This window comes from Paenibacillus sp. PL91 (assembly GCF_012935325.2).
Taxonomy (GTDB): domain Bacteria; phylum Bacillota; class Bacilli; order Paenibacillales; family Paenibacillaceae; genus Pristimantibacillus.
The window spans coordinates 692058-1141833 of record NZ_JABBYG020000001.1 but is presented as its reverse complement, the minus strand read 5'-3'; the positions used below and the strand labels follow the sequence as shown (position 1 = coordinate 1141833).

Here is a 449776-nt window from a genome sequence, read left to right as displayed (position 1 = left end):
GGAGCGCAGGGCGCCTGGATGCCGATTCAGCGCACCCCTTATCCTGGACTGATCCGAGCTCGTTCCTGGCAGACAATTGCCCGCGGCGCCGATATGGTTGTCCATTTCCGCTGGCGGAGTGCTGCAATCGGAGCCGAACAGTTCTGGCATGGGCTTATCGACCATAGCAATATTCCTGGACGCAGGTTCAGGGAGTTCGAGGAGCTTACTCGCGAGGTGATCCGGCTAGGAGAACTGCTGGCCGGCTCGACAATCGTAAACCAGGTTGCGATTCTGCATTCGCATGATCAGCATATAGCTCTTTCCCTTCAGGCGCAAGCGGAGGGGGGAATGCACTATATGGACAACTTGTCCTCTATGCACAATGCATTTCTGAAAATGGGCGTCGGTACGGACGTTATCAACTGGACCGAGGAGCTCAATGGCTACAAGCTGGTCATTGCCCCTTCCCTCTTTCTGTTAAGTGAAGAAGCAGCGCAGCGGCTGGAGCGATTCGCAGCCGGGGGCGGCACGGTCGTCCTCACAAATCGGACAGGCGTGAAGAACATGAGGAATGTATGTGAGATGATGCCTCTGCCGGGGCTGCTGTCGGAAGCGGCGGGTGTTGTCGTTAGTGAATATGATGCAATCGGCAACAGCGAGCATCGGATTCGGAACGCGGAGGGCCAGACATTCGCGGCGAAGCAATGGTGCGATCTGATGGAACTGCGAGGAGCAGAACCGATTGCCTGGTATGACAACGACTTTTACGAGGGTGTGCCGGCGGTTACTGTCAATAAGCTTGGTGAAGGTGAAGTGTATTATATCGGCACTTGGCCGGAGCCATCGTATTTCTATCACCTGTTCGAAGGCATATTGAAGGAAAAGGACTTGGCGCCCAAGCTCCAGCTGCCTGAAGGAGTAGAGCTGTCGATTCGAACGAAGGGTGAGGAATGCTTCCTGTTCTTGATCAATTTGACGAATGAGCAACGAGAGGTGACGCTAGACGTTCCTTATCGCAGCTTATTGACGAATGAGAGATCGGAACAGAAGATGACGCTACCAGCTCTGGGAGTAGATATTCTAACTTTATAAGATCAGCGGCTTGCATCTTTGCAAAGGGCTGTCTCACAAGGCTGAATACCTTGAGGGACAGCTCTTTATCGCTGTTCAACAGAAGTGTCGATGGACGCGTGTTGAAATGAAAGCATTTTCATTCTTGATTATTCAAGTACAACGCTATAGTACCAACAGGGTTACCACTTGCTAAAATCGCATCATGCCTGAAAATCTATCTTTCATTGAATACTGCCAACCAACTGTCGAGGGACAAGAACATATTCCTATTGAAATCGCTATTTAATCTTTTATCACATACCTGCTCGGAACCCTGTAAAGGGTTCCGTTGGACATGTAGCTATTTATGCAGGCAAACAGAAGATTGTCCATTGTTTACCGACGTCGAATTTCTTTCTGACTGATATGAATAAGCCATACTGGAAAGAAAAATATCTATTTGCGAGAAGAGTATTAAAATAACGTTTTTGCGACAAAGAAAGTACTGCCTAGAATCGGGCAGTACTTTCTTTGTTAATCAAGCCACTGCGTGTAAGTGCTATCCGGAGTAGCAGTTTTATTTTTATTACCACGCATGATACACATACTACATTTGCCAGCCATATAGGGTGTGTATCGCCTGCTGGGTGCCTATAGCCAGACATGATGAAGTGAACCTGCCAAATGCACCGTATCACCTACGACAGTATATTGATATTCATACGTTTATGTATTTCTACCCATTTAGCAATTTCCACACAACATTTTCCGCTTGATAGATTCATGCGCAGGGTTAGGTAAGTGGCAGCAGCAGAAAATCAACAGCCTATGGAAATATGAAGGTTTACTAAAAAGTAAAGCTGTTTTTATACTAAAGAGCCTACGAAGTCTGATGCTCGCTTGGAGTTGGTGGATTGCACAATAAACTAACCAACCACAGAGCGAATGACCGTAAGGGCAATAAAATGAGGATCATTGTGATAGCAATCAATGATGGCCGTGATCAAAAGGGGGATTGAGCAGTAACCTGACATCGATCGAGTTTTGCGTATGATCTTTACTGCACCAGGCAAAGGAACTAGAGCATGAGCATGGTTAAAGAGGTATAGTGTCAACCTGTTGATGAATCAATTTAAAGCGCTTTCAATTATTAATTATTATAAGAAACGGGGGATTACATTAATGTCAAAAAGGATCGTTTACGCAAAAAGAAGCGCTATATCCATTCTTTCACTCATGTTGGTTATGGTATCGCAATGGTGGCTCGCGGCTCCGGCAGATGCACGAGTGGACAAAGCGTTCGGCGAGCCGGTCTCCATCGGTTCCCCGATTGAGAATGTAGCTGTTTTTGACGCGGCTTTCGGAAACGAAGATGGCCGAGATGTCATGTATACGACGGTAACTGGCAAGCCGGCCATATTCCAGGTGGTAGATCTGGTGAGCAGGGAGGTGCTGCGCAAATACAGGCTTGAAGGAACCGAAAGCTCCTGGACGCATATCACTCTGCCGGACGGTACGGTCTATATTGGCGGTAACGGCAAGCTGTATACGTATTCGCCTGTAACGAAGGAGCTGCGCGACCTGGGCGGGATTGGAGAAAGTGTCGTATACGGACTGACGTATGACGAACAGGGCCGGGTATATTACGGTTCTTATCCAAATGCCAAGGTTGGACGCTACGATCCCTCCACCGGCGAGATGAAGGATTACGGCAACGTAATGCCTGGTCAAAGTTATACCCGGGCCACAGCCTATCATAATGGATATCTATATGCAGGTATCGGTATTCAGGGAAGCCTTGTAAAGGTGAATGTGGATACCGGGGAGAAGGAACTGATTCCGCTGCCGACATATGGTGGTGCGGTGCAGACTGCGCAAGTGTATCAGCTTGATGCAGCAGGTAAGTATATCGTAGCTGGCTTGAGCGGAGGGAATAACGCTCTGCTGTTCTATGACACGGAAGCCGGGGATTGGAGCGATACCTATTTTCTGGACAATAAGGGAATTCGATTATCGTTTGGCGAGCCGGGCAGCAACAAAGTATATTTCGTACAGAACAACCGGTTGATGGAGCTCGATCTCATCACAATGGACGCGGTCGACACCGGAATCGAATATACCACCTACCTTCGCAATACCGCGTGGGTCGAGATGACGAACGATCCGGAGCTCCCGGGAAAATCGCTGGCTACCGTCATGTGGTCGGGAGCGGTGGCTTACATGAATATGGAGACGAAGAAGGTCAAGTCGGTTACCTACCCGTTCTCCGGTAATCCGATTCCGATTCAGACGCTGGAGAAAGGGCCGGACGGCAAGCTGTACATGAGCGGTTATCCGGGTGGGAAAGGGGCTGCATATTCCCCGATTTCCGGTGAAATTGAAACCTTCTCTTTAGGACAGGCGGAAGGCATGGCTGCACTCGGTGACAAAATGTACTTCGGTCTTTATCCGGGAGGTTACATCCGGGAGCTGGATGTGAACCAGCCGATTCAGGATGGAGTCAATCCGAAGGAGATATATAAAATTCCTCACCAGGACAGACCGTTCGCCATGACGTCTGGCGAAGGCAAGCTGTTTATTGGCACGATTCCGGACTACGGAGAACTCGGCGGCTCTCTGACCGTGTATGATCCGTCGCTCGGTTCTGAACAAGGATTTACTGTCTATGAGGACGTTGTACACAACCAGTCGATCGTCGGCCTTGCCGTCCACAACGGAAAGCTTTACGGTTCGACTACCATAGCTGGCGGCCTTGGAATCGATCCGACGGAGACAGCGGCCAAAATATTTGTATGGGATATCGCCAGTGGAAGGAAGCTTCAAGAATTCGTTCCCGCCATCCCGGGTGCTTCCGTTCAACCTAACATGATTGGCGGACTAAGTATCGGTCCTGACGGATTGCTCTGGGCAGCGGCGGATGGGACGATCTTCGCCATGGATCCGGAGACAATGGATATCGTGAAAAGCGCCAATATTTATCCGTCCGTATCCAATTATGGAAGATGGCGTCCGGTTCACATCCGGTGGAGCGAAGACGGCTACATGTTCACGACGCTTGCGGGCAGGATAACCGTAGTAGATCCAAAAGATCCGGAAGCTGCGGTCACACTCTCGTCAACGCAATTGATGACGCTTGGCGAAGACGGGCATATCTATTATTCAGATGATACATTACTTAAAAAAATCGAAGTGACGAAGGGAAGCGGAGCTGTTCACATCCCGATCGAGCTCCCTCTATTGAACGGAAGCTTTGACCAGCCTCTTGATTCCGGCGTGATCCCGGGCTGGAGCTCCTTGTTTAATATAACGCCAAACGTGTCTTTTGGGCTGAGTGATGAGCAGACCGTAAGCGGGCCGAGCAGTCTGAAGATAACGGATACTTCCACGACGGAAACGGTTGCGGTCGCATCTGATTCCGTTCCCGTGAAACCGGGTACGGCGTATTCGGCGAGATTCCAGGTTTACTTGCAGGAAGGACGTACCCTCGCTTCATTGAATTACTATGATGCCAACCATAAGCAAGTCGGCGGGACTTCGCTTCAAATTACCACAGGAACCGGAAAATGGCAGCAGCTTGAGATGAGCACCGTTGCTCCGGAGAATGCAGCTTACGTCAGGCTGGTCTTTTTCTGTTCCCAGTTATGGATGACGAAGGCGTATTATGATGATGCATCCATAACCTATCTGGAGACGGTCACGCCGGATCAGTTGCCGGAATTAATCGAATCTCGAATCGATCAAGGTGAGATACAACACCCGCTGTCGAAGCAGCTTTCTAATGCAATCCGTCAAGCACTGTTTCACTATGGGGAGGGCCGCCTCGAACAAGCGGTTCATCAGTTGGAGAATGCACTGAAGCATCTGGATCGTTCGGGGGATGGAGACATCGAGGAAGGAACCCGGATATACATTCAAAGCGTAATTCGCGCGTTCATCCAATCCTGGCGTTAAATAGATAACGGATCAATTATCGTTGATCCAATGAAGAGAGCTGGAATTCACCCTTTCATGCTCTCTTCTTTGTACGAGCTTAGTTGGCACTTAGCCGCTAAGCTCTTTTTCTCGTTAGTGAATGTATAATGATCCGCGCGAACACGCAAAAAGTAAAACTTGTTCCAAATAGCACATTTGTGGTCAATCGCAACGGCACAACTGTCGGGGGACAAGAACATGATCCTATTAATAGTCGCTAATTTAGCGGCTTTTTTGTTCTATCGGTACAAGTTCTTGTCCCGAGCCAAGGACAAGAACTTGTACCGATTGCCGAAAAGGACAAGAACATAGTCCGATTACCGATTAGAAAAGTATCTAACTATGTTTCCATGCAATATCCATTAAGCTAACGGGCAGATTAGTTATAATCAATTACATAGTTACCATGCTTGGATAACTATGGTACATTTATTGAGTTAATGAGAGGAGTGATGTCTTATGAAAAGACATATTAGTGATAATAGGGCAAATGAATATAATAAGGGGATAGCGTATAAATAGCCTGTAAACTACGTGAATTTCCCCAGATTGAGGGGAAGACTAAATGAACCAACAACCAGTAATGTACAAGATTGACAATGTTACTTTTGAACTTCAAGAGCAACACGATTTTACATGGCTACAATCGCTGGGCAAAGTTTTTTGGGTGTTTGATCAACAGGATTCTGGAAACATTTGTTTCGGAATTGAGAAGGATGGCAAAAATCGATTTGTTAAGTATGCGGGTTGTAAACCAATGGAATTTTCCGGAAACCCTCGGGATGCAGTCCTACGACTATCAACTGCAATACCGCTATACACAACCTTAGAACATCCGCATCTAATAAAGCTTGTTGATCATTTTGAAACCGAAAACGGGTATGCCGCCATTTTTGAATGGTTTAATGGTGAGTGCTTGCATTCACATTGGTTATTTGTAGGAGAAGCATTTAAACATACTCATCCTGATTCACCGTTCTATAAATACAAACAGTTACCGGTTGAGAAAAGGCTGCATTCATTAGATGCCATTTATGAATTCCACAGAAATGTCGAATCAAAAGGGTATGTAGCCGTCGATTTCTATGACGGCAGTATTTTGTATGATTTTTCTCAGGATATTACTAAAATCTGCGATATTGATTTTTACAGAGAAACTCCATCTGTCAATGATATGGGAGAGAATTTTTGGGGAGCAAGACGATCCAAATCTCCAGAAGAATTTACATTAGGAGCTCCTATTGATTCAAAAACGAATGTTTTCACAATGGGAGCTATCGCATTTGGATTACTCGGTGGTGAGATGGATCAATCTTTTTCAAAATGGGAAGCAAACAGATCCCTTTACGAAGTAGCCTTAAGAGCAATTAGTAAGGAACGAGAGCAAAGATATGAGAGTATTATCGATTTTAAAAAAGCTTGGGATCAAGCTAAAAATGAATAAATAATTAATACGTGTATGGATGCCAATTAGACAGTCATTACTCAATTATACAGAGTACGTTAGATCTGTGGAGCAGTTCGCATTCAGCAGCTGCTCCATTTTTCGTGAGCTAGAGGGCCCGCGGCCTCACCCATTAAGCTAACGGGGAACGATAGTTGAATGACACCCATGGACGAGCAGGCCCTGCAGTGGCCTGTAAGACTAGGGAGGTGGTAACGTGTCGAACTTGGACAAGGAGAAAAAAGATCTGGAAAGAGCGATAACAGTGTTTGTAACAACCGAGGTCATAACGACGAATGTTTACAAGGTCAACCCGGAACAGAAAGAGAAGCACGATCGTCTGACAGAGGAGAGGATCAAAAAGGCACGTGAGGAAGCAATACCGAAGATCCGTGAGCAGTACGAGCTGCGGGTTAAGGAGATCCGGCAGCAACAGCAGTCGAAGGCCGACGGCGAAAGAAGGACACCTCCGTCAAAGAAATGAATAAAAAAAGTAATTAATAAACACGGGCTATTATTTTCTATATCTTGTCATTGAACTAACGGGGAACGATAGCTTAACAATCACCAGAACGAGGCTGCCCGCATAAAACGGCAGCCTCGTTGAACTAACGGGCAGTTTAGTGCAAAAGGGGAATTACTGGGTAGACAAGTCGAGAATGGGATTCACCACGTTAGGCGGTATGTAGGGATGGAAGAAGTTCGTGATGTAATAGAGCAATTCATAAGAAATATCAATATTCATATATGGTATGATTGAACCGATGACAACAATTGACAAGTGGAAAGGTGATGCGGAATGAGCTATGTCGACGTTTTCGAATTCTACAAAAATGAACTTAAACGTTATTCCATGGATCAATTAAGGTTTATATCAGAGCCGGGAGTTTGGTCTCTTGGCCAAATGTACGATCACTTGATCAATGATACGCATTATTATCTTGACCAATTGGAAAAATGTGCGTCTGCAAACGAAATGAGGCAGGGAAAAACGGAAGCGGGTGAAAAATTGTTTGACGCCCGTTCATTCCCTCCAATCAAAATCAAAGGACCCGGGATGCCCAGCAATCCGGAAAACGCAGATGATCTTATGCGTAGTCTTGATCAGGTGCTGGAGAGAATGTCTAAATGGGAAGAAAAAGTAGATTCGATTAACCCCAATTATAAAGAGAAACACGACGGTTTTGGTTGGCTAAATGCGCGGGAGTGATTCGAGATGGTCGGAATGCATTATCGCCATCACCTGCGCCAGAAAGCCGAACTCGAACAAATGCTGAAAATTTAATGTCAATTTCAAAAGGAGAGGGTGTACAGATGAAGACTTTAGGATCGATGAATGTGGATGTTATTACGCTGTTTGTTGAGGATTTTCAGAAGGTTAAGACGTTCTATCAGGAAGTATTCGGAATTCAAGCCGTATATGAAGACGAGGTTTCTGCGGTTTTTAATTTCGCGAATATGAGCGTAAACCTCCTGAATATTTCTGAGTCATACGAATTGATGAAGCCGGGAACGATCGCAACACATGAATCCGGATCCCGTTTCCTGCTTACCATTCGGGTGGATGATGTGGATGCGGTCAGTGCTGAATTGAAAAAACGCGGGGTTGCTCTTCTTAACGGTCCGATCGACCGGCCGTGGGGAGTGCGCACGGCTTCATTCATCGATCCTGCTGGACATGCATGGGAGATTGCGCAACAATTGGCATAGGGACAGAGTTTTTCACCCGTACATTGTACGCATGTATTTCTTTAAATTCTGGATTGTTTACCACTAAGCTCATGGTCAACATGAAGATAAAACGGCGAATGCAAGATCGTCCATGTTTGCTGATCTTCATCTGTATTGTCCAATTGCCCGAGCTTGCTTCTGCAAGGTTGAGACCAGCATGACGCAGCAGGGCGTTACCATGAGCAAAACCGCTTAAATCCCCAGCCTCACCGAGAACCGCGGCCAGTGAAATGGCGCTAATTCCTTTGACAGCCAACATCGATTTTGCAAATCCAACAAGGCAAAGATCTCCGTCTCAACCGTTTTTAACTGCTCAGTAGCAAGGTCGTAGGCCTCAGGCGCATAGCGAATGAAAGAGATGTGACCGTTTTTGACCATATCTGCAATAACGAGTGCATCCTTTTTGTCGCTTTTGGAAGGTGTATTGTCACGGTTTTCTTTATTCTTTTTCACGAGATGAGGATTCACAAGAACCACTTCAAATTGCTGTTCAGAGAGCCATCTGGAGACGTTAAGCCAGTAGTGACTGGTAGGTTCCATACCGACAATGGCTTCGGTTAGACTGCGTGCTGCTTGGAGTGATTGCATCCACTGAAGGAAATGTGAAATTCTTCTTCATCGTTTGAAAAGGAATGGGGATTCCCAATGGCGATTCCTCGAAAGTTGACCGCACGTGTTTGCTGGGCGATGTCGATCCCGATGACGAGGAGAAGTACTGCCTCCCATATCCATTGTAGAGGATTTTTTGAACTGAAAAAAAAGCAATAACTAATCATTTCGAAAGCTCCGAAAGCGTCTGTGCAATGTTACTGTTGTGAAAAAGAAAGAAATCTTGTAAAGTAAGCTTTAACATTTCACCCAAGAATCCACTGAATTGGAAGCGGACTCACTTTACTTTTGGAAAGAGGCGACATTCCATGCATAATACGATGATAGCGGCCCATACTGGCTGTGGCATTTATCCTGATAACACGATGGCTTCTTTTGATGAAGGCATTCAATTTGGCGCAGATATCGTAGAAGTCGATGTACGCGTATCCAAAGATGGCAAAGCCATCCTTCTGCATGACGATTCACCTTATCTTCATACATGCACATATGAACAGCTGAATAATCCGGCCATACGGCCGCTGCTCGGTCCCGTGTACAATGATCATGAAATCGCAACGTTGGAACAAGTTTTACAAGAGTCAGTTACACTTGGATTGAAATTGAATGTGGATATAAAAACGGCAGATGCCATTGATGCTACGGTTAGACTAATTCGCCAATTTGAAGCGCAAAAAAGGGTTTTCATTACGGGATGTTCGGATAACATTATGGTGCGATATCCAGATATTCAAGTAATGCTAAATACGCCGGACGATTTATCTATGGAACAAATGGAGCGATATGGCGATTTCGCTGAGGTCCTATGCAGTGAAGCTATGCAGGGCGGATATGCAGGGCTTAACATGAATGGTTTTACCTGTCTTCCGCCAATAGTGTCTCGGGCTCGCGCTGCAGGTTTGATGGTGTGGGTTTATACGGTAAACTTTCGGTCAGCGATGGAATGGTTTCTGAAGATGGAAGTAGACGCTATTACTACGCGAGAACCAAAGATTTTGATGCAGCTTAAAAATGATTTAAAAAAATATATAAAACGGTAGCTATAACAAAAAATGTTTGGTATAATCTGCTTGTAGTAAGCGCTTACATAAACGGGGCGCATTTTATTTTCATCATCATGGTATCGCTTCCATAAAACTTAACATTCGACAATGTACACACATAGTTAATAGGGAAGAAGGTGAATTCTTTCGTAATCCTTGATCCGATTGTGAGAATGAATCTTAACAAAAAATTTACTTGTTGATAACAAATATTGATTTATTTAACAAAATTTTTTTAATATAATCCTTTTAGATACGAATTCATTATTCTGCTAAGTGGGTGATCAGTAAGAAATTATTTACTTAGAGATCTCTCTGTGGTATCGATACCAGAAAGTAATCAGAAAGAAGGTGATTTCCGTCTTATGAAGCAAATGAATGTACCTTTGAAGCGGAAAAAAAGTGGGATCGTTTTGTGGAAAAATATTTTGCATCATCGTTATTTGTACTTCATGTTACTGCCATGTGTTGCATTCTTTATTATTTTTTCTTATATTCCGATGGCCGGATTGCTTTCGGCCTTTAAGGAATACAAGTTCAACGAAGGCATTTTAGGAAGTCCTTGGGTTGGCTTCGATTATTTCAAACAGTTCTTTAATTCCTATCAAAGCGCAGAATTGATTAAAAACACACTTATCATTAGTTGCATGAAATTGTTTCTGTACTTGCCGTTTCCGATCGTTCTAGCACTTATGTTTAACGAAGTACGCTCGAAATGGTTCAAAGGCGTTTCCCAGAGTGTGCTGTACTTGCCGCATTTCCTCTCTTGGGTCGTAGTTATTGGATTAGTTCAACGGATACTCGCCCCCGATACTGGCTTGTTGAATCAAGTAATAGCAAATGCGGGCGGCGATGGGAGCACTTTCTTCATGATGGACCCGGATTACTTCTACCAGATCATGTTCGGAAGCCATTTGTGGAAGTCTATCGGTTGGGACTCCATCATATATATCGCAGCCATTTCAGGAGTTAATCCCGATATGTACGAAGCGGCCAAAATCGATGGAGCCGGTAAATTTCGGGAAGTTTGGAATATTACGCTGCCATCCATCACACCGACAATTGTAATCCTCTTCATATTATCTTTGGGCAGCATATTGTCCGCCGGATTCGACCAGATTTATCTGCTCAAAACACCGGGCAACGCCCCACTCTCCGATATTTTGGATACCTATATTATCCGCGTTGGCTTGCAAGGCGGACAGTACGGATACGCTACTGCTGTTGGCATGCTGCAAGGCATAATTGGATTAATCCTAGTTGTTTTCGCGAATAAGCTTTCCCGTAAAATTTCTGATACATCCTTATGGTAACTTGAATCTGATATCGTTACCATAATAGAAATACGTAAGGTTAGGATGACCATCCTTTCGATGGGAGACGTCTTCTGGCGTGTTTCATAAAACCATTTTTAGAAAAGGGGAAAAATCGCATGAGTAAGAAATGGGCAAAGTATTTTGTAATTCCGATGGTGGCAGCGATGCTGATCACAGGCTGCACTAATGGTAACAAGAACAATACCGAAACGAATGCTCCTGGCGGCACAGAAGAGGTTACACCTGGAACTGAAGGGAAACCAGCTACATGGATTGCTGACCGAAAGATTAAAGGTCTTGTATTCATGGGTACCGACGATTACACAGAAGATATGAACCCGGAAATCAAAGCGAAGATAAAGGAGCAGACGGGTATCGATTTTGAAATCGAAATCATGAAAGCCGAAAAATCCATTGATGGCTTAATTGCAGGTATCGCTGCAAACGACTTGCCGGATTTCGTTGCTTTCTACCTCAATAACAGCGGTAGACCGGAAATGCCGGTGGTCTTGAAAGCGGCACGCGAAGGTATGTTCACTGATCTGACTCCGCTTATGAAAGATACGAAAGTGTATAGCAAATATTTGCAAGATGACTACTTGCCGCTGGATACGAAATTCGGCGTTATGTTCCGTCCCGAGTTTAACGGCTCTTCTTACTTCGTTCATATGAATATCAATCGTCAAGGCGGTTATCTATCTAACAAATACGTAGGCGGTGCTTATATCCGTAAAGACATCGCTGAATCACTGGGGATTGACCCGCGCACAATCAAGACGTCTGATGAAGTGTATGAGCTGGCTAAAAAAATTAAAGCCGGTGACTTCAAGGACAACAATGGTAGTCCGGTTATCCCGATTGGCCCATCCTTTTGGGGCGGTAAAGATGTTTCAGCCGCTTTCAAGGATTTGCAGTGGGGTGAAGACGACCAACGCATCAAAAAATCGAAAGACGGTCAAATCCTTCATGAAGCAGAAACCGAATATCCTATGAAAAAAGTAGAGTACTTCCAAAAGCTGCTTAAAGAAAAGCTTATTCATCCCGAGTACTTTACAATCGATGAAAGCCGGGCAACGGAGGGCGCATTGAACGGCTCATGGGCGATTATCGGTGATGCCCACAACTATCAAGAATTTAACCAAGAGATGCATTACCTCCCGCTCGGGCCAATTAATAACGTAGACGGTCCATACCAAATGCAAGTCAGCTTTAAATCCGGTTACAGCGCATGGGCAATCCCAGCTACAACGAAAAACCCGCAAGATATCGTTAATTTCGCTGATTACTTAGCTAGCAAAGAAGGAAAACTTATCTGGAAATACGGCTTGGAGGGCCGCGATTACACGCTCGGTGCAGACGGCTTTCCAATCGTGAAACAAGAAGTGATGGATCTGAAAGAAAAAGACCCGAACGAAGCGAAAAAGCTCGGCTTTCAAGGCGTCGGCAACTCATGGGGCGATTTACTAGGCGGTACCGACACCGATAACTTGGCTGATTTCGGGGAAATGCAATACGGCGACAAATTGAAAAAAGAAGAAAATAACGGTGCTCTAAAACTAATCGAATATTGGAACTTTGAGGAAAAGTACAAAAATGCGAAGATCGTTGACAGCTATGTACCTACCGCGTTCCTCGGCGAATTTGACAGAGCTGCAGAACTGAAAGCGGCTTTGGACGCTTACAACGAAACATTGATCCGCGCTTATTACGGCAAAAGTCTTGAAGATGCTAAGAAAATGCTGGACAGCAATTTGAAACAATTGAAATCAGCTGGATTGGACGACTATTTGAAGCTTCTCGCAGAAAAAGATGCCGATCCGAAAACAGACGTAAACCTAAACGATTAGGCAGCTAGGTTTAATATTTGGGAGCTAGAAATAAATGGCAGATGGCTGGGCGATTTTATCCGCAGCTGGGTAAAAACGCCCTTCCTTCAAAGGAGGAGGGAGAAAGTGGGAAACGAATTTTATAAGCTCAGCGTCGGCGAAAGAATATTTAGAATCGTCAACTATTTACTTCTTATCGCGCTGTGTTTATCGATCATTCTACCTTTTTTTAATATTTTTGCGCTTGCTTTTAATCCCGGCAAAGACGCGGAAAGAGGCGGTATTTACTTCTGGCCGAGGATTTGGTCCTTGGAAAACTTCCGTAAGGCGTTTGAAACGTCCAACATTACAACTGCTTTTGGTATTTCAGTCTTTCGAACGGTCGTAGGTACGATCACAAGCGTTTTTCTGACTGCGGCAGCAGCTTATGCGTTAAAGAGCAAAACGTTGCCTGGCGGGAAGTATATCATGATGATCATTTTCTTCACAATGTTGTTTGGAGGGGGAATTATTCCCTATTACATGCTGCTTAAGTCGATTCATTTGACGAATAATATTTGGGTTTATGTCATTCCAAGCTTATATAGCGTATGGAACATAATCATTATGCGAACTTTTTTTCAACAAATTCATCCGAGTTTGGAAGAATCGGCACGAATCGATGGGTATAACGACTTTTCTATCTTCTTGCGTGTTATTATGCCGCTCAGTCGGCCAGTTGTAGCAGTCATTGCCTTGTTTAACGCTGTTAGTCATTGGAACGATTGGTTTACCGGTGCATTTTACGTTCGTAAATCTTCATTACGTCCACTCTCTACGCTGCTGCAAGAAATGCTGATGAGTGCGGAAGCGATGCGGGATACGCTCAATCAAGCTGCCGGACTTAGATACGATATGCTCGAAAAAATGCAGGTTACAGGAAACTCCCTTAAAATGGCAACGATTATTATAGTTGTCACTCCGATTATTCTTATTTATCCTTTCGTGCAAAGGTATTTTGCCAAGGGGATTATGATCGGTTCAATAAAAGAGTAAATCAGCCTAGGAAAGGATGGGAACAAAGGTGAAAATATTGAATCCTTACGTTGGGACTGGGTCTTGGTTAAAAGGAAGCTTTCATAACCATACGACGAACAGTGATGGTTGGTTTCCGCTCGAAACAGTTTACAAAATGTATGGTGGATATGATTTTCTAGGTATTTCGGATCATGATAAAATTACGAAACATGAAGGTGAAAGGCAGATTCCGACTGTTTTCGAAGCCATAGAAGTCAGCAGTCGGCAAACGCATATGTTACTAGTGAAACCGCCGCATGTGATGATGGAAAACTACAGCAATGAGTTTACGATTGAAAATTATCAGCGTTTTGTGGATCTAACTGAGGCGAACGGCGGATTTGCAGTTCTCGTGCATCCAAATCGGTATTTTTCTAATTTTTGGGAATTGGAAGATATGCTTAAAATGAAACGTTATCTTGGGGTTGAAGTCTATAACGGGGACGGTAATCCAGAGTACGATATTGCGTTCGACAAATGGGATGCTCTTTTATCCGCCGGGCGTAAAGTGTGGGGGTTCGGGAATGACGACTCACACTTATATGGGCAAGAAAAGCGTGCTTGGAACGTGGTCAGAGCTAAACAGAATACGAATGAGGCCATAGTTGATGCGATTAAAGAAGGCAACTTTTATGTATCAACGGGGTATGGGTTTGACGCGATAAGAGTGGAAGGCAACACGGTTGTTGCTGATCTTCGATCTAATGATTTGCTTGATAAAATGTACAAATACGTCACGTTCTTCGGCAAAGACGGACAGGTGCTGAAAGAAATGACCGGGCGAATCAAGCAAGCGGTGTATGAGTGCAAAGGCGACGAAAAGTATGTCCGTATAGCCGTTTATTTGGAAGGCGGATATTCCGCGTTTTCTCAGCCATTATATGTTGAAAATGAATAGAGTTTTAGGGAGAGGAGGAGTTAAGGTGGAGTATAACAAGTTAAGATTCCGATCAGATGGGACCTTTACGATCATTCAATTTACCGATATGCACATCAAAGATGGAATTGAACCTGAAAAGGATGCTCAGACGTTAGCGCTTATGCAGCAAATAATTGCTTCGCAAAAGCCGGATTTGATCGTCCTTACTGGTGATGTAATATCTAGCTATGATGTGGAGGATCAAGAAGGAACATTCCGCCGCGCGATTGCTGGCGTTGCCGAGTCAGCGATTCCGTTTGCTGTTATTTATGGTAATCACGATTCAGAGAAAGGCATTACGCGTCAACGATTGAATGAAATTTTAAACGATTATGCTAATAACTTATCTGAGGACGGTCCTGAGGATATACATGGAGTAGGTAATTATGTGCTTACCGTTTCAGGTACTATGAGTGAAGAGGATGCGGCTGTTCTGTATTTTTTTGATTCGGGAGAATCAGCACCGGAGTCCGTTGGCGGATACGAATGGATACATTCGGATCAGGTTCATTGGTACTGCAAGGAATCGAGTCAACTTGCTCAGAAAAATGGCAGCCTATTGCCTGGGCTTGCATTTTTCCATATCCCAATACCAGAATATGAGCAAGTCTGGCGGGAAGGCACGAGTATAGGCAACAAAGGCGAGGAAGTTTGCTGTCCCAAGTTGAATAGCGGTTTATTCACGGCGATGCTGGAGCAGGGAGATGTCATGGGGACCTTTGCTGGACATGATCATGATAATGATTACGAAGGCGTACTTCATGGGATTCGATTATGTTATGGACGTGTTACAGGGTACAACACTTATGGGGAATTGGAACGGGGAGCAAGAATCATCACTTTATTTGAAGGAAAGCGAGAGTTCGATACTTGGATAAAAGCAGCGAAATCGTTTTAAGCTTACTAAGCGTAGTTACTTGGTCGAATAATTGTGAAGAAGGAATCATGGGAAAGTTTGTCGAAGTCGAAGTATATCTTATATAATCCTTATAAATAAAAGAATATACTTCTACGAAGGGTGAATAATGTGCAACCAAAAATCAAAGATGTGGCTCGAGTAGCGGGAGTTTCAGTTACGACCGTATCCAGAGTGCTAAATGGCGAGAGGTATGTGAAAGACGATCTCAAAGAAAAGGTGAATCAAGCCATCGATCAATTGGGATACGCTCCGAGTCAAATCGCCCGAAGCTTGGTGCGAAATAAAACGAATCTCATTGGGGTAATTGTGCCAGATCTTACCTCAAGCTTCTATTCGACTATTTTAAGCAGCATTGAAGAAGCCGCTAGCTCTAATGATTATAACCTTTTAGTATGCAATATCATCGAGGATACAGATAAAGAACTCAAGTATATCAATGTATTTCAGGAAATGCGGGTAGAAGGCATCATTATCATGCATGAAAAAATCAATGAGGAAATCAGTGCTCTCATTCATAAGATGAATATTCCTATTATTTTTTCTAGCGTCAAACCGATGGACCAAGATTTCACTTCTGTAATTATTGATGACTACAAAGCGGCTTACGATGCTACGAAATATTTGATTGAACTTGGTCATGAGGAAATAGGGTTTATCGGCGGAGACATGCGCGATATTACATCGGGGCAAAACCGTTATAGCGGATACAAAGATGCATTGTCGGATCATTCCATTAAATTGATCAATGAAAATATCCGGTTCGGTGATTATAAAGTGAAAAGTGGCTATGAGCAAATGAAAGATATGCTTCGCAATAAGCGGACGCCTACGGCTGTTTTTGCCGTAAGTGATGATATGGCTGTCGGAGCGATGAACTGTATCTGGGATCATAACCTTAGAGTGCCGGAGGACATTTCAATTATAGGTTTTGACGGAAGTCAACTGACAGAGCTTGCACGTCCGAGGTTGACCTCGATGGAGCAGCCTATACATGACATGGGTAAAGTGACAATGGCAGCGCTGCTTAAACAAATTATTAATAAGGAAACACGAACTGAGGATATCATCATGGATCATAAACTAGTTGTCCGTGAAAGCTGTTCGAGACGAGATTCATAAAGGTTAGACAGAACATTATCGCATAATGGAATTAAATGGAGATGATGCGCCATTGGGAAATTACGATGTTATTGTGATTGGAGACGCGAATATCGATTTAGTTGTTGAGGGTTGCAATGAACTGCCGGCACCTGGACAAGAGGTATTCGTTCAAAATATGACCATACACATCGGAGGAGGGGCAGCTTTGTTTAGTCTGGCGACAGCCAAACTAGGTTTAAAGGTTGCCTTTAACGGGGTACTGGGAGATGACGTATTTGGTCAGCTTATAAAGGATCAATTTTCTCAATATGGAATCGATACCAGCTTTATTAAAAAGAGCAGCAGCAATACCGGCATTTCTATAGCGGTTAACCCGGAAAATGATCGTTCCTTTATTACTTATGCAGGTTCAAACGCCGAGCTTAGCTTGCAGCAGTTAGACATGAATAGCGTTTTATTAGGTCGTCACGTTCATTTAACTTGTTATAAGGGAAGCCGAAATCATGCTGAATTTTTGGAAACAGTAAGAAAGCTGAAAGCACTCAACGTTACGACCTCTATTGATATGGGGTGGGATGACACCGGGGAATGGTATCCGGGTATTTTTGAATTAATGAAGGATATCGACGTCTTCTTTATGAACGAAACCGAAGCGATTCACTATACTGGTTGTGCGACGGTAGAGGAAAGCCTTAAAGTTCTTGCCAAACACAGCAATCATGTCGTGATCAAATTGGGTTCGAAAGGTGCGGTGATTTCGGTAGATGGGCAGCAGTCGTATCGTTCGAGCTTCTCCATCCGAGTCGTCGACACGACTGGAGCAGGTGATTCTTTTAACGCAGGGTACATTTACGGATATTTGGCTGGCAAAAATCCAGAGCAATGCTTGATTTATGGAAACGCTTGCGGCGCTCTGTCAGTTAGTGAATACGGCGGTAATACCGGTACGACAAACATACAGATGCTAGAAAAATTTATCGCTGATCGAACTGGTGAAACAAACGAAACCTTGGAAACCAAACTATGAATCTAAAAAACGGATAATCGTTGGATCGTTCGGTTAAATGAAACGAAGGAAAGACGACCTCGGTACATAATAAACAAAGTCAGAAAAGCAGGAGGTCCCTCTCCGATCTTCGACGGAATCAAACGTGCAAGGCAAAATGGCTATCGGAGCGACAGGCTTCGGCGCGAGGATGCTGGCCTCGTATATGATGTCGAGTAGGATAGGATGGGGCCCTCCTTTTTGATGACTTTGTAAACGCTATCATGATTATTTATTGCAAAATTAATAAATGGATTGGGGTTGTATCTGAATTTATTATAAAAATTTATTTAGGAGGTACATTTATGTTGAGCAAGAGAAATAAGAGATTGGTCAGCTTGTTTCTGGTCGTGAGTTTGTGGATTAGCTGTATTTATATAGGTATTCCTAATACGATTGCTTATGCTGACGAAGGCAGTCAGACTATTACGGCAGATGGATTAGTAGGTGAATGGAAATTTGACGAAGTGTCAACGGGTGGCATAACACCGGACACTTTTTTGAGGAATAATGCTATACTTTCCGGCGCTGCATTAGGAAGCGGCAAGGTAGGTAAAGCATTATTGTTAAATGGTTATGATAATTACGCCACGGTACCGAATCAGAATTTGATAAATACAGGGAGCGATTTTACGATAAGCCTGCTTCTTAATTTCAATTCGCTCTATACGAATCGAAACGTTGTCATTGTTCAGCAGCAGGGTGAAGGCGGAGAAACGCTGTTGTCGCGCAGACCCGATGGCAGATTGCAATCCTCTCTTGGCGGAACAACGACAATCGGAGAAACATTAATTGAACCTAAGAAGTGGTACCATGTTTCCCTCAGCAGAGAGGGTGATCAGGTTAAGCTTTATGTCAATGGTGCGCTCGAAAAGGTTACGGACGATACGTTATTAGTATCGAATATTGGTGAATTTCGGATTGGGGCAGATCGGGAAGCAGGAGTGACGAATGCATGGCCGGGGTATATAGACGAATTGAAAATCTATGATAAGGCTCTGACGGATGAAGAAATGAAGCTGGTTCCGGGTTTTAGCTGGCCTACTATTTCATTAAAGGGCAATTCAGAAATGAATTTATCTTTGAACGATGCCTATGTGGAAAGCGGAGCAACGGCGTCCGATTCATCGAACATAGACATTACGGGCAGTATTCAAATGACTGGTCAAGTCGATACGAGCAAAGGCGGTATATATAAAATAAAATATACAGTCCCAAACGATGAAGGAGATACGGTTTCCAAAGTGCGGACTGTAACGGTTTTACCGCCCAAAACGTTATCTCGCGCTAGCCGGGTATTGATTGACAAAGGACTGCAAATGCAAACGTGGATGACGACGGAGGATACGGGTAGAAAATATGCTACTGCAGATGAATGGAAAGGAAGTAATTTCACTACAGCTACTTATTACGAATTTCCAGGCTACAACGAAACGTTCCATGCAAACGTACCTGAAGCTGGGTGGTCATACGTGAAAGGGTCAGCCGGATTTTGGGGAGCCTTGAAAGGCCCTGAAGAAAAAGATAAAGACGGTTTTCTGACTGAACCGCAAATGAAAAATTTAAATAATCTCATTACGATATCATTTGGTGATGAAGAACTTTATAGCCAGGACATGCTGAAAATATTTACCGATTGGTTCAAATTGAGCCACGACCTTTATCCGAATGTACTTGCACACAGCAACCAACAATCGCGTCAGTGGCAAAGGGACGATTATGAAACCTATATTCGTACGGCTGAGCCGGATCTGCTCACTTTCGATGATTATTTATTCACGACGACAGGCTCTGACAATAATCATTTTACAACCATTGTAAATAACATCAATGATCAAAGAACGATTGCACTGAAGGGCTATGACGGAACCGGGCAAAGCCCGATCGCTTTTGGGCAATATTTGCTTGGCTTTAAGACTGGAGTAAATTCAGGAGACACGGGTTCATATATCATATCCGAATCTCAAATTTATGGCGTTCCGTTCGCTACGCTGACGCTGGGCGGCAAATGGCTCAGCATGTTCCGTTGGGAGTATGACAGCAACTCGTTCTTGTTGTTCGACAAGGATGGCAAGCCAACTGAACAATATCATCAATACGCCGAAATGGCCCGACAAATTAAAAATCTTGGACCGCATCTTGTGCGGTTAAATAGCACGGACGCCTCTATTGTACCTGGGCAACATATGGATGAAAACGGAAAAATATCAAAAAACTTGACACCGAGAGAAACTCCAGTGTTCGATAAAAATACCCAGTTGAAGCACCCCTATTTAAGGAGTATAGCTGCGAAAAATACTAGCGTAGTTGCAGGTGACACTAGTGGGAAAGAAAAGCTTAATGGCGACGTTTTGCTCGGCTTCTTTGAGCCGTTACCGGATACGAAAGACTTTTTCAAATCGGATGATATGGAATATTTTATGGTAATGAACGGATTGACCTTAGGCAACGGAAAGCCGGCAGCGGAACAGCATGGTAAGGGGACGGAGACAGAACAAACGATTACCGTACAATTAAATCTAGCGAAATACAGTACGGAGGCTATTAAGAAAGTAAGTAGACTTACAGGGCAATTAGAACCCGTAACATTGAAGCCAATTGGAGGAAACGTTTATGAGCTGGAAGTCGTGCTTAACGGCGGAACTGCTGATTTATTCCAATTGGACAAAACAAAAGTCAATGCAAATTACATTGCTGTGGATTCGTTAAGTCTTCCTGCGACGTTCGGTATGAATGCGGGAGAGTCAACAGACATAGACGCTGTTGTATCGCCTGTAAATGCAACAGAGAAAAATGTTGAGTGGTATTCTTCGAATTCACAGGTTGCAACAGTAGACAGTGACGGTAAAGTGAATGCTTTAGCCAGAGGGAAAGCAGTGATTACGGCCATTACTGTCGATGGAAACAAGAAGGCAACGGTTGAGATCACGGTCTCTAGTACCACTGTTCCTGTAACTGGAATTACGGTTTCCCCATCAATTGCAAAGCTCTACACGGGAGATACGATGAAATTGACGGCAGTGATCTCACCGGACAATGCAACAAACAAAGCATATGATTGGTTCAGCAGTGACGTGAATGTAGCAACTGTAGATCAAAATGGGATCGTCATTGCCAAGGCTCCGGGCTCGGTCGATATTACAGTAAAAACGTCAGACGGGCTTTTTCAAGCCAAAAGTACGATAACGGTGTTGAAGGCGATTAGCGATGCGTCATTGTCAGCGTTAATCGTAAATGAAGGAAGAACAAACATTTCTTTTGATAGTGAGGTTTTAAATTATACGACTACGATCGATTCAAAGGTAGATACAATTACGCTTCGGCCACGGCTGAAAAACAATGGTACGATTAAAGTAAACGATACATCTGTAAAAAGCGGACAGCTGATTACTGCGGAAATACCGATGGGGAACAGCAAGATCGTTATCGCTACCACAGCGGCGGATGGATCTACCACTAAGAACTATACGCTAACGGTAAAAAGGAATAAAAATGTAGCGCTTGAAGCAACAGTTGCAAGAGCGACGTATTTGGATCATGGACATGATTACAGCAGCAACGATTACGATAACACAAGTGATCATTCGCCGCTAAAGTATATTGACGGGAATGTTGAAACTTATTTCCAAAGCGCAGCGATTACTGCACTTAACCCAAAGGGGGAGTTTAGTCCTTCACATCGCATTATGCTCCAATGGGACGATAATAATGTTCAAGATTTCAACAAGCTTGTCCTAGTCGTCAATAATGCACAGCAGCAAGGATTGACTGTCATGGATACTCAGACGACGGTAGACGGTATCAACTGGGAAGAGCTTAATAAAAGTGCATATAAACCAACTTGGCAAACAGACAGTCCGGACATTTACGAGAGGATAACGATTGATCTGCCGAACTACAAAGAATATTACGGTAAAGACGGAAAAGAATACAAAGGGTTAAAAGGCATCTATTTACTGCTCTGGGCAGCCAATTTAAATGCAGATCGCAAATATGCCATCAACGAATTCGAACTGTATAATGAGCAGGATGCGACAGAGCCAGTTAAACTGACTGTAAGCGGTGAGCCTGAGCACCCTGATGATTCTTTAGTCGCTGACTGGGTATTCTCAGAAGAAAATGTCCAGTCTGGCACATCCATCGCAGCGGGCAATTTGGTTATTAAAGATAGAAGTGGTCATAACAATGATCTTATAATGGCCGAGGCTAAAAATCCGATAGACAAAAGGCTGTCTTTTACTGCCGACGGTGCTCTTGATTTTACTAATGCGAAAGATGAAGGACACTATTTAACTACAGTAAACGATGCCCCAATCAATACTGAAACTTTCAAAAATGGCTTTACTATTGAAGCGGAATTTAAGCTTGGCTCTAGCATTAATAACTGGATGGGTATATTGACCCGCCGAGGGAATAACACATTTGCTCCTGGCGAACAGGAGCCGCTATCCACTCTTTCTATTTCAAGTATTCGGGAGGTTCAGTGGGCGAGTACGCAAGGGAACTCGAGCTCGAACGAGATCCAATCGAACTGGTCGAACTCACTTTCCTATATTAAAGCATGGGCGAAGTCTGATGACTACACGCATGTTGCGGTTGTGAATGATGGCTCGAAGACGCGTTTATTCCTGAATGGTGTAGAATCCATCCGCAATCCTCTAACTGACGAAATCATTAATGGGATCATGGCCGAAGAGGGCATGGGATGGAATGTCGGAGCTTATGAATGGGATAGAGCACCAGACAGCCTCTTTTTAGGGAAAATCAGACATATTCGGGTAACGAGTAAAGCTCTGGAAAAGGACCAATTTTTTAAAACGGAATTCAATTACAAAGTAGACTATGGGACGAACGATGACCTGCCGATGTTTGCGCCCGATACGTATACGTTTGCTATCATCCCAGATCCACAATATGTGGTGCAATCAAAACCGGAAATTCTTGAGAAGCAACTACAGTTCCTTGCAGACAATTATCAAAGCAAGAACATTGCCATGACGGTGAATGTTGGTGACACGACCCAAAGCAGCGCGGCAAAAGAATGGGCTTCCGCCGATAAAGCATTTAAGATTTTGGATAATGCCAAAGTTCCATACATCGTTACGCGTGGTAACCATGATACGAACGGTACCGGTTATATAGACACCATGGGTCCCAAAAGGTTTGCAGAGACGGAGCACTTCAAGGGAGCTTCTCCTTCCGGTTTAAGTACTTATTCGATCATTAATGCCGGCAGCTACAAGTATATGTTCCTTGCGGTAGACTCAGTAGGGAACAATTCAAGCAACACGACTGAAAGAAACTGGGCAAAAACGGTGCTTAATGAGAACCCGAAAATTCCAACAGTCATTTTCTCGCATAATATTATGACTATCGACGGAAACGGTCAAGTGAGTGAAGGCGGTCAGGGCAGCTTATTTTGGAGCAATCTTGTCGAAAAGTATGATCAAGTATTCATGATGGTAGGCGGTCATATTAGCGGTGCTGGTCTGAATGTGAAGAAGAATTACAATGGAAAAGAAGTTTTGCAGGTATTAACCGATTATCAATCAGATATCGCTGGTGGAAACGGTTGGACATCTTTCTTTGAATTTGATGAAAAGTCGAAGGAAATTCATGTTAAGACGTTCTCGCCGTATGTTGACAGTATTCCGGTAGGGGAGCGCTCATACCTTGACACGAAGTTCCTAATTGGTCCTGGAGACATGTACGACATTCCATTCGATTTCAGCAGCAGATTTGGTTTTGCGAAAAAAGATATCATTGATGTAAGCAATCCAACAACCATATCCGTATCGAATGGTACGCCATTTAACTCGATTGGTTTACCTTCAACGGTCAAAGTGAAGTTAGTGGACGAGAAAGAGCAGGATGTTTCCGTTACTTGGCAGCAGGGTGATTACAATGCAGCGATTCCCGGTGCATATACCGTTATAGGTATGTTAAACCTTACGGACGATATTTCCAATACCACTAATAAGACTGCAAAAATTATCGTAACAGTAGCAGCATCGGGAGCAGTCATTCCGGATATGACAAACGGCAGCGGTTCAATTAAATTGAATGTGCCGAGCGTTGATGCTGGAACAGGTGAAGGAAAGGCAGTGTTAGCAGAGCGAGACTGGAACAAAGCGCTCAGTACATCTGTAGCCGATCATAACGGTGTGAAAACCGTTAAAGTCGAGGTACCGAAGGCGGATAAAGCAAAAGCGTATGTCGTTGAGCTTCCGAAAGCTTCGCTTAATTCTGATCAAGCTATTCATATGATTGAGGTTACGACTGAATTTGGAACAATAACTGTACCTGCCAATATGCTAAACGGACAGGATTTGTCCGGAGCGAAGACAGTCGCGCTAGTTATTGCCAATGTAGATCAAACATCTCTTGATCCGGCCTTACAGCAACAGATTGGAGAAAGGCCAGTAATTGAAGTTGATGTTTATATCGATGGAGCTAAGGTTGCTTGGAATAATCCACAGGCTAGAGTGAAGATTTCTGTGCCTTATCAGGCGTCTGATGCCGAATTAGCTGATCCGGAGCATATTGTTGTAGGTTATATTGACATCTCCGGCAAAGCGACTATTGTATCTAACGGCAAATATATTTCGGCTGCAGGAATGGTAACCTTTACGACGACTCATTTCAGCAAATACGCTGTTATGTTTGTCCATAAGACATTCAATGACCTCGAGAATGTGAAATGGGCTAAAAAGCAAATTGAGGTGCTGGCGTCCAAAGGAGTTGTCAATGGCACATCTGTTACTAAGTACAATCCATCAGCTTCAATAACGAGGGCAGACTTTATCGTACTTCTCATGAAGACGCTTGAATTGACTGCTCCTATAGAAACTGGATTTTCCGATGTGAATTTATCGGCCTATTACTATAATGAAGTAACGATGGCCAAGAAGCTTGGAATTACTAAAGGCAGCGGGGACAATAAGTTTAATCCACTGCAACAGATTACAAGACAAGATGCGTTCGAGCTTCTGCATAATGCAATGAAGGTTGCGGGTAAAAATTTGAATGATGGAACCTCAGCTGACCTGGATCGTTTTATCGACAAAACAGAGGTTGCCAATTATGCTGCCAAAAGCTTAGCGGTTATGGTCAAAAATGGAATCGTCCAAGGAAATGGGAATTCTATTCTCCCGCTAGCGCCATTAACTAGAGCGGAATCGGCGGTAATCTTGTATAACGTGATCAACAAGTAATTAAGATAGAAGCGCCGCTCGGGTTGAACTGAGCGGTCTTTTCTATTAACTATTTTGAAAATGCTGCGAGTATTTCAAAAGGAAGCTTAGAATAACTGCATAATTGAGGAGTGATTATATGAAAACGATGATGATTCAAGGTGTGAACAAGGCGATGTCCCGACTGATTATGGGTACGGGAGATCTTAGAGTATTAGATGAAGCGAAACGGTTGATGCTCGATGCCTACATTGAAGCTGGCGGCAATGTGTTTGATACTGCCCATCAGTACAGAGGAAAAGAGCAAATTCTAGGACAATGGCTAGCTGAGAAGAAGATAAGGGAAAAGGTAGTTATTATGACTAAAGGCGCTCATCATGATGACGGCAGTCCAGGACCAAGGGTGAACCCTCAAGCCATTCGGAAGGATCTGGCAGAGAGCCTGGAGAGGCTGGGCACAGATTATATTGATCTCTACGCTCTTCATAGAGATGATCCGAGCGTAGAGGTCGGACCGATTATCGAGGAGCTGAATGAGCAGCTTGAGAGCAAGCGTATTCGCGCAATCGGCTCTTCAAACTGGTCCTATCAGCGAATTCAGGAAGCAAATGAATACGCGGCGGCACATCAATTAGTAGGTTTTACTTTTAGCAGTACGAACCTGAGTCTTGCCAAGGCAAGAGAACCAAGATGGGAGGGCTGCGTTTCGGCTGACGAGGATACCTGCGATTGGCACGAGCGCAATCAACTGACACTACTGTCATGGTCTTCTCAGGCCGGCGGATTTTTCTCGGGCAATTTTTCACCAGACAATCTCTCAGATGCGGAAATGGTAAGAGTGTATTACAGCGATGAAAACTGGGAGAGGTACCGGCGCACAGTGAAGTTGGCGGAGCAGAAACAGGTATCACCGATACAAATTTCATTATCTTATGTTTTTCATCAACCCTTCCCGACATGCGCGATCATCGGACCGCGCAATCCGGATGAGCTTCATGACTCGGTACTGGCTATGAATCTTCCACTAACCACAGCTGAAGTCGAGTGGCTTGATTTGAAAAAGGAGGAGATAGCAGAATGATTAGACATTATTCATCAATTAGCGGCTCAGCCGCTGGGGTACTATGCAGTGACGAATTCGGTTCGAACCATGGTTTTTGATGTAGATGGCGGGAAATCAAAAAAGAACCTGTGTAGTTCTATCAGGTTCTTTAATATTGCATATAAACAGACACGATGATATAATCAGATTACGCTTCGGAAATCTACATGGACATAACTATTTCAATTTACACTCTAAGTGTACCATGCCGGTAAACTCTTGTCAAATGTTTTCTCAATTTAATGGTTAGGAGAGATTTTGAATGAGTTCTTTGGTTCTCGGTTTTCAGGAAATGGAAAAAATGCAGCTTTTGCTCGTTGGCGGAAAAGGGTTAAATTTAGGGGAATTATCAAAAATTGAAGGAATACAAGTACCAGAAGGATTTTGTGTCACAACAGTGGGATATCAAAAAGCCATTGAACAAAACGAAACGTATCATGCTTTGTTGGATCGACTAACAATGCTAAAAGTAGAAGATCGAGATCAAATTGGTGAAATCAGCGGGAAGATTCGACAAATCATTATGGAAGTAGAAATTCCTTCCGATGTTGTGAAAGCAGTTACTCACTATCTATCCCAGTTTGGTGATGAACATGCTTATGCAGTGCGTTCTAGTGCGACTGCTGAAGATTTACCACATGCCTCTTTTGCTGGTCAACAAGACACCTATTTAAATATCATCGGCAAAGAAGCAATCATGCAGCATATCAGCAAATGTTGGGCTTCCCTATTTACGGATCGCGCGGTAATCTACCGTATGCATAATGGATTTGACCACAGTCAAGTTTATTTATCCGTTATCGTTCAAAGGATGGTTTTCCCACAGGCTTCAGGGATTCTATTTACCGCTGATCCGATTACTTCTAACCGAAAGATGCTATCAATCGATGCCAGTTTTGGACTTGGAGAAGCACTGGTCTCTGGCTTGGTATCTGCCGATTGTTATAAAGTACAGGAAGAGGAAATCGTCGATAAGATGATAGCAACCAAAAAATTGGCTATCTATGGACTAAAGGATGGCGGAACAGTGACCAAGCAGATCGATCCCGATCAGCAAAAGACTCAAACACTTACTGAACAACAAATTTTACAACTAGCACGCACAGGAAGACAGATCGAAGCTTATTTTGGTTACCCACAAGATATCGAATGGTGTTTGGTTGAAGATACATTTTATATTGTCCAGAGTCGGCCAATCACTACTTTATACCCGATCCCTGAAGCGAATGATGAAGAAAATCACGTTTACGTATCTGTCGGTCATCAACAAATGATGACTGATCCCATGAAACCACTGGGATTGTCTTTTTACCTGTTAATTACTCCTGCACCTATGCGTAAAGCCGGTGGGAGGTTGTTTGTTGATGTTGCACCTAGGCTGGCTACACCTTTCGGCCGGGAAACTTTATTAAATACTCTGGGATCCGATCCGCTCATAAAAGGCGCACTCGTGACCATAATAGAGCGAGATTTTATAAAATTGTTACCCAATGATCAAACAGCACCGATTCCCAACAGAAGTAATACAGATATGCTGACACAATTCGAGAACGATCCGACAATCGTTTCTGAATTAATTAAGCGTAGTCAAACATCGATAGAAGAGTTAAAACAAAACATCCAAGCGAAATCGGGATCGGATTTGTTTGATTTTATTCTGGAAGATATCCAGCAATTAAAGAAGATCTTATTTGACCCACAAAGTTCGGCTGTGTTTATGGCTGCTATAAATGCTACATATTGGATCAATGAAAACATGAACGAGTGGTTAGGCGAAAAAAACGCAGCAGATACGCTTTCTCAATCTGTATCCAACAATATTACATCGGAAATGGGTCTGGCGCTATTGGATGTCGCGGATGCGATTCGCCCTTATCCAGAAGTGATTGATTATTTGCAGCATGCAAAAGAAGATAACTTTCTGGATGAACTGGTTAAGTTTGATGGAGGACAGGAAACCCAAGACGCTATCTATGATTATCTCAGCAAATACGGAATGCGATGTACCGGAGAAATCGATATTACTAAAACTCGTTGGAGCGAAAAACCGACTACACTTGTCCCCATGATTCTTAGTAATATCAAAAACTTTGAGCCTAATGCCAGCAATCGGAAATTTGAGCAAGGGCGACAGGAAGCTTTGAAAAAAGAACAAGAGTTATTAGATCGATTGAAGCAATTACCGGATGGTGAACAAAAAGCCAAAGAAACAAAACGAATGATCGACCTAATCCGGAATTTCATCGGTTATCGGGAATATCCAAAATACGGCATGGTTAATCGCTACTTCGTTTATAAGCAGGCTTTACTGAAAGAAGCCGAACAACTCGTTCAAGCTGGCGTTATCCATGAAAAAGAAGATATATACTATCTCACTTTTGAAGAACTTCACGAAGTCGTACGCACAAATAAACTAGATTACCAGATCATCAGCAAACGAAAAGACGAGTACAAATTATATGAAAAACTAACTCCACCACGTGTTATCACGTCTGATGGTGAAATCATTGTAGGTGAGTACAAACGAGAAAATCTCCCAGCCGAAGCTATTGTAGGTCTACCTGTTTCTTCCGGAGTTATAGAGGGACGGGCACGTGTCATCTTAAACATGGAAGATGCTGATCTAGACGATGGAGATATATTAGTGACCTCCTTTACTGACCCTAGCTGGACACCATTGTTTGTATCCATAAAAGGCCTAGTCACCGAAGTTGGTGGACTGATGACCCATGGAGCAGTTATCGCTCGTGAATATGGCTTACCAGCAGTTGTCGGAGTGGAGAATGCTACCAAACTGATAAAAGATGGGCAACGAATTCGCGTGCATGGAACAGAAGGGTATATCGAAATATTGTAATGGCTGAATACGTCAAGTAATAGCCTTTCTCATAATGGACGGCATTAAATGCAACCTGTCATGGATAAAAGTTTTGATTGCTTCAGGGGATGTAGGATTCTCTAAACCCAAATCCATATGAACATTTATCATAAATTTCAACTCAATAAAGATACGGTAAAATTTTGATACGCTAACGGGGAACTATAGCTTAACATTCACCAGAACGAGGCTGCCGGCATGAAACGGCAGCCTCGTTGAGCAAACGGGCAGATTAGTTCCAATCATGGTAATATAAGGGTGGTTACTTGTACTGTGGAGTGGAGGGGCGAGAAAATGGAGTGGTTTGGTCTGAATCGAACTAAAGCTAATCTCAAACGAAAGATTGATTGGAGTAGCCGTCTTCCAAAACATATCGCAATTATGATGGATGGGAACGGTCGGTGGGCGAAACGCAGAGGATTTCCGAGGTCTGCTGGCCACTATGCCGGAATGCAAACAATGAGGCAAACTATAAGCATGTGTAACGATAACGGAATAGAATCTCTAACGTTATACGCTTTTTCTACGGAAAATTGGAAGAGACCTAAAGATGAAGTGGATTATATCATTAGTTTAGTGAACGAGTTTGTTCAAGACACAAACGTTCGTGAGTTAAATAAAAACAATATCAAAGTTTTTTTCATTGGAGATATCTCTAAATTTCCGGAAGAAACTCAGGAAGCCATGTGTAAAGTCGTAGATCAGACTGAAGAAAACACTGGATTAAAGGTATATTTCGCAATGAATTATGGAGGGAAGAGCGATATAATTCAATCTGTAATATCGATACTGAAAACCAAAAAAGGGGAAGAAATTACAGAGGAAGAGTTTGAACAGTTCCTCTATACAGTACAGAACCCTAACCCTGACTTGCTGATTCGAACAAGTGGCGAGAAACGGTTGAGCAATTTCTTGCTTTGGCAGTCGGCACATACTGAACTTTGGTTCACTGATGAAATGTGGCCTGATTTCAATGAGCTGCTTCTTTATCAGTCCATTTTAGATTTTCAAATCCGAAAGAAGAGGGCCTAGCCACTATAGAAACGGGTAACGATACTTGAATAACACATTGATGAGCAGGCGCTGCGGTGGCCTGCTCATTTTATTGAGCTAACGGACAGGATAGTAGGGATAGTTCCATTATGACAATGGGATGAAAGAATCCAAAGACAAGTCTAGAAATAAGGCTCGGGTCTTATTCAAGACTAATTTTGACCCTTTACTAAAATCCATCGGTATTTACATCGACACAGATAGAAATAAAATTGTTGGCTACGACATTAGGATGTAAGTACAATCGATAGGACAGACGGAATTCAACTAACGTGAACCCGATCAACTTCTGCTGCTATTGGATTTATCATTGCGAAAGAAAATAAAATAATAAAAGCCTTACTGATAACACATCAGAAGGCTTTAAAATTCAGATAATCTTCTTGTTAATTAAAATGCTCTTTGAACAAACCATACGAAACCAAAGAGTAACACTACAACCGATACACTGGGCATGAACCACTTATTTGCGCTAACCCAGCGTTTACTTATGAAGAGAAGCAGTGGAAAAACCAAAGACACGATAAGGATCTGCCCAATTTCAATACCCAAGTTAAAAAACAAGAGAGATGCAGCAAGATGGCTTCCACCTAAATTTAGTTCTGACAAGATTCCTGCAAACCCAAAACCATGAATTAATCCAAAAGCAAAGGCAATCCAGGGAGCATGTTTGGATTCGGGATGAAAAATGTTTTTGAGTGCGACATAGATTATGCTTAACGCGATTGCTGATTCAATAAGCTTTCCTGGCAATTGAACGATATTTAATGTTGCTAGGGCAAGCGTGATGCTGTGGGCAACCGTAAATGACGTGACTAAGTAAAAGATATGACGGATTGTTTTGGCTCCAATGAGTAAACTGATAACGAATAAGATATGATCATAACCAGTGAAGATATGTTCTAAACCTAACGAAAGAAACTGTTTCGCTTGGGTAATAAAGCTCATCTCTCCAAGATTCAATTCTCTGACTTCATAGGTAAAAATAAATTCCTGTTGTTTCTCGTTTAATTGAACCTTTGCCATGTTCGCATGACTCGGATCACTGTCTTCAAAAAACGCGTTGTAATCAACAATCAAATTTTCAGGTTTTTCACTAACGGAGTAGGAAAGCATGATATCAGTAAACGGTCGATCATTTACCTGTGTCACAATGGCTTGATTAATTATTCCTTCAACGGGATGACTATCTGCATAAACCAGAATATGAGTGTCCAAATATTGTTGGATTTGAACCGTGTTTTGAGTGATGATTTTATTTAATTCTTCAAGATTTTCAATTTTCTGTTCATCCACCTCGAATCCAATGGCATGGCTTAACTCAATGATATCGAGCTGGAGGCGATAGTTGATCTTCTGGTCTTGAACTTCTATCGTAGAATAGCCCTCACTGTTACTGCTGTGTGCGCTCACAACAGGTGCCACGATTACGAGAACAAGGCTTAGTATTAGGAATAACCATTTAAACTTCACTTCTATGACACATCCTTTTTGTTCGTTCAAAATGGTAAGACGAGGAGCCTATTGATCTAATGACTCCTCGTCCACAACCATTACAGTGATTTATTCTTATTTCACACTCATGAAGATAGGGTTGGAATAGAACCAAAGGTCAGTCCATGGGTTTTCACCTTTAGGGTCAAGACTTGGTTCAAGTTCACTGGTATTCGTTCCGCGAACTCGAATGTAGCTATCCTTGTCCACATTTTTTAATTTATACGTGATTGTAATATACTCGCCATTTTGCTTCCAATCGCCATTCTCGAACCTGGCTACGACTTTCGTAGTCGGGTTTACGGCCGTGGAACGGTCTTCCACTTTACCTGTTACGTCACCAACGATAAGATCCACGCGATTGACTTTCGGATTATCTCCATGACTATTCTTGGCGTTCGGGTCTTTGAATGTGATAGTAACCGAAACATCGCTTTTTCCGCTCTTCTTGATATCTAATGTTTCGCCGATGCTCGCGCTTTTGCCGTTAGATTTCACATCAAAATCCAATTCATTGATTAGATCTCCAGTTGATACAAACACGTGTCCATTTCTCAATCCGTCCAAGATATCCGCATGAGTATTCTCTGCCTTCACATAGGTTTTAGAATATTCTCCTGGCCAGAAGTCGCTGCCACCATCACGCCAGTTGACATGAGAATCCGAAGTGGATGTGACCCACCAATGCCTTCCTTCACCCAACATGGAATCCCAAAGACCGCCCACTTTAGCGCTCATTTGATCAAAACCGCCCATGGTTGCGAAGTTACCATATCCGCCACGACTGCCATTTGGATCGATGGAGCCGTCTGAATTGATCGCACCAGCCTGGTGACCAGGTGCTCCCTCCATACCAACGGATACATTTGGTGCTGCATCGTTCCAGTTTCGGAACTCTTGCGGTGTATCCTGGCCCCAAACGCTTGCTCCACTGGCTGAGCGTGCAGGGTGGTTCGCAAAAAGAACTGGAGGCTCAGCTAAATTTTTCATGTAGTTTAAGGCATCGATCATATTGGATTCCGTATCCCGATTCGGATCAGAAGGAAAAGGATCACGTTTATTAAATTTACTTTCGATATCATAAAGCGTTTGTGATTCTTGATCATTCTTCGGAATGATTAATGAACTGTGATCAGCTTGTGGAGTATCAAATTCCATACCATAGAATAAAGTCAGGCCTGGAACAGCTTCACGGGCTTTGAGGACTTCGGGATAAGCTTGCTCTAAATTTACTTTCGAATGGTTCGGGCCGCCGTGATCAGTGGAGACCATCCAATCCAATCCGTATGACTCTGCCATTTGAGCATTTTTAGTTATCGGATAAATGGCATCTCCGCCTTTGATAGGGGTTGGCGGATTCGTAGCATTGTTCCATCCGACACTCCATTCACTATGAACATGATGATCGCCTGCGAGCCAAGAAATGTTCTTGTTAATCGATTTTGCTTCCACAGTTGGTGTCTTGAAGCCATTGTTAAAACCTTGCGTAGTTAATGCTGCTGTGGCTAGAACAGTCACTGCCAACATTGGCAATGCCTTACGTTTCAATTTCAAAATCTCTCAACTCCTCTTGTTTTCTATGTTCGGTTTCTATTATAACTACGGTTTGTTATCTTAAGTCATTCGATATGTTGTATTATTGTAATCTTCGTAAAGGAAGTAAGGTATGAAATCTTCTTTGGCTTTTGCATATCTTTATAACGGTTTTTGTAGAGATGAACTGCTGGGCGTTAAGCTAACGGGCAGTTTGCGTTAATGATGACTGACTTCAAACAGTGATGGATATAACATGAAATCAAGGTTATTAAGGATATTTGAAAACGTGGGAGAGAATCAGGACAGGAAATGGAAATTGGAACAGTTACTTAACAAACAGAAGTTAAAATAAAAAGTAGAATATGGCGTATTTTTTGACCAATGTGTTATTGCTTTAGGAGAAGGAATTACCATATAGTAGGAAGAGGATGCAATGCCTAACAGGTCGCAAAGGAGATTAATTAGATGAATGTTTTGGTTACAGAATACAATGTAAATTGGAAACAAAAGTTTAACGAGGAGTCTCGAAAAATAAAGGATATTTTTGGTAATGAGTTAATTGATATTTATCACATAGGGAGCACGTCTGTTCCAGGGTTAAAAGCCAAACCAGTCATTGATATTATGCCAGTAGCAAAAGATATCAAAAAAATCGATTCTTTTAATGAACAAATGACAGATCAGGGATACGAATGTATGGGTGAGTTTGGCATGAAAGGAAGAAGATATTTTCGGAAGGGCGGGAATAATCGCACGCATCAAGTGCATGTATTTCAAGAGGATAATAAGGAAGATATTACTCGCCATTTAGCGGTAAGGAATTACCTTCGAACGCATTCTGATGTAGCAAATGTATATGGAGATTTAAAAGAAAGTCTCTCTAAACGGTTTCCCAGGGACATTGAAGCTTATATGAATGGTAAAGATGCGTTTGTTAAAGAACTAGAAAGAAATGCTCTAAACTGGTACTACACAATATCGAAGCCATGAAATATGTTCAAGCTTCACTAAAATTAATTTACCGGAGAACGTTATATAATTCGTTTTTTCTCACTTGGAAAACGATAGTTAAATGCGAAAAGGGCTGCCGCTTGGTAGTCCTTCACTACGCTAACTGAAGTTTAGTTTAGCGCTGTGCATATATCCTCATGATATTATTAATGTAGTGAAAAATTATGCGATGTGAAGGTAGTAACAATTACAATCCCTGAACTTTATGAATTGGAATACCTTTTTAAGTGTGACGCAAAATTTGTTGACGAAGGGATACCATGGCAATATACGTCTGTTTCCTTTCAAATAACGCGTAATATTACCCCCGTTACGCTCCGCCAAATCTCTCGGCATTCAATCAATCATTCGTAAAAACTCCAACAGCATTATTTAACTTACCACTCCAGCCATATATTCTCTGCCCATGTAGGCGGGGGCAATAATACGCTATCATCAATATATTCAAAACGAGACCTTGATGTTACATTAGTATTCGATATGAATAATTTTATAAAATTGGATATATGAAGTAAAAGGAGGCAATGGCAATTATGAAAAGGTTGCGATTGAAAGTTCAATATTTGCTCATTACAGGTATGCTTGTGTTACTGTTTGTCCCTCTGTCATCCTATGCAGAACAGAGCGTCGGAAGCGAGTGGCTCCGCCTGGTTGACACGGTGAACGGTGATATTATGGATGTCAGCACGGGAAAAATATTATATGAGCTAGGTATCAAAGACCGAAAATCAGGTAAAGTAATATCGGTTCCCTATAATCATCATTTCGTAGTAAATGGAGTTGAATACGGTAATAGAGTTGAATATGGCTTATTGACTTCACATGGAGCTATACTGGCTATTCGATTGTTGGATGGACCGGGTGCCTTCACCGGCTTATTTGAGTGGAGAGACGGCAATCTCGAATATTTAGGGAAATTTTATTCCCCTTCCTATGTTTATTCCTCTTCCTCTTGTTGGTTTAATGAACATAGATGCAATAAATTCGACGTACCCGTAGTAAACCAAAACTATGCACTCTTTATCCACGAGAGAAATGTCAATCCAGAGGATGGTAATTATCAGGATCTCATTTTACGAAATTTGGAGTCCGGGACAAACGAAATCATTCCAATGCCGACACCGGGAGAACACTTCGGGAATTTTGTTCTAACTGAAAATGGCGAGGTCTATTTTAATACCAACAAAGGTATGTATAAATACGTCAAGGGCACTGTTACTCCATTGGATGATAAGCCGACCAAGCTCTTCTAACATCCATAACAGATGGTCAGTACACCTTATTTTGCAAAGACACTACTTCCTTTGATACATGTTCTTTGGTGCTGCGTGGACCCGATGGTGATAAGGTCATAAGCGAGGCAAGGTCGCCCGTAAGAGGTACGGATTACCAATTAAATCAAGGCTGGGTGGTTTACAACCGTCCAGAGATGAATGGAGAGCAGCTATGGCTTCGCGCTCCTGACGGTCAAGAGCAACAGGTTACAAACACCGGAAGTCCTAGTAAGATCGCATATTTGGCCGAAAACGGAGACGTCGCTTTTCTTAACGAAAACAGACTTTATTTTCGTAAATATAAGGCTGACGGAAAAAGTGATCCAGTCGAAATCGGAACATCCGAATTGAGGCTGATACAGCTGGACGGGCAAGCATTTGGAATGATTGGCAGTACGTTATTTGCGTTAAAAAAAGAAACGACGACGCCAACGATCAGCAACGTATTTCCTTCGGAAGGCGAGACGGTAACCGTGAACAATCCGAACCTATCTGCTGTCATTACGGATTCTGATTCAGGGGTGGATCCCTTTTCGCTAGTCGTCAAAGTTAACGATCAAATTCTGGAATCCAGCTATGATGCGGCGTCGATGATCATTACCGCGTCAGCCTCTGGATTGCAGAACGGTTCTCATACCCTTCTGATCCTTGCTGCGGATAAAGAAGGAAATATAGTGGAACATTCCGACAGCTTTACTGTCCAGCTATCTGTATGGCCCGAAGGAAGCGGCTTTAAGGCAGAGAATATCGGGCGGAATTCACTTACCTTAACCTGGTCGGCCGCACGAGAGAGCAAGGGTTACCGGATATATAAGAACGGGGAACTCCTAGATACGGTGAACGAAAACGTCCATTCTTTTGATGTAACGGGACTGCAGCCGGATACTAGATACATCTTTAAGGTGGAGTCAGGGCTGCCGGATGGCAACTGGACAACGGATGGACCGTCTGTGACGGTGAGGACGTCAAGTTTAGCCTTAAATTGGCTTAATAAGCTTCATTCCGCCCTCATTGCTGGCGATCCAGCGGACATACAGGACGTACGAAATCTGCGCAATGAAATCACGGGGCTGGACGATACGGACAACCAATCGCTGATTGATCCTTTATGGAACAAAATCAGTCCAAAGCTGCCGGCATCAGTTGACCAGACCGAGCTAAAGAGCAGCATGTTCCGAATCGTCAAGGCTGTTGGTTCGATGCGTTATGATCCACAGTTGACCGATTTGGAAGCCATTCGGACAAATCCGGAATTCATAGCAACGCTGAAGACGATTGCAGCGGCCGGAGGCCAACCAAAAGATCGATGGACGAGTTCCTCATCCTATTTTTTGGCGACGGAGGCCATGTAAGAGGGATAGAAGGTACCGTCCGCAATATCCTGAAGGATATGAAACCGACAGAACTTGCGGCACTGGTCGCTAATACGGATCGAATTAATGCAGTCTTAAGCAAAGCGCTGGCAGTAGTGTTGGATGATAGAGATACGTATGCGCTCAGCGAAATGCTGTACAAACTTGATGTTAAACCTGAAGACGTAAGGTCGACGGTATATAACTTCCAAGTGAAATTGAAATATGACGTGCCTGCCATTAATTCGCTAATCGTTGCTTTTATCCGTTCCGAAGCGGAGGAGACAGTGAAAATAACTGCAAACGGCAAGAAGCACGAATATAGGCTCAAGGTGCTCGGCATTGAGATTCCGTCCGTCGTCCTGAAATGGACAAAAGTATCCGGGAGCAACGATGTGAACGTGAAAATGAATGGAAACATATCTATTCCAAATTATGTCGCAAACGGCTCAGCAGTCATACAAGCGTCGCTGCTTAATCCTTTCGGCGGGAAGGCGAAAGTCATCTTCAAAAAAGAAGTGACGTTAATACATTCCAGTTGAGCCTAAGAAACGGGCTTTGTAAAAAAGGGAGCGCCTCGGTATGATGGGTTTGTCGACAACACATCAAGGAGTCGCTCTTACTATGAAGTTTAAGCAATCAGATGCAAAAAATCAACGGATTGAACGAATTGCCACCTGGCATCTCGTCGTAGGGATCGACATGGCCAAAGAAACGCATGTAGCACAAGCTACGAACTTCCGAGGGATCGTGGTCTCCAAACGACATCTCTCATTCTTAAAATAGCATTGAAGGCTTTGAAGAATTGAACCGCTGGATGAAGGAGTTACAGCAGAAACACCGATTAAAGAAGCTCATCATCGGCATGGAGCCAACCGGCCATTACTGGTTTAACCTGGCCAACTGGTTAGCAGATAAGGAATTACACGTGATTATGGTTAACCCTGCAAGCAGCGCAGATGATACCGGTTGTACTGGCGGGCAGGGCATGCGAAATAGAGGAACTATTAGGAAATATTCCCCAGGCAGTTTCTACTGCACGCATACTCCACAAACGAGGAGACTCAGCCTTGCGAAAATATCTCTATCTCGCGAAAGCAGCTTAAGTTAAGTAGCAATCACGTATATTGACTCATTCGCAGGATTTCACAAAGAAAGCACGGAGGACCGAGTTCGTTACCCAAAAGGGCACAGACCCATCCGCTAAACGCTATCGGTCTCCACACCTTGGACAGGTATAACGAAGGAATGCAAGGGCAGTGACCCGTTGAGATTTGGGAGGGTGAACCTCCAAGGGATTATAATTGACCTCATTCAAGGTGATGAAATCCTGCGAATGAGTGAGTATATGTGAGATAAACCCTTAAAACCTAGGGACGGGTAACGATAGTTCAATTCAAGACATGTAGACAGTCGGTCAGTACGATCGGCTGTCTTTGTTGAATTAACCGGTGGGTTAGTGGAATGTTACTGAAAATAAGCCTACAGAAAGCCCTTTTCTCTCAGTAATTTTTCTGTGGTCTCCCACAACTTGTGCTGCATTGCGTCATCACCCCCGGGAGACACTGGTTCGATTGATTGTCCGGTTCCGACATTAAAGTATCCACCCGTCTTTCTTTGATATTCCGGATCTACAATTAATCGGGTTATAATATCGGTTCCTCTTCGCGGATCTCCAAGGCGCAGGGCTTTCAACAATCGTTCAAGGACGGGGGCGAACCATAGTTCTCGTCCGAGTCCGGTAACATTAAATCCAGGGTTCAGTGCATTTACACGGATACCCGCACCTGACCACCGCCGTGCAAGTTCAGCCGAAAACATAATATTTAATAATTTGGTTTTTCCATAGATGGGGGATGAGCCACGAGCGGTAAAGGGAGTTGTATCCGTTAAATCCTCTGGTAACTTCAAAATACCGTGACGGCGTGAAGCTTCAGAGGCAACATTGACAACTCTGGCCTGGTTCGAGTTTTGCAGGGAAGGTTTTAGAATCTGCGTCAAAACCCAGGGAGCAAAATAATTGACGGTAATCATCTCAGGAAGACGCTCGGGGGTGATGCGAGGCTTAAAAGCATGAATCCCCACATTGTTCAACAGCACATCAATTTTAGGATATTCGGCAGCTATTTCACTCCCAACCCGTGAAACGTCCTTTATTGACGAAAAATCTCCATAAAAAAAATCAATCTTCGCTGACGGTGCATGCTCCTCAATTTGTTTTCTCGTGATTTCAGCGCGTTCTTTACTTCGGGCAGTCAAAATAAAGTCAAATCCGCGTCTTCCTAATTCGAGCGCGACAAGCTGTCCAAGTCCGCTGGTGGCACCCGTAATGACAACATTTTCTTTTTTAACCATCGTCATTTCTCCTTCCTATGATACAATTTAAAAGTGACAAATCATTACAACCTACCATAGAATTTGGTTGATATATATCCACTATATTGATTTAATTGATATATGTCAACCAGTTTAAAGTTTTGATTTAGACCTAGAGAAAGGTGAATGAGAATGAACGAGCATAAATCAATAAACGAATCTAGGGAGAGACTTGAGATTGAATTGGGCGAACAGCTTAATGCTCTCATTAGTTCTGCACATGCATTGAATGTAAAAGCCGCTGCTAAATTCGATTCCTCCATACAGCCTGCCGCCTTCCATATTGTTCGCTGGCTGTATTCCTATGGCGCCACTAATGCCGCCGCATTAGCTGAATCAACGGCAATGGATCGAAGTTCGGTCAGTCGCCTCGTCAAACAACTCCAGGCTCTGGGATATGTAAAACGAGAAGCGTCGCCTAATGATGGACGGGGTGTTGTATTATCACTTACCGAGTATGGGCAACAAAAAATTATAGATGCGCTAAAGGAAAAAGAGTCTGTGTACTATGAACGGCTTTCAGACTGGAAAGATGCAGAACTTCATGATTTTATCCAAATGCTGAGGCACTTTAATGGATTTCGTTGTTAAAGTGTAACCCTTAAAGAAACGCAACTAGCAGTCGAAAGTGTTGAGCTAACGGGTAACGATAGTTACATGTGAAGGGCTGCCGCTTGGTAGCCCTTTACTTCGCTAAATAGTTGCAAAAGAACTTGAATGAAATTGGTAGTGGGAAATATTAGGATTAAAGGATATAACGTAACCTTAAGGGGTTGTATAAGATAAAAAAATTAGTACTCGTTGTTTTAGGCGGATTGATCGTGGTGGCGACTGTACTGGTAACCCGATACATGAACGAGACGAATGAAGAAAAGCAAATTGCTAAGAAACTGGCGATCGACTACATCCAAACACAATATAAAGAAACTGATCCGCTAGAATTAACTAAGATGTGACGTCCCATCTTGGGGTTTGGCGATTACCAAATGGTCATAAAAGACACAAAGGGCGAAGATTATTATTTATTCATGCAGTTAACAAGAGAGCGAACATTGCAGTGGGTTGACGATTTGACGGTTGACGTACGGCATGGAGCATCCTCTTTTCCTTGTGGCTATAGTCAAACATTACAGCACAAGCCATTCAACTAACGAGTAACTTTAGTTGAATCTACGGCAGCTGCTCACTTTATTTATTAAGCTAACGGGGAGTAAAGCGGAGTAAAGAATCTGTTGGAACGGTATAAGCCGACGGGTAAATACGGTTGTCTAGTTCTGAGAAATTCATGTACACGTATGATATGATTGCGATTATTCAGTGAGGAAGGGAAGATCGCAGACAAAGAGCTTTCCATTGCTCAACTCGTGCGCCAAACCGTGCCTGTCACCGACTTCAAATATGCTGAAGGTGATATAAGCTGCAACACATTCGGTAATCCATGGGCCGTGTTGGAGTGGAAGGAGGGATACCTTTAACGCGATGTATTTAAAACCAGAACCCTTCAAGATATCACTTTAGCCGCAGCCTCAGCAGAAAGTATTCGTGCCAATATCCATAATTATACGTTTTCCGATAAAAAGATTAGGTATTAGTCGCCTGAATGAAATATAGTAGAACTGGACTGGGGAATCCTAATTTTTTGGAGTTTAGGCATATAAACATTACTTGAATTTGACATTAGCGTCAAGCAAGATAGCATCCCAAATCAAATAATACATAAAGGAGATAGAGATATGACCGAATTCTGGGAATCAAGTTTTATAGAAAAACAAACGATGTGGGGATTTGAACCTACGGACTCCGCAATCGTGACAAAGGACTTTTTCCTTGAAAGGAATGTTAAGGACATACTGTTACCAGGTATTGGATATGGCAGAAATGCAAAGGTTTTTATTGATAATGGAATAAAAGTTACAGGTATTGAGATTTCAAAAACAGCGATTGATTTGGCGAGGCAAAACGGGCTTGATATTGCTATTTTTCATGGTTCCGTAACTGACATGCCTTTTGATAACAAACGCTATGACGGTATATTTTGCTATGCACTTATTCACTTATTGAATAATCGTGAGAGAGATAAGTTTATTAAAGATTGCTATAATCAGTTAAAGCCAAATGGATATATGATTTTTACAACTGTTTCAAAAAAAGCCCCAATGTTTGGAAAGGGCAAACAATTGGATAAAGACTATTTCGAGATAATGGAAGGCGTGAAAATGTTTTTTTATGATTCTGACTCCATAAAACAAGAATTTGAAAAATATGGACTGGTAGAGTTTTCAGAAATTGACGAGCCAAGTAAGAACATGAAAAATAAACCTCCAGTAAAATTTATAACTGTAAAATGTAAGAAAGAACTATAAAGATAATCATACAAAAAACCAAAAATAGTAAATTGGTAGCGGATAGGATGTGTATATACGCAATCTATTCGCCAAGTCATGCAATTGGTAAAAAGATATGAAAATACAATATGATATGAAGGAATAGAGGGAAATTGTAAGAAAAAGTATTAGTTCGGAATCTTCTTAAAAGGCGAATTAAAGGAAGTTAAACTGGCTTACCTTAAATAAATTCATATATTTTTCAACACTATTCTAAAACATAGCCTTATAGAAAAAAGTATCCCACTGAGTACGGAAAAAATAGTCATTACGCTAACGGGTAACGATAGTGCAATAACACGAGAAAATGGGCAGGGTACTTTAACTGTCCCCAATCCTTTTTTGGTGAAATTATCATAAAAATCATTAGTGGAGTCACAGTGCAGCTGGTAAATCATGGACAGTTGTTCATGCTCAAAATAAAAAGTACATCTCAGTCACACACCTAAGGCTCCGCTATGGCGGAGCCTTTTCTGTCAGACATCGTTAAACTAAGCTGATGGAATTTTCAGTACCGTGCCGGCTTTTACATCATCAATATTTACAATATGATTGTAACCCGCAATGAACTGCACATATTTGTCGGAGACGTAATAGATTTTGGAGATGCTGTAGAGCTTCCCGCCACTCTCTCTTTGAAAGACCAGAATTGTCTGTTTGCTTAATAATTTTGACCATCCTTTTTAGTAAATTTCATTAAAATGAAGTAGAAATAAGAGGAGGATGGTAGGGAATGAACATCGGATTAATTGGGTGCGGCGCAATGGGAAGAGTATATGTCGATCGTTTGATGAGGATGAAGGGAGTTCGGGTAACGGCAGTCTGCCATCCTGAGCGGGCGAAAGCAGCCGCATTAGCAGAATTGCCGCAGGCAAGAATCTATGAATCTTACAGCGAAATGATCGCAAGTCCGGATATCGATATCATCTGCGTGACTTTGCCGACTTACTTGCATAAGGACTATGTGCAGATGGCTTTGAAGGCTGGAAAACATGTTATTTGCGAAAAACCGCTTACACTGACAGAGGAGGATTGCTGGGAATTAATAGAGACAAGCCGAGCAAAAGGTGTTAAATTGTGTGTCGCCCATGTCGTTAGATTTTTTCCGGAATATAAAGATGCCCGCCTGCGGTTTCGCTCAGGGGAAGTTGGGGCGGTCAAGTCCGTGCGTACAACAAGAGCGAGTCTAATGCCGGCGGAGAACAGCTGGTTTCTGGATAAGCGAAAAAGCGGCGGCGTTGTGTTTGACCTTATGATTCACGATATCGATTACGTGCTTTGGCTTCTTGGAGATCAAATTACGCATATAAGAGCGGAAATTATAGTTCGTGAGGGAGTGGAGCAAGCGTTGGCAAGGCTTTATTACGCTGACGGAACTAAGGTTAGCTTAGAGGCTGTTTGGGGGGCTTCTGACTTTCATGCCGGGTTAGATATTACGGGAGAACAGGAGGCTCTTAGTTTAGGCGGCGTCAAAGCGGATACCGAGAGCAATAATAAGGTGGTTCATGAGAATTCATCGGATCGGGGTGTTATTATACCTGAGGCGTCAGAGCTTGAAGATCCCTATTATTGCCAGTTATTAAGCTTTATTCAGGCAATCGAGATGGACGGTCCGCTTCCTATAACGGCGGAAGAAGCTTGTTCCGCCGTCAGAATTGCGAATCGGATAGTAGGGTGCATTGAATCCTAATCCTTTGAAGCGTCGGACTGAGGGGAGGAGGTTGCTGGCTCCCTTGAGTACTTTAGACGGTATTCGCGGGGTGATATTCCTTCGATTTTCATGAAAACCCTGGAGAAGGTGCGAAAGGATTGAAAGCCTGCTTCCAAGGAAACATCAAGAATAGACATGCTTGTGTTCAACAGCAGACCGGTAGCTCTCCTGATCCGAAGGCTGTGCAAATATTGAAGGAAAGTAGTTCCCATTACTTCCTTGAACGCTAGACTAATGGCGGATACGCTGGTATCGAATTGGCTAGAGAGTATTTCAAGGGATAAGTCGTTAATGTAGTGGGTATTCACGTATTGAATGACATTCCATATCAACTTTTTATTGCGGTAATTGGAACTTGGCGGTGTGAGATTATTTCTTTTCTGATGAGCACGGAAATAGATAATCAGGGCTTCGATTAGCTTGCTGCGAATATACGAATTTTTAGCCATCTTGTCTTCTTGGTATTCTAACCGCATTTTTTCAAGGCAGGCTCTCATTTCGGCGTAAGGGTAAGGATCGAGATCTACGAAGGATGTGGATCCGTCATTCGTGCCTAGAATGATCGTGCCGAAATCCGCCTCCATTGTTGATCCGAATAGCAGGCTTATATCGAACATGCAACAAATCACTTCTACACCTGTATGATCGCAAAATATTTCGTGCATATCATGGGGGCGTAAAAAAGTGACTGTTCCTGGTTGAAGTTTATGCGGACTCCCATTAATGAATTCGGTCCCGGTTCCGCTAACGACGAGGGATAGTTCGAGCACATCATGGTGGTGCAAAGCATAATGCTTATGGAGCGTATGTGTTGTAACTACACACGAAAACTTGCGGCTCACGGCTCCAGATAAAGACAGAACATCTTCATATTCCGGAAATATTACCATGTCGATTTACCCCCCCGATTTCTTCACTGTTTTCTTTTTATTGACCAGGTAAATAAAAAAAATGACCGAATTCTTAATGAAATGTATTATAACATAGATTTCGAAAGGAGTGATTCTATGGAGCTTCAATTGAGTGTCGGTACAGCCAAAGTCGATATCACTCCGCCATTCGCTTTGCCGCTCGCTGGTTTTGCCAGCCGGAACAATCGAAACTTCGAGACCATCGATAGCCGCTTGTACTTGCGAACGTTTTATTTCCAACAGCATTCTACGGACGGTTCCAAGTTACAGTCTCTGCTCCTGTCTGCCGATATTCTGTTCTGGTCGGAAGAGCTGGCTGATCATCTGCGCATGCGAATTGAGCGGCAGTGGGGAATCGCGGTGGACGCCATTATTCTACATGCCACCCATACGCACTCCGGTCCGGCCATTTCAATGCGAACAATTGGGATAGGAGAGCCTGATCCGAATTACCTCGCTTTTTTGGAACAAGCGGTAATCCAGAGTGTGGAACAGGCAGTAGATGATGCCGAGCCTGTGAGCATACGGATGGGAAAAGGCACATCAAGAATCGGCGTGAATCGCAGGAAGAAGGATGGGGACCAAATTGTGTTGTCTCCGAACCCCGAAGGAGTGACCGATCCTGAGCTAAGGGTATACGTCTTTACTACTTTCGCAGGGAAGAAGAAGGGTGTACTGATCCACTATACCTGTCATCCAACGCTAACGGACCGCAATTCGGTATCCTCTGAATTTTGCGGTTACGCGATGGAACGGCTGGAGAACCGTAACGACTCCTCGACGGTATGCGCTTATCTTCAAGGCTGCAGCGGCGACATTAATCCCGTTAGGCCGAAAGTTTCCGAAAGCAATCAGGATGTCATCTCCATCGTAGGACAAAGGTTTGCAGACGATGTAGATGCGATCTTATCTGGAGAGCTTAAATGGCTTGAACCCAATGTGTTGACTAGTAGGCGATCGATTACAGTACTTCCTTTCGCAGAAATACCTACGAAGGAAAAGCTGCAGCGAGTCGTGGATGAGTCGGCTTCAACCGACGTCCGCAATTGGGCTAAAAGCTTCTTGCAGCAACCCTACAAGCTCAGGAAGCAAGCCCGATTTGAAATTACAAAGCTAACTATAGCCGAAGGATTAACATTTATAGCTATGAATGGCGAAATGGTTGTGGAATACGGTTTGTTCTTGAAAAGCTGCTCCCCGGACATAGTCCCTCTGGCTTATAGCAATGGAATGATCGGATATATTACAACCGCTAAACAGCTGCAGGAAGGCGGATATGAGCCGATAGAATCCGTCACTTATTTCGGCCTTCCTAGTCCCTTCGACCAGGCTGTTGAGGCGGAAGTAAAAAGACAACTTATGGCTATTATCGACGAACCAAAAACCTAGGAGGAGTAACAGCATGCAGAAGTTAAGATTAGCAGTAGACGGTGGAAGTCCGATAAGAACGCACCCATTTCCCAAGTGGCCGATATTCGGAGAACTGGAAGAGAAGCTTATGTTGGAGGCCGTCAGATCAGGGAACTGGGGAGGTGTGGATTCGGATAAAATCAAATTATTCGAGGAAAAGTTTGCCCGTCTACAGGATGCGAAATACGCCATAACGGTCAACAATGGCACAATTGCCATAAGCATTGCTTTACTGGCTGCAGGCGTAGATGCCGGCGATGAGGTCATCATGCCCCCCTATACGTTCATTGCTACCGCTACGGCTGCATTATTGATTGGCGCTATTCCGGTATTTGCGGATGTAGATGAGTCAATGCTGATCGATCCGGACAAAGTTGAAGCAGCGATCACACCAGCTACCAAGGCGATTATCGCAGTGCATATTGCCGGTGCTTCGGCCAACATGACACGGTTACGGCAAATTGCGAAGACAAATAAACTAACTTTAATTGAAGATGCCGCGCAGGCGGTAGGCGCCAAATGGGAAGACCAGGGGGTAGGAGCTCTAGGTGATCTGGGTACCTTCAGTCTCCAATCCAGTAAAAATCTCAATAGCGGTGAGGGCGGAGTCATTGTGAGCAACGATGAGGAGTTGGCCGATCATGTCTGGTCGATTCATAACTGCGGTCGTGTTCGCAACGGTAAATGGTATCAGCACGAGCGTATTGGCTGGAACTTCAGGTTCAGTGAGGTGCAGGCTGCGCTAGCGCTTGCACAGTTGAGCCGACTGGAAGAACAGATGGAAATTCGCCAGCGCAGCGCAAATAATCTGGATGGACTCTTGCACCAAATTGAAGGAATCCATCCCGTGAAGTATGATAGCAGAATTACGAAACATGCGAACCACCTCTATATGTTCAAGCTGGATAGAGACGTTACAGAAAGAATTGTTAAAGAAGATTTTATCCGCAAGTTGAATGCGGAGGGGATACCGGTTACGGCAGGTTACGTCCCTCTTAATAAGAATTCCGCCATTATCGATCGAATCCACAAGCTGGTTGGAGAAGTTAGGACTAACAGCTGTCCGGTGGCAGAAAGAGCTTCCGAACATGAATTGCTCTGGTTACACCAGAACGTCCTTCTTGGATCCGAGAGCGACATGGAAGATATTGTGAGTGGTATCAACAAAGTAATCCAATCCTATTTATAGAGCAGTAGATTTATTAATGAGTGCTGGCTTCGTAGTATACGGTATAGTTTCAGGGGATTGGCCAAATGCCTTGCAGGATCGCGACCTCAGGCAGTTGCCCGCCTTGCAAACATAGTCATGAACAACACTAGACGAGAGGGGTATCACTAAATGAAGAAGATTTGGGTTATCGTCATCGCACTAGCACTCATTTTTACCGCGTGTTCAAGTAAGGAGAACAAAGGAAACGAAAGCAGTCCGAATAGCGAAGGGAAAGCAAGCACTGACAGCAATAATGAAAGCGTAACCAAAATCCCGGATTCGGGCAATAAATCCATTAAGGTGCTGCTTTCCCATGCAGAAGCGGAGTATGCCAAAACGGTAAAAGCAGACGATCCCTATATCAAAGAGTTAAACAAGTTATCGGGCTATAATCTCAGTTTTGATTTTCTGGGACATTCCGACTACGATCAACAACTCTCTCTGCGGTTTGTATCCGAGGATTTGGCGGATTTGGTTCGGACGCCTAGTATCGATTCCACCATTCACAAGGATGCGGTTGAACAGGGTATCTTCAAAGAATTAGGTTCCTTGATTGATCAGTACGGTCCAAACCTCAAAAAACGCATTCCCGAAACCGCATGGAACAGTCCACGAGTTCAGAAGGACGGGAAAATTTACGGCATTCCAGTTCTTGTCGGAACGGCTAACGACAGAATCGGTTTTATCCGCCAGGATTGGCTCGACAAGCTGAGCCTGAAGCAACCAGAAACGATTGACGAGTGGCTTAACTATTTTGAGCAGGTTAAGGTTCAGGATGTGAACGGAAATGGTGATCCAAACGACGAATACGGCTATTCGATGTTTGAAGGGGTGGGTTGGAGCTCGATGTTCTTCGGATCGTTCGGCGTTGATCCCGGAACTTGGCACATGCAGGAGGGCAAGCTGATTCCTGATATGATCAGCCCGAAGATGAAGGAAGCCATCGCATTTTATAGGATGCTATATGAGAAAGGGTATGTCAATCGTGATTTGTTCACGAAGAAGGAGGCAGATTTCCGCGCCGATATCTATAACGGCAAGTCGGGAAGCTTTGCTGCCGCTGTCTATCAATACACACCAGACTTCAGTGCAACCAATGCGCCAAAAAAATTCGTCAACGAGCCTGACAAGGTCAAGATCTCGATGGTTGCTCCACCGGCGGGTCCTAGAGGCGAAAGAGGTTTGGGACCCGTGTCCGACGGCATTTATTTTGTGTGGGTGATTCCAGAAACGGTAAAGAATCCCGAAGAAATCATCAAGTTTCTCGATTGGGCATGGAGTGCCCCGGAAGCAGACAAATTCTTCGCCTATGGGATTGAGGGCTCCAACTATACCGTCGAAGGCGGAGAACTCAAATATGATGTTTCGGCTCCCGTTAACGCGGACAAAAATGCGTTCCAAATGTTCCAATTGTCCATCAATCCCCGTGAAATCGGGTTCAACAACGACCTGGTATTAAAAACGTTGCCGGAATCGGAAAAGATAATTGCAGGCTATAAGCTCTCGGCGGATATTGCAATGCCGCACGATAGTCTGTATATGCCGCCGCTTGTCACCTTCCAGAACAACCCGGAAATATCGACATGGGGTACGATGTTCGTCGAGATGTTCTCCAAGATCATGACGGGAAGTCAACCGATTGATGCCTTCGACAAATTTGTTTCGGACTGGAATAAACGCGGCGGTGATAAAGCAATCGAAGAAGCAACGCAGTGGTATAATACGTTCCACAAGTAACGTAAATTGTGGATTGCGCTGCATGCCTAATACATGCAGCGCGGTTCGCGAATGACCATTAAAGCTGGAAACACAGGTTGGCCATCCACAAGAATCGGCAGGTGATGTTATGAATAGGCGGTTGGTTTTACGAGACAAGTGGGTTCTCATCTTGTTCGCTTTACCCGGATTGCTCTATTTTTTACTATTCAAATACGTTCCACTACTTGGCAATGTCATTGCGTTTCAAGACTATAACATCTTCAAAGGAATTTTACACAGCCCGTGGGTGGGTTTTGCTCAATTCGAGCGGATGTTCGGGTTCGAAGATTTTTATGAAGTGTTTCGCAACTCGGCGAAGCTCGGCTTCTATTCGCTGTTGTTCGGATTCCCTGCACCGATCATTTTAGCGTTGTTGCTGAATGAACTGAAATCGATGGCGTTCAAGAGAGTCGTACAAACCGTTGTCTACATGCCTCACTTCTTGTCGTGGGTTATCGTCGGCTCCATCTTCATCAATCTACTCTCTTACGAAGGCATTATTAATACGATAGCTAGTCAAATGGGTATAGCAAAGGTTGATTATGTAACACAAGGAAACACATTCATTGCCGTACTGATATCTACTGGGATCTGGAAAGAAGTTGGATGGGGCACCATTCTCTACCTGGCGGCACTATCCGGAATTAATCCAAATTTCTATGAGGCTGCCATGGTTGACGGCGCCGGCAGATGGAGGCAAATGTGGAGCATTACACTGCCCTTATTGATGCCGACTATGGTTATCGTGCTGCTTCTCTCGATTGGGCATATTCTGGACGCGAATGTAGAGCAGGTGTTGATTTTCCTGAATCCGCTAGTTAGGGATGTGGGAGAGGTGTTCGATACGTATGTTTATACTTTCGGTTTGGTAGGCGGCCAGTACAGCTATACGACGGCAATTGCCTTGTTTAAAGCCGTGGTGGGCATTGTACTTGTATTCGGGCTGAATGCGATCAGCCGTAAAACAACCGGAGAGAGCCTTTACTAACATAGGAGGTGGAGTCGTGCGTAAACCTATAGCTTTCCAAGCATTTTTGGTCACCATTTTGACAGCTCTAAGCTTAATAATGTTGGCTCCGTTAATTCACATCCTGTCAGTTTCCCTAAGTTCTCCGCTTTATGCGCAGGCTAAGCTAGTCTATTTCTGGCCAAAAGGATTGCAGTTTGCCGTTTACAAAAAAATAATTTCGATGGATGAAATGTGGAGGGCGATGGGCGTCAGTGTCTATATTACCTTTGTTGGCACGTTGATTACATTGGCGCTCACGTCCATGATTGCTTTCGCGCTCTCTAGAACGACCATGCCAGGTCGAAAGTGGATCATGCGACTCATCGTGCTTACTTTTATTTTACCCGCACCACTTATACCAGGTTTTCTGCTTGTCAAATCCCTCCATATGCTCGATACGCTCTGGTCATTGATGATACCAGGAGCAACAAGCGCATTTTATGTAATTATTATGCGAACCTTTTTTCGGAATGTTTCCGGAGAGCTGTTCGATGCGGCAAAGATGGACGGCTGCGGCGAGGCGGGCATCTTTTTCCGTGTCGTGCTGCCCTTATCGACGGCTGTTATTGCCACCATCGGTCTCTTCCATGCCGTTTATCAATGGAACACTTACTTTTCCGCACTTGTTTTCATTAGGGACAAGACACTCTATCCTTTGCAGGTGCTGCTGCAGAACCTAGTCGCTAAGAAAGGGCTGAACAACTTCATGGGGGAAGTGCAATTCGAACTAAATATGCCTGTTACACCGGAAATGATGAGCGCAGGCATTATTATCTTTGCCACGGTGCCGATTCTGGTCGTCTACCCGTTCCTGCAAAGATATTTTGTCAAAGGCGCAATGCTGGGGTCGCTTAAAGAATAATAGAGGAGGTTATTAAATGAAACGTTAATGGACATTGGAAACCATATGAAAACCAATAATTAGATTGTCTTCAATTCCTCTACAACAGGGAACGAAGGCTTAATAACATTACAAAAGGGTGCCTTCGTTTTCGGCAGCCTGTGCCTGTTCAGCTAACGGGGAACGTTAATGAAATTGACTGCACAAATGCAGTCCGCCAGAACGTTCTGGTAGACTGCATATTTTAATAGTAAGTGTTGATGTGATAACTGAGGGCAGAACTTACTCATAATAAGAGTGACAAAATAAACAACTAAAATGAAATGTATGATTGTGACACAAGCCATTGAAACTGTCTGGTGACAAGAACATAGTATCATTGGATGCCGCATTTAATGCGGCATTTTTTTATCTTATCAAGTTCTTGTCAAATTGCATTGACAAGAACTTGATAACATTCCCGATGAGTGACAAGAACGTTGCTTCATTCCCGACATGCGTATTGGAGTAACCTAAATGCGTTAACCCGTCGCCGGAAAAGGGATGGTTTCGGTCATATTTTTGAAACGGCAAATTGATTTCAAAACATGTCGTGTTAAGCGTTAATGAAGAAAGAAAACAACAATTATTTACCATGGAATCGAAAACCTCTGGAGCGTACTTTTCCATTTCAACGTACCCGTCAATACGAGTGTAATGAAATAGATGAGCAAGGACCAGACAATTGAAACTATTAAGCTCCATAACAGCGGCAGGCCTTGGACGGTAAGATAGTCATAGGTCCAGTGCCCGCATATCGCCATCAGCATCATACAGATCCCAACCTTGATATAAGGACGAATGCTCCAGTAAAATCCGATCGAGCCTGAGATCGAAAAAAAGTTTAACAGTGTTTGCATGACAATTCCGATGCCGATGCCGTACGCGATGCCGGTAATGCCGAATTGGCTGCCGAACACGAAGATCGAGACAGCTTTGAAAATCGTTGCTGCCACGTAGTTCCACAGTGTAGCTTTCGCTCGGCCGAGACCGAGCAGGATCGCGTGCAGCGGTGCGTCGAAATAATGCAAAAAAAACAACGGCGCCAATATTTTGAGTAGCAATCCTGCTTCCGGTGCGTTGTATACAAGCGTCGTAAGTGGAGTTGCCCACTCGAATAGGATGACGGTCGCCGGCGCGCCGATCAGAAGTCCCAAGCTTAGCGCCTGATTCATCCTCTCATGCATAAGCAGACTGTTCTTGTTCGCCGCTGCCTCGCCAATCGCAGGAATGAGAGCGGTGGACAAGGACTGCGTAATAAAGCTTGGCATGAACAGCAGTGGAAACACATAGCCGGCCAGCAGGCCGAATTGCTTCGTGGCTAACACCGTGCCGATGCCGGCCAGCGCCAGGCTGGATGTAATGAGAAGCGGTTGTAAGGTGCTGTATAACGAATGAATAACGCCGTGCCCGGTCGTCGGCAGACCGATCTGTAGCAGCTCTCCAAGTGTGCTTCTTCCTTGCTTCATGTGGCTCGCCCATGTCTCGCCCGGCATCTTCGATTCGCCGTACAGTTTGTAGCTTGCCACCAGAAATAAGAGGCTGATCGCTTCGCTGACGACTGAGGCAGCCATTGCGCCCGCAGTCGCATACGCGATGCCGAAAGGCAGCAATAGGTGTACCAATGCAAGGACACAGGCGATTTGCACCGTATGCTCGAGCACATCGGAGGTGGCGATGGTTCTCATCTGCTGCATGCCGCGGAAGTATCCTTTTAACACCGCGGATATAGCGACAATCGGCGCGATCGGCGTAATCGCGAGCATTGCATAATAGGCGCGTTGATCGCTCAGCAGGATGGATGCGATCCATTCGGATCCTAGTAGTGAAATGAACGTAAGCGCTATGCTCAAGATGCCGGTGACGGCTAGCGACACGTGCAGGATACGCCTCACTTTCAATCGTTCGCCTCGGGCGTGGGCCTCCGCGACCAGCTTTGAAATTGCCACTGGCAATCCAAGCTCCGTAATCGTAATGACGAGAGGGACGAGCGGATGCGCCATCATCAGTAGGCCGATTCCCTCCGCGCCCAGTACACGCGCAATATACATGCCGCTGATAAAGCCGAGAATGCGGTTGATGAAAGCAGCGACAGACAAGACTAGCGTTCCTCTCATGAACGATTGCCCGTGTTGAGCCATGGCTTGTTTCCTCCTGTTTATATAATACTTAAATATGTATTCGACATTTGGAAAAGCATGCGAACGAGCTGGTGTTGGACTCATTTATGAACAAGCAATGTTATGCAACGGCGCGGCTTTTTTTGCGATTATGTTCTTAGATAACTTTCAATGAGAGAAAAATAAAGTTCATAATAAAGGTAGCTTTTCCCATCTAGTTTTAAACAAACGGCTTTTAGCGGTAGATTCAAACGCCATGCTCCTCCATTAGAAGTATTCCTTCGAAGCCTTTTCACTTCATTAGAGGGATATGAATCGCACAAGCTCGTCATTCCATTTTGGCATGTCCGAATCTTTGATTGAATGGCTGACGATGATTATTCGACGTTCGAATGATGGTTATTAACCATTGTCGGGTGAAAAGAACATTATCTCATGAAAAGTCCTGACCAAAGAAATGGTATCACCCAAGTGGGCCTTGTCAGGACGCTCATGAAGGCGGTGAAAGCGAAGTACGGATTGTCCGGCGTTATTTAGTGAATTGAACATTCCGATTGCCGATGCCGAACTTGCATCAGGTTGGATACTACTCTTCAATCAGAACCGGGAAATTGCCATCGTTTCCCGATGGTGTAGAATTCTATTTTATCCAAACAACCGTCAATAGTTGTTGAAAATCCGCTCTGTCTTGTTCAGAGCGTTGTGGCGTTGCTCGAGTGTGCGATTTTCCATGCCGGAGTAGTTATGCCACTTCAGCTTATGAATGCCCATCTTCCTGAAGGTGCCGCGGAAGACCATCTTGACGATCGGGTTCCCGAGGATCCAGCGGTAGACGAAGGTCGGCGTGGCCATGACCGTCAGCAAGGTTACACCATTCAAGCGGGGCAACAAGCACTTGAAGGGCCGTCCCGGCTTCGTTTCGGCATATACGACGCCCTTCACGAACACTTTGTCGAGAAAACCCTTCATGAGTGCCGGCATTCCTTCCCACCAGACGGGGAAAATAAATACGATATGATCCGCAGCCATGAGCCGCTGCTGATAGTCGGCCACGAGCGGGTCGCTAGAGCGCTTCTGGCGCCAATCGGCCAGATCCGAGGCGGACATGACGGGATTGAAGCCGTCCGCGTGCAGATCGATTAGATCGACGCTGTGATGGTTCGAGAGTAGACCTTTGGTCACGGCGACTAATAACGCGGCGGAGTAGCTTCTTCGATGCGGGACGTTCTCAGAAGCCGCGGCACCGTATGGATGGTCGAACACAATTACGAAATTCATGGTGGAGCACCCCTTTTTCATTGTCATCATTTTGTTAACCGGAATCAATAATGCATCTCATGAAACAATAGTATGTTTTTGTTTATCAGTTGTCAATAATGTTTCTTGAGAATATTTAATTCGAGCCGATTGCTTGATATACTGTAACAAACAAAGCGTCAGGAAGAACAGAAAGGGGAACGAACGATGTCCAGCAAAAGGACGAACTCGAATGTCGAACAAGCACTCTTGATCACGGAGATGATGAATCAAATCGGCGCTTTGCAGAATCGATTCCAGACAGAAGGAGAGGACGAGGAGAGGCGTTGGATGACGGCGCGTACCTCGGACGACCGCGTCGTCGATTTTCTGAAAGAAGCGACCGTCCTTATGCTGCACATCGTGCACGCGATCGGGGAGTCGGAGCTGGTGAACGGCATTACGATCTCCAAGCGTTTCGGCATCCCGAGGGGCAGCGTGTCCAAGATTACGCGGCGGTTGTTGGAGCAAGGAATCGTTCAAGGCGAATCGCTCCCCGACAATAAGAAGGAAGTCTTGTTCCGGTTAACCTCGGTCGGCCGAAAGGTCTTCAATCTGCACAAAGAGCTGCACGTCCATATCGAAGGCAACGTTCGCGAATTTCTAAGCCGTTACGATATCGAACAGATGCGATTCCTCGTACAATGCATGAAGGATACAGTAGTTACGTCATGGGTTCGGTTTGATGAGGCCGAAGGCTTGCAGGAAGAGAATTCGGCGACGGAGGCATCGCGGAACCTCCGCGATGCCGGAGAAGTAAGTGAGATTCTGGCCATGCTGCGGCGATTGGACCCGAATAAGCTTCGAAAGGCCAAGGAGCTGATCCGCATCGCTTTCCTAGAGGATTGACGGAACCGAATCGCAAAAAAACAATCGTTCGCGTTAGCCGATGCTTGTTTGTTGTCGCGATTTCGAACCCCGATATGGAAATTGCTAAAAAAAACGACAAAAATCAAAAATCCCTTGCGACCGTTGAAACGGTCGTAAGGGATTTTTTTTGCGTGTCGAGGGCCTCTAGTCCAGATGCAGAAAGAAAGTCGTCGATTCCCCAAGCTCGCTCTTCGCGTAAAGCTTGCCGCCGTGCTGATCGACGATGGTTTTGGCGATGGCAAGACCCAGTCCATGGCCGCCTTGGGCGCGGGAGCGGGAAGCGTCCGTCCGATAGAATCGGTCGAAGATCCGGTGCAAGTGCTCCGAGGCAATGCCTTCGCCCGTGTTGGTGACCGACAGGACGACATCCTGATGCTGTTTCTTCAGCGCAATCTCTATCGATCCGCGTGGACCCGCGTATTTGATGGCATTGTCGAGCAAGATCATGATGACCTGCTTGATCTGCTCGCTGCTGCCGTTCACCGTTAGTTCGGGCTCAATATCGTAGTCGAGTTGGAGCTCCTTCTCGAAAATAACGGCTTCCATCGTCAGCATAATCGTCTCCACCGCTTCGCTCAGGTCGAACACGGCGCGCATCATGGCGGAACGCGAGTCCTCCATCTCGGTCAGATAGAGGAGATCGCCCGTCAGCTTGGCCATGCGTTGCGTCTCCTGCTTAATGACATGCAGCCACTTGGCCTGGTTCACGATCGTATCCTCGCGGTTGGCGAGCAGCACGTCTGCGTTGGTCTGAATGACCGCAAGCGGCGTCTTCAATTCGTGGGAAGCGTTGGCGATAAACTGCTTCTGCTTCTCGAACGCCTCCTTAACCGGAGCGATGGATCGGCTGGCGAAATAACGGCTGATGAAATAAATGACAACGAGCATAACGAGAGCGACGGCCCCGAACGTATAAATCAAATTCGTCAAGATGCCCTGCTGCGCGGTGACATCCATGAAGACGAACATGCTGCCGGCAGCAGTCGGCTGAACGATGAACGCCCATTCATTGCCGTCCAGCTTGAGCTGGCCAGTCGTTTTGCCCGTAGCTAGTGCCTTTTCGAGCGCCTCTTGGTAGAAGGACTCCTCCATATCAAACCGCGAGTCGGTGTTCGTTAACGTGCCGGAGCTGTCCGCTTCCAGCTTGAACGATACGGACCGTTCGGGTCTCCAGCCGTCGTCTTCCATGCCTGCAGGTGGCTCGCCCTGGAACTCTTCCGGAGGCGATGCGTCGACATCGTCCGGTTCGAACCGTCTTGGTCCGTCCTGCTGTTTATGATAAAATTCCGAAACTTGATGAAGCTCCATATCGATGTCGCGTTTCACGTCTTGATAGGTGATGGTATAGATGGCCGTGAAAGCAGCCAGCATCATGACGGTGATCGTGATCAGGTTCAGCAGGAGAAATCGGTTTTTGAGCTTTTTGAACATGCTATTCACGTCACCTCCAGGATGTACCCAACGCCCCTGATCGTTACAATCTTCACGGACGAATGGAGGAAGGTCAGCTTCTTCCGCAGGAACGAGATGTACACCTCCACATTGTTGTATTCCGCGTTCGAATCGAAGCCCCACAGTTTTTCGATAATTTGCTCCTTCGACGTGACGGCCAGCTTCCGCGTCACAAGCAGCTCGAGCAGCTCGCTTTCCTTCAAGTTCAGCTTCAATTCCTTGCCCTTGACGGTCAGCTTCAATAACGTCGTATTCAGCTCAATATCCCCGAACGTCAGCGCGTCCTCCGGGACGACTTCTCCCTTACGCCTCAGCGCAGCGCGTATGCGGGCCAGCAACTCCTCGGTCGAGAACGGTTTGGCGATATAGTCATCCGCGCCGTAATCGAGTCCGGTTACTTTGTCCGTAATTTCGCCTTTGGCCGTGAGCAGGATGACCGGCGTCGCCTCGCCATCGCCCCTCAGCTTGCGGAGCACGGCGAAGCCGTCCATCTCCGGCATCATGACATCGAGCAGCAGGAGATCGTAGATGCCACTCAGCGCGTAATCGTAAGCGGATCTGCCGTCGTGGACGACATCCACGGAGTAGTTCTGCTTCTTCAATAATTGGGATAAGGCTTCCGCCAAATGTATTTCGTCTTCCGCGATCAAAATTCGCATCGGCTGTTCATCCTTTGCTGTTTTTCTAGACTTGATATTCCCATTATAGCAAGCGAACCTTTAGCCAACCTTAACTGTTTTCGTTCGATCGCGTTCGGTCGGTTATATAGGCTATATATAGGAAGCGCAATTTTTTTAAGGAAATGTAAATCGATTTAAGATTCATTAAAGGTTGGGGGACTAAGATACAGACATGAGAGATGAGACCACAGCGAACCGCGGAAAGGAATGAAACAAGGATGGCCATTGAGGTGTTCAACCGGTACGAGAACAAATACTTGCTTGACCACGATGCGTACCTTCGATTTTATAGCGACCTGCTTGATTATATGGAGCTTGACGATTATAACAAGCTGCATGAATTTTATTCGATCAGCAACCTCTACTTCGATACTCCGCACGATTCGCTCATCCGGACGAGCCTGTCGAAGCCGAAATACAAGGAGAAGCTTCGGTTAAGAGCGTACGGCGTACCAAACGGCGACGCGAAGGTGTACCTGGAGATGAAGAAGAAGGTGTTCGGTCTCGTCAACAAACGAAGGACGGGGCTGAAGCTGAACGAAGCGTACGAGTTCGTTCGAACCGGGATCGAGCCGGCATTCCAGCCTTACATGAACAAGCAGGTGATCGAGGAAATCAAATATTTCCTCTGCCGCTACGAGCTCGAACCGAAGGTGTATCTGGCTTACGAGCGGAAGGCGATGTTTAGCAAGGAGAGCCGAGACCTCCGCATCACGTTCGACACGAACATCCGCCATCGCCGGTACGACCTGGGACTGGAGCTTGGCGATCATGGCGAGCTTCTCGACCCGGCCAACAAGTGGCTGATGGAAGTAAAGGCGGAGAATACGATTCCGCTGTGGCTGTCGCGGCTGCTATCGGAGCACGGATTGTACCGCACGAGCTTCTCCAAATACGGCAACGAATACAGAAAGACGGTAAGACACGGCAACGCGCGACCGACGTTGCCAACGCAAACAGCACTGACTACGCAAACGACAAAAACAACACCATTTATGGAAAGAGAGCGTGTACTCTATGTTTGATTTCGAATCCTTGTTCAATCCGACGACCGCGACAACCACAATGACGCTTGGCAGCTCGATCGTTACGATCCTGATCGCCATCGCCCTCGGCGTCATTATCAGCTTCACTTACATGAAGACGAGCCCGACCAGCTATTCGCAAAATTTCACGCTAACGATGATCATTCTGCCCACAATCGTCGCCATTATTATTCTCCTGATCGGCAGCAATATTGCCCGAGCGTTCAGCCTTGCGGGAGCCTTCTCCATCATCCGGTTTCGAAGCGCGCCCGGCGATCCAAAGGATATCGCATACGTCCTGTTCACGATGGCGGCCGGTCTTGCTTGCGGCGTAGGCGCCTTCGGCTACGCCGTATTGTTCACTTTAATCCTTTGCGCTTTGATGTTCATCTTGAGCAAAACCAACTTCGGAGCGAGAAAGTCGGCTCAAAAGCTGCTTAAAGTCACGATTCCGGAAAGCCTGGGCTACGAAGAAGCATTCTACGAAGTATTCGCTACGTTTGGTGTTGCGTATGAACTGAAAAAGATCCGCACGACCGAGCTTGGCAGCTTGTATGAGCTCGTCTACACCGTTACGTTGGATCAGAACACGAACCAGAAGGAATTCCTCGACGCGATCCGATGCCGCAATGGCAACTTGGATTTGTCCCTGACGATGGTCCCTACGGCTGTGGCCGAGTAATGCAATAACAATTACAATTCGGAAGGAAGATCGATATGAAAAAGACGAAATTAAAACATTATGTAGGCGTAATCGCTTTGTGCACAGTGCTGATGGCTTCGGCTTGCAGCAATGGCAGTAATACGGCGGCATCCGGAAATGCGGCGGTCGTGGAGACCGCTTCGACGGATCAGCAGACGGAGAAGGCAGCGTTTGCGACAACCGAGCTGTCGATGGACGAACTCGTGGAGTTCGACGATGAAGATTACAAAACGGAGTGGAGTGAAGACAGCTCGACGAAGATTGTTTTTAACGGCACATCGGCTAGCGTGACGGGAGCCGGAGCCGCAGCAGGCGATGGCGGTTCGGTGAGCATAACGGAAGCCGGCACGTACGTATTAAGCGGCACATTGAACGACGGCCAGTTGACGGTGAACGTGCCGGATGGCACGATACACCTGGTCCTGAACGGCTTAGAGATGCATGATAACGACAGTGCTCCGCTGTATATCGTGGAAGCGGGCAAGGTTGTTATGACGCTGCAAGAAGGCACGGAAAACAAGCTGTCGGACGGCACGAACTACGTCAATGCCGATGCGACCGCCGAAGAACCGAACGCAGCCTTGTACAGCAAGGCGGACCTGACGATTAACGGAAAGGGCAAGCTGACGGTGGAAGGCAACTTCAACAACGGCATCAACAGCAGAGACGACTTGAAGCTGGTATCGGGTACGATAGCGGTTAAGGCAGTAGACGACGGCGTACAGGGCAAAGACCGCGTGGCTGCTCTGGAAGGCGCGAAGTTGACGGTGGAAGCGGGCGGAGACGGCGTGAAAGCGACGAACGCCGAAGAAGAAGGCAAAGGCATTATCGCCATCGGAGGCGGCACGTTCGACATTACGTCCGGCAACGACGCGCTTCAAGCGGAAACATCCATGCTGGTTAATGGCGGTACGTTCTCGCTCAAAACTGGCGGCGGCAGCGAGAACGGAGAGACGCATGTCGAAGAGCGCGGCGGCTGGGGCGGCGGTCAACAAGCTGCGCCAGATACGGCAAGCACGGCGACCGGTACGGATGCGGCGGCAACGGAAGAAGAATCGACAAGTGCCAAAGCGCTGAAAGCAGGTACGGATATTCAAGTGGGAGGCGGCACGTTCGAGATCGACTCAGCGGACGACTCCATCCACAGCAATGGCAATCTGATGATAGCTGGCGGCGAGCTCATGCTCACAACCGGCGATGACGGCATCCATGCGGATACGGCGGTTACGATCGCAGGCGGGAAGATCAACATTACGAAGAGCTACGAAGGCATCGAAGGCTCCGTCATTACGCTGGCGGGCGGCGAGACGACGGTAACGGCGTCCGACGACGGCATGAACGTGGGAGGCGGTAACGACGGTTCGTCAGTGAACGGACGTGCGGGACAGAACACGATTACCGACGGAACGCACATGCTGACGATTACCGGAGGCACGTATTACGTAAACGCGACCGGCGACGGACTCGACTCCAACGGTTCGATCGCGATGAGCGGCGGCACGGTAACCGTTAACGGTCCTACCAATGCGGGCAACGGCTCGCTTGATTACGACGGCACTTTCGAGATGACGGGTGGTTACCTGATCGCCGCGGGCAGCTCGGGCATGGTGCAATCGACTTCCGATACGTCGACGCAGCAATCGGTACTCATGACCTTTCCTTCGACACTGGAAGCTGGAACGATGGTGCGCCTCGAGGACAGCGAAGGAAACGCGATCGCGACGGTCGCTCCGGCAAAGACGTTCCAATCGATCATGATCAGCTCGCCTGACTTGAAGCAAGGCAGCACGTACACAATCTACTCGGGTGGCTCGTCTACCGGCACCGAAACGAACGGCTTGTATGAGGGAGGCGAGTACACGGGCGGTACGAAGGTCGTCAGCTTCGAGATTACGAGCGCTGTGACTTGGGTGAACGAGTCGGGCGTAACGACTGCTCAGAGCGGCATGGGCATGGGCGGCGGTGGGCGTCCGATGAGGGGCCAGGGCGGTCAGCCCCCGGCTGAAGGCACGGTCCCTGAGGCCGCACCGCAAGGAACGACGGACACCGGCACGCAGGCGCAATAAGGAATCAGGATTATGCGAGAACGGAAAGAAGCTGCTCCCAAGCGGATTGACATTATTGTTCAAAAAAATGAAGTTTTACTGCCGCTGTTTTCATTGAGCTAACGTTATCCGACCCTCACTACACGATTCAAGCGAAGAGCGCGGTGATGGTGTCGTCTTGAACGCACGAATTTACATTAAGCTATTCTAGCTAATAGCTTGTCAATATTTAAAACTTAATGCATAAAGCCCATGATGTTATAGGTGGATGGGGAAGCTTTCCTAAGCAGGATAGTGTTTTCCTGCTTAGGTCAGACGGAATGCTTCTTTAAGGGAAAGAATCGCGAAAATCCAGTGAATGAGCTTATTTACACAGGCAATAACAGCCACTTTAAACGGCTTGCCCTCGGCACGCTTTTTATCGTAAAAGGCACGGATTTTTTGGTTGCGCGAGCTGCGCAGACCGCATCGTACGGTCAGATATAAGGTTGATCGAAGCCTTCTGGAACCGCGTTTGGTAATCCTATTTCGGGTTGCTGTAAACTTGCCGGAAGAGAAGACGCTTGGGTCGACACCGGCAAATGCAACGAGCTTCTTTACATGATCAAATCGATCGATTTCTCCGACTTCTGCCCGTATTGTTGCAGCAATTCTGGTGCCAATGCCGGGTATCGATTGGATCAACTCATACTCATGTAATTCTGCAGCCAGAGCATCTATGGACTGGTCGAGGTTTGCTAGGTGCTCTTGGTACTGTAGAAGGCGCGATCAAGCGCCCATGCGGAATTCGACCGCCCAGTAAGAGACTGGATCGTCGCTGTGATGTCATTCAGAAACTTAGTCAGCACCTGCGGAAGAGGTAGGGTGAAGGACCAGAAAATAGTATGGGAATCTTGTGATACAAGTTTTAATATTAGGTGTTATTCTGACGTTACTAATATGGGGATTAGTTAGAATAATAAAGTTATTAAAGCAGTAAATAATTACGTCGTAAATGCAAACCGGAAAAATAAATATCCTTGTGCGTTGCGGGTTCATCCCGCCGTGGCGCGACATTATTAAGCATTTTGAAACGCTCTAATGTAAGCTTCTTTTTGTTTTTGCCGATATATTGGGATGAGGTGCTTGAGGGTGAGGTTGTGTTCGACTATCCGCAGGACAGCAAGAGGACAGCATTCAATATATCCTGTATAAAGCAAACGGGACACGATAGTTCGGAACAACAAAACAGCAGCCGATCATAATCGGCTGCTGTTTTTCATTGAAGTAACGAGGTAGAGAGTTAGTTGCAATTCCTCTCCAACAAAGCCCCTAATTGTTCAGCTAAAGCTTGATAAGAGATTGGTTTTTCATTCATAAACCACCATTCCACGACCCCCACATAAGCAGAGGCTACAAGCCTGATAAGCATAGCCTCGCTTAGCCCCTTATTTTTCCCTTGGGTTACATCGACTTCATCTTTAAACTCCTCAAGCAGAAACTCGAGGAACCGGCTGCGAAAAAAAGAAGCTCCTTTGCTCGCCAACATCATCGAAAAAAAGCGGTAATTTTCTTCAAAATACTCTGTCCAGATATGGGAACCGCTTGCAAAATCCAAATCTGCTGCCGCCTTGCATCGATCGCCGAGTTCTATAATATGCGTCTCGATAAGCTTATCCAGCAAGTCATACTTATCCATGTAGTGAAGATAAATCGTCCCCCTGATGACGTTGGCACGGTCAGAAAGATCCTGGATCGTAATGCTATCAAAGCTCTTTTCCGCCATAAGTTCCAAAACCGCATTTTTTAAGGCGTCTTGGGTTTTCTTTATTCTTCGATCAGCTTTAGCCAAAGCGGACACCCCGATTATGAGAAATAGTAGACAATTTAGTATCGTTTGTTCATTAATTAACAAACCGAATAGATCTAACCATTGAAGGTTTATTGTTATCGTTTATAATTTTAGACACAAGTTCATTAATGGATCGAGGTTTACTTTCCGATGCTTGACTTGGAGTTAACTCCAGAATATATACTTATTTTCAAATAAAGGAGCGATGGTGATGAGTAAGGTTCTGATCCTTGGGGCAAACGGAGGAATTGCCCGTGTGGCCATTGATATACTCCTTCGGGAAAAAAACACGCAATTAACGCTCTGCCTGCGCAATGCACAATGGCTTAAGCACTTGGAATCCAATCGTGTTAGGGTCATTGAAGGCGATGTTTTGAATCTGGTTGAATTAATAGAAGCTATGGCCGGACAGGATGTCGTGTATGCCAATCTAGCCGGGCAATTAAAAAGAATGGCTGAAACAATCGTGGAAGCCATGTCTATAACTGGCTTAAGACGCCTTGTTTTTATCAGCTCCATGGGGATTTATGGGGAAGTCCCGGGAGAGAAGTACAAAAACATATTGGATCCCTATCGGGATTCTGCTGCTGTCATTGAAGCCTCAAATCTCGATTATACGATTATAAGACCAGCCTGGTTTACCAATGCTAATGAAGTTGATTATGAGACCACATCGAAAGGGGAACCATTTAAAGGTTCCATTGTATCGCGCAAAAGTGTAGCAGACCTAGTTGTTAAGTTGATACTAGACCCTAATTTAGAAGTTCGCCAAAGCTTAGGGGTAAATAAACCCGAATAAAAATGGAATCTGATATGAAACAAGAGAAAAACATATTAAGAAAGGGTTGTTGTATGACATGTTGTAACCGTAATAAAAACCAAACTACTCGAGTGCTAAGTGTACCTAGTGCAAAAGCGCCATTTGAACAAACGCAAGTCACTATTATATAACCACTGATCCAACAACGTTCACTGAGCTGGCTGGTCAATTTGATTTCATTCTAAACACTGTATCTGCGAATATCGATGTTGATGCCTTCCTTTCCATTCTTAATGTGGATGGGGGACTAGTTAATCTTGGTCTGCCGAACAAGCCGGATCAATATAATGTTTTTTCGCTATTTGCCGGACGTCGGAGCATTTCGGCATCCAATGTTGGAGGGATTAGAGAAACTCAAGAGATGCTCGACTTTTCGGCAGAGCACGGGATCGCTCCTATGATCGAAGTCATTCGTGCTGACCAGGTTGACGAAGCATACGAACGTGTCCTGAGCAGTGATGCGCGGTATCGATTTGTCATCGATATAGCTACGTTATAACCCTTATCTTAAAGGAGAATAAGCGATGAGAATTACGGAAGCAGCTAAAAAATATCATGAGCGAATGTTTCCAGGTTACGACTCCAAGTTCTTGGAAACAGATCCCGAGTTTATTGAGCGGCTTGATAACTTTGCGTTTGATGAAGTCGTGAACCAGGACGATTTGGATGACAGAACTCGTATGATGGCCATTTTGTCCGTTTTAATCGGCTGTCAAGGAATTGATGAGTTCAGAGTTATGCTCCCAGCGGCACTAAACTTTGGCGTTACTCCAGTGGAAGTAAAAGAGATTGTTTATCAGTCCGTACCTTACATGGGAATAGGAAGAGTTTTTCCTTTTCTGCATGCTGTGAATGAAATTTTGACTTCAAGAGGGGTTGAACTTCCTTTACCAGGACAAGAAACTACAACTACAGAAACCCGTTTAGAAGCAGGGATTACGGCACAGGTAGACATCTTCGGGGAACACATGCAGGATTTCTGGCAGTCAGGACCTGAAGAGAGCAAGCACATCAATTACTGGCTCGCATCTAACTGCTTTGGGGATTACTATACGCGAAAAGGGCTTGACTACAAACAAAGAGAGATGATTACAATTTGCTTTCTTTTGGCCCAGGGTGGATGTGAACCTCAGTTGACCAGCCATGCTGCCGCTAATATAAGGCTTGGAAATGATAAGAGTTTCCTTATCAAAGTTATTTCTCAATGCATGCCTTTCATCGGCTATCCGCGCAGCCTGAATGCTCTCCGGTGCGTGAATGAAGCTGCGGCGAAATCGGAATAAGCCTCTTATTAAATAACATTGAAAGTAGGAAGCAATGATGAATAATGAACAACTTCGCAATAGTACCATTTTTCCATTAGGGGAAAAGGTTAAAGCAAACTTTACAGGGGACGCCTACCTGCAAATGGTTTTTACAGACCCAACACCTCTGAATACCGCGATAGGTAACGTTACCTTTGCTCCAGGGGCCCGGAATAACTGGCACTCTCATCAAGTCGGACAAGTTCTGTTAGTCACCGGCGGCAAAGGCTGGTATCAAGAAGAAGGCAGACCTGCCCGGTTGCTCCAAACAGGTGATGTGGTCAATATTCCACCTAACGTGAAACATTGGCATGGCGCGACAAAAGACAGCTGGTTTGTACACCTGGCCATGACTCCAGGAGAAACAGAATGGTTAGAAGCGGTCGATGATGAATGGTTCGATAAACTCTAGGAGGTTTGCTTTATGGAATATATTAAATTCGGAAATACTGGAATGGACGTCTCTCGGATTTGTCTGGGTTGTATGAGCTTTGGTAATGTGCTCCCAGGAGGACATCAATGGGTGCTCGATGAGGAGCGCAGTCGCCCTATCATTAAAAGAGCTCTAGAACTGGGTATCAACTTTTTTGATACAGCGAATATCTATGCAGGCGGAACCAGTGAAGAGATTATTGGAAAAACTCTAAAGGATTATGCGAGCCGGGATGAAATTGTTCTCGCTACAAAGGTCTGGGGACGCATGCATCAAGGGCCCAATGGTGCAGGGCTTTCTCGAAAGGCCATTATGAGCGAAATCGATAAAAGCTTGAAAAGACTAGGGACCGATTATGTAGATCTCTACATCATCCACCGCTGGGATTACGACACGCCTATTGAAGAAACCATGGAAGCCTTGCATGATGTGGTAAAGTCTGGAAAATCCAGATATATCGGCGCTTCTGCGATGTATGCATGGCAATTTCAAAAAGCATTACATGTGGCTGAGAAAAATGGCTGGACGCGTTTTGTTTCCATGCAAAATCACCTTAATCTCATTTACCGCGAAGAGGAAAGAGAGATGATCCCGCTTTGTAATGACCAAAAAATTGCGTTGACTCCTTATAGTCCACTTGCATCGGGAAGACTGATTCGCGATTGGTCGGAAACCACACATAGATCAGAAACTGATCAAATTCAAAAATCAAAGTACGATTCGACTGCTGATGCAGATCGATTGATCATTAAGCGAGTTGCGTCAATTGCAGAGAAGCGCGGCGTACCCCGCAGTCATATTGCGCTTGCATGGCTGCTTCAGAAAGAAGCTGTAGCTGCTCCTATTGTTGGAGCAACGAGGATCGCTCAACTTGAAGATTCTGTAGGTGCTCTATTGGTGAAATTAACTCCTGAAGAAATCTCATTCCTGGAAGAACTGTATGTCCCACATCCCATAGTGGGAGCTCAGTAATGTTTAGGCAGTTAATGAGGAAAATTAAAAATAGGAATATATAAAGCAATATGTATAGAAAAGGTGGAGAATTGGTATGAAAGCAAATATTATGTACGCTGCTGGTGATGTTCGCGTTGAAGAAGTGCCTGTTCCGAAATTGCAAGAACCGACGGATGTGATTTTGAAAGTGGTTGCTGCCTGCATTTGCGGAAGTGACCTGCATCCTTATCACAACATGCATGCCCATGAGCATGGAGAGGGCGAAGCAATGGGGCATGAAGTGATCGGAAGGATTGAAGAAATGGGTTCAAAAGTTTCTGGATTCCAGAAAGGCGATTTGGTCGTCGTTCCGTTTGCTTACGGTGACAACACATGTCCATTTTGCCAAGAAGGATTGATGACTTCTTGTGTGCATGGGGGCTTTATGACCGGCTGCCAGGCGGAATTTGTTCGAGTGCCTCAAGCACAGGGAAGTATGTTCAAACTGCCTGACGAAATTGACGAAAACTCTCCTTTGTTGCCGTCCCTGTTGACATTGTCTGACGTATACGGCACTGGTTATCATGCGGCGGTGATGGGAGGCGTGAATGAGAATACGACTGTAACGGTTATTGGTGATGGAGCTGTTGGTCTTCTTGCCGTTCTGTCAGCGAAGAAGCTCGGTGCCAAGAAAATAATCCTTATGGGCCGTCATAAGAAGCGGACAGATCTTGGTATTGAATTCGGCGCAACAGACGTTATCACTGAGCGCGGAGAAGAAGGCATCGCGAAAGTTCGAGAGCTGACGAATGGTGAGGGAACACATGTCGTTCTTGAATGTGTCGGGCTGATGCCTGCTTACGAGATGAGTCTTGGAGCCGTTCGGGCTGGCGGAGTTATCAGCCGAGTTGGTGTTCCTCAGTATGATGAAGCTCCTATCGGCTTTGCAAGTCTTTTCGGGCGTAATATTACGCTTACGGGAGGTCCGGCGCCAACGCGTGCATACATGGAAGAATTGTTGCCGGATATTCTGGATGGCAAAGTTGAACCTGGTCGTGTTTTTGACGTAACGGTTGATTTTGAAGGTGTTCCAGAGGGTTATCGTGCTATGGATAACCGTGAAGCACTCAAAGTATTAATTCGACCTTAATGAATAATTCCATCTGCAGCTTAAATTTAAAAGCATAATTTAAGGTAACCATCCCTAAGCAAAAAGGCAGCGGCAACAGCTGCCTTTTAATGTCTTGATCTGCCGATTGGGGATTAGAGATTACGTGCAAGATAAAATAATTGTTGTTTCAACTGTTATCAAGGGAGAACTTAATGGCTGAAAATAATATAGAATCTTACCATTTCAATAAGCAAGGATCTAAAACACGCTCAAAACAGACTGCTGTCCTATTCATTATCTTGATCAGTTATTTGATTATTGTTCTGGACATCTCGATCGTTATCACAGCGCTTCCGGAAATGCAGATCGACCTCGGTTTCTCAGCGACGGGGCTGTCTTGGATACAAAACGCCTACACGTTAACCTTCGGAGGATTGTTATTGCTCGGCGCTAGAATTGGGGACATCCTTGGTCGACGTCGTATGTTCATCATCGGCATCGGACTATTTGGAATAGCTTCACTAACCGTTGGTTTATCGCAGTCCGTGACCTGGATAATCGCCGGCCGAGTATTACAGGGAATCGGAGCTGCAATCTTAGCGCCATCAACACTTGCTCTTTTAACAGCAAACTTCGCTGAAGGTCAAGAGCGCACACGTGCAGTGGCCTACTACGGCGCTATTGCTGGCATAGGTGCCAGTCTCGGATTTGTGCTTGGCGGAATCCTTACCGATTGGATTTCCTGGCGTGTTGGTTTCTTTATCAATATTCCTATCGGAGCTGCGATGATGATTGCTGCACCTAGATATCTCACCGAGACTGATCATATTCCAGGTAAATTTGATTTAGTCGGAGCAATAAGTTCAACGCTCGGCATGACAGCACTCGTTTATGGCATTGTAAGATCAGCTACTGCTGGTTGGGACGATGCTCTCACCGTAGAGGCATTGGTGGCTGGTATTTTACTACTTGCGCTTTTCATCATTAATGAATGGCGTGCAACTCAGCCCATCATGCCGCTTCGCTTATTCAAAAGCAGACAACGAACAGGAGCTTACCTGGCACGTATTTTGTTTCTCGGGGCAATGATGGGGTTTTGGTTCTTCATTACTCAGTTCCTCCAGAGCGTCAGGGAGTACAGTCCGCTTGAGGCTGGTCTTGCCTTCTTACCGATGACAGCCACGAATTTCATTATTGCAGTCAATGTTCCGAAATTTACCCGGCGGTATGGTAATGCTCGTTTGCTTGCCGGTGGTTTGATTATAACGTTAATCGGAATGGCTTGGCTTAGCCGTCTGTCAGCAGATATCTCTTACTTCGCGGGTGTCGCATTGCCAATGATCCTGATTGGTATTGGTCAGGGAGCATCTCTTGGACCGCTTACCGCTTCTGGCATTGCAGGTGTAGATCCAGAGGATGCAGGTGCTGCATCAGGTTTGGTGAATGTGGCCCATCAACTCGGAGGTTCCTTGGGATTAGGTATACTTGTCACGATATACGCAGCAGCCAGCTCAATAAATTTAAGCGAACGAGATCTTCTGACTCATCGCATTTCCACTGCTCTTACCGCAAGTACGGTTATGCTGGCGTTAGCCTTCATAATTGTCGTGCTTATGATTGTCTGGACTGGAAAGCGCTCTAAAGTTTAACAAAGAAAAGTGACCATGCAGGTTAAGAATGATATGCTCCCCTTACGGTAGACAGGTTAAAAAATAAAACCTGTTACTGTAAGGGGAGCTTTTTCATGGTCGGGGGAAAATATAATGCGCTAGAGAAACTCAATATCATTGAAGAAGTTTCTAGTGGAGAGATTGGTTTTCTAGCTGCTGCTAAGAAATATAAGATTAACAATACTACATTGATGAAATGGCAACGTCGCTATAAGCTGTACGGTTATGAAGGGCTGGAGCACCGTACACATAACCGAAGTTATAGTGCTGAACTCAAGCTTCAAGCAGTGAAAGAATACCTTGAGGGGAAATTGTCTAAGTACCAGATCATCGATAAATACAAGATCTCCAGCACAACACAGCTTTCCGAATGGATAAAGAAGTATAATGGTCATAGCAGCTTAAAAGCCTACAAAGGGGAAGCAAAAGCTATGACAAAGGGTCGCTCTACAACATGGCAGGAACGGATAGAGATCGTCCAGTATTGCCTAACGAATCAGCATGACTACCAAATGACAGCGGGACAATTTCAGGTCTCCTACCAGCAAGTATATCAATGGGTGAAGAAGTTTGAAGATGGTGGTCAGGAAGCATTAAAAGATGGCCGTGGGAGAAAGAAAGCTCTAGAAGAGTTAACGGAGGCCGATCAACAGAAACTCAAGATGAAGCAAATGGAGCACGAAATTGAACGCCTTCGGGCCGAAAATGCATTCTTAAAAAAGTTAGAGGAACTCGAAAGAAGGCGACGCTAGGACATATTCGACAGGAAACGGTCTATCTCGCCATTCAAGCGCTTCAAAAGGATGAGTCATTAAGTATACAGCTTCTCTGTGAAATTGCAGGAATTGCACGCTCGAGCTATTACAAATGGCTAAATCGAAAACCCAGCGCTTGCGAGCTGGAGAATGAGCAGTTGACACAGGTAATGCTATCCATCTACGAGAAAGTGGAGCGTACCTTCGGATACCGCCAATTGACTCTGCATATGCGCAAGCAAACCGGAAAAAAGATCAACCATAAACGTGTATACCGGTTGATGAAGCTAAGGGGTATTCAGTCTGTCATTCGCAGGAAGAGAGCGAAATATGTGCGTTCCACTCCGCAGCAAGTGGCAGAGAATGTGTTAAACCGTAAGTTTGAGGCTACAGCACCAAATGAGAAGTGGGTCACGAATGTGACCGAATTCAAATATGGACATGGTCAAAAAGCGTATTTAAGCGCTATTCTAGATCTCCATGATAAATCCATCGTATCCTATGTTCTGGGACATTCCAATAACAATCCGTTAGTATTTCAGACGTTGAAGCAAGCCTTGCAAGCAGCTCCAGGAAGCAAACCAATGCTTCACAGTGATCGTGGATTTCAATACACATCGTTGGACTTCAAAAAGCTCTTGGACAAAAATGAGCTGTTTCAAAGCATGTCTCGAGTTGGTCGATGCATCGATAACGGCCCAATGGAATCCTTCTGGGGGACTCTAAAATGTGAGAAGTACTATTTACACAAGTACGAAACCTTTCAGGATCTCAAGAAGGACGTCGAGAACTACATCCATTTTTACAATAACGAACGATTACAAGCAAAATTAAACGGCCTTAGTCCAATGGAATTTAGGAACAAGGCCGCTTAACTGATTTTTATTATTTGTACTGTCTACTTGACGGGGTGCAGTTCAGAACCTGTATGGTCTTTTTAGTAGTTTAAACACCTAAAAAAAAGTAATACAATCCTGAATAAATAGCTGTATGAGAAAAGCTGTATGAGAAAAGCTGTATTAAGTTGAATTAAAAATATGGCGTTTTATACAAAGATATGTCGAGGTTATAGCATACTATGCTGTACCAACAGCTCAACAATTGTCAAGCTCAGTCAGTGATCTGTATGAAAAATGGGTTTCCTATATACCCGGCTTGCCAAGGTTTACCACACCGTGACTCCCGCTTGCTATAGGCACGTGTACTGCAAACCGGCATATAGTATAGAGGCATCAAGTCAGGCGCTTACAAGGCGAAGCGCAATTTTTCGCGAAAATGAGGTGGGATGATGTCTAACGGCGGTGTAGCATATTTCTCGGCAGAATTTGGACTTGACGAAACTTTACCGATTTACTCGGGCGGCCTTGGCATATTGGCAGGTGACCATATCAAGGCGGCCTCAGACATGAATGTTCAGCTTACGGGCGTTGGCATATTTTACGGCAACGGTTACTTCCAGCAGCACATCGATGAGGGCGGCTCGCAGCAGCATTTGTATCACAAAATCGACCCAGAGGCGAGCTCCTATCCAGTTCGTCTCGTGCGGGATGCCGAAGGGCGGCCTCTCGTCGTCGACGTGATGGTGGGCGGCAGGCAGGTGTATGTGAAAGCGTGGTCCGTTCAGATGGGCTCGGTCACTCTGTACCTCCTCAATACTGACGTTGAATCGAATAGCGACGCGGACCGCCGCTTGACCGACACACTCTATCCGAGCGAACAAGACGTTCGCATAAGCCAGGAGATGATCCTCGGGATCGGCGGAGCGAGACTGCTTGCAACGCTGGGCATCCGGCCGGACGTCTGGCATATGAACGAAGGGCACCCAGCGTTCCTGACGCTCGAGCGCATCCGCATGCTGTCCGCCGAAGGAGTGCTGTTCGAGACGGCACTCGAAGCGGTCAAGGCGAGCACTGTATTCACGACGCACACACCGGTTCCGGCCGGGCATGATGTCTTCTCCATCGACATGATGGACCGTTATTTCGGCAACTATTACTGGCAGTTCGGGACGGACAGGGAGCGGGTGCTGTCGCTCGGCCGAGTGGGCGACGCGTTCAATATGACACGGCTTGCCGTCAGCACGTCGTCGAAGGTGAACGGGGTGAGCAAGCTGCACGGCGAGGTGACCCAGGACATGTTCCACCGGTGGATGCCGCATATTCCGAGACAGGACATTCCAGTCGATTCGGTCACAAACGGCATCCATATCGGGACGTGGCTGGCCACCGGCATGAAGGAACTGTTCGACCGGCACCTCCCGTCCGACTGGGCCGTCCGCACTGCGGAACCGGACGTATGGGCTGCTGTTAGAGATATCCCACTCATAGAGCTGTGGGAGGAGCATCAGCGGGCGAAATCTGAAATGGTCCGAGAGTTGGGCCTGCCGCTTGCCTCGTCAGATGGAGGACCGTTGATCGTCGGTTTCGCCAGGCGGTTTGCGACGTATAAGCGGGCACTTCTCATCTTCCGCGATCTAGAGAGGCTCGCTCACATTCTGGGCGATCCGGAGCGCCCCGTGTGCCTAGTTTTCGCTGGAAAGGCGCATCCCGCGGACGGACCGGGACAGGAACTAATCCGCAGAATAGTGGAGCTATCCAGAGAGGAAAGGTTCAAGGGCCGGGTTTACATCGTAGAGAACTATGCGATGGATAAGGCGAAGAAGCTGGTCCAAGGCGTCGACGTTTGGCTTAACACGCCCGTGAAGCCGTTGGAAGCCAGCGGTACAAGTGGGCAAAAGGCGGCCATGAACGGCGTACTCAACTGCAGCGTACTGGACGGCTGGTGGGTAGAAGGCTACAACGGGCGGAACGGCTGGGCCATCGAAGGCGCGACAGACGGCGACCTCGAGCACCAGGCGCAGCAGGACAGCGAAGCGCTTTACCGGCTGCTGGAGGATGAGATTATTCCGCTGTTCTACAAGCGATGTGATCGCGCGGTCCCGACGGAATGGGTCAACCTGATGAAAGAGTCGATCTGCTCAATCGCGCCCGTCTTCAACACCCACAGAATGGTAAGCGATTACTTGCACAAGATGTATGTCCCCACAACCGTAAGGGGGAAGCGGTTCGCAGCTGACAACTTCGAGGTCGCATCAAGGGTTGCCACCTACAAGCAATTCATCCGTGACAACTGGTCCGGCGTCCGCGTCAGGAAAGCGGACATTCTGGCCGACCACAGCAGCAGAATCGGGCTGAACAAGACGGCCTTCCGTGCCGAAATTCAACTCGGTGCCATCTGGCACAAGGACGTCCGAGTGGAGGCGGTCGGCTCCGACGGCCGTCATGGCATCTGGAAGGTGAAGCTGGAGCTGGTACATCAGCAGGCCAAGGGATTGTACGTCTACGAGGGCGCTTCACCCGACGTCTCAATCAACATCTGGAAGGCTAACGTGAACGTGCGGGTCACGCCGATCAGCCCAGATTTCACGACCGATTTCGAGATGGAGCTGGCTGCTTGGGGATAACGGTAGAACGGCATATAAGACGGCGGAGCCTTGAAGGACACCGTCGTTTTACGTTAAAGCTCCTGAACGTAATTTTGGTTCAGGAACTTGCGAACTTAAGGGTTAGAGAAAATAGCACCTTTTTATCAATTTCATTATACTGCGAACATGTATTCTATTTAGTAAAATTATTTGGAATTTGCAACACGACATTATGAAGTCATCTATTAAATAACTGTATAAACTCATGGTCTGTTATTTGCCGTATTGGCACATAGCGGTACTTTTCTTTCTCAATCTGTGGTCGTGACAGCCTTGATGTTTTGCAACATTTATTAATTGGTCAACCGTATCATCTGTTTGATCGTGAGCCGCATTACTCGGGTTCATCATAATGGCAGTAAGGATCTTTCCACCTAGACCCCAACGTTTTTCTAAAAAATAACGACGTTTGTCATTTGTATTGAATATAGCCTTTCCTGAAATATCAGTATATGTCCCTACTTTAAAGGACAATTGATTGTTTTTAGACGCCTGCTGTTCAAACCACATATTCAAAACCCCTTTTATTACTCTTAAACATATTATTTATGATATAAGTGAATATACACACTACACACTACACACTAGTATACAAAAAAAGACTAGGACATGTTAAAAACTTCAATTTTAAGCAAGGATTTGTTTATTAATACTTCCAGTTAAGCTCAACGAGGCTGCCGTTCCATGCCGGCAGCCTCGTGATAGTTAAGCTATAGTTCTCGTTTAGTTTAATTTTTAAATGAACTGTGCTCTTTCGATAGGGGAGAAAATAAATACATAAATGACTTACTAATCTCTTCTTTGAAGTTTTCCTGGGTTTCTATAGAACATGATCTAATGAGAATTATAGCTAAGTTTGGTCCTGTATGAATCAGGAGAAGGAAACAACGTGACAGAACCAGCTAACCCTTGAGTTTGCTGGTTTCTTGTATTTCAAAACAAATTTGTCAACCAACGGCGACTTGGAACGAGTTTCTGCTTGCACAAATATTTATTACGAAAGATACGATGAAAACGGTCACAACAGGCTTGATGTCATTCCGGGGCGAGCATTCAACGGAACGCTTAACGCCGGTGTATTGATATCCATTATTCCTATTTTGCTGGTTTACCTGCTGTTTCAGAAATATTTTGTTTCCGGTCTGGCTGGATCGGTGAAGGGATAATCGCAACGGTAAGTGTTAATTTGTGCCAATTAATCTTCCTCTAATGATTGTCCGCTATAATCAGTTTATCTTTTGCCAACTGAGAATAGAGGTGACATCATGGAAAATATGCAAGTGGAAATGGAACGGCAAGCGCCTCGGCCGGAGGTTCGTCAGAAAAAAGAGCGGATCGAAGAAGTGACGCTGCTTCGCGCGTTTGCCTTTTTGGCGGTAGCGCTTCAGCACTGCATTGCGGAGTATATTTATCGGCCCGACATCCTGCCGGCTGACTCGATCATGCTGGCGATGCTGTTTCATTTCACCCGGTTCGGGACACCGACGTTCGTATTTCTGTCTGGTCTGATTTTATTTTACAATTACAGCGGGAAGCTGCATTACCGTTCGTTTATCCGAAAAAGGTTCGGCGATATTTTTATTCCTTTTCTAAGCTGGACGATCATTTACTGGATAGCGGTGGAAGGGGTATTCGGCGGAAAGCTCATGCAGCCATCGGCTTGGACGAGTATCTTTCAGCAGCTGATCAAGCCGACATACGGCTACCATCTGTGGTTTATCCTTATGATTTTTCAGTTTTATTTGTTATTCCCGTTATTTTCCCGGATGGTCGGAACATTCCGGTCACGGCTGCGGCCCAATTCGGAAGATGATTTATTTCCCAAGGTTGCGGGGATATCCCTGGCGCTTGGTCTGCTGCATGGAGCGCTGATGTGGCTGTCCTACTACAAAATGCCTGACTGGGCCGCTTCCGCAGGCGGTTTTTGGGCGGAGCTGATCGCGAACCGTTCTTATTATTTTGTCATGTACTTATTTTACTTCCTGATGGGGAGCGTATGCGCCTTCGGCTTGAATCGGTTTCGGAAGTTCGTAGGAGATGCTATGGGCTGGACGATGATTGCGTTCATCGGGGCATATATTTGGCTCGGCTATGATGTTTTGCGCTTCTCATCGGAGCGGATCAATTTGAATCTTTCCACCTATTTGAAGCCTTCTACTTTTGCGATTATCGTCTCCCAGCTGCTGTTGCTGTACGGAGCCGCGCTGCTGCTGCAGAAAAGGAAAGGCGCGCTTTACCGCATCCTGCTGTTTATCGGACGGCATTCGTTCGGCGGTTTTCTGGCTCACGCGTTTGTGCTCATGCTGGTGAGCGGGGTAACACGGCCCCTGCATCTCACCGGGTATCATCTGCCGGCGGCGTTGATTACATTTATATTGGTTGCAGCAGGAGCGCTCGGATTAGCCAGTTTACTGGAAAAGCTGCCGTTCGGACGATGGCTGGTCGGCCAAACGGGCCGCCGAAAGCCGATGGCGCCTGAGGCAAGCCGTTCCGTTATGCAAAACAAAAGCCAACTGAATTTGGAGAAGTAGTCAAATGTGTTGTTATAGGTTGTGTAAGGTGGGGGATAGCAATGAAAAAGAAGGCTGCCGGGGAAATTACGTTGGCAGCTTTCTTATGGTATTAATTGAACTATCGTTTCCAGTTAGTTCAAACACCCACATGCTAAATATTAATACAGTTTAATGTTCCAAACTTCTTAACAATCAAAATCATTCTCATCTATAGCATATTTTGATGTTATTGGTCTGAAAAGAAGCATGACCGACGAATATCTTTCAGTGAGGCATACGGTAGTAAAGCAAACCAGTCATTCTTTCTTTCCAGCATGAAGGAAAGTCATTATATTTTTTACGGATGGAGGACAAGGTTTTGATTAGTCAAATCAAGGACTTATATCAAGAAGAGATCCGTTATCTTGATTTATACTATTCCTCAAACAGGGTGACGAATTACCTTGAAGATTTAGATTGGATCGAGAAGGAAATCGGAAAACTGTCTCGTTCGCAAAGCATAAAGGATAAACAAGTCATGGCTACCTTTGAAAAATTAAAAGAGAGAACGGTAAAAAGAATCCATAAATGTAGGTTTAAAGATGTTTCGAGTGAAAAAGAGTTTCTTAAATACTGTATAAACGAACTACATCCGCTTCAGTTCGATGCAGTAGTCTGAAAAATCGCCGGTCAAACTGAGCTGGACAGGACCGGGGAAGCCGATGATATCGGCGGCATCATCGCGGCGCTCTGCACGCCTGAGATGGGATGGGTCAATGCTCAGCGAATCGAGGCATCGGGCGGCATGTTTCTGTAAGTATTGTTAATCCGAGAAAGCGATGGCATTAAAACTTTCCATCCCAATTCGTGTTGCTTGTATCGAACACAGGCGGATCTACTTCTATCCATGAAGAGAGTGACTCAACTTAATAGAGGCAAACGAACTGCAGGCGTTGACAATATGGTGGTGCTTTCTGGGGTTTGCTACACCGACATCAATTATGGCGGGCTCCAGCGTGCCGCTGAACTTGGCGTGTTATTTAAAGGCGGCGAGTATCTGGAATCCACGCACAAGATTAATGTGATCATTTTCGGCAAAACCGGTACTATAACAAAGGGGAAACCTGAACTTACGGATGTTACTACCGAAAATTTGGATGAACATGAGTTCCTTCGCTTAGTTGGTGCAGCTGAGAAGGGCTCCTGAGTTGCCACAGAAATTGTCAACCCATGATGGTGAAACATCTGCTTCAGCGAGGAATATCAGAAGATTATTTAAAGGATTACCGCTAAATGATATCGGTCTTTGCGATGTTTGTAAGAAATTCATGCATTGATTGATTATGCTATCGAAGAACGTTAGTTACATCCAGCAATTAAGACGAGGCTACCAGCAAGATCAGTGGCCTCATTGAGCTATTGGGCAGTTTAGTTCCAATATGTGTTAATATAGTTTCTATAAGACCAATAAATTATTACGGGATATCCCAGGTGGTTTGAATGAGTTTAACCCACGAATTTTTTTTTATTATTAGCAACGATTTTGATTTTAATGACAGATATGAATGGTACAGAACAAATTATATTAATAGGCAGAATAGTTCAATAATAGCAATGGGAAAATAATAATAGGAGTATGGTTGTCAAAATTTGATGATTTGACATATTGCAAATATACAATATATAATAATTTTCATGAACAACCCAATCGATATTTTTAAAGCACTGTCTAATGATGCTCGTCTCCAAATCTTGGAATGGTTGAAGAATCCAGAAGGTCATTTTTCACCCCAGGAAGGGATTGATCTTGTTGAAGTAGGGGTATGTGTGAGTCAAATAACCAGTAAGTTAAATATGAATCAATCTACTGCATCTCAATATCTCTCCATATTACAACGAGCAGGGTTAGTTAATGCTACTCGTATTGGTAAATGGACGTATTACAAGAGAAACGAAGATGCAATTAACCGGATTGGTACTTTTCTCCAAAAAGATGAATAATACTGAAAGGTCAAATTGAATTCAGTATTATTCATTGTTTTTTTGCAAAAACATATTGATATATTGCAATTTATTAATTTTTTTGTTTTTATATATTGACATATTGCAATATATTAAATTATTGTGTTTTCTCATATTACAAATTTTAATTCATCGAGAGGAGGTGACAGTTCATGTTTGAATCACACGACCAGTATCACCAAACATGGGATCGTTTAATGGTACGTCACGAGTAAACAAAGATGCGAAATTTAATTCTTCGGCTCGTTAAGCAAGTTTCATTTGATGTTCTAAATTCATCTCAGGTCTGTTGCTTTTTTATAAGCCTCTAACGGGAAAATAAGGCCCAATGTCAACTTATTTTTCTTGAACATTCGTGAGTAGCCTTTCAAATATATGATCCATTTGTTTTTCTTGGGTCATTCAATCAACTCGCGTGAGTATGCCAGAAGGGGATTTATTTCCTAAACCAAAACACTCATCAATTCCATTGCTTATTACTGGACATTCCTCACAATCAATTGATTGGATTGCACAACACGGTGATGGGTGGATTTACTACCCAAGAAATGTTGGTCAGCAGTTTGAACGAATACGTGAGTGGCGATCCCTGACAGAGGATTTTAAGCCCTTTGTACAGTCGCTATACATTGATTTAACAAATGATCCCAATCAACAGCCAATTCCAATTCATCTTGTGTTTTCGGATAGGGCGAAACCCTCTTAGAGAACTAGTGAATCAATTTAAAATAGCTGGGGTAAATCATATAATTTTTGTTCTGAAAAACAGTCAAAGGGCAGCAACGGAAATAATTGAAGAACATGGCGAAGAAATTGTACCCCATTTCCCAACAATATAAGAAATAGAGAGGATTTGATTTAGATGAAAGCCTGGCAAAAACAAGGTGTGGGGTTAAAAAATTTAAAATTAGTTGATGTTGAAATACCACAGCCAGGTCCTAAACAATTGTTGGTTCGTGTAAAAGCAGTTTCCCTTAACTTCCGTGATAAATCAATCATGGATGGCGATTATTTGCCGGAGTTAATGAGTAAACTTTTCATTCCTGTTTCGGATGCAGCCGGAGTTGTAGTAAGTGTAGGTTCAGAAGTTACTCAATTTAAGGTTGGAGATCGTGTAGTTTCTCACCTCTATACCAAATGGGTTGAAGGTGCTCCAAGTCAAGAGTATGCTCCTACTGCAGTGGGAGGACCTAATAATGGTGGCCTTGCAGAATACATGCTCTTAGATGAAGCAGCAAGTGTAATGACACCTTCTAATATGACTGACGAAGAAGCATCTACATTGCCTATTGCTGCCCTAACCGTTTGGTTCTCACTAGTGGAGTATGGCAAAATTAAAGCTGGTGATACTGTAGTCGTTCAAGGTACCGGAGGCGTTTCTGTCTATGCCATTCAAATTGCATCTGCACTTGGCGCGCGTGTTATCGCGACGACTAGCAGCGATGAAAAAGGAGAACGCGTAAGAGCTTTAGGGGCAAAGGAAATTATCAACTATGTAAGAACGCCAGATTGGGACAAAGAAGTATTGAGACTTACCAATGGTAAGGGAGCAGAGCATATCTTAGAAGTTGTCGGCGGAGACAGCATTAATCATTCGATTGAAGCTCTCGCTTTACAAGGACATATTTATATAATTGGTTTCCTGAAAAGTATGATGGCAGAAGTTAACTTATTTTCACTATTAGCAAAGCAAGCAAATATACAAGGTATCTATGTAGGTCATCGAAAAGCGTTTGATGATATGAATAGAGCATTTGAAGAGTTGAAAATCAAACCAGTTATCGATAAAGTTTACTCTTTTTCTGAAGCTATTGAAGCATACCAACATCTAGCCAGTGGGGCTTTTGGAAAAATCGTTATCCGCATTTCAGAATAAAAAACTTAAATCGTTAATCGCCAGTATGGTATATCCATACTGGCGATTGTTGTGAGTGCTATTACTTTGAGTGTAAAAAGGAGATGACAAAAGGGAAAGATTCAGCGAGGTGCAGAGAGCGGGCTCGAATATCTGACACTGCGTTAATACCGATTGCCGATAAGCTATTTATCAAGTGTTCGGCTTATTTCGCAATAAAACCAAAACTCGACCTTTGTCTGCTGGGCATTAAGCTCTAACGGGAAACGTTAGCTTAATCAACAGCAGAAGACTTAGACTTTATTTTTCATAATACCAGTACGCTGCTATGGATTGCTGTGAGCCCAAATGTAACAGGTATTGAGATTTCAAAAACAGCGATTGATTTGGCCAGCTAAGTAAAAACGTATTTTCATCACTATTCTAAAACATAGCCGTCAGCGTATCTTCAACCACGAGTTCTGAATCAATTGTTATTTCTTCAAGGGTTAAATAAATGACCCCTAAATCTGCAATGGAAGTTGATTGTGTATTATCTCCTTTCCCGCAACCCGTCAGAACCACCATCAGTAAAGTGAAAATAAGAATACAATGCTGTGATTTTCTCATTTCATGCCCCCTAATATAGTAGCTTTGTATGTCATCTATAGATGTTGTTATGAAATCAATTGTTACGGTAGCCAGTATAACCCGACCAGATAAAAATCACTTTGGAGACCAGCGTCCATTAAGATTGACAATTGTTTTACCAAGTGTTACCATAAGCATATTAGTTGTACTGACTAGTCAGTTTAATGAAGTGAGGAGAGACATTTCGCATTGAGCAAAACGAAAATCATGTCAGCAGCGATAGACGTTTTCTCGGAGAATGGATACCACCGGGCAAGTATGGACGATATCGCGCTTAGAGCAAAAGTCGCCAAAGGGACGCTGTATTATCATTTTCCAGGAAAAGCGCAGTTGTTTAAGACGATCGTGATGGATGGGCTTCAGGTTATTACCGATCGAATACGGAACGAGCTGCTAACTGGTCTTTCGTTGGAAGAGCAAATCAGGCGAATCATCCGGCACAATCTCGACTTGTTTCTGGAGTCCAGCGGATTCGCACATATCGTGTTCAACGAATTGTCCAACGGAATCGATCAGGAAGTACTGGAGGAATTGAATGAACTGAAGCGCGGCTATATTCGTTTTATAGCAGGCGTGCTGGAAGGAAGCCGGGAAGAGGGGGTAATGCGCAATGTCAATTGCAGCTTGGCCGCTGCGGGGATGGTCGGTTTGCTCAACGGTTCCTGCGATTACTTTCTAACCTATGGCAGTAGTATGAACCGCGACGATCTTGAACATTTTCTCTACAAGATTATTACGACCGGGTTGTTCTTGACACCCGGCGGCAAGTCGGATGGTATGTTGAACTGATTTCATTCTAAGCGGAAAGCGGCGATGCGGCGTATGAATTGGAAAACTGACAGCGAACTGATACCTTTGTCTTGGTTTAAAGAAATGCGAAACTCTTCCCCTGTCGCGTTCAATTCGGAGCATAATACTTGGAACGTATACAAGTACGAAGATGTAAAGAAGATATTTGCCGATCATGAGCATTATTCTTCGAAAGGGATGGAAAGCGCCATGGAGCCGATCAACTCGAGCATTCTAAGGCAGGATCCACCCAAACACCGACAGCTGCGTATGCTCGTTTCGCAAGCTTTCACGCCTCGGGCTATCGAAGCGCTGGCACCGAAGATTGAAACGATCGCGCAGCAATTGTGCGATCAAGCGGAAGAGAAGGGGGGGATGGATGCCCTTCTCGATTATGCGAGCCCTCTGCCGATCATCGTCATTGTCGAAATGCTGGGCGTTCCGACCGTGGATCGCGACCGGTTCAAGGAATGGTCGGATTCGCTAGTTGGGAATGATGGCGAACGCTATCTACAGTGCCAGAAGGAAATGAGCGACTATTTCTCCGACATCATGAATCGTAGACGGCTCGATCCGCAGGATGATCTCATCAGCAATCTCGTTCATGCGAAGGTGGAAGGCAAGCAATTAAGTGACTTGGAGATCATCGGATTCTGCATTCTCCTGCTGGTGGCGGGGAATGAAACGACGACCAATCTCATAACGTCAGCCTTACTGTGCCTGGATAGCGACAGAGACGCAAGGGAGAGGCTCATCGAAGAACCTTCCATGATCCCGCAAGCCATCGAAGAGGTGCTTCGCTATTGCTCTCCCGTTCAAACAATGATTCGAACGGTTAAGAAGACGACTGTTCTGCGCGGCCAAACGCTTTCGCCCGGACAAATGGTCAACGTCTGGATCGGGTCGGCCAACCATGACGGAGACCATTTTGATACACCGGAAAGATTCGATATCCGTCGCAACCCGAATCCGCATCTGGCATTGGGACACGGCATCCACTTCTGCTTGGGTGCTCAGCTTGCCCGCTTGGAGAGCAAGATCGCCATACAAACACTTCTTAGCAGGTTTCCTGACTATGCAAGAGATCGTTCGCAAACACTCGAGCGGATGGACAGCTGGATGATGTTTGGGGTCAAACATTTGCCGCTGGTTCTGGCGAAATAACCTTACTTTAACAGACGCTTTTTTGCATGTTCAATGCCGATCGGAATTCGTATAAGCTTACGTAACGATAGGTCCTAAAATCGGACATAACCGAGTGATTTGAGCGAGATGTCCCGGATGGTCAGGTGAAAGCCGCTTTGGTGCTTTCGGTACTTTAACAGCAGGTTGTGTTACTTTGAATAGGTAGCAACTTATCCTTCTGAAGAGGAAACAGCCTTAACGGGGGAGAGTCTCTGGTGCAGGTGATGATTTTAAAAACATGCCGTAGTTCTGGAAAGAAAATATCTACCCATCAATGAATTTGATTAACTGCGCTGTTAAGTCGTTTGGTTACCGTGTCACGGTTGACTATGAGCTCCGGAATTCCTATAGACTTCTGGGTTGAACCGGGAAACTATAGCTTAATGACGACACAACGGCAGCCGGCCAAAAAGATCGGCTGCCATCGTTGCGCTATTGGGCAGGCTTACGCAACCCAGCGACGCGTAGTTAATGCACAACATTGTTTTTTGTTGTTTTCGTCTATAATTACAAAAGGGGGCGATTACATGGCGGGAAATATTCTCTATTTTTTCTATAGTGGTTTATTGTTAGTTGCTTTGATTGTAATCATTGTGGTTTTCGGCATTAAAAAAGATTTAGGTCCGATGAAAAAAATTCTGCTTGTCACAACACCGCTGGTTGTTTTATGTGGATTTTACTTTTGGAATGTGGAATTCAACAATTATGTAAAAAGTTATTTTTTCTCCAACAAGGTTTATGAAAGCGACTATACGGCGGAACTGACGCATATATCAATCCCACTCCCCAACAGAACGGTTCTTAAGGGAAAAGAAGATGCCAGTTCCCCTTTTTACTTAACCTATGCTAATGAAAAAACATTCACGGATTTCTATGAAGAAGAATTAAAAAAAATGAAAAACAGAGAGGTTATTAAAACATTTCATACCGTGGAACAAGGATTCATGATTGAACTTAAGTCTGGCTCTACAATAGATATTTTTCTGAACGAAGGCAATCGGTCAATGTTGATTGACTACAATCCGAAAAAATAAACAGTACATGTTGCCTTTTCTGCGCTAACGGAAACGTTAGTTGAATAATGTAACCGCGGCAGCTGGGCATGGATCGGCTGCTTTTTCGTTACGCTACGGGCAGAATAACGCAATGGGACCGCAGTCGAAATAAGGACAGAATTGCTCGATTAACTACAACTATGGCCATCATGCGGGAGACCTTGCATTGCGTCATCTGTCCCAGTTATTATCCGAGTCAGCCGGCGTTTCCGATTTTGTCGCGCGGTTTGCCGGAGATGAATTCGTCGTACTGGCATGCGATCGCGCCCAGGCGAGCAGCCTCATTGTCAGCAGAAAATAAAGTATTAGATTTGATGTCTTTATTCCACGCGGCTTTTCGAATTGTCATACCATCAGACTCCATAGAATAAGTTTTAGACTGACCCTAGAAATTGAAACAGCGACAGCCAAGGACGAGAAAATAAAGTCCTAGACTGTCGCTGTTTTATTGAACTAAAGTTCTCCGTTAGTATAACAATAAATCATCTCTGCAGTTCCCGAAGGAGTTAATGCACAATGAGGACTGGGCAACTTGATAGCTGTGAAACCTTGTGGCTGACACTTCCAAGCATCATTTCTTTTATGCCACTTAGCCCACGGCTTCCAATAATAATGAGTTGCTGCTCGGAATCCCTTGCATAATTTAATATTTCATGGTCAGGATCTCCTTTAAGATGAAGTGTTCCGGTTTAATCCCGCAGATTCTAATTTGGATTTGGCTTGTTGCAACTGTTCCAAACTCGCTTTCTCCATTTCGTTCAATATTTCTTCCAAGAAATTCTCTGGTAAATATGTCATGCCATTCGATACATATTCCTGGCTGACATTAACCAAGGTAACTTGAGTTTGTTTGTTTCGGGCTATTTCAACGGTTGCATCGAGGAGCTTGTTCAGTTTTCAGCTTTATCAATTGCCACAATAATTTTTTCAAACATATTTATCGTCCTTTCCGTGGCAGCTCGTAACTATTTCGGCTACCTACAAAACGGTTTCTTGCTGCTCCTATACCGACTAAAAAGAGTAAGACCGAAGCGCCAAGCAGAATGAAAAGTGGCAGATTCCAACTATTTGTCGCATCATGCAGAAATCCTATAAGGGCAGGACCGATTGCGGCAAGAAGATATCCGATCGATTGCGCCATGCCAGACAGTTCCGCTGCTTGATGCGCATTTTCAGTACGTAAACCGAAAAACATCATGGACAAACTAAAGGCGCAGCCTCCACCAATTCCGAGTATAATAATCCACAACAGAATGATATTGGAGCTTCCGTATAGAAGTCCGAGCGTTCCCGTCAAAAGCAAAATGATTGTGATGACCACTAACAAACGTTGGCTAGACATGCGCCCAGCAATAACGGGGACAATAAAGGTAAATGGAAGCAGAGCTAACTGCATTATCGAGAGGTACCATCCTGATTGGTTTGAGTCAATTCCTTGCTGCTTTAAAATTTCAGGCAACCATGCGATCAACACATAGAAAACCATGGACTGTATACCCATAAACAAGGTTACTTGCCAGGCAAGAGGGGATCGCCAAACATTCACATCGTTGCTGGCCATCTGTTGACTCGTCGTGGTTGTTTGCTTCGTTTGATTTCTTAATTGGGGTAACCAACAGAGAATCGATACAAAGCTTAGAATACCCCATATTCCCAATGCTCCCTGCCATTTTAGACCTGCGTTCACGGCTAGCGGTACACTGATTCCCGATGCGATTGCTCCAAATAAACTCATTGAAATTGAGTAAACACCCGTCATGGAGCCAATTTTATTTGGGAAATCCCTTTTGATTAAACTTGGCAATAATACATTACATACGGCAATTGCGAATCCAAGAATTGCTGTCCCAATATACAGATTAGCTGCGCCAGATAAAGAACGTATTACAATGCCAACAGTCAGAAAGATTAGGGCAATCAAAATGATGCGTTCAACCCCATACCTTCGTCCTAATTTTGGTACTAGAGGCGATAATAAAGCAAAGGCAAGCAAAGGTACCGTTGTTATCAGGCCTGCTAATGTATTTGAAATACGAACGTCATCCCTTATGAAACTCACTAAAGGGCCGACTGAGGTTAAGGGAGCACGTAAATTAGCTGCAATAACCATAATGCCGAGAATTATCAGTCCTATAGAGGATGGTACGGCTTTTTTATTTTGTTTGTTCGACATTCTACGTTTCTCCTTCCTGAATTCATACGTATAATTTGTTTCCTGCTGATTGAAAAACTATGAAATAACATCCGCGCGAACAATAAAAGTATATTATAGTATATTATTTTTAACAAGAAGTATTTTATAACACACCTGAACTCATCTAAAAACAAAAATACAACTCTGAATTCCCGTCATGGAATTCGGAGTTGTATTTAATAAGTGGAATTTTCGACTTCTAGAAACCATACTTTAAAGATATATGGAGCACTGTTTCGCTATTCGTATGATTGGTATAAGAGTGAGGACAATCTGCACGAAAACTGATCGTATCATATTGATTCAATGTGTAAATCTCTCCATTGACTTGAATTTCAATGGAACCAGTCATTACTGTCGCAATCTCAGTTGTATTCACATGATGACCTTCAGGGTGATACGAGCTATTCGGCTGTAAGTAAGCCCGACACATTTCAATATCGTTGCTTGCGTTTTTAAAGACTGGTTCAATGATCCAATTTTTTTGATCATTAGAAAACCGCAGTCCTTCGCCTGCTCGATACAAGCTAACAGGGTCTTCTGATTTCAACAAAGCCAATAACGGTAAAGATATGCCTTTTGAAATTTTCCATATAATCGCCAAAGTTGGATTTGTATCGCCACGTTCGATATTCCCCAGAGTAAGTTTGCTTACACCCGTTAATTCCGCTAAGTCGTCTAAGCTCATGTTTTTTTCTTTTCTGTACTTTTTCAAGGCACTGCCGATTTGTAATACAAGTTGTTTTGATTCATCGATTTCATCCATTTGATATTCACCTCAGCAAAAAACAGTTATAGCTAGTATACGGTTTATCTAGACTCTTTTCCATACTATTAGTATTGGATGGTGGACTACACTCCTATGCAAAATTCAGACGTCTATGTAACTAATCTGCCAGTTAGCTTAATGAAGCATCGTCAGTCTAACACTTTATTTTTCAGTCTAATACTTTATTTTCTTTTGACACTCATCACGATCCTTGAGGATACGCTGTCCGCGAACCCGCTTCGGCTTGAAGACGGGAACGAGCTGTCGATTAGCGTAAGTATCGGAGCCAGCCATTATCCGGAAGACGGAGCAAATGCCGATGAGCTCTATAAGAGACCGGATGAACGCATGTATCGGATGAAGAAAGATGCTATACCGAATACGTAAAAAAGAGGTCGACCATCTCGTTGGTCGGCCTCTAATTATTCTATTGCGCGGTCAGGATCAGTGGACCTTCAGCCGTGATGGCGATCGTATGCTCGTATTGGGCGGCGAGCTTGCGGTCCAGCGTCCGCGCGGTCCAGCCGTCCGCATCGATTGTCATGTAGTAGGTGCCTTCGGTGATCATGGGCTCGATCGTGAACACCATGCCTTCCTTGATGCGGAGGCCTTTGCCGGGCTTGCCGACATGCATATAGTTCGGCGCCTCGTGCAGGTCCTGGCCGATGCCATGCGCGAGAAGGTCGCGCACGACGCCGAAGCCGTTCGATTCGGCATGCCGCTGGATCGCGCTCGTCACGTCGCCGAGCCGATTGCCGGGCTGCGCCTGCGCGATGCCGAGGTCAAGGCATTCCTTCGTGACGCGCATCAGCTTCTCGGCCGTCGGCGAGATCTTCCCGACCGCATAGCTCCAGGCCGAATCGCCAAGCCATCCGTCGAGCTCCGCGACCGTGTCGATCGTCACGATATCGCCTTCCTCAAGTGGCTTATCGCTAGGGAAGCCATGCGCGATCACGTCGTTGACGGAGGCGCAGGTTGCATATTGATAGCCCTTGTAGCCCTTCGTGTAGGGCTTGGCGCCGTGCTTCAAGATAATATCCTCGAAGATGCGCTCAATCTCGTTCGTCGTGATGCCCGGTTGGATGAGCGGGGCGATCGTGCGATGGCATTCGGCCACCACTTGGCATGCCTTGCGGATGGCCTCGATTTCAAGCTTGCTTTTTAAGATGACCATGTTCGTATCAGGACTCCTTCGTAATGGCTTGCATCGCGAGCTGGGCGATTCGATCGACGTCCAGCTCGGAAGTGCCCGCATAGTAGTGCAGCCCGCAGCAGCCGACCAGTACGGCAAGCATATGGTCGACGCTGTCGTCTTCGCGATGAGCGATCGACTGGAGCGGAACGTACAGCCGTTCCATGAATCGTCTCTTGGCGGCGTACCGATCCTTCTCAGGCAAGCCTGTATAATGCTCCGCCGCCATCTTGTAGACGAGATATGCGCGGGCGTCCGACTGGCACAGCCGGAGCAGCGCCTTGCAATACGTAAACAGCTGCCTGTCATCCGGTCTGCCTCCGCGGATGTTCGCCCATTCTGCCAGGGCTTGCTCGCATCGCTCGAAGCCGCTGCCCAGCACATCTTCTATCAATAAATGCCGGTTGGGGTAATAATGGTACACCGTGCCGTAACCGAGCTCGGCCTCGCGGGCGACGTCGCGAATATCAAAGCCGCCGCCAGTGCGGAAGTAGGCGCGCGCGGCGGCGTCCAGGATCTGTTCTCTGCGCTGCATGCGGATGAGTTCATTTTGTTCTTTGGTACGGGGACACATGGGCGCGTGAACCTCCTTGTATAGACCTGCAAATTTGTCGATGTAAAGATTGTAACGCATGGGGCGGAGATATGCAAATTATCTGTTGGTGAAAGAAAATAAAGTTTTTAATTGAAAACAAAGTTCTTTAGTGAACTGAACAGAGACTCCAGGCAGGTAGTTGCGGAGGCAGTGGTGTTCTGGGAGTTGCGATCCGTGGTGATTTAGAATCACCGCGGGTTTTTTTATCGAAAGAAAAAGGAGATACGTGGTAGAGGAGGGGCGCGCGGCGGTAGCAGCATTAAGCTAATGGGCAGTTATGTTCAATAACAATAGAGGGAATAAATCGGTTCAGGACGAATATGTTGCTAGTTTTACCAACAATTTTTAAAAGAGCAAACTTTATAAGAAATATAAACTAGATGTGTAAGGCGTGTTAAGCTAACGGGCAGGATAGTTGAAAACAAAAGAAGGAAACTGAATGTCGGTCAAGAAAGTATACTTAATCATCTTCATTCATTAATATTGGAGGATAAACATGTATTCTTATCGATCTCTTCAACCAAGTGATCTTGAAACTTTGTGCTCTTTTCCGCAAAACGAAGAGGAGTTATATTTTATGTTCCCAAATGCGGTGTACCCTCTAACACCAAAACAAATCACAAAGGCCGTTAAAAATAGATTAGAACCAACAATTATTTTACATAACGATGAAGCAGTATCTTACGCAAATTTCTATGACCATGATGACGGGTCTTGCTGGCTAGGCAATGTTATTGTATCCCCTGGTTATCGAGGAAAAGGGGCTTCTCAATTTCTGATTGAAACGATGGAATCAATTGCAATACAAAAGTTGAACGTAAAGAGGCTCAAACTTGTATGTCATAATACGAATACAAGAGGAATTTTGTTCTATAAAAAGCATGGATTTAAACCATTCGATATCTCTTTAAGATTGAAACCGTCAGGTGGATACATTGCTGGAATTCACATGGAGAAGATTCTATTACATTATCCTATTTGAGAATGCTCGCATCAGACGATTCTGCTAGCATCCTGACTGAAATTGGTTGGTTAAACTAACGGATAACTTTAGATCAATCCTTCATCGGCTCGTCACGCCATAGATTGTCGTTTCCGCCATAACAGATAGTTAGCGTGAAAAACAAACATTTAAGTTAGAGAAACTGGAGGAAACAGCTTGAATGATCCTAATGAGTTTTTTATTACTAGGGGGGCTATAGATAGTCTTAACGACAAATTAGGGCTTCCGGAATTAGATCAGTTTTCGCAAGATTGGGAACATGAAGTTGCCAATTCATCTAGAGTTATTGAGTTTATTTCATTTTATGAAACGGCTTATCTGAACCAAGATGAAAAGTTCGCTCTGCTGAGCTTGATCATTTCTTCTTATGATGACTATTTAAGCGAAGGTCATTACCAAGAGAGTATCTGGGAGAACATAAAGAAACATTTAGTTCGCGATATGGATTTACATAGAAAAACGATTATATATTGGTCAAAAGTTGAAGAAGAACTTGATGATTGTTTTTACATTACACCGTATATAAGACAAATTGATTTGATTTGAAGTTTTTGTACCACGATTTATTGTTGCGTAAACGAGAGACGTTAGTTGAGCAGGACACATCGATGATCAGGCGCTGCAGAAGCCTGCTTAATTTTATTAAACTTGTGGGCAGGATAAACAATGAATTCTAGGGAAAAATACCTCCATACTATTGGGGGTTCTTGTCGTGAAAAAATATTGATTTTAATATTGCTTGTCTGGTGTTCAATGAGTGGTATAAATAATAATCTCGTTGGAGCAAATGAAAAACTGACATCAAAAGTACTAATGACAAACCTAAAGAGTCGAAAGAATTAAGGTTTCAAGACATGCTAATGCTATTTCTTTTGCCATACACAGAAAAGAAAATAGATGAGACATATTCAAATAAATTGAATTACTCACCAGAGGTTTATCCTTACTTTGTGGATGTTACAAATGTGCAACGGGTAAATGGATTTAGAGGATTTCATTTTTTAATAACCCTTGAAGTGGTTCCAACAGTTGGACCACATATTCCCGTTGGTAAGGACAGTCTTACAATCGATATATCTCCTATGAACCCTAATAATGTAAAGTTAATAACCTGGAAGCACTTAAAAGATCCGCAGAAGGCTGATTTTCCACCAAATTGGATGGACGTTCTGAAAGAATAATCGTTTATCATTCAACTAACGGGGAACGATAGTTGAAAAGCACACATCAATGAGCAGGCGCTACAGATGCCTGCACTTTTTATTAAACTAACGGGCAGGTATGCTTAAATTACTCGAATAAATAATAAGGATTGCTAAGAGTGCGGGAGGGGTTACGAATAGAAAACAAATCTCCTCAAATCATCCATGCAGAGCAGTCGATTACGGGAAGATACTTGAAGTAATGCATCAAATCCACTTTCGTAATATATGGGATTCGTAAAACGGAGCACGATTGTGAGATAGCCCAACATTATAAAACAGATCACTTAATGGGGGTATCTATTGCCCATCAAGTGATCTGCTTTTGCACGTATGTCGGCTGCATCTGATTTCAGGATTGGAAAACTTTATTGCATCTGCTTTGCAAGCGGTAACAGCATCGCTGGTATTACCCCGTAATGATAGATAGGAATGCCTACGATGCAGAGAGTATCATCAAAATCCTCCGTAATAAGCCGCTATGCTTTACCTTACATCGAGTCAAGGGCAGTATCCATACAACATCTTTCATTTCCTTGGTTATGATTGTTTAGCGTGCATTAGCTTATCTTTGAAGAAGCAATCCGCCGTCTACGACCAGGCTTGCCCCCGTCATGTATGACGACAACGGTGAGGCCAGAAACAATACGGTTCCCACCATATCCTCGGGTTCTGCCATATAACCGACAGGGATGGGGGTTCCTGTGGAGCCTTTAATTCCGTCGGCCGCGGCAGGTTTGGCGTCTCTCACTAATGGCGTATTCACGGCGCCTGGCGCCAAACAGTTGACTCTGATCTGCAAGGGCGCGACTTCGACGGCCAACGATTGGACAAGCGATTCGATCGCCACTTTCGTACTGGAATATACCGCCTGAGAAGGCAAGGGACGATGCGCGTTAATGGAGCTGATGACAATAATCGAACCTTGTGCCCCGTGCTCCTTCATACGGCTAACGGCGTGCTGCAAGCTATAGAAAGTGCCAGACAGATTCGTCTCAATTAATGCGCGGTATTCGGCGATGGAGGTGTCCGTCACGTGCTTCGTATAGGTAATACCTGCACAATGGACAAATACATCGAGCCCCTTTGCGAGCGCGAAGTTCGAGAACAAGGATAGGACTTCTTGCTGGTCGCTCACATTGCAGATTTGAATGGTAATGCTCACATCCTCGAGCTTCAATTCTTCCTGCAATTGCAGCAGATTGCCTTCATGTATGTCGGAAGCGACGACTTCTGCTCCGGCCCTTGCGAATCCGATCGCGATCGCCCGCCCGATTCCGCTTGCGGCGCCGGTGACAACGATGATTTTCCCCGTAAAGTTGAACGCCATATGAACTCTCTCCTTCCGGTAGCGAATAGCTGATAAATGCCCCTAGCAGGGCAATGTTGGTTTGTATGAGTTTTTGTGAATCCTGTTATACTGTTTTGGGTTACAACAGAGGTTTTAGCCAAACGTCCATCTTATGCTCTTAGGGGAGGGGGAAATGGACGTTTGGTGGTTGTCCGCTGTTTAGAACGTGACTATCGGACCTTCCTTCTTAAACGGATAGTCAATGACGATTCGTCCGACCTCGGTATCACCAATGCTGCTGTACAGATCGACTTTGCCGTCCTTTGACACCGCGTAAGTTGACTTTAACGCTCTCGTAATTGCGTTTGATTGCTTCGAACTGCAAGCGTTGCTCTGCTAAATTCATGATTAATCATCTCCTTTCAAGGATATGTCTTTGTTGAATTGCGAATGACCAGATTGGTTGACAGCAAGATCTTCTTGTAGCTGTGTGGAATATCGTCCCTGCTGCTATCGAATAGAAGCTTGGCGCCTTCGTAGCCTAACGTTTCGAAATACTGTTTGACGGTTGATAGAGGCACCTTGGCGAACTTGGAGACTTCGAAATCATCGAAGCCCATGACGGACATTTGATCCGGGATATTGACGCCATATACGGCAAGTTGATCGATGACTTCCAAGGCGCGCCTGTCATTCGCGCAGAAGAGGGCAGAGAGCTCTCCGTGATGGATGAGGCTCGCCATCTTGTTGTAGTCCAGCTTCTTTTGGAGAAACAAAATGTTAGGGCTAGGAGCAAGACCAGCGTCTGCCATGGCATGGCGGTATCCGTTGTACCGGTCAACCTCCGTGCTGAGATGAAAATCGTAAGCTGCGAATCCGACATCCGTATGGCCTTGAGCGATCAAATATTGGACGGCTTCATAAGCGCCATCGGGATTGTTGCAGGTCACGCTATCGACTGGATAACCAGACGGGCTGCGGTCTAGCATAACAAAAGGTATTCGTTTTTTTCGAAGCTCATTCAAATACCCCTTGGCTGCATCGGGATCGGCAGAATAAATGAGAAGCCCCCGAGTTTCGGTTTGCATCAGCTTCAGAAGGAGCTCGCGCTCCTGTTCAAAGTCGTTTTCTACAAATTCAATTATGAGCTTGCAATCCTGTTGGCTTAGAAACGACTGAATGCCTTTTATGATCTGCATGTATGAACTATCGTACATGTCCTTGCCGGAAATAATAAGGGTAACGTAATGCGACGGTTTATCCGCGGGCGTGCTTGCCCGATTGGAAACAAAGCTTCCTTTTCCCCTAACCCGATAGATGACCCCCTCATTAACTAACTCCGTCAAAGCTTTTCTAACCGTAATCGAGCTGACATCCAATAACTTGGAAAACTCTGATTCGCTTGGAATTCGTCCGTCTTCTCCCAGCTCTTTATTCTCAATTTGTAACAGCACGTAGTCCTTCACCTGCTGATACTTGGGCAATGTCGCTTCGCTCTTGCTCATGTATGTTCACCTCGGATAGACATTTGCTCCATTATAGCTCATGGCGTTGCATAATGTATACTAACTAAAACGAACTTATGATATAAATTTAACGTATTGACGGTAAATATAGTATGTGTTACTTTTTTATTAGCATAATAACTTTGGAGGTGGATCGGGTACGGCATTTGCGGATTGGACTCCAGCCGGAAGCTGCATTACTTTTTAGCGAAAAAATGAATACGCTTTCTCGGCAATCAGCGTGATTACCGGGATTCCAATGCAAAAGAATTTAAGTTCATATTGAAAGGGTGTTAGAGAATGCTGCCCAAATTGTGGAGACATCGATATCTCTATTTCATGGTGCTGCCGGGATTTCTCACGATTTTGATTTTTGCGTATTTCCCCATGTACGGGATATTAATCGCTTTTAAGGACTACAGCGCTGCTAAGGGCGTTATGGGGAGCGAATGGGTTGGCTTAAAGTACTTCGAAACCTTTTTCAATGATCCCATGGCATTCCGGATATTAAAAAACACGCTGCTTCTGGGCATCTATACGTTGTTCTGGTCATTCCCAGCTCCGATCATTCTTGCATTGTTATTTAACGAGCTAAGAAGTAAGCGCTTCAAAAAACTCGTGCAAACGGTTTCTTATTTCCCGCACTTTATATCGGTCGTTATCGTTGCTGGTTTGCTGAAAGAGTTTGCATCCAGAGATGGACTCTTTAATGACATCATTGCTTATTTAGGTGGAACCCCGATCATGTTTCTCCTCGAGCCGGATTTTTTTAGGACGATCTTCATTTCATCCGGCATTTGGCAGGGCATCGGTTTCGGAACGATTATCTACCTTGCGGCCATGAGTGGAATCGATCCTACGCTGTACGATGTGGCGGAAGTGGATGGAGCGGGTAGATGGAAGAAAGTGGTTCATATTACGTGGCCGTCAATTAGGCCTACTACGGTCATATTGCTCATCTTCGCGATTGGTGGGATATTAGGTAATGATTTCCAAAAAATTATATTGCTCTATTCGCCTGAAACGTACAGCGTGGCGGATGTCATCGGCTCTTATGTTTATCGGCAAGGGATCTTGGGCGCGCAGTACGAGTACACGACGGCAATCGGATTGTTTATGTCTATCATATCCTTCACCATATTGTTCCTTGCGAACTGGGTTAGCCGTAAAGTTTCTGAAACAAGCTTGTTCTAGGAGGTGGGCATATTGAAAACAAGAAATGAAACCGTTGGCTCCAAAGTGTTTGATTTGATCAATATCTTGATCATGATTCTAATTCTAATCGTTGTGTTATATCCGATTTTCAATATTATCGCCACTTCTATGAGCAGTGCCCGCTATATCTCGTCAGGCGGGGTGACGATCTTGCCAAGAGGCTTCACGATTGAGGCTTACACGACCGTCTTCAAAGATCCCTACATCTATAAGGGGTATGTGAATTCAATTATTTACGCGGCTGGCTCTACCTGCATCATGCTGCTGTTTACTTCATTAATGGCTTATCCGCTTACCATCCCGGGCTTTGTAGGGAAGAAGTTTCTAACCATCTTTCTTATGATCACGATGTTTTTCAGCGGCGGATTGATTCCTACATATTTGCTCATGCGCAGCTTGGATCTCCTCAATACGGTTTGGGTTATGATCCTGCCTGGAGCGGTTGGTGCATACAACGTCTTTCTATTTAGAACGTTTTTTATGAATATTCCGTCAGAGTTGAAGGATTCCGCGCTCATCGACGGAGCAAATGATATTGTGGTCCTGTTCCGGATTATTTTGCCACTGTCGAAAGCGCTTCTTGCCACATTCGCGTTGTTTGGGCTTGTAGGAAGCTGGAACAGTTGGTTTGAGGCGTTAGTATACCTGCAAGATCAGGATAAGTATCCCTTGCAAATGATCTTAAGGAACTATCTATTCACGTTGGATACGAACGCGATCCAAGGCAGAACGGGAGCAGGCAGCAGCGTTGCCATTAACGCGCCGGGGGATGCGCTTGATCCGAAGGCCGTCCGAATGAGCGTTATCATTATCACCATGTTCCCGATTATGTGCATTTACCCTTTCTTCCAAAAACACTTCACGAAAGGCATCCTGATCGGATCCATTAAGGGTTAAAGGGGAGACAAGAAGGGAGGTGACAGAGGCTTTTTACAATACATTCTAAAACCATCTAAATTTCAATCAAAAGGGAGGTTCTAAAAATGAACAAAATGACAAAATTGCTCAGTTTGATCATGGCTTTTATGCTGGCCTTTGCCGCAACAGGCTGTACAAACAACAATGAACCTGCAGAAAATGAATCGAAAGAATCCGAAGGCGAAACACTGTCCTTCTCCGTGACGCTGCCGTCGGGAGGGGTAGATAACGAAAATAGTATGGTTGGAAAAGAGTGGAAAAGAGTAATGGAAGAAAAGTTAGGTAAGAAGTTAGATATCGAATATAACTATATTCCATCCTCCGAATATGACGAAAAAGTTAAACTGATGATCGCAAGCGATGATTTGACGGACTTTTTCGTGACCCCACTATTTTACGATACGACTGAAATGGCGGAGCAGGGCCAGATTCTGGAGCTGAGTCAATACAAGGATCTGATGCCTAACTATACGAACTATCTCAGCGAAGTTAAAAACGGAATGGCGCGAGTAACGAATGCCGATGGCGAGATGTATTATTTCAAAGAAACGTCAACCCCAAGATACCCTGAGGATAAAGGCATGCTGATTCAGAATACGTCGTCGTACCGCTACGATGTGTTTCAGGCGAACAACATTAAGATTCCGGAAACGCTAGAACAATTTTATGCAGCCGCCAAAAAGCTGAAGGAGCTTTATCCGGATAAGTATCCCGTCGCTACAAGATGGAACAGCTTGCGATCCCTGTTCTCCGCCAACCATGTAAAGGACGACATTTTCTGGGATGGCAGCAAATACGTATACGGCGTCCTGGAAGAGGGCTACAAAGACGCTTTGGAATTTGCCAACCGGCTTTATTCGGAAAAGCTGCTCGATACGGAGTATACGATCGATACGGACGATACCCTCCAAAGAAAAGCGCTAAACGGCGATAATTTCATGTGGTTGACGCAGTGGTTTACAACGCCGGGAGAATACACCCGTACAGCTAATGACGGTAAAATATATGCCGTTTCTTTATACCCCGAGAATCCAAAATACGGAAAAGCGTGGCAAGAGGTCGTGAACGGGAATACCCCGGACTTAGGCTGGGCTGCGTACTGCATTAGTGCCAAAGCAAAAAATCCAGAAGAAATCATCAAATTTATTGATCTGCAATATTCCGAAGAAATAATTAGGTTAACAACTTGGGGAATTGAGGGGACCACCTATACGATCGGCGAAGATGGAAATCCGACCTTCATTGATTCCTTAAAAACAGCTGCGGATCCGTGGCTGGAAGGCGATAAATACGGCATGAGAGCAAGCCGCAAGCATAACCCAGGTCTGCAGGTAGCTAATGACTCAAGAGCATTCGTTGACTTCGCTGCTACTGATTATACGGTATTCGGCGGCAAATACGAAGAGGTTCCGATTGAGAAATCGCCGTTCCTGACAAGCTTGCCTATGCCTGAAAACGAATATGTGCCATCTTGGTTAAGCGAGCCTAGCCTTCAATTTACGCAGGATGAAAGCCAGCAAATTTCGGAAATTATGAACCCGGTTAAAACATTTGTTACGGAAGAGCAGGCAAAATTTGTGTCAGGCAAGGCAAGCTTTCATAATTGGCAGAAATTTATCGATCAAGTTCATAAAATGGGCGATATCGAAAAAGTATTGCAAATATATAATGATGCAGCAAAAAGGGCTATGCAGTAAGTCTTTTTGATACAAATGGCTTGCGGAAAAAAAAGACCGAGAGGGCGCAGCATGCGGAAGCGGAACGGCCGTTACGTTTATAGGTGGGCGGAGAGCGCATGGACCGGTCCGGATTACCGGGTCGCATACGCGCTATCCGACTCGCCGCTCGGACCGTTCAACAAGCAGGGATCAGCAACGAGGGCGTCATCGCTCGAGGGCTGAACGAATGATAGAGAGGTCTTTTCTTCAAGACGAAACTATGGGATGTGAGCAGAATCTTGAATACGAAATCAGAGATTCAGTATCTTGTCGAGAAGCTGCTGAAGGAAAAAAACAGATGGATTTATACTAAAATCGCACCGGTCGAATTCGCTGGTTTTGAAACGAAGGAACGCCTGTCTTATATGAAAATAGGGGATTACCGCTTCGAGCCTATGCAAGTGGGAGACCGATGGGGCGGCAATTGGATCTATGCTTGGCTCAGAGCCTCGATAACTGTACCTCCTGAAGCAGAAGGCAAACGGTTGGTCGCTTTGGCCGATTTCGGCTCGGAAGCGACAATCTATATGAATGGGGTCGTACGAGGCGCTCTTGATCTTCAGCATGATAGCGTGACGTTGACCCGAAGCGCGAAAGCCGGCGAAACGTTCGAAATCGTCGCTGAAGCGTATGCCGGTCATTCGAATCGGCAGCCTGTGTTCGGTTCATCGTATCTATGCGTGTTCGAAGAAGAAATCTATCAATTTTTTATAGATTTAGAATGCTTATGGCAAGTCCGTGAACATATCGATTCGAATTCTCTACGCGCGTCGGAAATCAACCGTTGCATGCATCAAGTGATCGCAATGATCGATTTTAGTCTGCGGGGGGAGGTGCTGACGGACAACGTTAAGCAGTGCCGTAAGCTGATGGAGCCGTACCTGGCGTGCGTGAATGGATCGACCTCTCCTTTGCTGTACCTGATGGGCCAGTCTCATCTCGATATTGCTTGGCTCTGGCCGATCGAAGAAACTAAACGGAAAATTGCCCGCACCATGTCCAACCAGCTCTCATTAATGGAGGAATATCCCGACTATCGGTACACGCAAAGCCAGCCGTATTTGTTTCAATTGGCCAAAGATTTGTATCCAGAGCTGTACGCACGGATCAAAAAACGCGTAGCGGAGGGGCGGATTATTCCGGAAGGCGGGATGTGGGTAGAGTCCGACACGAACCTGCCGGCAGGGGAAAGCTTGATCCGTCAATTCGTTCACGGCAAGCGGTTTTTCTTGGAGGAATTCGGCAAGGAAAACGAAATGCTTTGGCTGCCCGATGTATTCGGCTATTCCGGCAACATGCCGCAAATTATGAAAGGCTGCGGTCTTCGTTTTTTTGCTTCCGTGAAGATGTTCCAGACCTACGAGAATGTCGTGGATCCGTTCCCGTACAACACCTTCCTCTGGGAGGGCATTGACGGCACGCAAATCTTGACGCATCTTCTCGATTACGGCGATTATCCGATTCGGGTTAATCCTTCATTCCTCATTAATCAATGGAATGATCGCGTGCAGAAGGACGATATTGCGACTCGGCTTGTGCAATTCGGTCATGGTGACGGCGGAGGCGGGGCGAACCGGGATGACCTGGAGTTTCTGAGACGTCTCCACAATTTGGAAGGCGTTCCGCGTACCAAGCATGGTTCGCCGATTGAATATTTTCACGATCAGATTGAGCGTGGGCTGCCTAATGCCAAATACGTCGGGGAGCTGTATTATCCGGCCCATAGGGCGACGTATACGACGCAAGCGAAGTTGAAGCAGTTGAACCGCAAGGCGGAGATCGGTTTCCGCGAAACTGAAATATGGGGCGCGGCCGCGCAGAAGCTTCAGGGCAAGGAGTACCCTTACGAGGAAATGGATCGTCTTTGGAAACGGCTGCTGCTTCAGCATTTCCATGACATTTTGCCTGGGACCTCTATTCATCGCGTTCATGAAGAAGCGCAAGCAGAGCTTGCGGCGTTGAACGAGACCGTCTTTGACATGGCTGCAGGCACGAGACAAAAATTGGCGGATGGGGAACGTGATGGCATCACGGTGTTCAACTCCTTGTCCTGGCACAGGAGAGAGCTTGTGGCGCTGCCGGACGGCGTTGACGGCATTGCAGACCAAAGCGGGCAAGCGATTCCTGTTCAAAGATATGACGGCTGCTTGTACGCCGAGGTCGAAGCACCTTCCGTGGGATGGGCGACTTACTCGGTCAGCGATGCAAGCAAGCCAGCTGCAGCGCGCGCAGCCTTGACGGCAACCGCGTCCCGCATGGAGAACGAATATATGACGATTGTCATTAACGAACGGGGCGAGCTGATCAGCATCGTTGACAAAGAAACCGGGTCTGAATGGGCGGCACATGCATGCAACGTCATGAAGATGTACCGCGATCAGCCTTCAGCCTTCGATGCGTGGGAGATCGACCGTCGTTACCGCATGTCTCCTGTTGAATTGACCGATAAGGCGGACATTACCGTTACGGCGAATGGTCCGCTCTTTGCGGCGATCCGCGTCGAGCGGAAGCTTCATCAGTCGACGATGGTTCAGGACATTAAACTCCGTTCCGGCAGCCGGCGAATCGAATTCCATACGACTGTTCACTGGAACGAGACGAACAAGATGCTCCGCGTTGACTTCCCTGTCCGCGTCCATGCGAACGAGTCGATGCAGGAGATTCAGTTCGGCTACGTCAAACGGCCGAATCATGCCTCTCGACCCCATGACGCAGACCGTTACGAGGTATGCCAGCATAAGTGGTCGGCATTAGCGGAGACGAACCGCGGATTCGCGCTGCTGAACGATTGCAAATACGGCATATCGATTCAGGATCATTTGATGAGCATGACTCTGCTAAGGTCGCCAACATACCCGGATGAAACGTCCGATCAAGGCACGCACCAGTTTACATTCGGGTTCCTGGTGTGGAACGGATCGTTCCTTGACAGTCCCGTTGTTCGGGAAGCTTACGAGCTGAATTATCCTGTCAGCCTTACGCCGCAAGGGAGCCGGGTAGCGGAACAATCGCTGCTTCAAGTCGATCGGGATACGGTCATTGCAGAGACAATGAAGTTAGCCGAGGATGGCTCGGGCGATTGGATCGTCCGATTATACGAGAGCAAAGGAGCTTCGGTGTCTTGCGGTTTGCATGCCGGATTGCCGGTGAATGTAGCCTACGAGACTGACATGCTGGAGGGAAACATAGTGGAATTGCCATGCAGGAACGGCAGCCTGTCGCTTCGTTTCCGTCCATTCGAAGTGAAGACGATACGACTGTCTTTAAATGGATAGAGGTAGGGAGGCGCTAAGATGATCAAGCTTGAAAAAGGTCAACGGCTGGTTATGATCGGGGATTCGATTACGGATTGCGAACGCAAATTCCCGTACGGGGAAGGTCTGTTCCAAGGTGTTGGAAAAGGGTACGTGGCGCTGGTGGATGCCATGCTGCAAGCCGCATATCCGGAACTGTCCATTCGAGTCACCAATATGGGAATCGGGGGCAACACGATCAGGGATTTGAAGGCGAGATGGCAATCGGACGTGCTCGAGCTGAAGCCGGATTGGCTGACGGTCATGATCGGCATCAACGATGTCTGGCGGCACTTCGATCAGCCTGCCATACCGGAGTCTCACTTATCGCTTAAGGAATATGAACAAACGTTGGAGGAAGTCGTGAAATCAGTGCTTCCCGGTCTGCAGGGACTTGTCATCATGACGCCATTCTATCTGGAGCCGAACACTCAGGATCGGATGCGGAAGCGGATGGATGAATTCGGACGGGCAGCCGGAAGGGTGGCAGAGCGCTGCGGGGCGTTGTTCGTGGATACGCAAGCCGTATTCGCTCCGATGTTAGAGCATGTGCACCCTACGGCGATAGCTTCTGATAGGGTTCACCCAAGCATGACCGGCCATATGCTGCTCGCGCGCGCTTTCTTGCAGACTATCGGCTTTGACTGGAGACGCATGAGCGGCGTTGAAAGTTATTAAAGAATCCAACACGAGCTGCCGGGTTGAAAGGCAGCTTTTGTTATCCGATGCAAGGAATTCAAAAGGATAAATAATCGGATGCTTTTGTAAAATTGATGTATTTCGTTCGCGTAGACTGCACTTGCAGAGAATCGACATTCCGTTCTCTTAAGGAAATTCGAGTCTCTGGGTAAATGAGACGCCTTATTCTAGGAAAGGAGGAAGGTTTGATTTTTTAGGCATTGAACAAAAAAGGGAGGTTTACGATTATGCAATTTAAGCATAGGAAGTCATCCGGATTGTTGGCTTGCTGCTTGCTCGTTATGGCCATCTTGCCAGGAAACTTAACGCCCGTTAGAGCAGAAAGCGGAAGTGCTAACAAACCCGTGCAAATTCAGGCCTATACGGAAGAGCCCTTCAGTATCCGTGTCGTCGACGCCGAAACCGGGCGGGGCATCCCGGCCGTGGAGCTGAAGACGACTAACCACATTTCCTATTATACGGACAGCGCAGGTTATGTCGCCTTCCGAGAGCCGGGCCTTATGAATGAAACGGTCTTCTTCCATATGTTCAGTCATGGGTACAAGGTACCCGCGGATATGTTCGGCTATCATGGTAAAGCGGTCGATGTTACGCCGGGTGGGAGTGTTACGCTGACGATGGACCGGGTGAATATCGCCGAGCGGTTGTACCGATTGACCGGTCAGGGCATTTATCGCGACAGCGTCATAATTGGCAAGACGTCCCCCATCCAGGAACCGCTGCTGAACGGGAAAGTGATGGGCCAGGATTCCGTTCAGACGATTGAATACAACGATAAGCTGTTCTGGATTTGGGGCGATACGGACAGAGTAGCCTACCCTCTAGGCAACTTCCGCGTGACGGGTGCTACATCCGAACTTCCGGGAAAAGGCGGCCTTGACCCTGACATAGGGGTAGACTTCGATTATTTCACGAAGGAGGACGGATTTGTCAAAAGCCTGGTGCCGCCGCTGCCTGACGGAGCCGGCATCGCCTGGATATTCGGCTTGATGACGGTAAGGGATGAGAATGGACAGGAGAAGCTGCTTGCTGGCTACAGCACGCATAACCCGTTCAGCGCCTTCGGCATTCTCGAATTCAACGATGAGACTGAGCAATTTGATCTTGTCGTTCAATTCCCGGACAAAACCGATTGGCGCCACCCCGGCGGCCAAGCGAGCTATTACGAAGAGAACGGCCAAGGGTACTGGGTATTCACCGAGCATCAGATGCCGAATCTCCGCGTCAAAGCGAACTATGATGCGATTAAGGATTATACGCAATATGAATCGTTCACCCCGCTTACTCCGGGAACAACCTACAACGGGGCGAACTCATCGCTCGAGCGAGATTCCGGAGGCAATCTCGTATGGGGCTGGAAGAAAAATACGGCTCCTCTCAGACAGGTACAGGAGAGGGAGCTGATCAACCTCGGAATCATCGATGCCGACGATCCGCGTTATTACCAGCTGAAGGATGTGGATACCGATGCGGTTGTAACGCTCTCCGGAAGCACAGTGGAATGGAACGACTACCGGAATCGTTACGTTATGTTCGGACAGCAGACGGGTGGCAGTACATCGGTGCTCGGAGAAATGTGGTATGCGGAGGCACCTTTACCTCAAGGGCCATGGACAACCGCAAAAAAAATCATTACACATGACAACTACTCGTTCTATAACCCGGCCCATCACGAGTTTTTCGACAAGGACCGCGGACGGTACATTTACTTAGAGGCCACCTACACGAATACGTACACGGACAACGAGCCCACGCCTCGCTACAACTATAATCAGATGATGTATAAGCTCGACCTTGCTAATCCGGATCTCGGCTTAACGCCTCCCGTGACCGAGCTTGCCCAAGGCAAGACGATAATCGCATCCTCGTCGGAAAGCAAAAGCAATCATCCAGCGGCTGATGAGAGTAACGGCGATCCCGCAACACGCTGAACTTCCGATTAAGGCGAACCACAATGGCTGCAGATTGATCTCGGCGATTCTAGCCTGATTGATCGAGTCGTACAGAATTGGGAAGCAGCTTACGCTAGCGGGTATCAGATTCAGGTATCCGCCGATGGGGGAACTGGACCAATGTGTACGGCACGACGAACGGTGACGGAGGCATTGACGAAATCGAGCTGAAGAATGCGGAAGCCAAATAGGTGCGGATGAACGGTACGACAAGAGTCACGCACCATGGTTATTCGTTATGGGATTACGAAGCAGATGGACCCCATAGAACAAATAATGGATTATGATCGGAGGAAGAAGTGGTATGCGATTTAATCTGCGAAAAGCATCTGGAATTATGGCAAGCGTCATGCTTGCAGTGGCGATATTCCCTGGTAATATGGCGTCGGCAAGCGAGTCAGAAGGCAATCTTGACCTAACACCAGCGCAAAGCCAGGTTTACAATCAGGAACTGTTCAAAATTCAAGTCATCGACGCCGAGACGGGGCGGGGCATCCCGGCTGTGGAGTTGAAGACGACGAACAACATCCGCTATTACACGGACAGTGCCGGTTACGTCGCCTTTGACGAACCAGGACTGATGAATCAAACGGTTTTCTTCCACATGTACAGCCATGGATATGAAGTTCCTACCGATATGTTCGGCAATCGCGGCCAAGCAATCGACGTGACGCCGGGCGGAAGCGCTATGCTTACGATGAACCGGATCAACATCGCCGAGCGCCTGTACCGGGTAACCGGCCAAGGCATCTACCGGGACAGCGTCCTGCTCGGCGAAACTACGCTAATTGATGAGCCGCTTCTGAACGGCAAGGTCATGGGCCAGGATTCCGTCCAGACGATCGAATACAAGGATAAGCTGTACTGGTTCTGGGGCGATACGGATCGCGCGGCTTACCCGCTCGGGAACTTCCGCGTGACGGGAGCGACGTCAAAGCTGCCGAGTCAAGGCCTCGATCTCGATGTCGGCGTCGATCTGGATTATATTACCCGCGAGGACGGCTTTGTGAAAAGTCTGGTTCCCCCGCTTCCCGACGGAGCGAACATTGCTTGGATATTCGGTCTGATGACCGTAGAAGACGAGAACGGCGAGGAACGGCTGCTGGCCGCTTACAGCACGCATAAACCCGAACCTAATTCTTACGGCATTCTCATCTTCAACGACGAGAAACAAGAGTTCGAGCAGCTTGTCCAATTCCCAGGAACGAGCGACTGGCGTTATGCAGGCAAGGACGGACAAGGGACTTATTACGAGGATGGCGGCAAAGGGTTTTATATTTTCACCCAACATCAGTATCCGAACCTTCGGGTAGAGGCAAAGATGGATGCGATTGTGGATTACACCAAATACGAATCGTTCACGCCGCTTGCACGGGGAACGACGTATGAAGGGGCTAACACGCAGCTGGAGCGCGATGCCGAAGGAAACCTGGTATGGGGCTGGAAGAAGAATACGCAAATGCTTACCCAGGATCAGGAGAAAGAGCTGATCCAGCTCGGGTTAATCAAGTCAGACGATGAACGTTACTTCCAGCTGAAGGATGCCTATTCAGGTGACGAGATTCGACTCGCCCAAAGCTCAGTCGAATGGAATGAATATCGCCAAAGCTACGTGATGATCGGTCAGGAGAAATTCGGCCGAACATCGCTGTTGGGCGAAATCTGGTTTGCGGAAGCGCCTGCACCAAACGGACCATGGAAAGTTGCGAAACGAATCATCACCCACAACGAGTATTCCTTCTATAATCCTTCCCAGCATGAATATTTCATCAAGGACGAGGGACGTTTCCTTTATTTCGAGGCAACCTTCACGAATATGTTCACGGAATCTCCCGCTATGCCACGCTACAACTACAACCAGATGATGTATAAGCTTGATCTGGCCAATCCGGAGCTGGACCTAACGCCGCCAAACGGTCCGGAGCTGGTTGAACTGGCTCAAGGAAAACCGATTACCGCTTCTTCCTCGGAGAGCACGCACCCGGCGGCAGATGCAAATGACGGCGACGGCGAAACGCGCTGGGCATCCGAATCTACCGATCCGCAATGGATTCAGGCAGATCTAGGAGCTCCGAGCCGCATCAGTCGCGTCAATCTGGATTGGGAGGCCGCTTATGGTAGAGCCTACCAGATTCAATTATCGAACGACGGAGAGAAATGGGCCGATGTCTACAGCACGACGACTGGAGACGGCGGCCTCGATATCGTTCTATTCAAAGAAACCGAAGCCAGATATGTTCGGATTTACGGCACGTCCAGAGGCACAATGTACGGCTATTCGTTATGGGATTTCAAAGTGTTCGGGCGGGTAGCTGGTTCCGAAGCCCCTGAAGCATCCGTTACCGGGCCTTCCGAGATCCAAGCGGGACAGAGCTTCAATGTGAAGTACGGTCTGAACCATGTTGAGCAGTCTGTCTATGCCCAAGACCTAACCTTCAACTATAACTCGGATCAGCTGGAATTCGTGTCTGCAGAAGAGGCAACAGAAGAGGTCAAAATTGTCGGTCAGAAACCATCGCAAGGACAGGTTCGACTTCTGCTCGTGAAACTCGACGGCAAAGCGGACGGTGATATGCTTACGCTGCATTTCAAGGCGAAAGCAACCGGGGAGACCGTCACCACAATCGTCTCCTTGACCGATTCCATTCTGGCGGACGGCGAGGGCGAGGAGTTCCAGCTGGAGGGAGCTTCTCACAGCATTCAAATTGTCGGCGTGGATCATTCAGGAGATTTGAACGAAGACGGCAAATACTCCATTGGCGACCTTGCTATTATTTCCGCGGCGTACGGCAAAACATCTGTGGATGCGAATTGGGATCAGTACAGCAAAGCGGATTTGAACCATGATGGCAAAATCGATATCGAAGATCTCGCGGCTATGGCTAAAAAACTGTTCCAGTAACAGCGATGAGCGTGCCGATATTGGGCGGAACACCCGATATCGGCTTGTTTTCTGTGATCGCCATTTTAATGAAATCGAAGAAGAGTTGAAGCGGAATGATAAAAGCAAACTGAAAGCTTTGCGAAGCGCAACTTGTGGAGCTTGACGGCGGTTTGATTCGGGCGCTATCGTCTGAAGCTCCCGCGGTGCGAAGCGGAGAGGCGCGTTATAAGCTGTCTTTTGCCCCATTCGGATTTAGCACGGTTGCCTTTCTGCTGCGAGATCGAAAGAATTGATTATATGAACTAATCTCTGTTATTATAATAATTAGTGACTTTTCGAAACTAAGATGAGATAACGGAGAATGCTATGGCTAGAAAGAACTTGCCCAAATACGAATTGGTGAAGGATTATATCATCGACCATATCGGCGCCAGCCAGTTCAAGCCCCATGATCGGATACCCAGCGAATCGGAGCTGGCGGAGACGCTGGACGTCAGCTCGATTACGGTGCGCAAGGCGCTGTCCGATCTGGTGAACGAAGGGATGATTTATCGGGTCAGGGGCAAAGGAAGCTTCGTCGCGGACAAAAAGAGTGACGTCCAGAGCTCGATGTCGCGTCTTGTCGTGTTCATCATCTCCGGCACCGAAATCTATGACAGCTCTTATATGCAGATTATTAAAGGGATACAGTCTCTCCTAACCTTACATGATTATCGTCTCGTCATCGAATTTATCGAAAACAATGTGCAGCAGGAAGATGAGCTGATCAGCAAGATCAACCTATCGGACTATTCCGGTTTATTAATTTATTCTTCTGACCCGAATGCCGCCAAATCGTATTTGAAGCAGCTCAAGAGCGGAAGGATGCCCTTCGTGATGCTAGACCGCTTCCCTAACGGAATGCCGGTGAACTGCGTGGTGTGCAACAATCAGGACGGCGCTTACGAGGCGACGGAATATTTGATAGGGCTCGGGCATCGTCACATCGGCTTTGCCGCATATGACTATCATCTCAGCTCCGAGGTCGACCGCTTTAACGGCTACAGGAATGCGTTGGCCGACTCGGATATCGAGGAAGACAGTTCGATTCAGTTCCTGGAGAAGGAGCTGGACTACGCCGCGTTGCTTCCCCGCATTAGACGGAAAGAGCTGACGGCATTATTTTGCGTTAACGATCGCAAAGCGCTGGAGGCGGTCGAACAATTAACGACACTAGGCGTCCACATTCCGGAGGAGATCTCCATTATGGGATTCGACGACTTCGCGGGTTCTAGGTTTTCGAAGGTTCCGCTGTCCACCGTAAAGCAGGATTTCGATTCCCTCGGCAGCGAGAGCGCCAAGTTGCTTCTCGATTTGATAGACGGCTGCGCCGTCGGTGGCAAGAAGATTATGCTCCCGACGAGTCTGGTCATTCGGGAATCGACGGCGCCGTTAGCTTCTCCATAAACGTTATATCCTTAATGAAGAAACCCCCGACTCTGGTCAAGTAACAAGAGTCGGGGGTTTGTCGTTTTGGCAGCATTCCTAATATGAAGAAATTCGAGGTTTAAGAAACAAAAAGACCCCTTGGTATGATGTTATGTCGGATGACAAGAATACGAGCCGATTAATTACCGCGTAAATCGCGTTTTTTATTTTATCGGTACATTTTCTTGGCAATGTGCAATGTCAAGAATATGTACCGAATGTCGAAAAAGGCCAAGAATGTGTACCCATTGCCGATAAGCGGCTCGCTGCTTGAAAAAGACGAGAAAATTGCCGGTAAAAACGAAAAATCGATGGTTTGGACAAGAAAATAGAATCGATGCAAGCGCAAGCTGACGAAGCGGTCGCATTAAGTGCGCGGGTGAAGGGATTGGAGCAAGAAATTTCAGAAAAAACCAAAGGCTTCAATACTGAAATTGCGGATTTGAAAAAGCAGAATGAAAATGCGATCAATGAGATGAAGCTCGAAAAAGAGCGCGAATTTTTCGAGCTACGAAGCCAAGAGCAAGAGAAACATGCGAAATCACTTTCCGGAGCGATTTCAAAAAGAGAAGCGCTTCAAGAACGCATCGAGCAAATGCATGCTGAATTTGAAGCCAAGTTCGAAAAGCAAAGACAAGAGTTTGGAAATCGCAACCATAAAAGGGTGAAAAAAGCGAGATGGATACAGTGGAAGTCGCCATAGCCGAAGTCGTATCCCTTTTCTGTTATTAAAAATAATGTATAATTAATACTGAGATAGATTATGGAGGTAGGAAAAGAAAAAATGATTGCAAAAACAGAAGAAGATTTTAATGGTTTGAAGGAAATCGGCAAAATTGTTGCCTTCATTAGAGATGAATTGGTACAAAGAACAATTCCTGGCATAACGACCAAAGAACTCGATGATATAGCCGGAGAACTTTTAGAAAAAGCAGGTGCAGTTTCAGCTCCAAAAGGTGAATATGATTTTCCTGGCTATACTTGCATTAGTCTTAATGAAGAAGTGGCACATGGTATTCCGGGCCATCGGGTTATTCATGAAGGGGATCTAGTAAATATAGATGTATCTGCTTCAAAGAACGGTTATTTCGCAGATACAGGAATCTCATTTGTAGTAAGAGAAGGAGAAGAAGAATTAACGAAAATATGCGACGTTGCTAAAAAGGCATTTGAAGCAGGTCTTAAGAGAGCAAAACCCGGTTCCAAAAAAAGTGGAATAGGAAGAGCAGTATTCGAAACAGCGAGACAGCATGGATTCACTGTTATCAAAAACCTTACAGGACATGGTGTTGGACGTAGCATACACGAAGCACCTAACCATATTTATAATTATAATGATACATGGGATGATGAATTATTAAAGGAAGGGATGGTTATCGCATTCGAACCATTTATCTCAACCTTAGAAGAAGAAGTATTCCAAAAAGAAGACGGTTGGACCTATGCTACAGAAAAAAGCTATGTAGCTCAATTGGAACATACGATTATCCTTACTAAAAATGGTCCGATTATTGTCACACTTTAATTCAAGCATACAGAAAAAAAACTTGTATCAAAAACGGATGCGTTAGTTCAACAAGGATTGTTTTTTACACCGTTCTACTCTGAACGGTGTTTTTGAGCGTCTTGCGATCGCAGACATCGTTACAACCCTGGGGCTTGGTTTGTTTTATTTATCGGATGAAGTATAGACAAGAAAAAGAGATGCCATCGACGGCAAAGGCCGGTCGATCGCACGCGAAAAAGACGAATACATAAGACCTTTCACCATTTGGTTCAAGGTTTTTCATGTATTCGTCTCAAGCGCACAATCTAGGAATAGAAGTATTCAGCTTCAAAGCTTTCTCTTGCAAAGCTTTAAGCTCCTATCCCTTTAGCGAGCCGGACGTGATGCCGTTAATGATATATTTTTGCATGAAAATGTAGAACAGAATGAGTGGTGCAACCGCCAGGAGCATCATCGGGAAGAAATTCGTCCAGTCGGTCGAGAATTGCCCAATGTTGCGGAATACTTCTAAGAGCAGTACACCCTTCGAACGGGATTGCAAGAACAACAATGGCGTCATGAAATCATTCCACACAGCAAGTGTATTCAAAATAGCTACAGTGGCAATTACCGGCGTAAGCAACGGGAACACAATCTGCCAGAATGTTCTCCAAACCCCACAGCCGTCTACTCTTGCCGCTTCTTCCAGTTCAAATGGAACGGTAGAACTGATAAAGCTTTTAATTAAAAAGATAGAGAACGGAAGGCTGTAACAAATTTCTATTAGAATAATGCCCGTGAAGGTATTCATAAGCCCAAGCTGGGCTACCTGTTTATAAAGTGCTAAGATCCCCATTTGGTATGGTACCATCATCCCAACCATGAATAAAAGGAACACGATCCGATTGAAATGATTGGTGCGTCGTATCAAGCTGTAAGCAGCCATCGCAGAAAACATTACAATACCCGCAACGGAGGAAATCGTAATGATAAGGTTGTTTCCCAACACATGAAAATAGTTCATTGCCTTAAAGGCACGAATGTAATTGTCGAACGTGATGTTAACTGGAAGGCCCAACGGATGAGAGACCGCATCAGCTGGCGTCTTAAATGTCGTGATGATCAAGTAGTAAACTGGGATCATAAAAATCGCCGCTAAGACGAGCATAAGAATTTCCGTGACAGCAGTTTCCTTAGTATATCGATTCATGATTACCGCCGCTCCCACATCTTGATTAGTGAAATGTGAATAAAGGTGATGATGCCTACGAGGATAACGAAGACGATACCGAACGCGGCTCCGTAGCTATAGAACCCTTCACTGAGCCCTTTCTTGAGCATGAGTGATACGATCGTTTCCGTAGAATACCCCGGACCACCACCAGTCAAGGCATAAACAATATCAAATACCTTCATGCCGTTTATCATCCCCATAACCGTATTGAAAGTGATCGCCGGAAGCAATAGAGGAAGTGTGATATAGCGGAACATTTGCAGCCCACTCGCTCTGTCAATCTTCGCCGCTTCGTAATAATCTATTGAGATGCTCTGCAAGTTGGCCAAATAAATAACCATTGTGTAACCAACCCACTGCCATACGGAGACAATGATGACCGAATAAAGTGCAAGATGAGGATCTCCGAGAAAATTGATGCGTTCAAAGCCAAGAGCGACTACAAGCTGATTAATCAAGCCAAAGTCGGAGGGTGAGTACATAAAATTCCAGAGAAAACCGATAACCAATACGCTGAACACCGCAGGAAGGAAGAACGCGGCTCGCAGCAGATTTTTTGTTTTTAATTTTTTATTGAGAAACACCGCTAATGGAATGGCTAGTATATTCTGTCCAAGCATCGCGAGTACCGCATAGATTAAAGTGTTTCTAATACCTGTCAAATAGATTGAATCTTTAAATAAAGCGATATAATTGTCTAGACCAACAAATTTGACAGCAGCCGGATGCACGTCCGACCAGTTTGTAAAGCTGTATAAAGCGGTCTTTAACGTCGGAAATATGAAAAAGGTACAATAAATAAGTAAGGCAGGAAGCAGAAGCAGAACATAATTGATCTCTCGTTTGAAAATGTTTGTTTTGTTCATGTGTAACAACCTTTAGCATATAGGATGTACAAGAGGCAAATCGCTTTGCCCCTTGTATTTTATACGGCCTATTTAGATTTCTCCAGCAGTTCAGTTGCTTTCTTGTCTACCGCTTCTAGCACTTGATGAGGCGTTTTGATACCGGCTATGAGTTCTTGAATACCTTTTCCCAGATCTGTGAAAGCAGCAAAAGCAACGCCCCAATTATTAACAGGGAACATGACATTACCCTCCTTGAAAGCTTCTTGAGCACCGTTATACTCAGCTGGCATTTCAAAAGTAACGCCTTTCAAGAAAGATGAACCGCCTTTATTATCGGCCCAGTAAGCATACTGACCTTCTGGTGTGGATAACAGATCAAGCACCTTGTACGCCGCATCTTTGACTTCGGACTTCGCATTCAAACCAAATGATACTCCTGGACCGCCGACCATCCAACCCGGGCCGCCTTTAGTGCCCAAGTTCGGGAACATATCAATCTTCATGTTTGGCGCTTTTTGTTTAAAGGTTTCCATGTACCAAGGCCCTGCTTGGAACATAGCTGCCTTGCCGCTTGTAAACTCGTCTATGGCTTGTTCTTCTTCAAGCCCAAGCATATCTTTGGTGAAGACACCGCGTTTCAAGTATTCAGTCCATGTCGTCAAAGCAGGCTCCAGCGCATCGGCTATTTTCGCGTTACCTTTACCAAAATCGTTATTCCATTTTTTCCCTTCCTCTGTGCCGATAAAATCATTTAATGCCAAACCGAGGAAGGACTGGCCCGCTACGTTAGGATTCTTTAGACCGATCGCTTGGGGTTTGATGCCATTCTTCTTCAGCACATCCGCTACTTGGAAGTACTCATCAAGCGTTGTTGGTATTTTCAAGTTATATTTGGTGAATAGTTCAACGTTATAGAAAACCCCGTTAAACCAACTCGCTTGCGGCAACCCGTACAGTTTATTATCAAATGTTACGGTGGACGTGCCGGTTTCATAATACTTGCTAGCGTAGCGTTCTGTTAAATCTTCGAAGTAACCTGTTTTGACGGTATTAGCGTCAATTATTCCACCGATAATGTCAGGACCTTCGCCTGCTGCAAGTTGTGTTTTGATGACATCTGCGTACGTCTTGTTATCGATGAACTGATATTCTACATCTACATCAGGAAGTTTATCTTTGAATAATTGCAGAAGTGTCTTTACACTGTCTTCTTTGTTCCAATACGATAATCTGACTTTCACTTTCTTTACCGGTTCTGGATCCTTTGTTTCTTTCGATTCCGTTGTATTCTTCGGTGTTACATTTTCCTTTGGGCTGCTATTGTCTGTACTGTTCTTACCGCAGCCTGTAAATAGGATCGACAAGGTGAGTATAGCGATAGCGGAGACTAACCATGTTCTCTTCATACAAAGACCTCCCAAAATTAGATAGTTTGTTTCACGATACAGTTATCATTGTAGTATAAATGTCATTTTCATCGAAATAACAGATTTTTGCGAAACCTAACAGAATTCATTTGGAAATAAGAGCCAAAGAATGTGATTTAATACAATGGTATGAATTGGAATGTCCAGTGTGCTATGCTTTGGATTGTAGTGAGTATCCTCAAGAGATGAGTGAATTGCCATCGTTTGAACAGACAGGGAGGAAAATATGTATCATATATTAGTCGTCGATGATCAACAAGCAGAAATCGAAGCCATTGAATGGCTTATTCATAAGCATGCTCTACCATTTTCTGTTGCTCAGGCCAATGACGGGGAAGTAGCTCTGGAATATATAAGGGGCCATCATGTAGATCTGTTATTCACGGATATTCGTATGCCATTCATGGACGGTCTAGAGTTAATTAAGCAGGCAAAAGTAGTCGTTCCGGACCTTAAGGTGCTTATTTACAGTGCTTATGGGGAATTTGAATATGCACAAAAAGCGATTCAGCTTGGAACGGTTAATTATATGTTGAAGCCGATCGATGTAAAGGAATTCCTCAAAATGTTCCAATCCATAATCGCTATACTAGAGGACGAACGACTTCAGAGGGAGAAAGATGAGCTGCTGATCAAAGGTTTTCATAAAGGAGTGGCGTATGAGAAAGAGAAGCTACTGTTTGATCTCCTTCAAGGTCGTGAGAGTGACGTCCATTACGAGGAACGGGCAGCTTTTGCAGGACTAAATCATCTGGTAAATAAGCGGATGTATATGATTATGATTGGATTGCAAAATCGTTTTTTTGATCAACATCATACAGAAGCGTTCGAATTTTTTCAATCGACTTGTAAATATGAGATGCTTTTTTTAAATATGAATGAGTATCAAAGCATCATGCTAGTCGCTATTGATCCAGCTTCAAAGAACAGCGATAACCAGCAAGAGCTTATGGCTTATGGGAATTGGGTTAAAGAATGGCTTGAGACTCGCTTCGATCGGCGAAGTTTCATTATTGTTGGTAGTCCGGTAGATAAGCTGGAGGGACTTCATGACGAGTTCACCCAAATGGAAGAGTTAATGAATTTTCGGTTTTTTATGGAAAGCAGTGTCGTTTGTTCCAAAGAAGATGAAAGCATTCATGACCATATAGACGACGAATCGTTAGAGCTTATGCTGAAGGATATTTACACTTCAATTGCACGAAATGAATATCGTACACTTGAGCATCGAATAGAGTTTCTCATTGCGAGTATGCGTAGTGGTAAGCGCTTTAGTTCTATGTATGCCAAGCTATTATTTACAGAAATATTAAAAAAAATAGTAGAGTCTCAAGGCAAAAGAAACAGCAATTTACTAAAGAATGGTTTTGAGCGAATCGCACTATGCAATTCGATTGCTGAGTTGAAGCAAGTCATTTTATCCGTCTTTCAGGAGCATTTGCAACGAATCGAAACGGCGACAGACGATCACTGCCGCAAAGTGATTGAAGATGTACAGACTCTTATCCAGATGGAATACGGGAGTGATATTGGGGTCGACTATTTAGCCAAGCGCGTCTTTTTATCGCCAAGCTATTTAAGTTTTTTATTTAAAAAAAGTACAGGCCAAAGCCTAGTTAAATATATTACAGCCGTTCGAATGGAGCGAGCGAAAGAACTGCTGCGTGATTCAACGATTAAAGTTGTTGATATTGCCAGTAGAGTTGGGTTCGCGAACACTTCCTATTTTAATTTAATGTTTAAGCAATATAATGGCTTGACTCCTGTTCAATATCGTGAGGTAGGTGGGCGGAGGTGACTCTACTCAAATTTATCCGTAATCTCCGCCTGCGCCAGAAATTATTGCTTTCTTATGTGACTGTCATCTTCCTGCCAACCATTGTACTGGGCTTGTATGCCTACCATAACTCTAAATCTTCATTGGAAAGCCAGTTTTTGCAAAGCGCGGATAACGAGGCGAAGAAGGTCACACTAGAGATCAGTTACCGACTTCAGAGGCAGGATGTGTCAATAAAATCGATTGTTTTCCATCCTACGGTTATTGAATTGATGAGTAACCCGAATCTGGATTTGTACACACAATTTATGATGCTGAATGATAAAATTGAACCTATTTTTTTTAACTTGATGTATATGGTTAGGGATATGAATGAGATTATGTTGTACTCCGAGAGTCATCAATCTGAATTAGGAAACTTCATGACTCCTTCTTCTGCAATTAAGGATAAGGATTGGTATCTAGAGACAAAGGGCAGTGATACAACCAAGTGGTGGTTTGAAGATGGAGAATTGTTTGCCACACGAGTGATTTACAATATCGAGTTTCGGACCGTGAGCGCTGTACTTTATGTCAGGTTTGATTACAATAAAATCTTCGGTGATTTCATTGGCAGGGTGAACGGAGGGAATGGCATCATCATTACCGATAGACAGAATCGGCCCGTATTATCAGAGCATGTTGGGCAGATGGATGATGCTCAACTTCAATCACTTTCAAGGAAGGGTACTTCAAAAGCAAGATTAGGTGGCGAATCCTATTTAGTTGTAAACAAAGATATTCCTCAAACCGATTGGATACTGCATTATTTGGTCCCCGACAATCAGTACAAAACAGGCATTGGCAATATTTTAAGCGCAACGGGCATCATTGTACTCATCTGCATGGTTTTCCTCAGCATTATTATCTTCTTGTTCTCAGAAACGCTGTTAAAAGGAATCGAGAAATTAAACACCAAAATGAAGATGGTGGAAGACGGTGATCTTACTATTGTTGTATCAGCGAATTCCAAAGATGAAATCGGGCAGCTTACCAATCGATTCGGTTCTATGCTTAAACAAATTAATCAGCTCATTTCGGAGGTATATCAAACAAAAATCACGCAAAAGTCTGCCGAACTGAAAGCGCTACAAGCTCAGATTAATCCCCATTTTCTATACAATTCTTTATCTTTAATTAATTCAAAAGCGCTGCGTATCGATGCCCAAGAAATTAGTGACTTGGTGAATCATCTATCTAGTTATTACAGAACGACTTTAAATAAAGGGAAGGAGATTATTTCGATTCAAGATGAATGGACAAACGTCCAAGCGTACATACATATTCAATTAGCAATGCACAATAAAAGATTTGACGTAGAATTTGATGTGGACGACAAGGTGTTTCAATTTGAAATGATCCATTTGATTTTGCAGCCGATTGTTGAAAACTCGATTATGCATGGCATCGATCTTAAGCGGGAGGGGCGAGGTAGACTCATCCTGCGGGCAAGTCTCGACGGTGAGGATATTGTTTTTGTCGTGGAGGATAATGGCGTCGGTATGGAACCGTACAAGATTGAGCGTATTCTTAAACATGAAAGTGCTGGTTATGGCATTAAAAATGTTCAAGAAAGATTACAGCTCTTATTTGGATCCGAATACGGGATTTCAATTCATAGTCAATCCGGGATTGGCACTTCAGTTATCGTACGCATACCGCAGTATCGTCACATAAGTGAACAATAGTCATGATCAAAAAAGGGTCAATGCTCATAAGAGCACGGCCCTTTTTTTGTTTCTAATCGAAATCTGTTAGATTTCAAATAATACTGTTATTTTGCAGGGTTTCAAATGATAATACAATGTAAATGTGAACAGACGGCGTTGTCAGCTACCTCTGTAAGCGCTTCAAAAGATGGTTTCTGTAATAAAAAAAAGAATGAGAGGATTGTTGATCTATGTTCAAACGAACAACGTATAAAATGATCTGTTTTATGATTCTAGCAAGCTTCTTTTATCAGGACAATGCTGCTCGTGTCTATGCTGATAGCGGCCAGCTGGACGTATGGGTGGTTAATGCAATGAAGGCCGTATATAGGACCAGCACGATCCCCGCAAGTCCTGGAAACAGCATCGATCTTGTTTCAGCCAGAAACGAATACGAAAGTGAGCAAATCGCTGTAAGAAGCAATAGTGATTTTGAGATTACTGGAGTTGAATTTTCCAATCTTGTATCTTCTGGCAATACGATCTCAAACAGCAACTTAAGCTATCATTTTGCGGAATACGAACTTGAAGATACAGTGCAACCCAATCAATATTGGCCGGATTTGGTAGGCGCGCAAATCTATCCCTTATCAGCAATCCCCGACCCGCTGTCCAACGAGCCATCTATACATGTGGCGGCAAATTCAACTCAACCCATTTTAATAACGAATTATGTTCCAGCAGGTGCTGCTCCCGGCCTTTATCAAGGTATGGTTACAGTGAAAACGACTTTGGGCGATTACCAAGTGCCTATTAACGTTGAGGTAGCTAACGTTGAAATCCCTCAAACCTCTGAAGCTAATTTCGTTAATTATCAGTGGGCGATGACGAATGGTTTTATGATTGGAGGTAATCCACCTGAGAATGTTGATGATCCTTTAACTCAGAATAGTTATGACGTTGGTCAGTACTATTACGGAGTGGAGACGTATAGCGATGAATGGTTTGAGCTTATGGATAATTTCGCCCAAACCATGAGCGACTATCGCCAGAACATGATTTGGGTTCGTACAGACTTATTATTAAACGCAAATGGTACCAAAATGGCGTCTTTTAAAGACGGGATACCTAAAGATATCGACTGGTCGTTGTTCGATCGATATGTTCAAACCTTTATGGATAGAGGGATTACTCATTTTGCGAACATTCACTTGATCCATGCATTAGAACAAATGCCGCAAAGCGAAAGGCCAAACAAAGATAATCCCCAAGATCCGTGGTTAACGTCAATTCCCGAACCCAATTCACTACCTGTAACAGACGCTTATCTTACTAACTACTTGACGGCATTGCACGATCATTTAGAGGATAAAGGTTGGCTTAACGATAATGGCTTCACTTGGTATCAGCATACTAAGGACGAACCCAACGGTTCTAGCATTACAAACTATATGACGTATATCGCTAGAAAAGTAAAAGAGATCGTTCCGGATTTCAAAACATTGGACGCTGATGCGGGCGGTACTTTAATGAACGAAGCCATCAAACCCTATGTGGATGTTTGGGTCCCGTTAACGCCGGTTTTTCATTACAATAAGGATTTTTATAAAACGGAGCAAGCGGCCGGCAAAGACTTGTGGGTGTATACTTGCGATGCCAATCCGGCTCCGTGGTTGAACAGACACTGGACACAGCCCACTATGACTGGCAGGCTGTTATTCTGGAATCTTAGTCAAGACGATGTTAAAGGGCACTTGCATTGGGGATGGAACGTATGGTATGTCCCTCATTATGGCGATTCCACGATCGTATATCCGGATAAGGATAATATGACGGTTAAAAGCTCGCTGCGATACGAGGCCCAAAGAGACGGACTTGAGGATTACGAACTGATGCACCAACTCAAACAAACCAATCCTGATCTTGCCCAACGTATAGCTGACAGCGCTGTTAGCCCGTCTGATCCGAGAAAATATACCATTGACCCTGAATATATCAGAATGCTTCATAATTATCTGGTTAAAGCTGCTGCCAGAGAACCTGTGGGTGCAATTCCCGTGCCAAGGAGTCCCTACGATGGGCAAGATGTACCTATGACATACATGACCGATAACGCGACCGGCGAGATCACCTTCAACGGTGAATGGTTTGCAAAAAGCCGGAAATACGCTTATATGGGCGGTGTGCAAGCCACATTGAAAGCGGAAGATTATTTGACCTATACATTTACAGGGGCCGGAGTCGATCTTATTGCAGAGAAAAATGAATACTCCGGTAAAATTGCCGTATACATCGACGATTCCGCTCCGGTAATTATAGATCTATATGAGAAGGTTCAACTCGATTCGATATCGGTATACAGCAATCATAATCTATCAGCAGGCAAGCACACGATCAAGGTAGTGAATCTGGAGAACAAAAGCCTATTCGTTGACGGATTTCGAGTAAGCATGTATGAAGGACAGCAGATCTATGACGGAACGCTGCAAAGTTTGGACCTGACTAGCTCACCTTCGTTTCATTTTAATAAGAACAATATTAATTACCAAGTTATCGTTCCCAATGATGTTAACGTATTCTCCATTACGCCAACGCTCTCGGATGCAAATGGAACCCTGGAGGTCAACGGACAACGTATTGGCAGCGGTAAGAGGCTTACATTCAACATCCCAACAGGTAAAAGTAAGATCCATATTCGGTCTACCGCAAGTGATGGGGAAACCACGAGACTATATACTTTGAACTTTATCAAAGGCAATGTGAATCAACCGACCACCAATATTGCGAGAAGTTATTCAGCTATTACGGCAACAGCTGCTAGGGAAGACAGTAGCGGCTATGGCGTTTCGAATATGGTTGACGGCAGTTACGGTTCCATGTTTGCTAGTATTAGCGGGTATACTAACACCCATCCGTTTCCACATGAGATCAATCTTACTTGGGATCAACAGATGACCTTTAATACGATTGTCATGGCCACGCCATCAGGGTTATTACAGGGTATAACGGATATTGACGTTGAGGCTACTTCGGATGGAACGAATTGGACAACGATTGCGAAGAGGGTACCGATTCAATGGAACAGCAGTACAGACGACAACAAAATGGAATACACGTATGCCAATATCCCTACGGTTAATGACGCGCTGAAGCTGAGGATACGGGTCAATGACGCTAACAATACGTATTGGGGCATATACGCTTTATATGAGCTTGAGCTTTATAACCTTCCAAACAACGGAGAGATTAGTCCTGTAGCAGATGGAACGCTAAGAAATTTAACAATCTCTAATGTTCCTTCCTTTACGTTTGACAACAGCACGACGACCTACCCGGTAATGATTCCAAATGATGTAAACACCATCGCGATTACGCCAACGCTTTCGGATGAAGCGGGTACGCTGCAGATCAACGGAAAGACCGTCGCCAATAACACGGCGCAGGCGATTGATATTCCAATCGGTAAAAGCATGGTTCATATCAAGTCCATCGCAAGCGACGGGACGACGTCAATGCTCTACACGTTGAACGTTCTGAAAGGGAATGTGAATGAACCCGGCACCAATATTGCCAGAAGCTATTCTGCTATTACAGCATCAGCTGCCAGGGAAGATAATAGCGGCTATGGTGTTTCGAATATGGTTGACGGCAGTTATGGTACCATGTTCGCGAGTTTACGAGCCAATCATCAATTTCCGCATCAGATTAATCTTACTTGGGAACAGCCGCAAACCTTTAACACCATCGTCATGGCCACAACTTCTGGATTACTCCAAGGTATTTCCAATATTGATGTTCAGGCTTCTACAGACGGAGTAAACTTTGAAACCATAGCGACTGGGGTACCGATCAAATGGAAAAGCAGCGTAGATGACAACGTCATGGAGTACACCTTTGCCAATATTCCTACAATAAAGGACGCAATGAAGCTGAGAATACAGATCAATGATGCGAACTATACGACGTGGGGCATGTACGCTTTGTATGAGCTTGAGCTCTATAACCTTCGGGAAAACGGTGAGATTGGTGCTAAGACACATACGATCACAGCGAGTGCGGGGGAAAACGGAACGATCAGCCCTAACGGCGCCGTTGTAGTCGATGAGGGTGCTGATCAAACCTTTACATTCAATCCGAACAATGGATACGAAATCGACAAGGTGTGGGTAAACGGTACCGACGTGTCAGTGACCGCCAACGTCTATACGGTTACCAACGTAACTGCCGGCCATATGATCAATGTTACGTTTAAGCCAAAGGACACTGGTGGTGGTAACCAGACACATACGATCACGGCGAGTGCGGGGAAAAACGGAACGATCAGCCCTAACGGCGCGGTTGTAGTCAATGATGGTGCTGATCAAACCTTTACATTCAATCCGAACAATGGATACGTTATCGACAAGGTGAGGGTAGATGGTACCGCCGTGACGGTGACCGCCAGCGTATATACGGTTGCTAAGGTATCTGCGGACCATATGATCAATGTTACATTTAAGCCAAAGGACACTGGTGGAGGGGACAATAACCCTTCTACTGGTGGTGGCAGTGGTACAGTCAATGGAAATACCGATTCTCATACACTTATAGTGAAAACGGAAGACCTTACCTCTCCAGCTTCCAACGGAGTTGTGACGATCATAGCCAAAGATAAAGAGAAAATTGTACTTCCTGCTAATGCAGCCGAGCTGCTCGGACATAATCAATTAGTCATTCAAATGGGTCCATTCACGTTGGAAGTACCTGCTGAATTGCTTAAACAGTTGGTAGATAAATTGTCCGCAGAAGATAAACAAAACAGTAAGATAGAGTTGATCATGACTCCCTTATCCGAATCCGATGCTAACAACCTTCTAGCGATGAGGCAATCTTCCACACTTGCACAAATTAAACTTTCCGGCAAAGTGATCAATTTTAGCTTATCGATTGTCGGGAAAGATGGTAAAGTGACAAGCTTGAGCAGCTTCGATAAGCCGATGACGATTCGATTCAAAGTGGATCCTTCCTTAAATCCAAAACTGACTGGCATTTACTACTTGGCAGACAATGGTACGCTGGAATATGTGCGAGGCACGTTTATTAACGGAGAATGGGTCGCTAATATTTACCATTTTAGCAAATATGCGATGCTCGAATTCAAGAAATCATTTACCGATGTTAAGTCCACTCATTGGGCGGCCGATGCGATCGAACAGTTAGCGGCGAAGCACATTATTGACGGTACTAGTGCGGCAATGTTCGAGCCAGAGCGTTCGATCACACGGGCCGAATTTACAGCAATGCTTGTCAAAGCATTGAATCTGACATCAGTAGGCGAATCGAAATTTACGGATGTGTCGAAGGGTGCCTGGTACGAAGATGCTGTTTCCATAGCTGTCAAAGCAGGCATTATTAAAGGAACAAGCACAACGACTTTCGATCCCGATGCGAGAATCAAACGTGAAGAAATGGTCACCATGATGATGCGGGCGTATGTGATCTTGAAAGACGTCAAGTTGAACGGAAATACGGCTTCTTTTTTCACAGACGAATCCACTGTGGCAGCCTGGGCGCTTGATTCAGTAAGAGCGGCGGCAGCACTTCATTTTATTAATGGACGCGATGCAAACAAATTCGTTCCGAGCGGTATCTCTTCCCGTGCCGAAGCAGCAGCTTTGCTCAATAGAGTTTTACAGTAAGCATGTTAACCCCCAAGTCCTATATAGGAAGTCTTCGTTGAGACGATAGAACAATCCAATATAGGACTTGCTTGGGCACATCCTAAGTAGAGACTTCACAAATTAATTTACCTAATACAATAACGAATGACAAAATGGACGATATTTTTGGTCACAATGCTTGTCGCTTGTACAAATTGAGAACATATTTTATGAGTACAGGAGGATAAGGCATGCAATTAGAAGGAAAAGTAGCGACCATTACGGGCGGGGGTTCTGGGATTGGCGAAGCTACTGCTAGATTATTTGCGAACCACGGCGCCAAAGTTATCATTGCCGACTGGAACGAAACGGAAGCAAGCCGCGTGGCTAACGAAATTAATAGGCTGCTAACGGCGAATGGCGGCGCTTACGCGGTGAAAACAGAAGTCTCATCCGAGCAGCTGTGGGTGCAACGCAAAATGCGATTATGCTAGAATACATTCCTTGGATTCGTGAGATATTCGTTGAACCCGCAACGGTGAAAAATGGATTTTATGTCCTCCCAGAAATGCCGGGTGCTTCAACAGAGGTCATTCCCCAGTATTTTGACAAGTATCGTATCCGATAATTGATAGTGTAGAAAAGAAGATGGATAAACCAACTGGCAGCAATTCCAACTCTATACGTTGTCCACCTTTTAAATTTGAGTCAAAGAGGGATGACAATGAAAAGATACGGATGGACCATTAAGGTGAAAATGGATAGGTTAGCCGAATACAAAGCATTACATGCGGCAGTATGGCCTGAAGTCTTAAATCGGTTAAAAGAATGTAACATCCAAAATTACTCTATATACTACCGAGATGGGAATCTCTTTAGTTATTTGGAATACACGGGACAAGACTTCGAGAAAGATATGGCTAATATGGCTGCTGACCCGAACACGCAAGCGTGGTGGAAACTAACAGATCCGTGTCAGGAACCAGTTGATTCCGCTTCGGAAGGAGAATGGTGGGCGACAATGGAGGAAGTATTTCATATGGATTAGGGCGTTTCTTCAAACTTAACTACATAGAGTGATTGAGTTAAAAAAATTTGAGGAAAGTCTTCGACAAACGTAAAATTTTCACTTCGAAGTGACACGGAGAACCGAAGGAGGCAACCCGATGAACGATATGGAAATCAAAGAACTTCAGCAAGCCGAAGTGCCGGAATTGAAAGAAGGCGTCCACGGTTACAGCAGCGAGACGAATTGGATAAAACCAGAAAATCCGATTACGCTGGAAAGATTGGAATGGTTCAAGGATCAGAAATTGGCCCTAATGATGCATTGGGGACCTTATTCGCAGATCGAGGCCGAGTCCTGGATTCTCAGCGACGAAGACGGTGATTGGGCGCGTAAAGATGTCGACTGGACGAGCGACTACGAAGAGTTGAAGCGCGAATATTTCGGCCTGAACCGCACGTTCAATCCGTTCCGCCTCCAGCCGGAGGTATGGGCGGAAATCGCCGCCGAAGGCGGGTTCAAATATTTGATTTTTACGACCAAGCATCACGACGGATTTTGCATGTGGGACACACATACGACGAATTACCGGATTACCGGCACCGAAACGCCGTTTCATGCACACCGCTATGCCGACGTTTGCAAGCATGTGTTTGACGCTTTCCGCAGCAAGGGGCTTGCGATCGCCGCTTATTTCTCGAAGGCGGATTGGCATATGCCGTATTACTGGGCGCCAGGAATGGAGAGGGGCCACGATACGTGGAGAGGGCCATCGTACTCCCCCGAGGAATATCCGTGGCTGTGGGAGAAATTCGTCGATTTTACCCATGAGCAAATCATGGAGCTGATGACCCGTTACGGCCGGATCGATATATTGTGGCTGGATGCGGGCTGGGTCAAAGAGAGTGACGAGGTTAAGCAGGACATTCGATTGGGCGAGGTCGTCGAGCGAGCCCGTCAAACGCAGCCCTGGCTGCTGTCCGCGGACCGTACAGTCGGAGGGCCTTACGAAAATTATGTGACGCCGGAGCAAGCGATTCCGGAGCGTCCGCTGAACGTACCGTGGGAAAGCTGCATTACGCTCGGCAAACAGTGGGCCTTCAAATACGATGACCAGTATAAATCGGGGAGGGAGATCGTTCGAATTCTGATGGAAATCGTATCCAAAGGAGGCAATTTAGCGCTGAATGTAGGTCCTCAGCCCGACGGACGATTGCCGGCCGGGGCGGTCAAAAGCATCAAGGAATTGGGCGCATGGATGGAGGTTTACGGCGAGGCGGTATACGGCACACGTGTGTGCGCGCCGTATTATACCGGTGCCTGCGCATTCACCTCGAAAGGAAATACCGTGTACTGTACGTACTTGTATGAAAGCGCAGATGCAGACGTCTCCAAGGTCGTTCATATTCCTTATCAGGAGCCCGTTTTCGGCATCGAGCTTGTCGGAAGCGACGCCTTGCTGCAGGTTGAGCGTACGCCGGAAGGTATCTCGATCACGCTTCCGGATTGCGAATTGAACGGACAGGCTCCGATCGCCCATGTTTTCCGTATGCAGAAGGGTGAGGAGTCAAAGTGAGTGATAAGATTAAGTCGCGTAAATCGCGGCTTTTTCTATTTATGGGAGCAAGTTCTTGTCATTGCATGGTGTTAAGAACATCGTCCCATTCCCGTTTTGTGACAAGAACATTGTCTCATTCCTGACGGATGATCAATAGAGGGGGAGGGGGATTACCTAAGCAGCAAGAGCGACCATCGTTGAGTAATTACATGAATTGTGACAAGATGTTAATCGTTTGGAAGGAATTAGTAAGTCTTGATAGAATAAATATGAAGATGATCAGGTAATAAATTTGTACACATAAGGAGATAAAACTATGGCAAAAAACAAATTACTAAGAATGGACAATGTTGGCATCGTTGTAGAATCCCTTGATGACGCAATCTCTTTCTTCGAGGAGATTGGCTTGAAGCTCGAAGGGCGAGCTACTGTCGAAGGTGAATGGGCTGGTCGCGTAACCGGGCTGGGTTCACAGTGTGTAGAGATTGCTATGATGGTTACCCCAGATGGCCACAGCCGACTTGAACTTTCGCGATTTCTCACCCCACCTACTATATCAGATCACCGAACTGCTCCTGTAAATGCCCTCGGTTATCTACGCGTCATGTTCACCGTTGAAGACATTGACGAAATGGTATCCAGACTCACTAAGTATGGTGCTCAGCTCGTTGGCGAAGTGGTTCAGTACGAGGACTCGTATCGGCTCTGCTACATTCGTGGAAATGAAGGACTTCTAATCGGTTTGGCGGAACAACTCGGTAATAAATAAGTGACGTTTAAAAGAAGACTTAACTGAAATATACATTACTAGAGTGAAAATAGAAACAGAAAAGCAGTGTGAAAGTATCTCGAAGACGTCGTGTGCATCATATAAACACCGCATTCACGCTCCGGGTCTGGGCGACCCTCGGTCCCGGAAACAAGGAACGAGGAAGTAACTGTCGGGACACATCCGCACCGACTAACCACATCGCGGCCGGCAGCAAGCTGCCTTAACTCGGTGGGACTTCGTGATGCATGAACTTTAACGGAAATCAATGCAAAACCAAATTAAAGGGACTCAAATAACGAGGAACGATAGTTGAATGTACACCGCGGCAGCCATCCATGTGATCATCCAGGATGAAGTTGAATGGCACGAATCCCGAGACACATCCAAAACACCAAAACACAACAAACAAGGAGCAAGATCGCCGTGGATCTTGCTCCTTGTTCTACATGAGGGAAAGAAAAAAGAATCCTTGGCTGCGACGGATAAACTCATAAGAAAAACAACTTAGTATTTCAAGCGAGGAAAAACAACTCATAAACAACCTATATAATGTGGCACATCATATAATGTCGGAAGTCAAGAACGTTGTCCCATTCCCGACGGGGAAATGATGCACCATGTCGTCCATTCTAAAAAACAAACGTGCTGCCGTAATATTCATGAGTAAGTCGTGTTATAGAAAATAAAGTATTAGACTGACGATGCGTCATTAAGCTAACGGGCAGTTTAGTGCAATTAGAGTTTAGGTGTTTTATGATAGAGAAAATCGTAATGGAGGTGTGATGTGAAAAAATATACATGCCCATGTTGCGGTTACAAAACGATAGACAGTGACGGAGATTATGAAATCTGTCCAGTATGTTTTTGGGAAGATGACCCTTTTCAAAAAATGAATGAATATGATTTTGGAGCCAATAAGATACCATTGATAGAGGCACAAAAGAATTATCTGAGGTATGGTGCTTGTGAGAAAACAGCGACTCAATATGTTAGGAAGCCAACAGAGCAAGACAAAAGAAACCCTGATTGGGCGCCAATTAATGATAGTTTGTACGAGTTTAAGCTTGCTTGTCGTAAGTTTATTGAAGGTACGTACAGTATCGCTGAATTGCAACATAATTTTTCCTGGATAACAGTGCCTGACGATATCGCAGGAGAGCTAAAACAAATAGATAACAACTTAGATATGATTAGATATTGTACTTTGGATTACAAGCAGCGAGATGAAGCGTTGGATGTGGTCAATGAATTGCTAAAAAAAATGAATATTACCGTTGAAATAAATAGGTGACTTTTTGAACTAACGGGAAACGATAGTTGAACAATCAAGGAGCAGTTTGCTGCGGCAGCTGCTCCATTTCTTTGTTAAGCTACTTAAATAAATTGCTCTTTGTTTACTTCCATAGCCAAGCCTATTTTCCCTTCAGGATTTTTTATGTTTTCCAAACTAACCTGCCCGTATGAGAAGTTATTTCTCAACAGAAATGAAGTCTTGAAGCAATTTGATAAAATTATCTTGTTTGCAAATAGATTGTCTAAAGGCTCATTTTATTTGTTTCATCGTGGAATATAGATCTATCCGTGTATGATCAACCGATGTGTTGAGCAATCGAGGAACGATAGTTGAACAAACAAGGGGGAGTTTGCTGCCGCAGCTACTCCCTTTCGTTGTTAAGCAAACGGGCAGTATAGTTCCAATATGTGGTATATTTTGGTGTGTGATAAAATGGGTAGCTATGTTTTAGTGAGAAGGGAGAATGATTAATGAAGGGTCGAGTTTATGTAGAGTATAGGCGTTTAGGATTTTTTGCTGTAGAGACCGAAGACAATGATTTCTCCATAATTGAGGTTCGGAGTGGAATCCCTTCCTTAGGAGACGAACTGATTGGGGGGCTTAAATCACTTGGTGAAAAGCAACTATACAATGAGACATCTAAAGAAGAATTAAATGTATCTATTAAATCTATACAATTAGCCCTAAGCGAAGCGAAGAGCTATATTAAAGATGCTGCAAGAGGGAAATAGTTAGACGATTGAACTAACGGAGAACGTTAGTTCAATGAAGGGACCTATATTAACGAAGAAGGAGCTTGGGAGGTAAAAATGAAAAAACCATTTATAAGAGCTCTCGTTTTAGGACTAATATTTGTATTCATTTTTTATGCTTTTCAGATTCTTCAAGGAATTTATCTCACGATGAATTATGTTCCGGATATTGTTGAGACATACGAATCAGTTGATCATCTTCAACATAAAGTCGCATTTGGATATGTTTTAAGCCCAGTATGGAGAACATTAGAAATCCTGGTATTAATGCTACTTGGAATAATTGTTTATTATGCTGTGAGGATATTAAGAAAGAAGAAATAATCTTTATTAAGCTAACGGGGAACGATAGTTGAATGAACGCAGCGTAAACCAGTACGTTTCGGGGGCTGGTTTTTTTCTATACGAGATCAGCCTCCGTCTATAAAACGATCGTTTAATAGAATTTATAAACAACCATTTAAAATGGAGAACGTTAGTTGAACAACAAAAGGAGCAGTTTGCGGCAGCTGCTCCTTTCTTCTAGCCGGTGAAAGTCTCGTTGTTGCTTTGAAAACTCCCCAATTGTCTATTTGTTGTCAGAAAATAATCCCATTAAGTTTACCATTTCAAATACTTTACCCGTTAAACTCTGATCCTTCAGCTTGTGCGGGATACAGACGCTTATATTGCATTTAATCATCCTCAAGTTCACGCGCATCCTTAAACATTAATATTACCGCTGTTATGAATAAGACTGCGGTTATTACGCAGCATTCCGCGTAAGTCATGCCAAGACCGAACCACAGTTCGAGGACTGCGTAGAGTCCCGCCGCTGAGCCCGCAAATATGCCGATGCACGCGAATAGTAACGCGATGAATACGAACATGTGGCCGCCAGTGTTTGTTTTGTACATTGTTTTTTTTTCCGGATTTAGAATTAACGAAATCCGCTCCATAGTCGCCAGAAGCACGCGTGACTTGTTTAGTTTTTTTCTTTTATTTGGTGACAAATTTATCTCCCCTAATATCTTGTTATATTCTTTTTCGGAACTTGGACTGGTTAAGTTAAGGCCTGAAGAGATTCCATGGGCGAAACTGGACGAGAAACTGGCGGAGGCAGGCATAAGATATAAAGCTTTTTGCTCAATTATGATTAAACTAACCCCCACATCCAACCACTAACACCTCCGCCATGCAAGAGAAGCATGAGCGAAGCACTTTGATCTCCATATTGCTTATACGAATTCAAACGATATATCCCCCTATATGCATTTCTTATAATGTAACATAAAAAGTTAACGCAGCTAACCTGCCTGTTAGCGTAATGAAACAGCCGATCATTGTGGCCGGCTGCTTCCGTGTTTTTATTGAACTAACGTTCCCCGAAATGCTGCCAAGCGGCAACACTTGAAATCGTTGGTGAGTTTGTTATAATGGCAATAGATTTTAGGAGGTGCTTTATTTGATCACCCATTACATGCGTTTACGGTAAAAAGAGGTGCGGTACAGGTTGACTCATCCGTTTTTTTAAAAGCGGATTCGGGTCTATTTGTGGTGCGCCTTTTTCATTTACCTAAACAAATGAATGAGGTGTTTTTGTGTTGCATAAAAAGAATAAAAAGCCCGTCGTTGCCGGGAATAGGTCCCGTACGAATCCAAATAAAAGCGGAGGCAGCCCTAACTTCTCCGGTCAGCATTTCCTGCATAACAAACGCGCGGTGCGTGATTTGATCGAAACGGCAAAAATTACGAAAAAAGACGTCATTATTGAAATAGGGGCCGGCCTCGGTGCGATCACGCTGCCTTTGGCGGAGAAGGCGAGGATCGTGATCGCTTTTGAGAACGATGCCGCGTATGTTCAAAAATTGATCGGCAAGGTGGAAGGCGAATCTAATATTAAAATCGTTCATGGCGATTTTATGCGAGGATATCTTCCAAGAGAGCCCTTTTGCGTCGTGTCGAATATCCCTTTTTCAATTACGACTCCGATTCTGAGAAAGCTTTTGGATGATCCTTCTACCCCGCTGCAGCGGGCTGCCATCATTTTAGAGAAGGGAGCGGCCAAACGGTTTACCTCTTCAGTCGTGACAAATCCGGAGCTATTAAGCTGGAGGATGAGGTATGACATGGAACTGGTGCAGACACTCCCCCCGGGTTATTTTTCGCCGCCGCCGAAGGTGGAATGTTGCATAATATCGATAAGGAGAAAGGCATGCCCTGAAGTTCCATACCGCTATGGCGCTTTGTTTACGGGTCTTGCTGAAAGGGGGCTAAGAAATCCGAAGTTACCTTTCGACGGAGCGTTCAGTTCCGTCTTTACCCCTCCGCAATTGAAACACTTGGCGTCGAGCCTTGGGATTGACCGGGATAAGCCGGTTTGCGCATTAAAAGAACGCGAATGGAGCGTTATTTTCCAAACAATGCTGGACCATGTCCCTTCCTATCGGTGGCCCAAAACTTTGCAAAGCCAAAAACGGAAGCGAAACTAAGTCTCGTTGCTCAAAATAACCGCTCAACGCTGGAGTATTTTACGACTTGCACAAATCGGAATATTAAAGTTGGTTAAACTAACGGGAAACGATAGTTCAATAACACACATGGATGAGCAGGCGCTGCAGTGGCCTGCTCATTTTATTAAGCTAACGGTAACGATAGTTGAGGAGCAGTTTGCTGTGGCAGCTGCTCCATTTCTTAGTTAAGCTAACGGGCAGGATAGTTCAATGAAATCAGGATAAAATGGAAAACATGGAAAACATGAATGATAAATTGTTGTAGGAAGTGAAATATAATATGAACAAAAAAACATTGCTTGAATGGGAAACTAGCAATAATGCAATAAATAGGACTGTGGAAGGCTTTTGGAGTTGTTTTAGAAAATGGCGTCAAGAAGAGAAAGACGATTACCACGACACATTTCATGGAAAGTTGTATGAGGATTTTATTAGTGTACATGAACGGTCAATTTACCTTAAATATACTTTTAATGTTGAAGAAGTAGTAATATTTTGTTCAGTAAATATTTTTTATCTAGAAGAATACATCGGCACTTACGATTTTGAATTTAATTTAGACGGAGAAATTGCTGATGAATATTTAGATTTTGACGATATTTTATTCAAAGATAGGTTGTTGAAAATGAAACATAACTTGAGTATTGCCCGAAATGCCTTAAAACAAGGAATTGAAATTGGAACAGTATCCAATATTACTGGAATTGATTCTAAATATATAGAGATATTGAAGGAGAAATATTGTTAAGCTAAAGGGAAACGATAGTTCAATGAAGAGACTCAAACGATGAAGGAGCTGCAGGTAACTCCTTTTACATCTTCATAAAATAAGAAATTTTGTACATATGTCTGAGATTGTCAGTACGGAGACTGCCAGAAGAAGAATTCGTAGGATAACCAATTTCTCTAATCAGGCAAGGGGGAGGAAATCGAAGGCGACCGAATATTGGTCTCGCGTCCGGCGCACGGTCGATCATATTGAGGAATTGCTTGGATGAATCTCACTGTAATGTTAAATTCCGTGCTTGTTTTAGATAGGCGGGGGCATACGCTTTCATTTATATATTCAAAACGAGAACTTATATGATATATTATTATTCGAAATGAATAATTGTATAGAATTGGATAGATGAGGAAAAAGGAGGCATTTATGAAAAGGTTGCGATTAAAGGTTCAATATTTGCTCATTACAGGTATGCTTGCGCTGCTGTTCGTCCCCCTGTCATCCTACGCGGCGGAACAGAGTGCCGCTAGCGAAAGCGGTTTAACGGAAGCGATTAATGGGATGGGAATAACGGTGACGTCTCCTGCTAACGGTACTATAGTGGGAAATCAGCTATACATAGGACTTAAAGTTTCTTATACAACGTTCCAAATTGCAAAAGTGACGGCACAGGTTGATGACGTTACTATGAATTTCGTTTCCTGCGGGGTGAATTATACCTGTTGGAAGGGAACAATGGATATTTCTTCTTTACCTAAAGGGGAAAAGTCGGTATTGATTACCGCTTGGGATTCCAAAGGAAACTCAGTCAGCAAGACTCTCGATATCATCTACGATGAGAAGCCGGTCCTTCAGGTTCAGCAGCTTGCAACAGATTTTACCGGACAGACCCCGAAACTCCGCGTTCAGGCAACCTGTACGGATGATGATCCTAACGGTTGTACACTAGAGATATCTTATGGCAGCGAAAAAATAACTCGAGTAAACAGCATCGATCAACATATAGATTTGGGCGAATATATCGAGCAGGGACTTGATATTTCATTGACGGCTGTAGATTCAAGAGGGCAAACCGCTAGTCAGAGCTTCCCGGTTTGGCCGGAACACAGCGAGTGGCTTCGCCTGGTCGATACGGTGGACGGCGATATTCTGGATGTCAGCACGGAAAAAATATTATTTGATAACCGTCAAAAAAAGCAGCTGGGTATCAAAGACCGAAAATCCGGTGAAATCATTACCGTTCCCTACGATCTCCCTGTAAACGATGTATTTAAATACGGCTTTTTGACTCCCCACGGCGCTGTTATGGCTCTTCAATTAGATAAAGGGATAATGGATGTCCCGTCCGTCCTTTATGAGTGGAGAGACGGTAAGCTCTATTCTTTAGGGTATTTCCCTTCCAGTTCCGCTTGTGAACATGAATATCTTCTTTGCAGTATACACGATGTACCCGTAAACCAAAACTATGCACTCTATGAAAAAAATAGTGATCTTATTTTGCGAAATTTGGTGACGGGAACAAACGAAATTATTCCAATCCCACCGGAAGAATTCATCGTCGACAGATTTTTTCTTATTGGAAATGAGGTCTATTTTGAAACTTACAGTAGGAATTGGGAAAATCCTGGAGGTAGCTATAAATACGACAAGGGCACTATTACTCCCTTGGACGATTTCACCTCCGAAACCCTCTTATCAACTATAACAGATGGCCATTATACCTTGTTTTGCAAAACCACTAGCTATGATTCACCGTGTTCTTTGGTGCTTCGCGGACCCGATGGCGATCAGGTCATAGGTGACGAGGTATGGTCGAGCGTAAGAGGAATGGATTACCAATTAAATCAAGGCTGGGTAGCTTATAACCGTCCAACAATTAGCGGAGAGCAGCTATGGCTTCGCTCTCCCGACGGCCAAGAGCAGCAGGTTGCAAATTTCCGTACAAGTTACCCATATATAATCGCTTACTTAGCCGAAAACGGTGACGTCGCTTTTTATAACGATAACAAACTGTTTTTTCGTAAATATAAGGCTGACGGAATAAGCGATCCTGTAGAAATCGGAACATCCGAACTGCGGCTGATGCGGCTGGACGGGCAAGAATATGGAACGATTGACAATACGTTATTTGCGTTAAAAAAAGAAACGACGGCACCGACGATCGGCAGTGTGCAGCCTTCGGATGGCGAAACGGTAACCGTGAATAATCCGGTCTTATCCGCTGTCATTTTGGATCCCGATTCGGGGGTGGATCCCTTTACGCTGATAGTCAAAGTCGACGATCAAATTCTGGAATCCAGCTATGACGTGGAGTCGATGACCGTGACCGCGCCGGCCTCTGGATTGCAGGATGGTACCCATTCCCTTCTGATTCGTGCTACGGATAAAGAAGGAAATATAGCAGAGCATTCCGGCAGTTTCACTGTCAAGAAATCATGGTCTGTATGGCCAGAAGGAAGCAGCTTGAAGGCAGAGAATGTCGGACGGAATTCACTTGCCTTATCCTGGCCGGCCGCCCGGGAGAGCAATGGTTACCGGATATACAGGAACGGGGAACTCATAGATACGGTGAACGAAAACGTCCATTCGTATGATGTAACGATGCTGCAGCCGGATACCAGATACATCTTTAAGGTGGAGTCAGAGCTGCCGGACGGCAATTGGTCGACGGATGGACCGTCTATGTCGGTGAGGACGTCAAGTCCAATCTTAGAATGGCTTAACAAGCTTCATGCCGCCTTCGTTGCCGGCGATCCAGCGGACATACAGGACGTAAGAAATCTGCTCGATGAAATCGCGGGGCTGGACGATTCGGCCGATCAGTCGCTGATCGATCCCTTATGGAACAAAATCAGCGCTAAGCTGCCGCCATCAGTTGATCAGGCCGAGCTAAAGAGCAGCCTGTTCCGAATCGTCAAGGCTATCGGTTCGTTACGTTACGATCCACAGTTGTCCGATTTGGAAGCCATTCGGACGAATCCGGAATTCATAGCGGCACTAGAGACGATTGCAGCGGCCGGAGGCCATCCGAATGTATCGATGGACGATTTCCTTATCCTGCTTTTTGGCGATGGAAGAAATGCAGGAGGGATAGAAGGAACAGTCCGCGATATACTGAAGGATATGAAACCGAAGGAACTTGCGGCACTGCTCGCCAATAAGGATCGAATGAATGCGGTCTTAAGCAAAGCGCTGGCTGAAGTATTGGATGATAAAAATACGTATGCGCTCAGCGCGGTGCTCTACAAACTTGATGTTAAGCCTGAAGACGTAAGGTCGGCGGTGTATAACTTCCAGGTAAAACTGAAGCATGATGTGCCGGCCATTAACGCGTTAATCGTTGCTTTTATCCGTTCTGAAGCGGATGAGACAGTCAAAATAACTGCGAACGGCAAGAAGCACGAATACGGGCTCAAGGTTTTCGATATTGAGCTTCCGTCCATTATTGTTAAATGGACAAAAGTATCCGGGAGTGACGATGTGACCGTGAATTTGAACGGAAACGTATCCATTCCGAATCATGCCGCAAGCGGTACAGCAGTCATACAAGCGTCGCTGTTTAATCCTTACGGCGGGAAAGCGAAAGTCATCTTTCAAAAAGAAGTGACGCTGATAAATGCCGACTGAATGGCAACAGAATTAAGGTATATTCGAATCATAAAGGAGCTGTCTCAAACTTGAAAATTTTTGAGCAGCTTCTTTTTTATCTCGATTATGGATTTTGAGCGGATGTATCTCCTTTCGATTGTTGTTGAAATCTTCGAAATCTGGAAAGACACGTCTTCCCTTCAGGAACTAGAGGGATTCAATATTTTGATAAAAGTGGTAAGAAAATCGATTTTTAAGTTCAATTTGATGTTACGCTAACGGGTACGATAGTTGAACAATCAAGGAGCAGTTTGCTACGGCAACTGCTCCATTTCTTTGTTAAGCTAACGGGCAGGTTAGCGCAGTGCCGTTCTAAATAAAATGTCCAAACCGTATCAATGAATAGCAGTTACCTGGACTTTACAGGCGAACATGCGTTTGTTATTATAGTGGTAAAATATGGTGAGGGTGAAGGCTGTTGGACAGTTTAAGTGTAGTGATTGACTTTCTACTAATTAAATACAAAGCGGACCAGAAATGGACTCGTAAAGTGATTGAACAGTTATCGGAAGAAGATATTATATGGTCACCGACACCGGAGAGTAACAGTATCGCTAATTTGATTGCGCACATCTCGGGCGCTGCTCATCAATGGTTTGAAAGCGCATACTTCGGTGCTCCATATGTCGAAGACAGGAGTAAAGAATTCGAACGCGGTTTGCAAATGTCAAAAGAGCAAGCATTGGAAATTTCAAAGAAATCATATTACTGTATCATTCAGGTTCTTGAAATGATGAAAGCAAACCCAACACGGTTGTTGGAACAACCTTATCTAAATTACCCAACGTTCAACTCCGCTGCCTTAAATAATCACTCCACCATTCTAGAAATGCTTCTACATCAATTCAGGCATTTACCTAGTCACACAGGGCAAATCATTTACATAGCAAAAATGAGAAAGGGGACGTTAGTGTGGGATTAAAACTTAATTCAACATACATTACAATTCCCGTTAGTAGCTTAATAACTCAGTGGATTGGTATAAAGAACATTTCGGTTTTAAAGTAATAACAGAAGACCCGAATTACATAGAATTACAAAATGAATCAGGCATAAAAATCCTATTCCAACAAAATGAGCATAACCTATATTTATCCAAATGGCGCGGCTCAATCGTCGTATGGGTTTATGGTGGATGATGCAGAAGTGCATATCGGTACTGCATGGAAGTAACCAGCAGACCTATAAGCCCCAAAGGTGAAATGGCGAGCTGCGGGAAGGGAGTCGGAGGGGGCCATACTACCAATGATCCGGCGTACAACATAACCCCGGGGAGGGAAGGGCGCCGAAAGGCAATACCCCACTTCGTTCACGGGATATCAAGGAGGTAAGAGTAAGTGAATGCCGAAAACACGGCTAACGCCACCAATGAAAACGCTCGACAACTCCAAAATACCCTCTATCTTGCGGCTAAGGAAAACCCTAAGCGTAAGTTTCATGCACTATACGACAAAGTATTCCGGAAAGATATCCTGCAAGAGGCATGGGCAAGAGTGAAAACTAATCGCGACAGTGCCGGCATTGATGGACAAACAATAGAGTTCATCGTTCGAGAGATTGGCGAAGAATCCTTCATCGAAGAGATCAGGCAACAACTAAGGAATGGGGATTACCGACCGTCTCCGGTCAAGCGGAAAGAGATTCCGAAGCCGGACGGAAAAACTGGAATTGACCATTAACACTTCCAAATCAAAGCTAGTGGGTCTGTGGAAGAACCAAGACGGATTTGACTTCCTTGGCTTTCACCATCGGAAGATGCCTTATCTCCATAAAAACGGGACAAAGTATCGACTGCGAAGCTTTCCATCGAAGAAAGCAATGAAGAAGATGCGCACTCGTGTGAAGGAAGAAACGGCAACCAAAGGCCGATTAAACTGGCCATTAAAGCTAATGGTCGAGCTGCTGAATCCTATGATCCAAGGATGGCGTAATTTCTACGACCATCTGGATGTAGATCGAAGTATGGCAAACCGATTCCTTTCAAAAGTGGACTGGTATATCCTGAGGAGATTAAGACTGTTCAGGAATAAGAAACATAGGAAGCGCAAGCAGAATTGGTCTGAGATGCATTTTCTACTTCAACGTACAGGACTGAAAACATTATGCACATGGAAAAACCGTACTGCCCTGGATGAAGAACGTCGGAAAGCCGTATACAGAAAAACTGCATGTACGGTTTGATGAGGAGGGGCTGGAATCTCCAGCCCTTTACTCTACTTAGTATAATCATAATTATCGGTAACATTAACCAAATAGCGGAACGCAGTTTAATGTATAATAAAACTTTATCTAATACCTGCACACGTGAAATACGCATGGATAAATTGTTAAAAACCGGACTAAAGTCTAGAGTCTTCTCCATCCAATATCAGATGTCTCTTCTGAGCGCATAAGATATTATGAAACTAGAGAACAAAATGATGCACTTCAGGATGCAGAAAAAGATGAGTAGAAGTAATTAAGGCTTCGTTATTGATTAGCAACTCGATCCGCATACATGTATTTTCATGCTGGTTTTACAATTGACGAAGTTACAAGAAAGCAGGTGATGACGACATGAAAGTAATGACAGAGCCGCCGGCCTCACGATTAGGGAAGATGCGTAGAATCTGCGGATATGGCGCCGCCATAGCGGTGACGCCATATCTGCTTATAAAAATTGTCTGGACTTTTGGTCTCTTTCTTCCGACCGAGCAAATGGGCGACTCCAGTTGGCGAGCGATCAACGCAGCAACCGCGGTGATCGCTGCGGTGGGTATCCTGCTGGCGATGGCGTTCTGCAGGCCGTGGGGTGAACGGCTGCCAGCGTGGCTGGTTGCTCTTCCCGTATGGATGGGCACCGGTCTGCTCGTACCCATGCTGTTGTTGGCACCAGTGCTCGGACCGGCCGCCATGACCCGGGATAAGGAGGCTGGCGCCGCCCACTTCTGGGCATACGAGCAAATCTTCGTCATGATCTCGCTTGCCGGGGTCGGCATTTGCCTGCCACTTGCCTTGGCAGGTTACGCCAAGGCGCGGTGGCCCGAGGCGATGGGCGGACCGATCGACTACGCGGAGCTGCCGGGACACACCCGACAGCTGCAAGTTTCCTCGGCTAGGCTCGTCGCTGCCGGCTGTATCCTGCTCGGCGTCATCAAGGTGTTCTGGGCGGCGGGTGGCACCCTCGGCATCGACCAGGCCATGCTGAATCACCGTGATGTATGGTGGCACCTCCTGACTTTGAGTACTGGCGTGTGGGCCATCGCGGGGGCGTGGGGCCTGATGGTGATGACCTCCCGCCGTGGGACTCGGAGATTCCTACCCCCTATGGCGGCGGTATGGATCTCGTCGGGAATGCTGTTCTCTTATAACCTCTTTTCCGCCATTCGCCCCGATTCACAGTACTCCCCGGAGTACCCGCTGGCACGAATTTTGACCACAGAGGCCGGCATCGTCTTGGGTGTGATGATGGGGATGATCATCCTGCTAGTGCTGCATGACCGCCGGCGCGCTCTGCGCGACATTTCGATTTGAGGCGTATACGCTAACTAGAATGAGGGAGCTGCCGCGGTAGCTCCTTTTACATCTTCACAAAATAAGCGATTTTGTACAGATGTAGCTGATAGGTGTTAATCTCCTTCGGGCAGTTATCAAAGGAATTTGGAATGTGGAGGAAGAATATTCTAATGAAATAAATTTGAAAGAGAAAGTGAGTGTTTCTATGTAACCTACCTATGAGACTAAAAGGCTAGTCCTCAGACAATTTGAATTGACAGACGCTAAATATGTGCAGGAGCTAGCTGGAGATATAGAAGTAGCGAAAACTACGTTGAATATCCCGCATCCATATCCAGATGGGGCAGCCGAAGCGTGGATTGAACGTACTCGTGATGCTGCTGAAAAAGGTGAACTCTATGCTTTTGCGATGATAAGAAAAGGGAAACGATAGTTCAATAAAGACACCGAGGCAGCCGATCACAATGATCGGCTGCCTTTTCCACACTATTCCAGCTAATAGCTTGTCAATATTTAATTATTAATGGCAGATTCCAGGAGTGGTCAGGATAATTGAATAAATCCATAACGATTCTTAAGCACCAAATCTTAATACGACGTTTCTAAAATAAAGTTAAAAACCGCTTTTCAGCCACTATGAACCTGGCTGAAACAAAAGTAAACTTCATTGCGTCTGTTTGCTCGAAGGTGTTTATTTTGAATAAGTTGGTAATTATCCTTCTTTTATCTTTGCTTGGCTGTCAGTCTTCAGAACCAGAATCTATAGTTTCAAAGACAAGACTTTCCTCATCTACTACGGCAAGTGCTGAAAACGATAATTTTTCCGTTCATGTTTCTGTTCCGGAGCTAGTTGAGACAAATGAGGCTTTTACGATTGAGGTTGAACTGAAAAATGAGGCTGAACGGACAATCGAGATTATGAGCGGGGAGCCGGTGTTTTACTTTGTCATACGTGACAGTACTGGGAAGGCGATTAACACGATTGCAAGAACGGATGTTGGGGTTATGCGTCCAATGTTAGAGAATGAGGTTATATCAGAGAAGCATCCATATCAGTTTAAAAAAACGGGCCTATATGATGTTTCAGCAGTTGCGGAATTTACGCTTCAGGACGGAGACGACAGCAAGGTCTATAAATTGGAAACGGTTCGGAAGCAGATCGAGATTGTTGAATAATTAGATCACCTACTTGTCTCTTACAGTCGATCGCTTTGCTGGCAGCACAGCACTGTCCGGATATTGGTCAGTGATCTGGATGCAGCTATCTCCGAATAAAGACAAAAGAGCATGAAAATAAAGGTTTAGCCTAAGTAGAGGCGTTGAACTAACGGGCAGGTTAATGCAACAAACTCAATGTAAACACAATCAACTTTATCGCTCTATAGTATGGTAATATATGTGCATCTCATTAAGTTCGGAGTGATCTCTGATGTTTGAAATTAAATATGAAATCTTTGATGATGATATCCTTGAGCTTCGAGCGATTGATCTCCAGACTTTTAACAAGGAATATAATCAAATTTTCGGTTGTTTTACCATTATCGTAAATGGAATTGAATATCTATCTTATCCTTCACCTGAAATGAGATTAGAGACGAAACGCATTTATTCTGAGCTAATATTGACTCACTTTGATTTTCTTATCGATGTGTATTACCAACTTCAAAAAAACAACTACGCCGCATTAAAGTATATTGAAAACCATTGTACTTGGCTTGAGTTCATTCAAGAAGGAAATGAACTTGTCGTTAGTCAGTTAAATCTTGAAATTCATGAGGGACCGTTAATTCGAACTGATAGAGAACTATTTATTAATGCAATAAAAGAAGAAATTATCAACGAGACAATACAATGGGGAGATTTTGAAAAAGAACTTATTTCAAAAACCAAGGAATTTATAAAAACATTACAAGAGCTAAATAAAAATATTCTTACTTCAAATTGTTTTACCAAGATTAGATTATTTGCTCTAGAGCGTTAAACTAACGGGACACGATAGTTCAATAAAAACACGGAAGCAGCCGACCACAATGATCGGCTGCTTCATTACGCTAACGGGCAACATAGGTAAACAACCTTCCATATGCGTAATTTTAAAAATGAGCAATCGATAAGAAATCACATCAACCATACCATAGTATAATCTAAGGAGATTTTGAAATTTCTGAATATATTCGCAGACAAATAATTACATAAAATAAATCCTTATAAAGAAGGGGAATGAGAAATATGGCAAATATCGAGCACTTACAGAATGTGAATGTTCCAGCTTCAAGGGTATATGAAGCATTAACCACTGCAAAAGGACTTTCAGAAATATGGACAAATGAACTAATAGTCAATGATCAGATCGGTTGTATAAATGAGTTCAGATTCGGCGGAAAAGGCTTAACAAAGATGCGAGTTGATGAGCTTGTTACGGATAAAAAGATTTTGTGGCACTGTGTTGATTCAGATCCTGAATGGATAGGTACGACTATTTCTTTTGATATGGAGGAAAAAAACGGGAAGACTTCAATCGTTTTTCGTCAGATGAATTGGGAGGAAGTGACCGTATTTTATCGCGTATGTAATTATAACTGGGCTATTTTTTTGTACAGTCTTAAACAGTATTGCGAAGAAGGCGAGGGTCTTCCGTATCATAAACGGAAGTTTTAGAACCATTGAAAACGGATGGATGGACTAAAGTACATGACCCCGACAAGAAGTTGACACCTAAATCTTGATAACCAATCGTTCAACTAACGGGACACGTTAGCTAAATAATACATAATTGTAGCCAGCCAACACGATCGGGGACCTATCCAAATGGAGTTTCATACTAAACAATAGAAGAGTTGATTTTATGTTCACTGTTACTGTAGAGATGACTCAGAAAAAACCAACTATGCACAATTGCGCGGAGAGCGGAGACGAGAACTATATCGTCGCTTCTTCTAGCGTCTTGTCACACCTTCCAAGTAGCGGTAGTTACCAAATAAGCCTAAGGGCAGGTTAGCGGAGTAAATCGTGGCACAATATTGTTGTGGTAATTGCTTAAAGTGAGGTGTCTAAACAATGGGACTGGTGAATAAAATGGCAGTCGTAACGATGAAGAGTGAGTACTGTAAAGTTGAACATCACACTATCGTCATTGATGGTACTCCACTGGATTTATTGCTTCACAATTATTATCCTTCAAATAACCTTCTGGGCATGATCCCAACAATTATTGATTGGGTCTACGACTTGAAAGAGAAAGAATGTATTAAAGGAAGGTTCAATTCAGCAAGCAAAGAGGTTGTTTTGCCATTACTAATGTGCCCAGATGATTGTGATTTGTCGTGTACAGTAATTGTTGCAAATGTAATTAAAGCAGAGGGGTACATTATCTGGAAGCAAGTTGGTATTGATATGAGTACCAGGGAAGATATGCTTCTGGGATGCGAAGGGATTGGTTCGAAAGTTCATTGGCTTGATAAGATCCCTCAGATGACGTTTGAGGAAGAGCAATATAGCTCTCATCTCAGAAAAATTTAAGATTAAGCTAAAATTTGAAGTACTAGTAAGTCGGTTTATGAACAAGGAGTTTGGAATTGAAGAACTACAGAGCAGGCTATATACCGCTTTGATACCGGACAAGTTTTATAAAGAATTTTCAAATGAAATAAGTGAGTTAATTAATGAATTAGAACTTATTTTATATACTCAGTTAGAGTCTGACCATTTTCATTTAGCAAGCAAATTACTGGAAGCCTTTATTGATTTTTTAAAGAAATACGATTGAACTAACGGGACACGTTAATTAAACCATGACATGACGGCAAGCGTCATACGATCGGCTACCGTTGTTCGTAGAAGTTACGGGCAGGATAGTTCAATCATATTTTCGAACACTTTAGGCACGCAAAGGAGTGAAGTTATGAAATTTCTGCTTACATCTGCAGGCATCAATAACAAAAGCATACATAATGCGCTAATTGATATGCTGGGCAAGCCGATCGCCGACTCCAACGCCCTGTGCATCCCCACCGCGATGTACGGACACCCCTGGGTCGGCCCAGGCGTCAAAACTTGGAAATTCATCAGCGGGAATGAGGAGAATCCCATGGTCGACCTGGGCTGGAAGTCCGTCGGCGTGCTGGAGCTCACAGCGCTGCCAAGTATCGACAAAGACCGATGGGTGCCGCTAGTCCGGGAGACGGACGTCCTGCTGGTGGCGGGTGGTGACGCCCTCTATCTGTGCCACTGGATGCGGAAGTCCGGACTGGCAGACCTGTTGCCATCTCTGCAGGCAGTTTATGTGGGAATGAGCGCCGGGAGTATGGTGATGGCACCTAACATCGGGGAATTCTTCCTTGGCTGGACTCCGCCGAGCGGTGGCGATGAAACGCTGGGACTGGTTGATTTTGCAATGTTTCCACATCTGGACCACGAGATGCTGCCTGAAAACACCATGGCTGCTGCAGAGAGTTGGGCCGCTGGGATGCAAGGTCCTGCGTATGCGATGGATGATCAGACCGCGATCAAAGTGATCGACGGAGCAGTCGAAGTTGTCTCCGAAGGGCATTGGAAACTGTTTTGACCCTGTTTGTACGGTAAACTAATGGGAGAAGTTAGTCCCTTCGCAAGTTTAACGAGGGACTTTCAATATCAGGAGAATGAAAGGCAGCCGGCCTCACGATCGGCTGCCGTTGTTCGTTAAAGTAACGGGCAGTTTAGCGCAGAAAACAAAGAGCTTCGTGAATATGTCGATCAGTATGTATTGAGATTGACATTGCAAGTATTTTTTTTCTTGTTTTGCTTATTCTCGCAGGGAATGGGATCAAGTTCTTGTCATCCGACATATAATAAGAAGTCTTGATGCACAAGGCTTTGAGTCTTCATACAGACATATGTACAAAATACGAGTTTTGTGAAGAAGTGTACAAAGTGGAAAATCAATTTACGCTTACGCAAGTCTTTTCGTTGTCTTTGGACAAAAAAACTCCTTACATTAAAATGACACAAATTTATAAACATACTCTTCTATAAGTGTTGAAGTAATTATTTTACATAGCTTTGAGACTTTCATTAGAACAGCCGCGCAACTCTGCAAGCTCCTCAATCATGCATGTCTATGAGTATCTTTGACAGGAATCGGATTAGACCTAAATGCATTTTGCATAGTTCATTACTAAATTCCAAGAAATAAAAAAGCCGAATGGATCGTTCTCATCCACTCAGCTCTTAGGATTATTTTACAATAATTTCTATAATATCACTTACCGTTGTTCCACTTCGATTCATAAACTCGCCGCGATATTGATAAATGCCTGGAGCTTTGCCTGAAATTTGTGTAATGGCCGATTGGGCACTTGGTGTTTGTGGAGATAAAGACTGCGTTTCAATAAGTTCGCCATTTTCATATAATCGATATTGTGCTGCGTTCGTGCCCCACCACATATTGGCAGTAATGGTATAGTTCCCACCTTGATCCCAGTTGTTGCTGGACAACACAGGTTTGCCAGGATTCGCATCAGCCACGGTGACGGTGTGTGGATCACATGAAGTCGTTCCATACAAATTCGATAACTCACATGTATACACATAGGTTCCGTTTGGCTTACCTTGAATAGGAATAATGGAAGTCTGGGCTGCCGGCGATGCATCGGGCAGTGACTTCGTTTGGATCAATTGGCCATTCTCGAACAACTTATACTGTGAGCCATTGTTTCCCCACCACATGTTCATCGTAACCTCATAATTGCCATCATGTAAGCCTGTCGCAACACCACTATTATTCGAAAGTGTCGGTTTACCTGGCACCCCGTCCGCATGCATAGCCGGACTGACGGAATGCCGTTCGAACTTGACTGCATCAGCCCTCGTATAGATCATATCGGCAGGAAGGGTTGGCGGATCTACAGTTGTCGGAGTTTCCCTGGTTAATCGAACATACTCGCTGCCGTCTCCTGTAAAGTCGAACGTTCCAAGATTAACCCAACCCGACGAGCCAACTGTCGCATCGATATACGTGACCTCGGTAACCGACTTGTGCTTCACGTCTACTTTGACATGACTATCGTTAGCCGTTGTATGGACGAGCTTGTAGATGGAGACCGTATATCTCCCCTCTGGAAACATCGCCTTCCACGTCGCCGATGATCCTTGAACTGTAGAGTAACGGGACTTAACACCAATTTTGTATCCGGCTAAATTGCTTTGGCTCCAAGACCCTTCCTTAGCGTATAATCCGTTCGTATTCGTGCTGTCGACAATAATTGTCAGGTCCCTGATCGATATTGTCAAAGGCGGTGTTGTTAAGGTCACTCCGTCAATCGTTACAGTGGCCCACACCTCGATGTGTTCCGTTTCCCCATCGAGGCTTTGCAGGGTCAACAAACCGTTACTGTCCACTTCAGCCAGATCGGTTCTATCAACGAAATACTGCAAGTTTGCATGTGCCAAATCACCGATCAGGCCGTTATCCAAATAGCCGGTTACGTTCAGTTGAGCAGCTTGAGTCATCTGCAGTTCGTCCCGATCCGACATGATGGCCACTGACTCCAATTGCGGCGTCTTATTAGGGTCCACCCACATCATTGCATCGGCAACTACCCGTGACTTGTTGGCCTTATTGGTTAATTCCACATACCCACTATCGCCTGCTGCAAAAGGATAAGCTCCCAGGAACACCCACGTCCCATTGGCCGTTGTCTCATCAACGGTAACCGTCTCGGAGCCCCCGCTATAATAAACGGTAAAAGAGGCATTCGTTGCCCAATTTTCACTTGTGGCGGTTATTTGCGGAAGCTTGTAATACACGCTATAAGTGACACTTTCCGGCAGTTCCGGCCGCCAGAGAATCTTGCTTGTCGCTGTGCCGGAAGACGATTTCGCATATACATAATTATCGTAGTAATAGTCATTGGCCGTTGTATCTCGTATCCAGACGCCTTCTGTATCCGCCTCCGTATTATCCACAATGATGGATGATCCATCCTGCCAATCCGGTTGGACCGGAGTTACCGTCACCTGATCAGGCAGATATAGCGTCCGCTTGCGTGTCTGTTTTCCTTCCGATTCCACATAATAAGTGAAGGTTTGGGATAAATCATTTACCCGTATCGACCATTCCATCGGATATATCGTATCTGGAACGGTTGTGTACGTGGCCCCGCCATCCAAGGAGTAATGGATCGTCGCCGGTTTTGTCGTTTTTGCCTGCACGTAAGCATCATAGGACGTTTCGTCGGGCTTGACGATTAGCATGCCTTTAACAGCATCAATTGGACTGTGGATATCGAAGAAATAGCTTGCATCCGATGTATCGGCAGTTCTGACCTGGTGCAGCGGCACATCAATATCTAGCCCCTCCACAATGATAGCGGTTATTCCCTTGCTTGAAACCGTGGCGTTAATGATTCCACCTCTCATAACCCCTTGTTCTGGTGTGCCATTGTCGCGGATGATGGTTACGGTATAATCTTGTGCCGAGTTGAACCCAATGATTTGCGCATTCAATTCGATCGGAGTTTGTACTTCAGCTGTCGATTCGTTGCTTAATCCAATGTAGAATTTATTCCCGCTCTTTCCCGTTATCCAGTTCAATTGTGGATGATTGGTCTGGATAATCCCCTTGGGCATCCAGAGCCAAACGTCGGAATTGCCGTAAAAATAACCTGGTTTATTCCCATAGAGATGATATTTGAACCATAAAAAATTAGTTTCGAATACGGAAGGGAATGAAATACTCCCATTCGATTTCAGCGATTGTTCGCTAATCAGATAATCCATCGTTTGCCCGAGCTGCGCCGGCATATGGTGATAATAGATGGAAGTAGCCCCGCTTGGACCTTCCAGTGGAAAATTCGGCTCCAATTGACTAATAGCGAAGCCCTTATAGTAATAACCTGGATAGCTGGAATATCGTCCGATGACCGCATTATGAGCGATATCGTGCAGCAGTTTATCGCCTGTATAGAGCGACAATCTCAGCATGAAGGGAGCCTCCTGCGCATTCATACGATAATAGCCAGTTGTACTTCCCGCCTCAAATGTCAACCCGTTGGGCGAAACTAGCCAACTTTCCGCTTGTACGCCCCCGGCTACGTCTTCAGGGAGCTTGCTCCTAGGATAATCGTATTTACCACTTTCCGGCCAATGGAACGACTCCGCGTAATTATACGTCTCCGGCTGCGGAATCGTAACCGTGCCTTCAGGAACCGGTCGAGCAACGAACATCGTGGCGTACTGTTTGGCTTCCTTGTACGCGGCATTCAAGTATTTGGGATCCTTCGTTTCCTCGTAAAGCTCCAAGATCTCCATCCACAGCTTGCTATAATAATAAATAAACTCATTTTTATTCACATTCACGGATGCAGGAGTATCGATATGTTGAATGATATAGCTGTCGGCTGCAGCCTTGGCAGCCTGTAAATACTGCGCTTCCCCTGTCATACGATACATCATAAGTGGCTGAATGACAGGCCCCCGATCTTTCTGGTCAGGATCACGCACAAGGTACTCTTCCTGCGCCAGCGCCTCAATTCCTGCCGAAGTCCCCATCATTTGATTGACAGCGGATACGCTTGAAAAATCGAACGGCAAGGTTGCCATTTTCCATAATGAAGGCACGCCGTATACTTTCTTCTGCGTCGGCGACCAACCGATACCATTTCGAGATACACCATACTGGATGGACGGCAGCGCTCTCGTATCGTAAAGCTGGTCATCCCCGGTCAAATAGTAAGCCCCCAGAAGAACCGCATTCGATGTTGTTCGAACGCTATCCTCGTTCTCGATATCAATAAAGCCCTTGGCACGGCTCCACCACCCGCTGGGCGATGGGACATAATTAACAGAGTCGTCCCCCTGCGGCTCTATCTTAAGCAGATCGATCATATTGAACATCGCGTCAGTAAGCGACTGATCGGCGACATTTTCCCGGTATGCCGAATAACCGTATTCACTGCGAAGAATATCCCCGTAGACCTCATATAGACTGCTGTTTTCAGCGATTAGCCCCATATGAAATTGATATGTGCTTTCCGCGGTCATTTGCGAATAAGTTCCTAGCTGAGGAGCATAAAGGATCGGCTGCACGCTGCCTTCGTTGTTGACAAGACTCATCCCAAGCCGTTGTTTCGTAACGCCTCCCGTCGGTTCAAATTCGATTGGAAGCTCTTCCGACGGTACAAATACGCCATACGAAAAAGCGTTCCCCGCGCCGTCATTCTTTTCAACCAGACTCATCGGAGCGCTCAGCTCCCTTAAGCTTGTTGATTCCACCGAACCTACCATTTTTGCATGCGACCTGAATCCATTTAACACTTCATTGACGCCAGAGATTTGTTCTGTTGTGAAAGACTGATAGCCGATCACATAATTGCCATCCCGGCGAGGTGTAAAGGCGAAGGAAACATCAGGTTTGTTCCCTGACATGGACCAGTTCACTTGTAAATCGTAATCGCTTCCATGTGAAGAATCGGTTAATATCGCAGTGTGGCTGTCGGGGAAATCGATCTCGTCGAATGTAATCCAGCGTTTGTTCATCGTATCGTAGTAATTGGTTCGACTCCCCGCATTCCCATCCAATAAAACCCATTGTTCTTCAAGTCTTTCCTCCACATTATTGACAGGCACCCAGTTCCCCGTATCCGTGTCCTTGTAGAACATATCACGAACGATGGATTTGCCTCCATCCCAAGCTGCTTCATAGAAGGTCGCCTTATAGCCAGCATTCTCGATGCTGCCTTTTTCCGTATAACTGAGATTCGCCAATGTACGGCTGCGCAGCGGAGGCAACGGCGGAGCTTGCTGCCGGATATTCCCTTCGAACTTGACCGCATCGGCTCGCGTAATGATCGTTCCGGTCGTAGGTTGCGTTCGAGTCAGCCTGACAAATTCGCTGTCATCACCACTGAAATAATATGACCCCAAATCAACCCATCCAACTGATGGGCCAGAAGAGGGCCTCAGATCCATGAACATGACATCCGTAATCCCGTTGTGAACAATTTCGATTTTCACATTACTATCTGCTTTATCCGCCCAATTTAGCTTGTTGAACGAAATTCTCGCCGTCCCTGCTTCCAATCGCGGATTCCATGTGATGCTTCTTCCTACAGCATCGGTATATTGGGAACTGGAATTATTATATCCCTTCACTCCCGTACTTGTGGTCCAATAAGGAGCGGAGTACCCGTTATTCGCGTTATTTACATCGGTGGTGACGACACCATCAATCGTGATGCTTCCATCATCAATGATGATCGTCTTGTGAGGCTCTTTTTGCTGAATATTCCCTTCGAACTTGACCGCATCAGCACGAGTAAGTATCGTGCTGGAGGTGCTCGTAGACCGAGTCAATTTAACGAATTCTTCACCAACCCCGGAAAAATAGTACTCCCCCAAATCAACCCATCCCGGAGGCGCACCGGATGAAGGTCTCAAATCCATAAACAGAACATCCGTTATCCCGTTATGAACGATTTCGATTTTTACATTGCTATCCGCTTTGTCCTCCCAGTTAAGCTTGTACAACGATATTTTTGCTGTTCCTGCTTCCAATCGTGGATTCCATGATACGGTTCTACCTGCTGTACTCGTATATTTGGAACTGGAATTATCATAACCTTTCACCGCAGTACTTGTGGTCCAATTCGGAGCCGAGTATCCGTTATTCGCGTTATCCGGATCAGGGGTCACAACACCATCGATCGTGATGCTACCGTCATCGATGATGACTGTCTTATACGGCAAGGTCTCCGCATTAGCGGTCCCTATTCCGAATAGGCTTAAAGGAACTATCATCGTCATGATGAAAACGATTAACAAAAACAGCTTCCTTTTTATCATACAACTCACATCCTCTCTATACTTTGACAGCGCTTACAAAATAATATTAACCTCCTTTATTCGAATGATCGTAAAGAAGCAATTATCTGTATCCGTCTGGTTAATCCCCTCTGTCTTTTTCATCATAGCATGTCACATAATCGTGAAATTTCTTTAATTTCATCAATTTCTTATAAGATTTTAAGTGAAAAAAAGAAACCTACATCGTATTAGATTGCTCAACTGCAGTCAGATAAGATGTAGGTCTTACAATGGAAACAAAACCGATTTTATTCATTATAATGGCGGCTGCACCAACAACAACTTCCCAAGCTGGATCACCGTTTGATCGTACCAATCCGGATGCTGCCGAACATGCTCCATACTTCGTTCATTGTTGCATGCCTCAAACACTGCCGCTTTGTCTGTCTTCTCGGTATCGACTTCGAAGCGAACCGTATGGTTCCCATTCGGGAACTCCGGCAAGAAAACATACTGATTCCGATTATGATCGTTATATGTTGTGAATCGATCGACTATGAAGGGTTCCCCTCCATCCACCGTCACCTTCAATCTGCCGGAATCAGGCCCCCCGATATCGAACAGCCCGATGTGAGTGCCTTTGAACTGCACCGAGATCGCCTCTCCAGGATCGACTGCTCGCCATAAACCAGGGAACAACCAATCATACTCGCGGACCAAAGCTAAATCATCGGGGGTCATATAGGACCATCCTGCCGAAAAATCGGCATGTCCTTCCAGCGGCAGCATAACGGCGTATTCCCATGGATTGTCCGGGACCAAAGGGTCCTGAGGCAAGTTATGCTCGACCCTTCCCACGCGACCTCGAAGTTCGCTAATTTGCTCAAACGACCGGGTGATTGTATCCGTGTAAATCTGATGTCCTTCGGGAATGGTCGGATGGATCGAATCATGCGTAAAAACAACTGCTCCGGGAATGGACACGTCTGACTTTGCGGTAAAAACGAGCTTTCCCTCCGATACCAAGTGACTGACCGCTACGCCTAGATGAATCGAAGGAATGCCGTAATAGTCTGCCACATCCTCCTGCATAAGAGCTCCCTTCTGGTATTCCCCGGACTGAAATCCGACCACATCCCGCTCCTTCAGCGTATAAACGAACAGGATATCGGTAAACCGGCTCTGCTTGCGGATTTGACGGACGATTCCTTCGATCCGCGCCTTGGAATTGGAATCTCCGCCATCGTTGCCGACAAATTCAACAAACACTAGATCAGGCTGATGACGCAGTACATCTGTCTCCAAACGGGCACAGCCCAAATCCGATCCTGTCCCAGAAATGCCTGCATTCACAGAGCGGATATCCGCCTTGGGATATCGCTCGCGAAGCCAATCCGCCGTCATGACCCTGTATCCTTCAGAACGGGTATTACTGCCGCCGAAATAGACGATTGTCACGGTTTCCCCATTTTCCAGCTTCTGAATGACATTAGGGAGCCCTCCTCGAGGGAATAATTCCTTCATCGACTTCACCTGACCTCACTTGTCGTTTTAGGAGCAAACAATTTTACAGCAAACACTTCAAAATAAGGCGAACCATAAGTTGCACAGAAATCAAACCGGATTCGGGTTACACATTTCGCATCCACCTTATGTTTATTCAACGTAAGATAATTGCCACGGATTTTAATTTCCCTCTCAGTTCCGTCTTCTAAGGTCAAGGTCACATCATAATCTTGGATAAGCGGCTTGATAGGATCGTCGAAATGCTCCAAATCCAGCTGCGAATTGAAAACAAGATGGATTTCGTCCAGATTTTTGGGGCTTGCAAACAAGAATTCCAACCATTCCTGTCTTTCCGTGCGTTCAGAAATCCAGCCGTTCGGCAGGCCATAAGGTCTGGAATAGCCATTGACGACATTCTCAGGATTATACATATTCTGGGATGGCAGCAGGTCCTTAAAGCAAATGCTTTTATTGAATTTCTTCAGCCTGGACGGCTCTTCCGGCCTATAATGGAAGCTAACCGCTCCTGTCATTTTCTCTTCATTGCTGTATACGGCAATGCTAGCTGTACCTTCTAGTACGATGTAAATTTTGTCGTCCGCCGGCTTCTTGCAGCCCAAGTCCAGCGTAATCCAGTCGTCATGACCGGCTGCAATAGCCAAGCGGTAATCTTTCAACTCGCAGGCGGGAACGTAGTTTTCCTTCCGTTCCCCACCAAACAGCTTCACATGCAGCGTTTCCGAATGCTCGGAAACATTTTTAACTTTGATCCGTACGCTTTCCGCCACGGATGTATGAATCGGCAAGACCAAACATAAACCATTCTCCAAGGGAATCTCTTCGGTTGGATGAGGATTGGCATAGCAGCGCTGAGACGAGGCACGAATAGTTAATCCGTCAGCGAAGTAAGGATCCAATGCCTCTTGAAGCCCTACAATCGTTTGTCCGTCTCGAAGCAACAGCGCTTGCAGTTCTCCCATATGAGCTTCGACTATCGCTGCGGGGTCTACCTCATATTTCAAGCATAACGAAGCAGCCGTTCCAACCGCCTGCCCCATACAACCGCAGGTTGCCATTACCCTTGTAGATCCGAAAGCAACATGGGTAGCACTTATATTGCGACCAGCGAACATCAGATTGGGAATATTTTTGGAATATAAGCTGCGGAAAGGAATATTGTACAATCCAGGCACGAAATTCCATGCTGTAGCCGGTCCCTCATCATAAATGCCCTTAGCAGCATGCAAATCCATATACCATCCCCCGACGGATACGGCATCTTCGAAATGCGGCTTTGCTGTGAGATCGTTCTGAGACAACATGTGATCCCCAATAAACCGCCTCGATTCCCTTTTTCCCGGAATTGGGCATACATAATCCAAGATTAGATGGTCCACATCATCAAACTCGCCGCTATTTTTGATATAATCCCAAATCCCGTAAACCAATTTCCTTAGCTCCAATGCGATGTCTTCATTGTTTTTGATAACATCCATATGCCCGCCGTACTCCAGCCACCACAATCCGCCTAGCCCGTTGATTTTTCTAGGAAAAGCCCGATGGTTCAAACCTTTTCTGATACTATCGAAAAAGCCCAGCTTCGTAATATCATAGGCAAAGCCAGGCCTCTTGTACGGAACGGGATATCCTACGTCACGGGCTTGAAAAAGGATCGTGTCTCCCATGGTGTAATGGTCCGCCACTTCAGGAGCCAAGTCTTCCTTGTATTCATGCTTCGCTTCTCTCCCCCATCTGAAGAGAGCACCAGCCTGATATCCCACGACCCCGTCTCCGGAGCAATCGATGTAGGTAGGGCTTTCAAAACGGAATTTTCTTTCGGAAGCGAGTTGAAGGCCCCCCACCCATTTGATTCTGCCGTTCTCCATTCCCGTTTCATGCACGCATGTATTCAGAAATAGAGAAATGTTAGGCTCATCATAGACCATATCCAACAAGACCGTATCCGAAAGCGAAAGCATAAGCTTCTTGTTATATAACGGATTATAGTGGAAAATCTTCATCTTGAGTTCTTCCACCACCCCGCCCTCACGCGCATAATAGGAAGGACTGTTTCCGAGATATGCTGACCCGTTGATATGAACCCTGACCTCGCTGCTGGCGTTCCCCCCAAGAACTGGCCGATCATTAATAAGTGAAACTTGCAGCCCTTGACGTGCGGCAGCAATGGCGGCGCATAGCCCAGCAATTCCTCCGCCTACGACGGTTACATCCGCTTTAATAAGCTCCATTTTGATACCCTCCATGATTAGATACATCTATCATGGTAGACTTTTTAATCCCCGTTTTTTTACATGATTTCGAGAAAAATTCATAGATTTTTTTTGCAACCTTATTTGGATTCATACCGTGTCATTTTTATCCGATATTGCTTGGGTGTATCACCCGTATATTCTTTGAATAGTTTACAAAAATACCCTTCGTTTACAATTCCCACTTCATCACACAATTCCAATATAGAATAATCCTGAACATACAACAGCTCAAGAGCCAATTGAACTTTTTTGCGATTGATGTAGCTGATAACGCCTTCGTTCATTGTTTTTTTAAATAGGCTGCTAAAATAGGAAGGAGATAAATTCACATCCTCGGCAATCGCCTCCAACGTTAAACGCTGTTTCAGATTTTTCTCTATAAACCGCATGGCTCTCATGATTTCTTCACGATGCAAAAGCTGGCCAGCGTGTACATATTCGAATGTGAAGTCGCCAATATACGCTAGCTGCTCCCGAAATGCCATAAAATTTATGGGAAACTCTGCTACATCCGTGGTCAATGTGTTCCCCGATTTAAATTTCGCAGTAATGTCTCTGTACACGTCTCGAAGCATAGGTGCCATGATGGACTTATGGATTTTATGCTCCGTAACAAATTGGTTTAAATCAGAAATTTCTTTCTCCAGCTCTTCCTTGGAAACTTTTCTTTGCACCCATGTAACAAAATCAGCCAGTTTCCGCTGAAAGTCCTCCTTTCTGTCATTACGGTAATGGAGCCGATGCACGGGTGTTTTGACTACTTTCTCTGCATGATAATAGAAATCCTCACTCACATTATTAGCTTCCATATAAGCTTGTTTGATGGAATCCCAGCCTCGATGCGGACTGCCAAAAGCTATGGATACCCTTTGATTCAAATATTGATGCAAATGGGAGACGATCTGATTACCCAATGTATGGCAAGCAAATTCCGTATCCATATCACTGCGATTATTTTCCCAGGAAAGAAAGCCAATAAAACGATTATCGGATAGATCCGTAGCTAAACCACTGCCACAATTCATCACAGTTTCTTCGATTACATTCGTAATCGCATATTTCAAGATGTTTTGGTCAACCGCTGAATATTCATTCCGGAAGCTTTCATACTGATTCATTTCAACAATAAAGCAGCAATAGTTGGCTTGAAAGAAATGGAACTGCATACGATTGGCGAAATCCGATGCGCGATGAGAAGGGATTTCGCCTCTGATCAGCTCGTTAAAAAATTGCTTGCGGACTCTATATTTATTTTCAAGTACAGATACGTTTAAAGATTGAAATTCCTGTTCTTTTTTCTTAACCTCATCCAAAATTCCGGCTGCCTTTTCCAAAGCTCGATCCAAATCCGTTTCCCTGAGCGGAACCTTAACAATGTACTCCAATACGTTGGCATGAATAGCTCTCTGTGCGTATTCAAAAGACGAATAGGCGGTCAAAAGAATGTATTGGGTATGAGGCAGCTCCGGCTTTAACTGCTCAATCATCGAAATCCCATCCATTCGCGGCATAACGATATCGGATATCACGATATCCGGCTTAAGCTTTAAGATCTCCTCTATCCCCTTCAGCCCATCATTCGCTTTTCCCACTAGATGGAATCGCCTTTCCTTATGGGAGAGCTCTCTAAAAAACAGTTCCAATCTTTGAATGATTAGATCTTCATCATCAACGATGAAGCAGGTGTACTCTCTCGCCATTATGCATCTCCTTTAAACAATCCTGCCGGGAATACGGCGCGGACACGGGTTATTTCCTTAGGTATGCTTATGATTTGCAGCCCGAACTGTTCCCCGTAATGAAGTCTTATTCGACCATGAATATTATTTAACCCGATTCTTTTCCTTTTTACTTCCAAATCACTCGGTTCTGAAATTAAAATATGCTTTATTTTTTCCGTTGGAATTCCCTCGCCTTGATCAACTACTTCTATCATGACGATGCCGCCCTCCCTGTACGCATGAATAGTAATATGCCCTTCGATTCCCCCGCCATTATAGCCATGGAAAATACTATTCTCCACAATGGGCTGCAGCAGCATTCGAAAAACCGGAAAATCCATTAACCCTTCTTCTATATTCTCAATTAAGTGGAAATGCCTGTTATAACGGATGTTCTGGATCGCGATATAGTCCGATACATTTTGCAACTCCTGACGTAGTGAAACCTTCTCCGAAGCGTCGGCAATCCCGTATTCCAATATTGAAATGAGAGACTCGATCACCACATCTACTTTCTCTATTTGTCCGAGGCGTATGACATTGCTGATAGAACCAAGCGTGTTATACAGAAAATGAGGGTTAATTTGAGACTGCAGCACTTGGATTTCCAGCTTCCGCTCAAGTTCATTATGAAGCTCCGCTCGCCGAATCAGCTCCACAATTTGCTGCAGCATACGGTCGAACGCTCGGGAAAGATCGCCGAATTCATCGTTGCGGTTGATGGTAAGTGTCGTTGTCAAATCGCCTTGCTCCACCCGTTTCATTTTTCTTTTGAGATCATAGAGCGGATTTCTTATATATTTGGCAATAAAAAAGGAAATGAACAAACTTAATAAAAGACCTGCAACTAGAAGCCCGATATAATAGGTTTCCAATCTGGACAACGCAGCTCCCAAGCGAGATTCATCGTTAATCGAGATGATGAACCAATTGAATTTCTCCGTCGGTTTCTTCAGAATGGAGACCGGCATGCCTGCTTTTGTATGAAGTTGAAGGCTTGTTCCCGTAGTATCAAGAATTTGTTCCGCTGACGTTTCCCCGATTGAAAAAGTATGATCCTGAATATTCAGGGGTCCCCTATTTTCAGAAAATCCGGCAATGATTTTTCCCGACGTGGTGATTAGGGCCAGATTCATTTGTTCTTTTTTATTAATCTTGAACAAGGTTTCTTCAATGGCATTAAGGTCCAAATCTACCGCAATGGCAATAGGAAACGGAGAGCCGTTCAAATATCGAACCATCGTAACTGTCCATCCGGAATACTTAGATTTATAAGGATCACTGACAAATGTAGTCCGTCTGTTCTTGTCGGCCGCATCAAATAAAGGTTTTCTGTCAGATAAAGGTTCATCGAAAATTCGAGTAGGCGTACTTCCGCCTAGTATGGATAAATCGCTTTTGATCAAGTAAATGTTACTGACGTAATTACTATTGAGCTCATATAGCTCTCTTAATTGCTTTTTAATCACTTCCGTATTATTTATGTTTGCTTTCACCGATGTTTCGACTGAGAACAAGATCGTCTGGAAGGAGGAAAAATTAATCGTCAAATATTGGTCGACCTTGTCCAGTATTTGGTTCGTGTAAAAAATGTCATTGGTTCTTATTTCCTTTTGGACATATCGATAGGACAATTGGCTTATCAAGATTATGCAGCTTAATACAAACGCCAACACGATAAAAAATAATTTTAATGGCAAGCTGATTCTTCTTCGCATCGGTCATCTTCCTTTTAAACCTGTAATAAACTAAGAATAGCATAGGACAACAAAGAGAGGGGCTACTTATAGCCTCTCTCTTTGTTTATTTACTTGATTAAGCCTGCTTCTTTAAATTGCTTGATTGCTGTGTCCTTATATTTCTGCATATCAAACTTGGTCTCCAACGTGTTGAGGAAATGATCCCAGTTGGTAAGAGGGTCTTTGCCAGTCATAAATTTGACCAAGCTTTCATTAATGAAACGTTGGCGGTCAGCTGCCAATGTATCGCTCGGGTCTGCAGTCAATAAATTCCCGGGCAAAGTAGGCGCCACATATTGCTGATTGTTCTTAAATGCTTCTGCCGTCTTTGGATTCTGGAAGCTGAAATACTCGGCATCATCACCACGGCGCGGCATTCTATAATGATCGACCCACAGATATTTTTCTTTCATTTCTTTCGTTAAATCGGGGGTTTTGTTTTTAACCTTGCCGTCCACCAGATCCCAATGAATACCTTTAAGGCCATATGCGAAATAAGGGTATGCTTCTTTGTCCGTAAAGAGATATTCCAGCATAGACAGGATTCGAATAATTTTGTCCTTGTCAGCTTTCTTGGAAATGGCCCATGAATTGCCTTGGAATGATTTTCTCTCCACGATTTGATCGCCGTATGGCCCTTTCATTGGAGGAATGACGATCCATTCCGGCACCTCTCCGCTAATTTCTTTCATTTTCTGCTGAGCATCCGGTTCCAGCCTACGGGCATCCCTTATCATGAAGCCGATTTTCCCCTTATATAACTTTTGGTCCAACAAATCGGGAGTATTCATCGTCACCCAGTCTGGATCTACAACTTTGGCTTCCATCATTTTATTGATATAAGCAAGCGCTTCTTTCATTTTTGGGTCGGTAAACAGGAACACCGGTTTATTGTCTTTCACTTCAATGGCTGAGGGAGGATTGACGCCAAACATCCACATCAAACTATCGAAGCCGTAGGTTTGCAGATTGCCTTCTTTATTCATTCCGCCTATGAACCCATACGTATCGTTCTTGCCGTTTCCGTCAGGGTCTTTGTCTGTAAAGGCTTTCATCACTTCGAACAGCTCGTCAGAGGTTGTCGGTACTTTCATATTCAACTTTGTCAGCCAATCGTTTCGGATGAAGAAGCTTCGACTGATCCCGTTTACATTATCATAACCTGGAACGGCAATGGTTTTTCCTAGATAGGTCATCGCTTCCCATGAGTCTTCGCCAAAACGCTTTTTCAATTCGGGAAATTGATCCAAGTATGGTGTCAAATCCGCAAGAACGCCTTGGTCATAATATTGCGCGAGATCAGCCCGGCTCTTCAAGAAGATCAAATCTGGAATATCTCCGCCAGCAATGAGCGTATTTAATTTAGTCGTTGCTTGCCCTGATTGAGGAATCATCATTTCCAAGTCGATATTCACTGCTTTTTCCAACATTTGGCGTTGGATATCTTCTTCACGGGGAGGAAGCGGAGCAGCAGCGTTGAAAGTGCCTTGGTTAAACATCGAGATCTTCATTTTGGTTGAAAACTGGCTAGGCTGGCCTTGCGAATGACTCGAAGCTGTCGATATAACTTCTCCTTGTTCCCCACATCCTGACAATACCGTTGCCACACCCATTATTGCTGTCAGAATAGCAAATGAAATCTTTTTACGCTGCATAATGACCTCTCCCTTTGCTTATATATTATCACGGTTTCCCCGTAATAACTTAGGTTCGAATGCCTTTTTAACCTTTAACCGATCCCAAGAGCACACCTTTGGTAAAATGCTTTTGCATAAATGGGTATACGATCAAAATCGGAACCGTAGTCACGACAACTGCAGCCATTTGCACAGCGAACGTACTAACAGCTCCGGAATTGGCGAGCGAATCAGCGCTTTGTGTTGCGACGTTAAGCAGGATGTTGCGCAAGATAACTTGAAGCGGCATGAAGTTGGAATCATTGATATAAACAATAGCATCGAAATAACTGTTCCAATGGCCGACTGCGTAAAATAAGGAAATGGTGGAAAGGACGGGCAAGGACAGGGGTAAAACGATCCGCCATAACGACTGAAGCTCACTTGCACCGTCTACCCTCGCTGATTCCTCGATTTCAGCAGGCAATTGCTCGAAAAAGCCTTTAATGATCACCAGATTAAATGCACTAATGAGATGTGGAATAATCAATACCCACGGACTGTCTAGCAATCCAAGAGAGCGGATTAATAAATAAGTCGGAATTAATCCTCCCCCAAACATCATGGTAAAGACAATGAATAGTAAAAACGGGCTTCGACCAGGCAAATATTTTTTGGATAACGGATAAGCCGCTATTACCGTAAAAAACACATTAAGCACAGTGCCTACAATCGTTCGAAACAACGTAATTTTATACGCCTGCCCGATACCATGAGAAATGAATACTTCTTTATAGGCTAGAAAAGTAAAGGATTCTGGTATAATAACGATTCCTCTTCTTAACACTTCCGATTCTGGCGTCACTGAAACAGCAACCACATATAAAAAGGGAAGTAAGCAAAGTAGGGATAGTAAAATAAGAATAAAATAAACGACTGCTTGCCATACTTTTTCCCCGATTGTCAAATTGATCATTTTGAAAACCACCTCACCAAATTTGCCCATCGAATTTTTTGGCGAGCTTGTTCGCAGCCAATACTAAACCAAATCCGATGACAGCTTTAAACAATCCCACAGCAGTAGCCAAGCCAATCTTAAGGCGCTCCAACCCTTCACGGTATACCCATGTGTCGATAATGTCGATCTTCTCCTGGTTAAAGCTGTTGGCAAACATGAATATTTGGTCAAAGCCAGCATCCAGAATATGGCTTAATTTAAGGATCAGCATCAGAATAATGACTCCTCGAATGCCGGGAAATGTTACATGCCATAGCTGTCTCCACTTGGAAGCGCCATCAATCCGAGCCGCTTCATATAAGCTGGGATCGATTCCTGCTAATGCTGCAAGGTACAATATCGCTCCCCATCCAATATCCTTCCATATTTCAGATAAGATGATCAGCAGTCTGCCCCAGGCAGGCTCCGTTAGAAAGGAGATGGGTTGAACACCGATTTCCTTCAAAATCATGTTAAAAAGACCATCCCCTGGGGCTAATAATGCCACCATCATTCCATACACAATGACCCATGACAGAAAATGGGGCAAATAAGTAATCGTTTGTACGATTTTCTTAAACCATTGGGTATAAACTTCATTGAGAAGCAAAGCTAGCACGATGGGAGCGGAGAAACCGAACAATAGCTTATACAGCGATATGATAATCGTATTTCGCATGATGTCCCAGAAATAAACGCCGTTCATAAAATCTGTAAAATTTTTAAATCCCACCCATGGGCTATCCCATAGTCCCAACGCTAGGTTATAGTTTTTAAAAGCAATAATGATTCCCGCCATAGGAATGTATTTGAATACGGCAAAGTAAACTAATGCCGGGAATAAGAGAGCGTACATCACTTTATACTTTTGTATCGTTCTTATCCATGAATTCCGCTTTTTGGGGAGGGGAATGGCGTCCGCTGCCAATTTCGCTTGCATATCATCACCTCGTCTTTATTTATATTTGTATAATAGCACCCCCCTATCGGATAAATTTCTGTAATTTCAACAATTTCTTATAAGATATTAAGTAAGTCGGGCCTGGGATAATTCCAATACAATAGCTTGATGTCATAAATAACAAGAACTTTATCCCATTCCGACTTCGTCGCCTTGTGCGTCCATAAACTGCAAATAAATAAACACCAAGTAATAATTCGTGGCTATCTTTCGTAGAAATTTATTTTTATATCTGCCTGTGGGAGTCGAATCCTGAGAGCTATTTAGTACAACACAGCTCGCTACCAATGGGGATAAAAAAAGATGACTCCTGATGAATACAGAAGCCACCTTTTTATTACGTATCTACAAATAGGGTTACAGTTCACTGTAGCTATCTGACAATTTTACTCAGACGTAGGATAAAGTCACTCACAAAAAGGATAACCAACTTTTCATAAGTAAAGATGAGGAGTTCTTTTAAAGTGAGCCAACTTCTTGTGTGAGCGTGGATCAGAATGCTTTGTCTTCAACGATAACCTCCCATTTTTCTCCAAGCCATGCTCCTTGATTGACCAGTAAACGTTGAAGCGTTGTAATATCCACATCACGGGATGAACCGTGCATGCTGCTGCTTAAAGCAGCGGCTGTTCCGGCAGCCTGCCCCATTGCAAAACAATTTGGCATGACCCGCAGCGAACCTTGTACGACACGATCGGCAGATGCCGCCCTACCCGCTACCCATACATTTTCAAGTCCCTGAGGAAGCAGTGAACGATAGGGTACGCCATGGGATTTCCCCGGCGGCAAATGGCGAATTTGCATATTATCCTTGCTCGTAGCCATATGAATGTCGATAAAATATGCGTTCCGCGCAATGTCGTCTTCGAAGCTCCTCATTTCCAGAAAATCTTCTTGTACCAGCATATAATCGCCGACGATTCTCCGCGTCTCCCGAATCCCGATCTGTTCACCGGTGCTGACCAAGTGGGCATTCTCGAATCCCGGTACATATTTGCGTAAAAAGTCTACCTGCACTTTTACAAGCCTGCGGCCTTCGATGGCTGCCCGCGTTAAATCCTCCGCATTAGTTCCGTCTATCCCAAACACATGACCAAAATTCACCCCGACCAAGTAATCCGAGACCCATGCAAACCCTGAAACATCTTTGCGCCCAACAGGGAGATCCCCGTTCTGCTGGGCAAGCGCGACCGCTTGGGGTATTTGTCCCGTATCCCCGCTCTCATTTATATACTGTTGGAAGCGCCTGCGATCCACGTTGGTTAGAATATAGCACATGGTACCCGGCTGCAGCTCTCCCGAGTCTCCGCCTTTCTGGAAAGGCGCTCCGGCCATCGCGGCTATATCGGCATCACCGGATGCATCGATCACATAACGGGTCTTTACTACAGACCTGCCCGATTTATTTAATATGACCAGTCCGTCGATCCGGTCTCTGTTTGCGTTCAAGATCACTTGACCGGTAAAGGTATGGAATAAAACATCCGCGCCGCTCTCGAGCACCGCATCATCGTACACACGTTTTAATACTTCCACATCAATGGGTACCCAATCCAATTGATGCTTATACTGACTTTGAAAGTCTGCACTGCACTGCTGCTTCATACGCTCCAGCAGTTCAAGGCCAATTCCCCTTATTACCGGTTTTTCGTGATCGGTAAAAGGGCAAAATGCCGGAACCAACGAGACTGTAGCCATGCCCCCGAGAAATCCCCTTTGTTCGATAAGCAGCGTTCTGGCTCCGTTTCTTGCAGCGGCAATAGCCGCAGCAATACCTGTAGGCCCCCCGCCAATAACAGTAACGTCAACCTCTTTAATAATTGGCAGTTCTTCGGACATCAGCTTCATCGTACGTATCATTGTCATCGTACTTCCTCCCGGTAATATTCTTTAAATTCATTAGGCAATAATCGTCTGAGCCCATCTGATCAGGATGCTCGTTTGTTCACTCTTCAACGAACGTCCGTTCTGGTCCGTTGCTTCCTTAACATAAGACGCAAGTAAATCCTCTGCTGCGGCCCGGTCACCGCGGTCAACCGCAGCTTTCGCTTGATCCAACTTATATTTCAAGGATCTGGCGATACCTTCCCAGCCATTGGCATCCGTTGCTTGCAGCAATTCCGTTGTCACTGCCTTTAAACTCTCAAACGTTACCGAAACCGTAAACGCATGGGCAGCTGAAGTTCGATGGCCTGCCATATCTTCAGCGGTGACGGCAAGCTTATGCTCACCTGGCTCCAGGGAATACGCTTTGACCTGAAGCAGGGAGTTGTCGCACGGTGTACCGTATACGCCTGAAAGGGCATCGGTTGCGCTGCAGGCAATGGTAATCGTCTGATTTATCGCGTAAGACGCTTCCCCTGTAAATGTCACAACCGGTGCCGTCAAATCCGTTTTCACCTCCAGCAGCTGTGCTTCTTCCACGTTGTCCGAGTGGTCTACGGAACGATAAAGCAACGGGTACTGCCCTTCTTTCGTCAACGCGACCGGACCCGAGTATACGGTCCAATGCACGCCTCCGTCCAAGCTGTACTCTGACTGTTTGACGCCGCTCGGCCCCTTGTCTGTCCCGTTCAAGGCCAGCGTCGGCGCAGCTGCATACCATCCATTCACTCTTAGCCCTTCCAGGTTCAGGGCGGTAACTGGAGGAGTCCTATCCGCGTAGCTTGCCTCAAATTCCATTAACCGTGCAATTTTATCGCTCGGATTCGCCGGTACCCCTCCCCAAGTAGGTTTTGTTATATTCAACTGAATAGCTGTCGTTTGAATCGGATCGAATAGAAAGTGATTATACTTGCCGTAGAATCCGTCTTTATCGTTGTCTGTTACCGTTATTAACGGCTTCCATTCGCCTCCGTCAAAATACGTGATATTGAAATCACGGATATGCCATTTTTCGCCGCTTGCCGCCCCGCTCCACATCTTCAATTGATTGATCGTTTGGGGAGACGCCCATTCAATTTTGAGAAAATGAACTTCCTCATTCCCCTGAGACAACCATCTTGTTGCCAGGCTGCCGTCGACCGCGTTTTCTTTGACGTTCGTGCCGTTTATGGAATCCGCGGTTAATTCGGCAAGCTGCGCTACGTTATGGATAATAATCGGGCCGAACGCCTCGGAAGGCTCTGATATACCGCCTGAATTTTTAGCCTTGATCCGATAAAAATATTGAGTTCCGCTGCCTGCCAGAGCGTCTTTGAAAGGTCTATCCGTTTCCGATAGGTCAGTTCCTACCACTGTCCAAGGCCCTTCCGGTGCATTCGCCCGCTCCACGTCATACGTATCCGCCCACTTTACCGTCTCCCAAGAGATAGACGATACCGATTGAAACGGAATGATAGCCGGCGAGTCTGGCACAGGGGGAACGGTAGATGCCGTAATAGGACCGACGACGTTGGACGGACCCGAAATTCCTGCAATATTTTCCGCTTTCACCCTGTAGTAATAGACGCTGCCGTTAACGGCCATTGTATCTTGAAACGGTTTAAACGGAACATCGCTGTCCAATACGTCCGCCCCCGCCGCAATCCATGGCCCTTCAGGAGCTTCCGCTCTTTCAATGACATACGTTTTTGCCCCCGCCGAACCCCTCCAGTAGATGCCAAGGACCGACTCAATCGGAAGCAGGTAAGGGGCATCGGGAATTTCTATTGGCGGAACAGGTAGACCGCGAATTTCAAATGCTTTTTCCCGTATCATTTGCATAACGGACGTTTCGTCATAAGAATCTCCTGAAGGAAAGCCCGGCCAACGGTAGTCGCCTGCTTTGTTGTAAAAACCGCCCTCTTTATGATGAAATTTCAATGTCCACAGAAGTGCGCCGGAAGTTCCGTTTGAAATCGCTTTATCCAATAGATTAGTGTAATTCGTTGTATCGGAATGACCGAATTCGCCAATGATGAGCGCTTTTTTGCCTAAGCTGGCATTTCTGTCGGAAACGTTGCGCATGGCGTAGTTAGCGCCGCCGCTCTCATAATAATGGTTGGACACGATGTCCACATTCGGATCGTTCAAAGAAGCCGTACGGATGCCGTAGCTCCCATCCATTACCAAGTGATTGGCGTCTATGCTTTTGATATAGGCGCTCATTTCTTGCGTCCATTCATCGGTCGGATACAGTTCATTCCCCGTTTCCCAAGCCAATACGGCCTTATCATCCTTGTACTTGAGCCCTGTATACGTATTAGTCCGGTTCAAGACATACTGGACCAGATGTTTATAATCTTCCTTAAGCTCAGGATCGGTGTAAAATTGATTTTGGGCTTTACCGCGAAGAGCAGCAAACTGCTTAATTCCTCCGACATGCTCCCAAGTGTCTATGAAAGGAATGATTACCCGGATTCCATATCGGTTGGCCAGCTCCAATACTTTATCCAAATCACGGAAGAAATCTTCGTCATAGTCCCTTAACCCGTTAATATGGCTTTTCTCATTCCCGTTGGCCGTCCCGCCCTTAATGGTGAAGGTGTACAAGCGAACGACGGCTCCTCCCATTTGCTCCAAGGATTTAAACACGTCTTCCTGCTCCCAGGCGTCCGCACGGTGCCACTCCGGGCTGGGAATATAGGTCAGATTGGAGCCGTTTAAAGAGATAAAACGGAATTCCGACGTTCCATCCCATAATTGATCCCCGCTCCGAGTAATAAAACGTTCGAAGCCTGTGGAAGGCTCGTTGCCCGTACCCGCAAGAGGAGTCCCGGAAAAAAGCGTCCCAGCCGATACATTTCCCGTCTCATCCACCGTTTGCAGTCTAAACACGTATTCCTCTCCGTTCGTAAGACCGGGCAGTATCCGTTTTTGCACCCCTTTGCTGATAGTAATCACCTCTGCTTCGCTGTTTTCTCTCGTCATTAGGATATGACTCAAATCTTGATCAGACGGATCCGTCCACAATAACGCCAATTGCCCGTCTCCTGCGACGATTTGGAGATTTCCGATTTCTCCGGGCGGGGTTTGGTCATCAATAGGCAAGGAAACGGCATTCACTTCAATTTCGGCAAGTCTGGCTATTTTATCGTCAGAAGCGTTGAAGCCGCCCCAGCTTGGTTTTGTAATATGCAGCCTAAGTCTTGAAGTAGTGACTGGATCAAATTGCAAATCATTATACTCCCCCGCATTATTGTCCTTGTCGTTATCGACGATAGACGCCAAAGCCAACCAAGCGCTGCCGTTCCAGTAATCCAGCGTGAAGTCGCGAAAATGCCAATTGTTCGCGCCCGTTCCCACATTGCCGCTCCATACCTTGACTTGATTAATCGTCTGCTCCTTCTCCCAAGTCATTTCAAAAATATGTTCATACGTACCGCTGCCCGAAACCCAGCGTGACGCTTTGTCGCCGTCCACTGCCTTATCCGCCGTGTTGCTTCCGGTTACCGAATCGACGGTTAATAACGCTTCTCCGGCAATATTGCGGGCCTCTTCCGCCCTTGCGGTTGAGTTCCCAAGGGGAATTACGCCTAATACAAGCATGATGCAGAGCATAATAGCTATCCATGGTCTTGAGCGCACGTTATACTTCCTCCTCATTCTCTTATTTTATAGTTATTATAGTAGGGAATCGGACCGTTTCTTAGAGCACGCTCATGACATGTACTGCTCGGATCATGACTAATTTCAAACAAAAAAAGCGAGATTAGCTTGGCTTCATCTCGCTTGGCAATATCCCCCAATATTTATGAAATACTTTAGAGAAAAATCCGACATTCGTATACCCGACCTGCTGCGCCGCATTCTGCACCTGCGCCCCTTCCAGCAGCAGCCTTTTAGCTCTGATCATCTTTCGTTTAAGGACGTACTGCGAGAATGATTCCCCCACTTCATGCTTAAATAGACGGCTCAAATACGATTTGTTAACAAAAAAGCGGTCTGCGATCCCGTAAAGATTCAGCTCTTGGCCAATTTCCTGCTCGATTAAATTCAAGATCTCCTGAATCATCTTATGGCCGCCGGACTGGTTCCGCTTTAGGGCGTAGGAAGTCATCCTCCGAACGATCCGGTGCATGCAAATACGGATTTGTTCCTTGCTCTGGAGACTAAGCGAGTGTTGGAAATAATGAAAGTCTTCCCCGACCACTTCCCGGATGGACCAATTTTTATTATGAATGATACGGAGCAGGGTATGAAACAAATAGAGTACATGGACCTGCACCTCGTCGACGGAGGTTGCTTTTTCGATTGAGTTTTCAAGCAGTTCGTCGATTGCGGCAGCCGATTTAACCGGATCACCGACTTCAATGCCGATTTCAAGATTATTGCCCGTGATGGATGCTGCCTGGACCGTCTCGCCGGGCTGCTGTTCCTCGTTGAATGGAATCGCAATATCGTGGCCATAAATGACCCTTTTTAAGATAGCCGCTTTTGCCTGATGATAGATTTCAGGAATGTTTCTCTTCTCCGCTATTACCCTGCTAATTCCTGCGCTGGCTGTTACCTTTAAGCACTCTTTGAATGTGGACAGTACTTTTGTGGCCGAAAAATGCACCCGCAGCTGGAAATCCCCTTCGGTCTCATTCTCTGCGCTCTGAAACAACACCACTGTAGAGCCGTTCAGATCTTGAAATAATCCCCCTTGGTTTTCGGTAATGGTTTCCCCTGCGATACTGCGAAGCGAAAATTGCAGCAAAGCCGAATCTAAATCGCTGAATCGTTCCTCCCCTTCCAGCAGCGGATCGGTTTCCATGATCACAAGGGAAAATAGCCGTTTCCCTTCCAAACGAATCATCAGTTCCTTGCTTCTGCGTTCGATCTCCCAATCCGAATAGGCGCCGGTAATCCAGTTGTTGAAAAACATATCCTGCAGCCGGGGAAGATGCTCCAGCCATTTCAGCTTCAGCGCTTCGTGACTATGCTGCTCCTCCATTTCCTTTCGAAGAAGCGTTTTGCCTTCTAGGACGGCATGCAGGATCTCGTCATTGCTGGCGGGCTTAATTAAATATTTCAGCACACCGGACTCCATAGCGTCCCGCGCATACTCGAAATCTCCATATCCGCTTAAAATAATCATTTTCATCCGCCTGTCCAGTCGACGGATCGCCCGTGCGAGGGACAAGCCATCCATTTCAGGCATTCGGATATCTAAGATCACGATATCGGGTTTGGTACGTTCTATCATTCGGAGCGCTTCCATACCATTCTCGCAAAGAGCGACAATATCGATCCCGTGCTCCTCCCAAGGAATCATTGCTGCTAATCGATTGCGGATGCTGCTCTCGTCTTCCACGATCATTAAATTCAAGTCGTTTCACTCCCGTCTTCCCTTCCATGATCCGTTACTATCGATGAGTCCAGCGGTATGAGCAGCATAACGCTGGTGCCCTCGCCTGAACCGCTTCTTATATCCAGCTCCGCAGAGTCGCCATAATGCAGTTTCAATCTCCCTTTCACATTGCGTAATCCAAACAGCTCTGTAGGAGTTTGTCCTTCCGGCATCAGCAAATCGCTTCCCTTCGCGGATATTTTCGCAAGCTCCTGCCCGATATAGGCTAACCGATTTTCTGGCATTCCAATGCCGTTGTCCTTTACTTCCACGATTAGATAGGGATCGCGGGCTTTGGCTGAAATGGTCAGCTCCTTGTGCCCCGACTTTTTTTCCAACCCGTGCAAAACGGCGTTTTCAACAACCGGCTGGAGCAGCAATTTGAGAATCTTCATATGTTTGACGCGCTCGTCCAGATGGAAGGAAATATTAAAATCGAATCTGCGCTGCTGAACATTTAAATAGTATCGAATATGCTCGAATGTCTCGGAAACCGTATAGACTTCCTTCCCTTTCCCCAGGCTGAAGCGGAAAAACTTAGATAAATTCATCACCATTTCTCCAATGTCATCAGCCTGGTTCAAGATCGCTTCGGAGTAGATGGAATCCAATGTATTATACAAAAAATGCGGGTTGATCTGGGATTGCAGCAATTTCATTTCCGTTTTAATGAGCATGATTTGCTTCTCGTACACATCCTCAATTAAATGCCGCTGCTCCATAGCCATATGATTGAAGGAATCCATCACATATCCGAATTCATCCGTCCGTTGATGGGAAATTTGCGTATCCATCTTTCCGATTCTGATTTGTCTCATGGCTTGAACAACCTGATTGATCGGTTTCGTTATTCCGCTATATACGAACCACGATATCCAGATCGCGATAAACAAGCTTACCGCAATAATCATATATATCCATAACTGCAGCTGCTTCGTTTGTTGAAAAACATCCTTCTCGGGCTGGATCATCGTAAGCGTCCACCCGGAGGTTTTGGAAGTCGCTCGTACCATCAGCATCCGTTGATCATAACCCGGAATCTCTCGGATCACGATGTCCCGGTCTTCGTCCTGCCATATCGGCAGCTGCACGTCTTTGGTTCTGGTGCCGGCAACAACCTGACCGTCTTCAGTCGTTAGAAACAGCTGTGCGCTGCTGCTCGGAAGCAAGCTTTCGATTAAGGAGGTGAAGTAATCCTTCTTTAACGGGAGCAGCAGTATGTTCTTATTCCTCTGCGGATTCAGCAAATTGATTAACCGCATCACTACCATATTATTCGTGCTGTAAACGGGATCCACCTTACCATTGGCATCATATCGGTTTTCCTGCGGAAAATAAAAAGTGACTCTCCCGTTGGCACGGATTGCCTGCTGAACCCATTCTAGTTCTTCCTTCCGCTCTTCCTTTTGGTAGCCTGTGGTAGAGAGCAGGGTGCCGGAATCATAATGAAACAGAGAGGCTTGAGAAATCACCTGATTGTTCGACGTGACGGAGATTAATTGCTTGGTTGCCTTCTGGAAATCCAGTATCGATTCCGGCGTTAGCCGGTCTCCCGCATGCTCGAAATTTCTTTGCAGATCGGGATCATTGGCCAGGACGGATGACATTTCGTAGACGCCCTGCATCGTCAAATCGATATAATTCATCACGGATAACATGGCGTTGCGGGTTCTATCTCCTATTTGATCCTGCAATATCGCCCGGGACCGGAAATTAGAAAAGATAGAGACAGCGACCAAAGGCAAGAGAATCAGTAAGAAGAAACAGGTAAGACGGAATTGAACCGATTGTCTGAACCGGCTTCTAAATAAGTTCCATGTCAACTCGATCAGCCCCAATGACGTTAATGAAAGAAAAGGCGCCCGCCCGGAGCACCTTCAACTCTTTCATTCTACTTTATTAGTTGGCACTCTTAAAGGCTTCGTTCACTTCCTTCGTAATTTCTTCACCGCCCATACTTTTCCATTGAGTTACGTAGTTGTCGAATTCATCGATTGGCGTATTGCCCATAATCATTTTCGTGAATGTTTCCTGCATCAGCTTGGTCAACTGTACGCCATTTTTGCCCATCGATTGCGTTGTCGGGCCCGTGTATTGATTCTTGATCAGCGCATTGCTCATTGCCGTTACGTTATCCCTCAATTTGTACTCCGGACCGAGCGCGTCCAAACGCTCCATATCGACTTCTTTATCCCATGGCGCCGAATAGTCCAAAATATTGTTCCGGTAAACATGCTTATTATGTTCCTCGAAATTCATGACCAGCTTCCCGCTCTCCCTTGAGGAAATCTGGTGCTCCGGCAATCCGAATTTAATCGGCTCATGCCCCTTGCCATTTGCGAAGTTGAACATTTTGACAACCTCGTTCACATGTTTGCTTTTTGCCGGAACGATACTGTAGCCGGTCACCATACTCGAAGAAGCGATACCGGATTGGCCATCTTTGCCGGCGGGATATTCGAGAGCCGTCCACTTGGCATTCGCATCATTCGTCTGGTTTGTCAGGATCGGCCCCCGTGTATCAAACCATGTTGCGGAGAACAATCCTGCTTTTCCGCTCGCAATCTTTTCCTCTATGTTTTTGTTTTTGTTAAGCGCCCACTCAGGGTCTATAAGCTTGTTTTTATATAATTCGGCCAGAAAGGCAAGAGCTTCTTTCGTTTCCGGCAGGATCGATGAATTGATCAGCACCCCGTCTCTTTCAACCCACTGATTAACAGCGGAATTTCCGATTAACGGCACTCCAAAGGCGCCAAAGAAAGGAGCCGTGCGCGCCAAATTTTCGCCGATTAATAGACCAATCGTATCATGCTGTCCGTTACCGTCCGGATCTTGCTCCACGAACGCACGAATAACCTTCACATACTCATCCAGCGTCTTAGGCGGTTGAAGTCCTAATTTCGCCAACCAGTCCTGACGGACATACATGATATCGTTCCCGTTGATATGTGTAACGGAGGGAATGGCATAAATTTCACCATTTATCGTTACAGCATCCCAAGCTTCTTGCGGAAGCGATTTCTTTAAATCGGGACCAAATTGCTCAATCGCCTTATCAAGCGGCTGCAGCGCTTTTTGATTAATCATATTAATAAACCACGAAGCATCCTGCGTGTAGATCATATCGTTGTCTTCGCCGGAGGACAGAATGACATTTAACTTATCTTGATACCCGTCGCTTGGGGGATAAACGACATGGACATTCAAATTGGTGTTTTCATTAATGTACTTTTGATATGGGTTATTGTTCTCGTCCATTCCGTCCAAAAATTTGCGTCCCACGTTAGGCTGCACAATGTTAATCGTTACAGGTTTTCCGCTGTCTTTATTGTCCGGGCTTCCCTCTTCGTTTTCAGGTTTGCCGCAACCGGCAAACAAAGCTGCACTCATTGCAGATACAACCAACACGGTTAAAAACTTTTTCGTCTTCATCTTTTTGTTCAACCCCTTTAATTGATAGTAAAATGTATGGAAACCGTTAGCAAGGGAATTTACCCTTTCACGGAACCAATCATGATTCCTTTTACAAAGTATTTCTGCAAAAAAGGATACACAAGTAAGATAGGCAAAGTGCTGGCAATCAGCGCGGACGCTTTAAGAGATTCGACTGCAAGCAATTGTCTTTCAAGGGCATCCGTGGTGTTAATATTCGTCGAATTGGACATGACCATTTCCCTTAAATAGATCTGAAGCGGCTTTAAATTGGAGTCCGTTACGTACATCACCGCATCAAAGAACGAATTCCAATGGCCGACTGCATTGAATAACGCGATTGTTGCGATTGCCGGCATGGACAACGGAATGACAATGCGAAACAAGATTCCTAAATTAGAAGAACCGTCGATTCTTGCTGATTCCTCTAGCTCATTCGGGATCGATTGAAAGAAGCTCTTCATAATGACAACATGAAAAGCGTTAACAGCTCCGGGAATGATATAGACCCAGAATGTATTTAGAAGATTCAAGTTTTTGATGAGGATATACGTCGGTATCATTCCACCGCTGAAGAGCATCGTGAATACGATTAGGAACATCACCGGGCCTCTGCCCTGGATATAGGTTTTGGAAAGAGGATAAGCAAGCAAGGATACAAGTATCACATTCAGGCATGTTCCTAGAACGGTTCGCTCTACGCTGATCAGGAACGCCTCGGTAAAAGACGAATCCTGAAATACTTTGACATACGCTTCCGTCGTCCATTCAACCGGCCAGAATGAAACTTCTCCGGACATAATGGCACGGTAGCTGCTAAACGATTGCGCTAATATGTGAATAAAAGGCGCAAGAGTCAATAATCCGAAACAGGCAAGAGCGACGTAGTTAAAGGCCGAAAAGCATTGTTCTCCCCTTGTCATTCTCATCTTAGTAGATCCCTTCCTGGCCCATTTTCTTTACAGCCTTATTAACAGCAATAACTAGAATCAAGCTAATCACTGATTTAAACAAACCGACAGCCGTTGAGTAACTAAACTGGGATTGCCCTAATCCGATCCGGTATACGTAGGTTTCGATCACGTCGGACACTTCATAGACCAAGGAATTATATAGCACGAATATCTGTTCAAACCCGACATCCAGCACATGTCCCAGCCGCAATAAAAACAAGACTATAATCGTTCCCATAATCGATGGAATCGTAATGTGCCATAATTGCTTCCATTTATTTGCGCCATCCATCACAGCCGCTTCATATAGCTGCGAATCTATTCCAGCGAGCGCTGCCAGGTAAATAATAGCTCCCCATCCTACTTCTTTCCAAATATCGCTGATTACAAGAACAGCCCGAAACCATTGCGGATCCGCCAAGAAGAAAATAGGCCCCAATCCAAACCATCCCAATACTTCGTTAACCGCTCCGCTGGTTGGCGATAATAGATTGGTCAAGATCCCGCCTAAAATGACCCAAGAAAGAAAGTGAGGCAGGTAAGCTAGCGTTTGAATGCTTCGTTTATAAAACATGCTGCGAATTTCATTCAATAGAAGCGCTAGAATGATCGGCCCGGGGAAGCCCCATACAAGCTTGTATAAACTGATGATAACGGTATTACGGAATACCTGATAAAACTGGGCGTCCTCAAGCATGCTCTTGAAATGCTTCAATCCGACCCACGCGCTTTCTCCAAAACCCGCAAATATACTGTAATCTTTAAACGCAATGAGCACTCCCCACATGGGGAAATATTTAAAAACAATAAAGTATAACACGCCTGGAAACATGATCAGGTACAAATCCCAGTATTGCTTTAAATTGTTCCATCGCCGCTTATTTCTAAGCAAGGCTATCATCCTTCCAGATGAACGTGGTCTGGTAACCGTTTCCTGCTGACCCACTATAATCACCTCTTTTCTTTTATACTGCTATTGTAAATGCCCTTCAGCATACTTCATATGCAACTCCGGTGACTTGAAATGTTCCTCTGATGACATTCGAGAATGCCAGCGTTCGTCTCCGTCTATTTGTATCCGGCACAGCCGGCAGTCGAATCAATATATCGACGTTCAATTACATAACTAAGGCTGAAACTCATCGAAAAAAAAGGGCTGTCCAATAGGTCTTTTCAGACCTATTGGACAGCCCCTTCTTCTTATACGATAAGGTCAGCTTATTTCTTGGGATTATCGACTTTCTTTATTTTGCATAGCCTGTTTTATTAAGCTATCGTTATCCGTTAGCGTAAGAATCGGCCGCTGCAGAAAGGTAATAAGCCAATCCAACTTGTTGACCTTCAAGCATGCGAAGATGAAAGTCATCGCCAAGGAAAAATCGGTTTTGCGATGCAAAATCCGTAGCTGATATCGAATGCCCATGCTTATTCAGATATTCAATATGGCTGCGGAGTAAACGCACGATTTTCTCGTCATTATGCTTTAACCCCGCTCGTAAAGCTCCTGCCATACTCGTCATAAACAATGTTGCTTCAGCGGCCATATCATTCATGCTCTGAATATCTAATTGAGCCGAATCAAGCAAATCAAAATCATACGTTTCTTTCAAATGCTCATTTTGCTCCTTCATCGCCTCTTTCCAATCTTCCTCGCTTTCAAAACCTTTAAACATTTCATTAACGTCCATTTGTTCTCCTTTCTCCATGCAGGTTGTGGATTTTCGCAATGTGTCAATAATTGTTTCCAGTCTTTGCTTTCGGTGGAGAAGTAGCTCCTCCTGTTCCAAGAGGATGGAGGATCGATTTTGCTTCCCTTCAAGCAGTTGCTTGATTTGCTCCAAGGTAAAGTCCAGTTCCCTGTACAGTAGAATCTGCTGCAAGCGTTCCAACTCTTTCGTTCCATAAAGCCGGTATCCGGCTTCACTCATCTCGCATGGCAAGAGGAGCCCAATTTTGTGATAGTGGTGCAGTGTTTTGACGGTTACCTTAGATAATGACGATACTTCCTTTACCGTATATAGCATTAGCACTCGCTCCTTTCTTTATCGAGTTTAAAGGCTTCCCTTAGGGGAGAGTCAACAATGTCTCGGAGTAGGGCTGATCGCACCTCTTGGTATCTTCACTGTAAACTGAATAATTTGGACTTTGTACAAAAAAAGAGCGCCTCTGTATCATGGGAGTTGGAAACGGGTCTACAGCCCTTTAATCTCACCATCAGGAGGTCGCTCTACTATGAAGTTTAAATCACAGGATAAACAAAATCAACGCATTGAAAACATTTCCAACTGCCGCTTCAATGATTGAACTATCGTTCCCCGTTAGTTCAACAACCGACCCCTTAATTAAGTTATTAACCTAAGATCTTTCCTTAGGTTTATCCCCAATCAAGCCCAACAAAAACATTTGAGAAAAAGCGTACCCTTTATACGTTTTCGATACACATGAAGGAATTGTCAGCTCAAGGTCCAAGTAGGTAGTTAGTATCCGCTGTGTGAATTCTTTTTGATTCGTTAAGGAATATTCCTGCAATTGTTTTGCAAACTCCTTGTTAACGTGTTCTCTCCCCCCAAGCGCTTCTTGCAATTGGTACCCTGCCATATATAGTTCAGCAGCTACATCTTCATCAGCTCGCTGATGTTCAGCTATATAAGACGAAATCCAGTCACGCACTAGGGACGAGGTATCTTTATTATTTTCCTTAGCTATCTGTTGAAAACTCTCTTTTATGTCTTTTGATATACGTATTTGTAAATTCGTATCCATTTAGTGGATGCCTCCTTAATTTGAATAAGCTAATTGTAAGCTATTTGTAATAACAACGTCAATACAATGTCATCACTAAAAAAGTCCATTTTAATACTTGTAATACTCATGCTGTAAATTGTTCTCCCGTTGATGTACTCGCCTTGTTTCCTAAATTTATACACCCATTTACGAACTCTATCTTTATCTTGTATTCCATACTTCCATCCTTCTCGGTAATTTGCCTGTACGTCCACTTATCCTCCTCGTGTAACGTACGGCTTCTTTCCTTACTTCATTTGAATACAATTTATTCGGTTGCTCTTTTTTCCTCATAAAAATACACCCCTAAGTATCATCGGTATCCCATTTGGGTTTTTCCAATGTCTACTATAAGGGTGCACTTCGTTCCGCCTTGTTGGTGTTTTATTGTTTAAACTCAATTGATCTTTCACTTTCTTTGTCCTTTAAGACTAGTCAGGGCTCTTTGCAACCTACGTTTAGCGAGCCCTCTTCCTCTGCAAGTGGGCATGACACTATGCTGTATACTGCTGCTTGAGTTACATGCTATCGCGCACTCTTGTTCCATTATTGGACTAATTCGTATGTTTTGCAGATATGGCAATGCATCTAATCAAGGTCCAACTCCCCATTGGCGTCCCCCGTTATTTAAATATTTTCAATTTGAGGATTCAAAAACAACCGATGACGCCCCGCTCTTCATCCGCAACGAAAAGTACGCGGTACCTAGCGGTGAAGGCTGAACATCTTCACCGGTTATTCGGCAGGCATACGCCCAATCCGGCAGCTTGACGATTATGTCGGTATCCCTATCTGCCGTCAGTTCTGCTCTGAACGAACCCGTTTCTTGATTCCAAGATAGCGCCACTTTGCCCGTGTGGAATCTCCAATCGGCCAGACGCCCCCGTTTCCAACGACCCGGCAGCGCCGGCAGCAATTTAATAAGATTGTCCGATACTTGAAGCAGCTGCTCCTGCACAGCATTCACCCATCCCATATTGGCGTCCAATTGCACTGGAGCCGTAGGCATTTGCATCGATACGCCCATTCCCCGCCAGTCATTATGGAGCGTGAAAAAATTAGGCAGCAGACTCGATCTGGAGAGGATATCCAGGCAATTCAAGGAACGGTCCCCGTCTCCAAAACGTGCATAAATAGCAGCCATATGAGCTAGCGACCACCCGCTTTGAGCTCCGATCTCGCGCCGCTGCACAGCCTTTTCAAACGCACCGAACAAGTTAGGGTCACTCTCTTGCGTTAATTCCTGCCCAGGGAAAACGGGGTACAGATGTGATAGATGACGGTGTGCGTACCGATCTTGAAAAGCAGGATGAATCCACTCACTGACCGCGCCGTCCTTATTTAGCCGATAAGCAGGCAATCGCGTCAGCATGCGGCTCCATTCCTTCTCTGCCTCCGGATCGCCGCCCGCCTTCCGATTCGCAACTATTAGGTGCTGCAGAAGCTCTTTCAGAATGGCAACATCCATCGTCGCATTGATCGCCGTAGGCATCGGGTGAGCAAGCGGTTTTCCATCCGCCGGCATGAAGTTGAGCGGGGTATTCTCCGGCGATACTGAAGGATATATTTTGTAAATCCCATCCGTATCCGTATCCGTAACCAGGAAGTCCTCGTAAAACCGCAGCGCCTCGAGCATGAACGGCAGCGCTGTCTCCTGCAGAAATTGAACATCTCCGGTAAAACGGAAATGTTCATAATAGTGCCGGGCCAGCCAACCGGCCGCACCGGTCCAATTCAAAATGACAGGCACAATCTGATTAGGAATGCCGATGCCCGGCGTGGAGCCTGCCGGGATATAGATACCGCGGCAGCCATACAGTTTGCTTGCATTTTCACGAAAGTCATCCATCAATCCCTCATAGTAACGGAATAAGGAAGGGACGAGTTCGCCCAGACCTCCAACATGCGCATGCCAATACATCATCTGGATGTTCTCGTTCGCCATGTTGTGACACCATACCAGCCTGTAATCGCCTCCCCACAGCCCATAAAGACCGAAAGGCTCCGCCTCTTCCGCAGACGAGGTACCACTCAAGAACAAATAACGGCCATAAGCCCACATCTTACGAACGAGCGCCGGCGGCGCCTCCCCCTCATACGCATCCAAAAGCAGCCGCTCATTAGATCGCAAATCATCGTCTGGATCATTGAGCTCCAGCGAAGCCGAATGGTACAGCGGACGATGAAGGGCGATATGGCGCTCTAGCAGCATTTCATAGGAGGAATCGACGACAGGCTCAGCCAGTTCCTGCTTCAACCGCTCCCAGTCCTTGGAACGCTCGCCCAGGACGAACAGTTTCACCAGCACCAGCAGCCGCCTTGCTCCCTCAAAGCGGATTACGCTTCCCTTAGCTTCGATGCTGCCGCCATCCGGAATGACCCGCATGACTGCTCCGAAATCCGTTCCATCGTCATTCGTTCCTGCGAACCACACATAAGCGTCGCCTGCTCCTGTTTCAATCGATTGCTCGAGCTCCTTGAATTCCGGCGTATCCGCCCAGCGATCACTCGGGTGAAGATCAAGGCCGATCTCCCCCGATACGATGGCTTCCTCATACCCTCCGAGCTCATAGACAACCAAATCGTCGGCGCGCGAAACGAACAGCCTCCGACGGTACCGGCTCGGCCCGTCTGTCCAGCCTACCGTTACTTCTCCGCTGTCCATTTCAAGCATCCTGCTGTACCCGCGAAAGGCATTGCCGCAGGGCATGACAAGCCGGATCGCAGCAAGCGGGAATCTGGAAGCGAGCTTCGTCCCGTAACCGCGCTCTTTTAAAGCATTCGCGAGCTGCCAGCTTGCCTCGGCATATCGCTCTGTATCCATCAGCCTGCGGGTCTGGGCTAGGGTACCGCTTACATCCGGCAGCTCATCCTTACGCCCCCAATGCCATAGACGGGCATGATTAAGCAGCACTGTCTCTTCCTGTACGCCGCCAAATACGGATGCGCCAATAACGCCGTTGCCAGAGGGAAGCGCTTCGCGCCACATATTCCGCCACCATGACGCGGGATAACTCATCAAAAGCTTATCGGCGCTTCGCTTTTCTTTTTGCTGCCGCATCCGTATTTCCCCCTTCAGTTAATCTTCTTCCTGCCATCTCGTTAAATAATGCCAGAATCCATCTGCCCGCGAAGCCGCTCCAGCTCAACGCTCGCCAGCAGCAGAGGGGCAACGCCCATCAGTACATCGCTGACGACCTTCTCGCTCAAATAATATTCATAGGAGCCGTCGCGATACTTACGCCCGCCCAAGCCGGCCCCGTTACAAATGCTATGGAGATGAACCCCTTGTTCATCCTCGGTTACGAAGCGCTCAAGGATTCCATCATATGCGCGCTCCACAGCGTGCCTGTCAATCTCAGCTAAATAGCCGAGCCGAATGCCTTTTGCCAGCGCATACGTCAACATACAAGAGCCCGACGACTCCAAATAGTTTCCTTGGCGGCCGTTGCAGTCCAGCAACTGGTACCATACGCCGCTCTCTTGATCCTGTACGCGCAGCAATGCATTAGCCATCCGCTCAAAAATCCCCATCAGCTGTCCTCGTTTCGGATGATGAACGGGAAAATGCTCAAGCGAGTCTACGAGCGCCATCGCGTACCAGCCCATCCCTCGGCCCCACACGTGCCGGGAGCGGCCCGTGCTGCCTTCGCACCAGCGCTGTTCCCTACTCTCGTCCCACGCGTGATGCAGCAAGCCCGTTTGGGGGTTGCGCGTGCGCCGTTCAATCAGCAGCAGCTGATGCGCCGCTTCATCGAACCAACCGCCCTCGCCAAAGGTCTTGGCAAATTCGGCCATGAACGGAGAAGACATGTACAAGCCATCCAGCCACATTTGGAAGGGATATATTTTTTTATGCCAATATCCACCTTCATCCGTACGGGGCTGCCCGATCAATTGGGTAATTAGAAGCCGAGCCGCCTGCTCATACTTTGAATCCCCGCTCTCTCTCCATAGCCTAAGCAGGTTTTTTCCTTTGTTAATATGGTCGAGATTGTAATCCTCCAGCGTATAGCCGCGAATAGAGCCGTCCTCTTGGATGAAGACATCGATATGACGCTTCACCGTTGCTTGGTACTCGGGTTCTTCGGTCCAATCGCCGACACGCCCGATCGCCGTCAGCGCCATCCCGGCCACATAGCCCCACTTGTTGGCAATATTCGGGTGATATCCGTCTTCGCTTTGGGACAGGATCGTTCTGGCGACCCGAACGGATATACCTTCTGCATTAAGGGTTTCAGTTGCAGCGTTCATCAGCCTTCTCCTCCTTCGGTTATGTTGCCATCAACGGCAAAGAACTAATATCTTCTGGAATCTCGACTAAATACAAATTGCCATATCCGTTCTTATCGCTTGTGAAAAGCAGCCTTTTTCCGTCCGCATTAAAGCGCGGATGGGCATGTACCTTCTGCGAATGAAAGCTGCATCTCAGCTCGCATAGTATTCGTGGTCCTTCATACACGCCGTCAATTTTGCGCCATAAGCTCAGCGTCTTGACCGCTCCCTTCCCATCGACGATCACCTGCCCCAATCCGTCCGCGTATCCATGCCAAGTATCGAAGCCGAACTCCGTCTCTTCCATGCCTGTATTGTCATATCGAATACTGCCGAAAAAGTTGGTACCGTCCACTCGGAATCCATGATAGCCGACCGTTACGCCATCCGGATAAAAAAATTCATGACCAACCTTCTCGCCATCCTCCAGCCGCTCCCTGATCTTCCAAGCATGGCCGGTGCGCAGGTCCAGCCCCCAGATACGATGGTCAACCAAATGCCATGGCCCTTCGTGGCAAAAGGTCATCAGCCAAGGCTCCTTCGGGGATGTATTGATATGGGTAATGAAGCGGTTCGCTTCATATACCTTCTCTCCGCCTCCGTCCTGTGCATGAATACGTACGATCATGCTGTGGGGGGCAGCCTCCATCAGCTCCCGATGGCCGACATAGCCGTTGCCTAAATCAAGTCGAATTCGATGCGACAGATCCTCTTGCACGCAGGTCATAACGAACCGGCCGTTGGCTGTCGCGTTTGCATTGCCTAAATGATAGCCCTCCGGCGCTTCGTAGATCAGCTTCTCTTCAAGCGATCCCAGATCCAGGCGAATAAGGCTTCTTCCCATCTTAACGAACGCCGCGCTTCCGTCAGGCAGCAGGCAGGCATCCAATCGATCCACATCCTGGTAATCCGTCAGCTGGGTTATCAAACCGCTCTTCACATGCAGGCTGTACAGATTCGTACAATTTCCCCTGTCCGAGATGAACAACAGTCGTTGATCTCCGTCATACCAACCGTTTTCCGTAAAATATAAATGATAGCTATGCGCCATATAATCAGTTAATTGCGTTACTTCAAGGCCTGTTAGCCGATCAATCTCCGTCTTCCGTTCCGAGGGCCACACCGTTCCTTTTGCAGACATGCTCTCGCCTCCTGAATGTTGAAAACTTTACAAACCTCTACAGCCAGGGCTTAAGCCCTTCCCATTTAACCGACCAGCTTCCATCCTGCGGGAAGCCTGGGTTGCGGTTAACCGAATTAGCCGCTATTTCACGGCTTTCGTTTTCCTTCCAGCCAGCAGCCATCATGGCAACGGCGGCCAGCAGCCCGCCGTTGCCCGGCAGATAAGCGGATAAGCCAGGACGCTGATAATTATGCCCGTTGGTTAGATACGTATTTTTGGAAGCATCCATCAAAAGGAAATCCACAGCAAGATCCGGTTCTCCGAGCCTTGCCGCCGTCATGGCACACATCGGGAAATCCCAGCCCCATGCCGATTCCCAGATCCATACTTCCTTCACCTTAAGGAGTGTATCCAGCATGACCTTGCGGTCGATTAGCGTGCCCGGCAATATGCCGAGTGCCCCCAGCATGGACGGATGGTCGCGATTTTTCGTCAGAAATGTTTCCGGGCACTGCTCATGGGCAAGATATACGCCCTCCGCCTGCGGAGGCTCGGCTAACGAACCAGCAACCTCTGCCCATAGCGGGTTAACGGGCAACTTCATGCGTTCAGCCCAGCGAATCGCAATTTCCAAGCCATACTTCCAGTATTCCAGCTCGTAAGGCGGGTTTTTGCTGTCCTGCATAGAATGGCATTCCTGCGCTGGAATAAGGGGCGGTCCCAGATCATAGACCCGATTCTCTTCATTCCAGTGAGCGAAGGAAACCATGAAATCAGCCGCCTCAAACACGATGCTGCGGAACCGCTCAAGCGTAGCGCTCGACGGATCCGCCCGATAGCAGAGCTCGGCGAGCGTCATCGGATGCGGCTGCTGCCAGATGAGCCCGTTTGCAACCGGCGATGGGCAAGGCTTGCCGTCGAAGCCTACCATTTTGGGCCAACGCGCACCTTTATAACCTTGAGACTGCGCCAATTCGCGCGCCACCGGTAGGATTTGCTCATACCAATCCATGCTGTTCAGCAAATAATTTTCTCTGCCCCACAATGGAAATTGAGCCGCATGCCACCAATGCATCTCCAGATGCGACTTGCCAAACCAGCTATTGTACATCAGGCCTGTTTCTTGCGGCGGCAGCGAGCCTCCGCTGTGCAGCGCAAGCAAGAATTGCGACAATATAACGCGTCTCTCCAGCTCATAGGCTCTTGGATCCGCGCTTCCGGAGAAGTCGATCGCCGCACCGCTCATCCAGAACGATTCCCAATGACGCGAGCTCGCGGACTTGATAGCTCCGACCTCTGCGGTTTGCGCCGACTCCTGCGCGAAGCCTATGGAGAATTCCAGCCCCTCTCCGCCCGGGTCCGGCAGCAGCGTGAACTCGTGCACACCGGTCCGCTCCAGGCTCCCGGCGCTCCAAGACCAGCTGACCTCATAGCGGTCCTCGTCCATGCTTCTCACGATAGTTGCCCCGTTAACGCCCTTCTTGCCCAGCTCCGTAAGATGCCTGCCGTCATTGTCCAGATCCGGAAATACAGCCTTGGCCCATGTGGTAGAGATCATATCAGGCGCAGGAAAACGGATGAACACCTGCAGCTTTCCCTGTTCAATTAACGGCGAATCGACTTTTACCCCGATGGCATCGATCGTCGGATGGCAAGCGGTCATGACATGAACCGGAACGCCGCACACTGCGAATTCGCTTGTCAAAATGCCTGACCATAGATTCATTTTTTGGCTAATATTCGTTATATCTTCGGCTCGCGCTTCTTCACCAGATTCCGATAGAAATCGAAACGAAATACGGCCAAGCTGAAGTCGGTGGGGATTCTGACGCAGCCAGTGGTACGCCTCTGGCTTGTCGCCCGGTTTCATCGCGTAGCCGACTTGCCTGCCGTGCGTATCGTATTCCTGGTATGCGGCATCGCGCTCGGTGAACCGCCCCGGACCGCCTGTATAATGCCATCCCCAATTGGACTGCGTTCCAAGCGGCACCTCATATTGATTCGGAAAAGTCTGCAGTCCGGTAATGTCGGCGCTGAAGGCAAACTCGCCGTTGCCTACGGAAAACGGGGACACAGGATCCCATTTATTCAGCTCCGGTTGATGGCGTTCTACGATCTGTCGTCTGTCCATTGGCTCCTCCTATTTACTAGAACCCAGAGGCTGCAAAGCCCATTATCATTCGAACGGGAAATCCATCCGGGTTCTCATCATATCCCGGTACTTTCCCGGGGTAATATCCTTGAATTTGCGAAAGCTGCGGATAAAGCTATTCTCATGTTGATATCCGACCATCAGCCCGATATCCGAAATACGGTCATCCGTCTTCAGCAGCAGCTCACTCGCCCGCTCGATACGAAGACGTGTCAAATAGTTATAGATCGTCTCGCCCGTTTCTTGTTTGAACAGCTGGCTGGCAAGACTGCTGCTAATGCCGATTGCTTCAGCTATCTCCGGTATGCCTATAGGCTCATTAAGATTTTGCTTCAAGTAGTCGATCATCCGTTGGCACATGATAAAATCCTTGCTCTCGGCCAACCGGCGGAAACGCTGCGCCAGCACGGTAACCCGGCTCTCCAGTTCATCTTTGATATCCTCCAGACGAAGGGTATCGAACCGGACATAGGTTTGACAATAGGTGCCGTCCGAGGCTGGCCGGGTCTGCTCGATCCTCTCGATGGCCGACTGCAGGAAGTTTACGGCCTCCGATGGGTACCCATACTGACTGCGGATATGATCGGTCATCCGACCGACTGCTTCCAGGGAACTAGGCTCATCGCCTTTTTCTATAGCGCCAATCAATTCATTCAGCGCGATTTCATACTGCAGCGGCTCGTTCACTTCATGCCCGGACACCTCTTGGAACATGATTACCTGGCCGTAGCCTTGGTACAACCGATATGTAAGCGCATTCTCCGCTTCCAGCATCACTTGCTTCAATTTTGCAATATCCGTCTGCGTGTTGCTGACCCCTGCCGAAACGCTGAATTTCAATAAACGCGACACAACCTCTAGCGATTCAGCCAGTTTGCTTTCGCATCGCTGACCTTCTATACGCGGCTGCAACAAGATGGCCGTCTTATCCGTTCCGAAATCGGCGCATACGATTCGCCACTGCGGCTCGAACAGTTCAGCAACAATATTGGCCAAAGCGAACTTTAACAGCGAGTGATCGCCGCCGGTAAATGTGCGAGACCATTCCTCGTATCGGTCGATTGACAGAATGGCCACCGTCACCGGCGCCGCCGTCCATTCTCCAAAATAACGGTTCCATTTCTCTTCAATATCCCGCTTCCCGCTAAGATTGCCGGAATAAATATCAGTAAGCAGCTTTGAGGCAGCCTCCGACATCGACTCTCTGACAAGCTGTGCCAGATGCGCGTGATTGGTAAGCAACTCACCGGCAAGCTTCTCTAGATCCATGCCCTCCGGTCCGCCCGGCTTGCGGTCATACCTGCTGAACAGCTGCTTGAGCCTGCGCACGGGACGGAAAGCCGCCGCATTAATATAGAAAATCGTTGCCCCGCCAAGCCCGAGAGCCGCAATGGATACCAAAAGAACCACCTTCGCCACCCGCTTGGACTTGGCCAGCAGGCTGTCCTGCTCAACGATCGACACGTAGCTCCAGCCCGTAATAGGCGATTCGAGTTTATTAATAAGCAATTGGCGATTCTGAATTGTGATATCCCCGCCATCGTCCTCTCTCAGCGTCTCAATCGCACGGTTTACCGACTCTTGATTGAAAGCATAGTTCGAAACCGAGTAGAGCAACTCGTCATGTTCGTCGATAATATAGCGCATCCTGTTCAAATTGTTCATGATTGGCGGATTCAGCTTAGCGAACAATTCATCGTTTTTTAGATTCACGGCTACGATTCCTTTGAACTCCCCTTGAATCATGATCTTACGGAACAGCGTAACGCTCGAGCCTTTGCCTCCCGCCCCTTCAGGCACCATCCGTTTCTTAATGAGCGTCGTCCTCTCTCCGAATTCAGAGGCGACGCCGGTCCAGTCGGAATCGTCAAATGTCAGCCTATTGGAGCTGAAGCCCTGTGGAATTGCCAAGAAGCTTTCCCGGGTAAGATCATATACATAAATGCTTTTGATATACTTGGAATTGCTGATTAATGTCGATAGAAACTGGTAGGACTGCGTAATATTCGTATAAGAGCCCTGTACGTTGCTAGTCAAAAATTTGTAGACATTATCGCTTAAAGCAACTTGAATCGCGACCTTGTCGCTCTCGCTGACCAACTCGTCGATCACGTTCATATCGAGCTTCAGCATTTGCCGCTGCAATTCGCTGAGTTCTTCCTGCATCACCGACTTCGACGTGTTGTACGAGGTCAGACTTACTGCCAGAATAATGAGAAAGACGGAAACGGTCAAAATCAGCACAAGCCTCACTTGGGTATGAGCCAGATTATACTTCAACCATTTCTTGATAGACTGTGTCACGATAAATCCCACCTTATGCCGAGGATCCTTCTATTATAACGTGATCCTGCCCTCGCAACATACTCAGCCCGATCCTCTTACTCATACTCCAGACCTCCAGAACCGTTCAAGCCTTCTCTATCAACCAATCTTTCATTCGCTGCGTTTCAATGCCGGCTAGCAGTACGATGCCGATGCCATGCGTATCATTTAAGTTCCATCCTAAGTCATGCTTATAGTAAGCATGGGAGTATGACCAGCTGGAGCCTTTGCAAACCCCGTACAAATTCCCTCTTTTGTCGACGGCCCGCTCGCATAATCCCTGCCAGCCGGCTAGCGCCGCGCTGATGTACGGCTCCGGATTTTCGAGCCAGCTATGGCGAATCCCGAGCGCAAAACCGTAAATGAACATCGAGGTGCACGAGGATTCCACATACGACTCCGTATCAACTAGCACTTGATGCCACAGACCATGCTTGCCCTGCAATCTGCGGTATCCATCGGCCAGTTCCCGGTAGAAAGCAAGTATGGACGGATAGCTCTCATGCGTCTTTGGCAATACTTCGAGCAATACGGCCAGCGAGAAAAATACCCAGCCGTTTCCTCTGCCCCAGACCGTCCCGGAAGGCTTGCTATTGCGAACATCATACACATGAGACATGACCTGCCGATCCGCCATGTACAAATACTTCTTATAGAGCAGAAGCTGCCTTGCGGCTTCATCCATATAGCCCGTATCGCCGGTAAGCTCGGCATACCTGCACAGGAAAGGAACGCTCATGTACATATCGTCACACCACATCGTGTAATGCATGCTCGGCGAGACGCCGACTTTGCGATACAGCGCGCCGTCTTCCATGCGGTCCTGTACGTTCATAATGTAATGGGCAATATCATCCGCCACCGCACGCGAACCTTCAATTGAACGGAATCGATCTGCCATAATGGCCAACGCTCCGAAGGAGCCGCAGTCATCAAGACTATCGATATGCGACAGCTGGTTGTTTAAGCCTGCTGCTCCGAAACGCTCGCGGTCCCACAGCGAGTATGCATAAGTCGAAGTCGCGAACTCGACATGGCCCGCAACGTAATTCGCCAGATCTTCGTTCTGCAGCAGCCGGCTTGAACCGAGCAGCCCAGACAGCGTTACGCCAAGCGGATAATTCCAACGGCCGTACAGCTCATTTTCGAGAAATGGACGCACATGCGCTCCCGGCTGATCTGCCATCCAGAAGACATTCATGCGGCCGTCGGCCGCCACCTTGCCCGTTGCCAGATAATCAGACGGATCAATACTCGCTTCCGGCGATAGCGGACCCAGCAGCAAAAATTCACCTTTATAACCATGCACGAGGCGCCCGAGAACCAGATCAACGTTAGGCGCTGCAATGTCCCCAAGCTGAAAGCCCCATCCTTGGCCATCGCATCGGCAATGGGCGATTAGGTCGCAGCTCCCCGGGGCTGCACCAAGTTCGAAGGAGAATTCTCCCGATTCTTGAACCGCGTATACCTCTTTACCCTGCCATATAAACCGTAATGGACCGAAGGCGGTTCCGGCGATCGTGACTTGCTGCTTCGAGGCGGTACGGTTGGCGATCTTCGTCCATGCATAAGCGGAATAGCCAGGCTGCATGCCATATAAAAGATCCAAACGCCCATTCCCCTCTTCTCGTGCAGGCAGCCATTCCGCTCCTGTGGCTACCTCCGCTTGATTGGTGCCCGGGATGCGATTCAGCGGATGGGCCGATGGCGCCGTATAGATCCAGCCTTCCTCTCCGTCCCGCTCATCGGACGGAGCCAGAAAGTGAAAGGGCTTATTTTTGCGGCTGCCTGTCCCGAAGGCTGCTCCGCAGTTTCCATCCGGACCTACCCCCAGCTCCAAAACAAAGTGATTCCATCCCCGCAGCAGATTTATCTTTAGCTTAATCGGCAGCACGGCTGCGTTCGGATCCGCTTCGGACATCTCCTCCTCCGATGACGAGCCAAATCGTTGATCCCCATTGTGATACAGCTTCACTTGCCCGTAGCAGCGAAGATGGAAGATGAAGGCCTGCGGCTGATCGATCCAAAGTTTTGCCCAAGCGTAAACCCGCTGACCCGCTTCCATTTCCTTAAACATGCTTCTCAGCGGAAATTCATATAAGTGATCCGCGCTCTTGCGGACAGCGCTGGCCCGAGTCACCCGATAAACAGGTCCATGGGGCGGATTGTCGCCAACATACCGCTGCGCGATAACCTTAAGCACATGTGGGATGCTTCCGCCCTCCGTCTGAGCTGCCATACTTTCCATTGAATCGAAATACCGGCTTAGGTTTTCTGCCATTACATACCGCCTCTCTGGCCGCTTAGGCTCTCTTGACGTTCCAGCGATCCGCTGCTAGAAGTGCCGGTCCCGCTTTCCAGCACCTCCTCGATCGTAACCAGGCGATGCTCCTTCACCGAGCGCCAAACGGCTTCGCCCGTCGCTACCGAATAAGCGCCGTCAACCGCCCCCGATAAGATTCGGAACGGCCGTCTACGGTCCTCACCCATAAATAAATCTTCAAGCAGCAGCGGATCTCCCCCGCCATGGCCGCCTTCCCGGTGCACGACATGTATCGTTTCCTTTGAGCCGAACAACGGAAAGTAATCGATCGTTTGGACGGGCGTAGGGAAAGGCGTTCTACCAGGCATGTGATATTCCAACGTCTCAAGCCTACCTCGCGTCCCGTTAATGGCCAGCCGATAGCCTTCATAAGGCAGCGAGAAGTTGACGGAATAACTGAGCAGCGCTCCGCCGCTGTATTTCACGGTCGCGGCGTACGTATCTTCAATTGCTATTTCCGAATCGAAAATGCATCGGTCCGGGCGGTAATCCGAATAGGGAAACGCCGAAGTCTTCCCTGCATCAAGTGACCCAAGATGATCATCCGGCACTTTAAGATTCCGGCTGCGTGCATTCCACCGCGAGTAATACGAGCAGTCCTCGCTATGTGCGCAGGTGCTGCAAAATCTGCCGTCCTCCTTCTTCGGATTCGCCTCGCCTTCGGCGCCATAATAATTCAAAGCGCCAAATGCGAATACTTCTACCGGTCTCTGATCAATCCACCAGTTGACCAAATCGAAATGATGCGTGCTCTTGTGCACGGACAAGCCGCCCGACAGCTTACGGTCCCGGTTCCATCTTTTGAAATAGCTCGAGCCGTGATACGTATCCAAGTACCAGTTCAAGTCAATCGACGTTATTCTGCCAAGCTTCCCTTCCTGCACAATCTCCTTGATCTTCGTATGAATCGGGGCATAGCGATAATTGAAGGTCACGATAACCGAGCCCTTGCTCGCCTTCTCTGCTTCGATAACGCGCCTGCTGTCTTCACCCGTCGTTACCATCGGTTTCTCCGTAATGGCATCCAGATCATGCTCAAGAGCGGCAATCAAGTACTGCGCATGCGTGTCGTCGCGGCCTGCGACGATAATCACGTCAGGCTTCGTTTCAGCGACCATTCGATCAAACTCGTTCTCGCCATAGGTTCTTATGTCGGCATGCTCCGGGTATCTCGAACGGTACAGCTCAAAGCGCATCGGATCGCGGTCAAGCAGGCCGACAAGCTCGCAGCCTCCAGCGAAAGTGGTCAGGATAGGCTTGGCGAACATGCCCAGCGCACGTCCGCTCACACCGCAAATTGCGTATCGTTTTCTCATCTGATCCAATCCTTTCTTGCATTTACGAGATCATGATTACTCCCGCATACCGCTTATTCCTTCACTTTGGCATACCATTCTTGGACGCGCTTGGTGACGGCTTCGCCTCCGGCTTTATTCCAACGGTCTACGAACTCGTCAAATTTCTCTAACGGCCATTCGCCGATAACGATTTTCGTCAAATATTCTTGGAAAAGCTTATGCGATTGAATATCCGGGAAACCTTCGTACACCGTATTCGGCAATCCGTCACCGGCGATTCGACGCGCATCGGACGTGCTGACCGCGAAGACATCCTGAACCATCTTCTGCATGTCTTCCGGGATCGTCTCCTTGATTCGTACATCCATGTCTTCCTTGGTCGTCAGATTGCGCATACCAAGCGCGATCGGGCGGCTGTCCTCTGGAGGCAATATGACCTTCTTGCCATTTACGACTTCATGCTGCTGCCCCTCGATGCCAAAGCGAATAAATTCATCGTTGCTTTGGTCATAGAAGAAATCAAGCAGCTTAAGAGAGTATTCGGCTTTATCCTTTGCGGCAGTCGGGATCATCCACTCCGGCTCGCCCATGCTCTTCTGCGTGACAAATCCTTCAAAACCTTCAGCCTTAGGTACCGGCATGCCGACAACATAAGCATCCGGTGCTCCTTTGAGCATCGCAGTATAGCGGTCGCGGAGGTTGGCTGGAAGGTGGTACCAGCTTCCGACCAAGTTATTGTTGATTTTGGCCTGCCAAACATCTCCTTTGTTCAGGAACGTCTCATTGTCTAACAGCTTCTCTTCGTATAACTCTCGAATATATGCGATAGCAGACTTCATATTTTCCGTAACGCCGGCGTATTGAATCTCTCCTTCATAGATATCCCATTCCGGTACGCCTTCCCACATCGCAACACCATACATGCCGAACAGATGGTCCATCCATTTGCCAAACTCGCGCCCCGAGGTAGGCAGCTCATCCGCTTTGCCATTGCCATTCGGGTCCTTGTCCCGGAATGCCCGCAGAACCTCCGTATATTCCTCTGTTGTTTTCGGCACAGACAGCCCCACCTTGTCAAGCCAGTCCTGACGGATCATCGGTGCCCGCTCGGGTACGAGAAACACTTTAGGCACATAGTAAATATGGCCATCCGGGGAAGCCGAGCGTACGATATCCCACGCTTCTTCAGGAATGTTCTTCCAAACATTAGGCGCGTACTTAGGCAGCAATTCATCGAGCGCCAAAGCGCCGCCTTGCTTGATTAACGTCTGCTCGATGCCGCCAATCGGGCGGAGAATGTCAGGGAGGTCATCGGAGGCAATCATCAGATTCAGAAATTCCGTCGGCTCCGAGCCTGGTGCCGTCGTCATCAGTTCGTATACGACACCCGTCTTCTCCTCCACATATTTCACATGCTCATTATCTTTGCCCGGAATGGTTCCTACGCCCATATGGCTTTTGAATACTTTCACCGATACGGGCTTGTTCTTCTCCGCGTCATTCACGGAAGCTGCAGGCTTCTCTCCATTGCCCGTGCAGCCGGAGAGAATCGAAACGACCAGCAGCGATGCCAAAGCGGATACTTTAGCCGACTTTCCAATTACATGTTTCATCATGTGTTTAGTCCCCCTTTAAATGTATGAATACTATATATCAAGCCGGCGATTCGGCCTCATACCTCTTTTCTTCCGCCAAAAGACCATTTATTCTTTCAAGGAGCCAAGCATAGAGCCTTTCACAAAATATTTTTGCAAATAAGGATATACGAGAACGATCGGAATCGTTGCGAATAAAATTGTAGCCGCTTTCAATGTTGTCGTATTGAAATCGTAGTCACCTAGAACCAGATTCACTGCGGCAAGCTCCTCTGGCGAGGTCAAATACGCGCGAAGCTTCGTTTGAAGCGGCCATTTCTCCGGATCGCGGATGAACAGCACCGCCCGTTGAAAGGTATTCCAATAGCCTACCGCATAAAACAGGCTTACGGTTGCCATCACCGGCTTCGAGAGCGGCAAATAAATTCGGAATAAGATTCCGGCCTCATTGCAGCCGTCGATCCGTGCGGAATCATCAAGTTCTTTCGGGATACCTGTAAAGAAGGTACGGATAATGATCATGTTGAACGTACCGATCACCCCAGGCAAAATGAGTGACCAAAGCGAGTTCATCATGCCCAGCTCGCGCACCGTTAGAAAAAACGGGATCATCGGCGCATTGAAAATCATGGTAATGATAATACCGAGCATGATCGGCTTGCGGATGAGAAATTGGTTATGCGATAACGGATAAGCCGTCAGCACCGAGAACAGCATGCTCAGAAAAGTCCCAGCCACCGTTATATAAACGGTAATACCGAACGACCTCCATAGTCCCTCATTTTGCAAAATGTGCGCCCAGGAAGCCGCCGTGAATTCAACAGGGAACAGGAACACCTGCTTAGAATCCGCCGCTATCGGCGAGCTGAACGAGACGGCCAGCAGCTGAAGGAGCGGCAGCAGCATCGTGGCAGCCGCAGCGATTAGAAACGCATAATTGAAAAACTGGAATAGTTGGTCTCCTGTCGTTTTTCTCATCACCACAACCCCTGTTCTGTTTTTCGAGCCATGCGGTTAAATATCCACAATAGCACAAAGCCGATGACCGATTGGAATAATCCGATCGCTGTCGTGACGCTGTACTGTCCTTGCAGCACGCCAGCCCGGTATACGTACGTCTCGATGATATCACCGACCGAATACGTCATCGGCGTCAATAAATTATAAATCTGATCAAAGCCAAGCTCCAAGAAATTCCCAATATTCAATAGAAACAGTACCAGTATGGTTGGGAACATGGTAGGCAGCGTTATATGGGTCGTCTGCTTCCAACGGTTTGCCCCGTCCATGACAGCCGCTTCATATAAGCTTGGATTAATGCCTGCGATCGCAGCCAAGTAGATAATCGTTCCCCAGCCCACATCCTTCCAAATGCCAGAGATGACGACGATAGCTCGAAAATATTGCTGTTCCTGCATGAACAGAATCGTTTCCTGCCCGAACCACCCTCGTATCATATTGAAGACGCCTTGACTCGACAGCAGTTCGAATACGATGCCCCCTACGACTACCCAGGACAGAAAATGCGGAAGATAGAATAAACTTTGCATGACCCTTTTGGCAAGCATCAACCTGACTTCATTAAAGAGTAGAGCTAAGATGATCGGTGCAGGGAACCCAAAAACAAGTTGATAAAGGGCGATTATCGCCGTATTCCTTAATACTAAATAAAAGTCCTCGTACGTGAAAATAAATTTGAAGTTATCGAGTCCAACCCACGAGCTTGAAAGCATGCCTTTAAAAATCTGATAGTCTTGAAACGCGATCACGCTGCCTGCCAGCGGTAAATATTTAAACACGAGATAATAGATGATGCCAGGCAGTACCATGACGTAGAGCATCCAATACTTTCGCATATTAACGAGATAACGATTCTCCTTCAAGTTGAATCTCCCAATCGATACGCGAGTGGAGCCAGGCTCCAAATGATCTTGCGTATTTGCCATCGTGAACCTCCTTCGCTTCTTGTACCGCCATCTTACCTGTTCAAGTGCAGCTTAAACAATTGATCAATTCAACATGGCACACACAAATCCGCGATCTCGTCCAAATTGGTCGAATAGCGCACTCAAACCGCGATAAGTTGATGAACAAATGCGGCTGCCCCGCTGTTCGGATTCTCTTCTTCCGGCATCAAAAAAAGCCGTAGCAACAAGGCTTCAGCGGATTTGTTGATGCTGTGGCGGATTGGTTTGTTGACGCTTTGCGACTTTCCTCAGCGTACCTATGCTTGCCGGAATCAAAAGAAGACTGCCGAGGTTTTCTCGGCAGTCTTCTCGGATAGAAAGCTATCCCTACCCTATTTTCTAGCTTGTAAGCAGGTTACCTTCTTACTTATTGTATACGCTGTAAAGCAGGACTGCGGCTTCCGCTCTGGTCGTATTCGCAAGTGGATAAATCATACCGCCGCTTCCCTGAATAAGGCCTTCTTCAACCATCTTCGCTAATTCTACTGCTGCATAGTCTGCAACATCTTCCCGATCAGCAAAACGATCCAGGCTGTTATCCTTTTCAGTTGCATTTAGTTTCTTCGCTATTGCCATAGCTCTTGCGGTCAATACGATCATATCCTGTCTTGTTATCGGCTCATCCGGATTAAAGCGATTTCCGCCTTTTCCTTTCGCAAGGCCAAGCGCTTTAGCTATACCAACTTCTTCATAGTAATAGGCTGCTTTATTCAGATCAGCAAAATTCGAATCGGCTTTGGCCGTTAAGCCAAGAGTTTTAATCAATAATAAGATAAAGTCTGCCCTGGTAACAGCGGCAGCGGGTTCGAACGTATTCTCTCCGGTTCCATTGATAATGCCTTTGGATGCCAAGACGTTTACCGAATTTTTTGCCCATGCGTATTGTTCCAAATCGTCAAAGGTTTTAAAAACAGACACTACCGCGAATGACCCCGCACGGTTGGTTGCGAATGTGACCATTTCTGCTGCCGCATCATACCTTCCACTTGGTACTGGCTGAGGATTTCCCTGTCCGTCTATAAACCATGCCGTAATATGTTCCGGACTCATCAGTTCCTCGGCGGTCGGTTTGAATGGCACAGATACGATTACGGGTTTCTCTGGATTGTTGAATTCTAATTTTTGACCGTCGGCCATTACATTCAGACTGATAACTGGGCTATGGCCGAGTTTGTTCTTTACCTGCGCAGGAAGATCCGTAATTTCCCTAGTACCGATGCTTATTCCGACTTCTTTCGCTGAGACATTAGCGCCCGAGAGCATACCCGCCGGGATGATCATTGTTCCTAGCGCTGTTTTTATTTCTATTTTCCGGAATGTATCGTTAAGGGTAAGATATTCGGCCGGAAGTACTGCCGTATAGACCTTTGCTCCTTCTACCTTTGGGATATCGACTGTGATGATCTTATACCCGTCTTTGTCCATGGATACCTTTTCAAAAGCAGCTGTAATGTCCTTCAAAGTCAGCATAATGTTAGCCTCTCCCGTGTTGGGAACTAAGACCGGTTTGGAGGGTCCCTCTTCAGGCTTGCCGGAGTTATCCGGTACTGCGGGCGTACCCAATGTTCTAACCTTCACGGTATTGGATTTTTCTGATTCTCCGCTGGCGTTTTGGGCTACGATGTAATAGGTGTAATCGACACCGGGCATTACCGTGCGGTCATAATATGCCCCTACCTTGGCAGAGCCGGGATTGTAGACACTCTCGCCAACGGATTCCCTATAAATATTGTATTGGGTTGCATCGCCATGGGCTGCCCAGATAAGCCCAACGAATGATTCGCCCACCAAACCCGTGATCAGATCGGAAGAGGCTGAGGGCACGGGCACTGCAATAGTAAGAGCATCGCTCTGAGCCGACTCTCCCATTTCGTTTACTGCCGTTACCTTGTAGCTGTAGCCTGTCTCCGTCACAGTAATGCCGTCGTCGATGAAGTCGGCCGACTCGGTGCTGCCTATCAGGGCATAACCATTTTCGCTATTCCCTTTTCTATAAAGGTTGTAACGTTCTGCCCCGTCTACCGGATTCCATTTCATTTCGAAAGCGGATGTCGTAGCTGTACCTGCTAAAATGCCAGAAGGTACTTGTGGAAGAAGCACGGGCTGATTAGTAGCGGCACTAACGCTGCTTGACTTCTCTGACTCGCCTCCAATCCCTATCGTCGATACCTTATAGAAATAGGCAGAGGAAGGACTCACCGTCTTATCGGTGTATTCAGCCGTTAACGAACTGCCTACCTTTTGGTATGAGCCTTCAGGTGCTGCAGACCTGTATATATTGTAGCTTGTGGCGCCGTCCACCGCTGTCCAGCCAAGCCCCACGCTCATGCTCTTTGCCATTGAAACGGTTAACCCTGTAGGCATAGGCGGTACCGGCTGCGCGGGATCAAAAGTAACCGCTTCCGCAAAAGCGGAGTATGGAGATTCACCTCCGGCATTCAAGGCTGATACTTTATATTGATAGGTAATCCCTTTAATGATGGCAGCATCCTCATAAGCTGCCGTTGTGGTGCTGGCAACTGCTTTAAAAACTTCATTTATAGAAGAGGAACGATAAATGAGATAAGAAGCCGCGTCACTCGCTGGCGACCAATTAAGCGAAACAGAATCGCCTGATGCGAAAGCTGCCGTAAACCCGGATGGACCCTCGGCTGGAGGTTCAGTTTGCGGGTTTGTCGGCTTCAGGATAACATAATAGCTGCCTTTCGAAGTGCTTCCATTCCCCCCCATCGTTACCAAAGACCCTGCAGAATATTGCTTTTTGTATAGCCGGTACAGCACCGGTTGATCATCAGCAATAGTCTCCCCCGAATCCTCATAGGCCGATAACCATGAAGGAAGCTCAGGAATCCTCGTATCGTAAACCACATATACGTCTGCATCGGCAGCCAAATAGAAGGAAAGCAAGTCACTGCTAGTAGCGCTTCTAGATTCCATCGCCGCCCTAATCCATTCCATGCCTATCAGCGCATCCGGTATGGTTACGAGCTTGTAGATTTTGGAGCCGGTCGATCTATCTCCGTACTCCACGTCTCCCGGCTGAAAATTTTGCTGAACCGACCATTTGGACGCATTTACGCCTCCGTTTTTACTATTGTCGTTAATTACGACATTTCTGACCCATTTCCCGTCCATACTGGCTATTGGCGTTGGAACTGGCGTTGGTTTCGGTTCTACCGGCGGTATGAACGGCGGTCCGGACCATACTGCCGGAGTTAAGGGATAATTCGCAGGGAATCCGGAAATCGCCAGCTCGTTCAAATAATCTTCCAGATGGGTATAGCCATCTCCATTGCTGTCACCGTTTCCGTCACTCGAATCATTCTGATTCAATCCTTTTGCTAGTTCCCAGGCGTCGGGCATGCCGTCCCGGTCCGTATCGGCTGTGGCTGTTTCTTTTTTCAATACAGGGTATCCGCCTACATCATTCTCATGTCCAATAATCGCTCCGGTCTGATTCCTTACATCATCCACAATCCGCTGATCAACCGCATCCCTTGCCAGTGACGACCCGGAATGGCTCAAAACATGGTCGTATGCAGCTTCGGGTAATTCCGTATGGACGAGGGGATATTCAAACCGCTCTGGAACCATAATACTAGGCCTGTCAGTCTCCATCATGCCTGCACCCGTATCTGTACCGTCCAGAATACCGTTTTTATTGCTGTCGATACGATTGTTATGGAGATACAGCTTGTAGTTCTCGTTTCCGCGCACAACTGCGTACTCTGGGTCTACGGAGTTGATCCCTGCAATAAAATAATTCCCGACGACATTACCGAACCCTTTGGTACCGGATTCACCGCCAGCAACATAAGGAAATTGGCCCCAGTTGTATACGACATTGTTGACGAAGTCCATCTGCCCTTTCGTTTTGGGATTTCTGTCGTTATTATGAGCATAGAGATTATGATGCATGGTGATGGTATTCATTTCAATCAGACCACCCATAGAATGGGAAAGAAGAGCCTCCGATATAATCGACCACTGAACCGTTATGTTTTTGGACCTAGGATTATCGTAATCCTTGCTTTTGATGGACAAGACTTCATCCGTCGCCCATGAAAACGAAGAGTGATCGATGATCACATTCTGGCAGTCTTCGAAATACATCGCATCATCTTTAACGCTTAGCTCACCCATTCGAAAAGTCAAATACCTAATAATGATATCGCTGCAATCATAGAACCGAATATTGTTAGAGCGGATGGTTACGCCGTCCCCCGGCGCAGTCTGCCCCGCTATGGTAATATTGGATTTATTTTTTAATATAATCTGTGGGGTAGTAATTTCTCCCGATATGTCAAATACGATGGTGCGAGGCGTATCCCCCACTGTCGTGAGCGCATCATAGAATGTTCCTGGACCTGTAAGCTCATAGCTGGTGACATGATAAACCTCTCCGCCACGCCCCCCTAACGAAGCATATCCGAAACCTTCTGCTCCTGGAAATGCCGGCAGTACGGGACTTGCCGCTTTTACTGTGGGACTCTGGAGCGGGAATAAAGAAAAACACAGAACAATACAAACAATTTGTGCCAAAAGCCTCTTCATCTTGCACCTCCGCAAAGTTATTAATGATGTAATCGCTTTCAAAAAGTTATTTGACAAACTGTCTCTAACCATTTCCTTATGCAATGCTTAAAATGGTTCCGCGTCTATATCATCTCTCCCGCCCCCTCTGTTTATAGTCACGGTCATCATAACCCTAGTGAAGAAGCCGCTCAATTGAAACATCCTCCAACGAATGCACAATTCCGATAATTCATTGGAATTGAAGGAATTGTATATCCCAGTGGCGATTGGTTGGTCTAACTGACTCTCTTTTTCCAAAAGCAAAAAAGGGCTGCCATGAGGTAGCCCTACCCTTATTGATTCAAAACATGTGGAAAAGGGTAAACATACGATAAGTGGGAAGTGGTACTGAAAAACAGCGAAACGGAATTCAATTTAATTTCCGAAAGGTTGCTGATTCACCATGAAAACACGAAGAAGGATAAAAAGTTCGAGATTTCTGCTTCGATACTTTTTGAGTAAGACTTAGCATTAGTAGTGTATTATTGAAATAAACCGCTTCCCACTTTAAGAGGACTCTGCGATATCATTCGCGGGGTCCTCGTTTTTATGGTCGTGACGGGTTCTTACTTTCAGACTTACTCTTTTTTGTCATGTAACATCTGTCCCCTTCTCGTAAATCACGTACATGGAATTCATATTTTTGCTAGTCGATCAAACTATTTCTCCTGTCAATTGATATATTTCAAATCAGGCAGGCAGTTTCATTTTTACAACAATTTGCAATTGATTTGAATAATTGCTTTCCCCTAAGAAATACTAAGAAGTGTAGTAACAAGTCAATTCATATTTTTCAGAGGAGGAAAAAAGTGTCTAAATTAAATATAGGAATTGTTTTAGGAAGTACTCGTGAAGGTCGGGTCAGCCCACAGGTAGGAGCATGGGTCAAAAACATTGCTGATAAACGTGGGGATGCTAATTATGAGATTGTAGACATCGCAGACTACAAACTACCTCTCCTAGGGGAAGCGGATGCTACTCAACAAGCAACCACTTGGAATACAAAGCTCTCTAGTTTAGATGGTTTTGTATTCATTGTAGCAGAATACAACCATAGCATAACTGCTGCTTTGAAAAATGCACTTGATTACGCACGTGAAGCTTGGAACAATAAAGCTGCAGGCATTGTAAGTTATGGTTCTGTTGGTGGTGCACGTGCAGCTGAACATTTAAGAGGAATTTTAGGTGAATTGTCTGTAGCTGATGCACGAGTCCATCCTGCACTTTCTTTATTCACTGACTTTGAAAACGGCACTGTTTTCAAGCCAGCTGAGCTGCATCTTACCAACGTTAATGGTATGCTAGATCAAGTAATTGCATGGAGTGGAGCTTTAAAAACTTTACGCTAAGTTATTTTTCGATATAGCTTTTTAAAAAAGCAGTTAGAGGTTTTCTTCTAACTGCTTTTTTGTCCTTCAACGACACACCGTTTATGCTGGTTGGCTGCCTTTTTCGGTGGATTTTCTATCTGTGGGATTGCGTAAACATCATCGAGCTTTATTCTTCTCCGCGCTTATAGGGTATTGTCACTGATTTTGACAAGAACCTATATCGTTAAAATGAAAAAAGCCGCAATAAGCGGCTTCTTTATCATATTTGGCGCGTTATCAGCACTGATCGTAACACGGCTAGTAATCAGGCTCATTCCCAGAAAAATCGACCGTTGAACATGTTTTGTTTTATGAAATCAGATTCTTCCTTGCTAAGTTCGCTTTCCATGCGATTTATCGTGGCATCTCTAGTCAAGTATTCATTTGACATTTCAATAATTGCACGGTCCTTCTCTCCATCAAACATAAGAACACGCTCTACACCTTGCGTCCAAGGTTTCCATTCCTTGTTCTGCTGACTATTGGGATTACCGGTATAAACAAAATATTTCATATATTGAACCATTGCAGCTGAAAGTTCCTGACGGCCAGCTTTGTTTTCTTCATTGTAATAATCTTTACCGAGTAATTCCGCAAGTCCTATAGAGTATCCGGTATAGAAATCCAAGTCGGCACCATGTGCTGCACCAAACAGCATTTGCACTCTAGGCGAAGTGACGCCTTGCCTAGTGCCCCATGCGAACCGGTAACCATATATCGCGGGCTGATCCTCTTGAGCAGTCAGCTTCTCAGCAGTGCGTTCCACATTAAACCCAGCATATAATTCGCTTCCATACTCCACAGCTTTTTGATATCGTCTCCTTTTTTTATTATCCGAGAATAGGCTGCCGTCATCCAGAGACTTGCCAAAGTATGTATCGCCAGCGGCGAATCCCGAAAATTCCGTCTGATCGCTGCCCAAAATCATCGGAACCTTATTATAGTCACCCATTTCGATACGCTCAAAGCCTTCATGGGGTATTACCGCTCCATCTCTGAATAAGTGGGGAAATGGCGCCATCTGGATAGCAGGATCTGTGATAGAGGTTACCATTTTTTCGGGTTTTATTTGCCGTAAATAAGCTGCAAGCTCCTCTTTCTTTTGCTCATTGATCCAGAGACGAGCTTCGTCTACCGTATCAGCTATTCCGTCTTCAATAACGAGTTTCACTAGAATTTCATTAGCTTTCTTCTCTCCCGCTTGTGGATCGGAAGTCGTCATGCCGCCGCTCAGAGAGACTGCCTTGTGAAACAGCCCCTTACCCACTGGAGAAATGATGGCAGCCATTACATTACGCGCGCCAGCTGATTGCCCCGCCAACGTCACCTTACCGGGATCACCACCAAAATGCGAAATATGATCCTGTACCCATTTCAAGGATTGAATAATGTCGAGCAGTCCGTAGTTCCCAGAGTCATCTAAGGGGTTGCCCGATTGAAGGGAAGGATGGCGAAAAAATCCCATTGCACCCAGTCGATAATTTACGGTGATGACGACGCTGTTCATCGAACGGGCTAATCGGTCTCCCACAAAATCCTTTCCTGATCCGCCCACATTGCCACCACCATGAGCAAATACGAAGACCGGAAGCTTTGAGTTTGCTAGGTCCGGCCGCCAAATATTCAAATATAAACAGTCCTCGCTTCCCTCAATTTTACCATTAACCGTTTGAATACAGCTTTGTCCATATTGATCGGCTTGGTACTTGCCAGTCCAGTGCTCCGGATTTTCCGGCGCTTTCCAGCGAAGTGCACCTACGGGCGGCTTTGCATACGGTATGCCAAGCCAACTGATAGTCGAGGACTCAGAATTTCTTGTGCCTTCCAATTCACCATATTTGGTGTTGACCGCGACATCCGGTATGAATGATTCTGCATTGCTTTGCATATTCCCAATCTCCTTTCATTTGATTTGCTCTTTTCGAGGGGGAAGACAGAGCGCATGCTATAGATGAAACAATATTACGATTACGAAGCAATTTAGCATCATTAAGAATAGTGAGTCAATTTTTTGTTTGGCAATTCCAGTCCGCTGTAAGGCTATCCTAATAATTACATCCAATTATACGATAACATTATACAAATTATTTCAAATTAAATGCTATACTTTGTTTTTAATTATCTCTATCTTTCTAGCAACAGCCTGTGCAGAATAAGATTCGTCAACCCCGCCATCGACCCGATAACGTACATTTTGTCCAACTTTTTATTTTGCCGATATTGCTCCAGATGCAGGCCAGCCAAATATAATAACAAGCCCCGATGATGTCATCATCGGGGCTTCGATGTTCACAATTAAAGGTTCACGATGCACCATCCTGACCGGCTTGGAGTTCCCTTTGAATGGTGTACGATGCACTTTCGTCCGGCTGCAGTGTATAGACGGGGCTGTGTATGACTCATCGATCGTCCCTTTTTCCGTGAGCGCTACTCGCCCTCACCGTTCGAATAAATAGTAAAAATCAAATCGCGCTCTCCGTTATTTTCCGTAGTCCATGTCTCGCCACCGTCCAGTGAGATCCGCTCATACCCGTCCGGATAAGAATTTATATCGTTATAGGCAAACCCGTAGTTATTGTCCGTAGATTCGGTCATAACCGATTTCGGTGATTTCAAGATAAAGCCGTATTTCTTGTTTGTATCCAAATTCGTCAGCTTCGGATAGATGGAATATGGACTCACGCTCCCCGGGATGTTATAGGCCGGGAGCGACGCGGAGAAGATCGTCTCCCGCGGGTTGTCCTGCTCATCCAACATGACGATATCGAAGTAATAAGCGTCCGTCGGTACTGTATTTACATCGCTCTCATAAATGTACAGATCGATCTTCGGCAGGCTGCTGTCGTTCAGCTTGAACACCTGCATCCTTTGCACCTTGGCCCGAATGTCCGAATAGCTCGCGTAATCCGAATTGCTGTTGTCCTGGTCAATAATTGGACCGCTATTCCCCTCGACATAATAAGCCTCAATCTCTTCAATAGACGGGATAATATAACTCGTCTTCATGAACAATCTTATTTTTGATGTCGATACGATTTCAAAATGAATGACTTTATTGTCACCTACCGTAAACCCTTTTGTGATGTCAACGTACTTCGTGCCATCCCAATACTGCAACGCATAAACGGCGATCTGAAAATAAGAGCCTTTATGTTCTTTAATGACAACTCTATTGACTGACGTCTCTTCGGCAAAATCGATCTCAGCCCATTGATTGTTCAGCTGCCCGTCGGCTGCGCTCCATCTCGTGGATGAAAGGCCGTCCGTCAGTTTGTCCGCCTCATATCCCGAACCGCTCCAGGTCGAGGATACTCCAGCTTGTTTGCCGAGGGCGAGATTGACCAGCGCGTCTCCGTTGTCTTTGCCTGATCCACCATTTGATACTTGAATAATGGCCGTACCATTTGGCTGGAGCGTGTGCGTAAGCTGTCCGGATACTTTGCCTAGCACCTTCCCGGAGTAAAGCTCCGTTAACGTATGCTTGGCATGCGCATTTAATCCAAGCTCGGAGAGGTTGACCGTAATTTGCTTCTCTTCCTTGGCGTTCCAATTAGACAGGCCGACAATGACGTCGCCGCCGCCATCAGTTATATAAACAACCGACGGGGAATGTTCCCCTTTATGATACACATTTGGCATGCCTACAGGCTTGGCGGCTTTGCCCTTCCGAACGAGCTCCAGCAGCTTCTTATTCTCAAGGATGCTCATCCTTTCCTCTGACAGGAATGGGAAGTTGTCGCCTGCAAGCCAATGTCCCCCGCCCAGCGCAACAGTCGTTGCCAGCAGCTTGCCTTCACTTTGACTGTATTTGTACCAAAAACCTTGAGAAAAGTTTTCCGGAATAATCATGTCGGCGTCATTGTATTCATACAGCGTACCGTTCGTCCACCACGAGGCGGCTGTGTTGAAAGCCTGCCGCTCGATGCCGGAATACCCCTCTACCCCGATCGTCGTATCGCATGCCGATCTTCTGCCGTGAGCAAACGATGCAGGCAGCAGAGGCGCTATCGATTCATTAATATAAATCGGGCGATCGGCCGCAAGAACCGCATCCCGGATAATTCCCATGCCGATTCGATAAGCTTGAACGCCGTTTACCGCCGGGTCGTACCGCTGCCCGTCGTACATGCCCATGTCAATAAAATCGAGCTTAAGGTAGTCGAAACCCCAATCGATATATTTCTGTATGGCGCTGCGCAGCGCCACTTGGGCCGCTGGATGGGTAATATCCATCGCATAGGTGCCCAAATACGTTCTGATCAGCTGCCCGTTCTCATCCTTTAGTGAAATATCCCTATGGTTATATTCCGTCCCCGGAATAGGCAGATCGAGCCAGGCATCATAGATCGTGAACGGCGTTTGATAGCCGCCGACCTTCAAGCCTTTCCCGTGAACATAATCCGCAAAGGCCTGCATCCCCTCTTCGAAGGGCAGATTTGAGATCTCTGACTTGATCGGAGAACTGCGCCTTAAGACTGGGCTCGGAATACCCGACTCCGCCCCAGAAACTAAATTCCTCGCATTCACGTTCCACTTCGGCATCAAATGAGCTGTGGAACCTAGATCGGAGACGATGGGCGCAATCAAGCGCCGCAATCGTCTCTCCCCAATACAAATGCTGAAGAATCCCTTTCTCATTCACTCCGAACACATAAGTTGTCTGCTCGGTTTGAATTTCAAATAGATGCTTGTCTTCATGAACGGTTATCGGCACTTCTGTCACCTCATACTATGATATTAATTCCAAAGCTCTTTACGCTTGTTGTAATTATCGGTATAAATCTTCTCCAGCTTCGCAAGCCCTGCCGTTTCCAATTCCTTCATCATCGTGTCGTATAATTTGACTGCTTCGGCCTCGGAAGGTGCCATTACCATCCTAGGGAAATACTTATTAATCGTTTCGCCAACCTTCGTTTGCATAATAGCTTCAGGAGTGCCGCCGCTTGGGCCAAAGTTGTCATAAAGAGCCGTGTCAAACGACGAATCTGCTAGATTCTTGATCGCAAGCTTGGCAACTGCATCCGTCTCGTACCGGCCGACTAAGTCATATGGCGTCCCATCCGATCCCGGACCGTTCTTGACTGTCCAGGTCCACTTCCGGATGCCGGTTTCCGTGGAATAACCCGCCCAATCCTTTTTAAAGCCCTCCAAAACTTCAGGCCTAGGAACATGCTTGCCATCCTTCATATCCCAGTGCGTTCCTTCAATACCCCACATCATCAAATATTGACCTTCCTCACTTGCTAGGAAATCAAGGAATTTAATAGCACGGACCGGATCGGCATTTGTTGTCGTAATTCCGATGCCATCCCATCCGAGCGAGTTTTTCGGACCAAAGGTTGTTTTCTGCGGATCTACGCCTGGTGCAACGACGTTATAGGGATAAAATTGGCTTTCGTCTTTCTTGGATTGATCCGCTGCTTCCTCTTTTAATATCGTATTCGGCTTACCCAGATTCCAAAAGGCATCCGTTGTCGCAAATACGCTGCCCGATGCCATCTTTTGTTCATATTGCTGTGTTTTTATCGTTGCCCATTCCGGATCGATAAAGTTTTGCGTGTACAAGGAATTCATAAATTTGATCATGTCCAAATACTTCGGGTCTCTCACGTCGCTCTTCAGTTCATCGCCTGTTTCATAATAAGGCATAATACCGTACATGCCTTTGAACGTACCCGAAATCGCGCCCATGTTCTCGCCGTTAAAAGTCATGGCCATCGTAGGCTTACCGTCAATCGTCGGATATTTCTCTTTGAAGCTTTTGAGCAGTCCAACAAACTCTTCAACGGTGAAGGGCTCGCCGTTGTTCACTTTATCCCCGGCTCCCAGCTCCTTCATTACATCCATTCGCATCATAAATCCGAATACCGGATATTGCTCCAGCCCATACCAGTTGGCAAGGTAATAGTTCTTACCGTCCGTGTGCCTGGTCTTGTTCAGCATATCGCCATACATTTTCTTAATGTTCGGTCCATATTGGTCAATCAGATCGTTGAGCGGGATTAGCGCCCCAGCCGCAATATATTTGTCGAGAATATCGCCGCGTGAAATCGCCATCAAGTCAGGCAGGTCGTTACTGGCCAGCATCAGATTTAATTTCTCGGCCGGATTGCCGGTCGGCTGTTGAATTTCCAAGGAAACGCCGGTCTTCTCGGTTATTTTTTGGGCAACCAGATTATCAAACGAATCACCGACATTACGGTCAAAAAAAGTGAATTTGATCGGCGAGTTTCCCTCGACTTCACCTTCTTCTTCTGCTGCAGGCGTATTACCAGTACCCTCGTTTGTTGGTTCCCCATAGCTGCTGCAGCCTGCAAGCAGTGCCATCAATAAAAAAATCAGACCCGTAAATCGGACATGCCCCTTCTTTCTCATAGCTGATCTGTTCCTCCTTGAAATTAGGATGCAAGTGAGTTCAACAATCGTCGAAACCGCTTTGCTTAGACTTTATTGTAGACACCAGACCGGTCTCGATTCTATACAACTTTGTTATTAAACATGACGGAAAACGACTATCATAAATACATAATCGTCTTCGGAATACGGATCTTCACAGAAGTGCCTATACCAAGCCTGCTGTACACCTCCACGCCGTAACGCTCACCGTACGCCAGCTTGATACGCTTGTCCACATTATAAATTCCATAGCCCGAGGGCTGATCCGTCTTCTCCAGCATCCGTTCATAAACATCGCGAGGCATCCCCATACCGTCATCAATAACGGATAACAACAAATCCTCTCCATCTGAGAAGAGCTTAATGATAATCGTAATGCCGCAGTCATCATCCCAAATCGCATGATTAATGCAGTTTTCAATAAAAGGCTGCACGATTAACTTCAACGTTGTAAATTGAAATAGCGACTGGTCCAAGGAAAAATGTACCCGGAATAAGCCTTGGAATCTGGTTTCCTGTATGGAAAGATAGTGCTCGGTAAGCTTAATTTCTTGTTCAATCGTGATCGTTTTTTTCCCTTTGCTTAAGGAGATCCGGTAAAACCTCGCCAAATCATCCGCCATCCGATGCACATGCCCATTATTATGTTTAATGGCTAAAGCCGAAATGGAAGCCAGTGTATTGTAGAGAAAATGCGGTGTTATTTGAGCTTGGAGACTGTTCATCTCCGCTTCATTCTTCATAACCTCTTTCTTGTACACGTCATTGATTAAATCTTCTATTTTAATCGCCATCTTCTTTAGAGCAAAAGACAGTTGGCCTACTTCGTCATTCCCCATCGGAGGGAAAGTTAAATCGAATGTTCCGCGTTCCACCTTGCGAATTTGATGGAGCAGTATTTCGAAGCGCTTCGTCATTAACTGACTGGTCCCGTATATCAGGACAATGGCAGCGAATACGCAAGCGAGAGCGATGGTCAGTATTTTACCGGAGGCTGCCCGAGCCTGCGTCAGCAATTCCTCATAAGGCAGAATTGCAATCGTTTTCCAGCCGTTGTGCAACGATTTTTGAATGACGATCGAGTTTTCATTCTTTTGGGCTAACAATTCGGCAGCGTTTCGGAACTTCGCATGTTTGAGGTCTGACGTAATAATATTTCCGTTCTCATCCGCCACTATAATCGCTTTGTTATTGCTCTCTTTCTCGATGAGAGAGAAGATTTCCCTCTCCGATATGTCCATAGTCAAAATTCCGTAAGGAAAGTTCAGGCTCAAATAGTTCAGTGAACGCGTAAGCGTCACCACACGATCCTTCACAGTTCCATCTGCGGCGGGGAAAAAGTGGGTAATATGTCCTTCCGCATGCAGCGATTGCGTGACCAGCTTTGCGGGCACCTCATCCATATGCTTCACAAAATGCCCGTCCGAATGAAGCGTTTGATTGTCCGTATAAATCGTAATCGATAGCAGATTAGGGTTCATCGCGAGAATCTTATTCAGCGTTTGATTAATATAGTCGTACGCGTCAAGCACCGAAATATCGTTTTTTCCATAGTGGTTCAGCAAGTAATTCCTGAGCTGAGTGTCCAAGTAAATCAATGTGGCATTCTGGGCGTATATGTCGAGCTTATTTTCAATATTGTTGTTGACCTGATCAATCGTATTTCCTACGTTCTCGACTGCCTGCCGGGTTAGCTGTTCTTTAATCGTCTGGTAGGAATAGAAAACCAAGAAAGCGATGGGCAGTATCGTAACAAAGAGATATACGATAAACAGCTTGCTTCGCAATCGTCTGTTGATCATGTTGAGCCGAATTCTTTTGCGGATGCTATAAAAATTTTTTGCGATATTCATTCGGAGTGACTCCTTGCGTTTTATAAAAGAACGAGCTGAAATAAGACGAGTTATCGTATCCCACTTTTCTTGCCACATCATGAATCTTTAATGATTTGTCGCGCAGCAGCTCCACCGCCATGGTAAGACGGACCTTTGTCAAATACTCATGAATGGTGCAGCCCTTCTTTTCCTTAAATAAAGCCCTCAAATAATTGGGAGAGATGTACACCTTTTCCGCCAAATGCTCGATCGTAAGAGGCTCGAAGTAAGCGCTGTCAATTATATCTACCACTTCCTGCACCAGCAGCATATGCCGATCCTGCTGTTTATTCTCCAGATAGCGGCTGATCTTATCCATCAACCCCAGAATAAAATCTTTGATCCCTCGTATGGAATCCTCTTGCAGGATTGACCGGTTCCAGTCATGCAGACCTCCGATCCCTTTGATTGCCTGATCATCGAATTTCGCACATACGCTCGCTATTCCTTTCAATACGTCCATCGAAACTTCATAAGCTTTTTCTCTTTTTACGTGCATCCGAACCAACGTATCAAAATAATGGTCAATTCCATTTAGGAACGCCGTCAAATCGGACAAATGCAATCCCCCCAGCAGCATCTCATCTTCGGAGTTAAATGCAGCATCGCGCTCATTTTTAACTTGCCCCGAATGAATAATGTTCCCAAGTCCGGTATAAAAACGTTCCCCCACCGCTTTCTCCGCTTCCTTGAACATCGAGTGCGCGTGCTTCAGCAAAGTTACCGTGTCAGCAATCCCGATGGTCACTGTCCAGTCATATTCGCGTCGGATGGACTCGGATAGGTCTTGCCAAAATAGCTCGTAATCGATGCCGGGACCAAATTTGACAGTGAGCAGCCATTCATGTTCAACCACCCTTAAGGTAATTCCTTCCAATGAAAAGCTGCCTAGCAGCGAACGGATAACCATTGGTATTTCATTTATGTTTTTCAAGCGCGCTGTAGGACTTTCTTTATAAGCAAAATAGTTATCGATACTGATTAAAGCGGTTACATAATGATCGTTAAGAAACCGCTGATCCATTAGGATGAGCTCTGTCCAGGATTGCTCTACGCTCCCGTTATTGGCAGCTTTATAAATATCCTCGATATGTTTCTCGATCAGTATCTGCCTGGAACGGCGCAGTATATTGACTTTCTCCACCTCTTCCTTGACTTTGGCTAGTACGGCGTGCAATTCGATTGGATTAATCGGCTTCAAAAGATAACCTACGGCCCCTGCATGAAGGGCCGACTTTACATAGATAAATTCATCATGCCCGCTTAAAAATATGATTTTCATCCAATCGAAACGTTCTTGAATGAGGGCCGCCGGCTGGAGCCCGTCCATAATCGGCATTCGCACATCAGTAAGCACGATATCTGGCTGTATATGCTGAATTTGTTCCCAAGCTTTCTTTCCGTTTTTGGCGGCTCCAACTACTCTAATGTTCATGCTGGCCCAATCGATGTGGTTCTGGAGAAGATCCAACTCGATAAATTCGTCCTCCACTAGAAAAATAGTCAACAATCCGCATCTCTCCTATAATCCGAATATAATTTCCCATTATATCACCGGCATATCGCTCGAAGTAGTGCCTCGCAGTCTTATTGCGCAATGATAGGCGCTTTCCCGTATGTTTCTTCACATTGTAATATTGCTACCAGAGATCGGTGACTCGTATAATTTTGTACATTACCAAGGAACGAGGTGCTTACATGAGTACGGCCGTCAAAGCTTTAAGCAAGATAAATACAGTCACAAAAAAAAGCTTCAAAATTCGGTTGATAGAGCAGAGGTATCTTCTTCTGCTGCTTGCGCCAGCGGTTATTTGGGCAATCTTCTTCGCCTATTTACCAATGGCTGGATTGTATATGGCTTTCGTCAATTATAAACCTTCGCTCGGAAATTTTTGGGGCAATCTGTTCCGCAGTGAATTCATTGGCATGGATTGGTTCCATTATTTTTTCAGCAACGGTGATTTCTTGGTTATTATGCGAAATACGCTAGCTTCCACTTTACTCACGCTGGTCATATCCTTTCCCGCACCAATTATCATTGCTATTGCCCTGAATGAGATTAAAGGAGCCGTATTCAAAAGAACGGTTCAAACGGTTTCCTACCTCCCCCATTTCATTTCCTGGGTTATTGCTGCGAATATCATCGTAACTGTTCTCTCATCAGACGGAATTGTCAACAAACTGCTGCAGTGGCTGCATTTGACAGATAAAAGCATTTTCTTTCTGCAGGAAGGCAAATATTTCTGGTGGATTGTGGCCCTTGGAAACACATGGAAGGAGATGGGGTACAGCGCGATTATTTATCTCGCAGCAATCTCTTCGATCAACCTGGAACTTTACGAGGCAGCCCGAGTTGACGGTGCCGGCCGGTTCAAGCAGATTTTGTATGTAACCCTGCCACATTTGAAGCCGACAATCGTAATTCTCCTCATTCTTTCTCTTGGAGGCGTGCTCAACGCGGGCTTTGATCAGCATTATTTGCTCGGCAACGGCTTAAATCAAGGATATTCCGATGTTTTGTCAACCTATTCATTCCGATACGGATTGCAAAGCTCTATGTTCTCCTATGCATCGGCTGTTGGTTTATTCAATTCCGTTGTCGCCTTCATTCTGGTCGTAATCGTTAATTTCACTTCCAAAAAATTAAACAACCAATCGTTATTTTAAAGGAGTTGATGAACAATGCCTAAAATACACTCGTTTTCGGATAAGCTGTTCGATCTGTTCATTTACCTCTTTCTCATCATCATATTTCTCGTTACGTTTTACCCTTTCTGGAATATCCTTGTCGTATCATTAAATGATGCCACCGATTCGGTACGCGGTGGATTATATTTATGGCCGCGGCAGTTCACGTTTGAAAGCTACGAATCGATATTCCGTAATGCGGAGCTGATCAACTCGGTGAAGGTGACTGTCCTGCGGACGATCATCGGAACTCCGCTCTCCGTGCTGGTCATCAGCATGATGGCCTACTCGCTCAGCAAGCGCGAGCTTATTGCTTGGAGAGCATTTACGCTGTTTTTCATCTTCACCATGTATTTCGGCGGAGGATTGATCCCCACCTACATGATCATCAAATCTTTGGGACTGATCGATTCGTTCTGGGTGTTTATTTTCCCCGGTCTGATTGGGGTATTCCTCATGATATTGGTTCGGACGTATATCGAGCAGCTGCCGCCGGAGATGGAGGAATCCGCCAAGATTGACGGAGCGAACGACCTGCAAATTTTCGGCAGGATGGTCCTTCCGCTCTGTGTTCCTGTACTGGCTACCATCGCACTATTTATCGGCATCGGGCATTGGAACTCCTGGTACGATTCGTATATTTATACGTATAAGCCGGAGTTGAAGACGCTTCAGGCTATCCTGGTCAAGATTTTGAATCAGTTCCAGACGGGGGCTATGGTTTCGGAAGCTGAGCAGTTAGCAAACAGCTCGAAACGGACTCCGGTATCCGGTGAAAGCATACGGATGGCAGTAACGATGGTGGCCACCCTCCCCATTGTTCTTATTTATCCGTTTCTGCAGCGATTTTTCGTGAAAGGCATTATGATGGGAGCAATTAAAAGCTAGCAAAAAAAGCCGAGGAACGAGTCTGCATGCTCGTTTCTGGCTTTTATTTTTTGAGTACTGTTATAGGAATTTTAGTAACAAGTTCCATAGTTTCTAGAAATACAGATGTTGAAGATACACTTACGCAATAGACAATATCATTATCGAAATATGCAATTCAACTATCGTTTTTTAAGAAGTACACACAAATACCAGGGATATGCGAGTTACATACGGAGCATTTTGTGTACTAATGAATTGGCTGTTTAGGCCCATTCCACTGGCTTCAATAAGTTCGATAGAATAGGATTAAGTTGAGGAACAAAGGAGAAGATTACGTTTTGAATAAGAGAACCAAACGCAGCAGCAAACATTCCAAAGGCAGCCTGGCAACTTTAAAGCTAACAAATCTCATCATCTATCTGGCCATAGTCATTATTGTTGTTGGTATTTTCGGAATATTTTACGGTAAATATACGAATAAAGTTGATTCTAAGCTTCCGCTCGCTGCGGAGAATATCGAGCGAGCCAATGGGCAGAACAGTATTGGGGGACCCTCTGATTCAGATTCCCTTAATAATGGGAATAGAGGAAACGAGCCATTGGCAGATGACCCTATCCCTGCCGGATCCCCTGACAGTGAAGAGGAACAAGAGATATACGATGATGTGACAGAAGACCCTGCTCCTACTGCATCCAACACACCGGTCAAAGAAAGTGATAAGCCGACGGAGACTCCTAAGCCAGCACTGACAGAAAAACCAACGCAAGAAAAAAAGGATTACGGCAATAAATCAACGGAAGCCCCTACTAAAACAGTGAAGCTTCCAACTACCTATGTTGTCCAAAAAGGCGATACGCTAAGCTTGATATCCGAGAAGTTCTATCAATCTAAGGAGCATTATGCGCTGGTTGCAGAGTATAACCATATCGTGTTTATTAATGATATGAAAGCCGGAGATACGCTTAAGATCCCAGTATTGTTATCAACAACCAGCTCGATAGATGGCAGCCAACAGGGAACCAAAGACTATTCGAAAATTAATTTGCCGGCTACCTATCTGATCCAAGCAGGCGACACTCTGTCAAGGATTTCCAGAATGTTTTACAAATCGGCGGATTATGTTGATTATATTGCGAAAGAAAACAAGCTGGATAAAAATGTAGGCTTGAAAGCAGGCACCAACCTCATTATTCCCTCCCTGAAAACCGACAAGCCGGATGACGAAAATAGCGCAGAAAAATCTTTACCCGATTACAAGACATCCGATCATACCGTAAAGAAGGGCGAGACGCTTTACAGCATCTCTAAAATCTATTACGACTCCGACAAATATGTGATGTTCATCGCGCGCTACAATCATATTGTTAATATTGATGATGTAAAAGCCGGCACGGTGCTGAAAATCCCAAAAACTTAGGTCAACGAAAACTGACAGAAAAGGCTCCGCCATAGCGGAGCCTCAGAATATCAAGATATATCGTTTGCCTCTTGATCATTTAATTCGATAAAATACCTGTCTCCTGTCGTTGCATCGCCATTGGCCCAAATCCCCTTCCTTGCGATGTAGCCCTTTTTTGAAGTATCGTTACCCGTTAGTTCAATTCCCGCTGCTGATAATTTCACTAATTTTTCTTGCAATATAGCCAACACTATTTTCCATATTGGCTAAAATATGAACATGTGTGTTTAGTTTTGTGTACACAGAGGATTGCATTTCAACCCCGGGATCGCTTCCCATAACATAATATTTTATAACTTCGTTATTTAATATAAGGATCCACACACCATATCCATATTGTGTATGCTCGTTATAACTAATATGAGGTGATAGCATCATTTCAGTTAGGTTTTTTGATAATAATAAGTTACCCATTAGAGCATTCCAGAACTTTTCTAAATCATAAACGGTAGTAAAAGCACCACCATCAGGTCCGCCAACAATTGGTATTGAGTAAATATTGGATTTCCAAGTTGAACCACTATCCATATAACCGACTGCCGTTCGATCGGGCAGCTGGTCCAGCCGAAAGTAACCTGTATCTTCCATTCCACAAATACGGAAAATATTTTCTTCGACATATTCTTGAAAAGTTAGCCCTGTGACATGTTCTACAATCAATCCAAGAATAATGAAACCCGCGTTACTATATGAAAATCGATCTCCCGGAGCAAATTTCATTTCATTATTCTGAAACATAGGCAGAAAACATTTGGGAGAGTTTATGGAGTACATAGGTAATGACTTCCATAAATCCGCATAATCACTCATGGTCTCTTCATCAAAGTAATCGGATATGCCTGAACTGTGAGTTAATAGATGATGCACAGTTATTCTCGGATCAAAATTAGGGAAGGAAACTTCTAAACAGTCACTTAATAAAGTATCAAAGTCAAGAAGTCTTTTCTCAACTAGCTGACATACTGCTACTGCGGTAAAAATCTTGCAGCCTGATGCCATACCGAATCGTGTATTAGTCATATTCTTTATCTTTTCACTACGATTTGCATAACCATATCCTTGCTCGAAAATTGTCCCACTTTGGTTTCCAATTAACACAGCACCAGAGAATGGGATGCTCTTTTCCTGGTTGTATGCCTTTATGATATCTTCAATTTGCATATGGAAAGCCTCCACCTCTTAATTGATCTATGGTTCAATTATACCTGTTTCTTTCAAAACTTTGGAAATAACATTCACTTATAATTGAAAATTACTATCGTATCCTTCACCATAAGCAGCCGAAGAATACCATGCACTATTGCCTGTTTGCTTTATAAAAAAAGCAGGCTCCTCTTGAGCCTGCTCATCGACGTGTACTATTTTTCAACTATCATGTCCCATAAGTTGAAAAAATTCGTTGTCTATTCATCTTAATAAGAAAAAGATAGGAATAATGAACTCTAATGGAGCTAGACTTACTATCAACGTATAGCCCATGGACTGTTCTGAACGACCTTCAGCCATTCTCGTGCGATTAGTCGGTGCCCGGCAGTCGTTGGATGAATGCCGTCCCATATCCAATAACCAGTGTCTATCCGCTTTGCCGCAGTATCAAACGAATTCTGCAAGGGGACAAATAGTGTTTCATAGTCATTTGCCAACTTTGTGACAACCTGGCTGTATTCATCCAAACGTTGACGCCATTGTTTCCAGTGCTCTACTGTTTTACCTGTTTTCAACACAAAAGGCTCGCATAGTACCACTCCGCACTCTGGAAGCACTTCTTTCGTTTCATCCAGTAGACAGCGATACGCCTTTTCGAACCGGTCAGTGGCTCCGCCTGGGGCACCACTAATGATCTGCGAGGCATCATTCACACCAACCAAGATACTAATGAGATCAGGCTGTAGACTAATCACATCCTCATTCCAACGGGAGTACAAATCCGATGCTCGATTACCGCTTATCCCCCTATTTATGAACTGAGGCCGGGTTTCCGCCAATTCAAATCCCAGTTCAGCGGCAATCAGATACACGTAGCAATGTCCATGGATATGATTAACCGAGAATGTACCAGCCGTCCCCTTTGGTTCAGCCCTACATCCTAGGGTGCATCGAATCGTCATTAATAGCCCAGCTTATGATTTTTCCGCAAGGAAGGCGGCTACCTCAGCCAACCGCGAAGCATAACCCCATTCGTTATCGTACCAGGTTGCGACGGACAACAGTTCGCCTTGCACTTGAGTTAAAGGCAGGTCAATAATTGAAGAATGAGGATCGGCAACGATACGGGACGAGGCCCATTCCCCTTCCAAAATATCAAGAATGCCCTTTAGTTCGCTGTCTTTCGCGGCTTGGCGGAACATATCGTTGATCTCCTGAACGGTGCACGGTTTTTCCGTTATCAGGTTGAGTTCGGCAATGCTGCCTGTACGAGTCGGAATACGGTAGGCTTTGCCTGTAATTTGCAGGTCGCTCCAAATGAATTTGAGCGCTTTGGCTGCTCCTGAAGACGATGGAATGATGTTCTCGGCGGCGGCCCATGAATCTCGGCGGTCTTTCATCGGCTGATCCGTTAACGATTGCGTGTTCGTATACGAGTGAACCGTGGAGAATAAGCCGTATTGAATACCGTAATTTTCTCTGACCAATTTAATTACGGGCGCAAGCGCATTGGTCGTGCAGCTCGCCATGCTAATGATTTTATGTTTATCCGGATCGAAGCTTTCCAGGTTAATGCCTTTGAGCAATACCGCGTCGCAGTCTTCAAGCGTTTTGCTCGGACCGCTTACAAGCACCCGTTTGGCGCCGCGATCCAAGTGCAGCTCGGCTACCGGCCGCGTAACGGCTCGTCCGGTACAATCAATAACGAGGTCGACGCCCAGCTCTCCCCAATTTGGCACTTCGCTGGCTGAATTCAGAAAACGAATCTCCCGGTCCCCTATCACGATCGCTCCTACTTGGGCTGACACGCTCTCATGCCAACGCTTGTAATTGGTATCCACTTCAAAAAGCGCGGCAAGCGTTGCTTCATCTTTAATATCGGAGATGGAGAAAGGGACAAATAAATTTTGTTGCAATGCTGCCCGAAGAAGCTGCCTTCCGATACGTCCAAATCCAAAAACCGCAATTTTACCCATAGTGCCTCCATTATATATTAGAATGGTAATACTTAAATATTGAGGTGATGAGAAAGAATACTACTCATTCAGCCGTTGTACCTGGTCTATCCATTGCATAAACGATCGCACATAACGCTGCAAATATTTGCGGGTCGTTTCATCGGTGAGCTTGCGACTTTCCGGATCTACCTTATCCAAAACTTGAGAAATATACATTTTTTGAATCGGCATGACATACGACGAGGTGGAATCCAACGTTTGCCTGATTTGCTGCTGCGACAGAATCGTTCCTTTTGCGCCTGGCGTTGCTCCTATCAAACCTGCAGGCTTTCGAATGAGGACCGCTGTTTTGGTTGGGGTCGATGCCCAGTCCAGCGCATTTTTAAGTACACCCGGTATTCCCGAATTGTACTCCGGGCTAACGATGATAATGCCATCCGTCCTTTGGATCGCTTCGCGATAACGCATGACTGGATCCGGCCCTTCTCCTAGATCCAAATCCGCATTATACAAGGGAAGATTCGTAATAGATATGTATTCATATTCTGCGGAATCTACCAGTTCAGGGATCGTATTCGCTATCATTTGATTGACTGAATTCTCCCTTAAACTACCAACTATAATCCCTATTCTTTTCGACATCAGCCATCCTCCTAAGTTTAGAATCCATTCTCCCTACCCAATCATACAATATTCCCCTCGTTTTGTGTGATTTACAGAAGAGAGCATCCTTACTTTACCTTGAAGGTATCCTTTCCGTATCCAGCTATCAAGCACTGAAGATTAAGTATGTTTTTATCCTTATGCAGTAGAAATTGCGGATGGTGTTGTTGCCCCATTTGCCCACTTGAAAGCAGTATGAATCCAGCCTATCTTAGCCTTCAGCTTACAATAATTAATAATGCTACATAGCATGAAACAGAGGAATTTAAGTGTTTTTTTGCACTTACTGCCACATAAAAATACACCTTCGCAAACATAAAGTGCGTGAGTGTATTTTTATGATTAAGCCGATCATTGTTCAATTATAATTCCGTTTATGACTCTAATTATTTAAAATAGGTATTTCTCCAAGCAGTTTCTTCAAGTTAATAGAATCCCACGGCATATGCTCCGTAATACCTAATCCAACTACATCCGTTTCTTCAGATAGTTCTTTAATCAGATGCAGTAGTTGAGGCATTTGCATCGTTCCCGCAGGAGAAAAATTATAAGGTGCTTCAGGGTTGGCGAATAATAAAGAACGAAATGCCTTTGGGTCAAGCACATCTAAATCAAGGTGAATAGCTAGGTGCTTAATGCCACTTTCTTTAATCCATTCTTTTATAGATTCAGTACTTTTCATTAACTCTTTGGTTCCAGCAGTTTTAATACCTAGTCTTTGAATGACTTCTGTATCTTGTTCTGTTGGAACTATACCTAGTCTTTGAAACGCTTCTGAAATCACTTCTGTTTCTTGTTCTGTAGGAGCTGCCAATCCCGCAATAAAGACATTTTCAGGTTTCAGAGGGGTTTTCACAAATTTAGCGAACTCCTCATCTCCTTCTCCCAATAGATTCCCGAGAGGTAATGTATGTCCATTGTCATACCCAACATATCTAACTAAATCACTGTGAGCATCGATCCAAATTAAACCTAACTCCCCATCGTATCGTTCGTTTAAATAGGCAAATGGGGCTTGTTCGACTAAGCAGTCACCACCAAACATTACAATGCGATCCGGCTTATGAGCATCAATTATATGGTGAGCAGACTTTAATTGTTCGAGTAGCTGCTTTCTCCCATTTATACCGTTCTCGTTTTCAAGAGGAGTGCCATGAGCTTGAACTGGAACATTAATAAGGGGTTGATCATTGTCCGGTGCCAGCCAAGCAAGCAGTTCGGCTCCAAAAGAGTAGTTAGGGTTGTTTCCCCCTTGCCATTGCGGCATTAAAAGACGTATTGTTTTTTTAGTCATTTTTTCTCTCCTTTACTTCAAAGTATGGTTAGTATAAACTGAGCACAATTAAAAAAGTAGTACGCACTTTATTGATAGGTACTACCCGAAAGGATAGTGTAAATATGAGTATGGCTGAATACAAAGGTAAAGTTAAAAATATTCAAGATACACCTTTTGGATATACCGTTTCAGTTATCGGTGGTAAATGGAAAATGGTTATTATATACCTCCTAGCAGAAAACCAAACGGTTCGCTTTAATGATTTGAAAAGACAAATAGGAGCTATTACTTATAAAACATTGAGTTCACAACTAAAAGAATTGGAAGCGGATGGTTTGGTAAAACGGAAAGAGTACCCTCAAGTTCCTCCTAAAGTCGAGTACAGTCTCACGGATAAAGCGGAAACATTATTACCCGTTTTGGAAGAGTTATGTGAGTGGGGAGTAAAAAACCAAAATAATTAAATCCAGTTTTCAAATTGCTCTAGGTATTAGAGAGACCCTACTGCTGATGTCTGGGGAAACCCATTTTTTTTTCGGATCACAAGAAATGTAGAAATAGTTTATATCCTATTTAATATTCAAATACAGATTTATAACTACATTTTCGCTACGGACGAAGAATCTGTCGATCAAAAGGCGCACTGCTATGTGCAGCGCGCCTTTTTTGAAAAACAACGGATGAGTTGGTTATTTGAACAACTATTGAGATTTAATCCGGGCCTGATTCTCCTCAGCAATGTATTGTTCAGCGTTTAGCTTCAGTTATGCGCTTTGCTTCGAGACCAAGCAGGGTGCCTCGGTGACTAGTTCAACCCGCTCGTCTTGTCGCCATGCCCGCCTGAGATGCCGACCGCCTGTCCTTTACCCGGCTCCGGTACTCGCATGAGAATGGCGATACCTACGATGAACAGAATAACAAGGCTGAATACGCCTATACTCGTGTGGCCGGTGAGCTGAGCTGTTACGCCGACTAGAAGCGGGCCCAGAATGGAAGCGAACTTGTCAAAAATATTATAAAACCCGAAAAACCGGTTGGCGTTCTCCTTCGGTACCATACGCGCGAAGTAGGCCCGGCTCAGCGCCTGGATACCGCCTTGCGAGGTGGCGACAAGCATCGCTAGCACCCAGAAGTCGAACGCAGACTTCATGAAATACGCGTAGATACATACGATGATATAGACGCAGATGCCGACGTAAAGCATGATTTTACCCGAGAACCGATCCGCCAGACGCCCGTACAGTATCGCGAATGGAGCAGCGACGACTTGCGTGACGAACAATATGATGAGCAGGTCAGTCGATTCGATGCCCAGATCGGTCCCATAGGCGGTGGACATCGTAATGATCGTCCCGACGCCGTCGATGTAGAAAAAATAAGCGAGCAAGAAAAGGAAAATCGCGCGATGCTGCTTGATTTGCTTTAAGGTCTCGTAGAGGCGCTTGAAGCTGTTCGCGACGATGCGAGGCTCGCGGTTCAAGTAATGCTTCTGGCGTACGTTGCGGAGCATAGGCAAAGTGAATACGCCCCACCAGAGCGCTGTAATGAAGAACGCGATTTGGCTCGCCACTGTTACGGAGATCGGCAGAACCTTTTGCTCAGCAAGAAGAATGATCGCGATGCTGATGATAAAAGGAATCGTGCTCCCAATGTACCCCATCGCAAATCCGCGGGCGGACACCTTATTCATCCGTTCGTCGTCTGTGACGTCCACGAGGAAAGCGTCGTAGAACACATTGGAGCCCGCCGAGCCGATCGCAATGAACATATAACAGACGAGCAGCAGCTCCCAATTATCATGCGAAATAAACGTTAGCAGCGCAGTGGCGACGATGCCAAACAAGCTGAAGCCGGCGAAAAACGTTTTTTTGAACCCTTGGTAATCGGCAATTGTGCCCAAGATCGGGCCTAACAGGGCAAGAATAAGCGTCGAAATCGCAATCGCATATCCCAGATAAGCCGTAGAATTCGTGGCGCTTACGCCAGCGTCCTCAGCCGCCGCTTTGTAGAAGAGCGGAAAAACGGCCGTGGAAATGATGATAGAGTAGGCGGAATGGCCCCAGTCGTACCATATCCAGCTTTTTTCTTCCTTCGAATATGACCTCATCAGCTTGGCCTCCTGAATGAACCGAATGCTCTTATTGTATAGGAAATGCGGACTTCCGGGCGCAAAGAACAAAAAATTTACAATACGCCGGGTTCGACAGTCGCGACTATTGCCATTTTCGCCCGATGGATTTTGACTAGAATAAGGTCATAGAAGTTGAATAAAGCTTGCTAAACCATCATCCTTCAAGTGTTGTTCGATTTCGTCCACATGCTCTTCGCCTTGAATGAAGCCGATATGAAACGTCTTGGGATAGCTGACTTGATCGCTTTTCATCAAGGTAAGTACTAAACCATTGTCGTCAAATCGTACGGCGAAGGAGTTACTACGCACTATCGTTCCCAGTTAGCTGAACTGATTTGGTATTGAAGTGTGCTTTGTAATAGAGTCGATTATTAAATCCCAGTCGTCATAATGAAGCTCATGCCCTGTACCTTCCAATGTCAGTAAAACCGCACCCGGAATTTCGTTAGCAAGATTTATTCCGTGTTCATAAGGGATTATCGGATCTTCAGTACCGTGTATAATCAGAGCGGGTACATTTATTTCTCCCGTCCTTACTAAATAGGATTCTCCACCTGCCAGCAAGGCGTGATTATTCATGCTGGCCATATTGTTACTTCTTGTAAATTCTTTTTTAGCTATAAAGCCAACTTTCTGCTCATCAAAAGGATGCTTTGAACCTACTAGGATTCTAGACCTATCAATCGCAAATTTAACTGCCGATTGTTCGTTCGTCCAATCTATTAGCCCCATATTCGAGAAAAATTCCATAACCCTTTCCTCCATCGGGGGGAGATCCTGAGCAAAATTGGACGTTGACAGGAGCGTAATGGTTAGCACTCTCTTTGGATGCCGCAAAGCTATCATTTGAGTTAGCATACCGCCCATGGACATACCTACGATGTGCGCTTGTTCAATCTTATAAGCATCCAATACCCGAACGGCATCATCTGCCATTTCTTCGAAAGTATAGCCTGGTTGACCAGGTTCGTACGCTGTAGAACGTCCAACATCGCGATTATCATAACGAACGATAAAACGCCCTGTATCGGCCAAACGATGGCAGAACTCTTCTTCCCACCAAATCATTGAGGATTGGGCACCCATAATCAATAATATTGCCGGGTTAACTTGTTCACCGAAACTGTCCGAACAGAGTTCAATTCCATCTGCTTTTATTAAACGTTCGTTCATTTGTAATTCCTCCAGTCTTTATATGAAAAATAAAAAAACACAGGCTATTAGCCTGTGCATACAGTAATCGAAAAAGAATTTGAAAATGAACGCAATAGGATGATTTCCCAATGGTAGACTCGCAGTCCAGCCACCGGATAGATCAAAGGTTCATTCCATTTTCCTTAAATTCAGTCTATACGACAAGAGGATTGAGCTACCACTGCCTCCAATCGCATATCACTAAACTAGGTTACCGTGAAGGCAAACCATTCTTCGATTACTATGCACACAAATAGCCTTAAATCACTATTTATTTCTTTGTGCAAAGAATATCAAAGAATTAGTTCAACACACGTAACCCCTCCGTTCTTTTCATGGTAAAGTAATGCTAACACATGATTAATTTCTATGTCAACACTTGGAAATTTGTTAGTTCAATCGTACTTACTCTCCCCAAACTCTAAAATCTTCACTGCACTAGAATTCACCGCAATATTACCCTCAAAGACTTCAGGGATTAAATAAATAGCATCATCGAAAGATGAATATGCCGCTCCGCTTTCCTGATTTCGCTTACTAACCTTTCCAAACACTGCGGACCGTTCACATAGGGATCTACTCGGTTATTGCGGGTCGTCTGCGGGGCCAGCGCACTGAGCGTTCTGCAACTTGCCGTTCCATTCGGAAACTCGCAGCTTATTTATCATATGTAATGACCTCCATCGGTTCTGGTTGACACGCCAAAAACTAGCCTACTAAGGCTAAGGTCAGATACCCGTTTAGAGCATTTTATAAACGTTCCAGCTGCCGGCAATAAATTCTCCTTGCTTTGTGTGTCCGTTAGCGCAACGACATTTGAGAGCTCAAACTAAATGGCCTTTTGTTTTATAGCAGAAAAAGACGCTGCATCGGCAGCGTCTCACGTTTTTAGTATCTTACGGCGTAAACAATTGGATTCCCATTTGCCGAATCGGTTGGAGAAATCAATGGCTACTACTGTTGTTGTTTCTTTTCAAAGTAATGAATCGGGCGGATTTCCAGGCGCCAGCCAAACTGCTCGCCCTCCCCCACTTGCGTAGTCGGATGCAGGGAAGCTATCCTAATCGCATCCTCCATGTCCCGTGCTTCTATGAGGAACACGCTGCCTATCATCTCCTTAGACTCCGTAAAAGGACCGTCCGTAATTGTCACCTTCTTGTTCTCCCGGCGCATGCATTTTGATTCCAAAGACAGGCCGGCATCCATAATGACTTGGCCGCTTTTATAAAATTCTTCGAGGTGAGGCTGACACAACTCCATCACTGCATGAATCTCCGACTCCGGACGGGCATCCATTTTCTCTTGATCAAAGTATCCCAAACAAAGAAATTTCATTTTAATCCTCCTTAAGATGAGATGAATTGTGACTCTATTCAATACGACGAACGGCAGTTAACAAAATCGACAACGGCAATAACTTATTTCCAAAAAAAATATAGCGGCTTTTTCACGTGTCTCTGCTCAATCCCTTGGTACGTCATTCTCTAGAAACTATCATAAGATTGGTTTGAACTAATAATCACAAAGCTTTGGAATAACATTACAATCATAAACTTAATCATGACAATAAAGAAAGGGCTTGCGACGATCAGATTTGCACGAATCGGATTTAAGAAAAATACTGGTAGGCATTTCGTTGTTCGTTGCTGTGGAGATGAAAATCACAGCAATCGCACATACAATCGAAGTTAACCAAGCCACACAAATCCATAGACAGGCTCCGCGTCTCGAATTGCTGAATGGCAGGCGGAGGCTCGCGGTTTGAAAGGCCTTGTAACCAATGGAAAATGGCGCCCATGTAGGGCGCCTTTCCCATGCTAGTGAGGTTGTTATCAATGAAAACATCAAAGGGGAGCGCCGGCATCTAGCCGATACTCCCCTTCCCGCTTTATATGAAATTAGTATTATAAAAACGGCATAATAGCGTTTGCGTAAGCTTGAGCGCCCTTCGGATTCGGATGGCCCATCGAGGCGCGTTTGCATATTTCCATATCCAGACCTGTGCAACCAGCCTCCGTGCAAGAAACCAGCCGGTCGCCCGCTATGAAATCCTGCGGCGAGAGATCCAGATTAATGCCGAACAGGTACGGATCGTCGGTAAGCGCCGCGTGGTCGGGACCGAAGTTAGGATCGGCGAAGAAGATCTGAGGGGTATTCAGCTCCCCGTTTTTACGGTTAATGACCTGCTGTAGGTACATCTTGGATTCTCTCTCCAGCTTCTCGCAGCGGTTGCAAATGTTTTCGAATTCGGCAAGACCGAACACGCCTCCTGCCGCTCCGCCGCCGGCTCCTCCCACGAGTATGCCGAGGGCGATAAGCATCGCCTCGACTGCCGCAAGATCGCTCTTGCGGGAGATCGGCGCATAATAGCCGGTCACGATGACCTTGGCCATTGGATAAAGTCTCGTAACTTTGTCCAGCAGCGTATACATGCTTTGATTAAAATGCGTCTCGAACAGCTCATCTAAATTCACTAAGTTAAACGGGTTCAGGACAGTTCTAACGTCAACGTCGTTCATCCCGCCGTCCATTAGAACCAGATCTACTTTATCCCTCCGGTCGGTGAATAGGTCACACTGCTGCAGAATTGTCGGATAGGACGTCGGCACCTCGCCGTCCACCTGCTCGGCAGTATTTGAATTGCCGTCTCCGATGGTCGCCCCAGAATGCGCCAAAACACTCGTATACTGCTTGATATTGCCATTCTTGGCCTGAATCGCCGCGCCAACGAGCGAGTAGAATTTCTCGTGCTCCTGCATCCCTTGGCCCCAGCTGACGGAGTCGCCGATCACTAGCATATGGTACGTCTCAAGCTCCAGATGGAATGTATTAGACAGTGTGCCGTCCGTGAAACGAACCTTCAAGGTGACGCGTTCGCCTGATGCATTGATCTCCGTATCAGAAGGACGAACCATCGTAAATTCGATTTGCGTCGAGTTGATCAGACGGACATCCGGCATTTCGTGATCGTTGACGAGCACGAGCGTTCCTTCCGTAAAGCCGCTTCCCTTCAAGGTAACCTTCATGCCCGGCTTGACGCGAAGCAGCTCATCCGGCTTCCGTTCTCCCATCCCTTCCTGCTCGATATCTATAATCTGAGGCAGAACATAAACGGAAGCGCGATTAGACAGCGTAGAATCCACCTGACGAACCTGAATCGTACGCGAGCCTCCGAACAGCGGCGGTACAGTAAACTGCAGGAGTGTATCGCTTAGAACCGTCGTAGAGGCTTCGGTACCGTCGATAACCAGCTTATCGCTGAAGGCGAATCGTTTTCCCTCTACCGTCACCCGGTCGCCGGTTTTGACATAAAGTGGGCTGACATGGTTAATCGCAGGCTCCAGCATTTTTATTATGAAATCACCGGGATCAATGTCAAAGAAGCTGACCGGATTAGGCAGAATGCTGCCCGGCCTACCGTACGGCCCTTGGTAGCCGGCAGCCCCCGGCGCGCCAGGCTGACCCGCCCTCCGAGGTCCCGGACCGCAGGAGCCCTTCGAGTCTCCAACGTCCCCACCTGCACCGCCGAATCCGGGTACGCCCGCAAGTCCGCCCGCACCTGCGCCTCCACCAACAGTCTGGATATCAAATCCCCCTCTTACATATTGCTGCAGAACAGACTGCGGTGCATATAAACTCAGCCGGCCACCCGTGCCGCCGTTGCCTCCAGCACCGCCGCTGCCGGCTGCACCGCCGTTACCTCCGTTGCCGCCAGCGCCAGCACCCGCCTTGCAGAAGCCCGCCCAATCCAGCACAGCAGGCTTGCCTTTTCCACCTTTTCCACCGTTGCCGCCGTTTTGTCCTTGGCCGCCTTGGGTGCCATCCTGGCCGCGCAGGTCAAATCGCGGTCTCCCTGACATATCAAGCACCCATACTTCGAGCTCCGGCGCGGATGCGCCGTCGTACCCGCGGTATCCCGTCCAGCCTGGCGTACCGTTCGTCCCCGGAATGCCAACCAGCGTCGTGGACATCGGCGCATCACCCGGTGTAGTCGGAGCTGGGTTGACTTGCGGAGGAATATAACGGAAAGGGCGCTCCCAGCTGAACGAAACCTCATCCTCGACTGTCAGCTTCTCTGCAAGGATAATGAGATAGCGATGCGGGTACTTCAAGATGATATTCGTTCCTCTCGTGATATACACCTCGGAGGCGACCCAGTACGCCGTATCGATCGAGACATCGGATCCAGCCGTAAGAGCAGGCAACGATAGAAAGGCTTTGTCCTTGCTGGTGAACGGTATCGCCGTCAGAATATCGGCCTTACCGCTGTAGGTCTCTATCGTTGGCGTTCCTTTTTGGCTTGTGACGATGCGGGTAGCGGACTGCACCATTGTACCTCCGCTGATAATGCTTGCTCCCGGCTTAGTTATGCCTGACTGAGGAACGATGCGGCCGCTGATTTGCAGCGTGCCTAGACTAGAAAGCGATGTCACACCCTTTGCTTCCAGCAGCGCTTTATGATAGGCAAGCCTGTCGTTTACCATCTGAGGGGCTGCAGTGAATGAGCCGGCCGTTAAAGTCGCGGCGAAAGCATCCGTCTGCATACCTCCATTCGAGCTGTTGTTTCCGTAAGTACCTTTAGACATTGTAATTACCTCTCCTTTTCATTAGACAAATCTTGCGTGAAGCTGTGCCGGCAAACCATGCGAGTCGGCTTGGCATTCGTCGGAGTCGGTTCAGGTTCGGTCCGCCCATTCCTCCAATTGTTCGAACGTAACCGTTCTACCGGCCGGCAACTCTGCCTGAACGGTCCAAATGATTTGCACATGATTCCCTTCCGGATCGAAAAAAGAAAACGTAGGTCCTTCCTGCTGCCAATACGGTCCCTGGGTGAAAACGCCCAGGTCCTTCAATTTGTGCCATACAGCCTTGAAGTCGTTCAACGTATCTGCACAGAAAGCCAAATGCATATGATGCGGATTGTTCATGATGATCAGCTCACGCCGACCCGAGGAAGGGTCGATGCCGAGCTTAGCTGTCCCGTCCTCGCCAGGCGTCTTCGCCTCCTTCAGCTCCAGCGCCGTTTCATAAAAGGCCGCTAGCCTGCGCACATCATGAGCGTACAGCGTTATGTGTTCCAATCGGCTTACCTTCGCCATGCTTCCTTCATCCTTTCCGGCAGCATCTCGCCTAAACACATCCTACCATCGCCTTTGTCGCGGCGATATTACCCGAAAGGATGCATCCAAAAGTATACCCTTTATGTAAAAACCAGGTGCTAAACGACATGGGAGCGTGTAAAATATGGTGGAGGACATTTTGATGAAATGATATGACGAAGTGGGTGAACGGATGATTCAGTTCAGAATGGAGGAGCTGGAAAGCCGGCTGCTGGTCGGACGCTCCGCGGAAATTAATGCCTTTATCAACATGCTTGAGGACGAGCGCCGAACCAAGAGGCTGATTCACCTCTTCGGAACGGCCGGCGTCGGCAAGAGCTGTCTGCTCGACGAGCTGCAGCGGCAGGCCAGATTAAGGGGAATCGCCTCGATTGCAATGGACAGCGAAGGATTTTGGCGTTCACCGGATGCTTTTTGTTTACATATCTTACAAACCTTAAGAAGCTTGGAGCCTGACGATGAGGGCCTGGAGGCTTCTTCTTTATTGGAGAGGAGTATCCGCAAGCTGAATGAGACGGCAGCATCCGAACGAGTGGTGCTGTTCCTGGACAATTACGAGACGCTGGAAGCGCTCGATCATTGGCTGCGCGAATATTTTTTCAAGCGGCTTCACGAAAATGTGCTGATCGTGACGGCCGGGCGCCATGCCCTCTCCGAAGCGTGGGTTCTCTCGTCCGTCTGGCGTACGCAGATCGCAAGAATTTACTTGGATCATCTCCCGTATGAAGCGGTCGAACGATACGCCAGCTACTGCCAAATATCTGATCCGTCCTTAGTCCGGGACATCTGGCGCAGGTCCAAGGGACATCCGTTAACGCTTTCTCTGCTTGCGTTCTTCTGGGAGCAACAGGCACCGCAGGCCGGCGAAGGACAGAGCTCGGAGGAAGCCGACAGCCTGACTTTCATCGTAAGCCAGTGGCTGCGGGAAATTCCAGGTGAGCATATGCGCCCCCTTGTCGAAGCCGCCGCCGTGCTGCGTTATTTTAATCAGGATACACTCTCCTTTATGATGGAGAAGGAAATGACTACTCCGGAATTTTATCAGCTCATCCGTTTCTCCTTCGTACGAAGAACGGACAGCGGCTGGACGGTTCACGCTTTAATGCGTGAAGCGGTGATTCAAGAATTGCGTTTGCGCTCGCCTCAGCTGTATGACCGGCTTCAAACCCGGGCCATCATCCACGCCTACGAAAGGTTTAAGCTTTCGCCGCGAAATTTGCGCAATCATGAAGCGCTTGAGCTTACGTATTATGCCGGGGACGCTCTGATCCATGCCCTGATGAATTGGTTCGATCCTACCCCTCGGCCGTTCGAGTCCGTCGGCCGGAGCCACCGTGCAGAGCTCGAGCGCTATGTCCGGTACCGTCAGGATACGGCCTCGGCGCAGACGATTAAGCTGTTCGATGCTGCGACAAACCGCCGTTTCGACTTTAAACTGACTGCGGAGGAGAATCTATATTCCCTGAAATGGTTCGATCTGGACCGGTTGTTCTCGCTCGAATACGACGTGCTCCGCGTCATGCGAAACGACGCGGGGAAGATAGCGGTACTCATCTCGCTCGTTCCCATCAACCGGAAGACGATGCCGTATTTGATGGAGCATCCGTGCTCCCGTTCCTATTTCTCCGGCCTTACAGAAGAAGAGCTTAAGCGGTTTGCCGTTCCGGAACATACCCGCGCTGGCTGGTTTATCGATATGATCGATCAAGACGATTACGAGAATGCTGCCCAGCATACGGCCATCGGCCACTTTCTCCACGGATTGATGTTCACCGGAGAGTTCTTGCTGCGTACCCCCGCTCCCCACCCGTTCTTCCTTGCGGCTCATGAAAGCCTCGGCTTCGATACGGCCGATCATGCTGTCCATACGAACTACGACGGCATTACACCGACGCCTGTCTTCATTCGGGATACAGAGGGCGAGCATCTACATGCTTATATCCGGAAGCTGGTCAAGCGCTCGGGCCTTCGAATCGAGCTTCCGCTGGAGGAATCGGACGACACTGGTATGGATGTTTCCCCTACGAGCGGAAGCGAAGGCGGCATGTCGGAGCTGAATGGCTTGACCGCCCGGGAAAAGGAGGTTGCCGCCCTCGTATTCGAAGGGCTGACCAATGCGGATATCGCTGCCCGACTGTATCTTAGCGAGGTAACGGTGAAGAAGCATTTGAAATCGATCTTCGAGAAGCAGGATGTCAGCAGCCGGACTCAGCTGGTTCGGAAAATGCTTAAATAACGAAGAGAAGCCGCAGGCATGCGGCTTCTCTTCAGGTATACGTCTAGCAAGCATTAATTTGAACATCAAAAAAACATCGCCATCTTTTAGGCGATGTTTAAGACTGTTTTATTAAGGATAGACAGTGGTCAGGCTTACATTTGCAAAACCAGTTTTCCGACCGTGTTTTTCTCTTCCAAAAGAGCAAGTGCTTCTGCGGCATTTTCCAGAGGATTATTAAAATCAACATTAGCTAATGCTTGTAACACATGTTTTCGATCATTCTTCTTTTTAATTTATTGTCTGTTTGGATAACGCCTCAAAATATTGTACAACAACCTCACGGAATTCAAGAGCAGCCCGCGAAATGTACCGACTCCTGTTCCATACTAAAGCTATCTCCCGTACCAATTCATGATTCTCTACTTGGAGATATTTAATATGCTCCCGTGAAAATCTAGCCGTGCTTGGTATGAAGGCTATGCCAATTTCTGCTTCCACAAGAGTGCTCAGCCTTGCAGGCTCATCTCCCTCATATACATATTTAGGTGCAAATCCAACCGATTTGCATATAGCGTCCACTAGATCGCGAGTACCGTAGCCTTTCTTTACACCGACAAACCATTCATCCCTTAGTTCTGACAAGGATACGCTGCTTCGGTCTGCCAGCCGATGCCCCTTCGGTACAGCTACTAGGATCGGGTCGATGTACACGATTTGACATCCAATGTCATCCCCTTGAATAGGTGGTGAGGACAAGCAGAAATCGACCTCTCCTCTATGAAGAAGCGTAACCATTTCCTGAGTGGTCAGCATTTGAACATGAAATTGGATATAGGGCCGTTTTTTCCTAAACTCCCGAAGGATTTTGGGTAACGTGCTAGCGGTAGTCACTGCCAATTCGAGTGTGCCATGCTCCGGGCTGGAAAGATCACTAATCTCCTGCTTCCCCTGTTCCAATTCAAACAACGCCCTTTCTGCACGGCGAAGGAATCTGCTGCCGAACTCATTCAAACGCAGCCTCCTCCCTATTCGATCGAATAGAGGGACCCCTAAATCCTCTTCCAAACGTTGAATCGTTTTGCTTAGTGACGATTGAGTAACGTGCAGACTTCGTGCAGCTTCGGTCACATGTTCCAAACGAGCTACCGCAAGAAAATATTGCAGTTGAAGCAGTTCCATTTTGCACCCTCCTTCATTCCTTCTAATCAATGAAATCATAACATAAAATGCGTTGGAATAAATAAACGCTTTCAAGTACGATGGCATTAATACGCTTCGCTATGGGGGGACCAAAAATGAATGCTCGCAGCAGGTGGTTGATGATTTCCGTTGGAATGGGGGTACTTTTGAACCCATTAAATTCTTCGATGATTTCTGTGGCTATTGCAAGGCTGCAAGATGTGTATCGCCTTGACTTTACGGTAGTTTCCTGGATAATTTTTTCCTTCTACATTGCAAGCAGCATCGCTCAACCTGTCATGGGAAAAGCGAGTGATTTATTCGGTCGCAAGAAGATATTTCTTACAGGGCTTGTTGTAGCCTTCGTTGCGTCACTATTAGCTCCATTTTCACCAAACTTTGGGTGGCTCATCGTGTTTCGAATTGTGCAATCCATCGGAACTAGCATGATGGTTTCAGTTGGAATGGCCATTGTGCGAATTCATATCACGGAGAAACAAGCGTCTGCGCTGTCGGTTTTGTCCATATTTCTATCAGGAGCAGCAGCAATTGGCCCCTTTCTCGGTGGGGTCTTGATTCACTGGTGGGACTGGCCAGCTATCTTTTTCGTCAATATTCCAATCGTAGTAACGGGCTTCCTCTTAGCTTGGAGGAATATCCCTAAGGACGGACCGCCAACATCAGATGCACGCAACATTTCCTTTCGAAAATGGTCTAAACGGATTGATGCGTCAGGGATCCTTCTTTTTACTGTCGGTCTCGTTGCCCTACTCATTGGATTACTGTCTGCAAAATCTTCGGGGCATGTCTCATATGGACATGTCATCGTTGGATTGATAGGTCTCGTTTCGCTGGGGGCTTTCGTAAGACATGAGTTAAAAGCGACGTCACCCTTTATTCCTTTACGCACATTTGCCAAATATCCTGTGATGACTTGGGTCAATATCGAATTCATGCTCGTTAACGTACTTTATTACTCGCTTTTTTTCGGGCTCCCCTCCTACTTGCAAATGGTACGTCATGTCAGCGAATTCCATACAGGGATTCTCATGCTAAGCCTGGGTTTGTGCTCGCTCGTTGTTTCTCCATTAGCAGGACGATGGGTAGAAAAATCAGGATCACGACCAGCATTGCTAGTATCCGGAATACTGATGACACTTGGGTCAGTATGGCTAGCGACATTGAATCAAACCTCACCGGTTATCAGCGTGTGTTTGGCGTTAGCTGCATTCGGTATTAGCAATGGGTTGAACAATGTCGGTATGCAAGCGGCCTTGTTCAAAAGTTCTCCAAAAGAAATGATCGGTGTAGCATCCGGAGTATTTATGACATCGAGATATCTGGGGACCATTCTCTCTTCCTTGTTGCTAGGCATCGTAATGGGAGATAAGTTCAGCGCCGGGGGATTTCGACTGCTTGGGGTTATCCTCTCGGTAATTGCATTGTCCTTGGTATTCATGAGTTGGCGGCGCCGTGAAACAGGGCAATTGGAAGAGTCATAGGTCCACCAAGTTCAAATTAGGAGGAGTATCATTGCCGGTAACGTTCTCTGTTTGTTCAATCCAAGATCAAAATTGTCTATAATGATAGGAATAAAAAAAGAATCTCCTTCTCATAATAAAGATGGATTCAATCCGTCATAGACCGAACGGCAGCCTGTTGAACCATCATATATAAAAAGCATTCCTTCAGCCCCCTCATCACTATAAAATCAAAAAAAGCCGCAATTAAGCGGCTTCTATGAATAGGTTCTCGTTACTTTCAGTACCAGGTGCTGTCCTTCGAGGAAAAAAATTGACGATTCCATCTTGAATTTTATTCTCTACCATTGCTTTGTATGAAGTTTTTAGTGTAATATTTGACCTTAGCATAAAAAATAAAAAAAACCGTGGAGGGTATGTTTAAATGCAACAGAAAATTAAACTTCAAGAAGGTCAAAGACTAATTACAAACAAAGATTTTGAAGTAGCGATTGCTCAAAAGGCTATAATCAAAGCCATGCAAAACGGTATGCAGATTAGGCCAGCCGCTACGATTATTGGATATAACGATGATTCCGTTCGTATGTCTGACGGAAGTATTATCCATAGAACAGCAAATTCATTTTTCGTCTAAAAAAGAGCTTCTACTTGACCGATATAAAAATCGGTCTTTTTTTTCGCAAATTACCACACTCAATCCATCGAAATAGGAGTTTCATCGACTTTCAGAAGGCTTAAACGATTCTCATTCAACAATCTTTTCACAAAGAAAGTGAACACTAATAAGGAAAACGTTACTGACACGGCGCTGACCGTGAACAATACCTGGTAGCTCGTGTACTGGGAGACCCAGCCCAGCATGATCGCACCAAAACCGATGCCGAGGTCGGTAGCAGTCAACAAGGAAGCGTTGGCAACTCCTTTACGGTCAGGGTGTGCTAGCCGTATCGTTGCTGCTTGAAGAGCTGGCTGCGCAGAACCGAAACCGATCCCGTACAGAACCGCTGAAAAGAGTACGCCGAACAATCCGTTCGAAAAGCTTAAAACAATTAATGCGGAAATTGTAATCAAAAGGCCCGGGACTATGACAAACTTCTCGCCATAGCGATCTGAAAGTTTCCCTGAAATGGGACGGCTCAGAGCAAGCGTTGCCGCATAAGCCAGAAAGAACGCGCCGGAATTAACCTTGATTGAATCTGTGAACAGCGGGACAAAAGCGGTAATGCCGCCATAAGCGACAGTCAGAAAAAAAACCGATGCTGTAACGGGCAATACCGATTTTTCGAATAATTCGATTCTCCGAGAGCTTGGTTGCGGTCGGAAAGGCATTTTTGCCCCCATCGTCAAGAGCAGCGCTGCGACAGAGAGTCCGGTGGCGATTAGAAACAGCGCATGATACGAGAGGTTTTGTATAACCCAGATGGCAAACAATGGGCCGATCGCCATTGCAAGTGTCATGGCTGTGCTAAACCACCCCATTCCTTCTCCTCGGCGGGCAGAGGGTATGATATCCGTAACCGCCGTGAAAACCGCGGTAGTGGAAACGGCCCAGCTCATTCCGTGCAATATTCTAATTGCCATCAAAACGAGGATTCCACCAACCCAGTCATACATATACATCGCTAAGGCGAAGAGAAGTAGTCCCCACACGATAAACGGGCGTCTTCCGAATCGATCAAGCAGCCCGCCGACGATCGGACGGAAAATAACGGCAGACAGCATAAACGCGCCCACCGCCAGACCGACCTGCGATTCATTGCCGCCCATTTTTTTGATGAACAGTGGCAGAGTCGGAAGCAGTAAATAAAATCCGGTAAACAAAAAAAGCATCCCGACAGTCAAGAGAATAAACGACTTCGTCCATAGACGTTCCAGGATTCATTCCTCCTCGGTGAAAGATGCAGCGCTAATCATCCTTTGATTTTCATAATGTTTTTTCTTTTTTCAAAATGGTCTGATCAAATCTTGTAATTCCGCTTTTATTGCGGTTCACCCGTGGAATCAGTCCAATGCGTTCATAGTAGCGCAGTGTATCCTGTGAAACATTAAATTTTTCACTTACTTCTGCAATCACCATCGGATGAAGTCCACCTCCTGTGTTCAAATATTATCCATACTTCGCCTCTCCCTAATAGGAGTTTACAGTCTGGAGTTAACTCCAAGTCAATGGTAAACTTTCGTTGACCCGCCTTAAAATAAAGAAGCAGCCTGTTGAGAGGGTCTCAACAGGCTGCTTCTTTATTTAATCATTTCAACATTTAAAATGGTCCAGCCCTTCCACTTATGCCGCTCTCGATGCGTGTTTTTCCTTCTCCTTGCTGCCTGAAAGGAACCAACCGCTAACCGCGATAAGAATAAGAACGACGTAGAACGTTACTTTCCAGGCTGCCGATTCCGCGAAGTCATGCGGGATAACGTGCAGCGATGGATGCGCTAGCGTATGAACCGCTAGCTTAACACCAACCCAGCCGACGATACAGAAAGCGGCAACTTCCAGAGCTGGTCTGCTCTCCAACAGCTTTACGAACATATTCGCTGCAAAGCGCATGATGATAAGGCCGATAAAACCACCTAGGAAAATAACGATAAAGTGACCGCCATCCATCCCGCCGATTTTCGGCAAGTTCGTTGCTGGCAAAGCGACGGCCAGTGCGACAGCTGCTAGAATCGAGTCAATCGCGAAAGCGATATCCGCCACTTCGACTTTGAGAACAGTCAACCAGAAACCGCTTTTCTTTGGTTCCTTCCCTGTACTCTTGGCTGCTGATTCTTCGCCTTTCTTCACGATGACCTTACGCAATATGTGGTTGAGCGCGATAAACAGTAGATAGAGCGCCCCGATGGCCTGCACCTGCCAAACATCCACCAAAAACGAAATTGCGAACAACGAAGCAAAACGGAAAACAAATGCGCCTGCCAAGCCATAGAACAAAGCCTTCTTACGCTCTGCTTCAGGCAAATGCTTGACCATAATCGCCAGGACAAGCGCGTTGTCGGCTGCAAGCAGACCCTCCAGCGCAATCAATACAAGCAATACCCAGCCATACTCTAACAATAATCCGAAATCCATTCTATATCCTCCTAAATTTAAATGATAGGTTTACCGTCTAGTCTAGTTCGCTACTCCCCTTTGCGTATAGATAACTAATCAATTGCGATAATGCGTCTTCCATAAAGCGTTTAATAAAATGTGATACGGGATGCGGACAACATTGGTTTCATGATTTATAGATATATTTTAAGCTTTTGCAAAATCCTATCGGTTTTATGTTAATGGCCGGCAGAATTAATCTGCCGGCCATTTGCCAGAACAACATTAGAGTTCAATGATCTTTGTTGCAACGTTGTTGCAAAATTCCCTGTCATGCTCCACAAAAAGAATGGTTGGAGAGTATTCAAGAATCAGCTCTTCAATTTGCATGCGAGAAATGATATCAATAAAATTAAGAGGTTCATCCCAAATATGCAAATGAACTTTCTCACTAAGGCTTTTTGCAATCAGCACTTTCTTTTTTTGCCCTCCGCTGAAGGCAGAAATATCTTTTTCAAATTGAACTCTGGAAAAATCAAGCTTTCTTAAAATCGATTTAAACAAGCTTTCATCAATCCCATGTCTTGCTGCAAAATCAGATAAATTGCCTTGAAGATGAGATGTGTCCTGCGATACATAGGAAATCTCCAACTGACTGTCCTTAATGAAGGCGCCAGTATACTTTATATCCTCTCCGCAAATAAGTTTGATGATGCTTGATTTTCCAGAGCCGTTTTTACCCGAAAGAGCAATCCGCTCCCCTTGCTCAATTATAAAGCTTAAGTCAGTACAGACCTTCTTCTCCTCGTAAAAAATCGAGACGTGATCAAGTTTAGCAAGCTGTTTTTTATGATAAACAAGCTGCGAAATCTCTAGGCTGTCAGAGTTTTCGATGTTTTTAAGGAGCTTCGACTTTTCTTCAATGGCAGATTGCTGTCTTTGCTCAATTGCTTTAGAGCGTTTCATCATTTTAGCTGCCTTGTGGCCAACATATCCTTTATCTACCTTGGAACCGGAATTTCTAGTTCCGTTTTTTGTTTTTTCCACTTCATGTGACCAGTTGCCCGTCCGTTTAGCAGAATCCGACAAGCGTTTAATGTCTTTTCTAAGTTTTTCATTCTCTGCAAGCTCAAAGTGATCTTGTCTCGTTTTGTTTTCCCACCAACTGGAAAAATTACCTTTTTGAATTTCTATATTGGTCTTATTGATTGAAAGGATGTGGTCTACGCAGTTATCCAGAAATGACCGATCGTGAGACACCAAAATAAATCCGCTTTTGGATTTGAGATAGTCACTGACTAGTTTTCTTGCATGCATGTCAAGATGATTGGTTGGTTCATCAATCAACAGAAAGCTATTTTCTTTAATAAATAATGTAGCCAGCAGCACTTTCGTCTGCTCTCCGCTCGACAAAGAATCAAAGGGCCGATATAAAACATCCTCAGAAACCTTAAGCAAGGAAAGCTCGCGCATTAATTTCCAGTGCAGATAGTCAGGAAATATATCGTTGATTACATCTATCGTATTGTTTTCCTTGTTCCCAACCTGGAAAGGGAAATATTCGAAATTAACATGAGCAGAAATGTTTCCGCTGTATTCATATTTACCAAGCAGCAAGCCTAGAAAAGTGGTCTTTCCCCTTCCGTTTCTTCCCGTAAATCCTAATTTCCAATCGGTATCGATTTGAAAATTTACGTTTTCAAATATATTATCGTAGCTGCCCTCATAGGCAAACGTTAGGTTTGTAACATTTATTAATGACATAAAATCATCCTCCTGTATGGAAAATATAAAAGCTACAAGAAAGTTACTTTCTTGTAGCTCAAATAAATACAGTTAATCCAACCCCGCTGCGGAGTTAGACTAGGATATATTGTTTGAGTGAAAAGAATGAGTAACTTTCTTGCATATAAAGAATAAAACATGCGAAAAAAACCGCTTTAATTGTTTTATTATTTTATATAGATCGCAAGAAAAATTACATTATACTTTTCAACTCCAATTCTTTAGATTAAATGCATCTTATCATACCCATTTTTTAATTGCAACAAATAAGGGGATTTCTTCCTGTTCTCATTCACACCTTACTTCCCTGATTAGAGTCCTTCAGCCAAAATCCGTTTCAAAAATTGGCCTGTATAAGAAGCGGGCACTTCAGCAACCTCCTCCGGCGTGCCTTCGGCTACTAGTTTGCCGCCTGCTGCTCCACCTTCAGGACCAATATCGATCACCCAGTCGGATTCCCGGATCAGTTCTAAGCTGTGCTCGACAACGACAACGGTGTTGCCTGTATCGACGAGCTTATTAAGCAATACTTGAAGCTGTTTAATATCGGATGGATGGAGTCCGGTCGTCGGTTCATCGAGCAGATAGAGCGCATGGTTTTTGGATGGCTTACTTAGCTCTTTCGCCAGCCTGATCCGCTGCCCTTCGCCGCCAGATAACGTTTTGACCGATTGCCCCCATTTCAGATAGCCAAGCCCTACCTCGCACAGCATAGCAATGATGCCGGCAATCTTTGTCTCTGACTTTAGGATCGGCAGGCTCTCCTGCACCGAAATATTCAGCAAATCTGAGATGGAGAAGCCTTCATACTTAACCTGCAGCACCTCGTCAGTAAACCTTTTCCCCTTGCAATCGTGGCACTTTACCTCTAGTTCGGGCAGGAAATTCATATCTACGGACAACACACCCAAGCCTTGGCATGTCTCGCAGCGGCCTCCAGGCGTATTGAATGAAAAATGCTTAGCAGTCAGCTTACTTTCTTTGGCCTCAGGCAATCCGGCAAATAGCTGGCGCAGATGCGTAAACACATCGGTATAGGTCGCGACGTTCGAGCGCTGAACTCTTCCCATTGGCGTTTGGTCAAAGATTACGATATTGCCTACATGCTCCAAGCCCGATATTTTGCTGCATCCTGTCTGAACCTGTCCCTTAGCATTTCCTCGCGCAAGGATATCGAAGACAAGCGTCGATTTGCCCGAGCCCGAAACACCGGTTACAGAAATTAAATTGCCAAGTGGGAAGGAAACACTCGGAATATTAATATTTCGAACCTGTGCCTCTTCGATCGTGACTTGCTGTCCGTTCTCTTTCCTGCGTACGCGTGTAGACGTCGAGAGTCTTTCTTCTCTCATATAAGCCCCCGTTACCGAAAGCTCGCTTGCCATTAAATCCTCCAGACTGCCCTCTCCCACAACGGTTCCACCATATAATCCAGCACCAGGGCCGATATCAATAATATGATCAGCAGCACGCATCATCTCGACGTCATGCTCGATAACGAGTACGGTATTGCCCAGATCGCGCAGTTCCTGAAGCACTCTTATGAGACCAACCGTATCCCGAGGATGCAAACCCGTCGTTGGTTCGTCCAAAATATAAAGCACGCCGGTTAGGCCTGAACCAAGCAATGATGCAAGCCGCAGCCTTTGTGCTTCTCCGCCAGAGAGGGTTACGCTCTGCCGGTTCATCGAGAGATAGCCAAGTCCAACATCCACAATCCGTTTTAACCTTGTAGGCATATCATGGAGAATCGGTTCAAGCAAATGAAGCCCTTCGGGTGGGAGCGCCGCTTGCAATCCTCTTGTCCAATCATATACTTCGTCGAGCGACCAGTCTGATACATCGGAGATCGATGCGTCAGCTACCCGAACGAGACGAATATCTTTCTTTAGGCGAGCTCCGTGGCATTTATGACAAAGCTGCTCGTGAAAAAAGCCGTCTTTTTCCGAAGATCCTGACTCTCCCTCCTTCTCTTTGTAACGCCGCCATAGACCTGGTATAACACCTTCAAATTTAGTGCCTTGAACAGGCTTCACATTCGGGTAGTGGCGCTTGAATGCATCGCTCTCGACTCCGTAGTACAGCAAATCACGCTGAATTTCACCGTAATCCTTCAAGGGCTGATCTGGATCAAGCTCAAACCCGTAATGCTTACCGGCGGCCATTAATATGCGGATTTGAATATCGCGGTGGACGCCATTCAGAGAAGCAACTCCCCCGTCGCGAACGCTGAGCGCAGGATTGAAAACAGCCGCTTCGTTGATGCTTGCTACATGGCCAAGCCCACTGCACGCTTCGCAAGCTCCTTCCGGCTTGTTGAAGGAAAAGTGAGGCATACTGAGCTTCTCCAGCTCTGCCTTGCAATGCGGACAGCTCATCGTCTGGCGATCTAAGTCCTCGTCTTCATCTGCGAGAAATCCTGCCGGCTCAAAAGTAGGCGGGATGCTGCCATTGCAAGATGGGCAAATCCGTTCACCCAGCCTAGAAAAGATAAAGCGAACATAGGTGTATATATCTGTCACAGTTCCGACTGTCGAGCGCGGGTTGCGGTTGGTGACGTGCTGTCCGACGCTGATGGACGGAGACAGTCCTTCAATAGACTCGACCTTCGGCCGGCTGATTGAATCCGACGTCAAGCCCATGGATTCCATATACTGCCGCTGGCATTCCCGCTGGAGCGTATCCATAGCCAGCGTCGATTTGCCGGATCCTGACGGGCCCGTTAGGACGACAAGCTTATATTTAGGAATGGAAAGCGAAACATTCTTTAGGTTATTTTCCCGCGCACCCTTAATAACAATGGCTTCTTTCACAAAAAATCCTCCTCATGCTCCAAAATGATCGTATCTTTAAAGGGATCGTACTCAGAGCTTCTCTCATACATAGGTACATGGATTACCCTTTTGCAATTTCATAATGATTTCGATAAAATAAATGTGATTAATGTTAGTTTAATCTAGTATCTTGAATACAAAGTATCTTGATTATCGAGATATATTACATCTTAATAAGGAGGGTTATCTTTTGTCAAGCGATCAACAAGATCAACCAACAGAGCTGCAGGAAAAGTTCACCTTACGCATGCGGGGGCTGGGAAGCCGAACTGTGCTCTACCAGCAAAATGTTGCTGCTTCTCTGGGTTTATACAATAATGATTTTCTATCCATAGATATCCTTCGAGAGAAAGGTCCTATTACCGCCGGTGAGCTGTCAAAACTAACCGGGCTTGCCACAGGCAGCGTTACTGCGTTAATCGACCGGCTTGAAAAAAACGGTTTTGTGCGCAGGCAAAATGATCCAAATGACCGTCGCAAAGTCATTATTGTCCCTTTGTATGAAAATAAAGAAGAGGTCAGCCGTACATATCTTCCGCTTCATGCCGCAATGATTAAACTGGCTTCCTCCTATACCGATGATGAGCTTGAGCTCATTACACAGTTTTTGGACAAGGCGAGTATGGTGTTAGAAGATCAGATCCATCATCTCAGCTCCACCATAGGCACCAAATCTTCTTCCTAATCCTTATAGCTTAAAAATCAAAAAGGACGATTTACCGATTTATTAAAATGACATCGGAGTATCGCCCTTTTTAGGCTTCTGAACCTTTATATGAATAGGCTTAAACATACGGTAGGAGCAAAAAAACAGCCGATTCCTTTCTTACAAGGAATCGGCTGTTTTTGGAATTGCATTTATTTCATATACAGGTTGCTAATGAATTTTTCCAATGCTGTAGTATCTGAGATGTTCTTATTGCAAGCCTCGCTGTTCACGCACATATAATTGCCAATCGCTTTGTAATAATCAGGCGATGCATGAGCTGGCTTTGATTTCGTGATCGCCGTAAATAAAGCAACCTCTTCATGCCGATTGCACAGAAAGCAGGTGCTTTTCTTGTTTGTTGGCGTAAACTTCCCTTCAATGCCGATATGCTGCCCGTTCTGCTCATAAACAAGAAACAATCTGTTCGACGCGATATCGGTCCAGCCGATGTACGTAACAAAACGGTAATCAATAGGAACTAAATCGGGAATCTTCAGCTTTTTCACTTTCGGAAACAGCTTCTTGATTTGCGCAGCCGTTACTTGCGTAAATTCCAGCATTAATGGGTTAAGCGTATGCAAATAGTGCTGGAAATCTTCTGTCCTATTCAGCGTCGAAACGCGCTCCAAATGCTGCTTTTGAAGCTCTGTCGCTTCTGGGAATGCATCTATAATTTTTGTTAGCGTGCTAGACCTGACCGCTTCCACTACTTTCGGATCGGATACGGTGTTGCAAGCATTTTGCAGCAGGTTTGCCTGCTTCTTGATCAAGTTATATTGATGGTTTCTAATAAATGGATTAACCATTGCTTTTCAGCCCCTTATTTTTATTAAAAAAAATGAAGGTGCAAAGCCTTTTATTAGAAACGATATAAGCTCTAGTGGGCGACAGTATTTCAGTCCGGCCCCATGCAAAGTATCGCCCTTCTATTAGGCTTTGCATGAGCAGATTCTTATTCCGGCAAAGTGATTTGCCATTCCTATCGCCTCCCTTTCTGATCCATTATAAATTGAATCCGTCTTGATCTGCAACTGATCGCCATTTCTCCCGGATTTGCTCCACTGCTGCCAAGGATACGGCATCCTGCAAAATATCTCCGGGCTTATTGCCCTTGCCAAGTATATATCCAGCAAAATTCGTGCCGGTATAGCCAAAAATATATTGAAATTGCTGAACGAGCGGAAGCCCTTTTAGATGAGGCTCATCATCACCAATGCCGATCACGTAAGCTGTTTTCGCCGCGAATTTGGCTAGAAATTCCGTCTTATTTTCACGTAATGACTGGGACCATCGATCGATGAACGTTTTCGTTTGCCCGGATGCGCCATACCAATAAATCGGGGTCGTAAATACAAGTACATCCTGTGCCAATACACGTTCAATCACATGATGATAATCGTCATCCGGGTACGGGCCCTGCTCAGAATGCCGGTAATCCGCGATGGGTGCAATGTTATAATCAGACAAATGAATGTGGTCGACTTCAAATCCTTCAACTAAACGTTTAGCTAATTGCTCCGAGTTGCCATTTTTACGCGAACTTCCATAGATCACTGCAATACCCATAACCTACTATCATCTCCCCCGCCTAGTCTATTCCGTTACGCCTTCGATATCTCTGCCTCTTGTTGCTGATAAATCACTTATAAGCTTTCCACTAGGGATAAGGCCAAATCTTTCGCTTCTTGAGGGGTGTCGCCAACGGTTATGAGGTAACCGAGTCGATCATCCGAGCTTTAGCTACCGTGACGGCATCGCCTGCCGTTACCGATAAGTATTAAATTTAACTACACTCAGCATATCAATTTGTAAATTGATTGAATAATAGAACAATTGTATAAACAAATAGAAGATTGTCCCAAGTCATACATATGCTTGGGGATATAGAAAAAGCAGCTCTCCCTCACTAGAGGAAAGAACTGCTTCTGAATGTTTAAACGATGAAATTACCGTACACGTATTCCTTTTTAGGAACCGTACATCTCTCCGCCTTCACCGCTCCAAGTCATCTCGACGAATGTGGAAGGATTAGCTGAAGTTGCGGTTTGGGAGCCGGATGCATAGAGGCCACCAGCAACACCGGACATCGAATAATCGGTAAATAGTTTATTTGAGGAATAATTTGTATAAATCATTGCGCCTGAAAGATTGGATGCCTTTACGTTCTTAAGCTCCAAATGGTTTCCGTAGGATACACCGTCAGAAGCTGTCGTTTTGCTCGTTCTATAGGCTTGACCAGTCGCTTTGTTGTTTTTAACCGTTGTATTAATGATCTGCACATAATTGGCCCTCATGAAAATCCCGTTATTGCCAACCGTAGATTCAGGAACTGTATTCTGGAAATCGACATTGCCGCCAATCACTTTTATATGATGCGTGCCTTCTTTGAAATCAAAGCCATCGTTTTTTGTTTTTATCGCGCTGCAATTCAGAAAGGTAATATAACCGCTTTTGTCTGGATTCGGTTTACTCGTCCAGTTTTGATCCGCATCCCCTACATAGAAGCCTTCGCCAAACTTCCCGCTTAATCCCGCATTTTGCGCAGTGGTGTTCGAGATGAGCCAATATTGGCTGTTTTTTCTAATCTTAATAGCTTCCGACAGCGAATTTTTTCCCGTCACATTGGTTATAAAACCATGTGAAGCTTCAATTAGCAATACTTTGTTTGATTTGGCATTTGCATTTATCGTCACATTTTCCAGCTTGTAATAATTATGCTTGATATGAAAAGCCGCATTGCCTGCAGAAGCAGTAAAATTAAATGTAGCGCCGCTTCCTGTTCCTCTGATCGTGATGTATTTGCCGGATGAACCACTAATTGATGTGGCGATGGTGCCATCAGATACGTTGTATGTTCCAGATACTTGAATAATATCCCCGGGCCGAGCGCTAGCTAAATAGCTGCGAAGAGTCGCAACATTGCCGGCTGGTACTGTTTTTGTTGCAGCTTTAACCGTATGGCTTGGGTAAAACGCGAATACAAGCACGAAGCAAAGTAGCGATAAAACGGTTAGCTTTAATGATGGTTTATTCATTTTCAAACCTCCCCAATTTTTCATATGCTTTCGATTAGTGCCTCCTCATACGTTACCGAATTGGTCGATCCATCCCCGTCATACACGTTTTAAGAAGCTGCCACCTCTTTCCTCAATGAAAAGAATTGTTTAAGCGCTTTAATTATAAAACGATTCAAATAACAAATTGCTGCTCGAAAATATCAATATTCCATCCACATTCGATACCGAAGCGGAGTCATACCATACTTTTTTTTGAACAGTGCGATAAAATACGATGGATAATTGAAGCCGGTCTCTCTGCTAATCTCCTCGATCGTTAAAAAATGGATGGCAAGAAGAGTCCTTGCTTCTTCCAATCGTTTCTCGTTCGTATATTCGATAATCGTCACACCCATCTGCTCCTTGAAGAGCTTTGATAGGTAATTAGGGGAAAAATGCAGCTCTGCTGCCATGTCGTTAATGGTGAATGTCAATCTGTAATGCCTGTCAATCCATTTCAAAATAGCAACGATAGGCTCATTCGAACCTGCTGAAGCCGGATATATGGAAGCATTGCTTTTATCCAGCGAAAAAATATGTCCATTAAAATAAGTGAAAAAATGCAATAAAAACAAAGTGACTAGTTCCTTCTGGAGCTTTAATGGTCCGATAGCAAGCGATTCGTGCAATTGCAAAAAGTGATTCTCCATATAAGAAGCATCCTTGTATGTTAAATGGAAAACCTGAGTGGGTAAATGACGCTCCATCAATTGTGAGAAAGCAGTTGTTAATTGAGGCAGTACGGTGAGGAAACGCTCGATAACGGACGTTTTAATTTTTAAAATGCTGCGAATGTAATCCGGAGGAACGCTAACTTTAATTTCATGCACTTGAAAAGGCTTAATAAGAATTAATGTGCCAGGCTTGAGCGAATACAATTGATTTCCAATGCTGTAGCTGCCAGCCCCTTCGTGAATATACAATATCTCGAGGCCATCGTGGGCATGGAAGTATTCCACTGGCTCCGTATACACCCTTCGATAGTTAAAGAGATACAAATTGTCCCTCCAATCGATCGACTTGTGAATTTTCATAGCATACCTCCTTAAGCCCGACCGGTTGAGGTCGAGCTTTTTTGATCACTGAACTTTTTTACGGATGCGGTTGAGTCGTACTGCGTAGAAATTTCAAGCAATCGGTGTACCGTTTTCAACAGGCACATCTGGTTTCAAGAGAACCACATCACCTTCAGCTGGAGTGCCGCCAATGACCAACACCTCTGATTTAAAACCTGCGATACGTCTAACAGGAAAATTCATTACGGCAATGACTTGACGGCCAATAAGCTGTTCGGATTCATATCTTTGTGTAAGCTGAGCCGAGGATCGTTTAATCCCAACCTCACCAAAATCGATCTCTAATTTTATAGCAGGTTTTCGAGCTTCCGGAAACGGCTCTGCTTTAATTACAGTACCGATACGGATATCAAGTTTCATAAAATCTTCTATGGTTACCACAATTGCTTCCCTCCATTTTTTACGTTGCGAAAATTTACACGATTATTATTATGCTGGATCACTGTAATCTTTTTGCATAACAATGCCTGGGCTTTCCATTGTACATGGGGCGAGTAAACTGGAGAATAAAGCCTTCTGCTTCTAAATTTTTTATGCTCACCGTATTTTTAGGATGTACGGTTGAATACAGGAATCGGAAGCCCGCCGCCCTGGCTCGCTGTTCACGCAGCTGATGGAAATATCGCTGCAAACCAATTCCTCGAGCGGACTCGTGGACGATCGTGGCATCCAGAACGGCAACGTAATCTAATTGTTGCTCATCCACCCCAAATTCCCTTCCTAGATTATCGTCACTCTGTCCAGGGAACGCCAAAACCGAATAGGCAACTAGTGCCCCTTTGAGAAACGCACCGTATATTTCACCTTTTTCTTGGACGAGGCGGTTCATGTTGTTTTCATCATCCATCGCAAAATAGTCCTGAGACGGAAGTCGAGATGCTACATCAACCATAAGCGCCATTATATCTGAAACTTCCCTTTGACCTAGGCGCCTGATCTCCAAATTCATTCCTTCTATGCTCCGCATTGCTGGAAATCCTCCAAATTATCGTGTTAACCATGGGGATGTACTGTTTCTACGCACTGATGCCGTTACCAGATTGCTGGATAATTGCTGTCGATAGAAGATTTTTACCCATGATCCATACGGCAAGACCTGTTCCCCATAAAATGATTGCAGAGCCAATACCAACGATGGACATGTAGGCGTTAATCTGATTTTCTCCGACTGTTACATTTATAGGGGCAAACAACCATGTACAAACCGCGAGCAAACAGAGCAGCGCACCTGTTATGTAATAAAGCTTCACCTGGAATAAAGGTGCCAATGGAAAAAAATGAATGCCGACAATAATAGCAATAAGGATTGGAATAAGCTCACTGTGGCCAATCGCATTGCATATAGCAACCGCTATAAAGATCGCGATGCCTTCCGCTGCGAAAATCAGATTAAACTTCACCTTGAGTTGCTTACTGAATCTGGCATCCGACTTCATACCTTGATTTGTTAGTTTCCTCGATGCACGAATAAGCGAGCCTGCGCCGATGAACAAGAAGCCGCCAATCGCCACTGCAAGGATCAACAAAAATACGGTTCCCCAGCCCTGCAAACCCATAACTCCCGTATAGGCCCAAAGCGTTCCGAATAAAGCCATGAATATAACCCCTGAAGCTGTCCCTCTGATCGCTGCACCAGGTATCGTGCTTGAACTTTTTGTCACTTAATCGAATCTCCTTTCGAATGTGTTTCCAAATCGATAGCGTTGGTCGTCCTCTCCATTCATTATATTCTTTAGAACAGTACGTTTTTCCTTTTCTTGTATCACAGTCGCGGGTGAAGCCTATTTCAATACAGAAAACCCGTACTTAACAAATACGTCAAGCGCTTCTTGCGATTGCAAATACGTGTAAAACTCCTCCGCCTCTTTGGCGTGCTTAGTCGCTTTTACGATACCTATCGGATATTGAATCGTCTTGTAAGTTGCTGCATCAACCGCAAATGCTACTTCTACTTTTTCGGTTGCCAGCGCATCTGTCTTATAGACAAAGCCTGCGTCCGCATTTCCGGTTTCTACATATTGCAATACTTGCCTTACGTCCTTTGCTTGTACGGATTTGCCCTGAAGCGTATCCCACAGCTTCGTGTTCGTCAGCGCTTCCTTGGCATAGATGCCAGCAGGCACGCTTTCCGGTATGCCAATGGCAATCGTTTTCACTTCGGCTTTAGTCAGATCGGTTACATTTTCAATCGGTATTTTAGCGTCTTTAGGAACGACAACAACAAGCTCATTTTTCAACAAGTTGATTTGTTGGTTTGGAGCAATTAGCTGTTTGTCTACAAGCTCCGCCATATTCTTAACGGCTGCAGACAGGAACAAATCGGCTGGCGCCCCTTGCTCAATTTGCTGCTGCAGCGCACCGGAAGCACCGAAGTTAAAGCTTAGCTTAATCGTGGCGTTTTGGGCTTCAAATGCCTTTTGAATTTCCGTTAATGCGTCAGTCAAGCTCGCTGCAGCCGAGATGGTCAGCTCTACCTTTTCGGCGGGCAGTTGGCTAGGCTCGCTTGTCGTATTTGGTACAGTGCCACATCCCGCGAATACCAAAGTCATGACTACAACAATGGACAGGAACATATAGGCTTTAATCATTTTTAACATAGATGTTTCTCCTTTGTTATGTTTAGTTATAATTAAATATATCTAAATATATTATATACCGATCATTTCTTTTGTAAATGCGTTTTACCGAACGTTCAGATTTTAATATGTTACAATGAAAAAAAGAATAGGATCGTACAGAAAGTAAGGAGGAGCATCATGTCCAGCGATGTCTCGTATACAACCGAAGAAATTGCCAAACTGCTAAAAATATCCAAACTCACCGTATATGATCTTATAAAAAGAGGCGAGCTGCCCTCATACCGTGTAGGCAAACAGATGCGTGTCGACCCTTCCGATTTGGAAGCCTATAAACAGCGCGCAAAAGGCGTGCAAATGAATGAACGTCCCGTTATGACAGAGCTTCCTGCACAGTCACTTGCGCATGCATCCCATACCGGGCTCCGCCCCCTCGTTATTACAGGTCAGGATCTCAGCCTTGACATTCTAGTGAAGCATATGGAAAAAAAGATGGACGGCATTCGTCCGCTGCGCGCATATGTCGGAAGTCTTGACAGTCTGATCTCGATGTACCGCGGTGAATCCGACATCGTCAGCACTCATCTCCTCGACGGGGATACTGGCGAATACAACCTTCCCTATATCAGAAAGCTTCTGATAGGCTCGTCTTACATCGTCGTCAACTTACTTTCCAGATATGCAGGCTTCTACGTCAAGCAAGGCAATCCTTTATCGTTGAAGAGCTGGTCTGATTTAGGCAATCCAGGGTTGCGGATTGCTAATCGGGAGAAAGGCTCCGGCGCTCGCGTTCTGCTGGATGAACAGCTTCGTCTACATGGATTAATATCCAACCAGCTTATCGGCTATGAGCAAGAACAAAGCAATCATCTAGGCGTAGCCTCCAAAGTGGCATCAGGTGAGGCCGATGTCGGAATTGGCATAGAGAAAGCGGCGTCTATCGTAGGCAACATTTCGTTTATTCCGTTAATTCAAGAGCGCTACGATCTCGTCATGCTGAAAACCGCCAACAATCAGGCATGGATTCAGTCTTTGCTCCATATTCTCAGATCCGATGATTTCAAGAAGGAGCTTCAATCGATTTCAGGCTATGACCTGACGCGAACCGGCGAAATCTTATTGGAAACGTAGAGTAGGCAAGCCTTACTCTAGTATTGTTTTAGAAGGCTAAGATGCAAATCGGTTTCGTTTTATATTATAATGTAGCCCAGATAGCTACCAATTCCTATACTTCACAATTCGCTTGGAGGTTCAGAGACAAATGACGGGCAAGCCCAGAAGATCGACCTTCCGAACCAGACTTGAAGAAATGGTCACCGCGTTAAGCAACGACATTTTAACCGGAAAGCTGCAGCCTGGGGACTTCCTGCCCTCTGAATTGATGCTTGCCGAGCAGTTCCAGCTTAGCAAAAACTCGGTACGCAAAGGACTGGAAATGCTGCTCCAGCTTGAAATGATCGAAAAAGCGCCGCGAATCGGAACAAGAGTCGTAGGACCAGGAATGAACAAAAGAATTACGCTTAGATTCGGATACTACCCCACGCTCATGCTGGAAGCTAACCTCAAACAGCTCGTTGACCGCTTTCAACAGCAATATCCGCATATTCAGCTTAAAATGGTCCCTCTCTCGGAAACGTTTTTCTCTACGACTCCGCAGGAAGCGCTCGATCGGGATGAGCTCGATCTGATCACGTTAAATACCCATCACTTCGGGCTTTGCAAGGAGAATGGGGAAATTAAAAATATGCTGGAACCGCTTGAGCGAAAGGAAGACACTTATTCTTTTCTATTGCGGCCTTTTACTGCGGATAATAGCCTATATGTACAGCCATTTACGTTCTCGCCGATCGTCCTGTGTTACAATAAGGATCATTTTCGAGAGGCTAAGCAGCCAGAGCCGGATAGCAGCTGGCATTGGAACGACGTGCAGAAAGCCGCGCAAGCTTTAACGATCCATCACGACCGAATCGGCTTGTTTTTTCATTTGCAATCCATCAATCGTTGGCCGCTCTTTCTTCTGCAGAACAAAGTCGTATTCGAGCGGGATGAGCTAGGCAAGCTCATCGTTGACAACGAGCCTTTCCGAGAAGCGATGCGTTTAAGCCTACATCTCTTTGAAGGAATGAATCCGGAAAATTTGTATATGTCGGAAAATGATTCTGATTGCGAAATGTATTTTTTGCAGCAGAAAGCTTCTATGATCGTAACCAGCTACTTCAGCTTAAACCACCTGCGCCATGCGGAATTTAATTACGACATCGCGCCACTTCCCTATTCTGAGGAAGCAAGAACACAGCTGCTAGTTATTGGCCTTGCCATCAACAAATCCAGTGAACACAAGGAAGCTGCCCAAATGCTGCTTGATTATCTCATCTCGGACGAAACCCAGCTCCATATTCGCCAGCATACGCTCAGCATTCCAAGCGACAAAGGGGTGGCGGAATGGATGGGAAAAGAGCCGTTGAAGCGCCCATCCCGTTTTCATATGTACAGAGACATTGTCCCGACGTTTCTCAACTACTCAGATATGAATATCACCTTCCGCGAGCTGGAAATTATACGGCGTATTTTCAAGCTATACTGGGCCCGTTTGGACGATTTTGATACCGTATTCCAAAGGTTAAAGGAAGCTCTATAGTATCGTAAAAACGGGTAAAGGAGCCTCATCGCTCCTCTACCCGTTTTTAATAATCGCTTCAGTTGTATGCTGCCTTGAACGCTTATATCGCCTACAAGCTTAAATTTGAAATGTAATCAATGGGTTTGTCGCTATATCGCTTAATAACTGCTTATACGTTCCAGCATAAGTCATGGCAAAAGAATAAGAACCAGGCAGCAGCTCCTTCGTAATCTGGCCACCGCTCGTGTTGCCAATGCTTCGCCAGCCTCCGGCATAGTAGCTAGCCGATCCGTTATCTACAGGATTTCCCTGTGAGTCTTTGAGCATCAATGTAACATTGATCGTTCGAAAGACAATGACAGCGTCATCTGCCGTATTTTGCACTACCTGCGTATGCGTTCCTTCATATTTCATTTCGAAGGTGTAAGATCCAGGCAACAGCTCTTTGCTGATCTCCCCGCCCTGCGTTTCTCCAATGGCTCTCCAGCTTCCTGCGTAATAGCTTGCTGTGCCAGCATCCAGCGGATTGCCGAGACTATCCTTGAGCTGAAGCCTGACGTTGACGGTCTGGAAAACAACAACTGCGTCCGTTCCTGTATTTTGCGTTAATTGCTTGCGAGTCCCTTCATAAGTCATAGCGAAAGCATAGCTTTTGCTCGGCAACGATTTGCTGATTTGTCCATTTGCATCCGTCACGCCGAAGCTTTTCCATTCCCCGTCATAATAAGCGACTTCTCCACCGCTTAACGGATTTCCACTGCTGTCCTTAAGCTGAACGCTGACGGTTGTGGCCGCCACCACAAAGCTAACCGATTGCGAGGCTTCGGTATTCCCTGCTGAATCCGTCGACTTAAAGTGAATATTATACTGGCCTTGCTTGTTGAAGGAAATGGGTGATGCATACTGCTGCCATGTTATCCCATTATCCAGACTGTACACGGTCCCCTGCACGCCCGATAAATTATCCGCTCCATTAAGCGTTAACGTGACTGGACCTGCATACGAACCGTTCGGTCCGTCCGATTGCGAAGGGGTTAGGCTCGCGATAGTTACGGGTGCTGTTTTGTCTATATTGCTTATCTCAAAGCTGGTTACGCTCGAGAGGTTCCCATCGGAATCTGAGCTTCTTGCGAACAGGATATCGTTACTGGAGACGATGATAGGATCCTTGTATACGGTCCAAGTGCCGTTAGCGCCCAGCTTGAATTCTTTCAAAGCCGCATCGGTAGGATAGCTAATATACACGGTGACATTAACGTTAGTCGGAGTTATTATATCTGCAGTGAAGGCTGGCTCAGCCTGTGCTAGCGTTACCGTAACCTCGATCGTATTTGTTCGTATTTTCTTGCCGCCTAAGGTAATATCTGCATAAATATTCGCCTTTCCTGGCTTGAGCGCTAGAGCCTTCCCATTCTGAACGTTCAGCACGTCCTGATCGCTGCTAGTAAACGATATCGCACTGCCTGCCATAATAGCTTCGCGACCATTTGCCAAAATGCCAGCGCTCAGAACCGATTCGCTTTCCCCTTCTTTCAGGCTAGTTTTATTCATAGAAATCGAAGCTGAAGCAAGCGGAACCGGCAGCCTGAACAATGTAGGCCCCGAAGTGTAATATAGGCTGCCATCTGTGCCGATGTCGAGCAAGTTCGTTTGCGCATCCACGAGCTTACGTGATTTTAGCGTTACAGGATCAATTACAGTCACAAATCGGGCGATGGTTGTATAGAGCAGGCCATCTTGACCCCAGCGCAAATAGAAGGATCGCCACGTGTTGCCGACGTTCGCATTCGGGTAGATTAGCTTGCTCTTTACGATCTTGTATGTGCTTGGATTCATTGCATAGATTGCAAATGTTGTTCCACCTTCCGCATCTTCTCCCCAAGCAGCTCCCCATAGCATGCCGTCTGGGCCAAAAGACAAACCACCGAGCAATTTGGGGGTAGGCAGGCCGGGAATGTCCGGATCAATCTCATCGAGCTTAATGCCAGCGGCAGCATCCCATTTGAACAATTTGGCTTTCACGGCAGAACTAGCAGTGCCGAGCCCGCCTTCGATCGAGGTGCCTCCGAAAACGATTCCTTCTTTGTAAGCGAGTGAGATTATGCTTTGATCGTTTACAACATTCCGATGAGTCGTCCACTGATCGGCTTCCTCATTAAAGATGGTTAAGCTTCCCCCGAGCTGCCCGTAGACCGGAATCGTTCCGATAAACAATTTATTATCACCTGAAGCGAAAGCGTAAGGACGGTCTTGCGAATCGGGGATCGTATAAACGAGCTTAGGATTATCCCAAGCCAGATTTTCATAATGATAAGGCTGGCTGGAATCGTAGCTATAAATCCGTGCGCCCCCGTACGCTCCAAAATAAGCTTTGCCGTTCAAAAAGCCGATTTCCTCGACTTGGTGCGGAGATTCGGGAGCTGATGCTTGCACCTCATAGGTTTGCGCAGACTCTTTGAATACGCTCAACCCATCAATGAAGCCACCTAGATATAGATTGGCATCCGGTCCCATTGCAAGACTCTGAATATTGACGCCGCTTCTAGCCATCGGAACTTGGATGGTTTGCAAGGAATGATCCTGTGGGTTAAATAGCGTATATTTTCCGTTCTCGTACAACGTAGCGAGCACTTGGCTGCCGTTTGGCAATGTGATCCAGTTAAACGCTCTGCTCGAATTTTCTGGAAGCTCGATTTCGGGAGTAACTGGTCCAGCCGTATTTGTTGCGGCGTTATAAGTCCATAAGGTATTCGAATATTTATTGCGGTAATAAAGGAGGTTGGAATCATAAGGAGAAGGCGGCGAGATAATGCCATCGAACGCTTTGGAGTCCGTATAAGCAAATTCATATTTAACGTCGAAGGTATCCTCATCCAAGATCGCGAGAGAAGTACCGTGCGCAACATACAAAATGCCGTTGTAAGCCCAGATGTTGCTCACGAAGCCTTCATTCCCTGCAAACGGAAGCGGAATCTCCATTTTTTCCCCACTGCTTCTGTCAACGCGGACCAAATGTTTGAATGCGCCTATGCCGGCATACAAATAATGATCGGTAACCCCACTCCCCCGAACATATTCCTGGTCCTCATACATATTGCCAAGGTCAATAAACTCCCCATTTTGCGTATTGTAACTAAATATTTCGGCGTTCGGATAGGTTGAACCGTAAATGATGCCGTCAAAGCTCGAATCCAAATCCCATACGAAATTTTCGGAAGGGTTATCACCAACCACTGATATTTCTTTTGCGATTGGGTCGTATTTCCACAGCGTACGATTGCTCGTAGCGGAAAAATAGACGTTATTGTCCGATCCTACTGTAACCGCCCATGTTTCCGTCGTTCCGGGAACTTCTTTTGAGAAAATGACATTCCCCGAAACTGCATCGACCGCATAGAACGTTCCAGGTGCGCCGTTAGCTACGAAATAAAGCTGGCCGTTTCCTATCGCACCTCCTAACGTTAACGAGGCAAGCGTCGCTTTTCCTAAATTCACGGGCTGACCATAAGGGTGCGGAAGCGTTAGCGTCTCATTTTCTTTCAATGCAAAAGAGACATCATCGAAATAGGCTTTGCTAAGTGCTCCCGTGCCCGAGTACAGCAATATTTTCGCCGTCCTCGCTTCCAACGGAACTATCCCTTCCACTTTCATGGTTTTCCACGTTTGGAGTGGACTAGCGAACTGTACGGAGGATACGCCGGCTTCAGCGCCCGAGTTATCGTAATATTTAATATACATGATAACGCTTCCACCAGAAGCTAAATAAACGCTTGCTTTCGCTTCATACAAACCGTCTGGTTGAATGCTTATGGCTTGGGTACTTATTCCCGCGGGAAGCAAGCTGCTGGTGTCCTCGATCAGAAGGCTTGACAGGCCGCTGTTTTGCTCCGCCTTGCTTAAGGTCACGGAACTAGGCGGAGAGCCGGGAAATACTCCCCACCCGGGAATCGCCGTTCCGGTGGAAGGGTCTTCAAATCCAGGGTTCACAACCGCTATCTGCTCGGCAACAAGGTTGAACCGGGCATCGTCTGCGTAACCCGTCATAGCTGTACCCGTAGAAGCATAAACGAAAATGGTTGCATAGGCGGCATCGGGTGGCGCGATCCCATTCACATGGATATCAAGCCATTTGTTTAAAGGCGGTGCTGCAAGCGAATAGGTCGCTTGCTTGTTCAAGGGCTGCCCCGTGCCTCCATACCAGCGAATCCAGAGCGCCGGAGCTCCGGTATGGCTCTCAACGTTCATCCGAATTGCCGCCTCGTATGTTTTCCCGGGTGTAACAGGCAGCTTTACGCTTTCAGCTCCAAGCGGCGCACTTCCTGTCGCCTTTACGATTTTCAGACTTCTGACTCCCTCGTACTTCGTCGTTTCCGACAGCGAAAGACCGCTTTGTATACCGCTGGAATAATAGTTCCAGCTTGGGATTTTAACCGAGACAAGCTCTTGTTCGAATCCGGAGTTAGGAACCTCTAGCGCCTCTGCTGTGTTGGCAGCCCATACGTTCGAGGGCAGTAGGAGAGCTAAACATAGGAAGGCTAAAACCCCGCATATCCATTTAGGAAAAGTCATTTTTCCAACCATTGCTATCCACATTCTCAACAGCCTCCTGGTATCGTTTTTAATACGGTCATCCTTGTATCACTAGCTTGCTCCTTCCCGTAATCAACAAGAATGCCAAGCACGTCTCGCGGAGACTCGCGAAGCAGCTCGTATGCCTCCGACAATGATGGTAAATCCATCTCATGGGTAATTAGCATCTGAACGGAAATTCGCCTTTCCGCGAGGAGGCGAATAAACTCTGCCATATTTCGGCCTTCCGTCCACCTTACGTAACCGATCGGATAATCAACTGCCTTGCGTTCATAGGTTTCGTCATATCGCCCTGGACCGCCAGCACGCGAAATGAGCATTTGAGCCTCTTTGGCAAACATCACCTCCCTGTCGAAATCCATCTTCACATCGCCGACAATGACGATTTTACCTCTATCCCGAATCCAATGAAGAGCCTGGTCGATGATTCCCGCATTAGCGCCATTCGCGCAAATAATGACCGCATCCGCCCCTTGCTGCTGCGTAATGAAATCAATGGCGCATTGAACCTCTTTTGCTGAGTTATACACATTTGCAGCGCCAGCTTCAGAAAGCTTCTCGCAGCGTTCCGCGAGCAGATCGAAGCCGATCAGCCTATAGCCGGATGCTTCTGCAATTTGACCCGCGATTTGACCTAGTATGCCGAGTCCAATCACAACAACCGTTTCCCCAAATCGCAAATCTGCCTGCCGCAGCGCATGAATGGCAATCGCGCCGATTCCAACGAAGGCCGCTTCTGATGAATGGCATTCATCAGGCAGTGCAACGACTAGATGCTTCGGAACAGCGAGTAGTTCCGCATGTCTGACATAAGGTGAACCATAGCAGGCAACCCTTTGCCCTCTCCTCAAATGTGATATGCCCTCCCCGATTTCCTTCACGACTCCCATAGCGCTGTATCCAAGTGGAATCGCATGCTCGATCAGCATGCTATTCAAGAGCAATTCCGTTCCTGAGCTGATTGCGGAATAGCAAGTTTCGACCAACACATCGTTTGCTCCGGCGGAGGGTTCCTCCAATTCAATAATTTCAATCTTGCCTTTCAGTGAAATTACAGCTTTCATCAAACTTGCTCCTCTCTGTCCGATCCACCAAGGTTAATTCAATTAACTGGTTCACATTTGGTTCATATATGCATGTTATAACGATACCCAAATGCTGTCAAACGTTTTTTTGAATAAATATAATCGTTTTCATCCTTCTATTCAGGAGGATAATCGAGAACATTCCTCTAGCATACTGTTATGAAAAAACATATAAGTATCAAATAAGAACCAGTAAAATAGAAATTAATAAAATCTATAGATTAGGACTCATAGATCTTGCATGCTGCCGTCAGCGAATTGGGTTATGATTGAAGGGAGTTTGTCGATAAAGAGCCTATTTCGGGGGATTCAACTGGAATAGTTTAGGAGAAACCGAATTCATCTAGTAGCGTATAATATGCCGAGTTCTTAATCATTCTCTCGACCAAATCGGCGATGTTATGTAATCAACGTGAAACCTAGGAGGATTGAAAGTGGTAGGATTACCTCGCAAACAAAAAATTAGCGTTCAGAAAGGCAAATTGGAATACATAACTGCCGGAAATGGAGGCCCCCCTATTATATTGATTAATGGAGGTGGTGGGCCGCTGGAAGGCTGGTATAAAATTATGCCAAAGCTTGCCGAGTTCAGCTCGGTAGTTGCCTATAATCGTTTCGGAATCAGCGGCAGCGATATGCCATCAGAACCGCAGCAAGGGATCGCAATCGTTGAGTCTTTAAAGGAAATGTTGAATGCTTTACAAATAAGACCGCCATATCTATTAGTGGGTCACTCTTTAGGCGGCTACTATGCCAATCTATTCGCTAGACTTTACTCCGAAGAAGTGATTGGCGTCGTTTTGTTGGAAGCCAGCCATCCGAATGACTTGCTTCTCAACCAGCACCAAGGGAAGTTCATTCAGACGATAAACAAGATGCTCGGCATGTTCGATTCATTTTCAAAAACCAACAAATTCAAAGAAGTACATCACGTCAACGAAACAGTCGAGCAAATTCAACGTGCGAACCCCTTCCCGAATATTCCTTTATATGTTGTTACTGGCGGGAAACAACCGAATAAATGGTTCATGCCAATGGAAGTACATAAGCAGCGTATGGATAACCAAAAAGATTTTCTCCGACTAAGCACTCAAGCAACACAAATCATAGCCCCAAACAGCGGACATTTTCCTCAAATATCGGAACCCGAAATCGTAATTAAGGCTGTGAAGGACTGTTTTCAGTCCATTTCAAGTTAAACTCTTACAGTGAAATAAAAAATGGACATCCCGTCTCTTGATATAAACGGATGTCCATTCTCTATGTTTTATGGCTGTATTTGAAGGGTTGCCGCAATCGGATAATGATCCGATGGATATCTATCGTTGTACTTTCGCTTGTCGACTTGAGCCGTCATGATGCTGATTTGCGGTGTTACGAAAATATAATCGATCGGCTCGCCATCGTCACCACCTATAAATCCATGATATGTACAGCCAGGGGTTGACTCATACAAAGCATTGTAAGTATGTTGCAGCCCAGTCTGATTGAGGATTTCAATCGTCCTGCTCTCTGGCTCGCAGTTAAAGTCGCCTGTTAGAATGGCAGAGGTCGCTCCGTCCATATTCATTCTGTCCACGATAAGCATTGCGCCATTAATTCTTGCTTCCTCGCTAATATGGTCGAGGTGCGTATTGAAGATGAGGCATTCCGCCCCTTCCGCATGCTGCAGCCTCATCCATGTACATATGCGCGGACATGCAGTATTCCAGCTCATAAATCCAAGCTGCTCCGGCTGCTCGGACAATCCAAATGTGCCGCTCTCAATCGGCTTCAGCATACTGCTTTGATAGAAAATCGCGCAATATTCCCCTTCTACGCCTCCCAGCCGGCCCTCTCCTATCCATTCGTAGCCTGGCAGCAAGGCACTCAAGCTCTCCAGCATAGGCAAGCTTCCTTCTTGCGTGCCTACGACAGCTGCCCCAGAAGCCAGAATGGCATTCGCAGCCGATTCGATCCGATTAGGCCAGGCATTCTCCCCGTCCTCCTCGACATGAATGCGCAGATTAAAAGACATGACGGTTAACTCCATATGATTCCCTCCAGCATCAATATAAGATAAGCATATGTCGACTACAGGGGATAATCAACCCTAATATGAAGTAGTCTTACATAAGAGGGAATTACCCCTCGAAAATACTTCTTGTTGGTGAACGAACGTATTGACCAACTCTATTATTTCTTTACTTCATCCTGTGGAACACCTTGTGGAGCATTTGTTTTCCCTTGTCTCAGAATCGTTATTTTAACGTCATAGGAAACCTCCACTTTTGGAAATATTTCATTCCAATCCTTTGCGGCCTTTTTCCATTGCTTCGGATATCTGCGATGATATTCCTCGGCAAATCCTAAAACATCTATTTTTTTTTCTTTCTGCAGCACTTTAAGAGCATAATCCATTCGATCAATCAGATCCTTCTTTAATTGCTGTTCCACTACCTTCATTTCTTTTGGATCGCTAATTTTTAAATGACTGCCATTTTCTATCACGTCAAATTGCGCCTTCGTTTTTACAGTCATCTTCCATTGTCCGTTAACATACTTGGGTTTAAGCTTCGTATGGCTCCTAAGGAGTCTAACAATCAGTGATCCTTCGGCATTTTTGGGCTCAACGGTGAACAAGTCATCACGAATGTCGTTGCGGATCCATTGAACGCCCCGACTCACCTTTTCATTGAGTTCACTAACCATTTTATCTTTATGGAAAAGAGCAGTGCTTTTTGTATACGCGAAGTTATCGATATTTTTCTCTGCCGGACTCAGCGTTTCAATAATAGGAATAGCTGAATTGTACGGAGGTTGAGGCAATAATCCAACTAATTCGAGCAGTGTGATCTCGATACCCTGCTTCTGCTTGCTTAATTCGCGCAGCACCTCTGTCGTACTTCGCTCCAATGCGGGGTGTATTTCTAAAATTTCTTTGGCATTTCCTTTACTAATAAAAATGTAGGCTCTTGGCCTTGGCTGAGGATGACGAGCCAAGAAATCAACACCTTCACGGATACCTTCCAATGCTATTTTTTCACTAAAGATAACTACTTTAGTGTGCCCCCAAAACACTTTTCGGGGAAGCCTTCTTTGCAAAATTACAAAAGCTTCAGCCAGTGTGTTTGCCTCACCGTATCGAACGATGTTCTCTATTCTATCTCTTCCTCCGGTACCTTGGCTGCCTTCAGATAATTTTGGAATGTTAATTTGCGCACTGATTCTCCATCGCCCATCTTCTTTATCGATGCCGATTCCTTCAATCAAAGCAATGTCATTTATTTCTACGCGGTCCCAACAGCCTGTAAGAAATAGCAGACATATGCTTATCATCATAGTGAATATGATTCGCATCATTTGTTCACGACCCTTTTTCTCATGCTCCGGCTACGCAAGTAAGCGATCATTAACAGAAGCAGCGGAAGTCCCGTTTGAAAACCCATTAAAATATAAGGAAGCAGTGATCCGAGATAATGTGACAGCCCAGGCAATGTAGGCGGTGTCCAATATGTAAACAGTACAAGAAGAATACCTATGGGGAAAACGACATGACGTATGCTGGACACATTCAGCCATTGTGCCGTTCCTAGAGACAATGAATAATAAAATACTGATATTTTAAGAAATGCTCCCATTACCCAGATTGCCATTACGAGCGATTCAACATGCTCGAAGAAATCGGCAATGCTTATGTACCGAATTGCAGTCATGAACGGATACAGAATATTGGCAACGCCTCCTCCAACGAGGAAAAGGAGAACGAAATTTACCATTACTAAGGTAAAGGAAACGAAGAACATTGACATCATGGCCATCTTCAGCCCTTTCTTGCGGTTAACAAGAAAAGGCAGCATAAAGGTAATTAACGCAAATTCGCTAAACCAGCCCATAGGAGATAAAGCTCCTTTAATGGAAGGCATGATCCCATCCTCAAACATCGGAAACATTCTCCTTATTTCAAGATTTGGAAGCAGCAAGATGATGAGAAGGACAACAATGAATAAAATAATGGGGACGATTAATTCCGATAACCTAGCCACCACTTCAATCCCAGACCTGACAGCAAACGCGCATACCAATGTAAGGCTCGATATCAGGACTAATAGAGGGGTCCGAGTCAAAAACACGCCCGAGATGAACTCTGCGTACTCTTTGATGATTACCCCTGTTACATGCAAATAAAAAACCAATATGAAGAAGGAGATGGCTTTGCCTGGAATTCGCCCAATGATGCGATTCATATATTGAATGATCGTCTCTTCCGGATAAATTCGGTTCAACGCACACATGACCAAGACAGTCGTATAGCCTACAATCGACGCCCAAATAGGTGAAACCCATAGGTCAAGATGAGCCTTTTCCGCCGTAATGCCTGGCACAATGAGGATGGCGGTAGCAATGATGGTCGGATACATCATAATGCCCATTTGCAGCGCGGTTATTTTTCCTTTTTCAACCATTTGGTTCTCACCTTCTAATTATAAGTTTTCCTCTGGAGGGCCGCCTAATTTGGGGCCTTTACGGAACGTCCACCATGGTTTTCGAAAGAGAACATCCTGCATTTGTTTTCCATTCATTGGACCCAATGGCGACATATATGGCACGCCGAACGATTTCAACCCGCATAAGTGTATCAGGAGCAGCAGAACCCCGAGAATGAGACCGAGCAACCCCAATGTTCCCGCCAAAATCATGATAGGAAAACGCAGCATACTAAAGGCCATCCCGACTACATAACGCGGAATAGCAAAGGATGCAATCCCGGTTAAGGAAACAACGATAACCATTGGAGTAGAGACGATTCCTGCTTCAACAGCAGCTTGACCGATTACCAGTGCACCAACGATGCTAACTGCAGCACCGACCTGCTTCGGCAGACGCAAGCCCGCCTCCCTTAAAGCCTCGAATGTGACTTCCATAATGAAAGCTTCAACTAATGCGGGAAAAGGGACGCGTTCACGGGCGCTTGCCATGCTCTCGAGCAGTGTCGTTGGCACCATCTCTTGATGAAATGTCAGAACGGCAATATAAAAAGATGGCAGCAGCAAAGAAATGATGACGAATAAATAGCGCAGCCAACGAATCATGATGCTGAGAAAAAATCGGGTGTAATAATCTTCACTCGATTGAAACAAAGAGAAAATCGTGATCGGCGCAACGAGGACAAACGGCGTATTATCAACTAAAATGACGACCCGCCCTTCCAGCATCCCAGCTACAGCCACGTCGGGACGCTCGGTATTCATGATCTGCGGAAAAGGCGAAATCGGATTATCCTCAATCAGCTCTTCAATATATCCACTCTCTAGGATGCCGTCGATTTCGATCCTTTGGAGCCGTGATAGCACTTCTTCAACGATAGCCGGCTTTGCGACACCCTCTATATAGGCTACGACGACTCCGGTTTGGGTTAAGCGTCCGATATCCAACCTTTTCGTTTTGAAATGGGGTGTTCTTATTCTTCTGCGCAATAGTGACGTATTTGTCGACAGCATTTCTGTAAATGAATCACGAGGTCCTCGTATGACCGTTTCGGCAACCGGTTCTTCAATGGAACGTTTTTCCCATTTGGAGAGTCCCAGCGCAATCCCTTGGTTGGCCCCTTCCATGAGCAAGACCGGATTCCCAATAGAAATATGGGCAATGCAATCGTCGATGTTATAGATGTTCTTTACCAAGGAGATAGGTATTTTCTTTTTCAGCAATTCCGGGAGCGACAAGATTTCCCCTTCCGTATTATTCATGAGCGGGGCAAGCACATTTTTGTCCAGCTCTTCTATATTCGACATGCCATCCAAATAAATAAGGCATGCTTCTGTGCGATCGCCAAAAGTAAAAGTACGGAAAACAACATCGGAACAATCGTTATAAAGGGCTTCAAGAGCATGAATATTTTCAGCTAAGCTGGAGGTGAGCTGCGATTGCAAAATGGGCATCTGCTGCTTCTTTCGGTTCGGACGAGATCTATATTTAGTACGGAAAAACATAGAAATCTCCCTTTCTGGTGTTCGTTTTGTTTCAGTATCCCCACAAAGTGGGAAAATGTATTCCAAATCATTACAAATCATGCTGTTGCCCAAACTAAGGTTGCCATTTCCATACGATCCTTACATCTGTATAGCCGACTTCCCATTTGTGTATAGAAAACACAAAAGTTTAAGCGCTTTAATTTTTATTGACATCCCTGTTTTGTCATCCTACAATACAGGAGTGACAGTCTTTCAATTTACAAGATTTACACTTCAAAGCACTTATTATTTAAGAAAGGTCGTGTTGGATAATGAAAACCGGCAATATCTTGAAATCGCATTCATTGTTGCGTTTAAGGTCAGTCATGTCGATTGCCCTGTCCCTGGTTTTGTTGCTTGCTTGTATGCCAGCAGCTTTTGCGCAGGAGAGCGCTGCCTCCACCCAGCAGCCTCAAAAGCCTTTTCCACAACAAATGACTTACACAAAAGGCACGATTAAACCAAACCATGTCACTCAGAATCAGATGAATAAGGAGGTTAAGCTGCTCTACAAGGAATGGAAGAAAAAATATATGAAAGTAAACCCGTACGATGCCAGCCAATATTATGTTTGGTACAACGATGGAGGCTGGAATGGCGACGCGATAACGGTATCGGAGGCGCATGGCTATGGAATGCTGATTACGGCAATTATGGCCGGTGCTGATCCGGAAGCGAAAAAAATCTTCGATGGCATGTATCGTTATTTCCGTGCTCATCCAAGCACCCTCAACGCTGATCTTATGGCTTGGCAGCAAGCGGATCGAAGCGGCGCGATCATCAATGTCAATGGCTCGGATTCAGCGATTGACGGTGATATGGATATCGCCTACTCGCTCTTACTGGCTGATAAGCAATGGGGCAGCTCAGGTGCGATTAATTATCGCGCTGAAGGTATCAAGGTCATAAATGCAATAATGGAAAACGAAGTTCACCCCGAAGATTATCACCTCCAATTGGGAGACTGGGTTAAGAACTCGGATAGCGAGCCTAGCTTCAAGCCCTCCTCTCGCCCATCTGACTTCATGCTGCAGCACATGAAAGAATATGCCAAAGCAACAGGAGATGCCCGCTGGGATAAGGTTCTCTCAACAACCTACGGGATCATAAAAGATGTGCATGAGAGCTACAGCCCGAACACTGGACTTCTGCCGGACTTCCTTTACAAGGATGCTGTAGACGAAAAATATAAGCCAGTCAACGAATTCAAATGGAATACGGAAAGCGGTCACTTTTTGGAATCGGAGTTTGACGGCGCCTATAACTATAACTCCTGCCGCACGCCTTGGCGCATCACGACTGATTATCTGCTTACAGGCGACAAAAGAGCGTACCAGCAATTATCCGTTCTGAACAAATTCATACAGGACAAGCATGATTCGCCAGACAAAATATGGTCGGGCTACACGCTGGATGGCAAGACGAAGCTAAGCGAATGGGACGGCGGGATGGATTTCACTGCACCATTTATGGTCAGTGCGATGATCGACTCCTCCAATCAACAATGGCTGAACGACCTTTGGGACTATCATACGGATGCAGTCAATCCTACAGCAGAAGAATGGCGCTATTACTATGGAAATTCCATACGCCTGCTCAGCATGATTGTTGTATCAGGAAACTGGTGGTCGCCAACAGGCATCGCAGCTACAGATATATCGGGCCACTGGGCTGAGAATGATATCATTAAATCATTATCTGAAGGCATTGCAACCGGATTTCCTAATGGAGCCTTCAAACCGGATGCAGGCGTGAAACGCGCTGAATTCGCAGTCATGACCGCAAATGCGCTAAAGCTGTCTGGCGAAGGAGCTGCGCTCACATTCAACGACAATCAATCTATCTCGCCTTGGGCTAAGCAATCGATTGCTAGGCTCGTACAAGCGGATCTATTAAAAGGGTGGATTAAAGAAAGCTTCCTCCCTTCTTCCGAGGTTACTCGTTCTGAAGCAGCGATATTGGTAGCAGCAGCATTAAAGCTGCCGCTTGAGGAGCAAGCACCAAATACAGGTTTCTCCGACGATGCTTCCATTCCAGATTGGGCGAAACCAGCGGTCAAAGCATTAGGCATTGCTGGTATCCAATTGTTTAAAGCGCAAGACGCACCTTTCCAGCCAAACGCGAGTCTAACGAGAGCAGAAGCCATTACCATTTTGAGGAGCCTTGCAACCCCATAATTCTAATGCCGCTTCCGATGTGCTGCATACTGCCAACTTATCACAAAATGTGGTATGGTAGAACAATATGCAGTTATGTTCCAAGGAGCGAAGCGATGATGAAAGTTAGTATATTTGATGTGGCGCGCAAATCCGGGTTATCAGTCGTTACCGTCTCAAGAGTGATCAATAATGCGGATACGGTGCGTGAAAAAAATCGAAACAAGGTGCTGCAAGCAATGAAAGAGCTGGACTATCATCCAAATGCTGCCGCCCGAAGTCTTGCTAGAGGGAAAACAGGGGTAATTGGCATTATCATTATGACGTTGAATGACTCCTTCCTTGATGCGGTAGTGAAAGAAATTAACGATAAGTTAGAGGCTCACCACTATCTCCTTGCCTTGTTCATATCCAAAGAAGACGAAACGGATCTTCATAGCGCTATATTTCAGGAAGACCGTGTGGATGGCATGTTTATCCTATCGCCCATTCATGAGGAGCGCTATGTAGAAGAGCTCACACGAAAAAATATTCCGTTTGTCATGATTGATAATCAGCAGGAAAATCCGTCCGTACCGTCTGTTCAAGTCGACAATTTTAGAGGCGGGTATGAGGCGACCAAGCATTTGATCGATCTAGGCCATATGGATATCGTCCATGTTAGCGGGCCCTCACTGTTTCTCAGCAGTAAGGAACGTATTCGTGGATACCTATCGGCAATGGAATCAGCTGGGCTTCCTACACGCATCGAACAGGGGAATTTCGACATTAATTCCGGCTATGAGATAGCAGAACGATGGCTCGAATCCGGTACTCTACCTACTGCCGTATTCGTTGCGGACGACTTGATCGCATTTGGCGTTATGGATGCGCTTAAAAATAAGGGATACCGTATCCCTCAAGACCTTTCAGTAATCGGCTTTGACGATCAACTCTTCGCTGATCAGTTCCGTCCTGCGCTGACTACCGTTCGTCAACCGGTCGAGCTTATCGGAAGCCATGCTATTGATTTGCTGCTCAAACGAATGGAAAACCTAGACGCCCCCGTCTCACAAGAGCCTTGGAGGCTGCAGCCCGAACTCATTATTAGGCAGTCAACCTGCCCGCCGGCTTCTAAGAAATAATCGCTTAAGAAATGGGCTTAACAAAAAGAAGGAGAGGCAAACTGCCTCTCCTTCTTTTCGTTATAAGATGACCTAATCACTGCAAAGTCGCTATAGGACTCGACTCCGTGATCTGAGAAGCATCGTTGGTTCTCTCCAGCCATATATCCTTAAAATCGATCCAGCCAAGGGAATTCACGCCTACTCCTTTAATATTTGGATTGTAAAAGGTGTTAAGCTTTTTGTGCAGCAGAAAGAGGACATGCGTTTCATCCTTCAGCTTCTTCTCGATTTCAAAGAGCTGATTCCATCGATCCTCTGCTCGCTCGCAGGCCAATGCTAAATCAATCTTTTCTTTCACCCAGCCACGCAAGCGAGGGTCCAGATGCTCTCTCAGGAAATTGCCAGTCTGCTCATAAAGCTCTATTAAGCAAACTTCATCCTCCGCAAACACGACGCAGTACAATAGACAGTCAGCGTTTTGAAAGACTTCAGGCTCTCTTATGCTCCTCCAGTTCTCTACTTGAACAACGACTTCAATTCCGAATGCTGACAAATGTCGCTGGAGCCATAAGGCATCCTGCTCATGGATGCCATAAGTGCTTATACGGATAGCCCTTCCGTCATAGCCAGACGCTTTAAGAAGCTCAACCGCTTGCTCTGATTCACATTGATCCTGCCATTGGTAGGTAGCTTCATTTGGATGAAACCCTTGAGCCGGATAAATGCGGTCCTCTCCAAGCTCCTTTATCATTTGAGTCCGATCTACGAGTAGATCAATCGCTTTCCGGAACGCTTCGGATTGCTGCGGACCTTCCTTCCCCATATTCCATGTAAGCAAGCTGCATCCGTTGCAAATCGACTCTATTTTCTTCCAGCCTTGTTCAGGCTGGATATCTCTTATATCGTGATCAATAAGCAGCTGTTCCCAGCTCTTAGTATAAACAACCGTATCCTCTGGCATGATGACGATTACGACGCCGTCCAAATGTGCTCTTCCTTGAAAATATCCGGCATTCGCCTGCATCGTGAATCGATCAGCAGTCCAATCTGTAAACCGGAAAGGTCCTGTACCAACCGGCCGCGTCCAAAAAAATTCATCCTGCTCCACAAGCTCATGAGGCACGATGGATAAGCCGGGGGCACAAAGAAATCTAGGAAACAGCCAGTTAGGATTCGACAGTTTTATTTTAACCGTCCGCTGTCCAATTGCTTCGACCTGCTCGATTGTTCGAACGAACCAACCGGAAGCGCTGCTTCCATGCAAACGATTGAGCGTATATACAACATCCTCGGCAATCAGCTCTCTGCCATGGTGAAACATGACTCCTTTGCGTAGATGAAAAGTCCACACCTTGCCGCTGCCATCATGCTCCCATGCATGTGCTAGCGATGGAATGACTCTACCGGCAACACGGTCATATTGGACGAGACAGTCGAACAGCTGCTTAATCATATGTGCGCTGAACGCATAATAAAGCTCTTTCGGATCGAGCGTCAAAATTGGCCTGTGTACAGGTAGCCGAAGAATATCTGATTCAATGTCGTTCATCTGCATGGTCCGGTAACCGAAATGCCCATTTAACCATTCCGCGAACAAGCTTCTTGCCGCTGTCCCTTCTCCATAGCGATCAATGAATTCAAATGCTTGCTTGTACTCGCTTTTTGTTGCAAGCTGCTGCGCAAGCTCAAGCAGTTTTTTTTCTTTTGCAAGGAGGAAGGTTATTTGAGAGCGGTTGCCTCGTCCCCGGCCTGCTGTCCAATCGATGAAGCCCTCTTCTTCAAGCTTTCGAAGAATCAGCTTCACATTGCGTGTAGAACAGAATAAGGCATCCGCTAGCTGCTCCAATGACACCTCTACCGCTTTGCCTGCTCCATCAGCTCCGGCAAACTTCGTATATAACAACAAATAACGTTCATGAGTCAACAATGGCAATCCTCCTTAACGCCTCTTAGTGGACGGTTAAATAAAAGGGGAAATATACGAAAACGATTATACACTTTTTATCCCCTTTTAGCGACTGCATAATAAAAGAACCAACACCCCACACAAAAATAAAACGGGAATGGTCCTAAGGAGGAAGTGGAGTATGATGATTGAACATTATGTAGCTGAACAATTATGGAATGAACGTGAGCAGGAATGGGAAAGAAAAGTACGCAGAGGGGACTTTATCGATGATGGTGAGCCGAGAGTCTCCATCCTCAAAAAAATATTTTCAGATCGCAAAGCCAATCGGAATCGTTTATCCGAAAAAAAGAATCCCCCAGTCTGCAGCCAAGCGGACATAACGGAGAAATAAATGAAAAATACGGCTAAAACAGCACCCTTGACCAATAAAAAAGGTTAATCTTCACGGAAGAAGATTAACCTTTTGTATCGTTATTGTTGTTTTAAGTCTTCTACTTAATCATCCAACAGCGATTTTACGAAACGAAGCGCATAAAGGATAATATTGACCAGATCCAGATAAATGTTTACAACCATCAATGGAATATCGCTATCATCGAACCCTTCTTTGGACATCCGGTTAAAATCATACAACGTATAACCGATGAAGATGAGTAAGCCAAAACCAGCGAAAATCGTCTCCATCATCCCATCAAAAGGAAAGATAAATTGCATAAGTCCGATTACGAGAAGTCCAATCAACGATGCGAACAGGAATCCGCCTAAAAAGCGAAAATCCTCTTTCGTATAGGTTGCATAGATCGCAAGTCCCGCATAGACGATAACCGCTACCGCGACGGTTTGGATAACAGTGCTCGTACCCATCGAGGCGATGTAATAGCTTAAACTAAATTGCAAGGTTGCTCCTGATACCACCATAAATGCGTACATCAGTGAATAACCGATCGCTTTCGATTTGCGGAGAAACACGATAGCGAGAATGAGGCCGATCTCCAAAATGAATAGCGGAATTCGAGCAACGCTCGGCAGCAGCGTTCCAATATACATCCCGAACACCGATACGAGCAGGGCAAAGAAAAATGTGAGCATTAGTTTTTGCATGGGCTTTCTATACCCGCTTGATTGGCTATTAATCATCTTCTTTTTCTCCCCAGCATAAGTTTTTTATAGACCCCATAATAGCATAATTGACGTTTATAAAAAAGTGGATTTTCACATATTATGTTTGCGATCTATGCAAAAAAACCTCCCTTCGTCCAACTGGAAGAAAGAAGATTCATGCTTATACAGCTATTTATTCGATAATACTCTAATGCGCGGATGAATATTCTGCTGCTGATTCCGCCGTTGCGTCAAGCTTCTTGCTCCCCATGAAGAACGCGGAGAGCAATGCGAGCACGACCGGTACAATTGCCCAAGCAAATGTGTATGCGATAGAGCCTGAGAGCATGCCGGAGAAGCTTTCTAGCAGGTCAGATGGAATAAGCGCACGAGTATCCGGAGAAAGCAGCGCGTGCGGGTCTTTGATATCAAGCCCTTCAGGCAATCCCCCGCCCTCATTGCCATCAGCGGAATAGAGCTTCGACATTTTATTCGTAAAATACTGGCTCTGAATGAGACCAAATGCTGTAATACCAATGGTCATGCCAAGCGAACGAATAAAATTCAGCGTAGCGCCAGCAGTACCTCTCTGCCGGTACGATAAGCCATGAATAGCAGCATTGCTAAGTACGGAAAATGATGCACCGATTCCTAAACCGATAAGTACCATATAGATGGTGACCGTTAATCGAGACGTTTCAGCGGAAATGGTGGCAACAAGCGCAATCCCGAGAGCTAATATAGCTAGTGTTGGGATCATGAGGTTTCGGTACGAAAACTTGTTCATGAGGGTCCCCCCAAGCGTTGCGGTAATGACCGAGCCGACCATCATAGGCAGCAGTACAAGCCCTGAATTTGTAGCAGAGCCGCCAAGCACCCCTTGAATGAAGATTGGAATGTAGACCGATGCCGCAATGAATGCCGCACCACTAAATAGAGCCACTAGAATGCTTGTCGTGTACAATCTGTTTTTGAATAGCCCGAATGAAATGATAGGCTCCTCTGCTCTCTTCTCCGCCATAAGAAAGGCAATAAGAAGGACGGCAAAGCCGGCGAATAAGCTTAAAATGATCGGTGATTGCCATGCGAACTGCTTGCCGCCAAGCTCTAGGGCAAACATGAGACAGACGATGGCTCCGATGAGTGTAAATGCGCCTAACCAATCGATTGGCTGCTTGGAATGCTCATGCGACTCCTTATAGAAAAACGTGACCATAAGAAAGGAAATCAACCCTAATGGAAGATTGATATAAAAAATCCATTGCCAAGCGATATGGTCCGTAATGTAAGCCCCGAGCAATGGACCGAAAATGCTCGATAAACCAAATACGGCTCCGAATAATCCGCCTAATTGCCCGCGCTTCTCCAGCGGCACTGCATCAAACATGATGGTGAATGCAATAGGAATAAGAGCGCCGCCGCCGACACCTTGAATGGCTCTGAAAATAGCGAGCTCGGTCATTGAATCAGCCGTACCGCATAAAACCGATCCAAGCATAAATACGATGATCCCAAACACAAAAAATTTCTTGCGCCCATACATATCTGACAGCTTGCCGAAAATAGGCATTCCCGCCATCTCCGCGACCATATAGGCGGATGTGACCCAAATGAATTTATCCATCCCTCCAAGCTCACCGACGATATTGCCCATTGCGGTAGCGACAATCGTGTTGTCCATGGATGCCATTAAAATTCCGAGCAGCAAGCCTGCGATTACGATGGAAAGGCTGCTTTTTTGACTTTGCTTCACTGATAAACACTCCCTTTGATTTCGTTTTGCTTGTTATCAGTGTAATAAAAAAAGTATGACAGCTGAGTGTCATACTTCGGTATACCGTTTTAACATTTTTACGATTGCCGCTTTTACCATTTCTCGAAGCTCGGGCGGGTCTACGACAACGACGCCGTCACCGAAGCTTAACAGGCTCGGAACGAGCCAACGCTCCACGGACCATGGGTCTACTTGGAGCGTCATGGTAAGCGTGCCATCATCATTGAAGCTTTTCTCCGCGATATAGAAAAAATCCATTGCCCGTGCTAGGCATGCAACAGAAAAATGAAGCGTTGCATTCACTTTATTTTGCTGCTGCCGATCATAAGACCGATCTCTATCGGGCAGTTGACTATGCTTCTGAAAGTATTCCGTTGTTGCAAGCAAATTTGCCATTCGCGGCAGCTTGAATTCTCGATAGTCTTTGCGTTCCCTGCAAAATCCATATAAATACCAGGAATCATATCTATACAGCAGGTTGATCGGCTCAACGCAGCGCTCTTTCCTCTCGTTTTTCGCATTGACGTAATCGAAACGGACGATTCGGCATTCCGTGATCGCTACTCTAAGGATGCGGAGAGACTCATTGTATGCGCCGCTCCCTCCGATGTTCATCGTCAAGCTTGGCGATGCATCGCTGTGTTGCAGAGTCTGCAGCTTATGAATCGTTTCCAATGCACGCTCGTCATCGAAGACGGTTGACATGCTGTGAAGAATCGTAATAAGCGAACTCACATCGTAGGAGCCGAGCAAGCTTTTATCCATTTTGTACGTGTCGATGATGCCATATCCGCCATTTACGCCTTGATAGGATACGACAGGAATACCTGCTGCGCAAATGGCATCGATATCGCGGTAGATCGTCCGTTGAGACACCTTGTATTTTTCCGCCAAAGCGGATGCCGAAAGCACCTCGTTATTCAGCAGCATATAAATCATCGAGATTAATCGCTCGAGCTTCATCGGTTAAGGGTTCAAGATGAGCTTTAAGCCTTCGATTTTCAATTGATCCATTCGAATGACCCAGCTCTTCAAAGTCTCATAGGATTCATCGGAAAAGCCAAATACCTGCTTCATGTCATGCGTAATTTTTTTCTCGTCATCGTTGTAGTCACCATCGGCAAATATGAGCAGCAAAATTTCTGCGAAAAAGATTTTTTTCACATGCTCATCCTTCAGGCCGCCGATAATATCCGAAAGCTGCTTCTCATTAGAGAACTGGATATCGGTTTGCTGGATGTCCATTTCTTCCATAAACGATTGCAAATAACCTCTTTCTTTTTTGTGGACGAAACCATCGGCATTTGCAACGAGATGCGCGAGTTCCAGAAAAGACTCTTTATGTTCCTTGGATTGTAGAAAATGTAAAAACAATCGGTCCACTCCCTAGTTTCAAATATAGTTGACTATACTCTTATTCGACAGTTTTTGTTTTTTTCCTACATTGCCGATCCAACTTGTTTAGTTAACTTACCTTTTTGTTTAATTTTAATCTAAAAGGATGGTGACTGCGTATGACGCGAATGTCTCAAACGGTTCAGTTTATGAAATGTCTATACAGCCGATTTCGCGAGGATGATGTTCCTGCACTTGGCGCACAGCTGACCTATTATTTAATTTTATCTTTTTTTCCATTTTTAATTTTTATGATTAGCCTGTTAAGCTTTATCGAGCTATCGGGGGATAGCGTCGTTGGAGAGCTGATCCGCTTGCTCCCTTCCGATGCAAGCGATACGATTACCGGCATATTGGGGGAGGTCGTCGATAACAGCAGCGGAACGCTTCTCTCATTCGGTATGATCGCTACGATCTGGTCGGCTTCGAACGGCATTAACGCGATGATTAAAGGGCTAAACAAGGCATATGACATTGAAGAGCAGCGTCCTTTCTGGAAAGTACGCGGCATCTCGGTAGTATCGACGATTTTTCTAGTTGTCGTTATCATACTCGTCATGATCATGCTTATTTTCGGAAAAGCAATTGGACACTATTTGTTCGAGTGGCTGGGATATCCTGAAGGATTTCAGTGGACATGGGGCGTTTTAAAATATGTAATTCCAATCGCGGCAATGATCGGGGCGTTTACCTTGCTTTACTGGATTGTGCCAAATAGACGGCTCAGCTTCAGAGAGGTGCTGCCGGGAGCAGTCTTTGCAACCTTCGGCTGGATTGTGACATCGCTGTTATTCCAATTTTATATGAACAGCTTCGGCAACTATTCGAAAACCTACGGCAGCTTAGGCGGCATGATCATTCTGTTGATCTGGCTTTATATCAGCTCGATCATCATTATGCTTGGCGGTGAGATCAATGCCACGCTAGCTTCTGCAAAATCTCAAATACCCCATGTAAAAACAGCACGTCACAGCTTTCGGCTGCATCCGAATAAAAGCAAAACGATTCATTCATAAAGTCGGTTTCCCAATTCACACCTATTCGGATGACTGTTTTGGCTGCTAAAATAGGCATCAAAGCACCTACCGCTCACTGTTCGTCGCTAAGACAAAGCGGTAAACCGATTAGGAGGCCCATATGATTAGATATCCGTTTTTAAATGAAAAAGCTACTGTAGGCGTTACTGCCCCTTCATCGGGCGTAAATGCTGAATGGCATGATTTGGTTAAGCTCGCCTGCAGCCGATTGGAGACAAAGGGCTTTAATGTGGTTTGCGGTGAAACGGTTTGGACGCAAAATAAAGCGAAGTCATCCCCTGCTCAAATTCGTGCCGAAGAATTTAACACGATGATGCAAGGAGATAAGATCGATCTCGTCATTCCTCCTTGGGGCGGAGAATTGTTAATTGAAATTTTGGAGTATCTTGATTTTGAAAATTTTAAATGCAAGTGGCTAATAGGCTATTCCGATATCAGCTTATTGTTATTGGCAATCACTTTAAAAACAGGCATAGCGACTGCTCATGGAACCAATCTCATTGATTTGCGGGGACAATATTCGGATATCACTACTTCTAGCTGGCAAGCGGTATTATCAACGAAGGCAGGACAATCCATTCTTCAGCACTCCTCACCCAAATATCAAAAGGAATGGAATTTCCACGACCCTTCTCCATGCGTCTTCCACTTAACGGAACGAACCTGCTGGCAAGTTTATTCCGAGACGAAAACCAAAATAAATGGACGATTGCTTGGGGGCTGCATAGACGTAATCAGACATTTAATAGGCACTCCATATGGCGAGCTTCAGCAATTTCAAAATCAAATGATCCATGCTGAGCCTATTTTATGGTTTTTTGAAAATTGCGAGCTGAGCACAACAGACTTGCGAAGATCACTTGTGCAAATGAGGCTCGCAGGCTGGTTTAACAACTGTTCAGGAGTGATGTTTGGGAGAAGCCCTGCCAATCAAGCGGTTGATGATTATATGATTGAGGATGTATATAAGGAGCTTGCTGAGGAACTGCAAATCCCCGTTGTTTATGATATAGATTGCGGCCATGTTCCCCCCCAATTAACCTTCATAAATGGCGCATATGCAGAGGTGTCGGTAGAGGACGGCAAAGGTACGGTTACGCAATTTTTTATTTGATCATCCAATAAAGAACCTCGCAAAGAATTAGGCATATGCTGATATATCTGATCTCGAGGGGAAATTATACATGTATTCCTATGAACAAAATGGGGTGTACTGGCGTTATCCATACGCAGATGCGTATCCAGCCTATAAACGTTATATGCCTGGCTATCTGCCGCCGCTTACTTTTGTGCTCGTACATGGCGCATGGGCGGATGCAAGCTTCTGGGATGAGACGGCTGCTGTATTGCGCCAAATGGGCCACATCGTGTATGCGCCCGAGTATCCTGGCCACGGCGTGGACCCTAACAAAAATGTTACTCATGACATGTTAAGCAAATCGGTCGCGGATTTTATCATCGCCCACAATCTTGAGCAAATTGTTTTGGTTGGTCATAGCTTTGGAGGCACTGTTGTCCAGAAGGTAGCGGAGCTAGTTCCAAATCGCATTAAACGGCTCGTCTTCTGGGATGCATTTGTGCTGAAAGACGGAGAATCGGCATCGGACGAATTTCCGCCAGCCGCTTTAGCCTTTTTCCAGCAGCTAAGAGACAGCTCGAAGGATGATACGATCATGCTTCCCTTCCCTTTTTTCCGTGATACCTTTGTAAATGCAGCGCCTTTAGAGGTAGCACAGCGCATATACATTAAAATAACGCCTGAGCCTGCAAAGCCGCTATTCGAGAAGCTGGATCTCAAAAAATTTTACAGCCTCACCACGCCAAGAAGCTATATCTTCTTTACGGAAGATATTGTACTGCCGCAATACAACAGCGAATACGGCTGGCACCCCCATATGTCCAGCCGACTCGGCATTTTCCGTTATATTCAAGGAAACAGCGATCATATGTCATCGACAAAGTTGAATCCCGGCATGCTTGCGCAAAAAATATATGAAGCCGGAAGAGACTGAAGGTTAATCAAGGACGAAAAAAGGGTAAGATGCCATTAGCTTGGCTTCTTACCCTTTTTGGATTAATCGCGGCTTTTGCGTGTTATTAAGGGACGTATTGCTGCACGATCTGAACGATTTCCCCGTCCTTCACGGTCATATGATAAGGGAAGCTCTTAACATCCAAGTCATCTTCCTTATTCAATAGCTCTACGAATTTTTCAACGGTAATCGGCTCATTCCATACAATATCAGCTTCATACACATTACCAGTGCGGTTGTAGATTTGCATAAGTACTTTCGCATCATCTGCTATAGGTAATTCATGAAGGCCCTCATCATTATTAATGATATAATAGCCATCCGGTGGACCATCAAGACCCGAATCCGCTTCAAACTCCAAAAATTTATCGATAGCTTGCTCACCCTCGTACCAATCGATTTGATCGATGGATAGCGTGTATTGATTATTTTGCTTCTGTACGCTCTCGATATAGCCCGTTTCCAAATCCGGCGTTTGCTCTACCGGCTTATAATCACGGCCTCCCGTCGGCGCAAAGCTAAAGGCCGTGAGACAAGCTATCGCAACAACTGCGATCATTGCATATTTTTTCATAGCGCTGACGCTCCTTTTATTTATGGTGTATATTCTTATTCGGCTTACCTATAGAATATAACGAATTCGGCGTGCAATAAGTTACAGAAAAGCTACAAAAATATTTTTGTATAAAAAGAAAAGCCTGCGCTCTACGCAGGCATTCGTTTATACGACAAAGAGGTCCACAAACTGGTTTACGGGCGTCGACTCTAGCGTCAGTTGATCCCGGCACCGCTCAATAATTTGCTGCACTTGCTTTGCGGGTAAACGGGTTCTCAGATTGGCTTCGTATTTACGCTGCAGAAGCGGGATGGCTTCAAGGCGCCTTCTCCTATGGCCAATCGGATATTCGATCTCTTTCTTCTCCGAGGATGTGCCATCCGTGAAAAATAACTGAATCGCATTTGCGATCGAGCGTTTACCTGGGTCCAGGTAATCCTGCGAATAGGATGCTTGCTCGGCGGTAATCATTTTCCGGCGGAGCTCATCAATCCGCGGGTCTTGCGCAGCCTCTTCTTCATAGTGATCGGCTGTCAAATTGCCGAATAGCAGTCCGATGGCAACCATGTACTGCAGACAATGATCGCGATCAGCCGGATTATGGAGAGGTCCCGTCTTATCAATAATGCGCAGGGCTGACTCATGCGTCGTAAGTACGATTTTGTCAATTTCATGCAGTCTATCCTTCACTAACGGGTGAAGCGAAATGGCGCATTCAACTGCCGTTTGTCCATGGAATTCCGCGGGAAAAGCAATTTTGAACAGCACATTTTCCATGACATACGAATCAAAGCTGCGGTTTAAGGAAAAGGTCTTCCCTTTATACAGCACATCATAAAACCCCCATCCCGGCGCTGTCAGCGCGGAAGGATACCCCATTTCACCTTGTACGGCCATGAGCGCAAGCCTGACAGATCGACTTGTTGCATCGCCGGCTGCCCATGATTTTCGCGTCCCGGTATTTGGTGAATGCCGGTAAGTGCGAAGCGGATGTCCGTCGATCCAAGCATGAGATACGGCTGCTACAATCTCTTCCCGCGTTCCTCCGAGCATCGCTGTAACCACTGCAGTCGAGGCGACCTTAACGAGAATAACATGATCGAGCCCAACGCGATTAAAGCTATTTTCAAGGGCAAGAATGCCTTGGATTTCATGTGCTTTAATCATCGCAGTCAGTACGTCGCGCATCGTTAAAGGTGGTTTTCCCTCGGCAATATTCGTTCTGCTTATATAATCTGCAACAGCAAGAATACCGCCCAAATTATCGGATGGATGGCCCCATTCCGCTGCGAGCCATGTGTCGTTGTAGTCGAGCCAGCGAATCATGCAGCCGATGTTGAAAGCGGCAGTAATCGGATCTAGCTGGAAGGCGGTGCCGGGCACACGAGCCCCATTCGGCACGATGGTGCCCTTGACGACGGGTCCCAGAAGCTTCGTGCATTCCGGATAACGCAGCGCGAGCAGACCGCAGCCGAGTGTGTCCATGAGGCAATATCTAGCCGTCTCGTATGCCTCTTCGCTGTCGATTAAATAATCTGCCGCATATGTTGCGATATCGACAAGCGCTTGGTCGGGCTCGGGCCTGATGTTGCTGATTGGCGTGGACATGAGGGCAACTCCTCCTCCCCTTTTCGTTAGGATCGATTTGCAATAGGAGCCCACGATGCCTCGTTCGGGCCGTTGTAATCGGCACTTGGCCGAATGAGACGGTTGTTGGCCCGCTGCTCAATGATATGTGCGGACCAGCCGCTCAAGCGGGAGATAACAAAGATTGGCGTGAACAAGGAGGTTGGGATGCCCATTAACCGATATGCCGATGCGCTGTAGAAATCCAAATTCGGAAAGAGCTTTTTCTCCTGCCGCATAATCTGCTCAATCCGCTCCGATATGTGATAAAGCGACATGTCGCCTCCAGCCTCAGACAGCTTCCTCGACCATGCTTTGATCAAATCCGATCTCGGATCTGAGACCGAATATACACGATGGCCAAAGCCCATAATTAATTTTTTGTCCTTCAGCAGCTGCATAACGCCGCTTTCGGCGTCGCTTGGGCTTGTAAATCGTTCAATTAATTCCATAGCCGCCTCGTTAGCGCCGCCATGAAGATTGCCGCGCAGCGTGCCGATACCGGTCGTAACTGCCGAGTATAGATCGGACAAGGTGGAAGTCGTCACGCGTGCTGCGAATGTGGAAGCGTTAAACTCATGCTCCGCGTACAGGATGAGTGAGACGTCCATCGCCTTCTCGTGAAGCTCGCTTGGCCTATCCCCGTGCAGCAGCTGGAGAAAATGCCCGGCAATGCTGCCGTTATCCGTTGCCGTGTCGATCCTGCTGCCATTTCTATGATAATGATGCCAGTACAGCAGCACGGAAGCGCAGCTTGCGATTAATCGATCGGCGATTTCATATTGATGATGCTGTGCGGTCTCAGGCTCAAAGGCCGCAAGTGCGGAAACGCCTGTACGCAGCACATCCATCGGATGCGTGCTCCCAGGGAGCTGTTCCAAAATCGTGAGCAAGCCTGTCGGCAGACTTCGCATATGCTGCAGCTTTTGTTTATACTGCTGCAATTCCTGATGATCGGGGAGCTTCCCGTAAATGAGCAGATAAGCGGTTTCCTCAAAGGTGCCATAGCTGGCAAGATCCTCGATCGAATAGCCGCGATAGGTAAGCCCCTTGCCTTCCTTGCCAACGGTTGAAATCGCGGTAACCCCGGCAATGACTTCCGCAAGCCCACCCGGTTTTTTAGTTGCCATCGCTCGACTCCTCCTTCCGGCTTCCGTATAGCTGATCCAGCTTGTTCTCATAGCTGAAATAATCAAGAAAATCATAGAGTTCCGCACGTGTTTGCATATGGCTTATCACATTCTTTTGCGTCCCTTCGCGCCGAATCGTCTCATAGATGAGCAGAGCGGCTGCGTTCATTGCGCGAAAGGCTGATAACGGATAAAGAGCCAAGCCAACGCCCGCCTTCTCAAGCTCCTCAATCGTGAACAGCGGCGTCTGGCCAAACTCGGTTATGTTGGCAAGGACGGGAACCTTTACAGCGTCAGCGAACGCCTGGTAATCCTCAAGCCGGGTGACCGCCTCAGGGAATATCATGTCCGCCCCTGCTTCGACACAGGCACATGCTCTTTCGATTGCGGATTCCAATCCCTCAACCGCAAGGGCATCCGTGCGAGCCATAATGACAAACTGTGCATCCATTCTTGCATCTGCTGCCGCTTTGATACGATCCGTCATCTCCCCTTTGCTGACGATGGATTTATTGGGGCGGTGCCCGCAGCGTTTGGCCATGATTTGATCCTCGATATGAACGCCGGCTGCTCCGGCGCGATTCATTTCCTTGATGGTGCGTGCAATTTGGAAGGCGCCGCCAAAGCCGGTATCCACATCTGCGAGCAGCGGCAGCTCCGTTGCGCTCGTGATCCTTCTTACCTCCTCCAAACAATCGTGCAGCGTCGTGATGCCTAGGTCAGGTAACCCAAAGGACGCATTTGCGACGCCTGCGCCAGATAAATATAAAGCACGAAAACCGGCACGTTCCGCCAGAATGGCTGAATAGGCATGAATAGTGCCTGCGACTTGCAGGGGCTTTTCGACGATAAGCGCCTCGCGTAGACGCTGCCCCGGGGATACACCCATTCTGCCACCGCCTTTTATTAAGAAATCGAACTACTTAAGCAATTGGTTGCTGATTACGATTCTGTGAATCTCATTGGTGCCCTCGTAAATTTGAGTAACCTTGGCATCCCGAAATAGCCTTTCTGCGGACAGCTCCTTCGTGCAGCCCGCAGCTCCCAGCATATGCACTGCCGCGCCCGTAACGGCGACAGCCGTATCGGATGCGAACATTTTCGCGATAGATGCTTCCTTCGTACAAGGAAGCCCTTGCTGGCGCAAATAAGCTGCATGATAGACGAGAAGCCGTGCCGCTTCTACCTGAGCGGCCAAATCAGCTAGTTTAGCATGCAGATGAAGCGGCGGCTTGCCGTGCCGCATTGCTGTTCCTTCGACGTAAGGATGGAATCGATTCTTCAGCACCTCAAGCGCTGCTTGTGCAATGCCTAGCGCTTGTGCCCCAATCCCGATTCTACCGCCGTCAAGCGTACCTTTCGCAATGGCAAAACCTTTACCTTCCTCGCCTAGCCGCTGCGTTATCGGCACCTTCATCTGATCAAAAATCAATTCACAGGTGTTTGAGCCATGCAGCCCCATTTTCTTTTCTTTTCTGCCAATCGTAAGTCCATGCGAATCTCGCTCTATTATAAATGCGGTAATGCCGCGAGAGCCCTTAGACGAATCAGTCACCGCAAAGGTGACATAGGTGTCCGCTGCTCCGGCATTCGTAATAAATACTTTCGTCCCGTTCAAAATATAATGATCTCCGACCCGGACGGCTGATGTTCGTATGGAGGAAGCATCCGATCCGGCGTGAGGCTCGGTTAAAGCGAAAGCGCCTAAGCTCTCGCCAGAAGCGAGCCTGCTCACATATTTTTCCATTTGCTCCTGCGTACCGTATTGCAAAATCGGGAAAGTGCCAACGGATGTATGAACGGATAAAATGACGCCTATCGTTGCGCTCACCTTGGAAATTTCGTTAATCGCAGCGATATACGAAATAAAGTCGGCACCAGCGCCGCCCCATAACTTCGGAATGGGAATGCCCATTAATCCGCGCTGAGCCATCTTAGCTAGCAATAAGCTCGGAAATTCATCGTTTTGTTCCATAATCGGCACAACCTTGGCAATCTCTGTCTCCGCAAAATGCCGGACCGCTCTCTGCAGCTCTTCTTGTTTCTGCGTAAACCGGAGCTCCACTGCCCTGCACCCCTTTCCGAAAAACCGAACCCCGCCTTCAATCGTAAATGTAAAAACCGCGTCCCGTCTTGCGTCCCAGCCAGCCGGCTTGCACATATTTCCGGAGCAGCGGACAAGGTCTATATTTGGAGTCGCCAAAGCCAGCATGCAGCGTTTCCATAATGGCTAAGCAAGTATCTAATCCAATGAAGTCAGCCAGCGCAAGCGGCCCCATCGGATGATTCATGCCAAGCTTCATCACTTGGTCCACAGCTTCCGGCTCTGCTACTCCCTCATAAACGGTGTAAATTGCTTCATTAATCATCGGCATCAATATGCGGTTAGAGACGAAGCCTGGATAATCATTTACCGCTACCGGTGATTTACCTATGGCGATTGCAAGCTCTTTGATCCTATTGAAGGTTTCATCCGATGTCGCTAGCCCCCGAATAATCTCAACGAGCGGCATAACGGGAACAGGGTTCATGAAATGCATGCCAATGACAAGCTGCGGCCGATTCGTAGAGGCTGCCATATCGGTAATGGATAAGGAAGAGGTATTGGTCGCCAAAATCGTATTAGCGGTGCAAATCTGATCCAGCTGCTTAAATAAGGCTTTCTTCAAGTCCATTCGCTCTGGCGCAGCTTCAATGACAAGCTCAGTATGAGCAGCCCTATCCATTACTGTTGAAACTGTAAGATTGCCGAGCGTCAGCACTCGCTCTTCCTCGGTTATTTTCCCCTTAGAGACAAGTCGAGACAATGAAGCTTCGATCGAGGATAAGCCGCGATTAATGGCAGAATCGTCGATATCGTAAAGCATAACCGGATAGCCGCTTTGAGCAAACGTCTGTGCAATCCCGCTCCCCATTTGCCCGGCGCCTATTACCGTAATTGTTCGAAAAGCCATCCCTACCACCTCAGTTTCATCCATCCACCTGAATCAATACCGCATCGCCTTGCGCTCCTCCGCTGCAAATCGCGGCAATTCCAAGGCCGCCGCCACGCCGCTGCAATTCATGCATTAATGTAAGCACGATTCTTGCGCCGCTAGCGCCAATCGGATGGCCTAGCGCAATCGCGCCTCCATTTACGTTGATCTTCTCCGCGTCCCAGCCGAGTATTTTGCCGCATGTTGGAATGACGGAAGCAAAGGCTTCGTTTACCTCAAATAAATCGATGTCCTCAAGTGAAAGTCCCGTTTTCCGCAAAAGCTTCTCGATGGCGAGGGCGGGTGCGGTAGCAAGATAAGGCGCTTCCGTCCCGATCGCGCTATGAGCGATGATCTTGGCAACCGGTTTGTATCCGCCACGCAGCGCCTCTTCATTAGACATCAACACCAAAGCCGCAGCCCCGTCATTTATGCCGGGAGCATTTCCTGCGGTGATCGAACCGCTGGAGCCGTGCAGAGGCTTAAGCTGCGCCAGTTTCACGCCATTCGTATCGGAGCGCGGACTCTCATCGCTACTTAGAATAACGCTAGAAGGAGTCAAATACGGAGTGATTTCCTCTTCGAACAGATGACTGATCATTGCGGAACTCGCCCGATTATGGCTTCTTAACGCCCACTCGTCCTGTTCGGTTCGGCTTATGCCAAACTCTGCTGCGATAGCATTGGCATGAACAGCCATTTGCACATCGTTGAATGGACAAAGCAGACCGTCGTTAATTAAGAGATCCGTCAACTGCGAATGGCCAAGCCGGCTTCCCCATCTTGCTGTCTGAATAGCGAACGGCGCTTGGCTCATGCTCTCCATTCCGCCCGCGACAATCGTATCGGCCTCTTCGGCACGTATCATTTGATCCGCCAAGGTGATAGCCCGCAGCCCGGAGGCACATACTTTATTGATCGTTTCCGAGGGAACGCTCCAACCGATACCTGCTAGTCTTGCTGCTTGCCGAGCTGGATTTTGCCCGCAGCCCGCTTGGAGAACCATGCCCATGATGACAGCATCCACTTCATCAGCAGCTATCCCGCAATGCTCCATGGCCCCCTTAATCGAAGCCGCTCCAAGCTCCACAGCCTTCACGTCCTTGAACATGCCGCCGAATTTGCCAAATGCCGTTCTTTTCCCGCCGACAATGATCGTTTGACGCATGGTGGAAATCGCCTCCCTATTCCTTCAGCATGCGGTAAGACAAATCCGTCTCCATACCGCCAGTGCCCACATTGGTTTCCAAGCATTTGGCATCTCTTAAAAACCGTTCCATCCGGTATTCCTGCATATAACCGTAGCCGCCAAAGATCTGAACGGCCTCAATGGCTGCATGAACTGCCGTTTCAGCCGCGAATTTGCGGGCTATCGCCGCTTCTCTGCTGCAGCTTAATTGCTCATCCCTGCGCCATGCCGCCTGATAGGCGAGCAGGCGAGCGGCTTCGATCTTGGCTGACATATCCGCCAGCTTAAAGGAAATGCCCTGCTGCTTGCCAATCAGCAGTCCGAATTGCTTGCGCTCCTTCGCATATGCTGCCGCTGACTCTAGCGCCCCCTGCGCGATGCCCACGGCTTGCGCAGCCGCGCTGATATGGCCGATATCGATCAGCGACGAAGCGATTTCTTGCCCTTGTCCGGCCTTTCCTATTCTATGATTAGCCGAAATGACACATTCTTCGAAATGGATTTCCGCGGTCATGAAGGAACGCAAGCCAAGCTTGCGCACTTTATTTCCGATCTTAAATCCTGGCGTACCCGTTTCGACTATAAACGCGCTGCATGCAGATTTCCTTGTCCCTGAGGCTGAGTGAACGAATAGCACGCATTGATCTGCGGCCTCCGCCTGAATGGCAAAGGAATGTGCCCCGTTTAGCTCCCAGCCTTCTCTACTTTTGCTAGCGAAGATGGTGTTTTCCGTTGCTGCTTTGCTCTTATTGGTTATTGGCAGCGCGCAAGCTCCCAATCTAGCGCCGCTCGCCAGCTCCCTTAGAAATCGTTGTTTGGCAACGTCGTTGCCAAATGTATAAATGGGCCAAGCCGCATATACGGTATGCGCAGCTAATGCAGCTGACGTGGATGCGCATACACGCGATAGCTCTTCAAGCACTACGGCATAGGTCAACCAATCACTCCCAGCACCGCCATAAGCCTCGCCGATTGGAATGGCAGTTAGGCCGAGCTCTCCCATCCGTCCAAAGAGTGATCGATCAAAAAGCTCCTGAGCATCACGTTCCTCCGCACCCTTCGCAACCTCGCTTTCTGCAAATTCCCGGATGACCGACCTTGTCAGCTCCAGCTCCTCGGATATGCAAAATTGCATCTCCCTCCCTCCCCTTCTCACGGCAGGCAAAGTGTGGTGGACAAAGTTCGACGGTATCCGCACATATCGTAGTATATGAATGCCGCCTCCTCAAAAATGACTTCCCTGGTCAGTTTCTAAAGAGCATGGCGGCAATTAAATCCCATTAATAGGAAAACAAAAGAAGCCAACCTTCGCAGGCTGGCTTCTTGCAGACTTCTTAATTAAGTTGAACGGTAAACATAAGGGTCCTTTGGCGGCTCGATAGACTTCCAATCAGCCACCTTCAATACGGGAATCGTTTGTTTAAACGGCTGATATAGCTCCCATGATAGCTTGCCAGATACATGTACCCAGTCATCATCGTTAATTTGCGTATTTTTAGGGAATTCAACGAGCATGCCAAATACGCCTGAATCCGCGACGCAATGTATAAAGCCGAATCGGAACACAAAGTAATGATTGCCATCCACCTGCTGCCCTTTATAAGCGAAGCCGTCAAACCCGATTGTTTTGCCCATAAAAGCTTCCGGGGTGTTGTAAATGACCTCCATGCCTTTTAAATAATCTTCATCCGTCAATATAACGGAAGGCCGATCCATAAATTGTGCCAGCTCTTTATTTTTTACGTTAACATAATCATCCTTGCGATAAAATACGCTTGAATCCGGCTTTAAAAACTGATGAGCACCGGGGTTGTTTTCCATATTTTCCTCAAAGCTCGGAAAGGAGAAGCCCTTTGCCTTCACAAAGCTTGAATCAAGCGCAGCAGCAGGCAGGAAAAGCCCTGTCAGGATCGGCACAAATAAGATGAGATAGCCGAAAAACCGCTTTAGCTTCGTATCGTTGCCATGCGAGTGACCGTGATCGTGCTGATCATGATAATCGTGAATGGCGTGATGAGCGTGATTATGCGTGTGTGCGTGCCCGTGTCCATCATGCTCCGATTGCTCATCATGATAGCATTTCCCATCAAGCGCAGCCGCCTGCTTCTTCTCCTCGGCAATCTGCTGACGGGAGACGCGCACAAATTCAAAGATGCTCAACAGTCCCATAATAACGACGGCGCTAATCGAAAGGTAGGCATATTTCATGTTGATATATTTATCAATATCTCCCGTATAGTGCAGCATGAAAAACATGAAAGAAAATCCGAATAATATGAAAAAACGAATCATCCGAATAACCTCCCTACGATTAACGATCCAGCTAGCGTAAAAATGGCCACGAGTGCAATCAAAGCGACGACAAACTTGCCGCGGTATGTTCCGAGAAGCATCAGTGTGTTTTTGATATCGATCATTGGTCCAAAAACTAAAAATGCTGACAACGAGCCGACCGTAAATGTGCTTCTAAAGGAAGCAGCTATGAAAGCATCCGCTTCTGAGCATAACGAAATGATGAAAGCAAGAGCAATCATGACCAGTGAGGAGGTTACGGGATTGCTGCCAAGATGCAGCAAATAGGACGTCGGAACGAATGTCTGCATGCACGCAGCGATAAAAGCGCCAAGCACTAAATATTTGCCGACGGAGAAAAACTCCTCGATCGCATGCACGACAACCTCATAGAGTCTCTTGCCTAGCGGAATGCGAGCTGCAAGCGGCATTTTCGTACCCGGCTCGATTGCCGCAGCAGCCTGCCCGTCTTGGACGCGGAAAGGAAGCTGCTTGAACATAAACGAAAGAATAATCGAAACGGAAAAAGCAACCGCGATCGACAGCCCTGCCCGAATGCCGACCATCTGCCAATCATTGCCGAAAGCGATATAGGTGGAGAACAGCACGATTGGATTAATAATTGGACCGGTCAGCATAAAAGCAATACCCGCGTGCAGAGGCATCCCTTTGTTTATTAATCTTTTTGTAATCGGTACGATTCCGCATTCGCAGGAAGGAAAAAAAATGCCGATCCCGCAGCCGAAAATCGTTGCGAGATACCGATTACGCGGCATAATCTTTGTTATCCATTGCTCCTTCACGAAGGTATGAATAAATCCTGAAATAAGGACGCCGACTAAAACGAATGGAATGGCTTCCATCACCATGCTGATAAAGATCGTATTTAATTGATAAAAGGTCGTCAAGAAACCTCATCTCCATTGCTTATACTTCAACTGTGTCTATACATTTTGTTGTGTAATTTCTCCGCCTTGCTCAAAGGTAAGCAGCTTGGTCGCTATTTTGTCGATGAAGAACCGGTCATGGCTGACCGTAACGACTGCCCCGGGAAAATGGATCAAAGCCTGCTCCATAACCTGAATGCTAGTCAAATCAAGATGGTTAGTAGGCTCATCCAGCACGATAATCTCCGCACCCGAGAGCAGGCATTTGGCTAAGGCAACCCGTGCCTGTTGGCCGCCTGACAGGCTGCCGATCACCTTGTGAAGATCAGCCTCTGAGAACTGGAGCATCGATAGAAATTTATTCACTTTTTTCCGAGGTGCATCTAGGCCAAGCCCATATACGTTAACGGCATGGCTTACCGTATCCTTATGATCGAGCTCGTCCCACATTCGATTGAAAAAAGCGAAATTTACGCCTTTGCTAAAGCGTACCATACCTGAATCCGCCGACTCTTGGCCAGTTAGCACCTTAATGAGTGTGGATTTTCCGCTTCCGTTCGAACCGATTATGGCGATGCGGTCCTCCTTCTGAATGTCGAAGCTGACATTTTGGAAAATGCCGCGCTCCCCGTAGCTCTTGCTAATGGCTTCCACTTGGCAAAGCTGGTCAGGAAAGCGCAAGTTTTCATAAATATCGGTTATGAGAACATTTACCGGATGAGGCTCCACTCGCTTCTTCATGTCAGCCAGCTTGCGTGACAGCCGATCTTTGGAGGATTTCCGCTGCGACTTATTCTCGATCTCCTCCGCTTCCATAAGGAGCAGCTCTTCTTCCCATTCAAACTGCCGGTCCAGCTCTTTCTTGCGCAGCTTTTTTTTGCGAATATAATCGGTATAATTGCCTTCATATTCTTGAAAACGATAGTTTTCAATCTCAATGGTACGGGTAACCACCCGGTCAATAAACTGCCGATCATGGGAAATAAGCACCATCGTGCCGCTAAAGCGATGCAGCCATTGCTCAAGCCAGGTTAAGCCTTCTATGTCCAAAAAATTCGTCGGCTCATCAAGCAAGACGACATCCGGCAGCTCAATCAGCATTTTGGCAAGCGCAGCACGGTTTCGCCAGCCTCCAGACAGCTGGTCTACTGGCTGCCTGCGGGAGTGCTCATCGAACCCAAGCTTCGTCAGCACCGTATCGATCTCGACAGCCGCGTTCCAGCCGTCATGATGCTCCATCTGCTCGAATAGTTCCGCTTGGCGATCCAGCAAACGGTTCATTTCACCGTCATCGGCTGCTGAGCCAAGCTTCTCGCCGATTTCAGCAAGCTCTCTTTCAATGCTCCAGACATGCTCATAACACATCTCTACCTCTTGCTGGACCGATCGACTGCCGCTCAGCTCTGAGAATTGAGAGAAATAGCTGACCTTGACCTGCGGATCTACCTCAACTCTTCCCGCTGTAGGTTCTTCCCTGCCGAGAATGAGCTTAAACACAGTCGATTTTCCTGCGCCGTTCCGTCCAATGAGACCGATCCGTTCCCCTTTGCTTATACGAAAATAAATATCGCGAAAAATAAGAGTATCCTCATATTTTTTCGTTACGTTTTCGAGTCGAATCACGCTCATGCCTATCACCTCTGTATATGGTTGTAAACCACGCGCGGCCTTCATGTCAAGCTTGACGCAAGAAAGGACCGCTCGGCTTCTAAATGGAAGCTCGAAACGATCCTTGCTTGTTCAGCTCTTATTTCCGCAAACGGAGTGGGCTAATCGCGACTGTCGAGGTTTTGAAGCCTGGCATTTTGCAATTCGGATCAAGCTCGGGACTGGTTGCTTTATTAACGTTTTGTACGCCTCCCCAGTGCATGGGTACGAATAGCGTGTCTTCTCTTATTTTATCGGTAAATCGGCTTCGTACGTTAAAGGTGCCCCTGAGTGAGGTAACCTCCACCCATTCGCCATCCTCAATGCGGTGCTTCTGAGCTGTTTTCGGATGAATTTCGATATAGTTTTCGATATTTCGAGCAGCTAATGAAGGACTTCTGCGTGTTTGTACGCCTGTCAAATAATGCGACAGCACCCTTCCGTTCGTCATCGTAAGCGGAAATTCATCGCTTGGCGTTTCCTGCGGGAGCCGGCTGGCAACAGGCATAAAAATCGCTTTTCCGTCTGAATGGGCAAAGGCTTCCTCGAACATCATGCCTTCGTTGCCTTCCTCCTCGGTTGAAGGGCATGGCCAATAGGCGCCTCCCTCACGCCGCAAGCGATCATAGGTTATGCCGTAATAATCCGCTAATCCGCCACGGCTTGCTAGCCTTAGCTCCTCAAAAATATGCTCGGCTGATTGAAAAGCGAAATATTGCTGCTTGCCCATCCTTTCGGCAATTTGGCACAAAATCGCCCAATCATGCCTTGCCTCTCCTGGTGCAGCGATCGCAGATTCCCGCAAAAGCACGCGGCCCTCCAGATTAGTCAACGTGCCGTCATTTTCCAAATACGCTGTGACCGGCAGCACGACATCCGCGAGTCTAGCCGTCTCAGACAAGAACATGTCCGCAACGACTAAGAAATCTAGCCCCTGCAATCCTTCCTCGACCAAATTGGCATTAGGATTCGATACGATCGGATTCGAGCCCATCACGAACAAGGAACGGATAACGCGTTGATGCACCAGCTCCATCATTTCATATGCGGAAACCCCTTTGCGAGGCAACTCCTTCGGATCTATTCCCCATACGCCGGCAACATAAGCCCGGTCCTGCTCGTCTTCGATATTTCGGTAGCCGGGCAGCTGATCGCTCTTTTGTCCGTGCTCTCTTCCGCCTTGCCCATTGCCCTGCCCTGTTACAGCGCCGTAGCCGCAGCCAGGCTTGCCGACTTTGCCCGTAGCGAGTACGAGATTCAGAAAGTTCCGCACCGCCACATGGCCGTCTGTTTGCTGCTCCACGCCTCTCGCCGTGAAAATAATGCCGGTGTCCGCTTGGCCATAAGCTATCGCGGCTTTACGAATGGAGGCTTCGTCCAAGCCTGTTAAGCTTGCCACTTCATCAAGCTGTATGGTAGTCAAATGCTCCTTCAATTCAGCAAACCCATTCGTTCGTCTTGCAATGAACGCTTCATCCATCAGCTTCTCGTTCAGCAGTACTTTAAGCATGCCATTGGCTAGTGCTGCATCCGTACCCGGCTTCAGCTGCAAATGGATGTCGGCTATAGCAGCCGTAGCTGTAGCTCTCGGATCAATGACGATGATAGTGGCGCCATTTTCCTTAGCTTTATTGAAATAAGGCATTAAGGTCGGCTGGCATTCGGCAATGTTCGTTCCCGCCAAAATAATGCAGCGAGCAAGCGGAATATCGGATAGTCGACAGGTCAGCCCACGGTCGATGCCAAAGGTTTTGTTGCCTGCAGACGCAGCAGCCGACATGCAGAACCGGCCGTTATAATCGACATGCTTCGTTCCAAGCGCTACTCTTGCGAACTTGCCAAGCAGATAGGCACTCTCGTTCGTCAGCGATCCCCCGCCGTATACGCCAAGGGAATCGGGGCCATGCTCATCGCTTATGGCTTGAAATCTGCTGCCAATCGCGAGCAAAGCCTCCTCCCATGATGCGGGGATAAGCTGGCCATTTTTTCTTACTAAAGGCTGAAGAAGTCGTTCCGAGCTTGCCGCATGCTGGTGGGCATTCATCCCCTTCACGCATAAGCGCCCTTCTGAAGCAGCGTTCGGAATACCTTCAATGATATAAGACGGCCTGCTCGAGCCAAGAACTGGCAGCTCTTTCGTGATTCGCATCTTGCACTGCACGCTGCAAAACGGACACTGCGTATCCGTGACGTAGCTTGTTTCCTTAACGACAGGAGCATTTATCATTTGAGGCATATGCTCTCACCAAGCCCTTCTACACTTTGTTTCACTAAAGCAGCAGCCTGTGCTCTGCCGGTTAGCTCCATTTGGCAGCTGCTATCCAATAGCATTTCTCTAATTTCGATGATTCCTGCTCGCTCAAGCCACTTCCAAAGCGGTTCGTCATATTCGGCATTTTCTCTATAAAGCTGAAGGCAGGATAGAGAAACTGTCAAAGCAAGTGCCTCAGTCTCTGCTATCGCGATCAGCTGGCCTTGCTTAACTGGATGCTCGGCATGCCCGCCGGCATAGATTTCCCAGCCCGCAGGCGCCCCCGTAATCCCGATATCGTGAACGAGCACGCCTGCCGGATGATGCATGCTTGCTGTGATGGCTGCTTTGACTGGTACTGGAAAAGGCAAGCTTTCGCAGCAGCTTTGAAGCTCACTCCCAAGCGACAATGCATCAAATGGTTCAAGGCTGCCATTTATTATGACCGGACTTACCGGGACCGTGACTAGGCTGAAGCCAGAATACGCATCGTTATTGCTGCCTTGATAGCTTGCTTGCGGATGATATAGCGCAGAATAATAGCTCAACGCAGAATTGCAAACCGAGCAGCCGGATTGTTTTTTCCAGCCCAATGCTGTCTTTATTTCTTGAATGGTTGATTGTGAATCAGCTTTAATGGCTTCCTTGAGCAATTCATGACTAACATCCGTGCAGCCGCAAATAGGCGGAATTGCAGCTTTAACGCTTTCCTTGCCAAGACTAAGCGCATATTGCACGATCGCTGCAACCATTGGCCGGCAGCCGCCGCAGGAGCTCGAAGCCTTCGTGTGGTCGCGAACTTGATCGGTTGTTTGCAGCCCCTCTTGGGTGACCGCGCTCATAATGGTACATTTTTGGACAGCGTTACAGGCGCATACCGTCTCTCTTTCAGGCATCATTTCCGCTAAATGATCAAGCCCGCTGCTGCCCCCTGTACTGGAAGGACGGTTAAGCTCCGATACGGCTGCGCCTCTTTTCACCAGTTCAAGCAAGGAGGTGCCTTCCGCCGTATCGCCAAACAGGATAACGCCCCGAACGGTGCCTTCTTTCATCGTCACCTTTTTGTAGGTACCGCGAATGCCGTCATACTCCTGAACAGCAGTCTCTGCTTCCTCTTGACGGATTTCACCTACCGAAAACACCTCGACTCCCGAAACCTTGAGCTGCGCATAAGGAACAGAACCGAGGTAGGGCTCTGATTTCTGGCCGCAAATGCTCTTTGCGAGCACCTTCCCTTGCTCATACAGCGGCGCAACTAAGCCATAAGCGACACCGCGGTGCTCCGCGCATTCTCCAACCGCATATATATTGGGCTTGCTCGTTCTCATATAATCGTCAACAATGATTGCTCTATTCGTTTCGATCCCGCTCTTTTTGGCAAGGTCGACGTTAGGACGGATTCCGACGGAAATGACGATCAAATCAGCCTCTAATGTGGTTCCATTAGTGAAGCGGATGCCTTTGGCGCGATTTAAGCCGAATATGCTATCCGTTTCCTTGCTGAGCCAGAATCGCATCCCTTGCCCTTCCAATTCTTTGCGAAGCATGTCGGCTGACATGCGATCGAGCTGGCGATTCATCAAATAAGGCGCATTGTGAATGACATCCGTCTCCATGCCGAGATTCAGGAGGCCCCTCGCTGCTTCAAGCCCCAGTAAACCGCCGCCGATAACAGCGGCTTTTTTATATTTTTTCGCATAATCCATCATCGTCCTGCAATCGTCTATGTTGCGGAATGAGATGACGCCAGACTTATGAACACCTGCTATCGGCGGAATAAAGGCGGATGAGCCGGTTGCAATAATCAAGTGATCATAATCGGCACGAATGCCGGATACGGTCGTTACATACTGAGAATCCGAATGAATGAGAGCGACGGTCTCACCTGTATACAGCCGAATCCCTCTTTCCTCGTACCATGACCAATCATTGATCACAATACTTTCGATAGAAGAATCGCCCTGAAGCACCTTTGACAACAAAATGCGGTTATAGTTCGGATGAGGCTCATTACCAAAAACAGTGATTTGAAATTTATCTGGCGCAAGCTTTATAATTTCATCGACACATTTGATTCCTGCCATCCCATTGCCTATCACTACTAATTTCTCTCTACTCATCTATGTTCACATCCACTCTTGCAATTTCCTAGCTCGTTAACGATACGAACCGAACCTCCTGCCCCATTGAGGCGCCCGCCCCTCCTGCTGGTATTTGCACGATAGCATTCGCCCTAGCGAATGCTGCCACATTACCGGATTTATCATGGCGCAGCGGCTCTATCATCCACTCCTTATCAGCACGGTAGACAAAAGCTCTCGCGTATCTTGGATAAGGCGAAGGTTTGGCTATGGAATCGATTAATCGCCCCTCCATCCACTCAGATCTGTAATCATTTCTTCCGGCTGCCTTCAATATAGTAGGACGAAGCAGCAGCTCGACACCTGCGAAGCAAGCGGATGGATTGCCGGATAAGCAGATCAGCAGCTTGGAGCCAAAGCGATAGGCTGATGTTGGCGTTCCTGGGCGCATGACTACTTTAGTAAACAAGGGCTCTCCGCCAACGCTCTCTGCGGCCAGCTTCACAAAGTCATAATCGCCAACTGAGACGCCTCCCGTTGTTACTACGAGATCTGATTGCTCCATTGCTGCTTTAATCGAAGCTTCTATCGTTTTCTGGCAATCGGGAATTGGCGCCCTTCGAATGACTTCCGCGCCCAGCTCGCGTAGCCTGGCACTTACCATGAAGCTGTTCGCGTCAAAAATTTTACCGGATAGCAAGCTCTCGCCAGGCAATGCTAATTCGTCCCCCACAGGAATGATTGTAACGACAGGCTTTTTGAATACCTGTACTTCGGTTTGCCCAAAAGAGGCAAGAATAGCGATTTCCTTCGCATGGATAGCCGTTCCACGGTACAGTACCTTCATTCCCTGCGGCACATCCTCACCCTTCTCGGCAATATGCTGGCCAATAGGATAAGCTCGGTCAATTTGTATAGAAGGAATACCTCGCAAATCAAGTCGTTCCCTCACGGCTTCCTGCATGACAATTGCATCATAACCAGCCGGAACGGGCGCTCCTGTAAAAATGCGAACCGCTGTCATCAATTCCGGCTCCATTACGTTATTTCTCACCGGTTGACCCGATCGAATTTCTCCCCTGACCTGCAATAGCACAGGCCGTTCCTTGGTTGCGCCTGACGAAGAAGCGGCATAAATGGCGTATCCATCCATCGCAGCCCTGCGGAAAGGCGGCAAGGCGAACGGCCCCTCAAAGTCATGAGCCAAAATTCTGGATAAACTATCCTCTAACGAAACCGTTTCAATTATTGGCTCCTTCATTTCTCTTGTCATTTTCATTACAGCTATCGAAACGGACGCTGTAAGCGGTTGAACAGGATTCAAGACCGACATGTTATCCCCTCCAGCGAATGATTTGAGTAAAAATGAACATAAAAAGCCCTTTCCCGCATACAGGGAAAAGGCATCATTGCCGCAAGAGTTAGCACGCCACTGTGCTGTACTCATTCTATTATGTATAGATTAGTTCATGTTGATTTACATGTCAATATATATAACGCACACTTTGTAATTTCACGGTAAAAAAATTTTGTGTGATATATATTGACATACACATTACGTGAATCTATAATTCGAGTTGGGATCACAATGTTTGTGAACCATATAATAAGAGGTCGCACAATGATGTGCCGCCATGGCAATGAAGCCGCTTTTCGTTCCTTTACAAGGACGGATTGCGGCTTTTTAGGTTGATTACAATAGAAAAGGGAGAGATTGGGATGGAGAGAAAAGGATTTTGGCAAAGCGGGCACAAGCCCACCTTGTTCAGCGCATTTTTGTATTTTGACATGAGTTTTATGATTTGGGTGTTGATCGGCCCTTTAAGTGTAATTATTGCGGCCGATTATCCAATGGACCCCGTTCAAAAAGCAAATCTTGTTGCACTTCCTATATTAGGAGGTTCGATATTAAGATTAGTGTTAGGTTTCATGACAGACTATATCGGACCGAAACGAACGGCACAATTCGGGATGCTATTTACACTTATTCCATTAATCATGGGCTGGCAATTCGTAGATTCCCTTGATCAACTTTATGTAGTAGCTCTTCTGCTCGGCGTTGCCGGAGCTTCGTTCGCAGCAGCCTTGCCGCTAGCAAGCCAGTGGTATTCCAAGGAACATCAAGGCCTTGCAATGGGGATAGCCGGGGCAGGCAATAGCGGTACCGTCATCTCTACTTTGTTCGCTAACCGCTTGGCACAGCATTATGGAAGTTGGGAACTGGTATTTGGACTTGCGATTATTCCGATCGTTATCGTCTTTATTATTTTTACAATCTTCGCCAAAAATAGTCCAAACCGTCCTGCGCCTAAGAAGCTTTCGCAATATGCGCAAATTTTAAAACAAGGCGATGCATGGGTATTTTGTGCCTTCTATTGCGTAACCTTTGGCGGATTCGTCGGTCTCTCCAATTATTTAACCATCTTCTTTAATACGCAGTATGGCTTATCGCCAGTAAGGGCTGCTGACTTCACAACCTTCTGTGTTATTGCTGGCAGCTTCTTTAGACCCGTCGGCGGATATCTTTCAGACAAGATTGGCGGCGCGCGAATGCTGACCATCCTTTACGGCGGCGCGGGCTTAATGCTTGCAGCAGTAGCTTCCTTGCCAGCACTCCCGGTCGTCATCACCTTGCTCTTCATCGGAATGATGTGTCTTGGCGCAGGCAACGGATCCGTGTTCCAGCTTGTACCGCAGCGCTTTGGCAATGAACTGGGTCTCATGACTGGCATTATCGGAGCTGCCGGGGGCTTAGGCGGCTACGCACTCCCTCTTATTCTCGGAAAGCTTTATCAATCAACTGGCTCATACACGTCCGGTTTCCTCATCCTAAGCTTAGTGACACTGTGCTCGCTCGTTTTATTGACGGTCATGCAAACCAAGTGGAAAAATAAATGGATGGAAAAGGGCGGCAAAGCACGCATCGATGTGATCACAGACACCACTCAAGTTAACGTGTAGCTGCTAGTAATCGAATAGACAAGCCAAATACCCTTAGACGAAGCTGCTGTGCTTAATCTAAGGGTAATTTTTTATCGTTTAAAAATCTTTTTATGTATAGCCTTTTCGGATTTTGAAGCAGCTTCGTCATTGCCTCTGTCCAGCGATCCTTGCGCGCTCCATTCGTTCGCACCGAATAGTAATTAGATATTTCTTGATCGTAGTCACGTAATTGTTCGAACAGCTGTTCTTTATCTTGATTATATCCATCCTCATGATAGACGCTCGCAAGCGGCAATCTTGGTTTCAGGTCAGAACGATTCGCAGGATGACCGACGCTAAGTCCGAAGAGCGGGATCACTCGGTTTGGCGTCTGAAGCAGCTCGGAAACATCGTCCAGCTTATTTCGCAGCCCTCCAATGTAGCAGATGCCAAGACCCATTGATTCAGCGGCTATCGCAGCATTTTGCGCGGCCAGTGCCGTATCGATAACCCCGATCATGAACATTTCGGTGGAATTCAGTGTTTGTTCGATTTGCTCGACAGTAGCGCCTTCCAGCTCAGCGGACAATTCCAAGCGATGCAGGTCTAGGCAAAACACAAAGAAATGCCCGTTTTTGGCAACATACGATTGGTTTCCCGAAAGCTCTGCCAGCTTCTCCTTTTTCGTTGCATCCTTGATGCCGATAATGGTGTATGCTTGGACATAGCTCGATGTGGCTGCCGCTTGCGCGCTTTGGACAATGAGCTGTATTTGTTCATTCGTAAGCGGCTTGTCCGTGTAAGAGCGAATAGAGCGGTGGTCTAACAGCGTTTGAATCGTATCATTCATCGAGCATTCCTCCTTTTTTCATTACATTATGACAGATCATATTTTTTATTGCAGCACCAGCTCAAATAAAATCAAAAGGATCCCGATGATTAGATTAAACCAGCCGATAAATCGGGATACTTTGTGCTCCTTGCTAAGTCCGACTAATTTAAATTGTTTTACATCGATTAGCAGGATGAGCAAACCGCTAATGATCCATAGAAATATAGCATAATTGAGATAACTTATCGTATAGCCTTCGCCAATCATATACTAATCCCCCAACAAGTTCTATTGCCCTCCAGCTACTGGGCTTTCATCCCAATCCGCCGCACTCTCATCGATACTTGAACTTCAAACTTACTGTTCTTATACATGCTGCGCCATCCCTCAGTCGTTTTGATGTGTTGATTCCAATAACGAGGCTTCTTGGCCCTGACTAATTCACCGAAGCCGAATATGTCCGAACCTTTTGCTTGTGTCTTCTTTATAACATTAGAATAAAATTCAACGGACGCCTCCTCCTGTTTTTGTTCAATTAATTTCAAAGTATCCGTGTTATTAATTTGGATTTTCTCGCTCAGCTTTTCCTCTAGATTAAGTTCAACTGCAATTCTTATTTTGAAATGCGGAATATTGTCCTTTATTTGAAAGTCAATTTTTGCTTTACGATGTGTAGCATTAGTCATAACGGTATCTTGACCTCCATCCAGTTGAATGAATACGCGATAGCCAGCTGGATTTACCCCTTTAATTGCCAAGTATCCCGCTATTTCAAGAGGCTTCGTTACGCCTACCATTCGTTCGCCAACGAAATAAGCTAGACCTTTGATTTCGACATTTTGTTCCTTTTTGATCTCAACATAAGGAAGGAAACCTTCTTGTCCTTTCTTCGATAAATTACTCCAAAATATACCGATATAGTCTTTAGGAAACTTCCCCATTCTAATCCCTTCATCAAGCGTTGACATTAAATAAAGCGTAGGTACCCGTTCAAGCTGAGGCGCCGCCTTCATCAACCGATAAGCATTCCCTTTGGAAATCATCAACCATGCCATTCTACGCACTTCAGGATTACGACGGAAATAATCGTTTACATTTTCCAGTCCCCTTTTCGCCATTGCTTCGGAAACAACAATTACGCGGAGATGACCAAAAAAAAGTCTGCTGGATATCTGCTGCTGTAAAATCATGAACGCGTCATCGATGCTTTGGCCGACTACATCAATAACCCATACGGTTTCCTCCGATGAACCTCTCCCGCCTCCGCTTTCGCCAGGTCCGAGCGGAATTCTGCCTGGGAGGGCAATTTGTACGGCTACGCGTACGCTTCCTTTTTTCGGAGATGGAATTGTACCGCTTACATGAGAAACCTCTTCACTTGCATCTTCAACTTCTTCAGGGTCTACTGCGTCAATGGACACACCCAATACGACTGCTCGCTCTTCGATTTCAAGTCGATCCCAACAGCCTGTCAACAACGGAATGAGAATCAAAATGCAGCACAGCCATTTAACCGTTTTGATCCACTTTTTTATCCCCAACACGATTACCTCTCTTCTTGCGAAGGATAGAAATCATTAGCAACAGACCAGGATAGCCGATCGTAATGTACAATCCGAAACGTCCGACATTTTCAATGATTTCATACATTTGAACAATGTTTTGAGGCAGCATCGCCATCACAAATACAATGGGTAACAGAAAATATGAAAATAATTTATGTTCTTTCAAACGAAACAGCTTACTTATTGAATATATCGTAAGGAAATAACTGGAGAACAGTGTCGTAAATACGGCCGTTACCCATACAGCTAGAAACGCAGCATCAAGGCGTTCCAGTATATTGGCTGGCAATGACGTCGCTTTAGCTAATTCTAACGTCGGCCAAAGCAGCTGCTTGATTTCTTCAGCGCCAAACACGCTGACCGCTGCGATAACAATAACAAAATACAATCCCCCTGCAATGAGCATTCCCCACACGCTTGCCTTCATGGCCTTCTCAGGCTTTTTCATTGCCGGTATGACGGCCGTTAATATAAATGACCCTTGGAATAGAGCGGCTATTGTTAGCGTACCTTTTAGCATTCCTTTTTGTTCGTTTCCCCAAATGGGCAACAGATTGATAACTTCGGCATTTTTCATGGATAGTGCGACAATCAACAGTACTGGGACCAAGAGCAAAGGAAAATAAAAAGTATGGATATAAGCAAATGTCGTAATTCCGTTTCGAGTAGAAATAGCAGAAAGCAGCAGCATGACAATTACCGTAACTTCTACAGGCGTTGATCTTAATACGGATGTAACAACTACTTCACCGAATTCGCGAGCGATTAGAGAGGTTAGCACAGAAAAGAAGACGATGATGAGGACACTTCCTATCCAGGCAAGTCCTTTTCCAATAATATTCTCACTGTATTGAATGATTGATTCATCAGGGAATCGCATCCCTAGCCACGTAATTAGCATTAATCCAACAAAGGCAAGCAGTGTACCGAGCATGGTAACCAGCGGAGCTCCGGAATCGGCTGCTTGTACAGCAAATAGGGGCATGGCGAGCACGCCAACCCCGATTATCGTGCTTACTAGTATGGCCGCGGCTTGCATAACGGTAATCTGGCGTGACTCCATGGTTATCTAACCCTCCTGCTGATTCTTATCGTTCTTTGGGTCAAGCACATTCTGTTTTGTTTTTTTCATCTCATCATGCGTATACTTAGCGAGTTTCGTTGAATCTTCTGGCTGCAGAAAAGATGGTCTCTTGTTCATCCACCATAACGGTCCTCTTATAAGGAGATCCTTCATCCCTTGAAAATCTCCTGGAATAAGCGGGCTAAGATACGGAACGCCAAATGACTTTAATGATAATAAATGATTGGCAATAAGAATCAGCCCAATCATTACTCCGTACAGGCCAAAGGTGCCTGCCATAATAATGAGCGGAAACCGCAGCAAGCGCAGAGCAAGCGCTGCATTATACGCCGGCGTTGCAAATGAGCCGATTGTTGTAAGGGCAATGATGACAATCGTAATGGGGCTGGCAAATCCTGCAGCTACTGCCGCTTGCCCGATTACAAGAACACCGACGATCGAAAGCGCGCCACCGACCTGCTGCGGCAGCCGGATCGTCGCCTCCCGCAATATTTCCATCGATATTTCAATTATCAAAACTTCAATAACTGCAGGAAAAGGCACTCCCGCCCTGCCGCCAGCTACAGCAACCGCGAATTCCGTTGGAATGAGCTCGGGATTGAAGGAAATGATCGATACATATATCGATGGGAAGATTAAAGAGAACATTAAAGCGATTAGTCTCGCCATCCGAATTGAGCTCATTAAGACGAATCGTTCCGTGTAGTCCTCTACTGTCTGGTAGAACTGGCTGAACACAGTCGGCACAACTAATGCTAGCGGTGAACCGTCAACAAGGATGGAAACTCTTCCCTCCAATAAATTAGCAACGACCTTATCCGGCCGCTCCGTATATTGAACCTGAGGAAACGGAGAATATTGGTTATCCTCAATAAATTGCTCCAAATAGCCGGAGTCAATCACGCCATCGATATCAATTTTGGAGAGGCGGTTGTTGACTTCCTTCAATAGCTCAGGACTTGTAATGCCATCCATGTAACATATAGCGACCTTTGATTTTGTCCTTCGTCCGATTTCCATCGTCTGTACGCGCAAATCAGGCGATTGCAAACGATATCGGATAAGCGAAATATTGGTGCCGAGCGGCTCAATAAATCCTTCACGCGGCCCTCTGATGACCTGTTCGGTTGCAGGTTGATCGATAGCCCGCTTGTCGATATTTCTTGTTCCAATTAAAAAGGCTTCTTCAAGACCGTCAACGGCAACGACTGTCTCGCCTTTCAAAATGCTCTCAACGAGTACGGTCAGTACACCTTCCGGCTTACTCTCGCTATGATAGAGGGCATCATTCATCAAAACATCCTTTAACGCGGGTAATTCTATCGTTCGTCCCAGCAAATGCGGGGGCGTATACATAAGCGGTTTTACTATATCTGAATTAACCGTATTCTGATTGATCATATTGGAGAAATAAATGATTACTGCCGGAAACTGGCCAAAGACATGGAAGTGCCGGATCGTCAAATCCTCATTCGTCCCCAGTAAACCTTTAATAAACGTAATCGTATCCTCAAGGTGGACGCTTATTCGCTCACCCTTGTGTTTATCCAGCGTTTTGCTTGGTCCTGTCGTAATCGGCTTCGCTTGCAGCTTCTTAATTCCTCTTATTGGCATCTCTTCACCGACCAATCGACATTTATTGATGTTTTGCGACTACTTTCTGGCAATTATCCTCAATCTTAAGCTTTAACATCTGGCAGCTGATTTAATCATTGCGGCAATAGTTCACGGCTTTAAAAATACAAAAAAACCTCGAAAGACCACAAGTGTAGTCCATCAAGGCTTATTGAAATGAATGAAATTTGGATATTACATTTTCAGAAGCTCCTTAACGGTTCCATCCTGATAACCAACGATGACGAGCGTAGCCATTCCAATAAACAATCCATTGTCTACGACTCCTGGGATGAGATTGAGTGCCTGGTGAAGCTCCTCCGCTCGAGTTATCTTGCCGAAATGACAATCTACGATATAGTTTCCGTTATCCGTTAGATACGTTTGATTATCAGCTGTTCTTAGAACAGGGTCAGCACCTTGCTTGCGCAGTTTTTTAATCGTCATTTCATAACCGAACGGAACAATCTCTACAGGCAAAGGGAATGCACCAAGCTGCTCGGCAAGCTTGCTTTCATCTATGATAATGATCAGCTGCTTGCTTGCAGAGGCTACGATTTTCTCACGCAGCAACGCGCCTCCGCCCCCTTTGATGAGATTCCACTCCGCATCTACCTCATCTGCCCCATCAATAGTGATATCAATAGATTCGATTTCGGCAAAAGGCAGCAGGCTTATCCCCAGCTCCTTGGCCAAGTTTTCAGACTGCTTGGATGTTGCGATCGCCTTGATCGATAGCCCTTCCTTCACTCTTTGTCCTATTTTTCGAATTGCGAAATAGGCTGTTGAGCCTGTACCGAGTCCAACGATCATACCGTCTTTAATAAAATCTACAGCTCTTTCGGCTGCTATTCTTTTGGATTCCATAAGCACACCTCTTCCTTTACTCCTATTTTTAATTTATATCGTTAAATAATAATGGAAATACTCGTTATCTCTCTTATACCCATTTCGTTCATACAACCGTTGTGCTGTTTCGTTCTCGATTGCAGTTGAGAGTTCTAATCCTTTTGCGTTGGCAGCTCTCGCAAACTCCTTTGCCTGATCCAGCAGCAGCTGTGCAGCGCCCTGCCCTCTGTACGCTTCAAGCACATACAAATCATTTAGTATGTAAGATGCCCTCATCGAAATAGATGAAAATGAAGGATAAAGCTGCGTGAAGCCGATCGCACGGTTATCCGTTTGATCCTTAGCTACAAACAATATGGACTCGTTATTTTCAATTCGCCCAGCCAAAAAAGCTATTGCCCCTGCAAGGTCGGATGGCTGCTTATAGAACATCCTGTAATTATCAAATAGAACGGCTGCTTCCTCTACATGTTCAATCGTTGCTTTAAAGACTGCTATCTTCATATTGACTCCTCCAACGAATAAAAAAATGGTCGTTCATCGCCTATCCTTCGTAAATCCGCTTTCTTTTTTTGATTTCTCCTTCCAAATATTATAACGGTCAGCTGGCAGATTGAATACATATACAAATAGACATTTTAAGAGCACTCGGAAGCTCGCTATTTATGTCGTTAATTATATCGTTTCAGCTGCATCAACCGACAAACATCACGTCTAGTATCTGTTAGTATTTTTATTAGGTTGTCCCACCACAGAATAGGAGCGCTGATCAATGAATACAATAGCAAATGAGCATTTTAAAGATGAAACGATTGTGTTTGACGGCTTTAGCTTTATCGGCTGTACGTTTACGAATTGTGTCATTATTATTACAACATTAGAGTTCAATTTCGAGAGATGCTCTTTCTATGAATCTTCCTTGCATGTCAATCCGAATCTATCTATATTTGCAATCTCGCACAAGCTTTCGCAATCGACGTATGATTCGGAAACCAATTGCTATCGGAATGATTATAAGTACCCACAAACGGTCGTAGATTTGCCGGTCGTAACGACTCGTTAATAGGTGTTCCAATTGAATAGCAAGACTATCACATGAAAAACCGCACTCCGATTGGGAGTGCGGTTTTTTCTATCGTCTATTAGCTAAGTATTCGATTGGACAAACGTTCAATGCGAAGTACCAGCTCCTGCATATGGAACGGCTTGACGACGTAATCGTCAGCGCCGATTTGCAGAGCTTGAACGATATCCGCCTTATTGTTGCGTGCTGTCAGCATGACGACCAACAGCTGCTGCTCGGGATAGTTGTTGCGCAGACGCTCCAATACGTCTAAACCGTCTAAGTCGGGCATTGAGCCATCGAGCAAAACAATATACTTTTCACCTTCTTTAAACCAATCCGCTGTTAGAAAGGACATGCCATCAGCATATCCAAACGCTTGCACCTTCGCGTGGTTTGCCGGCTTCCAGCTCGTGAATCGGTTGATTACAATTTCTCGAATGAGTGCGTCATCATCAACGATGATAACGTTTAGGAACGTTTCCAGCTTGGCGTCGGTCATCTCCTGAGAATAGACGACAGTTTGATTTCTACCGCCCCGTTTGCCGTTGTACAGAGCTTGATCGGCCTCTTCAACAAGCTGCTCCGTATGGCTATTGTGACTCGTGATTTCAGATACGCCAGCACTGAAAGTAACCTGGAAGCAATCCTGTCCCGCTTGAAATTTAACGGCATTAAATTTCATTCGGAGATGCTCCACAAGAAGAGCTCCCTGGACAGCATCTGTGCTAGGAAAAATCAATGCAAACTCTTCTCCCCCATATCGACAGAAAATATCCTGCGGCCGAATGGCTGCTTGTGCGGTAGCGACAAAAGCTTGAAGCACTTCATCGCCTTTGATGTGTCCATAGGTATCATTCACTTGCTTGAAATAATCCAGATCGAGCATGACCAGCGTGAAAATATGACCCTCTCGCTTATAGCTCTCGATGTGGTGCCGCATCATTTGATTAAAATGCTTTCGATTGTAAGCGCCTGTCAGTTCGTCGATTATTATCGAACGCTCCCAATCCTTTTTCATGGCGAAACGATTATCAATGAGCGCTGTCAGCAGGTCGATGTCGAAAGGCTTTGCAAGAAAGTCCATCGCACCTGTGCGATAGGCATGAATTTGATTTTCAATGGATACATTACCGCTCATCATCATAATCGGGATATGCTCCTGCTTGGCTTTGTCGACAATCTGATTGAGCACATACATGCCGCTTTTGTCGGGCAATACGATATCGAGCAGGATAAGACTTGGCTTCCATTCGTAAAATAGCTTTAATCCCCGCTCTGCATTCAGCGCGATACTCACCGGATAGTTTTGTTTTTCCAAAACCTCCTTTACGTAAGTAACAAAATCTACGTCATCGTCTATAACGAGTACACGATCACGGTAGATGCTATGATCATCAACCATACGATCTGCAATTAGCATTTCATTTTCCAATTCTTCTAAACGCTGTGATAGATGAGGAAACAAGTCGTTTAAGGGCAGCAAATGCTCCGACCATTTATCACGGGGAAACGCTTTGCTGCTTTTTTCGGAAAACAACAGCTCTTTAGCCTCTGAAAATTTTTCAACCTCCAATAAGCCTATGGTACCGCTGGTTCCTTTCAGATTGTGGAAAAAACGATGAATCACTTGCTCCTCTACTGTCGCTTGCTTAGACCACTCGTCTATCGTTTGTAAAATGCGTTGTTGAATCAGCTTTTTATATTTCTCGGTTTTCATGAAAAAAGGCTCCCTCAATTAACGCAGCATGCGCATAATAGCTGCACTTAGTTTGCCGGGCAAGTAAGGCTTCACTAAAAACTCCTTAATTCCCCATTGCGCAGCTTTCCCTTTCTCCTCAAAGGCACTGGAGATAATAATAGGCTTATTCAGAAGCGCGTCTGTTTTTTTGATTTTGCCGATAATATCCCAGCCCGTTATACCGGGCTCGAGCATAAGATCAATGACAATAATATCCGGATTGAGCTGCTCGATCACTTCTATCGCCTTGCTTCCCTCCGTAAACAGATGAACTTGAAAGCCATTCGATCGCAATTCATCCCTTAGCAAGGAGGATAAGTTGTGGTCGTTTTCAACAAGCATGACATGGATCGAAGACTCGGACATTGACGTCTCCTTCTGCTCCTCGCTTGGCAGCTGCTCCTGCTGTTCCGCAAGTGGAAGAGTGACGATAAAGGTGCTGCCTTGTCCAAATTCAGAATGAACTTCGATGCTGCCCTTATGCTTGGTGACGATCTCCTTAACAATGGCTAAGCCTAAGCCGGTGCCGCCAATTTCTCTGCGGTCTGAATTATCGACTCTATAAAACTTGCTGAACAAATGAGGCAGCGCATCCTTTGGAATGCCCAGTCCATGATCCGTCAATCGAATCACGATTTTGCCATCTTTAATGTCGCTATGCACGATGATTTGTCCGCCATTAGGCGAGTATTTGACCGCATTGCTAAGCAAATTGATAAAAACCTGCTGCAATTTATCACGGTCTGCAACAACAAGTGATTCGTTTGCATCATTTTGCCAAGTGATTTCATGCAAGCTTGAAGCCATCCGCTGCATTTCAATGACTTCTTGAATTAATGGCATTAATGAAAAAGATTTCAGTTCATACATTTGCTTGCCTGACTCCATCCTCTGCAAATCGAGAAAGTCATTAATTAACGTAGTTAATCTTCTTGCTTCCTGGTGGATGGTCGTCACATATTTCCGCTGGCGTTCCGGCTTAAGCTCTCGGTGCAGCAGCAGCTCGGCAAAGCCTAGAACGCTTGCTAGTGGAGTCCGCAGCTCGTGACTAACGGTGCTTACGAATTCAGACTTCATTCGGTCAACTTCATATTCCTTCGTAATATCGCGATGAACAAGCAATAAACCGAATTTCACGCCATTCCTGAACAAAGGCTCGCTATAGATTTGAATAAATCTTCTTTCAGGCTCTATAATCTCATAATTCATGCTGTGTTGACCATTCAAATGCCCATGCGCTAGAAGTGCGTCCATAAATTGCAGAAGCGGCTCTGCTTCCACAATCGAGGATCGAATAAACGATTTGAATGGCTCGAACGGCAGATGAATCGATTCTTCATTCTGATTAAAAAATCCGAAGAATTCCGACATTTTACGATTGATTTGCAGCGTTGTCCCATCAAGGTCCAAGTACTGGATGCCTTCTTGAATCGTGTTCAGCATATCGCTTGTCATCAGTCGCTGCCTTTCGGATTGCTCGTACAATTGCAATTTATCGAAGGCTAGCGATACTTGTGTCATCATGCCTACGATTTCATCCTCTTCCAGCTTAGATATCTCTCGGTTCACTTTCGTTATGACTAGACAAGCTACCATTTCTTCGCCGGCATTTCGTACAGGCAAAATCAGATCCGTTGCCGTCATCGGCTCATCATGATACCCTTGCTCGGCACGCGTACAATCACGAACGATGCTGTATGACTGCTTTGTTTGGGCTGCGCGCAGCACAACACCATTGTCGATATTATTGATAAATTGCAATGCCGCAGCATCGGATATCCCGACGGCAGCGTAATGATGCTCTCTATTCATCATAACGATTAAGCCTTTATCTGACTCCGTGATCGCTACAATGTTTGAAATGATGCTCTCCAGCAGCTCCTGCTGATCGAGCGTATTGGAGAGTGACTGCACAAGCTGATTGCGCTTCTCCAAATATTTCTCGTTTTTTTCCATTAGGCCAACAGCACGCTGCAGCTCCTCTTGCTGAGCCTGAAGCTCGTCCTGCTGCGCGATCAGCTCTTCATTCTGAGCGAGCAGTTCTTCCTCTTTGCTCTGGATTTGCGTCATCATATTCTGGAACGTTCGAGCAAGCTCGCCAAGCTCATCCTCCCTAGATACATGATCAAGCTCGATTGGCTCTCCACTAGCGAACCTGCGTGCATGGTCTGTCAGCATGTTAAGCGGAACTCCGATATCCGTTGCGACCTTTCTTGTGATGAATAAAGATAAAATGAGGACCAGTATGATGTAGCCAATAAATAAAGCAGCTTGAAATGATAGTCTTTGAATGAGACTGTCATTTTTCGCCTCTGCAATTAGCCTGACTTGATTTTTAAAATCGTAGGAGTAGCTGATCAGCTTATTGACCGGATTGTCTTCTCCAGCCGTTACAAACTCTCGAAGCGAATCATAATCTTCAGCCTTGGAGTAATCTATCGCTTTCGGCAATACATTATCGAAATAATTGGCAAAGAAGGATTCAATATTTTTCATGACTTCTTCTTCCGAAGCGCTGAGGGTAAACGTTTTAATTTCCCCCAAGGCTTCGTCCAGCAATTTCTTTTCGCTAAAGATCTGGTCGTACTCGAAATCCGACAAATAAACGTAATAGCCGCGCGCTCGCAAAATAATTTCATTGGAGTGATCGGCAATTTCCGATACGAGCTCCTGCTTCTCTCGCATCTCGGTCGTTTCTGCCTCATAGTCTCGCAATATCGAAACCGTGCTGAGGAGCACAATAAAAGCGCCTATCAAAATCAGCGATAATGTAAAAATCATCATCGACATAAATCGACGGGTAATGCTTTTCTTATAATAGTGCCGCAGCTTACCCACAAAGCATCTCCTCTACCTTGTCGATAAGCTCTAAAGGACTAAACGGCTTTGACATGAATCCGTTGGCGCCGGCGAACAAAACCTTCTCCTGCTCAGCCTGCTGGCTCTTGGCTGACAACATGAGAATCTTCGAATGTTGGCGGCTCTCAAGCAATCGTGTTTTTTCTATGACTTCAATTCCGGTCATTCTTGGCATCATATAATCGAGAATGATCAGGTCGAAATCGGTTTCTTTTATTTTCTCCAATGCTTCTTCGCCATCCGCCGCTTCCACAAGCGAGTAGCCTTCGTCCTCGAGCGTATCCATGATCAGCATGCGCAACACAGGCTCGTCCTCTGCAATTAATAAAGTTTTCATTTCCTAATCCTCCACTGCTTTGTACTCGTTTATTTTTTCGACAACTTATGTCACAAATCTACATCATAAATATTCGACATTCGACAAAAAGTTCCTTCATTAAATCCCTGTTGGCAGTCGTTTTTATTCCTATTATGGCAATAAAAAAGCATAGAAGCAGCCCCTGACATGCGGTCTGCTTCTATGCATTGCTGCTCTTAACGAGTTTTAACTATTATTTTGCGAATACTCTCGCCTGACAAATGATATTTCCGCTCCAGGTCGGCAACGGACCAGCCACTCGTATAATAAAGATATATCTCTTTATTGCGATCAGCCAGCAGCTTCCGTGTTCCGCTAACCTCTCCCCAATGCGCTCGCTGCTCCGCTGCCTTTGGAACGTAAATCAAATCCCCTTGAATATATTTTTGCAGTTCCTTCAATAAACTAGGGGGAAGCACATCTCTCCCATTTTTGTAGTTCACAATAAACGTCCTCCTCGTACAGGCTCATCTTGATCAGGTTATTCATTCCTTTGTTCATCAACATTTTTCCTGCCTCCCTTCGATTTTTGGTCATGCCCGTGAAACGTTAAAAAAACAAAAAAAGCTATGGATCCCATATTCTCCATAGAAGCTGCTTTCCAGCTGATACTCTATAAGTATATTGTAAGCATTTTCAATTGACAAGAAATGATTAACAATATTTCCAGTTAAGCTTCTTGCGATATGTGAATGAATAAAAAGGAGACCTTGCGGTCTCCTTCATCAGGGCGATCTCCGATTAAACGGAGATCACCTCCAGGTAGTTAATCAAATCGATCAGCTCCTTTCCTTATCATTTGTCGGCCCGACTTCATCAGTATATACTTCCTATTGAGACTTGCGAAAGTGTAAGAACATTTATAAATGAACTTTACCAACCAACGCTCATTTATTAATCCTTCAACAAGCCAACCATCCTAAGTCCAAATAAAATACCGTCCTCCGAAACATCCTTCGTAACGTAACGAGCCGCTTGTTTCACTACATCAGGCGAGTTGCCCATTGCGACGCTATGATGAACGTATTGGAGCATCTCAAGATCGTTGATCCCATCGCCAAATGCATATACATCCTCATCATTAAACCCTGCCCGCTCAATAATCGCTTGAATGCCTCTCGCCTTCGAGCCGCCAGGCGGAAGTAAGTCACTGCCGTATACATGCCAACGAATAAATCCGAGCTCAGCAAAATTTTGTTTGTAGTAGCCTTCGTCTTCTTCCTTGCAATAAAGCAAGCACTGATAAATATCTCTTCCGATGTAATAATCGGGCTCCAAAGGCGGAAGTTTCAACCTTAATGCTTCCTCGATATCATCTACATAAGCAGTTTGATCCGTGCTGCTCCGCATCCCCTCCGGCGTCATAAACACTAATGGATGCTTGTTTGCTATCGAGATTTGGGAGAGCTCGGCTAAACGATCGGGATCAATGGAATGGCTGTAAACAACTTCATCGTTATAGACCACGTATGAGCCGTTAAAGCTAACGTAGGATTTGATATTCAGCGCTTCGCTTACCGGCTTCAGCATAAACGGCCCTCTGCCTGTCGCGATGACGACTTCATGCCCGGCTTCCATCAATTCCGCAATCGCCTGCTCCGTTGATGCAGGAATCTTTTTCTCATGATCAACCAATGTCCCATCTATATCAAAAAAAATCAGCTTTTTCGTCATATGTCGTCTGCCTCTATGCTATATTTCTTTCCCCCTTAGTATAGCTTATTTCAATTGTGATCGCGTTACATTCGTCAAAACAAAAATAAACCGACACTCAAAAAGTATCGGCTCATTTAGATGGTTTAGATGATGAAGGCATGTTTATTCGCAATCCTATTTGATAGCGCTAAGCTGCCATTTGTATCGAATAGTGATGGTTAGATGTAACACGAGCATGCTGCGTGCGACTAACCGTTTGCAGACGACGATTTTGGACGATTCCCGAGATGATTGCAGCTTCCCCGGCATCACGCTGAGCAAGCTCGATGAGAAGCGCTAGGTCGCCAGATTGATAGGCAGCAGCCATCTCTCTTATTAGGACAGCCCTATCCTCATCTATATCGAAGCTTGGTTCTTCAGCCTCAAGCTCTCGTCTTACGGCATGCAAGGCTTCCCGCGCCCGGTGCAGCGCAGCTTTGATCGCTCCGGTTGTTGTATTCAGCAGCTCCGCTGTCTCCGCTATGGAAAAATCCAAAGCATCCCTCAGAAGAAACACGATTCGTTGGCGTGGCGGCAAATGGCGCATGAGCGCTAACAGTGCCTCTTCAAGCTCTAAGCTATTAGCATCAGACATAGCTTCTGCATGAATGTCCTGCTTAATGATACGCTCATATTGATTTTGTCTGCGTATCCGGTCGATCCATGTATTTTTGGCGATTCGCAGCAGCAGCGCTTCAGGGTTTTGATGCGTAGAATCGATTGCGGCCCGCATTCCCTTCAGCCAAGTATCCTGTGCTAAATCCTCGGCATCCCACTTAGATCCTGTAAGGGATAAGCAATACCGATGAACGCTAGCTTGCAGCTTCCGGGTCTCTTCTTCAGCACTATGCATCTCTGTATTTTTATGCGTGTTCGCTAAAATCATATTCAGCCTCCTTAGCTCTATCCCGTCTTACGCTACGCAAAGCGTGCTTGGAGTTATCCTTACTTAAGTAAACGAACGAAGCCGCATAAAGGATACGGAGACGTTGTAATATTTTGCACCGTATCCTTTGCCGTCATTTATTCGTTTACAGATGGAAAGCATCAAAATGAATGCAGGAGGTCAAAAATGATGAGTAATTACGTGCCTTATGTAGTAGAGCAATCGAGCCGTGGCGAAAGATCGTATGATATCTATTCCAGACTGCTTAAAGATCGTATTGTGTTTTTGGGTTCGGCCATTGATGACAATGTGGCAAATAGCATCATTGCTCAATTATTATTTCTAGCGGCGGAAGACCCCGAGAAAGAAATATCGATGTACATTAATTGTCCTGGCGGCTCCACATCTGCTGGCTTCGCGATCCTCGATACGATGCAGTTCGTGAAGCCGCCCGTACATACGATATGTACCGGCTTAGCCGCTTCCTTCGCGGCCATTCTATTGCTTGCTGGCGAGAAAGGACATCGGTCCGCTCTGCCCAACAGCGAGATTATGATTCACCAGCCTCATGGCGGCGTTCAGGGCCAGGCGAGCGACATTGCGATCAGTGCCAACCGGATATTGAACATTCGGGCAAAATTAAACCAAATCTCTGCTGAGAAAACTGGTCAGCCTTTAGAAAAAATCGAAAAAGATATGGATCGTGACTATTATATGTCATCTGAGGAGGCGTTGGAATACGGAATTATCGACAAGATCGTTACTTCGATGTAGCGATTAAGCTTTTGTGAATCCATATGGCGGCTTGACTGCCGTCACCCATCGCGATGGTAACCATCTCGGAGTGAGCGGTGACGTCTCCTGCCGCCCATACATACTCAGCGCTTGTACGTTTAGTACGCGGATCAACGACGATATGCTTGTTGTCCATAAGCTCTGCGCCTAGCTGCTTCGCAATGCCGGAGCGCACTTCGTTGCCGCCGAAAGCGACAAAGCATCGCCCGCATGCAAGGGATGTGCCATCTTCAAGGATGACACCTTTGAACTGAGCTTGGTCAACGTGCACCGTACGGATCGATTGCTCTATGTATGGGATGCCTTTATCCGCAAGGAGGCTCCGTAGATCAGGATCGATAGGCGATCGTTCATGATTGACGTAGATAAGATCCGTCGTCCAGTGCGTAAGGGTCAGTGCCATATTTGCGCCAGCATTTCCCGCTCCGAGTACAAGCGTTTGTTGATCTGCTACCTCATAGCCATCGCAATCCGGACATATGTAGGCGCTTATTCCCAAGCATGGGATAAGGTCTGGAAAATTCGGCAGGCGGTCCTTCACTCCTGTGGCAAGCAGAAGCCTTTTGCCTCGGTAGCTCCGGTCGTCATTCGTATGCAGCAGCAAGCCCGCTTCCTCCCTTTCAGCACGAACGACGAACGCTTTAATGAAAGAAATGCCTAACTGCTCCGCTTGCTTTTTCCCAGAAGCCAGCAGCTCCGCTCCGCTAACGCCATTTGGAAAGCCTATTAGGTTGTGGTAGCTTCTGCACAAGGTTGATCGACCTTCAGCGGCATCAATTACAGCTACTTTATGACGATATCTTCCTAATTGTATGGCTGCTTGCAAGCCTGCAAAGCCTCCGCCAACGATTATACAGTCATATTGCATGGATGCTCCTCCTGCCAGGCATTAGTAGTCCACTCGGTAACAAACGATTACTTATTATTTATGATTGTAGGCACAGTTATACAGAACATCTTTAGCAAAAAAAAGCCAGCCGCTCTTCTTAGAAGAGCAAGCTGGCTTCTTTCGCTGCGGGTTACTGCAAACTTAAACGCCTTCTTCGCTTTAACAGCTCGGGAAGCGCAATGCCAATGAGAACGACGATTACGCCAATCCATTGCAGCGCACTTACATGCTCATTGAGGACAAAGGAGGAGAGCAATACCGCTACAGGAAGCTCCGATGCGCCTAGTATGCCTGCCATTCCCTCTCCGATATGCGGCACTCCTACCGCGAATAGGACCGGAGGAATAAATGCGCCGAACATGCCAAGCAAAAATCCATAAAGCATCAAATCGCCCATTATGAGTCCATTAAATAAAAAGGTCGGCGGGAATAAAATAAATACGAGCACCATTCCGCCTGTAATCATCCAGGCGCTGCGATAAACGGGATGTACGGCAGGAACGGCTTTACCGCTAAATAATATGAATAGCGAATAGCTTACCGCAGATAATAGGCCAAGAATGACGCCCATAACATTGAACTTGCCGGTTCCTTGCTCGATGATGCCGGCAGCAAGCATCGTTCCGCCGAATAGGATCGCAATCGTGAAGAACATAATGCCATTAGGACGCTTCCGCTGTCCTACGGCTTGAATCAGTACGCCAATCCATGTGAATTGAAATAATAAAATTATAGCCAGTGACGCCGGAATGTATCGAAGCGATTGATAATAGAGCAAGCCGGTTATTGCAGTCGGCATTCCTGCTGCCATTAGAATTAACCGCTGCTTCCATGTTAATTCCGACATGGTCTTAACCCTATTCGCACCCACACCATTGTTTGCTCCTGTGCTCCGTTTCTTGCGCCAATTCATAAACCATGCAAGCGCCCATGCAAGGATAAAACCCGTCAACAGCTGACTGCCAACAACCTCGCCCAGCTCATAGCCATTCCCATAAGCGAGTACGACGATAGTAGATAAGATGCCGTAACTGGCAGCACCTAGAAAAACCGATAAAATGTATTTCATCTGTCCCATTTCCCCTCTCTGTTCCTAGCAAACCTACATATGAACGCACAAAAAAAATCCTAACGACGAATACAGGATCATTCTCAAATGATCACATATTCGTAGTTAGGAAGTTAAGGCTCCCCGTAGAAACCCTCACCCTATTCAAGCTCAAAATCCGTGAGGTTATACGAAATATTTTATTGTGCGGATACGTGTTTACCATAGTGAATGTTACATGACAAGTGAGGTCATGTCAATAGGTTATTTATCTGAAAAATATGGCTAATCAAAAGGAACTGCTTCGCATGCAAAAGGGATCAAAAATCAGAAGCAGCTATGGTATGATTAATAAAGATGATTTTGGCTATAGGATGGAGTGACACGCGTATGAGCACAGCTACAATCAATGGAACGGTACGTTCCGTATGCCCCTTCGATTGCCCCGACACTTGCGGGCTTAGCGTTACCTTCGAAGAAGGCAAAATAACTAAAATTACAGGCGATACGGAGCATCCCGTTACTCGCGGAGCGATATGCAACAAGGTGAGACAATTAAATGACCGCGTCTATCATCCCGAGCGCCTGCTTTATCCGATGCGCCGTACGGGTCCGAAGGGTTCGCTATCATTCGAGCGCATCACATGGGAGGAAGCTTACGCGGAGATCACAGAGCGAATGAAGAGCATCATCGATGAGCATGGCGCGGAAGCGATTTTGCCATACAGCTTTTATGGCAATATGGGTGTTCTTAATGCTGAAGGCATGGACCGTCGATTTTTCCACCGGCTCGGAGCGAGCCAGCTTGATCGGACGATTTGTAACGCAGCCGGCTCCGCAGGATATTCGTACACCATGGGCGGCTCCATCGGCATTGATCCAGAGGATACGGTGCATACGAAGCTATTTATCATTTGGGGCTGCAACCTGGTATCTACCAATATGCATCAGACGATGCTGGCAACGGAAGCTCGAAAAAACGGTGCTACGATTATTCATATCGATGTTCATCGCAACCGCACATCGGCATGGGCAGATCGCTTCATTCATGTGCGACCGGGCACCGATGCCGCTCTCGCCCTTGGCATGATGCATGTCATTATTCGTGATGGACTTGCGGACGCAGCATTTCTCGAGCAGCATACACTCGGCTATGACGAGCTTGCAAAGCAAGCCGCCGAATATACGCCTGAGCGCGTAGAAGCTATTACGGGCGTTCCAGCAGCGGAGGTTGAGGAGCTTGGCCGCATTTATGGAACCGCATCTCCCTCCTTCATTCGTATTGGCAACGGACTTCAGCATCACGACAACGGAGGCATGATCGTAAGGACGATTTCATGCCTGCCGGCGCTAACCGGCCAATGGGGCGTTCGCGGCGGCGGCGCCATGAAGGGAAATAGCTGGTACTCGCGTCTAAACGGCGAGAAAATCGAGCGGCCAGATTTATTGCCAGATCCGGATGTCCGTACCGTCAGCATGAATCAGCTTGGCGATGCGCTTCTCGACCTGACGCCGCCGGTTCAGATGCTGTTTGTTTATAACAGCAACCCGGCTGTCGTTGCACCGGATCAGAACCGTGTAAGAGATGGTCTTATGCGCAGTGATCTCTTTACGGTCACGCATGATTTATTTTTAACAGACACCTGCAAATATTCGGATATCGTCCTGCCGGCGACATCGCATTTTGAAAACTTGGATTTATATACGTCCTATTGGCATCTTTATCTACAGCTCCACCAGCCCATCATGGAGCCTGTCGGCGAGTGCAAATCCAACTTTACGATCTTCAAGGAATTGGCGCTTAAGCTAGGGTTCGAGGCAGATGTTTTTGATATTACGGAGGAGCAAATGATTAGCGAAGCGCTGGATAGCGAAAACAATCCGTTCCTAAAAGGCATCACATTCGGTGAGCTGAAAAAAAATACGTGGATGAAAGCCGGAAACCATGAGCTCCCTCCGCTTACGTCATTGATTCCAACGGCATCCGGGAAAATTGAGCTTTATTCTGAAGCGATGCTGCAGAACGGATTGCCTCCCGTACCGGATCATACGCCATTGCGCGAGCCTGAAACTTATCCGTTTTGGCTGACGACTGGTCCGAACCACAGCTTCATCAACTCGACGTTTGCCAATCAAGAACGTCTGCAGAAGCTGGAGAAGGAGCCGCTCCTTCACATGCATCATGAGAATGCAGAAGCGCTTGGCCTTGCAGACGGGGAACGGGTAAAAATACGAAACGATCGCGGCGAGGTTGAAATGACGCTCCGAATCGGCAGCGATGTGCTGCCAGGCGTACTCGTTACGCAAGGCTTATGGTGGGACGATGATCGCAAGGGCCATCAAGCGGTTAACGCACTCACGCCTCAGCGGTTAGCGGACATGGGCGGCGGCGCGACCTTTTTCTCCAACCGGGTAGAAGTGCTGAAGTTGAATCCAAATTAATTATACTCAGCCTAAAAACCTGAAGTCCTTCCACAAGGATTTCAGGTTTTTTAGGTTGCGGCTTTATGCCGATTAATAGCAAATACCTACACGTTCACGGACAAATGTGCCGTTCAAATAGGCGGAAACCGCAAGCTCAGCCGTATCCGCAAATGAAATTTGCGAGCCACCGCTAGGTAGAACATCCTTCTGAACGCGATAAGCTCCTTTTAACTCCAAATGGACAAGTCTGGTCGGGCAAATGATCGTCCAGTCCAAATCCGATTTTGCTAATGCCAGATAAACCTGCTCGTGTTCCTTAGCGGCATCGTGATTTACCCGTTTATTTTCAATCGATTGGTATCTTAATAATTCGGGCTGCAGCTCGCTTTGCAGTATGCCGGCTGTTCCGATGGTGACGAGCCTGCTTAGCTTAAGCTTTTGCATAGCAGCGATGACCTGCTCCAGTCCGCTAATGAGCGTTCCATTGCCTTCCGTGTTCAAGGAACAAATAACGCCGTCGACGCCTGTCATCGCTTCCAGCACATCCTGCTCCTTTCGAACGTCGCCAATGTAGCATTCAGGCTCCGCCTGTTCAGGAGAGCGTACGAACAGCTTAGGATGTATCCCCTGTTCCACCAAGAAACGGCGAATATATTGACCGGTATTTCCGGTTGATCCAATGAGAAGCGGCTTCAATCGCAGTAAGGCTCCTTTTTCCTGAAAAATAGTTCAGTTATTTGTTTTTCTTCCAAGTCATGCATCAAAGTAGGTAAGGTTTACTCGGGAAAATAAATAGCTATCGTACTCTCCTCCAGCGCTAGAGTATGAATATCCGCCCAATACTCGAAATCAAAAGGACGAGGCCCGCTGATCCCTTCCGTATGGATTGTATCATAGGTACTGCCAATTTGGGATTCAGGCCCTTTATGAGTAACCTTCACATATTTTCCTGCTGGAATCGTATGTTGAACGAATTCGCCTTGCATATGTGCAAAATCGCTGACTTCTACCGCCACAATACTTGTGAACGGAACATCTGGCGTCCATTCGACTTCCTCATAAACTTGGACTAAGTATATCCCTTTATCATCTATTAGGTTTGCTATTTCATTACGTTTGCCAAAGAGCTCTTCGCGTAATTTCCCGACAATGCTCGTTTCTAAAACTTGATTCAAAGACGCTGTTGCCTTGTAACCAACCAGCTTCGTTTCATTACGTTCCAGCGTTTCCACGTGTCCCATTGTCATTTTGGCACAACTCCTATTTGAAAATAAAAGATAGAACCACAAACGATTCATTAACGATTATACTATGTTTTAGCTGTTAGAATATAGCAATAATAGAGAAAGAGGCTGCCACAACAGGTCGATAACCTTGTGTGGCAGCCATCCTCGCTTACGTTATGTTTAAACGATCTGCTTGGATTTCTCAAGCAAATAATTCTCATACAAATCTGGGCTTACTATTTTTCGCAAAAGATGCATCGGTCCATCACCATTGTTGAAGTCAAATACGTGAATGCGCTCGTAGCTTCTGCGTTCATACATAGGAAGCAGCCATGGATGCTTCTCGGCAGTTGCCAGCGTGACCGCCGCGGCGCCAACCTTGTCGCGAATGATCGTTTGCTCTACCCATGTCAGCAGCTTATCGCCTAAACCGGCTCCTTGATAAGCTGGATCTACCGCAAACCACTTCACGAAAGGGAAATCGGTAACGGCCTTTACCTCTTCGCCTTTGGACAACGTAATTGTTGCGGCGATTACTCCATCAACCTCGAGTACATAACATTCGTTGTTTTTGATGTTTTCTTGAATTAATGCCAAATCCGCATTTGCCGCCGGCCAGCTCAGCTCCAGTTCTCTGATCGTAACATAAGCCTCATAAGTAACGTGCAGCAGCCTCTCCGCATCCTCAATAACGGCTAATCGGTATACTTCGCTCATCTATTTCACCTCTGCGCCGAATGATAGGTTCATCAATGCCGATATATTTTATCGGAATTGTATGTATCATACTTTACCATCGGCGCTGAAGCGTGGCTAATAGACATTTTCTATCGATCGATTAAACATTCATTCGTTTTATTTTAATTCGTCCACCATACATGTTGGCGTTTGTCCGGACAATCCGCTAACTAGATTTTGCGCAGCAAGCATCGCCATATCAAACCTCGTCTGGGTTGTAGCTGAGCCGATGTGCGGCAATGTCAATACATTAGCCATTTGAAGGAAAGGATGGTCCGCATCAATCGGCTCCTTCTCATACACATCAAGGCCAGCAGCAGCTATCGTTCCCGACTGAAGCGCCTCGATCAAAGCCAACTCATCTACCGTCTGGCCGCGTGATATATTTATAAATATCGAGGATGGCTTCATCATTTTAAATTCGTTATGTCCAATAAGCTTGGTCGTTTCTGCCGTTAATGGCGCAAGCATCACAACAAAATCCGAAGCAGCAAGCAGGTCATTCAATTGCGAAAAACGTACGCCAAGCTTCTCTTCGGCTTCTGGCTTGCGGCTCCGATTAAAATAAGCAACATCCATGTCAAAGCCAAACTTTGCGCGACGCGCTACAGCCTCGCCGATCCGGCCCATACCGATAATGCCGAGCTTAGCATGATGCACATCTACGCCGAACAGCTTCAAGCCGTCACCTGATTTCCACTGACCATCCTTCACGTACCGGTCAAGCTCAGCGACACGCCTAGCCGTTCCTAGCATGAGAGCGAGCGCAAGATCCGCAACGGTATCGTTCAATACATGTGGCGTATTTGTTCCGATAACGCCTCGTTCCTTCATGGCTGCCAGATCAAAATGGTTGTATCCCACGCTGATGCTGCTAACGATCTTCAACTTAGGAGCGCGTTCGAGCAAGTCGGCATCAATTTTCATTCCCGCTGTAAGCAGACCACTCGCATTTGCAAGTTTCTCGTGAAGCATAGCTCGTGGTATATGGGTCGATTGTTCCCACTTTTCGATGTTACAGTGCTCGGCTATGTACGCTTCGACCTCATTTGGCACCTTGCGATCAATAAACACAGTTGGTTTCATTTACATTCTCCTCTCGGCATTCGACATCTATAAGCATATCATAAGATGTGGAAATAGCGTGCGAGCCGCAAGAAGTAATGATAGGCTAGCCGCAGCTAGCCCTGTTAACATTATGCGTGCATGGCGGCCTGACGCTTGATGAGATCCTCAACGACGATACAAGCCATCGCTTCGACGACTGGGATGATGCGAGGACAAATACAAGGATCATGACGGCCGATCGTTTCGATCATTTTTTCCTGCCCGTGAATATCAATCGTATGCTGCGGCAAAGAAATGGATGAGGTGGGCTTGACCGCTATCCGAAACACAATCTCTTCACCTGTGCTGATACCGCCAACGATGCCTCCCGCGTTGTTCGTTAAAAAACCGTCTTTGCTCATTTCGTCATTATGCTCGCTGCCAAGCATATCGGCTGCTGAGAATCCCGCGCCGAATTCTATGCCTTTAACTGCGCCAATTGACAGCATCGCCTTCGCAAGCTCCGCGTCCAGCTTATCAAATACTGGCTCGCCAATGCCGGGATGAACGCCTCTTATTCGGCATTCAACGATACCGCCGCAGCTATCCCCCACCGAAGCTAAATGCTCGATCTTCTCGATCATGCGAATAGCTGCTTCCGGATCGCATGCCCGTACGGCGTTTTTCTCGATTTCGTCCTCATGAAAGGTTTCGCATTTGATGCCGCCAATTTCCTTCGTGTAAGCGACGACGCTTATGCCTTTATTTTCGAGCAGCTTGCGAGCTACCGCTCCGCCCGCAACACGTCCTGCCGTCTCTCTTCCCGATGCTCTCCCGCTTCCGCGGTGATCACGAATGCCGTATTTTTTCAGATACGTATAATCGGCATGCCCTGGACGAAAGGAATACTGAATATCGCTGTAGGCATCAGGCCTCATATCTTTGTTGTGAAGCATAATGAATAGCGGCGTTCCCGTCGTCTTGCCTTCGAACATGCCTGACAAAATGCTAATTACATCATACTCTTTACGCGGTGAAGTCACCGACGATTGACCGGGCTTCCTTCGATCCATTTGTGTCTGAATATATTGTTCATCCAGCTCGACGCCGGGCGTTACGCCATCTACGATTACCCCTACCGCCTCGCCATGCGACTCACCAAAGGTTGTTATTTTAAAGCTGCTGCCGTACGTGCTACCTGCCATTTCTTGTTCCTCCTTGGACTCTGCTTTGACGCATTCCTATTATGTCCATTATAATTTCGAGAGTGAAATAAATGAAATTAAAATATAAGAAACTTGTCATAGAGAGGTTTGATATCATGCAAATGAGTATGGAGTGGTATCGCATATTTCTGCACACGGCGAAATTAGGAAATTTAACGAAAGCGGCGCAGGAGCTGCATATTACGCAGCCTTCGGTCAGCTATGCCATTAAGCAATTGGAAGCTCAGCTAGAGGTGAAGCTGTTTGACCGGCTATCCAAAGGCGTGAAGCTTACGCCGGAAGGCGTTGAAGTGCTCGATTATGTTGAAAAATCGTTCACTGCTCTGCAAGCGGGTGAAAGCCGGCTGCAATCGCTGAAAAATCTCTCTGCCGGCGAGCTGCGAATTGGCGCAAGCGGACCGATAATCAAGCATTTGCTTCTTCCGCTTCTGGATACGTTTCATGCCGAGCATCCCGCAGTGCGCATTCGGCTCTCCCAAGGCAAAACATCGGATATTCGGGCACGGCTAAAGTCCGGACAAATTGATATCGGCCTTGTCCATTTGCCTACCTCTGATCATGAGCTTGAAGTACATCACCTTACCGATATTCAGAGCTGCTTCGTTGTGGGACAAGCCTATCACCATTTGGCAGCTGAGCCTTTAACGGCACTAGCGCTTTCCCAAATTCCGCTGCTGCTGCTCTCTGCTGGAAGCAGCACAAGAGCGTTTGTCGAGCAGTGGTTCTCCTCCCAAGGCGTTGAAGCAGATGCCGATATGGAGCTCAGCAGCATGGACATGCTTATTGAGCTGGCTGGACGGGGCTACGGAGCAGCATTTGTGACGCAATCCTTCGTCAAGCAGGAGCTGGATGACGGGAAGCTCCTGCAATTACAAACGATTGAGCCGATTCCAAAACGATCCGTGGGCTATGCCATCAGACGAGACGCCTCATTGTCGTTAGTCGCCAACCGTTTCCTCTCTTTGCTCCAATAAACGGCAAAGAGCCTCTCCGCAGCAGAGAGGCTCTTATTTCTATTAATCAGTATGCTCTGCCGTATTGCACTGGCGGAGTTACCTCGCCTTTTACGGCTTGGATGGCATGAATAGCCCAGTAGGGATCATGCAGCATGCCGCGGGCTACCGCTACAAGGTCGGCATCCTCACTAGCAATGGTCGCTTCAGCTAGCTTTGGATCGTCCAGCATGCCAACCGCTATGACTGGCACCTGCAGCGCTTCCTTGATCGCACGCGCGAAAGGCACTTGATAGCCTGGATAATTGCCGGGTTGACGCTTGCCAACTGGTCCTTCACCACCGGTGGATACGTGGAACACGTCGACTCCCGCTTCTTGATACTGCTTGCTAAGCGCAATGCTGTGGCTTAGGTCATAGCCATTATCCATATACTCGATTGCCGATATGCGCATAATGAGCGGCATATCAGAAGGCATCTCGCTTTTGACCGCTTGAATGACCTCAACGCCAAACTTCGCAAAGTTATGGCCATATTCATCTTCTCGGACATTCATGCCTGGCGATTGGAATTGATGTACCAAATAGCCATGCGCGCCATGGATTTCGATCGTATCGACACCCGCTTCCACAGCTCTTCTTGCTGCTTCCTTGAATTGATTCACAATGACCTTAATCTCGTCCGTTGTAAGCGGCTTAGGTGTTTTGTATCTTGGTCCCGCTGATATCGCAGACGGACCAACGGGTTGATCCGCGTCTTCAGCCTTGCGTCCGGCATGCGCGATTTGAATGCCTATCTTAGCGCCGTGATGATGTACCGCATCAATTATCCGTTTGAATGCCGGTACCTGCTCATCTGACCATAGCCCTAAATCTTGATTTGTAATGCGGCCATCTGGATCAACATCTGTCATTTCCATAATAATGAGTCCGGCACCGCCAATTGCGCGGGAAACATAGTGTACATAATGCCACTCATTAGGGACTCCATCCTTCGCATCAACGGAATATTGGCACATCGGCGCCATTACGATTCTATTTTTCAGCTCAAGCTTTTTAAGTGTAAAGGGTGTGCTTAAATGTTTTACGGTCATGCTTCTCTCTCCTCTACGTTAGCTGTACTTGTATTTCCTGGCTCTATTGTAACCATAGTAATTGAACAAAAGAAAGTAGTGATCTTTTGTTCACATAGTTTCCGAAAAGTTACTTTTGTATTACACTTGGGTTTATAAGCATAAATATAAAAGGAGCTGATCTAATGAATGAGCTTAAACCGCTCGTTTTGGAGCGCGGAACGGCTGGTGTTCCTTGCGTTATCGGCAAGGCGCTTGATGTAATCGGAACCAAGTGGACCTTTCTCATCATTCGCGACCTGCTCGTTGACCATACGCTGCGTTTCAGCGAATTGCTGAAATCGCTTGAAGGCATAAGTCCCAAGACGCTGTCGCTTCGCTTAAAGGAGCTGGAGGAGCAAGGCATCGTCAGCCGGATGATCTATCCAGAGGTTCCTCCAAGAGTAGAATACACCATAACGGAAAAAGGCAAACAACTGGAACCGGTCTTTATCGAGCTTAAGCGATTTGGGCTTACGTTGTAGTTAAGGTCAGATAGCTTCTAGCTGGTACTGTTTATAGAGCTTATTTCTCAGTGTTATGCCCCATAAACTAAGCAACAAAAAGTCCTCGCTCAAGGAACAAGTGAGGACTAACTTATTAGAAATGAACGGCATTAATTGACTGCAATCACAAAAGGAACCGTTACCGTCATCCCCTCATACTGGAATTGTCCCCACAGCTTATAAATGCCCTTTTCAGGAAATACGGTATGGAACATCACATTCGCTCCTCCGCTCATCGCTTCCATCGCATGCGCATGCACGTACTGGTCAGCGCTGCTGCTTAAGATGACGCAGTGGCCGGATGTGCCGAGGAATGGCTCGACCCGCTTGATCGGATTTCCTGTCTCCGCGTCCATGAATCGATAAAGCAGCATCACCGTCTGCCCCGCTTTGATCTGATTAATCGCAGGACTTGCGGAAAACGTGACGTCTAAGCCGCTCACTCGTTTTTCAAATGTAGCATCTAGGGACAACGCTTCCTTAGACTCGTTGATCCCGTCTACTTGAATCCATTGTTTATGGATCGTGACATTTGACTTATTAGGCCGAAATTCTGTGGCAAACAGATATTCGCCCGCATATGGAAAATCAAGCGTCGCGCGAAAGGCATTCCCCTCTATTTGTTCGGGGTGCACATGCTGAAACGCTGACAAATCCTTGCTGACGACAATGAGATGCATAAGCTTCGTCATATCTTCTGTGAACCTCGTTACGGGTGCTCCCTCAGCATCGGTAACATGCAGCATTAGCTCCATTTTGCCCATGCTCAAACGCTTACCTTCCATTTCGGTTACAGTCACCTGATAACCTGATTCCGACGAGGATGGCATCTGTTCCGTCTGGAGCGCAGCCAGCAGTCCGCGTGTAGGCGGATTGATATCTCTGTTTTTGAGCGTGGCTGATCCGCATCCTGTGCAGGCAACCAGTAATATCAATAATGATATTATAATAAAGACATGTAGTTTTATGATGCTGCTCATTTGCTCCCTTTCTCGGGTGAGATCGCTAGCAGGCATAAACCGAGTGAGAGCAGCGAAGCCTGAACGATGGATCCCACCCACAATTCCGGCGACCATCCAATCCCTTCAGAAGCTGCCATCCAGCCAAAATAGCATCCCCACAGCACGATAGGCGTAATAATTGCCACTAAGCGGCTGCTAAACACACGTTTCCCATCTGCTCGTCGCCATAGCAGCAGCAAATCCGCACTTAGTCCGGCCGCAAGCGAAATGAATAAGCCGTGTAATTGATAAAAACCGTCTAAAACGCTCATCAATGCGGTTATAATCACGAACAAGCAGGTGATTGCTCCAAACGGAGGCTGCCATCTTTTTAACAGCAAAAATACCGGATACATAAATACAATCGTATTTAACAAAATATAAGTAAGTCCCCTGACCTGGGTATCTTCCAGGATACGATAGCCAAACAATCCGCTTGATTGGTTCGTATACCATTCGATAACATTCGGAGCGGCGAGATTATAGCTGAACATCCATACATACATGAGAAAGAAATTAACGATCCCCACTGCCAAAGCGAGTGATAATAAGCCAGGCAGAAACGTTTTCCAAACCGCCCTATCACTGCCCTGATCCCTCCACGCTGCTCGAAATGGACTTGTTAAGATCAAGATGCCTCCTAACATTAACGCAAGATGGGATGGACTTAGCAAAGCTTCAATGTCTACTTCGATGCCGAAAATGATGTGCCAAACCATATCGCATAGTCCGCCTGTAAGAAAAATAACGACTCCGAGCAATCCAAGCTCATACCCTTCTGGGATGGCTTGCCTCCATGTGGTGCCGTTTCGTTTCTTGGCATTTACGATTAATCCGGCTATCCAGACGGCGCATGCAAGAAACCCGCTGTACAAAATGGCATGCCAAGGGGTGAAAAAAGTTTCCACGGCTCCATGGTTATGCGCATAGCCATCAATAAAGACGCCCAGCACGAGCCATGTACCTAGCAGCATCGTTACGATGTGGCCTTTCGTTGTAACCTTGTATACGGGCATGTTCACACGCTCCATTTATTATTCTTGTATAAACTGCTCTGCTATCCTTTATAGGCAGCAGGCTGTTCACCGCGTAAAATTTTCTCCTGCTCGGCGAGAATGGTAAGCATTCGAATATCGGTTTTGTTTGCTAACACCTCCATCGTACTATTTATACGATCCCCGGTATGATTTTCATACATCGAAGTGTAAACAGCGCGCTGCCCTTGCGATTCTAATAGTTAGCCTAGTTAATAATTAATGCATTAAACCAACTTATGCCCTCCTCTTTTTACAATCACAATAGATTGGTTCTGTAAAAGAAAAAGGTTCGGAAAATGTTTTCTGTTGAATTAATGTGAAGAGTCAACTATAATATAGTATGGTTTTTATTTGTCTACCGGAAAGGAAAGACTGCGATGAGCGACACTAATCAATTTCGAATTTTATTGTATTATAAATTTGTAGCCGTACCGGATGCAGAGCAATTTGCTGCCGAGCATCTTGCATATTGCAAGGAATTAAACGTGAAGGGCCGTATTCTGATAGCCGATGAAGGCATTAATGGCACGCTCTCTGGCACGATTGAGCAAACGGAGAAATACATGGAGGATTTGCGCGCTAACCCGCTATTTTCGGACATCGTATTCAAAGTTGATGAAGCTGATCAGCATGCCTTCAAAAAAATATTTGTCCGTTACAAGAAAGAGCTTGTTACGCTTCGTTATGATAAGCCATTAGATCCGAATACTTTAAGCGGCACTCGTCTATCTCCTAAAGAGTTTCATGAGTATCTGCAAAGAGAAGATGTTATCGTGCTTGACGGCAGAAGCGACTACGAATATGATCTTGGTCATTTCCGCAATGCGATCAGACCTGATTTGGAGACGTTCAAGGAATTCCCGGAATGGCTTCGCGAGAATATGGCTGATTTCAAAGACAAGCCGATTCTTACTTACTGTACGGGCGGGATTCGCTGCGAGAAGCTCACTGGCGTCATGATGAGCGAGGGCTTCAATGACGTTTATCAACTAGAGGGCGGTATCGTCACTTACGGCAAGGATGAGGAAGTGCAAGGCAGACTGTTCGATGGCAAATGCTACGTCTTCGATGAGAGAACATCCGTTGTGATCAACCAGACAGACGAAGCAGTCGTCGTAGGCAAATGCCACCATTGCGAGCAGCCGGCGGACACGTACATCAACTGTGCGGATGATTCCTGCCATCTTCAGCACATCGTGTGCAAAGAATGCGAAGAAACGAAACATGGCTTCTGTTCCCCCGCATGCGAGGAGCATGTGGTCAGCTTAAAATAATGCAAAGACCCTGCTTCGACTTCGAAGCAGGGTCTTTTTTTTCATATTTGGAGAACAACATGATTTGGGTCGAACTTGGTTACCCTAATCTTGCCTCATGGTATAAGGCAATTAAGCGTTTGGAGGTAATACGATGGCTCGCAATAAAAATAAGTCGATTCCAAGCAAAAATCAGGCATTTGCAGCAAGCTCCCAAGAAGCGGAAAATAACTTGGCTGATTCAACTGAAGCGAACCGCAATCAGAAAGGCCATGTGCCTAACAGCCCGTCTACCGGCTAGCTAGCAGAACAAACAGCAAAGAGCTGCCTAGCGATGTGATCGCATGGACAGCTCTTTGTTGTTGCTGCTTCATCATCAAGCCAATCATTTGTTGATAATGGACTCCCAGCGATGCTTATATTGCAGAAGTCGCGGATGAAGCCTTGCAGGCTCCTCAATGAGCAGCAATCTAATTTTTACAATCCATTCCTCAAAGGAGGAAAAGGATGCGAACAAGTTGGCTGTCTCTCCGGTCATGAGCAGAAACAACGGCTTCGGATACGTTTCCACCAAATGCCTCAATGCAGAATCGATTGGCGTATACTTTTTCCGCTTAACCTCAAGTCTCTCCACTACAACATTCGTTTCATTGCGATCCCGCTTCCATTCATGCAGCTTATCTTCTCGTTTATAAAAGGGACTTACCTCTTCCTTTGACATTCGCTTTACGCTTTGCTCATGTAAGGGATAGAGTACAAGCTTAACGAATAAACGTTCCTTTGCAATGTATGCCGCAAGATCAAGCTCCCGTTCGGTCGTATGCTCAAAGGAATCATAATAAACGAGTGTGCCTTTGCGCTCATCCTTTGGCGGCTCATAGCCGAACGGCATTTTTTGAACGGTTTCACTCATGCTGGTGACCTCCTATGTATCCTTTACAAAAGTTTCCTAGGAGATGAAAATACCATATTTGATCATAAAATGCCAAGTTACAGCTTTCGATAATCGCTTTTCATAATACTTTTTACTAAGCCCGACCATTTCGAATTGGCGGGGCAATATTTTCTTGCGACCTTCTCGATCGTGGTCAGCCCTTTGCCGACGTAGTTTTTAGACAGGAGCTGTCCGAATTTTCGTACGCTGTCTCCTTTTGTTTTAAAGCTGAACGCTTTGTTGTACTTATCGCCATCTATCGCATTTAAGCCAAATAAATTATTTTTGCTCTTAGCTAGTTTGCTTTTGCCATTGCCGCTCTCCAGCTTCATGACGGCAATCGTGAAATAAGCGTTTATGCCATACTCCTCTTCAATTTCAAGGATAGCTTGTTCCAAATCATGCCCGGATAGCGCGGTGCCTTCAAATATTTTTGAAATATGCTCCTCCGTTAGGCCAGAATCCGATTTCACGATCGAGGTGGGCTTGCTCAGCTCTTCCTCTTCTTTTTCCACTGCTTCTTCATCTATACTTTCGGATTGCAGCGCACTCTCCGTGCTGCTATCGTTGAATGCGTTTGTCGGTTGACGATGGCTTGCGGCGGGAAGGGACAAAATCGATACTTTCCCTTTCTCTTTCACTTTTTTAGCATAACCGCCATGTATATATCCTCCATCTTGAAGCTCAAGCCAGCCGTTATCGGCTACTGCTGTTACTTGTAAGGTTGTTCCTTGCTCGATGACCTTTATGATGCTCGATTTTGCGCTCGGTTTAGTTCGAACGTTTAGATAATATGCGGTAACCTCATATGTATTTGCTTGCTCTTTTGCATCTTCAGGTGCTTCAACTGTCTGTGTTTGATTATTTGGAGAGGTAATTGGAGGCTCCCCGACCTTATTAATCGGTGCTCCGTTATCGGAAGGAATGGGTATCGGTGAAGGGATGGGTAAAGCGATGGAAGCAGCGATTGGATTTGGGCTTGGGGACTCGCTTGCGTCAGTAAGCAGGATGTTGCTGACTACTGGTTCAATGATCTCCTGCGAATGAACGACCGAACCTACCTTAGCGTCCTTATCTAAAGGTTTCACATACATGCCTAATGTTATGACTAACGATAAAATAAGCAGGTAAACGAACAATTGCTGATTCAACTTTTTACGCATAATAGTACCACTCCCTTAAATTAATGTAAGATGCCTGTTGCGATATAAATGAGATGGCAAGAATTCGCAGATACAAATAAAAAGTGGACGGTCTGTGAAGATTATATGTCGATGCCTGCTCCAAAAGACGAGTTTTTAACCTTCTTTCCGTGCATTTGCTAATTATGAGAAAAAATTAAACAAATTCCACTTGGCTATCGTCACGTTTTTGGTACTTCTATATAGACACAAAAAAGCTCTTATTCCCTAGAGAATAAGAGCTTTTTGTATCGTTATTGGCCTATTTTTTGTAGCCGGCCGCATGGGCAGCAATAATCGAATCCATCTGCTCATTCCATTCCTTGTCCTCGCTGCATCGCTCAGGATGAGCCTCAAACCACGCTACCGTTTGCTTAATGCCTTCCGCAAACGAGGTCGTCGCCTCGAATTCAGGAACTAGCCTTTTGATCTTGCTGTTATCGAACACGCTCGTAACCGCTTTGTCTCCAAGAAGACCTCCCACAAGCTCGGGGTCATGTGAAATGAGAAAATCGGTCGAAATATGAACAAGCTTCGGTTCAGCGCCAGCAGCATCGCCGATAGCCTCGTAAATCTGATTCCAGGTTAGTACTTCATCAGAGGTAATATGATACGCTTCTCCAATCGCTTCCTCTCGTCCAAGCAACCCGACAAAGCCTTTGGCAAAATCGGTATTGTGCGTCATCGTCCAAAGCGATGAACCGTCACCATGTACAATAACGGGCAAGCCTGCTCTTATCCGGGCAACAAGCGACCAAGGATGCGGCCAGCTATTCAATGCAGCAGGTATCATCGTGTCACCGTAAGTAAATGACGGTCTTACTATTGTGACTGGAAAACCGGTAGCTGCCTGTTCTTCATACAGCAGCTGCTCGCATGCTATCTTATCGCGCGAGTACTGCCAGTACTGATTTTCAAGCGGCGTTGCTTCTTCGGTTATAATATAGTGCTTGGGCGGCTTCTGATAGGCCGAAGCCGAGCTGATGAATATATATTGCTTCACTCGTCCCCTGAACAGCTCAATGTCTACGCTTACATGTTCAGGCGTGAACGCAATCCAGTCAACGACAACGTCGAACTCAAAGCCTTCGAGCGCCGCAGCCGCAGCTTTGGGATCCCTAATGTCGCCGATTATGGTCTTAGCGCCCTCTGGCACGAAGTCGTCCCGCTTCCCTCTATTAAAGAGATAAAGCTCGATTCCGCGCGCAATCGCATGCTTCGATACTGCCTCGCTTATTAAGCCTGTCCCGCCAATAAACAATACCTTCATGATATTCGCTCCTTTGCTTAATGGAATAATACGAATGAAGCAACCAGATCCATCATTTTTGAATTGTCAATTAATAGTACCATATGCGCCAATCTTTTAATATTTGAAAATGATATAATGTAGCCACCCCATCAAAAAGGAGTGGCTTTAACTGAAACGATTAGCTTTAACGACTATCTATTCCGTTGTTTTATCCTCCTTGCTGCTTAGCGCTTGCGGCAGCGCTGCGAATTCAAATAAACAGACGAATGAAGCCGGTGAAGTGCATAATGCGGATCATGGCCATCATCAAACCGCATCTGGCGATCTGCAAGAGAAAACAGCCTCGCTAAGCGTGCTTCCGACTTTCTTGGAAGGAGCTACACCAACGGTGCAAACGGCTTATAAAACCGCAGCAACCGTAACAGATATTTTGCCCTATATTCCTTGTTATTGCGGCTGCGGCGAAAGCGCAGGCCATATGAGCAACCTAAATTGCTTCATCGCGAAGCAGAATGATGATGGCTCTGTCATCTGGGATGATCACGGCACACGCTGCGGCGTATGCATTGAAATTGCGGTAACGGCAGCTGCAATGAAAGCAAGCGGCATTGAAGCCGAACGAATTCGCCAGATCATCGACGAAACGTATAAAGAGGGATATGCTAAGGCGACGCAGACGGAGTTGCCTCCTGCTTCCTAATGTAAGACTGCTTGAACGTTTTCCACATGACAGTCTAGATCACGAATGCGTAGCTCTAGACTGTCTCGCTGATTTTCTTGGCTTTTTAATAACTATTCATTCATGCTAGCATTGCTTAAACGATTAAAATGATCCTTCGTCCTCTTAATGATAAATTTGGAATCCGATCTTTCAACCCTTCTATCGCTTGATGTAAAATCTGCTATGAAGCGGTCTAGCGTTACGTCTAGCACGACCTCATCGGATTTTACAAACACGAGCTTATGAATGGATTCATCAAGCAAAGGGAAATCCCCCATAAAAAACTCATTTTCCAAATAAGCGAAATATGAAGTTTCTGTCGTCCATTTCGTCCCCGTTGCTTTTTCCATCTCGTCCCGTGAGAGATACGGTTGAAACATATACATATGATCCCAATCGAAAGAAGCTACCTCCGTCATTTCAATGTTCATTGAAAATAAAGTTTTAGACTGGAGTTGCTGATCCGACGCGTGTTTTAGAAATACGAAATCAGCAGCTTTCGAAAAATAAGTTTTAGACTGACCCTCAATAAAAAACAGCGGTAGCATTGGACGAGAAAATAAAGTCCTAGACTACCGCTGTTTTATTGAGCTATTGTTTCCCATTAGAGTTCAAACATATTGAATAGGAAGAACCCAATCATTTATCTTAGATGCCACTATGCCACTATGGTTACTTCAGTATCCGGTTTGCAGTCCTATGTTTAGTCTATGGTGATGTCATCACCATTTTGATATCTTTTATGAAACATTTCATCTAATAACATTATTTCTGCTTTTTGGCTGACGGCATGGTTCCCAAACTTTACATCAATAATAAAGTCATTGTTGAGCATCTGGTGGTAACGGTAAATAATATCGTTTTCGGGTAATTCCCCCATTGCCTTTGTTTCGGGTGGGATTACCGGAATTCCGGCTTGCTCTACCAGGTGAATGTTTTGTTTAATATCTGCGGCGATCTTGCTTAGAGTGCTTACACTCCTTGCTGACTCTAAATCCACCATTCCGTCATTCGTATAGAAATGCTTGTTGACGATAGCCAATGCAGTATGTGAAATATGGAATGCCTGAATGTCTTTTTGGATTTCATAATGCAAATCCACCGATTCAAATATTTGGGCAAGCTCTTTCACTCTTTCGGTAGTCAATCCATTTATTTCACCAAAAATGGTTCCTTGATGTTTTTCGGAACCGAATTGGGCATATAGAACATCCTCTTTGATGTCTCCACCCGCCCCCGGGAATCCTGGGAGTAACCTGTCCCCCACGATTTCAAGCCAGCTGTCATATCCAATGGTGTTGGTCAAGGTGACAATGGATTTGCTCTGATTATTCTTGATCACAGTTAGGGCAGATTCGGCCTGATCATATCGTACTGGAACAAAAATAAAATCATAAATGTCGTCGTTATCAAGCTTTTCTATCGTCTTGATCGGTATTTGCTTTATTGTTCCATTATCGTTGTATCGCAGTCCGTTCCTTTTCAGTGCATCCAGTCTCTTTCCTCGCGCCAGCATTGTTACGTCCAGTCCGTACTGTGCAAATCGGAGAGCGTATACACTACCAATCACACCAGCACCAAATATCAAAAGTCTCTTTTTTGTGTTCATTATGTTCCTTCCTTTCAGTAAATTCGTCACAAATTGTTTAAGCAACATCTGTCTGGTAAAATAATATTACTGTATTCTTATGAATTCAACAGGCAGATTCAGTGGAAAGTTGCATAGACAACACATTGTGATATTTGATGTTTTAGAAGGGGATATGCATATGGTAAATCAGCAAGATCCAAGGGTTTTGCGCACACGACAGTTAATAAGGGAAGCATTCAGAGATTTGTTGCGGAGTAAAGAATTTGATGCAATAGCCATAAAGGATATCGCACAGAAAGCTACCATTAACCGTGCCACCTTTTATGCCCATTATGAAGATAAATATGCTTTGCTTGAAGAAATCACAGAACAGGTTTTTCGTGAGATGATTCCCGAGCAAGTGATGAATGCGCGGGAGTTTACAATTGAAATATGTGACCAGTTGATCTTGCTGACACACCACTACATAGTGGATTTTTATCAGGTATGCAGAATGGATTCCAAATCGATTGCTGCGCTTGTGGATGAAAAGGTAAAGAAGATGTTGCAGCAAATAATTGAAAGCATTTTTTCGAAAGGGCACTATACGGACCGCCACCATACAAAGATCATTTCGGCTATGACAGGCTCAGCGATCTATGGCGCTGCGCATTATTGGTTAACTGTTGGAGAAAATAATCGAACCGATTTACTTATAGACATTGTTCGTCCCTATGTAATGAATGGTCTGGGGTTGTATAGCAATTGCGATGAATATATAAACGACTCGCCGACAGCGCCTTTAGGTTAACGCTTACGCAGACTATCAGTCGAACACTTTATTTTATACGAACTCGCCGGCCAGTTTCTGGAGCTGCAGGAGGCCGTGTAGCAGGTTCGCCAGTCAACAACTTAATTTTACGAGTCTAATACTTTATTTCTCAGTCTAATACTTTATTTTCCCAGTCTAATACTTTATTTTTCAGTCTACCACTTTATTTTCTCTGAACATTCAAACGAATCTTTTTTCTGTACGACCGCCCCTAAATGATGTATAAATTGGTCTGCATTTTCATTGTTTATCTTGATTGAGCGATAGTTTGCATAGCTGATCAGGATAGGCACATAAATGAAAATAATAAATAGGCCGATTAAAGAGATTAGAATCGTTTTTTTTGCTTTCCGCATAGATTACCTCCTTAAAATCGTTAGATTACTTGCTATCGTTCGAAAAATATTCTCCAGCAGTCAATAGCGGCTCATACATCATAATGGCATGATTTTCAGTAATAAACTCGTCTGAAAGCTGCTCCTGGTCCGCATTAAACACTTTCCGATAAATCGTATTGTGTCTTATATAAGCTCCCCAAAACTCTTGTGTAATCCAGTGTTCCTTTTCGTAGACTTGATAGGTATTAACGGCTGAGGCAACCGATCGCCATTCCCCTACCAAGTGCGTATCCGTCAAATAAACGACTAATTGGTAGCATTGCTGAGTCTGATTCTCGATCTGTAAATCCAAATAATTATACGCACAGGTTGCTCCGCTGCCAAAAGGCTGCGTGCGCCCCGAATCAGGAAAAACATCATAGCTATGCCGGTACCTCTCGGTAACCGTAAGCGGCGAATGCAAGGTCATCCAATAGATTAAATTAGACAACTGGCACAAGCCGCCCCCTACTCCCGTGACAACCTTTCCATAGAACAAGATCATGCCGTCTAGGTACCCTTTACTTTTCGTAGGATTGCCTATTAAACGCCAATAAGAGAAGGTTTCTCCAGGTTTGATGAGGATATGGTTTAACCGCTTTGCTGCAATTTGCAGATTTTTCACTTTGTTATGCTGCAGCCATTGATCCACTTCCTTCAGCTGTCTGGTGAGCGGTGTACGATGCTCAGCAATGACATGCGGCAATAAATCGTTATCCGTAATTCGCATTCGCTTAGCGTACTTCCTGCTGTCAGTGAACCAGCTCCAATAACGTTTGAGCCGATAATATTTGGTACCCGCATAAATTCGAAATGGGCTTCTCTTAATTGGCTTGTGCATGATTCTCTCCTATTCAATACCATTGGGATCGGCGTGTTTTCCAAATGATAAATTGGTATTATATCCCTATTTTAACACGGTTCGAGAGATTGAATGACGTTTGCAAAAAAACAAACAAAATCATAACTTTACGTCATCGCCATACGAGGGTCAACTTACTAAGATAAAGCTACAAGAGTTTTTATTCAGCCTATGTCTACATGGATGGAGGGGGTCGTTGCATTTGCAAAAAAAGCTTTTTTTTATAACGGATTCAGACTGCGGCAGCGGTAAAGCGATCATTAAACGATTGGCGCAAAGCGGTGCTCATTTTATTTTGAACAGTTATTCAGGTGGGTCGGCGCTTGCCGAGGAATTAGAGTTGATTCAAGAAGCCAGCTTGCTAGCGATCGTCGTCAATATTGACCTTTGCAATAGCGCAGAGGTCACTGAGATGCTTCAATTCGCCGAGCAGCAGTTAGGTACAGTGGACGTTCTCATACACAACAATAACCATGTTTACCCAAGTACGATTGAATGTAGCGATGAAGAGCCATTTGTACAAAGCGTTGCGGTAAATGCCAAGTCCGCATTTATTTGTACGCAAGCGGTCGGCAAGCAAATGATGGGAAAGCAAGCGGGAAAAGTTATTTTCGTGTCCTCTATTCATGCCGAGAAACCTACAGGCTCCGCCTTTACCTACAGCATTTCGAAAGGCGCGGTCAAAATGCTCGCAAAGGAAGCAGCCCTCGTGCTTGGCCGATACGGCGTCAGCGTGAATACGATCGAATTAGGCCCGCTAGGCGGTGATGACCAACTATTTCAAAGCACGATCTCTACGCTGTATGACGATTACGAATTTAAAGTTCCTAATGCTGTATTAGGCAGTCATGAAGATTTGGCTGAGCTGGTCACGTTCCTCTCCTCGGATGAGGCGCGCTATATCAACGGGTCAGATATTAGACTCGATGGCGGCTTTCTGCTGCATTACATGAACTTTAAGATGAAGCGACCTTAACCGCCGGTATGGAGGTGCTGTATGAGCATTGCAGGAAAAATAGCTTTAGTTACCGGTGCCGGTACAGGGATTGGCAAAGGTGTGGCCATTGAGTTAGCGCGCCGCGGCGTACAGGTTGCCGTTCATTACAATCAAAGCGACGCCGGCGCAATTGACACCAAGCAGCAAATTGAAGACTTTGGCGGCAGCGCCATGATTGTGCAAGCCAATGTCGCGCATAAGCAAGAAATTGAGCGAATGGTCGAAACGGTGGCAGAGCGCTACGGCGGAATTGACATCTTAGTCAATAATGCTGCCCTTCAACTGAACTTTGATTTTTTCGAGCATAACGAATCTTCGTTCGATCGCATGATGAGCATCAATCTGAAGGGCTACTGGCAATGCATACAAGCTGTAATCCCTTATATGAAGGTCAAGCAGTCCGGCAGAATTATAAATATGTCCTCTGTTCATAGCAAGCGCCCTACTGATTTCGACGTCGTTTATTCCATGACAAAAGGCGGCATTCGCATGCTCGGCAGAGAAAGCGCGATTGAACTTGCTAAGTACGGAATTACCGTCAATACGATCGAGCCTGGCGCTGTTGACGTCGGCAAGCAAAGCGCTCGCGAGTCCAAGCCGATTATGACGGCCGAGGATATCGAGAAGCATAAAAAAACGAGCCGCTCGATTCGTGACAAGTTTCCGCTTGGCCGCGTCGGCCGTCCGCTCGACGTAGCGCAGCTCGTTTGTTTTATTGCGTCGGATGAGAGCGAGTTTATGACCGGCTCTTCAATCAGGCTTGATGGCGGCAGCATGCTGCTTTGAGATAAGCAATGCATGATTTTACCAATAACAATCAAGGAGTGAATAATCGTGTCTAATAACCAATCCTACGAGGAAACGCTAGCCCATGTCAGTACCCAATCAATTCCGTCTAAGCTTCGCATAACCGATATCAGATTTACTGATATTGTTGGCGGCCCGTTTCATAGCAGCTTGATAAAAGTGTATACCAATCAAGGGTTAGTCGGATTTGGCGAAGTGCGTGACGGTGCCGATAAAGTGTATGCTCAAATATTGAAGGGTCGTCTGCTCGGTGAGAATCCATGCAATATCGACAAGCTGTTTCGCCGCATCAAACAGTTTGGCGGTCATGCAAGGCAAGGCGGCGGCGTAAGCGGACTCGAAATCGCTTTATGGGATTTGGCAGGCAAGGCATACGGCGTACCCATCTATCAAATGCTCGGCGGCAAGTTCCGCGAAAAAATCCGCATGTACTGCGACACCGAGGTAGTCGGCAAAGATACAGGCACGGCAATGGGCTTAGCGCTCAAGAAGCGTATGGATGAAGGCTTCTCCTTCCTTAAGATGGATCTTGGCATCGGGCAAATTATTAATGAGCCCGGCACGTTAAGCGCTCCGATCGGCTTCTTGGAGGAAATGCGCAGCATCTCCAAAAACCGCTACAGCAACAATCATGATACGCTTACAGAGGATGAAATTCGTGATATTCGGAATCAGCACTATGACATCCACAACATCCCCCACCCTTTTACCGCGATTCATGTAACGGAAAAAGGCCTTGATATGCTTGAGCAATACGTTGCGGATGTGCGCGCCGTTATTGGCTACGAGGTTCCGCTTGCCGTCGATCATTTTGGACATATCGGCCTTGAGGATTGCATTAAGCTTGGACGGCGCGTCGATAAATTTAATCTGGCTTGGATGGAGGATATGCTTCCATGGCAGTATACGGATCAATACGCCAAGCTCTCGCGTGCCGTTGCCACTCCTATCTGCACAGGCGAGGATATCTATTTGAAGGAAAACTTCCGTCCACTTCTTCAAGCTGGCGGCGTATCGGTTATCCATCCCGACGTGCTGACGACTGGAGGCATATTGGAGACGAAAAAAATCGGCGATATGGCACAGGAATACGGCGTTGCAATGGCCATCCATATGGCGGAAAGCCCAATCGCTTGCCTCGCAGCCGCACATGTTGCCGCAGCTACCGAAAACTTTATGGCGCTTGAGTACCACTCCTGCGAAGTGCCTTGGTGGGATGACATCATCATAAGCAGCAAGCTTCCGAAAAAGCTAGTTCAAAATGGCTTTATCCATATGACCGATGCGCCGGGTCTTGGCATCGACGATCTGAATGACGAAGTTTTGGCTCAGCACCTGCATCCGAAAATTCCGGGCCTATGGGAGTCCACAGACAACTGGAATCATTACCACTCCAACGACCGGCTTTGGAGCTGAGACGAGTTTTGTTGCCTATAAGCTTAATAGAAGCGGGATGCTCATAGGGCATTCCGCTTCTTTGCGCTGAGTATCAGACACCCCTTTCATATGGCGATTCATATGTTTGCTCTAGAAATAGGCATTTCGTGTTTATCGAGTAGAAATAGATCTACAATCTAGTCTTATTTCTACCATCGGAACAATTTTTACAGAAATAAGTCTAGAGATTAGACTTATCCTATCCCCGCAAGTTTACTAAACGAGCATTCAGCGCTTTTCGTGCCCGATTGGTCTATTTTCTATAGCTATTTTTTCCATAACCGCTCGTGTCTGTGAAATAAGTCTAAAAGTTAGACTTAAGCATGGCTCGCAAACCGCCCCGCCATCCGATCGCGCATCTATTTATTTCGCAACTATCGCATATCTAGCTCCTTATGCAAAAAACACCTCCAGCACCACTATAATAGCGGTGTTGAAGGTGCTTCTCTACTAACGCTCTCGTTTCCTAAATGCTTCCACTCGCTACTGTCCCTTTGACTGCTTGAGCAGCTGCGGCTGCTTCCATCAAGCCGCGAATGTAGCCGATTCCGTATAAACGGCCAAGCAGCTCATAGCCTGGGTTAGCGTTGTCCTCGCCTTCCATCGTCGGCACATGATCGGGCCTTGCCGGTCCGTTAAAACCGACCTCGTAATACGTGTGCATCGCCTCTAGCATATTCGTTTGCCCGTCATCATGGAAGGTTTCCTCAAACTTCTCCGGCGTTCCTTTGACATCGCGGAAATGAACGAAAAACATTTTGTTCTGCTTCGAAAATTGACGGATTACGCTAGGAATATGCTCTCCAGCGGTCGCCAAGGTGCCTTGGCATAATGTAATCCCGTTGTATTCGCTTGGAACTAAATCAATGGCGCGCTGCAAAGCTGCTGCACTGGTCAAAATACGTGATACGCCTCTAATCGGCGTAATCGGGGGATCATCGGGATGCAGCGCAAGCTTTACCTTCGCCTGCTCCGCTACCGGCACGATACGCTCCATAAAGTATTGAAGGTTTTCCCAAAGCTGCTCCTCGCTCACGATCCCAACTTCCGTCAGCGGCGCGTCCAGCATCAAGCTATGATCGTAGCTTGAAACGAGTGCTCCTCCGCGCGTGCGCGTAGTTGTGGACGTTCGGAACCAGTTGAACTGGGCCATGAAATTATAGCAAAGGACGGGAATACCAGCCGCACCCATATTCGTAATAAACTGCTGAAACACTTCGATTTCGGCATCACGTCCCGCAGTGCCAAGCTTGATCTCATTGCTCGGCGGCATCGATTCGATCACGGCCAGCGCAAGCCCAGAGTCGGCAAACCTTTGTTTCATCCGGATAAGAGGCATCAAATCCCATGGCTTCTCAAGCTTCTCTTCCCATGGCAGCCCTCCAACAGCATGATCTACACCAAGCTGCTTCGCCAAATGCCATAATCTAGAAGGCTGGGACGGGAATACTTCTGCTAATTGCATCTGTAAAACCTCACTTTCAACTTTGGATGATTAGCCTGCAACCTTCGCTGCAAGCTCCTTGCCCATCTTGTCAATTTTGTTGAACGCATCCTCAATGGATTGCTGGCCGAACGTAACAGCCTCCATCTCCTTCTTATACGTATCGACCCATTCCGAGAATCCTGCAGCCGGCGGGTAGAACGGCAACGCTTTGTCTAGCGACAGATCATATATTTCTTTGCCCAGCTTATCTTTTGGTTCAAGATTAGGCTCAAGCTCTTTATACACATCCGGATTAATCGGAATCCCGCGCGTTAAGCCAAGAGCGCCACCAGCTTCTTTATCGGTAATGAACCATTTCACGAATTTTTTCGCTTCGTCTTTGTTTTTGGAATTAGCGCTGACGCTCAAAAAGATGGTAGACTGCGCCCAGCCGCCGCCAGAGGGTCCAACAGGCATGTTGACAACGCCTACTTTACCCGGCATGAGCTGCTCTAACGCGCTGACGGAGCCCGTTGTAGCACCTCTTGTCATAACGACGCCGGATGCCATCGGATCGGCTTGCGGATCATTCTCAAGAAACGCGGCTGCTTTCTCTGCGGGAGGAACGATCTTCGCTTTCCGGAACTCCTCATACGTTTGATAGAAAGCCATAAACAAATCCTTGTCGAGCGTGAACGTTTTACCGCCGTCAGACATCACCGGAGGCTTGCCCATCGAGGTTTGATAATAGTTGAAGCTGTCCCAGGTGGTCGTATCGCCAATTGGATATTTCCCTTCGGGCAGCTTTGCTCGCGCATCCCTTGCCCACTGGAAAAACTCATCGTACGTCCAATCCTTATGCGGAAGCGGGATGCCGAGTTGCTCAAGCTCCGTTTTATTGAACGCAATGCCTTGCGCATTTTGACTGAGCGGAATGCCGTATAGCTTGCCGTCGATTTGTAAATTCGTAATGACCGACGAATCAACGATGCCGGTTAGATCAATGTCAGAGAGATCCTCTAGTTGGCCGCGTGACACATACTCTTGGATGTAGGCAGCATCCATTTGCAGCACGTCGGTTATGGACTTAGAAGCGGCAAGCGTCGGCAGCTTCTGCCAGAATGCATCCCATGCCATAAATTCCGGCTTGAACGTTACGTTTGCATTTTGCTGCGAGTAAATATCGAGTGCCTTCTTGGTCGCCTCATGACGCGCATCCGGCCCCCACCACATAATGCTGAGCGTCGTTTTGCTGCCCGCCTCTTTGCCGCCTTCGTCTTCTGGCTTTGCCGTGCTATTCGTCGCATTATTCGTCTGCTTGTCCCCATTGCCGCCTCCGCCTCCGCTGCATGCAGTCAACACTAGCAGCAGAGCCAGCATCAGCAAACCGAAGCCCTTTCCCTTTGACCAACCTTTTTTCATCCTTGAGCATCCCCTTTACCTTTGTAAAATGTCATGCCGTTACCCTTTTAAGCCTGTAGTCGCAATTCCTTCGACAAAGTGCTTCTGTGCAAGGAAGAAAATAATGACCGAAGGAAAGATCGACAGCAAGGACATCGCAAGCAATTGTCCCCACTGAATGTCGAATTGATCGATGAACATTCGCAGTGCCAAGCCGACGGTAAACTTATCGACGGAGCTTAAATAAAGCACCTGCGCGAAGAAATCATCCCAGCTCCAAATAAATGTGAAGATCGCAACCGTAACGAGCGCCGGCTTCAGCAAAGGCAATATCACTCGCCAAAAGATACCGTATACGCTTGCTCCGTCTATCGTTGCGGCCTCATCCAGATCCTTCGGAATGCCGCGAATGAATTGCACGAGCAGGAAGATGAAGAATGCCCCTCCCCCAAAAAAATGCGGAAGCACAAGCGGCACATAGCTGTCGACAAACCCGAGCTTATTGAACAAAATGTACTGCGGGACTACCGTTACTTGTCCTGGCAGCATCATGGTAAGAAGCAAAACCGAAAACCAAAAGCCACGCAGCTTGAAGTTTAGCCGGCCGAAGCCGTAAGCGACAATCGCTGCAGTAGCAACGCCGCCAATGACATTGCCAAGCTCCATGAGCAACGTATTGCCGAAGAAGTGGGCAAAGGTATATTCCGATGAGAAATGCCAGCCATCCCAATAATTGCTCCACATCGGCGAAGCAGGCCAGATCGTCGGCAAGCTGAGCTCCTCTGTCTTCTTAAGCGAAGCTCCAGCCCACCAGATAACGGGATACAGCATTAGAAAGGAGAATAGGGTTAAGAACAAATGGCTCGACAGCTTGGAACGCATCGAATTCATTTCGTTTTCCCCCCATCCGACTCGTAAAATACCCAATATTTCGATGCCGCAAAATTAATGATCGTGAGCAGCGCGACAATCGTCAGCAATATCCAAGCAAGCGCGGACGCATAGCCCATCTGATAATGCTTGAACGCTTTTTCATATAGAAACATTGCATACATGTAAGTGGAATTAATCGGGCCGCCTTTTGTAATGATGAACGCAGACGTAAACGTTTGGAAGGAGCCGATAATGCCGAGCACGAGATTAAAGAACATAACCGGCGAGAGCATCGGAAGCGTAATGCTGATAAACTTCCTTACCTTTCCTGCTCCGTCTACGGATGCCGATTCATAAAGCTCCTGCGGCACCTGCTTCAATCCTGCCAGAAAAATAACCATCGTCGAGCCGAATTGCCATGTATTGAGTAAGATCAAAGTGCCGAGCGACGTATCCGGATTGGAAATCCAACCCACTCCCTCGACTCCAAACCAAGCGAGCACTTGGTTGATATAACCGTCAATGCCGAACATATTGCGCCAAAGCGCCGCCACCGCTATGCTTCCCCCGATCAAGGATGGGAAGTAAATAGCCGTCCGATAAATGTTCATGCCACGGATGTTTTTGCTTAGCGCCAAAGCGACCATCAGCGAGAAGAACAGCTTGAGCGGAACCGAGAATAGAACAAACATAAACGTTACGCTGAGCGACTTTGTGAAGGTGGCATCGCTAGTGAAAATTTTGGCGTAGTTGTCCGTACCCGTCCAAACAGGGTCCTCCAGCAAGGAATAGTCGGTAAAAGACAAATAAAACGATTGGGCAATTGGCCAAAGCGTCAGCAGCAAAAAGCCGATCAGCCATGGGGATATAAAAATGTAGCCGGCTAAATTTGTGGCACCCTTTTGCTTTTGCTTTCGCTTCGACTTTGCGGGCTTGCTATTTAATGCTATCGTTGTCGAACTCTCCGCCTTCACTCCAATCATCTCCTCCCCCTTCGTGGATAATGTTCCCTTACTTTAAACGAAAGCGGTTACATCTATGAAGGGGAAGAAATTATGAATTCGTTTGATTTTATATAGTGTGAAAAATTCATAGATTGCCGCAAAAAAGCCTTAAGAAAGTCGCATCGACAATTATTGGAATGTCCCTAACAATAGACTTATGAAGCAAGCCACATCAGCCTTCAACACACTACTTTCGAAAGAGGTGCTCACATGAAATTTGATAACCCGGAAGATATAATTCAGCTTACGCCGCTATGGGAGGGCGAACGCTTCCCTAATGGACGCCCTAAAGTATCCGAGGATGTTCTTCGCCGCATGCGTAAAATTACGTTGGAGGAAGCGTGGGGCCCTCTCTGGAACAGAGGTTATGCTTTTCAATTCGAAGGCGATTTCAAAATCATTCATCCGAATAAAACAATGGTCGGACGCGCAGTAACTGCCGTGATGGTACCCAAGCGGCCGGATTTGCATGAAACTTTGCTGAAGTACGGTCATGAGCAAGAGGAACGCAAAGGCTTCTTCAATCAATGGGTCATTGATGCTTTGGTTGAAGACGATGTCGCAGTCGTCGACATGTTCGATAAGGTGCATCTCGGCACCTACGTTGGCGGGAATTTATCGACTGCGATCTCAACCCGTACGAAGCGCGGCGGCGCGGTCATTTGGGGCGGCATTCGCGATAACCAGCAGGTCGTTGAAATTGATAATATTAACGTATTCTATCGCGGCAGCGATCCTACTGCGATTGCTGACGTAACGATGGTAGGCATGAATGTGCCGACTCGAATTGGCAAAGCGATCTGTATGCCAGGCGACGTCGTGCTCGGCACGCCTGCCGGCGTCATCTTCATTCCGCCTCACCTAGCCGAGCTTACGGTCGTGCAAGCAGAAAAGTCCCAAGTGCGCGACGTGTTTGGATTCGTGCGGCTGCGCGACAGCGTTTATACAACGGCGCAAATTGATGCGGCATGGGATGTTGCCCTTTGGTCAGATTTCTTGAACTGGTTCGAAAATGATGCCGCAGCGGCGGAATATCGCCATCTTACCTGGGAATCGGAGCTCGCGGATGCGCGAAAAAATGAGCGAAACGGCCCTCAAAGCGATGTCAGGCTATAAAAAAACGGACTCTACTGGCAGAAACGCTGCCAATAGAGTCCTTCTTTTTTTCAGATTTGCTATTTTCCTACGGATTCCCGATACTCGCTAGGCGACAAACCAACCTTTTTCTTGAAGATTTGGCTAAAATAACGCGGATCTTGATACCCGACCTTCTCTGCGACCTCATAGTTTTTGAAATGGGTGCTCTTCAGCATATCCTTCGCTTTATCAATACGTATATCCGTCAAATGCTCGATAAACGTTTTTCCCGTATTCGTCTTGAACAACAGACTCAAATAAGTAGGCGTCATATAAACCTTCTGAGCGACGCTTTGCAAGGATGCAAACTGACATTCCTGCTCCATATGATGAATTGTCTTTTTAATAATGCTGCGGTGGCTCTCCTTCTGGTTGTGGGCAAGCACATCCTTCAAGCCGATGAGAAAGTGAATAACGTACTGCTTAATTTCCTCCAGCGTCTCCAGCTTTACGATCGACATCACATCAAATTGCTCATATGCGCTAACATTTTCGGCCTCGGAGAGAACACGCTTTTCTGTTCCTACGAGCAGCCTAACCGTCAAATCGTAAACGCTCTGCGTATCCAGTAGTCCTTTTTGAAGGATCTCGCTATAAAAAAGCTGTACGCAAGACTCAATCTCGGCTGTCGATTCCGCAGCTTTATAGGCATCATACAGCTCCTTCTCCTTATCGGACGGATAGTGCTGCAGCGATTCATATCGCTTAAGCTCGCTGTAATAAATAATTTTGCCCGTCCCGCGGTAAAACTTATATTGCAGCGCGCGCGAGGCTTGCCGATAGGAATGAACGATATCGCACAGATGGCCGCATGGCTTGCCTACTCCGATATTGAACGGCTGCTGGAAATGCTCCGACAACATGGCCTGAATCATCTCAATCGTATCCTTGGACACCCACGAGAAGAGCAGGCCTACCCTGCCCCCCTCATCTACAAATACGATGCTGCTATCCGAAATCTTTTTTTGCATATAATCGCGCATTCGCTCCAAATAAACATTTTTCTCATGCTCATCGTCAAAATATATGGCAGGCTCCAGCAAAGCCAGTGCCGGAAAGGTGTAGTAGGGGTTCAACTGCAAACGTGATAAGCAATCCTTCAAATCGGTTTTCACAGCAGCGGTGTTTGATACTAAATTCCGGAGGAAACGATCCCTCATCCAGGTAAGAACGACATCTTCTTTAAATAATAATCCCTCGCTCAGCATACTCCATTGCCCCTTTTGTAAGGTTAACTTACGAGATGCATGACACTAATTGAGATGAATCATTTTATAAGAGTGCATATGCTCGATAAAGGTCAGTTCCGCTAAATCTGTATCGCCAGTTCGCAGCACATCCACCAGACGGAGATGCCAATCCGCGAGTCCATCCGTTGAATAATGCCGATTGGAGATAGCCATAAACCGCATTACTTTGATTCGCATGCGATTCCATAGCTCCAAGATCATATGATTATCGCAGCGTTTATAAAAAAAGCCATGGAACTCCATATCAAGCTCCAATATGTTCAAAATATCGTTTTGCTCGTGCGCGAGGTGCATACGCCTAATAATGTCTTCCAAGTAGTCATAATCGTTTTCGGTTAACCGCTGCATCGATTGCCGTACCGCAAAACCTTCAATAATTTCCCTCAGCTCGAAAATATCTTTAATTTCCTTCGCTGTTATATCCGAGACAACCGAGCCTTTGTTCGGGATGCCCGTAATAAAGCCTGCTGACTTCAGTCGTTCCAGCGCTTCGCGAACCGGTGCTTGACTGATGTTGAACTTCTTGGCAATTTCAAGCACGAGCAGACGAGCCCCCGGCTGCAGCTCACCTGCCAGTATTTCCTTCTTTAATGCCGTAAAGACTTGTTCGCTTATCGAATGAACGGGTGAAATAGACAGGTTTTCGTACATTGCAATCACGTCTCCGTTTCCCATTATCGATTATCGATAATATGTATCAAAAAAAGAAAGCGTTACCATTTATATTAAAAAAAAAGTTCCGTCATCTGCCTCCTCTACATTTTGGATTATCGATAATTTACTCATAACCACATTATAGAACTTCTTTTTCACGATGACAACCGAATACATTGTCGAATCCTGACAGATTAACGCCCCATACGCTGCAGCATCCTCATCCCACTCCGTATACGCCTCACTCATCGGCTTTCCTCATTGGCAATCCACATAGTCAAACCTCAAAAGCATTCCTCTTACTCTTACTCCTATGTTACATTGCACTTTATACAACAGAAATGCTGCTGCCGTCTAAACGCAGTTGCTACCGTATTAAATTATTTATAGCGTATCTCTAGTCACGCCTACTCCAAACAGCATATAATAGAGTTTGATTTATATCCGATCTAACTACTTGGACAAATGGAGAATATATGATGAATGTGAAGCATCCAACTATAAAAAAACAAGTTTTTGATTTTATTATTCGAAATGGTTTAGTATCCAAGGCCGCCTTAATGGATCGGCTTACGGTAACCAGCACGAGCCTATCCCGGTTGCTGGAGGAGCTGCTGTCTGACGGGCTAATACTAGCATCGGAGCTAGGTCGCTCAACAGGCGGCCGAAAGCCGATTCTATATCGCGTCAACCCCGAACACCGCGCCGTATTTGGTTTGGAAATTTCTCGTTTCTCCTCCTCTATCGGTTTATATGACATGAATTTAAAACCGCTAGCCTTCGAGAGATGGAAAATGGACGAGCGTATGACGCCCGAGAGGCTGCTGGCCAAAATTACGCAGCTCGCTGAACACATGATGAGCGAGTGCCAGATTGAGCGCGAAAAAATAATCGGCATCGGGATCGGCGCTGTTGGTCCGTTAAGCCGCGAGGATGGCATTATGCTGAAGCCGCGCTATTTTCCCGCTGAAGGTTGGAGCAATGTTCCGATCTGCGAGCTCCTCGAGCAGCGGTTGGGGCTGCCTGCCCTGCTCGATAATGGAGCCAATACGGCGATTATTGGTGAGCATTGGGCGCTTCGGAATGAAGAAGTGAAGCATATGCTTTATGTCCATGCTGGTGTAGGCTTGCGGACCTCGATGATGTCAGGCGGCCAGATCGTAAGGGGAGCGGTAGACATGGAAGGCTCCTTCGGTCAAATGATTATCCAGACGGATGGCCCAAGACTCGGCGACGAAGGTAATTATGGAGCGCTTGAAGCGCTCGTATCCATCCCTGCATTAGAGAAAAAAATTCGCTCGCAGCTGAAGCTGGGCAGAGAAAGCTCGCTTAAAGGAATCCCGCCAGAGGATATACAGTTTGATGCGCTGCAGAAAGCCTATTCACAGAAGGATGCATTCGTTACTGAACAGTTTCTGCAAACGGCAACCTACCTGGGCATTGGGATTGCCAATTTGATCAATATTTTGCACCCAGAGGCGGTTATATTGGGCGGTCCGCTCGTCAAAGTGCATAAGTCAATCTATGATACTGTCATACAAGTCGCCCGCAGCAACATCTACTATTCCCCGCAATACGAGCCTAAATTTACGCAAGGGCAGCTGACGGAAGACGCCGTAACGGCCGGCGCAGCCATCATGCTGCTTCAGGAGTGGGAGCTCAACTAGAAAAAAAGAACGATGCATCAGCTTACACTGGCATCGTTCTTTTTTATATATACTGAAGCAGCTCATCCAAACGCTGAATTTCATAGGTCGGTTTTATCAACGTTTCATTCCGCTTACGCTTTGGATTGTACCAGCATGTATCAATGCCGTAGTTGATGCCGCCTTGAATATCCGATGTTAAGGAATCCCCGACAATCAGCACCTTAGATTTATCCGTTATCTGCAATTTATCAAAAGCATAATCAAAGATTCCCGTATGCGGCTTCGAATAACCGGTATCCTCTGAAACGATGATATGCTCGAAGGAATTTGCCAAGCTTGATCTGCCGATCCGACTATGCTGCGTTTGCTTAATGCCATTTGTAATGATCGCTATGCGATGGCCGCTCCCTCGCATCTGATGAATAAGCACATCCGAGCCTTCTATCAGGAAGGAGCCCTCTCCCAAATAATGAACGTACCGTTCGCTAAAGTGAATCGCATCAAGCTCTACTTGAACCTCGGCAAACATTCTCCTAAATCGTTCATGTCGCAAAAAGTCGAGCGTAACCGTCCCCTTCTCAAAATCATTCCAAAGCTGCTGATTAACCGATCGGTACAGCTCAACATGAGACGGCTGCAGCTCAATTTGATGCTCGATAAATACACTTTTCAGCGCATGCGCCTCAGCCAATGAATAATCAAATAACGTATCGTCCGCGTCAAACAAAACAACCTCGTATTTCACTCCAATATCCTCTTGTCAATTTCGCCGACCCAAACCGCCGTTCCGCTAATAAAAATGTCCATTTCACGAGAGCTCAGCTTTTTCGCTTCTACGCTGACTTTACCGTCTCTATTCAGTTCTTGTCCTTGTTCTACAACAAGATTTGCCTCGTTTAGCTCTGGCTTTATATAGGTTAAATAATATGCGCCCATCACGCCGGAAGCGGTACCGGTTATCGGATCTTCTATCGTGCCTGAATAAGGGGACGAAAAATGCCTGGCATGCATATGTGCTTGAGAATCATAGGCGTCCAAGCAAAAAGGATGAATGGATGCTCTAGGATTTTCTTTCAAAATAGCAGGGAATTTATCCGTGCTGGGCACCATTTTTGCAAAAGATGAAAGTTTCTTGACAGGTACTAGCAGAGTCCACGTTCCGGTACTGCCATAAACAATCGGCAACCGCTCGTCCCAATCATCTGCACATAAACCAATCGCTTTAAACAACTGTTCCCTATCTCCGCCAAATGGGATGAACTCCGGTTTGCCCTGCTTCATCTTGATCTGATAAGGCTCTCCCTCGCTGCATGTTATCGGCAATAACCCGATATTCGTCTCTATTATCCATTCTTGTCGATCAGGCAGCAAACCTTGTCGCTTCAACGCGTATATCGATGCAATCGTTGCATGACCGCATAAGGGTATCTCATGGCCAGGCGTAAAATAGTTCAACCGCAAGTCCGCTCGTTCAGACTTTGTTACAAATACGGTTTCATTAAAACCGACCCGCTTCGCAATTTCCTGCATTTCATTCTTACTCAAATGATTGGCTTCGAGAACAACTCCCGCAGGATTGCCTTGATTGGGTATCGTTGCAAACGCATCATAGTGAAACACCTGTATGTCCTTCATATTCTTTACTCCTTATAAAAAATCATCGGTTATGCAATATATTCGGATTATAAATTTCAACAAACCCGCATTGCAAGCAGGAAGCATATAAAAAATGATGATATTGAATGTTCAACAGCTTGCTTAATCCAGCACCAGTCATGGCGATCTCATCGATATCACACTCATCATGCTTACATTTAGAGCATTCAAATTCATTTGCGATTTGGGCTGTAAGGTCAAGCTGGCCTAATGCATTATCGTATTCAACAACCGCATCGTTTGGCTGCTCACTTAAGAAGGGGTCCAAATGCTTAGCTAAAACCTCGTGCTGGCAAACCGGACAAACATCTTGATCCAATATAACCTGACTGCTGCACCAAGGACATTCAATCATGTCATTCTTCCTTTCCCGTTCAGCTGACGTTATCTATTTTTGCTGGCGATTGATTAACCTAATTTTATGTAATTCGTTGCTCCGCTGGCATTTCCTTGTTTTGTCATTCAACTTACCTATAGAAAAAAAGACAAAGCAACCGATTCGGATGCTTTGTCTCCATTCATTAAGAATCTTTAGATCTAGTCGCCATATCGATGATCATTACGATAAGCACGAGTAGTTGAATGAGCAATTCGATACTCATAACAATCCCTCCCTGCTGCAGGTAATGCTCCTTCGACGCGGCTTCTCCTCCCGCAACACCTAGCTTAATGAACGTCTCCCATTATCATGTTTATGGGCGATTTTAAATTTTATGTCGGATATTTTCACAGCGACCGCAGCCAGTACAACCGATAACAAGCATACCGCAGCAAAATGAATGAGACTGTTCGTTATGAAAACCGCTTCTATTCCAGCTGCCTTAGCCGCACCGCGAACGAGCACGATAGCGATAGGATGCAAAATATAAATCCACACCCGCCACTCCCGAAATGCTCTGCCAGATTGGCCTTTCCATAACAAAGCCCATTGGAATAAAAAATAAGTGGCTGGCAGCGCAAAAATGTACATGCTGTCATGACGCGGAAGTTCCAATGACTTCAACATAATGGCCTCGGCAAACATCAATCCTAGTGAAAGAAGAAACAAGCTGGCGTAAATAATCGGCTTTCTTGCTTGAAGCGGATGCTTGGCAGCCCAAGCACCAAGAACTAGATATATGGGCGCATAGAACAGACCGTTGCGCGTGTAGTCAAAAATGAAGAACATCGCGTCATAAAATTGCGTGATTCCATAGACGCCTTCTATTAGGCCATAGTAGCTGTCTCCGAATAGGCCAATCACATATAATAAACTGACAATCGCAAGCAACGCTGTCAAAGACATTTTCCTATACAAAAAATAAGTAATCGTTATGCCTATCATTAAAGCTGGCAAATACCACAAATGATAAAAGGTTCCGTCAAAAACGATATCCTTGAAGAAGCTGTATAAAGTGAAGCTTTCCTTAAAATATCCGGTGTATAGATTAAGCGGTATATATAACAATATGGCTATTACATATAATACTCCGATTTTTTTCATATAACCAAGCCATGCTTTTGAATCGTTTGTATGCACGCCTGTCCATTTGCGGAAGAAAAAAAATCCGGATGTCATAAAAAAGATCGGAACAGCAATTCGTGTTAGAATTCCACTTATGAGGTAATCCGCGTTGGCATTGTATGCATGCATAGGGCCGGTATGGTTAGCAATCACCAGAATAGCGACGATGAATTTCAGAATGTCCAACCCGCCGTAGTTTGATTTAGCCATTGTGTTCGCTGCCATGGAACGCGGTAATAATAAACCCGTCTCTGTTATTGCCTGAGAGGCGGTAAAGATCACATTTGACTATCGGTACTGTCGTCGACGGCCCTACCTCCGCTGGAACATAATAGATCTCAACCTGCAGACTGCCATTTTTGAATCTAAGATGGTCGCCGGAATACGTATAGCCTTTGACAAAATCGATATACTCCTCGAGGCAAAAGCTATACTCCTCAATCAGTCTCGAGTGAGGATAGCCAACATAGCGGAAATGCCAAGGCTCACAGGAGATTTTGGTAATGGACTCCTTCCCTTCCTTATACCTTTGAATAAAGCCATAATCCGCAGCTAGCTGCTTAAAGGTTTGGCAGGCACCGTTACTCGGAAAAGAAGGCGCAATAAAATCGACATCGCGGCTGATTTTGCCTACATCAACAGCAAGCCCCGTTTGATGCTCGCTTTGATCCGGCAGCGCCACGTAGCTAGCTGTATAAACAGGGCCATTTTCGACCAATGATGTTGCATAGATGTGTTCCTGCTCTTCCTTCGTACGATAGGCGCTTACGACTACAACTTCCTCTAACGCCTCGCTTGCAGCCAACAATGCCGACAACTGCTGCAAACCGGTCTTTTCCATGGACATGCCATCATGCAGCTCATTAATGTCTTCATTCGAGCTGATCGGCAGCAGCTTATCTTCCTTAATAGGACGCTTGATCGGATTATCGCCGTTTATTAGCACCAAATGCCCTTCATAGATTTCGGCTTGGCTTACTTGAATGTGATTTATAGGATGGCTCCCTTGCTGCTGGATACGATTAATCGCTTGTCCCATCGTTTTCGCGCCTCCCCTTTGTCGGTATATATTCGAGTTACTCTCGCAGTGAGCGAGGTTGATATTTCTTGCGGAACGCTGCCTATATGGGCAGCCAGCTCGGCAAACGTAATGCTCTCAGCCCCTTGACAGCCTATTAAGGTCACAGCGGAGCCTTCCTTGCACGGACCCGGTAATCGAATCATGAGCTGATCCATACATATTTTTCCGATTACTTTGGCACGTTGTCCATTTACGAGCAGCTCCGTTCCCTGCATGCTTTGCGACCAACCGTCGGCATAGCCGATTGGTACTGTTCCAACCCATTGCTCCTCGTCCGCTTGATAAGAGTTGTCATAGCCTAAGTACTCACCCTTTTTCAGCTTTTTTACCTGCATGAGGGTGCTGTGCAAGCTTAACGCCGGTTCGAGCTTAATAGTTGGAACAAGCTTCTGCGGATAATAGCCGTACATCGCCGCGCCAATTCGCACCATATCCATTGCAAGCTCAGGAAACCGAAGCGCAGCAGCACTTCCCGCACAATGATAGCTGTTAACGGCGAGCCTTGACTCCTTCACCCATTCGATCATGTCTACGAATCGCATATACTGCTGCTTCAGGTACGATGTATCCTCCCTTCCAGCAGTAGCAAAATGCGTATAAACACCTTCAACGATTACATCAGCAGCTCTCAGCCATGGAACCATTTCGTCCCATTGGGGTTTTTCATAGATGCCGAGCCTGCCAAGCCCAGTGTCCAGCTTTACGTGCACGCGCAGCTTCCTCAAGGGAGTGACTGGCTTAAAGCATCTCGCTTCCCTAAACCATGAGGCGCTCGTTACGGTAAGCATGAGATCATGCTCGATGGCAAGCTTCAACTGCCGAGGTTTTATGGGGGTTAAAATAAGAATAGGCAGCGTAATCCCGTGTTCTCTTAGACGGAGCGCTTCATCCAAATAGGCAACGGCTAGCTGCTCTGCGCCAGCCTGCTGAGCCATGAGGGCAGCTTCGATATCGCCATGACCGTAGCCATTTGCTTTGACGACCGCCATCAGCTTCACATTTTTAGGCAGCGTTTGACGAATTTTCAGCATATTATTGCGTATATTGCTCAAACTAACCTCAGACCACGTGTCTCTATTCATGCCAATCACCTCGTATAGTGAATCGTTTGTTTTTCTGCATGGCGAGTAAAAGCATAGTCGATCAGTTTTTCGACTAACTCGGCATAAGAAGTGCCATCCGTCCGCTCCCACATGACCGGATACATACTGAAATTCGTAAAGCCAGGCAGCGCGTTAATTTCGTTCAAAAACAATTGCCCTTTCTCATCCAGGAAAAAATCGACCCGAGCAAGTCCCGAGCATCCGTGCACCTGATAAGCTTGAATGGCGAGCTGCCGAATTTGTACTGTAATTTCTTCGGAAATTTGAGCCGGAATCGACATGGTCAGCCGCTTGTCCAAATATTTCGATTCGAAATCAAAAAAACGATGGTTATGGATGAATTCACCTGGCAAGGATGCAAGCGGCTTCTCATTGCCCATGACAGCAACCTGTATTTCTCTGCCAATGACCTCTTGTTCAATAACGAGCTTGGTATCGTATCGTAATGCCTCCATTATGCCAGCTATCAATTGCTGCTTATCCATGCATCTGCTAATGCCAATGCTGGAGCCTAAGGATGCAGGCTTTACATAGCAAGGAAAACCAAGTTTTTCCGCTACCGAATGCAGCATGTCAGAGTGATTCTCCAGCCATTGATCGTGGCGATATACGAGGTAATCTACTTGATTGATGCCCGCTTGGACTAAAAGCTGCTTCGATACGGCTTTGTCCAAGGTGAGCGCTGATGACAGTACGCCGTTCCCCACATACGGCACATCAAGCAATTCGAGCAGCCCTTGCACCGTGCCGTCTTCTCCGTTTGAGCCATGCAGCAGCGGCAGTACAACTTTTTTGCCGGGCAGAGACAATTGGCTTACTAATACATCCCCGATGGATTGTGCTGCTGATGTGGTTGTTGGCTGAGCGACAAGATCGCTCATGACAATCTGATCTCGGTTCAACCTTTCTGGACTGCACCAGAGTCCTTCACGCGTGATATAGATGGGAAAAACCTCGAATTTGGAATCGTCTATGGATTGAATAACGGTATATGCTGTTTTTAAAGAAACCTCATGCTCGACGGATTTGCCGCCGTATAGGACATAAAGCTTTGTTTTCACAAAAAAACCTCCTAAAATCGACTTGTTATCTCTCAACTAAAGATAACCGTCAATATTTAAGAGGCTAGTAATTAAAGTTTAAATAAAGCTTAAGATTACTTAAATAGTTTATATGTTTCTTATCCAGCGGCTGACCATTGGCCCTGCAAAAAACCCAGGCTTAGTCGCCTGGGTACGTTTTTACCATGGAATATCTTGCAGGTTATTCAATATAGCATCGATTTCTGTTAACTCTTCGGCAGATAACGGTGCGCTCTCAAGCGCCTTCACATTCTCCTCAATCTGGCTAACACGGCTCACGCCGATCAGAGCTGAGGTTACTCCCCCTTCGCGAAGCACCCAATTGAGCGCCATTTGGGACAACGTTTGACCTCGTCTAGCTGCCAACGCCTCGAGGCTGCGGAATTTCTGAACGCGCTCAGCCGTGATCGCCTCAGGCTTCATCGTGCTGGAAGCAGCTTTGGACTCTGCTTCGATTTTATCCGCATATTTGTTGGTCAGCTGTCCGCGGCCGAGCGGGCAATAAGCGATTGAGCCTACGCCATTCTCATTTAACACATCCTGCAATCCATCCTCTACCCAGCGGTTAAGCATCGAGTAGATAGGCTGATGAATGAGGCAAGGCGTTCCGAGCTGCTTCAATATTTTGACTGCTTCTTTCGTCTGCTCCGTACTGTAATTGGATAAACCGACATACAGCGCTTTCCCTTGTCTAACCGCATGATCAAGCGCGCCCATCGTTTCTTCAAGCGGCGTTTCCGGATCTGGACGATGGGAATAAAAAACATCGACGTAATCAAGTCCCATCCGCGTCAAGCTGCGATCTAAGCTGGAGAGCAGATTTTTACGGGAGCCCCATTCGCCGTATGGCCCTTCCCACATGTAATAGCCAGCTTTGGTCGAGATAAGAAGCTCATCGCGGTATGGTGCCAAATCCTTCTTATATACAGCTCCAAATGTTTCTTCTGCAGAGCCTGCAGGCGGTCCGTAGTTATTCGCTAGGTCGAAATGTGTAATCCCTAGATCGAACGCTTTTAAAAGCATCGCACGTGAATTTTCGAGCGGCTGATTGCCTCCAAAGTTTTGCCATAAGCCAAGCGAGATTGCGGGCAGCTTTATGCCGCTTTTGCCTGAGCGATTATACAACATATCGGAATATCTTTTTTGGTCAGCAACGTAAGGCATCTGTTCGTATTCTCCTTTAGCATGATAGAATGGATTATTCAATTGATGTATGCAATAATGAATGCTGTGAAATCTAACTGCTTTCAAAGTATAGCTCAACACTATCAAGTATTGGAATGTCCACAAGCAAGTATTATATGGCATAATGTAATATAACCTTTTATTTAAAATAGGAGTGAAGATTCCATGTGCGAGAGCTATGACCTCATTTATTATTATCATGGCAAGCAGTATTGCGAGCCTGGCTATACGTGGGGCCCTGGAGTTAAAGACCATTATAAAATACTATTTATCCATGAAGGCAAAGGCACTTATCAAATCAACGGCAGCACTTATACGCTCAAAAAAGGCCAAGGCTTCATGGTGTTCCCAAACATCATTTGCCAGATGAAGGCTGATGAGCAAGAGCCTTGGGTATATTCCTGGATCGCCTTTCAAGGCAGCAGCGTCGATCAACTGCTTTCCCAGGTACAGCTAAGCAAGTCGAATCCGCATTTTCACTATGCGCCCGCTGCTTGGTTTGATCCGTGGCTGGATCGGTTTACAGCTGCACAAGAAATTGAGAGAAATAGCGGGTTAATCGTTCACAGTCTCCTCTTCCGTCTCCTATCTGAATGGATCGACATGCTGAACGCTCCCCAGCAAATCGGCTATTTGCCGAAAGCAAAGGAAGTATATGTTCGCAAAGCAGTCGATTATATGAAAATGAACTATTATACGAAAGTAAGCATCTCGGAGTTAGCAAACCTGATCGGCATAGATCGGATTTATTTATCCGCTTTATTCAAAGAATCTCTTCAGCTTTCACCGCAAATGTATTTATTGCATTACCGAATGGATAAAGCCTGCGATTTGATGAACAACCAGCAATTGTCGATTTCAGATATCTCCCACTCGGTTGGCTATACCGATCCTCTGCTATTCTCGAAAATGTTCAAAAAAGTAAAGGGGATTTCACCCTCGCATTACCGAAAAAAAATCGTCTAGAAATAAGAAAAAGCCTGCTCGCCGCAGGCTTTTCGTAAGTATTTAATGTGGTAAATCTTTAATCATCTTAACATGTGGAATGTTCTCTTCCATAAATACGGTGGACGCTATTTCATATCCTTGCTTCTCATAAAACGGCGCAGCCTGCACCTGACCGTGCAGCTTGGCTTTCGCCACACCCTTTTCACGGGCAATGGCCTCTAGCTCCTTCATGATCGCTTTCCCTAAACGATGCTTGCGGTGCGTGGACAGCACACATATCCTCTCGAGCTTCGCCATATCATCCACGATCCGAACTCTGCCGGTCCCGACCGGTTCATTCTCGTAATAAACGAGTACATGATTGGCGATATCATCAAATTCATCCAGCTCGACTTCCTCCGCTACTCCCTGCTCCTTCACGAAGACCGCTTTTCGAATACGGAACGCCTCTTCTAATTGCTCTTCTGTCGTAACACGCTTCGTTTCCATTTCTCTCTTTCCTTCCATGAAGAAATCTTTTGCTCCCTGCGATAAGGCAGTCTATATTGTTTATTATAATGCTATTTATCTAATAAGCAAAAGTAGTCCTTGTTCATTCAAAAAATTTGCCAAACTTATTAATATTTAGGTAGACATAAAAGCTGCTCATCTGTTACATTTATTTACAGAAAGTGTAGTAGAGAGAATCGGATAATGCTTGTACGCATATATTCTGTTGCGCTGTAGCCTATTTTTTTATCTTTAAGTTTAAGCGCTTAAACTTTTGAGGAGGTGATCAGCCGATTATTTGAAAATAGATAATCAAATCTCATGGCCAGTAACAGAATCCGGTAACCTGCCGGACGGGCAATCGCAACAACCACCCTATTTTAGGAGGAATTAATGTACATGGAAACGACAACGCAAGGACCAAAAAAAGGAAAGCTAATACTGATTACTTTTCTTTGTTTTGCAGTTATTCTTTCACTAACATCCGCTTCCCTTCTATCGAAGGCTTCGGCTGGACCTAGCCATGATGCTAACTTCTCCCCTTCCACACTCAGCTTTCTTAAAGCCAACACAGGTCTTGACGGCGAGCAGTGGGACAATATCATGAAACTGATAAATAAATCGGAACAAGACTCTCTCAATTGGACTAAGCATTATGGCTATTGTGAGAATATCAACGATAACCGTGGTTACACGATTGGTATTTTCGGAGCTACAACAGGCGGTTCAAATGACACATACCCTGACGGCCCGGCACTCTTCAAGGAATTTGATGCGGTTAGCGGAGCAAGCAACCCTTCAATAACTGGGGGCTTAGCCCGGATTGGAGCAAAAGGAACAATGAATGGCCGGATTTTGACGATTACGGAAAGCTCATCTTCCTTCTGCAAAAAAATTAATGGACTGCAAAACAACTCAAAATGGAGAGACGCTATATGGCGCACTTTCTACAATGTGTACATCAAATACAGTGTGCAGCAGGCACATCAGCGCGGTTTTAAGTCCGCTTTGACAATCGGATCTTTTGTTGACGCTGCTCTGAATCACGGCGCTACAGGTGGCTCGAACACGCTGCAAGGCCTACTTTCACGTTCAGGCACTAGCAAAGATGAAAAAACGTTCATGAATAACTTCCATGCAAAACGTTCTTTGATCGTCAACACTAACCACTACAATCAACCGCCAAACGGAACGAATCGCGTCAAGCAATTTAACGATCTATTGAATCAAGGCTACTCTTCACTGAAAAACGCCGATGCTGCAATTGTTAAAGCAACAAGCTGGATTATGCGATAACCAAATAAAGTATAGTCTTCACCTTTAAACATTTCGTAGTTCAAAGCCTGGCGCAGGTAGATCTCGTCAGGTTTTTTGCTTATCACTCCCTCCATTATTGTTTGGTCATTCCCATTTAGCTCAATAATGACCAACAAGAGGAGTTATATGCCACAAGCGGATCATTTTTTTCAGCCTGCAAAGTGCTATGCTATTTAAAGGTTAGATTAATATTTAAAAAGGCGGGATGAATCATGTCATATTTATCCATTAGTACATGGAGTTTGCATCGCATACTAGGGCCACTCCGGTGGACGGTATGGGATGCCGAATCGAGCTCCCATCAAACCCAATTACACGAACAGCCGCAGATATTAACTTTGCTTGAATTACCCGCGGAAGCAGCTTCAAGAGGCTATCAAGCGATCGAGGTTTGTCATTTCCATTTCCCGTCGACAGAACCTGACTATCTGGAACAGCTGCGAAGCTCCTTTAACGCAGCCGGCATTCAATTCGATACGCTCCTTCTTGACTATGGCGATTTAACAACGATCGATAAAGCGAGAAAATTAGCTGATATTTCTTTCATTCGACAATGGATCGACATTGCTTCCCTCTCCGGCGCCAAGCAAATTCGCGTCATTGCCGGCGAAGCATCGCCCACCGATGCTGATGCGATACAAGCATCCGCTTCTGCCTTGGCAGAGTTGGCGCAATATGGCGCCACCAAAGGCGTTCACGTCATCACAGAAAATTTCAAAGCACTCACCTCGACAGCCGACAGCAGCCTCAAGCTGCTTGCACAAGCTGGTCCGCAAGTAGGGTTCATTACTGACTTCGGCAACTATCACGGTGAGGGAAAAATTGAAGAAATCGGAGCGACAGCGCCGCTGAGCTTATCCGTTCATGCCAAGCCAACCTTTGATGCAGCAGGTTTTCCAGATAAAGAGGAGCTTATTTCCTATCTGAATAAGGTTCAAGAAGTAGGCTACGATGGGGCCTATGTCCTCATTTATGATGGGCCTGGTGACATGTGGGAAGGGCTTGATCGCATTAAAGCTATTGTCGAGCCAAATATATTGACTGTGCGCTAGTACCTTGGCATGTCCTTCTTCAATCTTTGTATTACGAATCTTATTTTCGCTGCGCAGTACAACCGTTATTTGGATTTTTCGCTACATAATTTGACTTATCAGCTGGAACACCACGACGATCATGCTCATCTTGGCTTCAAGATTAATGAGCTGCGCTGGACGGACGTTCCCCTCGATGAGCACGAGCGCAAAACATTTCTCGAGCAAGCCTTCAGTTCCTTTTTTACCGATGAGATTAATGCCATTGTTGAAGCGGTTGCCTTAAGCGCAGATGTAAAATCGGCGATGATATGGAATCAGGTTGGCGGCCAAATCCATGCTGTACGGGACTACGTGTTCGAAAATATTAAGGATGATGCGCTTCTAGCAAGCTTCCAACAGGATCTTGACGTTCTCATCAGCCTGCCAGCAGAAGTATTTAACCGGAAACGGAACCCATTCGTTCATAAACCGCGTTATATTGATAATCCATGGTCACCGCCGGACGGAAAGCTGATTCTCCGCTCTTCCTGCTGCATGTATGATTGCCGTATCGATGGTGAGAAATGCTATACTTGCCCGCGTATGCTTCCCGAAGAACGGGAGGAACGACGCAAGCTAGTTCTCGCAGTCGCTCACTAAAATAAAAAGCAGATGGCAGATACATGAAGTATCTGCCATCTGCTTTTTAGTACAGTCCTCTTAGAATAAGGCTGCAACTGTAAAACGTTATGAATGACTGCTGTATCTTACCCGTCGAATCCATCGTCGTACAATTAGTTAACATAATTATAATTACGTTAACTTTTATGGAGATTTAAAGGAATTTTACTAGAAATGTTATTCATCGCATGTCGGAGCTGCTTATTATCGATATGCGTATAAATTTGCGTCGTTTCGATGCTTGCATGTCCAAGCAGCTCCTGCAATGTCCGAATATCCGTCCCGCTGCGTATTTGCATCGTCGCGAACGAGTGGCGAAGCTTATGGCTGGAAAGGCGTTTATCCGCAAGCGCAGGCATCGTTTCCTTAAGCTGCTTAATCGTATCGTCTGCTACAGTCTGAATCATTCGGATAGAAAGCCTACGGCCGAATTGCGAGACAAAAAACGGCTGCTCTTTGCCCTGCCTCGATTCCTTCCGATCCTCCAGCGCATCATTCAGGGTGCTTTGCAGCGCGTCCGGAAGAGGAATGACTCGCCATTTACGCCCTTTTCCCAAAATATGAATCGATCCGTCCTGCCGATAATCCTGTACATTCATCCGATGCACCTCCCCCACGCGGAGGCCAGCATACGCCATTAAAAGTACGATAGCTACATTTCGTATGTAATATTTGCCCTTAATCGTATGGAGAAGCGCCTCTAGTTCATTTTCCTCCAAATAAACAGGGATGCGATTTTTCTCCTGCTTAGACTTTGCAATAAGCGAAGCCGGATTCCCCTCTAAATGCTCCATCTCATTCATCGCCTTAAAAAAAGAACGGAGTGAAGACAGCTTCCGATTACGCGCCTCATCTCCTGCCCCCTTCTCCCGGCACACGGCCATATATCGCATAATGTCCATTTTTGTAATTTGCTTTGTTTCTGTCGGGTATACAGTCTGGAGAAAATCACTTACATCGCTTATGTAAGCTTGATGCGTCGATCTTGTCATCCCTTTATTTTTCATCCAAATGGAAAAAAGCTCGATTTCGATTCCATAGCTATCCGTTACCTCATGTTGTTTCTTTCGCAAAGCAAATCCCCCATAAAAAACGATTCTATGAACGCTATTTAAGTGATTACTACTCTATTATGATAGCTGAAAAGTCGATATAAATGCAAACTGCGTGAAATATGTATTTCACGCAGTTTTTTACTGTTAAATGAGCGCCCTTTTCCCGTTAAACAATCACCTAATGCCCCTGTTTTGCTCCTGTATCCGTAATGGTCAGCTTAACGCTATAGGTAATTGGAATGCGACTAAATTCATTGTCCCAGTCATCCTTTACTTTTTTCCATTCTTTAGGATGCTGTATTCTTAACCGAGTTCCAAATCCGACGACATCTGTTTTGTATTCCTTTTGGATCTTGTGTAAACCTAATTTTACAAGTCGCCGTACTTCCTTTTCTGCAGTTTGTTCCGCCCTTTTCTGAAATTCATTATCGATCGGTTCATTCGCAACTAACCATTCCTCAATTAGTCGACCTTCGGATTCCATATTAACGTGAAAGCTAATTTCGCCATTCTTAATATGGGATACAATTTTACTCTTCATCGATTTTAATTCATATGTGATCATCTGCTTCGTTTTGGGATCATAGCTCTTTACCGGTCCACCCTTTCCTTTGCCTGTTAACCATGTGACCCCTAATAATTCCTCTTCCGATAATCGGCCTTTGAACTTTTGTGTTTTGCCTTTTATGACTGCTGCTCCCGAGAACTTCACTTCTCCGTCAGACGCTATGACATTTTGCAGCAAGTAACTAGATTTAGAATTCATTTTCCCTTCAAGTCGGCTGAGCGACATCGGAGGCAATATTTTTAAAGTACGATAACGATTATCGACCATGCCGATGAGTCGAAAGGACGGAATAATCGAATTTCCTTTTGCTTCTAAAACACTCCTTGAAGTTCCGCTGCTCATGACAACGAGGCAATTCGGCCGTATATCATTATCCCTTAGCATGAAGCTAAGAAGATTGTTCATGCTGTAACGCCGTGACAATTTATCATTAATTACGATCACCTTCAAATGTTGACCGATGACTGGACGCTCCAAACGAACGGCAAATTCCCTGATCATTTCAAATAGTGAATCGCCAGTTTCGGATATGTTCACGTATGGTTTGACTGTTGCATCGCTTTTGGTATCTCCGCTTTTTGCTTCCGATTGTTTATCAACGATTTGCAGCGTATACGTAATGAAATCTTTTTTTCGATAGTTCGATCCAAGCTTGGACATTTTTTGTTCAATTGGCGTTTCATCGGCAACATCAAGCGCCATCCCGACGGAGATGCTCAGGTCCTCGATTTCATCCTTGCTCCAACAGCCTGTCTGAAGGAGCATCGCAATCAGGCAAAGGCTAGCTAGAAACGACCGTCTAAGACGAATAGGGAAGCTACCCATCAAGATTTGCTCCTCTCCTTCCATTTAGTCAGCAGCAATAGCAATAGCGGAATCGGAATATACAAATAAAAGGCCGATTTGCCAAGCAAATCACCAAAAGAAAATAGGACATTTATATTTTTAGGCAGTGTTGAAATGAGAAACACGATTGGCAGGAGCGCAAAAAGACATTTATTTATTTTGATCTTTAATATTTGCGACAGCCCTAGCCCTGCGGCATAGTAGGTAATGGTAAAAGTTGAATAGATTTGCATGATCCACACGACCAGCAATAACGATTCGAATCTTTCAAATATAAGGCCCGAAAGCTCAAAGCTGCGAACAAGATCCAAAGTCGGCCATGTCCTTGTTACTACACCTTCGATGGACAAGCCGCCTACTACCATGACCACTGTAAGCAAATATACGGCCAACGGGACGGCTGTTCCGTATGCAACAGCCTTTACTGATTTATTAGGATTGCTCATAAAGGCCGTTAAAACCAAAATGATCTCCACGCCAAGGAAAGAAAGTGCTGTTGATTTCACTCCCGCCAAGACCGGCATAATGCCTTCAGCTAATACGGGCCTTAGATTATCTAATTCAAATATTCTTAATGACATTAACATAACCAGCAGATAGATCACGATCGTAATGGGTAAAATCAGCTCGAACAGCCTCGCGATTGGATTAATTCCACTTGTCATCAAATAAAGGCTCACCCACATAAATACCATAACAATAGCCCATGATGGAGTGCCCTCAAGCAAAAATAACATCGTGACTTCAGATAACGCGCGAACCTGATACGCAGCCGTCATAAAAAAATAAATGACGAACAATATTCCGATGAGGCCGCCAATCCATTTTCCAAGAAGCACCTGGTTATATTGAAATATCGTTCGTCCTGCATGCGATTTCGATAATACGGCCATGAGTATGCCTGCCGCAATTGCGATTGCGCCACCAATAAGAACGGATATCCATACATCAGGTGTCCCCACCGCTGCCGCGGATGCCCTGGGCAAGGTAAGAATTCCTGAGCCTAGCATTAAGTTCGTAATAATAACAGCCGTTTGGATGGTCGTTATTCGATCCTTGGAGCTAATTTTCATAGGAAGCCCTCTTCCAGAACAATATTCATTTCTTTTGTCGCATACCATTTTTGGTGTCCATCATTTCAGGTCTTTTCTTCATCATGAAGGTAGGCATCCGAATAATAAAATCCTTCCAGTCACTTACGCGATATGGAACTGCCGGGGAAGCATAAGGCACGCCAAAGCTTTTTAGTTTGACGATATGCGCGCATAGCAGCAAGAAAAACAACACAACGCCATACATGCCAAAGGCAGCTGCACAGAACATCGCTAAGAAACGAAGCATCCTCAGCGCAATACCAGCGTTATATTGTGGAATCGCGAAGGATGAAATCGCTGTTACAGCAACAACAATAACAAGGATTGGACTGACGATACCGGCTTGCACGGCCGCCTCGCCAATAATCAAACCGCCAACGATACCCATTGCAGGACCAATTGGCTTCGGCAGCCTAAGACCCGCTTCCCTTAAAATTTCAATGGCAGTCTCCATAATTAAGGCCTCAACCAGTGAAGAAAAAGGTACGCCCACTCTGGCGCCAACGATAGAAATGGCTAACTTGGTCGGAATTAAGCCTGGATGGAATGAAATGAATGAAATGTACAAAGCAGGAGCCAACAATGCCACTAAAGCTGCAAAAAACCGCAATATTCGAAGTAATGAGCCTACCATCCAGCGCTCATAATAATCCTCTGGCGATTGCAGCAGCATGCTAAAGGTAACCGGAGCGATCAAGGCAAAAGGCGTACCGTCGAGCAATATGGCTACTCTGCCTTCCATTAACGCACCGATTACCCGATCTGGCCTTTCTGTGCTTTGCACTTGTGGAAAAGGGCTCAAATAATCGTCCTCAATAAGCTGCTCGACATACCCCGATTCAGGCAAATTGTCGATATCGATTTTATTGATTCTACGGCGCACCTCTTCAACTAATTCGGGAGCAGCAACATCTTTGATGTATGCGATAATCAGCTCTTTTTTAGCACGCGAACCGACCTGTATGCTCATAAAAGCCATGCTGTCGTTCTCGCCATGTCTTCGGAGTAATGCTGTATTATCTGATAAGCTCTCATTGAAGCCTGCCCTCGGACCTCTTACAAGAGCCTCTGAGATCGGCTCTTCAATGCTTCGTGATTTGCTGTTAAGTGTTGCAATCAAAATCGCTTCTGACATTCCATCGATGAGAAGTGCAGTAAATCCTGTTAACACTTTCGGAATAAGACCTTCCACCGTATCTACTTCTGCAATTTGACTAACGGATAATACTTGGTTGATTAAAAACGATTTTGTAATGGTTACCTCATGGTTCCGTAAGGACATTAATGCTCTTAAAATGTGCTGATCAATTAATTCCCTATCCGTCAAACAGTTTACAAATATGATGGCAGCTGGAATGCCAGCCTGGCCAATTGAAAACTCCCGGATCGTGACATCCGAATGATAAACCAATTGTTTGCGGATTTCGTTTAGATTTATGCTTATATCTTCATGCATCCCCATCACTCATCCTCTGTTGGCCGAAGCTTTTTAAAAATGTAAAAAATGATAACTGGAATGACTAGCGTAACGGCTGCCTGAACATATACCGGCCACTCAGGAATGTTCAATTGATTGATCATAGCCAATGCTAATCACTCCCTTGTTTTTTGTCGAATAATCAATATTTTTGCCGTAATGTGAAGCATATAAACTGTGATCGAATGAATATTCTTTAAATAAAAAAAAGGAGAAGGGATTTCCCCTTCTCCTTACACGTGCTATTTTCACTTATAAGTAAGCGCGACACCTTTTGGCAGAACACTTTCGACCTGTCCTCGAACATAGCTATCATTCATTTTTTCGCCGAAAATAACGATGTTGCCGCTATCCTCTCTCTTTCGGATCAATCGTCCGATTCCCTGTCTGAGACGCAGCAGCATATATGGCATATCTACCTGCTCAAATGGCGAATCCGCATCATTACGTCTTGCTGCAAATAACGGATCGTTTGGAGGAAACGGAAGCTCCCACACGATAACCTGCGAGAGAGATGGCCCCGGTATATCCAAGCCCTCCCATAAAGTTACCGCGCATAATATGCTTTCTTCCTCATTTTGAAACTGCTCAATCAAGTAACTGATCTCGCTTGTGCCCTCATACAAGAAAGAATATGATGCGGCATCAGCATGATTGTTCGCTTCTGTCTTGAACTGCTCCAATTGCTCCATGGATGGGAATAAAATAAGCGTCCTTCCGCCTGACTGCTTCAGCAGTCGATAGGCTTCCTCCACTTTATCCTTTACCCCCATTAAATGTGTAGTTTCAGGTATCGACACCGTCATTTGCTGCTCATAATCATACGGAGAAGGAACCGAGAAGGATAAGGCGCTCTCCATTCCCAAAATATCCATCATATAATTAAACGAACCATTGACCGATAGTGTCGCTGACGAAAATACGATAGGCATTTTGCGGGAGAATACTTGCTCCTTCAGCACTTCCTTCACCCATTTTGGCATGATGACAAGCGACGTGCCTTCCTTATCCTGCGAGACCCAGCTAATTGGCTTGTCCTCTTTTTTGAATAAGGAAAGCGCAAATTGAATCATTTCCAAATGCTCTTCAACAATTTTCAGCTGGTACGTATCGATCGTATACAAGCCGCTCTCAAACACGAGCTCTTCTTCAATAACCGAAAGCGTATCCTGCAAACGATTGATTTCACGGATGAGCTCTTGGCTCCAAACGATCTCCTTGCGGTTTGAGGCAGGCACCTTCAGGCTGTGCTTGTCCATCATTTTGAACAAATGCTCGCTTTGGGTAATCGCATCCTCAACGGCAACAGCCAGCGATTCGCGAATCTCCTCTTGCAGCAGCCGCGTGACGATTCCTTCAAAAACGGCATGATTGAGCTTATAGGTTAATGCTTGCTGTGCAGCCGTTTCCAGCAAATGTCCCTCGTCGAATACGACGGAGCTGTGATCTGGCAGCAATGGTAGCTGACCCTCGCGCTTTCTAGCCTCATACGTCCATACATGCTCCATATAGAAATCATGCGAGCAAATGATGACATCTGCCGCTTTGCGGTAATGGTCGCGCGACAGCGTTTGTCCGCAGCGATGCCTGACGTCGCACACTAAGCAGTCTTGGAATACATCCCAGCCCAGCTCGTTCCACTGCTCATCGCTGAGGTTTGGATAGTCCTTGCGATTTCCGTATGGCTGGAAGCTCTGCATCGAATCCGGCTTGTGTACGAAGCTTGGAAGGCCGCGATAGATGCTATCGAACAGCTCCGCGTCATCCTGTCCGGCTCTCGCATCCTCCAGCTTATTCAAGCATATATATTGATCCGCTGACTTTCCGAGTCTAGCGTCAATAGTCAGATCCAAGTAGCGCGCAAGCTTCGCAATGTCCCCTTCGGGCTTGACGAGCTGCTCGATTAACGATTCATCCGCACAGGCAATAATGGCTGGCTTTCTCGTATAACGCGCATAGCTGATGGCATATAGTAGATAAACGAACGTCTTGCCTGTTCCGACTCCTGCTTCTGCAAAGATCGTTTGCTTATCGGCATATGCGCGTTCTAATTGAAAGGCCATATAAATTTGTTCATCTCTAATTTCAAAGCCAGCCTCCGGCAGCTTCTCATAAAAAACATCGGCAATCCAATCGCTTGCTTGCTGGATAAAAGGGTGTTTCGGGTCAAATTCAAACGGATACTTATTCACGGGTTGCTTGCCTCCATCTATAGTAGGCACAAACAGCTGCGTGCATGCACGCAGCCAAATGTGAAATCTCCTGTACTAATCGCACACTCAAATATAGCACTAGAGCATGTGTTTAGTCAAAGGGTATACTGAATCTAAGCTCATATTCATTTCATTCCAGCGTACGAAGCTGGTCTATCACCGGACTCATCGTTCCTTCTAATCGGAATACGCATGGAATGTTAATCCATATGAGTCATATGCATCTAAAATGCGATCAATCGCGAGTTTGTTCAGAACGGAGGCATGGCAGCCATCGCCGCTATCAAAGATTGGGATTTAAAATCACTGCTCTTCGGGCTTCTATTTCTATGCTTTGCCGATGCTGCATTTACAGATATCGGATTGCGGCTGCAATTAATTGAGGAGCTTAATCCGCTCGTATCGCGTCTCTATGAATGGAATTTAGTCGGCTATTACGGGATGAAGCTATCGCTTCCGGTCATCCTTATTCTTATTTACTATCGCATTAAAAATCGGATTTGGATTAACCCATTTATACTCGTTACCATTTTGCTTTACTTCATCGTCAATCTCTATCATCTAATCTGGATTTCTTATGTCGCATAGAATGCTCGAATGATGTGTCCTCTCCTTGGAAAGGATTTTCTTTACCTCTATTAAGGCTGCTGTATAATAGCTTGTATAGGTTTTTAGCAGCGGCCCTCATTTCCATTGGGACATTAAAGGAGTTCATCATGCTTGAAGCAAGAACAATTGCACCCCTCACCCTTTTCAAATTTATGTTAAAATGGCTCCTGATCGCAGGCACGGTTGGTGTCCTGTCTGGCTCTGCCGCCGCTTTCTTTCTAGCTAGTCTCGACTGGGTGACAAAGACGCGGCTCAATCATCCTTGGCTGCTGTGGCTGCTTCCAGCAGGCGGCGCCTTAGTCAGCTATATCTATCTTAAGCACGGCAAACAATCGGGAAAAGGCAATAATTTAATTATTGAACAAATTCACTCCGGAGAAGGCGCCATTCCGTTAAGAATGGCCCCGTTAGTCTTATTCGGTACGCTTACGACCCATCTGCTTGGCGGTTCAGCCGGTAGGGAAGGTACAGCTGTCCAGATGGGCGGAAGCTTGTCCGAATGGGTAGGCAAGCGATTAAAGCTGAATAAGCTTGACCGTAAAATCATTCTAATGTGCGGAATCAGCAGCGGCTTTGGAGCAGTTTTTGGAACGCCGCTCGCAGGTACCGTATTTGGGCTAGAGGTGCTCACGATCGGGCTTATTAGCTATGAAGCGCTGCTTCCCTGCTTTATTGCCAGCTACGTCGGCCATTTGATCACGACGGCATGGGGAATTAAGCATCTCCATTTTTCCATAGGTGCTGTACCGCCGATGGATTGGCTGCTGCTCATCAAAATAGTAGCGGCATCCGTATTATTTGGTTTGGCGGCCCTGTTATTCACTCAGCTTACTCGAAACCTCAAGCTAGTATTAACAAGAAGGTTCAGCAATCCAGTCTTAAAAAGTGCAATCGGCGGTTTCCTTGTTATCGCACTTGTATATGCTTTAGGGACTCGAGATTATTTAGGGCTTGGTATCCCGCTCATTCAACAAGCCTTTCAAGAATCGGTGTCGCCTTTTGTTTTCCTTCTTAAGACCCTATTTACAGCCATTACGCTTGGGACAGGCTTCCAAGGCGGCGAAGTGACGCCTCTCTTCGTCATCGGCTCTACGCTGGGCAGTGCGCTCGCCGGCTTGCTTGCAGTACCCGTCCCGTTACTAGCTGCAATAGGTTTTGTCTCCGTATTTAGCGGCGCAGCCAAAACGCCGATCGCTTGCTTTATTATGGGAATTGAACGATTTGGCGCCGAAGGTGCTATTTATATGTTCATCGGCTGCGTAATCGCATTTCTCTGCTCTGGACGGGTCGGTATATATGAAGCTCAGAAACAGAGGTAAGATCCCTCTCACTACACAAAAAATGGCCTGCTCCCCTGAAGGGATCGCAGGCCATTCCTTTTTCGTTTAGAAATATACAATATAGATAACAGCCGCGAGCACGATCCGATAAATCGCGAAGGGCACCAGCTTTATTCTATTAATAAGCTTTAAGAAGAAACGAATGGATATAAGCGCGAACACAAATGCGCTGAGGAAGCCTGCAATGAAGAATGGCAGCGACTCTACCGTGAAGTATTGCCAGTTTTTCGCCAAGGACAGCAAGCTTGCGCCCGCCATGATCGGAACGGCCATAATAAACGTAAAATCTGCCGCGGCACGGTGACTCATGCCCAGCAGCACCCCGCCTGAAATCGTTGATCCCGAGCGCGAAAAGCCCGGCCAGAGCGATAAGCATTGAATCAGACCGACCGAAAGAGCTTGCTTGTACGAAATTTGGTCGACGGTTTCCACCTTTGGCTTCGCTGGTCTTAAGCGATCCGCAATAATCATGAATACGGCACCGATAACGAGGCCAACCAGCACTGTCCGAATCGAGAATAAATACTCATCGATGTAGTCATCGAATAGGAGGCCGAACACACCCGCTGGAATGAGGCCAACGAGGACATGCGTAAGCTTCAGCTTTTTTTGCGGCACAGACGTTGACTGACCTGCTTCTTTGCTGCTGCGGCCTAAGCCGAGCAAATCGATGAATCGGTTTCGGAAAATAATGACAACTGCTAGAATCGATCCTAGCTGGATGACGATTTTGAACGTATTCGCTACGTATTTCGTCAAATACTGCTCCGATTGAAGCCACATATCGTCTACTATGACCATATGTCCTGTTGATGATACAGGTGCAAACTCCGTCAAGCCTTCCACAATTCCCAGAATAATCGCTTTTAAGATGGTCAAAAAGTCCATGTGTGCTTGAATCTCCTTACTCTATGTATGATAGAAAAACGATAAAGAACATAACCTTTCAAATCATAACATAAAATGCCCTCTTCCAACAAATCGGGCTGTCATATAAGATTCCATCGTGTCGCCATTGGGATAAAAAAAAGTCGCCGTTAGCTCAAAATTGAGCTAAACGACGACTGTCGATGACTGATCAGCCAAAACGCTGGCGGTACCCGCATTTGCGGCAAAGCTCCTCGACTGCTTCTCTTCTGGAGAAGCCATCATAGAGCTTCGTTGCCCGTTCATTCTCAATAATTTCCGAGAAATGGGTATCGTGGATGTTGCCAAGATTGATAATGCCCTCCCCATCCAAGCAGCAAGGGATGACCGTACCGTCAATGAGCACACCAGCTTGATTGCGCAAAGCATGGCAGAACCCTTTGCCGTTATATTCAGGCTCCTTCAAGTCCGGCCATTTGAACTCCGGGTCCTGGTTTAAGTAAATGCGCTCCGCAATTTTTACGCCTGAGCCCGGAATAAACTTCTCTTCAATTTTATAATCAAGATCGAACGCCTTCTCAATCATGCCTAGCAGCTCACGGTTTTTGTTCTTCTGCTGATTCGTTTCATTATCCATATCCAAATTCCATAATCGGAACGAGATAATGATGTTGGAGCTCGCTACCGCTTCCTTCACGAATGACAAAATTTCCGCAAGATACCCTTCCTTATTGGTTGATCCCGCATGTCCGTCAAAGCTGTGAAGCGAGAAATTGATTTGGCGCAGAGCCGGTTTATTCAGAAGCTTTTCTTTGTTTTTCGTAATAAGTGTTCCATTGGACGTAATATTCACTTTAAAGCCCTTCTCATGGCTGATATCAAGCAGCTCATCCATTTTCGGGTGCAGCATCGGCTCGCCCTTTACATGAAAGTAAATATAGTCCGTATGCGGTTTAATTTGATCGAGCGTTTTTTTGAAATCCTCTACTTTAATAAACCCCTTCGCCCTTAGCGTAGGAGGACAAAAGCTGCATGATAAGTTGCAAATGCTTGTTGTTTCTATATAAAACTTTTTAAATCTTTTCATACGTCATGTACTCCATTCCCGTTGACTCAGCTGATTACGTTATATGAGCCTAAAATTCATCTTCATCAATTCTATCGCTATTATACAACGCCAAGCAAGCAAGTGACAAAAGGAATAAACGGCAGCAGCGGCTTATTCCCGGCTCTCTTCGCGCAAAGGCTGAATGCCAACAGGTATCGCTTCAGGTTCAGACGCAATAAAGGCTGCTTGAAAGGTGCCCTCGTAGCTGAAAATTTGACCAATCATCGGATTTCGGACATCAACCGTAATTTTGAAGCAGCCTTCATCGTCATCATACCATTCATTAACCTCGGCGCAGCCGGTAAATCGATTAGGGAACCGAAAATTCAGCCTACCTTCGTAGAAGCGCTGCTCGCCAGAGCGTATTCGAATGCCGCCGTTTGCCGCTGCGGAAATGTCCAAGTCGACCGCCAGATGCTGCTTATTGCCCAAATAATCTACGATTATCTCTCGTTCGCTGCTATACACCATCGTAGCATCAAAATGTCTAACCATGCGCGGAAATTTAAATTTACGAATCCAGGTAACCGTCTCGCGCCCGAATCGATCTACATAAGCAAAGTTTTCGATTGAAAATGGAATGTTCCTGCCGCCCTGCGGAAACATAATATGACGAAACGTTCCAATAAATAGCGGAAATGCTACGAGCTTGTTGTACCAAATCCGCTGCATCACGCCATGACCAATGGACGCGGCTTTGTCGTGACTGCAAAATCCAAAACGCTGCTGAATGCGAGGATGAAGCTTTTGAAAGTCGTCGCCAAGCACTTTCTCATAAATCGAACGCATCATAAATTCCCCCTTGCTGCCTGAGCTTATTAATTGGATTGTCGCTTGCACCGGCTTGCTTGCGGCAAATATCGTGTACTCCATCTTGCAGCTAAGCATAAGCCAATCATCGGAATAGCAAGCGTCATAGGATTAAATGGTGACATGAGAAGCTGCGGGTTATAAAATAGCGCAGGAAGCGTTAAAGTAAGCAGCATCACAATTTGAGCCATATAGATTTTCTTTTTCCGATGAAAAAAAATAGTAATCAGGGCTAATGCCATTTCACCAATCCCTATAAGGTGAACCATTAACAGCTCTCTCCCCTCAAACCAGCCTAGTTGCTGCAGCAAAAAAAGCTCTCCTGCTTGCGGAAATAGAAGCTTAGGTACAATGCCTTCATAGAGCCAGAGCAGCACCATGATCATAACGCTGACATAATGGATCAATGCTCTCTCCGCAATAACGGAAGGAGGCACTTGCTCCTCCAGCCATATGCGAAGTCGATCGAAGCTCCATGCGGTCGCGTATCCGAACATTGGCCGGAAAATAAAACGATCCAGTAAACGTCCAGCCCATCCAAAACGGGTTCGATAATCGAATAGCGTTATAAACGTTATCTTGTCTCCGTCATTCTTGTATTTCCAGTAACCGCCTCCGCGGCGAATAAGCGAAATAGGCTGCTCTGATGTGAACGATAAAACGGACATTTGCTCAGATGCCTGAGGGTCCATCGTGCTGTACGCTTCACCCTTACCTTTGATTTTTAATCCAAAGCCGATTCTCGTCCCATATAAAAACGGCTGTTTTTCTGAATCAGTTAGCCTTGGCAAATAATGAATCTCTGAAAAGCGTAAATCCCATTGCTCATGCAGCTTTGGCGATTGCGTATGCTCCCATAGCTCCGCAGGTTTCGCTCGGATATCAAGCTCGACATAAATCGGTTTAGGTTTCATCCGGAATCCCCTCCTGGTTAACAGCTTGAATGCCTTGTTCCAAAAAACTTCCGATCAAATCAGGCGTTGGCAGCATGCACCTGTCTGTTCTTCCAAACCACCGGTAACGATTATTTGCAACCAGATCATAAACCAAATTTCTCCATGCTCGCGGAACAACAATAAATATATACCCTATCCGCCACCATCCACCGAGCATGCGAAAAACACGCAATGCAGCATCTGACTTCGTATAATATTGATTTCCATGCACCATCACGAACGTATTTAAATCATGCGTTGAAAGCTTGCCTCTAATTAGCAGCTGAACCCCGATTGACGATTGAAGCATCGCAATTCGAAATGCTCTCGCTTTATCCCTCTTTGCTACAAAGCGTGTGATTCCGCTGCATAGCAAGCATTGTCCATCAATCAGCAGCACAGCGGGCTCATCCTTGCCTGATCTAGACCGATACATTCTTATCGCTTCCTCTCCTACTCATTGTAAGCGCATGTGCCGCCTCACAGGCAGTTCCATCTTTCATAGAACAACAAGAAGAGGGGTACTACATTTCGTAGTACCCCTCACCATATAAGCAATGAACGAAGCGCTATTCCTTATCCTCTCGCTGGAATAAACCTCTTCTTCTAACCTTTTCGATCGCTTCTTTACTGCTCCGAACGCCGAATTTTTTCAGCATTTTGTTCACCTGATTTTTAAGCGTGCTCTCGGCTTTGTACAGCTTCTGTTCGATTTGCGACTGCGTATAGCCGGCTTCGATAAGCTCGAACACCTCGCGTTCTGCGCCTGTCAATTCCTTTAACTGCTCCTCGCGCTTCAGACGCGCCAGCTCCTTAAGCAAAGCCTCCATCGGAGCAGGATGATGATAGGCGCTGCGAATCGACTGCGGAAGCTCCTGAAAGCGAGATTTCTCCAAATACTGCACAGCGCCTGCCGTAAAAGACTGCGTCATCGATTGTTCATCATTTAATGACGTTAACATAATGATTTTGGCTGCTGACAGCTCATGCATCATCATCGCCGTTTGAATGCCATCCAGCCTGCTGCCCTCCAGCTGGATATCCATCAGAACAACGTCAAATAGTATCGACTGAGCCATACGAAGCGCCTCGCTCGAATTCACAGCTGTACCGACGACAAGCAAATCGGGCTCCCGATTCAAATAGGAGGTTAGCGCTTTTATCCAATCCGCGTCATCTTCTACAATAAATATTTTAATGTGGCTCAAGGCAGTACCCTCCCCATTCAATCTTTACAGAAGCTTTTTTCGCGGCCATATAAAAGCAACTTTTGTGCCTTGGCCTTCTCGGCTCATTATTTCGACCTTCGCCCCGCTTTTTTGCATGACGTTATAAACATAAGATAAACCGAGGCCGAAATTTTTTCCGCCCTTCCCGCTGCTGAAGAAAGGATCAAATATTTTCCCAAGCTTATCTTCCGATATTCCGATGCCGCTATCTTGAATAGACAGCATAATCCCTTTTTTATGCGTTTCCAATCTTATACTAATCACGCCTCCGTTCGGCATGGCTTCACAAGCATTCATCAGCACATTTCCGAGCGCTTCGCTGACATGAGTGGCATCGCATTGAATGATGGGTCGAAGCTCATAAATGACGTTGATGGCTATGACATATCGATTTAATAAACCCTCATTCTGCGTGAGACACTGATCGATGAGCCTATCGAGTTGAACGGGCTCTTCCTTTAGCGCGATATCCTTCATTTGGCTGTGAATGCGGCTCATCATCTCAAACATATGATTGGATGCATTTGCAATAATCTGTATATGCAGGTTGGACTGCTCATTGGAACCTTGATATAAGCGCTTTAGGTTCTCGGTGCTGATGGCGATTTTTCCGAGCTCATTTTTTATCGTATGGTTCAGCAGCGCAGCTCCTGTACTGACCGCTCTCATCGTACCCTCCAGCGGGTCATGCTCAAAGCGCAGCTTAACGCCAAGAACTCCATACATAAACGTGCAGAGCAAAGCTACGGCAAGCGAGTAAATCATAAAAACGGAAATATAATTAAAAAATTCAAAGTCAGGAGAAATGACTTTTGCGATATAAATGAAAAAAAGAACAGCAAGCAGCGTCGGGACGATGATAATGACAGTAATGAATCGGCTGCGCTTTAACCGGGCATCCCGTTCTTTCCAAAAAGACGACACCAACAAATAGCAGGAAATCAAATAGTAGGGAGCGCTCCATATAAGCAAAATAGTGAAAAACCATTGCTTATCAGCGGTTAACCATTCATACCCGGCCATAATAGCGACTGGCAGAGCCAATAACAATTTAACTTTGCTTCTGGCGCGCTTAGCATCTATGGCTCCTGAATAAACTACGCTAAAAACGATAACGCCATACGGCGTAAATGTATAATTGAGAAATTGCAGGAGCTCGGCTGCGCCAGTAAACTTGCTATCCATCATTAGATTGGACAAGCCTCCAATTGAAGCACTGCACAAGAAAAAAGCTGCCCAACGATTCGATTCGTTTCTCCGGTTGTTTAGAATAACAATAATGGCTGCTGTGAATAAGGCTAAAAAATAAAAGAGCATGCTCAGGCACCGTCCTCCGTCGCGTCATCGTATGGTCAGACTATCGTATCATACATAGATACAGGTAAGTCCAGTAAATCCACGATTCGTCATGAAAAAAATCCCAATCCATTCTTTCGAATGGATTGGGATTTTCATTTTGGCTTAGTAATCGGATTTCGGTTTGCGTGGCTGCGGCTTCGGTTTGTTCTGTACAGCAGGCAAATGACGCATGCTGCGTAGCATCGGGCCTTTACAAATTGGACAAGCTTGCTCTACATCTGCAAACTCATCCCTTACCCAAGCCTTACAATCCGGGTTTTTGCATTTGAATATCTTGGTCGCTTTTAATTTCGGTTTTTCTTCTTCGCTAGTTGCCACGCCTCTGTTTTCCCCTTTTCTCTTCTTTACTAATGGCATTAATCATTTATAACGTTAAATAAACAGGAGCGACACATACTGGTTTCGACACCGTGACGCTTTTGCCGGTATATGTTAACTTCCCATTATCTTTGTCAACCGTGAAGACGGCAATATTATTCGTATCCCGATTGGCAGCAAGCAAATAACGTCCGCTTGGCGTCAAAGCAAAATGGCGTGGATGACCGCCCTCTACCGAGATATGCTGAACAAGCGATAATAATCCTGTCTTAGCATCAATCGCGTATACGACAATGCTATCATGCCCGCGATTAGACCCATACACATATTTGCCGTCTGCAGAAATCGTAATTTCGGCACATGAATTCTCATCTTTAAAAGTATCTGGCAGTGTGCTTACGGTTTCCAATGTCGTTAACTCACCGGTCTCACTACCGTATGCAAACGAGGTTATAGTTGAATCCACCTCATTAATGACATAGACGAACTTACCGTTTGGATGAAACGACAAATGGCGAGGGCCGGCACCAGGCTGCAGCGCAACCTCACTTTGACGCACAAGCTTGCCGTTTGCAGCATCCAAAGCGTATGTAACGATGCGATCAAGTCCTAAATCCGAAATAAGTAAATATCGGCCATCTGGGCTATAGAATGAGGAATGAGGATGCGGACGATCCTGGCGCTCAGGATGCTGGCTGCTGCCTTCATGCTGCTGAACGTCAAGCACTTCCCCAATAGCTCCATCTTCGGTAATGGAAATGAGACCAATCATCCCGCCATGGTAGCTTGTAACCGTTAAAAACCGGCTGTCTGCATCACGCTGAATATGGCAGGTCGTCGAATCAACCGTTATCGCGCGGTTCTTGATTTGAATCGAGCCTTTGGCGGCGTCAATCGAAAATGAGGCAGCTTCGCCTACCTTCTGTCCTTCTTGATTCACGGTCTCAGCGATGGCGTACAAAAGCTTACGGTTTGCATCAACATTCAGAAACGTAGGATTTTTGAGGCCTACGAACTCGTCTGTCAACGTTAATGTGCCCGATTCTTCATCGAAAGCATACACGTAAACGCCGCTTTCCTCCGCTTCCGCATATGAGCCTGCGAACACTAGCAGTCGTTGCTGTTCAACTGTCACGAATAATTCCCCCTTAACGTTAGCGTATCAGAGCACGAGTACGAGCGTCTGACTACTTCACCGTTATCTATTATAAGTCGTGATCGCATTCCAGACAATTAAGTTCTTCATTTAGGCATTAGGATATGCTTGTTTTTCGTTTCCAACTGCTGCCTGCCCAGACGACTAAATCGCCGAGACAAACTTCCTCGGCGACCTTAGCAATGGGAACTTTTATTTTTTTTCCGTTAATTAAAATATTGGCAGCTTGCTCATCAAGTCTTGTGATTTTGCCAACCCTCACAATGTGGCAGCTGCTCTGTATCGTTGATTCATCCATATTACGTCCGCCTCACCGTCTGCTGGTTAGGATTTTGACGAATCCGGAACACAATACCCATCTGTACATAGAGCGTCGGCATCCCCATCGTTTACTTGAATAAACGCAGGATGCTTCTCCTCCCATGCTTTTCTTAGCGTATCCAAAAACACATCTGGTGATTGAGCGCCTGAAACGGCATATTTGCGGTCAAAGACATAGAAAGGAACGCCGCGAATGCCAAGCTTGCTGCCTTCCTCTTCTTCTCCGCGAACAGCATCTTTGAACTGTTCCGTTTCGAGCATTTGGGTTACAGCCGCAGCATCCAGTCCAACTTCAGCAGCAAGCACAGCTAGACGCTCGCGATTGCCGACATTTTCTCCATCTGTGAAATAGGCTTTGAAGAGCCTTTCTGACATTTCTTTATCCTTGCCCTGCTGTGCTGCAAAATGAACAACGCGGTGCGCGTCAAACGAGTTTGTTTCCATCGTACCGTCGAAATGAAAGGTTATGCCAACGGCTGCTGCTTGCTCCGCGACATTAACCGTCGTTTCTTTTGCCTTCTCGATGCTCATCCCGTATTTCGACGCAAGCATGCTGTATGTGCTTATATTGGAATTAGGATCAGCGCTTGGATCAAGCTCAAAGCTGCGAAATACGATCTCGATTTGATCCTTATGCGCAAATTTCTCGAGCGCTTGCTCGAACTTTCTTTTACCTATATAACAAAACGGACATACATAATCCGACCAAATTTCTACCTTCATAACAGACACCTCCGATAATTTTTCGAAAAAAGCTGATGCTCTCTTTCCTATTGTAACATGTTTGGTTACGAGTTTGAAAACTACGTTTTGCCAATTATCGCACATAAAAAAACGATGCTGTCAGCAAGCTATAATTACCTGCCGATTTGCATCGTTTACTTTTAGACTGCGAAAACATGTCGACCAATCTTAATGGTTTGCTTGCGAGACCAGATCCATTCGGATGTTGCCGTCTTTGGATTGAAGTAATATAGCGCCCCGTTCGTTGGATCGTAGCCTTTAACCGCATCCTGTGCCGCCTTATAGGATGTTTTGTCCGGCTTAAGCTTATACTGACCATCGTCGACAGCGGTGAAAGCTCTTGGCTGTTCAATCACGCCTTTGACGGAATTAGGGAAGCCGGAAGAAGCCATGCGATTCATAACCACTGCACCCACTGCTACCTGTCCCTTATATGATTCGCCTCGCGCTTCGGCATAAATGATTTTTGCCAGCATGTCCAGCTCTGCCTTGTTTACCGAAACCTTCTTCAGCGTTTCCCATGTCTTTTTCCCGGCAACGCCATCAACGGTGATACCGTATGCCTTCTGGAAACGTTTCAGTGACTCCAACGTCGTTTTGCCAAAGTAGGTTGTAACATCGGTATTAAAATAACCTAACGTTTTTAAACGATATTGCAAATCAGGCACGTCAGGACCCGTACTTCCGACCTTTAACGTGGCTGGCGAAGCAGCATGCGCAGCTTGCATCGGAATGCCAAATGCCATCATAAATACAACAATAAGAGACATCATATATGTTATGAATTTTATTTTCATTGCAAGAAAGAACCTCCCTATTCTAATAAAACACACAAATTTTATGCGAAATGCAAACAGATTGGTAACCGGTCGACTGGTTCGTTCGATTTTAGCACAGTTATATTTGAAATGTAACCGTGATTAAACAATTACATATATTTACTAATTTACAAATCCAACTTTTTTTGAAACAAAAATTGACTTATGAGCAGCCTATAACTAAAGCCTTGAGAGCAAGCTCAGCATGGAGGATTTATGCATCTGTACTCCTTGATGAGATCGAATGCCCTCCATTTCTAAAACAACGTTTCACAGCAATTAACATCTAAATGCGATTGCATAAAAACAAGTCTTTGATGAAGAGGCTTGTTTTTTTTGGCTGTATATCCCTATTTACGTTGTCCACCTCTGTCTCTATTGTTACAATGAATCTATTCAAGTCCATATGAACAAACTTCATTTGTTTACATAACTATTATTATGTTCTTTTAATGTCGTTAATTAGTTTTCCGTTTATTTACAGGAGGTGGATTTATATCAATATTTTAAAACAGAAGGATCGTGAAGAGCTCGAAAAACGGCTCCCCTCCATGCCCTGGTATATCGAAAAATTCATTAATTATAAGCTGCCGGATCTGTCGCCCTCCTCGCTCGTCGAATATATGAGGGATTATGAAACGTTTCTAAATTGGTTGATGGCAGAGGGACTGTCCGAAGCGACAAAAATGAAGGATGTAGCTTTGTTGGAGCTGGAAAAGCTGCATATGGACAGCATTGATGGCTTTCGTATGTACTTATCGACATACAAGGAGGAGCGAAACAGCAAGACTACCATATCCCGCAAGCTCTCCTCCCTTCGTTCCTTGTTTCATTATTTGAGCCAGATTGCGGAGGATGAAGAATTTTACCCGCTGCTGAAGCGAAACGTGATGGCGAAGGTAGCGATTAAGCGCACGCATAAGCCTAAGGATACAGCGGCTAAGCTGGAGGGCAAGCTGCTTCAAGAGGAAGAAATCTCGGAGTTTATGGCTTATATTAAACATTATTACGGGGTTGATGTTGCCTCAAATAAGCAAGCGCTCTACGCTTATGAATTAAATATGACGCGAGATGCGTGTATCATCAGCTTTATTTTGCATTCAGGCCTGCGCGTCTCGGAGCTTGTAAATTTGAACGTAGATGATATTGATCTTAAGAAAAAGCTGTCCTACGTTTATCGCAAAGGTAAAAACGATGATACGTTCAAAACTCCCGTTTATTTTCGGCAAGAGGCGGTTGAGGATTTGCAAGCCTATCTCACGCTGCGCGAGGTGCGATATAAGGCTCCGAAGCGTGAGAAAGCTTTGTTTCTCGCGATTGCCAACGGCAAGCAAGAAGGCTCGCGAATGACGAAAAGAGCCATCCAGGAGATGGTCATCAAATACGCAAAGCGCTTTGGCAAGCCGTACTTATCCGTTCATAAGCTAAGACATAGCTTCGCAACCGATTATTATCTGCGGAATGACATCTACAAAACCCAAGAACAGCTAGGGCATGCCTCTCCGGAGACAACACAGATTTATGCCCATTTGACGGACAAAACGATGGCTCAGGCAATCGATCGCACGAAAAAAGAGGACGAGTCAAGCTAGCGTATCCTTCACGCTTGCCTTGCCTGCCCTCTTTTTTTCTATCACTCCTATCCGCTTAGGAGCTCGTTTGCAAAATAACGGATTCCTGCATCGAAAGCTGCGTAAGGATAAGATTGGCATAAATGCCGCCTCGCTTCATTAGTTCTGCGTGCGAGCCCTGTTCGGCAATTCGCCCATCCTCCACAACCAAAATCAGGTCGGCGTCCTTGATTGTAGATAAGCGATGCGCAATAATAAATGCCGTTCTGCCAGCCAGAAGCGTCTGTAATGCCGCTTGAATATGCTGCTCCGTCTCCGTATCGACGCTTGATGTAGCTTCGTCTAGTATGAGAATTCGCGGATCGGACAGCAGCACGCGGCCAAATGCAAGCAGTTGCCTCTGCCCTACCGAAAGCTTCGAGCCCCGCTCCTCAAGCTCTGTCTGATAGCCGTCCGAGAGCTTGGCGACAACACGATCGAGCCTAACGCTTTCCGCTGCTTTTAGAAGCTGCTCCTCGGTAGCGTCCTCGTTGCCGTAACGCATATTTTCTTCTACCGTACCAGCGAAAATAAAGGAATCCTGGAGAACGATCCCCATTTGCTTCCGCAAGGATTCAAGCGTAGCCTGCTTGACGTCCATTCCATCGATGCGAACTGAGCCCTCAGATGCATCATAAAACCGCATCAATAAATTGACGATCGTGCTTTTCCCAGCTCCGGTTGGTCCAACCAAAGCAACCCGTTGTCCGGGCTTCACATGAAAGGAAACATGATGCAGCACGTTAGGCTTATTTTCCTCGTATCGGAAGGAAACGTTCTCGAACGAAACTTCACCGCGAACCTGCGGCAGCTCGCGAGCCTCTCTGTTGTTCTTCACTTCCGGGTCGGTATCCAGCACTTCAAAAATCCGCTCTGCGGAAGCCATTGCCGAAAGCAACTGACTGTAAACCTTAGACAATGCGCTGAGCGGTCCCCAGAAGCGCCACAAGTAGTTGATGAACGCCATAATAAAACCAAGCGTGAGCACACCTTCCATAACGCGCATCGCTCCAAACCAAACGACGATACAGGTTCCGATCATCCCAATCATTTCGACCAGCGGATATACGGTGGATTCTAGTGTAATGGCTCGCATGAACGCTTGCTTGTTCCTCGTATTGATGCCATTAAAACGTTCATTGTTCGTCCGCTGGCGGGAGAAGGCTTGGATAACGCGTATTCCTTGAATCGTTTCGTTCAAGTTGCCGTTAATGGATGACATCGTCGAACGCGAACGCGACCACGAGCCCTCGATTTTTGGACGCAGCTTCGCGACGATAAAATAAAGCAAAGGCAGCATAATAAAGGAAAGCAAAGCGAGCTGCCAATCCATCCACACCAAAATAACGACGATACCAAGCAGATGCGTCACTTCCATGACCATCGTTATTAACCCGCCGTTAATTAGCTCGCCAATGGCATTTGTATCGTTTGTAATGCGGGACATGATCTTTCCTGCAGGACGGCCGTCGAAGAAGCGGAACGATAACGATTGCAAATGATTAAATAATTGCTGGCGCAAATCAAACAAAATGCGTTGTCCGGTAAAATTGATCCATCTCGTGTGCATCCAGCTAAAAAGCCAGCCAATAAGCTTAATGCCAAGCAGCACAGCGCCAAGCACATGGATAACGGTGTAATTCTTGTCTAAAATTCCTTTATCAATAATATAAGCTAGAATAATGGGCTCTGATAAGCTCAGCAGCATATTAATGAGGACGATGATAACGACCCATGTCATTAATTTGCGATAAGGGACAAGATACCGGAGCATGCGCCGCATGTATTTGCCATTAAACGGCTTCTCTTCTATGTCAGCATCCGAATCCCACTCAACTTGGCTCATGGTTTCACCTCTTTTCTATTGATGAGCGATTTGCTTCTGACGGTCAAACAATTGCCGGAAGAAGCCGTTGCCTTCATTTAGTTCCTTATGCGTGCCCTGCTCGGTCAGCCTGCCGTTCTCAAGCACAATAATGCGATCTGCGTGCTGAATGGAAGAAAGCCGCTGCGCAATAATGAACGTCGTCCGGCCTTTCATAACTTCCAGTAAAGCCTCATGTATGGCCGATTCTGTCGCTGTATCCACGCTGGCTGTCGCTTCATCTAGCACGAGAATTGGCGGGTCCATCAAAATCGCGCGAGCCAGCGCAACACGCTGCCTTTGGCCGCCGGATAAGCCAACCCCGCGCTCTCCGATGCGCGTATCGTAGCCGTCTGGCATGCTCTCAATAAAAGCATGAATTTGCGATTTGCGTGCGGCATCCTCAATTTGCGCTTGCGTTGCATCGGGGTAGCCATAGGCAATATTTTCACGAATCGAAGCGGAGAATAGGAACGTTTCCTGAGGCACGATACCAATGCTTCGACGCAAGCCATCAAGCTCATAGTTCCGCACATCAATCCCGTCAATAAGAACCTGACCGCCAGATACGTCATAAAATCGTGACAGCAATCCAATCAAGCTGCTTTTTCCTGAGCCTGTTGCTCCCAGCACACCGATAACCTCGCCTTGCTCCACCTCAAAGGAAACATCGTCCAATATCGGCTTATCCTTGGCAACATCTTGATCGGCAAAATGGAACGTTACGTGGTCGAACTTCACATTTCCGTTCATATGGATCGTATCTTTTCCTTCGGCGGGATTCTCGATATCAATTGGTGTATCAAGCACCTCGAACACGCGCGGTGCTGCTTTGATCGCTTGCTGAAAAATATTGATTTGCCAGCCAAGCATGTTAAGCGGCCAAATAATGCCCCAAGTGTACCATTGAAACGCCATAAAGGTGCCAAGCGACATCTCATCCCGAACGACAAAGATCGCTCCAATCCAAATCATCATGACAAAGGTAATGCCGCCGTAAAAGCCCATTAATGGAAAGGCTTTCGCCTCAAGCTTCGCGCGCTCCATATTCGTCTCGAAGTTTTGCTCATTCCGGTCAGCGAATTTCCGCTGCTCAACCGTCTCGGTTGCAAACGACTTAACGACACGAATTCCTGAAATGTTTTCTTGCAGCGTCGTCGTCAAACGGCCCATTTGCTCGCGAATGTTAGACCAAGCAGGCCCCACTTTATGATTAAAGCGATACAAGACGAACAAAATAAATGGAATCGTGATCAAGCTGATTACTGTAACCTTCCACTGCATCGTCATCATGAAGATGATCGTTCCGAGGAAGGTAAGCATGCCCGTAAATAAATTCATCGCGCCAAACCCGATGAAGTTTTTCACGGCATCGATGTCGCCTGTCATTCTAGACATCAATTGCCCAGTCTGCGCGTGATCATAATACGAGAATGACAACCGCTGCAAATGCTCGTAGAGCTCCTTGCGAAGCTTAAACACAACATTTTGACCGACAAGCTCTTGCGAATAGCTCTGAACAAACATCCCAGCGCTCTTTAGTGCCTGAATGCCTGCAAGCGCAAGAGTAAGCCCGATTACGACGGCCATATCCCGCTTAGCGATGCCTTCATCAAATATTTCTCTTAAAATCCAAGGCGCAACCAAATCAAATATCGTCGCTAAAATCATAATGGCAACAGCGATAAACACCCATTTGGCACTTGGTCTTACGTAAATCATCAATCGTAACAGCGTTTTCATAGGACAACCCCTTTCCTCTAGGAAACAAAAAAAGACCTCAAGCCACAGTTGGCTTGAGATCTTCGTATGATGGCGGTCAACGAAGCAAAATAGCTACATTGACACCCGTGCACGAAGGCAGGCCGGTCGGCATGTTTGATTGGACATATTAAAATGCATGTTGCTCTGCACGCCGCCGACATTTATAAAAGTCCAATTGTTAAACATCCTTAAGCCCCCCTTTTCATTTTCCGATTGTTCATTTCTTCCTAACCCACCCAAATCTTAACATCTGATTCCGGCTTTGCGCAAGAGGGATTTGGAAATAAATATTTAGAATCTGTCCGACTCCAAAGGCATATCCATATCGTTTGAGGAAATGCCCTCTTCAACCGCAAACTCAAAATCCTCTATATCATAAATTTGTACCGGTACCTCGGCTTCAATCAGCTTATCCTGAAACTCGAACTGATCTGAGAGCAAAGGCAAATTCAGCTTTAGGCCAGTAAGCAGCAGCTCGGTTTCAATCGGGTCGAACATTTCGCCATAATGCGCGTTATCGACAGCATGCACCACGGTAAATTGTATCATGTCATTGAGGAGCAATGGCGAGCTTTCTCTCCAGGGCACCTGCATCGCTTTTTCAATTTTTTTCCGATTGAGTGAATCCTCAAAAAATGCAATTAGCTCGTTTATTTTGATTTTTACATGCCCATCATCATCGGGGTCATCCATGACCGGATCGACACCATCTCTCATTTCATACAGCTCTGCTATGGATGAATAAGGCACGACAAAATCAATTGGACGGCTAGGTACAAGAAGATGCCCATACGTTGCCACCAATACTGCTTCAATTACAAAACGCCGCCGCATGTGATCTCCTCCAATCATTTTATGAACGAATACTAGCTTCTTATGAGCTAATTTGTTTAATAAGAACGGTTCCACATTATTATACAATAATCCAATGCCTGTACAAGATAGTCAAAACACCAAATTTGCACAAAATATGCGTCTAGCAGTAAAATGAGCGTTAGATGATATACTAGAAGCTTCACTTGCTTCGTCATATTTTAGGAGGTACTACATATGCAAATTGAAGATGCGATCATCATTGGAGCTGGCCCCTGCGGCTTGGCGGCAGCGATCGAGCTTGAGAAAATCGGACTTCATCCCCTTGTCATAGAAAAACGAAATATCGTTCATTCGATCTCGCAATATCCGACGTATATGCATTTTTTCAGCACGCCGGAAAAGCTTGAAATAGGAGATATCCCCTTCACGACCGCCAATGATAAGCCTTCTAGGCTGGAAGCTTTGAATTATTACCGGACTGCCGCTCAGCGACATCGCGTTCGCGTGCAGGCGTATGAAGCAATTACTAGCATTACGGCAGAGGATGATGGTTACATCCTGCATGGCGAAGACCGTTTCGGAAATAAGCGCATGTACAAAAGCCGGTATGTCGTCATTGCGACGGGATATTTTGACCATCCGAACGAGCTTGGCATTCCTGGTGAGCAGCTAGAGAAGGTCAGCCATTTTTTCCGCGAGTCCCATCCTTACGTCGGCATGAAGGTAGCTATTATAGGGGGCAGCAACTCGGCGATCGACGCAGCGCTTGAGCTAGAGCGCGTACGCGCAGAAGTGACTGTCGTCTATCGCGGCGAGGATTATTCCACAAGCATTAAGCCATGGGTGAAGCCCGGCTTCCAGAGCAAGGTGACCAATGGATTGATCAACATGCTGTTCCAATCCAAAGTGGTCGCAATTGAAAACCATACGATAACGGTGCAAGGGCCTGAAGGCGATATCCAATTGCCGAATGATTTTGTTCTGGCGCTTACCGGCTTCCACCCCGATCGCAACTTCCTTGCCGCAACCGGCGTAACGATGGAGGAAGAAGGTTATCCTACCTTCAATCAAGAGACGATGGAAACCAACGTACCCGGCATCTATCTCGCAGGCGTCGTAGCCTCCCGGCATGAAGCGAATGAAATTTTTATCGAATCCGGCCGTTATCATGGACGAAAAATAGCTGAGCATATTCTGAGCAAGAAATAGTTTTTTGGCTTCCGCTTATAGCTGCTGTATTTAAAATGGAAACGAGCCTTAAGAGTCGCTATGCGATTCTAAGGCTCGTTGTGCTTATGGGTAGTTTTTATGGCTGCCGCTGAACAGATCTAACAGGAAAGTGTCCTGCTCATTCTCCAATAGAGTTATATTTCGATCATTTAACAGGTAAAACCTATGGGAGTGTTTTCGCCCCAACTAGGTAAAAAACAGCAGATTAACGGGAGTAAATCCACTAATGCTGATTTTCAACTGAAATATTTAAAAATAACAGGAGCTTTTCCCGTTAACCTTGCTTTCAATGCTTTAGCCACATTCTCCATGTAACCTCATTCCCATTTATTTCCTCTCATAACCGACTACTTTTCCTAAAATGCTCTCTTTAGCGAATGCCCCTTCGGTTTGGCTGTCATTGAACCCTCTCCAACGTATCTGTGATGGAATCAGCACAGCCACTTAGAATCGATATCGCAGTTGTAAATACCAGAAATAAAACCATCACTCGAGAAATGATGGCGCACTCCCCCCTTTTTTTTGCTTATACCTTCTTTCGAAAAATAAATCAAAATGGCGTTTCAAATTGAATGCCAATTTGAAACGCCATTTATCCTGTCATTTCTTCTGTTTCATTCACAATTCCGAGCAGCTCAGTTATTCGTACAATAACGAGGAACTTATAACACCCGTTCTAATTCTTCTGATCCAATTGCCTCTTTAAGGCATCCACCTGCTGGTCATCCGGCTCCTTATCGCCATACCGCACTTCCTCGTATATGTCGATAAATGGGTGCATGCCGACTTGCTTTAGCTTGCCGTCCTTCCATTTCGCCAAATCGTCTGCCGTTTCACGAGGAGTCAAGGAGGCATTGACCGGATATCCTTGCTCGGCACCTGACCGGAGAACACGCAAATATAAATATCGGATTTTTTCCGCATTTGATGCGAGCGCGTTCCACTCCACAGCTTGTGTTCGTTTCTTCGGCAGCAGCTTCTTAAGCTGGTTGCCCATTTGCTCACGCAAATTAATTAACGTCATTAAACTTTCAACTTCATCCGTGTAGCCTGCTGCCCCTTTGCGGCTATCAGCGCCTCGCTCCCGCAGCTTTGCCGCGATTATCTTCGCCCAATGGTACAGCTTTTTGAAGATGAAATACAAAAGAATACATGCGATGGCAATAACGATCGCGATCCCGATCACTTTTAATAGCTGCTCCAGCAGCAGCATCAAGTCGGAAGGCGGCTTCGCTTCTTCTGTCGGCATCTGAGGCATTGCAGCATTGCTGGGAGGTTCCTCTGTAATGATTTGCTCCTTAGGCCGATTCAGCCAACTCATGATTCTCTCGATGATCGTATGGAAGAATCGTTCAATCGCCTGCTGAATTTGTCTGAATAAAGCCAGGATGCTTATGATCGCAACGACGATAATCATCAACATACGATTTTGGCGTTTAAAGGCGAGTGTAGCCGACGTTTTTCCCGTATCGATCGTCTCGCTGTTCAAATGCCGCTCATTCGCAATGAAGAAAAATAATATAACGGCGGCAATCCCGCAAACGATCAGTATCCCGTTATAGTCGACTAGCTTTTTGATCACAATCAGCTTTAAAGGCTGTGCAGCAACATAAATCATAACGCCACTCAACATCAACGTATTCGGAAACGAATCTGACCAGTCCCGTAATTGTGCGGACATGCCTCTCCATGCTACGAGAAATGCTGCAAAGCTGCAAACAATTAGAGGTATGATAGCTGCCTCTTTGACCAAGGCTCCGACAACCAATGCGCCATCCAGCCCGCCAATCGCTAGTGCTAGCAGAAGCCTCACGCCGTAACGCAGGCTGGGCCATCTCCCGATCAATTGCGATGCTGCCCAGTAACACAGCGGCAATGTTGCTATCCATGCCCATATAGCGGATTCTGGGAGCAAGTAAATAGCGATAACCAAAAAAACAGGAAAGTAGAAAAACAATTCTATGATACCTTGTCCCAATGTCTTCAATGAGAGACCTCGCTTTTTCACCGCATTCACGCGCCCACCTCTTCCCTAATGGTCTGGGATTGAGGCTTGCCTTCATCATCTGCTGCCAGCGCCTTCTCCGTCAGCAGCCAAATGGCTACTGCATTTCCGTTATACCGAAGCTGATCGGCTTGCTTCTCTAATTCGTCGTTCCAATAGGCGGTAATCATTAACACATCTCGCTCACTGTAGCCGCTCATCGCCTCTCGTTCAAGCAAATGATGAAATAGCTCCGTTCGTTCAATCTCCAGCTTTGCCATTTCCTCTAAAATGCCAATCAGATGCTCATGTCCGCCGCGCGGCTCGATGTGAACGCTTTCTCTCATGCCTGCAACAGGCATATTGGCTGCGAATCCAACCTCCATTCCCTGTTGAATGACGGCTTCAGCCGCGCCGGCCGCCCACTCGATCCCTCGCTCAATAAGTGCCAGATCCGTTACGCTTCGCCACATGCCCTCCGCATCGTCCACATTCAAATAAATCATAAGCCTGCGATCAGCGGTAAAATCATATTGATGAACTTGAAGATTGCCCGTCTTCGCTGTTGCTTTCCAATTGATCTGCTTATAGGTGTCCCCAGCTTGATAGCTGCGAACGCCTGCAATGATGAAGGGATCGCTAATAATCCAGCGGCGCACCGATTGATCACCCTGCCAGCTATGGTATGGCAGCTCATGGATAGGCACCTGAGCAGGCTTCGGATATACGAGAAGCTCGCCGGAGAGCGAGAGCTGCTCTGACGCTTTAGATAGACCAAACAGGTCTCCTCCTGTTAGCGTTACGGTTTGAAGCTTGTACCACCCGCGCTTCGCACAAGTAATGCGATGCTTGCGCGTTATTTTCGTATAGGGAGCAAGGGTGAAGAAGCTTTTGTGGTTCTGGTAAAGCTGTCCGCTGCTGACCGAAAAATTATCAAGCTGTTGAAAATGCAGGTGCGTTGATAGCTGTGATTCAACACGCAGCCACGGCACCGGCAGCCACTTGGCATTGGCCATCTCCTCGATAAGCTCAACCTGCTCGCCGCGATAGCTGGTTTTGCTTGTAAAGCGGCGCTCATACTTGATGCGTCGAAGCACAAATCGCTGGAACACTTGGCTCTGTACGTATACGATTCCAACTGCGGCAACGATAAACCAGAATAGGATCATCGAGCGGCCGCCTAACGAACCGATACGCCTGCCTCAGCAGGCACGGCCGTCAATCGAATGATATCATCAATAATAGAATCTGCCTGATTAGCGCTTCGCTGCATGCCTCGAATCGCCAGACGATGTGCAAGCACGGGCTTTGCCATCGCCTTCACATCATCCGGCGTTACAAAATCGCGTCCACGCAAAATAGCATGAACCTGGGATGCGCGCAATAACGCTTGGCTTCCCCGCGGACTGACACCGACCGATACTTCATCGCGCTTACGCGTTTGCTCAACGATTTGAAGTATATATTGAAGCACATCATCCGTCACCTTGACGGCCGCGAATGCTTGCTGCGCCTTCTGAATGACGGCGATGTCCGCTACTGGCTCAAGCTGGGAGAGCGGATCTTGGTCTTTAAATCGCTTTAAAAGCTGCAACCCTTCCTCCGTCGTCGGATAGCCCATTTTTATTTTAAATAGGAAACGGTCAAGCTGAGCCTCGGGCAATGGAAACGTTCCTTGGTTCTCGACTGGATTCTGAGTAGCAATGACCATGAAAGGACGCTCCAGCTGCTTCGTTTCCCCGTCAATGCTTATTTGCCGCTCCTCCATGCACTCGAGCAGGCTGGATTGCGTTCGGGGCGTAGCGCGGTTGATTTCATCGGCAAGCAGTAAATGGGTAAACAATGGGCCTGCTCGAAATTCGAACTCGCTTATTTTTTGATTATAGAAATGTATGCCGCTTAAATCTGACGGAAGTAAATCGGGCGTAAATTGTATGCGTCTAAACGTGAGCGCCAGCGATTTGGCAAGTGATTTCGCGAGCAGCGTCTTTCCTGTGCCAGGAACATCCTCAAGCAGCACATGCCCGGAAGTAATAAGTCCAATGAGCAGTAAATCAACGACTTCCTCTTTGCCTACGATTACGCGTCCTATATTCGCCTTCACCTGTTCTGTTAACTGTTTAATCGCTTCAAAAGACATAGGTCAGCTCCTTCGTTTAGGTTACTTTGCAAATCCTGTACGTTCGCGCTGCAGCTTTTGAAGCTCCCGCCAGCGGATCATGCGTATGCCTTCGTCTTGCAGCGTCTGCCTAATCTCAGAATCGCGGAACAGCTCTAGCTCCATCCCCCTCTTAAGCGGCTGTCCGTGAAAAGCATGCAGCTCTTCCGTGACGAGTGAAGGATGAATGATCAGCTCAGTTACACCTGGATGCAGGCTCTTCAATAGCTGCTGCATGCTTGTTTTTAGAGAATCATAATCTTCGCCATCCTGCAGCTGGAACGGAAGTCCGACCAAGTAGTCTAATATGACGACTCCCTTCGAATCGGCAAGCTTCGCAAGCTGCTTAGCCTGCTCCGCTAGCTCTGGCGGCGCAACCTGGCCATTCTCTTGCAGCAAATAACGGGGCAAACGGAAAGGCAAGCCATAGGAAGCGCATACATCAAGCACAATAGCCAAAAAATTCCGTCCTGTCGCTAATCCATAAAGGCTGCCCATGTGATTGTCCGCATGCGATGGCTTCATCCCCATAGCTAATGCCATCTCCACTTGGGCAATCAGCTCCTGTTTGACTTGCTCAGGATCAGCTTGCTGCTCGAACGTCTTGCTATCCTTTGGGAAATAATTTTCATTCGTAACTAGCGAGTCGGTACTCCCTTTGCGGTTTACCGGTCCCCAGCGATAAAGATCCCATTCGCTTGTAAATGTAAAATGGACGCCAACATCGATTTGCGGATGCCTTGCGCTCCATAGCGCAGCTTCCCTAGCCCAGCCGCAGGGCATCATTAAGGTAGCTGAGCTAACCGTGTTATCAAGCAGAAGCTGCTGGATACCGCTATTTACCGAGTGACATAATCCATAATCGTCCGCATTCACAAGAAGCAGCTTTTCACCTTCATCAAATCCTAGCGCTTTAGCTAAACTCATCTACTTCATCCTCCCAGTTCTCATTGATCCAATCGCAGCCAAACATGGATTGATCGATAATGCTGCAAAGCACATCCTCTTTGTCCAACTGATCTCTTAAACGAATTGCAAAATGCAGCGCTATGTCCAGCAAGCGCAATTTCATTAAGGAAGGCAGCTTCTTCAGCTCCTGATCGGATAAAGGCAGCGTATTCTGATAGCCTTCAAGCAAGAGCTTTACCTTATTTTGAACTTCCGGATCACTTGGTCTGATGAGATCAACCGCGATTACGGCTAGCTCCATTGCCCTTACGTCAACCGTCGTGAACTCAAAATCCAAGATGCCGACAATCGCATCGCCCTTCGACACGGTATTGTTGAAAACCAAATCACCATGAATCCATTGCTGAGGCAGCCGCGCAAGCTCTTCGCATTCAGCCGCAAGCTTGCGGCGCTCCTCATTGAGCGCTATGAAGCTGCTTCTTCTCGCTGCTAGCAGCTCTGAACAGTCAGCCATCGATAAGAATGCGGTTTCATCCATAGCTGCATAAGTCTTCTCCAATAAATAATAAGGACTGTACAATGGCTTGCCACCTAGTTGAATCTGGCTTAGCGTTTCTGTAAGCTCTGCTGCTGCACGCCCGAGCGCATACACATGCGCGGCATTAGCTGCTGTTGGCCTACCCCCATCAATATAGTGAAATAACGAGGACAGCGTGCCGTCACTTGCTATGCTGACCGTATCGCCTCGCTTATTGCGAATCGGTGCGGGCACTCGAAAGGAAAGCTCCTGCTTCATCAATTGGGTCAGCACCTCATGCTCAAGCCTAACAATGTCTGCATCTTTATGATTATTATAGATACGCAGTACGAACCTTTGATCGCCTGATGCTATCATACGGGTCGTATTATTCATTCCGCTTTCCTGATGCTCAACCTCGCATGGCGCTTGAAACTCATATTCATTTAGAAATGTCGTAAAATCTAAGCTGTCATTCAAGCCTGTTATCCTCCTTGCTCTTCCTGCATCAGCTTTTCCAGCCGACTTCCAAGCTGTGCCTGCCAGCTCGCCGCAAGTTCTTGTACGCCAAGCAGCTCACGAATGCCTTTTATATCTTCTTTGTCTAAATACATTACTCGGTTCGCTTCTGTAATCGACTTGCGCGCAGGGTGCTTATGTGTCAAAGCAAACACCGTTCCTGCTTTTATGCTGCCCTCTTGAAGCACTCGGAAATAAAAACCCGTATAGCCATTGCGCTGAACATATCCCGGCAGCTCCGGCTTTTGATGTCTTATGCCGAGCTTGAAGCAAGGCTGCCTGGGCTGACTCACTTGAAGGATGACATCACCAGCTTGAACGATATCGCCAATGCACAAATCGTCCTCCGTCCAATTCGACAAAGTGAAATTTTCTCCGAAGGCTCCATACTCAAGCGGCTTCTTGAGCTGACCCTGCCAATACGAGTAACGCTTTTCGAAATAAACACAGACCGCCTTATCCGGACCGCCATGATTGACCAAATCGCCTTGCCCATCTCCTTGCAGGCCTGTAAAGGTGAGCAAATGCGGAAGCTCCGAAGGCTGCTTGAAAATGCCTGTTATGACCTCTTTGGAGCCGTGTGCAACCGCCACAGGCTTGCCGATATTCAATGATACGAGGCTTGCCTCCGACAAATGATGTGTCATTATTCCAAGTTCCTCCTAATCGATTCTCTTATTTGACTATTATAATCTTGGTAGGGAGATGTTGGCAAAGAGATATAACCACATTAATTATTAATGTGGTTTACTATATCATTGCATTTTACTTTCGACATGTTATATTACAGCTTTCCCCTTTGTATGTCGAAAAGCTCTCTTTCATGTAGCTTATTGCGCTTCCCCGGGAAATGTTTTTGAAATAGTCGGAATATTTCCTGTATTTAAAACGTTCTATTTCCCGGCATAAGTACAGTTATCCATTCAAAGGAAACTTCCTCTCTACTCCATAAAGCTCATTCCCGTAAGCGCCTGCAATTATTGCAGCGAATACCGCAGCCAGCGGCAGAACGCTAGCGATCATTTGGATCATCCGCCCACCCCTATACGTAACTGTATGAGGCGGTTACTAGCAGCACGCAATGGCAAATCATTTAAGCTGGCGCAAAAAAAGCCTCGCATCCCAATAGATCCGAAGCAGGCTTTCATGAGGCTTCTCCATCCGATTGCTTGGCATACTGCTTTAGCAAACGTAGAACCTCCTCCTTCAATTCCATAATATCAAAAGGCTTGGTTATGCATTTGCTTATGCCGAGCTTCTCCGCATCTTCCATCTTTTCCGGATCAGCATAAGCCGTAATCAGAATAACAGGCACCTCTGCTGATAATTTTCTTATTTCGCGAAGCACTTCGATTCCATCCGTATCCGGCATCCGTAAATCAAGCAAAACGCAGTGCAGCTTATGCTTCTCAAACAGCTCCAGCGCGACTGTCCCATTGTTCGCCTCATAAACTTCAATGCCATGAGACGTAAATAATTCAGTCAGCATCATTCGAATGGCAGGTTGATCGTCTACGACCAATATAGCGCTTTTTTGATTCGCCATGTGCCAATGGCCGCTTATGTCCGCTCCACCTGCTGCATCCGCATTCGAGTTTGATGCGATTGGCTTTGTTACAAATGTACTCGTTGTTTTGGAGGGTTGTATCCTTGGCCTATCCCTGATGAGACGCTGCTTATTTTCCCTATTTCGCTGATAATAAAAGACAATCGAAATAGCGATTAGCACTGCTGCGGTGATGCATAGAAGAAAATAAATCAATTCGTTGTCTCCTTATTGCTTTGCGGCAGATTGCAGCTTAGCCAAAATAGGCATTAACCATACTAATCGTTTACAAGCATCGGTCCGAGAGGTCCATCCTCATTTATGATATCCTGCAGCTCGTAGACGGATATCGGAAAATATAAAAAGCCGTATACGTAAGCAGCCAGCTCGTAGAGCTGGAAGTAAATGACGAGCGAGCGATCGGCCACATAATAGTCTTGGTCAGGCCGTATGGATGTGAACGGCTCGAGCGTATCAATCTTCCGCGCCTTAATTTGAACACTTACGATAGCGCTTATCCGACCAACATAATCAGCCCCCGGTTTAAAAAGCTGCGCAAGCGTATAAGTCTGCCCTGTCGATTGCTTAAAGGTTAGCGATTGCTGCAGCGTTAAGCCATGTGCTCCGCCTGTGTAAGCGTAATTAAACAACGATAGGCTGAGATAGTCCTTTTGATTGTTCTTTTGCTCAAAATAGCCCAGCATCTGAGCCCTTGGATCGTCCAATGAGCCCTGATTGTGCACGAGCTGCTGTACGGCTTGATGGATCGTATGGTTTATTTTCTTATCTGCAGCTTCGCTTTTCCCCCCGCTTATATAAGGCAGTGACAGCTCCGCTTTTGGAAAATCAGCCTTGGCAGTTTGTACGACGACAGGTGATTGAAATGGCATGATGAAGACACCTTCCTATTCGGTAAGATGCTCCATTGTATGCAAAGCACGGCTCATCTCATACCAAACGATGCCGCCATGCGTGGAGGACGAAACGCCCTGCAGCTCAAACTGCTCAGCCTCGTAAAATGGAATCAGATGCTGCTCGCACATCAGAATAATCATGTCTATGCCGCTCTCTTCGCACTGCTTGACAAGCCTTCGAAGCAATAAGGCTCCGATCCCCTGCCTGCGATAGCCCTTATCTACCGCTACCGTTAGCACGCAAAAATTGCTGCCCTCTAGCGAATCGGCTTGAACGCCTTTCATTTCATCGCCGCATGCGCTCTGCGTTGTTCGGATGCCATTCGTGATGCCTACTAGTTGATCACCATGCCAAGCTGACCAAAAATAAGGCCGATAATGCTCATACCGGTATTGAAAGCCTGCGAGCGTTGCCGCCGCTTCAGGCGTATAGCAGCTCTTCTCGAGCGAAATAGCGTCCTCGAGCTCCTCAGCTGCTATCAAACGAAGCTCGATTTTGCTCACAGCAGCGCCTTCTCGCGTTCGGTCAGTCTTCTGCCGCTAACGTCGAGCACGAGCTTTCCATTTTTCAAGCCGAGAATGCGATCCGCGAACCGCTCAGCCCAGTCGCCCTGATGCATAACTGCAATGACGATGACGCCTTGCTCCTTGCATAGCGCTTTCAAATCCGTTAACACTTGATCTGCCGTATGCGGGTCAAGGCCTGATACCGGCTCATCTGCCGCGATTACTTTGGCGCCATGAACAAGCGCTCTAGCAATTGCCATTCGCTGACGTTCTCCGCCGCTTAGCGTGCTGGCCTTTTGATGCGCTTTTTCGAGCAGTCCGCGCTTCTCGATCATATCCATAGCACCCATATAATCGTCATTTCGAACCATGCCTGTCCATCTGCGCCAAGCTGGCGTTTGCGTGACGGAGCCGATAATAACATTTTTAAGTCCCGTCTTATTGGGGAACAGAAACGGCTTTTCTTCTACGTAAGCAACCTCTTGCTTAACTTTGAGCTTGCCGGAGAAGCCCAGATTAAATATATCCTTGCCTTCGAATTGATACGTGCCCTCGCTCCACTTTTCCTGCAAAGCAAGGCAGCGAAGCAGTGTGGACTTCCCGCTCCCGCTATCGCCTTTTATAGCAATAAAGTCACCTGGATAAGCCTCGAAGCTAATATCATCAAGCACCTTCGGCCCTCCTGGAATACGTCTGGATAGGTTCTTTATTCTGATCATTTTCCGCGCTCCTTCTGTTTGCAGCAACTGCCTCTATGAATCTAGTTTACGTCAAACAAAAAACAGTTTCCATACGAACAAATGTTTGGTATAATAAAAACAAGAACAAGTGTTCTATCGATCATCGAATTCAACCATTTGAAGGAGGCCTGATCACCATGAGTAACATCTGCGAAAATTTCCGTTATTTAGAGAATGGACGTCCTGGACGCGATTTGACGTTTAAGTTTTACGCCGATGGACGGCTTATCATCATTGATAATGTTGCAGAGGAGGTGATCACTCCCAAAGATTTGAAAGGCGCAAGCAAGGACTTTTATGTTCGCAGGCGCATCGATTTTATTAAGAATCAATTAAGAGCTTCGCAGCTTAAATATGCATAGATTCCCGTAAGAGGAGAGCTGACACTTCACGCTCTCCTTTTTACGTAGCTTAACCATTCGCTCTAACTAAGGAAGCTGTTTGTTAATGCCGTTTAAGCTTGGCGGGCGCTTCGCGAATTTATCGGTTTTAAGCTTGCCCGCTTGTCCTTGCGAGCTGGAATGATTTTGACGATTATCCGTTTTGCTGTTTTTGTTAAATACCAATCGAATCACCTCCACTATCATTATGCCGATTTTATTGGATAACTATGTAAAAATTTATCAACTGGTGTTTCGCACATTGACTCACCCCCTCCAATTGCGGTAGATTGATCATACAGTTTCAAGTTCCGCAAAGGAGATCGCTTATATGAAGCAACAGATTATGTTTGACCTAGACGATACGTTAATTCACTGTAATAAATACTTTTACCTCGTGATCGATCAATTTATTGATGCGATGACTACTTGGTTCGGCACCTCGCCGCTCGTCACCGCACAAGCGATACGGGATAAGCAAATGGAGATCGACATTGCTGCGGTAGCCGTGTTTGGCTTTAAGAGCGAGCACTTTCCGCAATCCTTTGTCGACACCTACATTCACTACTCTCATTTAACGGGACGCAAACGCTCTACAAGTGAAGAAAACTTTCTATGGAAGCTTGGTCTGAGCGTGTATGAGCATGACACCGAGCCCTATCCCAATATGGAGCAAACGCTTTTCTCGCTTGCAGAGGCTGGCCATGAGCTTCACCTGTACACAGGCGGCGAGCTGCCGATTCAACGTCGCAAAATTGAGAAAATGAATTTGGAGCGCTACTTTGGCTCACGTATCTATATCCGCCACTTGAAAAATAGCGATGCATTGGAAAGCATTTTATCCAAGGGCACGTTCGACCGCAGCAGCACTTGGATGGTAGGCAACTCCATACGGACTGATGTCGTTCCTGCTTTAACGGCTGGCATCCATGCCATTCATATGCGCGCAGTAGCCGAGTGGGAGTATAATATTATTCAGATCGAAATCGAGCCTAAAGGTGCCTTCTTGACGCTTGATCACCTTAAGGATGTACCTGACGCTATACATGGTTATGTGAACCGATAATGCAGGCAATAAAATAGACTCGAATCCATCTCGCAAGCACTTGAGACGGTTTCGAGTCTATTTGTTATGAGCAGCGGCGAACTGTCATTGCTCAATGGCTAGCTCACCTGTATCTACATTTCTAAGCACGATTCGGCCTTCCCCTGGTGTGCCGTCTGCGAGCTCAAGCTTCAGCTTCGACGTTTTCCCTTTTTCTATGAGCGCCTTTATCTGTGAATCGGTTAGATTGCGTCCGAAGCTTTCCTTCCAAATGACGAATTTGCAGCCTTCCTTGTAATGCGAGCAGCCATAGCCTTTGCGGCCCATAAAGATTGATCCGCCGCAGCCCGCCCGCGGACAGGTAGTGATCACTGTAGGCGTACTAGAAGCAGCTGTGCTCTTCTGCGCGGTTGCCGTTCCTGCCGCCTTCGTTTTCGTTGCGCGGCTGCGAGGAGCAGTCCCTGCCTTGCCTGCTGCGCCTCGGCCAGAAGCCGGCGCTTCGCTTTCAAACGATGTTTTCGCAGCGCGTGACTGCACACGAACTTTGTCGACAATCATCGTAGCGAACTTTTTCACATTTTCCATAAACTGTCCATCAGAGGCCGTCCCTCTTGATATTTCATTCAAGCGCCTCTCCCATAGTCCGGTCATCTCCGGAGAGGTAAGCAAGTCGATTCCCGCTCCTCTAATGAGCTCTATGGCGGTTCGGCCCTTTTGCGTCACTTGAATTTTTTTCCCCTGCATATCGATATACCCGACATTTTTGAGCCGTTCAATCGTTGCAGCGCGCGTCGCAGGCGTGCCAAGACCCGAGTCCTTCATCGCATCCCGAACGTCCTCGTCCTCAATCTGCTTGCCCGCACTTTCCATTGCCTTTAACAGCGTGCCTTCCGTGTAATGCTTCGGAGGCTGCGTATCCTTCTCTTTCACGATCGCATCCGTACAAGTAATGCCCTCTTCTGCGGAGATCGAGAATGGCTCGTTTACTTCAATTTCCTCTTCCTCGGCCTCATCCTTATCCTTGCCCTTGGCTGTCGTCTTTGCCTTCTCCTTCTTCTGATCGGCATAGATGACCTTCCAGCCCAAGCTCAGCAGCTCCTTGACCGTTGTCTTGAACATCTCGTTCTCGACCTCAGTCAAGACGGTATGCACCTTATACTCAGCAGGCGGATAGAACTGGGACAGAAACCGCCTAACGATCAAATCATAAAGCTTCTGCTCATCCGGACTAAGTCCGTTTGCTTTGCGATTCGTTGGCAGGATGGCATGATGATCCTCTACCTTCGACGGGTTACAAATAAACTTGTTTCCCTTGTGGACAAGACTGCGATTCGCCCCTTTTACAAGCTCGTCATAGGTTGTCCCCTGCAGCGCATTCAGCGTTTTGTGCATCTCCGGAATGTTTTGCTCTGTCACATAGTTCGAGTTCGTTCTCGGATAAGAAATGACTTTATGCTTCTCATATAGCGCTTGCGCCGTATCTAACGTTTTTTTCGCAGAAAATGCGTATTTGCCGTTCGCTTCGCGCTGGAGCAGCGTAAGATCATAAAGCTTGAACGGATACTCCTTCGTCTCCTTAACCTCATACGACGCAATCCGTCCCTGCTTGCCCTTCACCTTAGCTGCAACGGCTTCAACCTTAGCTTGATCGGTCATTCTCTCGGCCTGCCACATGCCTCGGTACGACATCTCATTTTGCGAGAAATGTCCTTCCAGCTCAAAAAACTTCAAGGACGAGAACGCCTCAATCTGCTTCTGACGGTCGTAGATGAGGGCGAGGACAGGCGTCTGCACTCTGCCTACAGAGAGCAGCACATTATGCTTGGTCGTGAAAGCGCGCGAGCCGTTCATCCCAATAAGCCAATCCGCTTCGCTTCGGGCTGTTGCCGCACGCGTCAAATTCTCGTACTCGGCTCCCTCTTTCAGCTCGGCGAACCCTTTGCGAATCGTCTCCGGCGTTAGATCCGAGATCCATAGACGTTTTACCGGCTGGCTAAGCTTAAGATGGCGCTGAATAAGCGAGAAAATATATTGCCCTTCCCGCCCCGCATCGCAGGAATTGACAAGCAAGTTGCTGCGTTTAGCAAGATCGCCGATTACTTTAAGCTGGTCGATCGTTTTTTTGTTAGGCACCAGCTTGAATTGCGAAGGAATGATCGGCAGATCGTTGATATTCCACTTCTTATATCGATCGTCGTAAGCATCGGGCTCCGCAAGCCCGATCAAATGCCCGATTGCCCACGTAATAATGTATTGTTCGCCTTCTATGTAGGAACGGTGATTTTTTGCTTTGGGATCGATTGCGGCTGCAATATTTCTGCCCATATCCGGTTTTTCCGCAATGATTAATGTCTTCAAAAGATAATCGCTCCTTCTTAAAGCATTTCATAAGCATAGCTGGTTGTGCCACCCATACATGACATCAAATCGCTTCGCACTGCCTTGCCTCTAAACATTTTACAGACTTCTCGTCCAAAAAGGAATCCTTTTTCGTGTTCCTTGCGACAAGTGCCGCCAAAAAAAATAAAACCCAACGGGACGTTTGTCCCAATTGGGTTCACTGTACTATGGCTCATACAAACCGGAAACTTCCCCTATTCGCCAGCTGTTGGAGCTTCCAAGTAAGCCTTAATGGAGGTGAAAATGGAGCGGACACCGTCCGACCAATTGGGGTCCTCCGCATACTTCCGATTGATCCATGTGAACGGGTCCACATCCGCAGGTCGGCCCTTGCTTAAATTAAAAACCGTTCGCGCCGCGATCTCGGAGGATTGCCCGATATTCGTATTAAATTCCTTCCAGCTATGAAAAACGTTAAAAGGATTATTAGCAATCTGCTTATGCTGCTTATTCGTCTTCGGCACAAAACCCTGCTCTTGGCCCGTGATGGCAAACAAAACAACAGGGTGAATATCGAAGCCTTTGGCAGCTTTTACGATAGCATCAAAATATGGTTCTTCCGCCAAAATGGAGGATTTGCTCTCCAAAAATGCAATCAATCGCGCTCGGTCAATATCAACATAACGGAGCTCATCAGGAAGCCCATCCAATGGGACCGTAAGCTTCTGAGCAGGCTTCACAGCGACAGTTGGCTGAAGCTTATGCTCGGAGGGCCTACTCAAAGAGCCGCCATAAAACAAGGTAGCTATGACCAAAAGCAAACATAATGCACTATACATGTAAGCTCTAGCTCTTGGCTTACGAGATACAGGAATTCTCCGCTTTGCGGTGGGTAATGCAATGACCTCGGCAACACCTGCAGCAGCTGCTTCAGCTCGAACCTGGACACCTTCTGCTAATAACAACCCTCTCAGCTGCGTCAAAAGGCCTTTCTCAGCCTCCGTAGGCGAGAAGTCCGATTGCTCCCTGGAAGACGACAGCTCGTCCATTAGACGCTGCATGACGGGCTTCACACAGCTTACATTCAGCTGCATCTCGATCCAATCATGGAAGGGCTCATAAATATGAGTGTCAGATCGGTCCAGTAATAAACAAACCTGAAAAATATCTTCCGCTCTTACTGGTCTTTGCCGCTCCAATACGGTTGTTCGAATCAATGTCTCCGTGATGAATCGCTTCACGCTGCTCTCGAAATCCGGCAATTGCTTATGTATGATCCGTTTGACCGCATCCGCTACGATCTCCGCCCGTTTCTCTTGCGGCATCGCAGCGTATTTGTGCTGAACGTAGCTTCGAATGTTCCGAACATCTGCCTCTGACAGAACGTATGCTTCATCGGCTGGCATGACGAATCGCCCCTTCGTGTCATCTCAAACCGATTTTACCACATCTTTCCTTATGAGAGTGAGCTAAGTTTTCGAATCTCAGCTTGAATATGCGGCTGCGTAATAAAAGCAGTAATTTGCTCCTTTTCGCCTACCGTAAACTGATACTCGCAATCGCAGCCCTCATCCAGCGGCACCATTTGCGCGATCGTCCCGTCGATGGTACAAATGACAAGTGCCGTAAAATCAATGAGATCATCTGGGACTTCCGTCTCTGGCGCAAGCTCGAAACGAAGTACGATATCTACCCATTGCTCGTTCCTTAGCTCGATTGTAGGCTGAAAAGAGCGGAATTTAAGCTCGGTTATGCGGTCTAGCCCATACTTAATCATGTCGTGCCTCCTAAGCTCTCTAGAAACTAGTGTTTTCCACAGCAAGAAAAGCGCCCGAAGGCGCTTCTCTTCTATCCTATTAACCTGTTCTCGTTCATTTAAGGAAGCATTGAGGTACCCATCAAATACTTATCTACCTCGCGGGCAGCTTCGCGACCTTCGTTAATTGCCCATACAACCAAGCTTTGACCGCGACGCATATCGCCAGCTGCAAACACTTTGTCAACATTTGTCGTATATTTGCCGTATGTCGCTTTTACGTTCGTGCGGCGGTCTTGTGCAAGACCAAGCTGCTCGATCAGCGTCGTTTCAGGACCTTCAAAGCCTACCGCGATGAAAACAAGATCCGCAGGCCATACTTTTTCCGTTCCTGGAATTTCGCTATATATTTTACGTCCAGTCTCATCCACTGTACGCTCAATTTGAACCGTATGAAGCTCTTTCAGGTTGCCGTTTCCGTCGCCGACAAATTTCTTCGTCAGTACGGAGAATGCCCGAGGATCTTCGCCAAATAGTGCTTTCGCTTCCTCTTGCGCGTAATCAAGCGTGTACACATTCGGGAATTGCGGCCAAGGGTTGTTAATGCTGTCGCGAACCAGAGGAGCCTTCGCATGCGTACCGAATTGAGTAACCGATTTGCAGCCGTGACGAAGCGCAGTAGCCACGCAGTCAGTCCCCGTATCGCCGCCGCCAATTACGATAACGTCCTTGTCTTTCGCGGAGATATATTTGCCGTCCTCAAGGTTGGAATCTAAATAGCTTTTGATCGTGCCATTCAAGTAATCCATTGCCATGTGTACGCCATTCAAATCGCGGCCTTCCATTTCAACGTCACGCGCTCTAGTCGAACCGCCGCAAAGTACAACTGCGTCAAAGTTCTCAACAAGCTCATTCGCTGTAATGTCTTTCCCAATTTCCGTATTGACTACAAACTCAACGCCCTCAGCCGCCATCAAATCGACACGGCGCTGAACGACATGCTTCTCAAGCTTCATCGTAGGAATGCCGTAAGTGAGCAAGCCGCCAATGCGGTCTGCGCGCTCATATACCGTTACCGTATGCCCTGCTTTGTTAAGCTGGGCTGCAGTAGCCATGCCGGCAGGTCCAGAACCTACAACAGCAATCCGCTTTCCTGTGCGTACTTTCGGAGGCTGTGGAACGACCCAGCCCTCGTCGAAGCCGCGATCAATAATGGCTTGTTCGATCGTTTTGATCGTAACCGCATCGCCGATTAGGCCAACAGTACAAGAACCTTCGCAAGGCGCTGGACAAACGCGACCTGTAAACTCAGGGAAGTTATTCGTTTTATGCAGACGGTCAAGCGCTTCGCGCCACAACCCGCGATAGATCAAGTTATTCCACTCGGGAATTAGATTGTTGACCGGACAACCCGAAACAGAGCCTGCAAGTTCAATTCCTGTATGGCAATATGGCGTACCACAGTCCATGCAGCGAGCTCCTTGCGTCTTTAGCTGCTCATCCGAAAAATGCTTATGAAACTCTTGCCAGTCTTTGATGCGCTCTAGCGGGTCGCGATCGGCCGGCAATTCGCGCTGATATTCCATAAAACCAGTAGGTGTAGACATGATCGCATTTCCTCCATCCATATTTCCCGTTAACCTCTGTTACGATTCTCTTTCAAACTATATCGGGAATCCATCAAATATTCAATATCAAACTTTCTCAAAAACGAATATTTTGTCTAAAGCACTCGTTTACTATTTTTAAACATCCTAGCATTCAAGTCCTTATGACGTTAATGGATTATCCGTACAATCATTTGCACTTTATGACATATCGTTCGTCAAATGTTCGTGTCTGGCGCAAAAAGCTACTTTTCACGTCGTTTGAACGTTTGAAACGTAAAAGCATAACGATTTTTTTCGTCGCTGTCTCTGCTGTCGCTTTCCATGATCTGCCACTGCGACTCAGAGAATGCGGGAAAGAACGCGTCGCCGCCTTCAATGATCGTATCTACTTCCGTCAGCAATATCGTATCCGCATAAGGCAGCATTTGTGCATAAATATCTGCGCCGCCTATTACCATCAGCTCATCGTTTTTGCAAAGCTCAAGCGCTTCCTCAACCGAATGAACGACTTCACAGCCCTCTGGCTGAAAATCCTGCTGGCGCGTCAATACGACATTCCGGCGGTCGACGAGCGGCTTAGGAAGCGATTCAAACGTCTTGCGGCCCATCAACACCGTCTTCCCGAGGGTCATCCTTTTGAAATAGGCCATTTCAGCAGGCAGGCGCCAGGGCAGCTTATTTTCTATTCCGATGGTACGATTGCGATCCATTGCAGCAATTAACGCAATAGCCATAGCGGCTGGCTCCTCTCTATCTAACAGCTTGATCCGCTACACAGCTACCGGAGCTTTTATAGTCGGATGCGGCTCATAATCTTCAATCGTCAAATCCTCTACTGCAAAATCGAATATTGATTTTTTGTCAGCGTTTAGCTTTAGCTTCGGCAAGGCCTTTGGTTCACGGCTAAGCTGAATGTCGATTTGCGCCAAATGATTCGTATAAATATGGGCATCGCCAAGCGTATGGATGAACTCGCCTGCCTCAAGGCCGCACTCATGCGCAATCATATGGGTTAGCAAAGCATAGCTTGCGATATTGAACGGAATGCCGAGAAAAATATCGGCACTGCGTTGATATAGCTGGCAGGACAGCTTGCCGTTGTTCACATAAAACTGGAACATCGTATGACATGGAGGCAGCGCCATGCCCGGCACATCCTCTGGATTCCATGCGGAGACGATTAGTCTTCTGGAATCCGGATTTTTTTTGATCGTCTCAACAACGTCCCTGAGCTGATCGATCGTGCTGCCTTGCGTGGTCTTCCAGTTCCGCCACTGCTTGCCGTACACATTGCCGAGCTCCCCAAACTCCGCTGCAAACGAATCATCAGTCAAAATCCGCTGCTTAAAGAGCTCCATCTGCTCGTCATAGGCTTTGGCAAAATCAGCATCCGATTGTGACCGAAGGCCAAAATTCGTCATGTCAGGACCCGTATATGACGTGCTCTCGACCCATCTTTTGAACGCCCATTCATTCCAAATGTTATTATTGTGCTGAAGAAGATAACGGATATTCGTGTCACCTTGAATAAACCAAATAAGCTCACTCGCAATTAACCGAAACGGTACGCGTTTGGTCGTTAGCAAAGGAAATCCTTCGCTTAGGTCAAAGCGCATTTGATAGCCAAACGTAGAAACAGTACCTGTACCGGTACGGTCTTCTTTTTTTGTTCCATTCTCAAGCACGTATTTCAACAATTGCAAATAAGTTGTCTCGCTGTTGCTCATATCGTTATCGCCCCCCAATCAAGAAACAAAAATCAGAAAAATAACAATTTATTATATCATTTTCCGCGTTGTCTGTCCTGCTTTCGTTTCTTTCTGAGCGCATGCCTCTCAGGCGCCGATGCATGAAGCCGCTTCTCCTCTTCCGTTTCGGGAATGACAGTTGGGACGACAGCAGGCTTGCCGTTCCCATCAAGCGCAACGAATGTAAAGAAAGCGGTAACTGTCGTTTTTCGAACAGCGGTGAACAAATTTTCAGATTGAACGGACACGTATATTTCCATGGAACTCCGGTTCGTCCACGACACGAATGCTTCAACCTCAATGACTTCCCCTACCCGAATCGGCGCCAAAAAATCAAGGCTGTCCGTCGAAGCGGTTACAACCTGCATGCGCGCATGCCGCATGGCTGCTATTGCAGCTACCTTATCCATATACTCCATCAGCTTGCCGCCAAACATCGTATCGTAATGGTTCGTATCCAATGGGAAAATGAGCTGTGTCATAATCGTTCTTGATTCGCTTGCCGGCTTCGTCGTTTGTTCCACGATCACGTATCCCCCTAACTGTCGTTTGGTAACTCTTTATGCGCAAAGAGGCCCCGCCGGCTGGAAAGCCGCGTGACCTCTAGTAGCGCTAAACGATAAATTTAGTGCGAATTATTTAATGAATGTGTGGATCGGGTGGCCTAGTGCAACTTCTGCAGCATCAAGCACGATCTCTCCAAGCGTAGGATGCGCGTGAATTGTAAGTGCGATATCCTCAAGCGTTGCACCCATTTCGATTGCAAGAGCAAGCTCAGCGATCATATTGGAAGCCTCAAGGCCGATAATTTGCGCACCGAGCACAAGACCGGAATCTGCGTCGGATACAAGTTTAACAAAACCTTCGTTAGCGTTAAGCGACATTGCACGTCCGTTGATTGCGAACGGGAATTTGCCGACTTTTACGTTATGGCCTTTTTCTTTTGCTTCCTTCTCGCTGAGACCAACGCTTGCGCATTCTGGATCAGAGAAGCATACTGCTGGAACGCATTTATAATCGATAACGCTTGATTGACCCGAGATGGCTTCCGCAGCAACGCGGCCTTCATACATCGCTTTGTGCGCAAGCGCTGGTCCAGCAATGATGTCGCCAATCGCATAGATGTGCGGAATGTTCGTACGGCATTGCTCATCAACTTCAACTAGTCCGCGATCGGACAGCTTCACGTTGATAAGGTCAAGGCCAAGCTCGCCATCGGTATTTGGACGGCGTCCAACCGTTACAAGCAAGTAATCAGCTGTTACTTTTTCTTCTTTGTCGCCCACGGTATACGTTACCGTAACGTCTTTATCCGTTTGCTCAGCGCCTTTTGCTTGTGCGCCAGTAATGATATCCACGTTCGTGCTTTTTAGTTTCTTAGCGACGATGGATGACATATCTTTGTCAAAGCCCGGCAAAATAGCGTCGGAGCCTTCGATTACCGTTACTTTGGTACCGAATTTCGAATACATTTGACCAAGCTCGATACCGATATAGCCGCCGCCGATTACAACGAGGCTCTTCGGAATTTCCGGCAAGGACAAAGCGCCTGTCGACGATACGATACGGCCGCCGTAAGGGAAAGCTTTTAGCTCGATCGGACGTGAGCCGGTAGCGATAATACAGTTTTTGAAACGGTAGCGCGGCGCTTCTTGATCGTTGAATACGCGCGCTTCATTTTCGTTAATGAACATCACTTCGCCTTGGAAATATTGGACTTTGTTTGCTTTCAATAGAGAAGCAACGCCGCCTGTCAATTTTTTGACGATACCTGCTTTAAACTCTTGCACTTTCGTAAAGTCAACCTTCGCTTCGCCAACTTCGATACCGAAAGCAGATGCGTGGCTGATTGACTCATATTGATGAGATGCGGAAATAAGTGCTTTTGATGGGATACAGCCCACGTTCAAGCATACGCCGCCAACATATTCTTTATCCACGATGAGTACGTTTTGACCAAGCTGAGCAGCGCGAATCGCCGCAACATAACCGCCAGGGCCCGCACCAATAACTAGAGTGTCAATATCTAGGGAAGCATCACCTACGACCATGTCTTATACCTCCATTATGAACAGTTCTGGTTGGCCCAGAAGTGTTTTGATGTAATTCATAAAGTTTTGTGCTGTCGCACCGTCAATGAGGCGGTGGTCAAAGCTTAGTGATAGAGCCATTACTGGAGCAGCAACGATTTCGCCATTGCGAACGATCGCTTTCTCCGTAATTCTGCCTGTTCCAAGAATCGCAACTTCAGGGAAGTTGATGACTGGCGTGAAGAACATACCGCCGGCAGATCCGATGTTCGAGATCGAAATCGTGCTGCCTTTCAGCTCATTTGCAGCAAGCTTGCCGTCGCGGCCGCGAGCAGCTAGATCACGGATAGAATCCGCGATTTTGAACAGGTTTTTACGGTCTGCATCTTCGATAACCGGAACGATTAGACCGTTATCCGTATCTGTTGCGATACCGATATTGTAGTATTTGCGCAATACGATTTCTTGGTTTGCCTCATCAAGCGTCGCGTTCAAGATCGGGAACTCACGGCAAGCAGCCACAAGAGCTTTCACGATGAACGGCAGATACGTAAGCTTGGAGCCTTTTTTCTCGGCATATGGCTTATATTTAGCACGAAGTGCAACGAGCTCGGTTACGTCAACTTCATCCATAATGGTAACGTGCGGAGCTGTATAAACGGATTTAGACATCGCATTTGCAATGATTTTGCGGATACCTTTGAACGGTACGCGCTCTTCTGGACGGTAAGCTGTACCTGTCGCTGCTGGTGCGGCTTTTGCTTCCGCTTTAGCTGCTACTTCAGTATTGCTTTGTTGTTCTGCTGCCGGAGCTGCATCGCTTGCAGCTGCTGGCGCGCCGCCAAATCCAGTCACATCATCGCGAGTAATACGTCCATTTTTGCCAGTTCCGCCGACTTGAGTCAGGTCTACGCCCTGCTCGCGTGCAAATTTGCGAACGCTAGGCGTTGCAAGCACCAGTCCGCCTGTAGCTTTAGGAGCTGTCGCTGCTGCAGCAGGTGCTGCATCCGCTTTTGGTGCTTCTGCTGCTGGTGCAGCCGCTGCAGGCGCTTCTGCTTTAGGAGCTTCTGCTGCCGGTGCCGGAGTCGCTTGCTCAGGCAATTCGCCTTCTGCATCGATAATTGCAACGATCTCACCAACGTGGCATACTTGACCGTCTTTAACGAGCACTTCAAGGACTTTCCCGTTTACAGGGCAAGGCACCTCAACGATCGCTTTGTCGTTTTGAACTTCCATAATAATGTCATCATCTGTAACCGTATCGCCGACTTTGATATGCACTTTAATAATTTCGCCTTCGTGCAAGCCTTCGCCGAGCTCTGGGAAACGATATTCGAATTTAGCCACCGCGTGTAACCTCCTTTAAAAGTTCAGTACTTTTTGTACGGCTGCAGAGATACGCGCTACCGAAGGAAGCCACGCATCCTCTACTAGAGCAAACGGATATACGGTATCCGGTCCAGCTACACGAAGTACTGGCGCTTCTAGGTGCAGAATTGCTTTTTCATTGATTTGGGCAATGATTTCAGCTGCTGCGCCGGATGTTTTTTGTGCTTCTTGAACGACGATTGCACGGTTCGTTTTTTGAATCGAAGCAACGATTGTATCGATATCAAGCGGAAGCAGTGTGCGAAGATCGATAACCTCTGCACTCACGCCTTGTTTTTCAAGCTCTTCTGCAGCTTTGACAGCTGTATGAACCATCAAGCCGTAAGAAATGATCGTTACGTCAGTACCTTCGCGAACAACGTTCGCCTTACCGATTTCAACGGTATATTCGCCTTCTGGAACCTCAGCCTTGAATGCGCGGTACAGGTTCAAATGCTCCATAAAGAATACAGGATCATTGTCGCGGATAGCGGAAATCATCAAGCCTTTTGCATCGTAAGGATTGGAAGGAATGATAACTTTGATACCTGGTGTTTGAATAGCAAGACCTTCAAGGGAATCCGTGTGCAGCTCAGCCGCTTTCACGCCGCCGCCAAAAGGCGTACGGAATACGATTGGCGAATTGTAGCGTCCGCCGGAGCGATAACGCATACGGGCAGCTTGGACAAACATTTGGTCAAGCGCTTCATATATAAAGCCTACGAATTGAATTTCGGCAATTGGACGGAAGCCTTGCAAGCCCATCCCTACTGCCATACCTGCTAGCGCTGATTCGGCAAGCGGCGTATCGAATACCCGTTCTTCACCAAACTCATCCTGCAAACCTTCTGTCACACGGAATACTCCGCCGACCTTACCTACGTCCTCACCGAAGATGACAACGTTTGAATCGCGTTTAAGTTCTACGCGCATCGCATCGCGAATTGCTTCCAACATATTCATTTGAGCCATGATCGTCTAATCCTCCTCTACTATTGAAAATCGGCCTTTTGCTCTTCCAGATATTGCGGTGTTGTTTCGAACATGCTATCGATCAAGCCTGCTACAGTCATTTTCTCAACTGCTTCTGCTTTTTTGATGTGCTCATTAACTGTTGCTTTTGCTTCTTCTTTTACGCGGTTTGTGTCCTCTTCTGTCCACAAGCCTTTTTTCTCCATATACTTGCCGAAACGTACGAGCGGATCTTTAAGAGCCCATTCTGCTTCTTCTTCTTTTGTGCGGTATTTAGTCGTATCATCGGCCATGGAGTGCGGACGGAAACGGTATGTTAGCATCTCGATCAACGTTGCGCCTTCGCCATTGCGGCCGCGCTCTGCTGCTTCTTGAACGGCTTTGATAACAGCAAGCACGTCCATTCCGTCTACTTGAACGCCTTTGATGCCGGCTGCTACAGCTTTATGTGCAATCGACAAAGCGCCCGTTTGCTTGGAATAAGGCGTCGTAATCGCGTAGCCGTTGTTTTGAACGGCATAAATGACTGGCAGCTTGTATGCGCCTGCAAAGTTCATGCCTTCGTAGAAATCGCCTTCAGACGAACCGCCATCACCTGTATAAGTGATCGCTACACGCTTCTCGTTCTTTTTCTTAAATGCCATTGCAACGCCGGTTGCGTGCAAAATTTGTGCGCCGATAATAATTTGCGGCATGAGCACATGTACATCCTGCGGAATATTTCCGCCTTGTTGATGGCCGCGCGAGTAAAGGAATGCTTGATACAGCGGCAGGCCGTGCCAAACGATTTGAGGCATATCACGGTAGCCTGGGCAAATGAAATCGTCTTTGTTCAGTGCGTATTCGCTGCCGACCATCGATGCTTCTTGGCCGGATACGGGTGCGTAAAAGCCGAGTCTGCCTTGACGTCCAAGGTTAACAGCGCGCTCATCCCAAGTACGGGTAAATACCATGCGGTACATGACTTCTTTTAATTGATCATCGGACAATTCCGGTAAAAAATCCGGGTTAACAACTTCCCCTTCGAGTGACAAGACAGAAAGCGGAGTAACCGGTTCTGTTTGAACTTCGTATGGCAATTTGCTCATTTTGAACGCTCACCTCAATCGAAATATTTGAAAAACGTTTACCTCTGTTATAGAATTATTATAAACCTGTTTAACGAAAATGGTCAAAGCAAAAAACAAAAAAACCGTTGTTTTTTCGCCGATTCTCATCATTCTCTTAAGAAATTGTATATGCTACAGACTTATTTTTTCAGTATAACAGCATAATACAACAAGATAGAAATAGATGCGATTCCCTTGATTACCTTTCTATTGTTTACCCACATCAGAACCATTCCATTCAACTATTCCAATCATGAGGAGAGAAAGAAATGACAGATGAGCGATATTTAAAGAGAACGATTGTAAAGGAGACGGTGCCAAGCCGCTATTTGCCGGAGCAAGCTCGCAATTTACGCATATTTTTGCCGCCCGGCTACAATGAAGTGTTAAGCTATCCTGTTGTGTATTGCCAAGACGGGGAAGACTTTTTCAATTTCGGTAGAATCGCGACTACCGCAACTAAATTGATTTTGGACGAAGGACTGGAGCCTTTCATTATTGTAGGCGTTGACGTGGACAAAAAGCTGCGCACGGAGGAATATACCCCTGACGGCAATCGGCATAATGCCTATATTCGTTTTTTTGCCGAGGAGCTTATACCATTCGTTGAGGAAAAGTATGCCGTACGGCAAGAGCCTGAGCATCGGCTGTTAGCGGGCGATTCATTAGGCGGCTCTGTTTCCCTGCATTTGGCGCTGGCCTATCCGAACCTCTTTACCCGCGTCATGTCCTTGTCCGGCGCTTATTATGGCGTTTCCCAAAATATCATTTCAGCAGCAGGCGACCTTAGCTGGCTCACGATCTACATGATCGTTGGACTGCAGGAGGATGCATACGAAACCGACCGTGGCATTTTCGACTTTGTCGCTTTGAACCGCAATGCAAAGGCCCTTTTGGAGCTGAAGCAAGCCACGATCTTCTATGAAGAGAAGGACGGCAAGCATCAATGGGGCTTCTGGCAAAAAGAGCTTGACCAGGCGCTTACCTATTTTATCGAGGTTGAGTAAGAACAAAGAAGAAGCTGTCCTGAAGGCTCCAAATGGAGAGATCAGACAGCTTCTTCTTTGTTTTAATATTTAATTAAGATTCATATCCGATCGAACCCGCTTCAGCAGCTCCTTGCAGCCGCTTTCTACCAGCTCATACACAAATGAAAAATTTCCATCGTAATAAGGATCAGGCACATCAGCCATACCTTTATCAGGCAAAAGCTCCATAAACGTAAAAAGACGTGCATGCTCCCTATTTCCATCGGTGTCGCTTAGCAGCTTGCGCACATCGCGCAGGTTATTCGTATCCATACATACAATGTAATCAAATGCTGAAAAATCATTAGACGTTACTAAACGAGCTTTCATTCCTTGATGCGAGATCTGGTGCTGGTCCAATAGCTTCCGTGTCCCCTCGTGAGGCGGATGTCCCAAATGCCAGTCTCCTGTTCCAGCAGAATCAACCTCGATCCGATCCGACAACTGCGCTTGCTCCACCTGATGGCGCATAACCGCTTCAGCCATGGGTGACCTGCAAATGTTGCCTAGACAAACGAATAATATGCGAGCATTCATGAGTTCCCTCTCTTCTGCTGTTCATCAGCTGTATTAATATGAAGCGAGCGACGCGGCAGCTTCCACTTGTAATAAACGGACAGCATGCGGAAGCCGATAATAACGACAAATAAAAATAATAGCTCCAAGTTTGATTTGATCCACCCGAGTCCGATTACTAGACCTGCGAGCATCGCCCATACCGCATAAATTTCATCCTTAAGCACAAGCGGCTTTCGTCCAGCAAGCACGTCGCGGATAATTCCGCCGCCAATTCCCGTTAACATCGCCGCAACGAGCACTGCGCTTAGCGGATGCTTCATCTGCGTAGCGTAAAGAGCGCCTTGAATCGCAAATGCAGATAAGCCGATCGCATCAAAAAAAGCTTCACTCCGACGCCACCGCTGAATCCATACCACTGGCAGCACGAAGGCAATCGTCATCGCGATAATCGCGATTTTGAGCAAATAGCCCTGGCTCCAAAGTGAAGTTACCGGCATGCCGATCAGCAGATTTCGTACAACACCGCCCCCGAACGCCGTTACTAAGCCTAGCACGAATACGCCAAGTATGTCGTACTCTTCTTCCATGGCAACGATTGCTCCGCTGACCGCGAAGGCAATGGTGCCGATAATACTGAAAATTCCAAAAATGTCCATACTCACAGCTGTAGCTCCTCGCTTCCCGTCCATGCACCGGCCCAACAAGCCGGTTACTTTCCTTCACCATTTTAGCTGGGTGCCTGCGGTTTCGCAACGACAAATTTCACGGTAATCTTAGGCAGCTAAAAGAGCATTATTTAGTTGCCTCTAGTTTTTATTTAGCCAATGGCTTTATACTTAAAGGATTGAAATTGATTTCCCCAATGAGAAAGGATATATCATTATGCAGCCACGCATCGTCATTTGCACAGGCGGCCAGCTAGGCGACTGGGCTCTTGAACATATTAAAGCCGATGATTTGCTCATTGGAGCAGACAGCGGAGCACGATTTCTAATTGCGCAAGGATTCCGTCCCGATGTTGCCATCGGCGATTTTGATTCGGTTTCCGAGGATGAGCTGCTTGATATCCGCAGGAACAGCGGCCAAACGATTGCATGCGATCCCATCGACAAAAACTACACCGATACAGAAATGGCCGTGCGTCTCGCCTTGGATATGCATCCTCGTGAACTTGTGATGCTTGGAGCGCTTGGAACGAGGTTTGACCATTCGCTTGCGAATGTACATCTTCTCGCGCTGGCAGCCAAGCAGCAGGTTCGCGCAACGATCATCGACAACCATAACAAAATTTCACTTGTAACGGATCAAGTCACCATCGAACAGCTTGGTTATCCCAACGTTTCTTTGCTCCCCCTCACGATGCGGGTTGAAGGCATAACGCTGACCGGCTTCCAATATCCGTTGACCGATGCTGAACTGACGATAGGCCAGTCTCTTGGCATCAGTAATGTATTGCTAACGCATACAGGTAAGATTGTTATACGCGAGGGAGCTTTGCTTGTCATCCAGAGCCGCGATTAGCTTCATCCATTGTAACAGCCAGGGCATTCTAGCCTTGGCTGTTTCTAGCTGCTAACGTTTCTCCTTCCTATTACTTCCCCTTCCCCTAATAGATATCTTCCTCAGGCGTAACAATCGTTAGTCCTTCCACGTGCTTGCGATTCATCAGCTTCCGTGCTTTTCTATTCTCAACCGACTCAAATACGATGTCCAGGTCGTACTCCTCACCCGGGTAAAGCTTTGTTTTGGCGATATACAGCTTCATGCGCTTATGGTTGAACGTTAGCTTCTGGCCCTGTACCTGTACGATGACATTTCCTCGTTCGTCGGCTGGTCGATACACGACTCCCATTCTCTTTAACGGATAAACCCAAACTGCATCTCCCTTCTCGAAAGGCTTCGCAGTTTTTTTGACGTGAACAGCTTCATCATTTTCGCTCGTTGGTATAGAGGTTTTAGAATGATTGTGATCCACGCTCGATGCAATAGTTGACGCCTGACCGTCCACCGGATTGTCTGGAAGCTCAATCAACATTTCAGTTGATTCAGCAGCAACCTTCCGCACTAACAGCTGCTCCGCACGCTGCATGACCACTTCCGGCAATCCAAAGCGCCTTGCTATTGCAAAAGCATGACTCTCGCCGGCCTCCCCCATTTCTAAACGGTAAAGTGGCCTCAGTGTATCCGCGTCAAACGCCATCTTTCCGTTTTGGCAGCCTGCCGTACGCGACGCGAAAGCTTTGATCTCGTTAAAATGTGTCGTTGCCGCAGCAAGAGCCTCCCTCTTGAGCAGCTGCTCCAATAACGCAATCGAGAGCGCGATCCCTTCGGTTGGGTCAGTCCCGGCTGCCAGCTCATCAAGCAGCAGCAATGCTCTTGGACCGGCAGCCTGCATCATTTCCTTTAGGACCTTAATATGAGAGGAGAACGTACTGAGCGATTGTTCCAAACTTTGGCCATCACCCACATCCGCGATCACATGCTCAAATATGCCGATCTCGCTCCCCTTCTCTGCCGGCACAAGCAGCCCTGATTGCACCATGAGCACAAACAAGCCAATCGTTTTTAAGGTTACCGTTTTGCCGCCCGTATTTGGACCTGTAATGATAAGCTGCTTCCAGCGATAACCAAGCTCAACATCCAAAGGCACGCTGCTCTGGCCTAATAAAGGATGACGAGCATTTAGGAGACGAATGACAGGCTTATCAGATAAGTTTATTTTTTTCCCGCCATAGGATCGCGAAAGCTTAGCACGAGCGGTTATAAAATCAAACGAAGCCATCGCCTCTACGTTGCGATGCAGCTCATAAGAGAACGATTCCGCTAGCTCAGACAAGCGAGCCAATATGACGGTGCGTTCTCTCTCCTCCTCCGCCTTCCACTGCTGCAGCTCGACCTGAAGCTCGGCTGCATCCAGAGGCTCGACGAACAGCGTCTGGCCGCTCGCGGATTCATCCCACACGGTACCGGGCACTTGCTTGCGCAGCTCCCTTTTCACAGCGATTACAAATCGGTCACGGCGCTTGCTGATGACCGGCTCTTGCAGGGAAGAGCGGTATTTGTTTAACGCATGCTCCATTTTTTTCTGAATTTTATCCTCGGAGGCATAGATATGCCTTCGGATGAAGGCAAGATCGGCGCTAGCTTGATCCGTCAATATACCGTACCGGATGCAGCGGTTCAGCTCCTCTCTAAGAGTAGGACAATCATGCATCGATTCGGCATATGCCGCAATCGTCGGCGCGATTTCGCGCTTGCTGTTCATATACTTTTTCATTTGCGTAACGGATGTCAGCCATACGGACAGCTGCTCCAGCTCCTGCTCGTTATAAATGCGTCCTTTTCCAAGCAGAGCAAGAAAGGGGTCGATGCCATCCATTGCGGATAACGGAATACTAGCTCCGCTCTCAAGCAAATGTGCCGCCTCTTCCGTTTCGGTCAGCCATGCTTCTACTTGCCGCTGCTTTGTGCTAGGCTCGAGCCGTTCAGCTAACACCCGGCCTGCCGGCGATACCGTGAAGCTCACTACTCCTGCTTTCACCTTGTCAAACTCTAATCTTTTCCACGATGCTTCATTCATCTTTCGTGCCTCCTCTAATTTTGGGTATAAAAAAAGACAGGAATAGAACGCGGGCGCGTTCCACTCCTGTCTTGATCGACATATGCTCCAATACCGCTTCCATCGTTAACGAGATCGTTAGCATGAAAACGGATATAAAAAAACCGCGCTGCGAGAGCACGGTGATTGGGCCGCTGTCGAATAACTTCAGGCGGAAATCCTCATGTCCTTAACTCTTGGCGCCAGATCACGAAATAGAGCCTTGCCGCTAGGCGCATTTTTGCACCGAGCATAAGTCGCAAGACCATCGATCATCTGACCATATCCAATTTATGAGTTAAAGACACCAGCAAACATTAAAATTTCCCCTTTAGACACATATAGTGGTAAAAAAAGGTTACTCCAATAATGTACAAAAAAGACAAGCCGATTGTCAAGCGATTACCGGTTATTCATGGTGATCAAATGGTGATGCTCATACCCGTGCGGGCGAATTCCATCTGCTCCGGCAGGTCATACCCTCTCCGTAGATCAATGTCATGCGACATGTGAGTGAGGATCGTCCGCTTCGGCTCCCATAACTTCACAAGCTCGATCGCTTCGAGCACGTCATAAACGGATCTTGTTTCATAAGCGAATGGCTCATGATAGAAGCTGGTTCCGAGGACTAGCAAGTCCAGATCAGCTAGCGGCTGCTGCATTTCCACGGTCAAACCGATGGAATCCGAGCAATATACCCAATTACAGCTCTTTTCCGCATGCTCGAATCGAAATGCGTATGCATAGCCGTTTTTACCGTGGTTGACGCGCCAACTGGACGCACGCCATTTACCAAGCATAATCGGCTGATCGAAGGATTGAAAATCAATATGATTGCTAAGCCATGGGAAGCGGTCCAATATCTCCCCAATCACTTCTGAAGGCGCGAAAGCTTTCCCCTTCTGCTTCGTCCAGCGGCAAGCATCCGCCCATTCCACAAGTCCGCCAATATGGTCAAAATGCGCATGCGTAATCAGCAGCGTATCAACTGACCGCAAATCCGCCGACTCTAACTGCTTCGAGAAATCCGGTCCGCAATCAATCCATATCGTACCCGCATCCTGATCTTCAATCTGTAACGATGATCTTAGGCGCCGATTTTCGTTCGTAGCCCGCGCTTCTGCGCATACCTCGCAGTCGCAATAAACGCGGGGAACCCCCATGGAATCGCCAGTACCTCTAAATATAAGTTTCGTCATAGCGGAAGAAGCTCTAGCTTATCCGATGTGCGAATTTGGTCCATCATGCTGATCCACTCCGCTGGTTTATTAGGCAATGCGGAATAATAGCCCTCAAGGAAAGTAGCGACAAGCGCAGCATCGATCGTCGAAAGCTCTTCGTCCTGCGGCAGGAAGCATAAATCGAGCTCCGCTACAGCCTGTCCTTCATGGTCCCAAGAAGGATGAACATAAGCAATTGCGACTCGCTTATAGCCCATATGCGACAGCACCTCGCGGCGAACATACGGATTCATCGGCGATACACCGCCGAAGGAATGATCGACAGCGCGATAGGGATCATACACCTCAGCAAACATCCCAATCGGCGTAGTTCCAGATGCCTCGGCGAGCCTTTGCAAATCACGCTCCCGATTGCGGAGCAGGAAACGACCTATGCCAAGCGACGGCTTAGCAATAATCGTAAAGTCTGTCATCGCTACACGAAGCTCAGGATAATAGCGATACTCCGTTGAGCCGACTACCTCGCCTTCATGAACCGCCACATATACATGAATGGTCTCGTCCTCAAGCGGCTCCCGCCAAAGCTCGTAAGCCAGTACCTCCTCAGGAGGGAAAATCGTTTGCAAAAGCTTATGTAATGATTCGAAATATGGGTCTTCAATCGAGCTGATACGATGATAAATGAGCATGATCTAATCTCCCTTTATTGAAATGGATTGCGCCACTCCATGATGGCAGCGCAGTTATTTGACTGCTCGTCGTCTAAATAGTTATGGGCAACACCGATGGGCATGCGGCCGCATCTAAGCAAAAAGGTAATGACAGGATCTTTCCATTCCCCTTGCAGTACCTTCTCCAAATATTCCTCCGGCGTAATTTCATTTGCATGGGCACCATACCCCGGCATTCGACCGCCGCCGAGCAGTCTGCGCAGTCCCAAATGCACTACCGTGTCATACATCGACTGCATGAGCCATTTGCCTATGCCCGATTTGCGATATTCAGGTATGACGCAAATATCGATGACATAAAGCGTATCTCCATTTGCATTATGATTACGAATGTAGCCGCGGTCAGAAACGGTTTCCCATTCATGCTGGTTTGCATAATCATTCATATCGAGAATTAACCCCGTCATTGAGCCTATCATATGACCCTCGATCTCTGCACATAAGGCGCCCTCAGGGAAGCGAGTTACATGCTCCGCTAGCTGTTCTGTATTCCACAACAGCTCCTCAGGGTATGGCGGCGGAAAGCTTGCTCGCTGAACGTCAATCAAGGCTTCAAAATCTGCAACGTTATAATTGCGAATCGTAGCTTTTTTCGGCTTCCCTTCAACAAACAAATAGAGGTCTTTGCGCATCGCGAACCACCACCCTTCTGTCCTGCATCATCCAGCTAGATAGCTTATTACTTCCAATCTGTATACAAATCAGTGCGACGATCACGCCAAGTAGTTACTGAGCCTTTTGCCCTTACTTCTGCGAGCAGCGATAGATCGAGATCGGCAACCACAAGCATATCATCATTGATGATCCCTTCGCTCAAAATGCCGGCTGGCGGAAACGGGATATCATTAGGAGCAATAATAGCCGCCTGGCCAAAGTTTGCACGCATCAAATCGACTTTGCGAAGCGAGCCAACTGTTCCCGTGGTAACAATATAGATTTGGTTTTCGACAGCTCTGGCATGACAACAATATCGGACGCGATAAAAGCCATGCCGATCATCCGTACACGATGGGCAAAATATAACATCTGCTCCCTTTGCGCGAGCCATTCGAACGATTTCGGGAAATTCAATATCATAACAGGTTAGCATGGCAATCGTGCCATATGCCGTGTCAAACACTTCAAGGCCATCACCCGCCGACATGTTCCAACCTTCTATCTCTGAAGGCGTAATATGAATTTTGTGCTGTACGTCGATTTTCCCATCCGGATGAAAGAGATGAGCGGCATTGCGGAGCGTGCCGTCAGCAGTCTTTAAGACATGCGTGCCGCCAATGATATAAACCGAATACTCCGCTGCCAAGGAGCGAAACAGATGCAAATAATCGTCTGTAAAATCAGGAAGCCGATCAATCGGAAGCGCCTTCCCCTGCTCATCTCCGATAGACATTAATTGTGTCGTTAAAAATTCGGGGAACAAAACAAATTGAACCCCGTATTCCGAGGCATTTCGCACATAGTGCGTCACTTGCTCGGCGAATTGCTCAAATGAGCTAATATCAGCAAGCTTATATTGAACTGCTGCCGTGCGAAACTTCAAATTTTGCATCCTCCATTACTAAATGTTATTGTTTCCGCTGCTTGAACTGCAGCGTAATCGTTGTACCTAAATCCGGCAAACTAAATACGTCTACCTTGCCCTCATGCAAATCAACGATCCGTTTAGCAATCGATAACCCAAGCCCGACACCGCCGGTTGTGCGGCTTCTAGCGCCGTCTACGCGATAGAAGCGCTCGAACAGATGCGGAATTTCATTTTCAGGTATGCCCATGCCTTTATCCTTGACCTCGATTTTGACGATATGCCTGACGAGCGTAACCGTCACATCAATCGGGTCCTTCGAATATTTAATGGCATTGTCCAGCAAAATAACGAGCAGCTGCCTGATTTTGTCCTTATCGCCGACCATGCGCACGACCTTGGACATCGCTTTCACCCGAATAGGACGACCGAAGGTCGTTTGCAGCATCGTCGCAAGCTCATCAACCACTTGCACAACGTCGAATAGCTCCTGACGCAGCCAATCCTCCTGCTCCGCTTCGGCGAGCATAAGCATCGATTTGGTTAAATTTTGCAAACGGTTGGCTTCCTTGTCAATCGCCTCAATCGCTTCATTGCGCAAGCTTTCGTCATCGCGTCCCCAGCGCTTCAGCATGCCTGCATAGCTGCTAATTACGGTAAGCGGAGTCTTAAGCTCATGGGATGCGTCCGCTACGAACTGCTTCTGCTTTGCAAAGGTACGATCAAGCCGTTCAATCATTTGGTTAAAGGCGCGAACGAGCTGCAGCAGCTCCGCGGATTCTTCCCGGCTGCTCAATTCGATTTGTCTGAGCTTGCCGCTACGATCGATTTCCCGCATCGTATTCACCATCTGTTGAATCGGCGCCGTCAATCTGGAAGTAAACCAATACGTACCGAATATGGCGAATAGGATAGCTCCTCCGCTCGTGACGCTAAGCGCAGCGACCAGCACCTGCAAGTAATTGTCCAGCTCGTCCAATATTCGATTAACCTCGAGCATGGCAATGACGCGGTTCCCGTCATATAGCGGAACGCGCATATATAAAATGCGCTCCCCGCCCTTCGTAATCATCCCTGTATGATGATGGGTCTCGAAGGTAGCCGGCAGCTCCTGAAGAAGCTCATTTGAGCCTGTAATATTTACGACTCTATTATTAGGCGCAATGATGCGAATCATTTCGTTTACGTTGTAATACTCATTGAGCAGTTCCGGGTAATTTAATCCTCGACCGCTCTGTATTCGGGGATTCTCAAGCATGAGATTCACCTTATTGGCAATAACCTCTTCTTCGCTTTCCGTCGTTATTTTGATCACATAAAAATAAACGAAAATATTGAACAGAATCAAAATAAAGATCAGCCAAAAAATCGTAAAAAGGGTGAACCGTTTGCGAAGTGTCATGCATCCGGCTCCTTTATCATATAGCCTACTCCGCGTACCGTATGGATGAGCTTATGACGGTAGCCCTTGTCCAGCTTTTGGCGCAAATAACGAATATAAACATCCACCAGGTTCGTTTCCCCGATAAAGTCATAACCCCAAACCTCTGATAAAATATCCTCGCGGGATTTTTCATCGTTCTTGTTCTCAACGAGGTAGACAAGCAGCTCAAACTCGCGCGGCGTCAGCTCGATTAAGATGTCCTTCCGAAAGACTTTGCGCGTGCGCAGCTCAATCGTCAGATCTCCGACCTTAATCATATCTGAACCTTCCGCTTCCTTAGGATACTGCTGGAATATGCGCAAAATGTTGCGCACTCGCGCAAGCAGCTCTTCCATTGCAAAAGGTTTCGTTATATAGTCGTTGGCCCCATGCTCGAAGCCGCTAACCTTATCCGGCACGGTATCCCGTGCAGTCAATAATATAATCGGTACTGGATTGCCGGCTTGGCGCAGTAATCTCAGCACTTCAATGCCACTCATCTCTGGCAGCATGACGTCGAGCAAAACTAGCTCCCAATCGCCTGTCGATGCCATTTCATAACCGGTGCGCCCATCTGCCGCAGTCCCTACCGTATAACCCTCATGCTCAAGTTCAAGCTGTAAGATACGGGAAATGCCTGTTTCGTCTTCTACGACAAGAATACGTTCCTTCATCCTAGAGGTTCACCTGCTTCCTGTTGTAAATAATTCTCATACCATCAAGCAAAAGAGACGTTCTTTATAAAAGAACGGTTAATTTCATCATAATGAAGACGTTTCACAAATGCAAGCAAGCCGATCTACAGAAAAAGTAGACCGGCGATTGCCGCTAGCAGCACTGCTTGCCAAGGGGGACGTTTCCACAGCTGAATAAAAATAAACAGTACAATAACAAAAACGAATTGAATAGATGTGCTAACCGTATCTACGAAAATAGGATCGTATAAAGCTGCCAGAAGGATGCCAACGATGCCTGCATTTATGCCTCTAAGCGCAGCCTGCGCAGCTTTATTTTGTTTCAAGGCTTCCCAAAACGGCAGCGCTCCTATCACTAACAAAAATGATGGCAGGAAAATAGCGATCAGCGCAATGCCGGCATAAACGATACGCATAGGACCTTGCTGAAGCGCCGCGCCAATATAAGCTGCGAAGGTAAAGAGCGGTCCTGGCACAGCTTGTACAGCACCGTAACCAGACATAAATTGATCGTTGGTAAGCTGGCCTGCGCCTGTGCCAAGAAACTCAGCTTCCAGCATCGGAAGGACGACATGCCCGCCGCCAAATACGAGTGAGCCTGCCCGGTATATCCCATCAATGAACGATAATAAGGATGCCCCAGTCCACCTGCTGATAATCGGCAGCACAAGAAGCAACAAGAAAAAAAGCATTAACATACTGCCTGCGAGCACACGTCCTATCGGCTGAGGAAGATGATTCTTTTCCGGTTGCACGCTCTCCTCTTGCGGCTTAAGCAGCAAAAGGCCAATGACTGCACAGAGAACCAGCGGCAATAGTTGCCCATACATGCCCGGTACAAGAATAGCTATGCCAGCAGCCCCAAGAGCAAGCGTTCCCCGCAGGCGGTCAGGCGCTAATGTTCGCGACATGCTCCACACCGCTTGAGCGACAATGGCTACGGCAGCCAGCTTCAAGCCTTGGAGCCAGCCTGCATCGCTTACGGATAAAATGTCCGCCCCATATGCAAAAGCGACCATAAGCATAGCGGACGGCAGCGTGAAGCCCAGCCATGCTGCTATTGCTCCAGCTATTCCTGCACGGTTTACCCCGATTGCCATTCCAAGCTGGCTGCTTGCGGGACCAGGGAGAAATTGGCATAAGGTGACCAAATCAGCAAAAGCTCGTTCATTGAGCCACTGTCGCCTAACCACATACTCATCACGAAAATATCCGATATGCGCGATCGGGCCGCCAAAGGAGGTCACTCCAAGCTTGCAGGCAGTCCAGAATACCTCCCATAACGCCGCGAAAGAGAATACTCTCTTATTCATTCAACGATCACCTCTGGGTTTGCATCGACCAAGCTTCTACATCCCATGTTTTAGTTACCCAATCCTCATAGAAATCAGGTTCATGAGAGACAAGTACAACTGTGCCTTTATACGCTTTAAGCGCCCTCTTCAGCTCGGCTTTGGCAACGACATCCAAATGGTTCGTCGGCTCATCGAACAAAATCCAGTTGCTCTCGCGCAGCATCAGCTTGCAAAGACGAACCTTCGCCTGCTCGCCGCCGCTAAGCTGGTTAAGCGCACGAGTGATATGCTCATTTTTCAAGCCGCAGCGGGCAAGCGCAGCACGAACCTCATGCTGGTTCATAAAGGAAAACTCATCCCATACATCATCCAGCGGAGTCATCGTCGGAGCTTTCGCTTCTTGCTCGAAATAGGCTGGACTCAAATAGTCACCGAGAAAGGTTTTGCCATCGAGCGCCGGAATCACGCCGAGTATCGTCTTCAAGAGCGTTGATTTCCCGACACCATTGCAGCCTACGATCGCAATTTTGTCACCGCGCTCAATAACCATGTCCATCTTAGGAAGAAGCGGTTTATTGTAGCCTATAACCATGCCTTCCGCTTCAAAAACGGTTTTGCCGCTCGTTCTGGATTCTCTAAAGTTAAAAGTGGGCTTTGCCGCTTCTTCCGGCTTATCGATCCGGTCAATGCGATCCAGCTGCTTCTCACGGCTCTTGGCACGGCCAGACGTCGATGCGCGCGCTTTGTTTTTATTAATGAATTCCTCTTGCTTCTTAATGTAATCCTTCTGCTTCTCGTAAGCGTCGATATGCTGAGCCTTATTCAGGTCCGCCATTTCAAGAAATTTCTCATAGTTGGCCGAATAACGCGTCATCTTTGTAAATTCAAGATGATAGATCACATTGACGACTTGATTCATAAAGCCCGTTTCGTGAGAAATAAGAACAAAGGCATGCGGGTAATTTTTCAAATAGTTGGTCAGCCAGTTAATATGCTCTTCATCCAAATAGTTCGTAGGCTCATCGAGCAATAGTACCCCTGGCTTCTCAAGCAGCAGCTTGGCGAGCAGAACCTTCGTCCGCTGTCCCCCGCTGAGTGCCGTCACGTCGCGGTCAAGGCCAATGGCATTAAGGCCTAAACCGTTCGCCATTTCATCAACCTTTACATCGATTAAATAAAAATCGCCAATCTCAAGCTCCTCTTGAATTTCACCCATCCGAATAAGAAGCTGGTCAAGCGTATCCGCGTCGGCATCGCCCATTTGGGCAGCAATGCTGTTCAGCTCCTCTTCTAATACGAGCATGGGCAGAAAAGCATCCTTCAGCACGTCACGGATCGTTTTGCCCGCTTCAAGCTTCGTATGCTGGTCCAAGTAACCGTAACGTACGCGAGGCGTCCATTCCACCTTACCCTCGTCCTTCAATAGCTTGCCTGTCAAAATGTTCATTAGCGTCGATTTTCCTGTACCATTCGCGCCAACCAGCCCTACATGCTCCCCGGCCAGCAATCTGAAGGATACATTTCTAAACAATACCCGATCGCCAAACGTATGTGATAATTGCTCTACTGTTAACAAACTCATTTGTCTTTTATCTCCATTCATGTATACACCTTAATGAAAGCCTGCAACGATCTCGTTTTTACCCGTATCATTGTACCACATAAATGGTCATTCCGTGTTTATTTCATTGTAAATGAGCTTGAAAATAGGCAGCATTGCTTGATTTAGTATCCTGCGCAAGCGCATGTCATCCGCAGCCCATAGGCCATTCCATTGCAGCGTAAGCAGCGCCTCCTCCGGAAGCTTCGGTATGATTGCAAACGGTCGCTCAGGAAACAAGGAAAGCCATTCGTTTCTGCCGCGGAAAGCCAAATCCTTATTTGCAATAAACTTCATCTTACCGCCATTATGCTGGAGCGCTCGCCCTAAAGTAACAAGCTGCCTTAGCTCATTCGCTTGCCATTTGGCAACTGCCGGATCACCGACAACAAATACGAATCTTGCTTGCTGAAGCAGTAAAAGCGCACACGGCTCACTCCATTTGCCGGACAAATCGATTACATTAATCAAGCTTCCTGTATGCTGAAGCATTCTGGCGAATCGATTTTCATCCTGAGTGGATGCGTAATTGCTTTCAGGTCGCAGCGAGAACCAATTGACTGCGCTGTCGTCTTGTTTATAGTGAACATATCGTTGATCGAGTGCCATACATTCCTTCCAACTGCCGCTCTTTGCTCGTTTACCCCCAGAGAGCCAAGCATGCCATTCCGGTCTCGCATGCTCGTATTCAGCTGCTGAAACGGATGTTTCCTGCTGCCCTAGAAAGGCTGCAAGCGTATGCGCAAGAAAGGTTGAACCTGCTCCGGGCGCTAACGATAACAGACAAATCATCATTCCGCGTGATCGAGGGTTTGTCCTATTGCTCACGGGATCATGTTCTGGAGCATCATTTATTTGAGAAGACGCAAAAGGCATAAGAGCTTCTTCTACCTCCAGCATGGATTGAAAACGCAAATTCGGTTCTGACTGGAGCAAACGCCGCAGCACGGCAATGAATATATTCGGAATATCGGACGGCAGATGAGCAAAAGGTGTTCGCTCTCCTCTGCTGCCAGCCGTTTGATTATAGATGTCTCCGCCGCTTGCCATGTAGTAAAGCAGCGCACCCAGTCCATAAACATCTGTCCGTTCGTCGCTTTGCCCCTTCCCCTCCTGCTCCGGTGCGGCGAAGCCGACCGTCCCAAGCTGAGCGGTATCCTGCTGCTGTCCCTCCTTGTATTGCCGCGAAATGCCGAAGTCGATCAGCTTTACATGCCATTTATGATCGATCATGACATTCGTAGGCTTCAGGTCGCGGTGAATAATAGGCGGCACATGACCATGCAAATGGATTAGCGCCGCACAGAGCTGCAAGCCGATATGGATAATTTGACTAAAGGTTAAACCAACATTCCTTGAACCAATTAACTCAGCAACGGTGCGTCCATCAATGTACTCCATGACCAGCGCTTCAAAATCATGCTCATTAGGCGAGTAATAGTCCATTATTAACGGAAAATGCGGATGGTTGACCTTCATCATCATATAAGCTTCGCCAGCGTATCTGCCGCGGCCTCCTGGGATAGGCGCAATGACTTTAACCGCTCTTAGGTTGCTAGCAAGCTTGAGGTCATCGGCGGCATATACTACACCCATACCGCCGCGACCTAATATGCCAACAATCCGATATCGTTCTCCGAGAATCGTACCCAATGGGAAGGGATTAAATAAAGCTTGCGGGCTTTCCGAACTAACCATGCCTCAGCCTCCTCCTAATATCCAACAAAAAAAAGCATCCCGACGCCGTTTGTTAGATACAAACGGCATCAGGATGCTTTCCTGATTTCTAATTGATTAGTGTTACTTTAACATAAAATGTCGGAATATAACAACAATGTGTCATTGTTTAAAAAACGCGTTTTTTGGAATTGAGCAGCTCCGATAGAAACGCAAGCGCCAGTCCCTGACCCCAGCCCTGCACGCGTTTGTGCGCGACGTCGCGATAGCCCTGCTGATCATTCATGACTGCCGTTCCGGCAGACACATTTAACACTGCTCCATCCTCAGTAATTTGGCTCAAAATACCGTCAATTGAGCGCTGAATATATTTATTGTATAAGGAGCCGAAAGCGAACAAGCCAGTGGCAATACCTGCAGAGCCCGACGTTTCATAGTAGGACGTTTCATCGTCCAAAACAGTATGCCATAGCCCATTATCGGCTTGCAAACGTACAAGCGAGCTTAGCTGATCCCGCATTGAGCCTTCGATAATCATGAACGAAGGATGCTGAACAGCAATATGCGGGAGCGCCTTAGCCATCGTAAGCGCAGCCCATGAGTTGCCCCGTGCCCAGAAAATGGACGACATATGATTTTGCGCGATATTGTCCCAGCCATGATAATACAAATTCGTTACCGGGTCCTGCAAGAAATGTTCATGTCCGTGGTACTGCTTCAGTCCATCCTCCAAATAATCGGCACGATCCAGAAGATGACCCATCCGTACGAGGAAATAACCAGCCATCATCATCGTGTCTACCCAAGCCTGCTCAGGGAAATTGTAGGTTTCCGAATTAACGGTATGTTGAAAAATGCCATCCGCGAAGCGAATCGCGTCATTCTTTAAGTATTCTGCCATTTGAATCGCAACGTCCAAATAGTTTTGATTGTCAGTTGCTTTATAGAGTGAGATGAGCGCGTGACCAATTGAAACGCCGTTGACGGATAGCTTAGGAAGGCCGTCTTCAAGCTTCTCATCCACCCATTCCTGCAGCAGCTCCATATAGCGTTTATTTCCGGTTGCTTCATAAGCCTCGGCTACGCCGTAAAAAGCGACTCCTCCCGGCCAATCCCAGCTAAAATCCATTCTGAAAGTGCGATCTACTACACGATCGATTACGTCTCGAATATGTTTTTCGTCAAATTGAAGCTGCGGCATTTCCATCTTCCTCTCCCCTGTTTCTTTGATGTTTCTATTTCAACCCGCTGGTGCTGATTCCTTCCACAATGTACTTCTGAAAAGCAAAGAATATGGCAAGCACCGGAATTAAGCTGACAATGGACATGGCGAACATCGCTCCCCAGTTCGAAACGGTATCGCTGTCGAGGAACATTTTAAGCCCCATCGATACCGGGTACAAGCTTGGACGGTTCAAATACAGGACCGGTCCGAGCAAATCCTCCCAGCGCCAGTAAAAGGAGAAAATCGATGCCGTTGCTAAAGCAGGTACGACTAGCGGCAAAATAATGCGGAAAAACAATCGGAACTTTCCACAGCCATCGATGGTTGCCGCTTCGTCAAGCTCATTTGGAATCGTCCGTATGAACTGGATGAGCAAAAAGATAAAGAACGGAATTCCGAAATATTGCGGGATAACGATTGGCTTAATGGAATTGAGCCAGTCCAGCTTCGCAAACAAAATGTATTGCGGGACGAGCACAACATCATGCGGCAGCATGAGCGTCACCATCATAATGCCAAACCAAAATGTTTTGCCTGCAAAATTAAGTCTAGCAAAGCCAAATGCGATAAATGCTGACGACAATACAGCCCCAATTGTTGACAAAATAACGATTTCGAGCGAGTTCATAATAAAGTTTCCGAACGACTGGCCCGCGATCCCAATCCAGCCTATTTTATAATTTTCCCAAATCCAAGGCTGTGGTATAAGCGAATCTGCCGTGGAGAAGATTAGATTGCTTTGCTTGAAAGAGCTCATGAGCAGCCATAAGACAGGATAAACCATCACGAGCGCGAGCGCGGCAACAAAAATATGATATATCGGCCACTTCAGCTTTTTAAATGTCATGATTAATGACCGCCTTTCGACTCGTAATGTACCCATTTCTTGGATGTGGCGAACAGAATTCCCGTAAGAATGGCGATAATAATGAGCATTACCCAAGCCATTGCGGACGCATAGCCCATATCAAAATAGACGAACGCCTGACGGAACAAGTAAAGCGAGTAAAGGAGCGTTCCATCGAGCGGTCCGCCTTCCCCTTTGGAGATGATGTATGCAGGAACGAAGGTCATAAATGCACCGATGGTTTGCATGATCGTATTGAATAGGATGATCGGGCTGAGCATGGGCAATGTAATTTTAAAGAAGCGTATGATAGGTCCTGCCCCATCGACGTTTGAAGCCTCATACAATTCCGGCGGAATGTTTTTGAGACCTGCTAGAAAAATAAGCATCGAGGAACCAAATTGCCATACCGACAACGTAATGAGCATCCAGAGCGCAGCTGCTGGTTCAGCAAACCATCTCACGCTATCTAAACCGAGTGCATTCAGAAAAATGTTTATGACTCCTTCGTCGCCGTACAGATTGCGCCACATAATGGAGACTGCGACGCTGCCGCCGATTATAGAAGGAAGATAATAAACCGTCCGATACAACCCGATTGCTTTCGAGGCTGTGTTTAAAATCATAGCGATAAATAATGCAAAGGCTAATCTAAGCGGAACGCCGATAAATACGTATAGAAAGGTTACTTTCAGTGACGCCCAGAACTTTGAGTCATCAGTAAACATCGTCTGGTAATTCTCTAATCCGATAAAGGATGGTGTCGAAAGCAGATCATAATCGGTAACCGAAAAATATAACGATGCAATTGCTGGAACCAATGTGAATAAAAGAAACCCGATAACAAATGGACCAATAAACGTGTAGCCGATTAAGTTGTTTTTAAGTGATAGCGATTTCATCTTATCCAACTCCTATACGAAGTCTAACGTGCAGCTATGAAAGAACGATGGCCGATCTTGCGACGGGCCATCGCCTCTTCTCAAGTTTGATTACTTGTTTTTCTTAAGGATGGAGGTAGCTTCGTCTCTAAATTTCTTAGCTGCTTCTTCCGGCTTGATTTTGTTGTAGTTCATTTGCTCAGCAAGGCTGGTTAAGGATTTGAACACTTCAGCGGAACCGATTGGATCAGCTGGATCCATTGGCGTGCTGTTCGATTCAGCCCAAGCTACATAGTCGTATACTTGAACTTGAGCTTCTGTAGAAACCGCTTTTAAAGCTTCCTTCACTTTAGCCGACACCGGAACGCCGCGATCGCCCAAAATCAATTTGTTAGCTTCGATATCATTGACGAAGAAGTTGATGAACTTAGCCGCTTCTTCTTTTGCTTTCGAATTTTCAGAAACGGAGAAGAACATGCTTGGCTTCAGGAACAGGCCTTTTTCCATATTAGGGCCTACCATCGGAGCGATTGCGAGCGGACGATTAGCCACCTGCTGCAAGCCTACATACTGGTTGGACCATTGCCATACGCCAATCCCTTGATTCAGGACTAGATGGCTGTCTTCTGCGCCTTTGATTTGTGCAAGCACGTCTGGCGAAGGTACTGCGCCGTCAATAACGAGTTTAGCCAGCATGCCGAAGAAATCAGTGAACATTTGATCGTCTTCATAGCCAAGACCGTTGCCTTCCGCGTTAAACAATGTTTTGCCTAAAGTACGGAGGTAGTAGCCAAAAAATACTTCTGGGCGCATGCCGTTATCGAAGTAAAGGCCTGCTGCTTTAGCCTTTTCCGCCATTGCAACGTAGTCATCCCAAGTGAAGTTCTCAGGAATGGATTCGATGCCTGCTTTTTTCAGAAGAGCTGGATCATAATTGAAGCCTAGTGCGTTGACGCCAAGGTTCATACCGTAGAGACCGTCTCCCAATTTACCGCCGTCAATCGCATTTTGGCTGATGTCGCTAACGTCAATTTGTTTGCCAAGGAAAGGCGTCAAATCGGCTAGTTGGTTTCTGCCAGCATATTGCGAGTAGTTTTGAGTATCGATTTGGATAATGTCGGGAAGCTCGTTCGCAGCCGCTTGCGGCGCTAGCTTTTTCCAGTAATCATCATAGTTCGCATATTCCATTTCAATCGTTACGTGTGGGTTTTTTGTTTTATACATTTCGATAACCTTCATCGTGTAATCGTGACGAGGCTGACCGCCCCACCAAGCGATACGCAGCGTGACCGGCTTCGCTTCAGCTGGCTCCTCTTTCACTTCATTACCCGATTTCGGAGTGTTTGTCGTGTTAGCCGCATTGCCATTGCCCGAGTTGTTGCTGCCGCAAGCGCTTACGAGTACCAGCGCAAAAGCCATGAGCATTAAAAGCATTTTTTTCGGTGCTTTCATTGTGTTACGCCCCTTCCAGACTCTTTAATGTTGTTTACAAGATTTATTATAGGTTGAATGTCGAATTGTCGGAATTCAAAAAACCGCTTTCTTTGTTAAAAAAACAGAGGTCGCCATTATGGCGACCTTTTGTATTCCGATGGGGTGAAGCCGGTATGCTTTTTGAACACTTGGCTAAAATATTGCGGGTTGTCGCCAAATCCGAATTTCTCAGCAAGCTCAAAAACCTTCACATCGCCGGTCTTTTCAATTTCCTCCATCGCCTTGTCCATCCTTAAACGAACGACATAGTTGGAGAACTTCTCGCCCGTTTCCTTCTTGAATAGCTTGCCTAAATAATCGGCATTCATATAAAGGATCTCACTGGCAACCCAGCTCAGCGATAGGTTAGGGCTCGAGATATGCTCCTCAATGACTTCAATCATTTTATGAATAATGCAGGAGTGCTTCTTGCTATGGGTGTGAAAATTGTTTAAACAAATTTGCTCTGCATTTGCCGTAACAAATTGCTCTGTGGCTCGAAGGGTCGTAAATTGATCGAAGCTGGTAATTTTTTTTAAATACTCATTGATTTCGTCCGGCTTCCCTTGCCTTACTATGGAAATATAGAGCGGGATGACATACGACTTGGACAGATGCGTATCCATTCGGCTGTCAGCAAGCAGTGAAAAATAGTTTTGCAGCTCTTCTTGCACAAATGCCCAGTCACCTGATTTCACATGCATGCAAAGCGGCTCTTCATCATAAAAGAAAGGCTTGAGCGAGCTGTCGTCGCCGCGTTCAACATCCTTTTGCGTAATGATGCTGCCCTCTCCCAAATAAAATTGATAATTCAAGCATTCAAGCGTATCGCGATACATTTTGCGGGCATGAGTAATCGCACCTGCATCGCTAACCGCTACTGTGGCATCCAGCTTGTAATAGGTTGAAAATGTTTTCTTAATCTCATTTAGCTTAGCAAATAATTGATCTGCCTCGTCTTCCTCCTCAATCAGCAAAAGTACATGCTTCCCGATTGTCGTACTAAGGAGCACGCTGGATGAGCCGAGAACATCCTGCGCGATATTTTTGACGGCGAACATATGCTCAAATTCGAAATTTCCCTCGATTTGGAACAATAGCAGCTGTACTTTGTCATTCTCTACGGTTATATGAAACAAATTTCCATAGTCGTCCCAATCGCGCTGACCATAGGTCTTATTCGTCACCAGCTCCTTCAGAAATTGCTCCTTTGCATGAGGAAGCACTTTAGATAGCTCCTTCTGAATATTAAGCATGAAGTTTTCCTTTGATTGCTGCTTTTCCAGCTCCGCAATGACCTCGGTCAGCGCATCGGTGATCGTATTTTCATTGCATGGCTTGAGCAAGTAGTGCTTTACGCCATATTGCATCGCCGAGCGCGCGTAATCAAATTCACTGAAGCCGGACAATAAAATAAATGCGATATGCGGGTATTTCTCCGATACCTTCTCGACCAGCTGCAGACCATTCATGCCTGGCATTTTAATATCCGAAATGACAATGTCGGGCAGATTCGTCTCGATAAAAGCCATCGCTTCCAAGCCGTTTCGAGCCGTTCCAGCTAGCTCCGTATCAAATGCGTTCCAATTTACCGTGCGTGATATGCCCTCTACAATAATTCGCTCGTCATCGACGAGCAGCACCTTATACATGGATATCCCTCATTTCATAAGGAAGCATCAACGTAACCTTTGTGCCTCCGCTTGGCTCGCTTTCAACTGACAGTCCATAAGCCTCGCCATAAAGAAGCTTGATGCGTTCCTCAATATTTTTTAGGCCTAAGCCAGAGCCCTTCGTTTTCACTTCGCCGCTGAGCAGCTGCGCAACAAATGTCTCCTCCATGCCAGGTCCGTTATCCTCGACTGAAATGTACAGCAGCTTCTCTTCCACAAAAGCATGAATGCTTATTTTGCAGGTGTCTATCATTTGCTCCAGTCCATAATTAATCGCATTCTCGACGAGCGGCTGCAGCGAAAGCTTCGGAATGCTGCAATAAAGCAGCTTCTCCGGTACATCGACATGAAAATCCAGCCGTTCCTCAAACCGATATTTTTGGATCGTCACATAGTGATTAATGATATCAAGCTCCTTGCTCAGCGGAATGAGCGGCTCCTTTAAATTAATGGACGTTCTGAGCAGCGATCCTAATGCTTCGACCATTTGTGAAATATGCGTCTGATTGCTCAGCTTGGCCGACCAGTTTATCGATTCCAGCGTATTGTACAAAAAGTGCGGATTGATTTGCGCCTGAAGCGCCTTAAACTCTGTATCGCGAATCGTTAGCTGCTTCACGTAGTTTTCATGAATGAGCTCATTGATGCGCTCAACCATGATGCGGAAATTGCGGTGCATTTGTCCGGCTTCATCCATCGCAAGCGCTCTCTCGTTAGGCTCATCGGTATATTCGAAATTGCCGAGCTGCACCCTTTTCATTTTCGCATTCAACCGTTCGATCGGCTCTGTAATGCCTTTAGCAAAGCTGACAGCAATAAAGAGAATGACAATAAACAAGATTGCAAAAATGAGAATAATCGTATTTTTCACCTTGGCAACACGCTCAAAAATATCATCGAACGGAATGAGCGTATAGTAAGTCCAATCGGTATACGTTGAAGCGATGTACGTTACGAAATATTTTTTGCCTTCATAGCTGATGACCTTATAACCTTCATTGCCTGTTAAATTCGACAACGTGTCGATAGGGAAAGCAGAAGCCTCCGGATAAACCGCTTCATTCTTTTTCATAATGATCAACTGCGCGTCATTGCTGTTCATGCCCTTCGCTAAATCGCGAAACAGCTTATTCATATCGATGCGAAGCGCTAAGGTGCCGATATAGTCGAGCTTTAGCTGTTCGAATGAACGCACCTCACGTGCTGCAATTAAGGATTTATCATTGCTGTAAGGCGCGATCCACGTATTGCCACCCTTATTGATTGATGTTAATTTTTTATAGACGTCGAGACGGTCCTGAAACACGGTAACCGAATTCGCGCCAACCGCGTACTCATTGTCATTCACGTCATACAGCTGGGCAGACAATACATATTTATCAAGCGCGCCGATGTTAACCATCCGCTCTTTGACCGTGAGCCGCACGACATAATTATCGTAATCCGATAATCCGCTCTTGATTGATCTCAAATAATGCTGAATGGTTGAATCCGTAGCGAGCATAAATGTCAACTTTTCCATTTTTTTCAATTCGTTCTCGATGCTGATGGATGACAAGCTAAGCGCCTTAGAAGACTGTTTATAAATTTCCTGATCGTAAAAATCAAAAGCATATTGCTGGATTACAATAGCAAGCACGGCAACGACGATCATAATGACGGAGATCAGCACAAACATTTTGTGCTTGATCCGCAAATTCGTATAAAGCGCTTTCAAGTTAGGCACAAAAAAAGCCTCCTATAAGCGTTAACCGCTAATGCCTTTTATTTGATCGGCCTAGCACGCTCCGCGGTAAAATGAATATTCAGCTCTTGTAGGCAAGCATCTGCGCATCTGTTTGGACAAAAGAAAGCCCTGCCTCGCGGCGAGGGCGGTATTCGTCATTTTTTGATCAAATATAAAGTGATCTCTTCCCGATTATGAAACAATTGCTTCGCTTTATGCAGCGTAAATTCCGTTGACAATCTAGAGATGACATCTCTTATCGTTTGAAGCGGCTTCCGGTGCATGAGCTTAACGGTGATGATGGCTGTAGCGCCCTTCGCAAGGGCAGGCTCCAAATCAAGCACAAGCTTGCACATAAGCATAGGGCTCCAGCTCATATCGCAAACTAGCAAATCGAACGAGCCGGCGTTAAATTTAACTTCCGAAGCATTCCTTTTCAAGTAGGTTAACGTCGGATAAGCCATGAGTGATGGATGCAAATCTGCAGGATCAACCGCAGTTACCCGCAAGCCCCGCTCCAGTAAAAGCGATGTCCAGCCGCCTGGGGCTGCGCCTACGTCAAGTGCATTTTGGAACCCCGCGTAGTTTAGCTTGAACTCACGCTCGGCTTCAAGCAGCTTGAATTTGGCGCGTGATACCTGTCCTTCTTCCCGCTGGAAGCGGACCGCTCCGCCCGGCCAATCCGACATCATGTCCGCAGGTGCGCCGAAGCCGATATATAGCTGGTTTACCGCAGCATAGATCGCAATGATGACCTCTGGCTGCTGTACAACTGGCTCCGCACCAATCTCCTCCAGTACCGCATCAAGCACCGCCTTCGTATCGGCAGCCGAATAAACAAACTCCGATTTTGAAGTGCGCCTAATGTGTACGGCAACACGTTTATTTTCAAAGGTCAGCACGGCATTGCGCACCATATCCGACAATTGCTCTAAATCATTTGCATTTCCGGTAATTTCAATCGTCCGATCCACCGGCTGCACATGCCGCAAAAAGATCGGCTCCTGCTGAAGAATAGCCTGCAGCGTCTCTTCGCGAGTCTGCGGACTCGTCATTAAGAACACTTCTCCCGCAGCAAGCTGCGTAAAAGCCACACCCTCAATCAATCTGCGAAGCTCTTCCATCGCATAAGGTGCATAAGTTTGATTGGCTGTTCCGATCCATTGACTCACGTAGCAAAAACCTCTTTCATAAGTGAATTACCCTGGGGGGTCCCTTGGAGGGACCTTTTTTTACCCCTGCCCCTTAAGGGGTTATCAACCAACCTTCAAAGGCTTTTCAATCAATACCAAACCTTAAAGGCTTTTCGATCAATACCAAACCTTAAAGGCTTTTCAATCAATACCAAACCTTAAAGGCTTTTCGAACCCACCCAAACCCTCCCTTCCAAGGGAGGGCCCCAAGGACTGCGTCCTCTGGACACCTGCAATTGGACTAACGTTTGAGCTCAAAATGATCTCGTGAGATACGTTAGCGGGTGGGGCGCTTTCGTCCCTTCGGGACACGCTTTACTTTGGGTACGTTACCTCAACGCCAAAACACCTGAGTAACGATAGATGTCTAGAGACGCGTGTGAATTCATGCGAGCTAAGCTCGCTTTCGTCCCCTTGGGACACGCTTTAATTTAAAACCTTTTTGAATGAGCTTAACTTCTTTATTAAGCAATGAATAATAGCATTATTTGTATTATAACCGAATTCGTCACATTTCGTGAAACTAAAACTGAAAACATAGTTTCGCAAACTACGATTAGCACCACGAAATGAGATTATTCGATACCGTTGTAGAGCTTTTGAACGCTAATTCTAAAAGGATAAGCGATTCTAACGTTTGTGTCCTGTAAGGAAAACGCTTTTCTATCGCATGAAAGTGTGTCCTGTAAGGACGAAACGATCCAACCAACGAAAAAGGCTTGTCCACCACGGTGTTGCACCAACGTTTAACGGTTTTAAAGGTCACCCGAGTGTATCCCCGTGTAAGCGTGTCCCAGAGGGACGGAAGCGTTCAATGCTCACCCGCTGCTCGCGAGCGCATGACAAACTCCTACGTTAGTCCAGTTGCGGGTGTCCAGAGGGTGCAACCCTTGGGGCCCTCCCTTGGAAGGGAGGGTTTGGGTGGGTTCGAAAAGCCCTTAAGGGTTTGGGTGTATCCTGAGAGGAAAACGATCCACCTGCATAAAAGAGCTTGTCCACCACTGAGTTGCACCAACGTTTAACGGTTTTAGAGGTCACCCGAGTGTATCCCCGTGTAAGCGTGTCCCAGAGGGACGGAAGCGTTCAATGCTCACCCGCTGCTCGCGAGCGCATGACAAACTCCTACGTTAGTCCAGTTGCGGGTGTCCAGAGGGTGCAACCCTTGGGGCCCTCCCTTGGAAGGGAGGGTTTGGGTGGGTTCGAAAAGCCTTTAAAGGTTGGTTTTAAAGCCCTTAAGGGTTTGGGTTTTAAAGCCCTTAAGGGTTTGGGTTTTAAAGCCCTTAAGGGTTTGGGTTTTAAAGCCCTCGAGGGTTTGGGTGTAAAATCCTTTAAAGGTTTGGGCGAAAAATTATCGACCAGCTATTTTATTTATTAGCGCGTCCGGCATTGGACCATTGTGCAGCTGGGTTTCAGCTGGCGCGTTCGTTGAAAGCGTATGGTACATTTGCATACGTCCTGCTGCGCTTGAGGTGTGCAAGTAGATTTGTTCTGGGTAACGACCTGTCTCTACGATATGGCGAACCACCTCGTAGCCTGTAGGCTGGGCCCATCCTAGATCGTAATCCAGTGATAAAATACCAATTGTCTCGAGATCAAGCAGCTGCTTGCACTCTTCTGCATTGCTCGCCAGCACGAAGCCTTTGGGACATACGCGGTAATCATCTAAATAAACATGAATCATGAATGAATCCCCCGTTCAACATCAGATTCAAAGCTTGCTTATTCACTGATCCTTTTGGCAGTCTGAACAAACGAATGCTTTTTTACCAGATACTTCAACTTTCTCGATCACACCGCCGCAGCGCGCACAAGATTGGCCATCGCGCTCATAGACTGAAAAATGCTCGCTATATCCGCCTGTCAGGCTGTCGCCCTCGGCATAAGGCTGCTCTCCCGCTCCGCCTTGTGAAATCGCTTCCTTTAATACACTATGCATCGAATGATATAGGCGTTCCCAAGTATCGCGCTCGAACATCGGTATTTTTGCATCAGGACGCAAAGCAGCGGCGTAACAAATTTCATCGGAATAAACCGCACCGATACCTGAAATAGCATTTTGGTCCATTAATGAAGTTTTAATCGATCCGCGTTTCTTGGCGAAGCGAGTAATGAAACGGTCAATCGTTAGTCTTTTATCCAGTGCATCAGGTCCGAAGCGTCCAAGCTTCTCCTCGACATCCTTCACTGTCAACAGCTGCAAGGCATCAGCCCGCAGACCAACGCAGAACAAAGTCACAGGGCCAAAATGCAGCTTCACTTGCGCTGTACGGGTCGGCTCTTCTTGCTCGCTGCCTTTATACAAATAAGCTCCTTGCCCCAAATGAAGCAATAGTCGCTTACCATTATCCAAATGAAACAATAAATGCAAGCCGCGTCTTTCCACAAACCAAATTACTTTGCCTAAAATGTCACGCTCGACTTGCTCGTCGCTCGCTTGAAACGCTTTTACATTAGATATCTCGACACCGGTAATTTGAGCTCCTGCGAATTGCTCCGCTAATAAAGCTCGATAATTTTCCAGTTCCGGCAGTTCCTGCATGAAGCACGCTTCCTTCCTATATTCTTCGTCTGCTTTGTCTTATATCTCTCTATGGTCAGAAATATACAAACGAAGGTCTTCTAAGTCATTGCATATGATCGTTGGCTTGCAGCCGGCTTGTTCCATATAATAATCGATATTTTGCGCCGTTGTAAGACCTGTTAGAACCAATATCGTACCGCAGCCTGCAGCGTCGCCAAATGCTATGTCCGTTGCCATATTATCGCCAACTACCCATGCTTCGTCAGCCTTTAAACCGAGCTCTCTTAAGGAATAGCTCATAAGAATAGAAGAAGGCTTGCCAATTAGAATAGGCTCTTTGCCTCCTGCCGCCTTAAGCATTGCGCCAATGGAGCCTGCACCTGGAATGAGCCCATCGCTGGATGGCAGCAGCAAATCAGGATTCGTCATAATAAATGTCGCCCCGCTATGAATATAGCGAACTGCTTTCGTCAACCGTTCGTATGTAAACGAGCGGTCAATCCCTTGCAGGACAAAATCCGGCTGCTCCTCCGTCAGCAATAAACCTGCCTCTTGAACGGATTTCCTTAAACCAGCCTCACCAACTACAAAAACGGAAGCGCCGGGCTTTAAGAATGCAATATGCTCAGCTGCCGCTTGCGCGGATGTACAAACCTCTTCTGCGGCAGCCGGTATCCCCATCTTCAACAGTCTTTCAGCCACCTCAGCAGGCGTTGCCGAAGAATTATTAGTTACAAAGCGAAAGGGAAGCTTGGTTTCTCGCAAGTAGGTAATTAATGTGTCTGCACCATCAATGCGATGCGTTCCGTGATATAGCGTGCCATCTAGGTCAATAAGTAATCCGCGCATTGCTGCTTGCTTCACTGTCATAGCGTATGTCCTCTCATGCGCAAACGGCAGCTGCCAAAATCTAGTTGTTAAGCTTATGTTCTCCAATATAAAATAAGCCAATCAATGAAGCTGCAGCTGTCTGCTTTACGCATCTGCTCTATAGTAAGGTTGCCCGTTTACTTGAATTGTTTTTCTGTCTTCCGGCGCAGCCTTGAAATCCGATTCCGCAGCGCTTCAAGCTCCGCTCTTTTTTTGGTGTCCCGGCGAACGAGCATCGAATGATTTGATGCATGCTCAAACGCTAGATTCGCGTGCCCTAATGCAGCGTCATAATCTTTGAGCTTATGCTCGTAATACATCGCAAGCTCAATGCTCGCTTCATGGGCTGCAACACCGAAATGAGTCGAAGAATGAATAATAGCCTTCTGCCACAATAACACAGCACGCACCCAATTTCCAGCCTTCTTGTCACGCTCTGCGAGCATGATTAGCGTTGATGGATTCGCCTGTTCCTCTTTCATGGCCAGATCAAATAATAAGCTGGGAAGCTCGCATTTTCCCATGCGCTCCAGCCACAGTCCTGTACGTACCATTTCTTCCGGCTCATCTGGCAAAGGTATATAAGACGCGAGATTGCCATTTAACAAATGCCCAAACCGAATCGCGAGACAGGCTAGCGAGAGCATATCTATTTCATTATGCCGAAAAACGCCTTCAAGCGGTGCTGGATCTCCATCCGCCAAAAACTGAAAATATAACTGCGGCGCAAGTGAGCCTGGCACATCGTCCTCGCGGTGAATGCCCAGTCTCTCCTCTTCAACATGGCTTAATTTGCAGGAGACGAGCGTATTTTTCCATAAAGACCTCGAAGGATGTAAAAAATCGAGATGCCTCGGTTCCCATAGGTTGCGATTAAGCCCATGCATAATAAACCGATTTTGGACGAGCGGCCAATCAAAGGTTTTGCCGTTGTACGTTGCCAGAAAAGTGAAATGCTTCAGCTTATCCGCCAAATACATCAGCATCGCTCTCTCTTCAGCCGGATGTCTAATCAACGTTTGCTCGATGACAAATTGCCCTTTCGACATATATCCTATGCCAACCATAAAAGGAATGTTACCTGCTCCTACGCCGAGCCCTGTCGTTTCTAGATCGAGAAATAAAATCTGCTCTGCATAGGTTTCACGCAAAGGATGAAACGCCGACAATCCGGATGCCGCCAGGGCCAGCTCTTCAATCGCATGATGACCATGGCGATAATCGATTGGGTAAACCATTTTCCGAAGCAAAAAGCTGCCCGTATCATTCTCCATCAGCTTCACATCGAATGTATCCCATACAGGCGAGAGCTGCTCCTCATCCGCATCTTGCGAGAGTTCCTTCTGCTCCTCGCCCCCAGCGGCCGATGTTTCTATCTGCTTGTCCTTCTCTGTGCTCTCTCCGCGCAGCCGATTCATACGTTCACGCATGCTGCTCATCGTTTACCCTCCCAACGCACCATTTAAAATTGGTCTAGCAGCTGAATGCTTCTGTATTTTCCATTGATGCCTTCTATCTCTGTCCCAATACATGCCGGGCACCCATCCTTGCAGGAACATTTTTGAATTAAATTTTTTGCAGCGTTTTTAATTTCATCGAATCGCTTATAGACATCTTCAGCTAAGCCGATTCCTCCGGGGTAATGATCGTATAGGAAAACGGTAGGCAGTCCGGTATGCGCCGCTTTAATTTGAGATACGACATGTATGTCGCTGCGGTCGCACATGACGAGAACTGGCGCTATATGACGCATGACATTCGCAATTCCAAGCAGAAGCTGCTCCAAGGTTTTCTCCCCTACTTCAGGGTCAACCTGCTTTAATTCCATCCATGCCGCGCTGGTGTGCAGTTCCTCTTCTGGCAAATGGATAGGCCCAGATCCGATATTTTCTCCGCTCGAGAGCTTGATTTTTTTGAAAATAGTAGGCACAGCATTTATGGCGACATCTCCGAAATTTAATGAAGTATGATCTCTGTCCGTCGTTTTATCAATCTGCAAAACCTTTAAATTTACGGCCAAATTGGCATCCGTATAATACTCAACATCCACTTCCCGCACATAAGCCTTCTTATGCTCCCAGTCCAGCTTTTCAACTTGGAATTGTACCCCCTCATGCAAATAAATAGCTTCATCATGCAAAAGGGTCATCGCGCTGAATCGATCCATCTCGCCAATAATCTTAACGTCGGCTACATTGCTTTGATCGATAATAACGACATTCTCTTGTGAAGCGGAGCGCAAACTAATGTTGCTTGCCGGGAATGACTGATTTGCCCAGTAAAAGGTATCGCCGTTGCGATGTAAAATTCTTTCTTCAACTAAATACTCCATAATTTCAATTACATCGACAGGGCCGAATTGCTCTGCGGCTTTGAACGGAAGCTCATAGGCAGCGCAGCGAAGATGATCCACGAGAATTAGCAGATTCTCCGGATTTATCCGAGCCGCTTCCGGGTTGCGATCAAAAAAGTAATCGGGGTTTTGGACGATATGCTGGTCAATTGGGGTTGAGCTGGCTACCATCAAAATAAGAGCTTCACCATGCCTTCGTCCCGCACGGCCTGCTTGCTGCCAAGTGCTGGCTACGCTGCCAGGGTATCCGGTCATGACGCATACCTGCAATTGTCCTATATCTACACCAAGCTCGAGCGCATTTGTGCTCACTACGCCGAGTATATCGCCAGCCCGCAAACCCTTTTCAATTTCGCGCCGCTGATTCGGCAAATAACCGCCTCGATAGCCGCGAATCGATTTTGTGCCAATCTGATTTTTAACGAGCTCTTGGATATGACTCAGAATAAGCTCAACGCGCACCCGGCTTCTAGCAAAAATAATCGTTTGAATTTTGTTTTTCAAAAACTCTGTAGCCAAATGATTGACCTCAACCGTCGCGCTTTTTCTTATATTAAGAGGCTGGTTTACGATTGGCGGATTGTAGAAAACAAAATGTTTTCTGCCTCTTGGCGCTCCGTTGTCATCAATTAGCCGCATCGGCTCACCTGTTAATTGCTCGGCCAACTCCTTGGGATTTGCAATCGTAGCCGACGTGCATATAAATGTAGGGTTGCTGCCATAGAATTTGCAAATCCGTTTTAATCTCCTCAGCACATTGGCGACATGGCTTCCAAATACGCCCCGATAAGTATGCAATTCATCGATCACGATATACTTCAAATTTTCAAAAAGGCTTACCCATTTCGTATGATGCGGCAATATCCCGGAATGGAGCATGTCCGGGTTCGTTATGACAATATGCCCTGCCATTCTTACCTTCTGGCGAATTGCCGGCGACGTATCCCCGTCATAAGTAAAGCTTTTTATGTCTATGCCCATTTCATCTATGATTTCAGTCAATTCGCTTTTTTGGTCTTGCGACAACGCTTTAGTCGGAAAAAGATAGAGCGCTCTACTCGTCTCATCTGCCGCAATCGCCTGTAGAACAGGCAAGTTGTAGCACATCGTTTTCCCGGAGGCTGTTGGTGTAACGGCTACAATATTCTCGCCCTTTTCGACTGCCTTGTAAGCGGAGTACTGGTGCGAGTAAAGCTGATCTATGCCGCGCCTAGCAAGCGCATCGGCTATTCTACCGTCTACCGTTTCGGGTATAGGTTTATATTTGGCGTCTTGTGGTTCAATTTCATGCCAATTCACGATATTCTCATTTCCCCGCAGCTCTTGAATGATGTCTGCCAGAGTCTTCTTTTTGAACATGTCTGATTCACCTCTTTATAACAACCATTTTAGCGAATATTTGTTCGCTTGACTAGATAGTGGGTAATGATGGACAGCATTTAAAAGATAGTCCGGCTTGAAGGAATGGCAATATTCTCCCAAATTGACAGCACCGGCACGAACCGTTATAGTTATGTAAATTATATTTAGATAATTATCTAAATCTCTAACCCATATATAGGTTAATCTGGGAAGGAAGATGTTAATGACAATCAATCTTGCCTTTAAAGCACTCTCTGATCCGACTAGGCGCATCATATTGGATTTATTGCGCGAGCGCGATCTGACTGCTGGGGAAATTGCCGATCATTTTCAAATGACTAAGCCCAGCATCTCCCATCATCTCAGCTTACTAAAACAGGCGGAGCTAGTATGGGACGAACGGAAAGGCCAGCACATTTATTATTCCCTCAACACTACCGTTTTCCAAGACCTGTTAAAATGGTTTGTCTCCTTTCAGCAATCAGATCCGGAGGGAATGAATAGGAATGAAATCTAGCGTATTATCTTGGATCATCATCTCTATTGCCTTGCTCGGAAGCTTCGCTGCTTACCCATACATGCCTGAGCAAATGGCTATTCACTGGAATGTGAGCAATGAAATCAACGGCTATGCGCACAAAGCATTTGCCCTGCTGCTTCTGCCCGCCTTAATGGTCATTCTTGTTGTTGTCATTCCGAAAAAGCAAAACTATCAAATGCACAAATCCAGCATCCATATTGTCCAAAATGTTACGCTTCTCTGCTTGCTTGTCCTGCATAGCGTTACGATTGCTTTTGGATTCGGGGTGTCATTCAATATTGCAAAAGTGATTCTGCCCATGGTTGGCATTTTGCTCGTCGTCACAGGCTATCATATGCCGCGATTCCAGCCAAATAGCGTTATCGGGATAAGAACAACACATACGCTTGCAAGCGAGAGCAATTGGAGAAAGACGCACAAAGGCGCAGCCAAATATTATGTTTTTGGTGGATTGCTAATGATTGCAGCTACATTCGTTCCTGCCCCTTATCATACAATCCTCTTCTTCGGCATTATCGTCATGGTCGTACTGGCATCCGTTTACTTGTCGTTTCACTTTGGGAAAGATAGCAAATAAATAAAACGCGTGGCTTCCAGAGGGCACTGAAAAAAAATTTTTCAGTGCCCTTTCGCAATTTTTATTTGACCTTACTTCGGTGAAAGTGCTCCGATTAACGGAAGTTTTTTCAGCTAAACGGTCTATAAGCCTTCACCTCGGAAAAATAAATGGAGCTTTTCCTGTTGTTTCTACGCAACTAAAATGGTTAGTGACGTTTTGATTATATCTCCCGACATGCCAACGAGCCTTAGAAGCGATTCTAAAGGCTCGTTTACATCTTATTGTTTTATTCGCAAAAAGTGGTTTTTTTACAGGCATCGATCGATAGGTTCATTCAGTTTTTCATTCTTTAGGCAAACCACGGTGGATCTCGATGTGTAGAAAATCCGTAGCCGCTTTTACTTCCGGAAAATATACCGCAGCCTCGGCCTCTAATCGGCTAAGCTCCTCATTGCTGTAACGACCGCTGAAATGCGTCATAACGAGCTGTTTCGCATCCGCTTTTGCAGCAGCCGCAGCCGCCTCTGCTGTCGTACTATGTCCAAACTCATGCGCTTTCTCCTCCAAGCCCGCAGCAAAAGTAGCTTCATGGACTAACAGATCCGCGCCGATTGCCAGCTTATATGCGTTATCGCATGGCTTCGTGTCTCCAAGTATCGTAATTACTCTGCCGACAAGAGAAGGGCCCGTAACGTCCTCAGGCCGTATAATCACGCCGCTTGGCGATGTGACGGGTTCCCCTTGCTTTAGCTTCCCATACAGCGGGCCTGCTTCAAGCCCAAGCTCTTTCAGCTTATGAACAAGCAGCTTGCCTGGCTGATCACGCTCCGTAATGCGGTAGCCAAAGCTGATCACGCGATGCTCAAGCAAGCCAACCTCTACCTTAAACCGATCATCCTCAAAAATAATGCCTTCATCGCCCGATAGCTCATGGATCACAAGCTCATAATCCAGCTGGGTTGCACTTATCGAAAATATCGTATCTATATAACGTTTGATGCCGATTGGACCAAAGAGCTGAACAGGCGTCACTCCGCCATCGAACGAGCGGCTGCTTAGCAAGCCTGGCAGGCCATAAATATGGTCTCCATGCAAATGAGTAATAAAGACAGCCTCCATCTTATTCAGCTTCAGCGGAGTCTGCATAAGCTGATGCTGCGTGGCCTCGCCGGCATCAAACAGCCACCAGCTGCAGACTGGCTCCGGATGCTGCAGCGCAGCAGCCGTCACATTCCGATACCTGGACGGTCTGCCTGCTCCTGTTCCCAAAAACCACATTTTCATAACCTCGACCACCTCACAATTAGCAGCTGCTTGCATTTACTCCCTTAATGGAAACGAAGAGCCCTCTCCAGCTCGTTTTACCGAACGCCAAAGGGCTCTTTGCTCATTATTTAATACACTATAGTTTCTCTACGTTAAAATATTGCGCTTCCGGATGGGCAAATACCATCGCAGATACGGAAGCCTCCGGCTCCATCATACAGCCTTCCGTCAATTCGACGCCAATATCCTGCGGTCTCATCAAATCGAACAATGGCTCCTGATCCTCAAGGTTCGGACATGCCGGGTAGCCGAATGATACTCGAATGCCTTGATAGCGGGCGCCATGGCGCTGCTTCATCGTCATTTCAGCTGGATCTGGATAGCCGCAAATGTCACGCATAATATGGTGAACGCGCTCAGCCATGCCTTCCGCTACCTCAAGCGCGACAGATTGCAGCGCATGCGACCTCAAATAATCGCCGTTATCCTTCCACTCATTCGCCAGCTCGCGTATGCCGTGGCCTGCCGTTACGACTAGGAAGCCAACATAGTCCATTACGCCGCTGTCTACTGATTTCAAGAAATCAGCAAGGCATAGGTAAGGCTCAACCTGCTGGCGCGGGAACGTGAATCGCTTGATCTCCTGCAGCGGATCGACCGGATTGTAAATAATAACATCGTTGCCCGATGATTGTGCAGGGAAGAAGCGATACATACCGTGAGTCTTCACGATACCGTCCGAAGTTCCCTTTTGCAAAATATCATCGACGGTCGCCTTTAGTTGCAGCGCTTTTTCATTTCCTTCTTTGAGCAAATTATCGACATTGCCTTTAAGCCCCAAGTGATGGCCAAGCAGCATCTGCATATTCACATAAGGAATAACATGTGGAAGCGGTACATCGCGAAGCACGTGACGGTCTAGATCCGGCGGTGTAAACACAGGCGCATCCGGCGAAATTTTGGAACGCACGGCACGCGTCAATTCCGGCAACGGCTTCTTCTCTTCCTCTTCCAAGCCGCCAGAAGCTTTGTAGGCAGCCATTTCATCCTCAAGCCGCGAGCGATGTTCCGGATCCATCAGCTTGTTCGCTATATCGAGGCCATCCATCGCATCCTTAGCATATAGGACGAGACCGTCATACTCTGGGCCGATTCTTGTTTTCGTAAATTTCCGCGTCAGCGCTGCGCCTCCGACAAGGATAGGCGCATCAATGCCTGCTGTTCGCAAATCCTGTGCGGTAATGACCATTTGCTGTGCTGATTTCACAAGCAAGCCCGACAGACCGATCGCATCGACCTTCTCGTTGCGATAAGCTTCAATCAACTGCTCTGGCGGTACTTTTATGCCCAAATTTATAATTTTGTAACCGTTGTTCGACAAAATAATTTCAACCAGGTTTTTGCCGATATCATGCACATCGCCCTTAACCGTTGCCAAAATGATTTTACCTTTAACGGACGATTCGTTCTTCTCCATGAACTGCTCAAGGTAGTTTACGGAAGCTTTCATAACCTCTGCGCTTTGCAGCACCTCCGCTACAATCAGCTCATTTCCGTTAAATAAGCGGCCAACCTCTTCCATTCCGCGCATGAGCGGTCCGTTGATGACCTCCATAGCCGAATATTTTTTGAGTGCTTCATCGAGGTCAGGGATCAGACCTTCCTTCGTACCCTCTACAACGTATGAGCCAAGACGCTCCTCCAGCGTAAGATTCGAGATTTTTTCTTTCTTCTCTACTTTCTTGTCGCGGAAAGCGGCAACGAACGCAGCTAGCGTCTCGTCCGTCGTATTGTAAATAAGCTCTTCTGCCAAGCGGCGCTCTTCATCGGGAATCGAAGCATAACGCTCCAGCTTCTCCGTGTTCACGATCGCGTAGTCTAGGCCTGCTTTGGTTGCATGATACAGGTATACGGAATTGAGCACCTCGCGTCCCGCATCCGGCAAACCGAAGGAAATGTTGCTGAGTCCGAGTATCGTTTTGGCGAGCGGGAACTTTTCCTTGATCATCCGGATACCTTCAAGCGTCTCAACAGCCGAACCGATGTATTGGGGATCTCCCGAGCCGACAGGGAACATATTCGGATCAAAAATAATATCCTCTGGATTCATCTTATATTTCTGAGTGAGCAGGTTATAGGATCGCTCGGCTACTTCCATCTTCGCCTCGCGAGTTACGGCTTGACCGCGCTCATCGATTAGAATCATAACGACAGCCGCACCATAACGGTGAATCAACGGCAAAATCTGCTCAAACTTCGATTCGCCATCCTCCAGGTTAATGGAGTTGATAATCGCTTTGCCTTGGGAATATTTAAGCCCAAGCTCAATAATATGATCATAGGTGGAATCGAGCATGAGAGGCGCTTTAATTTTTTTGACGACCTGCGGCAAAAATTGATGTACCGCATAAGCCTCATCGATATCGGTATCCTGCAAGTTAATATCGATAACATGCGCGCCGCCTTTTACTTGCGCTCTAGCGATCTCCGATGCTTCATCAAATTTCTCTTCCTTCAGAAGCCGCTTAAACTTGCGTGAACCGGAAATATTTGTCCGTTCCCCGATCATGATCGGACGGTTCTCCGGCTCGATAAAGACCGTTTCTATACCGGATACGGCGTTGGGATGCGAACCCATTTTTGTACGCGGTGCATACGCTGCCATCGTCTCCGCCATAACCCGTATATGCTCGGGTGTCGTGCCGCAGCATCCGCCGGCAATATTTAACCAGCCCTGCTCAGCAAATGCCGACATCTTCTTCGCGAGCGAATCCGGCGATTCGTGGTAATGTCCGTTCTCATCCGGCAAGCCGGCATTTGGATAACAGCTAATCGCTGCGTTTGCGATTTCACTAAGCGTCCGCAGGTGATCACGCATAAACTCCGGGCCAGTCGCACAGTTCAGACCAATCGAGATCGGCTTCAAATGCTCCAATGAAATGTAAAACGATTCTATCGTTTGTCCAGCGAGTGTTGTGCCCATCGGCTCGATCGTCCCGGAAATCATAATCGGCAGCTCTTTGCCAAGCTTGTCAAACGCATTGCGTATGCCAATGCTTCCGGCTTTTACATTTAGCGTATCCTGAGAGGTTTCGAGCAGCAGCGCATCCACGTCTGCTTCAATTAAAGCAAGCGCTTGCTCATAATAGCTCTCAACCAACTCATCGAAAGTTACGCCGCCGGTAACCGACAACGTTTTGGTTGTAGGTCCGAGCGCCCCCGCAACATAACGAGGCTTGTCTGGCGTGCTGTATTTGTCGCATGCATCGCGTGCAAGCTTGGCGGCAGCCAAGTTGATTTCTCTCGCTTTTTCGGGAATATCGTAATCCGCCAAAACAACGCTAGTTGCCCCAAACGTATTCGTTTCCAAAATATCCGCGCCTGCTTCTAAATATTGCTCATGAATCGATTGTATAACATCGGGACGAGTCAGAACGAGCATTTCATTACAGCCGTCAAGCTCCACTCCGCCAAAATCATCCTCATTTAAATTTGCTTGCTGAATCATTGTACCCATCGCGCCGTCCAAAATGAGTATGCGCTCCTGAAGCATTTGTTGTATGGTCGGTTTCGACAATTTACTACACCCTTCCCAAAATCATTAACCCATAGTTTATCAGAATACCTTTTATGTGAAAAGGTAAATCCATCGACAATCGATTTATTTTGATTTATAATAATTATATCATTTAATTTCTATAGGAAAAGAGGGAATGTTCATGGCTGAAATTAGAATTCGCAATACAGAGGAACGGATTCAAGGTGAAGATGCTGTCCGTGCATTTCTAGAGAAGCAAGAGGTGCTTTACGAGCATTGGAATCCAGCAAAGCTGGAAGAAGGATTACAACAAAAATTTGTGCTCTCTGATGAAGAGAAGCAGCAAATATTAGCAACTTATGACGAAGAAATTCAAGATTTGGCTGCACGTCGCGGCTATAAAACATGGGATATAATCGCGTTGTCCGATGCTACTCCTAACTTAGATGAACTTCTGAAAAAATTCGAAAACGTGCATACGCACACAGAAGATGAGGTTCGTGCTATTACGGCAGGACGCGGCATCTTCATCATCAAAGGTACCGACGATGTTGGTTATTTTGACGTTGAGCTCGAAGCTGGCGACGTTATTTCCGTTCCGGAATATAAGCCGCATTTCTTTACGCTGATGGAAAACCGTCAAATCGTAGCTGTTCGTCTTTTCATTGAAACGGAAGGCTGGATCGCTCACCCTTTTGCTGACGAGAAGTTTGCATCGAGCAAAGCCTAATGCCATTCTCAACATAATGCAAGCCCCTCGTTAGCAGCTTAAGCTGTCTGCGAGGGGCTTTTTATTGCTAATATTTAAGAGCCGAGCAGTGGCAGCAGGTCTTCTAAATGCTTGATTTCATGCGTAGGCACGATCTCGTCATTACGGAAAGCGCCATGGCGATTGATCCAAACCGACGTCATTCCAATCGTGTTTGCGCCAAGAATATCCGTTGTGAGCTTATCGCCCACCATGATGGCATGATCGGTTTCGATACCAAGACGCTCAAGCGCATGCTCAAAGATCGATGCGGCTGGCTTCCCTAGCCCGAATTCACCCGAGATAATAATATGATCGAAATATGGAATCAGTTCCGGCACGCCTGCCAGCTTCTCCCGCTGCAAGTCAGGTGATCCGTTCGTCAAAAGAAGCAGCTTGTATTTGCCTTTAAGCGCATCTAGAACAGAGAACGTCTCTTCGTATACGATTGGACGCGCGCGTCTTTCTGCTGGGAACTGCTCTGCTAGCTTCGCGCCTAGCTCCTCATCATCAACGCCAACCGCTTTCAAGCCTTGTGTCCAAGCTGCTTTGCGATAGCCGGGTGCAAGGCTCTCAAGCTTGCGGAATTCCTCTTGCTCGCCTTCACGGAAAGGCGCCCAGAGTCCTTCAAACGGGTTGATTCCGATTAGCTTCGTAAATGGGAATGTTTCATAAGATTCATAAAGCGCTCTTGCTTCGCGGCGAACCGATTCCTCAAGCTCATTAGGATCTACCCCTGTCGCAGCGGCTGCCGCTTGGCATGTCGCTTCAAAGGCTTCCTTTACACTGCGGTCATCCCACAGCAACGTATCGTCCAAATCAAAAATTACTGCTTGTTTAGCCATCGTTGTTCGAACTCTCCTGCCTATTTATTTTTGCGAGAAAGAAATGCCATTCGCTTGCGCGAAGACCTTAAGCTTCTCGCCGATTTCTTCAGTCGGGAAACGGTTAGTCAATTTTGAGAAAACCCAGTTTCCGCCTTTGTGCTGCTCTACGATCACATAACCCTTTTGAACGCTAATGCCTTTGATGTTGGACACAGGGATACGCTTGTCGCCTGTCAAACGACGTGACTGCACAAAATCTTTACCAATTGTTATGTAGGGCCTGCGGAAAAAGAATAGTGCTGCCAGTAAAATATAACAGCCTACCGTGATCCAAAACATCGTATCCATTTTAAATTGTGATGAGCTTTGCATGAGAATGACGTACATCGCAATAAATAAAATCAATAAGATTGGGGCGATGAAATTACGCCCGACGATCTTCTCTGATTTCTCTGCATTAAATACGATCTGACCATTTCCTTGCTTCTTGCGTTGTTTGTTCACAACATTCATGTTTTTGCGCACTTTGCGCTCCCAAGATCGTGACAAGCTGACACTCCTCCTAATGGTTTACCCTATTCAAACGGTCTGCGGAACTTATCGATAAAACGATTGGGATAATCATCCGGCAGGGCGCTAATTTGCTCCAAACGGTTCCAAACGTCGCTTGGCATCTCCCAGCCTATCGCTCCGATATTATCCTCAAATTGCTCTAATTTGCTGGCACCGAATATCGGTGAAGTAATGCCTTCCCGCTGAATGAGCCAGCGAAGCGCTACCTGTGCTGGCGTTTTATCAAGCTCTTTCGCCGCTTCAAGCAATGCACCAAGAATGACAAAATTTTTGTCAAGAGCACGGTTAACCCATGCGCTTTCTCCTACTTTAGAGGTTAAACGCCCTTCAGTTGGCTCTTCCCTGCTGTAACGCCCAGTCAGGAACCCGCCTCCAATTGGAGCCCAAGGAATAATGCCTACCTTCTCCTCTATGCATAGCGACAGCATCTCTCGATCCATTTGTCTGCTTACTAAGCTATATTGGGGCTGAATAGATACAAAGCGGACATAACGGCAAGCATCGCTATATGCTAGTGATTTCATTAGCTGCCATGCAAAAAAATTAGAGCAGCCTATGTAACGAACCTTGCCGGAAGTGACAAGGTCATCAAGCGTGCGAAGCGTCTCCTCGATTGGAGTAGCATGATCCCACACATGAACCTGATACAAGTCAATATAATCGGTTTGAAGACGCTTAAGGCTAGCTTCAACGCCATCCATAATATGCTTGCGCGATAAGCCTACTCCGTTGATATTGCCTGAAGTAGTCATACGCACCTTTGTAGCAAGGACGATGTCGGAACGCTTGCTTTTAATTGCTTTTCCTACGATCTCCTCGGAGCGGCCGCTCACATAAACGTCGGCCGTATCGAGAAAGTTGCCTCCACGATCAACAAAGCGATCAATCATATCGATTGAATCCTCTTCACTTGTCGTATTTCCAAATGTCATCGTGCCCAAACATAGCTCGGATACGGCTAGTCCACTTTTGCCAAGCAGATTATATTTCATCTAAACACCCTCCCATGGATATTTAATGAGTACAACTGACATTCATTAATGCTTGATATTGTCCTTATCATCAACAATTTCAATCTGATCCAGCTGCTGACGGAAATTATTTTTGAAGTTAGTCAAATATTGCTTGCGCAGCTCATCTCTTTCAGTTGTCTCTTCATCGGTTAAGCCTACCGATTTATTTTTACGAGCTAGCTCGTTAATACGTTCAATTATTTTTGAGAATTCCATTACTTGCTCTACTCCTCTCATGATGAAAAAACCTCTACACTATACTTTGACATTTTCAACGAGCAGTTGTCAAGGAATCGTAGAGGCTTCATGGGTTAATCGATGGAATCATAGCAATTGATATTATTGTAAAACGACCTGATCGCCAATCTTTAATCCTTCAAGCACTTCCGTCAGCTCTGGTGTTTCGAGGCCGATTTTTATTTCTTTCCGCTCATACTGGCCATTGCCTGCATCCAACATGACAAAATGCTTATCTTTCTCACGAATGATTGCAATAGAAGGCACTGCAGTTGTATTTTCCTTGCGCTCAGTCTCGATAGCGCCATTCAAGCTCAGACCTGCTATCAAATACTCGCTAGGCTCGAGAACGATTATGACCTCAAACTGAGCAGCTTGATTTAAGTTATTTTGATCCGTTCCTGTTTTTGCAAATTTAGAAACCTTAAGCACTTTTCCTTTCAGCTTCAGCTCCTTCATCGCATTCATCTTGACCTGAACCGACATGCCAGGCTTGATGCGAAAAACATCCTGTTCCCCAACTAGCGCAATGAATTGCAATTTGTTCAGATCAACGACCTTGCCCACATATTCATTGTCTGCTAATGCCTGCGGCCGTTTGTTGGCATTATCAAATAAAAAGATTCCTGGAGCTGGCGAGCGTAAGCTGGACTCTTTCAGCTTGTTTTTCTTCACAAGCAGCTCCTTCGCTTGAATACTCGACGTCACATCATTCAATTCCTTCGTCAAACGGGCTATTTCCTTATTAACTAAAACCTTTTTGCGCCCCTCTTCAGTAGATTCCAACGGGCTCGATTCGTCATCCACCTGACTTAAATAGTCATTCAGGTCAGCTTCGAGTTTAGCTTTATGCAGTGCAGCCTCCGCCTGCAAAATCTCGTTTTGCACCGCGGTCTGATCAAGCTTAAACAGCACATCGCCCTTCTTCACCTGCTGGCCGTCTTCAATTGCCCATTGGGTGACCTTTGAGCCGAAGGGGGCATATACAAGCGTCTCCTGCTCATACAAAGACTTTCCTTTCACCTCAACTGTATTGGTAATCGTCTCTTTCGTCACTTGAAACGTAATAGGCTGCGAGTCTGTCATTAGCTCAACGGGCCTTGATGGATTTCCCATTCGATATAGTACAAAGCTGATTCCGATAATAATAAGTCCAATTATTCCCCACTTTATTTTCTTCTTCATCTTTAAGCTCCTTCTTCAACTCTAAATTAATCGCGTCTAATCGCTGTCAAAGCATCTGTACGGGATGCGCTGATAGCTGGGTAAATTCCTGAAAATACGCCTGTGGCAAGCGCGAATGCCATCCCGATTGGAATCGTTAAAAACGGAATAAATATAATGACTGAATCCTGCTCGCCGGATAAGTTCGTGATCAGCCCATTAATGCCCCATACGATCCAATATGAAAATAATACGCCAAGCAATCCACCAAGCAGCCCCAGCAATGCTGCTTCTACTATAAACATATTTCGAATTTGGCTAAGGTTAGCGCCAAGAACTTTCATAATGCCTATTTGCCTGCGCCTTTGATAGGTTGACATCGTCATCGCAACGACTATTGATATAGAAGCGATTATGAGAATAAAGACTCCGATGCCAAGAGCAGCTGCTTTTATAATTTTAAATTCATTCGCAAGCCGTTCCTTTTGAAATAAATTGGTTTGCGTTGAAACGACAAGCTTTTGAAGCTGTCGCTCTACTTGCTCAATTTTGGATTGACTATCGACCTTCACGATAATCGAATTATAGGATTCCTGCTGATCCCCAGGCAGCTTAAGCTCTTTCTTAAGCAGCTCTGCCGTCTCAATGGATATGTAGCCCTTTTTGTCATACATGATCTGATCATCCTTGACACCGCTTGGTTTTTTCAGAACGCCGACAACGCGCAGCGGCCTACTTAGAACCTGACCATCAGATGAGTAATACCGAAATTGAATTTGCTTCTGATATAAAGCAGTTGGAATGCTGTTTAAGCTTTGATATTGCTCAAATACCGCATCATCATATGGATTCGTGTTTAGCTGCTCTTGTATATTTTGTTTGGTTATATCATCGATCAGACCCATTGTAGCGCCATAGTTAAGCACAATCGTGTCCTCAAGATCAGATGGCCCGCCTTGCATGAATTCATTTCCGAAAGCGGTAAGCATCTCCAAATCCGTACCGATCAATTGGGTTTGATTTTGTGAAGTAAGCCCATCTAACGTCGTCAGCTCCATATATTCGAGCTGCTGAAAAGGAGCTGCAGCCGTTACATGCTGGATTTTTTTCATAATATCAAGCTTTTGCTGCGTTAATTTCCCTTGCTGAAGCGATTCGCTTTCACTTTCTGTTGAAGGGGTATTGCTGCCAGCTCCAGCACCTGTATTTGCTGTTACAGTAATCTCATCCATCTTAAGATAACTGTTCATCTGCTGCTCGACATAAATTTGCGCAGATTCGCCAATACTCATTGCTACAATAATGGCTGCGCAGCCAATCGATATACCTGCTGCACAAAGAGCGGTTACAACCTTCCTGCGTTTGACTTGATCCCAAGACAACCGCGTAATATCACTTATTCTCAATTTGTGTTCCCCCCGCAAGCATTCGTTCTTGAGCGGCTTCCTGCTCCGTTACGAGATACCCATCCCGCAGCGTAATAATTTTTTCCGTTTGCGCTGCAACCTCTCGTTCATGCGTAACGATAATGAAAGTTGTGTCCATCGTTTTGTTCAAATGCTTCAATATCATAATAATTTCTTCCTCTGTTTTTGTATCCAAATTACCTGTAGGCTCGTCCGCAAAAATGACCGATGGCTCCGTGATCAATGAACGTGCTATACTCACACGCTGCTGCTGACCTCCTGAGAGCTGTGATGGAAATAATTCCGCTTTATCTGGAATTCCCACCTGTTCAAGCAAAGCAAGCGCCTTTTTCTTCCTTATGGAAGGATGAATCGATTGAAACACGAGCGGCAGCTCAACGTTTTCTCTGACAGTCAAATTGGCAATCAGCTCATACGCTTGAAAAATAAATCCGATATGCTTTCGTCTAAACTCAGCCAGCCGATTTTCGTTCATCGTAACGATGTTGTGGTCTGCAATGAAGATTTGCCCCTCTGTTGGCTTCATTAAGCCTGCCATTAAGTTCAGCAATGTAGACTTGCCAGAGCCGGAGCTTCCTAACAGCGCAATCATTTCTCCCTTATGTACATCAAAGCTAATATGCTGCAGTACAGCAGTCGCTTCATTCCCATTCATGAAGGAATGGGATAACTCTTCAACACGTAACAATTCAGCCTCTCCTTTCAATCCCCACCAATAGACGTTTTTGGACAGGGCAAACCCTGCAGTTCACACAAAAAAACTTTCTAAAAAAAGTAGATACCATTGATCTACTTGATTCAGAAAGCTATATAAGACGAAACAATTCTATTAATTGTAAATGATTCTCAAATTAAATGCTAGGAATAATTAGCTTCTGTCCTGGCATAATTTCCGAGGATTGTAAATTATTGCGATCTTTAATCAAATAGATGACATATCGAACATCTTGTTTGCCATCGGTAAATTGCTTCGCAATTTCCCACAGTGTGTCACCCGTATGCACGATAATCAATTGTTCATCAGCTGTCGCTTCTGTTGGATGACTGCCGGAAGCATATGTTCCTATTAGCAGAAAGCTAGTAAATAAAAGAGCGAACACAGCTGTGCAAACTACAATCTTCGCTGCATGCCGTTTCATTAATCGTTTGCTCAATTGGCTAAGCACCGCCGCTTTACCTGTTTCTTGTTTGTGTATCGTTCTATAAAAGCTTGGACTAGTTATCATTATTCAGCACCCCAAACGTTTGTTCTGTTTTTAGAATACACGAACAAACGTTTGGCGTCAATGAAAAAATGCGAACTTCTGTACTTGAGAACTTATGTTTGTACGAACTCCGGTTCTATGTTATAATTTTTTTCAAACCTACTAATGGAGTGATCACAGTGTCGAAGATTTCTAACCGACAACATTCTATTCTTGAATTTATTAAGAATGAAGTCCGGGAGAAAGGCTATCCACCCTCCGTTCGAGAAATCGGCGAAGCTGTTGGATTGTTATCCAGTTCAACCGTTCACGGTCATTTGGACCGCTTGGAGAAGAAAGGCCTTATTCGCCGAGATCCCACTAAACCACGTGCTATTGAAATTTTAGATCAAGAAGGTGTGGACGGCATTATCCCCCTTTCCGTAGCCAAAGTACCTATCGTTGGTAAAGTAACTGCGGGTGTGCCAATTACCGCAACAGAGAACATCGAAGAATATTTCCCGCTTCCTGCCCATTTCGTCGGTGACAGCAGCGTATTCATCTTAAACGTCATGGGCGAAAGTATGATCGAGGCCGGCATACACGACGGTGACTACGTTATTGTACGTCAGCAGCAAACAGCTAATAACGGTGAAATTGTAGTCGCAATGACTGAAGATGACGAAGCAACGGTCAAAACGTTCTACAAGGAGAAAAATCACATTCGCCTGCAGCCGGAAAATTCCACGATGCAGCCGATTTTACTCCAAAATGTAACGATTCTAGGCAAAGTCATCGGACTTTTCCGGGATATCCATTAATGCAAGCAAGCATACATAAAGAAGAGGCTGATCCGATATGCGCAAGCATGGTCGAGTCAGCCTCTTTTTTGCCAATTATTCTTATTGTGCAGTCTGTCCACAGCATTCCATTCGTTTTTTCACAAAAAATGTTAATTTATTCATACTCTCCTGCCCGCCCTATGACAAACACCCAATCAATGAGTGATTAGCCCGCATAACCTATATTGTATTCAACACGTAAGGAGGTGCATTGAAAAATGTCCGGTTACGTTGGTGGAGCTTTTACAAACTTAGGCACAATTTTGGTCCTTTTCATTTTATTGGTGATTATCGCATGCAGCTGCGGCTTCGGCGGCTACTAATTCAAACATTGTAACTTTCCTCATCGCAAAAGACCCATGCTATGGGTCTTTTTGTGTGAACTCATGTTTTCATGGCGTATTATGCCAGTATTTATATAGCTCTTTTTCGAAGCTGGCTTACCGTTGTTTTTGCAAAAGAATGATGGAAAAGCTTCTGGCGATTAAGGAGCGGATAATTATACAGCGGGCCTTCATAAACGACATGAAATTGCGGGTGATTTAGAAAATGATCAGGTGTAACCAATGTCGATGGACGGTCCCACAACGGAATTCCGCTTTTCCGCATCGTTTCTGCAACGAACTGAGAACAAAAATAGGAATGGGCGGGCCGTAGATCCAACTCCAATAACACGCCAAACAATCCAATCAAATTGTAGCTATAAAGTTGCTCGTTCTTTTCAAATTCGCGAATGAAGCGAATCAGATTAGCCCGTTGTTCTGCAGTTACAGCAATCCGAAGAAGAACACAACGTGTATCGGGAAATTGGCGGAACGTCCCATCATACACATCTTCCTTAACAAAACCAGCAATTAACGGGTTGTTTGCTCGTTTGCGGCCGAAGCTGAATACTTCTTCCATATTCTCATCCAACACGATAGAAGCATGATTATATGGCGCACCTGTAAATCCTTTAATCAGCCGTGTAAACAACGTTCCTGTATCGGTAAGCAAAACGTAAATATTCTCTGTTAAACAATAATCCATTCTTGTTTGTATCATGCTGCTCACCTCTCCAATATAAAGCTTGTCATCTATAAATGATTCGTATAATGGGTACAGTTATAACTTCTGATATGAATATATCAATACCGGTGCCAAGCGAATAGTACTAACTCTATCTAGTACTCCCTAGAAACGAAAAAAGCCTTATTTACCGAAACATGATCGGCAAATAAAGCTTGATAAGAATGTAATTGATTTCCTCTGAATTCTTAAACGACAATCATCATGACAAATGCTACAGGGATAGCAACTTAAGTTCCAATTCAGTACCTGTTTGGTTTTTTTCATTTGGCAGACCAACGAAGGACGGGAGCACTTTGTTGCACATCTAGGGTTAATAATCGTTTGTTTTTTATTTGCTGTGTTACTGCCTCAAATGGTAATTGTATCAGTTAGAAATTCTATTCTTGAAAAATACTCACGATGCTGAATTCTTCCCGTAAGTTCACTTCCATCACGATGGATGCTGCCGCAAACTCCTAAAAGAGATTGCGGCAGCCGCTTTTATCCTCCTATTTCCCCCTCAATCTGCGAAGCCATTTTCGGCTCTTCACCGTTACGAATAAGAAGCTGTACACCAATCATAATAACAATAACGACAATCATCGTGACAAAAGCTAGTGTAAAGCTATTTCTGCTATCATAAATTAATCCAATAATTAACGGACCCATGGAGCCAAAAACGTATCCGCCGCATTGCGACATCGCCGACCATGCCCCAGCTTCAATGGCATTTTTTGTTTCTACGATCGGCAGCATCAATGCGAGCGGAAACAAGCCTCCTGCACCTATTCCAAGAAATACGACTGCAACCATAATGGGCATATGAAATAAAAGCATCAGTATTCCTGCAAGCTCAAACAAGCTGCAAAGGACTAAAAATAATTTTCGATTACCGTATCGTGATACGATGGCTGGCAGCGTCATGGAAACGGGAATTTGCATAAAGGTAAATACCGTCAGTATCATCGCGGAGCTTGATTTGCTATAGCCAAGGCTTTGCGCGATCGGTGCAATCCATGCCGTAACCGAATAGAACATAAACGCCATTAATCCGAAAAATAGTGTCAACAGCAGTGCACGCTTGTTCTTTAGCGGCAGACGGGAATGCTCCTGCGTCTCCTTTCCGACCCTGCGTTGCAGGAGTCCCACCCAGAAGAGTATGGCCAATATTCCTAAAATGGACCAGCAGGCAAGCGTAAACGTCAGACTGTGATTGCTCTTCGTATAAATCGGAATGGAGAGCGCTGAAGCGATACCTGCACCAACTGTCATTGATACGGAATAAACGCTCACGACACCCGGCTTGCTCGGAAAATATTTTTTTATATAGCCCGACAGCATAGGACCTGCCAAGCCGATTCCAATTCCGGCAATAAAGGCGGTCACGATCAGTATGGCTACCGAGCTAAAAAGACCACGCAGAGCGGTTGCGGCCGTAATAAGGATTAGTGCTGCGAAAATCGCGCGTTCCAGGCCTAACCAATCACGAATGCGTGTCGCGAGCGGAGCAAAAATACCCATACATAAAACGGGAAGGGTCGTTAACAAGCTAACTGTAAGCCCACTTATTCCTAAGGTTGATTGAATGGTATCCAATAACGGAGCAACAGAGGTTATGGCAGGCCTCAAATTTAAGGAAGCTAAAAAAAGGGCTAAAAGCAAATAAAACGTTCGCATCTTTCTCTCTCCTGTCTACATGTAACACTACGTGTAATCTGAGTATAGAGAGGTATGTCATATTGATCAATACTATTATAACTATTATTATAATAGTATATAACTATCATGCGGAGGAGAGCGAATGGATACGCGACATATTCAATATTTTATTGCCGTTTGCGAGCATCTTCACTTTACAAAAGCGGCCGAATATCTGGGCATTAGTCAGCCTACGCTCAGCCAGCAAATTCGAGTCCTTGAAGGAGAACTTGGTAT

General features: G+C 46.1%; 370 protein-coding genes, 14 pseudogenes and 1 riboswitch (1 of these 385 running past the window's edge). Of the genes and pseudogenes, 148 read left to right on the top strand and 236 right to left on the bottom strand.

The features are described from left to right. From HI950_RS05190 to HI950_RS05160, 7 genes are all read left to right on the top strand, one after another. A partial coding sequence (locus tag HI950_RS05190; RefSeq protein WP_187768029.1) for a beta-galactosidase occupies positions 1–1074 on the top strand: 1074 nt, incomplete at its 5' end. Between the two features lie 267 nt (positions 1075–1341). Beyond that, positions 1342–1518, top strand: coding sequence for an NlpC/P60 family protein (locus HI950_RS36935; RefSeq protein ID WP_169082169.1), 177 nt, complete (start codon positions 1342–1344; stop codon positions 1516–1518). A gap of 699 nt (positions 1519–2217) precedes the next feature. After that, positions 2218–4986 carry an FIMAH domain-containing protein gene (locus HI950_RS05180; protein WP_169081284.1) on the top strand — a complete coding sequence of 923 codons (2769 nt, stop codon included), beginning with the start codon at positions 2218–2220 and terminating at the stop codon, positions 4984–4986. Between the two features lie 586 nt (positions 4987–5572). Continuing rightward, complete coding sequence (locus HI950_RS05175; protein ID WP_169081285.1) at positions 5573–6451, top strand: serine/threonine protein kinase; 879 nt, start codon at positions 5573–5575, stop codon at positions 6449–6451. A gap of 217 nt (positions 6452–6668) precedes the next feature. Continuing rightward, positions 6669–6935, top strand: a complete 267-nt coding sequence (locus HI950_RS05170; RefSeq protein ID WP_169081286.1) for a hypothetical protein — start codon at positions 6669–6671, stop codon at positions 6933–6935. A 315-nt stretch (positions 6936–7250) separates the two neighbouring features. Beyond that, positions 7251–7661 (top strand): DinB family protein, encoded by a 411-nt coding sequence (locus tag HI950_RS05165; RefSeq protein WP_317618296.1) that lies wholly within the window; start codon positions 7251–7253, stop codon positions 7659–7661. Positions 7662–7765: 104 nt separating this feature from the next. Beyond that, on the top strand, positions 7766–8161 hold the full coding sequence (locus tag HI950_RS05160; RefSeq protein ID WP_169081287.1) for a VOC family protein: 396 nt from the start codon (positions 7766–7768) through the stop codon (positions 8159–8161). On the opposite strand, the pseudogene HI950_RS05155 reads toward HI950_RS05160, so the two are convergent. After that, a pseudogene (locus HI950_RS05155) lies at positions 8157–8910 on the bottom strand (IS110 family transposase); the annotation flags it as partial. The gene HI950_RS05160 and the pseudogene HI950_RS05155 overlap by 5 nt on opposite strands. 189 nt (positions 8911–9099) lie before the next feature. Here HI950_RS05155 and HI950_RS05150 point away from each other — a divergent pair. From HI950_RS05150 to uppS, 12 genes are all read left to right on the top strand, one after another. Then, entirely contained in the window at positions 9100–9831 is a 732-nt protein-coding gene (locus HI950_RS05150; protein ID WP_169081288.1) for a glycerophosphodiester phosphodiesterase, read from the top strand. A 368-nt stretch (positions 9832–10199) separates the two neighbouring features. Beyond that, positions 10200–11147 (top strand): ABC transporter permease, encoded by a 948-nt coding sequence (locus tag HI950_RS05145; RefSeq protein WP_223285101.1) that lies wholly within the window; start codon positions 10200–10202, stop codon positions 11145–11147. 119 nt (positions 11148–11266) lie between these two features. After that, positions 11267–12997: an extracellular solute-binding protein gene (locus HI950_RS05140; protein ID WP_169081289.1), complete on the top strand. Its 1731-nt coding sequence runs from the start codon at positions 11267–11269 to the stop codon at positions 12995–12997. 105 nt (positions 12998–13102) lie between these two features. Then, complete coding sequence (locus tag HI950_RS05135) at positions 13103–14011, top strand: carbohydrate ABC transporter permease (RefSeq protein ID WP_187768028.1); 909 nt, start codon at positions 13103–13105, stop codon at positions 14009–14011. A 28-nt stretch (positions 14012–14039) separates the two neighbouring features. Then, positions 14040–14930 carry a CehA/McbA family metallohydrolase gene (locus HI950_RS05130; RefSeq protein WP_169081290.1) on the top strand — a complete coding sequence of 297 codons (891 nt, stop codon included), beginning with the start codon at positions 14040–14042 and terminating at the stop codon, positions 14928–14930. Between the two features lie 25 nt (positions 14931–14955). Next, entirely contained in the window at positions 14956–15849 is an 894-nt protein-coding gene (locus tag HI950_RS05125) for a metallophosphoesterase family protein (protein WP_317618295.1), read from the top strand. Between the two features lie 129 nt (positions 15850–15978). Next, positions 15979–16989, top strand: a complete 1011-nt coding sequence (locus tag HI950_RS05120) for a LacI family DNA-binding transcriptional regulator (RefSeq protein WP_169081291.1) — start codon at positions 15979–15981, stop codon at positions 16987–16989. 52 nt (positions 16990–17041) lie between these two features. Then, positions 17042–17998: a carbohydrate kinase family protein gene (locus HI950_RS05115; protein ID WP_169081292.1), complete on the top strand. Its 957-nt coding sequence runs from the start codon at positions 17042–17044 to the stop codon at positions 17996–17998. A 323-nt stretch (positions 17999–18321) separates the two neighbouring features. Next, positions 18322–25230 (top strand): LamG-like jellyroll fold domain-containing protein, encoded by a 6909-nt coding sequence (locus HI950_RS05110; RefSeq protein ID WP_169081293.1) that lies wholly within the window; start codon positions 18322–18324, stop codon positions 25228–25230. Positions 25231–25348: 118 nt separating this feature from the next. Then, entirely contained in the window at positions 25349–26290 is a 942-nt protein-coding gene (locus HI950_RS05105; protein ID WP_169081294.1) for an aldo/keto reductase, read from the top strand. A gap of 283 nt (positions 26291–26573) precedes the next feature. Beyond that, positions 26574–29168, top strand: coding sequence for a phosphoenolpyruvate synthase (gene ppsA / locus HI950_RS05100; protein ID WP_169081295.1), 2595 nt, complete (start codon positions 26574–26576; stop codon positions 29166–29168). A 315-nt stretch (positions 29169–29483) separates the two neighbouring features. Next, positions 29484–30221 carry a polyprenyl diphosphate synthase gene (uppS, locus tag HI950_RS05095; protein WP_169081296.1) on the top strand — a complete coding sequence of 246 codons (738 nt, stop codon included), beginning with the start codon at positions 29484–29486 and terminating at the stop codon, positions 30219–30221. Between the two features lie 411 nt (positions 30222–30632). Here uppS and HI950_RS36630 read toward each other — a convergent pair whose 3' ends face one another. Together HI950_RS36630 and HI950_RS05085 are read right to left on the bottom strand one after the other, a co-directional pair. Further along, complete coding sequence (locus HI950_RS36630; protein ID WP_169081297.1) at positions 30633–31715, bottom strand: HupE/UreJ family protein; 1083 nt, start codon at positions 31713–31715, stop codon at positions 30633–30635. Between the two features lie 96 nt (positions 31716–31811). After that, positions 31812–33290, bottom strand: a complete 1479-nt coding sequence (locus HI950_RS05085; protein ID WP_223285100.1) for a CehA/McbA family metallohydrolase domain-containing protein — start codon at positions 33288–33290, stop codon at positions 31812–31814. A gap of 447 nt (positions 33291–33737) precedes the next feature. Between HI950_RS05085 and HI950_RS05080 the strand changes: the two genes are divergently transcribed. From HI950_RS05080 to HI950_RS35645, 6 genes are all read left to right on the top strand, one after another. After that, positions 33738–34262, top strand: coding sequence for a GrpB family protein (locus tag HI950_RS05080; protein WP_169081298.1), 525 nt, complete (start codon positions 33738–33740; stop codon positions 34260–34262). Positions 34263–34807: 545 nt separating this feature from the next. Beyond that, a complete protein-coding gene (locus HI950_RS05075; protein WP_169081299.1) occupies positions 34808–35536 on the top strand; it encodes a hypothetical protein in 729 nt (242 codons plus the stop codon). A gap of 68 nt (positions 35537–35604) precedes the next feature. Beyond that, entirely contained in the window at positions 35605–36909 is a 1305-nt protein-coding gene (locus HI950_RS05070) for a fibronectin type III domain-containing protein (protein ID WP_317618303.1), read from the top strand. A gap of 38 nt (positions 36910–36947) precedes the next feature. Then, on the top strand, positions 36948–37451 hold the full coding sequence (locus HI950_RS05065; protein ID WP_169081301.1) for a hypothetical protein: 504 nt from the start codon (positions 36948–36950) through the stop codon (positions 37449–37451). An 82-nt stretch (positions 37452–37533) separates the two neighbouring features. Further along, a complete protein-coding gene (locus HI950_RS35650; protein ID WP_223285099.1) occupies positions 37534–37695 on the top strand; it encodes a hypothetical protein in 162 nt (53 codons plus the stop codon). Between the two features lie 19 nt (positions 37696–37714). Continuing rightward, on the top strand, positions 37715–38020 hold the full coding sequence (locus HI950_RS35645) for an IS110 family transposase (protein ID WP_223285098.1): 306 nt from the start codon (positions 37715–37717) through the stop codon (positions 38018–38020). A 371-nt stretch (positions 38021–38391) separates the two neighbouring features. Here the strand turns inward: HI950_RS35645 and HI950_RS05055 are convergent, their stop codons facing one another. Beyond that, a complete protein-coding gene (locus HI950_RS05055; protein WP_169081302.1) occupies positions 38392–39264 on the bottom strand; it encodes an SDR family NAD(P)-dependent oxidoreductase in 873 nt (290 codons plus the stop codon). 147 nt (positions 39265–39411) lie between these two features. Here HI950_RS05055 and HI950_RS05050 point away from each other — a divergent pair, with 147 nt between their 5' ends. From HI950_RS05050 to HI950_RS05040, 3 genes are all read left to right on the top strand, one after another. Further along, positions 39412–39876, top strand: a complete 465-nt coding sequence (locus HI950_RS05050; RefSeq protein ID WP_187768027.1) for a MarR family winged helix-turn-helix transcriptional regulator — start codon at positions 39412–39414, stop codon at positions 39874–39876. Positions 39877–41018: 1142 nt separating this feature from the next. After that, positions 41019–41648 (top strand): class I SAM-dependent methyltransferase, encoded by a 630-nt coding sequence (locus HI950_RS05045; RefSeq protein ID WP_169081304.1) that lies wholly within the window; start codon positions 41019–41021, stop codon positions 41646–41648. Between the two features lie 754 nt (positions 41649–42402). Continuing rightward, the gene (locus HI950_RS05040) at positions 42403–43359 is read left to right on the top strand and encodes a Gfo/Idh/MocA family protein (protein ID WP_169081305.1); all 957 of its coding nucleotides are present in this window, start codon (positions 42403–42405) and stop codon (positions 43357–43359) included. Here the strand turns inward: HI950_RS05040 and HI950_RS05035 are convergent. Beyond that, on the bottom strand, positions 43356–43997 hold the full coding sequence (locus HI950_RS05035) for a helix-turn-helix transcriptional regulator (protein WP_223285139.1): 642 nt from the start codon (positions 43995–43997) through the stop codon (positions 43356–43358). The two genes, HI950_RS05040 and HI950_RS05035, sit on opposite strands and share 4 nt — an antisense overlap. A gap of 36 nt (positions 43998–44033) precedes the next feature. Then, positions 44034–44270: pseudogene (locus tag HI950_RS36930) on the bottom strand (AraC family ligand binding domain-containing protein); the annotation flags it as partial. Positions 44271–44387: 117 nt separating this feature from the next. On the opposite strand from HI950_RS36930, the gene HI950_RS05030 reads away from it, so the two are divergent. The 5 genes from HI950_RS05030 (at position 44388) to HI950_RS05010 (ending at position 50540) form a co-directional block, all read left to right on the top strand. Beyond that, positions 44388–45680, top strand: coding sequence for a neutral/alkaline non-lysosomal ceramidase N-terminal domain-containing protein (locus HI950_RS05030; protein ID WP_169081307.1), 1293 nt, complete (start codon positions 44388–44390; stop codon positions 45678–45680). Positions 45681–45693: 13 nt separating this feature from the next. Continuing rightward, positions 45694–46890 carry a DegT/DnrJ/EryC1/StrS family aminotransferase gene (locus tag HI950_RS05025; RefSeq protein ID WP_169081308.1) on the top strand — a complete coding sequence of 399 codons (1197 nt, stop codon included), beginning with the start codon at positions 45694–45696 and terminating at the stop codon, positions 46888–46890. A gap of 150 nt (positions 46891–47040) precedes the next feature. After that, positions 47041–48648, top strand: coding sequence for an extracellular solute-binding protein (locus HI950_RS05020; protein ID WP_169081309.1), 1608 nt, complete (start codon positions 47041–47043; stop codon positions 48646–48648). Positions 48649–48757: 109 nt separating this feature from the next. After that, on the top strand, positions 48758–49657 hold the full coding sequence (locus HI950_RS05015; protein WP_169081310.1) for an ABC transporter permease: 900 nt from the start codon (positions 48758–48760) through the stop codon (positions 49655–49657). A gap of 16 nt (positions 49658–49673) precedes the next feature. After that, entirely contained in the window at positions 49674–50540 is an 867-nt protein-coding gene (locus HI950_RS05010) for a carbohydrate ABC transporter permease (protein ID WP_317618294.1), read from the top strand. A 608-nt stretch (positions 50541–51148) separates the two neighbouring features. Here the strand turns inward: HI950_RS05010 and spoVB are convergent. After that, entirely contained in the window at positions 51149–52699 is a 1551-nt protein-coding gene (spoVB, locus tag HI950_RS05005; RefSeq protein ID WP_169081312.1) for a stage V sporulation protein B, read from the bottom strand. Positions 52700–53338: 639 nt separating this feature from the next. Continuing rightward, complete coding sequence (locus HI950_RS05000; protein WP_169081313.1) at positions 53339–53956, bottom strand: NAD(P)H-dependent oxidoreductase; 618 nt, start codon at positions 53954–53956, stop codon at positions 53339–53341. Between the two features lie 186 nt (positions 53957–54142). On the opposite strand from HI950_RS05000, the gene HI950_RS04995 reads away from it, so the two are divergent. Then, positions 54143–54823, top strand: coding sequence for a helix-turn-helix domain-containing protein (locus HI950_RS04995; RefSeq protein ID WP_169081314.1), 681 nt, complete (start codon positions 54143–54145; stop codon positions 54821–54823). 165 nt (positions 54824–54988) lie between these two features. Here the strand turns inward: HI950_RS04995 and HI950_RS04990 are convergent, their stop codons facing one another. Then, the gene (locus tag HI950_RS04990) at positions 54989–56275 is read right to left on the bottom strand and encodes a sensor histidine kinase (protein WP_169081315.1); all 1287 of its coding nucleotides are present in this window, start codon (positions 56273–56275) and stop codon (positions 54989–54991) included. Between the two features lie 5 nt (positions 56276–56280). Beyond that, the gene (locus HI950_RS04985) at positions 56281–56955 is read right to left on the bottom strand and encodes a response regulator transcription factor (protein ID WP_169081316.1); all 675 of its coding nucleotides are present in this window, start codon (positions 56953–56955) and stop codon (positions 56281–56283) included. A gap of 239 nt (positions 56956–57194) precedes the next feature. Between HI950_RS04985 and HI950_RS04980 the strand changes: the two genes are divergently transcribed. From HI950_RS04980 to HI950_RS04970, 3 genes are read left to right on the top strand one after another with little or no spacing between them, the layout of a single operon-like run. After that, positions 57195–58001 (top strand): polyphosphate polymerase domain-containing protein, encoded by an 807-nt coding sequence (locus HI950_RS04980; RefSeq protein WP_169081317.1) that lies wholly within the window; start codon positions 57195–57197, stop codon positions 57999–58001. Further along, positions 57994–58683: a DUF4956 domain-containing protein gene (locus HI950_RS04975; RefSeq protein WP_169081318.1), complete on the top strand. Its 690-nt coding sequence runs from the start codon at positions 57994–57996 to the stop codon at positions 58681–58683. The genes HI950_RS04980 and HI950_RS04975 overlap by 8 nt, the downstream gene beginning before the upstream one ends. A gap of 35 nt (positions 58684–58718) precedes the next feature. Continuing rightward, complete coding sequence (locus HI950_RS04970; protein ID WP_169081319.1) at positions 58719–60770, top strand: carbohydrate-binding domain-containing protein; 2052 nt, start codon at positions 58719–58721, stop codon at positions 60768–60770. A 285-nt stretch (positions 60771–61055) separates the two neighbouring features. Here the strand turns inward: HI950_RS04970 and HI950_RS04965 are convergent. Beyond that, positions 61056–61511, bottom strand: a pseudogene (locus HI950_RS04965) (transposase); the annotation flags it as partial. A gap of 520 nt (positions 61512–62031) precedes the next feature. Further along, entirely contained in the window at positions 62032–62580 is a 549-nt protein-coding gene (locus HI950_RS04960) for a TetR/AcrR family transcriptional regulator (protein WP_169081320.1), read from the bottom strand. Between the two features lie 211 nt (positions 62581–62791). Between HI950_RS04960 and HI950_RS04955 the strand changes: the two genes are divergently transcribed. The 10 genes and pseudogenes from HI950_RS04955 to glgP all read left to right on the top strand — a co-directional run bounded on the left by HI950_RS04955 (position 62792) and on the right by glgP (position 73069). After that, entirely contained in the window at positions 62792–63379 is a 588-nt protein-coding gene (locus tag HI950_RS04955; RefSeq protein ID WP_169081321.1) for an NAD(P)H-binding protein, read from the top strand. A gap of 133 nt (positions 63380–63512) precedes the next feature. Further along, positions 63513–63899, top strand: a pseudogene (locus HI950_RS04950) (zinc-binding dehydrogenase); the annotation flags it as partial. Between the two features lie 25 nt (positions 63900–63924). Continuing rightward, on the top strand, positions 63925–64683 hold the full coding sequence (locus tag HI950_RS04945; RefSeq protein ID WP_169081322.1) for a carboxymuconolactone decarboxylase family protein: 759 nt from the start codon (positions 63925–63927) through the stop codon (positions 64681–64683). 37 nt (positions 64684–64720) lie between these two features. Then, positions 64721–65116 (top strand): cupin domain-containing protein, encoded by a 396-nt coding sequence (locus HI950_RS04940; protein WP_169082175.1) that lies wholly within the window; start codon positions 64721–64723, stop codon positions 65114–65116. 12 nt (positions 65117–65128) lie between these two features. After that, positions 65129–66109: an aldo/keto reductase gene (locus tag HI950_RS04935; protein ID WP_169081323.1), complete on the top strand. Its 981-nt coding sequence runs from the start codon at positions 65129–65131 to the stop codon at positions 66107–66109. A gap of 76 nt (positions 66110–66185) precedes the next feature. After that, complete coding sequence (locus HI950_RS04930; RefSeq protein ID WP_169081324.1) at positions 66186–67220, top strand: zinc-binding dehydrogenase; 1035 nt, start codon at positions 66186–66188, stop codon at positions 67218–67220. A gap of 173 nt (positions 67221–67393) precedes the next feature. Next, the gene (locus HI950_RS04925; RefSeq protein WP_169081325.1) at positions 67394–68830 is read left to right on the top strand and encodes an MFS transporter; all 1437 of its coding nucleotides are present in this window, start codon (positions 67394–67396) and stop codon (positions 68828–68830) included. 95 nt (positions 68831–68925) lie between these two features. Continuing rightward, a complete protein-coding gene (locus HI950_RS04920; protein WP_169081326.1) occupies positions 68926–69603 on the top strand; it encodes a helix-turn-helix domain-containing protein in 678 nt (225 codons plus the stop codon). Next, entirely contained in the window at positions 69561–70481 is a 921-nt protein-coding gene (locus HI950_RS04915) for an IS3 family transposase (protein ID WP_169082176.1), read from the top strand. The genes HI950_RS04920 and HI950_RS04915 overlap by 43 nt, the downstream gene beginning before the upstream one ends. A gap of 413 nt (positions 70482–70894) precedes the next feature. Further along, positions 70895–73069 (top strand): alpha-glucan family phosphorylase, encoded by a 2175-nt coding sequence (gene glgP / locus HI950_RS04910; RefSeq protein WP_169082177.1) that lies wholly within the window; start codon positions 70895–70897, stop codon positions 73067–73069. 234 nt (positions 73070–73303) lie between these two features. Here glgP and HI950_RS04905 read toward each other — a convergent pair whose 3' ends face one another. After that, positions 73304–73600, bottom strand: a complete 297-nt coding sequence (locus HI950_RS04905) for a DUF1643 domain-containing protein (protein ID WP_169081327.1) — start codon at positions 73598–73600, stop codon at positions 73304–73306. A gap of 447 nt (positions 73601–74047) precedes the next feature. Here HI950_RS04905 and HI950_RS35635 point away from each other — a divergent pair. From HI950_RS35635 to HI950_RS04885, 5 genes and pseudogenes are all read left to right on the top strand, one after another. After that, positions 74048–74256, top strand: a pseudogene (locus HI950_RS35635) (carbohydrate ABC transporter permease); the annotation flags it as partial. A 99-nt stretch (positions 74257–74355) separates the two neighbouring features. Beyond that, entirely contained in the window at positions 74356–75621 is a 1266-nt protein-coding gene (locus tag HI950_RS04900) for an acyltransferase (protein ID WP_223285097.1), read from the top strand. 340 nt (positions 75622–75961) lie between these two features. After that, a complete protein-coding gene (locus tag HI950_RS04895; RefSeq protein WP_169081328.1) occupies positions 75962–76261 on the top strand; it encodes a hypothetical protein in 300 nt (99 codons plus the stop codon). Positions 76262–76550: 289 nt separating this feature from the next. Continuing rightward, positions 76551–76786: pseudogene (locus tag HI950_RS35625) on the top strand (hypothetical protein); the annotation flags it as partial. Positions 76787–77277: 491 nt separating this feature from the next. Then, on the top strand, positions 77278–77583 hold the full coding sequence (locus HI950_RS04885; protein WP_169081330.1) for an ArsR/SmtB family transcription factor: 306 nt from the start codon (positions 77278–77280) through the stop codon (positions 77581–77583). 183 nt (positions 77584–77766) lie between these two features. Here the strand turns inward: HI950_RS04885 and HI950_RS35620 are convergent. After that, positions 77767–77957, bottom strand: a pseudogene (locus tag HI950_RS35620) (LLM class flavin-dependent oxidoreductase); the annotation flags it as partial. A gap of 47 nt (positions 77958–78004) precedes the next feature. Between HI950_RS35620 and HI950_RS35615 the strand changes: the two are divergent. Then, positions 78005–78443, top strand: a pseudogene (locus tag HI950_RS35615) (LLM class oxidoreductase); the annotation flags it as partial. A gap of 23 nt (positions 78444–78466) precedes the next feature. Continuing rightward, entirely contained in the window at positions 78467–79480 is a 1014-nt protein-coding gene (locus tag HI950_RS04880; protein ID WP_169081331.1) for a zinc-dependent alcohol dehydrogenase family protein, read from the top strand. Positions 79481–79882: 402 nt separating this feature from the next. On the opposite strand, the gene HI950_RS04875 is transcribed toward HI950_RS04880, so the two are convergent. Further along, positions 79883–80068: a hypothetical protein gene (locus HI950_RS04875; protein ID WP_169081332.1), complete on the bottom strand. Its 186-nt coding sequence runs from the start codon at positions 80066–80068 to the stop codon at positions 79883–79885. A gap of 210 nt (positions 80069–80278) precedes the next feature. On the opposite strand from HI950_RS04875, the gene HI950_RS04870 reads away from it, so the two are divergent. The 4 genes from HI950_RS04870 to HI950_RS04855 all read left to right on the top strand — a co-directional run bounded on the left by HI950_RS04870 (position 80279) and on the right by HI950_RS04855 (position 83419). Then, entirely contained in the window at positions 80279–80878 is a 600-nt protein-coding gene (locus tag HI950_RS04870) for a TetR/AcrR family transcriptional regulator (RefSeq protein WP_169081333.1), read from the top strand. A gap of 33 nt (positions 80879–80911) precedes the next feature. Next, complete coding sequence (locus HI950_RS04865; protein ID WP_169081334.1) at positions 80912–82042, top strand: cytochrome P450; 1131 nt, start codon at positions 80912–80914, stop codon at positions 82040–82042. Between the two features lie 404 nt (positions 82043–82446). Further along, positions 82447–83097 carry a hypothetical protein gene (locus HI950_RS04860; protein WP_169081335.1) on the top strand — a complete coding sequence of 217 codons (651 nt, stop codon included), beginning with the start codon at positions 82447–82449 and terminating at the stop codon, positions 83095–83097. Between the two features lie 148 nt (positions 83098–83245). Continuing rightward, positions 83246–83419 (top strand): diguanylate cyclase, encoded by a 174-nt coding sequence (locus HI950_RS04855; RefSeq protein WP_169082179.1) that lies wholly within the window; start codon positions 83246–83248, stop codon positions 83417–83419. A gap of 205 nt (positions 83420–83624) precedes the next feature. Here HI950_RS04855 and HI950_RS35610 read toward each other — a convergent pair whose 3' ends face one another. From HI950_RS35610 to HI950_RS04840, 3 genes are all read right to left on the bottom strand, one after another. After that, positions 83625–83732 carry a universal stress protein gene (locus HI950_RS35610; protein ID WP_255314604.1) on the bottom strand — a complete coding sequence of 36 codons (108 nt, stop codon included), beginning with the start codon at positions 83730–83732 and terminating at the stop codon, positions 83625–83627. Between the two features lie 323 nt (positions 83733–84055). Then, positions 84056–85291 (bottom strand): CynX/NimT family MFS transporter, encoded by a 1236-nt coding sequence (locus tag HI950_RS04845; RefSeq protein ID WP_169081336.1) that lies wholly within the window; start codon positions 85289–85291, stop codon positions 84056–84058. Positions 85292–85511: 220 nt separating this feature from the next. Next, positions 85512–86078: a helix-turn-helix domain-containing protein gene (locus HI950_RS04840; protein WP_169081337.1), complete on the bottom strand. Its 567-nt coding sequence runs from the start codon at positions 86076–86078 to the stop codon at positions 85512–85514. Positions 86079–86174: 96 nt separating this feature from the next. On the opposite strand from HI950_RS04840, the gene HI950_RS04835 reads away from it, so the two are divergent. After that, positions 86175–86468, top strand: a complete 294-nt coding sequence (locus tag HI950_RS04835; protein ID WP_169081338.1) for a diguanylate cyclase domain-containing protein — start codon at positions 86175–86177, stop codon at positions 86466–86468. A gap of 40 nt (positions 86469–86508) precedes the next feature. Here the strand turns inward: HI950_RS04835 and map (HI950_RS04830) are convergent, their stop codons facing one another. Beyond that, entirely contained in the window at positions 86509–87255 is a 747-nt protein-coding gene (gene map / locus HI950_RS04830) for a type I methionyl aminopeptidase (RefSeq protein ID WP_169081339.1), read from the bottom strand. A gap of 7 nt (positions 87256–87262) precedes the next feature. Continuing rightward, positions 87263–87697 carry a TetR/AcrR family transcriptional regulator gene (locus HI950_RS04825; RefSeq protein ID WP_317618293.1) on the bottom strand — a complete coding sequence of 145 codons (435 nt, stop codon included), beginning with the start codon at positions 87695–87697 and terminating at the stop codon, positions 87263–87265. Between the two features lie 667 nt (positions 87698–88364). On the opposite strand from HI950_RS04825, the gene HI950_RS04820 reads away from it, so the two are divergent. The 3 genes from HI950_RS04820 (at position 88365) to HI950_RS04810 (ending at position 90052) form a co-directional block, all read left to right on the top strand. After that, entirely contained in the window at positions 88365–88850 is a 486-nt protein-coding gene (locus tag HI950_RS04820) for a GNAT family N-acetyltransferase (RefSeq protein ID WP_169081341.1), read from the top strand. Between the two features lie 177 nt (positions 88851–89027). After that, positions 89028–89417, top strand: coding sequence for a hypothetical protein (locus HI950_RS04815; protein ID WP_169081342.1), 390 nt, complete (start codon positions 89028–89030; stop codon positions 89415–89417). A 308-nt stretch (positions 89418–89725) separates the two neighbouring features. Beyond that, complete coding sequence (locus tag HI950_RS04810) at positions 89726–90052, top strand: DUF3888 domain-containing protein (protein ID WP_169081343.1); 327 nt, start codon at positions 89726–89728, stop codon at positions 90050–90052. A gap of 586 nt (positions 90053–90638) precedes the next feature. On the opposite strand, the gene HI950_RS04805 is transcribed toward HI950_RS04810, so the two are convergent. From HI950_RS04805 to HI950_RS04795, 3 genes and pseudogenes are all read right to left on the bottom strand, one after another. Continuing rightward, positions 90639–91403, bottom strand: coding sequence for an SDR family NAD(P)-dependent oxidoreductase (locus HI950_RS04805; RefSeq protein WP_169081344.1), 765 nt, complete (start codon positions 91401–91403; stop codon positions 90639–90641). A 180-nt stretch (positions 91404–91583) separates the two neighbouring features. Continuing rightward, positions 91584–91739: pseudogene (locus HI950_RS35605) on the bottom strand (DUF1861 family protein); the annotation flags it as partial. 47 nt (positions 91740–91786) lie between these two features. Next, a complete protein-coding gene (locus HI950_RS04795; RefSeq protein WP_169081345.1) occupies positions 91787–92869 on the bottom strand; it encodes a substrate-binding domain-containing protein in 1083 nt (360 codons plus the stop codon). A gap of 300 nt (positions 92870–93169) precedes the next feature. Here HI950_RS04795 and HI950_RS04790 point away from each other — a divergent pair, with 300 nt between their 5' ends. From HI950_RS04790 to map (HI950_RS04740), 12 genes are all read left to right on the top strand, one after another. Then, positions 93170–94063, top strand: a complete 894-nt coding sequence (locus HI950_RS04790) for an ABC transporter permease (RefSeq protein ID WP_169081346.1) — start codon at positions 93170–93172, stop codon at positions 94061–94063. 72 nt (positions 94064–94135) lie between these two features. After that, positions 94136–94981, top strand: a complete 846-nt coding sequence (locus tag HI950_RS04785; protein ID WP_169082180.1) for a carbohydrate ABC transporter permease — start codon at positions 94136–94138, stop codon at positions 94979–94981. Positions 94982–95067: 86 nt separating this feature from the next. Continuing rightward, entirely contained in the window at positions 95068–96699 is a 1632-nt protein-coding gene (locus HI950_RS04780) for an extracellular solute-binding protein (protein WP_169081347.1), read from the top strand. 51 nt (positions 96700–96750) lie between these two features. Then, on the top strand, positions 96751–96903 hold the full coding sequence (locus HI950_RS04775) for a hypothetical protein (RefSeq protein WP_169081348.1): 153 nt from the start codon (positions 96751–96753) through the stop codon (positions 96901–96903). Between the two features lie 56 nt (positions 96904–96959). Next, positions 96960–99995 carry an alpha-mannosidase gene (locus HI950_RS04770; RefSeq protein ID WP_169081349.1) on the top strand — a complete coding sequence of 1012 codons (3036 nt, stop codon included), beginning with the start codon at positions 96960–96962 and terminating at the stop codon, positions 99993–99995. Between the two features lie 21 nt (positions 99996–100016). Further along, positions 100017–100691 carry an SGNH/GDSL hydrolase family protein gene (locus tag HI950_RS04765; RefSeq protein WP_169082181.1) on the top strand — a complete coding sequence of 225 codons (675 nt, stop codon included), beginning with the start codon at positions 100017–100019 and terminating at the stop codon, positions 100689–100691. 248 nt (positions 100692–100939) lie between these two features. Continuing rightward, positions 100940–102643: a glycoside hydrolase family 183 protein gene (locus tag HI950_RS04760; protein ID WP_223285096.1), complete on the top strand. Its 1704-nt coding sequence runs from the start codon at positions 100940–100942 to the stop codon at positions 102641–102643. 27 nt (positions 102644–102670) lie between these two features. Next, on the top strand, positions 102671–102835 hold the full coding sequence (locus HI950_RS35600; protein ID WP_223285136.1) for a discoidin domain-containing protein: 165 nt from the start codon (positions 102671–102673) through the stop codon (positions 102833–102835). 133 nt (positions 102836–102968) lie between these two features. Beyond that, positions 102969–105566 carry a discoidin domain-containing protein gene (locus HI950_RS04755; RefSeq protein WP_169081350.1) on the top strand — a complete coding sequence of 866 codons (2598 nt, stop codon included), beginning with the start codon at positions 102969–102971 and terminating at the stop codon, positions 105564–105566. A gap of 348 nt (positions 105567–105914) precedes the next feature. Continuing rightward, positions 105915–106994: a GntR family transcriptional regulator gene (locus HI950_RS04750; RefSeq protein WP_169081351.1), complete on the top strand. Its 1080-nt coding sequence runs from the start codon at positions 105915–105917 to the stop codon at positions 106992–106994. 358 nt (positions 106995–107352) lie between these two features. Next, on the top strand, positions 107353–107718 hold the full coding sequence (locus HI950_RS04745) for a hypothetical protein (RefSeq protein ID WP_187768026.1): 366 nt from the start codon (positions 107353–107355) through the stop codon (positions 107716–107718). 81 nt (positions 107719–107799) lie between these two features. Then, the gene (gene map / locus HI950_RS04740; protein WP_169082182.1) at positions 107800–108540 is read left to right on the top strand and encodes a type I methionyl aminopeptidase; all 741 of its coding nucleotides are present in this window, start codon (positions 107800–107802) and stop codon (positions 108538–108540) included. 340 nt (positions 108541–108880) lie between these two features. On the opposite strand, the gene HI950_RS04735 is transcribed toward map (HI950_RS04740), so the two are convergent. The 3 genes from HI950_RS04735 to HI950_RS04725 all read right to left on the bottom strand — a co-directional run bounded on the left by HI950_RS04735 (position 108881) and on the right by HI950_RS04725 (position 111989). Then, on the bottom strand, positions 108881–109711 hold the full coding sequence (locus HI950_RS04735) for a carbohydrate ABC transporter permease (RefSeq protein ID WP_169081353.1): 831 nt from the start codon (positions 109709–109711) through the stop codon (positions 108881–108883). Between the two features lie 2 nt (positions 109712–109713). Continuing rightward, positions 109714–110601, bottom strand: a complete 888-nt coding sequence (locus HI950_RS04730; protein ID WP_169081354.1) for a carbohydrate ABC transporter permease — start codon at positions 110599–110601, stop codon at positions 109714–109716. Between the two features lie 68 nt (positions 110602–110669). Next, on the bottom strand, positions 110670–111989 hold the full coding sequence (locus tag HI950_RS04725) for an ABC transporter substrate-binding protein (RefSeq protein ID WP_169081355.1): 1320 nt from the start codon (positions 111987–111989) through the stop codon (positions 110670–110672). A 247-nt stretch (positions 111990–112236) separates the two neighbouring features. On the opposite strand from HI950_RS04725, the gene HI950_RS04720 reads away from it, so the two are divergent. The 10 genes and pseudogenes from HI950_RS04720 to HI950_RS04675 all read left to right on the top strand — a co-directional run bounded on the left by HI950_RS04720 (position 112237) and on the right by HI950_RS04675 (position 126820). Continuing rightward, positions 112237–113808 (top strand): response regulator transcription factor, encoded by a 1572-nt coding sequence (locus tag HI950_RS04720; protein WP_169081356.1) that lies wholly within the window; start codon positions 112237–112239, stop codon positions 113806–113808. Beyond that, positions 113805–115514 (top strand): cache domain-containing sensor histidine kinase, encoded by a 1710-nt coding sequence (locus HI950_RS36625; RefSeq protein ID WP_169081357.1) that lies wholly within the window; start codon positions 113805–113807, stop codon positions 115512–115514. Before HI950_RS04720 ends, HI950_RS36625 begins: the two co-directional genes overlap by 4 nt. Positions 115515–115726: 212 nt before the next feature. Continuing rightward, positions 115727–121153, top strand: coding sequence for a glycoside hydrolase domain-containing protein (locus HI950_RS04710; RefSeq protein ID WP_169081358.1), 5427 nt, complete (start codon positions 115727–115729; stop codon positions 121151–121153). A gap of 212 nt (positions 121154–121365) precedes the next feature. After that, positions 121366–121608 carry an SDR family NAD(P)-dependent oxidoreductase gene (locus HI950_RS04705; protein WP_169081359.1) on the top strand — a complete coding sequence of 81 codons (243 nt, stop codon included), beginning with the start codon at positions 121366–121368 and terminating at the stop codon, positions 121606–121608. Between the two features lie 230 nt (positions 121609–121838). Then, positions 121839–122162: an L-rhamnose mutarotase gene (locus HI950_RS04700; protein WP_169081360.1), complete on the top strand. Its 324-nt coding sequence runs from the start codon at positions 121839–121841 to the stop codon at positions 122160–122162. A gap of 127 nt (positions 122163–122289) precedes the next feature. Continuing rightward, positions 122290–123696, top strand: a complete 1407-nt coding sequence (locus tag HI950_RS04695; RefSeq protein ID WP_411268069.1) for an alpha-L-fucosidase — start codon at positions 122290–122292, stop codon at positions 123694–123696. A gap of 298 nt (positions 123697–123994) precedes the next feature. Next, on the top strand, positions 123995–124447 hold the full coding sequence (locus tag HI950_RS04690) for a VOC family protein (RefSeq protein WP_047679368.1): 453 nt from the start codon (positions 123995–123997) through the stop codon (positions 124445–124447). A 787-nt stretch (positions 124448–125234) separates the two neighbouring features. Then, positions 125235–125489: pseudogene (locus tag HI950_RS35590) on the top strand (CPCC family cysteine-rich protein); the annotation flags it as partial. Positions 125490–126214: 725 nt separating this feature from the next. Beyond that, complete coding sequence (locus HI950_RS04680; protein ID WP_169081363.1) at positions 126215–126475, top strand: hypothetical protein; 261 nt, start codon at positions 126215–126217, stop codon at positions 126473–126475. 78 nt (positions 126476–126553) lie between these two features. Beyond that, positions 126554–126820 (top strand): hypothetical protein, encoded by a 267-nt coding sequence (locus HI950_RS04675; RefSeq protein ID WP_169081364.1) that lies wholly within the window; start codon positions 126554–126556, stop codon positions 126818–126820. Positions 126821–127170: 350 nt separating this feature from the next. Here HI950_RS04675 and HI950_RS04670 read toward each other — a convergent pair whose 3' ends face one another. Beyond that, positions 127171–127653 carry a hypothetical protein gene (locus tag HI950_RS04670; protein WP_187768025.1) on the bottom strand — a complete coding sequence of 161 codons (483 nt, stop codon included), beginning with the start codon at positions 127651–127653 and terminating at the stop codon, positions 127171–127173. A 423-nt stretch (positions 127654–128076) separates the two neighbouring features. Here HI950_RS04670 and erm point away from each other — a divergent pair, with 423 nt between their 5' ends. The 14 genes from erm to HI950_RS04605 all read left to right on the top strand — a co-directional run bounded on the left by erm (position 128077) and on the right by HI950_RS04605 (position 141419). Next, entirely contained in the window at positions 128077–128967 is an 891-nt protein-coding gene (erm, locus tag HI950_RS04665) for a 23S ribosomal RNA methyltransferase Erm (protein WP_317618291.1), read from the top strand. Positions 128968–129268: 301 nt separating this feature from the next. Continuing rightward, the gene (locus HI950_RS04660; protein WP_169081366.1) at positions 129269–129736 is read left to right on the top strand and encodes a hypothetical protein; all 468 of its coding nucleotides are present in this window, start codon (positions 129269–129271) and stop codon (positions 129734–129736) included. 402 nt (positions 129737–130138) lie between these two features. After that, positions 130139–133339 (top strand): fibronectin type III domain-containing protein, encoded by a 3201-nt coding sequence (locus tag HI950_RS04655; RefSeq protein ID WP_169081367.1) that lies wholly within the window; start codon positions 130139–130141, stop codon positions 133337–133339. Between the two features lie 439 nt (positions 133340–133778). Next, positions 133779–134282, top strand: coding sequence for a DinB family protein (locus tag HI950_RS04650; RefSeq protein ID WP_169081368.1), 504 nt, complete (start codon positions 133779–133781; stop codon positions 134280–134282). 415 nt (positions 134283–134697) lie between these two features. Beyond that, positions 134698–135039 carry a reverse transcriptase family protein gene (locus HI950_RS35585; protein WP_223285095.1) on the top strand — a complete coding sequence of 114 codons (342 nt, stop codon included), beginning with the start codon at positions 134698–134700 and terminating at the stop codon, positions 135037–135039. Continuing rightward, positions 134963–135541, top strand: a complete 579-nt coding sequence (locus tag HI950_RS36620; protein WP_317618290.1) for a group II intron maturase-specific domain-containing protein — start codon at positions 134963–134965, stop codon at positions 135539–135541. Before HI950_RS35585 ends, HI950_RS36620 begins: the two co-directional genes overlap by 77 nt. A 375-nt stretch (positions 135542–135916) precedes the next feature. After that, positions 135917–136873, top strand: a complete 957-nt coding sequence (locus tag HI950_RS04640; protein ID WP_169081369.1) for a hypothetical protein — start codon at positions 135917–135919, stop codon at positions 136871–136873. A 253-nt stretch (positions 136874–137126) separates the two neighbouring features. Beyond that, entirely contained in the window at positions 137127–137288 is a 162-nt protein-coding gene (locus HI950_RS04635) for a GNAT family protein (protein WP_317618302.1), read from the top strand. A gap of 263 nt (positions 137289–137551) precedes the next feature. Beyond that, complete coding sequence (locus HI950_RS04630; protein ID WP_169081371.1) at positions 137552–138031, top strand: hypothetical protein; 480 nt, start codon at positions 137552–137554, stop codon at positions 138029–138031. 253 nt (positions 138032–138284) lie between these two features. Then, positions 138285–138836, top strand: a complete 552-nt coding sequence (locus HI950_RS04625; RefSeq protein WP_169081372.1) for a hypothetical protein — start codon at positions 138285–138287, stop codon at positions 138834–138836. A gap of 248 nt (positions 138837–139084) precedes the next feature. Continuing rightward, a complete protein-coding gene (locus HI950_RS04620) occupies positions 139085–139513 on the top strand; it encodes an SRPBCC family protein (protein WP_169081373.1) in 429 nt (142 codons plus the stop codon). A gap of 399 nt (positions 139514–139912) precedes the next feature. Beyond that, the gene (locus HI950_RS04615) at positions 139913–140374 is read left to right on the top strand and encodes a hypothetical protein (RefSeq protein ID WP_169081374.1); all 462 of its coding nucleotides are present in this window, start codon (positions 139913–139915) and stop codon (positions 140372–140374) included. Positions 140375–140411: 37 nt separating this feature from the next. Beyond that, on the top strand, positions 140412–140621 hold the full coding sequence (locus HI950_RS04610) for a hypothetical protein (protein WP_169081375.1): 210 nt from the start codon (positions 140412–140414) through the stop codon (positions 140619–140621). A gap of 135 nt (positions 140622–140756) precedes the next feature. Next, positions 140757–141419, top strand: a complete 663-nt coding sequence (locus tag HI950_RS04605; RefSeq protein WP_169081376.1) for a Type 1 glutamine amidotransferase-like domain-containing protein — start codon at positions 140757–140759, stop codon at positions 141417–141419. A gap of 650 nt (positions 141420–142069) precedes the next feature. Here HI950_RS04605 and HI950_RS35575 read toward each other — a convergent pair. The 28 genes from HI950_RS35575 to HI950_RS04465 form a co-directional block, all read right to left on the bottom strand. Further along, complete coding sequence (locus tag HI950_RS35575) at positions 142070–147676, bottom strand: golvesin C-terminal-like domain-containing protein (RefSeq protein ID WP_223285093.1); 5607 nt, start codon at positions 147674–147676, stop codon at positions 142070–142072. Positions 147677–147952: 276 nt separating this feature from the next. Further along, positions 147953–149161 carry an SGNH/GDSL hydrolase family protein gene (locus HI950_RS04595; protein ID WP_169081377.1) on the bottom strand — a complete coding sequence of 403 codons (1209 nt, stop codon included), beginning with the start codon at positions 149159–149161 and terminating at the stop codon, positions 147953–147955. A gap of 5 nt (positions 149162–149166) precedes the next feature. Continuing rightward, on the bottom strand, positions 149167–151392 hold the full coding sequence (locus HI950_RS04590; RefSeq protein ID WP_223285092.1) for an FAD-dependent oxidoreductase: 2226 nt from the start codon (positions 151390–151392) through the stop codon (positions 149167–149169). A 101-nt stretch (positions 151393–151493) separates the two neighbouring features. Next, entirely contained in the window at positions 151494–153116 is a 1623-nt protein-coding gene (locus HI950_RS04585) for a response regulator transcription factor (protein ID WP_169081379.1), read from the bottom strand. Continuing rightward, positions 153116–154855 carry a sensor histidine kinase gene (locus HI950_RS04580; RefSeq protein ID WP_169081380.1) on the bottom strand — a complete coding sequence of 580 codons (1740 nt, stop codon included), beginning with the start codon at positions 154853–154855 and terminating at the stop codon, positions 153116–153118. Before HI950_RS04580 ends, HI950_RS04585 begins: the two co-directional genes overlap by 1 nt. 89 nt (positions 154856–154944) lie before the next feature. After that, positions 154945–156531: an extracellular solute-binding protein gene (locus HI950_RS04575; RefSeq protein ID WP_169081381.1), complete on the bottom strand. Its 1587-nt coding sequence runs from the start codon at positions 156529–156531 to the stop codon at positions 154945–154947. 67 nt (positions 156532–156598) lie between these two features. Then, complete coding sequence (locus HI950_RS04570) at positions 156599–157468, bottom strand: carbohydrate ABC transporter permease (protein WP_169081382.1); 870 nt, start codon at positions 157466–157468, stop codon at positions 156599–156601. Between the two features lie 13 nt (positions 157469–157481). Then, positions 157482–158429 carry an ABC transporter permease gene (locus HI950_RS04565; protein ID WP_169081383.1) on the bottom strand — a complete coding sequence of 316 codons (948 nt, stop codon included), beginning with the start codon at positions 158427–158429 and terminating at the stop codon, positions 157482–157484. Positions 158430–158942: 513 nt separating this feature from the next. Continuing rightward, positions 158943–160316 (bottom strand): FAD-dependent oxidoreductase, encoded by a 1374-nt coding sequence (locus tag HI950_RS04560; RefSeq protein WP_223285091.1) that lies wholly within the window; start codon positions 160314–160316, stop codon positions 158943–158945. Between the two features lie 33 nt (positions 160317–160349). Next, positions 160350–163958 carry a discoidin domain-containing protein gene (locus HI950_RS04555; RefSeq protein ID WP_317618289.1) on the bottom strand — a complete coding sequence of 1203 codons (3609 nt, stop codon included), beginning with the start codon at positions 163956–163958 and terminating at the stop codon, positions 160350–160352. Between the two features lie 124 nt (positions 163959–164082). After that, positions 164083–165675: a response regulator transcription factor gene (locus tag HI950_RS04550; RefSeq protein ID WP_223285133.1), complete on the bottom strand. Its 1593-nt coding sequence runs from the start codon at positions 165673–165675 to the stop codon at positions 164083–164085. Between the two features lie 5 nt (positions 165676–165680). After that, positions 165681–167399: a sensor histidine kinase gene (locus HI950_RS04545; protein ID WP_223285090.1), complete on the bottom strand. Its 1719-nt coding sequence runs from the start codon at positions 167397–167399 to the stop codon at positions 165681–165683. A 205-nt stretch (positions 167400–167604) separates the two neighbouring features. Continuing rightward, positions 167605–169137: an extracellular solute-binding protein gene (locus HI950_RS04540; RefSeq protein WP_169081386.1), complete on the bottom strand. Its 1533-nt coding sequence runs from the start codon at positions 169135–169137 to the stop codon at positions 167605–167607. Between the two features lie 59 nt (positions 169138–169196). After that, positions 169197–170066: a carbohydrate ABC transporter permease gene (locus HI950_RS04535; RefSeq protein WP_169081387.1), complete on the bottom strand. Its 870-nt coding sequence runs from the start codon at positions 170064–170066 to the stop codon at positions 169197–169199. Position 170067: 1 nt separating this feature from the next. Then, a complete protein-coding gene (locus HI950_RS04530) occupies positions 170068–170991 on the bottom strand; it encodes an ABC transporter permease (protein ID WP_169082187.1) in 924 nt (307 codons plus the stop codon). Between the two features lie 376 nt (positions 170992–171367). Next, the gene (locus HI950_RS04525) at positions 171368–172114 is read right to left on the bottom strand and encodes a MerR family transcriptional regulator (protein WP_169081388.1); all 747 of its coding nucleotides are present in this window, start codon (positions 172112–172114) and stop codon (positions 171368–171370) included. Between the two features lie 331 nt (positions 172115–172445). Further along, positions 172446–172853, bottom strand: a complete 408-nt coding sequence (locus tag HI950_RS04520; RefSeq protein ID WP_169081389.1) for a hypothetical protein — start codon at positions 172851–172853, stop codon at positions 172446–172448. Positions 172854–173511: 658 nt separating this feature from the next. Further along, the gene (locus HI950_RS04515; protein WP_169081390.1) at positions 173512–175935 is read right to left on the bottom strand and encodes a glycosyl hydrolase family 95 catalytic domain-containing protein; all 2424 of its coding nucleotides are present in this window, start codon (positions 175933–175935) and stop codon (positions 173512–173514) included. 41 nt (positions 175936–175976) lie between these two features. Continuing rightward, entirely contained in the window at positions 175977–177128 is a 1152-nt protein-coding gene (locus tag HI950_RS04510) for a glycoside hydrolase family 88/105 protein (protein ID WP_169081391.1), read from the bottom strand. Positions 177129–177147: 19 nt separating this feature from the next. Next, a complete protein-coding gene (locus HI950_RS04505) occupies positions 177148–178290 on the bottom strand; it encodes an oligogalacturonate lyase family protein (protein WP_169081392.1) in 1143 nt (380 codons plus the stop codon). A gap of 37 nt (positions 178291–178327) precedes the next feature. Continuing rightward, positions 178328–180403 carry a glycoside hydrolase family 65 gene (locus HI950_RS04500; protein WP_169081393.1) on the bottom strand — a complete coding sequence of 692 codons (2076 nt, stop codon included), beginning with the start codon at positions 180401–180403 and terminating at the stop codon, positions 178328–178330. A gap of 45 nt (positions 180404–180448) precedes the next feature. Then, on the bottom strand, positions 180449–182728 hold the full coding sequence (locus HI950_RS04495) for an AraC family transcriptional regulator (RefSeq protein WP_169081394.1): 2280 nt from the start codon (positions 182726–182728) through the stop codon (positions 180449–180451). Between the two features lie 106 nt (positions 182729–182834). Further along, positions 182835–185030, bottom strand: coding sequence for a glycoside hydrolase family 88/105 protein (locus HI950_RS04490; RefSeq protein WP_187768024.1), 2196 nt, complete (start codon positions 185028–185030; stop codon positions 182835–182837). Continuing rightward, on the bottom strand, positions 185030–186388 hold the full coding sequence (locus HI950_RS04485; protein WP_169081395.1) for a Gfo/Idh/MocA family protein: 1359 nt from the start codon (positions 186386–186388) through the stop codon (positions 185030–185032). The genes HI950_RS04490 and HI950_RS04485 overlap by 1 nt, the downstream gene beginning before the upstream one ends. Before the next feature lie 53 nt (positions 186389–186441). Then, the gene (locus tag HI950_RS04480; protein WP_411268058.1) at positions 186442–187986 is read right to left on the bottom strand and encodes an extracellular solute-binding protein; all 1545 of its coding nucleotides are present in this window, start codon (positions 187984–187986) and stop codon (positions 186442–186444) included. Between the two features lie 87 nt (positions 187987–188073). Next, entirely contained in the window at positions 188074–188943 is an 870-nt protein-coding gene (locus tag HI950_RS04475) for a carbohydrate ABC transporter permease (protein ID WP_169081396.1), read from the bottom strand. Beyond that, the gene (locus HI950_RS04470) at positions 188943–189821 is read right to left on the bottom strand and encodes an ABC transporter permease (RefSeq protein ID WP_223285132.1); all 879 of its coding nucleotides are present in this window, start codon (positions 189819–189821) and stop codon (positions 188943–188945) included. Before HI950_RS04470 ends, HI950_RS04475 begins: the two co-directional genes overlap by 1 nt. Before the next feature lie 474 nt (positions 189822–190295). Then, a complete protein-coding gene (locus HI950_RS04465; RefSeq protein WP_169081398.1) occupies positions 190296–194486 on the bottom strand; it encodes an S-layer homology domain-containing protein in 4191 nt (1396 codons plus the stop codon). Positions 194487–195316: 830 nt separating this feature from the next. Here HI950_RS04465 and HI950_RS04460 point away from each other — a divergent pair. Continuing rightward, on the top strand, positions 195317–195856 hold the full coding sequence (locus HI950_RS04460) for an NADPH-dependent FMN reductase (protein WP_169081399.1): 540 nt from the start codon (positions 195317–195319) through the stop codon (positions 195854–195856). Positions 195857–196148: 292 nt separating this feature from the next. On the opposite strand, the gene HI950_RS04455 is transcribed toward HI950_RS04460, so the two are convergent. From HI950_RS04455 to HI950_RS04430, 6 genes and pseudogenes are all read right to left on the bottom strand, one after another. Further along, positions 196149–197765 (bottom strand): carboxylesterase/lipase family protein, encoded by a 1617-nt coding sequence (locus HI950_RS04455; protein ID WP_169081400.1) that lies wholly within the window; start codon positions 197763–197765, stop codon positions 196149–196151. A gap of 213 nt (positions 197766–197978) precedes the next feature. After that, positions 197979–198071 (bottom strand): annotated as a pseudogene (locus HI950_RS36925) (hypothetical protein); the annotation flags it as partial. Between the two features lie 233 nt (positions 198072–198304). After that, on the bottom strand, positions 198305–200473 hold the full coding sequence (locus HI950_RS04445) for a discoidin domain-containing protein (RefSeq protein ID WP_223285089.1): 2169 nt from the start codon (positions 200471–200473) through the stop codon (positions 198305–198307). Positions 200474–200614: 141 nt separating this feature from the next. Next, the gene (locus HI950_RS04440; protein ID WP_223285088.1) at positions 200615–202252 is read right to left on the bottom strand and encodes an ABC transporter substrate-binding protein; all 1638 of its coding nucleotides are present in this window, start codon (positions 202250–202252) and stop codon (positions 200615–200617) included. Positions 202253–202392: 140 nt separating this feature from the next. Beyond that, positions 202393–204126 (bottom strand): cache domain-containing sensor histidine kinase, encoded by a 1734-nt coding sequence (locus tag HI950_RS04435; RefSeq protein WP_169081402.1) that lies wholly within the window; start codon positions 204124–204126, stop codon positions 202393–202395. Beyond that, a complete protein-coding gene (locus HI950_RS04430) occupies positions 204101–205657 on the bottom strand; it encodes a response regulator transcription factor (RefSeq protein ID WP_169081403.1) in 1557 nt (518 codons plus the stop codon). Before HI950_RS04430 ends, HI950_RS04435 begins: the two co-directional genes overlap by 26 nt. Before the next feature lie 188 nt (positions 205658–205845). Between HI950_RS04430 and HI950_RS04425 the strand changes: the two genes are divergently transcribed. The 3 genes from HI950_RS04425 (at position 205846) to HI950_RS04415 (ending at position 209123) form a co-directional block, all read left to right on the top strand. Next, entirely contained in the window at positions 205846–206814 is a 969-nt protein-coding gene (locus HI950_RS04425) for an ABC transporter permease (RefSeq protein ID WP_169081404.1), read from the top strand. A gap of 15 nt (positions 206815–206829) precedes the next feature. Further along, positions 206830–207723 carry a carbohydrate ABC transporter permease gene (locus HI950_RS04420; RefSeq protein ID WP_169081405.1) on the top strand — a complete coding sequence of 298 codons (894 nt, stop codon included), beginning with the start codon at positions 206830–206832 and terminating at the stop codon, positions 207721–207723. A gap of 293 nt (positions 207724–208016) precedes the next feature. Continuing rightward, positions 208017–209123: a LysM peptidoglycan-binding domain-containing protein gene (locus HI950_RS04415; RefSeq protein ID WP_187768023.1), complete on the top strand. Its 1107-nt coding sequence runs from the start codon at positions 208017–208019 to the stop codon at positions 209121–209123. A gap of 180 nt (positions 209124–209303) precedes the next feature. On the opposite strand, the gene HI950_RS04410 is transcribed toward HI950_RS04415, so the two are convergent. The 5 genes from HI950_RS04410 to HI950_RS04390 all read right to left on the bottom strand — a co-directional run bounded on the left by HI950_RS04410 (position 209304) and on the right by HI950_RS04390 (position 214226). Continuing rightward, entirely contained in the window at positions 209304–210326 is a 1023-nt protein-coding gene (locus tag HI950_RS04410) for a serine hydrolase domain-containing protein (RefSeq protein WP_169081407.1), read from the bottom strand. Between the two features lie 302 nt (positions 210327–210628). Next, a complete protein-coding gene (locus HI950_RS04405) occupies positions 210629–211273 on the bottom strand; it encodes an SGNH/GDSL hydrolase family protein (RefSeq protein ID WP_169081408.1) in 645 nt (214 codons plus the stop codon). Positions 211274–211285: 12 nt separating this feature from the next. Continuing rightward, the gene (locus HI950_RS04400) at positions 211286–212287 is read right to left on the bottom strand and encodes a type I glyceraldehyde-3-phosphate dehydrogenase (RefSeq protein ID WP_169081409.1); all 1002 of its coding nucleotides are present in this window, start codon (positions 212285–212287) and stop codon (positions 211286–211288) included. A gap of 60 nt (positions 212288–212347) precedes the next feature. Beyond that, entirely contained in the window at positions 212348–212911 is a 564-nt protein-coding gene (locus tag HI950_RS04395; protein ID WP_169081410.1) for an NADPH-dependent FMN reductase, read from the bottom strand. Between the two features lie 403 nt (positions 212912–213314). Beyond that, positions 213315–214226, bottom strand: a complete 912-nt coding sequence (locus HI950_RS04390; protein ID WP_169081411.1) for an arginase family protein — start codon at positions 214224–214226, stop codon at positions 213315–213317. 104 nt (positions 214227–214330) lie between these two features. Between HI950_RS04390 and HI950_RS04385 the strand changes: the two genes are divergently transcribed. Continuing rightward, entirely contained in the window at positions 214331–214672 is a 342-nt protein-coding gene (locus HI950_RS04385) for a winged helix-turn-helix transcriptional regulator (RefSeq protein WP_169081412.1), read from the top strand. A 341-nt stretch (positions 214673–215013) separates the two neighbouring features. Here HI950_RS04385 and HI950_RS04380 read toward each other — a convergent pair whose 3' ends face one another. The 6 genes and pseudogenes from HI950_RS04380 to HI950_RS04355 form a co-directional block, all read right to left on the bottom strand. Then, positions 215014–216315 (bottom strand): MFS transporter, encoded by a 1302-nt coding sequence (locus HI950_RS04380; protein ID WP_169081413.1) that lies wholly within the window; start codon positions 216313–216315, stop codon positions 215014–215016. Between the two features lie 174 nt (positions 216316–216489). Continuing rightward, positions 216490–216645, bottom strand: a pseudogene (locus HI950_RS04375) (VOC family protein); the annotation flags it as partial. Between the two features lie 15 nt (positions 216646–216660). After that, positions 216661–217512 (bottom strand): alpha/beta fold macrolide esterase, encoded by an 852-nt coding sequence (gene mle / locus HI950_RS04370; RefSeq protein ID WP_169081414.1) that lies wholly within the window; start codon positions 217510–217512, stop codon positions 216661–216663. 975 nt (positions 217513–218487) lie between these two features. Beyond that, a complete protein-coding gene (locus HI950_RS04365; RefSeq protein WP_169081415.1) occupies positions 218488–218868 on the bottom strand; it encodes a YciI family protein in 381 nt (126 codons plus the stop codon). Between the two features lie 569 nt (positions 218869–219437). Continuing rightward, complete coding sequence (locus tag HI950_RS04360) at positions 219438–222119, bottom strand: IPT/TIG domain-containing protein (protein WP_169081416.1); 2682 nt, start codon at positions 222117–222119, stop codon at positions 219438–219440. Positions 222120–222209: 90 nt separating this feature from the next. Then, positions 222210–222632, bottom strand: coding sequence for a VOC family protein (locus tag HI950_RS04355; RefSeq protein ID WP_169081417.1), 423 nt, complete (start codon positions 222630–222632; stop codon positions 222210–222212). Positions 222633–222825: 193 nt separating this feature from the next. Here HI950_RS04355 and HI950_RS04350 point away from each other — a divergent pair, with 193 nt between their 5' ends. Continuing rightward, positions 222826–224889 (top strand): LuxR family transcriptional regulator, encoded by a 2064-nt coding sequence (locus HI950_RS04350; protein WP_169081418.1) that lies wholly within the window; start codon positions 222826–222828, stop codon positions 224887–224889. Between the two features lie 270 nt (positions 224890–225159). On the opposite strand, the gene HI950_RS04345 is transcribed toward HI950_RS04350, so the two are convergent. Further along, positions 225160–226050, bottom strand: a complete 891-nt coding sequence (locus HI950_RS04345; protein WP_169081419.1) for a LysR family transcriptional regulator — start codon at positions 226048–226050, stop codon at positions 225160–225162. 116 nt (positions 226051–226166) lie between these two features. Here HI950_RS04345 and HI950_RS04340 point away from each other — a divergent pair, with 116 nt between their 5' ends. Together HI950_RS04340 and HI950_RS04335 are read left to right on the top strand one after the other, a co-directional pair. After that, complete coding sequence (locus HI950_RS04340; protein ID WP_169081420.1) at positions 226167–227552, top strand: MFS transporter; 1386 nt, start codon at positions 226167–226169, stop codon at positions 227550–227552. Positions 227553–227955: 403 nt separating this feature from the next. Beyond that, on the top strand, positions 227956–228165 hold the full coding sequence (locus HI950_RS04335) for a hypothetical protein (RefSeq protein WP_169081421.1): 210 nt from the start codon (positions 227956–227958) through the stop codon (positions 228163–228165). A gap of 59 nt (positions 228166–228224) precedes the next feature. Here the strand turns inward: HI950_RS04335 and HI950_RS04330 are convergent, their stop codons facing one another. The 5 genes and pseudogenes from HI950_RS04330 to uvrA all read right to left on the bottom strand — a co-directional run bounded on the left by HI950_RS04330 (position 228225) and on the right by uvrA (position 235160). Beyond that, complete coding sequence (locus tag HI950_RS04330) at positions 228225–229406, bottom strand: MFS transporter (protein ID WP_169082191.1); 1182 nt, start codon at positions 229404–229406, stop codon at positions 228225–228227. A gap of 79 nt (positions 229407–229485) precedes the next feature. Beyond that, positions 229486–229608: pseudogene (locus tag HI950_RS04325) on the bottom strand (MerR family DNA-binding transcriptional regulator); the annotation flags it as partial. Between the two features lie 204 nt (positions 229609–229812). Beyond that, positions 229813–230601, bottom strand: a complete 789-nt coding sequence (locus tag HI950_RS04320) for a TerC family protein (RefSeq protein WP_169081422.1) — start codon at positions 230599–230601, stop codon at positions 229813–229815. 246 nt (positions 230602–230847) lie between these two features. Next, positions 230848–232326 carry an Lsa family ABC-F type ribosomal protection protein gene (locus HI950_RS04315; protein ID WP_169081423.1) on the bottom strand — a complete coding sequence of 493 codons (1479 nt, stop codon included), beginning with the start codon at positions 232324–232326 and terminating at the stop codon, positions 230848–230850. Positions 232327–232658: 332 nt separating this feature from the next. Next, a complete protein-coding gene (gene uvrA, locus HI950_RS04310) occupies positions 232659–235160 on the bottom strand; it encodes an excinuclease ABC subunit UvrA (RefSeq protein WP_169081424.1) in 2502 nt (833 codons plus the stop codon). A 268-nt stretch (positions 235161–235428) separates the two neighbouring features. On the opposite strand from uvrA, the gene HI950_RS04305 reads away from it, so the two are divergent. Then, entirely contained in the window at positions 235429–235866 is a 438-nt protein-coding gene (locus HI950_RS04305) for a MarR family winged helix-turn-helix transcriptional regulator (RefSeq protein ID WP_223285130.1), read from the top strand. 173 nt (positions 235867–236039) lie between these two features. On the opposite strand, the gene HI950_RS04300 is transcribed toward HI950_RS04305, so the two are convergent. From HI950_RS04300 to modA, 8 genes are all read right to left on the bottom strand, one after another. Beyond that, on the bottom strand, positions 236040–236696 hold the full coding sequence (locus tag HI950_RS04300) for a FusB/FusC family EF-G-binding protein (RefSeq protein ID WP_169081426.1): 657 nt from the start codon (positions 236694–236696) through the stop codon (positions 236040–236042). Positions 236697–236892: 196 nt separating this feature from the next. Continuing rightward, a complete protein-coding gene (locus HI950_RS04295; protein ID WP_169081427.1) occupies positions 236893–237456 on the bottom strand; it encodes a flavodoxin family protein in 564 nt (187 codons plus the stop codon). A 401-nt stretch (positions 237457–237857) separates the two neighbouring features. Continuing rightward, positions 237858–238925 (bottom strand): right-handed parallel beta-helix repeat-containing protein, encoded by a 1068-nt coding sequence (locus HI950_RS04290; RefSeq protein WP_169081428.1) that lies wholly within the window; start codon positions 238923–238925, stop codon positions 237858–237860. Positions 238926–239107: 182 nt separating this feature from the next. Continuing rightward, positions 239108–239980 (bottom strand): AraC family transcriptional regulator, encoded by an 873-nt coding sequence (locus HI950_RS04285; protein ID WP_169081429.1) that lies wholly within the window; start codon positions 239978–239980, stop codon positions 239108–239110. 93 nt (positions 239981–240073) lie between these two features. Next, positions 240074–240403, bottom strand: coding sequence for a chaperone CsaA (gene csaA, locus HI950_RS04280; RefSeq protein ID WP_169081430.1), 330 nt, complete (start codon positions 240401–240403; stop codon positions 240074–240076). A 58-nt stretch (positions 240404–240461) separates the two neighbouring features. Further along, positions 240462–240971, bottom strand: coding sequence for a GNAT family N-acetyltransferase (locus HI950_RS04275; protein ID WP_223285087.1), 510 nt, complete (start codon positions 240969–240971; stop codon positions 240462–240464). 67 nt (positions 240972–241038) lie between these two features. Continuing rightward, positions 241039–241683, bottom strand: coding sequence for a hypothetical protein (locus HI950_RS04270; RefSeq protein WP_169081432.1), 645 nt, complete (start codon positions 241681–241683; stop codon positions 241039–241041). 120 nt (positions 241684–241803) lie between these two features. After that, on the bottom strand, positions 241804–242619 hold the full coding sequence (modA, locus tag HI950_RS04265; RefSeq protein ID WP_169081433.1) for a molybdate ABC transporter substrate-binding protein: 816 nt from the start codon (positions 242617–242619) through the stop codon (positions 241804–241806). A gap of 159 nt (positions 242620–242778) precedes the next feature. Here modA and HI950_RS04260 point away from each other — a divergent pair, with 159 nt between their 5' ends. Beyond that, positions 242779–243729: a helix-turn-helix transcriptional regulator gene (locus tag HI950_RS04260; RefSeq protein ID WP_169081434.1), complete on the top strand. Its 951-nt coding sequence runs from the start codon at positions 242779–242781 to the stop codon at positions 243727–243729. A 130-nt stretch (positions 243730–243859) separates the two neighbouring features. After that, entirely contained in the window at positions 243860–245236 is a 1377-nt protein-coding gene (locus HI950_RS04255) for an extracellular solute-binding protein (protein ID WP_169081435.1), read from the top strand. A gap of 99 nt (positions 245237–245335) precedes the next feature. Here HI950_RS04255 and HI950_RS04250 read toward each other — a convergent pair whose 3' ends face one another. Together HI950_RS04250 and HI950_RS04245 are read right to left on the bottom strand one after the other, a co-directional pair. Then, positions 245336–249811: an OmpL47-type beta-barrel domain-containing protein gene (locus tag HI950_RS04250; RefSeq protein ID WP_169081436.1), complete on the bottom strand. Its 4476-nt coding sequence runs from the start codon at positions 249809–249811 to the stop codon at positions 245336–245338. A 2-nt stretch (positions 249812–249813) separates the two neighbouring features. Next, the gene (locus tag HI950_RS04245) at positions 249814–250872 is read right to left on the bottom strand and encodes a zinc-dependent alcohol dehydrogenase (RefSeq protein ID WP_169081437.1); all 1059 of its coding nucleotides are present in this window, start codon (positions 250870–250872) and stop codon (positions 249814–249816) included. Positions 250873–251327: 455 nt separating this feature from the next. Between HI950_RS04245 and HI950_RS04240 the strand changes: the two genes are divergently transcribed. Further along, positions 251328–252092, top strand: a complete 765-nt coding sequence (locus tag HI950_RS04240) for an alpha/beta fold hydrolase (protein ID WP_169081438.1) — start codon at positions 251328–251330, stop codon at positions 252090–252092. A 68-nt stretch (positions 252093–252160) separates the two neighbouring features. Here the strand turns inward: HI950_RS04240 and HI950_RS04235 are convergent, their stop codons facing one another. The 4 genes from HI950_RS04235 to HI950_RS04220 form a co-directional block, all read right to left on the bottom strand. Then, positions 252161–252925 (bottom strand): endonuclease/exonuclease/phosphatase family protein, encoded by a 765-nt coding sequence (locus HI950_RS04235; protein WP_169081439.1) that lies wholly within the window; start codon positions 252923–252925, stop codon positions 252161–252163. Between the two features lie 143 nt (positions 252926–253068). After that, positions 253069–254235: a Ger(x)C family spore germination protein gene (locus tag HI950_RS04230; RefSeq protein WP_169081440.1), complete on the bottom strand. Its 1167-nt coding sequence runs from the start codon at positions 254233–254235 to the stop codon at positions 253069–253071. Further along, a complete protein-coding gene (locus HI950_RS04225) occupies positions 254232–255338 on the bottom strand; it encodes a GerAB/ArcD/ProY family transporter (RefSeq protein WP_169081441.1) in 1107 nt (368 codons plus the stop codon). Before HI950_RS04225 ends, HI950_RS04230 begins: the two co-directional genes overlap by 4 nt. 18 nt (positions 255339–255356) lie before the next feature. Beyond that, complete coding sequence (locus HI950_RS04220; protein WP_169081442.1) at positions 255357–256865, bottom strand: spore germination protein; 1509 nt, start codon at positions 256863–256865, stop codon at positions 255357–255359. A 293-nt stretch (positions 256866–257158) separates the two neighbouring features. On the opposite strand from HI950_RS04220, the gene HI950_RS04215 reads away from it, so the two are divergent. Both HI950_RS04215 and HI950_RS04210 read left to right on the top strand, forming a co-directional pair. Next, positions 257159–259063, top strand: coding sequence for a glycosyl hydrolase family 8 (locus HI950_RS04215; protein ID WP_169081443.1), 1905 nt, complete (start codon positions 257159–257161; stop codon positions 259061–259063). A gap of 95 nt (positions 259064–259158) precedes the next feature. Then, entirely contained in the window at positions 259159–260166 is a 1008-nt protein-coding gene (locus HI950_RS04210) for a LacI family DNA-binding transcriptional regulator (RefSeq protein WP_317618288.1), read from the top strand. Between the two features lie 76 nt (positions 260167–260242). Here the strand turns inward: HI950_RS04210 and HI950_RS04205 are convergent, their stop codons facing one another. Then, complete coding sequence (locus tag HI950_RS04205; RefSeq protein WP_169081444.1) at positions 260243–262075, bottom strand: ABC transporter substrate-binding protein; 1833 nt, start codon at positions 262073–262075, stop codon at positions 260243–260245. A 160-nt stretch (positions 262076–262235) separates the two neighbouring features. On the opposite strand from HI950_RS04205, the gene HI950_RS04200 reads away from it, so the two are divergent. Beyond that, complete coding sequence (locus tag HI950_RS04200; protein WP_169081445.1) at positions 262236–262448, top strand: hypothetical protein; 213 nt, start codon at positions 262236–262238, stop codon at positions 262446–262448. Between the two features lie 104 nt (positions 262449–262552). Here HI950_RS04200 and HI950_RS04195 read toward each other — a convergent pair whose 3' ends face one another. The 4 genes from HI950_RS04195 to HI950_RS04180 all read right to left on the bottom strand — a co-directional run bounded on the left by HI950_RS04195 (position 262553) and on the right by HI950_RS04180 (position 266306). Beyond that, positions 262553–263194 carry a Bax inhibitor-1/YccA family protein gene (locus tag HI950_RS04195; protein ID WP_169081446.1) on the bottom strand — a complete coding sequence of 214 codons (642 nt, stop codon included), beginning with the start codon at positions 263192–263194 and terminating at the stop codon, positions 262553–262555. A gap of 172 nt (positions 263195–263366) precedes the next feature. After that, the gene (locus tag HI950_RS04190) at positions 263367–264911 is read right to left on the bottom strand and encodes an MDR family MFS transporter (RefSeq protein WP_169081447.1); all 1545 of its coding nucleotides are present in this window, start codon (positions 264909–264911) and stop codon (positions 263367–263369) included. Positions 264912–264980: 69 nt separating this feature from the next. After that, positions 264981–265895, bottom strand: a complete 915-nt coding sequence (locus tag HI950_RS04185) for a helix-turn-helix transcriptional regulator (RefSeq protein ID WP_169081448.1) — start codon at positions 265893–265895, stop codon at positions 264981–264983. Between the two features lie 3 nt (positions 265896–265898). After that, positions 265899–266306, bottom strand: coding sequence for a TerB family tellurite resistance protein (locus HI950_RS04180; RefSeq protein ID WP_169081449.1), 408 nt, complete (start codon positions 266304–266306; stop codon positions 265899–265901). Between the two features lie 140 nt (positions 266307–266446). On the opposite strand from HI950_RS04180, the gene HI950_RS04175 reads away from it, so the two are divergent. The 3 genes from HI950_RS04175 to HI950_RS04165 all read left to right on the top strand — a co-directional run bounded on the left by HI950_RS04175 (position 266447) and on the right by HI950_RS04165 (position 269376). Next, positions 266447–267343 carry a YihY/virulence factor BrkB family protein gene (locus HI950_RS04175; protein WP_169081450.1) on the top strand — a complete coding sequence of 299 codons (897 nt, stop codon included), beginning with the start codon at positions 266447–266449 and terminating at the stop codon, positions 267341–267343. A 121-nt stretch (positions 267344–267464) separates the two neighbouring features. Further along, complete coding sequence (locus HI950_RS04170) at positions 267465–268478, top strand: S66 family peptidase (protein WP_169081451.1); 1014 nt, start codon at positions 267465–267467, stop codon at positions 268476–268478. A 70-nt stretch (positions 268479–268548) separates the two neighbouring features. After that, complete coding sequence (locus HI950_RS04165) at positions 268549–269376, top strand: alpha/beta fold hydrolase (RefSeq protein WP_169081452.1); 828 nt, start codon at positions 268549–268551, stop codon at positions 269374–269376. An 85-nt stretch (positions 269377–269461) separates the two neighbouring features. Here the strand turns inward: HI950_RS04165 and HI950_RS04160 are convergent, their stop codons facing one another. The 14 genes from HI950_RS04160 to HI950_RS04095 all read right to left on the bottom strand — a co-directional run bounded on the left by HI950_RS04160 (position 269462) and on the right by HI950_RS04095 (position 287364). Further along, entirely contained in the window at positions 269462–269971 is a 510-nt protein-coding gene (locus tag HI950_RS04160; RefSeq protein ID WP_169081453.1) for a hypothetical protein, read from the bottom strand. A 147-nt stretch (positions 269972–270118) separates the two neighbouring features. After that, positions 270119–271561, bottom strand: coding sequence for a bifunctional 2-methylcitrate dehydratase/aconitate hydratase (locus tag HI950_RS04155; RefSeq protein ID WP_169081454.1), 1443 nt, complete (start codon positions 271559–271561; stop codon positions 270119–270121). A 26-nt stretch (positions 271562–271587) separates the two neighbouring features. Beyond that, positions 271588–272709, bottom strand: a complete 1122-nt coding sequence (gene prpC, locus HI950_RS04150; protein WP_169081455.1) for a bifunctional 2-methylcitrate synthase/citrate synthase — start codon at positions 272707–272709, stop codon at positions 271588–271590. Next, positions 272699–273598, bottom strand: coding sequence for a methylisocitrate lyase (gene prpB, locus HI950_RS04145; RefSeq protein ID WP_169081456.1), 900 nt, complete (start codon positions 273596–273598; stop codon positions 272699–272701). The genes prpC and prpB overlap by 11 nt, the downstream gene beginning before the upstream one ends. Before the next feature lie 30 nt (positions 273599–273628). Then, entirely contained in the window at positions 273629–274774 is a 1146-nt protein-coding gene (locus tag HI950_RS04140) for an acyl-CoA dehydrogenase family protein (protein ID WP_169081457.1), read from the bottom strand. 37 nt (positions 274775–274811) lie between these two features. Next, complete coding sequence (locus HI950_RS04135) at positions 274812–275663, bottom strand: 3-hydroxybutyryl-CoA dehydrogenase (RefSeq protein ID WP_169081458.1); 852 nt, start codon at positions 275661–275663, stop codon at positions 274812–274814. 16 nt (positions 275664–275679) lie between these two features. Then, positions 275680–276852 (bottom strand): acetyl-CoA C-acetyltransferase, encoded by a 1173-nt coding sequence (locus HI950_RS04130; protein ID WP_169081459.1) that lies wholly within the window; start codon positions 276850–276852, stop codon positions 275680–275682. A 16-nt stretch (positions 276853–276868) separates the two neighbouring features. Further along, a complete protein-coding gene (locus HI950_RS04125) occupies positions 276869–278008 on the bottom strand; it encodes an acyl-CoA dehydrogenase family protein (RefSeq protein ID WP_169081460.1) in 1140 nt (379 codons plus the stop codon). A 203-nt stretch (positions 278009–278211) separates the two neighbouring features. Then, on the bottom strand, positions 278212–279165 hold the full coding sequence (locus tag HI950_RS04120; protein ID WP_169081461.1) for a TIGR03943 family putative permease subunit: 954 nt from the start codon (positions 279163–279165) through the stop codon (positions 278212–278214). Further along, positions 279162–280073, bottom strand: coding sequence for a permease (locus HI950_RS04115; protein WP_169081462.1), 912 nt, complete (start codon positions 280071–280073; stop codon positions 279162–279164). The genes HI950_RS04120 and HI950_RS04115 overlap by 4 nt, the downstream gene beginning before the upstream one ends. 36 nt (positions 280074–280109) lie before the next feature. Next, on the bottom strand, positions 280110–281681 hold the full coding sequence (locus tag HI950_RS04110; RefSeq protein WP_169081463.1) for an ABC-F family ATP-binding cassette domain-containing protein: 1572 nt from the start codon (positions 281679–281681) through the stop codon (positions 280110–280112). A gap of 118 nt (positions 281682–281799) precedes the next feature. Next, positions 281800–283935 carry an assimilatory nitrate reductase catalytic subunit NasC gene (nasC, locus tag HI950_RS04105; protein WP_187768022.1) on the bottom strand — a complete coding sequence of 712 codons (2136 nt, stop codon included), beginning with the start codon at positions 283933–283935 and terminating at the stop codon, positions 281800–281802. Next, positions 283923–286070, bottom strand: coding sequence for a nitrite reductase large subunit NirB (gene nirB / locus HI950_RS04100; protein WP_169081464.1), 2148 nt, complete (start codon positions 286068–286070; stop codon positions 283923–283925). Before nirB ends, nasC begins: the two co-directional genes overlap by 13 nt. A 28-nt stretch (positions 286071–286098) precedes the next feature. Beyond that, positions 286099–287364 (bottom strand): molybdopterin molybdotransferase MoeA, encoded by a 1266-nt coding sequence (locus HI950_RS04095; RefSeq protein ID WP_169081465.1) that lies wholly within the window; start codon positions 287362–287364, stop codon positions 286099–286101. A gap of 386 nt (positions 287365–287750) precedes the next feature. Here HI950_RS04095 and HI950_RS04090 point away from each other — a divergent pair, with 386 nt between their 5' ends. Further along, positions 287751–288992 (top strand): nitrate/nitrite transporter, encoded by a 1242-nt coding sequence (locus HI950_RS04090; RefSeq protein ID WP_169081466.1) that lies wholly within the window; start codon positions 287751–287753, stop codon positions 288990–288992. Between the two features lie 52 nt (positions 288993–289044). Here HI950_RS04090 and nfsA read toward each other — a convergent pair whose 3' ends face one another. The 7 genes from nfsA to HI950_RS04055 all read right to left on the bottom strand — a co-directional run bounded on the left by nfsA (position 289045) and on the right by HI950_RS04055 (position 295395). Next, positions 289045–289803 (bottom strand): oxygen-insensitive NADPH nitroreductase, encoded by a 759-nt coding sequence (gene nfsA / locus HI950_RS04085; protein ID WP_169081467.1) that lies wholly within the window; start codon positions 289801–289803, stop codon positions 289045–289047. A 45-nt stretch (positions 289804–289848) separates the two neighbouring features. Continuing rightward, positions 289849–290052, bottom strand: coding sequence for a CLC_0170 family protein (locus HI950_RS04080; RefSeq protein WP_169081468.1), 204 nt, complete (start codon positions 290050–290052; stop codon positions 289849–289851). A 35-nt stretch (positions 290053–290087) separates the two neighbouring features. Further along, complete coding sequence (locus tag HI950_RS04075) at positions 290088–291329, bottom strand: Ger(x)C family spore germination protein (RefSeq protein WP_169081469.1); 1242 nt, start codon at positions 291327–291329, stop codon at positions 290088–290090. Beyond that, positions 291295–292413 (bottom strand): GerAB/ArcD/ProY family transporter, encoded by a 1119-nt coding sequence (locus HI950_RS04070; RefSeq protein ID WP_169081470.1) that lies wholly within the window; start codon positions 292411–292413, stop codon positions 291295–291297. Before HI950_RS04070 ends, HI950_RS04075 begins: the two co-directional genes overlap by 35 nt. A 6-nt stretch (positions 292414–292419) precedes the next feature. Continuing rightward, a complete protein-coding gene (locus HI950_RS04065; protein ID WP_169081471.1) occupies positions 292420–294048 on the bottom strand; it encodes a spore germination protein in 1629 nt (542 codons plus the stop codon). Between the two features lie 195 nt (positions 294049–294243). Next, a complete protein-coding gene (gene rpiA, locus HI950_RS04060) occupies positions 294244–294915 on the bottom strand; it encodes a ribose-5-phosphate isomerase RpiA (RefSeq protein WP_169081472.1) in 672 nt (223 codons plus the stop codon). 33 nt (positions 294916–294948) lie between these two features. Continuing rightward, positions 294949–295395, bottom strand: coding sequence for a GNAT family N-acetyltransferase (locus HI950_RS04055; RefSeq protein ID WP_169082194.1), 447 nt, complete (start codon positions 295393–295395; stop codon positions 294949–294951). Between the two features lie 274 nt (positions 295396–295669). Between HI950_RS04055 and HI950_RS04050 the strand changes: the two genes are divergently transcribed. Continuing rightward, positions 295670–295960, top strand: a complete 291-nt coding sequence (locus HI950_RS04050; protein ID WP_169081473.1) for a hypothetical protein — start codon at positions 295670–295672, stop codon at positions 295958–295960. A gap of 79 nt (positions 295961–296039) precedes the next feature. Here the strand turns inward: HI950_RS04050 and HI950_RS04045 are convergent, their stop codons facing one another. The 6 genes from HI950_RS04045 to HI950_RS04020 form a co-directional block, all read right to left on the bottom strand. Beyond that, positions 296040–297680, bottom strand: coding sequence for a GGDEF domain-containing response regulator (locus HI950_RS04045; protein ID WP_169081474.1), 1641 nt, complete (start codon positions 297678–297680; stop codon positions 296040–296042). Positions 297681–297698: 18 nt separating this feature from the next. Then, complete coding sequence (locus HI950_RS04040; RefSeq protein ID WP_169081475.1) at positions 297699–300539, bottom strand: ATP-binding protein; 2841 nt, start codon at positions 300537–300539, stop codon at positions 297699–297701. Beyond that, positions 300532–300897, bottom strand: coding sequence for a response regulator (locus tag HI950_RS04035; RefSeq protein ID WP_169081476.1), 366 nt, complete (start codon positions 300895–300897; stop codon positions 300532–300534). The genes HI950_RS04040 and HI950_RS04035 overlap by 8 nt, the downstream gene beginning before the upstream one ends. A gap of 197 nt (positions 300898–301094) precedes the next feature. Then, positions 301095–301361 (bottom strand): CD3324 family protein, encoded by a 267-nt coding sequence (locus tag HI950_RS04030; protein ID WP_187768021.1) that lies wholly within the window; start codon positions 301359–301361, stop codon positions 301095–301097. 451 nt (positions 301362–301812) lie between these two features. Beyond that, positions 301813–302592 (bottom strand): Cof-type HAD-IIB family hydrolase, encoded by a 780-nt coding sequence (locus HI950_RS04025; RefSeq protein ID WP_169081477.1) that lies wholly within the window; start codon positions 302590–302592, stop codon positions 301813–301815. Between the two features lie 169 nt (positions 302593–302761). Further along, positions 302762–303499 (bottom strand): RNA polymerase sigma factor, encoded by a 738-nt coding sequence (locus tag HI950_RS04020; protein WP_169081478.1) that lies wholly within the window; start codon positions 303497–303499, stop codon positions 302762–302764. A 189-nt stretch (positions 303500–303688) separates the two neighbouring features. On the opposite strand from HI950_RS04020, the gene clpP reads away from it, so the two are divergent. After that, the gene (gene clpP, locus HI950_RS04015; protein ID WP_169082196.1) at positions 303689–304273 is read left to right on the top strand and encodes an ATP-dependent Clp endopeptidase proteolytic subunit ClpP; all 585 of its coding nucleotides are present in this window, start codon (positions 303689–303691) and stop codon (positions 304271–304273) included. Here the strand turns inward: clpP and HI950_RS04010 are convergent. Both HI950_RS04010 and HI950_RS04005 read right to left on the bottom strand, forming a co-directional pair. Further along, on the bottom strand, positions 304260–305162 hold the full coding sequence (locus tag HI950_RS04010; RefSeq protein ID WP_169081479.1) for an NAD(P)/FAD-dependent oxidoreductase: 903 nt from the start codon (positions 305160–305162) through the stop codon (positions 304260–304262). The genes clpP and HI950_RS04010 overlap by 14 nt on opposite strands. A 151-nt stretch (positions 305163–305313) precedes the next feature. After that, entirely contained in the window at positions 305314–306252 is a 939-nt protein-coding gene (locus tag HI950_RS04005) for an EamA family transporter (protein WP_169081480.1), read from the bottom strand. 82 nt (positions 306253–306334) lie between these two features. Next, a riboswitch (purine riboswitch) is annotated at positions 306335–306445 on the bottom strand. Positions 306446–306621: 176 nt separating this feature from the next. Here HI950_RS04005 and HI950_RS04000 point away from each other — a divergent pair. After that, positions 306622–308673: a molybdopterin-containing oxidoreductase family protein gene (locus tag HI950_RS04000; protein ID WP_169081481.1), complete on the top strand. Its 2052-nt coding sequence runs from the start codon at positions 306622–306624 to the stop codon at positions 308671–308673. 72 nt (positions 308674–308745) lie between these two features. Here the strand turns inward: HI950_RS04000 and HI950_RS03995 are convergent, their stop codons facing one another. The 5 genes from HI950_RS03995 to aroC all read right to left on the bottom strand — a co-directional run bounded on the left by HI950_RS03995 (position 308746) and on the right by aroC (position 312871). Then, positions 308746–309351, bottom strand: coding sequence for an NAD(P)-dependent oxidoreductase (locus tag HI950_RS03995; RefSeq protein ID WP_169081482.1), 606 nt, complete (start codon positions 309349–309351; stop codon positions 308746–308748). Positions 309352–309431: 80 nt separating this feature from the next. Continuing rightward, positions 309432–309902, bottom strand: a complete 471-nt coding sequence (locus HI950_RS03990; protein WP_169081483.1) for a GyrI-like domain-containing protein — start codon at positions 309900–309902, stop codon at positions 309432–309434. 159 nt (positions 309903–310061) lie between these two features. Next, entirely contained in the window at positions 310062–310598 is a 537-nt protein-coding gene (locus tag HI950_RS03985; RefSeq protein WP_169081484.1) for a GNAT family N-acetyltransferase, read from the bottom strand. 138 nt (positions 310599–310736) lie between these two features. Next, on the bottom strand, positions 310737–311705 hold the full coding sequence (locus HI950_RS03980) for a 2-hydroxyacid dehydrogenase (RefSeq protein WP_169081485.1): 969 nt from the start codon (positions 311703–311705) through the stop codon (positions 310737–310739). A gap of 110 nt (positions 311706–311815) precedes the next feature. Next, the gene (gene aroC / locus HI950_RS03975) at positions 311816–312871 is read right to left on the bottom strand and encodes a chorismate synthase (protein WP_169081486.1); all 1056 of its coding nucleotides are present in this window, start codon (positions 312869–312871) and stop codon (positions 311816–311818) included. Between the two features lie 116 nt (positions 312872–312987). On the opposite strand from aroC, the gene HI950_RS03970 reads away from it, so the two are divergent. Further along, on the top strand, positions 312988–313866 hold the full coding sequence (locus HI950_RS03970; RefSeq protein ID WP_223285086.1) for a LysR family transcriptional regulator: 879 nt from the start codon (positions 312988–312990) through the stop codon (positions 313864–313866). Between the two features lie 46 nt (positions 313867–313912). Here the strand turns inward: HI950_RS03970 and HI950_RS03965 are convergent, their stop codons facing one another. Further along, positions 313913–314938: an NADH:flavin oxidoreductase/NADH oxidase gene (locus HI950_RS03965; RefSeq protein WP_169081487.1), complete on the bottom strand. Its 1026-nt coding sequence runs from the start codon at positions 314936–314938 to the stop codon at positions 313913–313915. A 164-nt stretch (positions 314939–315102) separates the two neighbouring features. Here HI950_RS03965 and HI950_RS03960 point away from each other — a divergent pair, with 164 nt between their 5' ends. After that, positions 315103–315441 (top strand): winged helix-turn-helix transcriptional regulator, encoded by a 339-nt coding sequence (locus HI950_RS03960; protein WP_169081488.1) that lies wholly within the window; start codon positions 315103–315105, stop codon positions 315439–315441. Positions 315442–315572: 131 nt separating this feature from the next. Here the strand turns inward: HI950_RS03960 and HI950_RS03955 are convergent, their stop codons facing one another. Both HI950_RS03955 and HI950_RS03950 read right to left on the bottom strand, forming a co-directional pair. Then, positions 315573–316442 carry a hypothetical protein gene (locus HI950_RS03955; RefSeq protein WP_169081489.1) on the bottom strand — a complete coding sequence of 290 codons (870 nt, stop codon included), beginning with the start codon at positions 316440–316442 and terminating at the stop codon, positions 315573–315575. Then, positions 316439–317479 (bottom strand): hypothetical protein, encoded by a 1041-nt coding sequence (locus HI950_RS03950; protein WP_169081490.1) that lies wholly within the window; start codon positions 317477–317479, stop codon positions 316439–316441. The genes HI950_RS03955 and HI950_RS03950 overlap by 4 nt, the downstream gene beginning before the upstream one ends. A 398-nt stretch (positions 317480–317877) precedes the next feature. On the opposite strand from HI950_RS03950, the gene trhO reads away from it, so the two are divergent. Both trhO and HI950_RS03940 read left to right on the top strand, forming a co-directional pair. Continuing rightward, positions 317878–318774 (top strand): oxygen-dependent tRNA uridine(34) hydroxylase TrhO, encoded by an 897-nt coding sequence (trhO, locus tag HI950_RS03945; RefSeq protein ID WP_169081491.1) that lies wholly within the window; start codon positions 317878–317880, stop codon positions 318772–318774. A 133-nt stretch (positions 318775–318907) separates the two neighbouring features. Beyond that, positions 318908–319054: a hypothetical protein gene (locus HI950_RS03940; RefSeq protein ID WP_169081492.1), complete on the top strand. Its 147-nt coding sequence runs from the start codon at positions 318908–318910 to the stop codon at positions 319052–319054. Positions 319055–319138: 84 nt separating this feature from the next. Here HI950_RS03940 and HI950_RS03935 read toward each other — a convergent pair whose 3' ends face one another. The 3 genes from HI950_RS03935 to HI950_RS03925 all read right to left on the bottom strand — a co-directional run bounded on the left by HI950_RS03935 (position 319139) and on the right by HI950_RS03925 (position 322138). Further along, complete coding sequence (locus tag HI950_RS03935) at positions 319139–319666, bottom strand: hypothetical protein (protein ID WP_169081493.1); 528 nt, start codon at positions 319664–319666, stop codon at positions 319139–319141. A gap of 77 nt (positions 319667–319743) precedes the next feature. After that, the gene (locus HI950_RS03930; protein WP_169081494.1) at positions 319744–320850 is read right to left on the bottom strand and encodes a glucosaminidase domain-containing protein; all 1107 of its coding nucleotides are present in this window, start codon (positions 320848–320850) and stop codon (positions 319744–319746) included. Between the two features lie 280 nt (positions 320851–321130). Next, entirely contained in the window at positions 321131–322138 is a 1008-nt protein-coding gene (locus tag HI950_RS03925; protein ID WP_169081495.1) for an SDR family oxidoreductase, read from the bottom strand. Positions 322139–322337: 199 nt separating this feature from the next. Between HI950_RS03925 and HI950_RS03920 the strand changes: the two genes are divergently transcribed. Beyond that, entirely contained in the window at positions 322338–322820 is a 483-nt protein-coding gene (locus HI950_RS03920) for a PCYCGC motif-containing (lipo)protein (protein WP_486187801.1), read from the top strand. 92 nt (positions 322821–322912) lie between these two features. Here the strand turns inward: HI950_RS03920 and HI950_RS03915 are convergent, their stop codons facing one another. Then, positions 322913–323221 (bottom strand): hypothetical protein, encoded by a 309-nt coding sequence (locus HI950_RS03915; protein WP_169081496.1) that lies wholly within the window; start codon positions 323219–323221, stop codon positions 322913–322915. Between the two features lie 323 nt (positions 323222–323544). Continuing rightward, the gene (locus tag HI950_RS03910) at positions 323545–324450 is read right to left on the bottom strand and encodes a ketopantoate reductase family protein (protein ID WP_169081497.1); all 906 of its coding nucleotides are present in this window, start codon (positions 324448–324450) and stop codon (positions 323545–323547) included. Positions 324451–324610: 160 nt separating this feature from the next. On the opposite strand from HI950_RS03910, the gene HI950_RS03905 reads away from it, so the two are divergent. Next, positions 324611–325222, top strand: a complete 612-nt coding sequence (locus HI950_RS03905) for a TetR/AcrR family transcriptional regulator (protein WP_169081498.1) — start codon at positions 324611–324613, stop codon at positions 325220–325222. A gap of 176 nt (positions 325223–325398) precedes the next feature. Here the strand turns inward: HI950_RS03905 and HI950_RS03900 are convergent, their stop codons facing one another. Further along, positions 325399–325599, bottom strand: a complete 201-nt coding sequence (locus tag HI950_RS03900; protein WP_169081499.1) for a hypothetical protein — start codon at positions 325597–325599, stop codon at positions 325399–325401. A 25-nt stretch (positions 325600–325624) separates the two neighbouring features. Beyond that, the gene (locus tag HI950_RS03895; RefSeq protein ID WP_169081500.1) at positions 325625–326461 is read right to left on the bottom strand and encodes a VanW family protein; all 837 of its coding nucleotides are present in this window, start codon (positions 326459–326461) and stop codon (positions 325625–325627) included. Between the two features lie 223 nt (positions 326462–326684). On the opposite strand from HI950_RS03895, the gene HI950_RS03890 reads away from it, so the two are divergent. From HI950_RS03890 to HI950_RS03880, 3 genes are read left to right on the top strand one after another with little or no spacing between them, the layout of a single operon-like run. Then, positions 326685–327458: an SDR family NAD(P)-dependent oxidoreductase gene (locus tag HI950_RS03890; RefSeq protein WP_223285085.1), complete on the top strand. Its 774-nt coding sequence runs from the start codon at positions 326685–326687 to the stop codon at positions 327456–327458. Positions 327459–327479: 21 nt separating this feature from the next. Next, positions 327480–328265: an SDR family NAD(P)-dependent oxidoreductase gene (locus HI950_RS03885; protein ID WP_169081502.1), complete on the top strand. Its 786-nt coding sequence runs from the start codon at positions 327480–327482 to the stop codon at positions 328263–328265. Between the two features lie 48 nt (positions 328266–328313). Then, positions 328314–329702, top strand: a complete 1389-nt coding sequence (locus HI950_RS03880) for a mandelate racemase/muconate lactonizing enzyme family protein (RefSeq protein WP_169081503.1) — start codon at positions 328314–328316, stop codon at positions 329700–329702. 487 nt (positions 329703–330189) lie between these two features. Here the strand turns inward: HI950_RS03880 and HI950_RS03875 are convergent, their stop codons facing one another. From HI950_RS03875 to HI950_RS03860, 4 genes are read right to left on the bottom strand one after another with little or no spacing between them, the layout of a single operon-like run. Next, positions 330190–331188: a mannonate dehydratase gene (locus HI950_RS03875; protein WP_169081504.1), complete on the bottom strand. Its 999-nt coding sequence runs from the start codon at positions 331186–331188 to the stop codon at positions 330190–330192. Between the two features lie 30 nt (positions 331189–331218). Continuing rightward, positions 331219–332571, bottom strand: a complete 1353-nt coding sequence (locus HI950_RS03870; RefSeq protein ID WP_169081505.1) for an ABC transporter substrate-binding protein — start codon at positions 332569–332571, stop codon at positions 331219–331221. A gap of 39 nt (positions 332572–332610) precedes the next feature. Next, positions 332611–333441, bottom strand: a complete 831-nt coding sequence (locus HI950_RS03865; protein WP_169081506.1) for a carbohydrate ABC transporter permease — start codon at positions 333439–333441, stop codon at positions 332611–332613. Further along, on the bottom strand, positions 333438–334406 hold the full coding sequence (locus HI950_RS03860) for a carbohydrate ABC transporter permease (protein ID WP_169081507.1): 969 nt from the start codon (positions 334404–334406) through the stop codon (positions 333438–333440). The genes HI950_RS03865 and HI950_RS03860 overlap by 4 nt, the downstream gene beginning before the upstream one ends. Positions 334407–334637: 231 nt before the next feature. Here HI950_RS03860 and HI950_RS03855 point away from each other — a divergent pair, with 231 nt between their 5' ends. Beyond that, entirely contained in the window at positions 334638–335543 is a 906-nt protein-coding gene (locus HI950_RS03855) for an RraA family protein (RefSeq protein WP_169081508.1), read from the top strand. Between the two features lie 59 nt (positions 335544–335602). Here HI950_RS03855 and HI950_RS03850 read toward each other — a convergent pair whose 3' ends face one another. From HI950_RS03850 to HI950_RS03840, 3 genes are all read right to left on the bottom strand, one after another. Then, positions 335603–336772, bottom strand: coding sequence for a helix-turn-helix domain-containing protein (locus HI950_RS03850; protein WP_169081509.1), 1170 nt, complete (start codon positions 336770–336772; stop codon positions 335603–335605). Between the two features lie 45 nt (positions 336773–336817). Continuing rightward, positions 336818–337465 carry a GntR family transcriptional regulator gene (locus HI950_RS03845; protein ID WP_169081510.1) on the bottom strand — a complete coding sequence of 216 codons (648 nt, stop codon included), beginning with the start codon at positions 337463–337465 and terminating at the stop codon, positions 336818–336820. Positions 337466–337534: 69 nt separating this feature from the next. Further along, positions 337535–337717: a hypothetical protein gene (locus HI950_RS03840; RefSeq protein ID WP_169081511.1), complete on the bottom strand. Its 183-nt coding sequence runs from the start codon at positions 337715–337717 to the stop codon at positions 337535–337537. Positions 337718–337944: 227 nt separating this feature from the next. On the opposite strand from HI950_RS03840, the gene HI950_RS03835 reads away from it, so the two are divergent. Next, positions 337945–339135, top strand: coding sequence for an ROK family protein (locus HI950_RS03835; protein WP_169081512.1), 1191 nt, complete (start codon positions 337945–337947; stop codon positions 339133–339135). A gap of 43 nt (positions 339136–339178) precedes the next feature. Here HI950_RS03835 and HI950_RS03830 read toward each other — a convergent pair whose 3' ends face one another. The 8 genes from HI950_RS03830 to HI950_RS03795 all read right to left on the bottom strand — a co-directional run bounded on the left by HI950_RS03830 (position 339179) and on the right by HI950_RS03795 (position 346707). Further along, the gene (locus HI950_RS03830) at positions 339179–339862 is read right to left on the bottom strand and encodes a YjjG family noncanonical pyrimidine nucleotidase (protein WP_169081513.1); all 684 of its coding nucleotides are present in this window, start codon (positions 339860–339862) and stop codon (positions 339179–339181) included. After that, positions 339859–340752, bottom strand: coding sequence for a PhzF family phenazine biosynthesis protein (locus HI950_RS03825; protein WP_169081514.1), 894 nt, complete (start codon positions 340750–340752; stop codon positions 339859–339861). Before HI950_RS03825 ends, HI950_RS03830 begins: the two co-directional genes overlap by 4 nt. 22 nt (positions 340753–340774) lie before the next feature. Next, a complete protein-coding gene (locus HI950_RS03820) occupies positions 340775–341128 on the bottom strand; it encodes a zinc ribbon domain-containing protein (protein ID WP_169081515.1) in 354 nt (117 codons plus the stop codon). A gap of 306 nt (positions 341129–341434) precedes the next feature. After that, positions 341435–342487: an acyltransferase family protein gene (locus HI950_RS03815; protein ID WP_169081516.1), complete on the bottom strand. Its 1053-nt coding sequence runs from the start codon at positions 342485–342487 to the stop codon at positions 341435–341437. Then, on the bottom strand, positions 342480–343316 hold the full coding sequence (locus HI950_RS03810) for a D-alanyl-D-alanine carboxypeptidase family protein (protein WP_169081517.1): 837 nt from the start codon (positions 343314–343316) through the stop codon (positions 342480–342482). Before HI950_RS03810 ends, HI950_RS03815 begins: the two co-directional genes overlap by 8 nt. Then, on the bottom strand, positions 343268–344440 hold the full coding sequence (gene alr, locus HI950_RS03805; RefSeq protein ID WP_169081518.1) for an alanine racemase: 1173 nt from the start codon (positions 344438–344440) through the stop codon (positions 343268–343270). Before alr ends, HI950_RS03810 begins: the two co-directional genes overlap by 49 nt. 5 nt (positions 344441–344445) lie before the next feature. After that, a complete protein-coding gene (locus tag HI950_RS03800; protein ID WP_169081519.1) occupies positions 344446–345522 on the bottom strand; it encodes a D-alanine--D-alanine ligase family protein in 1077 nt (358 codons plus the stop codon). 180 nt (positions 345523–345702) lie between these two features. Next, a complete protein-coding gene (locus HI950_RS03795; RefSeq protein ID WP_169081520.1) occupies positions 345703–346707 on the bottom strand; it encodes an aldo/keto reductase in 1005 nt (334 codons plus the stop codon). A gap of 186 nt (positions 346708–346893) precedes the next feature. On the opposite strand from HI950_RS03795, the gene HI950_RS03790 reads away from it, so the two are divergent. Next, complete coding sequence (locus HI950_RS03790; RefSeq protein WP_169081521.1) at positions 346894–347694, top strand: AraC family transcriptional regulator; 801 nt, start codon at positions 346894–346896, stop codon at positions 347692–347694. 42 nt (positions 347695–347736) lie between these two features. Here HI950_RS03790 and HI950_RS03785 read toward each other — a convergent pair whose 3' ends face one another. Further along, positions 347737–348165 carry a GNAT family N-acetyltransferase gene (locus tag HI950_RS03785; protein WP_169081522.1) on the bottom strand — a complete coding sequence of 143 codons (429 nt, stop codon included), beginning with the start codon at positions 348163–348165 and terminating at the stop codon, positions 347737–347739. A gap of 399 nt (positions 348166–348564) precedes the next feature. Between HI950_RS03785 and HI950_RS03780 the strand changes: the two genes are divergently transcribed. The 3 genes from HI950_RS03780 to HI950_RS03770 all read left to right on the top strand — a co-directional run bounded on the left by HI950_RS03780 (position 348565) and on the right by HI950_RS03770 (position 351155). After that, a complete protein-coding gene (locus HI950_RS03780; RefSeq protein WP_169081523.1) occupies positions 348565–349461 on the top strand; it encodes a chitosanase in 897 nt (298 codons plus the stop codon). A 233-nt stretch (positions 349462–349694) separates the two neighbouring features. Continuing rightward, positions 349695–350534: a sugar phosphate isomerase/epimerase family protein gene (locus HI950_RS03775; protein ID WP_169081524.1), complete on the top strand. Its 840-nt coding sequence runs from the start codon at positions 349695–349697 to the stop codon at positions 350532–350534. Between the two features lie 9 nt (positions 350535–350543). After that, entirely contained in the window at positions 350544–351155 is a 612-nt protein-coding gene (locus HI950_RS03770) for a hypothetical protein (protein ID WP_187768020.1), read from the top strand. A gap of 158 nt (positions 351156–351313) precedes the next feature. Here HI950_RS03770 and HI950_RS03765 read toward each other — a convergent pair whose 3' ends face one another. The 6 genes and pseudogenes from HI950_RS03765 to HI950_RS03745 form a co-directional block, all read right to left on the bottom strand. Beyond that, positions 351314–352249, bottom strand: a complete 936-nt coding sequence (locus HI950_RS03765; protein ID WP_169081526.1) for a tyrosine-type recombinase/integrase — start codon at positions 352247–352249, stop codon at positions 351314–351316. A gap of 160 nt (positions 352250–352409) precedes the next feature. Further along, positions 352410–353624, bottom strand: a complete 1215-nt coding sequence (locus HI950_RS03760; protein WP_169082199.1) for a Ger(x)C family spore germination protein — start codon at positions 353622–353624, stop codon at positions 352410–352412. Then, on the bottom strand, positions 353624–354718 hold the full coding sequence (locus HI950_RS03755) for a spore germination protein (RefSeq protein ID WP_169081527.1): 1095 nt from the start codon (positions 354716–354718) through the stop codon (positions 353624–353626). Before HI950_RS03755 ends, HI950_RS03760 begins: the two co-directional genes overlap by 1 nt. Before the next feature lie 25 nt (positions 354719–354743). Beyond that, positions 354744–356186 (bottom strand): annotated as a pseudogene (locus tag HI950_RS03750) (spore germination protein); the annotation flags it as partial. 14 nt (positions 356187–356200) lie between these two features. After that, positions 356201–356326, bottom strand: a complete 126-nt coding sequence (locus tag HI950_RS36345; RefSeq protein ID WP_262985658.1) for a hypothetical protein — start codon at positions 356324–356326, stop codon at positions 356201–356203. Between the two features lie 138 nt (positions 356327–356464). Continuing rightward, on the bottom strand, positions 356465–358408 hold the full coding sequence (locus HI950_RS03745) for an ATP-dependent DNA helicase (protein WP_169081529.1): 1944 nt from the start codon (positions 358406–358408) through the stop codon (positions 356465–356467). A gap of 285 nt (positions 358409–358693) precedes the next feature. On the opposite strand from HI950_RS03745, the gene HI950_RS03740 reads away from it, so the two are divergent. Next, positions 358694–359017: a DUF5658 family protein gene (locus HI950_RS03740; protein ID WP_169081530.1), complete on the top strand. Its 324-nt coding sequence runs from the start codon at positions 358694–358696 to the stop codon at positions 359015–359017. A gap of 128 nt (positions 359018–359145) precedes the next feature. Then, positions 359146–360357, top strand: a complete 1212-nt coding sequence (locus HI950_RS03735) for a voltage-gated chloride channel family protein (RefSeq protein ID WP_169081531.1) — start codon at positions 359146–359148, stop codon at positions 360355–360357. 66 nt (positions 360358–360423) lie between these two features. Here the strand turns inward: HI950_RS03735 and HI950_RS03730 are convergent, their stop codons facing one another. The 12 genes from HI950_RS03730 to sleB all read right to left on the bottom strand — a co-directional run bounded on the left by HI950_RS03730 (position 360424) and on the right by sleB (position 370022). After that, positions 360424–361266 carry an undecaprenyl-diphosphate phosphatase gene (locus tag HI950_RS03730; RefSeq protein ID WP_169081532.1) on the bottom strand — a complete coding sequence of 281 codons (843 nt, stop codon included), beginning with the start codon at positions 361264–361266 and terminating at the stop codon, positions 360424–360426. A gap of 190 nt (positions 361267–361456) precedes the next feature. Beyond that, positions 361457–362332, bottom strand: coding sequence for a radical SAM/SPASM domain-containing protein (locus HI950_RS03725; RefSeq protein WP_169081533.1), 876 nt, complete (start codon positions 362330–362332; stop codon positions 361457–361459). 132 nt (positions 362333–362464) lie between these two features. Then, on the bottom strand, positions 362465–363142 hold the full coding sequence (locus tag HI950_RS03720; protein ID WP_169082200.1) for a DUF4166 domain-containing protein: 678 nt from the start codon (positions 363140–363142) through the stop codon (positions 362465–362467). 29 nt (positions 363143–363171) lie between these two features. Continuing rightward, positions 363172–364077 carry a DoxX-like family protein gene (locus HI950_RS03715; RefSeq protein ID WP_169081534.1) on the bottom strand — a complete coding sequence of 302 codons (906 nt, stop codon included), beginning with the start codon at positions 364075–364077 and terminating at the stop codon, positions 363172–363174. Then, a complete protein-coding gene (locus HI950_RS03710; RefSeq protein WP_169081535.1) occupies positions 364067–364534 on the bottom strand; it encodes a thiol-disulfide oxidoreductase DCC family protein in 468 nt (155 codons plus the stop codon). Before HI950_RS03710 ends, HI950_RS03715 begins: the two co-directional genes overlap by 11 nt. 133 nt (positions 364535–364667) lie before the next feature. Further along, on the bottom strand, positions 364668–365306 hold the full coding sequence (locus HI950_RS03705; protein ID WP_169081536.1) for a response regulator transcription factor: 639 nt from the start codon (positions 365304–365306) through the stop codon (positions 364668–364670). 24 nt (positions 365307–365330) lie between these two features. Further along, positions 365331–366644: a sensor histidine kinase gene (locus HI950_RS03700; RefSeq protein ID WP_169081537.1), complete on the bottom strand. Its 1314-nt coding sequence runs from the start codon at positions 366642–366644 to the stop codon at positions 365331–365333. Between the two features lie 144 nt (positions 366645–366788). Beyond that, a complete protein-coding gene (locus tag HI950_RS03695; protein WP_317618285.1) occupies positions 366789–367004 on the bottom strand; it encodes a cold-inducible protein YdjO-related protein in 216 nt (71 codons plus the stop codon). A 46-nt stretch (positions 367005–367050) separates the two neighbouring features. After that, entirely contained in the window at positions 367051–368139 is a 1089-nt protein-coding gene (locus HI950_RS03690) for a lactonase family protein (protein WP_169081539.1), read from the bottom strand. A gap of 118 nt (positions 368140–368257) precedes the next feature. Beyond that, positions 368258–368458, bottom strand: a complete 201-nt coding sequence (locus HI950_RS03685; protein ID WP_169081540.1) for a hypothetical protein — start codon at positions 368456–368458, stop codon at positions 368258–368260. A 26-nt stretch (positions 368459–368484) separates the two neighbouring features. Next, on the bottom strand, positions 368485–369204 hold the full coding sequence (locus tag HI950_RS03680) for a DsbA family oxidoreductase (protein ID WP_169081541.1): 720 nt from the start codon (positions 369202–369204) through the stop codon (positions 368485–368487). 161 nt (positions 369205–369365) lie between these two features. After that, the gene (gene sleB / locus HI950_RS03675) at positions 369366–370022 is read right to left on the bottom strand and encodes a spore cortex-lytic enzyme (protein ID WP_169081542.1); all 657 of its coding nucleotides are present in this window, start codon (positions 370020–370022) and stop codon (positions 369366–369368) included. 518 nt (positions 370023–370540) lie between these two features. Between sleB and xerS the strand changes: the two genes are divergently transcribed. Next, positions 370541–371635: a tyrosine recombinase XerS gene (gene xerS, locus HI950_RS03670; protein WP_169082201.1), complete on the top strand. Its 1095-nt coding sequence runs from the start codon at positions 370541–370543 to the stop codon at positions 371633–371635. A 55-nt stretch (positions 371636–371690) separates the two neighbouring features. Here the strand turns inward: xerS and HI950_RS03665 are convergent, their stop codons facing one another. From HI950_RS03665 to HI950_RS03655, 3 genes are all read right to left on the bottom strand, one after another. Further along, positions 371691–373499, bottom strand: coding sequence for an ABC transporter ATP-binding protein (locus tag HI950_RS03665; protein WP_169081543.1), 1809 nt, complete (start codon positions 373497–373499; stop codon positions 371691–371693). Between the two features lie 15 nt (positions 373500–373514). Continuing rightward, positions 373515–375260, bottom strand: a complete 1746-nt coding sequence (locus HI950_RS03660) for an ABC transporter ATP-binding protein (protein ID WP_169081544.1) — start codon at positions 375258–375260, stop codon at positions 373515–373517. 312 nt (positions 375261–375572) lie between these two features. Then, positions 375573–376115: an ADP-heptose synthase gene (locus HI950_RS03655; RefSeq protein WP_169081545.1), complete on the bottom strand. Its 543-nt coding sequence runs from the start codon at positions 376113–376115 to the stop codon at positions 375573–375575. 216 nt (positions 376116–376331) lie between these two features. Between HI950_RS03655 and HI950_RS03650 the strand changes: the two genes are divergently transcribed. Beyond that, complete coding sequence (locus tag HI950_RS03650) at positions 376332–377306, top strand: YpdA family putative bacillithiol disulfide reductase (protein WP_169081546.1); 975 nt, start codon at positions 376332–376334, stop codon at positions 377304–377306. Positions 377307–378003: 697 nt separating this feature from the next. On the opposite strand, the gene HI950_RS36615 is transcribed toward HI950_RS03650, so the two are convergent. The 10 genes from HI950_RS36615 to HI950_RS03600 all read right to left on the bottom strand — a co-directional run bounded on the left by HI950_RS36615 (position 378004) and on the right by HI950_RS03600 (position 387100). Next, positions 378004–379344 (bottom strand): DUF4129 domain-containing protein, encoded by a 1341-nt coding sequence (locus HI950_RS36615; protein WP_169081547.1) that lies wholly within the window; start codon positions 379342–379344, stop codon positions 378004–378006. Next, positions 379341–380480: a DUF58 domain-containing protein gene (locus HI950_RS03640; protein ID WP_169081548.1), complete on the bottom strand. Its 1140-nt coding sequence runs from the start codon at positions 380478–380480 to the stop codon at positions 379341–379343. The genes HI950_RS36615 and HI950_RS03640 overlap by 4 nt, the downstream gene beginning before the upstream one ends. 11 nt (positions 380481–380491) lie before the next feature. Beyond that, on the bottom strand, positions 380492–381451 hold the full coding sequence (locus HI950_RS03635) for an AAA family ATPase (RefSeq protein ID WP_169081549.1): 960 nt from the start codon (positions 381449–381451) through the stop codon (positions 380492–380494). Positions 381452–381472: 21 nt separating this feature from the next. After that, positions 381473–382396 (bottom strand): polysaccharide deacetylase family protein, encoded by a 924-nt coding sequence (locus tag HI950_RS03630; RefSeq protein ID WP_169081550.1) that lies wholly within the window; start codon positions 382394–382396, stop codon positions 381473–381475. Next, a complete protein-coding gene (locus tag HI950_RS03625; RefSeq protein ID WP_169081551.1) occupies positions 382383–383375 on the bottom strand; it encodes a phosphotransferase in 993 nt (330 codons plus the stop codon). The genes HI950_RS03630 and HI950_RS03625 overlap by 14 nt, the downstream gene beginning before the upstream one ends. 5 nt (positions 383376–383380) lie before the next feature. Further along, entirely contained in the window at positions 383381–384061 is a 681-nt protein-coding gene (locus HI950_RS03620) for an MOSC domain-containing protein (RefSeq protein ID WP_169081552.1), read from the bottom strand. 497 nt (positions 384062–384558) lie between these two features. Continuing rightward, positions 384559–385176, bottom strand: coding sequence for a response regulator (locus HI950_RS03615; RefSeq protein ID WP_169081553.1), 618 nt, complete (start codon positions 385174–385176; stop codon positions 384559–384561). 62 nt (positions 385177–385238) lie between these two features. Beyond that, positions 385239–385850 carry a DUF3298 and DUF4163 domain-containing protein gene (locus HI950_RS03610; RefSeq protein ID WP_169081554.1) on the bottom strand — a complete coding sequence of 204 codons (612 nt, stop codon included), beginning with the start codon at positions 385848–385850 and terminating at the stop codon, positions 385239–385241. Positions 385851–385865: 15 nt separating this feature from the next. Continuing rightward, positions 385866–386378 carry a GNAT family N-acetyltransferase gene (locus tag HI950_RS03605; protein ID WP_169081555.1) on the bottom strand — a complete coding sequence of 171 codons (513 nt, stop codon included), beginning with the start codon at positions 386376–386378 and terminating at the stop codon, positions 385866–385868. Beyond that, positions 386375–387100, bottom strand: a complete 726-nt coding sequence (locus HI950_RS03600) for a phosphonate ABC transporter ATP-binding protein (RefSeq protein WP_169081556.1) — start codon at positions 387098–387100, stop codon at positions 386375–386377. Before HI950_RS03600 ends, HI950_RS03605 begins: the two co-directional genes overlap by 4 nt. 158 nt (positions 387101–387258) lie before the next feature. On the opposite strand from HI950_RS03600, the gene HI950_RS03595 reads away from it, so the two are divergent. Further along, complete coding sequence (locus HI950_RS03595; protein ID WP_169081557.1) at positions 387259–387483, top strand: hypothetical protein; 225 nt, start codon at positions 387259–387261, stop codon at positions 387481–387483. A gap of 66 nt (positions 387484–387549) precedes the next feature. Here the strand turns inward: HI950_RS03595 and HI950_RS03590 are convergent, their stop codons facing one another. After that, the gene (locus HI950_RS03590) at positions 387550–387687 is read right to left on the bottom strand and encodes a hypothetical protein (RefSeq protein WP_169081558.1); all 138 of its coding nucleotides are present in this window, start codon (positions 387685–387687) and stop codon (positions 387550–387552) included. A 145-nt stretch (positions 387688–387832) separates the two neighbouring features. Here HI950_RS03590 and HI950_RS03585 point away from each other — a divergent pair, with 145 nt between their 5' ends. Continuing rightward, the gene (locus tag HI950_RS03585; RefSeq protein ID WP_169081559.1) at positions 387833–388567 is read left to right on the top strand and encodes an HAD family hydrolase; all 735 of its coding nucleotides are present in this window, start codon (positions 387833–387835) and stop codon (positions 388565–388567) included. An 84-nt stretch (positions 388568–388651) separates the two neighbouring features. Here HI950_RS03585 and HI950_RS03580 read toward each other — a convergent pair whose 3' ends face one another. From HI950_RS03580 to pdhA, 11 genes are all read right to left on the bottom strand, one after another. Then, positions 388652–390904: a type IA DNA topoisomerase gene (locus HI950_RS03580; protein ID WP_169081560.1), complete on the bottom strand. Its 2253-nt coding sequence runs from the start codon at positions 390902–390904 to the stop codon at positions 388652–388654. A gap of 236 nt (positions 390905–391140) precedes the next feature. Beyond that, positions 391141–392292 carry a glucosaminidase domain-containing protein gene (locus tag HI950_RS03575; RefSeq protein ID WP_169081561.1) on the bottom strand — a complete coding sequence of 384 codons (1152 nt, stop codon included), beginning with the start codon at positions 392290–392292 and terminating at the stop codon, positions 391141–391143. Positions 392293–392342: 50 nt separating this feature from the next. After that, a complete protein-coding gene (locus tag HI950_RS03570) occupies positions 392343–392663 on the bottom strand; it encodes a hypothetical protein (RefSeq protein WP_169081562.1) in 321 nt (106 codons plus the stop codon). A gap of 98 nt (positions 392664–392761) precedes the next feature. Further along, on the bottom strand, positions 392762–394249 hold the full coding sequence (locus tag HI950_RS03565) for a glutamate synthase subunit beta (RefSeq protein ID WP_169081563.1): 1488 nt from the start codon (positions 394247–394249) through the stop codon (positions 392762–392764). 245 nt (positions 394250–394494) lie between these two features. Then, a complete protein-coding gene (locus HI950_RS03560; RefSeq protein WP_169081564.1) occupies positions 394495–394986 on the bottom strand; it encodes a dihydrofolate reductase in 492 nt (163 codons plus the stop codon). Positions 394987–395022: 36 nt separating this feature from the next. After that, positions 395023–395979 carry a thymidylate synthase gene (locus HI950_RS03555; protein WP_169081565.1) on the bottom strand — a complete coding sequence of 319 codons (957 nt, stop codon included), beginning with the start codon at positions 395977–395979 and terminating at the stop codon, positions 395023–395025. Positions 395980–396035: 56 nt separating this feature from the next. Further along, entirely contained in the window at positions 396036–396482 is a 447-nt protein-coding gene (locus HI950_RS03550; RefSeq protein ID WP_169082202.1) for an acyl-CoA thioesterase, read from the bottom strand. A 153-nt stretch (positions 396483–396635) separates the two neighbouring features. Continuing rightward, a complete protein-coding gene (gene lpdA / locus HI950_RS03545) occupies positions 396636–398051 on the bottom strand; it encodes a dihydrolipoyl dehydrogenase (RefSeq protein WP_169081566.1) in 1416 nt (471 codons plus the stop codon). A 3-nt stretch (positions 398052–398054) separates the two neighbouring features. Beyond that, positions 398055–399377, bottom strand: coding sequence for a dihydrolipoamide acetyltransferase family protein (locus HI950_RS03540; protein ID WP_169081567.1), 1323 nt, complete (start codon positions 399375–399377; stop codon positions 398055–398057). A 15-nt stretch (positions 399378–399392) separates the two neighbouring features. Further along, positions 399393–400370, bottom strand: coding sequence for an alpha-ketoacid dehydrogenase subunit beta (locus HI950_RS03535; RefSeq protein ID WP_053376202.1), 978 nt, complete (start codon positions 400368–400370; stop codon positions 399393–399395). Positions 400371–400390: 20 nt separating this feature from the next. Then, complete coding sequence (gene pdhA, locus HI950_RS03530; RefSeq protein ID WP_169081568.1) at positions 400391–401458, bottom strand: pyruvate dehydrogenase (acetyl-transferring) E1 component subunit alpha; 1068 nt, start codon at positions 401456–401458, stop codon at positions 400391–400393. A 290-nt stretch (positions 401459–401748) separates the two neighbouring features. Here pdhA and HI950_RS03525 point away from each other — a divergent pair, with 290 nt between their 5' ends. Beyond that, positions 401749–402486, top strand: a complete 738-nt coding sequence (locus tag HI950_RS03525; protein ID WP_169081569.1) for an alpha/beta hydrolase — start codon at positions 401749–401751, stop codon at positions 402484–402486. Positions 402487–402555: 69 nt separating this feature from the next. On the opposite strand, the gene HI950_RS03520 is transcribed toward HI950_RS03525, so the two are convergent. Both HI950_RS03520 and HI950_RS03515 read right to left on the bottom strand, forming a co-directional pair. Further along, complete coding sequence (locus HI950_RS03520; protein ID WP_169081570.1) at positions 402556–403044, bottom strand: low molecular weight protein-tyrosine-phosphatase; 489 nt, start codon at positions 403042–403044, stop codon at positions 402556–402558. Continuing rightward, positions 403041–403682 carry a trimeric intracellular cation channel family protein gene (locus HI950_RS03515; protein WP_169082203.1) on the bottom strand — a complete coding sequence of 214 codons (642 nt, stop codon included), beginning with the start codon at positions 403680–403682 and terminating at the stop codon, positions 403041–403043. Before HI950_RS03515 ends, HI950_RS03520 begins: the two co-directional genes overlap by 4 nt. Positions 403683–403908: 226 nt before the next feature. On the opposite strand from HI950_RS03515, the gene HI950_RS03510 reads away from it, so the two are divergent. After that, positions 403909–404547: a thiamine diphosphokinase gene (locus tag HI950_RS03510; RefSeq protein WP_169081571.1), complete on the top strand. Its 639-nt coding sequence runs from the start codon at positions 403909–403911 to the stop codon at positions 404545–404547. 85 nt (positions 404548–404632) lie between these two features. Here the strand turns inward: HI950_RS03510 and HI950_RS03505 are convergent, their stop codons facing one another. From HI950_RS03505 to HI950_RS03400, 22 genes are all read right to left on the bottom strand, one after another. Then, on the bottom strand, positions 404633–406606 hold the full coding sequence (locus HI950_RS03505; protein WP_169081572.1) for an endonuclease MutS2: 1974 nt from the start codon (positions 406604–406606) through the stop codon (positions 404633–404635). A 440-nt stretch (positions 406607–407046) separates the two neighbouring features. Then, positions 407047–407823, bottom strand: a complete 777-nt coding sequence (locus HI950_RS03500; protein ID WP_169081573.1) for an MBL fold metallo-hydrolase — start codon at positions 407821–407823, stop codon at positions 407047–407049. Continuing rightward, a complete protein-coding gene (locus HI950_RS03495; RefSeq protein ID WP_169081574.1) occupies positions 407820–408494 on the bottom strand; it encodes a GNAT family N-acetyltransferase in 675 nt (224 codons plus the stop codon). The genes HI950_RS03500 and HI950_RS03495 overlap by 4 nt, the downstream gene beginning before the upstream one ends. 14 nt (positions 408495–408508) lie before the next feature. Then, positions 408509–409168 (bottom strand): GNAT family N-acetyltransferase, encoded by a 660-nt coding sequence (locus tag HI950_RS03490; protein WP_169081575.1) that lies wholly within the window; start codon positions 409166–409168, stop codon positions 408509–408511. Between the two features lie 47 nt (positions 409169–409215). Continuing rightward, complete coding sequence (locus HI950_RS03485; RefSeq protein WP_169081576.1) at positions 409216–410076, bottom strand: carbon-nitrogen hydrolase family protein; 861 nt, start codon at positions 410074–410076, stop codon at positions 409216–409218. A 25-nt stretch (positions 410077–410101) separates the two neighbouring features. Further along, positions 410102–411460 carry a HAMP domain-containing sensor histidine kinase gene (locus HI950_RS03480; RefSeq protein WP_169081577.1) on the bottom strand — a complete coding sequence of 453 codons (1359 nt, stop codon included), beginning with the start codon at positions 411458–411460 and terminating at the stop codon, positions 410102–410104. Next, complete coding sequence (locus tag HI950_RS03475) at positions 411457–412155, bottom strand: response regulator transcription factor (protein WP_169081578.1); 699 nt, start codon at positions 412153–412155, stop codon at positions 411457–411459. The genes HI950_RS03480 and HI950_RS03475 overlap by 4 nt, the downstream gene beginning before the upstream one ends. 125 nt (positions 412156–412280) lie before the next feature. Continuing rightward, entirely contained in the window at positions 412281–413489 is a 1209-nt protein-coding gene (gene chrA, locus HI950_RS03470) for a chromate efflux transporter (RefSeq protein WP_169081579.1), read from the bottom strand. Between the two features lie 7 nt (positions 413490–413496). After that, a complete protein-coding gene (locus tag HI950_RS03465; protein WP_169081580.1) occupies positions 413497–415053 on the bottom strand; it encodes an ABC-F family ATP-binding cassette domain-containing protein in 1557 nt (518 codons plus the stop codon). 87 nt (positions 415054–415140) lie between these two features. Further along, positions 415141–416769 carry a serine/threonine-protein kinase gene (locus HI950_RS03460; protein ID WP_169081581.1) on the bottom strand — a complete coding sequence of 543 codons (1629 nt, stop codon included), beginning with the start codon at positions 416767–416769 and terminating at the stop codon, positions 415141–415143. A 148-nt stretch (positions 416770–416917) separates the two neighbouring features. After that, a complete protein-coding gene (locus tag HI950_RS03455) occupies positions 416918–417949 on the bottom strand; it encodes a glycoside hydrolase family 88/105 protein (protein ID WP_169082204.1) in 1032 nt (343 codons plus the stop codon). A gap of 34 nt (positions 417950–417983) precedes the next feature. Continuing rightward, on the bottom strand, positions 417984–418820 hold the full coding sequence (locus tag HI950_RS03450; protein ID WP_169081582.1) for a carbohydrate ABC transporter permease: 837 nt from the start codon (positions 418818–418820) through the stop codon (positions 417984–417986). Positions 418821–418822: 2 nt separating this feature from the next. Next, positions 418823–419722, bottom strand: coding sequence for a carbohydrate ABC transporter permease (locus HI950_RS03445; protein ID WP_169081583.1), 900 nt, complete (start codon positions 419720–419722; stop codon positions 418823–418825). A 90-nt stretch (positions 419723–419812) separates the two neighbouring features. Further along, on the bottom strand, positions 419813–421153 hold the full coding sequence (locus tag HI950_RS03440; protein WP_223285084.1) for an ABC transporter substrate-binding protein: 1341 nt from the start codon (positions 421151–421153) through the stop codon (positions 419813–419815). 116 nt (positions 421154–421269) lie between these two features. Continuing rightward, a complete protein-coding gene (locus tag HI950_RS03435) occupies positions 421270–422826 on the bottom strand; it encodes a response regulator transcription factor (RefSeq protein WP_169081584.1) in 1557 nt (518 codons plus the stop codon). Then, a complete protein-coding gene (locus HI950_RS03430; RefSeq protein ID WP_169081585.1) occupies positions 422819–424573 on the bottom strand; it encodes a sensor histidine kinase in 1755 nt (584 codons plus the stop codon). Before HI950_RS03430 ends, HI950_RS03435 begins: the two co-directional genes overlap by 8 nt. A gap of 155 nt (positions 424574–424728) precedes the next feature. Continuing rightward, positions 424729–425745, bottom strand: a complete 1017-nt coding sequence (locus HI950_RS03425) for a 23S rRNA (cytidine(2498)-2'-O)-methyltransferase RlmM (RefSeq protein ID WP_317618284.1) — start codon at positions 425743–425745, stop codon at positions 424729–424731. 1369 nt (positions 425746–427114) lie between these two features. Further along, entirely contained in the window at positions 427115–427447 is a 333-nt protein-coding gene (locus HI950_RS03420) for a cyclic-phosphate processing receiver domain-containing protein (RefSeq protein ID WP_169081586.1), read from the bottom strand. A gap of 42 nt (positions 427448–427489) precedes the next feature. Beyond that, positions 427490–428305 carry an Fpg/Nei family DNA glycosylase gene (locus HI950_RS03415; protein ID WP_169081587.1) on the bottom strand — a complete coding sequence of 272 codons (816 nt, stop codon included), beginning with the start codon at positions 428303–428305 and terminating at the stop codon, positions 427490–427492. Between the two features lie 39 nt (positions 428306–428344). Next, positions 428345–429157: a TIGR01457 family HAD-type hydrolase gene (locus HI950_RS03410; protein WP_169081588.1), complete on the bottom strand. Its 813-nt coding sequence runs from the start codon at positions 429155–429157 to the stop codon at positions 428345–428347. Positions 429158–429294: 137 nt separating this feature from the next. Continuing rightward, entirely contained in the window at positions 429295–430596 is a 1302-nt protein-coding gene (locus HI950_RS03405) for a ribonuclease H-like domain-containing protein (RefSeq protein ID WP_169081589.1), read from the bottom strand. Positions 430597–430619: 23 nt separating this feature from the next. Continuing rightward, complete coding sequence (locus HI950_RS03400) at positions 430620–432869, bottom strand: DEAD/DEAH box helicase (RefSeq protein WP_169081590.1); 2250 nt, start codon at positions 432867–432869, stop codon at positions 430620–430622. 226 nt (positions 432870–433095) lie between these two features. Between HI950_RS03400 and HI950_RS03395 the strand changes: the two genes are divergently transcribed. Next, positions 433096–433389 carry an autorepressor SdpR family transcription factor gene (locus HI950_RS03395; protein ID WP_169081591.1) on the top strand — a complete coding sequence of 98 codons (294 nt, stop codon included), beginning with the start codon at positions 433096–433098 and terminating at the stop codon, positions 433387–433389. Then, entirely contained in the window at positions 433379–433990 is a 612-nt protein-coding gene (locus HI950_RS03390) for an SdpI family protein (RefSeq protein ID WP_169081592.1), read from the top strand. Before HI950_RS03395 ends, HI950_RS03390 begins: the two co-directional genes overlap by 11 nt. Before the next feature lie 324 nt (positions 433991–434314). Here the strand turns inward: HI950_RS03390 and rnz are convergent, their stop codons facing one another. Both rnz and metH read right to left on the bottom strand, forming a co-directional pair. Beyond that, positions 434315–435256 carry a ribonuclease Z gene (gene rnz / locus HI950_RS03385; RefSeq protein ID WP_169081593.1) on the bottom strand — a complete coding sequence of 314 codons (942 nt, stop codon included), beginning with the start codon at positions 435254–435256 and terminating at the stop codon, positions 434315–434317. 118 nt (positions 435257–435374) lie between these two features. Continuing rightward, positions 435375–438791 carry a methionine synthase gene (metH, locus tag HI950_RS03380; protein ID WP_411268068.1) on the bottom strand — a complete coding sequence of 1139 codons (3417 nt, stop codon included), beginning with the start codon at positions 438789–438791 and terminating at the stop codon, positions 435375–435377. Between the two features lie 166 nt (positions 438792–438957). Between metH and HI950_RS03375 the strand changes: the two genes are divergently transcribed. Then, positions 438958–439506 (top strand): 1,2-dihydroxy-3-keto-5-methylthiopentene dioxygenase, encoded by a 549-nt coding sequence (locus HI950_RS03375; RefSeq protein ID WP_169081595.1) that lies wholly within the window; start codon positions 438958–438960, stop codon positions 439504–439506. 74 nt (positions 439507–439580) lie between these two features. Here the strand turns inward: HI950_RS03375 and HI950_RS03370 are convergent, their stop codons facing one another. The 8 genes from HI950_RS03370 to yneA all read right to left on the bottom strand — a co-directional run bounded on the left by HI950_RS03370 (position 439581) and on the right by yneA (position 445991). Further along, positions 439581–440369 carry an HAD family hydrolase gene (locus HI950_RS03370; RefSeq protein ID WP_169081596.1) on the bottom strand — a complete coding sequence of 263 codons (789 nt, stop codon included), beginning with the start codon at positions 440367–440369 and terminating at the stop codon, positions 439581–439583. A gap of 24 nt (positions 440370–440393) precedes the next feature. Further along, positions 440394–440900 carry a hypothetical protein gene (locus HI950_RS03365; protein WP_169081597.1) on the bottom strand — a complete coding sequence of 169 codons (507 nt, stop codon included), beginning with the start codon at positions 440898–440900 and terminating at the stop codon, positions 440394–440396. A 26-nt stretch (positions 440901–440926) separates the two neighbouring features. Next, positions 440927–441916 carry an aldo/keto reductase gene (locus tag HI950_RS03360; protein WP_169081598.1) on the bottom strand — a complete coding sequence of 330 codons (990 nt, stop codon included), beginning with the start codon at positions 441914–441916 and terminating at the stop codon, positions 440927–440929. 45 nt (positions 441917–441961) lie between these two features. Then, the gene (locus HI950_RS03355; protein ID WP_169082207.1) at positions 441962–442153 is read right to left on the bottom strand and encodes a DUF896 domain-containing protein; all 192 of its coding nucleotides are present in this window, start codon (positions 442151–442153) and stop codon (positions 441962–441964) included. Positions 442154–442276: 123 nt separating this feature from the next. Beyond that, complete coding sequence (locus HI950_RS03350) at positions 442277–443359, bottom strand: efflux RND transporter periplasmic adaptor subunit (RefSeq protein WP_169081599.1); 1083 nt, start codon at positions 443357–443359, stop codon at positions 442277–442279. Between the two features lie 26 nt (positions 443360–443385). After that, the gene (locus HI950_RS03345) at positions 443386–444744 is read right to left on the bottom strand and encodes an ABC transporter permease (RefSeq protein WP_169081600.1); all 1359 of its coding nucleotides are present in this window, start codon (positions 444742–444744) and stop codon (positions 443386–443388) included. Beyond that, a complete protein-coding gene (locus HI950_RS03340; RefSeq protein WP_169081601.1) occupies positions 444731–445453 on the bottom strand; it encodes an ABC transporter ATP-binding protein in 723 nt (240 codons plus the stop codon). Before HI950_RS03340 ends, HI950_RS03345 begins: the two co-directional genes overlap by 14 nt. Before the next feature lie 163 nt (positions 445454–445616). Further along, positions 445617–445991: a cell division suppressor protein YneA gene (gene yneA, locus HI950_RS03335; protein ID WP_169081602.1), complete on the bottom strand. Its 375-nt coding sequence runs from the start codon at positions 445989–445991 to the stop codon at positions 445617–445619. A 158-nt stretch (positions 445992–446149) separates the two neighbouring features. Here yneA and lexA point away from each other — a divergent pair, with 158 nt between their 5' ends. Then, entirely contained in the window at positions 446150–446770 is a 621-nt protein-coding gene (gene lexA, locus HI950_RS03330) for a transcriptional repressor LexA (protein ID WP_169081603.1), read from the top strand. 435 nt (positions 446771–447205) lie between these two features. Here lexA and HI950_RS03325 read toward each other — a convergent pair whose 3' ends face one another. Both HI950_RS03325 and HI950_RS03320 read right to left on the bottom strand, forming a co-directional pair. Then, a complete protein-coding gene (locus HI950_RS03325) occupies positions 447206–447835 on the bottom strand; it encodes a C40 family peptidase (protein WP_223285083.1) in 630 nt (209 codons plus the stop codon). A 507-nt stretch (positions 447836–448342) separates the two neighbouring features. After that, positions 448343–449518 (bottom strand): MFS transporter, encoded by a 1176-nt coding sequence (locus HI950_RS03320; RefSeq protein ID WP_169081605.1) that lies wholly within the window; start codon positions 449516–449518, stop codon positions 448343–448345. A 124-nt stretch (positions 449519–449642) separates the two neighbouring features. Between HI950_RS03320 and HI950_RS03315 the strand changes: the two genes are divergently transcribed. Next, on the top strand, positions 449643–449776 hold the 5' portion of the coding sequence (locus tag HI950_RS03315) for a LysR family transcriptional regulator (protein WP_169081606.1). The gene runs 808 nt beyond the window's last position; 134 of the gene's 942 nt are visible here — the first part of the coding sequence; the start codon lies at positions 449643–449645; its stop codon lies beyond the right edge, outside the window.

What these genes read in the sequence shown, in the direction of transcription:
- HI950_RS04695 (WP_411268069.1), top strand. Translation starts at nt 122,290, where the DNA reads ATGGAAATCAAAGAACTTCAGCAAGCCGAAGTGCCGGAATTGAAAGAA.
- HI950_RS04000 (WP_169081481.1), top strand. Translation starts at nt 306,622, where the DNA reads ATGAGCACAGCTACAATCAATGGAACGGTACGTTCCGTATGCCCCTTC.
- rpiA (WP_169081472.1), bottom strand. Translation starts at nt 294,915, where the DNA reads ATGGAATCCAAAAGAATAGCAGCCGAAAGAGCTGTAGATTTTATTAAA.
- ppsA (WP_169081295.1), top strand. Translation starts at nt 26,574, where the DNA reads ATGAGTTCTTTGGTTCTCGGTTTTCAGGAAATGGAAAAAATGCAGCTT.
- HI950_RS04485 (WP_169081395.1), bottom strand. Translation starts at nt 186,388, where the DNA reads ATGAGAAAACGATACGCAATTTGCGGTGTGAGCGGACGTGCGCTGGGC.
- HI950_RS05015 (WP_169081310.1), top strand. Translation starts at nt 48,758, where the DNA reads ATGAATAGGCGGTTGGTTTTACGAGACAAGTGGGTTCTCATCTTGTTC.
- HI950_RS04880 (WP_169081331.1), top strand. Translation starts at nt 78,467, where the DNA reads ATGAAAGCCTGGCAAAAACAAGGTGTGGGGTTAAAAAATTTAAAATTA.
- HI950_RS04570 (WP_169081382.1), bottom strand. Translation starts at nt 157,468, where the DNA reads ATGATCAATTTGACAATCGGGGAAAAAGTATGGCAAGCAGTCGTTTAT.
- HI950_RS04275 (WP_223285087.1), bottom strand. Translation starts at nt 240,971, where the DNA reads ATGAATTTGGAGATCAGGCGCCTAGGTCAAAGGGAAGTTTCAGATATA.
- HI950_RS04690 (WP_047679368.1), top strand. Translation starts at nt 123,995, where the DNA reads ATGGCAAAAAACAAATTACTAAGAATGGACAATGTTGGCATCGTTGTA.
- HI950_RS03700 (WP_169081537.1), bottom strand. Translation starts at nt 366,644, where the DNA reads ATGCTCTTTTATTTTTTAGCCTTATTCACAGCAGCCATTATTGTTATT.
- aroC (WP_169081486.1), bottom strand. Translation starts at nt 312,871, where the DNA reads ATGGCAGGTAGCACGTACGGCAGCAGCTTTAAAATAACAACCTTTGGT.
- HI950_RS05175 (WP_169081285.1), top strand. Translation starts at nt 5,573, where the DNA reads ATGAACCAACAACCAGTAATGTACAAGATTGACAATGTTACTTTTGAA.
- HI950_RS05080 (WP_169081298.1), top strand. Translation starts at nt 33,738, where the DNA reads ATGAATGTTTTGGTTACAGAATACAATGTAAATTGGAAACAAAAGTTT.
- HI950_RS04750 (WP_169081351.1), top strand. Translation starts at nt 105,915, where the DNA reads ATGGCTAGAAAGAACTTGCCCAAATACGAATTGGTGAAGGATTATATC.
- HI950_RS05065 (WP_169081301.1), top strand. Translation starts at nt 36,948, where the DNA reads ATGAAACCGACAGAACTTGCGGCACTGGTCGCTAATACGGATCGAATT.
- HI950_RS03435 (WP_169081584.1), bottom strand. Translation starts at nt 422,826, where the DNA reads ATGTATAAGGTGCTGCTCGTCGATGACGAGCGAATTATTGTAGAGGGC.
- HI950_RS04625 (WP_169081372.1), top strand. Translation starts at nt 138,285, where the DNA reads ATGTTTGAAATTAAATATGAAATCTTTGATGATGATATCCTTGAGCTT.
- HI950_RS03475 (WP_169081578.1), bottom strand. Translation starts at nt 412,155, where the DNA reads ATGAAGGAACGTATTCTTGTCGTAGAAGACGAAACAGGCATTTCCCGT.
- map (WP_169082182.1), top strand. Translation starts at nt 107,800, where the DNA reads ATGATTGCAAAAACAGAAGAAGATTTTAATGGTTTGAAGGAAATCGGC.
- HI950_RS04985 (WP_169081316.1), bottom strand. Translation starts at nt 56,955, where the DNA reads ATGCGAATTTTGATCGCGGAAGACGAAATACATTTGGCGGAAGCCTTA.
- HI950_RS03755 (WP_169081527.1), bottom strand. Translation starts at nt 354,718, where the DNA reads ATGAAAATTAGCTCCAAGGATCGAATAACGACCATCCAAACGGCTGTT.
- HI950_RS03550 (WP_169082202.1), bottom strand. Translation starts at nt 396,482, where the DNA reads ATGACACAGCTCATTTTCCCATTGGATACGAACCATTACGATACGATG.
- HI950_RS04350 (WP_169081418.1), top strand. Translation starts at nt 222,826, where the DNA reads ATGATTCAGTTCAGAATGGAGGAGCTGGAAAGCCGGCTGCTGGTCGGA.
- HI950_RS04860 (WP_169081335.1), top strand. Translation starts at nt 82,447, where the DNA reads ATGACGACACAACGGCAGCCGGCCAAAAAGATCGGCTGCCATCGTTGC.
- HI950_RS04805 (WP_169081344.1), bottom strand. Translation starts at nt 91,403, where the DNA reads ATGGCGTTCAACTTTACGGGGAAAATCATCGTTGTCACCGGCGCCGCA.
- HI950_RS04170 (WP_169081451.1), top strand. Translation starts at nt 267,465, where the DNA reads ATGATTAGATATCCGTTTTTAAATGAAAAAGCTACTGTAGGCGTTACT.
- HI950_RS03565 (WP_169081563.1), bottom strand. Translation starts at nt 394,249, where the DNA reads ATGTCTACACCTACTGGTTTTATGGAATATCAGCGCGAATTGCCGGCC.
- HI950_RS03445 (WP_169081583.1), bottom strand. Translation starts at nt 419,722, where the DNA reads ATGAAATCGCTATCACTTAAAAACAACTTAATCGGCTACACGTTTATT.
- HI950_RS04215 (WP_169081443.1), top strand. Translation starts at nt 257,159, where the DNA reads ATGAAAACCGGCAATATCTTGAAATCGCATTCATTGTTGCGTTTAAGG.
- HI950_RS04510 (WP_169081391.1), bottom strand. Translation starts at nt 177,128, where the DNA reads ATGAACGCTGCAACTGAAACCCTTAATGCAGAAGGTATATCCGTTCGG.
- lpdA (WP_169081566.1), bottom strand. Translation starts at nt 398,051, where the DNA reads ATGGTCGTAGGTGATGCTTCCCTAGATATTGACACTCTAGTTATTGGT.
- clpP (WP_169082196.1), top strand. Translation starts at nt 303,689, where the DNA reads ATGAGTAATTACGTGCCTTATGTAGTAGAGCAATCGAGCCGTGGCGAA.
- HI950_RS04615 (WP_169081374.1), top strand. Translation starts at nt 139,913, where the DNA reads ATGGGACTGGTGAATAAAATGGCAGTCGTAACGATGAAGAGTGAGTAC.
- HI950_RS03985 (WP_169081484.1), bottom strand. Translation starts at nt 310,598, where the DNA reads ATGAGCGAAGTATACCGATTAGCCGTTATTGAGGATGCGGAGAGGCTG.
- HI950_RS04560 (WP_223285091.1), bottom strand. Translation starts at nt 160,316, where the DNA reads ATGACAATGATACGTACGATGAAGCTGATGTCCGAAGAACTGCCAATT.
- HI950_RS04505 (WP_169081392.1), bottom strand. Translation starts at nt 178,290, where the DNA reads ATGTCTGCAAAAGGAACGGTGTGGCCCTCGGAACGGAAGACGGAGATT.
- chrA (WP_169081579.1), bottom strand. Translation starts at nt 413,489, where the DNA reads ATGAATAAGAGAGTATTCTCTTTCGCGGCGTTATGGGAGGTATTCTGG.
- uppS (WP_169081296.1), top strand. Translation starts at nt 29,484, where the DNA reads ATGGAGTGGTTTGGTCTGAATCGAACTAAAGCTAATCTCAAACGAAAG.
- yneA (WP_169081602.1), bottom strand. Translation starts at nt 445,991, where the DNA reads ATGATAACTAGTCCAAGCTTTTATAGAACGATACACAAACAAGAAACA.
- HI950_RS03585 (WP_169081559.1), top strand. Translation starts at nt 387,833, where the DNA reads ATGAAGCAACAGATTATGTTTGACCTAGACGATACGTTAATTCACTGT.
- HI950_RS03680 (WP_169081541.1), bottom strand. Translation starts at nt 369,204, where the DNA reads ATGAAGGTAGAAATTTGGTCGGATTATGTATGTCCGTTTTGTTATATA.
- HI950_RS05140 (WP_169081289.1), top strand. Translation starts at nt 11,267, where the DNA reads ATGAGTAAGAAATGGGCAAAGTATTTTGTAATTCCGATGGTGGCAGCG.
- HI950_RS04050 (WP_169081473.1), top strand. Translation starts at nt 295,670, where the DNA reads ATGAATACAATAGCAAATGAGCATTTTAAAGATGAAACGATTGTGTTT.
- HI950_RS04400 (WP_169081409.1), bottom strand. Translation starts at nt 212,287, where the DNA reads ATGGGTAAAATTGCGGTTTTTGGATTTGGACGTATCGGAAGGCAGCTT.
- HI950_RS04520 (WP_169081389.1), bottom strand. Translation starts at nt 172,853, where the DNA reads ATGGATACGAATTTACAAATACGTATATCAAAAGACATAAAAGAGAGT.
- HI950_RS05000 (WP_169081313.1), bottom strand. Translation starts at nt 53,956, where the DNA reads ATGAATTTCGTAATTGTGTTCGACCATCCATACGGTGCCGCGGCTTCT.
- HI950_RS03515 (WP_169082203.1), bottom strand. Translation starts at nt 403,682, where the DNA reads ATGGACATTTTTGGAATTTTCAGTATTATCGGCACCATTGCCTTCGCG.
- HI950_RS04705 (WP_169081359.1), top strand. Translation starts at nt 121,366, where the DNA reads ATGCAATTAGAAGGAAAAGTAGCGACCATTACGGGCGGGGGTTCTGGG.
- HI950_RS04250 (WP_169081436.1), bottom strand. Translation starts at nt 249,811, where the DNA reads ATGTGGATAGCAATGGTTGGAAAAATGACTTTTCCTAAATGGATATGC.
- rnz (WP_169081593.1), bottom strand. Translation starts at nt 435,256, where the DNA reads ATGAAAATGTGGTTTTTGGGAACAGGAGCAGGCAGACCGTCCAGGTAT.
- HI950_RS04730 (WP_169081354.1), bottom strand. Translation starts at nt 110,601, where the DNA reads ATGAACAAAACAAACATTTTCAAACGAGAGATCAATTATGTTCTGCTT.
- HI950_RS04020 (WP_169081478.1), bottom strand. Translation starts at nt 303,499, where the DNA reads ATGATTTTAGCGAACACGCATAAAAATACAGAGATGCATAGTGCTGAA.
- HI950_RS04120 (WP_169081461.1), bottom strand. Translation starts at nt 279,165, where the DNA reads ATGATTCGTTTTTTCATATTATTCGGATTTTCTTTCATGTTTTTCATG.
- HI950_RS03420 (WP_169081586.1), bottom strand. Translation starts at nt 427,447, where the DNA reads ATGATTCATGTTTATTTAGATGATTACCGCGTATGTCCCAAAGGCTTC.
- HI950_RS04130 (WP_169081459.1), bottom strand. Translation starts at nt 276,852, where the DNA reads ATGCGTCAAACGATCATTGTCGGCGGGAAAAGAACGGCATTTGGCAAA.
- HI950_RS05055 (WP_169081302.1), bottom strand. Translation starts at nt 39,264, where the DNA reads ATGGTTAAAAAAGAAAATGTTGTCATTACGGGTGCCACCAGCGGACTT.
- HI950_RS03640 (WP_169081548.1), bottom strand. Translation starts at nt 380,480, where the DNA reads ATGATCCTATTCTGGTTTATCGTTGCCGCAGTTGGAATCGTATACGTA.
- HI950_RS03815 (WP_169081516.1), bottom strand. Translation starts at nt 342,487, where the DNA reads ATGGCTAAATCAAACTACGGCGGGTTGGACATTCTGAAATTCATCGTC.
- HI950_RS04155 (WP_169081454.1), bottom strand. Translation starts at nt 271,561, where the DNA reads ATGTCCACGCCAATCAGCAACATCAGGCCCGAGCCCGACCAAGCGCTT.
- HI950_RS03905 (WP_169081498.1), top strand. Translation starts at nt 324,611, where the DNA reads ATGGTAAATCAGCAAGATCCAAGGGTTTTGCGCACACGACAGTTAATA.
- metH (WP_411268068.1), bottom strand. Translation starts at nt 438,791, where the DNA reads ATGCTTCAGGAGCGCATACTCATTTTGGACGGCGCGATGGGTACAATG.
- HI950_RS03350 (WP_169081599.1), bottom strand. Translation starts at nt 443,359, where the DNA reads ATGAAGAAGAAAATAAAGTGGGGAATAATTGGACTTATTATTATCGGA.
- HI950_RS04070 (WP_169081470.1), bottom strand. Translation starts at nt 292,413, where the DNA reads ATGGAGTCACGCCAGATTACCGTTATGCAAGCCGCGGCCATACTAGTA.
- HI950_RS04595 (WP_169081377.1), bottom strand. Translation starts at nt 149,161, where the DNA reads ATGAAGGAATTATTCCCTCGAGGAGGGCTCCCTAATGTCATTCAGAAG.
- HI950_RS04785 (WP_169082180.1), top strand. Translation starts at nt 94,136, where the DNA reads ATGATTCTAATTCTAATCGTTGTGTTATATCCGATTTTCAATATTATC.
- HI950_RS03980 (WP_169081485.1), bottom strand. Translation starts at nt 311,705, where the DNA reads ATGAAACCAACTGTGTTTATTGATCGCAAGGTGCCAAATGAGGTCGAA.
- prpB (WP_169081456.1), bottom strand. Translation starts at nt 273,598, where the DNA reads ATGGGTGTATCCCCGGGGCAGCGTCTACGCGAGGCGCTTATCGTCGAA.
- HI950_RS04920 (WP_169081326.1), top strand. Translation starts at nt 68,926, where the DNA reads ATGGTCGGGGGAAAATATAATGCGCTAGAGAAACTCAATATCATTGAA.
- HI950_RS05030 (WP_169081307.1), top strand. Translation starts at nt 44,388, where the DNA reads ATGGAGCTTCAATTGAGTGTCGGTACAGCCAAAGTCGATATCACTCCG.
- HI950_RS04610 (WP_169081375.1), top strand. Translation starts at nt 140,412, where the DNA reads ATGAACAAGGAGTTTGGAATTGAAGAACTACAGAGCAGGCTATATACC.
- HI950_RS03370 (WP_169081596.1), bottom strand. Translation starts at nt 440,369, where the DNA reads ATGGCTAAACAAGCAGTAATTTTTGATTTGGACGATACGTTGCTGTGG.
- HI950_RS05045 (WP_169081304.1), top strand. Translation starts at nt 41,019, where the DNA reads ATGACCGAATTCTGGGAATCAAGTTTTATAGAAAAACAAACGATGTGG.
- HI950_RS03785 (WP_169081522.1), bottom strand. Translation starts at nt 348,165, where the DNA reads ATGGAAACGAAGCGTGTTACGACAGAAGAGCAATTAGAAGAGGCGTTC.
- HI950_RS04425 (WP_169081404.1), top strand. Translation starts at nt 205,846, where the DNA reads ATGAGTACGGCCGTCAAAGCTTTAAGCAAGATAAATACAGTCACAAAA.
- HI950_RS03600 (WP_169081556.1), bottom strand. Translation starts at nt 387,100, where the DNA reads ATGATCAGAATAAAGAACCTATCCAGACGTATTCCAGGAGGGCCGAAG.
- HI950_RS04165 (WP_169081452.1), top strand. Translation starts at nt 268,549, where the DNA reads ATGTATTCCTATGAACAAAATGGGGTGTACTGGCGTTATCCATACGCA.
- HI950_RS04335 (WP_169081421.1), top strand. Translation starts at nt 227,956, where the DNA reads ATGCAACAGAAAATTAAACTTCAAGAAGGTCAAAGACTAATTACAAAC.
- HI950_RS03635 (WP_169081549.1), bottom strand. Translation starts at nt 381,451, where the DNA reads ATGTCTTTTGAAGCGATTAAACAGTTAACAGAACAGGTGAAGGCGAAT.
- HI950_RS04045 (WP_169081474.1), bottom strand. Translation starts at nt 297,680, where the DNA reads ATGAAAACCGAGAAATATAAAAAGCTGATTCAACAACGCATTTTACAA.
- HI950_RS04395 (WP_169081410.1), bottom strand. Translation starts at nt 212,911, where the DNA reads ATGTCGAAAAGAATAGGGATTATAGTTGGTAGTTTAAGGGAGAATTCA.
- map (WP_169081339.1), bottom strand. Translation starts at nt 87,255, where the DNA reads ATGGTCATCTTAAAAAGCAAGCTTGAAATCGAGGCCATCCGCAAGGCA.
- HI950_RS04345 (WP_169081419.1), bottom strand. Translation starts at nt 226,050, where the DNA reads ATGGAACTGCTTCAACTGCAATATTTTCTTGCGGTAGCTCGTTTGGAA.
- HI950_RS03845 (WP_169081510.1), bottom strand. Translation starts at nt 337,465, where the DNA reads ATGTACGAAAACCTGTCTATTTCACCCGTTCATTCGATAAGCGAACAA.
- HI950_RS04585 (WP_169081379.1), bottom strand. Translation starts at nt 153,116, where the DNA reads ATGGCGAGAGAGTACACCTGCTTCATCGTTGATGATGAAGATCTAATC.
- HI950_RS04380 (WP_169081413.1), bottom strand. Translation starts at nt 216,315, where the DNA reads ATGAGGTCATATTCGAAGGAAGAAAAAAGCTGGATATGGTACGACTGG.
- HI950_RS03875 (WP_169081504.1), bottom strand. Translation starts at nt 331,188, where the DNA reads ATGCAATTAGCAGAAGTATTCCCGTCCCAGCCTTCTAGATTATGGCAT.
- HI950_RS04035 (WP_169081476.1), bottom strand. Translation starts at nt 300,897, where the DNA reads ATGAAAACTTTATTAATTGCAGAGGACGAGCCTGTGTTGCGCATGCTG.
- HI950_RS05160 (WP_169081287.1), top strand. Translation starts at nt 7,766, where the DNA reads ATGAAGACTTTAGGATCGATGAATGTGGATGTTATTACGCTGTTTGTT.
- HI950_RS03735 (WP_169081531.1), top strand. Translation starts at nt 359,146, where the DNA reads ATGCTTGAAGCAAGAACAATTGCACCCCTCACCCTTTTCAAATTTATG.
- HI950_RS03620 (WP_169081552.1), bottom strand. Translation starts at nt 384,061, where the DNA reads ATGACACATCATTTGTCGGAGGCAAGCCTCGTATCATTGAATATCGGC.
- HI950_RS03820 (WP_169081515.1), bottom strand. Translation starts at nt 341,128, where the DNA reads ATGATTGAATGTCCTTGGTGCAGCAGTCAGGTTATATTGGATCAAGAT.
- HI950_RS04655 (WP_169081367.1), top strand. Translation starts at nt 130,139, where the DNA reads ATGAAAAGGTTGCGATTAAAGGTTCAATATTTGCTCATTACAGGTATG.
- HI950_RS04465 (WP_169081398.1), bottom strand. Translation starts at nt 194,486, where the DNA reads ATGAAGAGGCTTTTGGCACAAATTGTTTGTATTGTTCTGTGTTTTTCT.
- HI950_RS04525 (WP_169081388.1), bottom strand. Translation starts at nt 172,114, where the DNA reads ATGCTATATACGGTAAAGGAAGTATCGTCATTATCTAAGGTAACCGTC.
- HI950_RS03505 (WP_169081572.1), bottom strand. Translation starts at nt 406,606, where the DNA reads ATGAATGAAGCATCGTGGAAAAGATTAGAGTTTGACAAGGTGAAAGCA.
- HI950_RS03480 (WP_169081577.1), bottom strand. Translation starts at nt 411,460, where the DNA reads ATGACACTTCGCAAACGGTTCACCCTTTTTACGATTTTTTGGCTGATC.
- HI950_RS03660 (WP_169081544.1), bottom strand. Translation starts at nt 375,260, where the DNA reads ATGAAAACGCTGTTACGATTGATGATTTACGTAAGACCAAGTGCCAAA.
- HI950_RS04515 (WP_169081390.1), bottom strand. Translation starts at nt 175,935, where the DNA reads ATGCGGCAGCAAAAAGAAAAGCGAAGCGCCGATAAGCTTTTGATGAGT.
- HI950_RS04720 (WP_169081356.1), top strand. Translation starts at nt 112,237, where the DNA reads ATGTATCATATATTAGTCGTCGATGATCAACAAGCAGAAATCGAAGCC.
- HI950_RS03865 (WP_169081506.1), bottom strand. Translation starts at nt 333,441, where the DNA reads ATGAATTCGATGCGTTCCAAGCTGTCGAGCCATTTGTTCTTAACCCTA.
- HI950_RS04290 (WP_169081428.1), bottom strand. Translation starts at nt 238,925, where the DNA reads ATGAATAAACCATCATTAAAGCTAACCGTTTTATCGCTACTTTGCTTC.
- HI950_RS03770 (WP_187768020.1), top strand. Translation starts at nt 350,544, where the DNA reads ATGTCCTTCTTCAATCTTTGTATTACGAATCTTATTTTCGCTGCGCAG.
- HI950_RS04010 (WP_169081479.1), bottom strand. Translation starts at nt 305,162, where the DNA reads ATGCAATATGACTGTATAATCGTTGGCGGAGGCTTTGCAGGCTTGCAA.
- HI950_RS04235 (WP_169081439.1), bottom strand. Translation starts at nt 252,925, where the DNA reads ATGGAGTTAACCGTCATGTCTTTTAATCTGCGCATTCATGTCGAGGAG.
- HI950_RS03950 (WP_169081490.1), bottom strand. Translation starts at nt 317,479, where the DNA reads ATGCCCGTATACAAGGTTACAACGAAAGGCCACATCGTAACGATGCTG.
- HI950_RS04930 (WP_169081324.1), top strand. Translation starts at nt 66,186, where the DNA reads ATGAAAGCAAATATTATGTACGCTGCTGGTGATGTTCGCGTTGAAGAA.
- HI950_RS04735 (WP_169081353.1), bottom strand. Translation starts at nt 109,711, where the DNA reads ATGAATCGATATACTAAGGAAACTGCTGTCACGGAAATTCTTATGCTC.
- HI950_RS04230 (WP_169081440.1), bottom strand. Translation starts at nt 254,235, where the DNA reads ATGATGCGAATCATATTCACTATGATGATAAGCATATGTCTGCTATTT.
- HI950_RS03570 (WP_169081562.1), bottom strand. Translation starts at nt 392,663, where the DNA reads ATGATTAAGTATGGGCTAGACCGCATAACCGAGCTTAAATTCCGCTCT.
- HI950_RS04905 (WP_169081327.1), bottom strand. Translation starts at nt 73,600, where the DNA reads ATGTGGTTTGAACAGCAGGCGTCTAAAAACAATCAATTGTCCTTTAAA.
- HI950_RS04970 (WP_169081319.1), top strand. Translation starts at nt 58,719, where the DNA reads ATGAAAAAGACGAAATTAAAACATTATGTAGGCGTAATCGCTTTGTGC.
- HI950_RS03685 (WP_169081540.1), bottom strand. Translation starts at nt 368,458, where the DNA reads ATGGATGAATCAACGATACAGAGCAGCTGCCACATTGTGAGGGTTGGC.
- HI950_RS04790 (WP_169081346.1), top strand. Translation starts at nt 93,170, where the DNA reads ATGCTGCCCAAATTGTGGAGACATCGATATCTCTATTTCATGGTGCTG.
- HI950_RS03775 (WP_169081524.1), top strand. Translation starts at nt 349,695, where the DNA reads ATGTCATATTTATCCATTAGTACATGGAGTTTGCATCGCATACTAGGG.
- HI950_RS04990 (WP_169081315.1), bottom strand. Translation starts at nt 56,275, where the DNA reads ATGTTCAAAAAGCTCAAAAACCGATTTCTCCTGCTGAACCTGATCACG.
- HI950_RS04680 (WP_169081363.1), top strand. Translation starts at nt 126,215, where the DNA reads ATGAAGGGTCGAGTTTATGTAGAGTATAGGCGTTTAGGATTTTTTGCT.
- mle (WP_169081414.1), bottom strand. Translation starts at nt 217,512, where the DNA reads ATGAACGAACGTTTAATAAAAGCAGATGGAATTGAACTCTGTTCGGAC.
- HI950_RS04455 (WP_169081400.1), bottom strand. Translation starts at nt 197,765, where the DNA reads ATGCAAAGCAATGCAGAATCATTCATACCGGATGTCGCGGTCAACACC.
- HI950_RS03935 (WP_169081493.1), bottom strand. Translation starts at nt 319,666, where the DNA reads ATGAGTGAAACCGTTCAAAAAATGCCGTTCGGCTATGAGCCGCCAAAG.
- HI950_RS04470 (WP_223285132.1), bottom strand. Translation starts at nt 189,821, where the DNA reads ATGCGAAAGTATTGGATGCTCTACGTCATGGTACTGCCTGGCATCATC.
- HI950_RS04175 (WP_169081450.1), top strand. Translation starts at nt 266,447, where the DNA reads ATGACGCGAATGTCTCAAACGGTTCAGTTTATGAAATGTCTATACAGC.
- HI950_RS04955 (WP_169081321.1), top strand. Translation starts at nt 62,792, where the DNA reads ATGAGTAAGGTTCTGATCCTTGGGGCAAACGGAGGAATTGCCCGTGTG.
- HI950_RS04405 (WP_169081408.1), bottom strand. Translation starts at nt 211,273, where the DNA reads ATGACGATTCGATGCACCCTAGGATGTAGGGCTGAACCAAAGGGGACG.
- HI950_RS04975 (WP_169081318.1), top strand. Translation starts at nt 57,994, where the DNA reads ATGTTTGATTTCGAATCCTTGTTCAATCCGACGACCGCGACAACCACA.
- HI950_RS03520 (WP_169081570.1), bottom strand. Translation starts at nt 403,044, where the DNA reads ATGAATGCTCGCATATTATTCGTTTGTCTAGGCAACATTTGCAGGTCA.
- HI950_RS04090 (WP_169081466.1), top strand. Translation starts at nt 287,751, where the DNA reads ATGGAGAGAAAAGGATTTTGGCAAAGCGGGCACAAGCCCACCTTGTTC.
- HI950_RS05165 (WP_317618296.1), top strand. Translation starts at nt 7,251, where the DNA reads ATGAGCTATGTCGACGTTTTCGAATTCTACAAAAATGAACTTAAACGT.
- HI950_RS03325 (WP_223285083.1), bottom strand. Translation starts at nt 447,835, where the DNA reads ATGATACAAACAAGAATGGATTATTGTTTAACAGAGAATATTTACGTT.
- HI950_RS04210 (WP_317618288.1), top strand. Translation starts at nt 259,159, where the DNA reads ATGATGAAAGTTAGTATATTTGATGTGGCGCGCAAATCCGGGTTATCA.
- HI950_RS03725 (WP_169081533.1), bottom strand. Translation starts at nt 362,332, where the DNA reads ATGAAAAGATTTAAAAAGTTTTATATAGAAACAACAAGCATTTGCAAC.
- HI950_RS04390 (WP_169081411.1), bottom strand. Translation starts at nt 214,226, where the DNA reads ATGACTAAAAAAACAATACGTCTTTTAATGCCGCAATGGCAAGGGGGA.
- HI950_RS03940 (WP_169081492.1), top strand. Translation starts at nt 318,908, where the DNA reads ATGGCTCGCAATAAAAATAAGTCGATTCCAAGCAAAAATCAGGCATTT.
- HI950_RS04135 (WP_169081458.1), bottom strand. Translation starts at nt 275,663, where the DNA reads ATGGCTTTTCGAACAATTACGGTAATAGGCGCCGGGCAAATGGGGAGC.
- HI950_RS03400 (WP_169081590.1), bottom strand. Translation starts at nt 432,869, where the DNA reads ATGTTCAAAAAGAAGACTCTGGCAGACATCATTCAAGAGCTGCGGGGA.
- HI950_RS03320 (WP_169081605.1), bottom strand. Translation starts at nt 449,518, where the DNA reads ATGCGAACGTTTTATTTGCTTTTAGCCCTTTTTTTAGCTTCCTTAAAT.
- HI950_RS35575 (WP_223285093.1), bottom strand. Translation starts at nt 147,676, where the DNA reads ATGATAAAAAGGAAGCTGTTTTTGTTAATCGTTTTCATCATGACGATG.
- HI950_RS03910 (WP_169081497.1), bottom strand. Translation starts at nt 324,450, where the DNA reads ATGAACACAAAAAAGAGACTTTTGATATTTGGTGCTGGTGTGATTGGT.
- HI950_RS04475 (WP_169081396.1), bottom strand. Translation starts at nt 188,943, where the DNA reads ATGAGAAAAACGACAGGAGACCAACTATTCCAGTTTTTCAATTATGCG.
- trhO (WP_169081491.1), top strand. Translation starts at nt 317,878, where the DNA reads ATGAGCGACACTAATCAATTTCGAATTTTATTGTATTATAAATTTGTA.
- glgP (WP_169082177.1), top strand. Translation starts at nt 70,895, where the DNA reads ATGTCTAACGGCGGTGTAGCATATTTCTCGGCAGAATTTGGACTTGAC.
- HI950_RS05040 (WP_169081305.1), top strand. Translation starts at nt 42,403, where the DNA reads ATGAACATCGGATTAATTGGGTGCGGCGCAATGGGAAGAGTATATGTC.
- HI950_RS03760 (WP_169082199.1), bottom strand. Translation starts at nt 353,624, where the DNA reads ATGGGTAGCTTCCCTATTCGTCTTAGACGGTCGTTTCTAGCTAGCCTT.
- HI950_RS04745 (WP_187768026.1), top strand. Translation starts at nt 107,353, where the DNA reads ATGCAAGCGCAAGCTGACGAAGCGGTCGCATTAAGTGCGCGGGTGAAG.
- HI950_RS03630 (WP_169081550.1), bottom strand. Translation starts at nt 382,396, where the DNA reads ATGAGTTTAGCTAAAGCGCTAGGATTTGATGAAGGTGAAAAGCTGCTT.
- HI950_RS04110 (WP_169081463.1), bottom strand. Translation starts at nt 281,681, where the DNA reads ATGAGCGTGATTCGACTCGAAAACGTAACGAAAAAATATGAGGATACT.
- HI950_RS04540 (WP_169081386.1), bottom strand. Translation starts at nt 169,137, where the DNA reads ATGAAGACGAAAAAGTTTTTAACCGTGTTGGTTGTATCTGCAATGAGT.
- HI950_RS04590 (WP_223285092.1), bottom strand. Translation starts at nt 151,392, where the DNA reads ATGGAGCTTATTAAAGCGGATGTAACCGTCGTAGGCGGAGGAATTGCT.
- HI950_RS04535 (WP_169081387.1), bottom strand. Translation starts at nt 170,066, where the DNA reads ATGAGAATGACAAGGGGAGAACAATGCTTTTCGGCCTTTAACTACGTC.
- HI950_RS04945 (WP_169081322.1), top strand. Translation starts at nt 63,925, where the DNA reads ATGAGAATTACGGAAGCAGCTAAAAAATATCATGAGCGAATGTTTCCA.
- HI950_RS04285 (WP_169081429.1), bottom strand. Translation starts at nt 239,980, where the DNA reads ATGAAAATTCACAAGTCGATCGATTGGAGGGACAATTTGTATCTCTTT.
- HI950_RS03895 (WP_169081500.1), bottom strand. Translation starts at nt 326,461, where the DNA reads ATGCACAAGCCAATTAAGAGAAGCCCATTTCGAATTTATGCGGGTACC.
- HI950_RS04755 (WP_169081350.1), top strand. Translation starts at nt 102,969, where the DNA reads ATGCGATTTAATCTGCGAAAAGCATCTGGAATTATGGCAAGCGTCATG.
- HI950_RS03860 (WP_169081507.1), bottom strand. Translation starts at nt 334,406, where the DNA reads ATGATTGGAGTGAAGGCGGAGAGTTCGACAACGATAGCATTAAATAGC.
- HI950_RS03500 (WP_169081573.1), bottom strand. Translation starts at nt 407,823, where the DNA reads ATGACGAAACTTATATTTAGAGGTACTGGCGATTCCATGGGGGTTCCC.
- HI950_RS03810 (WP_169081517.1), bottom strand. Translation starts at nt 343,316, where the DNA reads ATGGGACAAGCGATTAATCGTATCCAGCAGCAAGGGAGCCATCCTATA.
- HI950_RS03410 (WP_169081588.1), bottom strand. Translation starts at nt 429,157, where the DNA reads ATGACAGTGAAGCAAGCAGCAATGCGCGGATTACTTATTGACCTAGAT.
- HI950_RS03710 (WP_169081535.1), bottom strand. Translation starts at nt 364,534, where the DNA reads ATGTATCGGTCTAGATCAGGCAAGGATGAGCCCGCTGTGCTGCTGATT.
- HI950_RS03960 (WP_169081488.1), top strand. Translation starts at nt 315,103, where the DNA reads ATGAATGAGCTTAAACCGCTCGTTTTGGAGCGCGGAACGGCTGGTGTT.
- HI950_RS05110 (WP_169081293.1), top strand. Translation starts at nt 18,322, where the DNA reads ATGTTGAGCAAGAGAAATAAGAGATTGGTCAGCTTGTTTCTGGTCGTG.
- HI950_RS05105 (WP_169081294.1), top strand. Translation starts at nt 25,349, where the DNA reads ATGAAAACGATGATGATTCAAGGTGTGAACAAGGCGATGTCCCGACTG.
- HI950_RS04480 (WP_411268058.1), bottom strand. Translation starts at nt 187,986, where the DNA reads ATGATGAAACATGTAATTGGAAAGTCGGCTAAAGTATCCGCTTTGGCA.
- HI950_RS03780 (WP_169081523.1), top strand. Translation starts at nt 348,565, where the DNA reads ATGGAAACGACAACGCAAGGACCAAAAAAAGGAAAGCTAATACTGATT.
- HI950_RS04295 (WP_169081427.1), bottom strand. Translation starts at nt 237,456, where the DNA reads ATGGGTATTGCAGTGATCTATGGAAGTTCGCGTAAAAATGGCAACTCG.
- HI950_RS03465 (WP_169081580.1), bottom strand. Translation starts at nt 415,053, where the DNA reads ATGAGTTTGTTAACAGTAGAGCAATTATCACATACGTTTGGCGATCGG.
- HI950_RS04700 (WP_169081360.1), top strand. Translation starts at nt 121,839, where the DNA reads ATGAAAAGATACGGATGGACCATTAAGGTGAAAATGGATAGGTTAGCC.
- HI950_RS03495 (WP_169081574.1), bottom strand. Translation starts at nt 408,494, where the DNA reads ATGCTCATTTATCATCGTATCAGCTCGATTGAAGACCCATATTTCGAA.
- HI950_RS04300 (WP_169081426.1), bottom strand. Translation starts at nt 236,696, where the DNA reads ATGGTTAATCCATTTATTAGAAACCATCAATATAACTTGATCAAGAAG.
- HI950_RS03440 (WP_223285084.1), bottom strand. Translation starts at nt 421,153, where the DNA reads ATGAAAGCACCGAAAAAAATGCTTTTAATGCTCATGGCTTTTGCGCTG.
- HI950_RS03795 (WP_169081520.1), bottom strand. Translation starts at nt 346,707, where the DNA reads ATGCCTTACGTTGCTGACCAAAAAAGATATTCCGATATGTTGTATAAT.
- HI950_RS03415 (WP_169081587.1), bottom strand. Translation starts at nt 428,305, where the DNA reads ATGCAGGAACTGCCGGAACTGGAAAATTATCGAGCTTTATTAGCGGAG.
- HI950_RS03610 (WP_169081554.1), bottom strand. Translation starts at nt 385,850, where the DNA reads ATGCCATTTCAATCACCTGTCGTCGTACAAACTGCCAAGGCTGATTTT.
- HI950_RS04795 (WP_169081345.1), bottom strand. Translation starts at nt 92,869, where the DNA reads ATGAGCAAGAGCGAAGCGACATTGCCCAAGTATCAGCAGGTGAAGGAC.
- HI950_RS04195 (WP_169081446.1), bottom strand. Translation starts at nt 263,194, where the DNA reads ATGATTAATAGCCAATCAAGCGGGTATAGAAAGCCCATGCAAAAACTA.
- HI950_RS04490 (WP_187768024.1), bottom strand. Translation starts at nt 185,030, where the DNA reads ATGGCAGAAAACCTAAGCCGGTATTTCGATTCAATGGAAAGTATGGCA.
- HI950_RS04005 (WP_169081480.1), bottom strand. Translation starts at nt 306,252, where the DNA reads ATGAAATACATTTTATCGGTTTTTCTAGGTGCTGCCAGTTACGGCATC.
- HI950_RS03900 (WP_169081499.1), bottom strand. Translation starts at nt 325,599, where the DNA reads ATGCGGAAAGCAAAAAAAACGATTCTAATCTCTTTAATCGGCCTATTT.
- HI950_RS03390 (WP_169081592.1), top strand. Translation starts at nt 433,379, where the DNA reads ATGAAATCTAGCGTATTATCTTGGATCATCATCTCTATTGCCTTGCTC.
- HI950_RS04160 (WP_169081453.1), bottom strand. Translation starts at nt 269,971, where the DNA reads ATGAAAAAATATGCAATGATCGCAGTTGTTGCGATAGCTTGTCTCACG.
- HI950_RS04320 (WP_169081422.1), bottom strand. Translation starts at nt 230,601, where the DNA reads ATGGATTTCGGATTATTGTTAGAGTATGGCTGGGTATTGCTTGTATTG.
- HI950_RS03450 (WP_169081582.1), bottom strand. Translation starts at nt 418,820, where the DNA reads ATGACATTTAAAAAGCTGAAGTGGCCGATATATCATATTTTTGTTGCC.
- HI950_RS03925 (WP_169081495.1), bottom strand. Translation starts at nt 322,138, where the DNA reads ATGAAGGTATTGTTTATTGGCGGGACAGGCTTAATAAGCGAGGCAGTA.
- HI950_RS04900 (WP_223285097.1), top strand. Translation starts at nt 74,356, where the DNA reads ATGGAAAATATGCAAGTGGAAATGGAACGGCAAGCGCCTCGGCCGGAG.
- HI950_RS05180 (WP_169081284.1), top strand. Translation starts at nt 2,218, where the DNA reads ATGTCAAAAAGGATCGTTTACGCAAAAAGAAGCGCTATATCCATTCTT.
- HI950_RS04835 (WP_169081338.1), top strand. Translation starts at nt 86,175, where the DNA reads ATGCAAAATTCAGACGTCTATGTAACTAATCTGCCAGTTAGCTTAATG.
- nirB (WP_169081464.1), bottom strand. Translation starts at nt 286,070, where the DNA reads ATGAGTAGAGAGAAATTAGTAGTGATAGGCAATGGGATGGCAGGAATC.
- HI950_RS04810 (WP_169081343.1), top strand. Translation starts at nt 89,726, where the DNA reads ATGCTAATGCTATTTCTTTTGCCATACACAGAAAAGAAAATAGATGAG.
- HI950_RS03665 (WP_169081543.1), bottom strand. Translation starts at nt 373,499, where the DNA reads ATGAGCCAAGTTGAGTGGGATTCGGATGCTGACATAGAAGAGAAGCCG.
- HI950_RS04660 (WP_169081366.1), top strand. Translation starts at nt 129,269, where the DNA reads ATGAACAAAAAAACATTGCTTGAATGGGAAACTAGCAATAATGCAATA.
- HI950_RS04780 (WP_169081347.1), top strand. Translation starts at nt 95,068, where the DNA reads ATGAACAAAATGACAAAATTGCTCAGTTTGATCATGGCTTTTATGCTG.
- alr (WP_169081518.1), bottom strand. Translation starts at nt 344,440, where the DNA reads ATGAATAGAGACACGTGGTCTGAGGTTAGTTTGAGCAATATACGCAAT.
- HI950_RS03395 (WP_169081591.1), top strand. Translation starts at nt 433,096, where the DNA reads ATGACAATCAATCTTGCCTTTAAAGCACTCTCTGATCCGACTAGGCGC.
- HI950_RS03930 (WP_169081494.1), bottom strand. Translation starts at nt 320,850, where the DNA reads ATGCGTAAAAAGTTGAATCAGCAATTGTTCGTTTACCTGCTTATTTTA.
- HI950_RS04225 (WP_169081441.1), bottom strand. Translation starts at nt 255,338, where the DNA reads ATGGTTGAAAAAGGAAAAATAACCGCGCTGCAAATGGGCATTATGATG.
- HI950_RS04875 (WP_169081332.1), bottom strand. Translation starts at nt 80,068, where the DNA reads ATGAGAAAATCACAGCATTGTATTCTTATTTTCACTTTACTGATGGTG.
- HI950_RS04220 (WP_169081442.1), bottom strand. Translation starts at nt 256,865, where the DNA reads ATGTTTTTCCGTACTAAATATAGATCTCGTCCGAACCGAAAGAAGCAG.
- HI950_RS04305 (WP_223285130.1), top strand. Translation starts at nt 235,429, where the DNA reads ATGCGGGGGCTGGGAAGCCGAACTGTGCTCTACCAGCAAAATGTTGCT.
- HI950_RS03455 (WP_169082204.1), bottom strand. Translation starts at nt 417,949, where the DNA reads ATGCCGCAGCTTCAATTTGACGAAAAACATATTCGAGACGTAATCGAT.
- sleB (WP_169081542.1), bottom strand. Translation starts at nt 370,022, where the DNA reads ATGAAAATAAAATTCATAACATATATGATGTCTCTTATTGTTGTATTT.
- nfsA (WP_169081467.1), bottom strand. Translation starts at nt 289,803, where the DNA reads ATGAATGATACGATTCAAACGCTGTTAGACCACCGCTCTATTCGCTCT.
- HI950_RS04420 (WP_169081405.1), top strand. Translation starts at nt 206,830, where the DNA reads ATGCCTAAAATACACTCGTTTTCGGATAAGCTGTTCGATCTGTTCATT.
- HI950_RS04640 (WP_169081369.1), top strand. Translation starts at nt 135,917, where the DNA reads ATGAAAGTAATGACAGAGCCGCCGGCCTCACGATTAGGGAAGATGCGT.
- HI950_RS04340 (WP_169081420.1), top strand. Translation starts at nt 226,167, where the DNA reads ATGAATGCTCGCAGCAGGTGGTTGATGATTTCCGTTGGAATGGGGGTA.
- HI950_RS04385 (WP_169081412.1), top strand. Translation starts at nt 214,331, where the DNA reads ATGAGTATGGCTGAATACAAAGGTAAAGTTAAAAATATTCAAGATACA.
- HI950_RS04845 (WP_169081336.1), bottom strand. Translation starts at nt 85,291, where the DNA reads ATGTCGAACAAACAAAATAAAAAAGCCGTACCATCCTCTATAGGACTG.
- HI950_RS04565 (WP_169081383.1), bottom strand. Translation starts at nt 158,429, where the DNA reads ATGCAAGCGAAATTGGCAGCGGACGCCATTCCCCTCCCCAAAAAGCGG.
- HI950_RS04025 (WP_169081477.1), bottom strand. Translation starts at nt 302,592, where the DNA reads ATGACGAAAAAGCTGATTTTTTTTGATATAGATGGGACATTGGTTGAT.
- HI950_RS03375 (WP_169081595.1), top strand. Translation starts at nt 438,958, where the DNA reads ATGGCTGAAATTAGAATTCGCAATACAGAGGAACGGATTCAAGGTGAA.
- HI950_RS04440 (WP_223285088.1), bottom strand. Translation starts at nt 202,252, where the DNA reads ATGAGAAAGAAGGGGCATGTCCGATTTACGGGTCTGATTTTTTTATTG.
- HI950_RS03840 (WP_169081511.1), bottom strand. Translation starts at nt 337,717, where the DNA reads ATGAGTGAGGCGTATACGGAGTGGGATGAGGATGCTGCAGCGTATGGG.
- HI950_RS03555 (WP_169081565.1), bottom strand. Translation starts at nt 395,979, where the DNA reads ATGAGCAACAGCGAGACAACTTATTTGCAATTGTTGAAATACGTGCTT.
- HI950_RS03490 (WP_169081575.1), bottom strand. Translation starts at nt 409,168, where the DNA reads ATGCGCAAAGACCTCTATTTGTTTGTTGAAGGGAAGCCGAAAAAAGCT.
- HI950_RS03965 (WP_169081487.1), bottom strand. Translation starts at nt 314,938, where the DNA reads ATGACCGTAAAACATTTAAGCACACCCTTTACACTTAAAAAGCTTGAG.
- HI950_RS04245 (WP_169081437.1), bottom strand. Translation starts at nt 250,872, where the DNA reads ATGAAAGCTGTAATTTCACTGAAAGGCAAGATTGAAATTATTGAATTG.
- HI950_RS04355 (WP_169081417.1), bottom strand. Translation starts at nt 222,632, where the DNA reads ATGGCGAAGGTAAGCCGATTGGAACACATAACGCTGTACGCTCATGAT.
- HI950_RS05025 (WP_169081308.1), top strand. Translation starts at nt 45,694, where the DNA reads ATGCAGAAGTTAAGATTAGCAGTAGACGGTGGAAGTCCGATAAGAACG.
- HI950_RS04065 (WP_169081471.1), bottom strand. Translation starts at nt 294,048, where the DNA reads ATGCCAATAAGAGGAATTAAGAAGCTGCAAGCGAAGCCGATTACGACA.
- HI950_RS03360 (WP_169081598.1), bottom strand. Translation starts at nt 441,916, where the DNA reads ATGAAATATAATCTGCTTGGCAAAAGTGGACTAGCCGTATCCGAGCTA.
- HI950_RS03355 (WP_169082207.1), bottom strand. Translation starts at nt 442,153, where the DNA reads ATGGAATTCTCAAAAATAATTGAACGTATTAACGAGCTAGCTCGTAAA.
- HI950_RS04710 (WP_169081358.1), top strand. Translation starts at nt 115,727, where the DNA reads ATGTTCAAACGAACAACGTATAAAATGATCTGTTTTATGATTCTAGCA.
- HI950_RS03885 (WP_169081502.1), top strand. Translation starts at nt 327,480, where the DNA reads ATGAGCATTGCAGGAAAAATAGCTTTAGTTACCGGTGCCGGTACAGGG.
- HI950_RS04080 (WP_169081468.1), bottom strand. Translation starts at nt 290,052, where the DNA reads ATGATTGGCGAAGGCTATACGATAAGTTATCTCAATTATGCTATATTT.
- HI950_RS03510 (WP_169081571.1), top strand. Translation starts at nt 403,909, where the DNA reads ATGCAGCCACGCATCGTCATTTGCACAGGCGGCCAGCTAGGCGACTGG.
- HI950_RS03525 (WP_169081569.1), top strand. Translation starts at nt 401,749, where the DNA reads ATGACAGATGAGCGATATTTAAAGAGAACGATTGTAAAGGAGACGGTG.
- HI950_RS04200 (WP_169081445.1), top strand. Translation starts at nt 262,236, where the DNA reads ATGATGATTGAACATTATGTAGCTGAACAATTATGGAATGAACGTGAG.
- HI950_RS04360 (WP_169081416.1), bottom strand. Translation starts at nt 222,119, where the DNA reads ATGTCTAAAGGTACTTACGGAAACAACAGCTCGAATGGAGGTATGCAG.
- HI950_RS03460 (WP_169081581.1), bottom strand. Translation starts at nt 416,769, where the DNA reads ATGGTTAGTTCGGAAAGCCCGCAAGCTTTATTTAATCCCTTCCCATTG.
- HI950_RS04840 (WP_169081337.1), bottom strand. Translation starts at nt 86,078, where the DNA reads ATGGATGAAATCGATGAATCAAAACAACTTGTATTACAAATCGGCAGT.
- HI950_RS03790 (WP_169081521.1), top strand. Translation starts at nt 346,894, where the DNA reads ATGTGCGAGAGCTATGACCTCATTTATTATTATCATGGCAAGCAGTAT.
- HI950_RS03535 (WP_053376202.1), bottom strand. Translation starts at nt 400,370, where the DNA reads ATGGCTCAAATGAATATGTTGGAAGCAATTCGCGATGCGATGCGCGTA.
- HI950_RS03870 (WP_169081505.1), bottom strand. Translation starts at nt 332,571, where the DNA reads ATGAAAAAAGGTTGGTCAAAGGGAAAGGGCTTCGGTTTGCTGATGCTG.
- nasC (WP_187768022.1), bottom strand. Translation starts at nt 283,935, where the DNA reads ATGCCTCAAATGATAAATGCTCCTGTCGTTAAGGAAACAAGCTACGTC.
- HI950_RS03850 (WP_169081509.1), bottom strand. Translation starts at nt 336,772, where the DNA reads ATGCTGAGCGAGGGATTATTATTTAAAGAAGATGTCGTTCTTACCTGG.
- HI950_RS03720 (WP_169082200.1), bottom strand. Translation starts at nt 363,142, where the DNA reads ATGCGTTCGATTTATGAGAAAGTGCTTGGCGACGACTTTCAAAAGCTT.
- HI950_RS04675 (WP_169081364.1), top strand. Translation starts at nt 126,554, where the DNA reads ATGAAAAAACCATTTATAAGAGCTCTCGTTTTAGGACTAATATTTGTA.
- HI950_RS04885 (WP_169081330.1), top strand. Translation starts at nt 77,278, where the DNA reads ATGAACAACCCAATCGATATTTTTAAAGCACTGTCTAATGATGCTCGT.
- HI950_RS04935 (WP_169081323.1), top strand. Translation starts at nt 65,129, where the DNA reads ATGGAATATATTAAATTCGGAAATACTGGAATGGACGTCTCTCGGATT.
- HI950_RS03990 (WP_169081483.1), bottom strand. Translation starts at nt 309,902, where the DNA reads ATGACAATGGGACACGTGGAAACGCTGGAACGTAATGAAACGAAGCTG.
- HI950_RS04580 (WP_169081380.1), bottom strand. Translation starts at nt 154,855, where the DNA reads ATGCGAAGAAGAATCAGCTTGCCATTAAAATTATTTTTTATCGTGTTG.
- HI950_RS05075 (WP_169081299.1), top strand. Translation starts at nt 34,808, where the DNA reads ATGGCAATTATGAAAAGGTTGCGATTGAAAGTTCAATATTTGCTCATT.
- HI950_RS04620 (WP_169081373.1), top strand. Translation starts at nt 139,085, where the DNA reads ATGGCAAATATCGAGCACTTACAGAATGTGAATGTTCCAGCTTCAAGG.
- HI950_RS04365 (WP_169081415.1), bottom strand. Translation starts at nt 218,868, where the DNA reads ATGAAATTTCTTTGTTTGGGATACTTTGATCAAGAGAAAATGGATGCC.
- HI950_RS04185 (WP_169081448.1), bottom strand. Translation starts at nt 265,895, where the DNA reads ATGAAGCTCGAGCGATTAATCTCGATGATTTATATGCTGCTGAATAAC.
- HI950_RS04530 (WP_169082187.1), bottom strand. Translation starts at nt 170,991, where the DNA reads ATGATAGCCTTGCTTAGAAATAAGCGGCGATGGAACAATTTAAAGCAA.
- HI950_RS04725 (WP_169081355.1), bottom strand. Translation starts at nt 111,989, where the DNA reads ATGAAGAGAACATGGTTAGTCTCCGCTATCGCTATACTCACCTTGTCG.
- HI950_RS05150 (WP_169081288.1), top strand. Translation starts at nt 9,100, where the DNA reads ATGCATAATACGATGATAGCGGCCCATACTGGCTGTGGCATTTATCCT.
- HI950_RS04095 (WP_169081465.1), bottom strand. Translation starts at nt 287,364, where the DNA reads ATGTCGGTCTTGAATCCTGTTCAACCGCTTACAGCGTCCGTTTCGATA.
- pdhA (WP_169081568.1), bottom strand. Translation starts at nt 401,458, where the DNA reads ATGAGCAAATTGCCATACGAAGTTCAAACAGAACCGGTTACTCCGCTT.
- HI950_RS36620 (WP_317618290.1), top strand. Translation starts at nt 134,963, where the DNA reads ATGGGGATTACCGACCGTCTCCGGTCAAGCGGAAAGAGATTCCGAAGC.
- HI950_RS03650 (WP_169081546.1), top strand. Translation starts at nt 376,332, where the DNA reads ATGCAAATTGAAGATGCGATCATCATTGGAGCTGGCCCCTGCGGCTTG.
- HI950_RS04315 (WP_169081423.1), bottom strand. Translation starts at nt 232,326, where the DNA reads ATGTCATTAATAAATGTTACAAACCTAACGTTTGCCTATGAGGGCAGC.
- HI950_RS04550 (WP_223285133.1), bottom strand. Translation starts at nt 165,675, where the DNA reads ATGATCGTGGAAGACGAGAGCAGCATCCGCAATCGATTAGCAGCAATG.
- HI950_RS04865 (WP_169081334.1), top strand. Translation starts at nt 80,912, where the DNA reads ATGAATTGGAAAACTGACAGCGAACTGATACCTTTGTCTTGGTTTAAA.
- HI950_RS05020 (WP_169081309.1), top strand. Translation starts at nt 47,041, where the DNA reads ATGAAGAAGATTTGGGTTATCGTCATCGCACTAGCACTCATTTTTACC.
- HI950_RS04775 (WP_169081348.1), top strand. Translation starts at nt 96,751, where the DNA reads ATGCGGAAGCGGAACGGCCGTTACGTTTATAGGTGGGCGGAGAGCGCA.
- HI950_RS03835 (WP_169081512.1), top strand. Translation starts at nt 337,945, where the DNA reads ATGATGAATGTGAAGCATCCAACTATAAAAAAACAAGTTTTTGATTTT.
- HI950_RS05145 (WP_223285101.1), top strand. Translation starts at nt 10,200, where the DNA reads ATGAAGCAAATGAATGTACCTTTGAAGCGGAAAAAAAGTGGGATCGTT.
- HI950_RS35650 (WP_223285099.1), top strand. Translation starts at nt 37,534, where the DNA reads ATGAAGTTTAAGCAATCAGATGCAAAAAATCAACGGATTGAACGAATT.
- HI950_RS03595 (WP_169081557.1), top strand. Translation starts at nt 387,259, where the DNA reads ATGAGTAACATCTGCGAAAATTTCCGTTATTTAGAGAATGGACGTCCT.
- spoVB (WP_169081312.1), bottom strand. Translation starts at nt 52,699, where the DNA reads ATGGCTCAACACGGGCAATCGTTCATGAGAGGAACGCTAGTCTTGTCT.
- HI950_RS03970 (WP_223285086.1), top strand. Translation starts at nt 312,988, where the DNA reads ATGCAAATGAGTATGGAGTGGTATCGCATATTTCTGCACACGGCGAAA.
- HI950_RS05050 (WP_187768027.1), top strand. Translation starts at nt 39,412, where the DNA reads ATGAGAATGAACGAGCATAAATCAATAAACGAATCTAGGGAGAGACTT.
- HI950_RS04760 (WP_223285096.1), top strand. Translation starts at nt 100,940, where the DNA reads ATGCAATTTAAGCATAGGAAGTCATCCGGATTGTTGGCTTGCTGCTTG.
- prpC (WP_169081455.1), bottom strand. Translation starts at nt 272,709, where the DNA reads ATGGCAACTAAAAAACCGGGTGGGCTTGCGGAAGTCATTGCCGGGGTT.
- HI950_RS03825 (WP_169081514.1), bottom strand. Translation starts at nt 340,752, where the DNA reads ATGAAGGACATACAGGTGTTTCACTATGATGCGTTTGCAACGATACCC.
- HI950_RS03915 (WP_169081496.1), bottom strand. Translation starts at nt 323,221, where the DNA reads ATGTTTCAACCGTATCTCTCACGGGACGAGATGGAAAAAGCAACGGGG.
- HI950_RS03655 (WP_169081545.1), bottom strand. Translation starts at nt 376,115, where the DNA reads ATGCGGCGGCGTTTTGTAATTGAAGCAGTATTGGTGGCAACGTATGGG.
- HI950_RS04260 (WP_169081434.1), top strand. Translation starts at nt 242,779, where the DNA reads ATGTCCAGCGATGTCTCGTATACAACCGAAGAAATTGCCAAACTGCTA.
- HI950_RS03560 (WP_169081564.1), bottom strand. Translation starts at nt 394,986, where the DNA reads ATGGCTATTGCGTTAATTGCTGCAATGGATCGCAATCGTACCATCGGA.
- HI950_RS04125 (WP_169081460.1), bottom strand. Translation starts at nt 278,008, where the DNA reads ATGCAATTTTGCATATCCGAGGAGCTGGAGCTGACAAGGTCGGTCATC.
- HI950_RS03855 (WP_169081508.1), top strand. Translation starts at nt 334,638, where the DNA reads ATGAAATTTGATAACCCGGAAGATATAATTCAGCTTACGCCGCTATGG.
- HI950_RS04410 (WP_169081407.1), bottom strand. Translation starts at nt 210,326, where the DNA reads ATGCAAATTGAAGATATCATAAAGGCATACAACCAGGAAAAGAGCATC.
- HI950_RS04435 (WP_169081402.1), bottom strand. Translation starts at nt 204,126, where the DNA reads ATGAATATCGCAAAAAATTTTTATAGCATCCGCAAAAGAATTCGGCTC.
- HI950_RS04605 (WP_169081376.1), top strand. Translation starts at nt 140,757, where the DNA reads ATGAAATTTCTGCTTACATCTGCAGGCATCAATAACAAAAGCATACAT.
- HI950_RS04820 (WP_169081341.1), top strand. Translation starts at nt 88,365, where the DNA reads ATGTATTCTTATCGATCTCTTCAACCAAGTGATCTTGAAACTTTGTGC.
- HI950_RS04500 (WP_169081393.1), bottom strand. Translation starts at nt 180,403, where the DNA reads ATGGACAGACGACAGATCGTAGAACGCCATCAACCGGAGCTGAATAAA.
- HI950_RS04980 (WP_169081317.1), top strand. Translation starts at nt 57,195, where the DNA reads ATGGCCATTGAGGTGTTCAACCGGTACGAGAACAAATACTTGCTTGAC.
- HI950_RS03730 (WP_169081532.1), bottom strand. Translation starts at nt 361,266, where the DNA reads ATGGACTTTTTGACCATCTTAAAAGCGATTATTCTGGGAATTGTGGAA.
- HI950_RS04925 (WP_169081325.1), top strand. Translation starts at nt 67,394, where the DNA reads ATGGCTGAAAATAATATAGAATCTTACCATTTCAATAAGCAAGGATCT.
- HI950_RS04940 (WP_169082175.1), top strand. Translation starts at nt 64,721, where the DNA reads ATGAATAATGAACAACTTCGCAATAGTACCATTTTTCCATTAGGGGAA.
- HI950_RS03405 (WP_169081589.1), bottom strand. Translation starts at nt 430,596, where the DNA reads ATGAGCAGCATGCGTGAACGTATGAATCGGCTGCGCGGAGAGAGCACA.
- HI950_RS04255 (WP_169081435.1), top strand. Translation starts at nt 243,860, where the DNA reads ATGACGGGCAAGCCCAGAAGATCGACCTTCCGAACCAGACTTGAAGAA.
- HI950_RS03575 (WP_169081561.1), bottom strand. Translation starts at nt 392,292, where the DNA reads ATGCCAGCCGATGAAGCATACGTTCTGTCAGAGGCAGATGTTCGGAAC.
- HI950_RS03715 (WP_169081534.1), bottom strand. Translation starts at nt 364,077, where the DNA reads ATGAAACCTAAACCGATTTATGTCGAGCTTGATATCCGAGCGAAACCT.
- HI950_RS04995 (WP_169081314.1), top strand. Translation starts at nt 54,143, where the DNA reads ATGTCCAGCAAAAGGACGAACTCGAATGTCGAACAAGCACTCTTGATC.
- HI950_RS04575 (WP_169081381.1), bottom strand. Translation starts at nt 156,531, where the DNA reads ATGCAGCGTAAAAAGATTTCATTTGCTATTCTGACAGCAATAATGGGT.
- HI950_RS03740 (WP_169081530.1), top strand. Translation starts at nt 358,694, where the DNA reads ATGGCAGCCATCGCCGCTATCAAAGATTGGGATTTAAAATCACTGCTC.
- HI950_RS03955 (WP_169081489.1), bottom strand. Translation starts at nt 316,442, where the DNA reads ATGAGCAGCATCATAAAACTACATGTCTTTATTATAATATCATTATTG.
- HI950_RS05035 (WP_223285139.1), bottom strand. Translation starts at nt 43,997, where the DNA reads ATGTTCGATATAAGCCTGCTATTCGGATCAACAATGGAGGCGGATTTC.
- modA (WP_169081433.1), bottom strand. Translation starts at nt 242,619, where the DNA reads ATGTTAAAAATGATTAAAGCCTATATGTTCCTGTCCATTGTTGTAGTC.